This is a genomic window from Segatella copri, from assembly GCF_051861805.1.
Taxonomy (GTDB): domain Bacteria; phylum Bacteroidota; class Bacteroidia; order Bacteroidales; family Bacteroidaceae; genus Prevotella; species Prevotella copri_M.
Genome location: NZ_CP146520.1, coordinates 230,687 through 602,500, shown reverse-complemented (window position 1 = coordinate 602,500; position 371,814 = coordinate 230,687). Strand labels below are relative to the sequence as shown.

Sequence of the window (371,814 nt, the reverse complement as noted above, 5' to 3'; positions counted from 1 at the left end):
TGGCATCTTTAGAGCGCTTGTAGTAGCAGCTGATAGGTTTACCCTTCTCGTCGATATCGAAATGCAGTTCCTCTCGGTCGAACTTCACGGCACCGTTCTTGAATCTAGCGGCACGAAGTTTCTTTGCCAGTCTGTCAAGGGTGATGAGCTGTAGAGCGTTCTCACCCTGGTATGGATGCTCCTTGGTTTCTGCCGGAGCTGGTTCGCCGGTTCCATCCACTACGCCATTGGCTTCGAGGAGTTCCTGTACCTCTTCATATTTATAGCGTCGGTCGCTCTCGATGACGGTGTGCACGATGCGGTAGTTCTTCACCTCGGCATTGTTGTCGAGTTCGAAGATGACGCTATATGCCAGCTTCTCCTCGTTAGGACGAAGTGAACAGATGAAGTTGCAGAGACGCTCTGGAAGCATCGGGATTGTGCGATCTACGAGATAGACAGAAGTGGCACGCTTCACGGCTTCCTTGTCGATGATGCTGCCCTCCGTGACGTAGTGCGAAACATCTGCGATGTGAACACCCACCTGCCAGTTGCCATTCTCCAATCTCTGGATGCTCAAGGCATCGTCGAAGTCCTTGGCATCCTTCGGGTCGATGGTGCAGGTGAACACTTTGCGGAAGTCTTCACGTTCCTTGTAATCCTGTTCGGTGATTTCGCCCGAAATCTTGTTGGCAGCATCCTCAACGTTCTTCGGATACTTGTAAGGCAGACCATACTGTGCGAGGATGGAGTTCATCTCCACATCGTTGTCGCCCTTTTGGCCGAGGATGTCCACCACCTCACCGATAGGACTCTTGTTTTCTCCGTCTGGCCATTCGATGATGCGAACCACCGCCTTGTCGTCGGTTTTTCCGCCCTTCACCTTTCTTCTAGGAATGATGATGTTGTGGGCGAATACGTCGCTCGGTGTAACGAGGTAAGCCAGATCCTTATCCACTTTCAGTCGTCCCACGAACGTATCCTTGGCACGTTCCAGGATTTTGTTGACCTGCGCCTCCTTGATGTGGTTCTTTCGGCGTGCGAGGAAGGTGAATTCCACACGGTCGCCGTTGAGCGCTCCCATCGAGTTACGTTCGGAAACGAAGATAGGATTCTCCTCGCCATCCGGGATGACGGAGTTCTTACCGTTTGCCTTTCTTACAAACTTGCCTTCCATCACCTGGACACTCTGGTTCAGTCTGTAAGAGTTGTCACTTACCTTAGCCAGATAGTCATCCCATGCCATTTCCTCCATGATGTCGATAGCCAGCATCTTGAGCGGATGCGTAGTGAGATGGAGGGAACGGAATATTTCTTTAAAGCTGAGCGTTTCGCCCGGCCTTTGGGCAAAGAATTCCTGCAGAATCTCGGTGAGCTGCGCCTTGTTCATTCTCTTGCCGCCTTTTTTACCTTTTCCCATAATGATGTCTGTTATATGACTGTTAATAGTTTTATAAGGCAAAGAAACAAAAAAAAATGGAGACTACAAAGTTTATTGGCAACTTTTTTTGTTTTTTATCAAATATGTAACATTATCGGCTGCAAAATCCGCCTTTTTCTCCTTTTTTCAGAGTAGAAGAAGCGTAGAGGAAAGGTGTATGCTTCTTCTTTTCTACAGCGATGTTTCTGCTTTTTTGGGGGATTGGAAACGCCTTTGATGTTACAATGCTGTTACAATTTGAAATATCCGTCACAGATATTTCGTAATCAGCGGATTTCTTATTATATTTGCAACCGAAACGTAACAAACATTTCCACAAATACAATTAATTATGGATACAAGTCAATATCTTGTGATTTTTTTTCAGATTCTCGGTTCTCTGGCGTTGCTCATCTATGGTATGAAGGTGATGAGTGAGGCCTTGCAGAAGATGGCAGGATCTCAGTTGCGCCACATTTTAGGAGCGATGACTACCAACCGGTTTACGGGAATGCTTACCGGTACCTTTATTACCTGTGCCGTTCAGAGTTCCTCTGCAACCACCGTCATGACGGTTTCTTTCGTGAATGCGGGTTTGCTCACCTTGGCGCAGGCCATTTCCGTGATTATGGGTGCCAACATCGGTACCACCTTTACGGCATGGATTATGTCGCTGGGTTATAATGTAGATTTAACCATTGTCGTGTTCCCGGCGTTCTTCCTCGGCATCATGCTGATATATAGCAAGAAGCGCCGTTATTTCGGAGATTTCCTCTTTGGTATCGCCTTCCTCTTCTTCTCGCTCGTATTGTTGAGCAGTGCGGGTAAGGCACTCGACCTGGAGCATAATCCGGCAGTTATCGACTTCTTCGGTTCCTTCGATACGAAGAGCCATTTCACCATCGTGGTCTTCCTGCTGATAGGTACGCTTATCACCTGCATCGTGCAGAGTTCGGCAGCGGTGATGGCGATTACCATCCTGCTTTGTTCTACGGGCGTACTCCCTATCTATCTGGGCATTGCCCTGGTGATGGGTGAGAACATCGGAACCACAGCCACTGCCAATCTTGCAGCCTTGGGTGCCAATGCACAGGCCCGCCGTGCAGCCTTGGCGCATCTGGTGTTCAATGTGTTTGGTGTAATCTGGGTTCTCTGCCTGTTCTATCCTTTCGTAGATTTCGTTTGCTCTATTGTGGGTTATGATCCTAATGGCAGCATGTCGGCAGCCCAGAAGGCTACTCTGTTGCCTATCGTTCTGGCGATGTTCCACACCTGCTTCAATGTCTGCAACACGGGCGTGCTCATCTGGTTTATCCCGCAGTTGGAAAAGGTGGTTTGCCAGCTTATCAAGCCTAAGGCTGACAAGGAGGATGAGGATTTCCGCCTGCGCTTTATCCAGTCGGGTATCATGAAGACACCGGAGCTTTCGGTCTTCGAGGCACAGAAGGAGATTGGCAGTTTCGGCGAGCGCATCCACCGTATGTTCAGTATGGTGAACGAGTTGCTGGATACCCAGGATGCCAAGACTTTCGATAAGCTATATGAGCGCATCGAGAAGTACGAGGGTATTTCCGATAATATGGAGATAGAGATAGCCAAGTATCTCGACCAGGTGAGCGATGCTCATCTCAGCGATGATACCAAGGCGAAGATCCGTTCGATGTTGCGTGCTATTTCTGAGATAGAGAGTATTGGTGACAGCTGCTACAATCTTGCCCGCACCATCAAGCGCAAGGGAGAGAACAAGGAAGAGTTCACGGCAAAGCAGAATGAGAATATCCATCAGATGTTTAAGCTGGTAGATGAGTCATTGACTCAGATGAACTATATGTTTGCCCACGATCGCCAGACTATCAACATGAACCATACCTATAATATTGAGACGGAAATCAACAACTTCCGTACGCAGTTGAGAAACCAGAATCTGGACGATGTGGATAACCATCTCTACACTTACGGCGTAGGCACCCTGTATATGGATATCATTCAGGAGTGCGAGAAGCTCGGCGACTACGTGGTAAACGTAGCCGAGGCACGTATGGGAACGAGAGCATCGGCATAATCGGCATTTCGATATAATACAAAAAAGCCAAAAGGCAATAAAAGCAGAAGAGGAGACATCGGTTGATGCCTCCTCTTTCAGTTTTTATGCTTTGATAATTTCTAGATTTTTTCCAATTCTATTTATTTCTCTAGTATTTCAGTCAGTTCCTTCATGCCGGCAGAAGCCCCCTTCATGATGTGTTGAATCTTGTAGTATCCATTGGTGTTCACGGCACCTGGGTCTATCAGATAGATAGGGATATGAGGCTTGGTGTATGAAATCAGGCCTGCGGCAGGATACACATTGAGTGAGGTGCCGATGATGACGAAGATGTCGGCTTGCTGCACCGCTTCGGCAGCAGGTTCTATCATCGGAACGCTCTCGCCGAAGAAGACGATGAACGGGCGCAGCAAACTGCCATCGCCAGCCTTGGTGCCAGGTTCCACCTCGCAGTCATCTTCTGGCAATTCCTTCACGTAGCGATAGTCGTAAGGGTCGCGTGAAGAGCATACCTTAGAGAGTTCTCCATGCAGATGGATCACGTTCTTGGAGCCCGCCTTCTCGTGCAGGTTATCCACGTTCTGCGTAATCACCGTCACGTCGAAATCCTTCTCCAGTTCCTTGATAAGCAGATGTCCCTCGTTGGGTTGAGCGGCATAGAGCTTATGGCGCAACATATTGTAGAAGTTAGTCACTAGGGTAGGGTCAGCCTCCCATCCCTCATGGGTTGCTATCTGTTCCACAGGATAGTTTTCCCACAATCCATCATTGCCACGGAAAGTTTTGAAACCACTCTCCACAGACATACCAGCGCCGGTTAAAAATACGAGTTTCTTCATCTTATCACGTTTTATTTATTCATATTTTCTTAATCTTTCTATTAAGAATGCACAAATTTACAATTTTTTCTTTAAATAGCATCGTTTTCAGCAAGAAAAATGTTATCTTTGCACTCGTTTTAAGGACAATAAGTATAAAATATAGAATATTAAACAAAGTTATAAGATAAATTTATGGATAAAGTAAGTTATGCTTTAGGCATTGGCATCGGTCGCCAGTTGGCTTCTATGGGTGCAGAGAGTTTGAACATTGATGATTTTGCACAGGCTGTAAAGGATGCGATTGCCGGTAAGCTCCAGCTTGATGAGCAGGAGGCTCAGGAGTTGGTACAGAACTTCTTCGCAGAGCAGGAGGCTAAGGCTCAGGCTGCCGCTGCCGAGAAGGGTAAGGTTGCCAAGGAGGCTGGTGAGAAGTTCCTTGCCGAGAACGGCAAGAAGGATGGTATCATCACTACTAAGAGCGGTTTGCAGTATCAGATTTTGCGCGAGGGTAACGGTAAAGCTCCTAAGGCTACCGACCAGGTGGAGTGCCACTACGAGGGTACACTCATCGATGGTACTAAGTTTGATAGCTCATACGACCGTGGTCAGACAGCTACCTTCCCATTGAACCAGGTAATCGCTGGTTGGACAGAGGGCCTTCAGTTGATGACCGAGGGTGCGAAGTATCGTTTCTTCATCCCTTATCAGTTGGGTTACGGCGAGCGTGGTGCAGGTGCATCTATCCCTCCATTCTCAGCATTGATTTTCGATGTAGAGCTCGTTGCTGTGAAGTAATTCTCACGGATGAGACGTATATAATATAGACGCATATATAAGAGAACAAAGAATATAAACATAACAGAAAAGATGAAAAAATTATTTTTCGGAGCCCTCGTGGCTTGTGTTGCCGCTACATTCGTAGCATGTGGCAATTCTACTCCAAAGGCAGATCTCAAGAACGATGTTGATACAATGAGCTATGCCATGGGTATGTCTCAGACTCAGGGTCTGAAGGAGTTTATGGTAGAGCGCATGGGCGTGGATACCGCTTACATGGATGATTTTATCAAGGGTCTTAACGACGGTGCCAACGCTGGTGACGACAAGAAGAAGGCTGCTTACTACGCAGGTATCCAGATTGGTCAGCAGATTTCTAACCAGATGGTTAAGGGTATCAACCACGAGGTTTTCGGCGACGACTCAACCAAGACTATCTCTTTGAAGAACTTCATGGCAGGTTTCATCACCGGTACTACTGGCAAGAAAGGCTTGATGACCGTAGAGCAGGCTGCTCAGGTGGCTCAGGCTAAGATGATGGCCATCAAGGCTAAGAACATGGAGAAGGAATATGGTCCTAACAAGGCGGCTGGTGAGAAGTTCCTCGCTGCCAACAAGAAGAAGCCAGGAGTGGTAACTCTTCCTTCAGGTGTTCAGTATAAGGTAATCAAGGAGGGTAACGGCCCTATGCCAAAGGATACATCTATGGTAAAGGTTAACTACGAGGGTAAGACTATCGACGGTAAGGTATTCGATTCATCTTTCAAGCGTGGTCAGGCTGTAGATCTCCGTGCTAACCAGGTTATCAAGGGTTGGACCGAGGCTTTGGTTCACATGCCGGCAGGTTCTGTTTGGGAGGTTTACATCCCTCAGCAGTTGGCTTACGGTGAGCGCGAGCAGGGTCAGATCAAGCCATTCTCAGTATTGATCTTCAAGATTGAGTTGATTTCTGTAGGTGGCAAGTAATTTTTGTGTGAACTCATTTTGAGTAGAGGACTTATAAAAAATGAAGAAATATCTAATGACAGCACTCGTCCTCGTGGCGAGTGCTTCTTTGTTTACTGTTAGTGCAGCAAAGAAGAAAAAGAATGTAAAGAAGGTAACTCCTGTGGTTCTTGCCACAGAGAGCGATTCGTTGAGTTATGCAGCTGGTGTTCATGCCACACGTGGCTTGATTCCATTCATCCAGCAGAGTTATCAGGTAGATACTGCTTACATGGCAGATTTCATCCGCGGTTACGAGGAGGCTATCGCCAAGGCTAATACTCCTCAGGGCACTGCCTACATCGTGGGTATGCAGATTGCGCAGATGGTGAACCAGCGCATCCTGCCTGGAACCCGTGAGGAATTGAAGAGTGCCAAGGATTCTATCGATGCAGCGATGTTCAGCCGTGGTTTCGTGGCAGCTCTTGCCAATGATACTACCCTCTTCACAGAGAAGAAGGCAGGCGAGTTCAAGACTCAGATCTTGGCGGGCGCTGGCGAGAAGTTCCTTGCCGAGAATGCCAAGAAGCCTGGTGTAAAGGTGTTGCCTAGCGGATTGCAGTATAAGGTGATCAAGGCTGGCCAGGGCGAGGTGCCTAAGGCTACCGATGAGGTGGAGGTTATCTACGAGGGCCGTCTCATTGATGGTACCGTATTCGATGCAACATCCAAGCATGGCGGTGCCAAGACCGATAAGTTCCGTGCCGGCAATCTGATCAAGGGTTGGACCGAGGCGCTCACTACCATGCCTGTAGGCAGCAAGTGGCAGCTCTACATCCCTTACAAGTTGGCTTACGGCGAGCGTCAGGCAGGTCAGATTCCTCCATACTCTACTTTGGTCTTCGACCTGGAGCTTGTCAGCATCGTTAAGCCTGAGGTTAAGGCTGAGCCTGCTGGCGAGTTGAAGGAAAATGTAGCCGTAGGAGCAGAGAAGAAGGTGGCAAAAGCATCAGCTAAGTCTGCTGCCAAGAAAGCTGGCTCTAAGAAGAGAAAGTAATGGTCTTTTAGAAGAGAAAAACTGATTTTTTGGTTAAAATCAGTATAAAAAACAACAAAATGCACGGATATTGCAAAATATTCGTGCATTTTGTTGTCTGTTTCGATAGTTTTTATTAATTTTGCTATCTGGTATAGAAATACCTTGAAATAGCAAACATAATAATAGAAAAAGAAATGGAAAAAATAGACAATCTTGACAGAAAGATTCTCGGCATCCTTTCAAAGAATGCCCGTATTCCTTTTAAGGACGTAGCCGCTGAATGCGGAGTTTCTCGTGCTGCCATCCATCAGCGTGTACAGCACTTGATGGAGGATGGTTTCATCACAGGTAGCGGTTTCGATGTAAACCCTAAGAGCCTGGGTTATTCCACCTGCACATACGTGGGACTTAACCTGGAACGTGGTAATATGTATAAGAAGGTGGTAGAAAGACTGCAGAATATTCCTGAGATTGTGGAGTGCCACTTCACAACCGGTTCTTACACCATGCTTCTCAAACTGTATGCCCGCGACAACGAGCAGCTCATGGACCTGCTCAACAACAAGCTCCAGGCTATCCCAGGCGTAGTTTCTACCGAAACTCTCATCTCGCTTGAGCAGAGTATCAAGCGTGAGGTGCCTGTTCTTTTGGAGGAAGAGTAATTTTTTTGTATTTAGAAATAAACAAATGGAAACATTTGACTTGGAGTCGCATCTCAAGGGTGCGTACTCTTCTTTTCCCGAAGCGAAGCGTCAGCCCCTGATTGGCATCTCTGCCAACTATGAAGGCATTGATGCTACGCTTCGCGACCGTTATTACAAGCAGGTGATTGCGGCGGGCGGAACGCCTGTCATCATTCCCCCTGTTGCCGACAGTTCAGTCATCGTCAATACCCTGGAGCATCTGGATGGTCTCATCCTCACCGGTGGCGGCGACCATAACCCGCTGTGGATGGGCGAAGAGCCTTCGCCTCGTCTTCATAACATCAACCAGGAGCGTGATGCGGCAGAATTGATGCTCACCCGTCTGGCGTTCAACCGTCAGATTCCGATGCTCGGCATTTGCCGCGGCATCCAGACCTTGGCCATTGCCCTGGGCGGAAAGGTGTATCAGGACATCAAGCAGCAGGTGAAGCACAGTCAGGATGCCGACCGTTCGGAACCTACCCACAGTGTTGAAATCAAGAAAGATTCCACCTTATATAATATATATGAGGTAGAGAAGATTTTCGTCAACTCGTTCCACCATCAGGCGGTGAGCGAGCCGGGCAAGCACATGCGCATCATCGCCAAATCTACCGATGGCATCATCGAGGCGATAGAGAGCAGCGAGTATAAGCAGATTCTCGGTGTGCAGTGGCATCCGGAATGGCTCGGCGAGGATGGCGGAAAGCTTTTCCTGTGGCTTGTAAACCAGGCGAATAATTTCTATGCAGCCAAGCAGTTGCATAAGCGCATTCTTACCCTCGATACCCATTGCGATACGCCGATGTTCTTCCCGCAGGGCATCAAGTTCGACCATCGTGATTCCCGTATCCTTGTGGATTTGCATAAGATGACCGACGGCCATCAGGATGCCACCACCATGGTGGCCTATCTGCCGCAGCCTAAGATAGGCGAGAGCTTCAGCAGCAAGGTGGCTTTCGATGTGCAGGGACCGGCGCAGTATGCCGACCTCATCTTCGACAAGATAGAGGAGATAGTGAGCAAGAACAGCCAGTATCTCAGCATCGCCCGCACGCCTACCGATCTCTACAGCGATAAGCGAAAGGGCAGAAAGAGCATCATGCTGGGCATAGAAAACGGTCTAGCCCTGGAGCATGACCTGAGCAACGTGAAGCATTTTGCCCAGCGCGGCATCGTCTATATCACCCTCTGTCACAATGGCGACAACGACATCTGCGACAGTGCCCGTGGCTGCAACACCCACAATGGCGTGAGCAGTTTCGGAGCCAAGGTGATTCAGGAGATGAACCGCCATGGCATCATGGTAGATTTGAGTCATGCCGGCGAGAAGAGCTTCTACGATGCGCTCGAAATCAGTCAGACCCCTATTGTGTGCAGCCATAGCAGCAGCCGTGCGCTCTGCGATGTTCCCCGCAACCTGACGGATGACCAGATGCGTGCCCTGGCGGCTCGTGGCGGTGTGGCGCATACCACGCTCTACCACGGATTCCTGCGCAAGGAGGGAGGAGCAGACATCATGGATGCCATCGCCCACCTGGAGCATGCCATCGACGTGATGGGCATCGACCACGTAGGTCTCGGTACCGATTTCGATGGAGATGGAGGCATCCGCGGACTTGCCGACTCTTCTGAACTCATCAACTTCACCCTCCAGCTGCTGCGCCGCAAGTACAGCGAGCAGGACATCGCCAAGATTTGGGGAGGTAACTGGCTCAGAGTGATGACGCAGGTGCAGAACTTTGGAAAGTGAAGAACGAAGAGTGAAGAATTCGATAGTTATTAAGTAATCATAAAGTTCAAAGTTCAAATCTGAAAGTTCAAAGTAAATACGATGACGAAGAAAATGAAGATAATTTTGGGCTTGGTGGTGGCTGCCGGAGTGGTGGCTGGTACCATCAGCTATAAGAATGCGAACAGTTCGAGTTCGCCTGAGGTTCAGGAGGTAGAGGAAGCCGAGAAGCTGAATCCCGTAGGTCCTGCCTTCAATGCCGATTCGGCGCTGGCTTATTGCCAGGTGCAATGCGATTTCGGTCCTCGTGTGATGAACAGCGAGGCGCACGATAAGTGTGGCGAATGGATTGTGAGCAAATTCAAGCAGTTTGGATGCGAGGTAGAGACCCAGAAGGCCGACCTGAAGGGCTATGATGGCACGATATTGAAGAATACCAATATCATCGCCCACTATAACCCGAAGGCGCAGACCCGCATCCTGCTCTGTGCCCATTGGGACAGTCGTCCTTGGGCTGATAATGATCCCGACAGTACCAATTGGCGCAAGCCTGTGCTGGCTGCCAACGATGGTGCCAGCGGTGTGGCCGTGATGCTTGAGCTGGCCCGCCAGTTGCAGGTAGACAAGAAGTTGAATCCGAATATCGGTGTTGATTTCGTATGTTTCGATACGGAAGACTGGGGCACGCCTCAGTGGGCTGATGTTCAGGATGATGGTGACTCTTGGGCACTGGGTGCCCAGTATTGGAGTGAGAACAAGCCGGATAGTTACAATCCTCGTTACGGCATTCTTCTCGATATGGTAGGCGGTCAGGGTGCCAAGTTCTACCGCGAGGGCATGTCGATGCAGTATGCCGGTGGCATTGTGAAGAAGGTTTGGGCTGCAGCCCGCCAGGTTGGTTACGGCAGTTATTTCCCTAAGAGTGATGGTGGTATGATTACCGACGACCACATCCCTGTGAACCAGAAGGCGAAGATTCCAACCATCGATGTGATAGCATATTACCCAGATTGCCAGCAGAGCAGTTTCGGTCCTACCTGGCATACGGTAATCGATGACATGGCTCATTTGGATAAGAATGTATTGAAGGCAGTGGGTCAGACCATGATTCAGGTGCTTTATACGGAGGAATAAAAAAAAGAATGTCCCTAGAGAAAGCTGTTTTTCTCTAGGGACATTTCTTTTTATATCTGTCCAGATTCCACCTGTTTCACCACTCTTTCCGTCAGTCTATCCACTCCGTTCGGATCGTACTTCTTGTTGAGGCTGGCACCGAAGAGGGCGGCGAAGGCCTGGTAGAAGCCGGCACGGATAGGACCCAGGAAGGCTTGGATAAGATGATAGGAAGAAGAGTTGCATTCACGATACACCAGCTTGATGCAGAGCTTGCCCTGTGCATAGGTTAGCTTCTTCATTCTTGGTGTGTATCGCTGCTTGATGTCCTTCTCCACCAGTTTCATGTGGGCATCCTTCGCCTTCTTGTTGGGAAGGGTCTCCAGATAGTCGCCCGTCTCGATGATAATCTTTCTCACCTCCTTGGCTATCGGCAACACCTTCTTGATGTTATACACCAGTCGGTTGTAGGCCATTCTTTCCTTGGCGTTTTTGAACACAGGCTGTGGATAAACATACACGTTGTTCACCTGCACGTATTGAATGCTGTCTTTATCCAGCAGCACCTTTCCCACCTTCACCATCGGTTCTAAGGTAGGAGTATCCATATCCACCTCCCTGTCTTCAGGGTTGTCGCCATCGGTTTGCGCCATTGTCTGCAGGCTGATGCAGAAGAGCATCGCCAGCAGGAATAATATTTTCTGTTTCATGAAATCCATCTTAATTATCCATTTGTCTTATATATAATAAGGTGTAAGCCCCTCTATCTTGCTAATCACGCCGCAAAATTACAGATTATTTCTCATTTAGAGAAAGATTCTTTCCTTTTTCTTACTTATTTTCAGAAAAACATGGTAACTTTGGGGAAATTTAATAATCGTTTGCCTATAGATGAAACGTTGGCAGCCCATAACCCAATTCTTGTTGAAACTGTTTCTGGTAGGCAGTTCCCTGCTATTCCATGCCTTTTCGGGAAGCGCACAGTCGTGGCAGCAGCTACTTTCTGAACTTTCGGAAACCGAGGATTTCGAGCATACTTCCTGGGAGGATTACGAGGAAGATTTGGAGGAATGGGCGCAGCATCCGATAAACCTGAATGCGGCTACCCGCGAGGAGATGGAGCGTTTGCCCTTTCTTACCCCTTCGCAGGTGGAAGATATCCAGGCTTACGTTTATCGCTATGGCGGAATGAAAAGCATGATGGAACTCACCCTGATTCCGAGCATCAGCTGGTATCAGCGACAGCTGATGGAGCATTTCTTCTATGTAGATGCTGACCAGAAGAAGTCTGATTTCCCCAGTATCAGGAATATCATCAAATATGGAAAGCATGAGGCGATGGGCATGCTGAAGGTGCCTTTCTACGAAAGAAAGGGCGATGCCAATGGCTATATGGGCTATAAATACAAGCATTGGTTGCGCTATCAGTTCAGGTATGGCGACTATGTAAAGCTGGGCGTTGTGGGGTCGCAGGATGCGGGCGAACCCTTTGGCACCGGCAAGAACAACCTGGGCTATGATTTCTACTCCTTCTATCTGCAAGTAAAGAAACTGGGGCGCTGGAAGAACATCACCCTGGGCAGATACCGCCTGCACGAAGGCTTGGGACTGATACTCAACAACGATTTCAGCTTCGGCAAACTCTCGGTGCTTTCCTCCCTGGGAAGCGCCACCAACCGCATCCGGGTTCATTCCTCCCGGTCTTCTGCCAATTATCTGCAGGGAGCAGCTGCCACCTATACCTTGTTGAAAGGTCTCGACCTGACCGCTTTCTTCTCTTATCGCAAGATAGATGCCACGCTCTCCGACAAGGGCGGCATCCAGACCATCCAGAAGACCGGACTGCATCGCACCCTGAAGGAAATCGCGAAGCAGAACATCGCCTCCAATACTCTGATGGGCGGAAACATCAACTATCGCAACCAGGGCTGGCATATCGGGGCAACAGGCTTCTATACCTCTTTCTCCCTTCCGCTTACGCCCGACCAGTCGCAGCTGTATAAGCGATTTGCCCCCCAGGGCTATAACTTCTGGAATGCGAGTGTGGATTATGGCTACGTTTCCCACCGCTGGACCATCGCAGGCGAAATGGCGACGGGCAATTGTGGAGCCATCGCCACCCTCAATGCCGCCTCCTATCTCTTTTCCGACCATTTCTCTCTGCTTGCCTTGCATCGGTTCTATTCCGCCCGCTATTACTCGCTTTTCAGCAACAGCTTTTCTGAGGGGAGCGATGTGCAGGATGAGAATGGAGCCTATCTGGGCTTTACGTGGGTTCCGGCTCATCGCTGGAGCATCACCGGCTATAGCGACTTTGCCTATTTCGTGTGGCCCAAGTATCATACCAAGCAGAGCACGCAATGCTGGGACCATCTGCTCAATATCCTCTATCAGCCCAATAAAAGATGGATGCTGGGCACCCGATTGCGCTATAAGGAGAAGGCGGGAACCACCACCGGGCGATGGCGCCTTTATGCCACCTTTGCTGATGAAAACTGGAGTGCCAAGACGAGTGTGGATTATACGATGAGCAAGGAGATGGGCGAGAAGTCAAGCCAGAAAGATGCAGATGGTGCGAACCCCAGCCAGGGATATCTGCTGAACGAGAACCTGAGTTATTGCTGGCATTGGCTGAGGCTATCGGGCAGTTTTTCTTATTTCCATACGCAGGATTTCAGCAGTCGCATCTATGTCTACGAACCCGGCCTGCTTTATCAGATGAGTTTCAGCAGCTTCTATGGCGAGGGCATCCGCTGTGCCCTGGTGGCCCGTTCGGAAATAGGCAAGCATCTGCTGGTTATCGCCAAACTGGGCACTACCCGCTATTTCGACCGGAGCCATATTTCCACCGGATTACAGGAGATAGCGGCCTCACATCAAACCGATTTGGAGATACAGATGAAATGGAAGTGGTGAAGTTTCTGCGAATTCAGTATTCCTTAGCTATCTTCTTCAATGTCATCATCTGTCCAAAACGGTAGAATGGATTCTCTGCGATAGAACCATATTAGAATGGTATTTTGTTCATATACTTAAAGTCTTGATTCTCTACAAAATTATACCCAAAGGTATTATACCCTAGGGTATAATTTATGAAACTTTATGTTTTTATCAGACGAAGAATCGCTGTTTCTGCAAAAAAAGATGGCTTTAAACAACATTGTTTTAAACAACCTTGTTTAATTTGTTTTTTTTTGCTATCTTTGCAGAAGAAAAGCTGCACTCGGCAATTTGAAAGCAAGCTTTCATTGCGCTCGTTTGCATTTTCTTTGCAGAAGAAAAGCTGTATAGTATAAAATAAGGTAGTGATTATGAGAAAAAGTAAAGAAGCTCCGTTTGTGTTCGGTGTTCGTGTGGAGGGAGATTCCTTTACCGACCGTAGAGAGGAAACAGAACGCCTGAAGGCGAACTTTACGTATGGAGTGAATACGATTTTGATTTCACCTCGTCGTATGGGTAAGACTTCATTGGTGGATAAGGTGTGTTCGCTTGTAGAGAGCGAAGACATCAGGATAGCTCGTATAGATGCCTTCGGCTGTCGCTCTGAGAATGATTTTATCAATGCTTTTGCCACGGCCGTGGTTCGGGCTACTTCTTCAAAATGGGAAGAATGGATGGAGAATGCCAAGGTGTTCTTAAGCCGTTTTGTTCCGAAAATCAGTATAGGACAAGATCCTTTGACTGATTTTTCTTTGGCATTGGAGTATAATGCAGGTAACAATACAACAGAAGAGGTTTTGAGACTTCCGGAAATGATAGCTCGGTCTAAAGGTTGTCATATCGTAGTCTGCATCGATGAATTTCAGCAGATAGGCGATTTCCCTGATTCATTGACCTTCCAGAAGAAGCTCCGTAGCGTATGGCAATTACAGAGCCATGTATCTTACTGCCTTTATGGAAGCAAGAAACACATGATGGAACAGATGTTCCAGAATGCCAGTTACCCATTCTATCGCTTTGGTGATTTCTTCTATCTGAATAAGATTAGCGAGAAAGACTGGGTGGAGTATATCTGTCAACGTTTCGAATCTACTGGCAAGCATATCTCAGAAGAGTTGGCTCGTGAAATCTGTCAGGTAACAGACCGATATTCTTCTTATGTACAGCAGTTGGCATGGTTTGTATGGTTGCGAGTGCAAGATGATTCTGTAGCTACAGAAGAGGACTTGAAATATGGAATAGACCGGTTGCTGGATGCCTGCGAGCCTTTGTTTATCCAGCAGACAGAAGACCTTTCTGCCTATCAGATGAATTTCCTGCATGCCATTACCAATGGAGTACATACTGGTTTCACGCAGACGGCAATATTGGAAACCTATCGCCTAGGTACTGCTGCCAATGTAACTCGCCTTAAGAAGTCCTTGATGGTGAAAGATCTGATTACGATACCTGCCCCTAAACATTTGGAAATGAGTGACCCCATTTTAGCATTGTGGCTCAAGAGAAGAGTTTGGAAGGAATCATAAAAGAATTTCAAGGTATCGGAAAATTCAGAAACAAGATAGTCTTTAAATAATTTGGCGTTTTTGATAGTTTTTCGTAATTTTGCAACCTATATAGATTAAGTATCGTGAAAGAGGAAGAAATAATGAAAATATTAATAGTAATTCCTTGCTACAACGAGGAAGAAGTGCTGCCGAAAACCCTGGAGGTGCTTGGCAATCTGATAAAAAACATCAAGAAAGAGACTGACGCCGACACGGGATTGCTCCTTGTTGACGACGGAAGTCGTGACCATACCTGGCAGATGATTTCGGATGCTGCCAAGGAGCACAGGTATGTGCATGGCATCAAGTTATCCCATAACCGCGGCCATCAGAATGCGCTCTGGGCAGGAATGGAGGCGGCTGTGGATCATTGCGATGCGATGGTAAGCATCGATGCCGACCTGCAGGACGATGAGAATGTAATCATAGACATGGTGCGCCAGGTGCAGGAAGGCAAGGATATCATCTACGGTGTGCGCAAGGAGCGCAAGACCGATACCTTCTTCAAGCGATTCACCGCCCAGGCTTTCTATAAGCTGATGCAGAGTGTGGATAAGGAGACGGTTTACAATCATGCCGATTTCCGCATGATGACCAACCGAACTCTGAAGGCTCTGATGCAGTATCCCGAGCGCAATCTCTTTCTCAGATCCATCGTCCGCCAGTTGGGCTTCCGTGAGGGATTCGTCTATTACGATCGTAAGGCACGCGAGGCAGGTGAGAGCAAGTATCCGCTCACCAAGATGCTGAGCTTCAGTATCGATGGCATCACTTCTTTCTCCGTGGCACCTTTGAGGTTTATCACCTTCCTGGGTCTGGCGATGACTTTAGTAGCCTTCATCATGATTATCTTTGCCTTGGTGGAGCATTTCCAGGGCAAGACCATCCAGGGCTGGACCTCCCTGCTCGTTTCCATGTGGTTTATCGGTGGCATCATCACCACGGGTGTAGGCATCACGGGCGTTTATATCGGCAAGATTTATACCGAGGTGAAGCGCCGCCCTCGATACTTTATCGAAGAAAGGATATAAAGGGCTGGCTTAAAGAATCGGATTACAATAGAAAGTTTATGAGAACCTTTATTCTGATAGGCTCTCATAAACTGTCATCAGGTCGTGGCTCAGTTTCTCGTCCGAGAAATTGAGCGCATATTTTTTTCCTTCGCTTATCATGTGCTGCCTTAGGGGTTCATCCGTGCAGGTGCGTAAGATGGCATCAGCCATGCCTTTCGCATCATCAGGATTCACATAGATGCTGTTTGGCCCGCCAGCCTCTTCCAGGCACGAACCGGTGCATCCGATGGCAGGAACTCCGCTGCTGATGGCTTCTAGCAGCGGGATGCCGAAGCCTTCTATTCTGGAAGGATAGGCAAAGGTGGATGCCCATTTGTAGAATGATGGCAGGTCGGCATAAGGCACCTGATGATAAAAATGAAACAGATAATCTATGCCCTGTGCCTTCAGGAAATCCTGTATCTGGTCAACATAGACCGTGCGGCGACCCACGGCTACCACATGAATGGCTGCTGCATCCTGATTCTGTGCCTGATTCTGATTTCCTTGACTTCCTTGACTTTCCAAGCTTCCCTGATTTCCCTGACTTCTGTTTCTTCTGTTCAGTTCTGCCATGGCTTTCGCCACCAGCATCAGGTTCTTTCGCTCCTCGATGCTTCCCACATAGAGTACAAACTTATCGGGAAGCTGGTATCTTGCCTTTACTTCCTGCAGCTTTCCTTCTTCTATTTCCTGTGAAAAAACTGGGTCGCAGCCCTGGTAAACCACGTCTATCTTGCTTTCCGGAGTATGGTAATAGTGCATGATTTCCTGCTTGGTATATTCACTGACGGCTATCACGCGGTCTGCACACCGGCAGGCACGGCGGAACTTGAAGTTGTATATCTGCCGGTCTATCCAATGATAGTATTGGGGAGTATGGATAAAGATGAGGTCGTGAATGGTGACGATGTATTTGCATCCCTTGCCGCCAGCCTTCATCTTTCGCTGCTCGGGAGTTCCGATGTTGAGCGGAAGCTCGTTGCTCAAGCCATGGAAGATTTGGATGCCGTCCTTTTGTATATCTTTTGTGATACCCCAAACTCTCCAGAGCGAGCGGATCCTGCTCCATATTCCTTGGGGCGGAAAATGGAGAAACAGGTGCTTGAGTGTTGGTATCTCCTGGAGATAGGGCATGCGATGAGGCTTGGGAGTATATAAATGATACTGATTGCCGGCGAATTTCTCCGACAAAATCCTGATGACAAACCTGCTGTAGTTGCCTAATCCCGTGCGGTTTTGTGCCGCTCTTTTAGCATCGAATCCTATGTTCATCTTTTTGTTTTTTCTTTAATTATTGGGACAAAGGTATATTAAAAAACTGATTTCTCAAAATAAATATGGATTTATTTGCTAATTACGTGGAATTTGCGTAATTTTGCCCCCTAAATAAAGTAATCATAACAAGACAGATAGAATGGATAGTACAAAAATGGAGAATTGCCAGTGGCTGGCAGGTATCAGGCGCTTTTTCGGTCGCCCTTTCTTTAGCGACCCTCGCACCCTGCTGGGACTCTGGTTGATTCTGGGTGTGGTGTCTGCATTGACTAAAATCCACAAGTGTAATAACTTCTTAATATTCAAGTATGTTTTTTGGCATGCTTGGGAGCAGACATCATTGTATGCCCAGTATCCTTCGGAGTTTTTCGATTCGAACCACTATGGTCCGTTCTTCAGCATCATCATTGCTCCTTTTGCCGTGCTGCCCCATCCGTTGGGTTTGCTGTTCTGGCATGTACTGATGACGCTGGCCCTGTTTGTTGCCATCCGTAAGCTGCCGTTGCGTCAGGGCAAGCAGATATTCTGCTATTGGTTCTGTGCCCATGAGTTGCTCACGGCATTGTTTATGAGCCAGTTTAACATCATCATTGCCGCCATCATCATCGCTTCGTTCTATTGCGTAGAGAAAGAAAAGGATATTACGGCAGCCTGCTTCATCATGATAGGAACCTTCGTGAAGCTGTATGGCATCGTGGGGCTGGCATTCTTTTTCTTTTCCAAGCACAAGGTGAAGTTTGTGGCTGCACTGATAGGATGGGCAGCCCTGTTCTTTGTCCTGCCTATGGCGATAACCAGTCCAGAGTATATCATCGACCAGTATAAGGAGTGGCACGTCAGCCTTACGGGCAAGAATATGGAGAATATGTTCAGTTGTGCTCAGAACCAGTCCTTGCTCGGTTTGGTGCGCAAGATTTCTCATGTTGCCACTTATTCCGACCTTTGGCTGATAGTTCCGGGCATATTGGCGTTCTGTTATCCTTATCTGCGTATCAGGCAGTATGGCAACATCGCCTTCCGCTATGCTTTCCTGGCATCGGTATTGATGTTTGTTGTCCTGTTTAGTACGGGCAGCGAATCAAGCACTTACATCATCGCTCTCCTGGGCGTAGCAATCTGGTATATCACGGCTCCATGGAAGCGTAGCCGCTGGGATATTGCCCTGATGGTGTTTGCCTTTATCCTGACGAGCATGTCGCCATCCGATCTTTTCCCTGCGTTTATTCGCAAGAACTATGTGCAGCCTTACGCCCTGAAGGCATTGCCTTGCGTGCTGATATGGTTTAAGCTCATCTACGAGATGTCTACCAAGGATTATGCAGAAAGGAAGATAGAAAAGTAGAAGGGAATAGGCTGAAAAGGAAGATTGAAAAATAGAAAAGAACAAAGATAAAAATAGAAAAGAACAAAGATAAAAGATAAAAATAGAAATAGAAATAGGAAAGATGAAACTGAAGAGAAACTTGTTTTCAGCGCCTTTGTGCTTCGTCATCAATATGGTGCTGGTTTATGTGGTGTATGAGATATGCCGCCTGGTTTTCCTGGCGACCAACTGGAGTGTGTTTTCCGAAGCGATGACATGGGGCGCCTTTGGCGAGATGCTTCATGGCGGCTGGTATTTTGATACCTCTGCCATTCTCTATACCAATGCTCTGTATGCGCTTTTGATGCTTTTCCCTATCCATTACAAGGAGCGGAACTGGTATCAGAAGATGGCGAAGTGGGTGTTCGTAATCTGCAATTCCATCTGCATTATAGCAAATCTGGTGGATTGTGTTTATTTTAAATACACCACGCGCCGTACCACGGTTACCGTGTTCTCTGAGTTTAGAAACGAGAAGAATCTGGGTGGAATCTTTGGTGTTGAGATTCTCAACCATTGGTATCTGGTGCTGATTGGCATCATCCTGATAGCAGGCTTGTGGTTTCTTTATCGCATGCCAAAGGGCAAGTTACCAGTTGAGGCTTCCCGTCCTTATCAGCCAAAGAGATTGTTGACTTATTATGGCGTTCATCTTCTTTGTCTGGCGGTGTTCGTACCTTTCTGCGTAGCAGGTATGCGTGGAGGTTTCACCACGGCAGTTCGCCCTATCACCATCAGCAATGCCAATCAGTATGTAAACCGTCCGCAGGAGGCTGCCATCGTGCTGAATACTCCGTTCTCCATCATCCGTACCATCGACAAGCCAGTCTTCGTAGTACCGGATTACTATACGGAGAAGCAGCTCAATGCCATCTATTCTCCTATCCATACCCCTTCTGATACGCTCGTGAAGCGCAAGAAGAATGTGGTGGTCATCATCATCGAGAGCTTTGGCCGTGAGTATATCGGCGGCTTCAACAAGTGGCTGGAAAACGGCAAATACAAGGGATATACTCCTTTTGTCGATTCCCTGATGCAGCATAGTGCCACCTATCTTTATTCCTACTGCAATGGTAGAAAGAGTATCGACGGCATGCCTAGTATCCTTTCCAGCATCCCGATGTTTGTGGAGCCGTTCTTCCTTACCCCGGCATCCATGAACAATGTGAGTGGCTTGGCTGGCGAATTGAAGAAGAAAGGCTATTATTCAGCCTTCTTCCATGGAGCAGAGAATGGTTCCATGGGATTCCAGGCATTCGCCCGCACCACGGGATTCACCGATTATTTCGGTCGTACAGAATACAATGCCGACAAGCGATTTGGTGGCGACAAGGACTTTGATGGCACCTGGGCCATCTGGGATGAGCCTTTCATGCAGTTCTATGCCACGAAGATGGGCGAGATGAAGCAGCCGTTTATGACAGCACTCTTCACTGCCTCTTCGCATCATCCGTATGTAATCCCAGAACAGTATAAGAAAGTATTCCCAGAAGAGGGTATCGTCATCCATAAGTGCATCCGTTATACAGACAATGCCTTGCGTAAGTTCTTCGCCAAGGCGAAGACGATGCCTTGGTACAAGAATACCCTCTTTGTGATAACTTCCGACCATACCAACCTGAGCGACCATGCTTATTATCAGACCGATTTGGGTGGTTTCTGTTCGCCAATCATCTTCTTCGACCCTAGCGGCGAGTTCAAGCCGGGCATGCGTGATGCCATTGCCCAGCAGATAGACATCATGCCTACGGTATTGAGCTATCTGGGTTATGACAAGAAGTATGTGGGCTTCGGCATCGACCTGCTTACCACGCCAGCCAAGGATACTTGGGCGGTGAACTATAACAATGGTTTCTATCAGTATGTAAAGGGCGATTATCTCTTGCAGTGGGATGGTCAGCAGACCAAGGCACTCTATCGTTTCCGCACCGACCTGCTGCTGGAGAATAATGTTGCCGACAAGGAACCTGCCGTTCGCAAAGCCATGGAGCGCGAGGTGAAGGCCATTATCCAGTCGTATATGGAGAGAATGACGAAGAACGAACTGGTGGTTGGCAATCAGTCACAACAGTAGAATCTTAGGTAGCCCCCCAGAAAGATAAACGTAAAGTATCAATAGCCAAAGAGACATGAACAATAACAAGATATCTGTAGTTATCAATACATACAACGCATCAAAGTTCCTGGCGAGAGTCCTAGACTCCGTCAAGGACTTTGATGAGATAGTCATCTGTGATATGGAAAGCATGGACGACACGCTTGAGATAGCCCAGCGTTATGGGTGCAAGATAGTAACATTCAAGAAAAAAGGAGTTTCTATAGTAGAACCGGCACGCCAGTTTGCGATAGATGCAGCCTCCCATCCTTGGGTCTTGGTTGTGGATGCTGATGAGCTTGTCACGCCGGCGCTTCATGATTATCTCTATGCGAAGATAGCTGAGGCTCAGTGTCCGGACGGCATCAGTATCCCGAGAAAGAATTACTTCATGGGTCGCTTTATGCACAGCAGCTATCCCGACTACATTCTGCGCTTCTTCAGAAAGGACAAGACCCATTGGCCGCCGGTAATCCATACATCGCCGGTAGTAGATGGTGTTGTATATCGGGTTCCCCGCAACTGGGAAGAGCTGGCCTTCGAGCATCTTGCCAACGACAGCATTGCCGACATCATGCGCAAGAACAACACCTATAGCGACTATGAGGTAGAGCGCCGGAAGGACAAGCAATATGGTGTTGGTAAACTATTCTTGCGTCCAGTGTTTCGTATGTTTAAGGCTTATATTCTAAAAGGTGGGTGGCGTGATGGTGTGCCTGGGCTTGTTTATGCCTTGTTGATGGGTACGTACCAAATGTTGATTGTTGCAAAAGTGATAGAAAAAAATAAAAATCAGTATAATGGAGTCTGAAAATATAATTAAAAGATCGCAATCGATTATAAATCAAAAATCTTGTAAGTATATACCTGATGTAAGTATAATAGTTCCTATATATAATGTAGAGAAATATTTAAGACGCTGTATTGATAGCATCTTGTCTCAAACTTTTATTAGTTTTGAATTGCTCTTGATAGATGATGGAAGTACTGATGCTTCAGGAGCTATTTGTGATGAGTATGCTCTGATGGATAGGCGTATCCATGTTACTCACCAGATAAATAGGGGAGTTAGTGCGGCTCGTAATGTTGGATTGGATAAAAGTGTAGGTAAGTATGTATGCTTCGTTGATTCTGATGATTGGGTAACTTCCGATTATTTGGCCACACTTATGGAGCAAGTGCAGGGATTTGATGTTCTCTTTTTTGGCTTTTTTCTTAGATATAATGATGAAAGTTCTATGAGTTTATCATTGAGAAGGCAATGTGCTGTTAATGAAATAGAAAAAGAACAATTAATGTTGTCTTTGTGTAAGAATGATACAGGCTATAATGTTTTGGGTTATGCTTTCGATAAAATTTTTAGGAGAAATTTAATTGAAAAGTATAATTTGCGTTTTGATGAGAATATTTGTTTGGGAGAAGATGAAATCTTTGCTCTGGCATATTGTCTTAAGGCGCAATATTTAAAAGTAATACCTGATGTCCTTTATTATTATTCGCCAAGGGTAGGTGGATTGGCAAGTCAAAAGGAATCATATAAATCTTGCTACTCTAAATATAAGGCTCTAGTTGATAATATTATAGATATGGGGTCAAGTGAAATGTTGGAAATGTGGCATAAACGAGCTTATCATACGCTACAGGATGTGGCTAAAACACAAAAATATAATTTATTGTTTTACCTTTGGTTTCAACTGCGAGCTTTTTGGTATAGAATAAATTATAATCTTCATTAGATTCTGCAGATGATAGAATTGTAAAACTTTGCCTTTGATTGATGCTCTTATTTGTCAAAGGCAAAGTTTTTAAAAGAGTTTATCTGTTATCTGAGATATTTATCTATACCGTTCTCACACCAGGACAGGTGTTCTTTCTTAACTTTTTCGAGTTCCGTGAAATGGCGTTGCTCATTGTCTCTTGATGCTTCTTTGTGGTAGAGGTGATATACGGCGCCACCCATTTTCAAAGCTTTCTTCTTGACTCCTGCGAAGTGAAGGCGGAATGCGATTTCTCCATCTTCATGTCCCCATTGCATGAGGTCTTCATTATAGCCATTTACTTTGATGAGGTCTTCTTTCCAAAAGGCCATGTTGCAGCCGCGGAGATGGTCTATCTTCTTGGCGTATCTCAAGGCCATATAATGGCGTAAGAATTTGGAGCGGAAACTGTTGAGCAGAAAACTTGTTGGCATGTTCCAGATATTCAGCTTGAAATTCTTTGATGCCATGATGCGATGGGTTACTTCGGGAGAAAGCTTAACTCTACTTCCGCATACGAAATAATTTTTCTCTGCAAGCTCCAGATGGTCGCTCACGAAATGTGATGACAGTACCACGTCTCCATCTACTTGCAGGATATAGTCGCCTGTGATTTGGGCTATGGCCATATTCAAAATGATTGTTTTGCGAAAGCCTTTATCCTCATGCCATACATGCTTGATAGGGATGGTTGTTTCTTTCCTTAATTTGTCTATTAAATCCTTTGTGTCTTGTGTGGAACCATCGTCTGCAATGACTATCTCATCTGGAAGTATGGTCTGTGCAAACATGCTTCTTATCGAAAGTTCCAGGGCTTCCGGCCAATTGTATGTAGATACAAGGATACTAACTTTTATTTTTTTCATAATGGATGTTTTATTTAATTTATTGACTTGTAGAATGAAAAGAATTCATCAGGAATCTCTTTCTTGTAGGTGAGTTTATGCATAAAAGATTTTTCTTTGATTTTTGCTAACTCTTGTTGGTTGTTTGGTGTTCCTGACAAAATGAATTTCATCAAAGCTTGCGTCTCTTTCTCAGAAACAACAGGCATTTTCTGAAAATCTTCTCTTGCTTTAGAGTCTGAAGTAATGAGAGCCTTGAACATCAGATGGAGTTGAAAGTAATGTAGTAGTTTCTTTTCATGAAGCCACATCGTATTCATTAGCAAACACCATGCTTGCATTATATAGTTGTTTGGTTTAGCATGCATAAAACAACTTTGTATTTGTGTAAAAGCAAACTCCCCATACGCATGATACATGAATAGTGGTTGCTTATCCATCCATTCGGGGGTAGATTGGGTTAATAGGCAAGTTGCATCTATCCAATAACCTCCATATCTTGCTAAGAGATTGATACGTAAAATATCAGAAAACTGTGTATTGCTGATATTTCCCTTTCTCCATTTCTCAATGATGGTTGTTGGCAAGGTCAAATAGTCTGCAAAGTTTTCTGCCGTAATGATGATTCTCTTTTGGTTGCTCTTCTTGTATTTTTCTACAGAGTTCAAGCACATTTTTACCAAGTCTGGAGCTTGCTCTATGCCTTGCAGCCAACATTGCCAAATATATTCGATATTTTCATTTGCGCTTTTTTCAATAGGCAAATGGTGATAGTCATTTTTCAATGGCATCACATATTTGCGCAGGAAATATCGTTCCACTCTCTTGTCGTTGAGTGGATTAAGTGCATATCTTACTTTGTGCCTTAAAGATTTGTTAGGAATGACAGCAGAGCAGATAGTGCAGAACAGTTTTCTAAATGCTAGCCAAACATGGTTCATATCTATTCTATCTTATGTTACGGAATAATTGATTGAATTTATCAAATGAGTTTAAGGAGATTTTATCCTCCTTGTTTTCTATCCATAGGAGCGGAAGATCATGATACATGGCGGCTACCAGAGAGAATGTACTTGGAGCACCTATCAGATAATCACATTCCGAAAGCAGGCATAGGTCATCTTCTTGACCGCCCTGTGGAAATACGATGGTGGCACCTTTTAGCTGATCCCGATAGAATGACTTGTCAAGGGCAGGATCGTTGCTGCAGATATACACCGTCAACTGCTTATCTGGAAACAGCGACTGGAACTGCTGAATGTAATCTTGGTATACATCATCTTCAAAATAGTATTTCCCATTATGCCATGTCTTGTAGTCACCTCGGCGAATATGCACACCAAGCCTAATCTCATCAATCTTCTTTTTGCCCATGAAGGCCTGGGTTTTATCCAGAACAGGCTTGTCGAAGGAAAAGAGGTCTATGATTTCTGCTTTATACTTGATGAAGAGTTCGTAGAAACGGACACACCAGCCTTTTATCAGAACATGTTTATGACGGGCTACAATAGCAGCATCTCTTTCAATAGCCTCTTCGGCTATGTCGTTGAAATCCACGGTTGTTATCAGTCCCCATTTGGCTGCATACTTAGCCAATGCGTATGTGGCAAAGTTGTGCCAACGGGTGTGGCATATCTTGAAATACTGGTATTTATAGCAGAAACGCATGGATACGCTCTTCCTGCCATGCTCACGTGCCCAGGCGTAAACATGACCATATTGCAGGATATTGTTGCACATGCGTCCCTTGTCTGTTGCGAAAATCATATTTCTTTAATATAGATGTTATATTTTACTGGATATTATTATTCTGTTCTCATCTTATGTGTCACTGGGTCTACAATCTTCAGCCATTGCTCACGGGTTCGCTTCCAGCGGTTGTGAGTCCAGAGCCAGAAGGCTGGTTGGCGTTGGATGGATTTCTCCAGGGCTCGGAAATACATCTCGGTAATCTCGAATTCCTTGCATTCCTTTGGCTTGTCTGTCAGAAGCTTGAATTCACCCTTGTAGTAGCCTCGCTTTACCCGTTGCATATCAAGGTAATATACGGCAAAGTTGGCTTTTACGGCTATCTTCTCCGTTCCTGTCAATACTGGGGTGTCGTGGTGCAGAAAGTCTGTCCAGTAATGGATGTTGTTCCAGAACGGCACCTGGTCGGCGATGAAACCGATAACTATCTGTTTGCCTTCCTGGCGCATCTTTACGATTTTTCTCAGGGTTTCTGCCATAGGGATGCTGATGGAACCCAGGCGGTTGCGGAGATACAGGAAGAGTTTGTCGAAGGCGGGATTCTCCAGCACATGGTAAATCTGTCCGAAGGTGATGTCATCGCCAGCCCAGAGAGGCAGGGAGGTAACCCATTCCCAGTTGCAGTAATGTCCCAGATATATAGCGCACGACTGGCCTTTCTGGCATGATTCTCTTACTTTCTCTGCACCGATGAACTGCATGCGTTTCATCACCTGCTTCTTGCTCATCGTGAAGAGCTTGATGGTTTCTACGATATAGTCGCAGAACCAGGAGTAGAATTCCTTCTCTATCTTGATGCGCTCTGCCTCGCTTTTTTCAGGGAAAGAGTCGAAGAGATGTTTTCTTACCAGTGGGCGGCGGTATTTTACCACATAATAAATAAGGTAAAATAAGCCATCGCTGAGAATGTAGAGCACTCTCAGCGGCAGCAGAGACATCAAGTACCAAATGCAGAATACACTGCCATATAATATCTTCTTCATCATTTCTTCTTTCTGTAAGAATGCAAATTCAACATTCAACAAATTCTTTCTTATCCTACACCTGCTGCATGTCATGCAGCTTGCGGTAGTAACCGTTCTTGGCTATCAGATCCTCGTGGGTGCCTCGCTCCACGATTCTTCCCTCGTGCAGTACGCAGATTTCGTCGGCATTCTTGATGGTACTCAGGCGGTGGGCCACAGCCACGGTGGTACGGGTCTTCATCAATCTCTCCAGGGCATCCTGTACCAGGCGCTCGCTCTCTGTATCAAGAGCTGATGTTGCCTCGTCGAGAATGAGGATAGGAGGATTCTTGAGGATGGCACGGGCTATGCTCACACGCTGGCGCTGACCGCCGGAGAGTCTGCCGCCACGGTCGCCGATATTGGTATCGAATCCGTGCTCCGATTTGGTGATGAACTCGTAGGCATTGGCTATCTTAGCAGCATTGGCAATTTCCTCGTCGGTAGCATCTGTCTTGCCGAAGCGGATGTTGTCCTTGAAGCTGGCGTTGAAGAGGATAGCCTCCTGGTTCACATTACCTATCAGCTGGCGGAGGTCGTGCACGGCAAGGTCTTTCACGTTGATGCCGTCGATGAGCACCTCGCCCTCCTGTACATCGTAGTAACGGGGAATCAGGTCGAGCATTGTACTCTTTCCGCTACCGCTCTGTCCCACCAGTGCGATGGTCTTTCCCTTAGGAATCACCAGGTTGATATCCTTCAATACATAAACCAGCTCATCGTTCTGATGATCAGTATAGGCGAAGGAAACGTGGCGGAACTCTATCTGATGCTCGAAGCTGCTGATATGTTCAGGGTTCTCCTTGTCCTTGATTTCGATCTTGGCTTTCAGAATCTTGTCGATACGTGCCATGGAGGCGAGACCCTTAGGAATATTGTAGCTCGCCTTGGAGAATTCCTTCAGCGGGTTGATGATGCTGTAGAGCATCACGAGGTAGAAGATGATGGTAGGACCGTCTATTCTGCCGTAATCCAGAACCAGGATGCCGCCAAACCATAATACTACCACGATGAGGATGGTTCCCAGAAACTCACTCATCGGGTGTGCCATCTGCTGACGGATGTTCACGCGCATGATGTTGTCGCGATAACTGCTATTCACCTGGTTGAAGCGCCAGTTCATCTTACCTTCAGCACAGAAAGCCTTGATGATGCGCAATCCGCCCAAGGTCTCCTCTACCATACTCATCGTATCGCTCCAGAGACCTTGTGCCTCTGCACTCTGCGCCTTCAGTTTTCTACCCACATATCCCATGAACCAGCCGAATGGTGGCACAAAGAGGATGGTGAAGAGGGTGAGCTGCCAGCTGATGCAGATGAGCGTGATGAAATAGAAGAGAATCAGGATAGGATTCTTGAAAAGCATATCGAGCGACGACATGATGCTGTTCTCCACTTCCTGCACATCACCGCTCATTCGGGCGATGATATCTCCCTTGCGCTCCTCGCTGAAGAAACCCAGCGAAAGCGAGGTAATCTTCTGGTAGAGCTGGTTGCGGATATCGCGAACAATACCTGTACGGATAGGGATGATGGTGGCTGAAGACAGAAAATAGGCTCCCGTCTTGAGGAAAGTCATGAAGGCTAGGAACAAGCCGATAACCAGGAGAGCCAGCGATGCACTGTGCGCCACGATGAACTCCTGGATGTAATAATACAGGTTGTTGGTTGCCACTTCCTTGATGCTGCCCAGCGTTCCGTCCCATTCCATATAGTCGTTGGCACGGATGCCGCCATCTACCTGGAAGAGAATCTGCAGGATAGGAATCAAGGCTGCAAACGAAAATATGTTCAATACCGCAGACAGGATATTGAACAGAACAGAAAGCCCCAGATACTTCTTGTATGGAGGGACGAATCGGCGTAAGATTTGCAAAAATTCCTTCATAGGTGCAAATATAGTGTTTTTAAGGAAGACCGCCAAACTTTTGGCGGTCTTTCTTGACTTTTATTCTGTTTTTTCTTATAGGAGAGTCGTTTTGACTCTGTTTTTTCTTTTTCTGGGAGTATTTGGGTATATTTTCACTTCTTTTTCTAAAGAAGCATCCTTACTCTTTTAGAGGGAGCATCCTTACTCCTTCACTTCTTCTCCGAAGAGGGTAGCAGAGGTAGAACCGGTGATGCGGACCTTTACGAACTCTCCGATGTGGTGGTTGCCCTTGTCGATGACTACCGCCTTGTTCTGCTCGGTACGGCCCATCATCTGCTCACGGCTGCGCTTACTGAAGTTCTCGATGAGGATGGTGAATTCCTTGCCCTCGTCCTTCTTGTTCTGCTCGGCACTCACCTCGGTCTGCAGCTTGATCAGCTCGTTGAGGCGGGCTATCTTGGTTTCCTCAGAAACGTTGTCTGGCAGATGCTTGGCAGCGTAGGTGCCAGGGCGCTCTGAATACTTGAACATGAAGGCGCTGTCGAAGCCTACTTCCTTCACCAGCGAGAGGGTTTCCTGATGGTCTTCCTCTGTCTCGTCGTGATAACCCACGAAGATGTCGGTGGTGATGCCGCAGCCTGGGATGATGCGCTTGATGTCAGCGATGTGCTGCAGATACTCCTCACGGGTGTATTTGCGGTTCATCAGCTTCAGTATCTTGTTACTTCCGCTCTGGGCTGGGAAGTGGATGTGCTTGCAGAGGTTTGGCTCCTCGGCGATGGCCTGCAGGATGTCCTCGGTCATATCTTCCGGGTTAGAGGTGGTGAAGCGTACACGCATGTCTGGCACTGCCTGGGCTACCATGTGGAGGAGTTCGGCGAAGGAAAGACTGCCTTCCTCGCGCTTGCCCGATGGCGAGAGACCATAGCTGTTTACGTTCTGTCCCAGCAGGGTAACCTCCTTGAAACCACGGTCGTGCAGGTCGCGCACCTCACGCAGGATGCTCTCGGCATCGCGGCTGCGCTCACGTCCACGGGTATAAGGCACGATGCAGTAGTGGCAGAAGTTGTTGCAACCACGCATGATGCTTACGAAACCGCTCACTCTGTTGCCACCGATGCGCTGAGGCACGATGTCACGGTAGGTCTCGGTCTTTGAAAGTTCTATGTTGATGGCGTTGGTACCCATCTCGCACTGCGCAATCAAATCCGGCAGGTTGAGATAGCTGTCTGGTCCACAGACCAGGTTGGCATAGTGGTTCTGGATGAGGTCATCCTTCACGCGCTCAGCCATGCAGCCCAATACGCCGAGAATCACCTTTCTTCCCTTCTTCTGCTCAGCATGCAGGGTGTCGAGGCGATGGTAAATCTTGTTCTCCGCATTCTCACGAATGCTGCAGGTGTTCAGGAAGATGGCATCAGCCTCTTCTTCCTTCTCGCAAATTTCGTAGCCTGCCATCTGCATCACAGAGGCAACTACCTCGCTGTCTGCCACGTTCATCTGGCAGCCATAGGTCTCAATAAACAGTTTCTTCATTGTTCTAGATGAATTCTAATTTATATATTAATGTATAACTATGATTTCTTTTTTAGCATCCCCGATGCCGTCATCATTTACATCATTTCATGTTCTTCGATGCTGCCATCAGCAGGAAGTAGAATACCACGGCAGAGATCCATCCGGCGATGGCATCGATGAGATAATGTGCCTGGATATACACGGTGGCCATGCACAGGAAGATGTAGAATGGCAGCATGGTGAAGAGCAGCTTGCGGTTTCTGCTGTGCCAGGCAAGGAGCATGCAGATGGTGCTTACGCCCACGTGCGAACTCGGAAAGGCGGCGGTAGGTCGCTCTCCGGCTTCCTTGGCGTCCTCCACCAGCTGGTAGAAGATTCCGTCGGTATATCCCGGGGTAGGCAGACAGTTGGTATGGGTGTTGAAGTAATCGCCCAGTGCTGGGAAGATGCCCTTGGCTATATCCTGCACACCCACGGCATCAAAGTAGAACGTAGGTCCCACCACCGGCACGTAGATGTAGATGAGATAGTAGAGGAAGAAGCTGGCGAGCAGCACAAAGCTAGCTCTTTCTGCCTCGTAGTATCTGCAGAAGAAATAGTAGAGCACCACTGCTGCTATCATCGGATAATACATGAAGTAGCCCATCGACATCAGCTCGCTCACCACCGCCCACGGCAACGCCTTGGCAAAGAGCAGGGCTGGCTGGCATCCAAAGAGGTCCTGTTCCCATCCTGCGAAGATATGGTCCAGGTTGGGGAACATGCGGTTGATCTCGTAAGTGTCTGGATACCACCAGGCAAGCAGGGCAATTTGTGCCATGATGCGCACCATCTTCGTTATCCTGCATGGAATCATGCGGTATACGCCCCAGAGGGCGAGGGTGATGACTAGAATTCTCAATCGTCCCCAAAGCATCGATTCCGGGTTCACCACCTTGGTAAAGGCGAAGAGCATGGTAATCACGGTGATGGCCATATAGCCCAACATCGCCCATTCCAGTGGCAGGAGTCCCTTCTTTGGGTTCTTGTCTATCTTAAAATAATCTTTTATCATTAATCAATGTTTATAGTTTTTACAGCCATCCGTTATCCTTATACCATTTGATGGCGATTTTCACGCCTCTTCTCAATGGATAGTGGGGATGATAGCCCAGCTCGTCCATGGCTGGCTCGATGTCACATCGCCAGTTGCGCTGCTTCAGGATGTTATACTTGTCGTTGTTCAGTGCCGACATCTTTCCGGTCATTCTTCCCAGGTATTCGCCCACGAAGGTTACGATGCGCAATACCCAGATAGGCGCCTTGATGCGCAGCATCCATGGATTGCCCAATTCCTTCTGAATCAGGTTGCTGAAGGTTTCCGACTGGTATACCTCGCCATCGCTGAGGAAGTATTTCCTGCCGTTCATACCGTGGTCCAGAGCCAGGAACACAGCCTGCACCACATCCTGAACATACACAAAGGTGATGTCCTGACGCTTGAATCCTACGGCGAAATCCACGTGCTGCCTGATGCTCTGAGCCATGAGGAAATAGTCTTTTTCTCGGGGCCCGTATACGCCGGTAGGGCGCAGGATGATATAAGGGAAGTTGTTGCCGATGCTGTCCAGATAGCGTTCTGCGGCAAGCTTGCTCTTGCCGTATGCCGTATTGGGCTTAGGCACATCGTTCTCACTGATTTCCTGATAAGGCTGGTCCTCACGGATGGCTCCGAAGATGCTGAGCGAACTGACGAATACAAATCGCTTGATGGGCATTCCCAGGTGCAGGATGGCATTCACCAGGTGCTTGGTGCCCTCGGTGTTCACCTTATAGAAATCCTCTGCATGCAGGCACTTGGTGGCACCGGCTGCATGCACTATATAGTCGAACTCGTGCGGGGCGAGTTCCTTCTCCAACTCTTCCTCTGAAGAAAGATTGAGATTGATGAAATGGATGCGATCGTCTTGCAGATATTTTCTGGAACTGCTGGGGCGTACTGCCGCCCAGGTCTCCATGCCTTGTCTTAAGGCTTCTTCCACGATGTAACTGCCGATGAATCCCGACGCACCCGTTACTAGAATCTTCATTAATTAATTATGTAAAATTGCAATTTCGCTGCAAAATTACAACAAAAAAATGAGTTATCATGCATGTTTTGCCGAAATATGACGAAAATATTTAATTTCTTTGTCGTATTTGTATAAAAATGTAGTATCTTTGCAGTATGGAACAAATTTCGGGATTCTATTTCCCTCTTTCTGGTCAGACTTCCTCCGATTTCTCGGAAATGGAGGAAATCTCGGTTGGTGGCTTTAATGTCCTCATTCGTGCCAAGCGTGATGGCAAATGGTGGGTGTTGAAGGCGCTGGCTCCCGATGTACGCCATAACGAAGTGTTCCGAAGTCTGTTGCATAAGGAGTATGATATCCTTTCCAAGATTCAGCATCCGGGCGTGGTTTACGTGGAGGGCATCGAAGAGGTGGATGGCTACGGAGAATGCCTGGTGCAGGAATGGATTGATGGCGTTACTCTGGATGAATGGCTCAGCACGCCGCATACCCGGTCGCAGCGCAGGCAGGTGGCTCACCAGCTGCTCGAAGTGATGGAGTATGTGCATAGCCAGCAGGTGGTGCATCGCGACCTGAAACTCTCGAACATCATGGTTACGCGCAGCGGAAGCGTGGTGAAGGTGATTGACTTCGGATTGTCGGATGCCGATTACTATGCCATATTGAAGTCGCCTGCGGGCACCGAGGGATATATCTCGCCCGAACAGCAGCGGGGTGGACCCACCGATGTGCGCAACGACATCTACAGTCTGGGCATCATCCTGGATAAGTTGCAGCTCGGCTTGTCCTGCAGACTTTCCATCGGGCGCTGTCTCTGTCCCCTCGAAGCTCGCTATTCTAATGTAGCTGCCCTGCGTCATCACATTCTGTTTCTCCACCGTTCCCTGCTAGCACTTTGGATAGTTCTGGGGGTGCTGCTGGTGGGCATCGCCGGAGGTGCTATATATAATAAGGTGAACCAGCCCGAAACCATCTATGATGTGGTATCCCAGTTTAAGGTGGGCAACTTTCTGTGTACTTCCTGGGGCGGCGGTGTTGTTTCGCTGAAGGCCATTAACCAGAAGGATTCCTGCATCGAGGTTCCCAAGTCGGTGACTTATCAGGGCATGACCTATAAGGTGGATGAGATTGAGAAGGAAGCCTTTGCCCATCATCAGGTGTTGAAACGTCTGGTGTTCCCGGATACCCGCCTTCATCTGATGCGTGACATCGTTACCGGAAGTCCTCATCTGGAGGAGATTATCTTCCGCAGCAATCAGCCGCCGGTCATAGGCAATGCCATCTGGAAAACCAAAATCACGGATGTGTTTGAGGCTCCTTGCTTTGAAAAGGTAAAGCTGATGGTTCCCAAGGGTAGCCTCGCTGTTTATCGCGATTCCCCTTGGGGCAGGTTCCGGCATATTGAGGAATATGAATAAGATAAGACGGAAAATATAAAAGCCAAAAGGCGCCCACCCAGGTGAGCGCCTTTTGGCTTTTATATCATTTCTTTTTAGTACCACACTTCAATCTGTGGCGACTCTTTTGCGTAACTTGGCATGCATCTGCCTATTCTTGCGCCAATATAGGTTGGGTCGCAGATATAGTAGGTCTTGCCCTTGTATTCGTAAGATGTGCCGTTTGCCACTGGCTGGTTGAAAGCCACGGCAGTACATTCATGACCAGGGAACTGGATGAGATGTACATCAAGGCCCAGAATCTCGTGCACCAGATAGGCGTAGAAGATGGCGCGGTCTTCGCAGTCGCACAGCGGATAATAGAGCGTCTCCTCAAAGTAGAAGTACTTCTCGCGCTTAAACTGCTCATCGTCTGTGGCGTATGGGAAACCCTTCTGTATGAATCTCAGAATTCGGTTGGCTGCATCCTGTTCGTCCAAACCTGCCACCTGGGTGCGGATTTGCTCCACCACTTCGTTGCGGAACTTCTTGTCTACCACGCTGGAAGCCACGGTAGGAATATCTATCACCGGATATTCATCGAGCATCGGCATGATGCCTGTAGGCACTTCGCCCTTCAGAGTGATGCCCGCCGCCTCGTAGCTGAATGGCTTGGTGCCGCTTCCTATCACGGTCTTTCCGGTGAATCTCAGCTCCATGTCCTTACCCAGTTCTGCATCCTTAGGCAGGTCGCAGGTGCGGAAAGCGCCGCTGTCGTCGATGTTCGGATAGATATAGTACTTCTTGCCGTCGATGTTGATGTATGATTTCTCAAACACGTGCTCGGCGTAAGGCACGAGCATCGCCACCTGGTGGTCGTTCATACCCAATCGGATGTTGTAGCCGCAGTTCACCAGAACATACTGTGCCGCCACAATCTTTTCGTTCTGGCTGGCGTTCGGCATCACGGCGTTGATGTATTTCTCTACGAGCATGGCAGAAGCCCAGTCGCTGAGTCCCATCTTGCGCGATTCCGTGGCGAAAGCCTGGGTCACCTCCTTGAGGTCTGATTTCTTTAGGCTTTTCCAGTAAGCCACCACGTCGTTGGTAGAGGCGATGTCCTTCTTTGCCAGCAATATGGCCTTCTGGAACTGGATGTTCTCTCCGTAGTAATCCACGTCGATGGTCTGCTTGCTCACTGGCACCTTCACATGTCCGATATTCGGCAGTGCCGGCATAACTGGGATGGCAGATACGGCTGGCATCAGCGGGAGTTCGATGCCCGAACCGGTGTATTCGATGTCAGGAATATCCGGCTTCACCTCCGGCAGCTTCGGCTTGTTTACTGGGTCAACGCCTGGACGGATGGTAGGTGCCTTCGGATTCTTCTTGCTGGTAGGCACCTTTGCCAGTGGGTCGGTAGGCAGTGCCGGCACCTTGGTAAGGTCTGGCTTCTTGTTGATTTCGCCCAATCCACCTTCAGGGATATCGATGCCCGAACCGGTGTAGTCGATATCTGGAATATCCGGCTTCACCTCCGGCAGCTTCGGCTTGTTCACAGGGTCGATGGTAGGGCGCACCTTAGGTGCAATCGGACTCACCGGCATCTTAGGCTTCACGGTCACCGGCTTTTCCGGCTGCTTAGGCTCCGTATAAGTAGGTGGAGTCTTTGGCTTAGGAACCTGCGATCGTATATCTCCCTTAAATTTCTTATACTCTTTCCACACACCTTGCATGTACTTATCGTAGTCGGTAAGTATGGTGTTGCGGAACTTGTTGTAGTCGTCCATCATGCCTTGTCTTGCCTGCTGGAACTGCTTCACGAAGTCATCGTTCTGCGCAAAGGATGGTGTTGCCTGTAAGCCAAGCAACAGTATCATGCTGAGTGTAGGATATATTCTTTTCATAAGCTCTTTTTTATGTTGTACACTATTATAAAGATAGATATCTGTTGCAAAGATACTATTTTTTTCTTTATAGTCAAACAAAATTCATAAAAAAAGCTCTCCACCCCATTATTTTTTTGGGATAGAGAGCCTGACAGTATAGTTCTTAGAAGTTACCTGGCCCGATAATACCCCAATCTCTATTCGAACGTGGCAGGTTCGAATTGATGTTCGGGTTGCGGTCTGGCTGCCAGGTTCTTACCTTGATGGATGGATTCTCAGGGTCGTTGAAATCCACCATCAGGAACAGGTAGCCATGATCGCCATAGTTGGATGAATAGTAATCCTGTTTAATCTGGATGCCGTAGGTCTCGCCTCCGGCGCCCATCTTCACCACGTCGTTGTCGGCAAAGCGGATATTGATAAACTGGTTGCTCTGGAAGCACATCTTCAGCTTTCTCAGATACTCGCTCTTGGTCTGACGGGTATATTTTATCAGTGGCTTGTTGTCGCCGAAGGTTGATGCCTGATCCTCCATGCTGAGTCTTGGATTCCTCTTGATCACATGACCCGTGATGATGGTGGCATTGTCGTCGAACACGCTCTCCAGATAGTCGAGTCGCTTCAGGGCGAAGGCGGTCTTGTAGTTCTCCAGGAAGGTGGCTATCACCATCTTGGCATAGTCGCTCCAGGCACCCACACCCTTGTCGAAGATGTCGGTCTTCGCCTGGCTGCCCAGTCCGAATGCCACGCATTCTATCTTCCTATCCTCGCCGAAGGTGAAGGTTACGTCTTCCACGAACTTGCGCTTGTTGTTCCTGAAGGAGAATGCCATCGGTATGCTGCGGCACACCACGCGCTTGCCCATTGTGTAGAACGAGAACTGCGGGTTGCCCAGCAGTCGTGCCTGTCCGTAGTTGAGCAGCTTCTTGTACATCTCCAGTCCGTCGGCAGAGAAGCAGTCGTTTACGCTGTCATATTGCCGGGTCTTGATGGCGTTCACCACGCGGTTCATGATTCCGGCGAGCTGTTTCTCGTCGTTCACCTTGCTCAGCGTTTCCAGGTTGGCAGCCGATTCCGTCTTCACCGATTTCTCGAATTCTTTCCTGGCTTCGCTGGATACCGCCGATTTCTTGTCGAGGTTGCTGATGTATACGGATGCGTTCTTGAATGGTGTGCCCTTGAAGAGCTGCATCACGCTTTCCAGCTCCTTGTCTATCTGGCACTGGTCGGCGTATTCATATTCGTATTTCAGCTGCAGGCTGTTCACGTCAACGCCTGGGCGCAGTTCCACGATTCCCATTCCGTCTTTGGCACTGTAGAGGTTGCTCCAGGTCTGACCGTCGAAGTAGGTGTAGTCGATGCTGGTCACCGGTTCGCCCTTGTATTTGATGAAGAGATTGATGTCGTTGCCGTCTTTGCTGGCTATTTGGGTAGATAGATTACTCATGATCTCTTCTATCTGTTGTGGAATCCAGGTTACGAGCAGTCGCTGTTCGCCGTCGATGTCCATCTTCACGCTGTTGGGATACTGCAGACTTCTTACCATGGCGAAAGCCCAGTAGTAGTTGCGCAGGGCGTCGTCAATCTTCGCCTTTTCCTCGGCTCTCATTGCCGACCTCACATAGTCGAACACCTTTTCCTTGCGTTCGTTGAAGATCTTGATCACCTCGCTGCTCTTGATGTATCTCAGCACATGGGTCTGTGGCGCATTGCTGATAACGAGGTTGTTGGTATTGGTGAGGGTAGCCTGAGCATAGCTGTTCATCACCGAAGTCACCGCCGTCTTCGAATCGAATCCGCTGTTGGTGTTCAGTTCTTCTTCGTTAATCTGGAAGGAGTTGGAAACATGGAGCGAAATCTTGCTGATCAGGTCGTTGAGTGCAGCCTGGTCGGCAGAGGAATAGGTGTCACCCCATCCTTCTCCGCAGATGTAGCTCGCATCGTTTTTCAGTTCTTCCGCCTTCTGCTCTGCCTTCAGTTCTGCTTTCTGTGCCGCCTTTTTCTCGCTGGCACTCTGTGCGCAGCAGGGGATAGGGAGGCAAGTAATCAGTGCGAAGGCAAGGAGCATTTTCAGTAGTCTGTGCATAGGTTACTCTGGCTTGAATCCTTCCTTTACGAATTTGCTGACGAGACTTGCGTATTTCTGTGCGGCAGCCGATTCCTTAGCCGCATTCTCCAGGGCAGCCAGGCGTGCCTTGGTAGCCGCATCCTGGTTTACGATGAAGAAGCTCTGCATCTCGTAGGTGCCGTCGCCCAGGTCGTGAATCATGCTGAAACTCTCCTGCATCTCACCCTTGATTTCCTTTTCCACCAGGGTCTGGTAGGCTGCATAGAAGTTGTCTTTCTCCAGACTGTCGCTGGCGGCGATGTCGCTCACGATTCTTGCCTGTATGTTGCTGCCAGCCTGACGTGCATAGGTGTTGCAGGCATTGTTGATGGCTGTCTGATGACCGATATTCTTTGATTTGAACTTAGAGGCGATGCCTACGATTTCGAAGGCATTGTCTCCGCCCTTGGCGAGTTTGTCGTAATGGGAGAGCAGCGCAACTTCCAGGGAACGTGAAGAGGCATAGATTTGCCATTTCTCTTTCTTGAATTGCTTCATCTTCACCTTGTACTCTTTCTTGAGCTGTTTCTCCAAGATTGAATTCTGTGCTTGTGCTGTGGTGCAGTTCAAGGTCAGTGCCAGGGCTGCCACCATCATGATCATAATCTTTCTCATAATTATACCAATTTTTATTCTATTATCACTTGTTTTTTATTTTCCCTTAAGGCTAAAAATAATTAGCCTTAAGGGTAAATATATTTAGCCTTAAGGGAAAATTTTCCTGTGGTTCTGGATGTATATCTTTCCCTTCACCATCTGTTTCACTTCCCTGCCGCTCAAATCGTAGATTCGGCGGTCGGCTGGTTGCTTTCTGTCATCTGCCGTCGGGGCGATGATGCCGTTCTCCACATCATCCTGTCCCGGATTCTGTGGCTCGCCCGGAGCATCCGGGTCGTAGACGAAGTGGGCGGTAAGCGTGGTGTGGGCTTCCGGCATCAGGAAGTTGAAACCTGCCTCTTCGCTTACCAGACTGTCGCCTTCGTACCAACCTTCAAAGCGGAACCCCTGACTGGCATAGGCTTGCAGCCATACCTCCTGTCCTGCCTCTGTCTTCTCGCCGCTGGTTCTGTTGAACGAGCAACTGCCTTCCTTGTTGGTGTTCAGGTAGAGGCGGTAGGGGTTCGAGGTGACTGGCTCATCGGGCGGAAGAGGGTCATAGCCGAACACAGCCACAAACTTCACGTTCTTCGCCTCCATCTTGTAGGTGAACTCCTGGTCGGTGGTATATTCCTTGCCATCCTTCAGCCAGTACTTGAAGTAGTAGTTGCTGTTGGATGAGGAGGTTCTTATCTGTACCTCCTCGTCCTCGAAGTATTCGCCGCTTCCCGAAGTATAACCATACTCCGCTTCCACGTTCACCTTATATCTCAGATAGGGTTCGGGTGGAGCAGGAGGGTCGAAATCGGGGGTGGTTGCCCCAAGCTGACCGCTGCCCACAAGGAGCAGCAGCCATGCCAGGATATGATATCTTAATAGTCTATTCATGATCATTCGATTTTCTGACTATACCTTATTATATATATAACCTGCTGAGGCTTTACTTCACCATCACCTTGGTGCTCATGCCGTTCACCTTGACGATGTAGACACCGGCTGACAGGCGGAGTATTCCGTCGCTGTTGCTTGAAGCCACCTGGGCACCATTGAGGTTATAAACATCTACGTTCTTGCCGTTGCAGCCATTAATCTGGATGCCCTCTTCGGTAGGCAGAATGTTCACGCCAGTCTTCTTCACTACGTCGGCGATGCTGGTTACGCTGCTGTTTGGTGTCAGCAGGAATCGCTTGTTGAAGGTTCCTGCCTCGCTGGTAAACTCATAGTCGCCGTTGGTGAGGTCGATGGTGATACCTGCCACGTTATCCTTCAGCAACATTGGCTGGTCCATGCGTACTGCCGAGATGGTAAAGGTGCCAGACTTCTTGGCGGTGAAGCCGAGCTGAACGCTACCCATAGGACGCTCGTTGATGGCAAACTTGGTACCCTTGCCTTCCACGCTGTAGAGCTGAGGAGCCTGGGTCAGAGTCATGAACTTGGCTGCATCGCAATCCATTTCGTAGTTGCGGCTCTTCTTGTCGTTGAATACCACACGGGTCTTGTCGCTGAGTGAACCGTCGCTTACGTTCAGGTTGATGATCATACGGCTAGGAACGAATCCACGAGCCAGTCTTCTAGCCTTGGTTTCCTGCGCTCTGATTTCGCTACCGGTCTTGGTGAGTCGGTCTTCAGCCTTGAACTCGATGGTGCTTGAAGCGGTAGGCTTCTGTACGAAGAATGCCTGGAATGGATGCAGGGTGTAGTCATCGTCGCCAGGGCGTACAGCCTCGTAAGAGTTTCCGTTCCAAACGGTGATAGGCGCCTCGTAGCCGAGGTCGTTCACGTTGTAGTAGCTGGTCTGAGGGTTACCGATGAAGTTCCAGCTTGCATCGAAGTTGTTGCCAGAAGGGAACACATCGAGTTCCTTCATGATGTTGTTGGCATCGAGTTGTCCGAACTTCTCCTTGGTTACCTTGAGGGTGAGTGTTCCAGCCTTGTTGGTCTGGAAGATATAACCCTTGCCCTGTTTGAGCCATTCCTCGTTATCTGGCAGATTAACCCATCCGCCGCTGCCTTGGTCGGCACGGATAGAGCCGTCGTACATCTTCCATTTATATTCTCCCGGAGCCTTAGTATCAGAGAGTTTGATATCGAATGGGAAGCTGAAGAAGTACCATTTGTTATCAGAAACAGAGATGTCGAATCTCATTTTCTTGGCGTTGAGGTTGCCGTCGGTGATGAGGGTTCCTGAGTTTCCTTTATCTCCGTCGCCCTTGATGGTTACGTCGCCAGCCTCCTGGTTATCTTTTCCATCCACCTTCAATCCTCCGTCTTCCTTGATATCGATATCTGGTGTTCCGTCGAATCGCTTGTCTTCGAGTGTAAACTCCTTGTCGAGATAGAAGTATTTATAAGGTTCATTAAACTCATGTATCTCCTTAAACTGGCTCCACTGCGTATTGAGATAATAGTTATCCACGCTCTGGGTTGGGACGTAGAGGGCGATGTTTGAGAAGTTACTGAATGTGCCTTGACTAATAGAGATAGGGAGTACGGTGTAAGCGTAAACCTTCTCAAGGTTGCAGCCAGAGAATGCTCCATCATCTATCTTTTCCAGGGTACTAGGTACTCGTAGTTCTTTCAAATTATGATTGTATGCAAAAGCATAATCACCTATATATGTAAGACCAGGTAGACTGACGCTATCAAGTCTACATTCATTAAATGCATTACGTTTAATTATTTTTACGGATGATGGTATGCTTACGGAACTTAAACTTGATTGGAAGAAACAATTATCTGGAATAATCTCAAGTGCTTCAGGGAGGATAATATTTTGTATTTTATTACACCAAGCGAAACACCATTCCCCTAATTTCGATCCGATGGGTAGATTGATATTAGCTATATCGCTCGAATTAAAAGCTCGTTCTTCGATTTCTATATTTTGTTTTTCTTGAAAGATAACATCTCTTACGCTGCAAGAATTAAAAGCATTATCTCCGATTTTTTTTATACTTTTAGGAATCTTAATGCTGATAAGATGCTTTACACCATTAAAAGCATTGGCGCCAAGAACACTGTCTTCGCTGCAACATCCTTCGTAATATTCGTAAGGATTAGCCACAATATCAGCATCTGACAAATCAAGATGATGCAGATTATCCATCTTGTTACGGAACAACATAATGTCATAGCCATTAATCGTACCGCTAACCTTCAGCGAAACGATATTATTCAAGTTATTTTTATCTAATTGTTGCAACAAACCAGGTGCATTGTCCTGGGCTGTCGTTTTGACATCATAATCCAATTTTGTTCCAATAGCAAAGATTTGACCAGCAAAATCTTTCCAAACATCAGCTGTTTTATAAGCATTGAGTGCTTCTTCTGGAACCAATACTACTGCATTTCGTTCGAAAGAACTGCCAAGTGATGGTACTTTTGTAGCGTTGATAGTGATATAGTTTATTCCAGGAAAAGCATTATTTCCGATAGAGCTAATAGTTGCAGGAATAGTTATGCTATCTATATTGCAACCTTCGAATGCTGAGCTACCGATGGTGTTTATATTCCCTAAATCAACACTTTTCAGATTGTTGCAATTTTTAAAAGTATTATCAGCAATATCTTGTACCGACGCAGGAATAACCACGTTAGTAAGTCCTGTTCCTTCGAATGCTGAGCTACCGATGGTATTTATATTCCCTAAATCAACACTTTTCAGATTGTTGCAATTTTTAAAAGCATTACCACCAATGGAGTTTATATTCCCTAAATCAACACTTTTCAGATTGTTGCAATTTTTAAAAGTATTACTAGCAATATTTCTTACCGACGCAGGAATAACCACGCTAGTAAGTCCTGTACCTTCGAATGCCGAGTAACCAATGGAGTTTATATTCCCTAAATCAACACTTTTCAGATTGTTGCAATTTTTAAAAGCATCACCAGCAATATCTTTTACCGACGCAGGAATAACCACGCTAGTAAGTCCTGTACCTTCGAATGCTGATTCACCAATGGAGTTTATATTCCCTAAATCAACACTTTTCAGATTGTTGCAATTTTTAAAAGTATTATCCTCAATATCTTTTACCGACGCAGGAATAACCACGCTAGTAAGTCCTGTACCTTCGAATGCTGATCTTCCAATTGATGTAATATTTGAAAAATCAAAACTAGTAAGCGCAGAGCACCCTGAGAAAAAACATACAGGAATTTCTGTTAATGTTTTGGGAAGAATAACAGTCTTTAAACTTGTACATCCATTAAAGGTTCCTCCGTACCCAGTAGCTATAGAGAAAAATATACAATTTTGCAAGTCTATGGATTGTAATGAACTACAACCTCCAAATGCGCCGTCTCCTATTTCTGTAACGCTAGATGTCTCTCCTAAAGACTTTAGTTTAGGGCAATTTTGAAAAGATACTTTTTCAATAGTTTTGCAAACCTTTAGTATTACAGATTCAAGATTTTTACAACCATTAAAGCCATGTACAAATTTACAACCACTTAAATCTATTGTTGTAAGATTTGTATGTTCAAAGGCTGAGTTACGACATTTTTTTATATACTGTGAATTTATGACTTCCTTTAAATTAGAACAACTTTCAAATGCTCCATCTATGATAATAGAGTCTTTTGGAAGTGTTACTTTTGTGATAGTTGAATTTTGAAAAGTATTATAAAGCTTATCTACAGTATAAGCAGTTTCTCCATCATATACTTTTTCTGGCACAACAACTTCTGCCCCATAATTTGAGGCACCAGTAAGTGTTGCGTAATCTTTATAAGTTGCAGTTTCTTCATCATATTCTGAGGTAGTACTGCATGTCCATGTCACGCCATTCTCATCCGTATAATCGAATGCGAAGCCATGCAATATGAAGCAGAAAAGCATCAGTGTTAATGTAAAAAATCGTTTCATATTTCTTTGTTTAATTAATTTTGTTTTTTATTCTTAATTGTATTTCTCCAGTGCCATTTCCCGTCCCCAAAGGGGGCGAATGTGAATAACCGCTGGTGGAATGACCGAAGGGAATGGAACCTGCGGATAGCAGTCACACTCTCTCCAAGCGTCCCCGGAGGGGGCGAACAGGAGCAAGAAAGGATGTGCTCGATGAAGTCGAAGTATTCTTATGTCATAAGCCATTCATTTTATTAAGTTATTTTTATTATCATTCGCCAGTTCATAGGCTTTTCGCCTAATATTACCTTTTCGCCGGCAAAGGTACGAAAAAAAAACGAAAGTGGATTGGTTCAATTTGGTTCAATTTCATTTTCCATCAAAAAAAGAGGATGTGGTTTGTGCCACACCCTCTTTTTTCATCGTTTAAATCCCAGATAATCGGGATGGACTATCATTTGATAGCTATCTTCTTCTGGTTTACAATATACACTCCGGAAGGCAGAGACTCTATGCTTTCTGTTTCTCCGGCTGCAATCTTCACGGTCTTGATGAGCATGCCCTTCGTAGAGAAGATGTTCACCCATCTCGTGATGTCGCTGTGGATATAGAGCGTCTTGCCTACTGACCATGCTTCCAGGCCCGCTACCTGCTTCATCGGAATCGACTCGATGGCTGTGGTTGTCTCGTCGAAGACGGCCAGACAACGGGATGCCGTGGTGGTTACATTCTGGATATACGCCTGGAACGGATGCACCACAAAGGCATCACTTACGAAGACACTGCCCGGCTTGTAATCCTGGTACGCCTCCCCAACATTCAATGCATACACACCATCCTGCTGCGACAACTGCTCGAAGTTGCTGACGAAATCCTTCTGACCATTGCTCTCCACCTCGTTGCGGGTCACCGCAATGGTGGCGTTTTCGGCAGAGAAGGTAACCTTGCCAGCCAGGATGTATTCATCAGAATAATACTCCGAGTTAGGCATACAGATAATGTATGGCTTGTATGCCTGGATATCGGCAGCACGGGTAAAGGTGGCTGCACCCTGACTCAAATCGTAGAGCCAGAATGGCTTCGCCTCGCCCGTCGGCAAGCCCTTGGCAAATGGCGCTATCTTGCCATTGGTCTCGTGCGTCATCTCCTGAACATCGAATGGAAGGGAAATCGTCTCGTTGCCCTCGCTGGTTCCTATCACCGTGGCCTGCTGGAAGTTACGGGTATACGTAATCTTCTTTGCCACGAAGGCTGAAGGACAGAAGAAGGCACCGTCGGATGCTTCTCCATCGGCGATGTCGCTCAGCGTAATCGACTCGGCTACGCCCGCAGCTACCACGTTCTTCAGGGTGGCAGGTGCATAACTCTTGGCATTTACATACAAGAGGAGGTTTGGATTGTTGATGCCATCCAATACCTCGGCGGCGATGTTGATGTTAGCATTCCAGGTTACTGCAGCCAACTTCCTGTTGTTGCTGAACAGCTGCTTGCCGCAGGCGGTGAGCGATGCAGGCAGACTGACGGTCTTCAGATTCATGTTGGCGAATGCCTGGTCTGCCAGAGTGTTATCGCCTACGGCCTTTCCGCCTTCGGTGCTGCCCTTGATGTTCGCCTTCGCCAGATCCAGATGCTGCAGCTTCTCGAAGGAAGCAATCAGGGCGATGTCCTCGGCGTTGAGGCTGCCCACTACCTGGAGCGTGTTGTCCGCAGGTTCGCCGTTGCACCATTCCATCGCCTTCGCCAGATTGCCCGCCTCGGTGAGACTTGCCGTCTTGCCGTTGTAGCAATAGGCAGGAGTATAGGATGCCACCTTCGATGGGTTGAGCCACTGTTTCATGGCGATAGCCTTCACGGTGCAGAGGGTATCTATCTGGATGCCATTCTCTGCGTCGTAGCGCAAGGAAGCATCGCTTGGTTCGGTGCCGTCGGTGGTGTAGTAGATGGCTGCATCCTCGGTAGGCACGTCGAGTTTCACGATTCTTCCGTTATAGGAAGCCTCCTTCACAGGCTCGCAGGCGAAATAGTCAGGCACATAGGTCATCACCTCCGAACTGTTGAAGCCCTCTGCCGTTACCATCGCCTTCACTGGACGGTTGTCGGTCAGCGTCAACGCATCGGTATAGATGGTAGAGCTGCTGGTTGGGGTAGAACCGCCAATCTCATAATGAATCACGGCTCCTGCCATGTTGCTGCTGATGGTAAGCTTGCCATCGGCGAAGGTGCAGGTAGGCTCAGATGCCTTGAAGTAATCCACCGTATAACTGTTTACCACGGAAACCAGCAGTCCGTCCTTCACGGCAATCGCCTTGTAGGTGGCGTTGCGGTTGAGGCTGATAGGACCCGTATATTTCTGGCTCTTCACGGTAGGTGTCGTGCCGTCGCTGGTGTAGTAAATCTCCGCCCCCTCTGTTTCCGAAGCGATGGTCAGCAGGTTGTTGGATACGTTGAAGGTAGGAACCTTGCAGACGTATGGACTGAAGATGGCTACATCCGAAGTGTTGAAGTCCTTGGCAAAGGCGATAGCCTTCACGGTCATGTTCTCCGTCACCTCGATAGGTTCCGTATAGATAGGAGAAGACTCCGAAGGTTCCTTGTCCTCGCCAATCTCATAGTGGATAACCGCACCTGGGGTGCTGCACGAAATCACCAGTTTATCATCTACGATGCTCATCACCGGAGCTGCTGCCTGCATGTCGCTGATTACGAAGGTAGCCGTGGCAGAAGTGATATGTCCGTCCATCGCTGTCAGCGCCTTGATGGTTCCATTGTGCTGGATATCAATCGCCTTGTCATACTTCTGGCTCTGGATGGTAGGCTCCGTTCCGTCTGTGGTGTAGTAGATGCTGGCACCCGCTGTGGCGGTAGAAAGCTCCAGCTTGTTGCCGGTGCGCTTGAAGGTTGGCACGGCACAGATCAGGTTATCCACATTCAGTTGATAAGTGGTAACCGGCGAGTCGTGGTAATTGTTGCGCAGGGCTATCGCCTTCACGGTGCAGTTCTTCATCAGCTCCACCGGACCGGTGTAGAGATTGCTCTTGCTGGTAGGCTCTGTTCCGTCCAGCGTATAGTAAATCTTGGCATCGGCGGTAGGGGTGGTGATGCTGATGTGCAGATTGCTGTAGCTGATGGTTGGCGCTGCCACGGCATAGCTGTCTATCTGATAGGTGGCGATATAGGAGTCGGCACAGTCCTTGCCGATGGCTATCGCCTTGACGGTGGCGTTGTGGTCGAGCTTGAATGCCTCTTTGTAGAGCTTGCTTTGGGCATTAGGCTCTGTTCCGTCGAGGGTATAGTATACCTTGGCATTGGCATCGGTGCAGGAGATGCTCAGCATCTCGTCCTTGTAGTTGATGATCGGCGTAGGCATTGCATTCTGCTTGTCAGAGAGGCGCAGACTGGTATTGCTGCCCAGGTTGTAAACCACGGCGTAGTAGGTGCCCGTATTGAAATAGGTGGCCTTGCCCTGCTGGGTATCTGTTTCGCTGAAGCGCTGCATCTCGGTTCCGTCCTCGTTGTAGAGGGCTATCCTGCTCGCCTTGGAAGATACCAGATAGTAGGTGTTCGCCTTGTCGATGGTGAACTTCACGGCATGGAAGTCGCCCCTGCCTATCTTGTCGAGACTGATGCTGCTGTATGGCTTCAGCTCCACCGCCTGCCTGTTGATGTTGTCGGCAATCACGGTATCCTTGTGTAGGATGTTGCTCCACTGACGGTTGCTTCCCTGAAACTGCATGCTGAAGTTGAGTTCGCTTTTTCGGCTCATCTTCACGGTGCTGCTAGCCTTGTCGATGGAGAACTTTCCGTCTTCCACCTTGGCAAACTCGGTAGGGGCAGGGATGTCGAAGAGGGTGTTGGTGAAGCTGATTTCCTTCAGGTTGTCGAGCTTCACGTTTGTCACCGACTCGTTGAATCCGTATTTATATCCGATGAGGCTTGCCTCTGCCTCCGGAGTTGTATCTGGCTTTTCCGATGGGGCGATGTAGAACTTGTAGCTGTAGTATTTGTAGCTGCAGTCCTTCGCCTTCATGCGGATGTTGAGTGTATGGAGTCCTGGTGCATAGCCGGCGATGTCTATCTCGTTAGAGAGATTGCCTGTAGCCGTCTGGGCAGTCTTGGCGTTCTGGATGTCGTTGTCAATCCAGTAGGTATAGTTGCCCTGCAGGGTGTCGGCTGTTGCAGCATGCGTCATGCATCCGAGGAGTGCTGTTGTAAATAATGTCTTCCACATAATCTTTTATTTTGCGGTTACTTTTGCGTTCACTTTTACTTTGGTCTTGGTGTCGTCCCAGTTTACCGATGCATTGGTTATCTGCGGACGGTTGGTTGGAGCAAGCAGGGTGGCTGCATCGCTGATGTTGCTCGGAATGCTGCCGCCGAAGATGCCCACCACGGTGCCGTCGGTGCCCAGATAACTGCTGGCTGCCAGTTGCTCTTTGGTGAACTTGCAGGTAAACGGAATCGTAGTTCCTAAAAGTGACTCTTTGATGAGGATGCAGTCCTGCAGGGCATACACCTGGTCGGTGGCGTTGTAGAGCGAATTGGTTACCACGCTGGTTCCGTTGCCCGGGTTGCCGTTGAAGTCGGTGTTGCTGATGCTTCCGATAATGGAGTTGGTTATCAGTGAGTTGTCGGCTCCGCAGAGGTTCTTGATGTAGCAGTGGTTGGCACGGACGTTGTCGCAGTCGCCCAGGTTGATAAGCTCACTGTTGTAGAAGGATGCCTTGGCTGGTGTGCGCAGGGAAGTCATGTAGGAAACCAGGCATCGGCGGCATTCGATGTCTACCGCAGCAATGTCGGCATGGCTGGTTCTGAATTCCAGGATGCGGCTCTTCTGCAGGGTGAGTTTCACGGGATGGGCGAGGGTATAGTAGGTGCCGTCTTCCATCTCGTTGTAGAACTCGATGCGCAGTCCGTTGCTGGAGGTGGCATTGAGGTTCTCCAGGTTCACCTTCAGCGAATCCTTGCCCGGAGACTTGATTTCGATGCAGTCGCTGCTGTTCTGGCAGTTGATGTAGGATGCATCGGCGCCGATGATGGAGATGCTTTTGCTGATGGTAAACTTGCTGGCGTAGTTGCCGTTAGCCAACAGCAGGGTGTCGCCTTCGGCAGCCTGTTCGATGGCCTTTGCCATCTCGCCCGGCGCAAAGGAGCGGGCGATGACGCCTTGGTGCTGCAGGAAGATTCTGCCCTCGTCGGCTGTTGTGGCTGCATGGCTTACTGTAGCTGTCAGCATCATGCCACAGATGCAGAGGAATTTATAGAGTCTGTTCATCATTTTATGTCGAGATTAAACATGAGTTTATGATTGGAACTGTTGATGTCGAGCACCGGATTCTGAAGCTGGGGTGCTTCGAGGGTGAGCGAATAAGGAGTGGTTCCTCCCAGGGCACCCATCACGGTGTTGTCGTTTCCGATGCATCCCTTCGAGGTCAGCGTCTCGGTGGTCCAGCGGCAGGCGCCGGTGGTATCGAGAATCTCATCGTTAGAGAGCAGGGCGAAACTGTCGGTCTGCTTGCAGATCTTAAACGGATTGTAGGCTTCCGATGTCTTGCGGATCAGCACGTTGGTCAGGGTTACGGCTGGGTCGAAATAGCGGGTCTCTCCTTCCACCGCCTTCAGGTGGTCGATGATGGAGTTGCTGATGTCGCCCTTGAAACTGTTCATGTATTCGTCGCCGTCGTCGCCGCTTCCTCCCAGTTCGTAGATGTTGCAGTGGTTCAGACTGATGTGCAGGTTGTCGGAATCAACGATGCCGAAGTTGCAGCTGTTGATGAGACAGTTTTCTGCACGGAAAGCCTTCAGTTCTGTGCTCCATCCGTTGATACTCAGGTTCAGCTTGCTGGATTTCAGCTGTGTATCGTCGATGCTGGCATTGATGCTGAGCAGCACATAGCTCTTCTGGATATCCAGTTTGGCGAGACTTTGTCCGATGGCAAGGTTCGACTTGATGCCGTAGAGATGGCATTCCTTCCTGGCATCCGTGATGTCGATGGCGAGGGCACCGATGTAGGTATCTTCTCCTTCGCCCACGATGCAGACGCTCTTGCTGATGGTAATCGGTTTGGCACCGTAGTAGATTTCCTTGCCGTTGCTCATCGCCTGGAAACCGTAGTTGCCGTTGGTGAGGAAGAGGGTGTCGCCATCTACACTTGCCTCCACCGCCTCTTTCAGTTTGTCGGCGGCAAAGAGACTCACGGCTCCCTGGTGGTGAAGGAAGATGCGCTCGTTGCCTGTTGGCTTGCCCGGCATGTTGGCAGCATGAAGCTGACTTCCCGAAAACTGGAAGCCGCAGAGCTGGATGCCCAACAGACAGGCTATCATGAATAATACATATCTATTTTTCATATTTCAGTTTCTTTCGTTAGATGATTTATATCTCTGGAGTCTCATGGTCACCCTCGCTTGGTGTCTGACCCTCGGTCTTGAAGGTGGTCACCGGGCTGTATTCGATGCCGAGCGGACCGCGGGTATAGAAGCGGAGATAATAGGTGGTAGCCGACTTCAGGTTGCTCAGCTTGGTAGCGATGCTGCCCTGGCTTGTCGGTGCCGTTCCCACCTTGACGCTCAGGGTGTTGCGGTCGTCTTCGCTGATTACAGGCTCCTTGTTTACATAAGAGTAAACCACGCCGTATTCCTGCACCTCGAACATCGCCGAGAAACTGCTGGCCACGGTAGCCTCATATCGGGTGATGCCGCTCTTCTGCACCTTGCCGAAGGTTGTGGCATCTGCAGCCACCTGGTTCACGGTGATGATTTCCTTGCCCTCCTTGCCATAGTTCACCACGATGGTAGCCTGGCGAGGCAGCAGACTCTTGTTGTCATCCAGGGTCAGGGTGAAGGTGCCGTTCTCTGTTCCGTCGGTAGCGCTCAGGTGAATCCATTCAGCCTCCGTTTCCACGCTCCAGGTGGTGTTGGCAGTTACCTTGATTTCCTGACTGGCATTCTTGGCAGCAAGACTCACCTCGTTGGCAGAGAGGGTAGCCTTGGCAGCCGCCTGGTTCAGGGTCACCGTCTTCTTCTCGGTTCCGTATGTCAGGGTGATGATAGCCTGGCGTTCCTCCAGCGAGGTATTGTCGTCCAGGGTCACGGTGAAGGATCCGTTGGCAGTGCCGCTGCTTGTGCTTACGTGTGCCCAGGTAACATCCGAGCTTACGCCCCAAGCCGTGTTGGCAGTAACCTGAATCTCTTGTGATGCATTGCGGGCAGGCAAGTCTACCCTCGAAGGTGAAACCGTTACATTGAAGTCGATCTTCGTAGAAGCATAGACATCCTCTTCCTCCTTCTCGGTGCACGACTGCATGGTGCCAGCCAGAGCCATCAGGATGGCGAATGCCATGCTCTTGCTATATAGTAGTTTCTTCATATATACCTATTTTAATATATTAAGTTTAGAAATTCACGAGGATGCCGGCATGGGCATAGAAACCGCCTTCGGCAAATCCGCCCACATCAGCCACCGATTTATAGGTGCCGCTCTTCTTGTTTGGGATGGCATACTCCGGATTGAGGAGGATGCAGAGATGAGACACGGGGGCGATGAGCAGTTTGGCACCGATGGTGAAGGAGCCGCAAGAGGTTCCGTCGGCATATTTGCCGTCGCTCTTAAGCATCTGGGTGAGATAGCCTATCTGTGGAGTGATGCCCACACGCATGCTCAATGGGAACTGGTAGCCCAGTTTCACGGCGAAGCTGTTGAGCTTGTAGGTGTCTATCTCCTGCTGCACGTTGGTTTCCTTGGAATACCAGTAAACCTCGTCGCTGCTTCCCAGTCCCATGGTGTAGGAAGCCTGAAGGTCGAAGTTGGAGATGTTGAGGCCGATGGTTCCCGTTACGCCCATCGTGCTTCCGCCGTAGGTGAAGGCAACGCCGGCATAGATGCCAGTCTTCTTCAGATAGGTGATTGGCTTGAGCTTGATGGTATCGTTGATTTCGGCATCACGCAAAACGTTGTAGGTCTTGGTGAGCGGACGGTAGCCTTCGTGTCTGTAGGTGATTTCGTTGGTTCCGATAGGCAGTTTGGCGAAACCGTTCTCCGAGAGAAGCTTGATGTCGTTGTAGATGCCCACCACCTTCGGACTGCTTACCACGAAGAGGGAACCGGTGTATGGGATAGGGGCTTTCACCTCGATGGTCTTGTCTTTCTTGGCTTCCACCTCGAAGGATGTGGTCTGGTTCTCGCAGTTCTTCTTGCGGGTTTCCACCACGTAGGTGCCGTATTTCAGACGCTGGTACCAGGAACCCGTTCCCACCTTCTTGCCGTCGAAGTAGATGTCGGCTCCGTCGGCTACGGTCAGGTTCACGGTTCCGTAGAGCAGGTCTTCATCCTGCATCTGCAGCTTCAATGATTTCGGACTTTCTTTAGTGATGTTCACGTTGCTGTCATAGTACATGTTGCCGTTTCGGGCTGTGATGTGGTGGATGCCGTAAGAGAGGTAGACGGTCTGTGGGGTCTTTCCTATCTTCTCATCGTCCACGGTGATGGTAGCACCAGCCACCGAAGCTTCCAGGGCAACATCCATACCTTCCAGGGTAAGCTTCATGGTGTAGGTTCTTGCTGCCTTGATTTCCGATGGATAGTAATACTCGCAGGCACCGTACTTAGGATGTCGGATGGTAATCTTCTGTGCACGCTCCGGCACATAAACCCACCATTGTCCCGTCTTGTGCTGGGTGGTTACAATACCATAACTTCCGCCGTCGAAGGCGAGGTTGTCAAGATTGGTCTCAATCTTGAGCAGGGCTGCCGTCCTGCCGTTGTTGTCTTTCTTTTGTGTGCCCTTGAGGTTGGCTGTCTGGTCATACTGGTCATACTTGAAGTTTCTGATCACCAGGTTGTTCTGTGCCGACACAGCTATCGCCGCAAAAGCCAGGATACAAAAGAGTAAAAGTTTTCTCTTCATATTAACAAGTTTAGTTTATTATCATTTGCAGAAAATTCACCGCCAGGTTACCTGGCGATGAATTTCTTATGGTTTCTGATATAGACCTTGCCCTTCTGGAGCTGGGCAGCGCTCGTTCCGTCCAACTGGTAAATGCGGTTGGAGCAGGCTGATGGGCTTAGGGTAACTTCATCGATGCCGCTGCTGTTGTCTACGTTGCCCTGTCCCGTTCCGCCCGGGTCACTCGGACTGCTCGGACTGTATACGATGTGTGCCCTGAGCGTAACGTTTTGCTTAGGCATCTCGTATTGAAAGTCTTGGTCTGTGCTGATCAGCTCATCTCCCAGGTACCATCCCTTGAAGATGTACCCCGAACTGAGATATGCCGACAGCCAGACGAAGCTTCCCGCTTCTACCTTTTCGCCACTGGTGCGGTTGAAGGAGCAGTTGCCCTCATCGTCTGTGGTCAGATAGAGGCGGTATCGGTTCATGGGCTGAGGTTCCGACGGACTCACCGGCTTGTAGTCGTAAACCGCCTCGAACTTGACGTTCCATTCTTCCACCTTATATATAAAGGAGGATTCCTCTGAGTATTTCACTCCGTTCTTCAGCCAGTAGGCAAACTGATAGTTCTCGTTGTTGGCAGAAGTACTGATGTAGGCTTCGTCTCCCCAGTTGTAGGTTCCGCCTCCCGATGTATATCCGTATTCCGAATACGCCACCTCCACCTTGTATTTCATCATCGGGTCGGGTGGGTTTACGGGATTGAAGTCGTCGTCTGGCAGAGCTGCCATCAGCATGGTGCTGCTCAGGAAGAGCAGCAGCCATGTGGTGACGCTATGGATGATGATTCTTTTCATAGGCTCGAAATTTATTTCCGTTGATCATTCTGCGTATGATTACTTCACCATCACCTTGGTTGAAAGGTTGTCTATCTTTACGATGTATACTCCCTTCATCAGGTTGAGCATGCCGTCGAAGGTGCGCGATGCGAGCATGGTGCCGTCGGCAGCATAGATGGTAACCTTCTTGCCGTTCACGCCGTTGAGGTTGATACCTGCATCGGTTGGCATGATGTTGATACCGGTCTTCTTCACGATGTCGGCGATGCCTGTGGTGCCTCTGCTAGGAACGAGAACGAAACGGTTTTCGAAGGTTCCGGCGTTGGAAGGAAACTGGTAGTCGCCTTCTGTCAGGTCGTAAGTCGCACCTGTCTGATTGTCCTGCAGGAGCATAGGCTGGTCCATTCTCTTGGCAGAGATGGTGAAGTTGCCTGCTTTCTTGGCAGCGAAACCGAGTTTCACGCTACCCATTGGTCGCTCGTTGATGGCGAGGTTGCCTGCCTTTGCCTCGATGGTATAGAACTGAGGGGCATCGTTGATGGCAGCAAACTTGGCTGCATCGCAATCCAGCTCGTAAGCCTGGCTCTTCTTGTCGTTGAATACCACGCGGGTCTTGTCGGTATGGTTGCCGTCGCTCAGGGTGAGGTTGATGAGCAGACGCTCTGGGTTGATGCCACGACCGATTCTTCTGGCGCGTGCATTGTTCTGCTTGTTGATGCTCTCACTCTTGGTGATACGGTCTTCAGCCTTGAACTCGATGTTGCTTACATCCACTGGCTTCTGTACGAAGAATGCCTGGAATGGCTGGAGGGCAAACTCGTCGTCGCCTGGGCGCACAGCCTCGTAGGAATTTCCGTTCCAATAGGTGATAGGAGCGTCGTAGCCGAGGGAAGCTGCATCCATGTAACTGATCTGTGGGTTACCGATGAAGTTCCAGCTTGCGTTCTGCTCGTCGGCAGATGGATAGCTGCTCAAATCCTTCACGATGTTGTTGGCATCCAGTTTTCCGAACTTCTCCTTGGTTACTCTCAGGGTGAGGTTACCGCTCTGAGCTGTCTGGAAGATATAGCCTACGCCCTGCTTGAGGGTCGTTTCGTCGCTAGCCAGGTCAACCCATCCGCCTGTACCCTGGTCGGCACGGAGAGAACCGTTGTATTTGCGGAACACGTATTTGCCTGGTGTCTTGATGTCAGCGAGGTTGATATCGAATGGGAAGCTGAAGAAATACCATTGGTTGGCATTGACAGTGATGTCGAATCTCAGTTTCTTGGCATCCAGGTTTCCGTCTGTAATCAGTGTTCCGGCAGAGCTGTTGCCATCTCCCTTAACGGTTACTTCGCCTGCGTTCTGGTTATCCTTTCCGTTTACGGTAAGAGCACCATTGTTCTTGATGTCGATATCTGGCGTACCTTCGAATCTCTTTTCGAGTGTAAACTCGTTGTCGAGATAGATATAGGTATAAGGCTCATCAAACTCCTTGATTTCCTTAAACTGTCCCCACTGTGTGCTCCAGTAGTAGTTGTCGTAGCTCTGGGTTGGCACATAGAGTGTAGTAGCCTTGAAGTTAGTAAATGTATTCTGGTCGATATTGATCGGCAAGACTGTGTAGGTGTATACCTTGGTCAAGTTGCTGCAGTTTTCGAATGCATTGTTGCCGATACGCTCCAGGGTGCTAGGAAGCTTTACTTCTGTCAGGTTGCTGCAACCAGAGAAGGTGTTTTCAGAGATGCTTGTAAGACCTGGAAGATTGATGCTGCTAAGACTAATACAGCAGTAGAAGGCATTAGCCTCAATGCGTTTCAATGAAGGTGGAAATTGAACCGATGACAGATTGTAGCAGAATTCGAAAGCGTGTTCGCCAATTGTTTCAACTTCATTAGGAAGGATAATGTCCTTAAGCTGGTTGCAGTAATTAAATGCATAACTTCCAATATGCTTCAGATTCTTTGGCAATGTGATTTCTTGCAAAGAATTACATTGGTAAAAAGCTTTTCCTCCAATCTTCTCGCAATTGTGGAATATGATTTCTTCAAGATTGGTGCAATTTCCAAAGGCTCCACCATCCTTATTCCAATTCCAGTCTGCAGTATCGCCTACGCAAATCAGATTCTCTGGCATTTCAACAGAACGCAACTGTCTGCAGTTGTTAAAAGCCAGATCGATATACTTCACGCTTTTGGGCAACTTGACAGTCATCAGTTTGTCGAGATCGGCAAAAGAATGAGGACCCAGAATGTCATCTTGGGTACTATATCCCGTATAATAATTGTATGTATTGCTCTTAACATCAGCATCTGCCAAGTCCAAATAATGGAGATTATCCATCTTGTTACGCATAACCATGATGTCGTAACTATTGATAGAACCCTTTACTTTAAGGGTCACCACGCTTCTAAGATTCTTTTCTCCAATCGCTTTCTGAAGTCCTGAAGTGCTAGCTTGTGCTGTAGCCTCTACATCGTAGTTAAACTGAGTACCCATTGGGAAGATTCTTTCGCTCATTGTGTTCCAAACATCAGCTGCCTGATAAGCAGCGAGTGATTCCTTTGGTACAATGATTAATACGTTTTTGCCCAAGGCTAAGGTATCAGATTCTGCCGTAGTTCCAGGATTGCGGTCTAAAGCAGGTACATTTTTTGCATACAACGTCAATGTAGTATTTCCGTTGAAGCACTTGTATCCTAACGATTTAATTGTATTAGGAATAGATGCGGATTCCAAGCGGGAGCAGCTAGCAAATGCATTCATACCAATTGATTGGCAAACAGGGATGTCAATAGACTTTAATTGCGAACATGTCCTAAATGCGCCTTCTTGAATTGTTGTACATAGAGGCAGGGACAAAGTTTCGATGCCTATACCCTCAAAAGCATAAGCAGGAATCGTTGTGAAATTCTCAATTCCTTTTATCGTTTTAAGGTTTGAGCAACCCCTAAAAACACTCTCAGCCAAAGATGAGCATGACGACAAATCAACTTCTGTCAAATTGGTACAATTATTGAAGGCACCATATCCTAAGAGATTGCATTTTGAAAGGTTTATATTGGAAAGTTTTGCACAATTGCTGAAAGCGTTCTCTCCAACAAAGGTGCTATTTGATAAGTCGATGGTAGTTAAATTAGTACAACCCGAGAATGCGTTTCCTTGGATAGAACTTAGCAAAGCTGTGTTCCCGACGGATGTCAAGCTTTGGCATCCATTGAAAGCACTACCTCCAATCGAAGTACAATTGCTTAAATCGATACTTTTAAGGTTTGTGCATCCGCTAAATGTATCATCGTTTATTTTGTTTATCTGTTTTGAAAGTTTTACTTCCTCAAGCTTTGAACAATCTGCAAATGCTTCTTCTCCTAAAGAGGTACAATTACTAATGTCTATAGACTTCAATGATGAGCAAGATTGGAAAGCTCCATACATTATTGTTGTACAACTTGAAAGATCGCCTACTGATTGTAAATTGTTACAATTAGTAAATGCTTGTGATTCAATAGTTATGCATTTTTTTAGGTTGACGGATTGCAGGTTGTAGCAGTTTGCGAAAGTAGCATTTCCTATTGTTTCACAATTACTTAAATCAATACTCTTCAAGGATCTGCATTCATTAAAAGTGCGAGAGCAATACAGAATTTGATCTGTATTTACAACTTCGGAAAGAAGTGTGCATCCTTCGAAGGTGCTAGATAATGATGTTACAGATTTAGGCAAAGTAACCTTTTTCAGAGTTTGGTTATTGCAGAAAATACTGCCAATTTGTGTGATGGTATAGTCTTTTTCTTCATATTTGACAACTCCAGGTACTGTAACTTCTTCCCCATAGTTACTGGCACCATTGATATACACATAGGTGCTGTCCTTCCATGAACCATCGGGCATAGCTAAACTAGTGTAGTTCAAACTACATTCCCAATTCACTCCATTCTCGTCTGTATACGTGAAGGAGGTAGATTGCGCAAATCCTTGCAGCACTCCTATACAGAACATGACTGATAAAAGTAAAAGTCGTTTCATACGCTTTGTTTTAAGTTATTGAATTTTTTATTATTTACTATCATTTCCTTCGTCTTTCACCTTAAAAAAGGTGAAGAGGCCTTATCGGTTGCAAAGGTAATAATAATATTCGAAACAAAGTTGGTTCATTTTGGTTCAATTTCATTTTGCATCAAAAAAACTTTGTTTCATCATTTAATATGCTCCCCAAGCCCTCCAGCTTTTCTCCTGTTCGCCCCCTTTGGGGACGACCCAATTCCACTTTTGGAAGAGTTAGATTGATGCTTCAAAAAAGGCTTCATTTCATCCTTTTTTGCCTCTAATCCCAAAAATCATATAGAATTTTGGGATTACAATCCCAAAAATCAGTATAAATTTTGGGATTAGGATATTTTGCCGCACTATCGCAAGTAGTTTCCTTCCGTCCCCAAAGGGGGTGAACAGGAGCAACACTGGATGTGGTTCGCCACTTTGTACCCACGAACATGAGTACTTATGCCCGGGAACATGAGCAACCATGCCCGGGAACACGGGTGCTTTTAACCGACAATCCCGGTTAAAAGTGCCCAAAGTTCCGGGCAAAGTTGGGCAAAGCCTCGGGGGACATTCCTTGATGCTTGAAATGAGTTTTCTTAATACTAAATACGAGCTTTTCTGATGCTTGAAATGTGTCTTTTCCTACTACAAAGTTGGTTCATTTTGATTCATTTTCACCTGGTTGCAAAAAAAAGTGGGAGAAAATGAGGAATGAATGGGAAATAATGTGTATCTTTGTCGCCGTAAATGGCTTATTTGTATAAACCGGACTAGAAAAAAGAAAGTGATATGGTAGAACATTTCAATCAAGAAGATTTCGAACGACTCAAACACGAGGTGGAAACATTGGTGGGAAGAACCATCATGTCACCAAAGGATTTTGAGTTCCTCACCTGTCAGATTCAGGGATACACCAACGAGACCATCTCCGTGAGTACCCTGAAACGTATGTGGGGATATGTAGTAACATCCTGCAAACCAAGCGTATATAACCTCAATCTCCTCTCCCGTATGGTGGGATATCCCGATTGGGAATCGTTTGTAGCAGGAAAGAATACTGTCTCTTCGAGCCGATTCTTCGTGAAAAGCAAGCTCGTGGCGGAAGCACTCAACCTGGGGGAACAGGTGAAGGTGAAATGGAACCCGGGAAGACTTCTCGTGATAGAATACTGTGGCGATGACCGCTTCGAGGTGATGGAAAGCGTGAACAGTAAGTTGTCGGTGGGCGATACCTTCGTGTGCCATCAGTTTGTTGCCGATGAGCCTCTCTATCTCTCCAATCTGCATCATCCCGGCATCCCGCTCTGCAATTATGTGGCAGGACAGAACGGAGGCATCAAATGGAGCCTTGAAGAAAAGGAAAATGCAATACAGGAGGATGCACGTGTAGAAGAATAGAATGTAAAAGTATAGATGATGAAAAAAGCGAAGGGCATGGAGATCACGTTTGTGAACTTCATGCCCTTTAAACTATAAAACTGTTAACTCTTAACTATATTCAAGCCCTGTTAACTATAAACTCTTAACTATCAAATCAAGCTTCATGCTGTCTTACACCCATTCGTGCCTCCACTACGTTCACCACGTAGTCGCCGAGCTTCTCGCACTCCTGGATGATGTCCATATACATCGTACCGATGGCGTAGGTGTAGAGATGGTTGTTTACATCGTTGATGTTCTGGCTCTTCAACTGGTTGCGATAGTTGTTGATCTCGTTCTCAATGTTGAAAGAGAGGTTGGCATCGTTATCTCCCTTATGGCCTACGAGAGTGATGTTCATCTGGGTGAGGGCATTATCCGTAAGCTCCATCATCTGGTGCATGTGCTCATACTGAGAAGGAATGAAATCTTCCTTGCCACGGATGCGGCGGTTCAGGGTGCGGGCGATGTTGAAACAGCTGTCACCGATACTCTCAATCTCTGAAATCTCACGCAGCATGGCGCGAATCTTCGCCTTCGTCTCGTCAGAAAGATGAGAATCACTCACCTGGTCGAGATACTTCGCAATCTCAATCTCCATGTTGTCGGAGATGCCTTCATACTTCTCGATGCGGGTATAGAGCTTGATAAACTTATCGTCGTTGGTCTCGCCCAGGAGTTCCTTCACCATGCCGAACATACGCTGGATGCGCTCTGCGAAACAGTGAATCTCCTTCTGAGCCTCCAATACAGAGATTTCCGGAGTCTTCATGATACCGCTCTGGATGAAGCGCAGACGGAAATCGTCCTCGTCTGCATTCTTCTTTGGACGGATAATCTTGCATACCAACTTCTCTATCTGAGGGATAAACCAAACCAGGATAAAGGTGTTGGAGAGGTTGAACGTGGTATGGAAGGCGGCTAGCACAAACGACAGCTTGGCTGCATTGGCAACGAAATGAGGATCGTTCTTCTCCATCATATCGTCGAAACCTACCCAACCGCAAACCAGATGGATGAACGGACGGAACACGCAGAGTATCCAGAGTACACCGAAGACGTTGAACACCATGTGCGCCATCGCCGCTCTTCGTGCCTGGGTGTTGGCGGTGAGTGCTGCCACATTAGATGTGACCGTGGTTCCGATATTCTCACCCATCACAAGCGCAATACCCTGATAGATAGGCAATACGCCAGTGGAGCAGAGAATCATCGTAATTGCCATGACGGCTGCCGAACTCTGCACGCACATGGTCAGGACACTACCAATGAGCAGGAAGGTGATGGTGGTCTGGAAACTGTGGGGATCGAAACTTGCAAAGAAATCGAGAACTGGCTGGTTATGAGCCAGATCCATGTCGATGCCGGTTTGGCGAAGCGTACCCAAGCCTAGGAACATAAAGGATATACCGAAGATGAAGTCGCCGATAATCTTGCGCTTCTTACTATAGATGAGGATGATGGCGATGAAGAACGCCGGCCATACAAAATCCGTGATGTTGAACGAGAAACCCGCACTCATGATCCAGGCGGTGAGTGTGGTTCCAATGTTGGCGCCCATGATGACGGAAATCGCCTGGGCAAGGGTAAGGAGACCGGCATTGACGAATGATACGGTCATCACCGTCGTAGCTGTAGAAGACTGCACCGCAGCGGTGATGAGCGTACCCGAGAGGATGCCCGTCAAACGATTGGTGGTCATAGTTCCTAACACATGGCGGAGCTGTGGTCCTGCCATCTTCTGCAAACTGTCGCTCATGGTCTTCATACCAAACATAAGTAAGGCGAGTGCTCCAATAAGCCTAAAAAATATCCAAATCGACATATTATAACTTAATTAATGTTGCAAGTTCACCAAGTTCACGATTTTTTTTCGTAACTTTACGCTCTGTAAGCCTAGTCCGCGGTATTGCGGGCAGGCATTGCCTAAGAAGAGTCTTCAGTAGGGCTTCAAAAGGCAATAGATTAGTATAACATTGTAACATGATTTTAACGCCAATGAAACAAATGATTCAAATCCGTTGCAAAAATAATAAAAAAACTCAGAAAGTCGAAATCGGGAGCACACTTTTTGATGTTTTTTCTGCATTTGACCTCAAAATGACCCACGGACCGGTGTCTGCAAGGGTAAATAATAAGGTTGAAGGCATGCATTATCGTGTTTATAACTCCAAGGATGTTGAGTTTCTTGATATGGCCTCCGCCTCCGGTTCGCGCGCCTACACCCGCACCCTCTTCTTCGTGCTGTGCAAGGCGGTGCAGGATATCTATCCCAACACGGATGTGGTGATTGATATCCCCGTATCCAACGGTTTCTATGTGGATATCCGTCTGGGGCGCCCGGTAGTGGAAGAGGATGTGAACATCCTCCGTCGCCGCATGCAGGAAATCATCGATGCCAAGATGCCGATACGCCGATACATGGTGCCTACCGAGGATGCCATCGCCCTGTTTCAGGAAAAGGGAGATGTGGAAAAAGTGAAACTGCTCAAGACATCGGGCTCTATTTATACTACCTATTATAAAATAGGTGATTATGTGGATTATTACTACGGCACGCTGCTCACCAATACCTCGCAGCTCTATCTCTTCGGGCTGGAGAAATATTATGATGGCATGCTTCTGCGCATTCCTTCGCTCAAGAACCCAGATGTGCTGGGCGAAATGACCCGACAGGACAAGATGTTTGAGATATTCAAGGAGCATCATCGCTGGCAGAGTATCCTGGGCATCAGAACCATAGGTGATTTTAACCAGGCGATAGATGCCAATCATGCTACCGATATCATCAATATCAGCGAGGCGCTGCAGGAGAAGAAAATTGCCAAGATTGCTGAGGAGATAGCCAGCCGCAAGGGGGTGAAACTGGTACTGCTGGCAGGTCCTTCTTCTTCGGGCAAGACCACTTCGTGCAAGCGCCTGAGCATACAGCTTGCCGTAAACGGATTGAAACCGCTCCAGATTTCGCTCGATGATTATTTCGTAGATAGGGAGAAAACGCCGAAGGATGCTTCGGGCGAATATGATTATGAGAGCATTTATGCCCTGGATCTCGACCTGATCAACGAGCAGTTCAACGCCCTCTTCCGTGGTGAGGAGGTGGAATTGCCAAAGTATGATTTCCAGAGCGGAAAGAGTAAAAAGAGCGGCAACAAGCTGAAGATGAACGATAACAATGTGCTGGTGGTAGAGGGCATTCACGCATTGAACCCAGAGCTGACGGCCCACATCCCGCAGGAGCAGATATTCAGAGTATATGCTTCGGCGTTGACCACGATTCTTCTGGATAATCACAATTATATCCCGACAACAGACAACCGTTTGCTCCGCCGCATCATCCGCGATTACAAGTATCGAGGTGTCTCTGCCCAGGAAACCATTCATCGCTGGCCTTCGGTAAGGGCGGGTGAGAACAAGTGGATATTCCCGTTCCAGGAGAATGCCGATGCGATGCTCAATACGGCGATGCTTTATGAACTGGCTGTAATCAAGATGCAGGCAGAGCCGCTGCTGCAGCAGGTTCCGGAGAATTGTGAGGAATATGCTGAGGCTTACCGGTTGCTTAAGTTCCTGAAATACTTCAAGGGTATACCTTATAATAATCTGCCGCCTACTTCGCTTCTGCGAGAGTTCCTGGGAGGCAGCTCGTTCCATTATTAAAGGGTAGCTTATCAAAAAAGTCCAAAGATAGTTTTCAAACCAGATTTCTTTCTTTGGACTTTTTCTTTAAAGACTATGGCTCTATTATTTGGTATTGTAATTTGATGTTTGGCTTATCCTCTCTGTCGATAAGATATGCGACATTCCATCTTTGCATCACATTTGTAAAGTTCTGTTCTATATGGATGGATAGAATTTTGCAATTTTCTGTTGACGCCAAGGAACTCTCTAGTTTGGCTATCCCATGTGTTGATTCTCCTTGTATGTAGATTAGCCTGTATTTTAGAAAGTTCACTTCTGGTAGTTCTATTTTTGTGTCAGGTTTTGCGCTACTTACACAATTCTTGAAATACTTTTCAAAGTCATCTTTCGTATTTATGGTAAGGATCTGATTGTCTGGAGTCTCTATCATCACATCGGTAGGAATCTCATACTTTCTATATGACGCAGTATTTTCATCGTTGTTAGAACAACTTGCCATTAATGTTAAAATGCAGCTTAATATTGCTGATATTATTGTACTTCTCATAATCTTTTTCATACGTTTGACATTTTTGTTAATAATTAAATTATGGGTGCAAATATACAAGATTAATTTAAAACGAACTTTGTCTTATGTAACAAAAACTTTTCCTATTTTATCGTCTGTGCGCTTGACGATACGATTTTTGTTCTAAAAGAGCGCATTTATAATAATCTGCCGCCTACTTCGCTTCTGCGAGAGTTCCTGGGCGGCAGTTCGTTCCATTATTAAAAAGATGGAGTGTAGTGTTCCTCTTTTTCTTTTCTTCATAGATTTTCTTCATCGGATTACGCTGAGTTAACGGAACATTCTTGCTCCACGGATTACGCACGGAATTTAAACGGATTTGGCCTTACGGCCATTGGGCTAGCGCCGTATAGGCTGGCTTTTTCCAGCTTTAGGGGGTATCGCCACGACCGTCAGGTCGAGTTTCCGTTTAAAATCCGTGAGTAATCTGATGAAGGCGGTTAAGGTTCCGTTTATTCTGCGTAATCCGATGAATAATGACTCACCCTCTTTTACAGTTTGTTGCCGTAGCAGAGGTCTCCGGCGTCGCCGAATCCTGGTACGATGTATTTATGTTCGTTCAATCCCTCGTCGATAGAAGCGCACCAGATGGTGGTCTTATCCTCTGGGAAAGTCTTCTTTACGTGCTCGATGCCTTCTGGCGAAGCGAGGACGCAAGCCACGTGGATGTGCTTAGGATTGCCCTTGGTAAGGAATGCCTTCATACCCATTTCCATGCTGATGCCGGTGGCAAGCATAGGGTCGGCGATGATGAGCGTCTTGTCGGTGAGGTCTGGAGTAGCCAGATACTCAATGTGAACGCCAATCTCGGTATGTTCCTTGTTGGTATATTCGCGATAAGCACTAACGAAGGCATTGCCCGAATGGTCGAAGATGTTCAGGAAACCCTCGTGGAAAGGCAGACCGGCACGGAAGATGGTACCGATGACAATCTTATCGGTTGGAAGATTGACCTGTGCCACGCCCAGCGGGGTGGTCACCTCTTTAGATTGGTAATTGAGGGTCTTTGAAATCTCAAAAGCCTCATACTCGCCGATTCTCTTGATGTTGTTGCGGAAGAGGAGTCGGTTCTTTTGATAGTCGCAGTCACGCATCTCTGCCAGGTATCTGTTGATGATGCTGTTATGCTCGCTCAGATTGATAATCTCCATAGCTGTAATATTTTAATTTCTCGTTATATCTTAAAAACTTGCTTGTTTATTGCTAAATTTCTGCAAAGATACGATTTAATGCGGAAACTACAAAATGTTTTTCTGTTTTTTTTCGGGGAGCATCAAAAGCCTCCTTCTCCTCTTTATATATATGGCGTATATTCTCTCTTGTATATGGCGTATATTCTCCTTTTATATATAAATAGGTGGAAAGCAAAGCACATATAGAAGCAGATTAGCCGGAATATTTGCAAAGTCAATATGGCAAATTATAGATGAATTGGCTGATTTTTGATTCTTTAACCTAAAAAGATTTTAAAAAGCAAGAATATTATCTAAGAATCTTTGCTATAAAACATATTTTTCGTACCTTTGCGGCGGTTTTGGGAGAATGATGGTTTCTTCTATCAACCAAGGTAAAGAGAAATTATTCACAACTTAAATACATTTAAAATAAAATGGCAAAGTTTGATAAGTCAGTTTTGGCAAAGTACGGAATCACAGGTACAACTGAGGTTCTCTACAATCCTTCTTATGAGGTATTGTTCAATGAGGAGACTAAGGAAGGTCTCGAGGGTTTTGAGGTTGGTCAGGAGACTGAGCTCGGTGCAGTTAACGTAATGACTGGTATTTACACAGGTCGTTCTCCTAAAGACAAGTTCATCGTTGACGATGCTACATCTCACGACACTGTATGGTGGGATTCTGAGGAGTATCACAACGATAACCACAAGGCTACTCCAGAGGCTTGGAATGCCGTTAAGGAGATCGCTAAGAAGGAGCTTTCTAACAAGAAGTTGTTCGTAGTAGATGGTTTCTGCGGTACACACAAGGATACACGTATGAAGGTACGTTTCATCGTTGAGGTAGCATGGCAGGCACACTTCGTAACAAATATGTTCATCCGTCCTCAGAACGAGGCTGAGTTCGATCAGGAGCCAGACTTCATCGTTTACAATGCTTCTAAGGCAAAGGTTGAGAACTGGAAGGAGTTGGGTCTCCACTCAGAGACAGCCGTTGTATTCAACGTAACTTCTAAGGAGCAGGTTATCATCAACACATGGTATGGTGGTGAGATGAAGAAGGGTATGTTCTCTATGATGAACTACTTCTTGCCATTGAAGGGTATGGCTTCTATGCACTGCTCTGCCAACACAGATATGAACGGTGAGAATACAGCTATCTTCTTCGGTCTTTCTGGTACAGGTAAGACTACATTGTCAACAGACCCTAAGCGTAAGTTGATCGGTGACGATGAGCACGGATGGGACGACGAGGGTGTGTTCAACTTCGAAGGTGGTTGCTACGCTAAGGTTATCAACCTCGACAAGGAGTCTGAGCCAGATATCTACGGTGCTATCACACGTGACGCTCTCCTCGAGAACGTAACTGTAGCTAAGGATGGTAAGATTGACTTCGCAGATAAGACTGTTACCGAGAATACTCGTGTATCTTACCCTATCTACCACATCAAGAACATCCAGCGTCCATTCTCTCAGGGTCCAGCTGCTAAGCAGGTTATCTTCCTCTCAGCAGATGCATTCGGTGTATTGCCACCAGTATCTATCTTGAACGCTGAGCAGACTAAGTATTACTTCCTCTCTGGCTTCACAGCTAAGTTGGCTGGTACAGAGCGCGGTATCACCGAGCCTACTCCAACATTCTCTGCTTGCTTCGGTCAGGCATTCTTGGAGTTGCACCCAACTAAGTACGCTGAGGAGTTGGTAAAGAAGATGCAGAAGTCTGGTGCTAAGGCATACTTGGTTAACACAGGTTGGAACGGTACAGGCAAGCGTATCTCTATCCGCGATACACGTGGTATCATCGACGCTATCCTCGACCACTCAATCGACGCAGCTCCTACAAAGACTATCCCATTCTTCAACTTCGTAGTTCCTACACAGTTGGAAGGCGTAGATCCTAAGATCCTCGATCCTCGTGATACATACGCTGATGCTTCTCAGTGGGAGGAGAAGGCTAAGGATTTGGCTGCTCGCTTCATCAAGAACTTCAAGAAGTATGAGACAAACGAGGCTGGTAAGGCTCTCGTTGCTGCTGGTCCACAGCTCTAATTCGACAATTCGAATTCATGCTAAATATGGAATCCCGTTTCTCGCAAGAGAAGCGGGATTTCTTCGTCTATGATTTTCCCGTTTTTCCCCGATTTCATGTCTTTTCCTAGCTCTTAATCACTAAAAAATATAAAAAAAGCCCCTAAAATGAATAATTTGCATAATAATAAGGTGAAAAGGGCGGATTTTTGAAGAATTCTCCGTAAATTTGCAGCTAAAAAGAAAAATTGAATAGAATGAAAAGGAAGTTTTTTGCTTTCATAGCACTGATTACAGCTACTTTCTCGCTCTCATCTTGCTTGAGCAGCGATGATACAACTGTGGAATATACATACGATACGGCCATCACCAGCTTCTCGCTCGGTAACCTCGACAGATATGCTAAGACTGCTGCCGGAAAGGATACCCTGCTCAAGTCGAACGTGACGGGCTCCAGCTATAAATTTTATATAGATCAGACCACCCGTCAGATCTATAATGCGGATTCCTTGCCAGCCGGTACAAGGACAGCTGCCGTGTTGGCTACCATCACCAGCAAGAACAGCAGTCCGGTGATCCTGATGCATGCTAAACAACCAGAGAATCTTGATTCGGCTGCCTATTATTCTAGCACCGACTCCATCGATTTCTCGCAGCCACGCAAGATCCGTGTATACAACAATGCCTTCTCTGCATACACCACATACACCGTGACCGTGACCGTGCATCAGGAGAAGCCATACGATTTCAACTGGCAGGCGAAGGGAGCACAGGCAGCTTTGGCTGCCCTCCAGGATGTGAAGGTACTCGCCCTGGGCGACCACATCTATGCCTTCGGTAAGACTGCCGAGGGTATGAAGATATACCAGACTTCTTATACAGACGGTACTGCGTGGACAGAGGTTACCCCTAACCAGGCTTTCGCAGCTGATGACTATCAGAATGCCGTGATGATGGATGGCAATATCTTCCTCCTTTCAGGCGGTAAGGTTTATCTTTCTGCCGATGCTGCTACCTGGCAGCAGGTGGGAGGGAACAGCGAACTCAAGCAGTTGGTTGGTGCCAGCAGCAAGTATCTCTATGCCTTCACGGCTACAGGCATTTCCGTATCCAAGAATAAGGGAGCCACCTGGACAGCCCAGAAGATAGATGAAGACTATAGGCGCCTGCCAACCCAGAACCTGAGCATGAGCGTTTCGGGCATCGCTTCGGTGAAGAATGCCGAGAACGTACTCCTTCTGGGAACCCGTGATTCCAGCTACGGCGATACCATCGCTACCACCTGGACTCATGTGGCTGATTATGCAAGGAATGCTCCTGAGTATGCCTGGAACTATATGGATGTGGATGCCAACCAGGCTAAGAACATGCTGCCGATGATGAGCGAGGTGATTACCTGCGCTGCCGATACCGGCTATGTGGCCTTGGGAAGCAACGGCAACTGGTATAAGAGCAAGGACAACGGACTGACCTGGGCGGTGGATTCGCTCATCACCCTGCCAGCAGAGTTCAAGGCAAATACCGGCCGCTTCGGTTTCTGCCGCGACAACAACCACTTCTACTGGGTAATCCGCAACGGTTACGTATGGAAGGGACGCTATAACATCGATGGCTGGCGCAAGGACTAAGCCATCCCGCGTTTGGCAAAGCATTAACAAGACATTATATATAATAAGGTATAGGAAATGAAAATCAGCTTGCGCAACTTCCTGTTGCTGCTGTGCCTCTTGTTCCAGATGCAATGGGCAAGGGCGCAGGACGATCCGCAATATCGCATGGAGATAGGTGCGGGCGTAGGTATGGTGGCTTATGAAGGCGACCTGAACGGCAACATCTTTGCCAACCAGCAGCCGATGGGAGCCTTCGTGGGCAGATATAATTTCGACCCATACAAGGACTTGCGGATCAACCTGGCGTTCGGCAAACTGAAAGGATCCACCGACAAGGTGGAAACCTACTATCCCGACTATCAGGAAGCACCTTACTCTTTCAGCAACACGCTGGTGGACATGAGTCTGGTGTTTGAGTATAACTTCTGGCCTTACGGCACAGGCAGGGACTACCGCGGAGCCAAAAGGCTGGTGCCCTTCGTGTTTGGCGGCTTGGGAGCCACCTTTGTGAAGGGAGACGGGAAGAATGTATTCACCGCCAACGTGCCCCTGGGCATCGGCGCCAAATATAAGGTGACAGACAGGCTGAACATCGGCGTGGACTGGACCATCCATTTCTCGCTGAACGACGAACTGGACGGGGTGAAAGACCCCTATCTCATCAAGAGCAGCGGAGCCTTCAAGAACACCGACTGCTACTCGATGCTTCAGTTATCGCTCACTTACAGTTTCAGCGAAAGATGTAAAACTTGTAATAAGGAAGATTAAGAACTCGTAAATAAAGAAGAATAATATATGAACAACTTGGATATGAACAGAATTCCTGAGCACATCGCCATTATCATGGATGGCAATGGACGCTGGGCTACTGAAAGAGGTAAGGACCGCAGCTACGGCCATCAGGCTGGAGTTGACGCAGTGCGTTGCATCACATCAGAGTGTACTCGCCTCGGCGTGAAGTATCTCACCCTCTATACCTTCTCTACAGAGAACTGGAATCGTCCTGCCGACGAGATCTCGGCTCTGATGGGATTGGTGCTCACTTCACTGGAGGATGAAATTTTCATGAAGAACAACGTGCGTTTCCGTGTAATCGGCGATATGAAGCGTCTGCCACAGGCTGTGCAGGATAAGTTGCAGGAAACCATGGACCATACCGCCAAGAACGACGCCATGACCATGGTGGTGGCACTGAGCTACAGCTCACGCTGGGAAATCATGAAGGCGATGAAGGAAACCGTGAAGGAAGCCATGGAGAAGGGCGCCAGCTATGAGGAAGTGGAGAAAATGCTGACCGAGGAGAACTTCGAGCAGCACCTGGAGACCAACTTCATGCCAGACCCAGACCTGCTGATCCGTACGGGCGGTGAGTTGCGCATCAGCAACTATCTGCTTTGGCAGATTGCCTATTCGGAGCTTTACTTCTGTGACACATATTGGCCAGACTTCAACGAGGAGTGTCTGCACAAGGCTATAGAGAGCTTCCAGACCCGCCAGCGCCGCTACGGAAAGACCGAGGCACAGGTAGAGGCAGAGGAGGAAAGCAAGTAACATCTCCACGATGATAGGTAAGCAAAGAAGATAAGTTATAGATACTATATATATAATAAGGTATATAAATGAACAAGTTTAGAAAGATTTTCATCCTGCTGCTGGGCGTTATGGCGAGTGTGCAGATGCTGGCACAAGATAAAATCGTTAATCCCGACATCTCGTATGCCGGAACACCCCGTACGCTGACCATCGGCGGTATCAACGTTTCGGGTGTGGAAGGATACGAGGACTACGTGCTCACGGGTATCTCCGGACTCTCGGTGGGTGATGAAATAGAAGTTCCTGGCGATGCCATCACCAGTGCTGTGAAGCGTTATTGGAAGCATGGCCTCTTCTCGAAGGTTGCTATCGCTGCCGACTCCATCGTAGGCGAGAAACTCTATCTGCACATCTATCTGGCTGTGCGCCCTCGTATCTCGAACATCAACTATGTGGGCTTGAAGAAGAGTGAACGTGAGGATATGGAGCAGAAGCTGGGTATGGTGAAGGGTACACAGGTGACCCCTAACATGCTCGACCGTGCCAAGATTCTCGCCAAGAAGTATTTCGACGACAAGGGATTCAAGAATGCCGATATCCAGATTAACCAGCGCGACGACGTGGCTAACAAGGGACAGGTGATTCTGGATGTCATCGTGGACAAGAAACAGAAGATCAAGGTTCATCAGATTACCATCGACGGTAACGAGAAACTCTCTGACCGCAAGATCAAGGGTGGATTCTTCTCGAAGGGTGCCTTTGCCAAGACCCACGAGGCTGGCAAGTTTGCCACCTTCTTCAAGTCGAAGAAGTTTACTCCTGAGCGCTGGAAGGAAGATAAGCAGAAACTCATCGAAAAATACTATGAGTATGGTTATCGCGACGCCCAGATTCTGGAGGATAGCATCAGCAACTTCGACGAGAAGCATGTGAACGTATATATCAAGGTGGACGAAGGCAAGCAGTACTTCGTGCGCAACATCAACTGGGTGGGCAACACCGTATATCAGACCGACAGGCTCAACTATCTGTTGGGTATGAAGAAGGGTGATGTTTATAACCAGAAGATTCTGCACAAGCGATTGAACGAAGACGATGATGCGGTGGCGAACCTCTACTACAACAACGGTTACGTGTTCTCCAGCATCAATCCTGCCGAAATCAACATCGACGGTGATTCCATTGACTTGGAGATGCGCGTAACAGAGGGACCTCAGGCTTACCTGAGCCACGTACGTATCAACGGTAACACCCGTCTTTATGAGAATGTGGTGCGCCGTGAGCTCCGTACAAAGCCAGGCGACCTCTTCTCTAAGGAGGCGCTGATGCGTTCGGCTCGTGAGTTGGCTTCTATGGGACACTTCGACCCAGAAAAAGTAAGTCCAGACGTGAAGCCTAACTACGAGGACGGAACCGTGGATGTAAACTGGAACCTGGAGCAGAAGAGTAACGACCAGATAGAGTTCTCGCTCGGTTGGGGTCAGACGGGTGTCATCGGACGTGTGGGCTTGAAGCTCAACAACTTCTCTATGGCAAACCTCTTCAATAAGAATAAGGAGCATCGTGGTATCATGCCTATCGGTGATGGTGAGGTGCTGAGCATCGGTGCACAGACCAACGGTACCTACTACCAGAGCTATAACGTAAGCTACTCTACCAACTGGTTTGGCGGCAAGCGTCCTATCCAGTTTAGTGTGGGTGCCTACTACAGCAAGAGTACCGACGTGTCAAGCAACTACTACAACAGTGCCTACATGAACAACTACATGAGTTACATGTATGGCTACGGTTCTGGTTACTACAATAACTACGAGAATTATTACGATCCGGATAAGTACATCCAGATGGTGGGTGTGAGCCTCGGTTGGGGTAAGCGCCTCCGCTGGCCAGATGATTACTTCACCCTGTCGGTGCAGTTGGCTTACCAGCGCTACATGATGAGAAACTGGAGCTACATGCTGATGACCAACGGTAATGCGAACAACTTGAACTTGACCATCGCATTGAACCGTACATCAACCGACAACCAGCTCTTCCCACGTCGTGGTTCTGAGTTCGAGGCAAGCGTGAACCTCACTCCACCATGGAGTGCGTTCGACAACAAGGACTATAAGAACCTTGCCAACAACGCCAACTCTCCAACCTACTCTGAGGAGCAGCAGGAGAAGTATCGCTGGATTGAGTACCACAAGTGGAAGTTCAAGGCAAAGACCTATACCGCATTGACCAGCGGTCAGAAGTGTCTGGTCTTGATGACCCGCGTAGAGCTCGGTCTGCTCGGTGCTTACAACAAATACAAGAAGAGTCCATTCGAGACCTACTATGTGGGTGGTGACGGTATGAGCGGTTACTCATCATACTATGGTGAGGAGACCATCGGACTCCGTGGTTATGAGAACGGTTCCGTATCTTATACCCGCAACACCGGTTACTATGCTTATGCCTACGACCGTTTCTCACTGGAGTTGCGTTATCCATTCCTGCTGGGCAATACCACTATCTATGGTTTGACCTTCGTAGAGGCTGGTAATGCGTGGTATGACACCAAGGACTTCAACCCATTCAGCATGAAGCGCAGTGCTGGTGTAGGTGTGCGTATCTTCCTGCCGATGGTAGGTTTGATGGGTATCGACTGGGCTTACGGTTTCGACAAGGTATGGAACGGCAGCCAGTATAAGAAGGGTGGAAGCCAGTTCCACTTCATCTTGGGTCAGGAATTCTAAAAACGGATTTTATGAAGAAAATAGTATTGATGCTGATGATGGCTGTAGCAGCCATCTCAGCACATGCACAGAAATATGCATTGGTAGATATGGAGTACATCCTGAAGAATGTACCCGCCTACGAGCGTGCCAACGAACAGTTGAACCAGGTGAGCCGCAAGTGGCAGGCCGAGGTAGAGGCCATCAACCTGGAGGCAAGTACCCTGTATAAGAACTATCAGAACGAGGTGGTCTTCCTCTCTCAGGAGCAGAAGAAAGCCAAGCAGGATGCCATCATGCAGAAAGAGAAGGAAGCCAGCGACCTGAAGAAGAAATACTTCGGAGCCGAGGGCGACCTCTACAAGATGCGCGAGGCACTGATGGGACCTATTCAGGAGGAGATATACAACGCAGTGAAGGAAATCTCCGACCTACGCGGCTACTCGCTTGTTATCGACAGAGCCAGCAACAATGGAATCATCTTCGGATCGCCAAAAATAGACATCAGCAACGAAGTATTGCAGAAATTAGGCTATTCTAACAAGTAATAAATGTTATTCAAGCAAATAATTTAGGTTATTTCGAGAAATAATTGTATATTTGCAGCCGAAAAGAAAGGGCGCGGCTCTAAACAGAGCTCTTTACGAACAAAGAATAATAATTAAAAAAGAATAAAACAGAAATGAAAAAGCTTATTTTAATGTTGATGCTTTGTGCACCAATGACAATGATGGCTCAGAAGTTTGGCAAGGTTAACACCCAGCAGATTATGCAGTCTTTGCCTGACGTAGCTAAGGCTAATGGTGAGATGGAAGCTCTCCAGAAGCAGAAGGAGAACGAACTGAAATCTATGCAGGATGAGTTGCAGCGCAAGGCTGACGAGTTCCAGAAGGGTGCAAGCACCATGAACGCTACTGCCAAGAAGCAGAAGGAAACTGAGCTCCAGACTCTGCAGCAGAAGATTCAGCAGGCTTACCAGGACGGTCAGCAGGAGTTGCAGAAGAAGAGCAGCGAGCTGATGCAGCCTATCATCGCCAAGGTGCGTGCAGCTATCGAGGCTGTGGGCAAGGCTGGCAACTATACATACATCATGGAGGATGGCACTGCTATCTATACTGGTGCCAACGTGGTGGATGTAACCAAGGAAGTACAGTCTAAGATTAAGTAATCCAACGTAAGTATTACGATAATGAAGCTAAGGGCAGGCACAAGTGCCTGCCCTTATTTATCATCTAGCACATCTATTCACAAAAATAATCAAATAAGGTATCACGCATTATGAAAAAGAATCTCTTATTTTTGGCTTTCGCTCTTGTTGCCCTCTCGGCTTCTGCACAGCAGAGCCAGGCAGGGGAAACACAACCGGCTGCCGTGGCTGCACAGCCAGCATGGCGTTTTGGCTACTTCAGCTTTGAGCAGGTTTTTCATACCATGCCTGGTTACGCCATAGCCAAGCATAATATGGACGAACTGCGCACAAAGTATGATGAAGAGACCAAGCGCGTGGAGAATGAGTTTAACAGCAAGTACGAGGAGTTTCTCGATGGCCAGCGCTCTTATGCCAAGACAATCCTGGAAAAGCGACAGGCTGAACTGCGTGAACTGATGGAGAAGAACATCGCCTTCAAGGCTGAGGCTAACCGACTCCTGAAGCAGGCTGAGGACGAGGCTTTCGCTCCGCTCAAGGCAAAGGTGAACGAGGAGGCTCAGAAGATAGGTAAGGAGAAGGGATTCGCCTTCATCCTCAATACCGACAACAATGCCGCTCCTTATCTCAATGCCGAGATGGGCGAGGATATTACAGCTGCGCTGGAGGAGAAACTGAAATGATGCTGCCTTCCAATCCCGGACCTATCGGAATCTTTGATTCCGGATATGGCGGCCTCACCATCCTGCATGGTCTGCGCCAGATGTTGCCACAGTATGACTACATGTACCTGGGCGACAACGCCCGTGCGCCTTACGGATCGCGCTCGTTCGAGGTGGTGTATAAGTTTACCCGCCAGGCTGTGCTGAAGCTTTTTTCCATGGGATGCCATCTGGTTATCCTGGGTTGCAATACGGCTTCGGCTAAGGCGCTGCGCTCTATTCAGCAGAGAGACATCCCGGAACTGGACCCTGACCGCCGCGTGCTGGGCATCATCCGTCCTACCGCCGAGGTGATAGGTACGCTGACCAAGAGTCGCCACGTGGGCATCCTTGCCACCGAGGGAACCATCAAGAGCGAGAGCTACAAGATGGAGATAGGAAAGCTGTGGCCTGATATCCAGGTAAGCGGAGTGGCTTGTCCGCTCTGGGCTGCAATCGTAGAGGCAAACGAGGCAGACAGCCCTGGTGCTGATTATTTCGTGAAGAAGCGCATTGACCAGCTGATGCGCATGGATGAGGACATCGATACCATCATCCTGGGTTGCACCCATTATCCACTGCTCATGAGCAGCATCGTGAAGAATCTTCCCGATGGCGTGAGAGTGGTACCACAGGGACAGTATGTGGCAAACAGCCTGAAGGATTACCTGAAGCGACATCCTAAGATGGAGCAGATGATAACCCACAATGGCACATGCCAGTATCTGACAACGGAAAGTGAGGAAAAGTTCAAGGAGTCGGCGCTGATATTCCTGCATGAGCAGGTGGACGTGACGCACGTGGACCTTGAATAGTTGATAATTTATAGTTAATAGTTTATAGTTATGCAAGAAACAAGACAAAACCGTATATCAAGACTTCTCCAGAAGGAGTTGAGTCTTATCTTCCAGTCACAGACCCGCATGATGCACGGCGTGATGGTAAGTGTAACCAAGGTAAGAGTGAGTCCAGACCTCAGCATCTGCACCGCTTACCTCAGTGTGTTCCCATCTGAGAAGGGTGAGGAGATTCTGAAGAACATCAATGCCAACGAGAAGACCATCCGCTTCGACTTGGGCAGAAAGGTGAGAAACCAGCTGCGCATCATTCCAGAGCTCCGCTTCTTCCTGGACGACAGCCTGGATTACCTGGAGCACATCGACGAACTCTTGAAAAAGTAAAAGGGTAAAAAGACAAATGAATTTTCCATTCTTTATAGCCCGCAGGTATCTCTTTTCCAAGAAGAGTACGCACGTCATCAACGTCATCAGTTCTGTTTCGGTGATTGGTGTGGCGGTGGCTACGATGGCGCTGGTCATCGTATTGAGCGTGTTCAACGGCTTTCACGACCTGGTGGCATCGCTCTTTACCAGTTTCGACCCGCAGCTCAAGGTGATGCCGGTGGAGGGAAAGACGGTGCCTGCCGACGACCCGATACTGACGAAGATACGCCAGTTGCCACAAGTGGACGTGGCTACGGAAACCGTAGAGGACCAGGCACTGGCTATCTATGCCGACCGACAGACAATGGTGAAGATCAAGGGCGTGGATGATAACTTTGCAGAGTTATCGCATATCAACGATATTCTTTATGGCGATGGAAGCTTCTCGCTCCGTGCAGCCAACCTGCAATATGGCACGGTGGGCATCCGTCTGGCTCAGACGCTGGGCATCGGGGCAAGATGGGATGGCTTCCTGAAGATTTATGCGCCTAAGAAGGAAGGACAGCTCGACATGATGAGCCCGGGCGACGGCTTCGTGGCCGATTCGCTGGTATCGCCGGGTGTGCTCTTCGCCGTGAAGCAGTCGAAATACGACCAGAATTACATCATCACCTCCATCTCCTTTGCCCGCAACCTCTTTGACCAGCAGGGCATGCTCTCCGACCTGGAAATCAGATTGAAGGAGGGCAGCGACCTGCAGGCGGTGAAGGCTGAGATGCAGCAGATAGCAGGCAACAAATACAAGGTGCTTGATAGGTTCGAGCAGCAGGAGGATACGTTCAAGATTATGCAGATAGAGAAACTGATGGCGTATATCTTCCTGACCTTTATCCTGGTGGTGGCATGTTTCAACATCATCGGTTCGCTCTCGATGCTGATCATCGACAAGAAGAACGATGTTGTGACGTTGAGAAATCTGGGTGCCAACGATAAGCAGATAACGCATGTCTTCCTTTTTGAGGGAAGAATGATAGCCGTGATAGGTGCCGTGATAGGCATCGGACTGGGCTTGCTGCTCTGCTGGCTGCAGCAGCAGTATGGCTTTGTGAGATTGGGCGATTCTGAAGGTTCGTTTATCGTTGATGCCTATCCGGTGAGCGTTCACTATACGGATGTGGCAATCATCTTCGTAACGGTCATCGCCGTAGGCTGGCTTTCAGTCTGGTATCCGGTAAGGGCGTTGAGCAAAAGGCTTTTGAGTTAGTACTGAACTTTCTTTTATCAAGGAGTTAAAGGAGTTAAGGAGTTAAAGGAGTTAAGACGTATGTCTTATTGGTTTAAAATACATGCCAAAAGACTGTTATCTTAACTCCTTAACTCCTTAACTCCTTTTTTATTTCTTTCTGATGAGTGTCAAACCATCGCGCAGCGGCAGAATCACCACTTCCACGCGAGGGTCTTGGGCTATCATGTCGTTGAAGGCACGGATGCCCTTGGTCTGCTGGTCGCGGTCGTATGCCGGGTCGATGACGTGTCCGTCCCACAGGGTGTTATCCGCCAGGATGTATCCTCCCGGGTTCAGGATGTCCATCACCATCTCGTAAGTCTCGATGTAGGTGCGCTTGTCGCCATCCACGAAAGCCAGGTCGAACATCACACCCAGTTTGGGCGCTTCAACGTTGGCATCGCCGATGCGGAAATCAATCTTGTCGGCAACATCCGAACCTTCAATCCAGGGACGGGTGAAATCCTCCATCTCGTCGTTGATTTCGAAGGTGTAGAGCTTGCCACCCTCCTGCAATCCCTGGGCAAGGCAGATGGCGCTGTAGCCACTGAAGGTGCCCACCTCAAGAATATTCTTGGGGCGGACCATCTGCACCAGCATCTTGAGCAGTCGGCCCTGGATGTGCCCGCTCGCCATACGTCCGTGGATGGTATGGATGTTGGTGGCACGATAGAGACGGTAGAGATAATCACCCTCCGGCTCGATATGCTGGCAGATATATTTGTCGATAAGTTCTGTCTCTGTCATCTTACTCCCCGTTTTCCTTCTGTGCTAAGATTCCGGCGATGGCAAGGTCGTAAGACGCCAGACCAAAGCCGCAGATTACTCCGAGGCAGGCGCAGGAGATGTAAGAATGATGGCGGAACTCCTCACGCTTGTGTACATTCGAGATGTGAACCTCTACGCAAGGGCACTTCAGGCTGCGGATGCAATCCTGCAGGGCAATGCTGGTATGGGTGTAGGCACCGGCGTTGAGCACCACGCCATCGTAGGAGAAGCCCACTTCCTGCAACTTGTTGATGAGCTCGCCCTCGATGTTACTCTGGTAATACTCAATCTCCACATCAGGATACTTAGCCTTCAGCTTAGGCAGGTAGCTCTCGAAGGAGTTGCTGCCGTAAATGCCTGGTTCGCGGACGCCCAGGAGGTTCAAATTAGGACCATTAATAATCTGTATCTTCATAATCACATGATTTTTTAAGTCTGTATCGTTTATTTTTTGTATCTTTGCAGATGCAATGGGCTGGCTGATATCAGCTAACCTGAATGCAAAGGTAATAATAAAATTGGAAACAGACAAGAAAATAGAAAAGAAAATAGATAAGAAAATGGCTAATGACATCATCAAGAACTATATGAGATACCTCAAGCTGGAGCGAAACTATTCGCTCAACACGCTGGAGGCGTACCGGCACGACCTGGATTATCTGATGGAATATGCCAGGAACAACGACAAGGGGGTGCTGGAAATGAAACTGGAAGACCTGGAGAACTTTTCGGCGAGTCTGCACGACAAGGGCATCTCGGCAACTTCGCATGCCCGTGTATTGTGCGGCGTGCGTTCCTTCTACCGTTACCTGGTGATTGATGATTATCTGAAGGATGACCCTACGGAGCTCTTGCCATCGCCACAGATAGGAGAACATCTGCCGGAATATCTCTCGGTGGAGGAGGTGGATATGCTGGAGTCTGCCATCGACCTCTCGAAATGGGAGGGACAGCGCAACAAGGCTATCATCGAAACCCTGTTTTCCTGCGGATTGCGCGTGTCGGAACTGGTGACCCTGAAAATCAGTCAGGTTTATGAGGAGGAGAAGTTTATCCGGGTGATGGGAAAAGGCAAGAAGGAGAGGCTGGTTCCCATCTCGGAAAAGGCGCTGAAGGAAATCAACCTGTGGTATATCGACCGCAACCTGATGAAGATTAAACCCGGCGAGGAAGACTACGTCTTCTTGAACCGCCGAGGTGCCCATCTCACCCGCCACATGATTCTCATCATGATCAAGAATGCGGCTCAGGATGCAGGCATCAAGAAGACCATCTCGCCCCATACCCTGCGCCACAGTTTCGCCACCGCCCTGCTCAAGGGAGGAGCCGACCTGAGGGTGATTCAGGCACTGCTGGGACACGAGGATATCGGCACCACGGAAATTTATACCCACATAGAAACTTCCGACCTGAGGGAGGCCATCCTCTACCATCATCCACGCAATATCAAGTATCGGGAAAAGCATTCAGGGGGCAATCTGCCGTAAATGGTAGAATATTCGGGGATTTACGCTCTATTTTTCAGTGGAAAATGGCAGAATCTGAAAAAAAATGTGTAACTTTGCAGCCGCAAAATAAAGAACAGGAAATATTAATAGAAAATTAAAGGAAAATATGGCATATTTGTTTTCATCAGAATCAGTTTCTGAAGGACATCCAGATAAGGTGGCTGACCAGATTTCAGACGCCTTGCTTGACCAGTTCCTGGCTTACGATGATCACGCTCACTGCGCCATCGAGAGCTTCTGTACTACGGGTCAGGTAGTAATCATGGGCGAGGTTCGCTCTAACGTTTATGTGGATTTGCAGACCATCGCCCGCAAGACCATCAAGAAGATCGGTTATACCAAGAGCGAATATCAGTTTGACGGCGACTCTTGTGGTGTGCTCACCGCCATCCACGAGCAGAGCGACGACATCAACCGCGGTGTGAGCCGTGAGGAGGATGAGAACCAGGGCGCAGGCGACCAGGGTATGATGTTCGGTTACGCAACCAACGAAACCGCTAATTTCATGCCTGTATCACTCGACTTGGCTCAGCTCATCATGCGTGTGCTTGCCGACATCCGCAAGGAGGGCAAGGTGATGACTTATCTCCGTCCAGACTCTAAGAGTCAGGTAACCATCGAGTACTCAGACGACAATATTCCACAGCGCATCGATACCATCGTGGTTTCTACCCAGCACGATGACTTCATCAAGAAGGCTAACGGCGAGGATGACGACGAGGCTATGCTGGCTAAGATTCGTGAGGATGTGCTCAACATCCTGATTCCACGTGTGAAGACTCACCTGAGCGACAAGGTGCTGGCTCTCTTCAACGACGACATCAAGTACTTCGTAAACCCAACAGGCAAGTTCGTGATTGGTGGTCCTCACGGAGATACCGGTTTGACAGGCCGTAAGATTATCGTAGATACCTACGGTGGCAAGGGTGCCCATGGTGGTGGTGCCTTCTCGGGTAAGGACTCAAGTAAGGTAGACCGTTCTGCAGCCTACGCAGCCCGCTATATCGCTAAGAACATGGTGGCAGCCGGTGTTGCCGACGAGATGCTGGTACAGGTAAGTTACGCTATCGGCGTGGCAGAGCCAGTAAGCATCTATGTAAACACCTACGGCAGAAGTCATGTGAACATGACCGACAGTGAAATCGCCAAGAAGATTGCCGAGATGTTCGATCTCCGTCCAAAGGCCATCGAGCGCCAGCTGAAGTTGCGCCAGCCAATGTACTTCGAGACAGCCGCCTACGGCCACATGGGTCGTAAGAACGAGGTAGTGGAGAAGACCTTCACCAGCCGTTACCACGAGGCAAAGACCATGAAGGTGGAACTCTTTACCTGGGAAAAGCTCGACAAGGTGGATGAGATCAAGAAGGTTTTCGGACTTTAAGGAACGAACAAAATAAGAGAGACCGGATTGAAGGATTCGGGTATTAAAGAATGGTGCAGCAAGCAGATTCGATACATACAGAAGTAGATGCTGAGGCTGGGTCGCAGCAGCAGAACTACAAGCAAAACCATAGCAGCCAACTCACGCCTAAGCAGGTGCTGAGTTGGCTGCCTAAGAATGCGACCCCTGCCCAACAAGATTCGATGATCAGGGCGCATATCAAACCCAGTGAGATTCACTGGAGCGAGATGCCTGACACCTTGCACCTGCCTGGACATGAGGCGGGCAAGAGTTTCAGAGATGTGAGTTTGCCACAATACTACCGTGAGTCGTTCTTCTCGAAAGACTCGCTCTTCCATCCAGAGCTGAAGGGTGGACGACTGGGAGTGGCGGGCGACCCTGTGCCTTATACGGTGGCAGGTGATAACTTCATCACCTCGCTGCTGCTCCTGTGCTTTGTGCTGGCATGCATTGCATTCTCCAAGTCGAAGCACTTCATCATCCGCCAGGCAAAGGCTTTCTTCCGCACGCAGCGCGAGGGAACCACCGTTATCACGGAAACCAGTTCAGAGGTGCGCTTCCAGCTGTTCTTCGTGGTGCAGACCTGTCTTCTGGTGGCCATCGGATACTTCATCTACTCGAAGGTATCCATCGGAGATACATTCATCATCGAACAGAATCTGGTAATCAGCATCTATGCCGGTTGCGTGATGGGCTACTTCCTGCTGAAGGCATTTCTCTATTCCTTGGCGGGTTGGGTGTTCTTTGACAAGAAAAAAAATGAACAGTGGCTGAAGGCGTACCTCTTCCTGTTATCGTGCGAGGGTGTGTTGTTGTTCCCGGCAGTTATGCTGCTGTCTTACTTCGACTTATCGCTCCAAGTGGCGGTGACATACGCCCTGATAGTGCTAGTATTGGTTAAAATGTTGTCGTTTTATAAGAGTTACCTCATCTTTTTTAAGAGAAATGGCATCTTTTTGCAAATATTTTTGTACTTTTGTGCTCTCGAAGTAGTACCATTGTTTGCCCTTTGGGGTGGACTCGTATTAATCAGTCATTATTTGAAAATAAACTTTTAAGACAAGATGATTAAAAAAATTTTAGTTTCTCAGCCAAAACCAGCCAGTGAGAAATCTCCTTACTTCGATATCGAGAAGGAGTATGGCGTAGAATGTGTGTTCCGTCCATTCTTCAAAGTTGAGGGACTTACAGCGAAAGAATTCCGTCAGCAGAAGATTAATCTGCTCGACTATACTGCAGTCGTTTTTACATCTCGCCATGCAGTGGACAATTACTTCAAGTTGGCCAAGGAAATGCGTATCACCATTCCTGAAGACATGAAGTATTTCTGTGTAATTGAGACTATTGCACTCTATATTCAAAAATACGTGCAGTATCGCAAGCGCAAGGTATTCTTCGGAGATACTGGCAAGATAGACGGATTGATGGCACAGATGACTCGCCATAAGAACGAGAAATATCTGGTTCCATTGAGCAGCGTACATAATGACGACGTTCAGAATCTGCTCGACGAGAAGAAGTTGAACCACACCGAGTGCGTGATGTATCGCACCGTGAGCAACGACTTCACAGAGGAAGAAGTCAAGAACTTCGATTATGACATGATGATTTTCTTCAGCCCTACTGGTGTCAAGGCTTTGAAGAAGAACTTCCCTACCTTCAAGCAGGGTGAAATCGCACTGGGTGCTTTCGGTCCTGCCACGGTGAAGACCGTAGAGGAGGAAGGCCTTCGCATCGACCTGGAGGCTCCAACCAAGGAGTTCCCATCCATGACGGGAGCGCTGAAGGATTATCTGAAGCGAAATAACAAGAAATAAGCTAGGCCGCTTGAAAAAGCGGCTAAGCGAACAAATAAGTAACGAAGCAAAGCTATATGTTGACAGAAAATGATAACACTTTCGGAAAGAGAGAGCATCTGTGCCGGAAAACGCTCATAGACCAGCTCTTTTCCGGGAAAGCCCGTGCCCTGACGGCATGGCCCCTGAAGATGGTGTATCTGCTTGTTGACAAGAAGGAACAGGAGAGTGCACCCGTGGAGCTGATGGCGAGCGTTTCGAAAAGGTTCTTCAAGAGAGCCGTGAAGCGCAACAGGGTGAAACGACAGATACGCGAGGCTTACCGCACCCAGAAACATGGACTGCTGGAGCACATGGCGCAGATGCCCGACAAGCAACTGCTGCTTGCCGTAATCTGGCAAGACGGAAAACTGCACGACTCTGATGAGATTGATGCCAAGATGCAGAAAAACCTGCAACGATTAGTGGAACGACTATCTGACGATAGTGGAACAACTCTTTAGTGGAACGGCTATGAGTAATCTTCGCATCTTATGGAAATGGGTAAAGAAAGTGCTCGCCTGGGTACTCTTGCTGCCCATCCGCTTCTATCAGGTATGCATCACTCCCTATACACCGCCTTCGTGTCGCTTTCAGCCTACTTGTTCTGAATATGCCAGACAGGCTATCCTGAAGCATGGACCCTTCAAGGGACTGGCTTTGGCCGTGTGGCGCATCTTGAGGTGCAATCCTTGGGGTGGTTCGGGCTATGATCCCGTGCCGTAAGTTTCCGACTGTATCGTTGGGCCCCATATACATATTATATAATATATAAAGAAATCACATTCGATGGCAAAAAATTTTGTTGAAGAATTGAAATGGCGTGGTATGCTGGCACAGATTATGCCAGGTACTGAGGAATATCTCAACACCCACATGGTGTCAGCCTATCTCGGAACCGACCCTACTGCAGACTCTCTGCACATCGGTCACCTTTGCGGTATCATGATGTTGCGCCACTTGCAGCGTTGTGGTCATAAGCCTTATCTCCTCGTCGGCGGTGCCACAGGTATGATCGGCGACCCTTCTGGCAAGAGCCAGGAGCGTAATCTTCTCGATTCAGAGACTCTCTATCATAACCAGGAAGCTATCAAGAAGCAGGTATCTAAGTTCCTCGACTTCGATGGCAATGAGCCTAACAAGGCGGAGTTGGTGAACAACTACGACTGGATGAAGGACTTCACCTTCCTCGATTTCGCTCGTGTGGTTGGTAAGCACATCACTGTAAACTATATGATGGCGAAGGATAGCGTGCAGAAGCGCTTGAACGGTGAGGCTCGCGACGGTTTGTCTTTCACTGAGTTCACCTATCAGTTGCTCCAGGGCTACGACTTCCTCTATCAGTATGAGAAGTATGGCGTGCGCCTCCAGTTGGGTGGTAACGACCAGTGGGGTAACATGACTACCGGTACTGAGCTGATTCACCGCACATTGGGTAACGACGCAGAGTGCTTCTGCCTCACTTGTCCTTTGATTACCAAGGCAGACGGCAAGAAGTTCGGTAAGACAGAGAGCGGTAACATCTGGTTGGATCGCAACCGCACCACACCTTACGCTTTCTACCAGTTCTGGTTGAACGTAAGCGATGACGATGCAGAGAAGTACATCAAGATCTTCACCGACCTCGATAAGGAGACTATCGATGCCCTCGTAGAAGAGCACAAGCAGGATCCAGGTCGCCGTGTACTCCAGAAGCGTCTGGCTGAGGAGGTTACCGTGATGGTTCACTCTCAGGAGGATTTGGATATGGCTATTGCAGCCAGCAACATCCTTTTCGGTAAGGCTACCAAGGAGAACTTGGCACAGCTCGATGAGGCTACCTTGAACGATGTATTCGCCAATGTTCCTCACTACGACCTCGACAAGAACCTGCTCGGTGGAACTGCTGTAGATCTCTTCAATCAGGAGGGTATGCAGATTTTCCCAAGCAAGAGCGAGATGCGCAAGCTCGTTAAGGGTGGTGGCGTTTCTCTCAACAAGGAGAAACTCGCTGCTTTCGACCAGGTAATCACTGCTGATGACCTGATTGATGGCAAGTATCTTTTGGTTCAGAAAGGTAAGAAGAACTACTTCTTGATTACCGTTAAGTAATCGTTAAAAGTATTGAAAATATTTGGTAGTGGAGAAAAAATCCACTACCTTTGCAGCTGATTTGATTGTCCTATGGTGTAATGGTAGCACTACAGTTTTTGGTTCTGTCAGTGGTGGTTCGAATCCGCCTGGGACAACAGGTCATAAAATAACCCTTCAAGTCTTTGCGGATTTGGAGGGTTATTTTGTTATATAAGAGTTTAGTTTAGGTAGAGAAAGTTTATGCAAGAGATAGACTTGATATTTCAGCAGTATTATCGTCCGCTATGTCTTTATGCCACTCATTATCTGCATGATATCGATGAGGCTGAAGACGTGGTGCAGGATTGTTTTGTGAAATTGATAAGTAGAAGCATCATGCCGGAAAACATCAAGGCTTTCTTATATACCTCTGTGCGCAATGCCTGCATCGACCGGATGCGCCGCCAGTCTCCGATAGATACGGAGATTTCTCCTTCTGACTTGAGCGGCACAATTTCTGATGACCAGGTACAGGAAAGTTCTTTCCGGGAGGCAGAACTGTGGACGGCTATCGAGCTATTACCCGAACGATGCAGGGAAATCTTCCTGATGAGCAAGCGTGATGGTATGACTTATCGGGAGATAGCCGAAGAACTCAACCTGTCGGAAAAGACCGTAGAACATCAGATTTCCAAGGCTTTAAAGACCTTACGAGGCAAGAAAGATGATTTTCTTGCAGATTTTTTCTATATTTTACCTTTCATCCATGGGGGTATTCTGTAATTCTTGCGTTATAGCAATAAAATAATGAATAAAAGTACAGTTATGAAAGGTAAAGAGATTATTTTTGCGCTCTCAATTCTAACCTTGCCAGCTCCAACGTTGGCAGGTACGCCGAAGATGATGGTGGAGGCAGAGACTTCTACCACCATCCGTCAGCAGATGGATTGGCTGCACCGCACCAGGAAAATCAACTTCGTCTATGATTCATCGCTTGATGGGGAATTGAACATCAAGTATCATGGACCCGACATCCAGCATCTTTCGGTGAAGAAGGCACTGAAGGCACTTTTCGAGAAAACTCATATTCTATATACTATCAATGCGAACTATGTGATATTGAAGCGAAAACCCGTACAACAGATATCATCGTCTTACACGAATATAGATCACAAAGTTCAGCAGGTTCAGCGTCGCCACACTCTCAGCGGATATGTCCGTGATGAGAGTGGCGAATCGCTGATTAATGCCACCATCTATGATCTGACGGATGGCATCGGTACAACCACCAATGAATATGGTTTCTTTTCGCTTACCCTGCCTGAAGGCGAGCATCAGCTCCGCTTTTCGTATGTGGGCTATGCCGACAAGGTAGAGAAGCTGAATCTCTCGAAAGATATGCATCATAATATGGCGCTCCGGGTAGATGGTAAACTGCCTGAGGTGGTGGTAGATGGCGACTTGAACTCTCCGCTTCTTACTACGCAAACCGGCAAGCGCTCCTTTTCGAACAAGGATATCAAGACAGAGTTTGCTCTGATGTCTTCACCGGATGTGGTGAAGACCCTGCAGCGTGTGAGTGGAGTGGCAGAAGGACAGGAGTTGGCAAGCGGACTCTATGTGCATGGCGGCAATGGCGATGAGAATCTTTTTTTGATTGATGGTACTCCGCTTTATAATACGAATCATGCGCTGGGTCTTTTCTCCAGTTTCAATGCTGATGTGGTGAAGAACGTGGATTTCTACAAGAGCGGCTTTCCTGCACGATACGGTGGAAGATTGTCTTCGGTGGTGGATGTACGTACCGCCGATGGAAACATGAATCAGTTTCATGGCGCCTATCGCATCGGACTGCTCGATGCCAGTGTGCAGTTTGAGGGACCTATCCAGAAAGGCAAGACCTCTTATAATATAGGTATGCGCCGTTCCTGGCAGGATCTGCTGTCCCGTCCCTTGACCAAGGCTTTCTCTGAGCCAGACGAGAAACTTTCGATAGGTTATTACTTCATGGACTTGAATGCCAAGGTAACCCATCGTTTCAACGACCGTTCGAAAATAGACTTGAGTCTCTATCACGGAAAAGACAGTTGGGACGTGAAGGATGATATGGATGATAGCAAGAGGGATGGGTACCATGAAGGTGATTCATATAATAAGGAATTAACGAAGGCGCAACTCAACTGGGGAAACTTCAATGTGGCTTTGAACTGGAATTATCTGTTTTCACCGAAGCTCTTTGCTAACTTCACGGCTGTATATTCCCATAACCGTTCCAAACTTTATTCCCTGGATGATGACAGGGAAATCTATCCACAAACCAAGAATGAAAGGGTGTGGAATCATTTGGAGCATGGCTATACTTCTACTATTTATGATGCCGGATATCGCACGGCATTCGATTACCGTCCGAATCCCCGTCATCATATCCGTTTCGGTCATGACTACACGATGCATCTCTTCCGTCCACAGACAGTGATGCAGCTTGACTATATGGGAGGTGGAAGTGGTGCTGAGATGGATACCATCCGTGTGAATAGTACCAATAGGCATGTGTCTCATGAATGGGCGGCGTATGCGGAGGATGAAATCTATCTCAGTGATAAATGGAGCCTGGATGCTGGCTTCCATCTGGGATTGTTTCATATCAGCAACAAGAACTTTTTCAATATCGACCCTCGCTTCGCCCTGAAATACCAGTGGAGCCATGCGGTATCGCTGAAGACTTCTTTCACGCAGATGACTCAGTATGTGCATAAGATATCCAACAGTTATCTGGATTTGCCTACTGATTATTGGGTGCCAACCACCAAGGACTTGAAGCCGATGCGTTCTTATCAGATAGCGGCTGGCATCTATGCGCAGCCTAACCGCCACTGGATCTTATCGCTCGAAGGCTATTACAAGCTCTCGAAGCATCTTCTGCAATACAGCAGTTGGCTGGGAATCGAACCTCCGGCAGAGAATTGGGATAGTCAGGTGATGGATGGCAAGGGATTGTTCTATGGTTTGGAGGCAGATGCCACTTATCGTAACAATCACCTGACCTTGAGCGGTTCCTATACGCTTTCCTGGAACAAGCGGAAGTATGATGAGTTCTATCAGGACTGGTATTACGACAAGTATGACAATCGCCATAAGTTGAATCTTTCCTTGAGATATGATTTCAACAGGAAGGTGAGTTGCTATGCGGTGTGGAGTTATCATTCCGGCAATCATGCCACCGTGCCAACGCAGATAGCGGCACTGCCTGGTTTGCCGGAAGGCGGCAATCGATATCCTGGCAGTTGGTGGAAATCGGCATCATTTGTCTATGCCATCCCCAACAACCTGACCTTGCCGGCTTATCATCGTCTGGACTTGGGTTTTGATTTCCATCATGTTACCAAGCATGGGCATGAGCGCATCTGGAACTTGAGCATCTACAATGCATATTGTCACCTGAACTCGATGTATGTCAAGGTGGATTACGATGAGGAAACAAAGCAGTTTACGGCAAAGAACAGGGGATTTGTCCCAATCATTCCTTCGTTCAGCTATACCATCAAGTTCTAATGAATAGCATGGTGAATAGTAGATGTAGATTTTATGTAAAGATAAAAAGAGATAAAAATGAAAACAATGATATATAGGGCATTTAGCTTCATGCTTTTTTGCCTGACGTTGGTTTCCTGCAAAGATGATTTTGATATTCAAAAGCTGCAGGATCATCCCCGACTGGTGGTTTATTGCTTTCCTACCGAAGGTGATACTACGCTCGTCAGTGTAGCTAAGAGTCTGCCTGTAGCATCAGTAAAGGGGAATGTTGACATCTTATCCCGCGAAAAGGTAGATGTACATATTATATATAAGGTGAATGGGGTGGAGCAAACGGTGAAACGTATCGCAAACGAGGAAGAGGCTCAACTCTTTACCCGAAGCACGAATCCCGATGTGCTTTCGCAACTGGTAGGTCAGTATTATGTGGTAGGCAAGCAGAAAGATGGCGACAAAATCAGTATTCAGGTTTCTGCACCGGATTTCTCATCTGTTTCAGCTTCTACTTATATCCCAGAGAAGGTAGGAGTGGAGTTGGGCGATGTTAAATTGGAAATGAAATCATCGGATGGTTATAACTCGATAACCATTGATAGGGTAGAAGCTATTTTCCATGATAATCCTTCTTCGGAAGATTATTATTCGGTGAAGCTCAGATTACTGAATCGAGAAATGAACCGTGATCTGGGGCTGTTGACAGACAATGAACCCTTGTTGAACAAGAAGTCGAAGTTGGATGATGATTTCGGTATGGATGATTATGAGTATTTTGGTAATGCCTACATCTTCAATGACCGTACGATAAATGGCAAGACCTATACACTTCACCTGGATACCTACTCTTATTCATATCGTCAGTCATTTTATATTTTTTCTTATGTAGTAGATTTATACAAGGTAACTCCTGAATATTATCGGTTTCTCAAGAGTATCAATGATGCACAGAGCAACAGTTGGGCTGATGTGGGCTTGATGCAGGTTACGCCTACCTATTCTAATGTAAAAGGAGGCTTCGGAGTGGTGGCTGGCTACAATATAAGTTCTGTTTCGAAGTTCTTCAGCTCTTCTGATTCCGAAGATAATGGAGGAATATATACCAAATAAAAAAGGTGAGGAGTATGAAAAGAAGTCTTTTAATCATTTTAGGTGCCTTGTGCTTTGCCATTGCCGGCAAGGCACAGGGTTCTGATGTTTCTGTTCAAAAGAAGAATACGGATTATAGTTTTTTGAATGATACCGTGGAAGCGGTGAAGGATTCTATGACTTTTGAACAGCGTGTGGAGATGATCAATCGCATGAAGCTAAAGCAGGATACCAAACTGCTGCGCTATGTGGCAGGTATTACGGGCGGACTTTGTGATGCCAATGAAAGTAGCTACATGGTTGAGTTGACATTTGCCTATTATCCCTTGACCTATGTCGGTGTTTCCTGTGGAATAGAATGGAACGACAACCACGGGGATAGACCCTTGATAGAACGTTATGAGGATGATGAATATGATCCGAAGAGGGTGATTAAAATCAACCTGACACCAGGTTTGGCTTTTCGTACTCCAACCTTGTGGTTGAGCAAGCGTCGTACTGCGGGCTTGATGCTGTATTGCGAGCCGGGACTCTGCATCACGCCATTTTATAATGATATAGTATCTTTTACCGAAATCAAAGATGCACAAGGTGTGGGGCATCCTGCATCTTATACAGATGAACTTTATGGCAATATAACTATCCGAACCGTCAGTAATCATGGCGGAAAATGGCTGGCTTGGCGCATCAAGTCGGCTTTGACCTTCCGTTCGGGCGACGTGTTTCTGTCTTTGGGATGGCTGACAAGTGACTTCAATATCGAAAATGGCAGAAACAATATCCGTTATACGAAGGGTAAGCGATATAATGGCATCGAGAAGTATAAGCATACCAATACGCTCTTTGCATCTATTACAGGACAATTTTAAACGAAGAAAGGGATTCTATGATGAAGATCAACAAGAATGAACAGGATTTTGTGCTGAAGTATTTTCAGCCGGGCAAGCTGGATACCAGGAAGGCCTTGCAGAAGGTGAAGGCTCGGGTTTGCATTGCTGATGAAGAGGTTTCGCATGCTGCAACTGTATCTTTACGCATGCGTCGCATCCGCTGGATAGCTGTGGCTGCATCTATTCTGGTGCTTTTCACCATAGGAGCCTATACGCTTTTGCAGCCAAAGACGGTGGCACTTTCTGCCGAATCAGAAGTAGTGGCGTATCATCTGCCTGATGGAACGAAGGTATCGTTGATGCCTCATTCTTCTCTTTCCTATCAGGAAGATGATTGCAGAAAGGTGGAGATGAAGGGCTGCATCTATTATCAGGTGAAGCATGATGAACAGCATCCTTTCGATGTAGTGGGAGAGCATGGACATGTAAGGGTGCTCGGTACCCAGTTTATGGTGGATGAAAGAACGGATGCCCCCGAAGTGATGGTAACCGGCGGAAAGGTGCTTTTCACGGCTCGTCATTCTGCTGAAGGCGTCTTCCTGACCAAGGGCAAGCGAGCCCGTTTGCTGAAAGGGGCTGCCCAGCCTGAGTTGTTGGCGGATTATGATATCAACGATGTGGCATGGGCTACGCATCGCCTGCATTTCGACAATACTCCATTATCCGAAGTATTGGAGGAACTTTCTAAATTGTCAGGCATGAGATATACGGCTTCTGATGAGAACAAGCGTCTGACGGGTGATTTTGATGTGGATTCCATCCCGCAGGTCATCCAAGTGATAGAAGAAACACTGGGTGTCCAGATACGATAAAAGTTGAATCAAGCATCGCAAAAAGCATCACAATAAGGGACTAACTTATGAAAAGAAGTCAATAAAATGAGAAAATAAGTAAAAAGGCTGCATCTTTCGTATTGAATTAGAGCGAGATTCAAAATAATTTTGTATCTTTGCCATCGTAACAAATCAAACAATTGATTAAAATATAAAAGTATGGACTTTAACAAACTATTCTCATTGGAGGGTAAGGTTGCCCTCGTGACAGGTGCCGCATACGGTATCGGTTTCGCTATTGCTGAGGCTTATGCCAAGGCGGGTGCTAAAATTGCTTTCAACTGCCGCAGCCAGCATCACATGGATCAGGCACTTGCAGATTACAAGGCAAAGGGTATTGATGCCAAGGGTTATATCTGTGATGTAACAGATGAGGAGCAGGTGAAGAATATGGTTGCTGACATCGAGAAGGAACTCGGTGTTATCGACATTCTGGTAAACAATGCTGGTATCATCAAGCGCATTCCTATGACAGAAATGTCGGTTGATGACTTCAAGCAGGTGATCGACATCGACCTCACTGCACCATTCATCGTATCTAAGGCTGTTATCCCAGGTATGATCAAGAAGGGTCATGGTAAGATTATCAACATCTGCTCTATGATGAGCGAGTTGGGTCGTGAAACTGTTTCTGCATACGCAGCAGCCAAGGGCGGCTTGAAGATGTTGACACGTAACATCTGCTCAGAGTATGGTGAGTACAACATCCAGTGCAACGGACTGGGCCCTGGTTATATTGCAACCCCACAGACAGCCCCTCTTCGTGAGCGTCAGGCTGATGGTAGTCGTCACCCATTCGACAGCTTCATCTGTGCAAAGACTCCAGCTGGTCGCTGGTTGGATCCAGAGGAGTTGGAAGGTCCTGCTGTGTTCCTGGCATCAGATGCCTCTAACGCAGTGAATGGTCACATCCTCTATGTAGATGGTGGTATCTTGGCTTACATCGGCAAGCAGCCTAAATAAGCGAAGCTTTCTATGATATACAATAATAGGGCAATCCATGAGGGTTGCCCTATTATTTTAAGAAATAATCTTTACGATTATTTGTTGAGTGCGTCTGCAAGTTCAGCGCCAGCCTTAAACTTGGCAACCTTCTTGGCAGCAATCTGAATCTTCTCCTTAGTAGCAGGGTTGATACCCTCGCGAGCAGGACGCTCGTTAACGCTGAAAGTGCCGAAGCCTACCAACTGGATTTTGTCACCTGCAATGAGAGCATCCTTCAATGCGTTTGTAGTTGCATTGAGAGCAGCCTTAGCCTGATCCTTTGTGATGCCTGCACTAGCTGCAATCTTGTCGATCAATTCTGTCTTATTCATAATTTTACGTTATAAAATGATTAGTAATTTTGTCTTGTTATCTTTTTTGCTTACAAATATAGCTTTTTCCTTTGAAAGTTCAAATAAAAAAAGCAGAAAAGTGATGAAAATAGTGAAATTTTATTGTAATCTACTCATTTTTTGGTGATTTCACGGATATTTTTAGTAATTTTGCCACGAAATTATAAATTTTATAGTGATTATTAATAATAAAGAAAGAAAATCGTTATGCGCAATATACCGATAGTTACAAAGAACTTGTTGATAGTGAATGTTGTTGCCTTCTTGGTATGCTATTTGTTTGGCAAAGATGCTTCTGGCAATTTTATGCTCAATGATATATTGGGACTTCACTTCTTTATGGCATCCGACTTCCACGTGTACCAGTTGATTACCTATATGTTTATGCATGGAGGTTTTGAACACATCATATTCAATATGTTTGCCCTCTGGATGTTTGGTTGTGTGGTAGAAAGGGTATGGGGAGCCAAGAAGTTCCTTTTTTATTACATAGCTTGTGGCGTGGGCGCAGGACTCTTTCAGGAAGCTGCGCAGTATGTCAGCTATCTGTATAATGACTTCTCTGCCTATCAGTTTATCGTGGATGCCAATGGCGCCCGCCTGCCGATGGGGGATTATCTTAATTTGTGGACCACGGTGGGTGCCTCGGGTGCCATCTATGCCATTCTGCTTGCCTTCGGCATGATTTATCCGAATGAGCGTATCTTCATCTTCCCATTGCCGGTACCTATCAAGGCGAAGTATTTCGTGATTGGCTATGCGGCCATCGAACTCTTCTCGGCATTGGCTACCCGTGGTGACGGCGTGGCTCATATTGCCCACCTGGGAGGTATGGTCTTCGGTTTCTTCATGATCCGCTACTGGCGCAAGCAGATGGAGGGTGGTTATCACAATTCATCTACCCAAGATGCCTTCGACAAGGTGAGAAACATGTTTGGTGGTCGTAATAAGTATACCAAGCAGCGTTTCGACTATACCCGAAATGAGAATTATACTACTGATTTCCAGCCTACCGACCAGGATGAGCAGCGCAAGAAGGCAAATCAGGTAGAGATAGACCGGATATTGGATAAAATTAGAAAGAGCGGCTACGACAGTCTCTCTAAAGAAGAGAAGCAGACGCTTTTCGATCAGAGTAATAAGTAAGAAGATATGCTTGACGGATTGAAAGATTTTACGGTGAAGATGATAGCGGGAGCCAATGTGGCTACCATTGTCTTCATGCTATTGGTGGGATATTCGGATTTGTTGAATCCGGCAAAGTTTCCTGCATTTACCAATGCAGGCTTGCTGTTTCCCATCTTTCTCGTCATCAATTTGGGGTTCCTGGTCTTTTGGCTTGTCTTCCGTTCCAAGTACGCCCTGATACCAGTACTTGGATTTCTGGTGGCTTTTGTGCCTGTGCGCCAATACATGCCTATCAATATGAAGGGAGATGCGCCTGAGGGAAGTATCAAGGTGTTGTCGTATAATACCTGGAACTTCGGCAACCAGACAGAGGATGATGAAGGGCATAACATCTGCCTGCAGTATATCCAGGAACAGGATGCCGATATCGTGTGCCTGCAGGAAGCCATGCCCAATTGGAAGAATCAGCAGCAGATAGACAGTATCTTGAAGCCGATGTATGCCTATCAGGATACGACCATCCATCCCAAGGGTGGCAACTGCCTGATGCTGCTCAGCAAGTATCCGATTCTTTCCAAGGAGTTGATTCCATACGAATCGACGGGAAATATGAGTGTGGCTTATCGCCTGAAGATAAAGGGAAAGGTGGTGCTTGTCATCAACAATCATCTGGAAACAACCGGATTGAGCCTGGAAGACCGCAGGCAGTTTAAAAACCTGGTGGTTGGAAAGCTTCAGGTGGATACAGCCGAGGAAACCTCAAAGCTCCTGGTGGTGAAGTTGGCTGAGGCAACCCGCAAGCGTGCTCCCGAGGCCGAGGCTGTGGCGGAGTATGTAAAGCATCATAAGAGTATGAGTACCATTCTCTGTGGTGACTTCAATGATGGACCTATCTCGTACGCCCACCGCACGATAGCGAAGAATCTGACAGATTGCTACATTGCCAGCGGAAACGGCCCTGGCATCAGCTATCATCATGGAGGATTTTTTGTACGTATAGACAACATCATGTGCTCTGATGATTGGGACCCATACGAATGCTATGTAGATAACAAAATAGCGGTTTCAGACCACTATCCCATCATCTGCAAGCTAAAAATGCGCCCTAAACATCAAAAATAGTGCAAATTATTCTTATTTACGAAAAAAAATGCGTATTTTTGCACGTCATTATGTGTGTATTGACGTTTTTACTTAACTGTGAATAAAATAAATTAATAACAATAAATAGAAATGCAAAACAAAGGAATTGTAATTTGTGTAGCCGTCTTACTGACACTCGCAAGTATCTTCTATTTGTCATTCTCGTTCGCCACACGTTACTATGACGGCGAGGCTGCAAAGTTGAAAGACCCTATCGCGCAGCAGGATTATAAGGATTCTGTGAAGTACTTAGGTGTTTATTCATACCAGAACTGCTTGGAAACTCAGATTGGTCTCGGACTTGACCTTAAGGGCGGTATGAATGTAATTCTTGAGATTTCTGTGCCTGATGTAATTGAAAACCTTGCCGATCACAAGACCGACGCTGGTTTTACCAATGCAATGAAGGAAGCTAGAGCTCAGGAAGAAGCTAACGGTGGTGACTTCGTGTCACTTTTCATTAACGCTTATCACAAGAGCGCACCAGGTCATAAACTCGCTGAAGTGTTCGCTACCCAGCAGTTGCAGGGTAAGGTTTCTCCTCAGAGCAGCGACGCAGAGGTAGAGAAGGCTATCCGCGCTTCTGTACAGGATGCCATCGACAACTCTTTCAACGTTGTCCGCACCCGTATCGATAAGTTCGGTGTTGTTCAGCCTAACATCCAGAAACTGGAAGGTCAGCAGGGCCGTATCATGGTAGAAATGCCAGGTATCAGCCAGCCAGAGCGTATGCGTAAGATGCTCCAGGGTAGTGCTAACCTTGAGTTCTGGGAGACATACAACTCAGAGGAAATCGCTCCTTATCTCCAGCAGCTCGATACTCATATCGCTAATGGTGACAACGGTGAGGCGAAGAATGATTCTGTAGCTGCAGATTCTGCTGCCGCTAAGAAGGAAGTTGCCAAGGCTGAGCCTAAGAAGGCTGAGACTAAGTTCTCTATCAAGAAGAAGGATGATGCTGCCAGCAAGGTAGGCGAGGATGCTCAGAACGCTGCAGCTATCAAGGCTCACCCACTGTTGGCTCGCTTGCAGCTCGGTGGTGGTTTGAGCACAGTGGGTTATGCTAGTGTTCGCGATACTGCTGCCATCAACAAGATTATCTACTCTGCTGTGGCTAAGCGCGTATTGCCATCAGACTTGCGCCTGCTTTGGAGTGCTAAGCCTGCTGATAACCTGAAGGCTAAGAATATCTTCGAACTTCACGCCTTGAAGGTGACTACCACTACTGGTCGTGCTCCACTGGAGGGTGATGTGATTACAGATGCTAAGGACGAGTTCGACCAGATGGGTTCTCCTGTTGTTAGCATGAAGATGAATACAGAGGGTGCCCGTAAGTGGGCTCAGATGACCAAGGCCAACGTGGGTAAGGCTATCGCTATCGTTCTGGATGGCGTTGTTTACTCTGCTCCTCGTGTAAACGGTGAGATTGACGGTGGTAGCTCTCAGATTTCTGGTAACTTCACTATCGAGGATACCAAGGACTTGGCTAACACATTGAAGTCTGGTCGTATGCCAGCTCCTGCACGTATCGTTCAGGAGGAGGTTGTAGGTCCTACCCTCGGTGCTCAGTCTATCCAGATGGGTATTGTTTCATTCGTTGTTGCCTTCGTACTCCTGATGGTTTACATGGTAATGATGTACAATATGATTCCTGGTATGATGGCTAACCTGGCATTGCTCGTCAACGTATTCTTCACGCTGGGTATCCTGACGTCCTTCCAAGCAGCCCTGACGTTGCCAGGTCTCGCCGGTATGGTCTTGTCTCTGGGTACTGCCGTGGATGCCAACGTGCTTATCTATGAGCGTATCAAGGAGGAGCTTCGCTCCGGAAAGGGTATGAAGCAGGCGGTAGCTGCCGGTTATGGCAATGCTTTCTCTGCTATCTTCGACTCTAACTTGACTTCTTTGATTACAGGTGTTATCCTGTTGACTACTGGTACTGGTCCTATCCGTGGTTTCGCTACTACCTGGATCATCGGTATCGTTGTTTCATTCTTCACAGCTGTGTTCCTCACACGTCTGGTTTACGACTATAAGTTGAACCACGACAAGTGGATGCACTGCAAGTTTGATACTCCTATCTCTCACAACCTGATGCAGGGCAAGAAGTACAAGTTCATGTCAATGTACAAGACTACCTTCACCGTAGCTATCGTAGCTGCAGTGGTATTCATCGGTAGCTTCGTAGTTCGTGGCTTGAGCAAGAGTATCGACTTCACTGGTGGTCGTAACTATGTAGTACAGTTCGAGAACCCTGTAGAGCCTGAGCAGATCCGTACTGTTCTTGGCGATGCTTTCGTCAATGCAGACGGCACCAAGGCAACTACTGGCGCTATCGCTATCGGTACAGACGGTAAGACTATCCGTGTTTCTACCAACTATATGATTGAGAGCAACAGTCCAACTGTTGACGATGAGGCTGAGACTATCCTCTATAACGCCTTGAAGAAGGCTAACCTGGTATCTCAGAAGAGTGTTGAGGCATTCAAGAACCCAGACGTTCGTCAGGGTGGTTCTATCATCAGTAGTACAAAGGTAGGTCCTTCAGTGGCTAAGGATATCACTATGGGTGCTATCTATAGTGTGCTCTTCGCCTTGATTGCTATCTTCCTCTACATCCTGATACGTTTCCGCAACGTAGCCTTCTCTGTAGGTTCTACAGTAGCTTTGGCATTCGATGCCTTGACTGTTATCGGTTTCTACTCACTCCTGTGGGGTCTCGTTCCATTCTCATTGGAGATTGACCAGACCTTCATCGGTGCCATCCTGACCGTGGTAGGTTACTCTATCAACGATAAGGTGGTAGTATTCGACCGTATCCGTGAGAACTTGAAGTTGCATCCTAAGGGCGACCGTCAGAAGCTCTTCAATGCATCTATCAATGAGACATTGGCTCGTACCATCAATACATCTACATCTACATTGCTCGTGTTGCTCTGTATCTTCATCCTCGGTGGTGACAGCATCCGTAGCTTCTCATTCGCAATGATCCTGGGTGTTGTATTTGGTACATTGTCATCTATCTTCATTGCATCTCCAATGGCTTACATCGTTCTGGGTCGCAAGATCAAGGAGGAGCCAGCTGAGGAGGCAGCCGTAGCTGAAGTAAAGTAAAATAAGGAAATTATCCTATTTCTATCCAGTGGAAGCTGGATGGAAATAGATAATAGAGACTATAAAACGATAAAAGGTCGCTTCCTGATTAAACAGGAGCGACCTTTTATTTTTGCGTGATCCCACCGAGAATCGAACTCGGATCAAAGGTTTAGGAAACCTCCGTTCTATCCATTAAACTATGGGACCAAAGCAAACTGACTGCAAAGATACATCAAATCATTGACATTACAAAATAATTGGCTATGTTTTTAACCCTCATCTTATCAAGTTTCCTCACTTTTATGGAATTAAACTGCGAAAACCTCTTTGATACGAGGCATGATTCGCTCAAAAACGACTTGGAGTTCCTGCCAGATGGCAGCTATAGGTGGACACCTTACCGCTATTGGGCAAAGTTGAATCACCTGGGGCAGGAGATAGTGGCGCAGTCTAATCCTATCCCCGATTTCGTGGCGATGTGTGAGGTGGAGAACGATAGTGTGATGTTTGACCTCACCCGGCGTTCTTTGCTCAGGAACGCAGGATATGAGTATGTGATGACTTCTTCGCCCGATGAGCGTGGCATTGATGTAGCCTTGTTGTATCAGCCCGCCTCTTTTTCCCTACTTCATTCCCATTCCATCCGCATCAAGCCCCTGCCCGATACCCGTCCTACGAGAGATATTCTCTATGCTTCGGGATTGATTATCACGGGCGATACCTTGCATGTCTTCGTGGTTCATGCGCCGAGCCGTAGGGGTGGTGAGCTGGCTTCCCGTCCTTATCGCCTGCATGTGGCTAGCCAATTGGCAGAGGCAGTGGATTCTGTCTATGCCATTTCCAGGGATGCAAAGATTATCATCGCCGGCGATTTCAATGATTATGCCGACTCGCCAGCCTTGCAGTATTTCTATGAGCACCACCTTATTAATATATCAGCTGATGCGAAGGGCAGTCATGGAGCCAAGGCTACGTATCGCTGGCATGGAGAATGGCGCAGTTTGGATCAGATATTATGCAGTCCATCCTTGGCAGCGAGAAAGCAGAGCAGTGTGATAGGCGACCTGCCATTCCTTCTGGAGGATGACGAGAAGTATGGTGGCAAGAAGCCTTATCGCACCTATCTTGGTCCTAGATACCTTGGTGGTTATAGCGACCATCTGCCGCTGGTCGTGCAATTCAGTAGCCATTAAAAAAGTGATTTTGACTACTCTTTTTGGCAATAAATGCTTATCTGTGGAGTACAGAGTAGTAAATACATAGCTTTAATGAAATGTTAAATCTTGGAAAAGTGTAGGAAAAAACACGTTTTTATCTTGGAAAAGTGTAAGAAAATGCTTAATTTTGCCTTGGAAAAATGTAAGAAACTGGGCGTTTTTGCCTTGGAAAAGTGTAAATTATAGAATGTAAACGTATGATAGATAGGAAGATAGATGCATTTTTGAATGATTTTTTCAAGAACGTCAAGAAAGCTTTGCTCGTAACAGGAGCTCGACAGATAGGTAAAACCTATTCCATAAGAGAATCGGCTAAGCGCAATTTTGATTATTTCGTAGAGATCAACTTCATTACTTCGCCAGAGGCTGTAGGCATATTCCACGGTGCCAAAGATGTAAAGGATATGCTCTTTCGCTTGTCGGCTTTTGTGGACAAACCTCTTGTAAAGGGTAAGACTCTGATATTCTTTGATGAAGTTCAAGTATACCCAGAAGTGGTAACCCTTATCAAGTTTTTGGTAGATGAGGGTAGCTATCGTTATGTCTTGAGCGGCTCTCTCTTGGGGGTGGAGCTTAATAATCTCCGCTCTGAACCTGTGGGATATATGGATGTGAAGGAAATGTATCCTTTGGATATTGAAGAGTTCTATCATGCCGTAGGTATGGCAGACCATGTCATAGCGAAGCTTCGCCAGTGTTGGCAAGATAAAGTGCCGGTAGATGAGTTTGTACATCGCCGTTTGATGCAGGCTTTTCGCTTGTATCTTGTAATTGGCGGTATGCCGCATGCGGTACAGACTTATTTGGATACCAATAATTTGCAAGATGTATTGGCTGTTCAGAAGAGCATACTTCAAGAGTATAAACGTGACATCATGAAATACAAGAGGGATGACAGCTCTCAGAAGCTCTATATAGATGAGGTGTTTCAGTTGATTCCTTCAGAATTGAATGCCAAGAATAAGCGTTTCATTCTGAAGAGCCTCAATGAAAAGGCTCGTTTTGCCTCTTACGAGAATAGTTTTCTTTGGCTTCGTGATGCAGGCGTGGCTCTTCCTACATATAATGTAGAGGAGCCCAAACTGCCTTTGTTGCTAGCCAAAACCAGAAATCTTTTTAAACTCTTCCAAAGCGATGTGGGCTTGCTGACGAGTCAGTTTGCCGATGGTATCCAGCTGAAATTGTTGGGGGATAATCAAGCTATCAATTATGGCGCTATCTATGAGAATGTTGTGGCGCAAGAGCTAAAGGCTCATGGTTATGACCTTTATTATTATAATAGTAAGCGCTTGGGAGAGCTGGATTTTGTAGTGGAATACCATGGCAATGTCTTGCCTATAGAGGTAAAGTCGGGTAAGGATTATGAGCGTCATAATGCCTTGTCTAATGTCATGTCATCAGCAGAATATGCACTTCCAGAGGCTTTGGTGCTTTGTAATGGCAATGTAAGTGTTGATGGCAAGGTGGTGTATATGCCTATCTATATGTTGATGTTTTTGGAGAAGGAGCAAGCAGTGAACGTAACCTACAAGCTCGACCTGTCAGATTTGTAGTATTTATAATCGTAATAAATGAAATAAAAGCTAAAAATATTTGCTTATATCCAAGTAAAATTGTATCTTTGCCGTGGAGAAAGTTATGTTCATAAGCCTTGAACTTAAGTTCAGAGCCTTTGAACTTATATTCAAAGCCTTTGAACATAGGTTCAAGGCTTATGAACGAAGTTTTCTTCTAGGATTAGAAACAATTATCAATCGTAATAACATCAATTACTATTAGGAGAGGAAACAATATGGCAAAGTACAAGTTGCAGGAATTGCCTGATTTCAATAATGATGGCAAGCGTAAGGTTTATCCCAAGATAGTGCCCAATCGTACACTATCTCGCAAGGAGTTTATCGAGAAGATGCAAGGTTATCATCGTGGCATTTCGGCAAGTACCACGGAAGCCGTGCTGACGGATGTGGAAGATATGCTGGTTGAGATGCTCTCCATGGGCTATAATGTGAATCTGGAGGGTCTCGGTACCTTCTCTCTGTCCTTGGGTTTCGAGGATGACAAGCCTACGGAGATGCAGGGCGATGACGACAAGATGACCTATCGCAAGGTAGGTGTAAGAGATATCAACTTCAAGGCTTCTCCCGATTTCATCAAGGCTGTGAAGCAGGAAACCGACCGCGATCTGGAGCGGGATATGGGTGGTGTGAAGCTGATATTGAAAAAGAAATATACCCGGGAGGAGCGCATCGCCCGAGCCCTGGATGTCATCGATGAGAATGGCTTCATCGGTCTTACCGACTATGCCTACATCAACAACCTGAGCCGCACCGCCGCCTCTTTGGAGTTGAAGGAGATAGATAGCGACCAGGAAGCCCCCATCCGCTCTGTGGGTCAGCACAGTCACAAGGTTTGGGTGAGGAGAAAAAAATAAGATAAAGCGTGATTTCTCATCTTTTTTCTTTGGTAGTTAGGAAATTATAAGCATCGCCAAAGACAGCCTTGGTGCCATTCTGTTTAAAATAGCCAATTAGATTTCACATTCAATTTAAATAATCAGCAAAATTCTTGGCTGTTTAAAATAAAAGTTGTAGCTTTGCATTTGGAATAATAAAAAGTAAAATAATATGGAGACTGCTGTTTTTAATCCAGTTCAGCAACATCTTTTGAAGATGTTTGCTTTTGATGGCTCAGAAGCTAGACTTGCAGAAGTGAAAACTGTTTTGACAGATTACTTCCGCAAGAAAGCTGATGCATGTTTGGATGCACTTTGGGATTCAGGCAAACTTGATCAAGCTAAATTGAATGAACTGCGTAATCAAGATTTGCATACATTGCTGAAATAGTGATATGGAGAGGATAGTTTATCACTATATATTTTGATTTTAACTTGATTCAGAAAGATCCTGATGACAACAAATTTGTGGATTGTGCCATAACGGCAGGTGCTAGATATATTGTCACAGAGGATCATCACTATGATGTAGTAAAATGGAAAGACTTTCCGGGAATAGACGTGATAGGCTTAGATGATTTTCTATTACGCCTAAATACAATAAGCCCTAACAGTATTGGCTAATAATTCTATATAGAAAGGCACAGACAATATCTATGATACTATCCACCACACAACCATATTATCCACCCTACGGTGTATATTGCGATAAAGGGGCTATACACCCTTTTGTCGAGGTGTATAGACCCTTGGAACAACCGCGAAGTATGGGTTGATAAATATTGCCAAACTCTTTATTCTCCCGCTTGGCTTAGGAGCTATTTTATTCAGTAATCAGTTTTACTTGATTCCTCAGTCCATTATCAGCTATAGCTTTTCTTAGCAAATTAATAGTATTTTGATTGCAACCGATTGCTTTAATTTCCTTTAAATTAGGGCATCCATAGAATAAAAGGTGGCTGTGACACCACTAAATTGACAGCCACTGAAATCAATTGACTGTAAATTTTCTTTATCGCCTATAGGCTCTGCATACTGCCCATTGGAGCTTTCCAAAGATGCTCCCCCATATTCTGTTTCTTCATCTGCTATGGCTGCGCTTTCTTCTTCCTCCTTATCCAAGAGTTCCTCGGTAGGAACATAATTGTAGCCCAATGCCACGAAACTCAGGTTGAAGAAAAGAATTGAGAGCAAAGCCAACGGTCCTATTATATATAATAAGGTGGTAGAGAGGATGACGAAAGGCATGGTAAGGGCAGAGAAGAACAGGGCGAAGACACTGGCTCGGGCATATCGCACGTAGGGCAGCATGTCGCCACCAGTCATCAGCTCTAACATTTTCTTGCGTTTCCGCATCTCAATCATAATCATATAGATGCAATACGCTACGTTTGTGCCGAACAATACGAGCATCGCATAGAGCCAGTTGCCAATGTTAAGACTTCCGCTATTGCTGTAGCCTATGCAGAAAGCTGCTATGATGGCGGCATAAATGCAAGCGCAGACGATGTTCATCTTCCGGCGGTTGGCATGGGTCGCCTCAATGTTGTATATGCCCATGGCGATAGTGGTGATGCATGGGGTATAGACAAGAATGTTGAAAATAGCTCCCAAGTCATCGCTTTTCGCACGAAAACCCAAGAGCATCTGCAAGAGATATTGTATGGCAAGTCCCGTCATACCTGCAAGTATCAGCCAACGTGACCACTCATAGCGTCGGTTGGTCCACTTCATGTGCAGGTGGGTGATGCCGAGGATAAGGGCATTGATGAGCATGAAGATGAAACATGCGAACTGGAGAAGATATAATGAGTCCATATTATTTCCTATTTTGCTTTTATATTTTATAGATTATTATACATATTTAGAAGGCAGGGAGCCGTATTCTTCTTTGAAGAACTTGGCGAATTGCTTGGGCGACATGCCTACCTTGTAGGCTACTTCGCTCACATTGAGTCCTCCTTGGCGAACCAAAGTGAGACCATGACGCAACCTGATGATGCGCATAAATTCTAATGGCGATCTGCCAGATATAGCCATCAGTTTCTTGTAAAGGGCACTGCGGCTCATGCACATGGCTTCGCCAAAGGCTTCTACAGTGAAGTCTGTGTCTGCAAGATGGGCCTCTACTATCTTGGTGGCTTTGTCTATGAGTTCGCCGTCCAGTTGGCTTACGATGACTTCGGAGGTCTTCATGTCTGGTTGGCGGAATTTGTCTTCTGCCTGTTTCATCCACTCAAATAGTTTGGCTATCCTCATTTTCAGGATTTCTACATTGAATGGCTTGGTGATGTAGTCATCGGCTCCCTCTTGATATCCGCTCAGGATATGCTCGTCGGCTGCCTTAGCCGTGAGCATGATGACGGGCATGTGAGAGTAGTTGACGTCCGTTTTGATGGCATGGCATAATTGCATACCGTCCATTTCGGGCATCATCAAGTCGGTAATCACCATGTTGGCTTCGTGGGCTTGTAGCCATTCCAGTGCCTCACGTCCATTGGCAGCACCGGCTACCTGATAGTTTTCAGACAGGCAGTTGATGACAAAGTCGCGCAAGTCGTCATTGTCTTCTACCACAAGTATTTGTTTCTTGACTTCTGGGCTGCTTGAAGCCTTGTCTGGCATGGCTGCCTTTGTCGCATGCATCTCCTCAACTGTGGCTGTCGGTAAGGCTATTTCAAAGACGGAACCTTGTGGCTGATTGTCGCTTACGGAGATTTCTCCCCTCATCAGGTCGATGTATTCTTTGACGATGTGCAGGCCTATTCCACTTCCGGTGTAGGCTCCGTCTTCTGCATGATGCTCTTGATAGAACCGATGGAATATCTTGTTCTTGTCCTTGATGCCGATGCCCGTGTCGGCTACTCTGATGATGATGCGATTGTCCTGTTGCGCTAGCTGGAGCTGCACGCTTCCTTGGCGTGGGGTAAACTTGATGGCATTGGACAGCAAGTTTGCCACGATGCGTTTCAGCTTAGGCTTGTCAAAGGAGCATTCTATTCCCTCTTCGCATCCCTTGATGCTTAGCTTCACCTCTTTCTTCTCTGCCATATATATATAAGGTGTACTTACTTGCATCAGGAATTGTCCCATATCGCCCATGGAGAGCTCCAGTTTCTCCATCTGATTGTCCAGTCTTCTGAAGTCGATGAGTTGGTTAACATCGTTTAGGAGAGATTTGGCATTGCGATACACCATCTCCAGTGATTTCCTGGCTTCGCGGAACCGATCATCTGCCAAGAGTTGTTCTATCGGTGAGATGATGAGTGACAATGGGGTGCGAATATCGTGCCCGATGTTGGTGAGAAATCTCATCTTGGCTTCGTCTATCTCCTGCTGATACTTTCGTTCGCGCAGCATTTGCTGCAGGGCTAGCTTTTCTCTCTGTCTGCGGCGAACGATGATGAACGCACCCCATATTCCGCCCAGGATCAGTAGAATGTAAATCAGCCAAGCCCAAGGGGAGAGATAGAAAGGAGGCTGAATGACGAGACTTATCTTGGCGATGCTTTCTTCATCATTATACCCGCCGATGGTTTTCACTTGCAGGGTGTATTTGCCCGCAGACAGATGGGAGATGTTGATTCTGTTGCTTTCGATGGCTATCCATTCGCCCTCCGTACCTAGCCTGTAGGCAAATCGGGTGGGGGCAGCATGGCGATAGTTGAGGCTGGATACGGTGAGCGTGAAGTCATCGTCATGGTTCAGCGTTATCTGGCCTGCGCAGCTGATGTTGCTTTTCAGAATGTCTCTTCCTTCCATGCCTGGTGTTATCTCCGTATTGCCCACGAAGAGATTGGTGAATATGATGCGGCTTGGGGAGACACTCTCGAAGAGTTCGGCAGGGGTGATGCGCACCACTTTGCCGTTGGCACCAGCTAGCACTTCTCCATTGTCCAGGCAGCACAAGGCGTTCTTGCTAAAGCGCACTTCGCCCAGTCCGTCTTCTTCCACAAAACGGCTGATGCGGAAATGGTAAGCGCCTTTTTCATTGGTCGATACATTGACGCATATCAGAGCCTCATTGGTAGTGATCCATACGTTGCCCTGCTTGTCGCTGGTCATAGCCAAGACTTGGCTTAGTCCTTCTTCTTTGCCAAAGTTGTGCAGCAGCTGGAAGTGGGCATCATAGATTCTGGTCTCATTGTTGCTTGCCACCCAGAGTAGTCCTCTTGGGTCTATGCAGATGGAGTTGAACTTTGTGCGCAGGAAGTAGTCAGGGGCTTCATCCTTGCCTTTCACATTTTCCAGTTTGCCTTGGTTGCTGACGTAGTAAAGCCCAGTGCCGGTTGCCACGTAAATGCGGTTGTCCTTGGGGCTATATTTCATGTCGGTGATGGCATCGGTTTGCAGGATGGAGTTGTGGTAATTATAGTTCTTGAGCTGCTGATGGGGTGTAAGAAGCCACAGTCCGTTTCTCAGCGAACCTATCCAGAGGTTCCCCTTTCTGTCTTTGATGGCATGTCTCACGTAGAGGAGTGCTGGCACTTTTGGCAAGATGCGCTCTATCTGTCCCATGGAAGTCATGTGATAGAGTCCGCCTCCATAGGTGCCGAGATACATGTTGCCGTCGGATGTTGGGGTGCCTCCTATTACGAGATTTGAAGCCAATGGACTGTTGTTCATATTATATAGCTGTTTTACGTGCCCCTCATAGTTCACGCTCGTCAGTCCTGTTCCGTCATATCCTATCCATATAGTGCCCTTGGCATCTTGTGAGATAAAGCCCACGTCTTCGCCGAAAGGCGTATTGATGATGTCAAATCTGATGCCGCCAAGTCTAGCTACGGCTAATCCCGTCTTTGATGATCCCACCCAGAGCAAGCCGTTGTCTATGAGCAAGGAGCTGACATGATTGGATGGCAGGGAAAAGCTATCGCCCTTGTGATGGGAGATTTCTTCGGTGGTTCCATTGGTTCTTCTCACCAGCAAACCATTGCTGTTGGTGCCCCACCATAGATTTCCCTCCTTGTCTTCTGTCATGGCAAGGACATTCAGATTACTTATTTTCTCAGCGGGCGAGAAAGTATGGAGCGTTTCCTGAGGCTTCAGGCGGAACACCCCCATGATGTAATTGCCAAAGAACCATAGCTGGCTATGCGAATCAATGTACATCAACATCCATTCACTATGGGAGGCAGGAAGTTGGGAGATGAGGTGGTAGAAGCCGGAAACGGGAGCTATACGGAATACTTTGCCGCTTGGTGTCAGGGCATAAGCTCTTTCGTCTCTACATGCCACTCGCATCACCTTTTCTGGCATGTTGATAGTGTATATTCTGTGTTCGGCACATCGATAATAGGTTATCTTTTTGCCGTCAATGCACCATAGGTTTTTGTCAGCGTCAACAAATACCTTCATGTGGTTGCCTGTTGGGATGCCTTTTTGCTTGAGCAGGGAAGTGGCTGTAGGGGTTATCTGGTCCCGCATCCTGTCGTAAAGAAAGAGGGAGCCATCGTATGTGGTTATCCACATCTGCCCAGTCTGGTCTTCTTCCAGTCGTCTGATGTTTAGTTCCACACTTCCGTCTTCCTTTCTGATATCATATAGCCGGTGGTTGAAGCCATCGTAGCGTGACAATCCATTGGGCGTGGCTATCCACATAAATCCATCTTTGTCTTTCAGCATGGCCGAAACATAGTTGTCGGGCAATCCACTTCTGCTGTCGATTGTCCGGAAATGATATTGTGCGAAAATTGGCAGAGAGAGGCTTAGCCATCCTACCAGCAAAAAGATAATCTTACATGTTCTCATGTGGCAAAGTTATGCAAATTATTTGGTATAGCCAAATTTTAGATAAGTAAAAAGCTATCAGCTACTTCCTAAATGTGTATTTCGACTTCCCAAATGTTTCAGAACCCATTTGGGAAGTCTTCGGAAACATCTGAAGCCCCTCTGTTTCTGCATTATTTCTTAATTTTGCCACCGATAAACAACTCAATCGAGCATTTAACAAGAAATTAATCATTTAAAAGAAAACAAGATGAAAAAGTTAATCACATTATGGCTTCTTTCCCTCTTGCTAGTGGGAATGAATGCCACGGCAGCCACCGTTAAAGTGCGTACCACTTTATGGACGGGTACGAAGGCGTTGGGTGCCTCGTGGGGAGACTATGTGCAGCTGGCGGCTGAAAAATTCGCCCAAGCACAAGATGGCAACTCCATTGCCATCAGTTACGAAACTCCTGAATCTGGTAATTCGCAGATGGCACTCAAGACAATGGCGACAGGTTGGCCTAAGCTTACTGGCACCGACTTCATGACTCTCACTGCTGCTACCACTAGCGAGCAAACTATCCAGGTAACCGCTACTATGCTCACTGAGCTGCAAGCTACCGGACTCGTTGTGGGTGGATGCAACTACACTGTGAACAAGATAGACCTGATAAAAGATGTGGAGACCAGCGATGTGGAAAAGGGCAATCCTGTAACCAACGTTTGGACTGGCAACCAGCCTATCAGCTGGACCGGCACTAAGAGTTGGCAAACTCTTAAAGCCGACCTCTTTTCCAATGCCAAGGTAGGCAACAAACTGCGTTTCAGCTATTCCAACCTGGCATCTGGAGCACAGGGTCATATCAATAGCAGCAGCTGGAAGGACATCACTGATGCCACAGAATACATCAATCTCAGCTCCAGCTACTATGAATATACCATTACCGAAGCGATGCTTCAGGAACTTCAGGCAAATGGTTGCATCGTGAATGGTGTAGGCTATACTTTGACATCTGTTGATATCATCGACCCTACACAGATACCAAGCATCGAATGTAATGTAGAAAAGACCAATATCAAGTGCTGGGAGAAGAACGAAACCCCAGTCATCACTTTGCATCTTCAGAACTTGGAGAGTAAGGAGCAGACTGTTACTGCTACTGTAAAACTTCGTACAGATGCTTATGTGGATTATAAGACCTATACTGCTTCTGCCACCATCCCATCTGGCGAAAAAGCGGATGCTGTAGTAAATATCACCGACCTCAAGCCAGGCTTCTACCATGCCGTGGTTTTAGCAAATTATGGTGAGGTAGCTGATTTCAATATCGGTTATGATCCAACAAGCATCTCCTCGCCTGCTGATGCTCAGGCAGACTTCAAGGAATTCTGGGACAAGGCAAAAAGCGATTTGGCAAAGATAGAGCCTAACTATAAGCTCACCAAGATAGAGGAGAAATCTACCTCTAAACGCAATGTGTATCTCGTAGAGATGAACTCTATTGACGATGGCGACGGCAACCCTGTAACCATTCGTGGCTATTATGCCGAGCCAGTGGCTGCAGGTACTTATCCAGTCATCATTACCCAGAATGGTTATGATAGCGATGTTACAATACCAGCTCTTAACTTCTGCCCTAATGGCGATAGCAACCCAGGATGGATAGAACTGAACTTGTCGGTTCGTGGACAGGTTATCAACAATCGTGAGCCTAACACCAACAAGTATGGCGACTGGTTTGCCTATAACTTTGGCAAACGTGACTCTTATTATTATCGTGGCGCCTACATGGACGTAGTGCGCAGCATCGATTTCATCGCTTCTCGTGATAAGGCGCAGAAGGACAATATCTTTATGATGGGCGGTAGCCAGGGCGGCGCACTTACCATTGCTGGTGCAGCTCTTGACAATCGTCTGAATGCCATCGCTCCAGCTATCCAGTTTATGGGCGACTTCCCTGATTACTTCAAGGTTGGCGCATGGCCAGCATCTGTGGCAAAGAAGCAGCAAGAGAGTCTCAACTTGAGTGATGATGACATGTATAAGATGTTGTCTTACTTCGATACCAAGAATCTGGCTCCATATATCACTTGTCCTGTGCTCACCTGCATGGGCTTGCAAGACCCAGTGTGCCCACCACACACCAACTTCGCACCTTATAATAATCTCACCGTGACCGATAAGCAATATATCGTCAATGGCGAGTTGAAGCATCAGACAGCTACCACTTGGTATAACGACTGCCTGACATTCTTCAAGAATCATATCAAGAGCAGCGAGGTGGAGGGAGAGACGGTAGATGTACCCCTCAACATCTGGAGTGGAAATCTGAGTATAGACTCATGGAATGTCTGGCAGCAGTTGCCTGCAACCAAGTTTAGCATGGCAGCCGTAGGCGACGAACTGAAGATAACAGTGCCATCATTGGTAGAAGGTGCTACTTCTCATCAGTTGATGCTCCAAAATGGTTCATGGACTACATTAGCTGGTACTGAGACTCAGACTATCACCGCAGCACCTTATACTTATAAGGTAACTATTACCGATGAAATGCTCACTGCCCTTAATGATAAGGGTATGATTGTAAAGGGTATCGGTTTTAACCTGAGCAGCGTAGACTTGGTTCACAAAGTGAAGAAAGGCGACAACGAGAACAAGGGCAATGCCGTAACCAATGTATGGAATGGTAATCCAGTAGCTATTAGCTGGACTACAGATAATAATCACTCTGAGCTCATTAAAGCCGAAAAGTTTGCAGATGCCAAGGCTGGTGATAAGGTTCGTGTATCCTATAGCAATCTGGGCGTAGCCACTGCCACAGGCCGTATCTTGGCAGGTTGGACCGCTTTCTCTGGTTTGAAGAATATAACTTTCAATGGTGGAAGTTATTATGAGTATACGCTCACCGATGATATGCTTACAGCCATTAATAAGAGTGGACTCCGCATCAGTGGCAATGCTTATACGTTGACCAGTGTTGATATTATCGACCCTGCCAAGGAATATACTATCATCTCTCAATATGATGAGGCTGACATCAAGGCATGGGAACCTGGTGAGTCTCCTAAGCTCGGTATGACCATCACCAATATCGAGTCCGTTCCTGTTACCACCACTTATAAGGTAACCATCCTTCGTGACATGGTAGATGATGACACTCAGACTCACAGCGTATATCAGACCTATCAGCAGGAGGTAACACTCGCAGCTGGCGAAACCAAGCATGTGGATATCCTCTTTGATAAGCTTACTGCGGCTGGCTTCTATAAGTTGACAGCCAATGTCAATAACAATGATGTATGTTCTTATAATATCGGTTATAACCCAACGGGCATCGTATCAGAATCTACAGCTCCAAAGGATTTTTGGACTTATTGGAACAATGCCAAGAAGGATTTGGCAAGTGTAAACGCAGACATTAAACTAGAGGAACTTGCTGACAAAAGCTCTTCTAAACGCAAGATTTATCTTGTTACAATGAAGTCGGCACCTGATACTAAGGGTGGCAATCCTGTAACGATTCGTGGCTACTATGCAGAGCCAGTGGCTGAAGGCAAGTATCCTACACTGCTCCACTTCCAGGGTACTGATGGTGGCAGCGGCACACCATGGTGTCCTAATGCTGATGACAATGAGGACTACTGTGAGTTTGTACTCTCTGTAAGAGGTCAGATGCTCAACAACCGTGAGCCAAACCTCGCCGACAATGTATATGGACGTGACGAAAAGACAGGTAAGACCGATTATTACTCTTATGGATGGGGTGACAAGGAGAAGCATTATTATCGTGGTGCTTATCTGGATTGTGTGAGAGCCGTGGATTTCTTGAAGGCTCAAGGCAAGGTAGATGTGAATAACATCTTTGCCGTAGGCGGAAGCCAGGGCGGCTGCTTTACATACGTGGCAGCAGGACTCACAGGTGCATTCAAGGCTATCGCTCCTTCCATCACAGGTCATGCCGACTTTGTGGATGGTATGAAGATTGTAAACTGGCCTCGTGTCAACTTCCTTGCAGCTAAGGAAAAGCTTGGTATGACGGATGATGAGATGAACGAATTCAATGCTTACTATGACGTGATGAACTTTGCCAGTCATGTGAACTGTCCTACCATCACTTCATTCAGTTTGCAAGATACCACAGACCCTGCTCATACCAATGTGGCACCATTCAATTTGCTCATCAATGTAAAGAGTGAGGACAAGCAGTATATCATCAATCCATTCTTGGGTCATGCCACTGCATCTGATTGGGGAACTAAATATCTTGAGTTCTTCAAGAAGTACACTAACGATAATGCCCCTGCTGGTAGCGAAACAGCCGTGGTTACCTCTGCAAAGTATGCCACATTCGTACCAACAAGCAATGTTGTAGTGCCAGAAGAAGGTGTGAAAGTATATACCGCAAAGGTTAATGGTAGCAAAGTACAACTTTCACCAGTAGAGGCTGGTACTGTGCTCGGTGCAAACGAGGGCTTTGTTATCGCAGCCGATGCTGATAGTTATGATTTCATCGTAACTCCTCGCACTGCTGCATCACTTACTAACGAACTGAAGGCTGCTACCACAGAGGTGGTAGCCGACGGTTCCCAGTATATCTTGGCACAGAGAAACAACATGGTGGGCTTCGCTAAGGCAAAAGCTAACACCACTATCGCCAAGGGCAAGGCTTATTTGAAGGTGAACGATCTGAGTAATGCGAGAGCATTCTATTCTATCGATGGTTCAACCACAGGTATCAGTGGCATCACCAATGCTGCTCAAGCAGATAATACCATCTACTTTAGCATTTCTGGTATGAAGACAACAAAGCCTCAGAAAGGCATTTACATTCATAACGGAAAGAAGGTGGTGCTGAAATAAATAGTTATAACCCAATAAATAAAAGAAAAGATGAAGAAACAATATATGAAGCCCATGATGATGGTGCAGGAAATTGAGCAAACTGTGCTCTTGGCTGGTTCTTATGGTTCTAACCAAGATGGATTCAGCGATGACTTGGATGATACTCCAGTCGATGGACCTTCAGCCCTGTCTAGGGACTTTGGTTTTAAGAACTGTTGGGATGACTGATGAACAGGTGAAGTTTAGTAGGTTATTTTTAGTATAGATTGTTTACTTTAGTTAGTAAAAAAGTTGAGGGTGTGTCACGTGATGTGACACACCCTCTTATTGTTTTTTATAGCTTATGAGTTCTAGCTATTTTCTGTAACGGTGAATTTGTTGATTATCCATAGATAACCTTACCGTTCTCATCCTCATAAGGAGTTATATCCTTAGCATACTGGTTCATGGCACGGAGGCTCATACCCATTGATGAGAAACCACCATCGTGGAAGAGGTTCTGCATAGTCACCTTGCGGGTGAAATCAGAGAACATCATCACGCAGTAGTTAGCGCAATCCTCAGCCACAGCGTTTCCGAGTGGAGACATCTTGTCGGCGAAGTCCATCATGTTCTCAATGTCCTTGATACCCTTACCTGCTGTTGTAGCTGTAGGGCTCTGAGAGATGGTATTGATGCGGACGTGCTTCTCACGGCCATAGATGTAACCGAAGCTACGTGCGATGCTCTCGAGCATGCTCTTGGCATCAGCCATATCGTTATAGCCGAAGAATGTACGCTGAGATGCTACGTATGTGAGGGCTACTACAGAACCCCACTCGTTGATGGCATCCAACTTCTTGGCAACCTGCAACATCTTGTGGAAAGAGATAGCAGAGATATCCAATGTCTTGTTCAGGAAGTTGTAGTCGAGGTCATCGTATGTACGATGCTTACGAACGTTAGGGCTCATGGCTACAGAGTGGAGAACGAAGTCGATCTTGCCACCGAGCTTCTCCTGAGCCTCAGTGAATACCTTTTCCAAGTCTTCAACGCTAGTCGCATCAGCTGCGATGATAGGAGCGTTGATCTGTTCAGCGAGCTTATCCAGCGTACCCATACGCAAAGCCATAGCTGTATTACTAAGTGCGATAGTAGCACCCTCTTCAGCAGCCTTTACAGCTACTTTCCAAGCGATTGATTCCTCATTGAGTGCACCGAAGATGATGCCACGCTTGCCTTTTAACAAATTGTGAGTCATTGTTATCTTAATACTTTTGTTAATACTAACGGCATGTTTTGATAAACATGCCGTTGAATTCGTGCGCAAAATTACGAAAAATGTGCAATATACGCAAGTTTTTCGCCAAAAAACTCTCGTAAACGTTTTCTTTTTTATGATATATCAACAAATATGGTCGTTTTTTCCTTCTACTGAGGGTGTTTATATGCAATATTTCAACGTGTTTTCAGTTTATATAGATATAAACAAAGAACGAGATATTGACAAATATTGAGGTATAAACAATTACTGAAAGATGAAAAAGAATATTGTAATATGGATGATGCTGTTGCTTGCTTCCGTAGGAGCGATGGCACAGGAAGTGGAGAATCCTGTAGGAAAATTCTCTGTGATTCCCCGTGTAGGTGTTGCTTTGTCTAATTGGAGTAATAACTCGATTTATGTCAGCGATGCTTTGGACGGTGAAATCAAGTCGAAGAATCAGGCTGGCTTTATGGCTGGTGCAGATGTGGAATATCGTGCTACAGAGTATGTAGGGGTGTCTTTGGGAGCCTATTATGCTCGCTTGGGCTACCGTTTCGCTGATTATGAAACCGTAGAGAATACTGTAGGGAATGCTGATAAGAAACAATATTGGGGCATCAAGAACCATCATGCTGATATTGATTACATCCAGGTTCCCTTGATGCTCAAGGGCTATGTAACCCGTCAGTTGGTGGCAATGGTGGGCATACAGGCTGGTTTCCGTTGCGGAGATGCCAAATACTCTTGGGAGGAGACTTCTTTGGAGAAGGACAAGGATGGTTCTACCTATTATAAAGATACGAAGACAGTAGAGGGAACCCTTGTTGCCAAGAGTACGAATATCTCTATTCCGGTAGGTGTTTCGTATGAGTATATGAATGTCATCCTTGATGCACGATACAACATCGGTTTGACAAATATGCTGAATATTTCGGGATTTGACAGTCCAAAGAATAACTTCTTTACTTTCACGGTAGGTTATCGCTTTACTCTTTAGATAAGAAAGATAAGGTAGATGGGAAAGATAAGGTGGATGCAGGAATCTCTGTTCAGAGATCTTGCATCCACCTTTTATTATCTACTATTGTTTTTCTACGAGATGATTCGTGTCATTCGTCTGATTTATCCAACCTGACTTCCTGGCTTAACCTTGCCAAGGAGAGAAGTTACGTTCAATGAGCCGTCGAAGTTGACTGCAGAGAGAATCATACCCTGGCTCTCGATGCCCATCATCTTGCGAGGAGCAAAGTTGGCTACGAACAATACGTCCTTGCCGATCAGCTGCTCTGGCTCGTAGTAGGCTGCAATACCAGAACAGATAGTGCGCTCTACGCCAGAACCATCATCGATAGTGAACTTCAGAAGTTTCTTAGACTTCTTCACCTTCTCGCAGTTCAGGATGTGACCTACGCGGATATCGAGTTTTTCGAAATCATCGAAGCTAACCTCTGGCTTGATAGGAGCAGCCTGATAAGAAGCCTCCTCGTTAGCCTTCTTGGTATCAGCGAGCTTCTGGAGCTGTCTTTCGATAACCTCATCCTCAATCTTCTCGAAGAGCAATTCAGGCTCACCGAGCTGGGTACCAGCCTTGAGCAAATCTGTGCTGCCGAGCTGAGTCCACTCGAAGTTAGGCATATTGATCATCTTGCGGAGCTTCTCAGAAGAGAATGGCAAGAATGGCTCGAAGGCGATGGCAAGGTTGGCAACCAACTGGAGGGAGATGTTCAAGATTGTCTCCACACGCTTAGGATCGGTCTTCCAAACCTTCCAAGGCTCACACTCTGTGATGTATCGGTTACCGATACGAGCCAGGTTCATAGCTTCCTTCTGAGCCTCACGGAACTTGAATACGTTGAGATACTGCTCTACTTTCTCCTTCACGTCCTTGAACTCGGCAATAGCCTTCTCATCTACCTCCTGCAATTCACCGCAGGCAGGAACTACGCCGCCCCAATACTTCTTGGTGAGCTGGAGGGCACGGTTTACGAAGTTACCGTAAACGGCAACCAACTCAGAGTTGTTGCGCTCCTGGAAATCCTTCCAGGTAAAGTTGTTGTCCTTGGTCTCAGGCGCATTGGCTGTCAATACATAGCGCAATACATCCTGCTTGCCTGGCAAATCTACGAGATACTCGTGCAACCATACAGCCCAGTTGCGGGATGTTGAAATCTTATCATCCTCCAGGTTCAGGAACTCGTTGGCTGGTACGTTGTCTGGCAAGATATAGTCGCCGTGAGCCTTCAGCATGGTAGGGAAGATGATGCAGTGGAACACGATATTGTCCTTACCGATGAAGTGAACAAGACGTGTTTCTGGATCCTGCCACCACTTCTGCCATGTTCCCCACTTTTCTGGATGAGCATCGCAAAGCTCCTTGGTGTTTGAGATGTAGCCGATAGGTGCATCGAACCAAACGTAGAGCACCTTGCCTTCTGCACCCTCTACTGGAACAGGAATACCCCAATCCAAGTCGCGGGTCATGGCACGTGGCTGAAGATCCATATCCAACCAGCTCTTGCACTGACCATAAACATTGGTACGCCACTCCTTGTGACCTTCCAGGATCCACTTCTTCAACCAATCCTGATACTTGTTCAATGGAAGATACCAGTTCTTGGTAGGCTTCTTGACAAGACCATGACCAGGATTGTTCTTGTTGGTAGGGTTGATAAGTTCTTCAGGAGAGAGGGTAGCACCACATTTCTCGCACTGGTCGCCATAAGCACCTTCAGCACCGCAGCGAGGGCAAGTACCCACGATGTTACGGTCGGTAAGGAATTCGCCTGTTACCTCGTCGCAGAACTGCTCCTCTACCTTTTCCTCCAATACGCCCTTATCGTAGAGTGTGCGGAAGAAATCAGAAGCAAACTTATTGTGAGTTGGTGAAGTGGTACGGCTGTAAACATCAAAAGAGATACCGAAATCCTCGAAACTCTTCTTGATGAGGTTGTGATAGCGGTCGACTACCTCCTGTACGGTGATACCTTCCTTCTTGGCACGGATGGTTACTGGTACACCATGCTCGTCGCTACCGCCGATGAAAACAACGTCTTGCTTCTTGAGACGGAGATAGCGAACATAGATATCGGCTGGCACGTAAACACCTGCCAGGTGACCGATATGAACACCACCGTTGGCATAAGGCAATGCTGCGGTAACGGTGGTACGTTTGAAATTCTTTTGTTCCATATTAGCTAATATATTTTTGTTATTTGGCTGCAAAATTACAAAAAAATGTTGGAAATTCGGTATATTTTCTGCCCTTTTTCTATTCTATTATATAATAAGGTGTAAAATGAAGGGGTAGAAAAGAAAAATGTTACGGGGTAGAAAACAAAAATGGCCCTAAGCTTGACGCTTAAGACCATTTTTATGTAGCCACTACCAAGGTGGTTACATATAAGAAGGTGGATGTTACATGATGTTCATGTAGGCGATAACTGCCAACTCAGCAACGAGGATAACGAAACCAACTTTCTTAACCAATTTTGTTACTTTGAAAATGCAATCCATAATTCTTAATCGTTTTAATGTTTACTATTATATTCAATTCTAAGCAACGTTGTGACAACGTTTGTTTTACGAGTGCAAAGGTACTTGTTTTTCTACTATTTGTGGGGTATATTTTCTCTAAATGGGGTATAAATTGTTTTTTAATTGCATTTTTATAATAGAATTTACTCCTTTTGAATAGAATTTACCACCTATTGTAACTTGTTTGTAGTCTGATTTTTGTTGCTGATTTGTTTCTATGTTTGCTGTTTGTAGCCAGTTGATGGTCTGCTTAGGGGGAAAAATTAAAGCCTTAGCAGTTACTTTTCAGATAACTGCTAAGGCCTTTCCTTTATCATTTACTATTGATGGTAATCTTTGTTCTGTATTAACTTTAATCCCAAGAGGATACTTGTTTGATATGACCTATCTTATTTGTTATTGGATAGCCATATAAGCAATTACAGCCAACTCGGCGAGAAGTATTCCAAATCCCACCTTCTTTATAATACTTGTAATTTTATAAATGCAATCCATAATCTTTAATTTTTAATGTTTGACATTTGTGACAATTGCTTGTCTTTCTAACTCTGATGCAAAGGTAGCACTATTTTGTCGACTTTGGGGGGATATTTTGTTGATTTAGGGGACGAATGTTGTTTTTTAGGTGGATAAAAAACAGATTTTACCCCTTATGCCCCAAAATGTACCATTTTGCTGTATGATATTGTTGTCGTCTGTACCTTTGTCTTTTTTGTTGGAATTGCATTTTTTGTGAGAAAAGGTGGATTATCAGTAAAAAACAGAAGATTTTCTGTTTTGTGTCTACAGATGTCCCCTTTCTGCCCAGTCGCCTCTGTCGAGTGTACGGTAGCCGATGGCTTCTGCAAGATGAAAAGGCTCAACGCGTTCGCTTCCGGCAAGGTCGGCAATGGTGCGAGCCACTTTCAGAATGCGGTTGTAGGCACGGGCCGACAGGGAGAGCTTCTCCATCGCCATGCGCAGGAGGTTGATGCCTTCTTCGTCTGGTTCAGCAAACTGGTGAATCATTCGCTCTGTCATCTGCGCATTGCAGTGGATGCCTTTGAATTCCTGGAATCTGGCTGCTTGAATTTCCCTTGCCTTGATGACGCGTTCGCGAATTTTGGCACTAGGTTCACCTGGAGCGGCGGTTGAGATGTCCTTGAAAGGGACAGGACTTATTTCGCATTGGATATCTATTCGGTCGAGCAACGGACCCGATATCTTGTTCATGTATCTTTGAATCTGACCCGGTGTACAGACACAGCGGTGGGTTGGATCACCATAGTAACCGCATGGACATGGGTTCATGCTTGCTACAAACATAAAGGAGCAAGGGTAGTCGATGGTGTATTTGGCTCTGCTGATGCTGATGTGTCGGTCTTCCAGCGGTTGGCGCAACACTTCCAGCGTAGTCTTGTTGAATTCCGGGAGTTCGTCACAAAAGAGCACGCCATTGTGGGCGAGCGATATTTCGCCAGGCTGTGGAGAGGTGCCACCTCCCACCAGTGCTACTTGTGAGATGGTGTGGTGGGGGGCTCTGAACGGGCGCTGGGCAATGAGAGATACATTCTTGCTCAGCTTGCCCGCTATGGAGTGTATCTGCGTTGTTTCAAGACTCTCTGAAAGGGTGAGTGGGGGAAGGATGGATGGCAATCTCTTTGCCATCATGGATTTGCCTGATCCCGGAGGACCTACCATGATGAGGTTGTGTCCGCCTGCGGCAGCCACTTCCAGGGCACGCTTCACGTTTTCCTGGCCTCTTACGTCAGCATAGTCATAGTCACAATGAATCTGGTTTTCGTAGAATTCCTTTCTCGTATCTACGAATGTAGGCTCAGGGGCAGAACGGTCGCTTAGGAATTGGATGACATCGAAGAGTGTTTTCATGCCATACACTTCCAGGTTATTGACCACGGCTGCTTCTCTGGCGTTCTGTTCGGGTACAATCAGTCCTTTATAATGTTCTGCCCGGGCTCTGATAGCGATGGGGAGGGCTCCCTTGATGGGCTGCAGCGTGCCGTCCAGGCTCAGTTCGCCCACCATCATGTATTCCTTGAGGTGATCCTCTGGGATATTGCCATTGGCTCCCATAATGCCGATGGCTAATGGGAGGTCAAAGCTGCTGCCTTCCTTTCGGAGATTGGCTGGAGCAAGATTGATGGTGATGTCGGCTATCGGAAATTTGAAGCCGCTGTAAAGAAGGGCTGCAGCGATGCGGTCACGGCTTTCCCTGACCGCCTCGTCGCCTAAGCCCGTAAGGTGGTATTGAACGCCTCGGTTGAGGCTTACTTCTACTGTGACAGTCGTGACTTCCAGGCCGTTGACTGCTGCGCAATAAGTTTTTACTAGCATATACGCCTCCTCTTTTATAAGTTAGACATATGGCTCGCGGTGTTATTTGAGCAGTTGGTCTAACTTATTGTAGAGTTCTTGCTTTTTTAGGCCTCGGGCGATGATTTTTCCGTTTTGTATGATGATGTTGTCGGGAAGTGAAGTCATTCCCAACTTCTTCAGGTTCTTGTCTTCAAGCATTTCGCCATTGCATACGACAGGCCATGTGATGGAGTCGTTCTTCAGGGTGCTCTGGCAGTAGCTTTTCGCACCATCCAGGCAGAATCCCATCAGTTTGAGCTTTCCTTGCGATTGACGCTGGCGACTTTTCAGGTCTCTCTGCATGCTTTGACTGTCATAGTTAAATGTAGACCAAGTATAGATGACTGCCACCGGAGCACTGCTCATCTCAGTGCTGGAAACCAGTTTGCCATTGATGTCATAAGCTGTGAAAACGGGTAGTTTTGCGCCTACGCCGGCATCTTTCATCCTATTCACCTGCTGCTTCAGCTTAGCCAACTGTGTGTTCTTAGGCTGCTCTTTCTCGCAGATAGACAGGAGAGAGAGCGCCTTCTTGTAGTCAGGTTTGATGTTTGCGATGAAATATTTCTTAATCAGATACAGGCAGACCACCGAGCTGGCATTGTCTTTGATGAATGTTTCTGCCTGTGCACTTTCCTGAGGAGGCGTGTTGCCAAGGATTGATTTGCGGAATTTGGTCATTAATTCATTGTCTTTGGTGCCTTTAATCTCCATTTCCTTCAGGTGAGAAGCGTCACCTTTCAGCTCTACAGATTCTCCTGATTCTGCAAAGATAGGCTGCTCAGAGAAGTTTGGGAATACAATCATGAGGGTATGGCTTTCCGTGCAAGGCATTTCATAACTGAAACGGCCACCAACAACCTTGATAGTATCGACGCCGTCGATGCCACCATCTGTGCTGTAAACGTAAAATTCGCCTTGATTCATGTTTAAAAATTTGCCCTCAAGTTTAAAGTGACCACTGCTGACACCACATGATGTAAGCGCGATAATGAAAATAAGAGATATGATATAAGCAAATTTTTTCATAATGAAAAATTTTAAGGGAGGGTGAGTGCCGCGAGCGGGACTCGAACCCGCACAACCATTTCTGGTCAAGGGATTTTAAGTCCCTCGTGTCTACCAATTCCACCATTGCGGCATGGTAAACGTAAGAGCTAGAGCGGAAAACGGGACTCGGACCCGCGACCCCAACCTTGGCAAGGTTGTGCTCTACCAACTGAGCTATTTCCGCATTTCTTAATTGCGAGTGCAAAGGTAGTATAATTTCTTGAATCCACCAAATGTGTTTACATATTTTAAGAAAAATGCCGCATTTTTTCTTTGTAATGGGCGGATTTTCTAGGAATATCGCATGAAAATCCTTTAATTTCCTACTGTAATCACACTTCCGATGACACCGGAGTAAGTTACTCGGTATTGCATCAGCGGCTTGTCTTCCTTGGTTTTTCCTCCACTTGTCACAGTTCCGTTCTCCAAACTATATACTCTTTTGCATTTGTTGCAGATGACCGACTGTCTGTTTCCGGTCCATTCCAGCGGATAGTTGGTTCCGCCATATTGCAGGATGCAGTTGAGGCATTGTCTGTCCCAAGCCACGTATCCGTTAAAATTGGATAGGCCCATGATGAAGCCGTTCTTCGTGGCATCCTTCAGGTCGTTTCCCGCTCCCAGATAGCTGTAGTTGGCATAATTCTCCTTGGTTGTAGAGAGAACGATGGTCTCGGTCTTGTTCTTTCCGTCGTTGAGGGTGGAGTAGAGGTTCCATGCTCCGTTCACCTTCTTGGCGCTTACCATCGTATAGGTTCCTGCTCCCTGAAGTGCATTCTCGATGGTGCTGCCGGGGTGATAGATGGTTCTGAAGATGAATTGGCAGGGATAGCGTGTACTGATGCTGTTGTCGGCATTGCATGATGACAGGATGCTTCCGCCCAGCAGAATAGCTGCTGCCGGAAGGCACAAACAAAGCAAGAGCATAGCTTGGTTGACTATGCTCTTCACCTTATTATATATATGTACCTTATTTATTATATACATTTCTTCTTCAGTTTGATTACTTTGATGGCATCAGATGATACACGCCTGCTTACTTCAGTAAGTCTTTCTCGGCATTCTCCATGCGCTCGAAGTGGAACTCTGAGAGCGTTTTCTCCATCAGTTCCTGAATCTTGTCGTTGCAGAGGTTGCCGATGCTTCCCTCATGCGTATGGTGAATATCCTTGTTTGGCTTGAATTCGCCCGCTTCGATTTCCAGTCCCACCTTCTTGTAGGCATCACGGAAAGGCATGCCGTTGGCGGCAAGCTGGTTCACCTCTTCTACGGAGAACATTGGGTCGTAGCGAGGATCGTCGAGGATGTGCTCGTTCACCTCCATCTTGTTGATGATGTAAGCTGCCATCTGTAGGCAGTCTTTCAACTCATCGAAGGCAGGAAGGAACACTTCCTTGATAATCTGAAGGTCGCGGAAGTAACCCACAGGCAGGTTGTTCATGATGAGCATCACCTGCTGAGGCAAGCTCTGCAGCTTGTTGCTCTTGGCGCGAATCAGCTCGAATACGTCTGGGTTCTTCTTGTGAGGCATGATGCTGGAACCGGTGGTGCACTCCTTAGGCAACTTCACGAAGCCGAAGTTCTGGCAGTTGAACATGCAGGCGTCGAAAGCCATCTTTGCCAGTGTTCCTGCCACGGTAGCCATGGCGAAAGCCACGTTGCGTTCCATCTTTCCTCTGCCCATCTGTGCATAGACCACATTATAGTCCATACTGTCGAAGCCGAGAAGCTCGGTGGTCAAGGTGCGGTTCAGTGGGAATGAACTTCCATAACCGGCTGCGCTACCCAATGGGTTGCGGTTGGTCATGCGGTAAGCTGCCTGGAGGAAAAGCATGTCGTCGGCAAGTCCCTCAGCATAAGCACCAAACCAGAGTCCGAACGATGAAGGCATTGCCACCTGCAGGTGGGTGTAGCCCGGCATTAATACGTCCTTGTACTGATTACTCTTCTGAATCAGCTCGTCGAAGAGAATCTTCACGGCATCCACAATCTCCTTCAACTCATGACGGGTGAAGAGCTTGAGGTCTACCAGTACCTGGTCGTTGCGAGATCTTCCCGAATGAATCTTTTTGCCCATGTCGCCCAGTTTCTGGGTGAGCATCAGTTCTACTTGGGAATGAACATCCTCCACGCCGTCTTCGATAACGAACTCGCCCTTGTCGGCGGTGGCGTAGATATTCTTCAATTCTGCGAGGAGCTGGGTAAGCTCATCCTTCTCCAGGAGTCCGATGCTTTCGAGCATGGTGATGTGTGCCATACTTCCCAGCACGTCGTACTTGGCGAGATAGAGGTCGAGCTCGCGGTCGCGGCCTACGGTGAATCGTTCTATTTCCTTGTTTACTTCAAAGTTCTTTTCCCAAAGTTTATGTGCCATAATTGTATCTTTTTATTAATCCTGATATGGAATCATCGCCAGGGCGTCTGCAATCTTCTCGATGCCTTCCTGCAATGGTTTCTTCACCATACCCTTGATAAACATGTTGAGCTCTGCCTTGATGGTGAGCTTCATCTTGCATGAGAATTCTCCTGTAGGGAGCAGCTGAATCCAGAAGTTGAACGGGATAGGGCTGTTCTCTGTCTCGAATTTGATGGTTTTAGGAAAATCTCTGTCGATGATGCGCATCTTCAGGTCGCCCACCATTGGGGCGTTGATCGTGATGCTGTCGCTGTCGAATCTCAGGTCCTTGAGTTTCTCCATTTCCTTTCTCTTGTCCTCAGGAATCTGGTCTTTCACCTGCTCGAAGCGGTCCTTGAGCACCTGCAGGTTGTTGAGGTCGCTCAAAGTGTTAAAAACAGATTCCTGCTTGTGAGGAATCTGTTTGATATTACTTTCGAATGTACTTGTACTCATTATTGATGGGTCAAAAATTACTTCTTCCAGTTAGCTGGGTCCTTGCGCCACTCGTGGAGCAACTCTACGTCTTCCTGCTTGATGTAGCCTGTTTCCAAAGCCTCTGCCACTACGTGCTCGTAGTCAGTCAAAGTAACCAACTTCACGTTAGCGTCTGCGAATGCCTTCTCTGCTACAGGGAAACCGTATGTGTAGCTAGCTACCATACCTACAATCTCGTTGCCGTTCTTGCGGAGAGCCTCCACTGCCTTGAGTGAGCTGCCGCCGGTAGAAATCAAGTCTTCTACTACAACAACCTTAGCCTTAGGGTCGAGCTCTCCTTCGATGAGGTTCTGCATACCGTGATCCTTTGGTTTAGAACGAACGTAAACGAAAGGCAAGTGCAACTCGTCGGCTACCAATGCACCCTGTGCGATGGCACCTGTAGCAACACCAGCTACAGCGTCAGCCTCTGGGAACTGCTCCAGAATGGCGTGTACGAGTTCGAGCTTCACATAGTTGCGGAGTTCTGGGAAAGACAATGTCTTGCGGTTGTCGCAATAGAATGGTGACTTCCAACCAGAAGCCCATGTGAATGGATCGTTAGGCTGCAATTTGATAGCCTTAACCTTCAATAACTTAGATGCGAATTCTTTCTTCAGTTTGTCCATAATTCTATAAGGATTAAATAATTATAATTTATATCTGCAAAGGTACGACAAAAAAATGATTAATCATCATAAATGGCTTATTAATTATAGATTTTTAATCGTGTGTCCATCCGATGGTGGTGATGCTGAATTTCATCTTGCCCGCCTTGAGCAGTTCTTCGCAGCAGGATACGAGGGTGGCGCCTGTGGTGCAGACGTCGTCGATGATGAGTAGATGCTTTCCGGCAAGATTGGTGATGGGGTGCTTGCCTTGGGTGTCGTGATAGAATGCTGATGTCTGGAACACGTGCTTTACGTTTTCCTGTCTTTCAGATCTGCTTTTGTGGGTCTGACTTTCTGTAAACACAGTTCGCCTGATGGCATCCGTGATGATGGGGAGTCCCGTTTTTTCCTGTATTCCCCTGGCTATCTCCTCGCTCTGGTTGTAGCCTCGCTCCTGTTGTCTTTTCCTGGTAATGGGAATGGGGATGATGGCGTCGATGCCTTCAAAGAAGTTGACTTCCAGTCCCTTGCTTCCGATGAGCCTACCCAGATAGGTGCCGATATCGGGACGATGGTGATATTTCAGCTGGTAGATGGCATTGCTGGTCTTGGAGTGGCTGCTGTAGTAGATGAGTGCGGCGCACCGCTCGATGGGGATGCGCCCCCAAAACATCTTTGCCATCTCGTTTTCGTAGGGGTCGCTCCAGGTCATGGTGAGGGGGAGGTGCTTGAGGCAATTTATGCAAAGCATCTCTTCCGAACCCAGCAGTCTGTTGTCGCAGACGGGACAATAGCGGGGCAGGAGCAGGTTGATGATTTTCCCTAAAATACTGAGTCGCATCCTTCTATCAAGTCTTCTTCTTTTAATTTGTCGATGCACTTGTGGATGACTTCCATGCTGTAGCCTCTTCCCAGGGCAAAGCGGATGAGTTTCATCGAACGCTCGTAGTCGTTCTTCGCCTTGATGCTCTTGTATTTGCTTTTCAAGAGGGGGAGGAGGGTTTCCATATACATGTCGTCCTCGATTTCCCCGAAGATGGGGTCGGAGATTTCCTTCGGGATATGCTTCATCCAGAGGGCCTGCTCCACCTTGCGGCGGCCCCATTTGTTGTACTTTATCTTGTCGTTGATGAAAAATCGGGCAAAGCGTTCATCGTCGATGAACTTCTTCTGGGTCAGGAATTCCATGTTTCGGGCGATGGCATCCTCGGGCAGTTCCCACTTCTTCATCTTGTCGATCATCTCCTGCGAGCAATGTTCGGCTTGTGTGCAGAGGGTGGTGAGCTTCAGCAGAGCCTGCTGCTCTGTCATCGGCTTCTTGGGGCGCTTGGGCTTGTTGTAATATTCCATAATGCATTTAATTTTATTTTATTTCTTTGCTTTCATCATTCTCTTCTTTCCGAAAGCATCTTCTTTGGTTTCAATATCCTTGAAGCCAAGACTTTGCAGCATTTCCCTGGTCTCCTTTTCGTAGATAGGATTGATTTCGAAGTATAATGCTCCTTCGGGTTTGAGAGCAGATGATGCATATTCTGCGATGGCACGATAGAACTTCAGCGGATCTTCATCAGGAACGAAGAGGGCGATGCTCGGTTCGTGCTCCAGCACATTCTTTTCCATATCTGCTTTCTCCTTTTCGCAGATGTAGGGAGGATTGCTCACGATGACATTCCAGCCTTTAGAAAGAGATGATTCTGATTTTGTTGCTTCAGATATCTCTGCTGCTTCCTCTGCTTCCTCTGCTTTCGGCAACATCAAGGCATCCTGATACTCTATTCTAACATTCCCGGTCTTCAGCATTTCCACATTCCCCTGTGCAATGCGGAGGGCATCTTCCGAAATATCCCATCCCGTAACTTCAGAATTTGGAATGGTCAATCCTAAAGTGATGGCGATGCAGCCGGATCCTGTGCAAATATCAAGAATCTGCTTCGTGTCATCTGCCTCCAGAGATGAAACATCCTCCTCTATCCATTGGCAGAGTTCTGCTGTTTCGGGTCTTGGAATCAGTACGCCCGGCTCCACATGAAAGGTTCTCCCGGCAAAGTCGGCTTCGCCCAAAACATACTGCACCGGCTCGCCATTTTGTAGTCTTGTGATAATTTCTTCCAGATTTCTTTCTTCGTCTGAAGATAATTCATTAACTTTGCCGCAGATTATGTCGGTCAGAGTCATTCCGTACTCCACATCAAGCACGGTGCGGACGATAGCCTGCGCTTCGCCAGCATCATAGAGTGGGGTGAGGGATTGCCAAAACTCTTGGTACGTTTTCATCTTGATATTGCTTATTGCTATTTGATTTGAGAGCAAAGATACGACATTTTATCGAAAGTGAGTAAAAAAATAAAAGAAAAGTTGATTATGGAACAAAATAAAGTATCTTTTCTGGATCCGAAGACGGGAGAGCCGCTCTCTCAGCAGGAGATTGATGAAATGTTCATGCGCCGCTGCCTGCAGTTGGCGAAGAACGGCAGACAGAATGCGAAGCCTAATCCTATGGTGGGCGCCGTCATCGTGAGCAGCGAGGGCAGAATCATAGGCGAAGGCTATCATGTGCGTTGTGGCGAGGGCCATGCCGAGGTGAATGCCTTTGCATCGGTTAAGCCTGAGGATGAGCATCTTTTAAAGGATGCCACCATCTATGTAAGTCTCGAACCCTGTTCGCATTATGGCAAGACGCCTCCTTGCGCCGACCTTATCGTAAGAAAAGGTGTGAAGAGATGCGTCTGTGGCTGCGTGGATCCTTTTGCCAAGGTGCAGGGGCGTGGCATCCAGAAGATTCGTGAGGCTGGCATTGAAGTAACGGTGGGGGTTCTGGAGGCGGAATGCCTCGAACTGAACAAGCGTTTCATCACCTTCAATACTCATCAACGACCATACGTCATCCTGAAATGGGCGCAGACGGCGAATGGCTTTCTGGATAATAATTTTCAGGGCATGGCGATTTCTACGCCATTCACCAAGATGCTTTCGCACAAGCTCCGTGCCGAGAACGATGCCATCCTGGTGGGTAGAATCACCGATGAACGTGACCACAGCCAGCTCAACGTAAGAGACTGGAGCGGCAAGGACCCGATACGACTGGTCATCGACCGCCATCATCCTTGTTTCGAGGGCTTGGACTTCTCCAAGGGTAAGGAAGAGGTGTTGAAGCAGATGATGCAGTACTTATATAATAATAAGGTGCAGTCGCTGATAGTAGAAGGTGGCGCCATCACCCATCAGGCTTTCCTCGATGCCGGATTATGGGATGAAATCAGGGTAGAAACATCTTTATCCACATCTGTGGGAAACGTGGTAACTGCCGGAACAGCAGCACCAAAGCTTCCTCATAACATCCGGTTAATCAGCCATGAGGCGTATGATAATAATATTATAAATAATTACGAACGAGTATGAGCAATAGATTTACATCGCGCCTGAGCGATAACGACGATTTCAAGCGAGACGAGTTGATTCGCAAGATAGAGCATGCCGTGGAGCACATGACGCTCGCTGAGCTGGAAGCCTTGTCGTATGACATGTTTACCAAGGGCTACATCCAGGATTACTAAACATTCAAACATAAGACAAAATATAAAAAAGGTGGGTGCTACAACAATTCGTGTAACACCCACCTTTTTTATATCTTATTCTTTTTCCTTATTTCGCCATCGGAGTGAAGCGCAAGGTGAACTCATGAGCTCCTGTCGGAGTCATGTACTGTGGCAGACAAGAGTCACCACCACAGCTGCGGTTACCGATGCCACGCTGCCAGAAATCGAAGTGAGCGAAAATCTGGTTAGAACGTACCAGGTCGTAAGGATGCTTGCCACCATAGAATACGTCGTAGTTGAACTGGGCATCATCGAAGTGAGACAACGAGAAGGCTACCATGCCCTCGGTGGTAATCTGCAACTTCGTGCTGTTGTTGTCCAATGTCAACTGGCGCAGGCCCTGGCGGTCGCCCATGGTCTGAGGAGCACTCTGCTCTTCAAACATGCCATCCACGGTGGTCTTGTACAAACCTAACAGCGAACCTCTCTGACGGTCGATGTAGTTGCTCCAAGGACCCTTGGCATAATACTCCACATTCTCGAAACCAGGAGCAAACTGCATGGCAATACCAATTTTTCGGGTTTCCTCAGAAGAATTGTTGGTAGTTACCTTCATATCCACGGTTCCGTTAGGATAGATGATGTAAGCAATCTGGTGAGTATCCTTACCGTTGGTAACGGCAGTTTCCACAACCACGTTCTTGCCCTGCTTCTTAGGAGCCTTCACCATCATCTTTTTGCCGGTGAGTGCACCCTCTTCCTTATTCTCGTTCTCGGCAACACCACCTGTAGCACCCAGGTTCACGTTGTCGTTGGCGATGCGGCGGAAACCGTTGAAGTCAGGACCTGCATTAGGCTGAACGAGCTGAGTATTGCGATAAGTCCAGTTGGCGATGGTACCATCCTCTGCGAATGTGATGCTGAAGTTGTTGCCGGTAATGGTGTTATCCTTCACCTTCAGCTTGCCCTTCTCCTGGATAGCTGGCAAAGTACCATGATCTTTCTGTACGAAGGTAGGGTCGGCAACAGATGTGCCTGCTACATTCTCTGCAGAAAGCTTGAACTGCTGCTGAGCCATCATATAACCCTGCTTGCTCCATGAAGTAGCCTTCTTCAGGATGAGGCTGAAGGTGATGACGTATTCTGCCTTATCATCTACAGCGGTGGTGTATGGGATGTTGATATCGCAGGTCTTGCCTGGCAATACAGATGGGATAGCCACCTGGTTCTTCTCTACAGATACACCATTGCGGAGTACCTCGTAGCTCAGATTATAGACATCAGCCAGGTTGGTGAATGCGCACTTGTTCTTCAGGGTGAGCACGCGGCTGTAGAAAGACTCGAAGTTCACATCTCTGTAAACATACTTCACCTCGGTGAGCTTAGCTGTCCACTCTCTGCCTGGAGTAATGATACCGTTGCTCATGAAGTCGCCCTGGAATCCTCTGTAACCGTTGTTCATCTTGGTATAGTCGTAACCGGATGTGTAGTAGTGGAGTCCGGTTTTAGGATCCTTCAGAGGAAGTCCCTTGCGGATGCGGCGTGTATCGTAAATACCCTGGTCAACCCAGTCCCAGATGCAGCCACCGGTGATACCGGTACTTGCCTCGATGAGGTCCCAGTATTCCTGCAGGTTACCCACAGCCTGACCCATGGCATGAGCATACTCACAGATAAAGTAAGGCTTGTTGTTGAGGCCATCCATCTGCTTCTTCACAACCTCGATTCTTGGATACATGTCTGAACCGAAGTCTGAGTACTTGGCACCGTGATTGTAGCCCTCGTAGTGAACCCAAGCATCGCGACCAGGCAAAAGCTCCTTCACCTTATCGTAGGTAGCCTGGAAGTTGTCGCCACCGCCTGACTCGTTACCGAGCGACCAGAATACCACGCTAGGATGGTTGCGGTCTCTCAATACCATGCGTTCTGTGCGGTCAACATAAGCAGCACGCCAGGTAGGGTTGTTAGAGAGTGAGTGGTTGTTGTGGCACTCCACGTCAGCCTCGTTCATGCAGTACAATCCGTAGTAGTCGAACATGGCATACATCTTAGCCTGACGAGGATAGTGACTGGTACGAACGGTGTTCACATTGGCCTGCTTCATCAGGATTACATCGCGAAGCATGGTTTTCACGTCGATGGCGTGGCCATAGAGTGGGTGAATATCCTGGGTGTTGACACCCTTGAAGAATACTCGCTTGCCGTTTACATAAACCAGTTTGCCCTTGATGGCAACATCTCTGAAACCGTATTTGGTAGAGAATACCATCTCTTCCTTGTCGCCTGCCTTCTGGCGGACGATAACGGTATAGAGGTTAGGCTGCTCTGAGGTCCAAGCCTTCAGACCAGTCAGGTTGTCGATGGTAAGGCGGCAGTTTTTCTCGCCGTCCTTGGCAGTCATGGCAACCTGTGCCGACTGCTTGCCAACAGATTTTCCCTGAGGGTCGAGGAGTTCAATCTCCAGCGTCTTCTCAGATTTCTCCTTGGCAGCGTTATTGATAGTCAGGTCAACATTCAGGTTGCCTGATGCATAATCGCTGTTCAGGGCAGATGTGATGTAATGATCTGCTACGAAAGTCTTTGGAGTGGCTACGAGATAAACATCGCGGTGGATACCACCCAGGTGCCACATATCCTGTCCCTCCAGATAAGAGCCGTCGCTCCAGCGGTAAACACGGACCGATACGTTGTTGTCGCCCTTGCGGACCAGGTTGGTGACATCGAATTCAGCATCGGTATTGGCACCCTGTGAATAGCCGGCATACTTACCGTTTACCCAAACCACGATGGCGCTGCAGGCACCGTCGAAGTGCAGGAACACACGCTTGCCTGTTTCCCAACCTTCAGGTAGATTGAAGTTACGGCGATAAGAACCTACCGGATTCTTGTCGAAGTTATCCTTGAAGGCAGTGATGAATGGCGGTTTGTTCTCGAAAGGATAGCCCACATTATTATATACAGGCACATCATATCCTGCCATTTCCCAGTTCAGAGGCACCTGGAGTTCCTTCCAGGAAGAAACGTCTGCGTTGTCAGCCCAGAAGTCATCCTTCTCAGGCTTGCCCTGTTTCCAGTCGGCAGTATAGTGGAACTTCCACTTGCCGTTGAGCAACAGATAGTTGGCACGTTTAGGTGTGAGCCATGGAAATTTGTAGTAATCGTCCTGCTGCATGGAAACAGTAGAAGAATATGGCACGAAAGTAGCATGGGCTTTTTCTTTGCGATCCTCAAACTTAGTCTCGTCTTCTACCCATTTGTCTGTAAACGGACAAACGTCAACCTTTGCCTCAACCACTTTCTTCACCTTTTTCTTGGTGTGTCTAGGTTGTGCAACAGCTGATGCGCTGAAGAGGAAGGTCAGTGCAACCGCAGCTCCCCAAAATAAATGTTTTTGTTTCATTGTCTAGTTGAATTATTAATAATTACAAGTTAGCTAGTTACGAATCTATTTAGATTTGGTGCAAAATTACGATTAATTCTTGAAACTTCCAAATAATTACCTAACTTTCGTGTGCTAATGGAGTTAAAAAACTGAAAAGTGTTGTGTGCTATTCTTTTCTATGAGCCTTATTTTGCTGATAGGGTACTGAAAATGCCATTTCGCGCAAAATAGTAACAGGCTATTCTGCGCAAAATGGGGTAAAAAACTACTTCGTGCGAAATAGTGAAATTTTAGAAGAAGAATCTTATCCTTTTCTTCCGAAATCTGCAGGTATCTCGCCCCACTTCTTTGTTTCCCATTTAAAGATAGGCACGGTGATGGGGTGGGTGCGGAGCCAATTTTCGGCACGGGCGATGACCTGATAGAGCTGCTCGGTTTGAGGAGTGCGCTCCAGCTTGGTCTTGCATTGCTTCTTGTTTACCCAGAGCTGGGCATTCACGCTGTCGCTATAGATTACCTTGTCTGTGATGCCTCGTTGGGCCATCAAGGCTAGGGCGTGGACGATGGCAAGGAACTCGCCGATGTTGTTGGTGCCGTGGATAGGACCATAGTGGAAAACCTGCTCACCAGTCTGGAGATCAATGCATTGGTATTCCATCGGACCCGGATTGCCGGAACAGGCAGCATCCACAGCCCAGGCATTCGCCTTTACCTCGTTGGGCAAAGGCAACACGGTATCGTTTCTCCATGAAGGAGGATTTACGGGCATCTTATTCATTTTTTTTCTATTCTTTTATTTTCTGTTGATTATTGTTTTAGAATCCTATCCTCTATAAAAACGAAATGAGCAATCCCCAGAGTCTGGCTCTGGGGGTGCTCATTATTTGTCAATAGTCAATATTCAATTGTAGGTTATTATATCTTATGTAAATATTACATTCTTTCTGGAACCTCGATACCGAGCAGAGCCATACCATTCTTCAGAATCTTGGCAACATTGGCTGCAAGAACCAGACGAGTGGTCTTCTCTGCCTCGCTCTCAGCATTCAGGATGCTGTAGTCGTGGTAGAACTGGTTGAACTCCTTGGTCAGCTCGTAGCAGTAGTTAGCAATGCCGCCAGGGTTATAGTTGTTGCCGGCATCGGCTACGGCTGTAGCGAAGTCGTTCATCTTCTGGATGAGGTCGATTTCCTTCTCGTTGATAGGAGCATCTGCGCCCAATTCTGCAGGAATCTCGATGCCCTCGGCTGCTGCCTTGCGCATGATGCTGCGGATACGAGCGTAGGTGTACTGGATGAAAGGACCTGTATTGCCGTTGAAGTCGATACTCTCTTCTGGGTTGAAGAGCATGTTCTTGCGGGCATCTACCTTGAGGATGAAGTACTTCAACGCTCCGAGACCCACGATGCGTGAAATCTCCTGGCGCTCTTCCTCGCTCATGTCCTTGAACTTGCCAAGCTCATCGCTTGTCTGGCGAGCATCCTTGATCATCTCTGCCATCAAGTCATCAGCATCTACTACGGTTCCCTCGCGGCTCTTCATCTTTCCGTTAGGCAACTCTACCATTCCGTAAGAGAAGTGAACCAAGTCCTTACCCCACTTGAAGCCGAGGCGGTCGAGCAGGATAGAGAGCACCTGGAAGTGGTAGTTCTGCTCGTTACCTACTACGTAGATCATCTTGTCGATAGGGAAGTCCTTGAAGCGGAGGTCGGCAGTACCGATGTCCTGAGTCATGTAAACAGAGGTGCCGTCAGAACGGAGCAGGAGCTTCTGGTCGAGACCCTCGTTGGTGAGGTCTGCCCATACAGAGTTATCGTCCTTGCGGAAGAAGAGACCTTTTTCCAATCCTTCCTCTACCTTCTTCTTACCCTCGAGGTAAGTGTTTGACTCATAATATATCTTGTCGAAACCTACACCCATCATCTTATAGGTCTCGTCAAAGCCTGCGTAAACCCAGCTGTTCATCTTCTGCCAGAGGGCGCGAACTTCAGGGTCGTTGTTCTCCCATTTTACGAGCATTTCGTGAGCCTCCTTGATCAATGGAGCCTCTGCCTTGGCTTTCTCTGTGGCAGCTTCTTCTTCCATGCCCTCCTTCATGTACTGAGCCTTGAGCTCTGCGATTTCCTCACGATAGTGCTTGTCGAAGGCTACATAGTAGTCGCCGATGAGGTGGTCGCCCTTCTTGCCGGAAGTTTCAGGAGTTTCGCCATTGCCCCATTTGAGCCAAGCGAGCATAGACTTGCAGATGTGGATACCACGGTCGTTAACGATGTTTGTCTTGATTACCTTGTTGCCGTTGGCCTCCATAATCTGGGCCAATGACCAACCGAGCAGGTTGTTGCGCACATGACCGAGGTGGAGAGGCTTGTTGGTGTTAGGAGAAGAGTACTCAATCATGACGAGTGGGCTATTCTCAGTAACAGGCTTCTCGCCGAACTTAGGGTCAGCGTTGATGGTGTTCAGGAGTCCTACCCAAGCGGCAGGAGCGATAGAAAGGTTGAGGAAACCCTTCACCACATTGAAGTCTGCGATGACGTTGGCGCAGTTCTTCTTCAAGTACTCACCGATTTCCTGAGCAGTATCCTCAGGCTTTTTCTTCGACATTTTGAGGAATGGGAATACGACGAGGGTAAGGTTACCTTCGAAATTACTCTTGGTCTTCTGCAGGGCTACCATCTTCTCAGGTACGTCCTGACCATAAAGCTCCTTCACCGCCGCGATGACAGAGCTGATGATTTCGTTTTCTATCTTCATTATTTAAATATCTATTTTACCGGTAAAAATTTCTTTTTGTCTTTATTTTGCTGAAGCTTTGCAAACTTTTTATTCTGCTGAAGCTTTGCGAAAGAGGGATTTGCAAGTTCCCTCCTCCTCTTTGCGGTTGCAAATTTACAAATAAAAATTGAATTAGGCAAAGAAAAGTTTGCATATTCTTGTTTTTTTTATTACTTTTGCAACAAAAATGAAGACTAAAGCCTCTTTTGTCTTGTATTCCACCCAAAATAGAGAAATCTGTGGCGGATTCAATTAAACAAAGAGAGAATAATCTTAAGAACAATTAAACTCAGAAACAATAAACTTAGGAACAAATAAACTAAAGAACATGAAATTGCATTTTTTGTTGGCTGCTTTATTAGCAGCAAATTCCTTCTCTGCTTCAGCTCAGCAGGTGAAGGAAAAGTTGAATCGTGCACCTGTGGCTGTCAAGACCAGCCAGGGTATTCTGGTTTCCTGGCGTTCGCTTACTTCGGATGCCAAGAATCTGGCCTTTGATGTGTATCGCAATGGCAAGAAGGTGGCTTCTGCCGTTTCGGATGTAACCAGCTATCTGGATGCCAATGGCAAGCCGGGCGATACGTATCGCATCGTGTCTTCGGCAGGTGAAGCGAGTGAGGCTACTGCCTGGAACAACATGTTTACCACCTTCGATGTGAAGCGCCCTGCCAGCATCAAGAGCGGAAACACCACCGGAAGATACCGTCCGGATGACATGGCGGTGGGCGACCTGGATGGCGACGGAAACTATGAACTGATTCTGAAATGGATGCCTGATAACCAGCGTGATAGTGGAAAGGATGGCTATGCTTCGCCGGTCATCATCAGCGCTTATCGCATGGATGGCACTCCGCTGTGGGAGAAGAACATCAACCTGGGTCTCAACGTCCGTTCGGGCAACCATACCACGCAGATGGTGGTTTATGATTTCGATGGCGACGGAAAGGCTGAGCTGATCTGCAAGACGGCCAATGGTTCTACCGATGGCAAGGGAAAGTATGTAACCGAGGCTGGTGATGCCAAAATCCAGGCGGTGGATAATTCCAAGACCTATCTTAACAGCAAGGGTCGTGTAACCGACGGCGAGGAATTCCTTACCGTATTCAAGGGTGAAACGGGCGAGGCAATGCACACTATCTGGTATTCGCCAAGCCGTTCGGGAGAAGACTTCCCTTCTTCGGCAACAGATAATTCTGCTTTCTTCGGCGATAGTAACTGCAATCGTTCGGAGCGTTTCAATGCCTGTGCTGCTTATCTTGACGGCATGGACAAGTTGCCTTCGGCTGTATTCCAGCGTGGATATTACAAGAACTGTTTCCTGTGGGCTGTGGATTGGAATGGCAAGGAACTTTCTACCCGTTGGCTCCATAAAGGTTTGAGTAATAAGTGGGAAGTGGTGGATGCCAAGGGCAAGGTGCTCAGTTCGGGAACGGGAAATTCCAGTTTCGGACAGGGTGTGCACGGCATTTCCGTGGGCGATGTGAACAACGATGGCTTTGATGATATCTGTATTGGTGCGGCTACCATCGGTCATGATGGTAAGTTGCTCTGTGCCACAGGAAAAGGTCATGGCGATGCTATCCATCTGACCGATCTTTGTCCCGACCGTCCAGGTCTGGAGGTGATGATGCCTCACGAAGAAAAAGAGGGCGGTTATGGCTGGGATGTACACGATGCCACCACCGGAGAGTTTCTTTGCGTAGCCACGGGCGATAGAGACAACGGACGCGGACTGGCGGCAGATTTCGTGCCAGCCAACAGAGGATTCGAGTTCTGGTCGAGCACGGATGCTGATGTGCGTGATTGCGCTACCGGCAATACGGTGATTGCCGGCAAAAAACCTGATACCAACTTCAGAATCTATTGGACGGGCGATCCGTACGACCAGACTTTCGACGGCCGCTATAGCACCACGACGGGTGGTTATTCTCCACGCATCCAAAACTATAATACGGCAAGAAAGAGCATCGTCACCTTCCAGAATTTCTACGAATACGGCAATCCATCGGCATGCAATTCCACCAAGGCTACTCCATGTCTGCAGGCTGACCTGCTGGGCGACTGGCGCGAGGAGCTGATTATGTTCCAGCATGAGGACGATTATACTTCGCCAACTTGCAAGATCATGATTTTCTCCACTCCGGAGCCTACTAAATACAAGGTGCCTTGCTTGATGGAAGACCATGTTTATCGCATGGGCGTAGTATGGCAGAACTCATCTTACAACCAGCCGCCTCATCTGGGTTATTATCTCCCGGATTACCTGGGGGTAGATGGAAAAACCTACGTTACCCAGACCGTTAGCCATGCTCCTGAAAAGGTGGCAGCAGAGAAGCCTACCAATGGTATGGAAGAGATGAAGGCTCCAGCCGAAGACAAGGCAATCATCAAGGGTACCTGCTATACGGCAGGCGAGAAGGGTGAGATAACTGCCTCTTCATCTAATGGTTACATCAAGATGAGAACCAACAACAATGGTGAAACCATCACCTTCTCCGTAAATGCTGGTTATCGCATCACGGGCATCAATGTGGAGGGCTACAGCAACAATACCTCTACCACAGCCGACCGCTCTATCTATCTTACGGGCGTTTATGTGGATGGAAGCGAAAGCTCTATCTTGGCAAATCAGGTAACTTTGCCTGGTGGTACCGCCGGCCAGAGCCCTGTAACCATCGACCTTAAGGATTTTGCTGCAACCCAGAGCATCAAGTTAGCGTTCGACAACTCTAACATCACGAGCGGCGATGTGGATGCCAAGGGTAAGAACAAGCAGATATTTGCCAGAGTAACCTTTACCTACGAGCAGATAACCAACGGAATCAGGGTGGTTCACACAGCCGTGGTGAAGGATGGCAAGATTTACAACATGCTGGGTCAGCAGGTTGAGCAGATGAAGGCTGGTCAGATGTATATCTGTAATGGCAAGAAGTTTATCGCCAGATAAACACGAAAGCAGGATTCTGCATAAATAGGATCCAGTATCGAAATATGATTCAATATCCTAGCAGGATTCTCTATACAAAAAGGAGCAAAGACGAATCGGTAAAACCGATAAGTCTTTGCTCCTTTTTCTATACTTAAAGATGGATATTACTCTTGTTTATAGATGGATATTACTTTTGTAATTTACAATCCTCGGCATGTAATTTATCCTTCGAGTATGATTTCAGCCACGTCTTCTGGTGAATTCCAAAGGATTCCATCCTGCAGTTCGTCATCGGTAAAACCGTTGAGTGCCTCTTGGGCTTCCTTAGGAGTGATGGCAGGAGTGCCGTCCTCATTCTTTGCGTCGAGCAGGCATTGTAAGATAGCCGCTCTGTATTCTTCTATTGTCATCATTCGCTTTGTTGTAAAGTTTAATGTGTTATTTTATATTTTCTGTTCTAAGTTTGCGGAGATTCTGGCTTTGCCATCTTGCGTATCCGCCATTCATGTTGGTGGAAAGTCTTTGTATCTAATAATGCTTTTGTCGTAATGACAATGCAAAAATAAACAATTATCCACAAATAGCCATAATTATTTTGCTAAAAAAATAAAAAAACCTCAACATATAGTGGATTGTACTATATGTTAAGGACTTTTATGCTATTGCTAGTAAATGTATGTTTTACTTCAAAACTTTAGCCAAGAAATCGCTGGCGATATGAGCGGCTTGCTCTTCCTGACCGCCGAATCCGTGGTCGGCATCGGTCATCAAGTGCCATTCGCTCTTCTTGTTCAGATAGTGGAAACGCTGACCATAGGTGTAAGGCACTACTCGGTCGGCATCGCCATGCAGGATGCACTCGGCTCCGTGGTAGTTCTTGGCCGTCTCGTAGATAGGCAGAGTGGTGGCTGTGCGGATATAGTTGCCACCCAGGGCCTTGCCGTCCCACATCTCTATCTTGGCTGGAGGATTCTTGGGGTCGTACATCTTGCCGAATGTATTGCCACGCAGGGCATCGTCACGGAGCACGGCGGCAGGGGCAAGGAGCACCACGGCTTGTATCTTCTTGATATCCTTGTCAGCTTGTGCGACTAGCTGTCCGCTGGTCATGGCTGTAACCACGCCACCTTGTGAGTGGCCGCCCATCGCAATCTTGCTCACCCAAGGCAGCGAGGAGGCATAGCGCAAGATGCACTTGGCATCTTCTATCTCATTCAGTACGGTCATATCCTCAAATTTTCCCTCGCTCTTGCCATGGCCATTGAAGTCGAATCTGATCACGGCAATGCCTTTCTTGTTGAGGCTGTCTACGAGGCAGTCGAAGAGTCTTCCCTCCTTATTGCCGCCAAATCCATGGCAGAGCACGAGGAGCGGAGTCTTCTTGCCTGCCTTCGCTTTGGCATTTGCTTGGCTTCCGTTGTCATTGGCTGCATCATTGTCTGGACGCTGGATGACTACATCGAGTTTGCCATGGTCGCCCTGCACGGTGGTATGCTCGGTTGAGGCTGCTGCGCCGAGTGAGAACAGGGCGCAAGCGGTAAAGATAATTGTTTTTAGATTCTTCATATTGTATGTTATTATTTTATTTTGTAAGTTTCGCTTGCAAAAGTACATAAAAGCCTTGAAATCACCAAAAGTTTTTGTTTCATCTTCTTTATCATATATTTCATTCCATCCGGAATGTTACATGATAGCCTGCCACATTGTGCTCGGCAAGGGAGAGATTGATGGATTGCATCATCAGCATCTGGCGGGAGATGGAGAGGCCGATGCCCGAACCTGATGGCTTGGTGGAGAAGAAGGGGATGAACATCTCCTTTGCCACATCGGCAGGGATGGGGTCGCCATTGTTGCTGAAATAGATGCCTGAGAATTGTGAACTCTCGATGCTCTCTGGATGTTTGTGGAAGCTTCGAATATCGATGGCTGAGGCGTGAGCCTCGATGGCATTCTTGGTCAGATTGATAAATACCTGGCGCAGCATGTTCTTGTCGGCAGACCAGGTGGCATCTTCGGGGATATGGATGTGCCATTCTATCTGAGGATAGAGCGGCTTGATGCCTTCCACGAAATCTTTGAGTGGAATGTTCTCGATGACAGGATTTTGTAGCTGGGTGAGCTTGCGGTAGCTGTCCACAAAACTGGTGAGCGATTTGCTGGTATCTCGAATGGCTCGGATGCCTTCCTCATAGGACGAACCTTGGATGTCGGGATTGCTAAGATAGGCTTGGCAGATGCTGGAGATGGGGGCGGTGGCATTCATAATCTCATGGGTGAGCACACGGGTTAGCCTTTGCCAAGATTCCACCTCATGCTGCGCCACCAGTCTGCCGATGTCGTTCTCCATGTCGTTGAGGGCTTGCTGCAAGGCTCGTTCTCCAAAGAGTAATCCCTTGGTGGATAGGCGGAAGGAGTAATCGCCATTGCGAATAGCCTCTTGCATCAAGAAGGCACGGCTCTTCAGGTTGCGCTGGTGACGCAAGAAGAGATAGATGATACCTCCTATGACGAGGAGTATGATACCTATTATATATATGTGGAAAATGGTGTTCATATCAGATGTTTATAATCATGAATGATTGTAATAAAGAATTATCGCTTGAGCTTGGCATAAAGCGTTTGGCGAGTGATGCCGAGCATTTCGGCTGCACGCGAGATGTTGCCGTGGCATTTATCCACGACCTTCCGGATGTAATCGTTCTCGAAATTTTCCAAGGTTGCCACTTCCGTGTTGTTGTCGATGGCATCCTTGAGCACCCTTATCAGTTCGTCATTATCCCAGGGCTTGGTGACGAAATCGGCGGCTCCGCTTTTCAATCCCTTGATGGCTAGCTGCACGTCGGCAAAGGCGGTGATGAGCACCACGGGGATGTGGGCATGGAGTCGGCGGAAGGTGCGGAGCCAGAGTAAACCGTCCTGTCCGCTGTTTACGCCGAGCGAGAAGTTCATGTCGAGCAGGATCAGATCTACCTGCTCCTGTTGCAGCAACGTGGGGGCGGTATCGGGGCGAGACAGGGTGAGAATCCGTTCGAACGTATTGCTCAGACAGATTTTCAGCGCCGTGAGTATCGACGGATTATCGTCGATGACAAGAAGGGTTCCATATTTCATATCTTTATTTTTTTTTGCAAAAGTACGCTTTTTTTCCGAAACGACAAATAAAACCGGGATTGTTGTGTGATAATCATACAATAGAGTGTATGAATTTCATACAATCCGCCTTCCGGGCTGCCGGAAATCTTGGCAGAAAACGGGAGAAGCCGTAACTTTGCAGCAGCTAATGAAAACAGGGAGATGGTATTCTTCCTTTATCGTTTGATTTTAGTGAAACAAAAAATAAATGAGTATATGATGAAAAGTTATGTGAAATTCTTATCACGCAACAAGCTTTATGCCACCATAGAGGCCTTGGGTCTCTCGGTGGCACTGGCTTTTGTGCTGATTCTCGTTTCCTACGCTACTGCAGAGTATCGTGTGGGAACGAATCAGAAACTGGCGAAGGAGCTCTATGTTGCAGGTTCCGGCGATTATCTCGGAATGACCTGGGGCATAGCCAAGGAGTTCTTTCCTTCCATCCCGGAAATCAAGGGATGGACAAGATTTGGTGAATATTATGCTCCGCAGGGAGCCATGATAGATGGACAGTATTATGAGGCAAAATATCTGGCTATCGACCCGAACTTTTCCCAGTTTATGGGTTACAAATGCCGTGGTTGTGCGCCAGATCATCTCCTTTCGGATGCTCATCAGGCAATGGTTTCGGAATCTTTTGCCAAGAAAGCCTTCGGCAACGCCAATCCTATCGGCCGTACCATCCAATGCGGTAAGCTGCAACTCAAGGTGGTGGGAATCATGGAGGATTTCGACCGTGAGGACCTTCTTAACCCATACGATATTTTCGTGTCGATGAAACTGATAGAAGCTGAGGCTCAGCCGATGAATCAGTTTGGCTCCTGCACTACGGTGGCGCGACTGGCAAAGGAAGCCGACCCCGAAAAGGTGAGACAGACCTTGCTCGGCAAATACATAAACTACTGGAAGGAGTGGAAAAAGGAATCAGGTGGAGCCGACTTCATGTGGGGCTGCCAGTTTGTGAGATGGGACCAGATTCATTTTGCGGATGATGATGTCGAGATTTTCAAGCATGGAAATCGTTCTCTCGTGAATATCCTCCTGGTCGTGGCGCTGATTCTGCTGCTTTCTGCCTTGTTCAACTACATCAATCTTACGGTGGCTCAGATTGGCAACCGTGCGAAGGAGATGGCTACCCGAAGACTGCTGGGCGAATCGGTAGGGGGCGTGATGCTTCGCTATCTCAAGGAGTCGGCGCTCTTCACGGCAGTCTGCTTCCTGTTGGGCTTGTTGATTTCCTGGGCATTTATCCCGTTGTTCAATTCTATGTTGGATACGAAAATCGACCTGTTCCATTCCTTCGACCTTCTGTGGTTCCTGCCGTTGGCTTACGTCATCATCTCCATCTTTGCGGGAATCCTTCCTGCCATCGTGGTTTCTCGTTTCAATCCGATAGATGTGGTGAAGGGAACCATCCGCATGCGCAGCAAGATGTGGTTCAGCAAGATATTTATCGTAGCCCAGAACGTCATCAGTATCACGCTGGTAGTGATGGCGATAACGATGATGCTCCAGATGAAGCATCTTGCCGATTTGCCGTTGGGTTATCAGACGAAGGATATTGTTTCCATCATTTCTTCCTTGGATGGTTCGCCGGAGAAGATGTCTATTCTCAAAAACCGTCTGAAAGCGCTTCCAGAGGTGGAAGAGGCAACTTACGGCAACGCCAATCCTATCAGAAGCTGGGGAAATGGCGTGCATGATGACAATGAAAAACTGATAGGAATGCTCCGTATATTCATGGTAGATTCCACGGCGATGAAGATGCTGGGAGTCAGGGTGATTGAGCAGTATTGCGAGCCAGCCTATGGAAAGATTTGGGTAACGGAAGATGCGAAGCGTGCCTATGGCGTTTCTGCCCACAAGCCTTGGTTCGGAATGAGAATGAAGGATGGAAAGCATGAATACGAGGTGTGTGGCGTGATTGCCGATTACCATAGTGGAGATGCGCTGAGCGAGAATGAAAAAACGGAGCATAATGCCATTGGAGTCGTTACCCCGCAGCAGCGTGGATGGACAGTTCTGGTGAAAACCCGTAGCGATCATGCCCAGGCGCTGCAGGCTATCCGGAGTACCTGCAAGCAGGTGGCTAAGGAACTGATGGGAGTTCCTGCGGAAATGCAGGTGGAGTATATGGATGATACTTTGAAGAATAACCTCAAGGACAAGCATAATATGATGGTGCTCATCATCACCTTCATGAGCATCTCTATCCTGATTTCTGCCTTGGGGCTCTTCGGAATGTCGGTTTATTACGGCAACCAGCAGAAGCGGCAGATTGCCCTGCGCAAGGTGATGGGCGCTTCGATTGGGGATGCGGCTTGGCAACTGGCTAAGAGATTCCTTGTCAGTTCGCTGGTGGCTGTGGTCATCGCCATCCCTATCTGCGTGAAGCTGATGCAGACTTATCTCATGGATTTCGTCCATCGCATCTCCTTCCCTTGGTGGGTGTTGCTGGCTGGCGCCGTCTTTACCTTATTGATAGCCTTTGTTTCGGTTATCGGCTGCACCCTGCGTACGGCGATGTCGAATCCGATAGACAGCATCAAGGCTGAATAATGAGTCATAAACTTAAAAAAGATTTCTAACGATGATACGAACAGAGAATTTAACTAGAATATTCCGCACGGAAGAGGTGGAAACCATCGCCCTGAACGGCGTAAACATAGAAGTAGAGGATGGTGAGTTTATCGCTATCATGGGGCCTTCGGGATGCGGCAAGTCAACCTTGCTGAACATCCTGGGCTTGCTGGATAGTCCTACGGAGGGCAAGTATTGGTTGAATAACGAGGAAGTGGGCCATCTGAAGGAGCGTGAGCGCACCGCCTATCGCAAGGGTCGCATCGGCTTCGTGTTCCAGAACTTCAACCTTATCGACGAACTTACCGTTGAGGAGAATGTGGATTTGCAGCTGAAATACCTCGGAGTGGGGAAGGCGGAGCGCAAGGAGCGTGTGCTCGAAATTCTGAGAAAGGTGAAGCTGAGCCATCGTGCCAAGCATTATCCTCATCAGCTTTCGGGCGGTCAGCAGCAGAGGGTTGCCATCGCCCGTGCCGTGGTGGGCAAGCCTAGCATCATCCTTGCCGATGAGCCTACGGGTAACCTCGATTCCAAGAATGGTATGGAGGTGATGCAGTTGCTCAGCGAGCTGAACGAGGAGGGAACCACCATCGTGATGGTGACGCACTCCAAGCACGATGCTACCTACGCCAGTCGCATCATCAATCTGTTTGATGGACAAGTGGTGGATGCGATGAATGATCAGCTTTAAGCTTTGGTTTCGATTGATTAGCTTTAAGCTGCGGTTTCTGTCCAACAATTAGACGGTGGTGTCTAATTGTTGGACAGTTTGTTTAATGAGAGTTTTTATTTAATGGTTTGATTATCAGGAGAAATGCTGTTTTGGCATGGCTCTTGCCCTTATCATGCCAAAATGAAGAAGATTATGAAAAGAATAGGAATATTGATAGGATGGTTGGTCTGGGCGGCTAGTGCCTCGGCACAGAGCTGGAGCCTTGACGACTGCATGAAATACGCCGTGGAGCACGCCACGGAGGTGAAGCGGGAGGTGGTTAACGCCCGCCAGCGCAAGCAGGATTACCAGCATGCTGTGGCAGGATTCCTGCCTACCGTTACGGGCGGCGTGCAGGGACAGTACGCCTGGGGACGAAACATCGACCCGGAAACCAATACTTATAATAATGTAACGACATTCAACAACTATTATCAGCTTTATGCCGAACTGAATGTCTTCGATGGTTTCGCCACCATCAACGCCTTGAAGCAGGCTAAGCTGAGCCGGGATTATTCTGCCACGGCGATGCAGAAGATTCAGGACGATAGAGCCATCGACGTGATGCAGAAATATGTGGATGCTGCCTATGCTGAGGCAAGCATTCAGATAGCAAGCGAGAAACTGAACGAAAGCAAGCGGATGCTGGCTAAGATGAAGCGACTGTATGAACTGGGCGAGAAAGGGCGCCCGGATGTGGTACAGATGGAATCGCAGGTGGCGGAAGATGAATACAATCTTACGCATCAGGAGAATGTGGCAAAGCAGAGTCTGCTCGCCTTGAAATCGGCGATGAATTTTCCTGTGGATGAAGAGCTGAAAATTCTGATTAATGAGGAGCAGAATTTGAAGTTAACGTCTGATAATAAAGAGGTTCCTGAATCTGGAGTAAACTACGAAACCGTTTACCAGGGCTTTCAGAATATTTCTCCCGATTTGAAATCGGCAGAGTACGAAGTGGAGCGGGCACGGTATGATTATAAGATAGCAAAAGGCAGATTGCTGCCATCACTCTCTCTCGGTGGCGGCATTTCTACCAACTATTATAAGAATCTCTCTCAGAAAGGGCAATACGATGGGTTTGCCTCGCAGTTTCGCAACAACCAGGGCGAATACCTCGCGTTGACCCTTTCCATACCTATTTATAATAGCGACCATTGGCACAGCGTGAAGAAGGCACGCAACGACTGGCAACTGGCACAGGTGAACCTGGAGGAAACCAGGCGCAAGCTTCACGACCAGATAGCCCAGGCGGTGATGGATGCAGAGGGTTACGCCAAGGAGTTGCATCAGATGCAGAAGAAGGTAGCCTCCGATTCGCTCGCCTATCACATGTCGAGCCGCAAGTTTGAGGAAGGAATGCTTTCCACCTTCGATCTTCATACCGTAGCCCAGACGCTTCTGGAAAGCAGGGTCAAGGAACTCCAGATGCAGTTGCTGCTCATTATCAAACAGAGGCTGGTTGCTTATTATCAGGGGGAAAATTTAATTAAATAACAGAACTTTCGCAAGTGGTTCAGGTACGGGCTGAAGGCCCAAAAGCTCCTAGTCCAGGGTAACACCCTGGGTATAATAGCAATCAGCAAGGCGCCCTGAAAGGGCAAAAGCTTTGTATATTGCCTGGAATTTTAAAGCTTTTGCCCTTACAGGGCGACAGGCTTGCGGCCATGATTACCCAGGGTGTTACCCTGGGCTAGGAGCTTCTGCCCTTTCAGGGCGTGTGGAGTGCTCTTGCAAACTTGAATACATAAAATTATGGACATAAAAATAGAAAAGAAAAAATATCTCGTGCCTCGCAAGTATTGGGAATGGATTAGCGGAGGAGCGGTTTTGATCGCAGTCCTCATTTGGTTGGGATTGAGCAATTTCTCTTCCACCCTGAAGGTGGACAGGAAGGGATTGAGCATCGGAACCGTGGAGAAGGCGCAGTTCAACGATTATGTTTCGGTGGATGGACAGGTGGTTCCTATCTCCGTGGTACAGATCAGTTCCGAAGAAGGCGGTATTGTTCTGGAGAAAGTGGTGGATGAAGGTGCCCACGTAAACAAGGGTGATGTGATCGTGAAACTGAGCAATTCGAATCTCGACCTGGAGATTCTGAATGCCGAAAGCGAACTTGCCGAAAAGCAGGACATGCTTCGCAACACCCAGATTTCGATGGAGCAGGACCGTCTAAACAATAGCAACGAGGAACTGTCGCTTTCGCAGGATGTCATTACCAAGCGCCGTTCCTATCAGCATCAGGAGGCGTTGCACAAGGAAGAACTCAATTCGCGCGAGGAGTATCTGAAGGCAAAGGAAGATTACGACCTTGCCGTCAAGAAGCATGCGCTCATCAGCAAGCGATTGAAGAAGGATGCACAGCTCCGCCGTTCGCAGATGGAGCAGATGGGTGATAATCTGGAAGCCATGCAGAAGAATGTGCAGCTGGTTCGCCAGCGCAAGGAGAAACTGAACATCCGCAGCACCATATCGGGTGAAATCGGTTTGCTCGATGTGGAACTGGGACAGAGCATTCAGGCAGGACAGAAGATTGGCGTCATCAACGACCTCAGCGATTTCAAGGTGCAGGCGCAGGTGGATGAGCATTACATCGACCGGGTAAAACCGGGACTTACAGCCACTTTCGACCAGAACGGCAAGCATTATCTCCTGCAGGTTCGCAAGGTTTATCCCGAGGTAAGAGACGGTAGGTTCCGCATCGACTTCATCTTCAAAGGTGTTCGCCCTGGCAACATCCGAACCGGTCAGACTTATTATGTAGATTTGCAACTCGGTCAGTCGAAGCAGGCAATAATTATCCCTAAAGGCACGTTTTATAGTGTAACGGGCGGTCAATGGATTTTTGTTTTAGACAAGAGTGGCAAGAAGGCTTATCGCCGAAAGATAACCATTGGCCGCCAGAATCCTCAGTATTATGAGGTGATTGAGGGCTTGGAGCCGGGCGAACAAGTCATCGTTAGCGGCTATGAAGCCTATAAGGATAATGATGTATTAGTTTTTAATTAGTAGTGATTAGTTAGTAATGATTAGTTAGTAGTGATTAGTGATAAATTGGGCTAACACCCTTGAAACAGGATATTTGATATGAATCATATTATTAACGCATTCAAGAATCTGCCTCGAAGAGGTCAGCACAACTTCGTGAAGATCTTGTGTCTGGCGCTCGGATTGGCAATCAGTTCGGTAATTATTGCCGAGATTTATTTCGAGCAGACTTACGATACGTATTTCCCAGGATGGGAAAGGACGTATCAGATTTCAGAAGTGGGAACGATGCCGGGAGACGATGGCAATAAGTCTTTCAATTTCGCCCAAACCTCAGGAGCTACAGCTCCGGGCATCAAACAGTATGCTCCATTTGTGGAGGCTGCTACACGACTTGTTTTTATTGGAGATTTCCAATGTAATATGGAAGACCAAAATGCAATCTCTTGTAAAATAGCATTGGCGGATAGCTGTTTTTTTGATGTCTTTCCCCAAAAGGTAACGATTGGCAAGGCAAAAGAAGTCCTTTCTCGTCCATTCTATTGCATGATAGACTCAGAGACAGCGGCGAAGATGGGCGGCAATGTCGTGGGTAAGCATTTCACGATGGCAAGTTATCCTGGACATACCTTTACTATCGGAGGTGTATTTGAGAGTTTCCCATGGGGATCCTCTTGGCATTCTCTTCAAGTGTTGGTGTCATTGGGTAGTATCGGGGATATGTTTGGTTATGATGGAAGGCAGCAATGGACTGGAAATGATTGTTATCAGTCTTTTATCCGATTGTCAAAAGGGCATAAGCCAAGTGAACTTCATCCATATATCAACAAGATGAAGCAAGACCACTTCCCGTTGAAAGAATGGAAGAAAGCGGGTATTTCATTAGATTACGACTTTACCGTTCTCAGCGAAATGTACACGCAAAGCCCTTACATCAAGAAGATGGGATGGATCATGGGTATCATCGCTTTTGTATTGCTTTTCACTTCCGTGATGAATTACCTGCTCATCATCGTGGGTAATCTCGTAACGCGTTCTCGTGAGATGGCTGTGCGTAAATGTTATGGAGCGGAACCCAAGAACATCCATGCCATTGTCTTCTCCGAGGCGTTGGTACATGTTGGCTTGTCGATTATTCTTGCAGCTATTTTAGTATTTCTCAGCAAGGGAACGGTAGAGAATTTCCTTTCAGCCCCAGTTAGTGTCTTGGTGCTCAATCGAGGTTGCTGGATATTGGTAGCAATTTGTCTCTTAGTGCTTTTAGTGGGTGGGTGGATGCCTGGTTGGCTTTACTGCAAGATACCTGTAGCGATTGCTTTCAGGGGGTATAGTGAGAACCGTAAGAAATGGAAGCTCATCTTGCTGGGTGTTCAGTTTATCATTTCGGGGCTATTGTTCAGCTTGCTCTTTGTGGTCAATAATCAATATAATATGATGGTAAACTTGAATCCTGGTTACAAGTATGATAAGGTGGCATTCGTTTTTGTAGAAGGACTAGAGAAAGACCAACGAGCGCAATGTCTATCGGAAATTAAGCGAATGCCTGATGTCAATATGGTGGCATCTTGCTATAGTGTTCCTTTGCAAAGTTATAGCTTTAATGGTAATAATCTTTCTTTGCCTGGCGACAAGCGTACTATCCAAATCATTCATGATGCAGGTGGAGTGGATGACAATTACTTCAAGATGATGGACGTTGAGTTTGTAGAAGGATCTTTCTTCACAGAGCGTAATGATAGTTCTCGACAAATTATCATTGACGAGAACTTGGCTAACAAGCTCGTAAAACTTGGACATTGGAAAGATGGAGCCGTAGGTAAGAGGGTTTGGGTATCTTCTCATTGTGATGAGGATGAAACGATGACGATTTGTGGCGTGGTCAAGAATGTGAGGTATGGAACGATTAGCACGTCGAATGCTGATACGAACGCTACTCCTTTTGTCTATTTCTATGGTCGGGCTAATCGGTGTATGCTCGTCAAGTTTAATGACTTGACGGAAAAGAGTCTCTCTGACTTAAAGAACGAGGTGCAGTCGCTGTATCCGAATAATGAAGTGACCGTTTATGATTATGAATCCGAGTTCAAGGCACAGTATGCTTCCCAGCTCAATTTCCGCAACGGAATCCTGGTTGCCGGCATCATCACGATGATCATCGCCCTCTTCGGATTGGTGGGTTATACGAGTGATGAGGTGAACCGCCGCCGCAAGGAGATTGCAATCAGAAAGGTGAACGGAGCGAAGGTGAAGGATATTCTTCGCATCTTCCTGAAGGACATTATGAAGATTGCCTTGCCTTGCATCATCGTGGGAGATTTGGGGGCTTGGCTGATAGCCAGACAATGGCTCATGTCGTTCAGCGAGAAGATTACGATGACGCCTTTGCTGTTTATCGGCGTTACCATCATCTTGCTCGTCATCATTGGGCTTTCCGTCATCATCAACTGCTACAAGGTGGCGAATAGTAATCCGGTGAAGTATCTCAAGGATGAATAAAATAATCGGGAGTTAAGGAGTTAAGGAGTCAAGGAGTTAAGACAATAGTCTTTTTCCCTATATTCCTAACTTTTTGCAAGATAAGCATTTCTTTAACTCTTTAATTTCTTTCACTTCAAAAATAACAATAAAATGATAAAAATAGAGAATCTTTGCAAGTCATTCCGCACAGAAGATGTGGAGACGATTGCTTTAAATAACGTATCTTTCACAGTAGAAGACGGCGAGTTTGTTGCTATCATGGGACCATCCGGTTGCGGCAAATCCACCTTGCTCAACATCCTCGGTTTGCTCGACAACCCTACATCGGGAAAATATTTCCTGGGTAATCACGAGGTGGCAAACCTGAAGGAGAAGGAGCGTACGGATGTGAGAAAGGGAGAAATCGGTTTTGTGTTCCAGAGCTTCAACCTGATAGATGAATTGAATGTAGAGGAGAACATCGAGCTTCCTCTTACCTACCTCAACATTCCGAAGGCGGAGCGCAAGGCAAAGGTGCAGGCGATTATGAAGCGAATGGCCATCAGCCATCGTGCCAAGCACTTCCCTCACCAGCTTTCGGGTGGTCAGCAACAGCGAGTAGCCATTGCCCGTGCCGTGGTCTTTGGTCCGAAGCTCATCCTTGCCGATGAGCCTACGGGTAACCTCGATTCCAAGAATGGTGCCGAGGTGATGCATCTGCTTACTGAGCTGAACCACGAGGGCACCACCATCGTCATGGTGACGCATAATGAGCATGATGCCAAGATAGCCCATCGCACCATCCGCTTGTTTGATGGACAGATTGTGGAGGCAGAGGGCAATCAGCTTTAGTGCTTCTGTTTCTTTTGAGGGGTACCCTATGCTTTGTTAGAAGAGGAATGTCATAAATCGCTTGGTGTTAGCCTCTTTCTGCTTCAGCTCTTCCTCCATCCTCTGTATTGCCATCTTGAAAAAGAAGCGGACGAGGTGCTCGTCGGTTGCTTCTGTGCGAATCATACGAAGGGCAGAAATATATTCCTGGCGAGCTTCGGATGGGATGATGAGAAGAGGTTGATTCAATCTTAAGAGAATGTAGTTGCTGATGAGTCGTCCTGTTCTTCCATTCCCATCACGGAAGGGATGGAGATATTCGTAGAAACCATGGAAGCGAGCGGCAAGAATCATGGGATGAACGGCTGCTGAAACAATGGCTTTTTCTGTTGATTCCAACAGCTTGGGAACTCTGGCGATGAGTTCTTCGTGGTCGCCAAATACCGTATCGCCTGCAGCCATGTCCGTGGTGGTGTATTCGCCCGGAATAGCTTCTGGGGAACGATAGGAAAGCGTATGGCTGGTAACCCGCCTGTTGATTTCTTTCAGAAGATTCTCGTCGAGTGGATGCTGCGTGTTTTGCATCATGTACTCGAAGGCTTCGAAGTGATCAAGCATTTCGAAAGCCTCGAAGAGAGTCTTTCCGGCAGGAATCATCCCCAGGCCTTTCTCCTTCAGTTCCCGGGTATCATCTACGGAGAATGAGTTGCCTTCAATGGCGCACGAATGGGTAGAGAAGAGTACTTCGTTATATTTGATGTACTCTTCTCTATCCATTTTATTGATGATAAGGGTTTGATATTTGCGTCTCAAATCCTCGTATTCCTTGATTTCCTTTTCGAATGCCATAATCTTCTGTATTTGTGGGGACAAAGATACGATTTTTATGGATAAGCACCAAACTTTTCTAGTAAAAATGTGTTTATGTTATGGGATGATGATGCGGAAGGTGGTGATTCCCTGTGCCTTGTCCTGATGGAGCGAGAGGCTGCCACCGCTTACTCGCATAATCTGGCGGGAGAGGGAGAGACCGATTCCGCTTCCTTCCGGCTTCGTGGTGAAGAACGGGATGAAAATGTGGGAGGCTACATCTTCGGGGATGAGACCGGCGTTGTTGCTCACGTCGATGATGATGGATTCCTGGGCATTGGCGTAGGCTTGGAGACGGATAAATGATAATTTTTCCTTTTCCCTGAAAGCTTCTACGGCATTCTTCAGAAGGTTCGTTACCACGTGAGAGAGGAGGCTTTCGTCGGCGTAAACCAGCAAATCCTTGGGAGTAACAGAAATCTCTACTTCGTGGTTGCAGAGCATCGCCATTCTTTCTAGGAATGGTTCCACATAGAAGAGAGCAGGCTGAGGCTGGGGAACATGGGTGAAGCGGCGATAGTTATTGACGAAAGCCAACAGTTCTGTTCCTGTTTTGTGGATGGTTTCCAAGCCTTGCTTCAAGTCTTTATCCTCTGTAACTCGGGTAAGCAGAGTTTCGCTCAACGAAGTAACCGGCGTGATGGTATTCATGATTTCATGGGTCAGCACACGAATCAGTTTGATCCAAGAATCCACCTCCTGATTGCTCAGCTCGTGGCTCACGTCGCTCAGGGCGATGATGCGCACGTGCTTGTCTTTCAGCATGGCTTGCGTCTCATGCTTTGCCAAGTGTTCATCCTTCAGTTTCCCTTTTACCTGGTTCATGTGGGTAAGCACATCCGTATCGAGCAACCGGAGGGCAGCCTGGTTGTGTTGCAGGATGTTGTCGTGGCCATCCACCACCAGGATGCCCGTATCCACCGCATTCAGAATCTGCTCATAATATTTCTCCCGATCCATCTGCTCCTCTCTCGTATGTTGTAGGAAGAGCTTGATTCGGTTGAGGGATTGATGCAGAATCTTATCCTCCTTAAACCTCTTCTCCGTAGGAAAACTGAAGGAGAAATCCCCATTATCTATCGCATCAAAAAGGAAGGTTACCTTCTTGATGTTGCGGCGATAGTGGCGGTAGAGGCGAATGTAACCTACTACAGCCACGAGCAAAAGCACGATAATTATAATTAGTTTATAATCCATATCGCTTAATCTTATTATAAAGCGTTTGGCGGGAAATACCTAACCTTGCAGCTACTACCGACAGGTTTCCTTCACATTCCCTGATGGTTTTCTCTATCATTCGGCTCTCCATCTCGTCGAGCGTCTGAACCTCTTCCAGGGGCTTCTCTTTTCTCTGCTGGTTCCCGCCGTCAATATCTTCGGCAGAAATCATTCCGCCGTCAGATAGAATCACGGCTTTCTCGATGGCGTGCTGAAGTTCACGGATGTTGCCATACCATGGCAAACTGGTAAGTTTTTTCTCAGCTTCTTCCGAAAGACGGAGATTCTTATTATATAAATCACCATATTGACGAAGGAATCTTTCTGCCAATGGAACGATGTCTGATTTTCTCTGTCTCAGGGCAGGCAATTCCAAATGGATGGTGTTGATGCGATAGAGCAGATCCTCTCTGAATTCGCCATCGTTTACCATCTGCTGCAGATTGCGGTTGGTGGCGCAAACCAGTCGCACGTTGATGGGAATCTGCGTACTTCCGCCCACTCTTACGATGCTTCTGCGTTGCAGGGCGGTAAGGAGTTTTGCCTGAAGGCTGTAGGATAAGTTTCCTATCTCATCCAGGAAGATGGTGCTGCCGTCGGCAAGCTCAAACTTGCCCGGTTTATCCACCTTGGCATCGGTAAAAGCGCCCTTCACATGACCGAAGAGTTCGCTCTCGAAAAGGGTTTCCGTAATGGCTCCCATATCCACAGGCAACATCTTTTTCCCACATCTTGTGGATAAACGGTGTATTTCGTTGGCTAATACCTCTTTACCCGTTCCGTTTTCGCCCGTAATGAGGATGTTTGCATCGGTTGCGGCAACTTTTTCCACAATGCTTCTCAAATTGTTCATAACTTCGCTATCTCCCCAAAACATAGCATTTTGTGCATCTTTTCCACAAAGTTTTCCACCTTTTTTGCCAATAGCGTTATCCACAGCCTTATTCTTATCCCTAGCCTCTATCAGCGTGCGGATCATCTTCTCGTTTTCAAAAGGCTTCACGATGAAGTCGGCGGCACCTTCCTTGATGCCTGTTACGGCAAGTTGGATGTCGGCATAGGCGGTAAAGAGCACCACCTCGGTTTTCGGGCTGAGGCTCTTGATTTCTCTGAGCCAGTACAGTCCCTCGTTTCCCGAATTGATTCCGCTGGAGAAGTTCATGTCGAGCAGCACCACGTCGGGATGCTCCTCTCTCAGCTTGGCTGGGATGGAGTTAGGGTTGGCGATGGTGATGATGCCATCGAATATGGGTTCCAGCAGCATCCTTACCGTAGTAAGAATGTTGCGGTTGTCATCAACAATCAATATCGTTCCTTGTTTCTTAATCATGGTTGCAAAGTTACGAAATATCATCGAAAAGCGGTCATTATTGTCTAATTATTAGACGAAAAAATGCCGATAGTGGCGCCAAAAGTTACTTTTTCTGTAGTTTTGGGCACCCTATCGGCATTTATTTATTCCAAATTCTGATTCCTGATGAGGAATTGCTTATTCTAAAAGGGGGAATTACAGTTCTATCGGAACCACTACTTTGATACTGAAGTTGCGCCCCATGTTGTAAACGCCTCTTCTGCCCGTAACCGTGTTTTCCGCCAGATACTTCAGACGGCTCAGGTGGTTCTGGTAAGCACGGTTGGTAATATTCTCGCCCGAAAGATAGAGCGAGAGAAGGCGCTTGCCGTGAAGCTTCACGTCGGTACCGGCATACATATTTAATAAGGTGTAGGATGGCGTGGCGGTCTCCGTATCGTTGGCTGCGAAATAATGGCTCTGGCGAAGATTGCAATCCATCTGCAGCTTGACGAAGAGATGGTCGAAAGTCCTGCCGTTGCAGACAAACTCATATCTTACATCCGAAATCCAACGGGGAGCTGGGGTGAATGGCAGATACTTAGATTCGGATGGCTGATGCAATTGCACGGAGTTGACATACGAGAAAGTGTTGCCGAAGTGCAGACGCTCTACTGGATGGATGTCGATGCTCGCCTCACCACCCAGAATGCGGGCGTCGCCCGAAGTAAACTGATAGGCAGGCGTGTCGTCGATGAGGATAGGCTGATTGTTCTCATCTGCCAACTTCTCGCTATAGATGTAATGGTTAATGCGATTGGCAAACAGCGAGAGTTCTGCCGAAATAATAGACGAAGAATAGTCCAAACCGAGGTCGAATTGCCAGCTGTTCTCAGGCTTCAGACCGGTATTTCCCAATTCGTATCGCTGGGTTCCCTCGTGCACACCATTCGATGATAATTCGCTGATGTTTGGAGCACGGAATCCTCTTGCCAGGTTCAGCTTCAGATTGAAATCAGGCAGGATTTCGTAAGCCAAGCCGATGCTTCCGGTTACTCCCTCAAAGCTTCGCTTAAAGGCCTGGAAGCGGAAAGAATCATTCAATTCAGAACCATTTGATTCAGAACCATTCAAGACAAATCCATTCCAATCTGAACTATGCGAATCTGTATCATCTTCTTCTCTTAAAGCTTCGCTGTGCAGGTGGCGATGATCGTATCTGATTCCGCCGCTCAGATTCAGCTTGCCTATTTTCTTGCTCACCGTGGCAAACACGCCATAATCGAAGAGATGATAGGCTGGAATCAGAAATTCAGAACCTTTATTAATCGACTGCTGCCACATGCCGTTGATGCCTGTAGAGAACTTCCATCCATTCATTTCCGGCGAGAGATAATGCAGGTCGTAATTCATGGTATGGAGCATGAAGTCGAGTCCGCATTCCTTCGGATTCTCTTCCTCCTCAAACTCCTGACGGCGGTTCTGCTGATAACCCAGGAGGAACTTCAGATTGCCGTCGCCCAGAAACCAGGAATTATCAAGTACAGCCTTGTAATGATGAATCTGCTGATAAGGCATCGGTTTGCCGTAACTCTTGGCATTGTAGCCATCGGGAACTTCCAGTTCGCCCGTTTTCTCATCTCTTTCTCCCTCTACGATGCCCGGAGTGAGATGATAATAATCGAGTGTGAGATGCGAATGTCCCTGGCGATAATTCCAGCCGAGGAGCTGCGAAAGGGCCTGTTCTCGGAGTGAAGAACCGAAGACGTAACCATCGTATTTGTTCTTGTAGGCATGCGCCATTTTTCCACTATATCGGGTATTCCAGACAAAGCCGCCCTGGTTGCCGGCAAAGTTGAGCGAATAATCAAAAAGTCCGTTATTGGTTTGGTAACCTGTAGAGAAATTCGCTCTCATGTCGCCCTTTGCAAGGGTAGGAGCGGAATGGAAGATAAGGACGCCAGCCATCGCATCCGAGCCATACATAAGACTTGCAGGACCTTTCAGGATCTCTACGGAATGAACCGAAGCCGGGTCGATTTCTATTCCGTGTTCATCGCCCCATTGCTGTCCTTCCTGTCTGACTCCATCATTCACTACGACCACACGGTTAAATCCCAATCCACGTATCACGGGTTTGGAGATTCCGCTTCCCGTGGTAATCTGCGAAACGCCTGGCTGATGAGCGATGGCGTCGATGATGTTGGTAGAAGGCTGCATTTCGAGTTGGCGGGCAGAAACGAAAGAGATGGGTGCAGGCGACTGCTTGAGTTTCTGGCTGCCAGTCAATCCCGTAACCACCACTTCGTTCAGTTTTACGCTCGATTCCGTCAGAGGCTGGTGCTTGATGGAATCGCTGGTTTCCATACCATGAATGCTTGACTTTTCCTTGTTATTATCTGCTCCGTTTATAGCCATAGCAGGGGCTGTTGCCGACGAGCATAGGCTCATCAGCAATATTGATTTCAATATTATTCTCATTATGTTATTTATTACCTTATTATGTTAATTTTCAATTATTTATAAAAACTGATAATAAGGTGGAGCACGGGTAGTTTTTACCCCCTTCGCCCTGCACAGGCAAGGAGAGCAGAAGGCACGGCGAGGGGAGAGATGGAGCACGGTGATGGCAACCCATACCACGAGGGATGGAGCCAGATAAGATGTGCTTTGCAATTGGCAGAGCACACAGTCGTGCATGGTATTCTGCAGGGCTATCAGATGGCCGTCGTGATGAACATGATGGGCGCAATCTGCACAATAGAAATCTGCATGAGTTCCCTGCGCTTCACCATGATGGTGAAACGTAACGGCAAGCAGCATCGGCAGGTAAACCAATAGCAGCAGCCAGGAAATTCTGATTCTCTTATGCGTGATCCTCTGCATTTAGCAATATTTATTTTCTGCAATTATCTATAGTCTTCTGATTTTTCTGTTTGCAAAGTTAATCATTTCTTCCTAAAATGCTGCATTTCCCAATTATTTTTGTATTTTTGCAACAAAATTTTTAAAATAAGCGTACCCGATTCCAGGGGGATGTTGTATTATGGACAAAGTAGAATCATAAAAACAAGAAAAATGATGAAAAGAACGACTTCCCTTATACTGTGTCTTGTCTTGAGCATTTCCCTATTTGCTCAAAGCAGAGGTGTGACCTTTCAGGTGCATAACGAAACGCTTACTTCCGTGTTGAAGAAGATTGAAAAGGCGGGCGAGAAGAATATCCTCTTTGCCTATCAGGCTACCGACCAATATCGCGTTACTGCCAATATCCAGGCTAAACGACAGAAGGAAGCCCTGGAGATGGTGTTGCAAGGGAAACCTTTCTCCTTCGTAGAGCACAACACCTATTTCGCCGTTCAATACACGGGCAAGACAACCCGGGTGGAACAGATCAAGGGCTGGGTGGTGGATGAGCACCAGCAACCTCTGCCTTTTGCCAACGTGGTGTTGATTTCCTCCGTCAGCAAGGCTTATGTTGCCGGTTGCGTAACGGCGGAGGATGGAAGTTTCGTGCTTCCCTATGCCGATAAGGATGTGATGCTGAAGGTTTCGTTTGTGGGCTATAAGTCACAGACCTTGGCCTGCAAGCCTACCATGCACATCGGTCTGCATCCCGACACCCAGCAGCTGAAGGCGGTAACCATCAAGAGTACCCGCCCCAATGTGGTGTATAAGGACGGAGCCTTCTCTACCCTGGTATCAGGTACCATCCTGGGCGAACTGGGCTCCGCAGAAGATATGATCAGCCAGTTGCCCTTTGTCTCGGGCGAAGTGGGCAGTTGGGAAATCATCGGTCGTGGAGCGCCCGAGATTTATCTCAACGGCAGGAAACTGGAGAATCTGAACGAACTCAAGCGATTGAGCGCCAAGGATATTCTGAAGGCAGAAATCGTTACCGTTCCCGGAGCGCAGTATGGCTCCAAGACCAATGCCGTAATCCGTCTGCGTGCCGTTCGCAAGCGCGGACAGGGCTTGAGCGGAAGCCTTTATTCTGAATATTCCCAGGGCCGTTATTCGCCTCATACTTATGATGATGTGCAGTTGAACTATCGCACGGGCGGACTCGATATCTTCGGCGAAGTGGGAGTGGGATTGAATCGCTCGCACACCACCGCCCATTCCGAAACCCAGCTCCATACCACCAGCGACTGGGATTTCAACAGCCGCAGAACCACGAATACCAATGGTGGAGAGATTCTTATGAACGCAGGATTCAACTATGAGATTTCCGAACAGCAATCGCTGGGTATGCGCTATGAAACAACCAATATGATAGGCAACAACTATACCCACAGCTGGGGAGCTACCGATGTGTGGGAGGATGGCAAACTGACGGAAAGCATGGGCGTAGATTTGTTTTCGAAAAGCAAGCCCCATTGGTCGCATAGTGTGAATGCCTATTATAATGGCGATTTCGGCAAATGGAACATCAACTTCAATGGCGACTTCTATAACAAGGTGAGCCAGAGGTCCCAGACGGCGATAAACGATGGACAGCTGGATGCGGAATCAGAGAGCAAGGTGAGGAGTAATCTCTATGCTGCCAAGCTGGTGGTGTCGGGACCTTTGTGGAAGGGTAGGCTTTCCTTCGGAACGGAAGAGATGTTTACCAACCGCCGCAACGACTTCACCCAGAGCGGCTTTTCTGCCGATGCCTTCAACCACATCCGCCAGTCTATCTATGCCGGATTCCTGCAGTATTATCTGAACATAGGGCGCATGAATTATGGTGCCGGTTTGCGATACGAATATCAGAAGACCGATTATTACGAGAAAGATGTGCTGCAGGCGGAACAGAGTCCCAGCTACAGAGATTGGATTCCCTTCCTATCCATCGGCTACAGCAAGGAGAATCTGAATCTTTCCTTCTCCTATCGTCTGAACAAGTACAGTCCTATCTACTCCATGCTTCAGAGCAGCATCGACTACGACAGCAAGTACGAGTACAAGTCCGGTGACCCTCATCTCAAGCCTCAGAAGCAGCACAGCTTCAATCTCTCGGGCAATTATAAGTGGCTGTCATTCATGGCCTACTACAATTATGTGCTCGACATGTACATGACCTGGTACAAGCCTTACGACGAGGTGAACCATCCTAGTGTGCTTTTGCAGACGATGGCCACGGTGCCCCATTCCTGCTATTATGGAGCCAACATCCGTGTGGCGCCTTCGTTTGGAATCTGGTATCCTGACCTCACGGCGAGTGTCTTCTACAATCATCAGAATGTAGATCATCTCAATATTCCCGAGTTTGGCAGCCAGCCTCAGTTTACATTCAGCATGAACAACAATCTGAGGCTTCCCCACCGGTGGTTCATGAATCTTTCGGGCAACATCAGCACGAGGGCGGAGATGGGAATCGGAATAAAGAAATGTATGGGCAACATGCAGTTCCGGGTTTCCAAGAATTTCATGAAGAATGATGCCCTCAAGGTGATGTTTGTATTGCGAGACCTCTTGCATACAGGATATTATTATTTCGAGGCAAACGGCACGCAGTCGCATCGCACGTTTACCCGATATGCAGATAATCAGAAAGTTGCCATCAATGTGAGATACACATTCAATGCAACGAGAAATAAATATAAAGGTAGTGGCGCAGGACAGAGCGAAAAACAACGACTTTAAGCAGCTATTCCTGGAAATGTATCCTCGGCTGGTGCGTTATGCCGTGTCCCTTTTGGGAGACGGCAACGAGGCCCGTGACATTGTGGGAGATGTTTTCGAGAAGGCGTGGAACCAATTCTCCTCCTTGCAGATGGAAACAAGGAGGAGCTGGCTCTACGCATCGGTGAGAAATGCCTGCCTCAACTGGCTCAAGCACCAGCAGGTGGAGCAGACCAACGTGGAGGCGCTGATAGAGGCCACTCGGTATGATATGAGTACCCGGTATGAGGAGCACGAGCGCCTGCTGCAACAGGCGGAGCAGATAGCGAGGGAGCTGAAGGAACCCACCTGCACGATACTCCGCCTCTGCTATTTCGAACATCTCACCTATCAGCAGGCAGCCGACAGGCTGGGCATCAGTCCCAACACCGTGAAGAAGCATATTTCCAAGGCACTCGCCATCTTGCGCAAGCGAATGAAGCATACAAACATAGAGAATTAGGAGGAAAAATCATGAATAAGAATCAAGATCAAGAACTGGATTATAGAATGGATTCTGTATCAGAGAATATTTCTGAGAATGTTTTTGAGAAAGCTTCAGAAAATGTTTCTGATACCCGGCTTTCCCAGATATTCGGGGAAGCCCTGGGCGATGAGCCTTCGAAGGAAGAAACGCTGGCGGCTTGGGAAGCTTTCGAGAAGAAGCATATTTCTTCAGAGAAGGAACATCTTTCTTTTGAGAAGGAATCTATAGTGAAGAATGAAAAGAAGGTTTCTAAAGCCCGAATCCTGACTTGGATTACGGCATCTGTAGCAGTAGCGGCAAGCCTCTTCCTTTTTATTTTCCGTTCATCCCAGGAGATTTCTCAGCCTACGGAGTTCTCCATGGAGCTTTTCTCGGAGGTCACTTCTCCCAAGCAGGTGGAGCAGACCCTGAGCGATGGCTATTGCGTGGTTTCTACCCCAGCGGCAACCACCACATTGGTAACGCTGAACGATGGCACCAAGGTGATGCTCAACGCCAATTCTACGCTCGAATATCCTGTATCTTTCGATGATGCAGAAGTCCGGGAAGTCCGTCTGAAGGGCGAGGCTCATTTCGAAGTAACCAAGAATCCTCATCGGCCTTTCGTGGTAAAGGCAGGAGAGATGCAGACGCAGGTGTTAGGCACCATATTCGACGTGAAAGCCTATCGCAAGGATGCCCCAAAGGTAACCCTGATGCAGGGCAAGGTGAAGGTGAGCAATGCCGATACGGAAGTGGAAATGCGCCCAGGTCAGACCGCCACGCTCCAGGCGGATAAGATAGTAGTATCTAAGGCTTCCTCTTCAGCCTCCGACTGGCTGGAAGGCGATTTCGATATGGATCAGGTTACGCTGGCAGAGGCGATGAGCGACATCGGAGCCTGGTACAACAAGACCGTAGTCTTCCAGTCTCAGGCGAATATGGGTAAGCTCATCCACTTCCGCTTCTCCCGCAGGGCAAGTCTGCAGGAAATCATCACGGCGCTGAACGAGATGGGGGTGGCAAGAATCAGAATGGAAAGAGGCAAGATCATGGTGCTTTGAGCCATGGTCTTGCCCCTTTTCCTATTCCATCTCCCATATTGGCATAACCTCAATCCTTATTCCGTCTCGTTCGAAGGTCTCTCGTTGGGAGAAAGTGATGATTTTTCCCTGTTTGCAACCTGTAACCGAGGAGGCAGCTATCAAGCCTCCTATCTCTCGTTCTACGTTATCATCATTCAATGTCCAGCAGACTTGTATCAGCTCAGCTACACGCTCGCCTTTTTTCACAACGAAGTCGCATTCCTTCGATTCATAGAAGTAGAATATCCCGTCCTCTTCTCCAAGTGTTCTCTCTAAGTTGAGATAAACAATATTCTCCAAAGCCTTGCCTGCATCTTCGCTCTCTGGCAATAATACGGCATTGCGCAGGGCAATGTCAGCCACATAATACTTGGCAGGAGCAGAACGCTGTTTTACCATCGACTTATCGTATTTTTCCACTTTGCGAAACATGAAAATGTTGCAAGCATAGTCGAGCCACAGATAGAGGGAATCCTTGGAGACCTTTAAGCCTTGCGATTTCAAGTCGTTATAAATATTGTTCACGCTAGTCGGCTTCGTGAGATTGTTCATCACACGCTTTAAGAAATAACGCACCACCGAAGGAGAAGCTCCGATATGATAATGCTCCACCATATCCCTGAAGAGCATGGTGTTGAAGTAAGACTGCAGGATTTTTACTTTTTCCATCTTGCTTTTTTCGAGAACAACCTCAGGAAAACCGCCCTCCTCGCAATAACCGCGGAAGGAGACCGCCAACTTTGCCTTTCCAGCTTCGCTAAATGGATTTGCCTTGGTGCCTTTGAACGCCAAATATTCCTTGAAACTCAAAGGATACTCGCGATATTCGTCAGGCCATCCTCGCAAAGCGGAAGCCATTTCTTCTGAAAGCATCTTGGCTGTGCTACCTGTTATATAGATATGCTTGCAATAATTCTTATACACCCGGAGAACAAAGAATTCCCAGCCCTCTATGAGTTGTATCTCATCAAAAAACATATAAACATCCTTAAGCGATGTATCAGGATACATTTCACGATAAGCTTGCAGCAATTCATCGAAGTTTTCGGGCGACATGGAAAGAAAACGTTCATCGTCGAAGCCTACATAGAGGATGCGCTCTTTTGGAATTCCTTGTTGTAGCAGGCGATTAATCGTAAGTCCCAATAATGATGATTTTCCGCAACGGCGAATGCCAGTAACAGTCACGATGCGGTTTCCATCCAACGGAAGTTGGGTGCTTCTCTCTTGCAAGGCAAAAGGTAATTCCTCTTGGTGCAAGGAAATGATTGACTGAAATGTGCTGCGTAGTTCCATTTGTGTACCTTCTTTATTACTGATTATTTTATTGTTAATATGTAGATACCTACACTCGGTTGCAAAGATACAAACTTTCCTTCTAAAAAGGAAAGAAATCGGCAATTATTTCCTTTTTAAAAGGAAAGTTATCTGTTTTTATCAGAAATCTCTTTTCTACTTTAAAACATTGTACTACCTTTGTGCTATCTTCCTGAAGATTGGGATTTGAGTGAGATTCTATTTTTCATACATTCTCATTGCATCTTGATGCAAGTCGTGTATCTGTTCAGCCAACCATTCTGGTGAGAGGATTCTCAATTGGCTTCCCCGGCTCATTAAATATCCAAAGAAATCTACGGTAGGGCGCATAGTAATTTCGAAATCCGTATAGTTGTCGCCTTTTGCGATAGCTTTTTGAGTTGCATGGAGAGGTAAGTCTTGTACTCGATACTGTTCGTAATCGTAAGTTCTAAATCTAATTCGTTCAACAGAAGTACCGTCGCCAATCAGCACTCCGTAATATTCCTTGAAGTAATCTTGAGCGTTGAAGTCTTGAGTTATCTCAAATTTGGTATCTGTGGATTCTATGCTTTTGATTCTGTCAAGTGAGAATAGGGCATAGTAATCTTTTACTTCTTGGGTTTCTGGTTCTGTATAATGGAAGTGTCCCAATACATACCAACGTTGCTTATGCAATTTTATGCAATATGGCTCAATAGTATAGCTTTTGGCATTTGTATTGCCATACCTCTTGTAAAGAATGGTTATCTTAATGTTTCGTTTCATGGCATCAAGAATTAGTTTGAGGCTTTCGCCTTCATAGGGTACAGTTTCAAGCACAATCCTATCTTGAAGCGATACACATTCGCTAATAATATTGTTGGATGCAAGTGTGGCTAACATCCAGTTTTGTATGGAGTCGGACTCTAATGCTTCAGGATTTCCAATAGAATATTTATATCCGTTTTTCCTGTTGCACTCGATGTATATGCCAAAAATGTCCTCTATGGCATCTTTGTGTCGATTGAAGGTTGAACGAGCCAATTCTATTCCTTCGCTCATGTCCGTTTCAAGCCATTTCTTTTGAATATCTGCAAAAGAAATAGCTCGGGCTTTGTTGATGGTGTTTACCAACCAAATGTATTCTTTGAATTTCGCTTGAGTTCTCATGTTATATACGATTTTATCTACACTAAGTAACGAGATTTTTGCGATTTTATTGATTTGTGATATATTTTTTCTTAAAAAAAAGAACTTGTCCTACGATTTGAAACAAGTTTTTCTTATCTTTGTGCCGACATAACAAATAATTTCATAAAATATGAACTATGATGAAGTAAAATTACGCCGTTTGATAGACAAATGTCAATGGACTTTTGCCAAGACAATGCCTACGTGTCCTCATGAGTACATTGTGAGGAATAAATGTGCCTTGTCTGATGAAGAATTCGTCTTTTTTGTGCAGTCACAAAGAGAATTTGGTGTTCCACAACAATGGTGGAAATATAATTTCCCTTATCTTCATATTGATGGGTATAAGTATTGGACGATGGGAGGTACCATAGAGAATACTATCATTATCAATAGGGCGAAAGACGATAATTCGCAAATACATATAGTTGAACAACAATCAGTTGAACAACAATCCCAAACGGATAAACTTACGTTGTCTATAACTACTATTGGTGATTTGCTTCTTCGTCAAACGATTTCGAATGGCGGGGAACCCATTAATGGTGTGAATCTGTCGATTCCAATCTATCAGCGGCCATATAAGTGGACTGCTCGTAATGCAATACAGTTGCTTGATGATATTATCGAAGCGATGAATGAAAATAAAGAAAGTTACAGGGTAGGTACTCTGATTCTTCATCGAGCATCAAGCCAAGACTCGTATGATATAGTTGATGGCTTGCAGCGAATTATTACGTTTTCTTTGTTGCTAAGGGCTTTGGGGAAGAACGATATAGCTTTTCTCCAGCAAGAATTATATGATAATGAGTATAATGCCCGTAATATATCCAATAATTATCGAGCATTGGAACGACGCGTCAGCAAACCTGATTTGGAAGCAAGTCAACAACAGAAAGAAGACTTTTATGTAAAGGAACGGGAGTGTAGAAGACTGGAAGAATTTGTAGAGAACAGATGTGAACTTATTGTTGTTGTCACATCTGACGTTTCTGAAGCCTTTCAGTTCTTTGACTCTCAGAATGCTCGTGGCAAAGCTCTATATCCACATGATTTGCTGAAAGCTTATCATTTACGTGAAATGATTGGTATAGAGGAGAATGAGGTTGAAAGAATCGTCAAGGGATGGGAACAAATATCTCAAAGTGGTTTGGCAGATTTTTTCGGAAACTATCTGTATCGTATCAAAGAATGGGTAAATGGCAATAGGGCAGAAGTGTTGGATGAACGTAATATCCACATGTTCAAGGGGATTACTCGTTCTGCACGGACTCCTTATGCTCAATTCTATAAGAGTGCTTATTGTTATGCAGATATGGTAAATTCTTCTGCTATGCCATTCGTTTCTGGAACTCGCAATATCAATGCATTTCAATTGGACGCTCCAATTATAGCAGGCAAACCTTTCTTTGAATATACGAAGCATTATTATGCCATACTAAAGGACATTCAAGATAATAGCAAGTATGAGGGGTTCTATATCAACGACAATATTATAGTGAAGACATTGGATCGCTATTTCAAGAAGGGAGTAGGCAATGGTATTGCCCGGTTGCTGTTTGATACCTCGGTACTCCTGTATGTAGATAGGTTTTGTCCGGAGTCATATCCAACCAAAGAAGATATGGAGCTATTTGAGCAATTTGTCGTTTATGCCTTTGTTTGGGCTTATTCGCTTAGAGCGCAATATACAAATCTGGGATGGCTTTCTGCTCAGAATTTCATTATGGGAACTAATGAGAATTTGAAGAATTCATTTAATATGTACAAGTTGATAGCTAGGCAGGATACTCCCACTACATTACTCAGCGTGCTGGCAGATAAGCTAACTCCTTTGTCTAATAGCGACTTAAAGGATGGAAAAAAGAATGGCAGAACAAATGCCGAGAATTTGGATGGGCATGATGGCGATGGAGTCTATCTGAATTATCTCTATTTCTTTAAAGTAAATCGTTTTTATAAATAGTAGAAGACAATGAAAGATTTGAAAAGTATTTTGAAAGAGTGTTCTATCAAGGAAATCTATTGTGATAATCACGGAGCACCTATTACATACGTAATTCCTATCTACCAGCGTAACTATGCGTGGGAACGAGATGAAATCTGTGCTTTGATAAAAGATGTTCATGATTCTATGGATATGGGCAAAACGGTTTATTACATAGGGACTCTTGTCACTTATAAGCGTGATGAGAACAAATATGAGGTGATAGATGGTCAACAACGTTTGACTACGATTTACATCATACTTAGAGCTTTGGGAGTGCAGGACATTTACAATCGCTTGACTTATTCGGCACGAAAAGCTTCTGCTTCGACGATAGAGGCATTATCAGGGCGTGGAGAGAAGGATGATCTTGGCGAGATGCCTGACCTTGGTATCAAGAATGGCTTCGATTCCGCAAAAGCAGGATTGAATGAGATTGTTGGTTTGGCTCAAGCTGATGTGGATAAATTCAAAGAGTATTTCTTGAATCATGTCCATATCATACATTATCGAGTGCCGAAGGATGTGGATTTGAATCATTATTTTGAGGTGATGAACTCTCGTGGTGAACAGCTGGAGAAGCATGAGATTGTTAAGGCAAAATTGAGTGAGCAATTTATCGGGGATAATACCTCAATGGAAAAGTTCAGTCGTATCTGGGAAGCATGTAGTGATATGTGCTTTTACGTTCAGCAAAAAATGTCTGATATGAAAACTGTTTTTGGTGAGAACATGGATAGTTTCGTCTTAGAGTCGTTTGATACTTTTGCCGATATGCCAGCTAATGCTGGTAATTCTTTGGGTAGAAAAACGATTGCAGAGTTGTTGGATACTCCTGTTAAGCCAGTGCCCCAGAGTACGACGTTAGATGAGAATGATAGATTTCAACCAATCATAGACTTTCCTAATTTCCTCTTGATTGTGTTGAAGATTACGAGGATGAAGGAACAAGGATTTGATCCTTTGAAATTATCTCTTGATGACAAGGAACTGCTTAATGAGTTTGAGAAGATTACCATCACGGCTGATTTCGTAAAACGGTTTGCTTATAATCTGTTGAAGGCTAAGTATTTCTTGGATAATTATGTGGTTCACCATACGCTCGGTGAGGATCGTATTTCAGAAAATCCGTGGAAGTTGCAGCGTTACCATAAAAATGGAAATGCTGTCTATCTGAAGGATTTGGCGGAAGACAAACCCGTGCAGGCAGAGCTGGTACAGTTGCTATCTATGTTCGAGGTAACTTTTACGGCGAAGCAACGCAAGAACTACCTGTTCTATTGTCTGTACCATTTGTTTGAGAGCGATAATATTAGTGATTATCTCGTCTTTATGAGAGATTTGGCTGATAAGTACTTCTTTGATGTGTATCTGAATGCGGAAAAACTCAATGAAAGAAACCAGCCAAAGCCTAATAGCTTTGATGACACGATGATACGAAATGGACATCTGAATGTAGAACTGGAAAATGTAGAACGAGACTTTAATCGCATCTATCCTAAGGGAGCGCCCAATATACCTCTCTATGTGTTTGATTATACAGACTATAAAATATGGAGAAAGTATGCGGAGGAGCTACGTGGAGAAAAAGCTAAGAAAGGAGATGCAATACGTATCGGATTCTTTCAAGATTTGGGATGTAGTGATTTTGAATTAGAGGTATTTAATAACTTCTATTTCTCTCGAACTCGTAAGAGCCTTGAACATTATTATCCTCAGGCTAAGGCTGGTAGCGATAAACCTATCAGCTCAGAAGACATCAATTGTTTTGGAAACTTTGCCATGATTGGTTCCGATGCTAATAGCTCTGGTTCTGACTGGAATCCAATTGATAAGAAAAACCGTTATTTGGATTCAAAGTCAAATCAAGTAAGTACAGCATCTCTAAAGTTCAGAATCATGTTGCAAATATGTCAAGACAATTATGATGATGGGATTAAGAATGAGACGGCTAAACGTCCTTTTGGATTGGAATGGAATGTGGATGATATGAATGAGCATCAAGAAAAAGTGCTTAAAATCGTCATGAAAAGATAATAGTATAAGCTGCTGATTATTTTGTAAATAAGAATAAGGGACAGGAAATCCTCCCGAAGTCTGCATCCGAAGACCGACGTGTGAGAGGCGTATCCTGTCCCTTTGTAGGAAAGCACAGAAAGGTCAAGGCCACGTCGCACCATACAGGTCCCTACGACCTGGCCCGATATTAGGGTTAGCTTTCGACACAATTCTGTGCTTGTTGGTTTTGCTTGATGCGAATGGTCAAGCGAATTTGGTTCTCGTAATGGGCATCTTCGTTGATTTTGCTGATGCGGCATTCAAAGACAGATGCCCACCCCATTTCCAATAATTGGGCAATCTCTGTATTGGAAGTACGAGGAAGATAGCCTAGCAGATATTCCTCTTTCTCGTTGTTATCTACCACCTTTGAGTAAACCACAGCGACAGCATTCTTGTCGTATGGGTTCTCTTGGTCTCTTTGTAATTCAAGCAGAGTGCCGACCTTCAACTCTTCCCAAACTTCATTGGCATCATGATATTGGCGACCTGCGAGATGACATTCCTTGAAAAATATCTTTTTTCTCTTCATAACTTTACTATTTTGGTTTCTGTGTGCAAAGTTAGCTTGCACTTGTGCCAATTCGTGGGACAGCAAGTCTTTATTTTATGTATTTAGAGGAAATATTTTAAAGTATACTTTGCAAAAATCCGAAAATATTTCTAACTATACTTCGAAATAATCCTAGAAAGCGGTTTGTTTAAGGAAAATTAATGTTTTTCCTATGATTTTCTGTTCCTAAAGTGAAAAGCAAATGGATTGGGCTTGCCTTCTAGAGAAGAGGGGATTTTCCTGGGGCTGCGTTCCAATTAGCTTGCTCCGGTTGTTCCAATTGATTAGAAAAATCTCAGTCTCAGTTGTCTCAGTAAAAAAATAAGGGGGTATTATTTTCCCATTTTTCTTTTTCTTTCCTTTTTGCTGTTTTTATAACTTATCGATTATTAATTAATTATATATAAATATATAATATATATATAAGAATAAAAGAAAAAGAGGGGGTACTTGAAAAATAACTGAGACAACTGAGACTGAGATTTTTGATGCCTTTAGCTGAAATCAAAAACAATTCTAACTCCCTATAAAACAGATGTTTATGTGGGTGACGTTCGTGCGTCTAAGTTTGTTACCTTCTTCTCGTAATCAGAAAAAAAGAAAATATTTCTTCCAAAAATGGGGCGTTTTTTGGATTTTATTTGTATCTTTGCCCTGTCGTTTGATACGATTTCAACAATAAACAATTCAAAACCTAAAAAAATAGTTGGATTATGAACATATTTAAAAAGCTATTTGGTGCCCAAAAGACTACTGAAGAAGTGAGAGAAACGAAGGAAAAAGACTTCGACATGGTGAAATATGATGGTGTTCGTGCTCTCCGCATGCATCAATTTGACCTAGCAGCCAAGTTTTTGGAACACGCTCTGCAGTTGAATGCCGAAGATTTGGAATGCCGCGACTATCTCTCGCAGGCTTACATCTCTATGGGCGATCTGCAGAAAGCCTACGAGCAGTTGCAGATTCTCTCGGAAGCCCAGACCGACAACGTGGCGGTGTTGCTGCGTATGGCGGATGTGGCTTATATGATGGAGAACTATACAGCCATGTCGGAGGTATGCGATAAGGCTCTTCACCTGGACACATCGAATCTGCAGACCTATCTCTATTATGCCAAGGCTTGCCGGGGATTGGGCGAACCCATCCGTGCCGTAGCCGTATTGAGTCTTGCCATCAAATTGCGTGAAGATTATTATGCAGCCCATCTGCTTCGTGGCACCATCCTGCTGGAGAATCACCTTCTGGATGATGCTGCGCAAGATGCCGATTATCTCTTTACTCATCTGGAACCTAACGAGGATGTATTGCTGCTGAAGGCCCGTGTGCTGAAGGCGCAGGAGAAGACGAAGGAGGCTGAGCAGGTTTATGGCATGGTAATAGAAGTGAATCCTTTCTCTCTAGATGCCTATCGCGAGCGCAGCGAGGTAAGAACGATTCTGGGCGATGCTGCCGGAGCTGCCGAGGATGAGGCGAGCATCAAGGAAATGGGGGCAGAAGTTCCGGAACCATCAGAGGGAATAGAGCAGAAAATCAAGGAGAAAATGCAGCAGATGGACCCCTACAAGGTTTTCCATAACGAATAAAAACTGAATAATAGAATTTCATCTTTCTAACTGGAAAAAAATATTTTCCCAGTTAGAAAGATTATTTTTGCAACTACAAGTCGTCGTTTTCATCGTCTATAGCACTTCCTTCTTCAGATGCTTGTAAAGCCACAGGAAGGCGGGAATGAGGAAGAAATCTGCCATGACCCACGCCACAGGGTCGCCGAAGCAGACTCCCGTCCACGCCAGGGCTGGTACCAGCCAGAGACTCACACCGCATCTCGCTATCATTTCCATCACGCCACTCAGCATCGAGAGATTGCTGTAACCCAAGCCCTGGATGCTGTAGCGCAGGATGGTGAGCAAGCCCAGACAAGGATAGAAATAGTTGGCGATGCGCATAAACTGGGCGGCATAGGTCACCACCTCCGCCTCGCCCTTATCCACGAAGAGCATCATCATCTCGTCGGCAAACGGATAGATGAGCAGGAAGGTAAAGACGAAATAAACCAGCATCATCCTGATGGAAGCCCTTACGCCCTGACCGATTCTATCCAGCTTCCTGGCTCCCAGGTTCTGGCCGCAATAGGTAGCCATCGCCACTCCGATGTTCTCGAAAACGCAGGTAAAGAGATATTTGATGCGCATAGAGGCTGTGAATGCAGCCACATAAACCGTTCCCAGGGCGTTGTTGGCACTCTGGAGCATGATGAGGCCGATGGCGGTAATGGAGAACTGCAGACCCATCGGGACACCATTGTTCAGCAGAATGCTTACCTTCTTGTTGTCGAATTTCCTTTCCTCACCCTTCGGAATCAGAATCTGCATCTTCTTTTTGATAAACCAGATACAGAGCAGCACGGAGATTCCCTGCGAAAGCCAGGTGGCAATGCCCGCACCCTCTACGCCCAGTCCCATGCCGAGAATCAGAATGCCATCGAGAATGATGTTGATGACGGAGGCGGTGATGAGGAAATAGAAAGGCTGCTTCGAGTTGCCCAGGGCACGGATCTGACCGGAGAGCAGGTTGTAGCCGATGGTGAAAGGAATCGCCGCAAACTGCAGCATCAGGAAGATGTAGGCATCATCGAACACCTCCTTCGGCGTATTCACCAGGTGCAGAATCTTTCCGCAGAAGATGCAGGAAAGAAAGGTGATGACCACGGCAAAGCAGATGGCAATGCGGATGCTGTTGCTCACGTAAGCCCGCATCTTGGCGTAATCCCTGGCGCCGAAAGCCTGGGCGATAGGGATGGCAAAACCGGCACAGGAGCCGTTGCAGAAGCCCATGATGAGAAACATGATGGAGCTGGATGCGCCAACAGCTGCAAGAGCTCCCACGCCAATCCATCTTCCCACGATGGCGGCATCGATAATGAGATACATCTGCTGAAGGATGTAACCCAGGATAAGCGGAATCGCAAATTTGATGATGGCTCGCAAGGGCGAGCCTACTGTCATGTCATTAGTAGACTTTGAACTTTGAACTTTGACCATTGAACTTTATGATTAGTTTTTGTTATCCTAAAAATATAAAAGGAGGAGGGTGTGTCATAAGTCACATCCAATACGCCCTGAAAGGGCAGAAGCTCCTAGCCCAGGGCATCGCCCTGGGTTATTATGGGTGCAAACCTGTCGCCCTGTAAGGGCAAAAGCTTTGTAATATTGCCTGGTACTTGAAAGCTTTTGCCCTTACAGGGCGCTTAGTTGACTGCTACTATGCCCAGGGCGTTGCCCTGGGCTAGGAGCTTTTGGGCTTTCAGCCCGTCCTCGGCTTCCATTATCTAGACTTATGACACATCTCCAATCTTCTGTTTGATTTGTGCCATTTTGTTGCGGCGCTCGATGGAGAAGGTATCTCCGTGTGCTTCCACATAGTCGAAGAGCATGAACGCCTTGTTCAGCAGTTCATCTCTTGCGGGCTGCCCCACCATGTCAGCCTCGTGATAGTAGAGTTCGGCAAGCATGTCCATCTTGGAGAGTCGCTTCTCCTCGTCGGCAATTCCTGCCATCGCCTTCATCACATCCTCGATGGTGGCGATGCTGTAGAAGGCATAAGGGCCTACGTATTGGTCGTAAAGCTCTCTGATCTTCTCACGTCTCACCTCCACCTCTTTCTTTTCGAGCATTCTTTCGAGTGCCGCCATAAACTCACGAATCAGTCGCTGTATGTAGTCTCGTTGTAGCATATTGTTGTCTTAACTCGTTTGTATAACTATTTTATCCGTTATTATTGATTGCCTCCACATACTCCCACAGTTTCTTGTAGAAAGGATGCTTCGTCATCGTGTCCTTGTTGCCCAGGATGATGAGCTTCATGCGGGCTCTCGTCATCGCCACGTTCATGCGGCGAAGGTCTTTCAGGAAACCGATTTGGCCTTCATCGTTGGAACGTACCAGCGAGATGAGAATCACGTCTCTTTCCTGCCCCTGGAAACCATCCACCGTGTTGACGCTGATGAGGCGGCGGTAAGGCTTGAAGAATTCATACTTCTTGATGAGCTTCTTCAGATACTGCACCTGGGCACGGTAAGGCGAAATGATGCCTACGTCGATGCTCTCACTCAATACCCGCTGCTTGCCTATCTTGGTGAAGTATTCCGCCAGAGTCAGCAGGGTTAGCTCTGCCTCTGCCTTGTTGATTCTTCCGAAACTCTCGCCCACAAACTGCTCCTTGAAGTTCAGATCTTCGCCTTCTTCTATCGTATCTGCCGGTTCCTTGTCGGAAGTATCAATCCACGTAATCGGATGGTCGTAATCCAATACGCTGCGGTATTTGATCTGTGGCGCACTCTCCACCTTGCCCCCGTAGAACCAGTCGCTGGAGAATCGCATGATTTCATCGTTCATGCGGTATTGGATTTTCAGCAGGGTTACTACCTCGGGCTTGTTTTCGGCGATGCGCTCCATCAGGGTCTTGCCCAGTCCGGCTCTTAATGCTGCAATACTCTTCACGGTAGGCGGCAATTGGCAATGGTCGCCTGCCAGAATCACCCGGCTGGCTCTTTTCATCGGAATCCAGCAGGCGGCTTCCAAAGCCTGGGCTGCCTCGTCGATAAACAGGGTGCCGAACTTCATGCCTTCCAGCAACCGGTGGGCAGAACCCACCAGGGTGCAGGCGATGACACGCGCCTCGCCAAAGAGGTCAGAATTGATGCGGATTTCTATCTCTGCGGCACGGCTCTTCAGCCTATCCATCTTCTGATGATAGTTCTCGCTGCCTTTCTTCCTGTTTTTTCTTAATTCTCTGATTGCCTTGCGGATGGCCCAGAGCTGCGGATAGTCGGGATGACTCTCGAAGCGGCGCTCGTAGGTGAAGCCCAGCATCTTGTCGTTCACACGGGTAGGATTTCCGATGCGGAGCACGTTGATGCCTCTATCCACCAGTTTTTCAGAAATCCAATCCACCGCCATGTTGCTCTGTGCACACACTAGCACCTGGCTCTCCCTCATCAGGGTTTCGTTGATGGCTTCCACCAGGGTGGTGGTCTTTCCGGTTCCCGGAGGTCCGTGAACAATCGCCACGTCCTTTGCCCAAAGCACCTCATTCACAGCTCTTTCCTGGGTAGGATTGAGCCATGGAAACTTCATCGGGGCAAACGAGAATCTGCCCGCCTTCTGATGCGAATAGAACAAGTCGCGGAGATAAGCCAGACGGTTGTTCTTCGCCTTCATCACTCTATCCAAGGCCTCGAACATCAGCTTGTAGCTGGTTTCGTCGAAGGACAACTGTACGCCGATAGGCTCCGTAGACTGCTGCAAATCGAGCAGCGGGGCAGAATCAGGAACGGTAATCACCATTCTGTCACCATCCACATAGCTCACGGTGCCGGTAAAGGAGAAATATTTGATCTGTTCTTCACCTCTAAAGAACATGACGGGGCGACCGAACTCAAAATTGTGCTCGATATCCTGATCCGAGGTACGGAATACCTCGATGGCTGTTTGGTTCAGCGAATTATAAAAGCTCTTTCCCACCTGTAGCGGGAACCAGGCATCACCTCGTTTCACCTTTCGCTTCATGCCCATCTGTTCGGTGAGCTTGCGGAAGGCTTCCTTCTCGGTGTAATACTCCAGCTGGAGCAGGGTGCGTTGCTGCAACAATGCCTGAATTGGTGAAATCTGTTCCATAATTGGTTGCAAAGTTACACCAATTCAGGCAAAAATAAGAAGATAATAGGATAATTATGTTTAAAGACTATCATTTTTCTCATCATCTCTGCCAGAGTTGATAGTCCTGAATCTCGTTGGCGTTATCATCCGGCGAATCATTCTGGCCGTTTTCTGTCGGCACATTCTGCTTCTCTTTTGACTGCGCCCTATGATAATAGGTGAAGGCGATGAGGCTGATGAGCAGCAGGGCGATGATGCCGAGAACGATGCCGCCTGCCTTCAGCAGGGGCGATTCATGCTTGTGTTCTCTTACCTCGCGGATGCTCTTGGGACGGATGCTCAGGTCGCGGCTTATGCATACTTCTGCCGTCTTCCTGAGGTGCCTGTCGTGGGTGGCCTTCGCCATGTCGAGAAGCACCATGCCCAGCGAATAAATGTCTGCCTGAGGGTCTGATTTGGCTCCCTGTAGGAGTTGTTCTGGGGCGATGTAGCCCGAGGTTCCTGCCGGCAGTTTAAGAATGGTGAAGGAATCGCTGTCGGAAAGTCCGAAATCGATGAGCTTCACGTTCTTGCCATTGTGGGTTACCATGATGTTGGCGGGTTTCAGGTCGCGATGAATCATCTGCTTGTTGTGCATGTATTCCAGGGCGTCCATCAGTTCGTGGGCTATCTTGTGCGCCATTTCCGCCGTCAGCAGTTGCTGGTCTATCAGATATTGCAGCGTGTCGCCATCTATGTATTCCATCACGATGGTGGTGCCCAGGTTCTCCACTTCTTCCATGCCTATGGTATGGCAGATGTTGGGGTGCTCCAACTGCAGACCTATCTCGAATTCCTTGGTCAAAGCCTGTCGGTAGATGGGCGTATAGAGGAAGTCGTTCTTCAGGCATTTCAGCATGTAGCGCTTGCCGTATCTTGTGGCTGTGAAGATGCGGGTGTGCCCAGAGATGGAGACGTAGCATTGGCTGAGGTTGCTGAACTTAGACTCCACTGGCTGGGGGTCGGCAACGTTCATCTCCTTGTTGATGTCTTCCGTGAATCCTGATGTTGTCTTCATCGGCTTATCTGATGCTGTGTTTATTGACTTATCTGACGTTGTTTTCATTGGCTGATGATGCTGATAAGGGTGAGACCTCCGTTTCTTCCTGCCACGAACGATGCGGTACGCTCGCCGTTTCGCTCGATGTAAGGCAGATAGAGCGGCTGCTCCTTGATGAAGCATCCGGTAACGAAATGATCGCCTGCTTCAAGCTTGCTGTTTTCTGAGGCAAGTATTTCGTAGGTACTCTCGCCCAGATAGCGTAGGCGCAGAATGCGGTTGGGGCTCCATCCGATGGCTATCTCCGTACCCTTCTTCAGGTCGCTGCTTACCAGCTGGCTTGCCTTGAAGAACGAGGAGTTGTAGCGGGTACTGGTCTTCAGCCATTGCTTGAACTCCATGTAGTTCTTGTGCCCAATATATTGCGCAAGAATATCGAGCGTCACCATGCGTGGCTTGTGGTTGTCGCTCACATAACCGTAGAGTCGCTTCAGGGTTGAGGGTGAAACCTTGCCGCCTGTATGCTTTTCGAGGAAGAACGAGAATTCCTCAAAGTCGGTGGTGGTGGCTAGTATTTTGCCGTATTCCTGCTCCACGAGAGACTTTAATTCTTCTATTTCAGGTGTTGTCATATTCTAAGTGTTTTTTTTGTTTTTATTGCTCAACAATGTGTTCAAACTTGCTCCAGCTTTTGTTGTTCTGATAGAGCTTCTTCTTGCCTGCCGGTACGTGAAGCACGCAGGTAGGGAGGAAACGAGTGCCCTTGGTGGTGAAGGCATTCGTATTGCATACGGGTGGATAGGGGGCATCGACGTAGAGGTCGGTGAGCGGACAGCCGTCGAACACGTAATCAGAGACGAGCTCTGTCTTCTCTCCCAATCTTACCACCTTCAGGCGGGTGCATCCCTGGAAGGTGCCCGTAGGAATCAGCTTGAGTTGGGCTGGCAGAGAAACCTCTTCCACCTGACTGTTCATCAGCACTCCCTGTCCTATTTCAGAAAAACTATCCGGAAAGATGAAGCGGGTGATGCTGCATTCCTTGAAAGCATAATCTCCGATGCCTGAAAGAGTGGAAGGCAGGGTGTAGTCGCCCTGCTTACCCATCGGAAACCAGAGAATTTCGGTTCCGGCTGCGTTAAACAGTACTCCATCCTGGCTGCTGTAGTGGGTGTTGGCTTTCGAAACCTGGATGCTTTCCAGCGCCGTGCAACCGGCTGATGGAAGCAGCTGGCTTACAGAGGCTGGAATCTCTATTTCCTTCAGCGATGTGCAGCCGGCAAACGCATCTTTCTCTATCTTGGTGACATCCGATGGAAGGAGGATGTGGCTGAGCTGATTGCATTGGGCAAGGAATCCCTGACCCACCACCTTATTTTCGGTGTGGCGATGATAAGGTCCGAAGTCGCCTCCTCCTGCTACGATGTGGGCATCAGCCAGGTTGATGTCGGCAAGTTTTCCTTCCGTGGTTTCATTGTTGATGTCTCTTCCTGCCATCGTTCTCAGGCATCTCAGGTCGTCTCCATTCAGGTCGCCGGCTATCGTGAGCTGGGTGTATTCGTAGAGATGATTGCCCATCAGTTCACTCAGTTTTCCTGCTTCCTGCAGTTTTACGGCGTCTGAAGTCCTGAAGGTGATGGCTTGGCTCTTGGTTTCGCCTACCCGGTTTTGGGCGTAAGCCCAGATTCTGTAGGTGGTGTTGAATTTCAGGTCGTTGAGTTCCACCTGCTGCGCTCCGATGGCTCCCTGGTAGTTTTCTATCTTCGCCTTTTGCTGCGTAGGGGTTGCATCGCCTTCTCCGCTTTCCTCTGCATTTTCTCCATCCTCTGTATCCTCTGCATAATAACATCCTGCTTCCGTAATCTCTTCACCGCCATTTGCCGTAATGTCGAAGCCCACGATGATGCTACAGGGACCATAGCTCAGAATCTGCGGATCGTTAAGGGCTGGCTTTTCGTTGGGCAGGGTGGTGAACCTCATCGGGTTACTGCTGAGCGTGGTTCTGCCGTTGCTTCCCTGCAGCATATAATAATAGGTGGTACCTGCCTTCAGCCCCATCATGCAGAGTGCCACTTCCTTGATGGACTGACCATTCCCCGAAGGGTTGCTGTCTTCTTCTGAAAGGCTGATAGGATTTGAAGTGAGCGCCATTTCCTCTGTCTCTCCGTATTTGAAGGAAAGGGTAGGTAGGGTGGTCTCTCCCTCCAGCGAAACCGAACCGTGCAGAGTGGCCTCGTTTCGGGTAATGCCGGAAGCAGGGAGAGTGGCAAGATGCGGTTCCAGATGGGTGGGTTTCTCGCTGCTGCATGCCGTGAGAATAGCCAGCATCATTCCTAAATATATAATCAGTTTACTTTTCATCTTGATGTTCATTCTTATTTTCCTGGATTATTTTTCTCGGCTTGATTTCCCAGTTTTTGATTTTCCCAGTTTGATTCCTATTCCGATGCTGCCCTGCCATTGCTTTCCGGCGATGGTGATGGCTGTGGCTGAAATACTGAGTTTTCCGAAGGAAGCCAGGGCTCCCAGTTCTGCGGTTACTCCTTTATCAGAAAGTCCGTCGTTCATCAGATAACCTTTTCCTTCGCTCTCGCTCAGTTGCCAGGCTGTGGCAGATTTGCCGTATCCTACGCCTTCGAAAAGGCAGACGCCATGTGTGATGTGGTGGATGAGTCCTGCCGTCATGGTATAGTTGGTGTGGCGGGTTTCGCCCGAATAGTAGGGCTTGATGTTGCTTCCGCCGATGAAGCCATCCTTGTCGCAGTTGCCCTCCGTGCTTCCCAGGCTTTTCAGATTGCTGCTGGCATGGAGAAAGAAACCATGGCGGCGCATCAGGGCAAGGAAGATGCCGTAAGAGGGGCCGTCTTTGTGCAGGGCAAGGGTAGCCAGACTGTAGAAGGCGAGTGGCATTTTGGGGCGCACCTTTTCTATGGCGATGGTGTCGGTGATGGTCTTTATCTCTACTATTGTATCGTGGAGTTCCGTGATGGGAGGCTTGGGCAGGTTGAGCTTCATCTCGTAGGTCATTCGGCTCTCCAGCGGTTTGCCCAGCCGGTAATCGCGCAGCACGCCCCATTCGGGATGTTTCAGGGTGAGGGTCTTGGTGCCTTTCGGCAGATAGAGCCAGATTTCGCCCACTTCGTCCTTTCGCTTCACGATGCCGAGAGGGGAGGAGAAGGCAAAGTCGGATGGAGCCACTACCTTGATCAGGGCGCAGGCTTCATCGTTCAGGTCACGCACATTGTTGATAAAGGCGCTCACGTCGTTGGGCAGCTGGCGGAAACTAGCCACCGAAAACTCCTGTGCCCTAAGGGCAGAAGGAATGGCTAGCCAGAGAATCATGGCTAGTAGCAGGCATCGGGTTTTAACTTCTCCCATCATATTTTTCTTTTATTCTAAATTAAAGTCTTGAATATTAATCACATCATCGCCTGAGTGTACGGTTGCAGCTGGCTGCCAGGTGCGCACATGGATGAGCGGCATCGACTTATCTCTGAAATCCCAGAGCAGGAAGAGGTAGCCGTCATCACTATACCGGTCGCTCTTGTATTGCTGTCTGAGCGTTACACCGTAGATTCCGTCCATCGTAGGGTGGCGTAGGATGCGGAACCCCGAAAATCTGACGTCGATTTTCTGGTTGGCAGCAAACACCTTGGAAAGTCTTGCAAGATAATCGCGCTTGGAATGGATGGCGAAGGTAACCCGGCTTTCTGCCTGGCATTTATCGTCGTTGGCGATAGGTTTCACCACATTTCCCACGATGATGAGCGCCTTGTCGCTGAACACCTGTCGCAGAAAATCAATGTCCTTGGTGGTGTAGGCTGTGCGGAAATGCTCGCAGTAGTTCAGGATGGTGCGGCGGCGCCGGGCATCGGTTTCTGCCAGTTTGCCCTGCATGATTTTCGAGGCTTCCTTATAAAAGGGATTGCTCTGCGCCATCGTCTTGAGATTAACCTGCGAGAGGGCACTTGATTTTCTACCTGGTTGGGCGGATGCAGCAAATTCTGCGGTTCCTGTTGAGCCTGTGCCTCCAGTAGATTCTGTGCCTCCTGCGGATGGTCTATCTGCCAAGCCCTTCTTTTCCCCCGTCAGATTTGCGAAGTCTTTCCGGTCTTCTGCCGGTTTGTATTCTCCGGCATTTTCATTCAGGAAAATCCTGCCTTGACGGTCAATGTATCCTTCTCTTTTCGTGTTCTTCTCCCGGAATCGGAGCTGTCCGTTGCGATAGCGGGTGTCGAGCAGACAGCCACGTAAGGGGATGACAAACAGCTCTTTGCCGTCTTCATCTTCCACCTCGTATCGCTTGCCCTCTTGGGCGTTTTCCTGTTCTACCAGTTCCAATCCTTCGTTCACTCCGTATCGGGTTTCCTTGCTGCTCCCATTATAAGCATTGAAGGGCGACAGCCATAATGCTGCCGCCCAAACTCCAAGAAGGAGAACCAGAAGGGATAAAATACTTACCGTCTTCTTCATTATTTTTTATTCTTATTGCCAATCTGTTATTTCTCCACCGATGTCAATCTTCACCTGGTCCGGATTGTCGGAGATGATGAGGTTGACGAGATGTTCGGTTCCCGGCTTAAACTGGAACTTGCTCTCGAAGAGATAGCTCACGCCTTTCATCACCACCTCGATGAGCGGCATTCGGTTTTCGATGCGCTGAGGTACGATGATGGCGGAATAGCTGGTTGCATCGTCCTGATGGGCGATGATGCTCTTTCGGGTTCCCTTTACATAACGGGTTGCCACTCCTGCCTGCAGGTCGATGGTGGCAGTAGGCACCGTGTTGTGGATGGTTACCTGTGCCGTGGTAGGCATGTCGCCCTCGAAATCCTCTCCTTTTACCAGTCTTATCTTGAGCTTGCTCATGATGTGCTTGAAGTTGAGCGGGATGGGTGAGGCTGATGCCGAAATGTTCTTGCTGCTGGCAAAGAGCAGGTCGCTTGCCTCATAGCCGCCCAGGGCTTCTTTGCTCTTGGCGGTGCTTTGATCCAGGACTACGCTGAAGGGCTGGTCTGTAATGCTGCTTACATCTTCCATGTAGGGATAGTAAGCATAGGCAGTATAGGTGCCCTTGTCCCAGTAGAGGGTTCGGGCTGCCGCCCATTTGCTTCCGTCGTAGGTAAGCACCTCGTTGTTCACCAGGTTGCCTCCTATTTCCAGCTGCGCCTTTGCGTCTGCCACGTAGAGACCAATCCTGTCGTTTTGCTCAAAGCTGGTCTCTGTGGCACGGGTTGCTTGTCCCGGATGGTTTACCAGGAAAGTCATCGGTGTGGATTTCGCATCCTGCGGGCGAAGAGCCGTTTCCTGCTCTTCGCTGCAAGATACTATTCCTAATATAGCGAACGCAAAACTTGCGTATCTTATTATATGTTTCTTCATATTTTTCTATATTTTAATGGTCTATACTATGATGAACCTAGCACTCGCCATTAGCGGTGCCTTCTCACCTTTGCCATCTTCAGCGGACTGCCCTTGTGAATCATAGGAGCATGCTGATAGGTTCCTGCGGTGCGCTGGTCGCCATTGCCGCCGAAAACACGGCTCTCTACGATTCCTGCATCTCGCTTGTCGTTCTTCACGAAGTCTTCGAAACTGTAGGTTTCTCCTGCATACGCCTTGATGCGCTTCACGATACTCTCACGGCTGATGGTGCTGTAGTAAGGAATATTGTTGTTCATGCAGGAGTTTGGCTCCGAACGGAAGACGCCCCGACTGTGCATGTAGCCTCCCTCGTAAATATCCACGATGTCGCTGTAGCGGTCGTCGAAGATTAGATGGCTCCAGCCCACGTTGTGCATCTTGCCTGTAAGCTCCAGGTTGTCGTACCAGCCGTGCGATTTGGCTGAGATGATCGCATTTTCGTGTCCGCAGCAGCTACATTTGCAGGCATCGATGAAGGCGTTGTGATAAATGTACTCATCGCCCAACTTTCCGAATCCGTGTCCGCCTGCCTCATGCTGGATGACGCCACGGGTATCGAGCGGATAACCATAGGTGCTCTGAGGACAGAAGGCTATTGCCGATCCGTCTGGCCACATTTGGCAGATGCCACCATAATCGGTAGAATTAGGAACGATGATAATCAGCGTTTGGTTCAGATTGCCCTTGTTTACGGTTGGAGCACCCAGAGCATAACTGAATATTTCGTCGTAATCTGCCTTCAAGCCTACGCCACCGGTAAAGGTGGTGTTGAATCGGTTGTAGCAGATGGTATTCACGGTTCCCACGCCCGATTCCGCAGAAAGTGGAATGGCGGTATAGACGTTGAAGTAATCACGGTAAGTCTTGTAAGGCTCAATACCGAAGAAATACTCCACTTCCTGCTTGATATCCTTCAGATAGTCTCCGCTGGCAATATCCTTTGCATTAAAGCCGTCGCCGAGCAGAACGATGTTGATTCCTCCCTTGTTGCCCTTGGTTGCCTTCTGCAGGGTAATCCATTCGTCCTCACCGTATTCATAGCCATACTGAGAAACGTTGCACTCGTGGGTGTAGTCTTTGTCCTTCAGTCGGAATACCACCTTTCCATCACGGCTATCAGCATTCTTGGCCATTCCCTTGATGGTCAGGGTAACTTCTGTTTTCTTGTTGCCGCTGGCAGGAGAAACCTCGCACCAGTCTGGCTTGCTGGCTACTTCCCATTCGCCTTCGGCGTTAATCACCAGTTTCTGCTTGTGCTCCGTGCTCAGGGCGGAGGCCACAGATGGACGGCAAACGAGCTCGTGGTGGGCTGCGATGCGCTTGAATTCGCGCCAGCCTGGTGCTGATTGATACTGGGAAACGGCAGATTCTGGAACTTCTACTGTGAAGTTGTCCTTGGCTACACCGTTGAAAGCACCGCTTTGTATGTCAGGAGGCATCGTGCCCTTGCATACAATGCTGTTAATGCCAAAACAGCCTTCGAAAGCATCATTACCAATGGACTCTAGACTGCTTGAGAGAATAATTTTCTCTAAATTACGACAACTTTCGAACGCGCCAGCTCCAATATTGGCAACATCTTCCGGAATCTCTAGGGTTCCCGTTAAACGCCAGTTACCAGCGAAAGCGCTTTCACCGATATTAACCAAGTTCTTCGGTAATATCAGTTCACCCGAGAATTCGTTATTGTCGAAACATTCTGGTGAAAGAGTTTGCAAATCTTTTGGTAAGATAAGTTCTCCCTTGAAATTACAGCCGGAAAAAGCCCCCTTGCCAATAGTAATAATACCATTATGAAGTTGAAGATTGCCATCAAAACCACAGTGCCAGAAAGCATCATCAGGAATTGAAGTTAAAGTTTGAGGTATAATGAGATTTCCTGTAAGATTTCTACAGGCGCGAAATGCTTGCTCACCCAGTTTCTTGAGATGACTTGGTAGCTTTAATTCGCCATAAAAACCACGAGTTACACCGAAGCAAAGTCTACCTATTTCCTCAAGTCCTTCAGGTAATTTTAATTCGCCTGTAAAATTATCGCTACAGAATACTTCTTCATCTAATTCTTTGAGAGTCGATGGTAGTGTTAAAGTACCATTGAGATTTGTGCAGCTGCTAAAAGCACATCTTTCGATTCCTTCTACACCTTCTGGGATTTGTAACGAACCGCTCAGTCCTGAAGAATTTAGTGCAAAAGTTTTTATTCTTTTAAGAGTGTCTGGAAAAACAATACGGGTTAAAATACTTTTTTTGTAAAAACAATAAGCAGGCAATTCGTCATCTCCTCCATAAATGCCCCCATTTCCCTCTGTTGAGGAATCTTCTTTGATTCTTACTTCTTTCAAGTTGACCGCTGAAAGAGAAGGCATGTAATCTCGCATGAGATAGAAATCCTGCGCATCTATCTCACCCGTAATCTTCAGATTCTTAATCTTGGTATAGTCCTTGTTTGCCGCAGCAATCGCCTCTTTCAGGTGACCTGCTGTAGAGTTGATGACAATATACTCCTTCGCCGTAGCATCATGACTAACCAAATCATTTTCCCAAGGGGTGATGCTTTCGCTTACCAAAGTAAGTTTATAAGTGCCGCTCCCTGCCTGCTTATCTACCTTGATACCGAAGTTCATCATCTTGCCTGCCACGTAGGTAAGTGCCTCGTTCTTAGTGAACTTATAAGGCACACCACCGATGGTGATGCTGAAGAGGGTAGTGCCGGCTGCCACGGTTTGAGGAACCACGATGGTGCGCCACTCGTCGTTGACACGAGATGGGATGGTCATGGTGCTCTCTGCACTTCCGGCTGTCTTGATTTCGCCGGTAGAAAGGTTGATGCTTGCCTTGCGAGCCACATTGGCTGTCAAGACTATCTTCTTGGTATTCGCCCATTCGCCCTCGGCAAAACCGGAACCCTGAATCAGGGTAACACGGGCATTAGACATGCGATGAGCCAGAGGCAAACGGATAACGCTGGTGGTAGGAGCCACATCGGATACCTTTCCCCAGAGAAAATCGCTCGCTTCGTAACCTCCCATCTCACCCTCTGACGTTGTGGTGCTCTGGTCCTTCTGCACTTCAAACTGATAGTCCTCGATGCTCTCAGGGTTGGCAAAAGGATAGTAGCCATACACATCAATATGAGTATGCTTGTCTTTCCAAAAAAGATCGTAGGCAGAACTCCATTTATAGTTAGGCTCATCAAAGGTGTGGCGCACATTATCGCCACGGTTGCCGCTAACCTTCAGGGTTCCAGGAGTATTTCCATCGTAATCTACGATGTAAACACCCATCACGTCGCCATTGCAGAAACCATTGTCGTTGACGCGGGTCACGGCAACCTGCTCGATGTCGCCCGATAGTTGGATGCGGTTGCTGTCATGCTGTTCGCTGCTGCCGAAGAAATCATCGCTACAGCCTGTGAAGAGCATGGCTGCCAAAGCCACCATATAATATAATAAGGTATGCTTGGAAATATGAATTGTTCTCATATCGTCTTTGTTTAAGAGTGAATCTTTCTATTCTGCTGTGCCTCCGTAGTCGATTCCGTCGTCTTCCCACTTGGTGATGTTCACATTCACACCATTGCTGGTCTTGCTCAGGGTTACGGTAAACTGATGCTTCTTTCCTGCTTCGAAGGCGGTGAAATTGTCTGCCTTCTTCAGCTGGTAGTCTCTGCCATCCACGTTCACGGTGATGAGCACGCCCTCGCCTGCAGCTTGCGGAATGATGAGTGCCTTATAGTTGTTGCCTTCTTCCTTCAGCGGAGTGAGGTCGACAGCATCGCCCTTGGCAGTCAATTCGCCAGTTACGAGATTGGCGGTAGCCTGGGTCTTCAGCTGGTTAATCTTTACGCTGATTTTTGCCTTGCCCAGCGATTCCTCGGTAAAGCCATTGCCTGGCTTCAGGGAAATGGTCATCTGGCTCATCACGTGCTTCGCATCAATCTTCACGGCATTCTCGGTAGGAGCCACATGGGTGGTCTTGCCTATCAGCAGATCGCCTGCCTTGTATTTCTCGCTTGTGCTCTGGTCAGCATTCACGCTCCATGCCAGGGCAGTTACATCGCCGATAGTGGTGGTGTATGGATAATACAGATAGAAGTCGGCAGGGGTGGTGTCGTCTTTCCAGTAGATAGGAGAGGCTGGAGTCCATGTGCCGTTATAGGTAAACTTCATGTTGTCCACATGATTGCCTGTTGCCTTGAGGGTGGCTGCAGAACCGTCTGCATTGTAGTTGACTACAAACAAACCGATGTTGTCTCCTTCCTCGAAGGAGTTGTTGATGACTCGTGTATCAATAGAGGTATTGATATGGATTGGCAACTTCTTGCTCTCTTGTCCTGTTGATGAAGGAGGGTCGCTGCTGCTTCCCGATGAGCATGCTGCTAGAGCGAGTAGGCTGCATGCTAGGATTCCGAATTGCTTCATTGCTTTCATTTGTTCGTAGTTTAAAATTATTAGTTTATGATTTTTGCTTGCAAAGATAATGAAAAATGGGAAACTATACAAGTTCATAATGGTTCATTTCTGATTTTTCTTTCATGATGAACCGATATTTGATACAAATAAGCGGAAAATATAACAAAACAGAACCCCAAACAGGCTTTATATTCCTATTTGGGGTTCTGAAATAACATGTTTATTTGATAATCTGCTCTACATCCTCGATGCTGCGGTTGAACGGACCGTTGTGCTCCAGCTTGATGGTGCACATGGCTGCAGCAAACTTGCCTGCTTCGGTAGGGGTGGCACCCTGCAGTCGTTTGTAGAGATAACCAGCTGAATACGTGTCGCCGCATCCTGTGGCATCCACCACCTCGTGAGGAGGATAGGCGGGAATCTCGTAGAAGGTGTCATCTACATAAATCAGAGAACCCTCGCTGCCCAGGGTGACGATTACCTCGGTAACACCCCACGAATGGATGAGCTTGGCTGCCTCCCGGGGGTCCTTCAGTCCCGTGATGGTCTCCATCTCCGTCTCGTTCACCTTTAAATAATAGGTGTGCTTTAGCACCTCCAGCTTCTCTTTCCAGTCGATGGGATAAACCTTTTCGTCTCTCACCTCGCGCAGATAACCCTGCACGTCGATGGAAACCCTGCCGCTGCGGGAGAGGAACTCCACTACCTCTGGCGAGAAATCATCGCTCAGCAAACTGCCCAGGTGGTAAACCTTCGCCTCCACCTTCTCCAGCTGCCGGATGGTAAAAGGGTCTGCCTTGGCAAGCACGCGCTGCTTGCGCTTGTTCTGGTCTTCCTCGTAGATGTTCTCGAAGAACACCGTGTTGCGGGATGGGTTCAGGGTGACGTCGATGCCAGCCTGGCGCATCTTCTCTATCGGTTCAGTTTCTGTAGGATCCATTGCCGTAACCAGCGAGAAACTTACGTCCTTGGGCAACTGGTTGATGGCGTAGGCAAAATAAAAAGAAGTGCCGCCTGCCATGTAAACTGTGCGGTGGGGAGTAACAATCTTATCCTTCGTTACGTGTCCAATACAACAAATATCTTTCATCATTTTTATTTTAAAACGCCTGCAAAGTTACAAAAAATCTTCGATTCAGGGCAACGTCTCTTCTTTTATTTCTACTTTTGTTGGAATTATTGGGAAGAAAAGAACATTTTTCTTTTGTGGAATACTTATTTTAATGTACCTTTGCAGCCGAAATAGAATAAACGAACATTATCTCGGGAATTGAAATTTAAACAACACTATGTGGTTTGATAATTTAATCAACGTGCATTCGGCGGTGCAAGGCATCGTCATTCTTTCATTGATCTGTACTTTGGGACTTGCCCTCGGCAAGCTCCATGTAAAAGGTATCTCCCTGGGCATCGCCTTCGTCTTCTTCGTGGGAATCGTGGCGGGCCATCTCGGACTCTCCATCGACCCTGACATGCTGGAGTTTGCCGAGAGCTTCGGACTTACCATGTTTGTATACGTGCTGGGACTCTATGTGGGTCCTAACTTCTTCGGCTCCATGCGCCACGAAGGCATCGCGCTCAATCTCTGGAGCCTGGCAGTCATCGTGGTGGGAACTCTGTTTTCCCTCCTCCTCTGCCTGGTGCTGCCCGTAAGTCTGCCCGATATGGTGGGCATCCTCTGCGGTGCCACCACCAATACGCCTGCCCTGGGTGCTGCCCAGCAGGCATTGCAGCAGTTGGGCTTGCCTAGCGGCGGGGCTGCCTTGGGCTGTGCCGTCACCTATCCGCTGGGTGTGGTGGGCGTCATCCTGGCGATGATGTTCCTGCGCAAACTCTTCGTCAAGCCGGCTGACCTGGAAATCCGACGTGCCGATGAAGACGACCATACTGCCATCGGACAGTACGTCATCGTGAACCCGGCACTCAATGGCAATACCATCGCCGAAATCTCGATGATGACCCATCGCAAGTTCATCATCTCAAGAGTATGGAGGGGCGAACAGGTCATCGTGCCGGAAGCTGATACCGTGCTCCATACCAACGACAATGTGCTCGTGGTTACCAACAAGGATGAGGCAGCTGCCATGCAGATTCTCTTCGGAAAAAAGGTGGATAAGGAGTGGAATAATGATAAGGTAGACTGGAATGCCATCGATGCCAAACTGGAAAGCCGAATCATCGTGATGACCCGTCCGGGACTCAACGGAAAGCGACTGGGAAGCCTCCAGATGCGCAACACCTACGGTGTGAACGTGAGCCGAGTGCTGCGTGGTGATATCCGACTGCTTGCCACCGACGACCTCCGTCTGCAATACGGCGACCGCCTTACCGTGGTGGGCGACCCAACGAGCATCGACCACGTGGAGCAGTTTCTGGGTAATGCCGTGAAGACGCTCAACGAGCCTAATCTGGGTGCCATCTTCCTGGGAATCATCCTCGGTCTTGCCGTGGGAACCATTCCGCTTCATATTCCGGGCATGACGGCGCCTGTGCGTCTGGGCATTGCCGGCGGTCCTATCGTGATGGGTATTCTCATTGGTGCCCTCGGTCCTCGTGTGCAGTTCATCTCTTATATGACGCGAAGTGCGGGTTTGATGCTGCGCGAACTGGGTCTTGCTCTCTATCTGGGCTGCTTGGGCTTGTCGGCTGGTGGACAGTTTTTCGAGACGGTGATTCGTCCCGAGGGTTTGATGTGGGTAGGCATCGGTTTCCTCATCACGGTGGTTCCTGTGGTCATCGTGGGCTTCATCATCCTGAAGACCAAGAAGTATGATTTCGGAAGCATCTGTGGAATCCTCTGTGGAAGCATGGCGAATCCGATGGCACTCACCTATGCCAACGAGACGCTGGATGGCGACACCCCTAGCATCAGCTACGCCACGGTGTATCCGCTGGGAATGTTTATCCGAGTCATCATCGCCCAGGTTATTATCATGTTCTTTGTATAATAGACTTTGTATAGTAGACTTTATATAATAGACTTTTTTATAGCACAAAATTTACCCTTAAGGCTAAATATTATTACCCTTAAGGGAAAATATTTTTTGCCTTAAGGGTAAATAAAATCAGCCTCTCGCTTGATGTTGATTTCCTTCCCCGTAAGAGGATGCTCGAAGGTAATCTCCTCGGCATGGAGATGAAGGCGGCTTGCCTTCTCGTTGCCATAGAGCGGGTCGCCAAGGATGGGAGCATTCAAGCCTTCGTGGTGGGCACAATGCACACGGAGCTGATGGGTCCTGCCCGTCTTGGGATAGAGCGCCAGACGGAGATGGGTGGCATCGATGCGATCCAGAACCTCATACTCCGTAATCGCCTCCTTGCCCTGTTCATGATTCACAATCTGTCGGGGACGATCCAAATAATCGGGCATCAACGGAAGGGAAATCTTCTGCTTTTCTGCGGAAATAGAAGATTTTCCTTCTTCCTTCAACTCTTCTTTCTTTGCTTTTTCCCAGATTTTATCGCAGGCTTCCTGGTCCTTACATCCAATGATGGCGATGTATTTCTTCTGAACCCGATGGTGAAGAAACTCCTTCTGCAGACGATGGTAGGCGAAATCCGTCTTGGCAATAATCATCAGACCGCTCGTCGCCATGTCGAGACGATGAACAATCAGCGGACTGCTTGCTGCTGGATATTTCTTCCGCATGATGGAATAGACGGATGGCTGGGATGAATCCTTGCCTGGCACAGACAGCAATCCCGAAGGCTTGTAGATGACAGCCAGCTGGTCGTCTTCGTATAAGGTTTCCAAAGCCTGCTTTTCGGCAATTTTAGAATCAAATACCCTATCCGGCAGCATCCAATGCAATATCGGCTTGCATTTGCCATTGCAGGCAGGATAGAACTGCAGATGATGGCGAATCTCCTCCTTCGGACTTTCGCCCCACCAGAACATCGCCATCTGCAAAGGCCTGTAACCATGCAGGTAAGCATATTGCAGCAGTTTCGGTTCGCAGCACTCGCCACTTCCGGCTGGCGGCACCATCTTCAGGGCAGCTATTCTGCTCGTTGCAAGGGTGGCTTGCGGATAATCCCTGAGGGCTGCATCCCTGAAAATCTCCAGCAGGTCCTTCATCTTGCCTTCATGATTCTGCATGCGGAACTGCGAGAACAGCCATTGCTGCAAGGCATCAGATAATGTCTTGCGCAGTTGCTTCAGGCGAAGAATATCCGCTTGAAAGACTTCATATTCCGTTTCCAGGGTGGTCTTTTCTGAAAGCGATTTCTTGAGTCGGCGCAGTTCAGCCTTCATAAACTGGCTTTCCTTCACCATCTCAGCCTCTTCCTCCGGGGTAAGATTTCCTGTCTTTCTCCGGGCATCACGCTTTGCCTTCGCCTCCTTCATCTTTTCCTGATAGGCAGCGATGGTCTGCTTCCGCTCTTCCTGCAGTTGCAGGATGAGGCTCTTGGCTTCCTTTATATGCTCATTGCCCTCCAATTGCTTGATTCTCTGGTTGATATCGGATATTTCAGCCTCATGGGTCTTGAAATATCCGTCGGGCTGCAGATAGTCGAATACGGCTGGCACAAAGTCATCCCAGTCGCTTCTTCCGCCTATCTGTCCGCTATAGGCTGCAAGATAGCCTATTTCTGAGGCACCAGGTTCCGGTTGGGCATTCTCAACGATGAGTACGCCAAACATTTTTCCTTTATCTATCTCCTCTCGCCAGTCTTTACGCTCAGATAGATAGGTTTGCAGCTCCTTGCATACGGCGATGCAAAGAGGATGAGGCTGATAATCGAGCGGATTGTTCATGCGCTCGGGAATGTCGATGCCTGATAACAGGACTTGGTCTATGGAATGCAAAATCATACTGCAAAGTTACGATGTTTTTTCCAATTCCCCAACTTTTTAAACAAGAAAATCCCACAAGCCTCTTCTGAGGAACTTGTGGGATGTTAACTTAGATACTAAAAATTATTGATGTTTATGCAATTATTCTGTTTAATCATCGCAGTCGTCATCGAAGATATTGAAGTGCTTTTTAGACGAAACCGTGATGTTGTCTTCTGCACTCGTCTCTCCGAAGTCGCCGAAATCCTGGGCTGTATCGAATTGTGAGCCCGCCAGAATGCTTGGGCTCTCTATTTCCATTACTTGAATGGAAGGTTTCTGATATTTTTTCATGTTGCTTGATCTTTATTTAATCTTGATCTTTATTTAATGATGTATTTCTTGCCATCCATGATGATGATGCCTTGCTTGCTCTCTGTTCTCTGACCAGCCAGATTGTATTTCTTTTTGGCAGAAGAAATCTTGCCGTCGGCTTCAATTCCCTCGATGGCTGTTGTGGAACCAGGGAAGGCGATGCTCAGGAACTTGGCAAGTCCGGTAGTGGCTGGCTGCAGATAAGCCTTGCCGGCAGGAACCGTAATGCTGGATGTTACCTGATAGATGCCTGCCTTGCCGTTCTTCACGCCGAGAATATAGGCTCCTTCGGTGCCAGCGAGGGTAGTGGCTGTAAGGCAACCCTTGATCAGGTTGATGCTTACGGCATCGCCTGTTTTTGCTGGGGCAATCTGATAGGTGGCATTTGGCTCACCCTTGATGAATACGCCTTCGTTGGCTGGAATGTGAGTCACAGGTTCCAGGGTAACGATGTCGTTGTCTACAGCTGTGCAGACATAAGTCTTGGCTTCGCCAGAAAGAGTGGTGTTTTCTGCTGCGCAGAATGAAGCCCAACCGGCTGCGTTGGTTGTTACGAGGTAAGCATTTGCCTTGATGCCCAAACCGCCATTCTTGTTGGCTGCGCAAACGGCATAATTGCCGGCACCATCGATGGTGAAGGAAGTTGAGGTGGTGTTGCCCAGGTACTCGCCATTCTTGAAGATGACGTAGCTACGGGCATCTGCTACTGCCTGCCATGAGAGGGTGTTCTCCTGGATGGTTACCTGCTCAGGAGCAGCACACAACTTGGTTTCAGAAATGGCGTCCCATGAATCGCTGCCGCCCAATACGTTGCGCAAGGTGAATTGTGCTGCCTCCTCGTCGGTAAGGATAGGAGAGTACTGGTTGAGTGAAGTAGGAGAGTTTTTGCGGGTGCTCAAATCAATGAGTTTGCCATCCTTGTCGTATGACTGATACTCATAGAAATGAGTAGTGAGTTTGCCCATGTTGGTCCATCCTGCATCGCTGCAGAGTACTTCCATCTTGGTGTTCAGATAGTAGGTGCGAGGCTCGTTCTGCCATGGTCTGCCGAGGTTCCAGTTGCCATCAGCTACCAGCGAAGCTCCCTCGTCTGCCTTTACCGTACAGTTCTGGAATACGTATCCCCACTTGGTTGCTGCGTCTGTGTTTGGAGCAGAGATGACATTGCCGGTCTTGTTGCCGAGTATCAGGTTGCAGCGTTCAAAATAAATGTTGCCACCGCCACAGATGAAGTCTGTAGTACCATAGATGTCGCAATCCTCCAGATAAGTACGCTTTCCTGTAACGTAGGTGTCCTGACTAGCCTGCAAGGCTACGTTCTTCAATACGGTCTTGTTACCGCCATTCATTGCAACGCTCACACCCTTGAGGGTAGAACGGAAATCATAGTTGTTGCGGATGGTGATGTCCTGCAGATAGTTGCCTGTTCCATCGCCAAGGTCGAGGGTGGATGAGGTGATGCCATCTGTGGTTCCCTCGATGAGTACGCCTTCCTTGCTTTCACCAATCAACGATACATTATAGATGTTGTTCTTGTTTTCCTTCAAGGATACGTTGTGCTGGTAAGAACCGGTAAGGGTTCCGTAGGTGTATTTGCCGTTCTTCAGGAATACCACCTTGCGGGCTGCATCGGCAGTCTTGTTGCTTTCTCTCAGGGCTGCGATGGCTGCGTCAAGTTCTGCAGCATTGCTAACCACGTAGTCGTAAGCGGCTTGCTCTACCACTGGTGCGGCTGCGGTTGAGAAGTTAACAACGATGTCTTCCTTGGCATGGTTGCCATAGTTGTCTGAAACATTCATTGCCGCAAGCTGGAGGGTATAATTGCTGTTGTACTTCAAATCCCAAACGGCAAACTGAAGAGAGGTGCTGCCACCATCTGCTGCCAAAGTCTGGTTGTTGCAGGTTGCTGTGGCTGCCTTCACCTCACGGTCGAAGTTGACGGTGATGACGGCGTGGTTATCCACAACGGTAGAGTTGGTAGAAACTACTGATGGGTTTCCTTCCGTGGTTTCCTCTACAGTGAGTTCAATCCAGGTAGTAGGCTGACCGGCCTTAACGAGGTTGAAGACAAGAGCCTTGCCAGTCTGATGACCTTCGATATTTACACAAAGATCGTATTTCTGGCCTTTCGTTGCATCTCGTCGGGTTGGCAGATAGGCTGTAGCCCCTTCTGAAGTTACATCAGAGATGGATGCATTGCCATCATCGTAGTTGTTGCTCAAATCCTTGAAGATGATTTGCTTTACCTTGATGTTTGATGGAATCTGGAGGGTGTATTTTGTGTCGTTCAGTTTGAACGAACTGTTGTTCCATCCGTCAAGGCTTGATGAAAGGAGAGAGTATAAGCCATTGCTCCAGTTTCCCTTTCCATCAGCTCCCTCGTTGGTGTATTTCAGCTGTACGGTCTTGTCTTTTTCTCCTGGGGTATAGATGTTCAAACCCTCAACGGTAAGATTTGCCTCGTAGTTCAGAGCCTTGATGGTGTAGATAACGCTAGTTCCTTCAATGGCAGATGTAACATTGGCTTGGGTATTGTCGCTCATCCACGCAATGAGTTCCGGCACCTTGGTGTAAATGTTTCCTGTAAGAGTATAAGAACTCTTGTTGTCTTTGAGTGCCTGGAGTGCCTCGGCAGGAAGAGAGATACCGTCCACCTTTGCGCTTATCAAGGTAGTGGTTGCATCAGGGGTATAATCTGCACGTTTGCATACTCGCAGGTTTTCGAAGTCCATGACGTAACCGCCAGAATTGGTAAAGGAGAGTTTCATGGTCTTTACGCCCTTGCTCAGCGGATAACTGATAGCCATCGCCACCTCATTTCCATAATCTTTTGCCAGGTCTTTGGTGATGGTGATGTTCTGGTTTACTTCTTCTGCACCTGTCGTAGCATCGGTGATGGTGACGTTCATGACTCCTCCTGAGTTGTAGTGAATCGCCATACAGAGGCTGTAGTAGGCTTGCTCTGTAACGTTGATGTCATAGCTGCACCAGCAGCCGTTCTTGATGTAACCCACTTTGTAACCACCTTTGGAGGTTGCATTTGCAATGGGCTTGGCTCCACTATAGGAACCATCCTTCAGGTTGATGTAGTTGCCTACATCTGTGGGAGTACTGCTATTTGCACCCCACATGCTCACTTGTCCGATGATTGCCAGAATCAGGACAAGCAGAAATCTCATTGATTTGTTCATTTTGTTAAGTTATTAAATGTTTTGAAAGGAAGGAGTTAAGGCAGAAAACCTTAACTCCTCTGTATTCTTAAAACTACTTTTTAATATATTTTACGCCATTCAGCACGTAGATGCCACTAGGTAGCTTGTCGTAATCATTCGCTTTGCAGACATAGGAGCCCATGACAGAATAGATGTGATCTGTCTTCTGTAAGGAACGAGAGTTCTCTACGGTTACAATCTCCGTTGTTGGCGAGGAAATATAGGTTTCCTTAGATACACCGCCTTGGGTATGGATGTTTGCCGTCTGGCGAACATCGGCAGAAGAAGCTGCAAGCTCCAATGTAACCTGGGCATCCTCAACCTTGAATTGATGGCTGTCGGTGTTGAAGTAAGAGAATTGATCGTACTTCACAGGGAAGGTGACCTGTGCCGATTCGCCAGCCTTCAATTCTATACGCTCAAAACCGATGAGCTTCTTGTTCTTCTTGCCGTTTTCTCCAATGCCATTCCAGTTGGCGTACAGCTGAACAACTTCAGCTCCATCGCGACTGCCGGTATTCTTGATAGTAGCAGTTACATTGATGATATCATCTTTGCCGATGGTTTTCGGTGCCGCAAGATTGCTATATTCGAATGTTGTATAAGAGAGTCCGTATCCAAATGGGAACTGTGGTGTGGTGGCTTGGCGTCCATGCTTGGCCTTACCATAATACATATAGGTGTAGCCCCATTTGTCAATATCATAGAACAGCATGCCGTGCTGGTCGCGTTTGAACACTTGCGCCTCTGCCGTTTCATCGCTACGCTGTGGAAGCTCCTCTAGATTATTGTACCAGGTAGAGGTCAACTTGCCCGATGGATTGATATTTCCATAGATGGCATCGCAGATGGCCTGACCTTGTGCTTGTCCTCCGTACCAGGCTTCCATGATGGCTGGTACATTTTCTTTTGCCCACTTGATGTCCATTGAAGAACCGGTTTCCAATACCAGTATGGTATTTTTGTTGGCTTCATAGAGAGCCTTGAGCATTGCTTCCTGGTTGCCTGGCATTCCCAATATCCATCTGTCATGTCCCTCTGTACCTGTATGATGGTCGTCTGGTTTCTCGTAGTTGGTACCTGTGAGGAACAGAACCACATCGGCACGTTTGGCTACATCTACAGCACGTTTGATCTGGTCGTTGGTGAAGCGGTCGTTTACGCTCGAAGTAGGACTGTATAGATAGAGTGGTCCTGCTGTTTCCAATGCAGGGATAGGCTCTTCCACAGGATTGGTAGGATTCGAGAATTTAAACGACTTGTAGTTGCCGCAATAGCTGTTGCTGCCCGAGAACTTGATGTAGAGATGATGAGTTCCCTTGACGATGCTAGGATCAACGGTAGCAGTTACCGTTTGCCATTTGCTCCAACTGCCAGTATTCAGATTGTCTACGGTCAAGAAAGGTGTTCCGTCTTCTGAATCAAGGATGAAACTTATCTGTCCTACACCATTGCTCTTGGCACCGCATTGCATCTCGAAGTTGGTACATCCATTTTCTCCAAAATAAACATTCTCGTAGAGGAAAACATCGCCAGGAGCCGTATTCTCCAGATTTCCAGCTCCCTTGTCGTTACTTGATTCTCCACGCTTGCTGACTACGGCTTGGTCGAAAGGAACGGCAGCCACATCGCAGGAACGGATGTCGTTCTTAGGTGTAACGAAGTTCAGCTCCTTAGAGAAAGCCTCGAATGGAGTTGTGGTATAGGTAGGAGTTCCCGAGTAATCGCCCAGCATAATGGCATTGGCGTATGGACCGATGAGCGCCACCTTCTTGTCTTTACCGATAGGAAGGAGGTTGTCTTCGTTCTTCATCAGCACAATGGCTTCTTGAGCAGCCTTCAAAGCCATAGCCTGGTGCTCTTCTGTTTCAAGGGCTGGTACGTTGTTGTTCCAAGGACAATCGTCTTTTTCAAACTCGCCGAGGGCAAAACGCGTCTCAAGCATAGGGATGAGAGCTGCATCGATATCAGCTTCAGTCAGGTTGTCGTAACCTTGGAGATCTAATGATGTAGCGTTGACGCCTGCACGTTGATAAACGGACGAACGGCTCTTGAATTCGCAGTTGGTGTTGCAGCCTGCCTTGATGGCAAGTGCCGTGGAACGGGCTTCCATGCGAATTTCATCTTCGGTGCTGGAACCATAAGGTGCGTGGATGGATGTGAAATCTGTTCCGTCTGCAATGGTTCCTGCAGTGTAGTTGCCGAAATAAAGATGCTTGGTGGCACGATGGATGCAAGCGATAGCTGCACAGTCGGATGTTACATATCCGTCGAATCCCCATTCTTTGCGCAATATGTCGGTAAGCAACATCTTGTTGGCAGACATCGGGAGTCCGCCCTTTCCATCTGCATATCCGGCACCTGCAGGATTTTTCTCTGTAGGGTCGATGGAGAGAGCATTGTATGCAGACATGAGTGATTTGACGTGGGCTCCCTTGACGCAAGCTTCAAAAGCTGGCAGGTAATACTCGCGCATGTTCTTCTCGTTGACAAAGGATGTGGTGGATTGGCGACCTTGTTCATAGTTGTTGGCAGCAAAGTGTTTGGCACATGCCACCAGCTTGAGGTAAGGCGTATTGCGTGTTCCGTCGAAATTGTCGCCCTGAAATCCTCGGATGAATGGCACGGCAAGTTCGCCGGTAAGAAATGGATCTTCTCCATAGTTTTCTTCCTCACGTCCCCAGCGAGGGTCGCGTGCCATATTGATGGTTGGCGACCAATAGTTTAATCCCTTGCCCTTGTCTAAATAGTAACGGCGTGCTTCATCGGATGTAACGGAAGCACAATCATAGATGAGTTGGCGATCCCATGTAGATGACATGGCTTTCGACTCAGGGAAGCTGGTTGCGGCTCCTGAGCGGGCTACGCCATGGATAGCTTCGTTCCAATACTGATAGGATGGAAGAATGACTATGCCATGGCGCTTGATAGGTTCTGATATAATGTTTCCTAATTGATCAATCTTTTCACGCAATGTTAGCTCCTTGCAGAGTAATTCTGCCCGCTCGTGAAAAGACTTTGATGTGTCTAGCCATGGATATTTGGCTAGATCTTGTGCCATTAAGTTCATGCTCGTGAGCATGACTAGCGTAGATATAAATACTTTCTTCATAATGATATTTGTTGTTCTTTTGGTTTAAGACTTTTTTGAATTGTGATGCAAAAGTATCATTGTTTTTGTTGGTATAGGTGGTAAAATTATAAAAAAAGAGGGATAATTTTGTTATTTTATACGTTTTTTACTACCTTTGCAGACAAAAATACTAGCTTATGAGAATGAGTAGATACATACTTATCATATTGTTTACCCTGTTGCCTGCCATAGATATGGCAGGCAAGGGGGTGATGCGCTATCGCCGTTACACCACGGCGGATGGATTGTTGCAGAATTATGCCACCACTTTTGCTCAGGATAAGGATGGATACATCTGGATTGGTTCCCGTTCGGGTCTCTGCCGTTTCGACGGAAACCGGTTTGTTCCCTTCAATCTTACTGCCGACGGCAAGAAGATTGGATGGGTGCGACGGATACGTGTGGATAAGGACGGACATGCCTTGCTGATGAAAATCAACAATGATAAGTTTGTCTCCTATAATCCGGCTACCCGTAAGCTTACTCCTTTATCCGAAAAGATAGAGCTGGGTGACCAGAAATTGCCTACCGATGTATTTCGCTATGGCGACAAGGGGGTGATTCTTCACCATCATGGCGAGGAACACATGATTGCCTATATGGGTGCAACCCCATCGGAAATTATGCATTGCGAGAATTTCATCGACAGGCAGGGAAACATCTGGGCCAGCTTTGACAATGCCGTCTATCAGATTACCTTCTCGAAGGCCGACTATCATATATATAAAAAGGTGGGAGATGCTGCTGGTACCGATTTTACGGGGGATGTGAGATGCATCACCCGCCTGAAGGATGGCACCTTCCTGGTGGGAACGAAAGCCCGGCAGTTGATCCGCTATTCGAAAGAGTGTTCTTTCATGGGCTTTATCAATCAGCAGGGAAAAATGCAACTGCAGGCTGCGGAGTTCCTGGGCTCTGCCTATAATGTGCAGCAGGATTGTTATGGCAGATTGTGGATAGGATTGCGTACCAAAGGACTGGTCTGTATCGACAAGCCCTTTACCAGTCAGCAGAAACTGTATCATTATCAGAATCAAGACACACCGCGCCTTCCGAAGAATCAGGTCTTTGACCTCCATCTCTCTGCCAAGACGGGGTGGCTCTGGATTGCCACCTGGGGAGAAGGCGTTGTCTTCATCGATACCCGATCGCCAAAGCTCAACCTGAATTCCCTTTCCGCATCCATCCAGAATGTGGATAGCCCGGAACTGGTAAAGGTGCGCCGTATCCAGGAACTGGGTGATACCGTGGCGGTGAGCACTACCACGGGCATTTTCTTGTATACCCAAAAGGGTAAGCTGATTTCTCGTATCGGCGACATTGATGTGTCGGGCATCGTGCGGGTGGACAAGCAACTCTATGTGGGTGCCTACAGTCAGGGTGCTTTCCTGGTAGATAAGAACAATCAGCTGCAGCAGATAGATATTCCGGGTTTGGGAGATTGCATTCATTCCATCCAAGGCTGTCTGGGCAATCAGGTATTGTTCACGAATCCCGATGGACTAATCTTGTATGATACACAGCGGGGAAGCGTCAGATATTTCGATCATAGTTATTTTGGCGAGGATGTGGCTTTTAGCGAGATTCAGCCTCGTCTGGAAAAAAATATGCTGATAACGGGTCTGAAGAATGGAATCCTGCAGTTGCAGCTGGGCTATCATCCTTCTCATTCTTCTTTCCGTCCCACTCTTCTGATTCCTAATGCCGGAGCTTCGGTGAGCATGGGTGGCGAACTGATAGTTAATCCTACGGTTATCGACTATCGTGTTCCACGCACGGTGAGCTATGCCTGGCGCAACAAGGGAGATAGCACCTGGCATTATCTGACGGGCGGAAAGAATGAAATTGCCCTTTCGTGGATTCTGCCGGGAAAGCACGTCGTGGAGTTCAGAAGCACGGATGCCTTAGGGTTCTGGGTGAATCAGATAGTCGAAGCCGAGTTCTACGTTGTTCCATCCTGGTGGCAATGTTGCATTCTGGTGCTGTTGGTAGTGGCTCTCGTGGTGATAGCCTGCCTGGTATGGAAGATGCAGCATCCTAAGCTGATTACCACTTCTGATACCACCGTGGATACGGCGCAGGATATCTTTCCGTCTACCCCTGATGTTACTCCTTACGACCGTCAGTTGGCAAAACGCCTGGTGGATTGCATTGAACAGCATATCGACAATCCGGATTATGATGTGGAAAAACTGGGTAATGACATGGGTATGAGCCGTTCGCAGCTGTATTCACAATGCAAGGATACCCTGGATAAGACACCTGCCGCTTTCATTCTGGAGATACGCATGAAGCGTGCCATGCAACTGATGGAAACGCATGATCTGCGTGTCAACGAGATTGCTTATCGGGTGGGATTCACAGACCCGAAATACTTTGCCAAGGTGTTTAAGAAACGAGTTGGTGTATCGCCTACGCAATATTCCCAGCAATTTAAGTCTTCAAAACAGTAAATAAGATAATGACAAGAAATAGCAATATTTTCTATCACCTCGTCGCCTTCCTCACGGTAGCGATATGGGGTACCACCTTTGTAGCTACCAAGGTGTTGATGCTCAATGGGCTTTCGCCAGCCCAGATCTTCACCTTGCGCTTTTCCATCGCCTACGTGCTGATGCTCTGCTTCAACCACCGCCGCTTCCTTGCCGATTCATGGAAGGATGAGGCTAAGATGGCGCTGCTGGGCATTACGGGTGGCTCGCTCTATTTCTACAGCGAGAACGAGGCGATGAACTTCACCACCACCACGAATACTTCGCTCATTGTGTGTTCCTGTCCGCTCTTCGCCACCCTGCTGGTGCGTATGGTCTATAAGGATTCCTCCCGCATCCACATCGTGCAGCTGCTCGGTTCGCTGCTGGCTTTTGTGGGAATGATCATCGTGGTGCTGAACGGCAGATTCGTGCTCCATCTCTCTCCGGTGGGCGATGCCCTGGCGTTTACGGCTTGCATGTGCTGGGCGATTTATTCGCTGCTGATGAAGTCGGTGAGCAATCATTATGGGGCGGCATTCATCACCCGGAAGGTGTTCTTCTATGGTGTGCTGACCATCCTGCCGTATTATCTCTTCATTCCGGGATTCCCGCCGATAGAGGTCTTCAGCCGTCCGCAGGTCTTCGGCAACCTGCTCTTTCTGGGCTGTCTCGCCTCCATGATCTGCTTCCTCACCTGGAACTGGTGCATCTCGAAACTGGGAACGGTGAAGGCTACCAACTGGGTTTACTTCAACCCCATCACCACCATGATATTTGCTTCGTGGGTGCTCAACGAGAAAATCACCCCCTATTTCCTGGTGGGCGCCACCTGCATCCTGCTGGGCATGTATGTGACAGACAAGAAAACCAGGGGAGAATCATAATCTTCCCGAAAAACCAACCTAAAAGCAAACAGACTTATGACACAACTGAAAAAATATACCTGGCTATGGCTGATGGAATGCATGATGCTGCTGGCAGCGTGCTCCTCAGAGAAAAAGGAGGATGACTCCTGGTACAAACCCATCGATGAGTTTGTAACCCAGCATCAGCAGATGATGCAAAGCCAGCCCGACTCGATGATTCAGCAAATCAGAAATCTGAAATGCGGAGGCAAGCCGGAACTGGTAGAGCAATGGAAAAGACTGATTGTGGCGAAATGCTGCTATCTGAAAGGCGCCGATCCGGAATGCCAGGCACTTATCGACTCGGTAAACGGCTTTTGCCGCCAGCATCCCGACCAGGAAACCACCTTCAAGATACAGTCGTATGCCGACAACCTGCAGGGTGTATTGCTGCAGGCTGTGGGTAAGCGGGAACCTGCCCGCACTTATTACATCAAGGCTTACCGGGAATTGATGAAACTGGATCATCACAATGATGCCATCGACATCTGCATCAATATAGCCGATGCTTCCAGACAGTTGGGTAAGCTGGCGGATGCATCCTCGTGGTATCGCCGTGCCAATTTCCTGGCAGATTCCCTGAATCTGCATGAGGCTCAGAACAGTATTCTGGCAGGATTGGGACAGGTGTATAACGACCTGCGCAACTATCAGTTGGCGCATTTCTATTTCCGCAAGGCAGAACGCCAGTATCCGCCCCGGAATCCGAAGGACGCCCATTTCTTCTACAACAGTTGGGGAAATGTGTATAGCAGTCAGGAAAAGCCGGCTGAGGCTCTGAAGTGCTTCCTGAAGGCACAGAAGGCAACCCTGCAGATGGGACAGCCTTTCATGACGGCTGTGGTGGATGCCAACCTGGGACAGACCTATCTGGAACTCAACCGTCTGGATTCTGCCCAGAAATATCTGGCTAATACCACGAAGTTCTTCTTCGTGCAACCCAACATGCAGAACGACCTGCAATTCTATATTGATGGCTTGAATGCCGCCCTGGCACTGAAGCAGAACCGTCTGGACAAGGCTTCGGCGATATTGAGCAAGCCATACGACCTCTCGAAGATGTCGCCCAACTACCTTTATCTCTACCACAAAGGATGGGCTGATCTTTATGAGCGAAAGGGACAGTTTGCCAAGGCTTTGCAATATCAGAAACTGATGAAGCAATACGATGACTCGCTGCGCAATGCCACGATGGTATCGAATGTGCAGGAGAACGAGCTGCGATTCAAGCAGGATACAGCCATCGTGCGCCGCGACCTGATTCTTCAAAGTACGCAGGCAGAGGCAAAGTCTTCCCGGTTAATCCTGCTCCTGGTCATCGGTTTGCTGGTGGTGGGCGTGTTGGCACTGGTGGTGTTCTATCGCTATAAGTCGTTGCGCCACAAGCATCAGCATCGGGAGGAAATGAACCGCATGATGGCACTGAAGATGGAGAACGTACGCAATCGCTTCTCGCCCCATTTCGTGTTCAACGTGCTCAACATCTTTATCTCTAATCTGCCAAAGGGTGTCAACGTGAAGCCGCTGCGCCTCCTGATACAGGTGCTCCGAGCCAATCTGCTTACCTGCGATCAGGTGGCTGTGAGTCTGGAGGATGAGTTGCAGATGGTGATGAGTTATTCGTCTCTTCGTCACGAAACCAATCCGTTGCTTCCGATGCCCCGTTTTGACATAGCCAAGGAGGTTAACATGTCGCTGATGCTGCCTTCTATGATTCTCCAGATTCCTGTGGAGAATGCCCTGAAGCATGCTTTTGTGGGGATGGAAGAATCGGGAGAGAAGCCGCTGCTCGATGTGAAAATCTGGATAGAAGATGGCATACTCCGCATCGATGTCATCGACAATGGCTGTGGCGGCGTGGGTGCCGTGGCTGGCATGGGCACAAGGAAGGCTAATGCTGCGGCAAGCACGGGCACGGGATTGAGAATCCTGAACAGTACCATCGAGATGCTCAATGCCGGAAATGCACGCAAAATGTATTTCAAGATACAGAGTCGTGCGGGTACTGCTGATGGCGGAAGTGATCGGCAGAAAGGAACGTGTGTAAGTATCGGAGTACCATGCGAATACGATTATAGCGTATGCCAGTAGGGTGGGGAGACTCCTTTCGTAAATATGCAAAAAAAAAAAGAATGTTATGCAAACGGATCAAGATAAAATCAAGGTAGTAATAGTGGATGATGAGCCACAGAGCATCCTGAGGTTGGAGAACGATCTGGCTGCCCTGGAAGATTTCGAGGTGATAGCCACTTCCTCTTCGGCGATGTCGGCAAAGACCTTGGTGATGAGCATGTAGCCCGATGTGCTGTTTATCGATGTAGAGATGCCTGGACAGACGGGTTTCGAGGTGTTGCAATCTCTGAGAGATGAGATGCCGATGGACCTCATCGTGGTGTTCTATAGTGCCTTCAACAAGTATATGATTGATGCGCTGCGTGCTTCCGCCTTCGATTTCCTGCTGAAACCTTATCAGCAGGAGGAGCTGGAACTGGTGGTGGGACGCATCCGCCAGAAAATGGAAGGGGGAGATGGTTCGTCATCCTCTTCATTCTCTTCATCCTCCTCTTCAGAATCCCATCAGGATCCTCAGAATTTATTGGGGGTGAATGGCTTGTTGGGAACATCGGGCAAGCGCCTTGCCATTCAGACCATTTCGGGCTTGCTGATGGTGAAGCCCGACGAGGTGTTCTGCTGTACATTTGATGAGGATACCCGTCTATGGCATCTGAGGTTGGCTAACGGTCAGATTCATAAGTTGAAGAAGCAGACCACGGCGAAGGCAGTTCTCTCCCTGTCTCCATCGCTGGCTCAGGTCCGTCAGGATTGCATCATCAATCTCGACTACCTCATCAGCATCGAGAATTACACCCTTCGCTGCATCTTCTCTCCTCCCTTCGACCAGGAGAACATCACCGTTTCCCGCCGCTGCTACAAGGCGGTGAAGGAGAAGCTGGAGATATTGTAGGGATATAGAATATAATAGAAAGTAATCTGGGCTATTGGCAAGGCTACGGCTCCAGCTTTTATGAAGTGAGGATTATGGTGGGGGAATGAAGGGGAAAAGGACCTGGTGATTTTTAATGTTTTAGATTCTTCAGGAATCTGATAGACTTATAAAAAGGAAGCGACGAAATGCAGATAATGCGTTTCGTCGTTTTCTTTATCCAAGAAAATCTTTACTCCAATATTCTTTCAAATAGCATTTTTTATTCGCTACCACCGAATAAAAATGCTTGATTTTATTCGGTGGTAGCGAATAAAAACTTTCATGTCCAATTCACTCTTTTCTCTTTCCTATTTCTAATACCCAATCATATACTGGTTGTATCTTGATGTCAACCTTATTTTCTGTAATTTGACTATACTCATGGTCTGTGAGCAACAGCAGGTTGGTGCATTTCGTCTTTTTATGAGCCAGGAGTAAGCCATCTATCTCTCGTTTGCGAGTTTTGGGCGAAGAAATATCATACGATACCTGAATAGCTTGTTTCACTTGGTTGTTTTTGCAAACCACGAAATCGCATTCTCCAGAACGGTCGCTCAGGTAATAGATATCATACCCCAAAGGTTTATAAGTTCTTACCAATTGCAGATAAACGATGGTTTCCAGTCTCCATCCCAGATTCTCTCCTGCTAGTGCATTATCTCGCTGATCCATCAAAGAAACATCTATTGGATACACCTTCTCTTGAGTTATCCTCATCTTGCTCTTGGCAGAATACTTCTGAAGCCCCATCAGCAGATAAGCCTGCTTCAAATATCCGATATAATTTCTGATGGTATGTTCCGATTTTACCCCCAATGTGGCTGATAGTTCCGAAGAAGATACGATGACCGGAGCCACATTGAGCAGATGATGAGCCAGCTGCTCGAAGGTGGCTTGATAGGTAATCTTGAAACGCTGTTCAATATCTCTTTGCAGGATATTGCTTACCAGATTCTTTACATAGGTTTGGTGTTCGCCGATAATGTGGAGCTCAGGAAACCCACCCAGCTTCAGATAATCATCAAAGGCAGCTCTTCTGAATGCCTGTTTTTTGGTGCTCATTCCTTCCGTATCCACCTCCTTCATCATACAATACTCATAAAAGGAGAATGGATATAGAGGTATTTCCTTGCTGCGTCCTGAGAGATGAGTAGCCAAGTCGCTGCTCAGAAGTTTGGCATTAGAGCCAGTTACGATAACATGCATTCGCTTGCGAAGCATGCGGTTCACGAAGAGATGCCAGCCCTCGATGTTCTGTATTTCATCAAGGAAAAGATAATTGAAGTCACCATATATCTTATACAATACTTCCAGAATGTCGTTCAAATCTTCAGCCTGGATTTTAGCCAACCGCTCATCGTCAAAGTCTACATAGGCATATTTCACACCAGCCTTCTCCAATGCCTGGAAGCATAGAGTTGACTTACCGCTGCGGCGCACACCAATCACTACTTGAGCCTGTGTACTGCTCAAGTCGATGAGCGCTTCCTCTGGTCGATGACACAAAGTTTCGCCCCTACGTATATCCAATTCTTCCTGTTGGTCAGAAAGAATCTGCTCTAAGTTTCTCTTATCTAACATAATAGCTCTTACTTTTCGAGGGCAAAGATAAGAAAAAAACATGAAGAATGCCTTATTTTACAAGTTTTTAACTCTACAGAATGCCTTATTTTACAAGTTTTGGGGTGTTCTGAATGCCTTATTTTACATATTTTGCTAAAATCATATACCGGTTGTATCTTGATGTCACTTTGTCTTATGCATAAGAATATCACATAAAAGGGTGCATCATGGACTTATGACACACCTTCAACTTTTTACATTTTAGTCCTTTTGGTATAAACGAATAAAAAAATGACCTCGAATAAACATAAAGTTTAGGCTCAGGGGAGATTGTCCGTGGATAGACAATCTCTCCTGAGCCCCAAAAACGCCTCGCACGATTTGAGCATTGTTAAGAGGCTTGGCGAGGACTGACGATTCAAAGGTACGACTTTTATTTGCGTTATGCAAGAGTTTGGGGATAAAAGTGATGATTGGGCGGGTGCTTTTAACAGTTGTTGAGTGTTTGGATATAAATTATTCTTAAAAAACTTGATAACCCTTCTTATAATGAAGTAAATTATGTATTTTTGCATATCATAATTAAGATTAAAGCTATGACAAAGAATACAATGGCAAACAAACTTCCAAGGAAGTTGATTCAAAAAATGGAAATCGTGGGTGAGCAGATTAAGCTTGCCCGATTACGCCGCAACCTGAGTATGGCTCAAGTTGCAGAAAGGGCAACATGCTCAGAAGTTACACTTTGCAAGGTGGAGAAGGGATTACCAACGGTATCCATCGGAATCTACCTTCGTGTACTCTATGCTCTTCAGCTGGATGACGACATCTTGCTCCTGGCAAAGGATGATAAACTCGGAAGGGCATTGCAGGATATGGGACTGAAGAATCGTCAACGAGCATCTAAAAAGGGATAGAAATGGAACGACTGTTTGTTTTCGCTGATTTTAACTGGCTCGATAGACCAGAGTTAGTCGGGAAGTTGTGTTATGAAAAATTGCTAACTGTACGGTTGAAACGGGCTGAAAGCCCAAAAGCTCTTAGCCCAGGGCATCGCCCTGGGTATAATAGCAATCAATAAGACGCCCTGTAAGGGCAAAAGCTTTGTTTATTGCTTGGTTCTTTAAAGCTTTTGCCCTTACAGGGCGACGGGTTTGCGTTCATAATTACCCAGGGCGATGCCCTGGGCTAGGAGCTTCTGCCCTTTCAGGGCGTATTGGGTAATTTCAACCGTACAGGTCGAAAAAATGCGCAGTTCTGACAGGATTCACTGGTGGAATATGCATACTTGCCCGAAGTGCGGTGGCAAGATGCAACTTCAACGCTTTTCTTCAGTGATTCCCCAATCCAACAAGCCTTTGCCTTTCTCGTCAGGTTCTATGTCGAGGTGTCTATCACCTTTCGTTTATCTGCCTTGAAAGGTTCCAGGTATTTTTTATCTTAAATCTGCTGGATGGCAGCCTTTTTGCCGCCATTATTTTATATTTATACCATTTACTCTTTCATATCCATTCATTTGCCCATCCCAATAAAGTTTTCCATTCAAAAGAGTAATCAAATCTCCATTTGATAAAACAATTTTGTTATTAGCAATAACATAGGTATAGATATATCTATCAGAAAATTCTGCAAGATAAAAAGGATATTGAGTGTTTGTTTCTTTATAAAAGGCATTGTTATTCTTCTTTTGGTATGTCAGAAAACAAATGCGCTGAACAGTATTGGCATTAATAAAATGCCATAAATAAATACTGCTTCCACCTCTCCTTAAAATGTCATCTGACCAATATGCTCCAAAATATGAAGTTTCTGTATAATCGTTTGGATCGTAATTATAGGCATCTTTTACATCTTGACGAACACTTTCTAAAGTTATCCAGTAACCCTCAATACCGGATTTTGTGACCTCAATATCGTCTTCATCCTCGTTAGATGAAGATGAACAGGCGGTAAAAGAAACCATTGCAAACAAGGCGATGAGAAACGCCATTAAAGATAATTGTATTTTTTTCATGAGTTGTGCCCGTCATGCCGATGGCAAAGCTTTAAATTATTTTAAATATGAGCGGTATTATTCCCTGTAACTGCTATAAAAGCTAGTTGAAATAATGATATTTAGTGACACCTATACCATCATGTTGAACGGAACGGTATGTGAAACCTCCTACATAATAATTACACTTGTAACTGTCGGAATTTTTACCGACATGTCCTTTATTTCTATAGGAATCTTTGCTGCCGCTGAGTAGTATCTTTCCGGAATCTCTATTCACCCATTTATAATAGCTGTTGTATATCAGGGTGCCGCTTTTCTCGTCACTGGTGATAATCGTAGTCACGGATACTGGAGAAATTGTAAAGAGAGAAGTATCGGAACTTCCAGAATTGCCTCCATCACCTCCTCCTGTTCCATCATCCTCATTATCTTCGTCCATTCCTGGTGTATAAGGTACCCATTCTCCTACGATGTCGGGATAAGTGTATTTGTGGGTTTCCTGATCTTTCGGAATCATATATGTTGGTGTTTCGGGGGTACAACCCACATAAGAAACTGTGAGATGAATGTTCTTCTGCAAGGTACGTCGATAACCATCCTTGTATTCATAATACTGGTCTCGTTCCAAGACCGAATAATAAAAGGCATAACAATCTACGTTAAAAACGATGTCTGCATTGTTAGTTGTTGTATGACTTTGTGTATGACCTAGAAATTCAAGAGATCGAATCTTGTCTTTCGCCAGGTGTCCATATTTGTCACAGAATTTGCATTTGAAAGATATTACAGTTCCATCGTTCACTTCTGTTACCCCATAAGTATCCTTATGGTGCTCCACGAAATGAACTCCATCAAGTTGCTCCGAATCTTCAGAGTCTCCACTGCTACATGCCATAAGAAATAGATTCATGGCAAGGAATAAATAGAAAAAATGTTGCTTCATAAATGTGCTCATATTCTTATTTACGCTAAATGCATTAATATTTCTCTGCAAAATTAGCTATTTTTTCGATATGTTGCAAACGGGTTTTTCGATGGTTGGGGCTAAGTGGCGGTTTGCGGGTTACAAGCGGTTGTTTATAAGGGGTATGTGGTTTTAGTTTTATGATATTTTTAGCTATAATAAGAGGAGTGGATTCAGTACGAGAGTTTATATTATACGAATAAAGTCCGCATGCAATCTGCAAGATTGTCAGCGGACTTTGTTATTAGACCATTTCTTGATTCTGTAATTCTTGTTATTCAGTGATTCCCCAATCCAACAAGCCTTTTCCTTCCTCGTCAAGCTCAATGCCGAGACCTATTACCTTTCGCTTATCTGCCTTGAATGGTTCCAGATATCTGCTATCTAAAATCTGCTGGATGGCAGCCTTCTTGCCGCCATTGTTTCTCAGCTTCAGCTCTATCACGTATATGTAGCGGGAAGTTTGTGCGATGAGGTCGATTCTTCCAGTGGCAAGCATGTGCTCCACCTCTACTTTCAGTCCGATGGCATTCAATATAGTACTGATGATGAGGCGATAGCGCTCTTCCATGTCCATCGAGGCAAGCTTCTTGTTGCTGTAAGGCACGTCGGCAACCAGTGCTTTCAGCGTTTTCATGGCATCAGCAATCTGACCTGTACCCAATTGCCGGAACAGGCTACTTTGCATACTGATGATATCGCTTTCTGATTGCATGGTCAAGGTTGGCAGCACAACCTCGTAAAGTGCCTGTCTTACTTCCTGGTTTGGAAAACCTAAGAAATAGCCAAATTCATCGCTGCTTTTGATGGTAAGGTATCCTGTCTGATAGAGGAAGAGCTCGGCACCACCATTTATTACATCAGAACTCTCAAGAGTTTTGCGTAAAATCGGACAATGTTCAAAATTGCGTAATCGTAATTCCATGTTGTCAACAAACTTCGGCAGCATGGAGGTAGCTCCGGATGAAACCCAGAAACAACTCAAGTCTTGCGTATCAAGCGCATTGAGGAGACTGAAAGGATTGTAGACGTCCACCATATTTCTGCGACTGAAATGGTAGCCATCGTAGTAATCCTTCAGGTTGTCGTGAGTTTGCTGCAAGGTCCAACCGTTCACTTCTGCCATTCTTTCCAGTTCTGGCTTGAAGTTCTCTCCGATTTCTTCTTCTGTAATACCGCAAATTGCAGCATATTCTGGAAGGAAACTGATATTGGTCAGGTTGTTGAGTACCGAGAAAAGAGAAATCTGTGTAAACTTGGTAATACCCGTAATGAAGACGAAACGCTGGTATGCATCATCGGCTTTCAGAATGGCAAAAACGCTTCTATATACTTCTGTACAACCCTCATGCTCGGGAGTTTTCCACGAGTGTTGGAGAGGAGAGTCGTACTCATCGATAAGAATGGCAACCTTGAGCCCTGTTTGCTTATAGGCGGTTTTGATGATGAGGTCGAAGCGGTTTCCTAGTGAATCTGTTGGTTTAATATGGATGCCATATAATTGCTCATAAACATCAAATGTTCGATCCAGATATGCCTTAACTTCATTTGCAGTCGCTCCCCCTCGGCTCATGTCAAGTCGAATCACAGGGTGCTGCTTCCATTCCTTCTCCAACTCCATTATTTTCAGTCCTTCGAAGAGATCTTTTCTTCCTTCGAAGTAAGCCTGAAGTGTATCAACAAGCACAGATTTACCGAATCGGCGAGGGCGGCTCAAGTAATTATACTGTTTGCCATTGTTCGCCAATTTCCAGATGATGTCACTCTTGTCTACATAGAGATAACCTTCTTCTCTGATCTTGTTGAAAGATTGTATGCCTACCGGCAACTTTCTGCATGCATTGTTTGCCATAACTATTTCTCCTATTCCTATCTTTAGCCGCAAAGATACGGCTATTTTTTGAATCATGCAAGTTTTTGGCAATTAAAAAGATGTAAAACTATGCTTGATAAGAGAAAAGACTATAGTGAACTCCGTCCTTTTTAAAGTGGACTCAGTCGTGAGTCCACTAAAAAAAGGAGTTTTTGGTTCTTTATCCTACAAAGTGCCATTTGATTATCAGATGGTTACATTTGAAGAAATTATCAAAAATGACTTTTTCAGGTGGGTTCAGTCATATAAGGATATCATTTCTATTTAAATATTTTTATTATGCTCCCATTACTTTTTCTTACGACTCGAACTGCTTTTGAATGTCCTTTTCTTTCTACTCCATCTAGTGAGTATTCTTTGATAATTCTAGATATATCAATCTTGTGGGTTGTTATATTGGTAGGAACATATTCTCGTATATTCCAAAACTCTGACCATCCAGCGGCTTTTTCATATAGTTCTTTTGTCCCTTTTGGAACAAATAGAGTTGCATTTAAATATGTGCGTTTGGTAAAACCACCTATATTTTGAGGTATTTCAGCTTTGACAGTTATAGAAGTTAAATAATCACCAGTATCCATATAAGGCAAAAAATCAAGATTTTTTCCTATAGTTAATCTTCTTAACGATGGAAATTCTGACAATTCAAATTTCGTAACTTTATCTCCTAATTCCAAGTCTGTAACCAGTTTACAGCTTCCAAGAAAGACATCTTTGTTATGATTTCTACCTATATATAATTTCTTAATGGGAGTGTTTTCGAATGGACTAAAATTGACCATTGTTTTTTGAAATATCAATTCTTCATCACCATCTTCAACAACAACTTCTTCTAGTTTTCTATTCCTTCCAAAGGAATTACTCCCTAAGTCAATGATACTTGGTGTCAATGTAACCTTTCTTAGGTTACTGCAAATACTAAAAGCATCGGAACCGATATAAGTTAACCCATTTCCGATAGTAGCTTGAGTACAACGACTTAAGTGAAAGGCTTCTGCGCCTACCCCTAATACCGTGAATGTTTTTCCTTGGTATTCAACGGTAGGTCTTGTGATTACTTCTCCACCATAGCTACTTTTCCCGATTTCGCAGGTTAAGTCAGTTTTTGACATGATATTGTAACCTAACCCTTCAAAGTAGAAGTCTGGCTCGTTATCAGCATGCAATGATGCAACACTAATCATTGCATAAAATATTAATAGAATAACACGTTTCATAATGCAAAATTATTTATTCAAATACTTCTTTCCGTTTTTAATGACAACTCCATGATATGAAGAGTTGACATTGGTTCCATCTAAATTATATAGTTTTTTTGACTTTTGCTTTATTTCGACATTATTTATTCCTGTTGTTTCTACATCATATTCTTTGATGCTCCAAAAGTTCTTCCAAATATCTGCCGCTTCATAAACTTCTTTTGCCCCTTTTGGCACATACAATGTAGCATGCATATAGGTTCCATCGTTGAAACCTTCTGATGCTTGAGGAGTTGTAGAGCGAACGTATATTTGTGTTAGCTCGTCTCCTTCAGCTAAGTAAGGTATTTTCTTAAGTCCAGTTCCTATGGTTACTTTTTTAAGATAATATAAATCGAAAATGTCATCAGGAATAAGACTACTTGTTCTTAATTCTGTTACCAAGTCCCCAATTGTTAATTCTTCAAGGGAAGTATATAGTCCATCATTAAGTACGGCATCATTAATGTTTCTACCTAGGTATAATTTCTTTATTTTTGTATCACAGAATGTACTATAGTTTCCTAGCCAGAATGTTCCTTCTAACATTTCGTCACTATCTTCTATCCTTAATTCAGATAAGATAGAGATGTAATTGCCGTTCCACGTTTTTTGTGTCTTTCCGCAAGAGTTAAATGCTTCTTCTTCTATCTTTGTTATTGATTTTGGTATAACGAGCGATGTAAAACCGCAGCAAAAGAAAGCTTTTTTACCAATGTAGGTAAGACCGTTTTCGAAAGTGATATCGCTTACATTCGAACCGTCAAAAGCGTTGTCCCCAATACCTAGTACCGTAAATGTTCTTCCTTTGTATGTTACATGTGCAGGAATATAACTAGGACTAAAGTATTGGTTGTTTCTAGTGACTTCGCAAGTAAGGTCAGACAATGATACCACGTTGTAGGCAATACCATTGACCTCAAAGTCTTTAGCGTTTACAACTTGTCCTAAAAAGACAAAAATAAATAATAAAAAGAATCTTAAATTTGTTTTCATACTTTTATAGTTCTAAAAAAATAATAGTTTAAACGTACTGCAAATATAATTCTGAGAGAATGTGTCAGAGAGTAAGCTTTTTGAAGCTCAGGGAATAGTTCAAACAAAAGAGCAGCCCTTGTCTTTTGGCTTCCTGTCGTTTCTCCTTCAAAATCATTCAGCTCACTTTGAGCTGATACGTTCAATATGCCTAGAATGAAAGGCATAAGAATCAATAAAACTAATTTTTTCATAATTGATGAGTTTAAAAATTGAACATTTTATTTCTTTTCTATAAATGCACTAGGAATATAGGCGGTGCTGATCAGGCAGACTCCTTCTACTTCTACCACAACCCTCTGCTGGCCTGATACTCTTGCCACCCTGCCTTCTACCCCCTTGAATTCTCCATCTGTCACCCTCACCATGTCGCCACTCTTGAAATGGCAGTTCTCGGGACTCACCACCTTGACGTGACGGTTGTCGGTGGTAGATATCCTGATGAAATTCATCATCGAATCGTATGGTACGATGAGAGGCGGATTCTTTTCTCCTTCTGTTGCCACAAAGTGATTGTAATAATAACTGAGAAAATGAAGATCGGGCGTATGCTTTACGCAGTTCTCTACAGTTTCGGGACTTGCGTAAACAAAGAGCATGTTGGGAAGATAAGACTCGATGACAAACTTTCGCTTGCCATCCACATACTTGAGGGTACGGTGGAGTGGGAGAAATGCTTCGATACCATGATTAATAAGGTAATCATAGGCTTTCAATTCGCGATGGTAAGTGGCACGCAGTACAAACCATTTCTTACTTGGGTCTGGGGCGTATCTTACCGACACCCCATCAAGTGATTCTCTGGAGGAGACATTGGCGGTAAGGCCAACGTTTTGAGGCAAAAACTTGCCTCTGCCTGGTGTCACATTAGACAATGTGCTCATATTCTTATTACGCTAAATGCATTAATATTTCCCTGCAAATTTAGCGATTTTTTCGATATGTTGCAAACGGTTTTTTCGATGATTGGGGTTAAGTGGCGGGTTCAAGGCTACAAGCGGTTGTTTATAAGGGGTATGTGGTTTTAGTTTTAAAGAGGATGATGGATTGACTTATGGCAGAGGTGTCTGGTTAAGGTTAACAAGACCACGTTGGTACTTAGAGATCAGCGCACCAAGACTGATTTTGAAGTACCGGCTGCCCAAGTTTTCAATGCCATGCAAGAACTTGGCATTGAAAACTGTACGGTTCCTAAAATGCGCCAGTATGTAGGAACACATGCAGCACCAGCCTCTGCCGCCCTCATTTTCTGGGCTTTCGGACGAGGACAGGTTCAGGCGGCTATGAAAAAGTTTGCCGATTTGGCGTTCAGGATAATACGGGAACAGCAAAAACGAAAATAGGAAATCTGGCAAATCGCTATGGTTGAAAGGCTTTCAATTGATCATTGATGGTGAAAAAGAGAAGAGGCTTATAACAGGGGTGTCATATAGAGTGGCAGATATACTATCCCATCCTTTTCCGCTAAGTCTGATGTATGAATGACATAAGGAGTCGATAGGTAATTCTTGTACTTCCTGATACACTTTTCTAAAGAAGAAATCGTATAACGACTAGTTGATTTTACTTCTATTGGCGAGATGTTGTGCTTGCTCGTAATCGAAGGCTTCGCTATCAGAAAGTCGATTTCCATTCTGTCTTCTGCCTCACGTGAATAGTTGGAATAGAAAAACAGCTTGTGCCCCTTTGCCCTCAACATCTGTGCCACGATATTCTCTACAAGCATACCTTCGTTTACTTCTAATTTGTCCATCATCAGTTTCTTGTAAAGCGATTCCTGCATGATCCGATTCTCATCGAAAGCCATACTGATTAGCAAACCTGTATCTGCCATGTAACATTTCAAGCTCGAGCTTTCCAACTTGAGATTAAGTCCGATGCTTGGCTCTGTTGCCCCATAACAGATATTTGCAACCATAGCTTCGTTCAGCCAAAAGAAAGCATCCTCGTACTCACGCATTCTGGCACCAGCCTTTATTTCAGACAGGCGGAATTTCTTCTCGTGTTTCTGAAGCTGGCTTGGAATCAGATCAAAGATGCTTGTCACTCTTACCTCGTTGCCTTCTGCATATTTTTGAATGTCGTTTCTGTAAAGGCTTATTATTGCACGCTTTATTGTATCAACTTTTGTAAAATCACGAGTCTTTACATAGGTTTCTACTGCCTTAGGCATGCCGCCTACTATCATATATTGGCGGAATAAGGTCATAGCCTTGCGGTGCATGTCGGAGCCAAGAGGCTTGAGTTTGGCATATTGGGTTTTGATGAGTTGTATGATTGCCTCTTCGTCCATTGCCCAAAGGAATTCTTCAAAATCCATCGGATACATATTGATTCTAATCTCTTCGGATGGAATCATGATGTTTTTTACATTCTTGTTGATGGAAACAAGTGAACCTGTCTCAATATAGTCGTATCGCCCATCTTTTACAAGATACTTGATGGCGGCTCTTGCTTCTGGAAATGCCTGTACTTCATCGAAGATAATCAGCGACTTGCGCGCTATTAACTTTACATTGAAGTAGAGTTGCAAGTACATAAAGAAAGTATCAAGATCGTATAGGTAGTTCCTAAATAGATCTAATACTTGCTGCATCGTATTGTTGAAGTCTATCAAGATGTACGAATCGTATTCGTTCTTGGCAAACTCCTCTACGATATAGCTTTTACCTACGCGTCGTGCCCCATCAATGAGCAATGCATTCTGCCCATTGTCGTCTGATTTCCATTTTAATAATTCACTATAGATTTTACGTTTCATAACTTCTTGATGTTCTTATTGTTACACGTTTCCTAGCTTTTTATATGCTAGATTTTACACGTTTCCTAGCTTTCGAGAGTCCGTATTTTACACGTTTCCTAGGTTTCGAATGGTGCAAAAATACACATTTCCTAGGATAAAGCAATGTTTTTCCTTGCGAATCTTACCGTTTTTAATGTTTTTTACGTTAATCTCGGCTATTCTGCTTTTCTACTTACATCTACTTACGCTAATCTTTTTCCTCTTTTCATCCCTCACATCCCTCACGATTCCTATTTTTAAAATTTTAATTCTTTGAAAATGAAACACTTATCTCTTTAATCTAGCGTGATAGATAGACGAAATATTTACAATATCCATCACGCTATCAGTCACGATTTGCCATCATGCCTCACGATTTCCGGCTTCCTCCATTCCAAAAAACAAACTTTAACGTGCACAAAAAGGGTTACACATGAAATATAATTGGGAAAAAGCTTGCATTCGGGCTTAAAATTTTGTATCTTTGCAGGGACAAAGCTACACAGGGCTATTTTATAAAAGTGATAGATACCATGACAATATCACCAGAATGATTACCTCGCGTTCCTTTGTGGAGAGTTAGTTAACAAAGATTCCACAATGGCCAATTACCACTGCGAAACCTATTTTATTAAATTTAAAATTTATTTTTTCATGAAGTTAAATCTTAATGATCCAAAGTTCATCAACAGTCTGGTAAACTACAGCTGGATGTACTGTTTCAATGCCGATTGCCCTCGCACCCACGAGTGCATCCGATTCATTTCGGCAAAGTTCAAACCTGACGATGTTACCGCCGGCAATGCCGTCTTTCCTGATGCCAACCTCCACGGACCTTGCACCCATTTCAAGCGTGTGCGACAGTTCAAGGCGGCTTGGGGACTCACCCATCTCTACGACCAGGTGAGACATAGCGATGTGCATACCCTCAAGTTCGCTGTGATGGATATCGTGGGCAACCGCACTACCTATTATCGTGTGCATCGTGGCGAGAGACATCTTACCCCTGAGCAGCAGGAACAGGTGAAGCAGCTCTTTGCCAAATATGGTTACGAGGAACCTACCTACGACCACTATGCTCAGGAAATAGGATTCGTTTACGAGTAATATCCCATTTACAGGTAAAGGATATGTCTTTTTATAAATATGGTTGACTCCTAAAGTTTCAATTACATGAAAGAATCATTAGAAGCAACATTGAAAGATGTCGAACTTACCAAGGAAGTGTACCGTCTGTACACCCTTGAGCACCTAACACAACAAGAGATTTCTGTTAAATTGTGTATAGGTCGCTCTACAGTTTGGCGTAAAATTCGTACCTTTGAAGCCGAAAATCCAGAATTGGCAGAAAAGATGAAGAAGCAAGGTAAGGAAATCACTCCATCAGACTACAAAGATTTGGTCAAGGAGATAGCAGAATTGAAGAAGCAGCTTAAGACAGAGCGTCTTCGTGCGGACTTCTATGAGGAAATGGTCGCTTTTGGCAAGGAAGTATATGGTATAGACTTAAAAAAAGCTGGCACCAAGTAGCAAATAGGCTTCACGCTAGGGACAACAGAAAGTATCCTGTTGCCCCTATGTGTCGTTTACTTGGTGTTACAAAGCAGGCCTATTACAAGCATGGAGATAGTGATATGGTAAAAATAGCCCAGGAAGCCTTTGTAGTGGAGTTCATAAAAGATATTCGCAAGAAAGATCCGGGGATTGGCGGCAACAAACTTTGGATTATGTATCAGAAGCAATTTGGGGCATCAAGAAGTGTTGGCTACAACCGCTTTTACGACATAGTCGAAAAATACAATTTGAAGGTTAGAAAGGTAAAGCGTAGGGTGAAGACAACAGACTCCACCCATGACCTTCCTTTGTATCCAAACATCGTCAAAGACTTACTGCCAACACGTCCTTGTCAGCTGGTTGTCAGCGATATAACTTATATTCCATACTTCCTCGATCCAGAGAGTGGAGAATATAAGTTCTGCTACCTTGCCCTTATTACCGATTACTACACAAAGGAAATCGTTGGCTATAGTGTGGCTCCAACATTGGAGGCTATCTATGCCATCGAGGCACTTAAAATGGCACTAAAGCATTATGATGGACATGATCTTAGCCAACTAACTCATCACTCTGACCGTGGTGTCCAGTATGCTAGCTTTGCTTATACGGATTTGCTTAAAAAGTATGACATCAAAATCAGCATGACGGAAAGCGGAAATCCTAAGGACAACGCTGTAGCAGAAAGAGTGAACAGTACCATCAAGAATGAGTTACTGAAAGGCATGTCGTTTGCAAGTATTAGTGAAGTTCAAAAAGCTGTGATTCTTGCTATAAACTTCTACAATGAAGAGCGTCCTCATATGAGCCTTGATGGACTAACTCCACGTGAAGCAGCTAAAAAGATGGGTGAAATCAACAAAAAATGGGTAAGCTATAGAGAAAAAGCAATAAAAGCTAAGGTAAAATAAAAGAAAATTAGTATCTTTGCACCCACCAAGGAACTACGTGATGGTTTAAGCCACCAACGTATAAAGTTTGAGTTGGGCATCGAGCCCAACCCAAACTTACCAAGGAAGCTACGCTCAGGATTATCCCCCAACATGTTTTTGCATGAAACATGAGTGGCAACAAAAAATATGACTAAGAGAAAAACTAGTCAACAAAAAATATGACTAAGTTTTAACTAGTCAACTGGTTTTATAAATAAGTATTAACCGAGTCAACTCGTCTTATAAATAAGATAAAAAGTGGTCAACCAAAATCGTTAAACCACAATATGAATTTGTTCCTCTCGGAGGCACAACGCGTTTCACTTAAGGGGACGAAATGTTTCCCTTAAGGAAACAAACTGTTCCAACGCTTGGAACAGTTGAAACAGTTTTTGAATAAACTTTAAATAATTGACAATGAAAATTACAATCACACATAGAAATAATAAGAACCAGCTTCTGGTCAGCACCAAGAGTCTGGAACGATTCCTGGAGCGCATCGTGAACGATGATGCCAAGAATACCGTAGCCAACTTCCGTGAATATGTGCCTTGGCTCACCAATGGCTATGACGGGTACAAGAACATGGCAACCTGGATGCATGTTCACCCTGCTGCCGAATTCCAGAAATCGGAAAACGGACTCCTGAAGATGAAGCAGAATAACGGCGTTCTGCTGCTTACGTTTGTTAATATAGAGGAAGATGGAGGCGTGGATGCCGTCAAGCAGAAGGTGGCCAGTCTGCCTTCAACCCTTGCAGCCTTTATGGGAGCCGACGGCATCAGTCTGAATGTCTTGGTGAAATATGCTTTGGCTAAGGGAAGCTTGCCAGATGATGAGGTGGAGGCTGATAGAATTTATAAGCAGGCATTCCAGACTTTCGCTCCGCTTTATCAGATTCTGGTAAAGGCTACGATGCAGATGCCCGAGCCTTCCATCTACTCTGATTTCCTGTTCACCCAAGATGCTTCGCCCTATTATCGCGAGGATGCGTTGCCTTTGGTGTTGAATGAGGTTATCCACACCGTTGAAAAACCTGTGGATAACTTGAAAGATGCCATTGTGGATAACTCGGAAGAGGATGTGGATAAAGATGGTAAGGAGTTGAGTGATAATATTATGCGTATGATAGGATTTCTGTGCAAAAAGTATGATTTCCAATATAATTCGGTGATGAAATTCACAGAATATCGACCGAAAGATAAGGATTATTGGGGATATCAACCGGTGGATGCCCGTGTGCAGAAGCGCATGACGCTGGAGGTGCAACTTGCCAATATTCGTGTGAGTATCAAGGATGTACGCAATTATCTGGAGTCAGACCTTCTCTCTACCTATAATCCTGTGGAAGACTTCCTTTTCAAGTGCGCAGGCAAGTGGGATGGCAAGGATTATATCCGTGCCCTGGCGCGTACGGTGCCTACCGATAATCCTTATTGGGAGGATTGGTTCTACACCTGGTTCCTGGCGATGGTTAACCAGTGGCGTTCCTATAGTCATCGCAAATATGGCAATTCCGTGGCGCCGCTTCTCATCTCCAAGCAGGGTTACAACAAGAGTACTTTCTGCAGATCACTGGTTCCGCCGGAGTTGCAGTGGGGGTATAATGATAACCTTGTGCTGTCAGAAAAAAGGCAGGTGCTTCAGGCGATGTGCCAGACGCTGCTCCTCAACCTGGATGAGTTCAATCAGATATCTCCTCAGGTGCAGCAGGGATTTCTGAAAAACATCATCCAGTTGCCGAGTGTGAAGATGAAGCCGCCGTATGGCAGTCATGTGCAGGAGTTTCCGAGAATGGCATCCTTCATCGCCACGAGCAACATGGAGGATATCCTCTCCGACCCATCCGGCAATCGCAGATTCCTGGGGGTGGAACTCACGGGTCCTATCGATGTAAGCCAGCTTCCGAATTATGAACAACTCTATGCGCAGGCATTGGCGGCATTGCAGGCTGGCGAGAAGACCTATTTTGATGCGGAGCAGACCAAGCTGATTATGGCGAGCAACAGAAAGTTTGAGGTGATTTCTCCGGTAGACCAGTATTTCAATCTCTATTTCGACCTGACCGATGATGCCAAACTGGGCGAGTATCTCACCGCAGCCGAGATATTCCAGGAGTTGAAGAGTCACATCGGATCTTCGGTGAAGTTGAGCAATCTCATCAGCTTCGGTCGCAAGCTTTCTCAGATGCCATCCATCCATCGCAAGCGTTTTAATGACGGCATGCGATACCTGGTGGTGCGAAAATCGTGAGGGATGGAGCCAAATCGTGAGTGATAGCGTGACTGATATTTCCATTTTCAGAGTATCAGTCACGCTATTAAAGTATCTGTATATGAGTAAGTTAATGCGGATTTCAACGATAAATCGTGATGGGTGATAGATGGGTTGAAAACTTTGTTCTACGTATGCGGGAAAAATGCAGTGCACTGCAAATTTTCGGTATTTTCCCATGAAATTTGCAGCGCGCTGCATTTTTTATTCCTCCGCTTCTTCGCAAGCCACCATTTCGGCTCCTCTATAAATCACCACGAGCTTGTGCAGCTTGGTGGTTTTGATAGATTCCCTTACGATGTCGCTGTCGGCATATCGGCAAATCTGGGCTGAGGCTTCCTTGAAGAGTTGCTTCACCTGTTCATCCGTGGTGCTCGATTTGCAGTATTTCAGTTCCACGATGTAAGAATCTTCCATGCTTCTGTAGATATCGCAGAGAGGTAAGAGGAAGATGTCGGCATAGCCGCCATCATTGTCTAATTCCGAGATAGGACGGTAGAACTTGCATTGGCTGGTCATCGCCAGGGTGAAACCGTGAACGTAAGCTTCTCCCTTCTGCTTGTCTCGCTGAGAGGAATAGCGTTTCAGGCAGTCGGCGATATAGTCAAAGTAGGGTTTGAAATCGCCATCGTATGCCAAACGGCTCTCCAGCTTGTTCTTGTCGTATTGCTCGAAAGTAAGATCGTTCTCCCTGTAAGTATCCAGAAGATAAGTGTATATCTGGTCGCGCACCACTTCGTTAGGGATGATAAACTTGGTAGAACCCTTGTATTCTCCATCTATCGTTACCAGACCGAAATAGAAGAGCAGACTCAGGAAGTTATCCGGGTCATTGATGCGGTCGGCAGGGAAATTCTCTACGAGATTTCCTGTAGCATATCCCTTTGTAACTAACTCTTGGATGATGCTGGCATCATGGGCAAATTCCTTGTCGTGGCGGATGAGCATACGTATCTTGCTATAGTCGATGCGGATGTTGGGTTCCACCATTTTGTCTGGAATATTGCAGTCGTTTTCTATGTAGTTATCTACGAAATTGAGTACCATGATAGAGTTGTACATGGTAGTCTTGCCGTAGCTGTTAATAGCGAAGCAATAGTTGTCAAACCAAGGCTTCATGATTTCTATAAGTTCATCCACTGTATGGTTAAAAGGCAATACGCCAGCGTAATAGCTTAACATATCCCTTACCTCTTCCTCAGTGAATCCTGTCATTTCGTTAAAACGGGGTTTTAAGGAATAGTTTGTGCCAATGTTAAAGCCACTGGTTAAGTCGTCCATCGTTACAGGGCTTACTCCTGTAACAAAGATACGGCCCAGTGAAGTGTTTGCAGCCCCCTTAATGGTATTGAAGAACCGGCGCAGATAGCCTTCTCCATGAGTCTGTCCCTTGTATCTTTCGAGGTGTTCCTCGCTGGAAAGAATCATGTTGGTGAAGTTGTCGTATTCGTCAATAAAGAGGTAAATCTTTTGCTTCACCTCGGCACACTTCTGGCACAGGAATCTTAACTGTGCGATGGCTCCTTGTTCTGATTTCATTTCCTCCTTGGTGCCTTGTGGCAACAGGGCGGCGTATCGGGTACAGAAATCTTCAAACACCAGTCGGCAATGAGTATCGAGGCCTTCCTTGTAGTCGTCAAGTCCGCTATCTACCTCTGCGAAGTTGAGGTGTATGACGAGATAGGAGTTGTGTTCAGGAGTAGGATTCTTGCCGATATAGAGACCTCCGAAGATGGTTTCGAAATCATCTTTTTTATTGATATCGTAGTAATTTTCGAGCATAGAGAGGGTAAGGCTCTTGCCGAAACGGCGAGGGCGTATATAGAAGAAATATTTATTCGATCCTTCTATATCTTCGATAAAAGGAGTTTTATCTACATAGAAACAATCCTCTTTTATCACATCCTCAAAATTCTGCATGCCGTATGGTATGCGTTTGCGATAGATTCGCTTTCTTCTTTCTCTTATCTCCATAGCTTTAATCCTCCTATTTTAATTGATTCCGCTGCAAAGATACATTGTTTTTTTGATATTGGCAAGGAAAAGGGAGGAAAAGTTTTGTAAACAGGGATTGAATAGGAGATAGGGTAAAGGAAGGCTTTATCTGTAAACGAAAGTCGCTTCATTTTTTAGAGGATTATCATATATCTCCCCAACCTTCATAAAAACTTCTCCTTTTGTTTTGCCGTGTGGAATAAAAAGCGTAACTTTGCAGGCGTTGTAAGAGAGAACGGAATAAGAACGGTATAATTAGATATAAGATAATTGATTGTTATGAGAAGACTAACTTTATTGCTGATGTTTTGCTTGTGTCTCACTGGAATGAAGGCGCAGGGGAAACAGGAAGTCTTTTATGTCAATTCGTTTTGGAGCAACTGGTATGTGCAGACAGGACTCGATATGTCGCTCCAGAATCCTTATGGACATGACTTCTTGGGGGAAGTGTTTCCTAATGGTAAGTCGTTCGGATTGAACGTGGCCATGGGAAAGTGGGTTACTCCTGTCCTCGGACTCCGCGGACGTGTAAACTGGGAGAATGGTATCAAATTGCTGAAAAACGGGCACGACAACTGGCTCGCTCCTTTTGATCAGCCTGGAAAAAACATGGATAAGGGTGGATATCTGACCGTGGTGGGAGATATCCAGATTGACCTGCATAACCTGATATGGGGCTACAGGGAAGACCGACTGTGGAATATGCAGGTGTATCCTCGTGCCGGAGCTGCATATAATTTTGGTGTCTCTAAGGGTACCCCTCTTGTAGGACTCGGTATTGGCAATACATTTAAATTGAATGACCAGCTGGGACTTTACTTTGATGTGGCTTACAATATGGTTTCAAGTGGATTTGTCGGCGTGGAGAAGGATACGGGAACAGGCTCCAACAGCAACGGATTCTTTGATATTTCGCTGGGAGTTACTTTCAATATCTCCAAGACGAAGACTTTTAAAAAGGTGGGAGAATAATCCTGTAATTGAAGGAACAATATATAATAAGGTGAAACATCATGAAACATTTCTTGATTATATTATGCACCCTGGCATGTAGCCTGGGGGTGAATGCACAAGACCAGAATGCACAAGGTCTGAATATGCAAAAACAGCAAGTTCAAGACCAAAAGGTGCTTACTGGTACCCTTTGGGATAATTGGTTTGTACAGGCTGGTTTGGATATGTCTTTGCAGAATCCTTATGGATGCGATTTCTCGGAGGTGTTCCCAAAAGGAAAGACCTTCGGTGTGGATGTGGCGTTGGGAAAATGGTTTACGCCGCATGTGGCTCTGCGAGGAAAGGTGAATTGGGAGAACGGACTCTCTATCTTCAAGAACAAGCACCTGGAATGGGTGGGACCGGCTGAGGATCCGCAGAGCAATATGGATGAAGGTGGTTATGCCGTATTCTGCGTGGATGTTCCTATCAGCGTTAAAAACATTTTCATGGATTATAACCCCGACCAGAAGTGGAATTTCTATGTCTATCCTAGGGCTGGCTTGGGATGTAACTTCGCTATCCATTCTGCTTCCCCTACAGTGGGTGTCGGCATGGGTGGAACCTATAAGCTCAAGAAGCGCCTGAGCGTTTATGCTGATATGTCGTACCAGGTTATCACCAGCGAATTTATGGGTGGTGTGGCAGGCACCGGCATGTCGGTTTCTTCCGGAAGCAATGGCTTCTTCGGCTTTAATATGGGTGTGCAGGTGGATTTGGGAAAGAGTTGTGGAAAGTTTCAAACTCTATCCTCATCTTCTGCTCATTAAATCTGATGCCATCCCGATTGATGAATCTCGATAGCGATCCATCGGCAGCCAACTCTCTTGGGGTGCCGATGGAGAGATGGTTTTCTTCCATCAGCCAGAGACGGTCGGACAGCTGGAGGGCCAGCTCTACATCGTGGGTAGATAATAAGATGGACTTGTGCTGCTCGTGTGCCAGACGGCGGAGCATCTGGAGGGTTTCTACCTTGCTCGGAAAATCGAGAAAGGCGGTAGGCTCATCCAGGATGATGATGCTGGTTTGCTGAGCCAAGGCTTTGGCTATCATCACCTTCTGGCGCTCTCCATCGCTTAATTCATGGATGTAGCGGGATGCCAGGTGGGGGATGCCAACCTGCCGGATGGCATCATCTACTATCTGATGGTCGGATGATGATAAGGTTCCCCAGAAATTGGTGTAGGGGGAACGACCGATGCCAACTACTTCTTTTACAGTGAGTTGGGTTACATCGGGTTTCGAGGTCAATACAACTCCAATGATTCTTGCCAGTTCCTGGGCGGAAAAAGCCGAGAGAGATTTTCCGGATAGCAGAATTTCACCTTCCAATGCCGGCTGGAATCCGGCTAAAGTTCTGAGTAAGGTGGATTTACCCACTCCGTTGGCTCCGATGAGACAGGTGAGCTCATCGGCCTGGAGTGAGGCACAGATAGATGAGGCTATCGCTCTGAGCTGGTGCTTTGAGCGATAGCCTATCGTTAGATTCTTGAATGTGATTGTAGCTCCCATCAAAACCCTTTTTCTTCGAAATTCTTATACCTGCTAAGCAAAGGCAAGGATTTACTTGGCAGCCAAAACCTCTACCTCTACGAGAGCTCCCTTTGGCAACTTCTCTACGGCTACGGCAGAACGGGCTGGATATGGCTGGCTGAAGAACTCAGCATAAACCTCGTTCATGGCTGCGAAATCGTCCATGCTGTTCAGATAAACTGTGGTCTTAACCACGTGAGAAAGGTCGGTACCTGCTGCCTTCAGGATGTTCTGGGCGTTGGTGAGGCTCTGGCGAGTCTGCTCCTTGATGCCACCCTCAACGAAATTACCTGTTGCTGGGTCGATAGGAATCTGACCTGATGCAAATACGAAACCGTTTACTTCGATAGCCTGGCTATATGGTCCGATAGCTGCAGGCGCATTGTCTGTGTGAATTGCGTTCATGATCTTTAATATATAATTTATAATTTACAATTTATAGTTTATAGCATTTCTCTTTGCTATTATACTATTATACAATCCAGAGATGGAAACCTTTCTGTTCCAGGCCACTCTTGATTTCCTTGACATGGGCTGCGTCGCGGGTCTCCATCGTGAGTCGGAGCACGCAGGCATTCACCTTGTTGCGGTTGGCAGAACGGTCGTGATGAACTCCCGTGATATTGCCGCCCAGGCTTGCGATGACGGAGGCTACCTCTACCAGCTCGCCCGGTTTGTCGTCAAGCTCCATCTCGATGGTGCAGAGGCGTCCGCTCTTCGAGAGACCGCGGTTGATGACACGGTTCAGGATGGTTACATCGATGTTACCGCCACTAACCACGCAGATGGTTTTCTTGCCCTTCACCGGCACCTTGTTGTACATCACGGCTGCTACACTTGCCGCACCGGCACCTTCTGCCACCATCTTCTCGCTTTCAAGAAGTTTCAGAATGGCAGCGCAAATCTCGTCCTCGCTCACGGTCACGATTTCATCCACGTAGTTGGAGCAGGTCTCGAAGGTGAGTTTTCCAGGCTCCTTCACGGCGATGCCATCGGCAACGGTTGCCACAGAAGGCAATTTCTCCTGCTTGTGGTCGTGGAGGCTCTGAACCATGCTCGCTGCTCCCTCAGCCTGAACACCATAAACCTTTACGTTCGGGTTCAACGACTTGATGGCGAAGGCTACTCCTGAAATCAAACCGCCACCACCTACTGGTACAACGACCGCTTCTACATCAGGCAACTGGTCGAGAATCTCCAGTCCGATGGTTCCCTGACCGGCAATCACGTTCTCATCATCAAAAGGATGCACGAAGGTATAACCAAATTCATCCTTCAACTCCAAAGCTTTCTGGTAAGCGTCATCGTAGACACCTGGAACCAGACAGACTTCGGCACCCAGTCGCTTGGTAGCTTCTACCTTCGAGATAGGTGCACCTTCAGGCAAGCAGATGAGGCTCTTTACCCCCATGGCTGTAGCTCCGAGCGCCACACCCTGTGCATGGTTGCCTGCCGAACAAGCAATCACTCCCTTTTCTTTCTCCTCTTTAGAAAGTTGAGAAATCTTATAATACGCACCACGAATCTTGAACGAACCAGTCTTCTGTAGACATTCCGGTTTCAGATAAACATCACTCTCTGGGTTGATTCTTGGTGTGTGAACCAGTTCAGTTTTTCTAATCACCTTGCTCAGCACGAAGCGAGCCTTGTAGAAATTGTCAAGTTGTAACATAATGGTTGATATGCTTTTATTCTGTAGTCTGTCAGGAAATACTCTCCTGAGTGATTTTGCCTGCAAAGATACTTTAAATTCAAGAAAACACAAAATAATTCAAATTAATTTTTGTTTATTCGATAATAATGTGTAATTTTGTAGGCATGAAAAAGGCGATAGTTATCATATTCGCAGTCATGTTCTGCCTGCTTGCTGCCAGCTATTATTTTGACCTGGGCAGAAGTACTACGCTGAGGGCACTGCAGGAAAAAGGTAAACAGACGACGAAAGACAATATGCTCTCGTCGCAGAGCGTTACGTCTATTGCTTGCGATAGGCGAGAGTTGATGTGGATTGGTACATCGGCTGGTGTCAATGTATATGATGGCAAGAACTTCGTGCAGTTCGGTCACGACATCAAGGATACCACAGCCCTGCCCGATGACTATATCAACGTGCTGCATCTCGACAGAGCCGGCAGAATGTGGGTGGGAACGCAGAACGGACTTGCCCGGTATGTGGGAGCTTACCGCTTCCATCGCATCGCCCTGCCCGATGATCATGATAACATCGTGGCTATAGAGGACAGCAGGGAAAAGGATGATTCGATGGCGGTGCTGGTGAGTGACGGCAGCCGTACATTTCATATCAGTGGGGATGAGAAGATTACGCCATCCCATCGGCAGATACAGCCCAATCATTTCCAGGCTCCGCTTCCTGAAGACCTTTCTATCTTGCGCAAACCCGTAGAGGTGGTGAGTGCTACCTTCAAGGATCATGGTGATAATCTTTGGGTGGGTTACCGCAATTCGGGCTTTCAGGTTATTTCGCAGAATCGTATTGCTTACAAGAAAGCCAACGATAATCCTTTGGCAAAGGCTACCAAGGGAATGGCGATGCTCTGCATGACTGCGGTGGGAAATCATCTGCTGGCTGGTACAGCCCTGCGGGTGTTTATCTATGATTTGCAAAACCGTCGCATCGGACAGATACCATTCCGAAATATCTTCGATTCTGTTCCCGCACCCCAGAAAATCAATCTGAACAACATCGTGAAATATGATGATGAGCATGCCTGGATGGTGAGCGGACACCAGGTGGCGAGTTGCCGTATCAGCGATGAATGTGCCGATGTGCTCCACAAATCTCCCGTGTTGAAGTCTTTGCTTGGCTACGGATTGAAGGTGGGCGATGCTCTGTATGTATGCAGCGAGGGAGGAAAGCTCCTGCGTTTCCGCTTTGATAACCTGCAGCCTGATACCATTCCGGTCCCAAGTGCCTATTATGACCATGAAACCAAGATGGAGAAGCTGCCCAATGGAAATATCCTGCTGTTTATGCAGGGTATGCATCTCGCCATCCTTTCTCCTAAAACGGGAAAGATAAAGGAGATGAAGGTGGCTGGCATGCCTGAGTACGGCAACTTCGACCCTGCCTTCGCTAAGCTGGATTCGTATGGAATGGTGTGGCTGGGTACCAAGCGAGACGGACTCTATTTCATCGATATGAAGAGAAAGTCTATGCGCAGTGCCAAGGTACTGAACGATACTCATATTGAAGGAATGGTAGAAGACAGGAATCGCCAGCTTTGGGTAACCACCATGCGTGATGCCTTCTTTGTCACCTTCAAGAGCAAGGTTTTTATGATGAGCAGTCTGCTCTCGGCTAGCCAAGACCGTGACGACTGGCAGTTTTATAATAATTCCATCTGCCTGTCGCCTGACGGCGACGTGGTGTTTGGCAGTTCTATGGGTTGCAAGTTTATGCCGCAAGAGGCAATGTACACCGATTTCATGCAGACCCCAGCCGGTATTCATGCAGCCGAATTGCTGAATATCTATGGCATGGAGGTGAAGAAGACGGATGGCAAGGTGCTTGCCGCTACCGACGAGATATCACATCTGGATAGCTATACTTTCGCCTATGATGAGAACGACCTGAGGTTTAATTTCTATTATCCTTCGTTCAGTCGCCGTTCGGCACTGATGTGCCAGTACAAGCTGGAGGGGTATGACCATGACTGGCAGATGCCTACCTATGGTAAGGAGGCTCATTACTCCAACCTTACCCCGGGAAAATATACATTCCGCTTGCGTTTGATATCCGCTCCCGATAAGCCTGCCCTGTCTGAGCGCATGGTAGAGATTACCATCAAGCCTGCCCCTTGGCAGTCGTCGGCGGCATGGTTGCTCTATTCCGGCATCATCGCCCTGGTGCTTCATATCCTCAACACGTTCTATCTCAGGGCACGTACCAACCGCCTTCATCTCTTGCAGGAACAGCAGGAACGTGAACGTGAGAAGCTTGCCAAGGAGATGAACATGAGATTCTTTGCCAATGTTGCCCACGAGTTCAGAAACCCTATCACCATCATCGCCGGTCCGCTGATGACGCTGAATGCCGACAAGGCTTTGCCGCAGTCGGTGCATCGTACCCTGAACCATGTGTGCATGAGTGTGAACAGAATGCTGAGGCTCATCGACCAGATGCTCGACTTCAACCAGTTGGAGACGGATGAGCTGCGCCTGAAGGTGGCAGAGGTAGATGTTATCGAGGCGTTGCGCCAGCAGGTGACTGCCTTTGGGGATTCGGCAAGAATCAAGGGCATCAAACTGGAACTGGTGAAACAGAGTGCCGACTATCGGATGTGGCTGGATTTTGATAAACTGGAAAAGATTCTGGGCAATCTCTTTACCAATGCCTTGAAGCATACTGAACCTGGAGGTGTTATCCGAATACAGGCTGGTGTGAAGGATAAGATGCTGGAAATATCTGTCTTCAACAGCGGCAAGGCGATAAAGGAGGATAAGTTGCAGGATGTGTTCAAGCGATATTACCAGTTGGCAGATACGCAGAATCCTAATCTTTACGGTTGGGGTACGGGCATCGGACTTTATTATGTAAAGCGCCTTGTGGAGCTTCATCATGGTTCTATCACGGTGAAGAATGTGCATGCGGTGAGCGAAACCTCTGCTGAGGCTTCGCTCAAGAATGGTGTGGAGTTCTGTTTCTGCCTGCCTATGGATAGGTCTATATATAATAAGGTGGAAATTGCGGAGCAGGAGAAGCGGGTGATGCAGATTCCTTTGAGTGCAGATTGCTCTATGGAAGCAAAACCTGAAGAAAACAAGAAGATGAATAGACCTAAGATTCTGGTGGTGGATGATGATGTGGATGTGGCACAATATCTGCATTATATCTTTGCTGCCGACTATGAGGTGGTGAACCGCTATTCGGCAGAAGAGGCACTGGCAGACCTGGAAGAGGTGAAGCCAGATTTGATACTCAGCGATATCATCATGGACAAGATGTCGGGCTATGAATTCTGCCAGGTATTGAAGAATGATTTGATGTTCAGTCATATCCCTGTGATACTGATTACGGCGATGTCGAAGATGAGTGAGCAGATAGAGGGCTTGAAGTTGGGAGCAGTGGCATACGTTACCAAGCCTTTCGACCCTGCTTACCTGAAGGCGCTCGTGGTATCGCAGTTGCAGAACATGCAGACGCTCCGTCAGCGTTTGGGTGAGAGTACGGAAACTCAGACCTTGTCGAAGAAAGTGGCGGATACTCTCTCTGAGCAGGACAGGAAGTTTATGGATGAATTATATCAGTTGATGGAGAAGCATTCTAAAGAACAGGATTTGAGTGTTTCTACCATGTGTAAGGATATGCTGATTAGTCCGGCTAAGTTTAATTATAAAGTAAAGGAACTTACAGGTGAGACTCCTGGTACTTTCTTCCGTAAATACAAGCTCAACAGGGCAGCTGTTTTGTTGCGTGAAGGCAAACTTAATGTTTCAGAGATAGCCGTGTTGACAGGATTCAGTACTGCGGCCCATTTCTCCGTTGCATTTAAGAAGCAGTTCGGCGTTTCGCCGAGCGAATACCAGTAAGCTCCATTTCTATGGAGCTTGCTCTTTCCTGCAAGTTCCCCGTTCTCGCAAGTATTTTTGGATTGCCTATTGTAATCTGGTTTGTTCCAATAGGGGATGAGGCTCATCGCCTCACCCTTATTCAAAAAAACAGTATTTTAGTTGAAGTTTATTGGGAAATTCTATATTCTTTTTACGGGCGCAAAGTTAGTGATTTTTGGCGTTGGATGCTTTCGTTTTTATATAATTGGTTTTCGAAAAAATATAAAAACGTCTAATAATGAACAATTTAGGCAATAAAAGGGACGGAATTTAAGGTTCTTGTAATATAACAGAAGTTTCGCATGTGGTTCAGGTACGGGCTGAAGGCCCAAAAGCTCCTAGCCCAGGGCATCGCCCTGGGTAATCATTGACGCAAGTTTGTCGCCCTGTAAGGGCAAAAGCTTTCAAGTACCAGGCAATATACGAAGCTTTTGCCCTTACAGGGCGCCTTGTTGACTGCTATTATACCCAGGGCGATGCCCTGGGCTAGGAGCTTCTGCCCTTTCAGGGCGTGCTGGCGTATGTGCTGGAATCTTTACATTCCGAAGTGTTCGAGGGCAGCGGCTACGCCATCCTCTTCGTTTGATAGGGTAACATAGTCGGCTTCGGCTCTTACTTCTGGGGCTGCATTCTCCATCGCCACCCCCATGCCGGCAAGCTTCAGCATGCTCAGGTCGTTGTAACCATCGCCGAAGGCAATCATGTCGGCAGGAGTAAGATTGATTTTCGCCAGAAGGCGAGTCAGCGACTTTGCCTTGTCGATGCCCTTAGGTACCAGCTCCAGGAAGAAAGGAGCCGAGCGGAAGATATCCATTCTGTCTCCCAATTTTTCCACCAAATCCTCTTCCGCCTTGAGCATGAGGGTAGGGTCGCCAGTCATGAGGAGCTTGGTAGGATGAGGCTCCAGGGCTTCAAACAGGTTGTCCACCTTTCGGATGTTCATCTTGTTGATGCGCGACTCCTCTTTCACATACTCATCGTCTGGCATCTCTGTGATGATTTCGTTGCCGGCATATCCCAGCAGGGCATGACCTTTCTCCTTGGCATAGGCATATAATTCTGGTATCACTTCGTCTGGCAAGAACTGCGAGAAGAGTTTTTCGCCGGTCTGGGCGTTCACGATGTTGCCACCATTATAAGAAAGGATGTATCCTCCTCGCTGGTTCAGTTCGAGACATTCAGCCACCGGTTTGATGCCGTAGGTAGGGCGACCGGAAGCAAGGATAATTACGGCTCCCTGGCTTGCAGCCTTGAGCAAGGCTTCGCGGGTCTTAGGGGTAACCACTTTCTCGTGGTTGGTCAGGGTGCCATCCAAATCCAGGGCAATGGCACGATAAGGAATCTGTTTTGCTTTTTCCATTGTTTTGATATGATTTTGCTATTTGAGGGCAAAGATACAATAAATATTTGAATAAAATGAAGGTTTTGAACGAAATGATGACATATTTATCATTATTTGTGTACCTTTGTTCGAATAAAAAATTGTATTTTTGCAAGCAAAAAGAATACAAACATTTAATAACAAGACAATGATGAATCAAAAACTGACAATCGGTGGCTTGATGATGGCTGCGTTGGCTCTTGGAATGCCCATGAATGCTAATGCGGCAAAGAAGGCTGCCAAGAACTGGCATGCGCTCAATGAGAATCAGCCTGTCGTCGCCAGCGGATTGTGCAACCCAATCTTGCCAGGCTTTCATGCCGACCCGGAAATCCTGTATTCCAACAAGACGGGTAAGTATTATATCTATTCTACCACCGATGGATTTCCGGGCTGGGGTGGATATGAATACTACGTATATTCTTCTTCCGACCTGAAGGAGTGGAAGAACGAAGGTGTGGTGCTCGATGCCAAGAGCGACCAGATTTCCTGGGCTAACGGCAATCTCTGGGCTCCGGCGGCTGTAGAGGTGAAGCAGAAGAACGGCAGCTACAAGTACTATCTCTATTTCAGTGCCCGTCCTAATGACAACGGCAGAAAGCAGATGGGTGTAGCGGTTTCTGATTCTCCTACAGGTCCATTCGTTGACCTGGGTCACCCTCTTCTGGCGAAGAATCATCCAGGTTGCAACGGTCAGCTCATCGATGTGGATGTATTCATCGACCCCGTATCGAAGAAGCCTTACCTCTATTGGGGCAACAGTTTCATGGCAGGTGCCGAGTTGGAGCCAAGTATGACTAAGATTAAGGACGAAACCGTTACCGTGATGACTCCAAAGGGCGGAAGCCTGAAGGATTATGCTTATCGTGAGGCACCATACGTGTTCTATCGCAATGGTCTGTACTACTTCATGTGGTCGGTGGATGATACGCGTGTTGCCAACTATCATGTGGCTTATGGAACATCCAAGTCTCCGCTTGGTCCTATTGAGGTAGCCAAGGATCCTATCGTCTTGATCCAGGACCCACAGCACGAGATTTATGGTACAGCCCATAACTCCGTGATCCAGAAGCCGGGCACAGATGAGTGGTACATCGTTTATCATCGCATCAACAAGGAGTATCTCCACAATCAGCCTGGCGTGCATCGCGAGGTGTGCATCGACAAGATGGAGTTTAATGCTGATGGTACCATCAAGCGAGTTACACCTACTGCTGGTCTGCAGATTCCCTGAAACTCATTCTGTACTCCTTCTTAAAGCAAAGTGAGAAGTATTTTGGCACGAGAATGTCGTTTTCTTGCGGCATTCTCGCTTTCGTTTATGTAGCATTTACTTTGTTGTTTGTTCCTATTTTGCTAAAAAGGTATGGAAATATTTTGCAGTCCCAATGTTTTGGCGTATCTTTGCAGAATCGTTGTAAGTGTAAAAACTACAATCGGCAATAGGAGCATAATAACAACATAACGATTTTACATAATTTAGAATGAAGAAGAATTTCCTTTTGGTGGCAGTGTCTTTGATGACAGCCCTCTCTGCCTTTGCGGAGAAAAGTACCGTCAGTTCTCCTGATGGTAAACTGAATGTCGTGGTAGAAGATCAAGACGGCAAGCTCTATTATTCCGTAGATTATGCTGGCACACGAATGATGGAGCCATCCTTGCTCGGTCTCCTTGCCAACGTAGGAGATTTCAGTCAGGGCTTGACCTTTCAGAAGAAGAGTGAGGCAACGGTTGATAAAAGCTACGACCTTCGTACCGCCAAGGCTTCGCATGTGGATTATCATGCCAACCAGCTCAACGTGACTTATCTCAATGGCAAGAAAGAGCCAATGACCGTTACCTTCAATGTGTCCAACAATGACGTGGCTTTCCGCTATACCTTTGATGGCTTGAAGGCACAACATATTATTATTAATGAGGAGAAGACGGCATTCAATCTGCCAAAGATTTCCACCTCTTTCCTCTCTCCACAGAGCAATCCGCTGATAGGCTTTGCTCGTACCAAGCCAAGTTATGAGGAGGATTACAAGCCAGATGCTCCGCTCACAGCCAAGTCGGGTTATGGCAGAGGCTATACCTTCCCATGCCTCTTCAAGGTAGGCGGCGAAGGCTGGGTGTTGGTCAGCGAGACAGGCACTCATGGCAATTATCCGGGTTGCCACATCAGCGATTATGATGCCAACAAGGGTTATCAGATAGCCTTCCCTATGAAGGAAGAAGGAGATGGTATTGGCTCTAACAATGCCGTGTTCTCATTGCCAGGTTCCACACCTTGGCGCACCATCACCGTGGGTAAGGACCTGAAACCATTGGTGGAGACCACCATCCCTTATGATGTAGTGGAGCCTCGCTATGAGGCATCCCAAAAGTATGGTGTGGGAAAATATGCCTGGAGCTGGCTCATCTGGCAAGACGCCTCTTGCAACTACAATGACCAAAAACAGTTCATCGACCTGGCTGCTACCATGGGCTATGAGTATGTATTGGTGGATGCCCTCTGGGATACGCAGATCGGCAGAGAAAAGATAGCAGAACTGAGCCGTTATGCACAGGGCAAGGGTGTAAGCCTGATGCTTTGGTACAACTCCAATGGCATAACCAATGATGCCCCGCAGGGACCACGCAACTGTATGGACAACATCGTGGCTCGCAAGAAGGAGATGGCTTGGATGAAGAGCATCGGCGTGAAGGGCATCAAGGTGGACTTCTTCGGTAGCGACAAGCAGCAGACCATGCAGAACTATGAAGACATCCTCAGCGATGCCAACGATTATGGCATACAGGTTATCTTCCATGGTTGCACCCTGCCAAGAGGTTGGGAACGCATGTATCCTAACTTCATCTCCAGCGAGGCTGTGCTTGCTTCCGAGAATGTATTCTTCTCTGATTATCATGCCAAGCAAGAGGGCTTTGAGTTGACCATGCACCCATTCTGCCGCAATGCAGTGGCTTCTATGGATTGGGGTGGCACCATCATGAACAAATACTTGTCTCGTGACAACAAGAGTCGTCATCGCCGTTATACCACCGACGTGTTCGAGATGGCTGCGGCTATCATGAACCAGGCTGCCATCCAGTGTATCGCCATCTATCCTAACAATCTCACTGAGCTTCCTCAGCACGAGATTGATTTTTTGAAGAGTGTACCAACCACATGGGATGAGACCCAGTTTGTGGCAGGTTATCCTGGCAAGTATGCCGTAGTGGCTCGCCGTCATGGCGACAAATGGTATGTGGCTGGCTTGAATGGCACCGACCAGCTGATGAAGCTCACCCTGAAGTTGCCTATGCTCGCAGGCAAAACCGTTACCTATTATTATGAGACGGCAAGCAAGGACAAGAAGGCTCTCTGGCCAGACTCTCATGTAAAGACCGTAAAGGTAGATAAGAATGGAAACCTCAAGGTAGAGATGCAGCCTAAGGGCGGTATCATTGCGCAGGAGTAATCAATACCAGAATGTTGAACGATATTAGCTGGAAATATGAAATGGATATTTGTATGCTTATTGTTCCTTTCATGTTCTGTTAGGGACAAAAGTAATAGTCAAGTAACGGAAGCAAGTGCTTTAGTTAGTAATGTGCAAGAGAATAAATCCGTGCAAGAGACCAAAATTGCAGAAAAGACCAATTCTGTACAAAGAAACATTTGGTTGGAACTCTCGCAGACGCATTTTACGACTAAACCTCAAGTTGTCACGTTGACTATAACCAACAATTCACCATGGACTTGTATCGTTGGTTATGATTACTTCATCGAGAAGGAAAATAAAGGTTGGAAAAAGATTCCATTGAAGAATGCTGCCTTTATAGAGATAGGTCTTGGCATCCGACCAAACACTGCCCGAAAATTTCAAATTGATTTGGGCAATGTACGTCAGAAATACACGAAAGGGACATATCGGGTTGGGAAAAAAATGAGAATAGAGACAACAGACGGATACAGAGACACAACGTGTTACTGCTCGTTCAACGTCATGTAATCAATGCCACTTTGCACACTAATAAGGTGTGTGAAGTGGCATTGTTGTTCATGAAACTACAGAAGCTTTTTCAGAAGTTCTGCAAGAATTCAATGAGTTCTTTGGTTGTATATGGCTTTTCAAGAAGCTGTAAGAATCCCTTGCAAGTCTTTGTGATGCTAGGTTTGCTTTTGTTTAACAGGATAGCAATATTGCTGAATTTGACATCAGCTTTTACAAGATAGGCAAAGGTGATTTGCGAATCTTTTATTTCAGGGAATGCGGCCTTGAGACGTTTGCCATAGTCATTAAACAACTTGTCGATTTCTTCTTTTATTGCAGAGATGGCTTTCTTGTAATCAGAAGCTTTGTAATTCATCAGCCCATCATTGATCATGTGGTGTAAATGAGTGTATGCTTCAGACATTCTGAATTGATTCCATTTGTCTTCATGGAAATGGATTTGCTCACCAATTTTACAATTTCTCGCATCACTTGACAATAGTTCATATTTCGATAAGTGGTTGTTTCTGTTTTCCAGCTTTTGGATATTCTCATTTTGATTCTCTATCTGTGTTTTCTGACATTGTATCAGTGTATCTTGGCTTTGTATGTGCGTCTTCTGTTGGGTTATTTCTTTGTTTTGCTGAGCAATAACCCTTAGTTGCAACAGTTCCTTTTTCTTAGAGGAATACTTGAGATACAGAACAAAAAATGATAATCCGAGGATGCAGCAGATGGCAACCATGATACCAAGCATGAAATGGTATCTGGCCTCTTCTGCTTCCTCTCTTTTAGCCACTTCTTCTTCGTAATTATAGGCAGCCTTCATTTTCTCAGCCTCCGACTTGTTGTCGATGGAATCTATTTCGTTCTTTAGCTTTATTGCTTCTTTTTGCAAGGTCCAAGCTTCTTCGTATTTATTTCCATTAGCTTTCGTTTCGGACATGGCAATGCTAGCCTCATATTTTCTCCAAGGGTCTTCTGTTTTCAATCCTTTTTGGAAAAAATACAAAGCAGAGTCCTGCTGGTGAAGGAATTTATGCAGATATCCTTGCATCATATTGATACCCCAGTCTTGCTGTTGCTCAGGAGTAAGTTCCTTTTTAGCTTCAAGTATGAGCTTTTTCAGTTTTTGCTGGTTGTTGCTATAAACAGCTTTTTCCCCTTCAGAAACGATAAAACGCCTTAAGTTCAAAGTATCATGGTCTTCCAAGATGTTCTTTTTGGCAATTTTTGTGAATGAGGAGTATTCTTTTATTTTCCCTAAGTCATAGTAATAATGCCCCATATCCATCAGACAGGCATTTGTTAGTCCATAATCTTCTGCTTGTTTAATGTAACTATAAGCTTTTTTGCAATATAGCAGTGCTTGCTGCTTATTGAGTCTGTTGTCCTCAAGATCGGATAATTGGTAATAACTTCTGCCCAACATTTCTTTAGGAGCATTAATACTGTCAGTTGTGGCTGCTTTTAAGAAATAGTTGATAGCTTTTGGGTGATTGTTAAGGTCTCTATAGATACCCCCCAGACAATAGTATGCCTGACTCAGCAAAACTTTGTTGTTTCTCTTCTCAAAATAATCTGCAACCTTTAGCATCATGCTGTCGCTTGTGTGTGGCTTATATAGCATATCATTGATTCTGCACAGAGTGATTTGATAGTGCATTTGTGCATCTTTACCCATTTCACATATAGAGGCAGAGTCTTTTTGGAGGAGAGTAAGTGCACTATCAGGATAAGCTAACATGATTCGTTCAATGTTAGCTAATATTTTGTTGCTCTCTTGATTGGTGCATGAAATTAGCATGCTTACCAAAAGTAAAATAGCGATATTTTTCATTGCTTTTTCTTTCTTTTTATACAAAAGTATAAATTTCGTTTGGAATATAAAAGAAAAATCTGTTACTTTTGTTTAAAATGGTACATGAGAAAAAGTTTTTGGTACATATTGCAAAGAAGTGATAAGTGTTTGTTGTTTTAGTCATGAGTTTACTGTTTGTTTACTTTGTATATTAAAGCTCTAAAAATTAAAAAGGAAATTACAAGTAAACTCAAATATGCCCAATATATGTTTGTTTTGTTGTACTTTTGCATCAAAAAATATACAATGAATTATTAAAAATAATAGAAATTATGAAAAAGTTTCTGTTTTTTCTTCCATTCGTTTTGTTTAGTCTCTGTGCATGTATGGTAGCATGTACAGAGAGTCCTTCTGTTACAGAGTGTGAGGTTATAGATGTGAAGCAACCTAAGTTTACAAATTGGGCTTCATTGTTGTCAATAGCAGAAGTGGTACCTTTGGAGAATACCAATTCTTCCTTGTTGACTGTTGCCTCTAAATGTAGGGTAGAGGGGAATCTAATCCTGTTTCAAGATTTTAAGCAGAAGAGTTTGTTTGTTTTTGACAAGCATAATGGCAAGTTTAAATATGAGGTAGGAAAAGTTGGATATTCTGAATCTGAGCATGTAGATTTCCTGGATTTTTCTGTGGATATAGAGCATTCTCTTATTACGATTCTTGATGAGCGTGGTACGACTATTTTTGATGAGAATAATGGCAAGTTTTTGAGAAGGGATAGGAGTATCAATAAGTCTGGTACTGATTATTGTCGCTTTATGGTTGTGGGGAATGATACTTTATTATATTCACCTTACAAGGATTACTCTATATCAAAAATGTCTCAAGATAAAAAGATAGAAGATTTACGTAAGCGTAATGGCATTCAGATGGAATGTGAGCGTTTCTTTTCTATGGATGATAATAACTTAGTTCTGCCCGACTATGGATGTTTTGTGATAGATACCTATAAAAAGGGGAAACTATATCCTAAATATCTGTTGGATTTTGGAAGTGAGGCATTACCGGAAAAGTACATATCTGACAAGTATGATGATTTTGAGAAAACTGATAATATGAAAAGATATTTCAAATCTGTTCAGATGTGTTTTGAAAATTCCAAGTGCCTTTATGCTTTGGTTGTTGGTCCACAGCAGAAATATTATATGGTTTTTTATGATAAGAACCTGAAAAAGGTATATGCAGGACCATTGGATATAGAACTTGGCATTTCCTTAGTGGATGTAGACGAAACTGGATTTTGGGCTTTGGTGTATCCTATGGAGTTTTCTGAGAAATCTCCGTTTTATCCAAGCTTAAAGGATAAATTGAAAGCTTATCCTAACAATCCTATGTTAGTAAAAATCAAACTTAATGGTCAACTTGACTGATAGGTATAGAATAATCTGCAAACGTATATAAGATTATTAATGATAAAAAGTAAATTGGTATGAAAAAAATAATATTATTATTATGCTTGATTCAGTTTTCTTTGTCTTCTTGTGTTGTTGAGCAAACGGTGGATAATAGCAAGCCTTTGCCTTTGCTGAATGATACTAAGGATATGGTAAGGTTGTCTGACATCTTTGTGCCAAAATCATGTGTTACGTTGGATTCAGTTGTAAGCGGAAGATTAAAATGGATAAGTAAAATAGATTATGTCAATGATAGATATTATGTATTGGGCGGAGTAGATAGAGGACAATTGTATGTGTTTGACACGAATGGTAACTTTTTGCAAAATATCGGTTCCATTGGACATGGACCAGGTGAGTATGTTCATGCTTCAGACTTTGCAATAGATACCACTAATAACAGAATTGTGATTTTGGTGGCACCGTCTAAGGTCTTGGTTTATAATGTTGAGGGCAAATTCCTTTTTGCTAAAGATTTGAAGGAAAATGCTTTTTGGAATCTGGCTTGGAACAGGGACGAGTATGTCTTGACTACCAACAACTTTGGAACATTGAAAAATGATAAGTTGATGTATGTCTATGATTCTTCATTCAAACTAAAAGAGAAGTTGGTTGATGCCTTGCCTTTTGCAGTTGGTGTAAGTGGTATGATAACCTCTCCATTGCAGGTTGATGGCAATGAAATTAATTATATAGACCAAGCATCACAATGCATATACACTTATATAAATGCTAAGTCATTAGCAGCGAAAAGTTACCATTGGGAACTTCCTAATCCAATGCCTAGTAAGGAATATACCCAATTTACAACATTTCAACAAAATCAGCATAAGTATGATTTCATATTGGATGCGGTTAAAATGGGTGATAGGATTTTGGTGTCATATAAGAAAGGTGAGTATGTATATGTTAATCTTATGAATACCAAAGGTGTTGGTAAGGTTATGGGACATGTGGATATTTCTGCACCTCAATTTTTTAAGAGTAGTGCTGATTATGTGTTTTTGGCTATAAGGGGAAGGGATTTTCGAAAAGATATAGATAGTTATTTCCCTAAATATAAGAAAAAAACAATGAGGGATGAAGACTACTTACTTTTTAAATGCAAGTTGAAATAAGTTTGGATAATGATAAAAAGGAAAAGATATGAATAAAGCAATAAACTGTATGTTTATCATACTAGCGTTTGTCATGTGCATATCTTGTGGCAGTTATAATACTGCCACAATGTATGCTGATGCAGATACCATAAGCATAGATGGGGCTACAAGATGTGACTCTTTGATATTCTCTGATTTCTTTAAGGCACCAAAGGTCGTTTTGCTGGAGACGAAACCTGAATGTGTGGTTCAGAATATACGTTCTTTGGAAATATACAAAGAAGATATTTATATCCTTGATGACCGTGCCAATAAGCTTTATGTGTTTGATGGGAATGATAAGTTTAAAAGAACCATTTCTTCGCCAGGTAGAGGACATGGAGAATACATGAAGTTGGCAGACTTTTCTATAGATAGAACAAAAGAAATTATTTATCTGCTAGATGAGGCTACGGATGAGATTCTGAAGTTCAGTTTGAATGATTATAAGTTCTTGTCAAGTATAAAAGCAGTCCAAAATGGTTATCTTACTTACTGTATGCAGGAAATAGGCGGGAAGATATATCTGAATAGGTCTTCCGTTTCAGAAAAGGAAAAATATGAATTAAGGGAAATAGATGAGCGTAACGGAAAGCAAGTGGGCAAGTTTTTGAAATCTGATGACTACAATCATGGGTGGAATTTCCCACTTAGCTTGGAGCATAGTAACTTTTATTCAAAGAATAGTCAAAGCCCCAAATATATAGGTTTGTTTTCTAACTTGATTATGAATGTCACGGCAGATGGTGTATCTGCTGCATATATTGTGGATAGTCGAAAGTTCGTGAATAAGGATGAGGTTCTGATGATGCAGAGAATAGCAGAAGGAAAATTGGAAAAAATTGATTTTTCTGGCATCTATTCGCAAAAGAGGATTCATCAGATCTCTCGTTTCATAGAATCACCAAGTAAAGTCTTTTTCCAATATCTAGAGGGGGATGAGCGGAATTATCTAGTATATGACAAAGCGAGTGGAAAAACGAAGACATCGAGTCTTTTCATGGATGATTATGTTTCTGATAAAAATATGATTCCGATGGACTTTTGTTATAGTGATGAACGAGGGGTTGTCGCATTATTAAAACCGTGCTTTATGCCCCATTTTATTAAATACATCATTAACGGTGGAAAAATGAGAACGCATTTGGATAATTACAGTCGTTTGATAAAATTGAACAAGGATTCGAATCCCGTTTTGTTTTTTCATGAATATAAATAGAAGAGGTAGGGGAGGTTTTGATAGATGGACTTTTCTCTCCTCAGAGGGTTATAAACTTACCGTTTTTCGTCACTAAAAAGGCTCAAACGAAGGCTTTTACCATGATTTACAAGCAAAAAGTGGTAATTTTACCACTTTTCGTCACTTTCCCATTTTCTCGTTCCCAAAAAATGACATAAATGGGCTCAGGAGAGATTGTCTATCCACGGACAATCTCCCCTGAGCCGATCTTTCTGAATTGATAATATCATGTTACGATTACTTTGTTCTATGTTGCATATCAAGTTTTCTGCTGCTTTGAACCATCGGTTTTAAAGGAAGTAAACAAAAGGTAAACTCAAAAATGGTGGTTTTTTGTTTTTTATTTCTTATTTTTGCAGTGGCATCTGAATGGGATAGATGCATAATTTATATTTACTCATAAAAAAATGATTTAAAGACAATGGTGAAAGTAAATTATATAGCAAGTTTCTTGTTGGCAATTGTGATGCTTACTTCTTGTTCTAATGTAGCGAAGAAGAGCATTGAGGATTTGACTGTAGAAAATATACAGGGTACGTTATTGCATCCTGATGATAAATGTATTGGAGCTTATCCTCGTTTAATAACGCAAGATTTTTGGCTTTCTCAGGTGTATAGAGATGATGTGAATTGCTGCATCTGCGTACAAGATGGAGATTCGCTTTTGGCTAAAAGAAATGTATTTAATAGGGGAAAAGGAAGGGGTGAGTATGATGAAGTCTCTTTTGCCTTGTCTTCTGATGGGGCTTTGGGAGTGTTGAATTATGCTAATGGAAATCAGTTGCTGTCTTTTTCTTCTTTCCCAAAATCTGATTTGAACCGATTGGATTTTAGCAAGGGGCAACGTTTTGATTTGACCAAATTGCCTTCTATTCGTTTTGCAACAAATAGTTTTCAGGTATTGTCTGATTCTACCATATTGTTGCCTGGTGCTCCGTTCTCTCAGGCTGGACATCTGTTTTCAATTATTGATTTTAAAAATCTAAAGGCAGAAACGTTGGACTTTTGGCCACAAGATAAGTTTGCTGGTGATAGTCTGTCTAAGCATTCTGTTTATACAGACAACAGTAGAATTTTCAAATCGAAAGACCGCTTCTTGTACCTTTGTGGATGGGAAAGGTATGCATTTATATTTTCTATAGATAAGAATAAGGTGGAAGTCAAAAATGAATTGTTCTCGGTGAAACCCGAATATAAGGAAGCTCCTGATGGTAATTATGAACTTTTAAAGAATTCGGGTAAGAGATTGGCTATTGATGTTGATGAGGATGCTATTTATGTATTGATGATAGAAAAGAACTTATATGGTAAGACTCCTAAGAATTATATGGAATCCCAATATGGCAATGAGATACAAGTGTATGATTGGGATGGAAATCCAATACGTAGAATAGCCTTGGACAAAGTGGGGAGCAGTATAAAGATTTCTGCTGATAAAAAGAAATTATATTTGTTCTCTGAAAATCCAAAGACTAAAGTTGATGAAATATGGATGTATAATCTTTAGAAATTAAGTAGCATATTGTGAGAAGTTGGTTTATACGTTCTTTATTGATAGCCTGTTGCTTTGGTGGTTTTTCGCCGCTTCACGCTCAGACTGCTGTTTCTCTGGACAATGCCATAGCCATTGCCCAGAGAAACTCTTATGATGCCCAGTTGGCTAGGTTTAGTTTCTTGTCTAGCTATTGGACCTATAAGTCCTTTCGGGCAGAGCTGTTGCCTTCCATGAGCCTGACGGGAGGCATCATGAACTTTAATCATTCTCGGGTAGAGGCTAGAAATGCGGAGGATGGTAAGATCAATTATGTGGATAACAACTCATTGGTCAACTCGCTGACCTTATCCTTGGAACAGCAGATTAGCTCCTTGGGAGGAACATTGTCGTTGCAGTCTTATCTTTACCGACTGGATCAGTTTGATTATAAGATGACTACTTACAACACCCTGCCTTTGCGCTTGTCTTATTCCCAACCTTTCACATCATATAATGAGATGAAGTGGCGAAAGAAGATGGAACCAAAGGAATATGACAAGGCCAAACGAATATATTGTGAAAGCATCGAAAGCATCGCCATTCGGGTGGCTTCTCTTTATTTTGCTGCCATATCTGCGCAGTCGGATTATAACCAGAGCGTAACTAAATTGAAGGATTTGGAAGATCTTTATGCTATGTCGCAAAAGCGATTGTCACTGGGTACGATTACGAAGGGCGACTTGCTGCAACTGGAATTGTCGATGCTCAATGCCAAGGTTACACGCAATGAGGCACAGGTCAAGATGAATGATGCTTTCTATGATTTGTTCTCCTATATGAGGGTTAGTCATGATGAGAAAGTAATACTCTTGCCCCCCGAGAATGTCATTGAACAGGTGCTCAATGTGAATGAGGTGTTGCAAAAAGCGATGAATAATTCATCACATGCCATAGGACAAGACCTGGATTTGCTCTCTGCCCAACAGACTCTTGCCAAGGCTAAGGCGGCTCAAGGCATCCAGATGCAGCTCAATGCGGAAGTGGGATTTAATCGTACGGCTGATGGCTTTGCATCCGCTTATAGTCATCTGCAAGACAATGAGATTATTGGCTTGACCATCTCCGTACCCATCTTTGACTGGGGAGTGAAGAAAGGCAGGGTGATGGTGGCAAAGTCGAATCTTGAGCTTGCCAAGACCAAGAAAGAGCAAGCTGATAACGATTATGTGCAGAGCATCAAGCGAGAGGTGATGCAGTTTAGCTTGCAGGCAGAGCAATGCCGTACCTCACAGCGTGCCCAGAAAATTTCGGAAGAACGTTATGAAATCACGAAGAAGAGATTCGAGACTGGCAATGTGTCGGTGACGGAGCTGAACACAGCCTTGCAGGAACTGGAAACGGCAAAGGCGCAATACATCGGACAATTGCAGTCGTATTGGAATTATTATTATACTCTGCGCAAGTTTACCCTTTATGATTGGGTGGAACATAGAGACCTGATTGCCGATTTCGAGGCTTTGGTCAAGTAAGACGTGGAGGGGTAAATCTATAACATCATAAGGATATGACTAAAAAACATTATTTATATTTCATGGTGGCTTGTGCATTGTTAGGCTCTTTATGTGCATGCAAACATAAGAATACGGAGGGAGATGGACAGGATATACCAACAGCTGATAGCTTGACTACAGAGATTTATGTAGATACGTTGAGGCTGAGGGAGCAGACATTCCATCGCCAGTTGGTTTGCAACGGCAAGTTGCGAGCCTTGGAAAAATGTGATTTGTCGTTAGCTGATGGGGGCAGCGTGGATCAGGTATTCGTGCATAATGGTGAAGTGGTGAGAAAGGGGCAGCTCATAGCCAGGACGGATGCTGCTGATGCCAAGCTGAGTGTGGAAAAAGCATCTCGTGATTTGGAGAATGCCCGGATAGCCCTTGCCGATAAGTTGATCGGTTTGGGTTATAATGGCATTTCGGATGCCGTGCCTGCCGATGTGATGCATAGGGCAAAGGTTACCTCTGGATACTTTGCTGCCACTTACCAATTGCAGGCTGCAAAGCGTCTGCTGACGAAATGTGCCTTGGTTGCCCCATTCTCTGGTCGTATTACCGACTTGGTCAATAAGCGACATCAACGGGTGGATAAACTCTGTTGCTTGGTAAATGATACCCAGTTGGATGTGGAGTTTGAGGTCTTGGAGGCAGAAATCAAGCAGGTGCATGTAGGGCAGACGGTATGGGTGAATCTCTTTGCGGATGATACTGAGCGATATAAGGGGCAAGTGGTGAATGTGAATCCTGCGGTCAGTGACAAGGGACTGATTAAGGTGATGGCTCGCATCCCTAATGCCCAGGGCAAGCTGATGGATGGTATGAATGTGAAGGTCATCGTGGAAAACGATGTGCCGCATTCGTTGGTGGTGCCTAAGGATGCCGTCATCGAACGTGATGGCTACCATGTGGTCTTCCTCTATGACAAGGGCGAGGCGGTATGGACCTATGTGGATGTATTGCATTCCAATATACATTCTTATGCAATAGGGGGATGCAAACGGAAGGAGACACAAATCAAGGCTGGTGACGTGGTCATCACGTCGGGCAACTTAAACTTGGCTGATGGCACCGAGGTGCATGTAAGGGATAAGCATAAGGAATAAGTAATAAGGAATTAATTTTGGGGTATATGATAAATTATTTGATGAAGCGTCCTATTGCAGTCACCATGATACTGGTAGCCATCATGGTGATAGGCATGATTGGCATCAGGAACATGCCTGTTTCCCTGATGCCCGATATGGATGTGCCCCAGGTTACGGTGCAAGCCAGTATGCCTGGATATTCAGCCCAAGAGATGGAGCAGAAGGTTATTGCTCCTTTGCGCTTGAACTTGTCTCGTGTAGCTGGTGTGAAGAGCGTCAACTCCGATTCTCGCATGGGGAAGGGAAGTGTCTTGATGAAGTTTGAGCCTGGTGCCAACATGGATATGTTCTTTATCGAGGTAAATGAAAAGGTAGATTTGACGATGGTTCATTTGCCTAAGGAGATGGAACGCCCTAAAATCATTAAGGCTAGTGCCATGGATATTCCTGCTTTTTACCTGGATATATCCCTAAAGGATGAGCGTGCATGGGGCAAGGCTTCCCCTCAGTTTGCCCAATTGTGTGATTTTGCCGCCAATGTCGCCAGCAGAAGATTGGAGCAGTTGCCTTCTGTGGCTATGGTGGATATGAGCGGCATGGTCTCTTCCGAGATTAGGTGTATTCCTGAGCAGGAAAAGATGGAGGCACTGGGATTGACGATTCAAGACCTGCAGGGTGCTTTGGCTGACAACAACGTTCAGTTGACTTCTTTGTCTGTAGTGGATGGCATATATCGTTACAATATCCATTTTGACAGTCAGATATTGACTGTTGATGATGTGCGCAACATCTATATCAAGCATGCCGGCAGACTGTTGCAGCTGAAGGATCTGTGCCAGATAGAAGAGTGTGCGGCATTGCGAAAGAATTTTGTGCGCCATGATGGGAAGAATTGTGTTACGCTGGCTGTCATCAAGCAGAGTGATGCCCAGATGGGTGATCTGCAGGAGGCTATATCGGATGTTGTGGCTAGCTTGCAAAAGGCAAACCCCAGTTTGGAGTTTGATGTGACAAGAGACCAGACCGAATTGCTGGATTATTCCATCCATAATCTGGAGTGGAACCTTTTGGCTGCCATCTTTTTTACGGCAATGGTGCTGGTTCTCTTCTTGCGAAGATGGAGATTGGCTTTGCTGGTGGCATTGTCTATCCCCGTATCTCTGGTGATAACCTTGCTTTGTTTTAAGTTGGCAGGCATATCCATCAATATCATTTCCCTTTCTGGACTGATCTTGGGTGTGGGTATGATTGTAGACAACTCCATTATCGTGATAGATAATATCTTGCAGAAGCAAAGAGGCGGAGCGCAACTGGAGAAGGCGGTATGCAAGGGCACTGCCAGTGTCTTTGCTCCCATGCTGAGTTCGGTGCTTACCACTTGCAGCGTTTTCATACCACTGATATTCATTGGCGGAATGGCTGGTACGCTCTTCTTTGACCAAAGCATGGGCATTACCATTGCCTTGTTCTCTTCCTTGGCGGTGAGTGTGCTGGTGTTGCCTGTTTATTTCTATGTATTGCATGTAAGGCAACATAAGGCACAGAATGTTGAGCAGCAAACGATGATGCAGCCAAGTAAGTTGCACCATATTATATATGGGTATTATGACCGGATGCATGCCTGGACTTTTGCCCATTTGCGTTTATGCCTTGGTTTGTCTTTGTTGGCGATACCGGGGCTTGTTCTTGTCTTTTGGGTGTCCGACAAGCGGCAGATGCCAGCGATGAATGCTTCTGATGGAATCATGTATGTGGATTGGAATGCTAATATCTCTGTAGAGGAAAATGACAGACGCATGGGTGAGGTGCTGAGGCTATGTGATGACCAGACCCAAACTTACACTTCGATGGTGGGTAGCCAGGACTTCATGTTGTTTCATACCAGGGAGATATCATCTTCCGAGGCATTGGCTTACCTGAAGGGGAAGAATGAGGAACAGTATGAGGAGTGCCAAAAGAGATTGCAAGCATGTATCTCTCAGAGATATCCTGAAGCTACCGTCTCCTTTGCTCCATCGGGCAATCTGTTCGATTTGATCTTCTCTTCAGGGCAACCTGAGCTATGCATCAAGTTGCAAGACCATTTGGGGCATCGTCCATCTGTAAATCAGGCTGAGGCTTACGTAGATTCTCTTCGCAGGCATTTCCCATCTTTGGATATTCCATCTGTCGTGGTAGAGGACAATTTGGTGTTGGAGGCTGATGTGGAACAGATGTCATTGTACGGCATCTCCTATGACCAGCTTTATGATAGGTTGCGCCAAATGACGGGCAGCAATGAGGTGCTGCGCATCCATCAGGGAGCGGTTTCCCAACCCGTTGTCGTGGGTGCTGCTGAGGCTGATAGAAATACTCTGATGGCTGCTTCTATCAAAAATCAGGCAGGGGTGGATGTTCCCTTGCAACTCCTTTTAAAGGAGAGGAAGGAGTCTGAATTCAAGCATTTGTATGGATCGGAAGAAGGTGAGTTTTACCCGATAGAGCTGAGTACGACCAAGGGGCATGTGAATGATGTGCTCGACTTTGTGGCTCGCAGCAACCAAAAGTCAGGTGAACTGAGGGCATCCGTTAGTGGTGATTATTTCCTGAGCCAGCAAGCCGTCCTGCAAATGGTTGGGGTCTTGTTGGTATCCGTCCTGCTGCTGTTCTTTATATTGGCAGCGCAGTTTGAGAGTTTGGTTCAGCCATTTATCATCCTCTCCGAGATGGTGTTGGATATTTTTGTGGTGTTGGTTATCCTGTATCTGTTGAGGCTGCCGATAGACCTGATGTCTATGACGGGACTTATCGTGATGGCAGGTATCGTTATCAACGACTCCATCCTGAAGGTGGATACCATCAATGGGCATCGCAAGAGCGGTATGCCTTTGTTTGAGTCAATCGTCAAGGCGGGCAGGGAACGTTTGTTGCCGATATTGATGACCTCGCTTACCACCATCTTCTCTTTGGTGCCATTTCTCTCAGGTGGTTCAATAGGGGCTGACTTGCAATTCCCTCTCTCGCTCACCATCTTGGTGGGCATGGTTGTGGGTACAGGGGTTAGCATCTTCTTTGTGCCTATTCTCTATTATGTAATTTATCGGAAAAGAAAGTAAAAAGTAACAATGAAACTGTCTTCATTCTCTGTGATATTGACCTTTGTCATCTTGATGATAGTGGGTGCGGCTCTGTTGCCGTTGGTGGATGTGGGTACCGAACCTCAGAACCAGCGGGATAATCGTCTGGTCATCAGGTGCGAATGGCCACAGGTGTCGGCTAAGATTGTAGAGCAAAATCTGACGACACCGATAGAGGGAATGGTCTCTGCGCTGAAAGGGGTGGAGCGTGTTTCCTCCCGCTCTTCCTATGGTAGCAGCGAGATTGTTGCTTGGGCAAAGGAAAAGGTGGATGTTGCGGCTTTGCGATTCTCGGTTACTTCTCTGCTGCGCCAGTCGTATGCCAAGTTGCCCAAGGGTGCTGGCTATCCTGTGGTGGAAGGTGGCGAGGTAACCGGTGGTGCGAGAATGCACCAAGAGCAACAGCTGCTTCTCACTTATCAGGTGAATGGTGATATGCCGCCCGAAATGCTGAAGAAGCTTGTTTCAGGAAATGTGGTGCGACGCTTGCAGTTGCTGGATGGCGTGGACCGGGTAGAGGTGGCAGGAACCACGGATAAGTATGTGGAGGTGAGCTATGACCCGATGGCACTTGCTGCTTGTGACATCACAAGCCAAGACTTGCAGGATGGAATCCGCAATTTCCTGGGAAAGGATGAAGTGGTTGGCACGATGCTGCATACCACTGTGGACAACAGGAAGGAGCGGATTGCTTTTCGATTGAAAACGGCATGCGATGGAAAGTCGCTTGCTGATGTTCCCATCAAGGTCAATGGCAATCGGGTGGTTTATCTCAATGATTTGGCTAGGATTCATGTCAAGCGATATGAGCCTTCTGGCTTTTATCGTGTGAATGGATTGAATACGGTATATGTGAATGTTTATGCAAAGCCTGCAGCTCGCATCTTGCATCTGTCTGACCAGGTGCAAGACGAGATGGAGGCTATCAAGGGTGAATTGCACAGTCCGTTGTATGTGCATTTGTCATACGATGTGGCTCAACTCCAACGAGAAGAAATGTCCAAGCTGATAGGGCGTAGCCTAGCTTCATTATTCATCCTGCTGCTCTTTGTTTGGGTCATTTACCGCAATGCCAGGTATCTTATGGTGGTGACATCGGCTTTGGCGGCTAACATCTTGATAGCTGTAATCATCTATTGTGCTTGTGGCATCAAACTGCATCTTTATTCGTTGGCAGGCATTACGGTGTCGCTTGGCATTATCATCGATTCTGTCATTGTCATGGCCGACCATTATGCCTATTATCACAACCGGAAGGCTTTCCTTTCCATGCTGGCAGCGATGTTGACAACCATAGGCTCGCTTGTCATCGTCTTTTTCCTGCCAGAGGAATTGCAGGCAGACTTGTATGATTTCGCCCTGATTATCGTCATCAACCTGGTTGTTGCCTTGCTGGTGGCTCTCTTCTTTGTGCCTGCAGCCATGCAAAGATGCAAGTGCCAAGCTCCGAGCGTCTTTAGGGGCAAGCGCAGATGGGTGGTCTGTTGGAATCATTTCTATAGACGCTATATCTTGATGACATCGCGCCGCAAATGGATAGTCTATATCGTCTTGGTGTGGGCATTCGGCATACCATTCCAAGCTTTGCCTGAAGATTGGAAAAGTGCTACAACGGATAAATTGGCTTCTTGTTTTGGAGGTACGATTCAGCTCTTTGCTGATTATCTGAACGAGCATGAGCAGACCAGAAAAGCTGATGGGGACAAAGTGCTTCATATACAGGGATTGATGCCTGTGGGAGGCACAGCCGTGCAGCTGAACGAGAAGATGGTCATCGTGGAGGAATTGCTGAAAAAATATCCTGAAATCAAGGAGTTTGTTACTCGCATAGATGGTCGGCAAGGTGAAATCACGGTGAAATTCAAGAAGAATGTGCCTGCCGGTTTTCCTTATCGCCTGGAGTCGAAGGTGATAGGCAAGGTTATCACGGTCGGGGGTGCCGACTGGAGTACCTACGGCATCAGCGAACGAGGTTTTAGCAATTCTATCAACCTTCAATATCGTGCTACCAAAATCAAGGTGTCGGGCTATAACTATGCCCGACTGTATCAGGTGGCAGAGAGCATGGCTGATTATTTGGGTAAGAATCCTAGGGTGCAAGACATTGCCGTGGAGACTCCTGGCTTTGAGAACCAAGAGGAGGAACTCTATATGCGGTATGACAAGGATAGGATGAGCCTTTATGGTGTTGAGGCTGGTGATGTGCATCGCAAGTTGGGCAGCTTGTTGCAGCGGGTGTATGTGGATTCTTATCGGGACAAGGCGCATCCTGCTGATGTTTATCTGGCTCCTGAGCCTCAGGTGCCTTATGATTTGTGGAGTATGGAGAACAGCCAGATGCTGGTAGATAGCAGCCAGGTGCTTCTCTCCGATGTCATGATGTTGCAGCGCCGTGAGGCTAAGGAAGTTATACCAAAAGAGAATCAGGAGTATGTGCTCAATGTGGCATTCAATATATTGGGTTCGTACACCTATTCGGCTGAGTATATGGATAGCGTCATGGCTCATTTCAATAGAAGCATGCCGATAGGTTTTCGTTGCGAGACGGCTGCCTATTACAATCCTATCAAGGAGAAGTCAAACTATTGGCTTCTCTTGGTGGTGGCAGTCTTGATATTTTTCATCTGTTCAGTGGTCTTCGAGTCTCTCTGGCAGGCTTGGGTTGTGGTGCTCATGATTCCTGTTTCCCTGATGGGGGCATTCTTGACCTTCGTATTGTTTGATGTAGGCTTTGGCAGTGGTGGCTTTGCTTCTCTTGTCTTGTTGAGTGGTCTCGTGGTGAATGCTTCCATCTATATACTTTGTCAATACAATTTAATGGTTAAGTTGCGCAAGCGGGATGCCGTGTCGGCTTATCTCTGTGCCTTCAATCACAAGATTTTACCGATATTCTTGACGATAGTCTCTACCATCTTGGGGTTGTTGCCATTCTTTTGGGAGCGGGATGAGGAACCTTTCTGGTTCTCTTTTGCCACGGGGGTGACGGGCGGTTTGCTCTTCTCCATCCCGATGCTGGTGTTCATCATGCCGCTATTGATGAAAATGAGAACGAAATGAGGTCATTACAATGAACGGGTTTTTATCATTTGCAAGCATTATTTTGCCCTATAAACATGAGAATTCATAATCTTTAATGATAATTATCCAAATATTATTGTTAAGTTTACACTATTATGGAAAGTTTTGTGTATCTTTGCAGCAGCTTAGCTGCACTCGGCCATTTGAAAGCAAGCTTTCATTGCGCTCGTTTGCATAAGCTGTGCACCGTTGTAAGGCTTCTTATAGAGAAAGTTTACGACAGGAAAGAATAAACAACAACTATAATTAATATCAATAAACCCGATAAGCAATGAAGAGATTTATTTCAGCAGTACTTCTCTCTGCCGCCGTGGCAATGCCAACAATGGCGCAGAAGAGCAACAAGGTGTTGAGCAATGGCTATCCATTCACTCAAGTACCATTCACCAGTGTGAAGATTTCACAGAACACCTTCTGGGGTGCCCGCCTGAAGGCTGCCCAAAAGGTAACCATTCCTTTGGCTTTCAGCAAGTGCGAGAGCGAGCACCGCTACAAGAACTTCGAGATGGCTGCCTATACCCTGCAGCATCCTAACCATCCGGGCTTGGATACCAAGGAGTGGGATGTAAGCAAGTTTATGGGCTTCTCTTTCGATGATACCGATGTGTATAAGACCATCGAAGGTGCCAGCTACATTCTCCAGACCTATCCAGACAAGAAGTTGAAGGCTTACATCGACAGCGTGCTCGATGTGGTAGGTGCGGCACAGGAGCCAGATGGCTATCTCTATACAGCCCGTACCATCAACCCAAAGCATCCACATCAGTGGTCGGGAAATAAGCGTTGGGTCAAGGACGAGGATTTGAGTCACGAGCTTTACAACCTCGGTCACATGGTAGATGCAGCCTGTGCTCACTATCAGGCTACGGGTAGCACCAAGTTCCTGAACATCGCCAAGCGCTATGCCGATTGCGTGGTAAAGGAGGTGGGACCTAATGCTGGTCAGGCTACCGTGGTGCCAGGACATCAGATTGCAGAGATGGCTTTGGCTCGTCTCTATACCTTGACCGGTGAGAAGAAGTATCTGGATGAGGCTAAGTATCTGCTCGACTATCGTGGCAAGACTCATATCCGCAACCCATATTCTCAGAGCCAGGCTCCTATCCTGGAGCAGAAAGAGGCGGTAGGTCATGCGGTGCGTGCCGGATATATGTATGCCGGTATTGCAGATGTGGCTGCCTTGACCAAGGATTCTGCCTATATGAAGGTGATCGACCGCATTTTTGAAAACATCGTTGGCAAGAAATACTATCTTACAGGTGGAGTTGGTGCCCGCCATGCCGGTGAGGCATTCGGTGATAACTATGAGTTGCCAAACATGACTGCCTATAACGAGACCTGTGCAGCCATTTCTATGGTTTATCTCTTTGAGCGCATGTTCCTGCTTCACGGCGAGAGCAAGTATATCGACTGCATGGAGCGTACCTTATATAATGGTGTCATCTCGGGTATGAGCATGGATGGTGGCAGATTCTTCTATCCAAACCCATTGTCAAGCGATGGCAAGTATAAGTTTAATGCCGATGGCAACACCACCCGCCAGCCTTGGTTCGGATGTGCCTGCTGCCCGAGTAACTTGTGCCGCTTCATCCCTTCTGTTCCAGGTTATCTCTATGGCGTGAAGGATAACAATATCTATGTGAATCTCTTTGCAGGCAATACATCTACCATCAAGGTGAATGGCAAGGATGTAGTTCTGGAGGAGACTACCGAGTATCCTTGGAACGGCGATATCAAGATTGCTGTGAAGAAGAGCGGTGTAAAGAATGCCAATCTCCTGGTTCGTATTCCTGGATGGGTTCGCAATCAGGTGGTGCCTAGCGATCTTTACAAGTATAGCGATGCCGAGAAGCCTGCTTATAGCGTAACTGTTAACGGTAAGGCTGTAGAGGCTGACCTCGATGCCAACAAGGGTTATCTTCCTGTCAAGAACATCAAGAAGGGTGATGTGATTCGTATCCACTTCGATATGCCTGTTCGCACCGTAGTGGCAAATGCTAAGGTTGCTGATGACAACGACAAGATAGCTGTAGAGCGCGGTCCATTGGTATATTGCGCTGAGGCTGTGGATAATAGCAATGAACCTGTGCTCCATGCCGTTATGCCAGAGAAGCCAAGCTTCACTCTCGTTGACAACTACAGCATCCAGAACACGGAGACCAAGGGAGCCCCAGCCTTCACCGTAAAGGCTATCGTTACCTCTCCTGCCCATATTATCTACCAGAAGAAGGAGGGAGTGGTCGCTGTAGATTGCACCCCTCTCACCCTGATTCCTTACTATGCCTGGAATCATCGTGGTGCTAACCAGATGAATGTCTGGTTCTATCAGGGCTTGTCGTTTATGGATAAGTAATAAATAGTTTTTTTAATCAAGAAAGCCTGGCAAACGTCGTTTGCCAGGCTTTCTTGTTAATATAGGTTAATCCCATTAAGAAAAACACTTCTTTTCCGTTTATGTTGTAGTTTTGAACAAATAAAACAAAAGAGAGCAAATGACAGAGAATGAATTCATCCATATCGTTCCGCAGTTGCGGCAGATAGCCTTGCAGATCAGTCAGGGTTATGGCGTTGGCTGTGATGAGGCTGAGGACATCGCACAGGATGCGATGCTCAAGCTCTGGGCTATCAAGGAAGACATTCAGTCTGCTGCTCATGCCAAAGGTTCGATGGGCTGCATAGCCAAGCATCTTTGCATCGACTTCTTTCGCAAGCGGAAGATGATTTCGATAGATGCCCAGCCTTTCGATAAGTCGCCTAGCCACTATGCGCCGCCCGATGTGGAAGTGGAAAACTCGGAGAACGAACAGTGGCTCCAAAAACGCCTCAAGGCGCTGCCCTCCAACCAATATCAGGTGCTTTATCTGCGACAGGTAGAGAAGAAAAGCTCTGAGGAAATAGCGCAAATCGTGGGCATCACCACAGAATCTGTATCCGTGTTGCTATCGAGGGCAAGAAAGCAGATGTTGCAGGAAATCAGAAAAAGATGTCGATAGCCCTTATATATAAATAGGTATAATCAATAAAGGAGGAAAAAATGATATGAACGAAAAAGAAAAAGATATACGTTTGTTGCTCAATCGGTTTATGGCTGGTGAGACTACTCTTGAAGAGGAGGCTCTGCTAGGGGAGTGGTTTCGTCTGCATCCCGATGTGAGCGATGACCTGAAGGAATACCAGATGATGTTTGGATATTTCGACGAGGGCATGCCTCTTGACCATGAGGCGGAGGAGCATGTAGAAAATGCTCATCCAAAGGCTAAGGCACGAATGCGCCGCCTATGGTTGTCGCTTAGCATGGCTGCATCCATCGCCCTGCTGATAGGGTTTGCTATTCCTTGGGTAGGGCGGCAGACTGAGCATCGGGATGATTCGAAGATGACTCAACTCGATGGCAGAACGACTCAGGAGGATGCTGATTCTGCCGTTGTCCACGAGGAGAAATCGTCAGATGCCAATCTTTCCATGCCTGAAAAGATAAAAAAGTCGGGTGATTCCGTATCTCCCCAAACAAGGAAGCACAAGCAGAGGAAATATCGTCAGCATCTGTTTGCTCCTGCTCCTCCAAAGCTTTGGATAGCCCAGAATATTGCTACCGATTCTTTGTTGGCAGAGCCGGAAAAGCTTGCAGATGAGCATCTCTGTGAGATGGAGGCACAGCAGAATGAAATGTTCTTCAAACTCTATCTCATCAATGCTCTTCAGACCCAGACGCTCAATGCCGAAGTAGCCAGTGCCTCGTTCGAAAGCGAAGAGAATGTGCATGATGAGGACCATGTGAGTGATGACCAGGAGGTTTATTAACAAGAAACAATTAAAAAGAAGAAGGATATGAAAACAACTTTTAAATTAACATTTGTGGCTTGCCTGATGATGCTCTCTTCGGCTTGCCATGCCCAGAAGCCTATACCGGCTATCGACCAGGCTTTTGATAAATTCGTACAGGATTTGTCGCAAGACGACCTCGTTACTTCTTCCTCGATGAATACCTATAATATTGGTATGATGAAGGGATTTGAGTTCGCTATTCCTGAGAGAAAGCAGAAAATGGTGGATACCTTTCAAAAGGCTTTATTGAGCAATAGTCGCCTCGCTTATATTAGTTTTACCAAGAAAGCGGGTTCTGCCAGCATTGAGACGAATCGGGTGGGATATGGCAATAACAATTCCATGACCTACGAGTTTGGTACTCACAAGGACCGCAACTATAACCTGCAGTATTTCCGCGACAGCAAGGATTCTACCATGCGATATGTTTATGCCTTGGTATGGTATCAGGGAATGGATCGTTCGGTAAAGGGCAGTGTATATAAGTTCTACTCCAAGGATCCGCAAACCTATAAGGTGTCATTATCTTATAAGATGAAAGCAGTTCAAGGTTTGGATTCTCTTGTTTCCCTAGGCAGCATCAAGTATAACAGGAATCTGGCTCGCAGTTATGACTTGGAGATGACTCCGCCAAAGGATGCGGCAGAATTTATGATGCAACTCAATACGCTTCGCGCTGCCTTTAAGAATGCCAAGGATTTATACCCTTATCTCGGAAATCAGGTGACTCGGCGTACCCTCCAGACGGGTATTGCCAACAAAATAGTCAAGCTCTGTATAGGATACGGCAAGTTGCTGAATGCTGACGAGAAGAAATTCTGCGCCTCCTCGCTGAATAAGATGAAGAAGGATACAGACGATGAATATCTGCAGAGTCTTCTGGAACTGACTGCCAATTCTTTGAGAAAGTAGTCTGTTCTGGGTGGATAAACAGAGGAAAATGTGAAACTCTCTCTCGTAAAATACCGCTTTAAAGCGATATTTTCTCTAAAATTATCTTTTTCTAGACTTTAGTCTTGCTATAATTTTGTATCTTTGTACGCAAAAAAACAAACGATATGAACAAGAAATTGATAATGATAATAGGCTTGGTGCTTTCATCCATAGTGGTGAAAGCCCAGGCTTTTTTTATGCCTTTCCCTAAGGCGGGTGATAAATACTGGCAGAAGCAGGTGCCGGTGGCGATGCGCAACGATTATATCCGGTTGGGCAATCTCTATCAGAAGAAGCCTTGGAATGCCATCCCTGCTGAAACTTTTGCCGAGTTCCGAACCAATGGTAACCGTACCCGATACGAGGAAGCTAGCTTTGGTATCAGAAAACAGTTTGTCTGTCTGGTGATGGCAGAAATCATGCAGGGCAGGGGACGGTTCCTGCCTTCCATCCGCAAGGGCTTACATTATTTTATAGAGAAGGAACCCTGGTGGGGAATCCCGGCACATTATCCAAAAGACCATCCTGAAAAGGATATCCAGCCTGTAGATCTCTTCAATGCAGAGACGGCAGGCATGCTTGCCTGGACCCTTTATATGCTGGAAGATGAAATCAACAGGAAGGAAAAGGGACTCTGTGATCAGGTGAGAAGCGAGATAGATCGCCGATTCCTGCAACCGGTGTTGAACCAGCCGCAGGGCTGGAAGAACAATGCCAACAACTGGAATACCTGGATTACGAGCAACTGGTTGGAAACGGTATTGATTTGCGAATCAGATGTCAAGCAGCGCGATGCAGCCTTCAAGGGAGTGCAGCAGTGTCTGCGAACCTTCCTGAAGGGTTATCCCGATGATGGCGGTTGCGAGGAAGGTGTCAGCTATTGGGACTGTGCCGGTGCCTCGTTCTTCGAGTCGCTCTATTTCATGCAGTTTGCTCCTAAGCAGGCTGTCCTGACATTGAATGAAGCTCAGAAAAAGAAGGTGGAGAACATGGGCAGATTCATCACTACGATGTATATCAACGACCTTACCTTCGTGAATTTCTCGGATGCCCAGGCTCAGAACGTTCCGAACATCAACATCCTCTTTCCTTATGGAGCCTATCTCCAGAACCTGCAGATGATGCAGTTGGCGGCATACGTGGGTAAGAAATACCAATATACCCTCAAGCCTACTACGCTCTTTCTGAAATCGGGCAACTATCCGAAACTGGGTAGGGAACTGATGCTCCTCTCCATGTTGCCGAAGTATCAGGAAACAGCAGCTGTAGAGCCAAAGACGGAAGATGCCTATCTGGAAAACTCCCAGATTATGGTGGCGAGCAACAAAAACTGGTTTGTGGCTGCAAAAGGTGGTAACAATGCCGAAAGCCATAATCACAACGACATCGGCAACTTTATTGTCTATCACAACAATCAGCCGGTGGTCATCGACCTGGGACGTGATACCTATACATCGAAATCATTCAGCAACCAGCGTTTTGAACTGATGAACTGCCGTTCTGCCTATCACAATGTTCCCATCATCAACGGATTGGAGCAGAAGGATGGCAAGAAGTATCGTGCCGAGAAGGTGAGCCATGTATTCAGCGAGGGCATCTCTTCTCTTACCCTGAATCTCGAAAAGGCATATACTGAGGCGGCGCATGTGGATAAATGGCAGCGTACCATCGTCCTGGATAGGGAATACAACTGGGTGGAAGTAACCGAACAGTATAAGCTCGATTCCCTGCAGATAGAGAAGGACCGACTGAACGGTCAGGTATTTGATAATCAGATTATCCTGATGGCTTTCGGCAAGCCTGTGGTGCAGAAGACAGGAAGAATCCTGCTTCAGGGTGGCAATGTGCGGTTGGAGTATGATGCACAGTATTTTTCGGCATCGGTAGAAAAGGTGCAGATGACGGATGGCATCATGAAGACCCAGTGGAAGGATAATGTTTATCGCATCATCTTGCGATTGAACGATAACTATCCGATGGCGAAGGTAAAATATCGCTTTGTGAAATGATTTTTTTTGAGAAAAGCCTTGCTATTCCCGATTATTTCCACTATCTTTGCAATTGAATTAGTTGTACTCGATAAAACGAAGAAGATATGGATTACAAGAGATTACCATACGGCGTTGCCGATTATACATGGATTAAGAGTCAGAACAGATACTGTGCTGACAAGACAATGTTTATACCTAAGATGGAGGAAGCAGGAGACTTTCTCTATCTCATCCGTCCACGCCGTTTTGGCAAGAGTGTCTTCCTCACGATGCTTCAAGCCTACTACGACATCGAGAAGAAAGACTCGTTCCATACCACATTCAAGGATACTTGGATTGAGTCGCATCCAACCGAAGGACTTGGACAATATCAGGTTTTGTATTTCGACTTCTCTAGAGCTGTAGCAGGACAAGGTAGCTTGGAGGAGAACTTCAATGCCTATTGCTGTACCATATTGGACGATTTTATCCAAAAATATGCAACTTATTACGATGAGAGCTTTAATATTAAGGAATATCTTTCCTTTACAAGTGCCTCCTATAAGCTAAATGCACTGAATACTTATTCCAAGAGAAAAGGTACGCAACTTTACCTTATCATCGACGAGTATGACAACTTCACCAACAACATCCTGAGCGAGGAAGGGGAAGCTGTGTATCACTCCTTGACTCATGCACAAGGCTTCTACCGTGACTTCTTCAAGCTATTCAAGGGAATGTTCCAGCGCATCATGATGATGGGAGTAAGTCCTGTCACCGTGAACGACCTCAACAGCGGCTATAACATCGGCACCAATCTCTCCATGGACCCCATGTTCAACATGATGCTGGGATTCAGCGAGAACGAGGTACGGGAAATGATAGAATACTACAGAGAAGTAGGACTCATCAAGGTGCCGACCGACCAGCTGATTACCGACATGAAGCCTTGGTATGACAACTATTGTTTCGCAAAGGACAGTCTGGTTACAGACCCCAAGATGTTCAATTCGGATATGGTTATCTATTATCTCCGCCATTTCATCCGTTTTGGCAAAGCGCCGGACGAGATGGTAGACCCAAACACCATGACCGATTATGCCAAGATGAAGAAGATCATCTTCCTGGACAAGCTGCAGGGCGACCGCAAGAGCGTGCTGAAAGAAATCATCAACCAAGGTTACATCTGGGCGGAACTGAGAGAAAGTTTCCCTGCTGAAGACTTAGTTGACCCTGACCTGTTCCCAAGTCTGCTCTACTATTACGGCATGCTGACCATCATTGGCAAGCGTGGCAGAAGAGTAAAGTTGGGAATCCCTAACGAGAATGTACGCCGCCAATATTACGGCTATGTGTTGGATGAATACAACAGGGATGCCAAAATCAACAATAATCATCTTGCCGACCGATACGATGTAATGGCTCTGGATGGTAACATCAAGCCAGCCATCGAATACATCGCCGAGGGTTACCGAAACTGCACAAGTATTCACTCCAGCATCCAGGCAGAGCGCAATCTGCAAGGTTTCATCGCCGCTTATCTCAACCATAGTGGTTATTACTACATCATCCAGGAAATGGAGTTGAATGGTGGTTATTGCGACTTGACGATGATTCCGGACCTCACCCGTTTCCCAGAGGTAGCCCATGCCTACCTCTTGGAGTTGAAATATCTGAAAACGGGCGATACCGATGAAGAAGGAAACAAGGCCTTGGAAGAAGCAAGGACTCAGTTGGAGCAATATGCGCAAGACACAAGATTGCCACAGCTGATGAATGGAAAGCCTATCCACAAGATTGCCATCATCTATAAAGGTAATGATTTATGGAAAGTAGCTGAGTATTAAAGAACTAAGGAAACAGCAAGGGTCTATATGCCACGATGACAAGGTGGCGTATAGACCCTTGATTTTATTGTGATATTTGTAATCTACATCTCCGCTTTCAGCAGTTTTATCTCCTCTGCCGTCAGCCCCGTCATATCCATGACCGATGCTTCATCCATTCCCTTTACCAGCATCTTTCTGGCAATCTCAAGGCTTCGCAGGTTCATACCCTTTTCCATGCCTATTTCTATACCTTCAGCAAGGCCTTCTTGTTTTGCCGTATCAATGGAGTTCTATTAATCGCTTAACTCGTTGCACCGTACTTACTGTTAAACTTGGGTTAACTTTACAGTTTTTTTTAGGAGTTTGGCTTTTTTTACAAAAAAAAATCGTAAATTTGCAGCGAGAAATAAAAACTTGAAGAATAAACAACATAAAAATGAACTTATGAAGAAAATCTCGTTGATAGTGATGAGCTGCATAATAGCTTGCGGACTGTTCGCCAACCACGGCATCGTGAAGGGCGGAGAAATGTCGCCTAAGGTAGAGGACACGGTATCGATTGACAAGAAAATCGCTGATAGTCAATGGCTATCGAACAACTCCGACACGTTGGAAGTGGACACAGCTGGCGAAGACTCGGTGGTGAATGTGGTGGCCTACTTCTGCAAGGGCGACACCTGCGAATACTGGATATATGAGAATGAGTGGAAGGTGAACGGCAAGGACACGGTGAAGACGCTCGGCGTATCCACCCAAGTGCGCCTCGTGGTAAACGATTCCACCAGCAAGGGCTATAAGATGAGCTACACCTTCCTGGACGTAAAGGCCGATTCGGTGGGCGACAACTTCCAGGACAAGATGATGGCCATGGTAGTGGAGCGCACCGCCAAGAGCGTGATAGGCACCACCGTCAACTTTGAGACCGATGAATACGGTAGCATCACCAAGATTACCAATCTCTCGCAAATCAAGAAGCAGGCAAAGGCTCTCTTCAAGGCGGGCATAAAGGAGATCGCCGCCATGCCCATCATGCAGGAAATGAAGAAGGCGACAGGTCTTGACTTCATGAAGACAGCCACCCAGGCTAACACCGACGAGGTGGTGGAGGGCTACCTGGAGGAGCTGAAACTGCTCTTCGCCTACCACGGAAGCCAATATGCCGTGGGCGAGCATCACGAGCACGAGGATGCCACCAAGGATAGCTACGCCAACGACACTTATATCAATGCCAGCCTCGAGAAGAATGGCAACTACACAATCTCCTGCGAGGTGGTCAGCGTGATACCAAAGGAGACCGTGAAGGAGGTGATGGACGGAACGATGGGTGCCTTCATGGAAGGACTGAAGGGCAAGAAGACCGAGGACGGCAAGGATCATGATGGCGACATCAAGGACTTGGAAGACGAGTTTAAGAAGGAGATAGGCAAGGCAGTTGCCCAAGATGCCAAGACCTCGGAGTATCTCAGTGTGACCTGCTTCGAGGATGGCTGGCCTAGCAGCGCGTTGAAGCAAAATAAAACTGTGATGGCTGGTCGTGGCAAGCTGCAGCAGACACTCATCGAGGCTTGCCGATTCGCACAGCGCGAGAAATGATGAACTATTTCGACCTGTACATGGTGTCTTTTTATAAATATGGTTGACTCCTAAAGTTTCAATTACATGAAAGAATCATTAGAAGCAACATTGAAAGATGTCGAACTTACCAAGGAAGTGTACCGTCTGTACACCCTTGAGCACCTAACACAACAAGAGATTTCTGTTAAATTGTGTATAGGTCGCTCTACAGTTTGGCGTAAAATTCGTACCTTTGAAGCCGAAAATCCAGAATTGGCAGAAAAGATGAAGAAGCAAGGTAAGGAAATCACTCCATCAGACTACAAAGATTTGGTCAAGGAGATAGCAGAATTGAAGAAGCAGCTTAAGACAGAGCGTCTTCGTGCGGACTTCTATGAGGAAATGGTCGCTTTTGGCAAGGAAGTATATGGTATAGACTTAAAAAAAGCTGGCACCAAGTAGCAAATAGGCTTCACGCTAGGGACAACAGAAAGTATCCTGTTGCCCCTATGTGTCGTTTACTTGGTGTTACAAAGCAGGCCTATTACAAGCATGGAGATAGTGATATGGTAAAAATAGCCCAGGAAGCCTTTGTAGTGGAGTTCATAAAAGATATTCGCAAGAAAGATCCGGGGATTGGCGGCAACAAACTTTGGATTATGTATCAGAAGCAATTTGGGGCATCAAGAAGTGTTGGCTACAACCGCTTTTACGACATAGTCGAAAAATACAATTTGAAGGTTAGAAAGGTAAAGCGTAGGGTGAAGACAACAGACTCCACCCATGACCTTCCTTTGTATCCAAACATCGTCAAAGACTTACTGCCAACACGTCCTTGTCAGCTGGTTGTCAGCGATATAACTTATATTCCATACTTCCTCGATCCAGAGAGTGGAGAATATAAGTTCTGCTACCTTGCCCTTATTACCGATTACTACACAAAGGAAATCGTTGGCTATAGTGTGGCTCCAACATTGGAGGCTATCTATGCCATCGAGGCACTTAAAATGGCACTAAAGCATTATGATGGACATGATCTTAGCCAACTAATTCATCACTCTGACCGTGGTGTCCAGTATGCTAGCTTTGCTTATACGGATTTGCTTAAAAAGTATGACATCAAAATCAGCATGACGGAAAGCGGAAATCCTAAGGACAACGCTGTAGCAGAAAGAGTGAACAGTACCATCAAGAATGAGTTACTGAAAGGCATGTCGTTTGCAAGTATTAGTGAAGTTCAAAAAGCTGTGATTCTTGCTATAAACTTCTACAATGAAGAGCGTCCTCATATGAGCCTTGATGGACTAACTCCACGTGAAGCAGCTAAAAAGATGGGTGAAATCAACAAAAAATGGGTAAGCTATAGAGAAAAAGCAATAAAAGCTAAGGTAAAATAAAAGAAAATTAGTATCTTTGCACCCACCAAGGAACTACGTGATGGTTTAAGCCACCAACGTATAAAGTTTGAGTTGGGCATCGAGCCCAACCCAAACTTACCAAGGAAGCTACGCTCAGGATTATCCCCCAACATGTTTTTGCATGAAACATGAGTGGCAACAAAAAATATGACTAAGAGAAAAACTAGTCAACAAAAAATATGACTAAGTTTTAACTAGTCAACTGGTTTTATAAATAAGTATTAACCGAGTCAACTCGTCTTATAAATAAGATAAAAAGTGGTCAACCAAAATCGTTAAACCACATGGTCTCTTGATGCCCGTTACATGGGCACTTAGAGACCATGTACTGGGCATCGAGAGAACATGTGCTGGGCACTGGTTGCCCACACCATGGGCATAGAGTGCCCAACGTTTGGGACTGTTTTTGGGCACTATATTAGCAAGCTGCGTTGCAATTATGCATTGGCGCTAAATGTTGCTTTTGTGATACTTTTGTGGTGCTTCTATTATGCTTCAATGATACATTCAGTGATACTTTATGCTGCTTTTATGATACTTCTATGATACTTCTTGTAAAACTATCAGAAAAGTCTCATTCGTATTAACATATTGATTATTAATTGTATAAACGGACTTTTGCTACGAAAAATGAGACTTTGATACTTTTTCTCACCAAAAACTTTTTCGCGGGAAACGACAAGGGTCTATATGCCACGATGACAAGGTGGCATATTATAATGGTAAAGACTTATGGAATGTAACGGAGTATTAAACTTTCTTTACAAGACCAATTTTCGGAAAACACAGATGCTTTTTTAAAACTACTGATGCAAAATAAAAAATATTGAAGGAATTTGTCAAATTAGGTGTCGCATTGGTAGGAATGCGACACCTAAATTACAAAATTTACTCCAAAAACAACAAAATTTACCCCCCCACTTTTAAATAAAATGCTTATATTTGCACCCAGAATCTTCTAATTTTGCATCATTTAGTGATTAAAATAATATAAATTATAATCAAAACATAATAGAAACATGAATGAAGTTTTAACTAAGAAAAGGTATGTAGCTCCATCTATGCAGATTCTCGAATTGGAGGCTACTCAGATTCTCGCAGGAAGTAACGCCAACGCAGCACCTTCTGTGAATAGTTTTGAATCCGGTGGTTCTTTGGGTTCTGGTGACATGGAAGAAAGCAGCCCGGCTAGAAGTACTAGCATTTGGGACTAAGATGAATATAAAATGAAATGAATATGAAATTTTCTAGTTTATTACCCCAGATGGCTTGCGCCCTCCTCCTTATGGCGAGTTGTTCAAAGGAGGATAGCATGACGCCAGGCGAAAGCCCATCTTCTGTTGGCGGCATTCACATCACCACGCAGGTATCAGATATTGTTACCCGTGGCATCACCGAAACTGCCACCTTGCAAAACTTCGGCATCTGTATACAGGGTTCCGGAGAGCACGCTTCATCTTTGCAATATAATAATGTTAAGATGTCGAAGAACGGCGAAGAGTGGACTTCTGCTACCCCAATGCTGTGGCAGAGTGAGATTCCTTCTGCCGACATTATCGCCTATGCTCCTTATCAGGCTGATATAAGCGAAGCCTTGGCAACCCAGAAGCAGTTCCCTGTATCGGTGAAAGCCGTACAGACTAAAGAAGACCTGTCTTCCGACCTTCTGGTGTTCAAGGCTAAGGATTATGCTCCAACCATCGTCGGCGAGAACAAAGACAAGATTATTGAGGTGAAGTTTGATCATGCCTTCAGCCAGCTGATGGTAACCTTCAACTTCGATTCCGCCTTTTCCAATGATGAGGTAGATCTGTCAAAGATAGAAGATGTAAAGGTAGAGGGCACTGTTTTGTCTGGCGTATGCGACTTTTCTCAGGACAAGCCGCAGATAACGGTTCAGGCTGATGCCGCAGCAGAGGCCATAACTCCAGAGAATGTTTCTTTCCAGGCAAAGGATGCAGAGCATGCCAACATCTCTGCCCAATACTCCTCTCTGCTGGTTCCGCAGACCATCCAGGCAGCCAACCAGCCTCTGAAGGTTTCCTTCCGATTGGGTGATACCACCTATTCATGGAAGGCGAATGCCGATATCACCCTGGAGCAGGGCAAGTATTATACCCTTTCGCTCAATATCAGGAAGACCGGAGTTGTAGTAGAAGGAACGATTAAAGGCTGGATTCCGGCAGAAGGCAACAATGAATATGTAGCAAATTAATAACTATTAAAATACAACATTTATGAAGAAATTTAGATTCTTATACATCGCTGCCGCAGCATTGCTGTTTGCAGCTTGCGCTAACGAAGAAGACGGTATCGGCAACAATAGTCCTGTTGCTGCTACCGTAAAGGCGGATATTGTTAAAAACGTCACACGCGCCACCACTGACAACACATGGTCTAATAACGATGCCATTGGTGTAAATGTCACATCATATGGCTATACAATAGGAGACAATGTGAAATATACAACTACTGGTGACGGAAATTTCACATCTGACAATCCAATATATTTTGCAGACGCAAGAGAAACCGTGAATTTCAATGCCTATTATCCATATCAAGAAAATGTTGATGGTAACGGCATTGTAAATAATTGGAATATGGCAGAGGTAAAGGAAGGTGAACCATGCCCAGCAGATTTTCTCTTTGCAACTGGTGCAACCGCCACCAAGTCTTCTCCACAGGTGCAATTTACTGGAGACAACCAATTCAAGCATTGCATGAGTATGATACGGTTGACTTTCAAGGCTGGCAAAGGCATTGATGCAAATAATGCGAACCTTAAAAATAACTTAAAATTAAAGGGTATCTATAAGACAGGTTCTATTAATACACAAACTGGTGAAGTTGCCATTTCTGGAGATAGAGGAATTTATGAATCCGATGTGGATAATAAAAGTTTGAAAAACGGTGTCACCTGTGAGTTCATAGTATTCCCTCAGTCTTTGGACAACAACAAGATGGATATAGAATTGGAAGTAGCTGACAATGGCACAATCAATACTTACACTACTTCATTGCCTTCGTCAACAAACAATGAGTTTAAAGGCGGCTATCTGTACACATATACAATAAGTATCAACAACACAGGTGTTGTTATAGACAAAGCTGGCATTACAGCATGGCAGACAAGTGATGAAGGTTCTTTGGACGCAGAACAGCAATAGGAATACAGGGTTAGTGAGCTTGGCGGCTCACTAACTCACTAACAATAAAAAACTGATGATTATGAAGACGATAAAACAAAGAATTTCCTATGCGGTAATGGGCCTTATGGCTATGGGCTTTACAGCATGTACGCAAAATGAAGATATGGCTCCTACGCTGAAAGGGCAGGAAATCAATGCCACTTTCTCTGTTGGAGGTATGCAGACTCGTGTCAATACATTGGGACACGGTAACAATTGGGAGGATAAAGATAAACTAAAAGTAAGTATATTTACGGATTCTGATCCTGGTTGTACGGTTGTTCTTTCTTTTAATGGGGAAACAAACGAATGGTCTCGCAATAGAAGTTTTCGTTGGTTAGATGAAGTCGACAAACATTTTATATTAGCTGTATATCCATCTGACACGGATTTTTTGCAAAATAATCTACAGTATGATTTACAGGTAGATCAAAGCAGCGAAAGTAAATTAAAAAACGCTGATCTCATAACTGGATATTGGTACGATTATCCTCAGTTCAATGTAAGAATTCCTATGAAGCATCGCATGTCGCTGGTCACGATAGTATATCATGTTGGTACTGCGGATTATCCTGATATGGATATTAGTGAACCACAAGTGTATTCAAAAAACAACAGTGTTAGATTTTTTGGAGACCAAGCCCGAGGGCAATTTGTCATGAGTACACCTTCTGGCAATTCAGATTGGGTAAAAGCCTGTAAGCATGACGATGGTATGTTTTCTGCAATCGTTATCCCTGGTTCATACAAAGCTGGCGAGATTTTCGTGAAATTCAAGATAGGCGACAAAAACTTCCATGCAAAAATGAAGTCAAATACGGAGTTTCAAGAGGGCCATCGCTACACCTACAAACTCGATGTAGGAAAAGACAAAGTGGAACTAACCCGAATCAGCGTAGATGATTTGAAAGGTTGGGACAGTAACAACGAAGAAGAACTCAAATAATTGGAGGAAAGAATATGAAAAAGATATTTCAATACATTATGCTGGCAGTCGTTACAATAGTAATGGCGTCATGCACAAGTGATATAGAAGAAACAACCACAACAGCAGGCAAGAGCAACGTACAGTTGGTTGTTGGTGAATTTCCGGCATTCGGAGATTCACAGACTCGTGCTATAGGTACACCTGATCCGGGCAAGACTTCATGGGCTGTAGGAGATGAGTTGCTTCTGGAGATGACCAGTAAGACTTTTGGGACTAAGTATGCTGCTTTTAAATATAATGGCAGTAATTGGGAATTGGCAAGTGGCGAGTTGTCTTATAAAGAAGACGAAGTGCCAACCTTTCCTCATGTATATTATGCCCCTAATTACAAATGGGAAGCTGGCAAATTAGTTTTGAAAGAAGGTAAGGTTGCAGGAACGGATGAATATATTGAGGGAAAAGCCAATATCACCCCAAATGGTCAGGGTATAAATGTATCTTTTGCCGAGGCAACACGCAACTATTCCCGCTTGCGCATTGCAACTATGCCAAATAAGCCAATAACAGTTAGCATCAATTATTTCACTCCTGCGGGCAGCAGCGATATGAAATGGGATCAAAATTATGCCCTTACATCTGATGAAAAGGGCAATGCCTATTTATATGGTAATTTTGTAACAAATTCCGAATTCACTGTGAAATATGAAGAAGCTCCTTTGGCAACTTATAAATTCTCGCAAGAATCAAAAAATGCTAAGAGTTATGCTCTGGATGCTACTGTTGTTTCGGCAAATAGTGCAGAAGAAATAAAGTCAGCTATTGAGCAAAAAGTAGCAGATAGCAAGACTGCCATAAGACTCAACCTCGCTTCTGATGCTGGCGCTAATGAGTTTAATGCTATCCGTGAAGCTTTTGAGAAAGTAAAATCTGGCACTATAGATCTCACTCTAATAGGATGCAAGGAAATTCCTGCAAATGGTTTGAACAACCAATCAAGAGGACTAGAGGCATTAAAATCTATTACTTTGCCTGATGTGACAAAAATTGGAAAGAATGCCTTATACTTCTGTGTGGATTTGGAAGAAATTTGTGCTCCGAATGTTTCTGCTATAGATGAATATGCATTTGCAGAATGTTACTATTTGAGAAAAGTAACTTTGGGAGAACTCACGGATGTAAAAGGTGACTATGAACACGGGGGTGGAATTTTTGGCCTCGATCCTTCTATAGAAAATATAGATTTGTATTTGCCCAAAAATCAGGAAGTCATGGAGTTTGACGAGAATCAATATATTTGGAAGCCTACGGGTGAAAAATACTTTGCCAGCCCAGACTATGATAATGGTATATTCCTCGGCTATCAATTTAACTCAGTAAAGAGTTGGGAATAACGACAAGGGTCTATATGCCACGATGAACAGGTGACGTATAGACCCTTGATTATATGGTGATATTCGTAATCACATCTCCGCTTTCTGTTTTTTATGAATTGCTCAGATTCTTAATGACTGAACTTTCGCATGTGGTTCAAGTACGGGCTGAAGGCCCAAAAGCTCTTAGCCCAGGGCAGCGCCCTGGGTATGATGGCAATCAGCAAGACGCCCTGTAAGGGCAAAAGCTTTATGTTTTGTCTGGAGTTTTAAAGCTTTTGCCCTTACAGGGCGACAGGTTTGCGTCCGTAATTACCCAGGGCGCTGCCCTGGGCTAGGAGCTTCTGCCCTTTCAGGGCGTGTGGGGCAAAACTTGCGAAAGTTCAGTAATTTAATAATTGCTTTGCAGAAACTTCTACTACCCCGCCATTTCCGTCACTAATGACCACAGGACGATTGTATAAAGCCTTTTCTACCAACATATCATGCTGAGCTTCAACTAAACCTGATTCAACTTTGTTGAGAAAGCCCTCAATCTCACTTTCACTCATAATCCTTAATTATTTTAAATTTAACAATATCCTTAATCTTCGTTGGAAACTGTCTACCTCCGAAAGCAACACGTTCTCCTTTATTTAAACTGTTATCAAATAGAATCCAGATATCCACTTCTTTCATAAATATCTCAAAAAGATTCTTAAGACCAGCCTTATACCTACGTTCAATTACAGGCGTAGGAATGTTATGCCCACCACTCGCTACTCTATCAGCTACACGTCTTTTTGCAAGCTCTATACTATCCAGCCAAAAGAACAAGAGATGCACAACATACCCTTTTTCTTGTGCTCTGCGCACCAGATTAATATAAGATCTGGTTGCTAAAGTAGTTTCTATGGAGAACGATTCACCCATTTCCAGCAAATCTTCTATTCTCCTAAGCATCAAACGCCCTGCTTCTATCGCTACTCCTTCAGGATTGAAAGGTGAGAGACCTTTTGCAATTTCGTCAGCATTAACAAATTCTTTAACGAGCAAAGACTTGGGAAGAATCGTCTTAGAAGCAGTCGTTTTGCCTGCTCCATTACAACCTGCTATTATATATAAATGCTTAACCATTTGATTCACATTTAAATTCTTTTGGATGCAAATATACTGCAAAATCTTGATAACGCCAAATATTTGAATGAAATTAACATCATTATTGGTCAAATAATACTAAATTCCCCATCCTGCTTTCTCAAGCGGGCTGGGGGATTTTTCTTCAGTATATTCACCCGCACTTCACGGGAAACAACAAGGGTCTATATGCCACGATGAACAGGTGGCGTATAGACCCTTGATTTCAGGCTCTCTTCCTATAATCTCTTGTGCCATAATGATGTCGTTATTTTGCTGCAAAGATACTAAAAATATCGTTTCGCGCAAAATAATGATAGGGAGGATAGTATTTATTAGTCGTGGAAATGTGCGAAAAAACAATGGATTTCCACGACTAAGAATTTTATGTTGTTTTTTCTTAAAATGTTTGTTTGGCTCAATTAAAATGTGTACTTTTGTCCAATCGATTGGATGAAATGAATATAAAACCATCCAACCGATTGGATAAAAATAAAGTAAAACCATCCATTTGATTGGATAAAAGGCGGTAAATATGGATAAATTACTATTGGAAAGAATCATGCTCGACAACCAGAAAGAGGTGGAAGCGCAGCAGGTTATAGCCAGAAATATTTCTTTCGAAGGTTTTGACCGATATGTTCTTGTAGGTATCCGAAGAGCAGGTAAATCTTATTTGCTCTATCAGCAGATGCAAAAACTTCTGAGCGAGGGGCATGGTTGGGACGAGATGCTTTATCTAAATTTTGAGGATGAGCGTTTAGAGGGATTCTCTACCCAGGATTTTAATCTCATATTGGAAGCTCATTTTGAGATGTACAACAAACGTCCTATGCTTTTCTTGGATGAGATTCAGAATATTCCTTCTTGGGAGAAGTTTGCTCGCAGATTGGCTGATAGCAAATACAAGGTTTTCATTACGGGAAGCAATGCCAAGATGCTCAGTTCTGATATTCAGACAACTTTGGGTGGTCGGTATCTTCCTGTTAATGTATATCCTTACAGCTTTGAGGAGTTCTTGGATGTTTGTCAAGTTCCTCATAACAAGTTGAGTCTGATTTCCACAGAGGGCAAGGCGAGGATGATGAATCGTCTGAATGACTATTTCCATCATGGTGGCTTCCCTGAGTGTGCTTTGATGAAAGTCAAGCGTGACTATCTGCTCAGTGTTTATCAAAAGATATATCTAAACGATGTTGTTGCAAGAAATAGCATCACGAATATCTTTGGTCTAAAGGTGATGATCAAGAAGATCGCAGAGAGTGTTAAGCAGCCTATTTCGTTTAGCAGGATAGCCAATATCGTATCAAGTACAGGTACCAAGCTTAGTACCACATCAGCGGTGAAATATATGGAATATATGGAGTCATCTTGGCTTATCACTAAGGTAACCAATATGGCAGCAAAGTTGGCTGATAAGGAGAGCAATGCCAAGTTTTATTTTACTGATAATGGCATCTTGGATTTGTTTTTGATGGATGCAGATACGTCACTTTTGGAAAATCTTGTGGCTTTCAGCTTGATACGTAGATATGGAAGGGAAGATGCTGTGTTCTTTTATAATAAAGGTATAGAGGTTGACTTTTATATTCCTGAAGAAGAACTTGCCATTCAGGTCTCCTATTCCGTCAAAGATGAAGATACTCGAAAGAGAGAAGTGAAAGCATTGCTGGCTATAGAAAATGTGCTAGCATGTAGGCGTCGCTTGATAATTACTTATGATGAGGAAGATGCCTGGCAACTTTCTGCTGAGGGTATAGAGGTTATTCCTGTATGGAAATGGTTACTGAAATGAGTTGTTGTTCCATGGCGCCGACTATGTATTCATGGCAGACATGTGGAATCCGAAACATTTGAGCGACAGTCGTCATCTCTGGATACCTATTTCTTGGGAAAATGGTATGCCAGTGTTGAAAAAACAATAAAAAATACGGTCGCTTTGCTCGTTTCTAACTATTTTTGATTATATTTGCAAAATATTTGCAAGAATATCCATCGACTATCGGTATATTTATGCCATCTAATCATGGACATATTTATGCCTTCAAATAAAATAAGAACAAACAAAAGTACAATAAACAATTACAACTATCTATGAATTATATATATAGAACGATCATAATGGTAGTCTTGGCGGTAGTCCCATTCATGGGGGCAGATGCCAAGAAGAAAGTGGCGCAGCAGAGCGACCGCCAATATTGGTGCTCGCTTGCCTATAAGATGGCGCAGCCTGTGCTGGAAAACATGGCTAAGGGCGAGCTGCAGAAGAATATGCAGACGGAGTTCAGTCCTAGCTTCGACAACCGCAACAAGAAGGTGCTCTATATGGAGTGCTTCGGCAGACTGATGGCAGGTGTGGCTCCATGGCTCACCCTTCCGGATGATGCCACAGTCGAAGGCAAGCAGCGTAAGCTGCTGCGTGAGTGGGCCTTGGCTTCCTACAAAAATGCCGTTGACCCTCAGAATCCTGACTATCTCTGCTGGGGTATCGGCGGTCAGAATCTGGTAGATGCAGCCTACATCGCCGAGAGCTTCCTCCGTGCTTACGATACACTCTGGAAGCCATTGGACGAGGTGACCAAGCAGCGATACCTGAAGGAGTTTGCCAAGCTTCGCCACATCGATCCTCCTTATACCAACTGGCTGCTCTTCTCTTCTACCATCGAAAGCTTCATGGCGAAGGCGGGTGGCGATTTTGATGAATATCGCGTCAATTCTGCCTGCCGCAAGGTAGAGGAGTGGTATGTAGGTGATGGCTGGTATGCGGATGGTCCTTCGTTCGCATTCGATTACTACAGCAGCTATGTGTTCCATCCGATGTATCTGGAAACACTGCAGGCTATGGTAGATGCCAAGGTAAATTCCCGCCTCGACTATCAGAAGTATTATGATAGAGAGTTGAAGCGCTGCCAAAAGTACAGCATCATTCTCGAAAGATTCATCTCTCCAGAGGGTACCTTCCCTGCATTCGGAAGAAGTATTCCTTACCGTATGGCTACCATGCAGCCGCTGGCTCTGATGGCTTGGTATCAGAAGTTGCCTAAGGATTTGAGCAACGGACAGGTGCGTGCAGCGTTGACCAAGGTGCTCCATCGCATGTTCGACCAGGAGAACAACTTCAATGAGAAAGGTTATCTTTCTATCGGTTTCTGCGGAAACAGCCAGAAGAACGTAGCCGACTGGTATACCAACAACGGTTCGCTCTACATGACTACCCTTGCCTTCATGCCTCTCGGCTTGCCTGCCGACCATCCGTTCTGGACAGATGCAGCACAGCCTTGGACTCAGGTGAAGGCATGGAACAATCAGCAGTTCCCTAAGGATCATCACTGGAAGGACGAGATTGTTACCAAGGATAAGTGGTAATTTTTTTAGTTAAGAGTTTTTAGTTAAGAGTTTATAGGTTATCATGCGCAAGATATTGATGATGTTGGCAGCTACAGCCCTGGCTTTGCCTCTGAGTGCAGCACAGCCAGTCAAGAAGACCGCCAAGGTCAAGAAACAGAATAAGAAGGAAGTGAAGGCTTCCAAAAAGTGGGACCACGATCAGGTGGTGGAACTCATCACAAAGGTGAATAACTACTGGCAGGCCAACAACAAACCTGAGGTGCGTGCCTTCTGGGATAATGCCGCTTATCATACCGGCAACATGGAGGTATATAAGATGCTGAAGGACCAGAAGATGCTCGACTACTCCATCCGTTGGGCAGAACACAACGACTGGAGTGGTGCCACAGAGGCTAACCCCGCCAAGTGGAAGTACAAACCATACGGCGAGGGCAAGCAGCACGTTCTCTTCGGCGACTGGCAGATCTGCTTCCAGACTTATATCGACCTCTATAACATCGAGGCAGCCAAGGGTAATGCCGCTGCTTCAGAATATATGGTGAAGCGTGCCAAGGAGGTGATGCACTACGAGGCTTATTCTCAGCCAACAGACTACTGGTGGTGGAGCGATGCCCTCTACATGGTGATGCCAGTGATGACCAAGATGTATAAGCTGACCGGTGATACCAAGTATCTCGACAAGCTTTACGACAACCTCCTCACCACCGACGAGATTATGCTCGACAAGGAGACCAATCTCTACTTCCGTGATGGCAAGTACGTTTATCCAAAGCACAAGAGTGCCAACGGAAAGAAAGACTTTTGGGCACGTGGTGATGGCTGGGTTCTCGCAGGCTTGGCAAAGGTGCTGCAGGATATGCCGAAAGACTACAAGCACTATCAGTTCTTTGTTGACAAGTTCCAGAAGCTGGCTAAGGCTGTGGCTGAGATTCAGCAGCCAGAGGGCTACTGGACCCGCTCGATGATGGATCCTGAACATGCACCAGGACCGGAGACCAGCGGTACAGCCTTCTTCACCTACGGTATGCTTTGGGGCGTAAACAATGGTTATCTCAACAAGAAAGAATATAAGAAGGTGATAGACCGAGCCTGGACTTACCTGACAGAGACAGCCGTACAGGCAGACGGCAAGGTGGGCTATGTGCAGCCTATCGGCGAGCGAGCTATCCCAGGACAGACCGTGGATGCCAACTCTCAGGCAAACTTCGGTGTGGGAGCCATGCTTCTCACCGCATGTGAATATGACAAATATTTAAATTCAAAATAAAGAGAAATGAATAAAAGACTGTTCGTTACATTAAGTATGGCAGGCTTGGCAATGGTGGCTTTTGGTGCTAAGAAACCGAAGGCTGCCATTAAGCCGTTAAATAAAACGGTAGCCATCCAGCAGCCTACTTTCACAGAATGGCACGACCTTCAAGTGAATGAAATCAATCGTTTGCCTTTGCACACCTTGCATTTCGCTTACGATCCTAATGATTTCCCTGGAACGGGTGCCGAGTATCTTGACAAGAAGCAGAGTATGAACTACATGTCGCTCGACGGCACATGGAAGTTCAACTGGGTAGCCAACGCTGATCAGCGTCCTACCGACTTCTACAAGACAGACCTTGATGATTCAAAGTGGAAGAACATCCAGATGCCAGGCAACTGGGAGATGCTGGGCTATGGTCAGCCAGAGTATGTAAACGTGGGCTTCGCTTGGCGTGGTCACTTCAACCAGCAGCCACCTGCAGTTCCTACCAAGGACAACCACGTAGGTTCCTATCGTCGTGAAATCAATATCCCAGCCAACTGGGATGGAAAGCGTGTCATCGCTCACTTCGGTAGTGTAACTTCCAATATCTATCTTTATGTAAACGGACAGTTTGCCGGTTATGCAGAGGATAGCAAGGTAGCCGCTGAGTTTGATATCACTCCATTCCTGAAGAAAGGCAAGAACCTCATCGCCTTCCAGTCTTTCCGTTGGTGCGATGGTTCCTGGTGTGAGGATCAGGACTTCTGGCGACTGAGCGGTCCGGCTCGTGAGAACTATCTCTATGCCCGCTCTAAGGAACATCGTCTGCTTGATGTCCGTGTGGAGACTGAGTTGAAGAACAACTATAAGGATGGTGCACTCAACATCACAGCGAAGTTGCAGGGCAACACCTTGGCTTACTTCGGTCTTTACGACCCTGATGGCAAGGAGGTTATCGTAACCGGTACAGATAACGTAAAGAATGGTGTGGCTAAGTATCAGCTCCGTGTGAAGAACGTTCGCAAGTGGAGTGCTGAGACTCCTAACCTCTATACCCTGGTAGTATCTCCTATCCAGAATGGTGGCATGTATTCACCTTACGAGATTATCCAGGTAAAGGTGGGCTTCCGCAAGGTGGAAATCAAGAACAAGCAGCTTTTGGTAAACGGTCAGCCTGTTCTCCTGAAGGGTGCCAACCGTCATGAGATGGATCCGGATGAAGGTTATAACGTAAGCGAGAAACGCATGATTCAGGACATCATGATGATGAAGCGCCTGAACATCAATGCCGTTCGTACCTGCCACTATCCTGATGATCCACGCTGGTATGACCTCTGCGACAAGTATGGTCTCTATGTGGTTGCTGAGGCTAACCAGGAGAGCCATGGTTTCCAGTATGGCGACGATGCTGCTGCCAAGAAGCCTGAGTTTGCCAAGCAGATTATGGAGCGCAACCAGCACAATGTGTCTATGTTCTACAACCATCCTTCTATCATTACATGGAGTTTGGGTAACGAGACCGTGATGGGCGACAACTTCATCCAGGCTTACAAGTGGATTAAGAGCCAGGACAAGACCCGTCCTGTGCAGTATGAGCAGGCTCGCCGTGGCGAGGGTACAGATATCTTCTGCCCTATGTACTATCCTGTAGCTGCTTCCGAGAAGTATGCCAAGGATCCAAACAGTCCGATGCCACTCATTCAGTGTGAGTACAACCACACCATGGGTAACTCTGGCGGTAACCTGAGCGATTACTGGAATCTGATTCGCAAGTATCCTATCCTCCAGGGTGGTTTCGACTGGGACTTCGTAGACCAGGCATTGCACCGCAACATTGTGAAGCCTATGAGCATCCTGCCTTACAAGATGAACAACGAGGAGCTCCGCAAGATTGAGTATACATACGGTGGTGACTACAACAAGTATGATCCTAGCGATAATAACTTCAACTGTAATGGTATCATCGGTCCAGACCGTCAGCTTAACCCTCATGCTTATGAGGTGGCTTATCAGTATCAGAATATCTGGGCTAAGATGGTAAGTGCTGAGGCTGGACAGGTGAGCGTATACAATGAGAACTTCTTCCGCGATTTGAGCAACTATGCCTTGGCATGGAGCTTGGAAGAGGATGGCGTAGAGACTCAGAATGGTACCATCGCCGACCTCGATGTTCCTGCACAGCAGACCAGAACCTTCACCATCCCTTACGATAGAAGTAAGATTACCGGTAAGGAGGTATTCCTCAACATCGATTTCCGATTGAAGAATGCTGAGCCGCTGTTGACAGCCGGTCAGGTGGTAGCTTATGCACAGTTGCCAGTTGTAACCAAGCAGGCTTGCGAGGGTGACTGCAGCAAGTTGCTGGCTGAGGGTCATGGCAAGAAGAAGATGAAGCTTGCTGCCAAGAAGGACAACGTGATAGCTGTTACCACTCCAAACCTCACCTTCAAGCTCGACCGTACTACCGGTCTTATCTCTGAGTATGCTTACAACGGCAAGTCAATGCTCGGTGAGGGCGGTACCTTGAAGCCAAACTTCTGGCGTGCTCCTACCGATAACGATATGGGTGCAGGCTTGCAGAAGAAGTTCAAGGTATGGAAGAACCCTCAGATGAACCTGAAGAATATCGACGTGAAGAAGGATAAGAAGGCTAACACCGTAACCATCGTCACATCATTCGATATGCCAGAGGTTCAGGGTCAGATGGACATCACCTACCTCGTATTCGCCAATACAGGTGCAGTGAAGGTAACAGAAGACTTCAAGGCAACAGAAGGTGCCAAGGTAAGCGATATGTTCCGCTTCGGTATGCTGCTGCAGATGCCATACAGCATGGAGAAGAGCACCTACTACGGTCGTGGACCTATCGAGAACTACTCCGACCGCAAGGACTGCATGCGCATCGCCATCTACAATGACGATGCCGACAACCAGTACTTCCCATATATCCGTCCACAGGAGAGTGGAACCAAGAGCGACATCCGCTGGTGGAAGCAGACCGATGCCACAGGCTTGGGCTTGCAGGTGAAGAGCTGCGCACCATTCTATGCGAGCGCTCTCCACTTCGATACCGAGGAACTTGACGACGGCGATGAGAAGGAACAGCGTCACAGCTTCGACCTGAAGAAGTCTAAGTTCACCAATCTCTTCCTCGATGCAGCCCACATGGGTGTAGGCGGTGAGAACTCTTGGGGTGCTTGGCCATTGGAGAAGTATCGCATACATTATGGAAGCAAGACCTTCAACTTTGTGCTGATTCCTCAGACAAAATAGTAGAAAAACAGGCATTTGGACAAAAGTCCAATATATTTAAACAGAAAATCCACCTCATTTGGGGTGGATTTTTTGTATCTTTGCATCCGTAATTATGTATATGATAAACGTATCAATATAGAAAAGAAAATTTCAACCTAAAAAAGACAATAACGAACAATATGAGAAAAGCTAAAATTTTCGCAGCAATGCTGATGGCGATGTCTTCTCTCGGAGCTTTCGCACAGCATCAGTTTATGGTTCAGGCCAACAAGCCTGGAGTAGAAATTCAGCCTACCATGTATGGTATCTTCTTCGAGGATATCAACTTTGGTGCTGATGGTGGTCTCTATGCAGAGATGGTGGAGAACCGTTCTTTTGAGTTCCCACAGCGCCTGATGGGATGGAATACTTTCGGAAATGTAACCCTCAGCGACGTGAAGCCTGCCTTCGACCGCAATCCTCATTATGTAATTCTCGAGAGCGCTGGTGCTCGTGAGAAGCAGACCGGTTTGGAGAACCGCGGTTTCTTCGGCATGGGTTTGAAGAAGGATATGAAGTACGATTTCTCTGTATATGGCCGTCTTCATCTCATCGATGGCAAGCAGGCTAAGATTCGTGTAGAGTTGGTTAACTCTAAGAATGATGTCATTGCCAAGAAGAGCATCACCATTACCAATAATAAATGGCAGAAGCATACCGCTTCGCTGACTTCTCCTCAGACAGATGCCAAGGGCTTGATGCGTGTTTATCTGGAGAAAGGTTCTGAGAGCGTAGATCTCGATCACATCTCTCTTTTCCCATCAGACAACTGGAATGGCCTTCGTGCCGACCTCGTACAGGACTTGGCAGATTTGAAGCCAGGTATCTTCCGTTTCCCTGGCGGATGTATCGTAGAGGGTACCGACCTCGACACCCGTTATGAGTGGAAGAACAGCGTGGGCAATCCAGAAAACCGTCCTCTGAATGAGAACCGCTGGAGAGATACCTTCCCACATCGCCTTTTCCCTAACTATTATCAGTCATTGGGCTTGGGCTTCTATGAGTACTTCCTCCTTTCTGAGAAGATTGGTGCAGAGCCATTGCCAATTCTTTCTGTAGGTTTGGCTTGCCAGTATCAGAACAGTGATAAGGATCCTAATGCGCATGTAGCAGTTAAGGATTTGCAGAGCTATATCGACGATGCACTCGACCTCATCGAGTTTGCCAATGGTCCAGTCACCTCCAAGTGGGGTAAGCTCCGTGCCGATATGGGTCACCCAGCACCATTCAACCTGAAGCAGATTGGTATCGGTAACGAGCAGTGGGGTCCTATGTATCCAGAGCGTCTGCAGAAGTTCATGGAGCAGATTCATGCCAAGTATCCAAAAATCAAGATCTGTGGTTCATCAGGTCCATCTGCTGATGGCAAGGATTTCGACTACGGTTGGGAGCAGATGCGCAAGTTGGGCGTAGATATGGTTGATGAGCATTACTACAAGAGCCCTGAGTGGTTCCGCAGCAATGCCAGCCGTTACGACAAGTACGACCGCAAGGGTCCTAAGGTATTCGCCGGTGAGTATGCTGCCCATGCCAAGAACGATCCTAACTCATGGGAGGCTGCGCTTTCTGAGGCTGCCTTCATGACGGGTCTTGAGCGCAATGCCGATGTAGTTTATCAGGCTACCTATGCACCTCTCTTCGCTCATGTAGAGGGATGGCAGTGGCGTCCAGACCTCATCTGGTTCGATAACCTTTCTTCTGTCCGTTCTGCCAACTACTATGTTCAGCAGCTCTACGGCGAGAACAAGGGTACCAACGTGTTGAAGCTTACCGAGAACGGCAAGCCAGTGGCTGGCGAGAAGGGTCTCTATGCCTCTGCTTGTTTCGACAAGGCAACCAAGAGCTACATCGTGAAGATTGCCAATACCTCTAACGAGGCAAAGGAAATCAACGTTACCTTCAATGGCATCAAGAAGTTGAACCCTGGTAAGGTAACTGTTCTCCATGCCGACAATATCCAGGCAGAGAACAAGATTGACAACAAGAACGTGGTTGTTCCTGTGGTATCAGATGCTCAGGCTAACGGCAATGTCTTGAATGTGAAGATGAAGCCAAACAGCTTCGTGGTATATCGATTCTAATAGATTCGTTCTTTTATATAAAAGACTGTTTTTAAGCAGACAAATAAAGGTTATTAAGGTACGAGATTTAAAGGATAATGAAGATCCCTTGCAGCAGAAATGTTGCAAGGGATTGTTTTTTTGATTTTTTTTAATGCCAATGAATGAATAAATAACAAAATATTTGCCCTTTCTACTTTTTTTTATTAAATTTGCACACGTAAAGAGTTAACTATAAAATAATTGAATAAAAATAGGAAGTGATATGAGATTAAGAAATCTTATCTTGATGGTTCTTGCTGTGATGTGTACATCCCAGGTGATGGCGCAGAGTAAACGTAATGTGCGTAAGCGCCCTGCTAAACGTACCGTCGTTAATAACACCAAGAAACCAGTTGACAAAACTAAGGACGCAAAGTTGCCTGTAGATTCTCAGGCTGTGGCTCCTGCTGCTCAAACTACGGCTGTTCCGGCTGCGGCAGCACCTGCTGGCTCTACAGCAACACCTGCAGCTGCTCCTGCTGCAACAACTCCAGCAACCGCTGCTGCATCTGCAACAACTCCAGCAACGACACCGGCTGCTCCTGCTACCCCTGCTACGGGTGAGGCTTCGTTGTTGCCACCGCCAGCTCCTGCTGTTCCTCAGGACCGTGTGGACACCATCTACTACAACAAGAATTGGAAGGTGATTACCAACAAGGCTTTCGCCAGCTATTATCGCTATGCACTCTATCCAGCGAACCCAACCATGACTAAGGAGTTCAAGACCTATTATATTGATGGCGCCTTGCAGGGCGAGGGCAGTTTCCTGGAACTCGACAAGAATGATGATGCCAACAGTAAGTTTACCGATACTTACATCTCTTATTACAAGGATGGCAATGTGGAGGAGAAGAAGACCTATGTGGATGGCAAGCTGAACGGTGAATATTCCATCTATTTCAATAATGGCAACATCAACAAGCACTTCCTGATGAGCGAAGGCCGACGTGATGGACTTTCTGCCACTTTCACCGAGGATGGAAAGATCTGTACCCTCACCCCATACGTTTCCGACCAGCCGGATGGCTACTATGTGGTGGTTGACATCGATGGCAACTACTCCAAGTATTCGCTTGCCGACAAGCAGCCAGTGCTTGAAACTCCAAGTCCTTCGGAAATCGTTACGGAGTATAAGAACGGCGTGGCTTGGCCTTACTATAATAAGAATGGTCTTATCGTGGGTGCCAGCAACACCATAGTGGAAGACATCGGCGGTTATCGCCAGATTGGTCTGTTCCTCGTAAACAAGAGTATGATTAATCTCGACCTCGACCCTAGTCAGATAGAGATTTATTCCATCAAGAAGGACAAGCGCAAGGATTTCGAGAAGATTTCAGCTCAGGAGTACAATGACAAGATTGAGAAATATGTGCGCCGCACTTCCATGATGCCGGCTGCCCGCAATGGCAATGTGAATGCCAACCTGGGTGCCCAGTTCTCCAACTCTTCCAATACGGTGAAGGATTTCCAGGCTCGCATCTGCCGCATGCGCAAGCTGGATGATGGAACCCGCATGAAGTATGCCGAGAAGGAACCTACTGATTTGGGCTATCTGGAACGTACTACCATCCATCCGGGTGAGGTTGTCTATGGCTATATCTATACCGACGACCGCAAGGGAGTGGATCTCTTCGTAAAGGTGAAGATCAACGGTATCGACTACTTGTTTGAATGGGACGATAGCAAGAAGTAATCAGATACAATCAGATACAATCAGACCTAATCAGATGAAATCAATGAAAATGACAAACCGCTTAATCAAGAGGTGCTCCTGTTTCGTAATGGGAGCACTTCTCGTTGCTGCCTGCCAGCGGCCAGCCGGTTCGGCAGAATCCGACGAGTATCGGGAAGCGTTGCGGAAGGTGGATGATTCCATTGCTGCACAGTCGCCACTGGCCCGCAAGTTGGTAGAACAGGGCTTGAAGGAGGCTGAGGACAGCTTTGCCTTCTATGAGTATTATTCCCGAATGGGCAAGTACTTCTGCCTGTCGTCAACACCCGATTCCATGGTTCCTTATATAGATAAGGTAATCCAGTTTGCCAAGCAGCAGCCCGAGTCGCCTCGCCGCAACAGTCTGCTTGCCTTTGCCTACAACACGCAGGCTGCCAACTACCACAACTTCCATAAGAAAGGAGATGAGGCACTGGCTCTCTATCTGGAAACCTATCGCCTGTCGCTGACCAGCGATACCAAGGACCAGTCGCCTATGATATGTGCCAATGTGGGAGACGCCTATCTTGCCCAGAACCAGTTGCCCGAGGCTGCCCAGTGGTATCGCCGTGCGCTGTTTCTGGTTGACTCGCTCAATTTGCCGAAGAAAGAAAATATCACCCTCTATCTGGGATTGGCTACCATCTACTTGCAACTCAACGATTTTGATACGTCGCTTCAGTATTATCAGCAGACGGAGAAGTATTTCAATCAGATGTCTGTAGCGATGCAAGCCTATTATCTGAACAACTACGGAAATTATTATTATTATTCTAAGGACTACAAGAATTCCCTTCGATTGTTTTTGCGCCTCAAGGATTTGCTGGAAAAGCGTGGCAAGACGGAGACCTTCGATATGTATCTCTGTAAACTCAATATGGCTGATGTCTATCTCAATCTGGATCAGTTGGCAGAGTCGGAGAAATATCTCGATGAGGTAGAGCCTTATATGCGTAAGAATGCAGACGACGTAGCGGTTTACTATTGTCACACCATCCGCATCGGACTGGCTGTGAAGAAGCATGATATGCAGGCAGTTACCCGCATTCTTGATTCAGAGAAAAATATGCCTGTGATGCCTTTTACCATACGTCAGATTCGCAATCATTATCTCAGATTGTACTATAAGGCCATGGGAGATTACCGCCAGGCATACGAAAACCTGCGTGAAGATATGCAGCAGAACGATTCCCTGGAACACCGCCGCGTCAACATGCGGGCATCCGAGGTGATGGAGCGATTCACACGAGATACCCTCAAGCTGCACCACGACCTGGCAATGGAGCACAAGAATGTGGAACTGCAGGAGGTGAAGATGTTTGCCACCGCTGCTGTTGCTGCCGTCTTGCTGATCATCATGTTCTTCATCATGAAGACGGTTCAGAACCGCAGACGCATGGAAACCAATAAGTTGCGTATCATGCAGCTCAAAATGGAGGCTGTGCGCAACCGCATCTCTCCTCATTTCGTCTTCAATGTGCTGAATAACAAGATTGTGCATTCGGGCAATGCCGAGGCGGATGAACTGATGCGCCTGTCGAAGCTGATTCGTGCCAACCTCGATATGTCGTGCCGACTGGATGTGAGCCTGGCAGAGGAGTTGGACTTCGTGAAACAGTATGTGGAGGTAGAAAGACCTCTTGTGGATGGCAACTTCGAGTTCAAGCTTGAGGTGGCTCCGGATATCAACCTCGGCAAGGTGCATGTGCCTTCCATGTTTGTACAGATATTGGTGGAGAATGCCCTGGTTCACGGATTGAGAGGATGGGAAGGAGAAAAGCGACTGCAGGTAAAGGTAGAACGCAGGCAGAAAGGCATGACATCCATCTCCGTCATCGACAACGGACCGGGTTTCGATATCCGAAGCACGGGTAAGAAGCGGACGGGACTGACGGTGCTCAGTCAGACCATTGCGATGATTAACGAGCGCAACCGCAGCAAGATGACCTTCTCCATGCGTAACCTCAAGGGTGAAGACGGAAAGGTGCTGGGCTGCGAATCCAGTTTCTGTATACCAGACGAGATTAATTTATCTATATAATATAATAAGGTGTAAACTAAGGGGAATATGAAAATAGTTATTGTAGACGATGACAAGCAGGCGGCTTACGACTTGGAGGCTCGCCTGCTGAAGAGTTATAAGATTGAGGTGGCTGGTGTCGCCTTGAACGGTTTGGACGGATTGGCGCTGGTCAACAAGCATCGTCCTGATGTGTTGTTTCTCGACGTGCAGTTGCCTGATATTTCGGGCTTGGATTTCCTTGACCGTATCGATGATTTTACGGATGGCGACTGTCGTGTCGTGATGTATACGGCATACGACAAGTTTATCCTGCCTGCCTTTCGGAAGAAAGCCTTCGATGTGCTGCTCAAGCCGATAGACAATAAGGACTTGGCGCTGATTATGGGTAGACTGGAAGAGGCTGGCATCGAGAGCCTTCCATACTCAGCCCGGGGAGTATCGCTGGATGAAAACGGCCTGAGCATCCCGAATCCGAAGGATGACAAGTTCCTGCTCTATACCAACGGCGCAGACTTCAAGCTGGTTGACAAGCGAGACATCGGTGTATTTAAGTATAATCACGAAGGTCGCTGCTGGGAGGTAGTGGTGGCAGGTGTTCCTGCTCCTGTCCGCCTGAAGCGCAATGTAAAGAGCGAATCGCTGGCTGGTCTCGACAAGCAGTTTGTGCAGGTCAACCAGAAGTACATCATCAATATGGACTATCTGATAGAGGTGGTCGACAATGTCTGCCATTTCTATCCGCCGTTCGACAACATCGATTATGTAAAGGTGGGCCGCTTCTTCCGCAAGAAGTTTATCGAGCGTTTTTGCAGCCTGTAAATGCGTATTCCCCCTTCAGATGCCAACATATTGTATGAAAAAGGGCGGAAAAGTTTGAATTATGCATAAAAAAACGTCCAAGATGGTAGCAGTTAGCCAATTATTTCGTAACTTTGCACCCGCAAACTTATAAAAATAATAAAAGAAGAATGGCTAATTTGAGATTTGAGGTTGTAGCCGAGGCCTTTAAGAAAAGACCTGTAGAGGTGAAGACTCCCAAGGTGCGCCCTTCGGAGTACTTCGCCAAGTATGTATTCAACCGCCAGAAGATGTACAAGTATCTGCCATCTGATGTGTACGAGAAACTCATCGATGTAATAGATAATGGTACTCGTCTGGACCGTTCCATCGCTGATGCCGTGGCTGCCGGCATGAAGCTCTGGGCTGAGGAAAACGGGGTAACGCATTATACGCACTGGTTCCAGCCATTGACCGAGGGCACTGCCGAGAAGCACGATGCCTTTGTGGAGCACGACGGAAAGGGTGGTATGATTGAGGAGTTCTCTGGCAAGTTGCTGGTGCAGCAGGAGCCTGATGCCAGCTCGTTCCCTAATGGTGGTATCCGCAACACCTTCGAGGCTCGTGGCTATTCTGCATGGGATCCTACATCGCCTGTGTTCATCATCGACGATACCCTCTGTATCCCTACCATCTTTATTTCTTATACCGGTGAGGCTTTGGACTACAAGGCTCCATTGCTCCGCTCGCTCCATACCCTGAGTGAGGCGGCTACCGAGGTGTGCCACTATTTCTACCCACAGGTTAAGAAGGTGCAGACCAATCTTGGTTGGGAGCAGGAGTACTTCCTGGTTGATGAGAGCCTCTACTCGGCACGTCCCGACCTGATGCTCACGGGCCGTACCCTGATGGGCCACGACTCGGCAAAGAACCAGCAGATGGACGACCATTATTTCGGAACCATCCCTGAGCGTGTGCAGGCTTTCATGAAGGATCTGGAAATCCAGGCACTCGAACTCGGCATCCCTTGCAAGACCCGCCATAACGAGGTGGCTCCAAACCAGTTTGAGTTGGCACCTATCTATGAGGAGTGCAATCTTGCCGTTGACCACAACATGCTCCTCATGAGTTTGATGAAGCGTGTGGCACATAAGCACGGTTTCCGTGTGCTTTTACACGAGAAGCCATTTGCCGGTGTCAACGGTTCGGGTAAGCACAACAACTGGAGCCTCTGCACCGATACTGGCGTATTGCTGCATGCAGCAGGCAAGACTCCAGAGGATAACCTCCGCTTCGTAGTCTTCATCGTAGAGACCCTGATGGGCGTTTACAAGCACAACGGACTCTTGAAGGCATCTATCATGAGTGCTACCAATGCGCATCGTCTGGGAGCCAACGAGGCGCCTCCAGCCATCATCTCTTCATTCCTGGGCAAGCAGCTCACCGATTTGCTCGACCATATCGAGAAGGCTGATAAGGAAGAACTCTTCGCCCTTGCCGGCAAGAAGGGTATGGAGCTGGATATCCCTGAGATTCCAGAGCTGATGATTGATAACACCGACCGCAACCGTACCTCTCCATTCGCCTTCACCGGCAACCGTTTCGAGTTCCGTGCCGTAGGTTCAGAGGCCAACTGCGCATCTTCTCTCATCGTATTGAATGCAGCCGTAGCTGAGGCGCTCGAAGACTTCAAGGCTCGTGTAGATGCCTTGATAGCCAAGGGCGAGGACCAGACATCGGCTATCATAGACATTGTACGCGAGGATATCAAGACCTGCAAGCCTATCCGCTTCGATGGCAATGGCTATTCTGACGAGTGGAAGGAAGAGGCTCAGAAGCGTGGCTTGGATTGCGAGGCATCCTGCCCAGTGGTCTTCGACCGTTATCTGGACAAGGAGAGCATCGAGATGTTTGCCAAGACCAATGTGATGAGCGAGAGCGAGCTGAAGGCGCGCAACGAGGTGAAGTGGGAGACTTATACCAAGAAGATTCAGATTGAGGCTCGTGTGATGGGCGACCTGACCATGAACCACATCATTCCTGTGGCTACCCACTATCAGAGCCGTCTGGCGAAAAACGTAGAGGGCATGATTCACATTTTCGGTGGCGAGGAAGGCAAGAAGCTGACAGCCCGCAACGTGAAGATTATCCGTGAGATTGCCGAGCGCACCGAGTCGATAGAGCGTGGTGTTGAGGCATTGGTGGATGCCCGCAAGGTGGCGAACAAGATAGAGAGCGAGCGAGAAAAAGCTGTAGCCTATCATGACACGGTGGCTCCAAAGATGGAGGAAATCCGTTATCAGATAGACAAGCTCGAGCTTCTCGTAGCCGATGAACTTTGGACCTTGCCAAAGTATCGTGAGCTGCTGTTCATCAGATAATATTTCCTGGATTAGGAATTGAGATAATAAAAAAAGAGTGCATTGTTTGTTACAGTGCACTCTTTTTTTATTATCTTTGTCATTTTATGACTTCATATTGCTTTAATATGATTTCATATTACTTCACAATAACCTTGATGGTCTGGCCATTTGAAAGCTTTACGAGGTTGATACCCTTTGTTGGAGCATTCAACTTCTGACCATCGATGGTGTAACGACCTACCTCTTTCACCTCGTTCCAGTTGATGACGTTAGAAATGCCGGTGAAATCACTCTCGCCGACTGCTACCATGTTGGTGTTATCTACCCAGAGATCGTTCATGGCAGACGCAAGAGCAGTCTTGCCATCCTTCTCTGTCTCTTTCATAGGACGGCTTACGAACGCAATGATATGCATGTTCTGGCTCTTCCAAGCATCATCAAGCTCTACCTCATAGTCGTTCTCGTAACTGTTGCCATTGGTCTGGAGAGCATCACCGAGTGTGCCGGTCACAATCTTGCGCAATACATGGTTGTGGGTGGTAGGCTTTGCCATGGTACCACCGGTGTTCTGCTTGCCTTTTACCTTATCCTCGGTGAGGTAGATGGTGAGGCGGGCATCATCACCAATCAACTTCTGGTATTGGTTGATGAGTTTACCCATTACCTTGATGCTCAGCTTGCCTGTTGCATCATCAAGTTTAGAGTCAATGCTTACGGTAGAGAATGATGGATAATATGCTGCAGACTCGTTGATGATTGTGTTGAGCATGCTAACAACATTGTCCTGGTCGCTTGCTTTCTGAGCAGCCATGTTCACTGTCAATGCCTTGTCGTAATTGATCACGTCATTGTCGTAGAAGTATCTGTTAAAGGCACCGGAACCATCTGATGGAGTAGAGTAGTTGGCCAGCTTGTTAGCCTCTGGCACAGTGAATACATCTGATAATGTTTCTACAGATCCATCTTCGTTTACTTGCTGACGTTCTCCGTGGATAGAAACGATAGCAAGATCTTCGTCTTCACGAGCCTTGGCTGTCTTGGTGAGTACCTGGTCTGCAAAGTAGGTGTATTTTGACATTTGGCATGCATAGAACTCTACAAGGTTCTTGGTACGGTCGAAATTCTCCTTATAGACCTTGAAGTTGGTTGTCAATGTATCATTTTTCAATTCACCCTCTGGAGCCTTACCCTCGATTTCTACTGGGTAGATGGTAACCTTGTGGTCACCGGTGGTCCAGGCATCATCTACTTTAAGACGTACAGGGATGTTTGTATAATCTGCGTCAGTGATTTCCTTGTACTGATCAGCAGCTACATTGTCCTTGCTATAGGTGAAAGAGCCGATTCGCTTGCCGTCCATTTCCAGGGCGAACTTGGCATTTGTAATGTTGTCGCGACCTTCATTGTGGCATGTGAACGCCAATACCTGCTTATCGCCCTTCTTTGCAAATGGAACCGCAGCAATCTTGTCCATTACCAAATCGTGGAGAATGAAAGTACCATCCTCTTTTTCGATGATAAGCTGAATCATCAGGTTAGAACCATCGTATCCGGCAGAGATAGGCTCCCACTGCCATTTGGTTTCATCGCGGCCATCTTCATAGATGTCACCAAAGGCGAGGAATCCATAAGGACCTACGTATGTACCAGAAGAGCCAATTGGCTTTTCTGACTCAACCTGCTCTGGTGTGTAATTGTAAAATGGCAACAACGCATAGAAATCCTTGGTATCGATGGTATATGGTTCATCAAACCAAACGTAGTTCCAATGCAATTGTGTGGTAGCAATCTCCTTCTCTGCAATGGCGTTGGTAACATTTCCCTTCTCGTCAATCTTGCAGATGGTAACCTTACTATTGCCGATAGGTGCTGTCAGGAAGAAGCGGGCACCTGCAATCTTGCAGCCCTCATACTTCTTGAAGGCATCATTGTAGAAGATGGTACCCAGAGACAAAGTACCTTTGGCGCCCTTCATGCCTGATGGCCATACATAGCTCTCGTCGTAGCTATAGTTGATATAGCGCTGGTTTGCTTCCAATTCTCCGGCACGGGTTGCTATCTTCTTGGCTGCCTTCTGTGGAGTGGCAGTCTCTACCCATGTCTTGGCTGTTGCCTCCTTGTTGATGCGCTTCATGCTCTGAGCGTTGGCAGACATTGTCATCAAGACAAGTGCTGCTGACATCAAGTAAATATTTCTCATTTCTTATTCTTTTATATTTTTTATGTTTATGATTCTGTGGGATATATCTGCTTACTTCACGTAGATCTTCTTCACTGTACCGTCGGTGAACTTCACGATGTTGAGTCCTGAGAATGGTACGTCAGACTGAACGCCCTGGGCATTGTAATATGCCTTAACCTCCTTGTTGCCCAACTCGATATTGCTGATGCCGGAAGTTGCGCCTTCTGATACGTATACTTCATCGATGAAGAATGCATCTGATGCGAAGGTAATCTTCACTCTGCCGTTGGCTGTAATCTTGGTTGTACATTCTGTCCACTGGTTTGGCATCAGGTTGAATGTGCCGTTTTCTACAGTTCCGTTGCTCACGGTTACGGTCATAGTCTTGTTTGACTCAGCGTAAGGAGCTGCCTTGAATGTAAGAGTTACATCGCCGTTGATCTTGATCTCAGGAGAGGTGAAGGTGATGTTGGTGGCATTTCGTTTACCTACACGGGCACACTGGAAACCTCCCTTGAAGGTCTGTACATTAGATGTCCAGCCGTTCTTGTCTGATGCGAATGCACCATTGGCAAACTGGTTAGGGTTGCCGCTTGTATAGAAGCCCTTACCGTCGTTACCACCTGTACCCAGACACTTGTCAAATGTTTCCTGGAAGATATAATTCTCTTCTGATGCAGTCTTGTTCAGGTTCTGGAAAGTGAAAGATGCCGTACCGTCTGCAGCGATAGCCATATCTGAAAGGATGATGTTCATCAACTTGGTGCCATCGGTGTTCAGATTGTAAGATGTGCAGGCAGGAGTGGTATTGTTTGCCAGGCGGTTCTTGTTGCCGTAAGGCCATGCATCATACTCCTCACTCTTTTCGCTCTTCACGTTGTCGGCAGGAACGAAGGTCATACGCTCATGGTCGTTGACACCAGCCATCATGGAGTTTGGAATGTTGTAATTCCATGCCTTCAGGTTGTAGTCGATGTGGTTGATCATGATACCTGAACCAGCCAGGGCTGCATCCCAACCCTTCTTCTGACGGTTCTCTATCAGATAGTACTCATCGGCATGGTTTGGATTTCTGAAGATGTAGGCATCACCGCCATCAGCCAGAGGCTTGATTCCTGATACTGATGTGTTCTCCTTCAGTTCGATTGGAGAAATCCAGCCGGCGGCATACTTCTCGTAGGCGGTGTAGCCGGCAGGAGTAAAGCCGTTGTCATTGTAGTTACCCTGGCACATCAAGTCCCAGGTACCCATACCATACAGGCCGGTATAGTTCACATCGTATGCATCCGGATAGCCCAGGCAGTGAGAGAACTCGTGGCAGATGGTACCGATGCCATCCACTTCGTTAGATACAGAAAGCTCGTTGGAGCAGGCATAATCCACTACTGTCTTCTTGCCGCAGGCAACAGGAGAAACCATTCTTCCCTTGTGTGGCCAGATGGTGTCATCGCCACCGCCTGTAGCTTCGCCACGACCGGCATAGACTACGAATACCATCTCTACCTGTCCGTCGCCGTCCCAATCGTATGGGGCGAAGTCGATACCTTCAGCCACGGCGTTGCCCAGACAGCCTGAAATCATCGCCTGAACGTTTACGTCCTGTGCATCGCCATCGTTCTTGCCATAGTAAGCAGATTCACCAAGGGTGTAAGGACCCACTACGTCGAAATCCATCTCAAACTTGCCGTTGCTCTGCGCCTTGAAGTAATCAGCCACGCTACCCTTAAACTTACCCTCGCTGAAACCAGGCTCGTTAGCCACGCGGTTGTAGAAAGCTTTAGGGTCATCCATGGTGAACTTCTTGTCGGAGAACTGAGCCAGCAGGATGAGACACTTCTTCTTGCCGGTGTAGGAAACACCTCTTGTGATGCTGGTGCTGCCATTAGCGTTACCAGAAAGGAGGTTCTTCTTGATGATGTTCTCAGGGCAAGCCTGCTGGCGCATCACTCTGCTGCGCTCCTGAAGCTGGGCCATGTTGGCTGGCTTCAAGCCATCTGAGGTGTCGTAAGAATAGCGGTTGCCTGCCTTGTCTTCCCAAAAGTGCAGGAACTCATCGCCACACAACTGAACTTGGACTGCCTGTCCGTTCTTGAGTGTAAAGGTCTTCCAGATGCCTCGCTTGGCTGGTACTGCATGGATAGCAGAAACCGCCAGCAACATAGACATGAGGACTAACAGTTTTTTCTTCATAAAACGTTTTATTAAAGTTGTCTTATAACTAATTTCTTTATCCGTTGACAAAGTTAAGCATAAAAATTGAGATACAGCAGATTAGCTTACATTTTTTAAGCTACATTTGCTTTTCAAAATGTTCTTTTCCCCTCATCCTTTCAATTTGTAAGTTGCGCAGGGGGTATGAAATCTGCAAAAAAGAGAGAGATAACCCAATGCTTCCATGTGTTATCTCTCTCTTTATATATCAACTTAATGCTTTCACTTTATTTCACCTTTGTGAGCTTGATCTTCGTTACGCTGAAGAACTCATAGCCGGTGAAGGTTCCACCAGGGGTATAGATACCACCGAACAATACCTGGTCTTGGTCGAAGACAATCTCCTTGCAGTCCTCGCTCCATGTACCCTTGATAGGGGTTGAGGTGAGTTGACCATTTGACAGGTTGTGCAGCATGATGTTACCCATGAAGCCCAGATCCTTGGTGAAGTCGTAACCCTCGATGAAGTTATACTTGCCCAGGTTGTCGAATGCTACATAGCCCTGCTTGGTATCTTCGTCATAGTGGAATGACAGACGTGCAGAAGAAGAGCTTACGGCCATACCTGTGAGATACAGAGTATTGTTGTAGTCGCCATCCTCTTCGTCGCTAGCACCGATGATCTTCACTACACTCTCCATTGGTGCACCCTGGCGGCTTACACCTGTGAGCTTCCACTTACCCTGGAGCTTCTCGTAAATCTGAGAGTCATTATCTTTCAGTGAAACCTGGGTTGTTGCATTGCCAATCTTGGCACCCTTGGCTTCAACGATGGTAATCTCGAAGGTGCGGTCGGCGTTGATTTCATCATTATCTACAGGCTCTACCTCTACATAACCGATGCTGTCTGAAATGCTGATGGTCTTGTCTGTAATATAATAATGTACGTCTTCCTTGGCAGGGTTGCTGCCCACTTCCTTCACAGCGAGGGTAACATACACATTACCGTTGGTCTTGCCCTTTACCTCGATAGGCACATTGGTCAGGCCCATATTCTCCTTGATGACCATGGTAGGATTCTTCATGCTTACTGTTACGTCAGCAGCAGAGTTCCATGAATCATCGTCGCTAGAGCAGGCACCGAAGAAGGTGACCACAGCCAGCAACATTAATAATTTGATGTATTTCATATTCAAATGAATTCTTGTTGATTACTACATTATTATATTAATAGCCTGGGTTCTGCTGACCAGCCAAGTGAGGGTTGGCATCCATCTCTGCTTTAGGGATAGGCCAGGTGAGGCGGTAGTCGTTTGCAGTATATTTCAATGCTCTGCCCTGCTTCACGATGATGTCGTTCAGATTCTCGTTTTCGTCGTGGTTAGGCTCGCGCTGGAAGCCCTCGCCGTAACGGCGGATGTCGCTCATGCGCATACCCTCGCCGATGAACTCACGCTCACGCTCTTCTTTTATTTCCTTGAGGAGAGTCTTCTGCTCAGAATAGTTCTCTGTTACATAATCCACGATGCGGTTGCTGCGCAGAATGTTGAGATACTTGTTTGCTTCTTCCTTGTGGTCCTGGCGAGCTTCTGCCTCGGCTACGATGAGATACATCTCTGAGAGGCGGAATGGCTTGCTCATGTTCATGAGGTTGTTGTTGCTGCCTGTGCGGAGGTCTGAGTTTCCTGGGAACTTGTTGAAAGCTATCGCCTCGTAGCTGTTACCCTCTACCTGCAGGTTGTCATACTGCTTCAGGAATACATCGGCACGAACATCACCCTCGAACTTCTCCCAAAAGAGGTTTAAGACGGCAGCTGTTGGAATGTAGTCTGCCTTGGTCTCCGACTCACTTACGTAGTATGCGCCGTTAGAGCTGCCCAACTCCTGTGCAGTCATCAGAGGGCGGAAGATGATTTCTGTACCCTCGTCCTTGGTCCAGAGCTTGGCATAGTCGTCGATGGTGGTCAGTCTGTACTTGCCGCTGTTGATGACAGCCTTTGCATATTTAGCCGCATTAGCCCAGTCGCCCTTAACCAAGGCAACGCGAGCCTGGAGAGCCTGTACGGTCTGTGAATGGATATAAGCCAGAGGCTGAGCCTCTTCCTTGGCAACCTTTACACCCGATTTCTCGTATGCTACCAAACCATCGTATGCCTTCTGCATATCTTCCTCAATCAGAGCGAAGGTCTCTGTCAGGGTAGAACGGCTAGGGTAGTCGTTGAGATTACCTGTTGGCTTATAGACTGTGGTCAAAGGCAGACCGCTTGCTGCCTTGGTTGGATCACACTGTGTATATGACTGGCAGAAATGGTCTGCCAACCAGAAATACATGTAGGCACGAACGAAGTGTGCTTCGGCATCATAGTGAGCGAAGGCAATCTTGTCCTTATCGCTGAAGGCATCGCTTGCCTGCATGTTGGCTGCACGCTCCATGATGGCATTGGCTGTGGCAATCATGGAATAGCTGCCGCCCCACATGTTGGAAACGTCACCATCGGTGATGGTAATCAAACCGTTTGAGAACTGACCGAGACGGTTACCGTTGCTGATCAGTCCGTGGAACTCGTCCATCTGTACATCTGACAGGTAAAGCCAAGAGCCAGATGTCACCACACGCAGGTTGGTGTACATTGCGTTGCGGAATTGGCGAAGGTCCTGCTCCTTCTCGATGGCTGTTTTGTCATCCAGCGAACCGTATGGAGCCTTGTCCATGCTGCAGGATGTGAACGCCATCGCGCACAGAAGCATCAATGAAAAATATATTTTCTTCATAATTCTTTTCTAGTAATACTTTTTGTTTAGAATGTTAACTCTGCACCAATCACAAACTGGCGGGTGTTTGGATAGTTGAAGTGAACCAGGTTGATGTCTGGCTCTGGATCATATCCGTCGAATGAAGTGATGGTAAAGAGGTTGCGGGCGATACCGAACACCTTGATGTCCTTGATGTAACGGATGGTCTGCATCCAGCTCTTTGGCAACTGATACTGAACGGTCAGTGTCTTCATGCGCAGGAATGATGCATTGCTCAGCATGTGGTCGTCGACGTAGATATCGTAACCATAAGCTGGGATGTCGGTAACCTGACCTGGAGTAGTCCATACGTTCAGCATGTCTACGCTCTGGTTATAAGAAGTACCCAAGTTGGCATTCTTGATGAAGTAGTCGTCGTTGACGAGCATGTACTTGCCCGACTGCCAAGCGAAGTCTGCGATGACGCTGAGGCCCTTCCATGTGAAGTTGGTGCCGAAACCGCCAATCCATGGTGCATAGCGGTTCTTGCCCAGGAACACAGAGTTGTTGGTCTCGTCGTATGTCTTGGTGATGTTGCCGTTCTTGTCGTACCACATAGGCTCACCGGTGCGTGAATCAACACCTGCATAGCGTACATTGTAGAACTCACCGTAGGCATGACCCACTTGCAACTTCATACCAGTGCCTGAAAGCACGTATTCGTCGCGACCTGCAAACAGCTTTGTAATCTCGTTCTTGTTGTAGTTGATGTTGGCAGATACACTCCAGCTCATATCCTTGGTCTTGATGAGGTCAACGTTTACGGTTGTCTCGAAACCCTTGTTCACCATGTTACCGATGTTACCCATACCCGAGGCGAAACCTGTGGTCATAGAGTAAGGAATCTCCATCAGCATATCAGATGTCTCGTTGCGGTAGAAGTTGGCATCCACGGTAACGCGGTTGAACAAACCGAAGTTCAAGCCGATGTTCAGCTTGCTCACCTTCTCCCAAGTCAACTTGTCGTTGCTTGCCTGGGTGATATCGATGGAACCTTCGCCATTGTAGTTTTTGCCGGAACCGAAGAGTCCGTAGAAATCGTAAGAACCGGCACCTGAGTCATTACCGGTAGTACCATAGTTGGCGCTCACGGTCAGGTCGTCCAGCCATTTAACACCACGGAGGAAGCTTTCGCGCTTGGCATTCCACTTCAAACCGAGGGAACCGAAGGTACCCCAACGGTGGTCTGGAGCAAACTTAGAGCTACCGTCGAAACGGAGTGAAGCATATACGAAGTACTTCTCCTTGAAGTTATACTCGGCAGTTCCGAAGAGAGAGTTGGCTACTTCCTCTGAACGGCTGTCAGTCTGAGCTGATGGAGTGATGGTGGTAGCAGTGTTCAGCAACATACGGCGAACGTCGGTCTGACCTGTAGAAGTGATACCGAAACTACGACCCTTCTGGATGCGGGTCTCCTCACCCAGCAGCAGGTTTACATAATGAGGACCGAAGTTATGACGGAACTCAGCTGTATGAGTCAATGTGTAAGCGTAGTAGCGGCTGAAGTCTGAAGCAACACCACCGGTATGAGCATCGATTACCTGACCCATTGGGGTAGTGAACTGCTCGTATGGGAGACTTGCTCTGTCGGATGTGAGGTCGTAGCCAAACAAAGACTGCAGGGCTGTGAAAGTCAATCCCTCAACAGGAGTCAACTGCTCGTTCAGCGACAGGTTGATGGTTACATTCTTGCGGTCCTGTTTTGTATTGGCTACAGTGAACCAAGGCAGCAGGAACTGAGAGTAGAGGAGTCCGGCAGCGCGGTCGCCCTTCACCAGATTACCAGCCTCGTCGAAGCTATAATAATAAGGTGTATCGTATGGCAACGCCATCTTGGCAGCTACCAATGGGTTGGAAGCGTATGTCTTTTTGCTGTCAGCCCACATGCTGTTCTGGCTGTAGTCCTGAACACCGAAGTTAGAGCTGAAGCCCACCTTGAAGAACTTGTTCAGACGAGAGTTGATGCGGGCTGCCAATGTGCTGCGGCGCATATTGGAATCCTCGATCAAACCATCCTCCTGATGGTGGTTGAATGACACAAAATAGTTCATGGTCTGACCACCGCCCTGCAAGGTAGCGTTGATATCAGAAGTAGGAGCCGAGTTCTTGATCATCTCGTCGCGCCAGTCGGTGCTGATACCATACTTGCTCACCAAGTTGCGGATATTGTCGTTCACAGGCTGTCCGATCATGTCGCGGAACTGGATGTACTGCTGAGAGTTCATCATCTCTTCACCCTTGCTGGTAGCAGAAGAGATACCATACTGTGCCTTTACGGTGAGCTGAACCGACTCGTTGTACTTAGCCTGCTTGGTAGTGATGACAATAACACCGTTGGCTGCACGTGAGCCATAGATAGAGGTTGACGCAGCATCCTTCAACACGGTGATGTTGGCAATGTCTGATGGGTTCAATGTGCTGAAGAAGCTAGCAGTGATAGGAGAACCATCGAGGATGAACAGAGGCTGGTTAGAAGAACCGATAGAGTTGACACCACGCAGACGGATCTGTGCAGACTGTGAAGGGTCACCGGCAGATGACAGAACAGACAAACCAGATACCTGACCGGCGAGCGCATCAGTAAAGTTAGGGGTTACGACCGTTTCCAACTTCTTTTCACCGATGTTGGAAATAGCGCCAACTACAGATCCCAACTTCTTGGCAGCACCGTAACCGGTGATGATAACCTGCTCAAGTACATGTGTGTCAGGATCCAAAACAACCTGCATCTTTTCAGATGCCTTTAATTTCTTGGTCACCATGCCGATGTAGCTGAATTCCAGCTCGGCCTTGTTGCTCTCTAAATCAAGAGCGAAGTTACCGTCGATGTCGGTCACTGTACCAGAAGTAGTACCCACAATCTTTACAGATGCACCGATAATCGGTGAACCGTCTTCAGAAGAGGTAACTACACCAGAAACGTGAGTTTGTGCCAGCGCCATTCCCAAATTCAGGAAGACGCAAGCAATAAACATCATGAGTCTTTTTTCCATAGATCTCTTTTTTTCTTTTTATTGTTATTACTTACTATTTTTAACTTTAAAGTGTATTCTACTAATTTTTTTCGTCATTTTTAGCCCCTGATAGAAGGGGTGTCCCTGAAATCGGTGCAAAATTAAGCAAAATTTATCTTTCTTCCAAATGTTTTTGAGAAAATATAAAATAAATGGCTATATTTTCGGATAACTTGACGTTTTGTAAACCAAAAAAGGGTGAAATTTGCTATTTTTTATATTCATTAATGTATTTTTGTTAGTAAATGTTAGTTTTATGCAGTTTTTATGCAAAAATTCTTGTGAGTTTCAATATAAATTATTATCTTTGCCGCCAAAATGGAGGAAGATTAACGCTCATAGGGCGTGATGAGTTACGGATAATAAATTTAAATATCATAATTTTAAAAGTCGAAAGTATGAGAAAAGTTTTACTTTTTGCGACAGCATTGTGCCTTTCTTCAGCAGCAATGGCACAGACATCAATTGAATCTGCTCTCGATGCCCAGAAGGGTGAGAATACCTATAAGGTAGAGAGCAGTGAGGCTAAGAACACTTATTGGAAGTTTACAGCAGACAAGAACTATCTTGCCAAGGTATCTCCATTGTCTGGATCAAGCAATGTTCCTACTGTATTTACATCGGTAGAAGGAACAGATTCTCTCACCCTGGGTGGTGCGGGCTTGAAGTATCCTTCTAAAGCGTATGCCTTGGAAAAGGGTAAGACCTACTACTTCATCATGAACATGACGGGTGAGTCGGGCTTCAACCTTGACTTGTCTGAGATGTCTTCTTATGGCAAGGGTCTCTCTCAGGACAATCCTGCCGAGTTGAAGGTAGGTGAGGAGTTGTTCCTGGGTAATCCGCTGGGTGTTCAGTATGAGAACACTACTGCCTATGTTACCTATACTGCTGAAAAGACCGCTCAGCTCCAGCTCTCTTTCTCAAGCTATGTTGCTGGTGCCACAGTGAATGGTAATCCTGTTTCTGCTGAGTATGACCAGGCTACAGGCGGATATGTACTGAAAGTAAGCGTGGAGCAGGGTAAGACTTATAGCATCGCACTGAATCTTCAGGGTAGTGTCGTTGCAAACTCTAAGCTCGTAGAGGTGAAGGCTGGTTCTCTTGAGATGCCATTCGTTTTGAACGAGGGTGAGAACAAGGTGCCTGCTGAGATGGGCGACTACTACTTTACTTATACTCCTAACAAGACGGGTTATCTGAATATCTCCAGCGATGCTGTGCTGGCTGGTGGTCAGGTGAAGGTATATACCAGCTTGAGCAATATCACCTATCAGCAGGTAGCGGCTTCTTCTGAGTCGGGTACCTATAATGTCCGTGTAGAGATTCCTTATACTGGTTCTACCTATTATATTGTAGTGAACAAGTTGCAGAATTCTGATGCCGAGGATGTCATCAAGGCTGAGATGCAGGAATACCAGCCAGGTGAGACTGTGAATACAGCCTTCGAATTGACTGAACTCCCTGTAGAGAAGACTTTGCCTAGTGCTAAGGGTACCTATTATTATAAGCTCACGGTTCCTGCCAACACAGAGAAGTTTGTTACGGTTGAGACTGATGCCAATCTCGATGCAGCTACTTCTATCCTCTTCTACAACCAGCAGAATGGCGAGTATGGTGCTGCTACTGTAAAGGATGGTTTGCTGAAGACTTACGTTGGTGGCAATACATACGATGTTACTTACATCCTGAAGGTTACAGCCAATGAGGGTAATCCATTGGCATTCAAGGTTTCATATCTGGATGCAGAGAAGGGTTCTCTTCTAACAAACCCAGCTGAAGCTGTAGTGGGTGAAAACGAAATCACCGTAGATGGCACTGAATACTTCAAATATACAGCTACCAAGAATGGTAAGCTCAATGTGGAGGTTGAACCAGGTGTTACTGTCAGCTTCCCTAAAGGTACAGGCATGTATGATGGTGAATACACAGCCATCAACAAGGGTACCGACTTCTTTATCGAGGCTACTGCCGGAACCACTTATCTGATTAAGGTATCTGGTGCAGCCAAGGGTACAACCATGTATCTGGAAGAAAAGGAGTTCGCTGCCGGTGAGTCTCGCACTAACCCTATCGTCATGGAGGATAACGAATATACTTTCACCAAGGCAGGTGCTGCTGACCTCTGGTTGCAGTATAACGTAACTGAGGATGGTGTTCTCGACTTCGCCTGCGACCAAGGTTATAATGGTGGCAGCGACCGCATCGAAATCTTCAAGAATGAGGAGCCATACGGAACTACCATGATGGGTACTGAGACCGTAGGTAGTGTTTCAACCACCGTATATAAGGGTAAGGTTATCGTTAGCAAGGGCGATAAGCTCTATATCCACTGCGTTATCGCAGGTAAGGTTACCGGTAGCAAGATCAAGTTTACCAAGCACGAGGCTGAGCCAGGTGAAACAGTAACCAATCCATTGGTACTCACCAAGGGTAAGACCGTGACAATTACAGGTGCTTCCCGCAGTACTCCTGTATGGATGAAGGCTTCACTCCCTGCTGGTACAACCACCTTCCGCCTGAGCAGCTACTTGATGACAGCCCTCTATAACAGTCTGGAGGATGCCAAGAATGGCGCCAATGCCGAGGAGGTAAGAGCCAATTACGTACAGCTGCCTGATGGCTCTTACGTTTATGAGTTTACCAAGGAGATGGCAGCAGCTGGTGATGTTTACTTCCAGTTTGTTGATTCATACGGTGCTACCAACTTCACATGGATGGATAACGAGGCAACTGGCATCTGGAACATCGAGGCAGCTGGCGACAGCAAGGTATCTATCTTCAAGATGGACGGTACCCAGGTGAACCAGATTTCAGGCAATGGTGTATACATCATCAAGTCTAACGGTAAGACCAAGAAGATTGTTGTCAAGAAGTAATGGGTCATAGTGTGATAAGACAAAACATTATATAATAAAGGTGCAAGTGGGGTGTGAAAACTCCGCCTGCGCCCTTTTTCGTCAAAATATCACCAGCTTTCAACCTGTTATTTCTATCAGGAAAAGAGAAAAGAATTAAGTAATTATTATATTTATACACATTAAAAAACGAGAAAACTATGAGAGGTCTCAAAAGACTGCTTTTGGCTTCCGTCTTGTGTGCGGGATATACCCAGGCCACCTGGGCTATCAAGGCATATCCCCATCCAATCACGATGCGGCAGCCTGACGGCACCACCTTGTTGGTAAGAATACAAGGTGATGAGAATTTCCACTTCGTTACTACCACGGATGGATTTCTCCTGAACAAGGACAAGAAGGGTTATTTCTGTTACGTGGATTACGACTGGAAAACCCAGAAGAAAGTGATGACCAGACAGAGAGCACACAATGTGGATGCGCGATCTGAAAAGGAGAAGAAACTCCTGGAGTCACTGACCAGTGCGAAAGATGCCACTGCCGACATCTTGAGCAAAACCCCTATCATGAAGAAGGCGCCTAACAAGTTCCTGAGCCGCCGCATCGTGGCTCCCCGCAAGTATGCTGCCGAAACAAGAACCGGAGAGGCTACTGTCAAGGAATCGCAGTATCTGGTGGTCCTGGTTAACTTCCAGGATAGCGTGCTTCGACACACCCAGCAGGACTTCGACCACTGGCTGAACCAGCCTGGCTACAGCGAGAACGGCGGTACGGGTAGTGTGAAGGATTACTACCGCGACAATTCCATGGGTCAGTTTATCCCTAACTTCAAGGTAGTGGGTCCATACACCCTTTCCAAGCCAACAGCTTACTATGGTGGCAACAGCAGCAGTACCAGCGGTACTGATACCAATCCACGCGACATGGTGAAGGAGGCTGTGGAACTCGCCAAGAAGAACAATCCTGATCTGGATTTCCGCCAGTTTGATAACGATGGCGATGGCATCATGGACAACTGCTACGTAATCTATGCCGGATATAGCGAGGCAAGTACTGCCAATGGTGATGACATCTGGCCACACAGCTGGTATCTGGACGATAACACCACCATCGATGGTATCTTGATTCACGACTATTCCTGCTCTGCCGAGCTGGTAGGTATGCCAGGTGCTCCTGTAGTTCCATCTATGGATGGTATCGGAACCTTCACCCATGAGTTCGGCCATGTGCTGGGTCTCAAGGATATGTATGATACCGATGATACCAGCAATGGTAAGGGTATCGACCCAGGTGCCTACAGCCTTTATGCCTCTGGCAGCTACAACAACGATAGCCGTACTCCTCCTTGCCTGATGGCATTCGAGCGTATGCAGATGGGCTGGATGAAGGAAGGCGAGGACATCGTAGAGGTGAAGAACCCTGAGGATGTTACCCTGACTTCTATCGCCGACAACAAGGCGCGCTTCATCAACTGCCAGCCAGACCGTACACCTGGTACAGGTATGGAGTGGTTCATCCTGGAAAACCGCCAGCAGACGGGTTGGGATAAGTATATCCCGGGTCATGGTCTGCTCATCACTCATTACGACTATACCGATGAGATGAAGAAAGACTGGTGGGATATCAACGGACCAAACAACAGCGCCAAGCATCGCTGCATGTATATCGTGCCAGCCGACGGCATCGACAACGAGGTGACCCGTAGCGGCGATACCTATCCGGGTAAATCAGCCAATACATCTTTCACCGACACCACCACCCCTAATTCCCTGAATTGGGCGAAGGAACCGGTTAACGTGCCTATCACCAATATCATGGAGCAGGACGGCAACGTGATGTTCCAGGTTAATGGCGGTACCAGCAAGTGGAACTTCATCAAGACACTTGTGCCAGAGAAGATTTACGATACCAAGGCCACTTTCAAGGCAAACATCGAAAGCAACAAGGTAGATGTGGATGAGGTAGGCTTCTGCTGGAAGGAAGGCGCTTCTGCCGACCCAACCCTCACCGATGGCGTGAGCGCAGCAGGCAAGGTAGAGAATATCAAGGATGCTTCTTTCACAGCCAAGGACTTGCAGCCAGGAACCACCTACAGCGTACGCTCTTACATGAAGATGAGCGATGGCAGCGTGGTATATGGTTCACCGGTTCCATTCACCACCGAGTGGGCATACGCCAACGTAACCCTGGATACTCCATTCTACGGAAACTTCCTGAGCTGGACAGACGGCAATCCTGACGGATGGCAGATTATCGACCACAATGGCGATGGTACCACCTGGTATCAGGACGAGGGTGCCCAGGCCGTTCACTATTCTCTGAACTATTGGAACGATGCAGATGATTATCTCATCAGCCGTCGCCGCTTCCACGTGCCAGAGAAGGGCGTGATGTTCTTCACCCGTGGTGTGACAGAGGAGAAAGGTGTGGAAGACCTGGAGGTATTGGTTTCTACCAAGACCAACGATCTGAACGATTTCCACCTCGTAAAGCGTTTCTCTTTTGCCGATTACTTCGGTGCTCAGCATGCTGAGGAGGTAGATTTGAGCCAGTTTGCCGGAAAGGATATCTATGTAGCCTTCCGTGTCTGCTCAGAGAGAATGCAGAACGACCTCTGGTTGTGGAACGTGATGGTAACCCAGAAGCTCGATACGCCTAAGGACGTGAAGCTGGAGAGAACCGGCGAGAGCAAGCTTACTGCATCATGGAGCCCTGTGGAAGGTGCTGATAACTACTATCTCTGCCTGAGTAGAGAGACCAATAAGACCAACTCGCAGACCGTGTTCACCCCAATGGATTTCTATCAGAATGTAGAGGGTGATGTAGTTCTGGGCACAGGTTCTATCCAGTTCCGCAGCAATGGTTCCGTTACCCTGAAGGATTGTCCTGACGGTATCAAGGACTGCAAGTTCATCGTCACCGCATCCGGTCCGCTCGGTTCTTCTGAGTTGAGCATTGAGGGTACTGAGGATGGCAAGACATGGAATGCCGTGGGTTCCAAGATTACCCTGAAGGAATATGATTCAGAAGGTCAGGAAGAGGATTACTCTACCTATCTGGAGAACAAGAAGTACAGACAGCTGCGCTTCAAGTTCAAGAATGGCGGTAGAAATGCCCGCATCAAGTATCTCACACTTACCTACAACGATGGTAAGGTTTATGAGGAGTTGGCAGCCGGTTCTGTAGGAAATGCCACAGAGATTCCTATTACCAACAAGGAAGACGGCGAGTATGATGAGGGCAAGTACCGTGTTTGGGTAGCTTCAGGTAAGGGCAACCTTTACTACGATGAGTCTGCACCTGTTTACTACCAGGCAAATACCTCTACAGACATCCACGATGTCATCGAGGGTACCGGCATCGGCATCAGCGTGAACGGTGGCAATATCCAGGTAGATGGCATCAAGGCAGGCTACACCGTGACCTGTACATCTGCTGCCGGCGTTCAGCTCTATACCGCTGAGGCACGCTCTGGCAGTCTGAACTTCCAGGTTCCTGCAGGCACCGGCATGGCTATCATCAGCGTAAGCGGCGAGGGCAAGACCCATCGCAGCAAGATTATCATCAAGTAATAAATAATAGCATCAAATAGAACATTTATGAAACATTATAAATATTCTGCCATCTTGTTGGCGGCAATGACCTGCGGAGCTGTATGGGCTTCGGTGGATGCGCTGACTGATGGAAAGAAGGGTGAAGGCGAAAAGGTGAAGCCATCGGAGAATTTCGTGGCTCAGTCTCGCAAGGCACCTGTCGTTCGCTATACCAAGATGAAGGTGGAAGGCAATGCCGAAGGTGTGCCTTACGGACTCCAACTGATGGGTGTGAGCGACAAGACGGTGAAGTTGAGCTGGATTTCACCGGAAAAGACCGATGGCTACTTCGATGATTTCGAGAATCATCAGGACTTCGCCATCAATTCAGCCGGTAACGTGGGCTGGTCGTATATCGACGCCGATAATAACAATACCTATACCTGGCAGGCTTGTGCCTTCCCAACTCAGGGTCAGAAGATGGCTTTCGTGGTCATGAACCCTTGGGAAACCTCTCCTGCGGTAAACGAGAATCCAAATTTCCAGCCTTATTCTGGCAAGAAGATGCTGGTGGATTTCAGTTCTATCGACGATAAGAACAACGACTACATCATCTCGCCAGAATTGAACTTCGACCAGGACTTCCAGTTTAGCTTCATGGCTCGCAGTTACAAAATCGAGGGCGACAACTTTGCTGCTGAGCGTGTTCGTGTAGGTTATTCTACCACCGGCAAGCGTCCTTCCGACTTCAAGTATGTGAACGAAGGTCCATACGTGGAACTTCCTGCGGCTTGGACACTCGTGAAATATACCATTCCTAAGGAGGCGAAGTATGTAACCATCAACTGTGTTTCTGAGGGTGGATTCATGATGCTGCTCGACGACATCTTCGTGGGAACCAACAAGATTCGTCCTTCTCAGAGCAAGAAGAAGCTGGCAGCTGCCAACCCTGTGGTGGGCTTCAACGTATATCGTGACGGCAAGAAGGTGAACGAGGCTCCTATGGATTCTGCACGCTTCACTGATAATGTGCCAGACTATACAGACTATACCTATACGGTGACTGCCGTTCATCAGAATGGTCAGGAGTCTGCCCAGAGTGAACCTCTGAAGGTCACCGTTCCGGATATCCGCCTGTTGCCTTTCGAGGACGACTTCGACGACTGGACGCTCCATGCCGACAAGTGGACTACCGTGAACCTCGACAACAACAAGGAGAGCAAGTGGTCTATCGACTACTACGAGTATGGATTGGTTGACCCATCCGCTACCTACAGCTGGTCGGCATTGACCAATTACAACCAGGCACTGGAGACCCGCGAGCTGAATACTCCAAACAAGGACAATACCTATCTGCGCTTCAACCTGCGTCTCCGCAACAGTGAGCAGACCAATGTTGACTACATGGAGGTAGAGTTGAGCTGCGATGGCGGAAAGACTTGGGAAGGTCTCGATGTATTCGACAACTACTCTGGTGGCTTCGACTGGACAACTTATACCTATCCTATCGGTGAATATCTGAGCAATAACCTGTTCAAGATCCGTTTCCGTGCGCATGGCGACGATGCCAAGTGGATTAACTATTGGTACGTAGACGATGTGAAGGTATGGAACCCGGTTTGGGCTAAGGGACAGCTGAGTGTCAAGACTCCATCTGGCACCATCTCCAGATGTCCTGTTACCTTGACTGGCGATAACGGCGCTGTAATCAGCGAGACTACCGATAAGAATGGTGTGCTCAAGCTCGACCAGATAGAGGAGGGTACTTATACCGTAAGTATCATCCGTGAGGGCTACAACGAGTATAAGGGTACATGGACCGTCAAGGCCGATGGTACCAACAACTTCACTGCCAATCTGGAGGCTCCAAAGGTAGCGCTTTCTGCCAACACCGTGAGTGCAGACCTGGAGGCTGAGGCTAATATCACCAAGAACTTCACCATCAAGAACGAGGGTAACGGTCCTTTGACCTGGTATCTCAAGGAGAATACCAACAAGGGCACCGGCGACATCTCTCACCGCTGGGAGACCATGCCGTCATGGAACACCTCCGGCGACTTGCAGAAGTCTATCGCCTTCGATGGTGAGTATTACTATACCACCTCTTCCATCGAGTTGGGTAAGTTCTGGAAGTACGACAAGAACGGTAAGTTCATCGAGCAGTTCTCTATTCCTGAGATGTATTACAAGCTCTACGACATTACCTTCGACGGACGTTACTTCTATGGCAGTGACTGGTCTAACCGTATCTTCAAGCTCGATTTCGACAACCGCCGCATCGTGGATATCATCACCGTGGGTGGTGTTTCCGACCTGAAGATTACCCACTGTACCTACGATCCTGTCTACGACGGCTTCTGGATTGGTACCTTTACAACCATCGGATTGGTTGACCGCAAGGGTAAGTTCATCCGTAAGATGTCTGCCTTGACTTCTGATGGCAACATCGCTGTATATGGTTCAGCTTACGATGACGTAACTCCTGGAGGTCCATACCTCTGGTTGTCTGATATGACTGCCGTGTCTTCAGATAAGTTTGATAAGCTGCAGCTCCGTCAGTATGACATCGCCAAGGGTACCCTGACCGATGAGAAGCACGTATTGACCGATGTTCCTGGTTATGTACTGGGTGGTCAGACCACCGGTCAGAACTATGTCTGCGGTCTGTTCTCTTCTATGGATGTAGTTCCAGGCAAGTTGGTTCTGATGGGAACTCTCAACCAGAGTCCTAACCTGGTATTCAGCTATACCCTGGCAGAGACCAACAAGTGGCTCAACCTCTCTCCTAAGCATGGTACGCTGGAGCCGGGTGCTGAGCAGGTAATCAGTGTAGGTCTCGATGCTCTGGAGGCAAAGAAGGGTGACAGCTATGCTACAACAGCTACTCTGTTCACCAACCCAGAGTTGGAAGCACAGAACATCAGCTTCAAGCTGAATGCTACATCTGAGTCTTCTACTCCACGTCCGTTGAGCCTGAAGGCTGCGCCTAAGGCAGCTTCTACCGTCCTTACATGGGCTAAGGGTAATGGTGCTGCCGTGGCAGATGGATATAATGTATATCGCAACCACGTGAAGGTGAATGCCGCTCCAGTGAAGGAGATGCAGTTCACGGATACCAAGCTGGTTTACGGCAAGTATTCTTATCAGGTGACAGCGGTTTACAATGGCAAGGAGTCGGCAAAGAGCGATTCTGTAGTAGCCTTCGTCAGCGAGGGTGCTCAGTATTATGCGCCTCTCAACCTCACTTCAAGCATCAAGAACAACAAGAATGTTCACCTGAACTGGGATTCTCCATTGGTAGAAGCTGCTCACCGTGACACCATGAGCTGGGCTACCGGCAAGCACGAGGATGAGCTGGGTCTGGCTTCAGGCGGTTACTTCTTCGCAGGTGCCAAGTGGGATGCTGAGGATTATGTGCCTTACCGCAACAAGAAGGTTTCTTCTGTTTCCATCCAGTTGGTTAACACGGTTACCTATCTTGCACCTCGTATCTATGAGGATGGCAACATCATCTACAGCAAGAAATATAGAGGCGAAATCAAGTATGACGGTTCATTCACCGATATTCCATTGGATAAGGATATTATCCTGAAGCCAGGACATTCTTATATCTTCGCATTCCAGATTATGAATGATGCGGATGTACATCCTCTGAGTCTCGACGACAGCAAGGCTGTGGACGGCAAGGGTAACCTGCTCTCTGTGGATGGAAAGAACTGGTTTACTGCAGCTGAATCGGCTATTAGCGGTAACTTGAACATCCGTGTAAACGTGGCTCCTAACAGCAACGATACTGAGGCAACCCCTGTGGGTTACAACATCTATCGTGATGGCGTGAAGGTGAACACCACTCCTGTGGCTGGTCAGTCATTCGATGATGTCATCTCTAACGCAGGTACCTACAGCTATCAGGTAACTTCTGTATATGCTGATGGCGGTGAATCTGAGCTTGGCGGCAAGACTTCTGTTGAGGCTTATGCCATCGAGAACCAGACGGCTCCTCATCACCTGGATGCCACTGTAACCCGCAACCGCGACATCTCACTCCGCTGGGATGCTCCTACCGTTTCAGAGATGTCAATCCCTGCAGATGTGGCTAAGCGTCCTGTAACAACCGATGCAGCTATGCCTGAGTTCGTAAGAGAATTCGAAGGTGCGAAGTCTTCTATGGCTGTGGCTACCGACGGCAAGTACATCTATACCTCTATCTATAACGAGGATGGTAGAATCGACGTTTACTCTATGGATGGCAAGAAGGTGAAGAGCTGCGTGGTAAGCGATATCGACGGTATCCGCAACCTGGCTTACGATGGTCAGTATCTCTATGCAGGCGACTACAGCACCAAGATGCATGTCATCAATCCTGTTACCATGAAGTTGATGAAGAGCATCGATATCTCTGAGTACTCACGCCACTTGGCTTACATCCCAACACTGGATGGCGGCAAGGGCGGCTTCGAGGTTGGTGACTGGGAGACCAGCATCTACATGGCCAAGGATGGCAGCAAGTTGGCTACAGGTCCTACCCTGAAGGGTGCTTCCGGTACAGCATACTACGATGGCAAGCTCTATGCTTTCGAGCAGGGTAATGAGGCGAATGCCTATACCATCGGCATCTATGATATGGCAAGCGGTGAGCGTGTTGGCTCTCTCGATATGGGCAAGTATCTTGAGATTGACAACATCTCTTCTTACAAGGCAGGTGGTATGTCTTCGTTCGTATCTCCTGAGGGCATCACTTACATGTTGCTCGCTCTGCAGCGTCAGGGTAAGGCTACCAAGTTCATCGTTCTGGATATGGGCGGCTTGAACACTGTGGCTGGTTACAATGTATACCGCAATGGCGAGAAACTGAATGGCGAACCTCTTACCCGCCGTTTCTATCAGGAAACCGTGAGCCAGGAAGGTAATTACGACTACAGCGTAGAGACCGTTTATATTGATGGTACTACTTCGGCTAAGTCGGCTGTTGCCACAGCTGCTATCGTGGCTTCTGGTGAGGCTAAGGTTCCTGAGAATGTACAGGCTGTGCAGTCAACCTACGGTTACAACGTGCTCCTCTCGTTCAAGGATCCTGATATGTACAAGGCTGCAGCTTCCGTGAACTCATTCGAGTCTTCTGTAGATGGTACAGAGGTATTCGGAGCTGAGGGCGAGAGCTACAAGTCAAACTGGATGGTAAGTTCCGACTACTCATTCGATGGCAGCAAGTCGATTGTTGCCGGTCAGAAGGCTGAGGCATTCGGTGTTGTAAAGGCAGAAAATATGAAGTATGTTCGTCTTGCAGCAAGAAATGCTGATGACCATAAGGGTAATGGTACATTCGAGATCTATTATTCTGTAGGTGGTACTCACCGTGACAACTTCATCCGTCTGCAGACTGTGACAACCACAGAGCAGTGGCAGGATGTGATGTGCGAATTGCCTGAGGGTACAGAGTACATCGGCTTGGCTAAGGCTGCGGGTAATCCAGACCAGTATATCGATGGTGTAAGCTTCTACAAGGAGGCACCTCAGACCGACTGCTACGGATTCGATATCTATCGCAACGGCGAGAAGATTACCGCATCTCCAGTACAGGGCATCTCTTATGTAGACCACAACCTGCTGATTGGTCATTATGATTATCAGGTGAAGCTGGTTACCAAGAACTCTGCCGAGAGCGAGTTGAGCGATGCAGTGAGCCTCGATCTCTATTATGACAATGGTAGTCTGGCTCCAACCACCCTTCGTGTGGAGAACAATGGAGACAGCAGAAACCTGACCTGGCAGACTCCTGCCCTGGGTGAGCCTATCTACTTGCGTTGGCACAATGGCAACTGCTACGATGCAGCCGGTCAGCCTAACGGTGGTGCCTTCTTCGCAGGAGTCAACTGGTTTGCTGAGGATTTGAAGGAATATGGTCATCTGGCATTGAGCGATGTAGAGGTTTACATCAATCAGATTCCTGATGCTCTCTATGTATTGGTATATCAGAACAACACGTTGGTTCGCCAGCAGTTTGTTCCAAGCCTGAAGGAGTATGCCTTCAATACCATTCATCTTGACGAGCCACTCCCAATCGACCCTACCAAGAGTCTCCGTGTGGCAGTATATGTAGAGCACAATAAGATTACAGTGCCTCTGGGTTACGATAAGGGCCCTGCTCGCAGTGGTCGTGGCGACCTTTATTCTTCTGATGGTATCTCATGGAGTACGATGGAGGATTCTGGTGCTGATATCGATGCCAACTGGAACATTTCCATCGGTTTGAGCCCATACGCTCCTGCCAACTCAATGAAGGCAAGAAAGCAGGGTGCTGAGGTTCTCACATTCAAGCCAAAGGCGAATGCATCTGCTGCATCATTGAAGGTGGCTCATGTGGCTCAGGGCGCAACTTCTCAGAAGAATGCCTTCCTGGGTTACAATGTATATCTGAATGGTGACAAGCTGAACAACAGCTATATCTCTGGTAATTCATACACAGATAAGTCTTCTGTGGTTGGCAATTATCTTGAGTATCAGGTAGCAGCCGCTTATTCTGTTACGGGTGAGCAGTATTCTAACAAGGTAACTCTTGTTGTTACTGGCATCGATGGTGTAACAGCCGATAAGCTGAAGGTTACAGTTGCCGGCAGCACATTGCGTATCGTGGGTGCTCATACAGGCGACAAGGTAGCTGTTTATGCTGCTGATGGCAAGATGGTAGCCAATAGCGTTGTTACAGATGATTACGTTCAGAACATTTCATTGTCATCACTGACAGCCGGCACATACATTGTGAAGGTAGGTCATGATACCGTGAAGGTTCGCGTATCTCGCAGATAAGATTCGGGACTAAATAATTCAAAAGGGTGCGTTGTGTATTGATGACGCACCCTTTTTCTATTCCGGGAATATTCATACCTCCATGTCTTAACTCCTCTAGAGTATGAAAACTAATATATATATAATATTATATATATTAAAATATATTAATAAAGAATCTTAAGGCTAAAAATATATGAGGGTGTGCCATGGACTTATGACACACCCTCTTATACTTTGTGGCTTTTTAAAAGGGAAAGAGGCTTACCCCAGTTCTTTTATTGGTTCAGCTTCTCCTTCAGTTCCTTCACACGGTCACGGCTTACCTCGAATTCTACGTCTGGGAATCTACGTAGTTTGAGGATAAGCTTAGCATTCCATGTACTTTCTATCTTGACGATGTCCTCGATGTTGATGAGGTACTGTCGGCTGCAGCGAAAGAACATCTTGGGATCCAGTTCATTCTCCAGTTCATTCAGACTCTCGGGGATGTTCATGGATGAAGTGTCGCTCAAGTGGGCAATGGCTCCCTTGCCGTCTACCTCCAGGTAGCTGATGGCAAAACTGTTTACTATCTGAAATTGATCACCTTTTGGTATAAGGAATCGCTCGCGGTATTGCTTGGCAGGAGGCTGAAGCATGGCAAGGATTTTGTCAATCTCGTTTTCTGGAGATAACATTTTCTTGGCTTTCTCTAGAGCTTCTCTAAGTTCTTCCTCTTCCACAGGCTTCTGTACGTAGGCAATGCCGTTGCTCTTGAAGGCTTTAAGCGCATACTCGTCGTAGGCGGTGACGAAGATTACTGGCATCTTGGGACGTACCACCTCAAAGGCATTGAAGCAGGTGCCACCATTGATTCGTACGTCGGAGACGAGTAGATCGTAGTGCTCCTCATTCTGCAACGTATCTCTTAATTCTGCTACATTAGTAATAGGACCTGTTATGTCATAGCTGGCATCTATCTTTAAGAGCATCTTCTTGAGATAGTTGTACATTCGCTTTTCGTCTTCTACGATTAATATTTTTATTGCCATGTTTTGTTTCCCTTTTTTGTATTGTTACATTTGTTCCCCTTTCGTATTATATAACTTGATTTTATGCATATTATTGTGTATGTTACAATTATTCAAGTTTTTTTGTCTTCTTGACGATAGGTATCTGTACCGTGTAAGTAGTATCGGATTGTAATATGATAGGAATCTTGTCGGTGAGCAACTTGTATCGGTCGAAGAGATTCTTGATGCCGATGCCTGTTCCTTCTTCCTTGCTATATCCGATTTTCGTATAAGGGGCAAGCTCATTACTTACACATACGAAGTCATCGTCTCTATAGATTCGGATGTGTAGCGGATGTTCCTCTGAGTGCTGGTTGTGCTTTACTGCATTTTCTACCAGAAGCTGAAGGCTGAGGGGAAGTATCAATTCCTCGTCATCTTGGCAGATGTTGCTGGCAATATCAAATACGAAATGATTCTTATATCTCATTTCTATATGTTTGCAATAGTCTTGGATGAATCGCATACCTTCTCGTAAGGTAATAGAATCTTGGTCAAGATGTGCCACGATGTATTTATAGATGCGGGAGAGTCGGGACGTGAAGTCTAGTGCTTTTTGAGGATCCTCTACAATGATGCCGGATAGTGTGCCAAGGCTATTGAACATAAAATGTGGATCAAGTTGCAATTTGAGGGTATTGAGTTGTGCACGTGCCGTCTTCTCTCTTTCGCTCTTTATTTCCTCTACCATTTTCAGTTTTTCCTCATTTCTCTGTTTGATGATATTTCCACAGGCTTGAATGATAGAGACTGAGGATACTAGAATACAAAAAATGAGGTGAATGTAGAAACTGCTATTGTCGTATATTCTAGAAGACCTTGCCCAGTCAAACCATATACAAATAGGAATGCATATTGACCATGTAATCAGGCAGAATACCAATATCTTGTTGATGGTAATTTCTCCTTCCAGGAATCTCTTGGTTGAAAAAAGGCAAAACTGATAAGTAAGCATGCCTAATGCAGCAAATTCAAGCCATAGATCAATGAGAATCCATCCAATGGTGGTCTCATTGAATATGTGTATACCACTAATATGTAGGGTAAGTACATATAATATGCTAGTAATCAAACCGAGTCTAAAACCTCCTGGCTGATCACAGAAATTGTTTAATTTAATACAGAATTCTTTTCTTGTCATAGCTATTCTATTTTTTTTGTGCAAAAGTACAAAAAACAAATCAATTAGCGAACTTTTGTGCAGGTTAATCGTGGTAAATACGCTACGAATGGCTAAATCTTTAGGCTGAATCGTTAGGTTCAGGCTTTTCACGGCTTACGCTATCAAAATGACGATTGAAAGCGTAAGAATGACGAATCGTAGAAAAGGTTTTTTGCAGGAAAAGGAAAAACCAATACCTTTGCACCAGTTAAACAAAGTATGAATCATTTAAAACGATTGCGATTATGAAAAAGATTATGTTTTTATTTAGTATGATGTTTACCATCATGTTGGCGATGTCATCTTGCTCAACTGAAGAGACTGACTTGTCGGAGACTATTGCTGTAAATCAGATTAATAGTCTTGCTATAAAAAAGTTACAGGAGTATAATGAAGTGTTGATGGCACAGAAACCTTTACACGGTAAGGATTTTAAGAGTGAAGTAGATAAACAAATGGTTATTCTCAACAGTTTTGTCAGAAATGGTCAGTTTGATGTGGATAATTACATGAAAGCGAATCCCATTGGTGATGTGAAGGTGGAGAATGCCATTAAGGAGTACTTCAAACTTTTCACTACTTATCCCGAAAATGTAGATGATTTAGTAAGAATTACCAATGATTATATTGAAAATATTGAGTTGAACAATGAGTTTAATGATGATTAAAAGGCTATGATATATGCTGTTTTGATGGCGTCAATCTATAGTCCTCAAATTTGGAATGGGTTCGAATAGTTATACTTAAATGGGATTAATAAATAAGCTCCCTTGGCATTTCCTAGCCAAGGGAGCTTTATTTGTAAATAGGTCAGCCTGAAAAGGCTGACCTATAATAAGATGTACTTAGTTTCTTAACTCATGCAGCTTGTCACTCCGAGGGAAGTTCCAACAGCAGTCAAAATAGAGATTAAAATCTGAATAACCAATTTCCATGTTTCCTTTTTCATCTTGTTTTAGTGATTAATGATTAGTGATTAATTTTTCGTGATGTGATAGGATATTTGCGAAGTGATAGGCGAGGAGAGAAGCCCCTTTCGGGGCTAACTCTACAAGGTTATGTGCTCGTTGTCGCCGCCACTGTCAGTTCCGCTGCCCGTGCCGCCGCCGGTCGTGCCAGAGTCTGAGCCGCCGCCCTGACCCGTGTTCTCACTTCCGGTTCCGCCAGAGGTACCTCCGCCCTGGGTTCCGCTGCCGCCCTGGCTGGTATTGCCTCCGCTGGTTCCGCCGCCCGGATTGGTTCCGCCGCCATCGGCACCCTCAGCTCCGTAGCTGTCGTAGGCAGTAATCTTGCAGAGTTTCTTCAACTCGCTGTTGCTCCAGCTACGGGTGTTTCTCACAATCAAGTGGATGTCCTCCACGCTGGCTGCCGAAACCTTGTCTCTGGTCAACTCGCCATGAGATTTCATGCCGATGGAGAAGAGACCGAGGTCGCCGAGACGAACGCTCTTGCCGTCGAGGATGAGCTCCTTCAAGCAGTCGAGCATGTCCATCATCACACCGTGCACGGTGCCTCGGCTGTAAGGCGAGTTGTGCGAAGAGATGTGGTCCACGAACTCCTCGAAGTTCATCTCTCTGTCGGTAACCACGGTGGCATACCAGAGTTCCTTACCTGCGTTCTCACCCGTCTGAGGAGTACGCTTTACTTTACGATACTTAATGTTTCCCTGTCCCATAAGCTTTTTAATGATTAATGATTAGTGATTAATGATGATTGATTAACTCTTGCCATTCCGAGAAACCAGTGTGGGTGGTATCTCTGAATGACGGGTGCAAAGGTACGGCTTTTTTCTGAAGCCACCAAAAATCGGGTGGCGATAAGACGCGATTTTCAGCAGCCGCTGATACCGGTTTTGGTTAATAAAGCTAACTCATATTTTTGCGGCGTGGGAAACATAGTTTTTTTTGACGGAAAAACATAGTTCGCCAGACAAGAAGATATATATCGTTCGCAATTTCCCAAATCTTACAGTTCCCCCCAAATCTTACAGTTCTTACAGTTCTTACAGTTCTGACAGTTCAGAACTGACCCCCTAAAAAAGTAGAGTATGAAAACTAATATATATATAATATTATATATATATATATTAAAATATATTAATTACTATAATCTTTCTTCCCGTTCCCTATATACCTCCTAGTTTTGAACTGTCAGAACTGTAAGAACTGTCAGAACTGTAAGAACCGTAAGGGGCATGGATTTCAGCGAAATCAAGGAACTGAAGTTCATCTTTCCCCAAAAGAAGTTTTGTTATTTCTTGACAAAGTTAAAGGCAGAACTTTGGCTTATGCCTGGAACCTGGTTTTTTCAATACGACAGCTATCAGCAAGGTTCTATTGCCCCACACTCCCTGAAGGGGCAGAAGAATCAAACAAGGATTGCCCCACACGCCCTGAAGGGGCAGAAGGCTCGTAGCCCAGGGCATCGCCCTGGGTATCATTGCATTTCGCTCTGCGCCCAGAAGGGGCAAAAGCTTTATAAGGTATCTTGTTCGCTCATTTCCTTGATAAAAAATCTGATGGCTTCAAGCCCCCATCATATTTTTTCGAAACTTTCTCCCGATTTTCTTGCTTGTTTCAAAATTTAAGTTTATCTTTGCAGCAGAATAGCAATATTGCGTCCACGACCATATAAAACATAAGAAGATGGCAAGATTTATAGATCCACGTGTCGATTGGGCTTTCAAGCGAATCTTTGGAAGCGAGGACACTAAAGAATGCCTGATAACATTCCTCAATGGATTGTTTGAAGACGAGTTGGTAATCAAGGACGTGACGTTTGCCAAGACCGAAAAACTTGGCTTGCGCCCCGATGACCGTGGTGTGGTCTTCGATGTCTATTGCGTCACAAACGAGGGCAAGCATGTCATCGTCGAGATGCAGAAGAAAGAACAGGAATACTTTGCCGACAGGGCTTTGTATTACACGGCACGTGCCATTGTGCAGCAGGGCGTTCGTGGAATCTGGGACTATCACTTGGCTCCAGTCTATACGGTGTGTTTCATGGATTTCGTGTCGAGTAGTCCGATACTAAAGGAATTTCGCACCGACTTGGTACTTACCGATTTGCAGACACGCCAGCGAGTGTCCGACAGGATGCGTATTGTATACCTCCAACTGCCATTGTTCGACAAGCATACGGAGGCAGAGTGTATGGATATATTTGATTGTTGGATTTATATAGTGAAGAATATGAACATGTTTGAGCAGATGCCATTCAGCGAGAAGTATCCAGTCTTCCGCAAGTTGGCAGAAATAGGCGACCTCCGCAAGCTTTCCCGCGAGGAACTTGAGCTTTATGACGAGGATATCAAGAATATGCGTGATATATATGCCACCAGAAAGTTTGATGAGAAGAGAGGAATGGAGAAAGGAATTGCTAAAGGTCGAGCAGAAGGTGAATTGGCTAAAGGTTTGGAAGTAGCCCGTAACTTGTTAGCAATGGGTATGTCTTGGTCTCAAATCATACAGGCTACTGGATTAACAGAAGACCAGCTGAAGCAACTTCAGTCGTAGTGTATGTACATTATCCACTAGTCGTTTCTCTTAGTATAAGTTACCCGTCAGGTGCTCCGCCGGATTAAAATCTGCCGGAGCGCCTGACGGGTAAAATCTTTCGTTGTTTTGGTAGTCATGATGATCATGACTGCGAGTAGTGTGATGGCAGAAGTTATTGGTGAAGTAATGCATAGAATAAACAAAAACTGATGAAGACAGAAAACCTCAGTTAAAATATAACAACATAAAATACAATCAGAACGCAAGCCCCGCTTAGCAGAGTGAACGCTCTCGCTAAGCGGGGCTTTGTATAACCTAAAAAATATAATATTATGTCAGAAGATTTTTTACTTGAAGACGAAGACCTGTACCAACAACCTGAAGATGATGATTTAAGAGAGACTCTGAATAAACATCTGAATGATACAGAACATGACAAAGAAGTGGTGCATAACGCCATGCATGCTTTAACCGACGTGATGATTAGCACTTCTCGTGACTACGATTTGGCTATGAATTGTAAATGTGTGTTGATGGAATTTTATCGTAGACAAGGTCTTAACGAAGAAGAGGAAATAGCACGTATAGATGCGCACGCACATAACCTGGATGAGTTTGATAAGTTCATGAAAGCCCGAAATGGCGATTTGAACCCAAAGCGCATATCTGAGCAGGAATTCGCTCATGCCCTCGACCAGCTGATGGAATCTGTAGATGCATCCAACCATTACATATTCAAGATTCAGCGCCACTGGATAGCCGTGTTTAGAGTGGCTGCGGATATGCAACTTATTGGAGAAAATGACTATCTTGGTTTCTGTAAATGGATCAAGAAGATTCATCCGGCATCCTTCAGAGTGAAGGTGACACAGGGAGATTTGAAACAGATCAGCAATTCGGATTGTTATATGAAGCCATACGAGAAATGGAAGTTCGTTCCGATGGGAAATGTGAAAAAGAAGCCTTATGACGCTATGGTCAACGTGGTGGATTGCTTGAAAAAACTGTTGGAAAAGGAAGGAAAAGTAGCCTGAAAACGGCTCAGAAATAACTCTCGTTATAACTTTATAACCCTCGAAATAACCGCAGGGTTATTTGTTTGGCTCGTATCGGTTTTTGTCGTACTTTTGCCCCGGATTTCAGAACGAGCCGTGTTCTGGGATTCGGGGCTTTTCCGTTTCCTATCGCCAGGTTGCTGGCATAGATTTCGTGCCATGTTGTAGTTGGCGCAGCGTATCAGCCCATCGTTCTTTGACAAGGCTGATACAATTTTTTAATTCCTATTTTTTATTTACATTAAATTTTATTCGTTATGATGAAATCAATGAATCAGAAGGCGGAGGGCAGCAAGGCTGCTGGCTCTGCCAAGTGTGGTGCACAGTCTTCTAATAATAAGAAGGCGGCACCGGTATTTGTGTTTGAAAATCCGGAGTTCGGAATGGTTCGCACGGCTACTGATGAGAAGGGAGAACCTTGGTTCTGCGCTAAGGATTTGTGTGATGCACTGGGATATAAAAGAGCGGATTTAGCTGTAAAACAGCATGTTAACCCACATGATGCAGCGAAACGCTGCGTATGGGTAGAGGTGGGAAAAAAGAAGGATGGAACTCCTGCCAAACGTTTAACGCAGATGATCTTCGTTAACGAGAGCGGCTTCTATGCCTTGGTGCTCGGGTCCAAACTGCCATCGGCTCTGATGTTCAAGGATTGGGTTACCTCGGTGGTGCTGCCGCAGATTCGCAAGACGGGCGGTTATATCCCGGTGAATGAGGGGGAGAGCGAGGAGGAGATGATTCGCAATGCCGAACAGATTCTCCGTGCTACCCTGAAGGAAAAGGAGGCGCTGCTGGAGAAGCAGAAGGAGCTGCTGCATGATCAGGAAGTGCAGATGGGACTTGACAAGAAGCTTATCGGCGAACAGGATGAGGAGATTCATCGCCTCAACGAGGAGGTGAACGACCAGATGGTTCGCATGGCTATCCAGGGACAGAATGTGGTGGCTCTGGAGCGTCAGGTGGACGGACTTCTGCCAAAGGCGATGTACTCGGATAATGTGCTGGATTCCGTTTCGTGCTTCTCCACCACCCAGGTGGCGAAGGAGCTGGGTATCACGGCGCAGGAGCTGAACCGCTCGCTCTGTTCCCTGCATGTGCAGTATTACCAGAGCGGACAGTATATGCTCTATGCGGAGTATGCGCACATGGGGTTGGCGAAGAGCCGAACCAAGTATCGTGCCTTTATGGCGTCTGCGGGCGACGGAACGAAGCGTAAGGTGGGCAAAGTGGTGACGAGCACTTACTTGGTATGGACCGAGAAGGGCAGAAAGTTTATCCACGACCTGGTGCATCGTTTCTGGGAACTCGCAGAAATGTATGAGGTGAAGAATCTGGGATAAATTATTAATTATTTATTATTCATCTATTATTCATCGGATTACGCGGAATAAACGGAACCTAAACCACCTTCCTCGGATTACTCACGGATTTTAAACGGAAACTCGACCTGACGGTCGTGGCGATACCCCCTACAGCTGGAAAAAGCTAGCTATTACTGGGCAATCGCAAGCTAGCCTATACGGCGCTAGCCCAATGGCCGTAAGGCCAAATCCGTTTAAATTCCGTGCGTAATCCGGGAAGCAAGAATGTTCCGATTCCTCCGTGTAATCCGATGAAGAAAAATGATGAAGAAAATCCGATGAATGGAAATCCGATGAATGAAAATTCCGCAAGTGAGAAGAATCTCATAGCTTTCGAACTCTTCAAGGAGGCAGCGGGATTGAGCGGAATGGATATCGATACCGTGGGGTCTAGACATTCCTCTCTGCTCGCTATTATGAGCGCAGGAGCATCTAGAGTGATGAGCGAGGACGAGCTGATGAAGGTGGTGGCTAAGAAAATGCCGAGCTATTATAATGAGCGAGACTGCCACCAGCTGATTCATGACTTCTATGCGAAATATGGGGATAGCTCCAAGCCTTTCTCGCGTGATGTGATTCGTATCAATGCCACGGCAGAGAAGGCTGCCAGCGGCTTGGTAGGTGGTACTGTTATGGGGGATGCCGCCTATCAACTGGCGGGTAATCATAAAGTTCAAAGTTCCAAGTTCAATGCTCAAAGTAACGACGACGATGAGTATCCTGCTCCGCCACCCATGCCCAAGAAACTTCCCAAGCTGGTAGAGCTCCTGGTATCCCAGACTCCGGATATCTACAAGCCTGCCGTGGCACATGCCATCTTCCCTCCTCTGGCCACACACCTCTGGAAGACGAGATTCAGATACATTGATAATGTGGAGCATGAAGCTACGCTAATGTGCTGTCTGTTAGCTGGTACGGGCGCAGGTAAGAGCTGCGTGCAGATGCCGATTTCGATGATTATGGAGGATATCCGTAAGCGTGATATGGAAAACCTGAAGCGTGAAAAGGAGTGGAAGGATGAACTGATGCGCAAGGGCGCCAACAAGGATAAGCGCAAGCGTCCCGAAAATCTGATTATCCAGACCATTGATGCCGACATGACCAATCCGGCTTTCGTGATGCGTACCGCCGAGGCACAGGGGCACTTTCTCTATACCTCGCTCAACGAGATAGAGCAGTTTGACGCCCTGAAAGGCATCGGCAACCAGCACTTCCGCATCATGTGTCTCGCCTTCGACCCAGGTAATGAATATGGACAAACACGAGTGGGTTTGCAGAGTGTTACGGAGCGTGTTACCATCCGTTTTAACTGGAATGCTTCCACCACCATCGAGAAGGGCAAGCGTTATTTCTCGAAGGTATTGACGGATGGTCCTATCAGCCGTATCAACTTCTGCACCATCCCCGAGCGTCTCATCGGCGAGGATATTCCCATCTACGGCAACTACGACGATGAGTTCAGGGCACAGTTGAGGCCGTACATCGAGAATCTTTGCAAGGCTTCGGGACTGGTGGACTGCCCGGAGGCTTTCAGTCTTGCCATGAAACTGAAGGATGAGAATGCCGAGTTTTCGCGTCTGTCGCAGAACCGAATCTACGAGAATTTCACCTTCCGTGGCAATGTGATAGGTTATCTGAAGGCGTGCGTGCTTTACGTGGCTAATGGGTTCAGATGGGAGCCTGAGATAGAGGAGTTTATCCGCTGGAGCGAGCAGTATGACCTGTATTGCAAGATGCGATTCTTTGAGGATGGCATCAAGACGGCGTCGACGAGTGCCGAGAAGAGTACGAGTCATGGTCCCAGCAATCTGCTGCAGCAGTTGCCCGATGAGTTTATGTATCAGCAGGCTGTGGAGGTTCGCCAGAAGAACGGCTTGAGTGCCGACGGCACCAAGAACATGCTGTATGCCTGGGCGCATCGAGGCTATATTGAGCGTAGAAAAGCTGGAAATCAAGGCGGTGCATCTGGCGGAACATCAGGCGGAACACCTGACGGTTCTTACAGTTCTTACAGTTCTTACAGTTCAGATTGCTTCATTAAACTGAAATTCAGAAAGGATGGGGGGATTGAAAGTTAAGAGTTAATAGTTAAAAGTTTATAGTTGATAGTTCCACATTATTAATTATACATTATTAATTATACATTATCATGGAGATTGTTTTAAAGAGAATTGCCAAGAAGAATGATTATACCATCGGCCGACTTTATCTGTTGGCCGATGGTGACGTGAAGCACAAGGTGCATAGCGGCAAGAATGCCGGCGACAAGTGCAGTTTTGAACATACCTTCGATATGAAGTTGCTATCCCAGGATACTTACTTCTGCGATACGCTGGAGCCTACGTGGCGCAACCTGAAGGGCATCAAGCTATCGCCCGAGGAGGAGAACAGCAAGTATAGCCGAGTGAGCGGCAAGGTGGCGAGAAAGATTCCGGGGCATACCGCCATCCCCGAGGGCACGTATCATGTGTTCATCACCATGTCTCAGAAGTTCAAGAAGTGGCTGCCTTATCTGATGGGCGTGCCGGGCTTCGAGGGCATCCGCATCCATGCCGGCAACAAGGCGGAAGATACCCAGGGCTGCATTCTGGTGGGCGAGAACAGGGTGAAGGGCATGGTGGTGAACTCCCGCATCTGGCTGCATCGGTTGATGAAGAAAATGAATGAGGCGCAGCAGAAGGAGGAGGACATCTGGATAACCATCATCTGATGCAGGAAAAGAATATCAGGATAACCATTATCTGATATATTTGTACCATATCTTTTAGTGTTCTTGCGAGTGCAGTGTAAAAAGTGACACTGCACTCGCTTTTACTTTGTAGCCTTATCATGGCCTTATACTATCTATTTTTTATTATTTTTCCTTTTTTTCTTACTAAAAATATGAAAAAACGCATATTTTTGCAGATTTTATGCAAAAAAAGATAATATTTCATATTTTTATTGTAATTTTGCAGCCGATATCACATTATTACATAATAATTTTAAAATAAGACGAGAAATTATGGAAAAAAGACTCTCGCTCTTCTTTGTTTGTCTCTTGATGAGCATCGGAGCTGCGTTTGCCCAGATTGACGTATCTGGAACCGTAATATCTGCGGATGACAATGAACCGATTATCGGTGCCTCTGTCCTGATTTCAGGAGGAGCTGCCAGTAAGGGTACAGTCACGGATATTGACGGTAAATTTAAGCTGAATGTTCCTAACGGAACTAAACTCGTGTTTAGCTACGTGGGAATGAAAAGTCAGACATTGGCTGCCGCTGCCAACATGAAGGTGGTGCTTCGTCCTGAAGCGCAGTTGCAGGAAGTGGTTGTGACTGGTTTGCAGAAAACAGACCGACGTTTGTTTACCGGTGCTACCGACCGCGTAAACGCCGAGGAAGCTAAATTGAATGGTGTTGCCGACATCAGCCGCTCTCTGGAGGGTCGTGCTGCCGGTGTATCCGTGCAGAACGTGAGTGGTACCTTTGGTTCTGCTCCGAAAATCCGTGTGCGTGGTGCAACATCTATCTATGGTTCATCCAAGCCTCTTTGGGTGGTGGATGGCGTTATCATGGAGGACGTATCCGATGTGAGTGCCGATGACCTGGCTTCTGGTGATCCGGAGACCCTGATTTCTTCTGCCATCGCAGGATTGAACTCTGATGATATCGAAAGCTTCCAGATTCTGAAGGATGGTTCTGCTACATCTATTTATGGTGCGCGCGCGATGGCAGGTGTCATCGTCGTTACTACCAAGAAGGGTAAGCAGGGACAGGCTCATCTGAACTATACCGGTGAGTTTACTACCCGTCTGATTCCATCTTACGGCAATTTCGATATTCTCAACTCTCAGGACCAGATGGCCATCTACAAGGAGCTGAAGGATAAGGGATGGCTCAATCTTTCTGATATCCTCAATGGCAGCGACTATGGAGTATATGGAAAGATGTATGAGCTGATCAATACCTATAATAGTACCACGGGTATGTTTGGTCTCGCCAACACCCAGGAGGCTCAGAATGCCTACCTGCAGCAGGCAGAGTATCGCAATACCAACTGGTTTAAGCAGCTTTTCTCTTCTGCCATCATGCAGAACCACTCTGTTAGCTTGAGCGGCGGTACCGAGAAGAGTAACTACTACGCTTCACTTTCTGCCATGGTTGACCCAGGATGGTACAAGGACAGCAAGGTGAACCGTTATACCGTGAGCATGAATATGACCCATCATATTCTGGATAATCTCTCTGTCAACCTGATTGGTGGCGGCTCTTACCGTAAGCAGAGAGCTCCAGGTACTCTGGGACAGGATGTGGACGTGGTATCAGGTCAGGTGAAGCGTGACTTCGATATCAACCCATACTCTTACGCCCTGAACACATCCCGTGCGCTGGATCCTTATACATATTATCATGCCAACTATGCAGCATTCAACATCCTGCATGAGCTGGAGAGCAACTACATCGACCTGAACGTGGCTGATGCCAAGTTCCAGCTGGAGTTGAAGTGGAAGCCTTTCAAGGATCTGGAGCTTTCTACACTGGGTGCCATCAAGTACAGCACTTCTTCGCAGGAGCACAACATCCTGGAGGATTCCAACCAGGCGTTGGCTTACCGCGCCATGGACAACTCGCTGATTCGCGATGCCAACAAGCTGCTCTTCACTGATAAGGACGACCTCTATGCCCTGCCAGTATCCGTATTGAAGCAGGGTGGTATCTATCAGCGCACAGAGAACCGTATGTTGGACTATGACTTCCGTGCCACAGCCAACTACAACCATACTTTTGCGCATAAGCACATCGTCAACCTCTTCGGTGGTCTCGAGACTACCAGCATCAGCCGTAACCGCAGCTGGTTTAACGGTTGGGGCATGAACTACCGTGGCGAGACAGCTTACTTTGAGTATCTCTACTTCAAGAAGCTGGATCAGGAGAACTCCAACTACTACAGCCTGCGCAACACCGATTCACGCAGTGCGGCATTCTATGCCAATGCCACTTATTCGTTCAACGGAAAGTATGTAGTGAACGGAACATTTCGCTACGAGGGTTCTAACCAGATGGGCCGTACCACCAAGGCACGTTGGATGCCTACATGGAACGTATCTGGTGCCTGGAACGTACACGAGGAGAGCTTCTTCCCTAAGCTCAAGCCATTGTCAAGCCTCACCTTCCGTGTGTCTTACAGTTTGACAGGTACTCCTCCTGATGCATCTTACTGCAATGCGCTCACCAAGCTCTCTATGAATACTCCTTACCGTCCTACTACTACCGACAAGGAGTTGGGATTCGTGGTAGCAGCACTCGGTAATGACGAGCTTACCTACGAGAAGAAGCACGAGTTCAACTTCGGTGTGGATGCTGGTTTCTTCAACAACCGTCTGAACGTTACATTCGATGTATATCAGCGTCGCAACTTCGATGAGATTGCTCCTACCGTTACCCAGCTCTATGGCACAGCCTATGCCAATGTGGGTTCCATGAAGTCATGGGGTGAGGAGTTGAGCATCTCTTCTACCAACGTGAAGACCAATGATTTCAGCTGGCAGACCAGTCTGATTTACTCTCACAACCGCACAGAGATTACCGACCTCTACAATCAGGGTCGCGTCATCGACCTGGTACAGGGTAACGGTTTTGCGAAGCAGGGTTATCCAGCCCGTGCCTTGTTCTCAATCCCATTCGTGGGCATCAACGAGAAGGGCAATCCTGTATGCATCAACGAGAAGGGCCAGGCTACCGTGGGTGACCTCAACTTCCAGGAGCGTGACAATACAGACTATCTGATTTACGAGGGTTCTACAGACCCTATCTACAATGGTTCCCTGGGTAACACCTTTAATTATAAGGGTTTCCATCTGAACCTGTTCCTTACATACGCCTTCGGCAACGTGGTGCGTCTTGACCCGGTTTTCAAAGCCAAGTATAACGACTTGACATCAATGAACCACGATTTCAAGAACCGCTGGATGCAGCCTGGTGATGAGAATGTTACCAATGTGCCTGGTGTAGTGAGCCGTTATGAGTATGAGCAGAACCGTACATTGCTGAGCACTGCCTACAATGCTTACAACTATACTTCTGTTCGCACAGCCAAGGGTGACTTCATCCGCCTGAAGGAGATTTCACTGGCATACGACTTCCCACACCGCTGGTTGGAGAACTCACCAGTGAACAACATCTCATTGAAGCTTCAGGCTACCAACCTCATGCTGCTCTATGCAGACAAGAAGCTGAACGGTCAGGATCCTGAGTTCATGAATGCGGGTGGTGTGGCTTCGCCAATGCCAAAGCAGTTTACTCTTACATTGAAACTTGGACTTTAATTATTGTAGAAAATAAAAATGAAAATAAAGAAATTATATATTGCCATTGTAGCGTTGGCACTGTCGGCTGGCATGACTTCCTGCAACGATTATCTGGACAAGCAGCCAGATAGCCGTCTGGACCTGCAGAGCCCTACTGATGTGTCGAAGCTCCTGGTTAATGCCTACCCACAGGTACATCCAGCCTATCTGCTGGAGATGTATTCTGACAATACCGATTGTAACCTGAATACCGGTTGGGATGCTGCCAGTCGTTTCCAGCAGCAGGCATACGAATGGGACGACATTACAGAAACCAGTGATTACGAGGCTCCTTCTACTTACTGGTCAACCTACTATGATGCCATCACCACAGCCAATATCGCTTTGGAACACATCAGCAGTCAGGCAGACCAGAGCTCTTATTCTGCTCAGAAGGGTGAGGCTCTCCTGTGCCGTGCCTATGCCATGTTCCAGTTGGCTAACGTATTCTGCATGGCTTACGACGAGACCACTGCAGCCACAGACCTGGGCCTTCCTTACCCAGAGGTGGTTGAGACCAATGTACACGTGAAGTACGACCGTGGTACCCTTGCCGAACTCTATGCCAAGATTGACAAGGATTTGCAGGAAGGCTTGAAGCTGGTAGGTTCTACCTACGACAAGCCAAAGTTCCACTTCACATCTACATCAGCAGCCGCTTTCGCAGCCCGTTTCTACCTCTATTACCAGAAGTATGACAAGGCTGTGGAGTATGCCAACAAGGTGTTGGGCAGCAACGCCAAGGGTATGCTGAGAGACTGGAACACCTGGGGTGCTCTTTCTGCCAACAAGCAGATTCAGCCTAATGCCTACATCGACTCATCTGTGAAGACAAACCTGCTGCTGCAGGTGGTTGCTTCTGAATGGGGAGCCATCGGAGGTCCGTTCCAGTATGGTGACAAGTATGCACACAGTGCCATCGTAGCAACCAAGGAAACCGTTCAGTCAGAAGGTCCTTGGGGAATCAGCGACAAGGTGTTCAACTACACCGTGTTCTCTAATGCATCTCTTTCAAAGTATATCGTACGTAAGATTCCTTACGATTTTGAGTATAGTGATATCCAGGCAGGTATCGGTACTCCTCACGCAGTATATGCAGAGTTTACAGCCGATGAGACCCTGCTCGTAAGAGCAGAGGCACAGGCATTGCTCGGTCATTATGCGGAGGCTCTGAACGATTTGAACACCGAGTTGGCTGCCTTCTCAAAGACAGGCGTGCAGCTTACCCTGGATGACGTGAAGAAGTTCTACAGCGACGCTGTTACCGCTTATTACACTCCTGAGAAGCCAACTCCACGCAAGGCATTCCATACCAGCTTCGCCATCGACAAGGATACAGAGGAGCCTATGCTGCAGTGCATCCTTCACCTGCGCCGAATCATGACAGTTCACGAGGGCTTGCGCATGCAGGATGTGAAGCGCTACGGCATCACTATCTATCGCCGTGACGTGAAGAGCAACTACAAGATTACAGACATCACCGACACCATGGAGGCACGCGACCCACGTCTCGCCATCCAGTTGCCACAGGATGTAATCACTGCGGGTGTTACACCAAACCCTCGCAATAAGTAAAAAAACATAAAGTAATAGTAAGAAATGAAACATAATATATATATGTTGATGTTGGCATTGGTGATGGGCCTGGGCTTCGTGTCTTGCTCAGACAATGCCCCGGACGATCCAACCATCTTCCCTGTCACCTCTCCACAGAGAGACAGCCTGGACTTGTGGTTGCAGAAGAACTACACCAGTCCTTACAACATCGATTTCAAGTATAAGATGGAGGACATCGAGTCTGACTATACTTATACCCTGACTCCAGCCGACTCGGCAAAGTCTGCCAAGCTGGCTATCATCATCAAGTATCTCTGGCTCGATTCATACGCCGAGGTGCTGGGCCCTGATTTCGTGAAGCACAATGTGCCAAGAGTAATCCACCTGATCGGTAGTCCGGCTTACAACAGCAACGGAACCATGGTATTGGGTACTGCCGAGGGCGGCTTGAAGGTAACACTCTACATGGTGAACAACCTGACCGATGCCATGCTTGAGAGCTATGCATCGATGACTCAGTATTACTTCCACACCATGCACCACGAGTTCACCCACATCCTGAACCAGAAGAAGCCTTACGACACATCTTATAACAAGATTACCGAGTCGGGCTATGTGAGTGGTAACTGGTATCAGATAGCAGATTCTGTGGCTCACGGCAAGGGCTTTGTTACCCCATACGCCATGTCAGAGGGCCTGGAGGACTTTGCCGAGATGCTGTCTACCTATATCACTTATACTCCTGAGCAGTGGCAGGCTATCCTCGACGATGCCCAGAAGGTAGGTGGCGACGAGGCTGTATCTGCATTGAACCAGAAGCTTAACATCGTGAGAAACTACATGCAGGATTCATGGAATGTGGATATCGATGTGCTGCGTGCAGCCATCCTGCGCAGAGGCAGTGAGTTGAGTTCTTTGGATTTGGAACATTTAAAATAGAATAGATTTATGAAACATATATTTATAGCTATCGTTTGCTTGTTGGGCAGCATGAGCTTGCAGTCGTGTCTGCACGATGACAAGGAATTCTTCGACGAGTCGGCTGCCAACCGCATCGAGAGCACCGTTGAGAATACCCAGAAGATTCTGGAATCTTCTGAGAACGGATGGCAGCTTCATTATTTCACAGGCAAGGGAATGACCGGTGGCGGCTACACCTTCCTCATGAAGTTTGCCAATGGCAAGGTGACCGTGGCTGGCGATACAGCCGTTGCTGCACCTACCGAGCGTGCCACATCCAGTTATACCGTTGACCGCAGCATGGGACCTGTGCTCTCTTTCAACACCTATAACGACATCTTCCACTTCCTGGGAGAGCCTACATACGGTAATATAGAAGGTGAGCAGGGCGACTGGGAGTTCGTGATTACCAAGCTTACCGACGACAGCATCTTCGTAAAAGGTAAGAAGTGGGAGAACGAGATGGTATTCACCCGCATGGCTGACGGCGTAGACTGGACTTCCTATCTGGACAGCATCGCCGACGTGCAGAAGCGCCTGGGCGTGAACTACAGCGTGGGCAATTCTTCGGATGCCAGCAAGATGGTGGAGATTAACTCCGCCACACGCCGCATTCTTTCGCGCACTGCCGACGGACAGATGGTAGAGCAGCCTTTCTATGTTACTCCTACCGGTATCCATGCCGTTAACGAGCCTGTGGCTCTGGGTGAGGATAAGGCACAGGACTTCCTGGTAAGCAAGGCAGGTGTGTTGACAGCAAAGGACAACGAGAATCTGACCTTGAATTCCTATGCTCCTGGCATCGATACCTGGGTAGGCAACTGGACACTTTCAGCCATGCAGGGCTCCTGCGATATGACCATCTCGAAGGTGGAAGACCAGGAGAACATGCTGAAGGGTACATTCACCGCTGGCGGATATACCTATAATATCGGATTGAGCTTCAACCCGGAGACGGGTGCCCTCAACCTGCCTTCTCAGCTGATTGATGACCCTAGCGGCAGATATCCTGCCTTGTGGCTGATGAACGCCGACCTGAATAAGGGAATGTTGCTCGGACAGGGTGGTATGAACGTGGTATGGCACGGCGTATCTCAGGAAGGTGACTTCGAGGACGATGGAACCTTGGCTTCTGAGGGCTATGCTTCTGATACATTCGTTGCCCTGGCTTGTACCGCAAAAGGAGAGCCTATCAAGGAGAACAACCAGTACGTGTTTGTCATCGAATGGTATTATCTTTCTAATTTGACTCCAAACAAATAATCAAGTAAGATGAAGAAATCTATATATATAATAGGTATGGCTGCCATGGGGCTGATGGCCTCATGCAGCAGCGATAGCGATTATCAGGCTGTGGCTGAGAGCACCATCAACGTGCTCTCTGCCCAGACTTCGCTCGGACCTAATGCCAGCGAGGGTGAAGTAACCGTGGACTGTACTCCTGCCAAGGCTTACACCGACGAGCCTTCATGGCTCAGCGCCAGCATTGAGGGCAGCACCGTGAAGCTGGCGGCTCTTGCCAACGACTCACGCCAGTCGCGCAACGCCAAGCTGGTTATCAAGAAGACAGAGGCTGACTCTGTGGTAATCAATGTTTCTCAGTATGGCCTGGTGCTCGAGATGAACAAGGCTGATATGATTTTCAGCAGCGACGAGGCTACGGAGTTCGTGAAGGCATACAATTCCAACGCTGATGTGAAGGTTATCTATGCTCCTGAGTGGGCAAAGGCTTCGGTTGATACAGTGAGCAAGGAATTGAAGGTATCGCTCAGTGAGAATACTACAGGTCATCTGCGTGCCGACTATATCAAGTATCAGGTGGCAGCCGTTACCGACTCTTTCGTGGTGAAGCAGTTTGACTTCGACAAGGATATTGCCGGCGAGTATGTTTATTCTTACTACGATTTCAACGAGGATGACAAGCTGGAGCAGCAGACCGTGCATGCTACATTGAGCCGCACCGAGCTTTCTATTCCTGAAATGGGACTGGTATTCCCAATCACTGTGAATGAGAAAACAGGTAGCGTGGAGACCCGCAGCAGCCAGTGCCTGGGTAAGGTGGGTAAGTACTTTATCTACGATACCTTCCTCGACGAGGATGGCGCTTACTACATGGGCTCAGAGTCTGGAGTTATTTCTGCCACATTCAAGTATAGTAAGCAGTATGGCACTTACGGATTCTTTGGCGGTACAGCCTATAATATCAAAAACCAGTCGGGTAACTTCCTGGCTATGATTCTGCAGGTGTTCAAGGCGAAGAGTCCTTCCAAGTCTAACTACGTGCTCGATCAGGGTTGGATGGTACAGCCATTCCTCATGGATATACCAAAGGGCGGTGATGCATCTTCTGCGAAGCGTCAGGCTCCAGCTCTGGCTCGCCAGATGGGTCCATCTGCCAGCAGTATGGCAGCCAAGCTTGCAGTATGGCAGTCGTATCGCAAATCATCTATCATAAAATAAACTTAATAAAATAAGTAATCATGAGATTATTATCTACACTTTGCCTCTCTTTGCTCCTGGGAGCAAGCGGCACAGCGGCGATGGCCTCCAGCAAGGCATCGTTTGCCAAGAAGTTTAAGAATGCTGATATCCATCGCCTGGTTTCTGTGCCAGGTATGGTGGATCGCAGCAACAGTGCTTACCAGATGCGCCAGGCTGGCTTTGCCAATATCAGCAATGCTCCTACACGCGTAGGCGATACTCCTACCAATTCGGCATCGGGCGAGGCTTACGGATGGATTACCGGTTCTGACGGCGGCAACTGGTATTTCACCCAGAGCATCGTTTCTAGAGACTCAGTATTTAGCGAGTATTATACTGCTCACTTCCATGAGTCTTCAGAAATCACGCTGTTCGATAACAACCACAAGCAAGTGGGCTCTTTCAGCGTCAAGGTTCCTGAAGGATGGAAGCATGTACAAAACATCACTCCATACGGTCCTGTTACCAAGAAACTTTTCGATAAGGACGGGAAGTCTAACGAAATCCTGGTGGAGTTCCACGATGCCTTCAACGGCGAAAACAAGTATCTGACTCGTGCCTACGATGTCAATACCGGTGAAATCAAGTTCGAGATGGAGGGTACCGGTCTGGTATTCGATGCATCTAAGGGCTGGAATAGCTACCAGCGCCTGATCATGACTCACGAGTCTGACAGCCTGTATAACATCGATGTCATCGCTCCTCCTGCCTCGGGACAGGACAAGTGGTACGTGGAGCATACCTTCAGCTTCAACATCGATAACCGAATCAGCTATCTGCAGGGTTCCTGCTTCAACTGTATGAACGTGGATGGCACTCCTTACTATGTTCTGGCACAGTATGAGAAGCCATATACCGATACCGATGCTGGTGATGGTAATCAGGATATCGTACAGAATCCAGACAACTTCCTGGTGTTGAGAACTTTGAACAAGAACTACAAGCAGGTGGATAGCCTCCGTGTTTCCATCAATGCTCCTGAGGGTGTTCCTTACCGTTCTGCTGCCTTCGGTCTCTTCGGCAACAACGACTTGTCTGAGGGCTACTTCAGCAACAACGGCAAATTGAACTACGTGGTAGAGCTTCTCGACTATACTCCTTCTCTGGATGCCGATCTGGCTTCTTTCGCCGTTTACGATTCAGAGCATGGCAAGTTGAAGGATATCTGCGACAAGGTGACAAGCAACCAGTGGGCTTTGCTGAACACCATCCATGGCAAGTCTGACCAGATGTGGTTCCTGCAGACCCTGGGTACAGGTGAGAGTGCTGGCCAGCAGATTCAGCTGGTAGATGTTCCTTCTTGCGAGAAGGCAGGTGTGTTGCCACAGAACATCGACGGTAACAACATCTCATCTAACTTCGACCGTTACCCAACTTCTGCCAATGCGCAGGGCTATCAGTATGTCATTGCTTTGGCAAATGCTGAGGGGACTGAGGCTGGCGAGGTTCTGGCTCCTATCGCTTGGGTGAACCCAGACTGCACCATCGATCATGTGGACAGACTTAACCTGGGTACGAAGGCTGAGCTCTTCACCCCATTGCTCAACAGCACATCACTCAACCCATATCTCTTCAACACAGATGATGATATGGAATATGTATACCTTGCCAAGAAGCGCCGCGATGATGGTACCAAGCTCGACAACGTCTTGGAGGTTGCCAAGGTTGACGGAACCGTCCTGAAGTCATGGCGTGGTGATGATACTCATTCTATCTCACAGGCAGGTTTCCCTGTGATGAACGAATTGGGCAAGTATCAGATGTTCGTTGTGTTCAGCGATACTGAGAACAACAAGTATGACATGAGCTTCTACGACCTTCCTTTCACCAAGTTTGAAGAGGGCGGTAAGGGTACTGTAGAGGATCCATACCTGATTTCTACTACGGGTGACTTCCAGCAGATGGCTCTGGAGCCAACCAAGAGCTACAAGCTGGTGGCTGACATCGATATGGCGAAGGCTGCACAGTGGTGGGCTCCTATCAAGAGCTTCACTGGTTCTTTGGATGGTGATGGTCATACTGTATATAACCTCGGTATCAAGACTACAGATGGTCATGTAGGTTTGTTTGGCTCACTCGATATCAATGGTGTTGCCAAGAACCTGAATTTTGTGAACCCTACTGTTGATGTAACTAATACCAACCAGTATATAGGTGTGTTGGCTGGTGAGACCAGCTATTCTACTGATAGCAAGGCTGAGGGTGCCAATGTGGATAATATCTCTGTTTATGGTGCCAAGATTGCTGGCGAGGATGCGATGGTTTCAGCTGCGGGTGGTCTCGTAGGTTGCGCTAATCTCTATACCAATATTGCCAACAGTTCTTTCCAGGGCAAGATTTCTTTGCCTAACTCTGAGAATGTGGGTGGTATCGTTGGTCAGACTCGTACAAGTTCTGGCGTAAATGCATGCTATGCAAATGTAAATGCCACAGCCAAGAGCAATCTGGGTGGTATCGTTGGTATTGCAGGTTCTATTCAGGATAAGTGTGCGTTCTCCAACTGCGAGGTTCGCGGTAAGTTGACTGCAGAGAATACTGTAGGTGGTTTCATCGGTGATAATTTCTTCAATGGTATCTCTAATGTAATCAGCCATGCTGATATCGTAGCAACCAGCAAGTCTGCCTGGAACGGATATGCTGCAGGTGGTATCGTTGGTGTGATGGAGAGCGCCTGGAATGGTGGTGCCGGTTATGTAAAGAACTGCGTCTTCGACGGCTCTATCAAGGCTTTCGAGAATGGTGAAGAGGTAAGCAACCCTGCTACTACTCATCAGATTGCCGGTAGAACTATCGCTGATGAGGACTATGCTGCGGGTGAGACTCCTAAGACAGAGACTCGCTTTTCTAACAACTATACTGCCAACAATGTGGGCAACACTGATGCTGCCAGCGTTGAGGGTGCCTTCAAGGCAGCCAAGGAAATGAACAAGGACTTCTTCGCAGGTTTGGAGTATGCTTACGGAAGCACTCTCGCTGAGCCTTGGAAGGAGGATGGAAGCAAGGTTCCTACTCTTTACTTCAACAATATCGCAAAGGCTCTCGCTGTTAGCGCAGATGATGTAACTGTAGGTACTGACGATAAGGGCGCTGTTGTAGTTCAGGTTTCTGTATATGGTATGGAGAACCCAGACCTGGAGTCTGACCTGGAAGTTTCTCCTAGTGGTAATGCTACTGCTACTCTTGGTGAGGCTCATGGCAACAGCATCGACCTGGTTATCAAGGGTACGAAGACGGGTATCGGTGAGGTTACCGTTAGCTTCGGTGAGTTCTCTGCTACAATCAATGTAACAGTTCTCAAGAACTATGTAAGCGGCATCGAGAACGTAGAGGATGCTGCAGCCTTGGTTATCAAGGCAGCTGACGCTCAGATTTCTGCCGAGGGTGCTGACGCTATCTATGTTTACAGCGTAAACGGCAAGCTCGTAGGCAAGACTTCTGGTGCTGCATTCAGCACAGCAGGTTTGACCTCTGGTCTCTACATCGTGAAGGCAACTGATAAGGCTGGTCATAAGGCTACAGCCAAGTTTGTTATCAAGTAAGTATGAAAAAATTAATCATATTCAGTTTATTGGTGGTCTGCTTTGTGCAGGCCACCTTTGCTATTCCTGCTTATCCGAAACCTTTGAAGGTGAAGCAGGCTGATGGCTCTTGGATCACCATCCAGATGCATGGTGATGAGCATGGCCATTATGTGATGACTTCCGACGGTGTTCCGCTCGTGTTCAATGCCCAGCTGCGAAACTACGAGTATGCCGACTGGAAGAATGGTGAGGTGCAGGCTAGCGGCATCAAGGCTACAGAGGCTTCTGACAGAAGTGCTCAGGTCAAGAAGTTCATCGAAAGCCAGGACAAGTCTGCCATCTTGGAATCTTTCAAACGTGCCCGTCTGCAGCAGCTGCAGCAAGTCTTCTCGGCTCGCAGAAATGCTTCTCTAAAAAACGGCATCAATTCTGCGTCCCCGCTCTCAGCGGTTTCATCGCTGGTCTCCCGTTCCAGCAGCAATCCGCAGGAAGAAAAATTAAATAATTTCCCTACCACAGGCGAAGTTCATTCATTGGTCATCTTGGTGCAGTTTGCTGATACGAAGTTTTCTACCGTAGGTAGCGATGCGCATCAGTTCTTCAACAGTATGCTCAATGAACCGGGTTTTACTTATAGCAATGGTGCCAACGGAAGTGCGAGAGATTTCTATGTGAACAGCTCCAATGGCAAATTCCAACCTCAGTTTGATGTCATCGGCCCTGTAACATTGCCAAAGAAGTATTCTTATTATGGAGCCAACAAGGGTTCTTCTACGGATAATCCGGTAGCCCTGGAGGAGTTCGTGAGAGAGGCTTGTACTCTTGCCGACCCATTGGTGGATTTTTCTCAGTATGATCACAACCAGGATGGCTTCATCGACAATATCTATTTCTTCTATGCCGGAAAGGGTGAGGCTGATTCGGGTGATGGCAATGCCATCTGGCCACATTCTGCCTATTATGCTGATATCGCCAAGGAAGCTGGGGTTACCCAGAAGTCGCTGAAGTTGGATGGCATCGAGGTGGGAAACTATACCTGCAGCAACGAAATCAATGGTACCATCATCACACCTCAGCCTGCAGGCATCGGTACCTTCGTACATGAATTCGGCCATGTGCTCGGTCTTGCCGACCATTATGATATATATTATGGCATGGCAACCTTTACCCCTGGTTCCTTCGATACCATGGATAGGGCTTCCTACAACAACAACGGCAATACGCCTGCGGCATTCTCTGCCTACGAGCGTGCCTGCCTGGGATGGCTCGACCTGACCGTATTGAACAGCGGAGTGGATACCCTCAACGTTCTGACAGATCTGAACGACAGCAACAAGGCATACGTGGTGCCTGTGGGTGGAACCAACGATGAGGAATACTTCATCATGGAGAACCGCCAGCAGAAGGGATGGGATGAGTTTATCCCTGGCCATGGCATGCTGCTCTGGCATATCGACTTCGATGCCAAGACTTGGGAAAAAAACGAGGTGAACATCACGGGCTCTCATCAGCGCATTGATATTGTTGAAGCTGATAACAAGCGCACCGACAATACCCGTACGGGAGATCCGTACCCTGGAACTTCGAAGGTAACCCAATGCAATTTGACTTCCTGGTCGGGCGGCAAGGTGATGTCGCTGGATGATATCGAGGAGAAAGATGGCATCATCAATCTTATGCTCGGCGGACTGGACCTGAAGCTGAATACGCCGGAAGTGAAGGTTGCCGAGGTGAAGGATAGCAGCGTTGTGGTAGGATGGGCTGATGTGCCTGTTGCCAAGAGATATGTATTGAATGTCTACTCTGTGGTGGATGGCAAGAAAGAAGTTCTGCCGCTCTATGATAATAAGGTATATACCGAGGCGCAGTCTTCGCTCCCTATCGAGGGCTTGAAGCCTGAAACCACCTACGAGATGACCTTGAAGGCTGATCGCGGATCTTATTCTTCTGACGTCTACACCCAGCAGTTCACAACCACCGCAATACCTTTCAGCAAGTATTATGTGACGGACGTGAAGACAACAGCTGTGGATGAAACGGGCTTCACGGCTTCATGGACAGGAATGGATACCGTAGACGATTACGTGGTGACCTTGCATCAATTGGTTTATGCTTCAGAGGCAACCCAGAAGGGCTATGACTTCGGCAACGAACTGGAGGACATGCCATCACTTTGGGAAACCAATGGAAACCTGAGCATGACTTCGTATGGCGAGGAAGTGCCTTGTCTCCGTCTGAACAAGATGGATTCTTATCTGAAGATGGCATCTGCCAAGGAACGTATCTCTTCTGTGAAGTTCTTCGCCAAGTCTTCTTCTTCAACCAAGGCAACCTTGGCAGTAGAGGCTTATCAGGATGGAGAATGGAAGCAGATTGCCGCCTTGCAGGGTGGTGCTGACATGGCTTCGGGCAATACTTACAGCTATGAATTGCCGGAGTTGGCTGATTCTGTGAGACTGAAAGTCATCCAGCGTACTTCCGGTGCCTTCTATATCGACGATGTCCTTTTGGGATGCAATGCCCTGAAGCACGAGCCTGTGGCAGCTTATCAGAAGGTTTCTACCAATGGTAAGACAGAGTTTGCATTCTCCGGTCTGGAATCAGGATCCACCTATGCTCTGGTTGTAAACGCCAAGAAGGAAGGTGAGCTTTCTTACGATTCAAAGGAACTCATCGTGGTACCTGCAAGTTCTACGGGCATTGGCTTCATCACTACTGACTACACTGATAAGAGTCAGATGAGATGTTACGATATCAATGGTCGCCTGGTATCTGCCAAGGAGATGCGTCACGGCATTTATATCGTGAAGCAGGGAAACAAGGTATATAAAATCGTGAAATAATAAATATTAGTATTAACTTTTTAAAAGAGAGTAAAATGAAGAAACAACTACTTTTTGCCGCTATGCTCATGTTGAGCGCAGCGCCAGCAGTTTCAGTATCAGCTGCCCAGCCATTTGCCGCAGCTGCAGAAGAGGGCCAGACTCTTGCAACACAAGAGCTGTATGATGCACTGCAGAAGTCTATCAGTGACTTGCAGCAGAACATCGATGCCATGTTGAAGGAAATCAACGAGAAGTATGCGGATGCAGAGGATACAAAGGGCTCGTTGGAATTTAATAAGAGCAGTCTTTCTGATATGGCTGCTGAAGTGAAGGATAAGTTTGCTGCAGGGACTCTTACTGCTGCAGAGGTTGAAAGCTATCAGGCTCAAGTAGTAGAGATGGCAGAAGGTCTCAAGGATGCAGTGAAGAATGCAGAGCAGGAGGTTTATTCTTTCCAGGTGAATACTCATTATCAGAATGCTTCTATGCATAAGTCTGAATGTTTGGGAAAGGTTCCTGAGAACGTGCAGAATTATTATGCGCCTTCTTTCGATGACCTGGATGCCGACATGATGCAGGTTTACATGCCTGTCATGATGGGTGGTCCTATCGAGTCTGCAGAAAAGGCTAAGGAGATGTGTGCTCAGTTTGATGCCATCAGTGCAAAGGCTGATTCCCTCTTGGCTTCTGCGAAGCTGGCAGGAACTTTGGTGGATTCCATCACAGCAACACTTGATTCATTGGGTGCAGAAATAGCTAAGGTAAAGAAGAATTTCCCTGAGTACGATCTTTCTATGATTCAGGAAAGTGCTGAGTATTGGAAGAAATTTGCTGCTGAGTTTACTCAGGCTCCAGCCGAGGGCGCAGCTCCTTATACAGAGAAGCAGATTGCCGGATATGTTGAGAATTTCGGCTATTTCAAGGATAGTGCTTTAGGTGTGTATGCTGAGGCTCAGAAGGATGAATGGATGGCGCAGTTTAATGCAAAGTATTATCCTGCTTCTCAAGAGATGGATAAGTTGCTTTCAACTCTTGATGCTCAGTGCCCAACAGTGGGAAGTAAGTACTTTACTCAGTTGGATGACCTCAATGTGGAATTGACCCAGATGTACATGGTACTTTATCAGGGTGAATTGACTCAGGAGTCTTTCGACGAGATGATGGCTAGAATTGACGCTATCCTGGTTGAGGCTCAGAAGATCGTAGATGAGGCTATTGAGGCTGAGAAGGTTGCTACCGGCATCAGCGATATTACAGTTAACAAGACTGTTAAGGCTGGCAATGTTTACTCTCTTGATGGCAAGCGTGTAAGCAAGTCTGCCAAGGGTCTTGTCATCATCAATGGCAAGAAGGTGGTTTTGAAGTAATTCAAATCTCTCGTTAACCCAGAAAAATGGGTTTAGAATAAGCTTTAGATAAGCTCCCTCGGCAAAAGTGCAGAGGGGGCTTTTTTATTGCTTATCATGAGTAATAAAGCGTAAATTGAGTTAAAGATTCATAAAAGATGGGGTGCAGGACTCGTAACATTCACATAATCAAATAAAAATGTGTAATTTTGCAGTCCGATTATTTCGGGGATACACTTAGAGTCCCCTGGGTATGGTGTGTTAATAGCACGTCCTGTGGCCGGGATTTGCGGTTAGAGAATCACCTATCCGAAACATAAGTGAGTAAGAAAAAGATTAAAAACGTTTTTTAGTAGTAAATTTAAATTTTAAAATGGACACATTAAGTTTCAAGACTATCTCTGTTAATAAGGAGACAGCTAAGAAAGAGTGGGTTGTAATCGACGCAACAGACCAGGTAGTTGGTCGCCTTTGCTCAAAGGTTGCTAAGTTGCTTCGTGGTAAGTACAAGCCAACTTTCACTCCACACGTAGATTGTGGTGACAACGTAATCATTATCAACGCAGCTAAGGCTGTATTCTCTGGCAAGAAGGAGACTGATAAGGTTTACACACGTTACACTGGTTACCCTGGTGGTCAGCGCTTCAATACTCCAGCTGAGTTGCGCAAGCGTCCTGATGGTATGGACAAGATCCTCCGTCACGCAGTTAAGGGTATGTTGCCAAAGGGCCCTCTCGGTCGCTCTTTGATGGACAACCTCTTCATTTACGATGGCACAGAGCACAAGCATGAGGCTCAGCAGCCAAAGGCAATTGATATTAACCAGTATAAATAATTTAAGGTAGAATGGAAGTAATTAATGCAATTGGTCGCCGTAAGAGCGCTGTAGCTCGTGTATACCTCACAGAGGGTACAGGTAAGATCACAATTAACAAGAAAGATATTGAGACATATTTCCCATCAGCAATCCTTCGCTATGTAGTAAAGCAGCCATTGCAGTTGCTCGAGGCTGAGGGTAAGTATGATATTAAGGCAAACCTCGATGGTGGTGGTTTCACAGGTCAGAGCCAGGCTCTCCGCCTCGCTATCGCTCGCGCACTCGTTAAGATCGACGCTAACGATAAGAAGGCTTTGAAGGACGCAGGCTTCATGACACGTGACTCACGTGCTGTTGAGCGTAAGAAGCCAGGTCAGCCAAAGGCTCGTCGTCGCTTCCAGTTCAGCAAGCGTTAATCTTATACATATTTTATATATATACAGATTATATATAGCTGAACTAACAAGTTTAGTATCTAAATCGGTGAGATTCCATTAATCGGGGACTACTCATCGACTGATTCTAGATTAGAATTCAAAAAGAAAGTAAACAACATTTAAACAAGAAAAGACAATGTCAAGAACAAATTTTGACCAGTTACTTCAGGCAGGTTGCCACTTCGGACACCTCCGTCGCAAGTGGAACCCAGCAATGGCTCCTTACATCTTCATGGAGCGTAACGGTATTCATATTATCGACCTCAACAAGACTGTTGCTAAGGTTGACGAGGCTGCTGAGGCCCTCAAGGAAATCGCCAAGACAGGTAAGAAGATCCTGTTTGTCGCTACTAAAAAACAAGCTAAGGATACAGTTGCCGAGAAGGCAGCTTCTATCAATATGCCATACGTAAACGAGCGTTGGGCTGGTGGTATGCTTACCAACTTCCCTACAATCCGTAAGGCAGTTAAGAAAATGACAAACATCGACAAGTTGTTGAACGATGGTACATTCTCTAACCTCTCAAAGCGTGAGTTGCTGCAGATCAGCCGCCAGCGTGCTAAGTTGGAGAAGAACCTCGGTTCTATCGCAGACTTGACTCGTCTCCCAAGCGCACTCTTCGTTGTTGACGTAATGAAGGAGCACATCGCCGTTAAGGAGGCTAACCGTCTTGGTATCCCTGTGTTCGGTATCGTTGATACTAACTCAGATCCAAAGAATATCGACTACGTTATCCCAGCTAACGATGACGCTAAGGACTCAGTAGAGGCTATCCTCGCTGCAGTTTGCGGTGCTATCGCTGAGGGTCTTGAGGAGCGTAAGGCTGAGAAGGCTGACGACAAGGCTGCTGCAGAGCAGAAGGATCAGCCTAAGAAGAAGGCTGCTCGCAAGGACGAGGCTGAGTAATTAGGCAAACAAAAATATACTGGAGCCATTGATTCTGTTTTATGATTCGATGGCTTTAGTACTTTTAAACCAAAGATTATTATTAACTTTTTAATATTAGAAAAATATTATGGCTGTTTCAATTGAAGATATCAAGAAACTTCGCGCTATGACAGGTGCTGGTCTTGCTGACGTTAAGAAGGCACTCACAGAGGCTGAAGGTGATTTCGATAAGGCAAAGGAGTTGCTCCGTGAGCGTGGTCTCGCTATCGCTGCTAAGCGTTCTGACCGTGAGACTTCTAACGGTTGCGTTCTCGTTAAGAAGGTTAACGATTTCGCTGCTATCATCGCTCTGAAGTGTGAGACTGACTTCGTAGCTAACGGTGCTGACTTTATCAAGTTGACATCTGACATCCTCGACGCTGCTATCGCTGCCAAGGCTCATACCCTCGACGAGGTGAAGGCTTTGAAGGTTGGCGAGTCTGATGCTCAGGCTGCTGTTACACAGCGCTCTGGTATCACCGGTGAGAAGATGGAGCTCGACGGCTACTGCGTTCTCGAGGGTGATAACATCGAGGTTTACGACCACATGAACAAGCACACTTTGTGTACTATGGTTCAGCTCAACGAGAACAACGAGGAGGCTGGTCACAAGGTAGCTATGCAGGTAGCTGCTATGCGCCCTGTAGCTCTCGACGAGTCTTCTGTTTCTGAGGAGACTAAGAAGACTGAGCTCGAGGTTGCTGTTGCCAAGACTAAGGAAGAGCTCGTAGAGAAGGCAGTGAACGCTGCTTTGAAGAAGGCTGGCATCAACCCAGCTCACGTTGACTCTGAGGATCACATCGAGAGCAACACCAAGAAGGGTTGGTTGACTCCTGAGCAGGCTGAGGAGGCTCGCAACATCAAGAAGACTGTAGGTGAGGAGAAGGCTGCTTCTTTGAACCCAACTATGATCCAGAACATCGCTAATGGTCGTCTGGCTAAGTTCTTCAAGGAGAACTGCCTCGTTGACCAGGAGTTCCAGTTCGGTGATGGCGACAAGCAGACTGTTGCTCAGTATCTCGCTTCTCAGAGCAAGGATCTCAAGATCGTTGCTTACCAGCGCTTTACTCTTGCTGCTGAGTAATCATTACTCAAAAGCAAGCATTAATTTGACTTATAGTTAAATTAGAATATCCGGGAGTTATGGAGTTAAAGCATTGCTTTGCTTCTAACTCCCCTTTCTTTTTTATATATATTTTTGGGGTTATGAAGATATTTGCTATCGGTATGAACTATACCGAACACAATAAATCGCTGCATGGAACGTTATCTAAACCAGAGCGTCCTGTTATTTTTACCAAGGCCGATTCGGCGTTGCTCAACAACGGCAAGCCTTTCTTCATTCCAGACCATCTGGGAAGAATAGAGTATGAAACCGAACTGGTGGTGCGCATCTGCAAGTTGGGCAAGACCATTCCACAACGCTTTGCCCACCGCTACTATGACGCAGTGACCGTGGGCATCGACTTTACGGCACGCGAGATGCAGAAGAAACTGAGAGAAGCTGGACAGCCATGGGAACTTGCCAAGGGCTTTGACGGGTCTGCCGCCATCGGAGAATGGGTAGACATCCAGAAGTTCCGCGACATTCAGGCTATCCATTTCCATCTCAACATCAATGGTGAGAACGTACAGGAAGGCTGTTCGAGCGATATGCTCTACAAGGTGGATGAGATTATCTCGTACATCAGTCAGTTCTTCACGCTGAAGACGGGTGACCTGCTCTATACGGGTTGTCCTACGGGCTGTGGTCCAGTGAAGATTGACGACCACCTGGAGGGCTATCTGGAAGATAGAAAGGTGCTCGACTTTCATTGTAAATAATCGAATTGAAGTCCCTTTATGGGATGGATCTAAAATCCTTGCTTAGGAATATATGAACAGAAATAAGATTTGGAAGGTCTTCGGACTTTGGTTGTGCCTCATGGCGATGGCAATGCCTGCTTCGGCACAGAAATTCTTTAACCTCACCTCGCAAGAAGTGAAGGTAGATTCGGTGTTGCCTCAATTTGTGTATTCCTTCCCCCTGCAAGGAGCTTATCAAGACTCTATTTATACGGTAGAGGTGAAATATCCGGAGTATGTGGATATGCCGGCTACCGATATTGTAAACTATAACCGCCTCTCGGGAGCAGCGCTTCCTGAACAGGTGGCTATCAGCCAGCAAGTTACTGAATGCCGTAAGGAGGGCTTGCTGGTTGTTACTTTCTCTCCTTTGGTATTCCGCAACAATCGTTATCAGGTTTTGGCGAGCTTCATGCTGGACGTGAAAGCCCGCCCCTTGAAGCGTGCCCAAATCAAGGCTCGCTTGCTGAGTCGTGCAGATAATGATGCTAATTCCATCTATGCAGCACACTCGGTGTTGGCAAGCGGGAAATGGGCTAAGATTAGAGTGAGTGAAACAGGTGTGCATCAGCTGACTACGGATGTGGTGCGTAGAGCCGGTTTTACCGATATCAATAAGGTGAAAATCTATGGCTATGGCGGTAATCTGCAAAATGAGGCACTTTATGCAGAAGACATCAAGGAAACTGATGATTTGAAGGAAGTAGAACAGTGTGTGGTGGATGGAAAGCATTATTTCTATGCACGTGGACCTGTGAGCTGGAAAAACGACCTGCGTGTAAGAAATCCATATTCTGATTACGGCTATTATTTCATTACCCAGACAGATGAAGCTCCTACCTTGATAGATTCGGCAGCCTTTGTGCAGGCCAACTATCCGCAGAGTGAGCATTATCACTCGCTTTATGAGGTGGATAGCTACAGCTGGTTCCCGGGAGGAAGAAATCTCTTCAACCCAACTGCGGTGAAAGTGGGAGAAAGCCAGAATGTGGTGATTGTTAATAAAACAGGCAATTCTTGCGGAAAGGTGACTGTGGCTGTCAGTTCAGGTATCAACAGTACGGTTTCAATTCTCAAGAATGGAACCGCCTTGGGGACATTGACCTTGAAACTTCCTCTCAATAGTTCGGGAGGAACTTATTCCAAGGGAGTAGTGAACAGTACTTCTTATTTCCTTTCCGACTTGAAGGAGAAAGATACGATTTCCATCAAGCCGCTTACGGGAGGTCCTGTGCGTCTGGATTATGTATCCATGCGCTGGGACGCTGAAATTCCATTTGCCGGTTTTGGCAAGGAGGTTCCTGCTGCCCAGTATGTTTATGGCATTACCAATCAGGATCATCATGCCGATCCGCTGGCAGATATGGTCATCATCATTCCTACATCCCAGAAACTGCTGAAGCAGGCTCAGAGACTGAAGGAATTCCACGAAAGCCACGATAGTCTCCGTGTGAACATTGTTCCTGCTGATGAATTGTATAATGAATTCTCCAGTGGAACCCCTGATGCCAATGCCTATCGCCGCTATCTGCGTATGTTGACCGACAAGGCAACCAAGGCAGAAGATATGCCGAAATATCTCTTGCTTTTCGGAGATTGCGTGTGGGATAATAGAATGCTTACATCCGATTGCCGCAAACTGAATCCTGACGACTATCTGCTCTGCCATGAGAGTGAAGACTCTTTCAGTGAGGTATACTGTTATGTAAGCGATAGTTGGCTGGGTATCATCGGCGAAGGAAAAGGCGGAGATCCTAAAACGGAGTTGCAGGATATTGCCGTGGGAAGATTCCCTGTGACTACAGCCGAAGAAGCCAAGATTATGGTTGATAAGACCATCAACTATATGAAGAACGAAAATGCCGGTGCCTGGCAGAACACCCTGATGTTCATGGGTGACGACGGTAACGACAATCTCCACATGAAGGATGCGAATGAAGTGGCTGATGATGTGGCTACGCTTTATCCTGACTATCTGATAAAGAAGGTGATGTGGGATGCTTATACCCTAGAGACCTCTTCTACGGGTAATACCTACCCAGAGGTGACTAGAATCATCAAGCAGCAGCAAAATGCGGGTGCTTTGATTATGGATTATGCCGGACATGGAAGCCAGACGCAGATATCGCATGAAAGTGTGCTCAAGATTACGGATTTTGAAAATTTCCGTAATGCTAACTTGCCTTTGTGGGTAACGGCTTCCTGCGACATCATGCCATTCGATGGTGTGGTTTCTACGGTTGGCGAGTCCGCCTTGCTGAATGCAAATGGAGGAGCCGTGGCCTTCTATGGTACCACACGTACGGTGTTTGCCCAGGAGAACAAGTATATCAATCGTGCTTTTATGCGTCGCGTGTTAAGTACTGTGAATGGTAAGCCTATCACCATCGGCGAAGCCCACCGGTTGGCACAGAATGATGTGATGACCGGAGCTGCGAAAGAAGGTGAGAGTGATCGCACGCAAAACCATCTGCAATATTCCCTGCTGGGTGACCCTGCCTTATCGCTGAATTTCCCTACCATGAAGGTGGTGCTCGATTCCATCAATGGCATTGCTTGCGAGCGTACTGATACGATGCCGAAATTGAAAGCTGGTTCTATAGCCAGGATTGCCGGTCATATAGAAGGAAAGACAGACTATCAGGGCGTGGTTACTGCTACGGTGAGAGATTCCAAGGAACTCATTACCTGTAAACTGAATAACACGAAAGAAGCAGATAAAGCCTTCCAGTTCTATGATCGCCAGAAAACGCTCTATCAGGGCTCCGACAGCGTATCAAACGGAAAGTTCTCTTTCAGCTTTGCCGTTCCAAAGGATATCAACTATTCGGATGCTACGGGATTGCTGAACCTTTATTCCATCAGCAATGATAAGACGATGAGAGCTCATGGAACCAGTGAAAAGTTTACGGTGGGTGGTAGCGTAGAATCAAGAAACGATTCCATCGGTCCATCTATCTACTGCTATCTTAACTCGCCATCATTTGTGGATGGAGGCGATGTGAATACCACTCCATTCTTTGTGGCTAAGCTTTCGGATAGGGATGGCATCAATGCTGCAGGAAGTGGTATCGGTCACGATTTGCAGTTGGTGATTGATGGTGATATGACCAAGACTTACAATCTCAATGATTATTTCACCTACGACTTCGGCACCTATACCAGTGGTTCTACCTATTATAGTATTCCTGAGTTGGCACCAGGCAAGCACCAGCTTACCTTCAGAGCTTGGGATATCCAGAACAACAGTTCTACCACAACGCTCAACTTCAATGTGGTGTCAGGCTTGAGACCATCGCTCTTCGATATTGGTGTAACAGAGAATCCGGCAAAGACCTCTACCACCTTCATCGTATCGCATGATAGAAGGGAGAGCAATATGGATGTGGTTATCGAACTCTTTGATACATCGGGCAGACAGCTCTGGCGTCATGCTGAGAGTGGAATCCCTACATCTGATACCTATACTGTGACATGGAACCTGTCGGTAGATGGCGGGCGACCATTGGGTACGGGTGTTTATCTGTATCGGGTAAAGGTGGCTTCAGAAGGAAGCAGTTATACTTCGAAGGCCAAAAAACTGATAGTCGTAAGATAAGCTTTTTGGATGAGGTAAGTGCTTGAATATAAGAAAGAATAAAGAAACAATAAATAATATAAGAAATGATGAATAGAAGAACAATCAGAATATTCGCAATAGGCTTGCTCTCAGTGTTCGCATTGAATGTAAGTGCGAATGATGACGATACAAAAGAGTCTCTTTTCAATCCGGTGAACTATGCTGTGATTTCGCAGACCATTGCCCCAGATGCCCGTGGTGGCGGTTTGGGAGATGTGGGTGCGGCTACCGATCCGGATGTGAATTCACAGTATTGGAACCCGGCTAAATATCCGTTTAATATCTCCAGGGCAGGAGTGGCTTTGAACTTTACCCCATGGCTGCGTTCCTTGGTCAACGACATGAACCTGGCTTATCTGTCGGGTTACTATCGCATCGGAGACTATAGTGCCGTGTCAGCTTCTCTCCGCTATTTCAACATGGGTGAAGTGTTTACGCAAGATCCTAACGAGAATGCCAATGCCATGACCATCAATCCATACGAGATGTCGCTGGATGTGGCTTACTCTATGATGCTGAGCGAGAAGTTCTCTCTGGCTGCAGCTATCCGCTGGATTTATTCCGACTTGCGTTTCGACTATACAGAGGAAAACTCCCCTGCTTCTGCCTTTGCTGCCGATATTGCTGCCTACTATCAGAACTATATCAACATCGGACAGCGTGAGTGCCAGTTGGGCGTGGGTTTGAATATCTCTAACATCGGTAGTAAGATTACCTTCAGCGGTAAGGAGTATGGTGAGTTCCTGCCTACCAACATGCGTCTGGGTGCATCCCTGATGATTCCTATTGACGAGTACAACCGTTTCACGATTTCTGCTGATGCCAATAAGTACCTGGTTCCTACCGTTCCTGCTCAGGAAGAGGGAGAGGATAACTCGGAGTATGAAGACCGTGTGCATCGTGAATATGATGATATTTCGGGTATCAGCGGTATCTTCAAGAGTTTCGGCGATGCTCCAGGCGGCTTCAAGGAGGAGTTGGAGGAAATCAACTATGGTGTAGGTGCAGAATATATCTATAACGATAAGTTCGCGCTCCGTGCCGGTTATCACCATGAGAGCCAGAGCAAGGGTAACCGCAAGTATTTCACCGTGGGTGCCGGTTTCAAGATGAACGTCTTCTCGCTGGATGCTGCCTATGTGGTGGCTACAGCCAAGAGTAACCCATTGGACCAGACCTTGCGCTTCACCCTTTCATTCGATATGGATGGTCTGAAGGATCTCTTTAAGAGATAGTTCTTTAAGTTAATAGTTTATAGTTGATAATTTATAGATGTTGGGAGAAATATAATATGGATATACGTGTAGGATTTGGATATGATGTCCACAAACTGGTGGAGAACCGCGATTTGTGGCTCGGAGGAATCAAGATAGATTATGAGTTGGGATTGCTGGGACATAGCGATGCTGATGTGCTGATACATGCCATTTGTGATGCACTGTTGGGTGCAGCCAATATGCGCGACATCGGTTATCACTTCCCTGATACGGCAGCAGAGACGCTGAATGTGGATTCCAAGATATTGCTCAAGAAGACTATGGACCTGATTGCTACCAAGGGATATTCCTTGGGCAATATCGATGCCACAGTCTGCGCCGAACGCCCAAAACTCAATCCTCATGTGCCAGCCATGAAGGCTTGTTTGGCAGAAGTGATGGGAGTGGATGAGGATCAGATTTCCATTAAGGCAACAACCACCGAAAAGCTCGGCTTTACGGGAAGAATGGAAGGAATCTCAGCTTATGCCACCGTGTTGATACAAAGGGCATAATTACACTCAAAAGGTGTTAAGAACTATTGATTTATAGCAATTCCTTTGATGCAAATCAAAAAATATTCAAAAAGGAAGCATTTTTTTGATGAAACATTTGGTAAATAGAAAAAATCATCGTATCTTTGCACCGTCAAAAGGTTAATAGATTGTTTAGGTTAGTAGTAATAGATTTAGGTTTTTAGTTATTAGGTTTTAAGGTAGATTGTTTAACAGATAATTGAGAAGGTCGTGAGACTATTTTGATTAGATTTTTTTAAGTTAAACATAAGTGCATGCCACAGCTCGTTGAGAGTTGTGGCATGTTTCTTTTTGCTTGAGGCTTATCTCAATCTTTGTTCATAACCTTTGAATGTGTATTCAAAGCTTTTGAACGTATGTTCAAAGGCTTTGAACATAACTTTCTCTTGAGGTTCATAACTTTTTCTATTGTTGATAAAAGGTTTTATTACTAGTCTTATTAACTAGTCTTATTGACTGTCATCCCACTTTTTGGAGCGAATCTTTAAAGAAAAGCCTTCATTTCTTTTGTTAGCACATTTTTTTTCGTTATCTTTGCAACTGAAAGCTATAAATAAAAGCTATTATAAGAAGATGAGAGTACTTATAGTAAATACAAGTGAGAAGACAGGCGGTGCGGCTGTAGCTGCCAATCGCCTGATGGATGCCCTTAACAACAATGGTGTTAAGGCTAAGATGCTGGTGCGTGATAAGGAGACTGATGACATAACCGTTGTCAGTTTGCCCCGTTCCTCCAAGTTGCGCTGGAACTTCCTGTGGGAGCGTTGGTGCGTATTCTGGCATCTTCATTTCTCGAAGCATCATCTCTGGGAAGTAGATATGGCAACGGCAGGATCGGATATTACCAAGCTTCGTGAGTTTCAGGAAGCGGATGTCATCCATCTTTCCTGGATCAACCAGGGCATGCTCTCATTGAAAAGCATCCGGAAGATATTGAAGAGTGGTAAACCGGTGGTGTGGACGATGCACGACCTTTGGGCTGCTACGGGCATCTGTCATTATGCCCGTGGCTGCAATCGCTATGCCTCTTCCTGTGGAAATTGCCCGCTCTTGCCTCATAAGGGAAGCAAGAACGACGTTTCTGCCAAGATTTTCGGGCGCAAGAAGGAACTGTATCATGGTGGCAACATTCATTTCGTAAGTTGCAGCAGATGGCTGGAGCAACAGGCCAAGAAGAGTGCCCTCTTCGTAGGTCAGCGCATTACTAATATTCCTAATCCGATAGACACACATGTGTTCTGTCCGCAAGACAAGGCAGAAGCACGCTTGCGTGCCGGATTGCCTGCCGACAAGCGCATCATTCTCTTTGTTTCCCAGCGTGTAACGGATGAGCGAAAGGGAATGAAGTATTTCGTGGAGGCGATAGACAGGCTGGTGAAGAAATATCCGGATATGGTGAAGCATACGGCTATTGCCATCTTGGGAGGCCATTCCGAGGAGATAGAATTGTCTTTGCCTTCTTATTCCCTGGGCTATGTGAGCGATGTGAAGCAAATTGTGAATATCTATAATTCCGTGGATGTCTTCGTTCTGCCTTCTCTGGAGGATAATTTGCCAAACACCATCATGGAGTCTATGGCATGCGGTGTGCCTAGTGTGGGCTTTAAGGTGGGTGGTATCCCTGAGATGATAGACCATCAGAAGACCGGTTATGTGGCCAACTATCGTGATTCTGATGATTTGGCAGATGGTATTCATTGGGTATTGGAAGATGCCGATATGAAGAACTTGCAGCAGGCTTGCCTGCATAAGGTGACCCAATGCTACTCGCAGCATTCGGTGGCGCTTAGATATATAGAGGTGTATAATCAGGCATTGGCCTACAAAAACTATCATCTATGATTAAATTCACCGTAGTAACCTGTACGTTTAATGCCGAAAGTGTGTTGCAGCGTACATTGGATAGCGTCAATAAGCAGACTTATTGCAATGTGGAGCATCTGATTATCGATGGCGTGTCTAAGGATAAGACCCTGGCTATGGTCAAGGCATATCAGCATAAGGCGCAAGTAGGGGAGAATGCCCATGAGATAGTAGTCTGTTCAGAACCCGACAAAGGTCTCTATGATGCCATGAACAAGGGCATTGATAGAGCCACAGGCGACTATCTCGTGTTTCTGAATGCGGGAGACGTATTTCCTTCGGAAGACACCTTGGAGTATGTGGAAGGCTGCGTAGGAGAAGGGGAAATCTTGCCTGGTGTGCTTTATGGTGATACTGATATTGTAAATGACGAGGGGCGCTTCCTGCGCCATCGTCGTCTCACTCCTCCCAAGAAGTTGACCTGGCGTTCGTTTAAGTGGGGAATGCTGGTGTGCCATCAGTCGTTCTATGCCCGTACCGATATTGCCCGAGAGGTGCATTACGATTTACACTATCGCCTTTCGGCTGATGTGGATTGGTGTATCCGCATCATGAGAGAGGCAGAACGTCGCCATCTGCCTTTACGCAATGTCAATGCCGTCATCACCAACTATCTGGATGGGGGTATGTCGGTACAGAACCATAAGGCTTCGCTCAAGGAACGCTTCGAGGTGATGAGGAGTAATTATGGAATTATCACCACCTTGCTGGTTCATGCCTGGTTTGTGGTGCGTGGTATATTCAAAAAATAGGTGGATAAAATTACGATGGGGGGCATTTTGGCTGTTTAAATATGGGTGGTGAACAATTATTACCCCCTAAAAAAATAGATTTTACCCCTATATTGCGATTTTTTCCCCTATCTTTGCACTTGAAAAGATAACTCTTGCATTGGGTTTGTACTTGATGGCAGGAATAATTGATTCGTATAAAACAGTATTACTCAAATAAAAAATAACTTTCATATTCATGTTTTAGACAATTGTAAATAACTTTAGTTTTTAAATTTAATAGGAATAGGCTTTTCAGGTGAGAGTAACATCTGGTAAGCGATATTTGGTAAATTAAGGAAGCGTCAGTCGGGAGACTGGCGCTTTTTTATGTGTTTTAGGATTACTTAAGTAATAATTTCTGTGAAAAGCATGATGGTTTCTATATTTTATTGTATCTTTGCAACATGAATCCAATAGCACAAACTATCATATTGTCGGCTTCTGCGGTGAGAATGCTCCCACATATAGCCATGTATCTGCTTCACAAGAAGGAGATAGACCTTGATTTAGTCAAGGTGCAGGACCAAAAGCCAACGTTACTGAACTTCATCAAGGCTTGCACTCGTGAAAGAAGTTTCCGTAACCTCTTCTATTATCGACTGGGAGAGTATCGCTCGGTGTTCATCAGTTGGCTGTTGCCGCCAGAACGAACCATGACTATCTGGTGTCCGCATATAGGAAAAGGAGCACATTTCGAACATAGTTATGCCACCTATCTCAACGCCGACTCCATTGGCGATGATTTCTATTGTCTGCAAATGGTGACGTTGGGAAATGGTAAGGGGGGAAGACCAACCATCGGAAATGATGTGAAAATCTATACTGGTGCAACTGTCTTTGGCGCTGTCCACATTGGTAATCATGTAACGATAGGGGCAGGAACCGTAGTCTTCCAGGATGTGCCTGATGGAGCAACTGTAGTGGGGAATCCTGCAAGAATCATTCAGAAATAACTAATTTTAAAGATATCAGATATGAACTATGCACTTATCATAGCCGGAGGTTCTGGCAATCGTATGGGACAAGACATCCCTAAGCAGTTTATGCACGTTGATAATTGTCCTATCATCATTCATACGATGATGGCTTTCCAGAAGCATCCCGATATTCAAGGGATTGCTGTGGTTTGTCTGGCTGGTTGGGAAACCGTGTTGCAATCCTATGCCAATCAGTTTTGCATCACTAAACTGAAATGGATATTCCCGGGTGGCAGTAATGGTCAGGAATCTATCCATAATGGTATCTACGGTTTGAAGGAAATGGGCTGTGTTGACGATGACCTGGTTTTGGTGCATGATGCCGTGCGCCCACTCTTGTCGCAAGACATCATCTCATCCAATATCGCCATCTGCCAAAAGTATGGTTATGCCATTACGGGTATCAAATGTAGAGAGGCTATCTTGGAGAGTGAGGATGGTTTCACGACTAATACAAGTATTCCTCGTGATAAGTTAATCCGTACCCAGACACCTCAGACTTTCCGGTTGGGAAACCTCATCGCAGCCCATGAGGAAGCCAAGGAGAAAGGCATCACCAATTCGGTGGCATCCTGTACCTTGATGGCGGAACTGGGAGGTAGACAGATGCATATCGTTCCTGGCTCAGAAAAGAACATCAAGATTACTACTGTGGAGGATCTGGAAATTCTGAAAGCTTTGATGAAGGTTCAGCCGGAGTCTTGGCTCAAATAACGTTGGAGTATGGTTCACTTTTATATGAGAATATGGGTTAAAGTTGGAAATGTTAGGCAACTGTTAGATTTATGTTAGATTTTTCACCTTATCAGAAAGATATAGCTCGTCTTTTCCAGGATGGATTAGACTTGGAGCGTTTGCGTGACAAGACCATTCTTGTGGTGGGTGCCACGGGATTGGTAGGAGGTTGCGTGGTGGATGTATTGATGCAGAATCCTGCTCGGTGCTACAAAGTGATAGCTGCTGGTCGCAATAAGGAACGTGCCCAGCAGAAGTTTGCGGCTTATTGGGAAGATGAGTCTTTCTTTTTTGCAAAGATAGATGTCACCCAGCCTGTCATCAAGAGCATGAATGGAATGATGGTGGAATCTGTGTATGATGAGTTGGCTGAGGGAGCGGATTACATTATAGATGCGGCAAGCAATGCGAGTCCTAATTTCTTCAGTCGGGAACCTGTAGAGGTGATGAAAGCCAATATCAATGGTGTGTCCCATCTCATAGAATATGGATTGAGACATCGCATGAAGCGCATGGTTTACGTTTCTTCCGGCGAGATCTATGGCGAAGGCGATGGTTCTGAGTTTACCGAGAAAAGCAGCGGATATGTGGATTGTGCCTCTGTGCGTGCCTGCTATCCATCGTCGAAGCGAGCTGCCGAGACGCTTTGTATGGCATACGGAGCAGAGTATGATGCCGATGTGGTGATAGCCAGATTGAGTCATACTTATGGTCCCGGCTTTACCGAGAGTGATAATCGGGTGTATGCCCAGTTTATCCGCAATGTTCTCAGGGGGGAAGATATCGTCTTGAAGAGTAAGGGAGAGGCTTTCCGCTCCTGGCTCTATGTGGTAGATGCCGCCCATGCCATCTTGCGCCTCTTGCTGGATGGTGAAAGGGGCAATGCCTATAATGTGGCACATTCTGAATCAAATATCTCCATTCGCCAACTGGCAGAACTGATAGCCAGGAAAGCGAATAGGAAGGTGGTGTTTGATATTCCTGAGGAGGATGCGCAGCAGGGCAATACCACGCCTATCACCAAGGCAACCTTTAATACGGATAAGCTCAAGGCTTTGGGCTGGAGACCGCTCTTTGATGTGGAAGAAGGTTTTGGACATACTTTGCAGGATGTGGGAAAGAGCACATCTGAATAAAATGAGGGTGTATCATAAAGTCAGTCCTTTACAGTTTTTAGGCACGGATTACACGAATTACACGGATTTTTAAGAGAGATGATAATCGCTTTCTTATATTAGCACTATAAATCCGTGTAATCCGTGTAATCCGTGCCTTATCTATATCCTAAGAAGCTTATGACACACCCTCTCTTGTGTTATAGCTTTCTTTTAATCTCGTCCCACGTTTCTCTCTTTTCCATGTTAAGATAGTAGCGCAGGTGCTTTTCCACTCTTTGTTCTACTGGTGGGAACTTCATATAGTCGCCAAAGAAGTGGCGCAGATAGGTATCTGCCTGCTCTGGCAGCAAAACGGTGGTATCCTCGAATGGAAATTCCTTTCCCTTGCCAAGCCATTCCTTCGGGAAAATCTCCTTGTAATGGTAGGAACCCGTATTCACCAGTACGTTCTTCGCCTTGTCGAAGTCATATCGATGACTCATCTCGTCCATCTGCTGGATAAGATGATGGCGCATCTTGCTGCGGCAGAAGAAGGCGAGTGTCTTGATGGCAAACCGGCCCCAGGTTTCCTTGTGCAGGAGCAGGGAAATGTAATCGATGAAGGTGTTGTGGGTGGTTACGGCGTTCAGACGGTTGATGGTCTTTGAGTATTTGCGATACAGAGCCTTCGCCGTTTCCAGGTCATCGTCGGTGGCATCAAGAGGAAAGATATCTACGTAAAGACCGATGATGCAGGGACGCTCCTTCTCCTCAATAAGAGTGGTTTCGCGATTCACGAGTTTGGAGAAATACAGAGGGTACGATTCGTTGTTGTAGGGAGTCACTACCTCGTATTTGCCAAAGTCTTCGTGTTTGGCGATTTTGAGCAGACGGTCGTAGTCGGGGCGTGGCATCAGTACGTCGATGTCATCGTCCCAGGGAATCATTCCGTGGTGACGGGCGGCTCCAATGGCGGTGCCGGCACAACAGTAATATCTGAGGTGATACTTGTTGCAGATGTCGATGAATGCCTTCAATATATCGAGTATTGTGGCGTTCCATTCCTTCTTGATGTTCTTAATATCCATACTTTTTCTGTTTTACGACTGCAAAAGTAAGCAAAAAGTTTTGAACTTCAAACTATTTATGCTACTTTTGCACTTTAAAAAGTAAAATCAAGTAATATTCCATATTTATCAGATAGAAACGATGGCAGAATCATTAAAGGAAAAAACCGCCAAGGGATTGTTTTGGGGAGCTATGAACAGTGGCTCCACCCAGGTTCTCAATATCCTCTTTGGCATCTTCTTGGCGCGCTTGTTGTCGCCAGCCGATTATGGTATTATCGGCATCCTCACCATTTTCACCCTGATTGCGGGCAATCTGCAGAGTAGCGGTTTTACCCAGGCGTTGGTGAATATCAGGAAACCCACCGACAACGATTATAATTCGGTGTTCTGGTTTAATGTCCTGGTGAGTCTTACCATGTATGTGGTGCTCTTTTTCTGTGCGCCGCTGATAGCTGATTTCTTCCATCAGCCTTGTCTCACCTCCTTGTCGCGCTTCGTGTTCCTGAGTTTCTTCATCTCTTCGTTTGGTATCGCCCAAAACGGGTATATGATGAAGAACATGATGAACAAGGAGATAACCATTGTTAATTTCATGGCTTTGATCAGTTCGAATGTCGTGGGATTGGTGCTGGCATTCAACGGGATGGCTTACTGGAGTCTGGCTTGGCAGCAGGTCATCTTCATCCTTGTGTTGAATATCGGAAGATATTATTATACGGGATGGCGTCCGAATTTTCATATCGATTTCGGACCCGTGAGGAAGATGTTTGGATTCAGTGTGAAACTCCTGGTAACCAATATCATCAATACGGTGAGCAACAATGTGTTGACCTTTGTGTTTGGCCGATTTTATCCGATAAATGATGTGGGTAACTATAGTCAGGCATACAACTGGGATACCAAGGCTAATTCGTTTGTTGCCAATACGGTGGGACAGATAGCGCAACCCGTCTTGGCTTCTATCCAAGACGATAAGAACCGCGAGTTGATGGTGTTTAGAAAAATGCTCCGTTTCACGGCGTTCCTTTCTTTCCCATTGATGTTTGGCTTGACCCTGGTATCACGTGAATTCATCTTGATTACGATTCATGAGAAATGGATAGCCAGTGTGCCGCTGTTGCAGATTCTTTGTGTGAGCGGTGCCTTTATGCCGATTTATACGCTCTATCAGAACCTGGCTATCAGCAAGGGGCGTTCTGATGTGTATATGTGGTGCAACATCGGTCAGGTAGTGGGTTTGCTCGCCTTGGTATTGTTTTGTCATCAATATGGCATCCAGACTATGGTGATAGCCTATACCTTATTTATAATAGCCTGGCTTTTGGTCTGGCAGTGGATGCTGAAGCGTGTTGCAGGCTTGCGATTCCGTGATGTGGCAAAGGATATACTGCCATTCATGCTATGTGCGGCAGCCACCATGGTGGCCACCTATTTCATTACCCGCAACTTGCAGAACATCTATCTCTTGCTGCTGGTTCGTCTGCTGGTTTCAGCCATCATCTACTTCTGTATCATGAAACTGCTGAAGGTGCAGATATTAGAAGAGTGTATAGCCTTCTGTAAGCGAGGTAGATAAGATTCACCTTCTTGACAGGTACGCCTTTTTTGATGAGCTTGATGATAAGGCGGATGAGGTAGCTCTTAGGCTTGTAGGCGAGTGCCTGATCCACCTTTTCGAAGGCTACCTGTGCGTTTGCCGCCCAGCGGTAGGCATTGACGATGCCTATCTCTGTGGCCCTGAGATACTGATGCTCCTTATCATTCTGCTCGAAAAAATCGATGAGTCGGCGGGTTGACTTGAAGTATGACAGGAGATTCTTTTCAGAGATATTGTGATTATAGGAATTCTCATTGTCGGTGCGATAGTAATATATTGCATCTTCGATGTTCACCTTTTTGCCATAAAACATGAACTGGGCATTCCAGAAAAGATCTTCTGCATAGTTGATGCCCTCTTCAAAGAATATCCTGTGCTCCATGATGAGCGAACGCTTATAGATTCTGCCCCACAGACGATTGGTGATGATGTTCTGGCAAACGAGCAGTTTGAGTAGTTTCTCATCAGAAACGTCAAAAGGTTTCTGGAGTATTCCTGCTTTTCCATCGCACCATTCCCGGTAGCCGCCATCAATCAGATCGGCATGGGTGCTTTCGGCTTTTGTGGTCAGTTTTTCTACTGCATCTTTCGGCAGCATGTCATCGCTATCGGCAAATAAAAGATAGTCGCCTGTAGCTGCCATCAATGCCGTCTGTCTTGCGGCGCCCACGCCCCGATTCCTGTCGTGGTGGATGATGCGTACCTGTTGAGCTCTTTCCGGATATTCTTTGAGAAGCGATTGTAGGATACCGATGCTTTTATCGGGGGTACAGTCATCTACAAAGATGTATTCGATAGGTGCATACGACTGCTCGAACAGTGAACGGGCGCACTGTTCGATATATTTTTCTACCCCATAGATAGGGGTTAAAATACTTACTTTCAGCATGATGGTTTTAATCTAAGATACTTTTTTATCTTGTTAGATACTCGAATATCTGCGTGCTGTTATAGAAGAACAGGAAGATGGTGATAACTGCGAGTCCTCCACGAAAATAAGGCAGATATTTCTCCTTACAGTTTCTGATGATGTATCCGATACAGATAGGAATGATGAACGCCCAGTGGGCAGCCATGATATAAACCTCGTTCAGTCCGAATCCCATTACCAGGTGGATGAAGGCATCGCATGCCACCCATGAGGCTGTGAGCCAGAGAAAGGCCGATTTTCTTCCCATCCAAAAGCCTATGCACAGCAAAACGACGATGATACCCTCTATGATATAAGGAATAGGAGTCTGATATTTCACGAATATCGGGCGATGGCTGTGGATATCTTCCAGAAGATGTTCCCTATGCAGGATAAGCGATTCGCCAAAAACGTTTTCAACCAATGATTCTGAACGGGAGATAGACATATCAGCCCATGAAAGCATGCCTCGTTTCTGAATTTTCTTGCCAGCGATAGCCTTATCGTGCTTTTGTTTCTGTTCCATTTTTGCCCTAAAGGTGCTGTCTTTTGCTGCTTTCTTAGCAACGAGTCGTTCTCCTTCCAGACGGTTAGGAATAATGAATGCCTTGTTCTGATAGATTCCTGCAGCTCCTATCAGCAGGGTAGGCAAGATAATTCCCAATGCCAGATATTTTGGACGGAAGAGTTTTTTGCCATTGGTAAAGAGGGCAGCAAGGAAGGTCTTGGCGCCATTGCTCAGCGTGATGCCTGCTGTGAAGAAAAAGAGCAGGGCACTCTGCCACCAAGGCATGCTTCTGTGTTCCAGCTGCTGCTTGCCGGCTATATAAAGTGTCATCGACAGGAAGAAAAGCGACATGCCGAAATGGTCATCCACAAAGGTGACGAGCAGTACGTAGGCAAAGGAAAAGAGCATCGCCGTAAGCACATTGCTGTCTATTGCCTTCAACTGCATCACCTCTCTGAAAATTCTTCGGAAGAAGAGTGTGGAGTAGGTGGAGAAGAAAGTCATCATCACCGCCACGATGGTAGTCGCCCAGTTTCTTGAGGTGAGTTCTATCAGCCAACCGTTCAGTACCGAGAAAGGATAGAGGAAGAATGGGAGCATGGGGTGGCGATACTCCGTGTAATACACCTTCCACTTCGAGAGGGTAAGATAGGTGTATGGGTCGAAACCTGAAATCTGAAAGTTCTTGGTAAAGAGTGTCCAGAATCCAGCCTTCGGTTTGCCGAAATCTTCAAAATGATAGGTTATCATCAGCACATTGAAGGCGATGATAGTGATGAGTGCAATCAAGGCAAAGAGCCTTTCTTCTTTTTTAATCTTAAATATATTGTTCATTTTCTGATTATTTTCTCTTGTTCTATTTCTCCTTTTGTCGGATAGATGCATCCGGCATTATCGGCTTAACGCTGCAAAAGTAATTGTTTTTTCTGAATCTTCAAAATGATAAGCTTTATTTTGTGGCTTTTTTAGATAAAAACGGAGTTTTATTTTGTGTTCTCTTTTATTTGATGTATCTTTGCGTCCATTATGATGGAGTTTTCCATGATGTGAATATGGTAATTTGAAACAGTAAAACAGATAAAGATAGTAACAATGAAACATGCTTTCCTGATAATGGCTCATGGCAGCTTGCCGCTTCTAAGGGTATTGCTGTCGATGCTCGATGATGAGCGAAATGATATATTTCTGCATATCGACCGGAAATCGAATATGCTTGATGGCGCTGAACCGCTGGCTCTTTCCAAGGCCCGCCTCTTTGTTTTGAAACAGAGGGTAGATGTGCGTTGGGGAAATCTGAGTCAGATTAAGGCGGAGTATGTGCTTTTCGAGGAGGCTTTGAAGCATGGACCTTATGCCTACTACCATCTGCTGAGTGGACAGGATTTGCCTATTAAATCGCAGGATTACATTCATCAGTTCTTCGATGCGCATCAGGGCAAGGAGTTTGTGGGCATCAATCATGGCGAGGAATTTGAATGGGATTGCCGTAGGAAGATGATGCGCTATTGGCTCTTTACGAGTTTTACCCGCTCGAAGTATGGGGCTTTGAATGCCATTACCAAGCGACTCAATAAATATCTTTCCATGTTGCTTATGCCTTTCCTGCATCGCCCGAAGATGGATTTTGCCAAGGGTGCCAACTGGGTGAGTATCACGCAGGCATGCGTGGAGTATGTGGTGAGCCAGAAGCCGTTTGTATTGAAGAGATTCAATTACACATTCTGCCCTGATGAATTCTTCTTGCAAACCTTGGTGTGGAACCATCCTGCCTTCCGAGCCGCCTTGTACTCAGAAAAAGATGAATACGAAGGCTGCATGCGACTCATTGATTGGAAACGGGGTAATCCATACGTTTGGACCTTAGCAGACAAAGAGGAGTTGAAGCAAAGCAACCGCCTCTTTGCCCGTAAGTTTGATATGAAGCATGAGGATATCATCCATTGGATCAAGGCTTCTTTTGGATAACAGCTTCTTGTGGTTCAGGCTTCTTATCCTAGCATGTAGCTCACTAGCAGATAGCCATTGCTTATCCAAAGATAGAGGGTGATGGCGAACATCAATCCTCTGAATGCCCATTTGATGCTCTTTCCTTTTGTCTTGAGCGCCAGGAAGGCGATGGCGACGGGAAGGGCATACATATAGTGTGCCGTCATGATGTAAACCTCGTTGATGCCGAAGCCTAAACCGATGTGGAGGGCGGCATCCAGCAGGAAGAACGTCATGGTGAGCCATAGGAACTTAGACTTCCTTCCGACAAGGATTCCAAGTACGAAAAGCAGAACGATGCATGCTTCTACCACATAATTCACGGGCGATTGATATTTCACGATGACCGGGCGGTTGCGCAATACGTCGCCCAGGAGGTTCTGCTGGTGCAGCATGATGCCTTCGCCGAAGAAATTCTCTACCAGGGTTTCGCCTCTGGAGGTTGTTTTATCGGTCCAGTTCATGAATTCGCCCTTGGCGATAGGCTTGCCTGTGTTCTTGTTCCATATCTGTTTATGGTCGCGTACATATTTGGCATGCGCATTGTCTTTGATGATTTTCTTGACGGCTGCTTCTACCTTTGCCGAGTCTTTTACCTGAGCAGTATCCTGATATTGCTGGTAAATCTTGGCTGTGGCTTCCTTGTTTTTCTTCATCTTAGCCTCATGCCGGGCCATCTCCTTAGGCCATACAAAGGTGCGGTATTCCCATCTGGCAAAGCCCCACATGAGGGCAGCTGGCAGGATGACGCCTAGCAGAAAGTATTTGATTCCGAAAAACTTCCTGCCGTTGGTGAAGAGAGCAGCAAGATAGGTTTTCAAACCATTGTTGAGCGAAACACCTGCGGTAAATACGAAGAGCAGGATGCTTTGCCAGATGGTGAGCTTTCTGCCTTTCTTGATGCAGACGCCTGTGATATAGAGCGTACAGAGCAATATCGTCATCGACATGATGAAATGGTCGGGTACCATCGCCGAAACCATCACATAGGCGAATGAAAAATAGAACGCAGAGAGTAGGTTGGCATCAAAACGCTCGGTACCAATTACTTCTCTGAATATCCTGTAAAGGAAGATGAATGAATAGAAGGCACAGAATACCAGAATGGCTCCCACAATCAACTGGACACCATTTGTTCCCGTGAGTTCTATCCACGCTTGGTTGATTTGGTTGGGAATATACATGAAGAACGCCAGCAGCGGGTGGCGATATACATTGTATTCTGTGTCCCAGTGAGATACAATGCTGTAGGTAAGTGGGTCGAAACCTGCCACATGGAAGGTTTTGACGAAAAGCTTATGATAGCTATCTGTGATTTGCGAGAATTGAGCGTAGTACTTAATGATAGTCAGGGCGTTGAGGGCACATGCTATGATAAGTGCCACGAGTGCCGCTCCTCTTTCCTCTCGCTTGATTCTAAAAATATCGAATACCTTTTTCATTTCTTTCTCTTTTCTATTTCTTTAAGAAAAATCTTACCAATAAGAAGTTTACAGGAATACAGATGCAGAGCGTTGGAATCATCGCCCACTGTTTAGCGAGTCCTAATCCTACAAAGAGGTTAAGGCAGATGGTCTGCATCGAATAGTTGACGACATGCGAGAGTGTGAATCCTGCTCCTCGCTTGGCATTCGCTTTCACCTTAAAAGTATAGCGGGTACTGGCGATGAAGTTGAAGATGAAACTCACGACATAGGCGATGGTGTTGGCGGCAGTAGCCAGAGTATGGTCGCCCAATTGTGGAATGAAATGGCTCAACACTGGCATGATGGCCAGGTAGATGCCATATTGCAGCACTGTGGCTAGTCCGCCTACAATGCCGAATCTGATGACTTCGCCCAATTTCTCTCGTTTGGAGTCATCCATGTTGTTTATCTTGTTCTTGATATTCATCGTTTTATCTTTTTCGGCGTGCAAAAATACGCCTTTTTCCTGTATTTAGCAAATATTCTTTCTACAAAATATTGATCTGTCTGGATTTATCTTAATAATTTCCCTTTTCCGAAGAGATAAGCCAGTTTGGTCTTCTCCATCACCTTGGCGATGAGCAGGCTGCCTATAATGGCAAGGATAACGGTGACGGCAGCAAACGAAATCTCGCTCGGATCCCAGGCAAAGAGGGGATGATAGAACTTCGCAGCCATCGTAAAGATGGGGTGGAAGAGATAAATAGGCAGCGTGTTGCGCCCTATATATAATAAGGTGTCCTTGATTCTGTTGGTCACCTTTGCCACTTTTTCTATCATGGGACTGAAATCCTTGAAGCGTTCAGGAATATCGAGCAGGTGTTGCAGGAACAGCAGGCAACTGATACAGCACCAGCAGGAGAAAACGATGGCCAGGTTGCCCCAGTCGTACCAGTCATCGCGGTAGAGCAGATAAATCCACAGGAAAATGGCGAAGAATTCGTGGCGGAACAGCTTGCTCCACTCCGTCTTGCTCTGTCGGATGACTACACCGATGAAATAATAGGCAGCAGCACTTGCCGATAGAGCTGGAGTTTCTGATATCAGGAGCAGCGTAAGTGCGAAGACGAAAAGGCTGGCATAGGTATCTCTTTTTGTATAATTCTTGTGTAAATCATTCCAATTCCTTCCACGGAAGCTGAAGTAATAGAGAGTTCCGCAGATAATCATAGTTTGGATAAACCAATAGGGCCCGATAGAAGTGATGAAGATTTTCTCGCCTATCTGGGAGAGGGAGAGCTCTGTGATGCCATCTCTCACCGGCATATAATAGGAGAGGACTGAGAATCCTGTCACCATGATGACATAGGGCAGGGCGAGACATTTCAGATAGTTTCCCATCTGTCTTCCGGTTTTCTCGATATTGACAAGATAACCCGTGATGATGAGGAAGGTAGGCATCATAAACGAGAGAATGCCAGCTTTCAGATGTGGGTATGCATTGCCGAAACTCACAATATGAATCAATATCATGAGAATGATGAGGATGGCTCGTATCAAGTCGAGGTCTGTATTTCTTTTCATGTTATATTCTCAGTATTTCTTATCATGTTATTTTCTGTAACAGGAAGTTTATTATTCTCTGAATGGTTTAAAGTGTCCCTTGTCGGCGAAGGCAAGCATCTCTTTGTCGCCACGACTATCTCCAAAGGCTTCTATCTCATATTCAGAACGCTCGAAAGATTTTGCAGATTCAGAATGTGATGCTTGCGAAGAGACTAGTGCCTCTGTAATGCGGTTCACCTTCTCCTTACCGTAGCAATTGTTCGACTTGAAATAGCCTGTAAGTTTGCCATCTACTACCTCTATCTGAGTACCCAAGACCTGGATGCCTTTCAGATTACGTATCTCAAAGAAAGGGCGTACCCAGTTGTCGATACTGGCGCTTACTATGAATACTTTTGCCCCTGCTACCAATGCTTCATGCACTAAGGTAATGCCTTTGGGACGGAGCAGATGCTGATTCTCTTCGGCAAAACCACGGCAGAGCGCATCAAATTTCTCGATGCGCATGCCGGCGAAGAGGTGGGCGAATATCTGCTGTTTTGCCTTCCAGTTGGGATAAAGGTGCAGCTTCATCAGCACCAGTAAGGGGCTATACATCAGGAATACCATCAGAAAGCGTCCCTTTCCCTTGGCATACTTGATGAATTCAAGCAATGTATCGCTCGTGGTGAGGGTTCCGTCGAAATCGAAACAATATAATTTCTTCTTCATTTCTTTTTCCGTGTTTAAAATGTGCTCTTTTATAAAGATGTACTCTCCTTATTCTATATAGATAAGGAAGAGGAATGAGAGTAGCCAGGCGAGAACGATAAACTGGGTGATTCTGTCTCGAAGGATAATCTTCGTAGGGTCGCCGCTTTTCTGGTCAACCACGGCTATCTGGATGTAGCGCAGCAAGCCCACCAATACGAAGACACTGGTAAGATAGAGGTATTCTGTGTGGAAATTCTCGATAACCTCAGGGCTCACGGTGTACATGATGTAGCATACCAGGGTAACTGAGGCGGTGATGGTTATCGCCTGATTGATGAATGTGAGGTTATATCTGCTGGTATTCTTGCGAGGTGCCTCGCCCGTCTTCTCCATCCGCAAGACGTCATCGCGGCGCTTGGCAAAACTCATGAAGAGGGTGATAAGGAAAGTCATCAACACAATCCATTTACTCAGAACGATTTGGGTGGCTATACCACCAGCCAACAGACGGAGCACGAAACCGAAGGCTACGATGCATACATCGATGATGGCATACTGTTTCAGTTTGGCGCAATAGCAGAGATTTAAAAGCCAATAGAAGGCAATGACGCCCATTGTTTTCCATGAATCGAGCAAACTGCACGCTCCCATCGAGAGGACAAACATCAGGAACATCAGTCCGTATGCCTGTTTTACGCTCACCGCTCCCGATGCTATCGGACGATGGCATTTCACGGGATGGCGGCGGTCTGCCTCCACATCATAGATGTCGTTGAAGCAATAGATGCTCGATGCAGCAAAGCTATAGGCTATGAAGGTAATCAAGCCAGCCAGCAAGGCATCGGTATGAAATAGGGCACCACCAAAGAAAAGTGGCACGAAGATAAACATGTTCTTAATCCACTGCTTGGGGCGAATCAGTCGCATCAAGGCAGCAAAACCTTTACTATCTTTTGTTTTATTCTCGTTCATAAAAACCTTTTTTACTTGATAATCTTAGATAATTCTCTGGAAATCCAGCCTGCTATCTTACTCAGTATCCATGCTGCAGGCAGGGTGATGCCTATGCAGGCAAAGAAGGTAGGCCAATATCCCCAATGATGAGGCTCAATGTATTTGAGAACAAAGTGGATATGGATAAGATAACATTCCAGGCTGAGTGCTCCCACAAGCATGAAGCATCGGTTGAACCAATGGGGAGTGCGGCGGAAGATACGGTTGAGCAGCAGGATGCTGGTGATGGTGAGCGGGATGTAGAGCATGCGTTCCAGAAAGAGTGGAAACATGCCGTGTTTCTCCTGCTCCAGGAAGATGCTTGCCATCAGGGTCATCAGGAACATGAGCCATATCATCCATATCGATGCACCATCCAGCGTCTGTTTCTGTCGCACCATCTCTCCCATGTTGATGCCTATGAAGAAGATAGGTACACGACTCCAGAATATTTCAAGATGTCCTACGGCATGATGGATGGGCGTAACGTATTGTACCAGGATGCACCACATAATCATCACCACCGGCAGCCATCGGTAGATAGGATGCCGTTTGATGAGTTCCATGTAGGCTGGGGCAAAGAGATAGAGCATCATCGTGGCAGGAATATACCAGAAGTTAAGCTCGTCGTGCAGCCAGAATCCCCAGTTGATGGTTATCTCGCCAAAGAGATTGATCCAGTTCCAGGTGCTTCCGCCGTGAAAGTTAGGAATATAGAAGAGACAGGCGATGATGAGCCAGGTGGGATAGATGCGCAGATAGCGGCGGATGAAGAAATGCCTTGCCGAAGGAGTCTTCATCCACGAGAACCACAGTCCTATTCCGCTGAGGAATAAGAACATATCTACCCCCACATTGCCCATCCTTCGGAGTCCGTAGAAGGCGTCTTCCCTAGGCAATGCCACATGAAAGAGGATGATGAAGAGCATCGCCGCTCCCATCAATTCTCCGCGAAATCTGCTGATATTCGCCAGTTCTATGTCTTTAATCTTCCAATTCATTCTTGTTTTTATATACTTCTGTGCAAAAATACATAAAAAAAATGATTCAACGAAATGAAAGGAGTTATTTTTCTTGTTTGAAGATGATAAAAACGATAATTCCCAATCCTATGAGGGTGGATGCAAGTGTAATTGCCAAACATATTCCACTGGATAGTCCGCTGAATCTATCCAGTGTGTTATAGAAGACGATAGGGAAAGTCCATTCGGCAAGAAGAGTGATAGTCCATGGAAGTTTATGTCCTGACTTCCATAAATAACGAAGGAATATGAGTGCGAGTGAAATGCTTAGGATAACGATGCATCCCGCAATGCCTCCCCGGTAATATTCCATGGCGGTCATGATGCAGAAGATATAAGCCAGACTCAATATACCTTTGCTTTTTTCATTGCTGTCTTTGCCTACTAGAGTATAGGCACCCCAAGCGATGAGAAGGGTTAATGTTAGAACAAGAATATCTGTCATTTTCTTTTTGGTTTGAGTGAATAATTGACTGCAAAGGTAACAGATTCTTTTGGAATATGCAATAGCATGTTATAGAGCATTTCTTGTAAATCGCTGATATCCAGATGATATGAAATCCAATGATTTGAAAAATTACTCCAGATTATCACAAAAACGCTTGAATGAAGTTTCTTGCTTGAGCTTTTTCAACGTGCGAAATTTCAATTGGCGATAGCCGTCTTTGGATAGTCCTAGAATCTTCATCACGGATTCCTTGTCCTTTCCGATTCTCCAAAGAATGCTAAGCATTTCTTCTTTTGGGGTGATTGTTTTCCCCTTTAAATGCTCAAGAAGAGAAACAAAGTCTTCGTCTATCAGTCTGTAGCATTTGGTGATGTTTTCTATCTGATGCTTGTCTAACTTGAGATCCTCTTCATCATTCAGAATATAATATAGGCTTTTTAAACCGTCACTAATGGCTGCGATGTCTTTTGTATGTTCCTTTAGTCTGTTGTTTTTGCTGGCTAGTTCTTCTTTCTGTCTGTTGATTACGGTTTGGTCTTTCTTGATAAGCGATTCCAGTTTTCGGGATACTTCAGCCAGTTCTTGGATGCAATTGTCTTTTGTTGTTGCTATTTCTGCCTGTATCTCGTTCATATCACCTTTCATTCTTCTTATCGTTAAACTTTTCTTCTGGTTCATTTGATAAGCATAGATAATGATATCTAACAGGGCGACAACGATGATGCAGACGATGAGCAGGAGATTGAGGTTGTTGCTATGCGTGACATTTGTCATGATACTGCTGATGGCATCCGATAGAACCAACAGTTGTTCCTGGCAATGATGATGTTCTATATAAACAATAAAGGTTATGACCATTGCCAGGGAAGCAATGGTCATAACTATATTCTTATTTGAGAGTGTTGGCATGATGGGTTGTCTCTTTGTTTAGTACTTCGGATTCGGAATTTTCTTCATCAGTTGGGTAAAGAGCCACGCTATGCAGATGCTGGCAATGATGTAGAGCAGCAATCCGGCATAGATGTCGCCATGACGACTGATAGGAATGAAGATTTTGCGGGTAATCGGATGACTCACGAAGAGGGCGGCTGATATGCTGCCCATCCACTCTAAAACCTTATAAATACCTGACAGCCAACTGATGTCTTGCAGCATCTCTGCCACGAGTACGCAGAGCAGACAGATGAAGAACGGAACAAAGGTCCATCCTATCATGTTAAGACTCAAACTGTAAATCAGCGAGATGCAGAAGATGCAGCCGAAGAAATTGGTGATAGGCGAATGAAAGGTCATGAGTATCTTCTCGCCATAGCGGGCATAGAGAATACCCAGTCCGAATGGCAGCATGCCGCCCATGAAGTTGTAGCGGTAGCGGTTCATCGCCTCGCTTTCTGGATTATCGAAGCCCAGGATGAGCTGGATGCCGATGCAGATAAGCATCAGTCCCACCGTCCATCCCCAATGACGGCGATAGAGAAACAAGCGGTATACGATGTATAACTGCAGCATCAGACTGAAGAACCAGTAAGGACCCGGCCAGATGATGTCGTCAGGATTAGGCAGCACATTATTAAACATGCCCAGCATTGAAACGATGCCCAATACCTCGTAGTGACGAGAACCCGGGGTGATGTAATCTATCAGGGTGAATGCCACGTATCCCACGATCATCATCTTGAAGAGCTTCAGATAATGATAGCGTATAAAGCGCAGAGGTTCACGCCAATTGATTCTCCACGATTGATTCTTGCCCGAGATGCTATACATCTGGGCTTGCTGTTCTGCTGTGATATGAGGTTTTGCCTCATACTTCATCACCAGTCCGTATGCACTCAGAAAGAGGAACACGGGCACACCGTAATGGCCGAAGAACGACAGCAGGTGGATCGGCAGGTTGATGTCGGGATTCGCCAGCACCTGTGTCAGCCAGTCAGCGTTGCGCAGGAAGAACTGATACTCATTCTCCTTGACGATAGGACCGAGCCAATGGCAGTAGTTGTGCAGGAAGATGCCGATGATGGCAAGTCCTCTCAATGCATTGCATGCATTTCTTGAAAGTATCGATTGATTCATTTCTTTGCTCCTTTCTTTTCTTGTTTCTTATAATATTCATCACGAAGCTTGTCGTAATCTACAGAGTTCTTGAGAATGCGTGGACGCATTTCGTTGTACTTCGGACTCAGGATATTGTACTCTTCCTTGTAGGTTGGAGTTTCGATGCCTGCCAGATATAATAATAGGTGGGGCAGGGCATCGGTCATGAATCGTTTGTCCTTGGCAGCACGTATCTGCTTGTAAATCTTGCGGTGAGCCTTGATGTACTTCGGTGAGCAATAAATCCAGAATGGAATCTCAAACTCATAGTGTGCCAGAGGCCAGTCGATATTGGCTGAGTGGTTACGGCAGATGAAGCCGCGGTTCTCCTCATAGCATTCCTCGCCATGGTCTGGCACGTAGATGACGATGGCATCCTGTTTCTGGAATCGCTTCACGATTTGTGCCACGATGGAGTCGTTGTAGAGGGTGGCGTTGTCGTAATGACTCAGCATCTTGCGCTGTGCATTGGTCAGCTCAGGGCGCTTATCCTCATAACTGCTTGCCCAGAATCTGCCCTGATTCATGCGATAGCGCTGTTTGTAGTTCACGTGCTGTCCCATCAGATGGAAGATGGTGAGGTTGTGCTCCTTCTGGAAGTTCTTCAAACTGTCGTCGTAATCCTTCAGAAGTCCGTCGTCCAGATCGTGGAGCTGGGTGTTACGATGGTCAAACTGCAGTTTGCTCAGTTCCGGGTTGTTCAGGAAGAAGCCGCCGCTGAAATCATAAACCGCCTCCTTGGCTTGTGGCAGAAACTCGTTGGTGATAAAGGTAACGTTGTAGCCTGCCTTGCGGAACACCTCCGGGAAGAGCGGATAGTCGCACCATTCACCCTTCTCACCCACAACATGGGTAGAAAGCATGTTCTTGAATACAAAACTGGTCAGGTTCCAGCAGGTTACCACATCGGTAAACTTGGTCAGTTTGCGGCTCTTCTCCAATGCCACCTGCAGAGGGGTGGTATTCATGAAGTAGCCATACTGCTGGGAATGATGGCGACCGAAGCTCTCACCGATAATCAATACGATGTTAGGCGAGCGATAGCTGCAACTGTCTACCTTCACCTCATGGGCAGCATGGATGAGTTGGGTAATCTGGTGTGCCGCCAGTTGGTTGGCGTAGATACTGAAGTGGAGTCGGTAGATTGGCAGATAGAGCACGGCATGGTCTTTCTCCGTCAGGATATGCTCCACTTCACCAATGGTGCTTCCATTCATGAGCTTGTGATAAGCCACCTTGTTATGCCAGGAAGTACAGACGCCCGTAATCAGGAGCGCCAGACAGAGGATACCGAAGGTGGCTGGCATGGCAGCCGTCATACGGGGAATGGCCATCAACCGTTTTTTGAGCGAAGCCAATTCGAGTACGGTGATGAGGAAGACGTAAACCTTGATGAGCTGTTTGCGGAAGAGGGCGATGAGTATCTGGATGAGTGCCAGGAGTAAAATCCAGCCCACACTACTGAAGATGACTTCCGTAGAGATGAGCGCCGAGAGGAAACTGCTAGCCTCCGAACTGTTGGTCTCGCCCACCAGCATCAGCATAGAAGGATTGAGCGTGGCACCGAAATTCACGAAGCAATAGGTGTCGGCGGCAGCGACGCTATATAATATAAGGTATAGCACGCCACGTAAGCCCAAACGCACCTTCCTAGGGAAGATGGCGAGGATGGCACACAAGATGTAGAGGTCGGTAAAGAGTTCCAGGAACAGATTACCATACAAAGACCCCTTGGCTGGTGTGGTCACGATAGAACTGATCATGCCTAATAAGTACATGAATACAAAGAAGTTCGCATTCCTGCGAATAGGAGCCGAAACTAAGCTCAGGCACTTCTTGATAATTTCTTTCCAACCCATATCTTTCTATTTGTTGTTAAATGTGATTTAATGGAGAGTTTAAAGAGTTTAGAGGGAAGTTGAGAGAGGGCTGTAGTTTTTGATAGCCAGCTTCTCAATGCATGGAGGAACCATTCCTTCGATGCTCTTTCCTTCTTTGATGTGTTGTCTTATCTCCGTGCTGCTGATGTTGAGCAGGGGAGTCTCTACGATGGTTACACCTGCCGGAACCTCACCGATGCTGGAGCCTTGGCGAGGATAAACCACGATGGGGTAGTGGGCGAGGATGTCGTCATGGTGATACCACTTGTCGAATGCCGCCCAGTTATCGCCGCCAATCAGCAGGGTGAACTCTGTTTCCGGATAATCCTTGCTGATGGCCTGCAGCGTGTGCCAGGTATAGGAAGGCTTGGGCAGGCGAAACTCATAGTCGCATGCCTTCAGCTGAGGCTCCTTCTCCAAAGCCTTCTCTACCATTTCCAGGCGCAGGTGGTCATCGAGCAGATCGGTGGCTGTCTTCTTGAATGGGTTCATGGGTGAAACCATAAACCACACCTCGTCCAACCCCGCCTTCTCGCAAAGGCTTTTAGCCAATGCGATGTGGCCGGTATGGATAGGATTGAAGCTTCCGCCAAAGATTCCTACCTTTTTCATTTCAATTATTCGCTCAAAAAGTCCTTTACTAGCTGGTAAACTTCCTGCTGGGCTTTCTCCAGGTCGTCGTTTACAACCACGTGGTCAAACTGAGGAGCGAAGGTCAGCTCGAAGCTAGCCTTGGCAAGGCGCTGCTCGATAACTTCAGGCGCATCGGTATTGCGACCCACCAGACGGCGACGCAACTCCTCTACCGAAGGAGGCTGCACGAAGATGCTCAAGGCACGTTCGCCATAGAATTTCTTGATGTTGACACCACCCTTCACGTCCACGTCGAAAATCACCGACTCGCCGTTGGCAAGCTGGTTCTCTACCTGCGACTTCAAGGTGCCGTAGAATCGGTCCTGGTAAACTTCCTCATACTCCAGGAACTCATCGGTCTCAATCTTCGCCTTGAATTCCTCTGGCGAGAGGAAGAAATATTCCACACCATTCTGCTCTGTACCGCGAGGAGCACGAGAGGTGCAACTGATAGAGAAGGCCAGCTTCAACTCAGGATGCTCCTTCATCAGCCAGTTAACGATGGTACTCTTGCCGCTGCCCGATGGGGCACTGAAAATTAATAATCCGTTCTTCATTTTACTTTCCAATTAAAGTGCATTCAGCACTTGTTCCTTAATCTGTTCCAATTCGTCCTTCATCTTCACCACGATGTTCTGCATTTCAGCCTGGTTGCTCTTGGAACCAGTAGTGTTGATTTCGCGTCCCATCTCCTGAGCGATGAAGCCGAGTTTCTTGCCCACGCCGTGACCTTCCTCGTTCATGGTCTCACGGAAATATTTCAGGTGGTTGGCAAGGCGCTGCTTCTCCTCGCTGATGTCGAGCTTCTCGATGTAGTAGATAAGCTCCTGCTCCAGGCGGTTCTTGTCGTACTCCACATTCGGAATCTGCTGCAAGCCACTCACGATGTTCTGCTTGATCTTTTCAACACGAGCCTTCTCGTAAGGTTCGATGCTTGCAAGCAGAGCCTGAATGTTATCCACTTTCTCGGTGAATTTCTTCTGGAGAGCGGCTCCTTCCTGCTGGCGGAAGGCGATGAGATGGTTCACAGCCTCGCAAATTGCAGCTTTTGCCACTTCCCACTCCTCGTCGGTCAGTTCTTCCACGTCAGTCTTCGTTGTTACATCAGGAAGACGCAACAAAGTGCTGTACCAATCTGTTGGCTCAGGAATACCGGTTTCAGCAGAAATCTTCTTGATTTGCTGATAATAATTCTGAACAAGTTCTGCGTTGATAGGAGTAGCGTCTGTAGCTGCATCTTTCTCAACCCAGATAGAGAAGTCTATCTTGCCTCTTTCCAGAGACTTAGCGATATACTGACGAATCTCCATCTCCTTCTCTCTGTAGAGAGGAGCAATACGTGTAGAGAGGTCCAGATTCTTGCTGTTTAATGACTTTATCTCTACATTAATCTTCTTTGTTTTAAAGGCCGCGGTAGCTTTTCCGAAGCCTGTCATTGACTGTATCATATAATCTTTCGCGTTAAATTTCTGCAAAAGTACAAAAAAAAGCGAGAAAATGAGTATATTTGCACCTTATTTAAGAATATATTTTTTAATTATGTCGTGTATATTGAATATTGAGACGAGTACGGACGTGTGCTCAGTGGCTATTAGTGATAGTGGACAGGTGATTTTTAACAAGGAAGATCACTCAGGTCCTAACCATGCTGTTAAGTTGGGTGTGTATGTAGATGAGGCTCTTGATTTCCTCGATTCCCATGGTCTTCCACTGGAGGCTGTGGCTGTAAGTTGTGGTCCTGGTTCCTATACCGGATTGCGTATCGGAGCGAGTATGGCGAAGGGCATCTGTTATGGACGAGGCGTGAAACTCATCGCCGTTCCTACCCTCGAACTGATGGCAGTGCCAGTATTGCTTGGCGAACATCCAGAGGAGGAAGACGCCCTCATCATACCAATGCTCGATGCCCGCCGCATGGAGGTTTATGCCGAAGTGCTCGACCGCGCCCTGAAGGTGGTTCGTCCTATCCAGGCGGATATTGTGGATGCTGATACCTACAAGGAGTATCTTGACAAGCACCCTGTATACTTCTTCGGAAACGGTGCAGCCAAGTGCATGGAGACTATCAACCATCCTAATGCCCACCTCGTGGAAGGCATAGAGCCATTGGCAAAGAACATGGCTCCGCTTGCCGAGAAGCGATTTGTGGAAGGAAAGTTTGAGGATGTGGCTTACTTCGTTCCTTTCTACTTGAAGGACTTTGTGGCCAAGATGCCTAAGAAGTTAATTTAGTGCGCAGGGCTTGGCGGCCTTGAATGAATTTACAAAAATTGAAATATGAATAAAGAAGGATTAGATTATAATACGCAGCGAGAGAAACTCGTTATGCCAGAGTATGGACGCGAGATTCAGCAGATGGTAGACTACTGTGTGCAGTTGGAAGACCGCAACGAGCGCCAGCATTGTGCTGAAGCCATCATCGCTATCATGGACCGTATGTTCCCTGAAAACAGGGGCGTGGAGAACCATGAGCAGAAGCTTTGGGACCATCTCGCCATCATGAGCGGTTTTCAGCTCGACATTGATTACCCTTATGATGTGCAGGATGCCGAGAAGATATCCAAGAAGCCTGCACCGATAGATTATCCGATGCAGAGAATTCCTGTGCGCCATTATGGAGCCATGCTTTTCGAAATCTTCGATAAGTTGAAGACCATGGAACCTGGTGAGGAGCGTGATGAACTGGTGAGATTGACTGCCAACCAGATGCATCGCAATCTGGTTCAGTGGAGCCATGGTTCCTGCGACGAGCAGAAGGTGGCTTCCGACTTGGCCCGATTCACCGATGGCAGGATTCAGTTGGATCTTGACACCTTTGAGTTTGAGAAAGTGAAGGATGCCTCAGCCCGTAATGCTGCAGCCAATAACAAGAAGAAAAAGTAATCACCTTTTTATAATAAGATATAGATAGAGAAGCCTATGGAGTCTTTCATCATAGAGGGCGGTCATCCGCTCAAGGGTACCATCACGCCACAGGGAGCCAAGAACGAGGCGCTGGAAGTGATTTGTACCACCATCCTTACCGATGAGCCAGTGCGCATCACCAATGTGCCTGACATCCTGGACGTGAACAACCTCATCAAGTTGCTCAAGGAAATTGGTGTCAAGGTTACCCAAAACAGTCGTCATGACTATACATTCCAAAGTGATGAGCTGAACTTGGAATATCTCGACAGTCTGGAGTTCGTCAAGAAGTGTTCTTCGCTTCGTGGCAGTGTGCTCATGTTTGGACCTTTGCTTGGCAGATGTGGCAAGGCTACCATCGCCAAGCCGGGTGGCGACAAGATTGGTCGTCGCCGTCTTGATACCCATTTCCTGGGATTCAAGTATTTGGGTGCCAGCTTTGTGCATGATGAGGAGCGCAATGTGTATCGGATTCAGGCCAAGAAGCTGAAGGGCTGCTATATGCTGCTCGATGAGGCTTCGGTTACGGGTACTGCCAATATCATCATGGCATCGGTGCTGGCAGAAGGTACCACTACCATCTACAATGCGGCATGTGAGCCATACATCCAGCAGCTCTGTCATCTGCTCAACTCGATGGGTGCCCAGATTAGCGGTATTGCCAGCAACCTGCTCACCATCGTGGGTGTGAAGAAATTGCATGGTGCCGAGCATCGCATCCTGCCTGATATGATTGAGGTGGGTTCCTTCATCGGTATGGCTGCCATGTGTGGCGAGGGCATCCGCATCAAGGATGTATCAGTTAAGAATCTGGGTATCATTCCTGATGCTTTCCGCCGTCTGGGTGTGAAGGTGAAGGTAGAGGGCGATGACCTCGTTATCCCTGAGCAGAAGCACTATGTGGTAGATTCTTTTATCGACGGAACCATCATGACGCTGGCAGATGCACCTTGGCCAGGACTTACGCCCGACCTCCTGTCTGTGCTCCTGGTAGTGGCAACGCAGGCTCGTGGCAGCGTACTCTTCCATCAGAAGATGTTCGAGAGCCGCCTGTTCTTCGTAGATAAGCTTATCGACATGGGAGCCCAGATTATTCTCTGCGACCCTCACCGTGCCGTAGTGGTAGGTCACGACCATAAGATTAAGTTGCGTGCTGGCAGAATGACCAGTCCTGATATCCGTGCGGGTATTGCCTTGCTGATTGCTGCGATGAGTGCCAATGGTACGAGCCGCATCGCCAATATCGCCCAAATCGACCGTGGTTACGAGGACATCGAACAGCGCCTCGATGCTTTGGGTGCCAAGATTACTCGTGTTTGCGATTAAAATTCAAAGTTCAAAGTAAAGTATGATAAGACGAGACGAAGTATATAAGATAGGTAAGTTGGGCAAGCCTCATGGTGTGAAGGGCGAGATTACTTTCGCCATCACCGATGATGTTTTCGACAGAGTAGATGCTGAGTATCTGGTGCTCGACATCGATGGCATCCTCGTACCTTTCTATTTGGAGGAGTATCGCTTCAAGAACGATGAGAATGTGCTCGTGAAGTTTGAGGACATCGACACCCAGGAGCAGGCACGCAACTATACGGGTTGCGAGGTCTTTTTCCCTCGTCATCTTTCGGATAGCGACGGAGAGAACATGACTTGGGCAGAAATCATCGGTTTCAACCTGGTGGATTCCGTAAGTGGAAAGCTGGTTGGAACACTCGACCGTGTAGATGATTCTACCCTCAATCTCCTCTTCGAGGTGACAACCCCGGAAGGCGATGACATCCTCATTCCTGCCAGCAACGACCTCATCGAGGAAGTGAGTGCAGAAAAGAAGGAAATCAGAATGGCAATCCCCGAAGGATTGCTTGACTTATAAATGATATAATGATGAAGAAACAACAAATATGTATTCTCGGTTCTACGGGAAGTATCGGTACACAGGCACTGGATGTCATCGAGCAGCATAGTGACCGTTACGAGGTGTATTGCCTCACCGCCAACAACCGAGTGCAGGAACTTGCCGAGCAGGCTCGCAAGTTCCACCCGGCTGCTGTGGTCATAGCCAATGAGGCTCGCTACGAGGAGCTGAAGGATATGCTTAGTGACGAACCTGATATCAAGGTTTATGCGGGTGCACAGGCTCTCTGCGATATTGTGCAGGCTGAACCTATCGATATGGTGCTTGCCTCCATGGTGGGCTTCTCGGGTTTGGAGCCAACCATCCATGCCATCAAGGCCCGCAAGAAAATTTGTCTTGCCAACAAGGAGACCCTCGTGGTGGCGGGTGAGCTGATCTGCAATCTTGCCCAGGAGTATCATGTGCCTATCCTTCCTGTGGATAGTGAGCACAGTGCCATTTTCCAGAGTCTGGTAGGCGAGGGCGACAACGAGGTGGAGAAACTTCTCCTCACCTGCTCGGGCGGTCCTTTCCGCAACTTTACCCACGAGCAGCTGGAGAAGGTAACTGCTGCCGATGCCCTCAAGCATCCTACCTGGGATATGGGTGCCAAGATTACCATCGACTCTGCTTCGCTGATGAACAAGGGTTTTGAGGTAACAGAAGCAAAGTGGCTCTTTGGCGTTCCTGCCGAGAAGATAGAGGTGCTGATTCATCCGCAGAGCATCGTGCATAGTGCCGTGCAGTTTGCCGATGGAGCGGTAAAGGCTCAGTTGGGCGTGCCGGATATGCGCCTGCCTATCCAGTATGCCTTCTCTTTCCCACAGCGTCTGCATCTCAATGGCGACCGTCTCGACCTCTTCAAGGCTCAGGACTTGCAGTTCTTCGAGCCAGACTACAAGAAGTTCAAGTGTCTCCAGCTTGCCTTCGATGCCATTAAGAAAGGTGGTAACATGTCGTGCATAGTGAATGCAGCCAACGAGATTGTGAATGCCGGTTTCCGCAAGGGCGAGTGTGGCTTCCTCCAGATGGCGGATATCATCGAAGAAACAATGGCAAAGGCCACCTTTGACAGCAATCCTGATCTCGATGTTTATCTGCACACAGATGCTGAGGCTCGCCGCATAGCCACAGAGCTGATGCACAAGTAATAATTAATAATGTAGAATTAATAATTAATAGTTAAAAATGAACGCAGAACGTAGGACTAATCATAAAGTTCCAAGTTCCAAGTTTAAAGTTCAAAGTAAATAAATGGAAGTATTTTTGATCAAAGCGTTGCAGCTGATGCTGTCGCTTTCCATCTTGGTGCTGCTCCATGAGGGCGGACACTTCTTCTTCTCCAAACTCTTCGGCGTAAGAGTAGAGAAGTTCTATCTGTTCTTCGACCCATGGTTCCATCTTTTCGAGTTCAAGCCAAAGAACTCTGATACCACTTACGGTTTGGGATGGTTGCCTCTCGGAGGATATTGCAAGATTTCGGGTATGATTGACGAGAGTTTCGATACCGAGCAGATGAAACAGCCAGAACAGCCATACGAGTTCCGCAGCAAGCCAGCTTGGCAGCGTCTGCTCATCATGGTGGGTGGTGTGCTGGTCAACTTCGTGTTGGCGCTCTTCATCTATTCTATGATTCTCTTCCACTGGGGCGATGATTATGTTTCTACCAAGGACATGACCCAGGGTATGAAGTTCAATACCGAGGCCAAGGCACTTGGATTCCAGGATCATGATATCCTGGTGGGTACAGAGAAGGGCGAGTTCAAGACCTTCGATGGCGACATGTATCGCGATATTTCTACCGCCTCTCGTGTGGATATCATCCGTAATGGCAAGCCGATGAGCCTGAATTTGCCGGGCGACCTCGACATGCTGAGCATGATTAAGGAGAGTCCTCGCTTCGTAGAGGTTTATATTCCGCTTCAGATTGACAGCGTGATGAAGGATTCTCCTGCCAGCAAGCTTGGTTTGGCTAAGGACGATAAGATTCTGGCGATTAATGGCAAGAAGGTAGAGTCGTTTAACGACTTCCAGTTGGAGTTGGGACGCATAAGCGATGTGCTTGCATCTGCTTCAACCCATCAGGATAGCGTAAAGGCATTAACAGCCAGCGTTGAGTATATGAAGGCTTCTGGCGATACCTTGAAGAACAATGTCCTGTTGTTGGCAGATAAGGAGAATGTGAAGTTTGGCTTCTACAATCATCCTGTGATGCTCGATTACAAGGTAACCCATATCAGTTATGGTTTCTTCCAGAGTTTCCCTGCCGGTATCAAGTATGGCTGGAACGTCTTGGCAGGCTACGTAGGTGATATGAAGTATGTGTTCTCCAAGGAAGGAGCCAAGAGTTTGGGCGGTTTCGGAGCCTTGGGCAGCTTGTTCCCTTCTATGTGGGATTGGCATGCTTTCTGGATGATGACCGCATTCCTGAGCATTATTCTGGCGTTTATGAACATCCTGCCTATTCCTGCATTGGATGGTGGTCATGTGTTCTTCCTCCTTTACGAGATGATTACTGGCCGCAAGCCTGGCGATAAGTTCATGGAACGTGCCGAGTATGTAGGTTTCGGTATTCTCGTTTTGCTGTTGGTGGTAGCCAACCTGAACGATGTTTTGCGATTCTTCGGAATCATGTAAGAGATAGGTAGGAAATACGAAAAGAAAATCGGATAAGAAATCAGATCTTAAATCGAAAAGAAATCGATAAGACATAAAAAAAAAGATGTGCAAGAAAAATCTAGCACATCTTTTTTTTTATGTCTTATATTTATGTAGCTCTTATCTTAAGATTAAGAGTAGCGGATAATCTGACCAGGAAGAAGCTTCTTGTCCTTTCTGTAACCGTTGAGGCGGCAAATCTTTTCTACGCTTACACCACGTTTCTCTGCGATGCTCATGAGCGTCTCGCCAGGCTTAACCTTGTGGTAAAGCTTTTCGCCAGAAGGGCTGGCAGAATATCTGCCCACTTCGCCACCGTTAACCTGCTCTCTGGTGTAACCGCCGTTGCCAACCTTGCCACGGGCAGCGTTAGCCTCAGCATACTCGTTCTCGTAACTGTCACGCTTGAAATCGTAGAAATCGCCAGTGACATCCTGGTTGCGGAAATCGAAGAACAGGGCTGGGTTCAATGCCACACCACAGAGACGGGTCTCGAAATGGAGGTGCGAACCAGTGCTTCGACCTGTATTGCCACCCAAGCCAATCACTTCTCCAGCTCTTACTTCCTGATTCTCGGAAACGAGCTGCGCAGAGAGATGACCGTAGATGGTCTCCAAACCATTGTTGTGACGAATTA

273 protein-coding genes, 4 tRNA genes and 1 pseudogene (2 of these 278 only partly in view) are annotated in these 371,814 nt (G+C 46.7%); 156 read left to right on the top strand and 122 right to left on the bottom strand.

Annotation, left to right across the window (positions count from 1 at the left end; translation table 11 throughout):
• A protein-coding gene (rnr, locus tag V8Z93_RS02280) for a ribonuclease R (RefSeq protein ID WP_439432277.1) crosses the window boundary here: on the bottom strand, positions 1-1,399 show its 5' portion. Its footprint begins 902 nt before the window's first position; only the first 1,399 of its 2,301 coding nucleotides appear in the window; the start codon lies at positions 1,397-1,399; the stop codon falls past the left edge of the window.
• 352 nt (positions 1,400-1,751) lie between these two features.
• On the opposite strand from rnr, the gene V8Z93_RS02275 reads away from it, so the two are divergent.
• Complete coding sequence (locus V8Z93_RS02275; protein WP_217765216.1) at positions 1,752-3,461, top strand: Na/Pi cotransporter family protein; 1,710 nt, start codon at positions 1,752-1,754, stop codon at positions 3,459-3,461.
• A gap of 122 nt (positions 3,462-3,583) precedes the next feature.
• Here V8Z93_RS02275 and V8Z93_RS02270 read toward each other — a convergent pair whose 3' ends face one another.
• A complete protein-coding gene (locus V8Z93_RS02270; protein WP_439432276.1) occupies positions 3,584-4,282 on the bottom strand; it encodes an SIR2 family NAD-dependent protein deacylase in 699 nt (232 codons plus the stop codon).
• Between the two features lie 174 nt (positions 4,283-4,456).
• Here V8Z93_RS02270 and V8Z93_RS02265 point away from each other — a divergent pair, with 174 nt between their 5' ends.
• From V8Z93_RS02265 to V8Z93_RS02240, 6 genes are all read left to right on the top strand, one after another.
• A complete protein-coding gene (locus V8Z93_RS02265; protein ID WP_439432275.1) occupies positions 4,457-5,059 on the top strand; it encodes an FKBP-type peptidyl-prolyl cis-trans isomerase in 603 nt (200 codons plus the stop codon).
• 72 nt (positions 5,060-5,131) lie between these two features.
• Positions 5,132-6,007: an FKBP-type peptidyl-prolyl cis-trans isomerase gene (locus tag V8Z93_RS02260; protein WP_203041128.1), complete on the top strand. Its 876-nt coding sequence runs from the start codon at positions 5,132-5,134 to the stop codon at positions 6,005-6,007.
• 40 nt (positions 6,008-6,047) lie between these two features.
• Positions 6,048-7,022, top strand: coding sequence for an FKBP-type peptidyl-prolyl cis-trans isomerase (locus V8Z93_RS02255; RefSeq protein WP_203041127.1), 975 nt, complete (start codon positions 6,048-6,050; stop codon positions 7,020-7,022).
• Positions 7,023-7,198: 176 nt separating this feature from the next.
• Positions 7,199-7,666 (top strand): Lrp/AsnC family transcriptional regulator, encoded by a 468-nt coding sequence (locus V8Z93_RS02250; protein WP_089544771.1) that lies wholly within the window; start codon positions 7,199-7,201, stop codon positions 7,664-7,666.
• A gap of 25 nt (positions 7,667-7,691) precedes the next feature.
• The gene (locus V8Z93_RS02245) at positions 7,692-9,440 is read left to right on the top strand and encodes a membrane dipeptidase (RefSeq protein WP_439432274.1); all 1,749 of its coding nucleotides are present in this window, start codon (positions 7,692-7,694) and stop codon (positions 9,438-9,440) included.
• Between the two features lie 81 nt (positions 9,441-9,521).
• The gene (locus V8Z93_RS02240) at positions 9,522-10,553 is read left to right on the top strand and encodes a M28 family peptidase (protein ID WP_439432273.1); all 1,032 of its coding nucleotides are present in this window, start codon (positions 9,522-9,524) and stop codon (positions 10,551-10,553) included.
• 50 nt (positions 10,554-10,603) lie between these two features.
• Here the strand turns inward: V8Z93_RS02240 and V8Z93_RS02235 are convergent, their stop codons facing one another.
• Entirely contained in the window at positions 10,604-11,242 is a 639-nt protein-coding gene (locus V8Z93_RS02235; RefSeq protein ID WP_439432272.1) for a DUF4294 domain-containing protein, read from the bottom strand.
• A gap of 211 nt (positions 11,243-11,453) precedes the next feature.
• On the opposite strand from V8Z93_RS02235, the gene V8Z93_RS02230 reads away from it, so the two are divergent.
• From V8Z93_RS02230 to V8Z93_RS02220, 3 genes are all read left to right on the top strand, one after another.
• A complete protein-coding gene (locus tag V8Z93_RS02230; protein ID WP_439432271.1) occupies positions 11,454-13,448 on the top strand; it encodes a helix-hairpin-helix domain-containing protein in 1,995 nt (664 codons plus the stop codon).
• A 395-nt stretch (positions 13,449-13,843) separates the two neighbouring features.
• Entirely contained in the window at positions 13,844-14,998 is a 1,155-nt protein-coding gene (locus tag V8Z93_RS02225; RefSeq protein ID WP_439432270.1) for an AAA family ATPase, read from the top strand.
• Positions 14,999-15,120: 122 nt separating this feature from the next.
• Entirely contained in the window at positions 15,121-16,050 is a 930-nt protein-coding gene (locus V8Z93_RS02220; RefSeq protein ID WP_439432269.1) for a glycosyltransferase family 2 protein, read from the top strand.
• A gap of 48 nt (positions 16,051-16,098) precedes the next feature.
• Here V8Z93_RS02220 and V8Z93_RS02215 read toward each other — a convergent pair whose 3' ends face one another.
• Positions 16,099-17,346, bottom strand: coding sequence for a glycosyltransferase family 4 protein (locus V8Z93_RS02215; protein WP_439432268.1), 1,248 nt, complete (start codon positions 17,344-17,346; stop codon positions 16,099-16,101).
• Between the two features lie 142 nt (positions 17,347-17,488).
• Between V8Z93_RS02215 and V8Z93_RS02210 the strand changes: the two genes are divergently transcribed.
• The 4 genes from V8Z93_RS02210 to V8Z93_RS02195 all read left to right on the top strand — a co-directional run bounded on the left by V8Z93_RS02210 (position 17,489) and on the right by V8Z93_RS02195 (position 22,543).
• Complete coding sequence (locus V8Z93_RS02210; RefSeq protein ID WP_439432267.1) at positions 17,489-18,691, top strand: glycosyltransferase family 87 protein; 1,203 nt, start codon at positions 17,489-17,491, stop codon at positions 18,689-18,691.
• 103 nt (positions 18,692-18,794) lie between these two features.
• Positions 18,795-20,786 carry an LTA synthase family protein gene (locus V8Z93_RS02205; RefSeq protein WP_439432266.1) on the top strand — a complete coding sequence of 664 codons (1,992 nt, stop codon included), beginning with the start codon at positions 18,795-18,797 and terminating at the stop codon, positions 20,784-20,786.
• A gap of 55 nt (positions 20,787-20,841) precedes the next feature.
• On the top strand, positions 20,842-21,618 hold the full coding sequence (locus tag V8Z93_RS02200) for a glycosyltransferase family 2 protein (protein WP_439432265.1): 777 nt from the start codon (positions 20,842-20,844) through the stop codon (positions 21,616-21,618).
• Entirely contained in the window at positions 21,608-22,543 is a 936-nt protein-coding gene (locus V8Z93_RS02195) for a glycosyltransferase family 2 protein (RefSeq protein ID WP_439432264.1), read from the top strand. Before V8Z93_RS02200 ends, V8Z93_RS02195 begins: the two co-directional genes overlap by 11 nt.
• 86 nt (positions 22,544-22,629) lie before the next feature.
• Here V8Z93_RS02195 and V8Z93_RS02190 read toward each other — a convergent pair whose 3' ends face one another.
• The 8 genes from V8Z93_RS02190 to V8Z93_RS02155 form a co-directional block, all read right to left on the bottom strand.
• Complete coding sequence (locus tag V8Z93_RS02190; RefSeq protein ID WP_439432263.1) at positions 22,630-23,430, bottom strand: glycosyltransferase family 2 protein; 801 nt, start codon at positions 23,428-23,430, stop codon at positions 22,630-22,632.
• A 14-nt stretch (positions 23,431-23,444) separates the two neighbouring features.
• Positions 23,445-24,230, bottom strand: coding sequence for a capsular polysaccharide synthesis protein (locus tag V8Z93_RS02185; protein ID WP_294857617.1), 786 nt, complete (start codon positions 24,228-24,230; stop codon positions 23,445-23,447).
• Positions 24,231-24,357: 127 nt separating this feature from the next.
• On the bottom strand, positions 24,358-25,176 hold the full coding sequence (locus V8Z93_RS02180) for an alpha-1,2-fucosyltransferase (RefSeq protein WP_439432262.1): 819 nt from the start codon (positions 25,174-25,176) through the stop codon (positions 24,358-24,360).
• Positions 25,177-25,214: 38 nt separating this feature from the next.
• The gene (locus V8Z93_RS02175; RefSeq protein ID WP_439432810.1) at positions 25,215-26,141 is read right to left on the bottom strand and encodes a lysophospholipid acyltransferase family protein; all 927 of its coding nucleotides are present in this window, start codon (positions 26,139-26,141) and stop codon (positions 25,215-25,217) included.
• Positions 26,142-26,196: 55 nt separating this feature from the next.
• Entirely contained in the window at positions 26,197-28,050 is a 1,854-nt protein-coding gene (locus V8Z93_RS02170; RefSeq protein ID WP_294430485.1) for an ABC transporter ATP-binding protein, read from the bottom strand.
• A 183-nt stretch (positions 28,051-28,233) separates the two neighbouring features.
• Positions 28,234-29,568, bottom strand: coding sequence for a tRNA (N6-isopentenyl adenosine(37)-C2)-methylthiotransferase MiaB (gene miaB / locus V8Z93_RS02165; protein WP_203049315.1), 1,335 nt, complete (start codon positions 29,566-29,568; stop codon positions 28,234-28,236).
• A gap of 82 nt (positions 29,569-29,650) precedes the next feature.
• A complete protein-coding gene (locus tag V8Z93_RS02160) occupies positions 29,651-30,604 on the bottom strand; it encodes a phosphatase PAP2 family protein (RefSeq protein WP_367397632.1) in 954 nt (317 codons plus the stop codon).
• A gap of 19 nt (positions 30,605-30,623) precedes the next feature.
• Positions 30,624-31,619, bottom strand: coding sequence for an NAD-dependent epimerase/dehydratase family protein (locus V8Z93_RS02155; RefSeq protein WP_217763951.1), 996 nt, complete (start codon positions 31,617-31,619; stop codon positions 30,624-30,626).
• Between the two features lie 137 nt (positions 31,620-31,756).
• Between V8Z93_RS02155 and V8Z93_RS02150 the strand changes: the two genes are divergently transcribed.
• Positions 31,757-33,019, top strand: a complete 1,263-nt coding sequence (locus V8Z93_RS02150) for a serine/threonine protein kinase (protein WP_439432261.1) — start codon at positions 31,757-31,759, stop codon at positions 33,017-33,019.
• A gap of 74 nt (positions 33,020-33,093) precedes the next feature.
• On the opposite strand, the gene V8Z93_RS02145 is transcribed toward V8Z93_RS02150, so the two are convergent.
• The 13 genes and pseudogenes from V8Z93_RS02145 to V8Z93_RS02085 all read right to left on the bottom strand — a co-directional run.
• Positions 33,094-34,884, bottom strand: coding sequence for a hypothetical protein (locus V8Z93_RS02145; protein WP_439432260.1), 1,791 nt, complete (start codon positions 34,882-34,884; stop codon positions 33,094-33,096).
• Positions 34,885-35,029: 145 nt separating this feature from the next.
• Entirely contained in the window at positions 35,030-36,952 is a 1,923-nt protein-coding gene (locus tag V8Z93_RS02140; RefSeq protein WP_439432259.1) for an LPP20 family lipoprotein, read from the bottom strand.
• A 3-nt stretch (positions 36,953-36,955) separates the two neighbouring features.
• Positions 36,956-37,588 carry a hypothetical protein gene (locus V8Z93_RS02135; protein WP_203049305.1) on the bottom strand — a complete coding sequence of 211 codons (633 nt, stop codon included), beginning with the start codon at positions 37,586-37,588 and terminating at the stop codon, positions 36,956-36,958.
• 90 nt (positions 37,589-37,678) lie between these two features.
• A complete protein-coding gene (locus V8Z93_RS02130) occupies positions 37,679-38,458 on the bottom strand; it encodes an InlB B-repeat-containing protein (RefSeq protein WP_203049304.1) in 780 nt (259 codons plus the stop codon).
• A gap of 52 nt (positions 38,459-38,510) precedes the next feature.
• On the bottom strand, positions 38,511-42,410 hold the full coding sequence (locus tag V8Z93_RS02125) for a leucine-rich repeat protein (protein WP_439432809.1): 3,900 nt from the start codon (positions 42,408-42,410) through the stop codon (positions 38,511-38,513).
• Positions 42,411-42,870: 460 nt separating this feature from the next.
• On the bottom strand, positions 42,871-46,644 hold the full coding sequence (locus tag V8Z93_RS02120; RefSeq protein ID WP_439432258.1) for a chitobiase/beta-hexosaminidase C-terminal domain-containing protein: 3,774 nt from the start codon (positions 46,642-46,644) through the stop codon (positions 42,871-42,873).
• Positions 46,645-46,650: 6 nt separating this feature from the next.
• Positions 46,651-47,691: a hypothetical protein gene (locus V8Z93_RS02115; protein ID WP_439432257.1), complete on the bottom strand. Its 1,041-nt coding sequence runs from the start codon at positions 47,689-47,691 to the stop codon at positions 46,651-46,653.
• Entirely contained in the window at positions 47,688-48,761 is a 1,074-nt protein-coding gene (locus V8Z93_RS02110; RefSeq protein ID WP_439432256.1) for a hypothetical protein, read from the bottom strand. Before V8Z93_RS02110 ends, V8Z93_RS02115 begins: the two co-directional genes overlap by 4 nt.
• A 25-nt stretch (positions 48,762-48,786) precedes the next feature.
• Entirely contained in the window at positions 48,787-49,779 is a 993-nt protein-coding gene (locus V8Z93_RS02105) for a BACON domain-containing protein (protein ID WP_439432255.1), read from the bottom strand.
• 25 nt (positions 49,780-49,804) lie between these two features.
• The gene (locus V8Z93_RS02100; RefSeq protein ID WP_439432254.1) at positions 49,805-51,316 is read right to left on the bottom strand and encodes a PEGA domain-containing protein; all 1,512 of its coding nucleotides are present in this window, start codon (positions 51,314-51,316) and stop codon (positions 49,805-49,807) included.
• 47 nt (positions 51,317-51,363) lie between these two features.
• The gene (locus V8Z93_RS02095; RefSeq protein WP_439432253.1) at positions 51,364-52,155 is read right to left on the bottom strand and encodes an InlB B-repeat-containing protein; all 792 of its coding nucleotides are present in this window, start codon (positions 52,153-52,155) and stop codon (positions 51,364-51,366) included.
• 39 nt (positions 52,156-52,194) lie between these two features.
• Complete coding sequence (locus V8Z93_RS02090; protein WP_439432808.1) at positions 52,195-54,639, bottom strand: leucine-rich repeat domain-containing protein; 2,445 nt, start codon at positions 54,637-54,639, stop codon at positions 52,195-52,197.
• A 207-nt stretch (positions 54,640-54,846) separates the two neighbouring features.
• Positions 54,847-56,010, bottom strand: a pseudogene (locus tag V8Z93_RS02085) (leucine-rich repeat domain-containing protein); the annotation flags it as partial.
• A gap of 939 nt (positions 56,011-56,949) precedes the next feature.
• On the opposite strand from V8Z93_RS02085, the gene V8Z93_RS02080 reads away from it, so the two are divergent.
• Complete coding sequence (locus tag V8Z93_RS02080) at positions 56,950-57,558, top strand: hypothetical protein (protein ID WP_439432252.1); 609 nt, start codon at positions 56,950-56,952, stop codon at positions 57,556-57,558.
• A 136-nt stretch (positions 57,559-57,694) separates the two neighbouring features.
• Here the strand turns inward: V8Z93_RS02080 and V8Z93_RS02075 are convergent, their stop codons facing one another.
• On the bottom strand, positions 57,695-59,404 hold the full coding sequence (locus tag V8Z93_RS02075; protein WP_439432251.1) for a Na/Pi cotransporter family protein: 1,710 nt from the start codon (positions 59,402-59,404) through the stop codon (positions 57,695-57,697).
• Positions 59,405-59,577: 173 nt separating this feature from the next.
• On the opposite strand from V8Z93_RS02075, the gene V8Z93_RS02070 reads away from it, so the two are divergent.
• Positions 59,578-61,239 (top strand): nucleoside kinase, encoded by a 1,662-nt coding sequence (locus V8Z93_RS02070; RefSeq protein WP_439432250.1) that lies wholly within the window; start codon positions 59,578-59,580, stop codon positions 61,237-61,239.
• A 73-nt stretch (positions 61,240-61,312) separates the two neighbouring features.
• Here the strand turns inward: V8Z93_RS02070 and V8Z93_RS02065 are convergent, their stop codons facing one another.
• Positions 61,313-61,768 carry a hypothetical protein gene (locus tag V8Z93_RS02065; RefSeq protein ID WP_147468729.1) on the bottom strand — a complete coding sequence of 152 codons (456 nt, stop codon included), beginning with the start codon at positions 61,766-61,768 and terminating at the stop codon, positions 61,313-61,315.
• 512 nt (positions 61,769-62,280) lie between these two features.
• Positions 62,281-62,940 carry a uracil phosphoribosyltransferase gene (upp, locus tag V8Z93_RS02060; RefSeq protein WP_217763101.1) on the bottom strand — a complete coding sequence of 220 codons (660 nt, stop codon included), beginning with the start codon at positions 62,938-62,940 and terminating at the stop codon, positions 62,281-62,283.
• A 458-nt stretch (positions 62,941-63,398) separates the two neighbouring features.
• Here upp and pckA point away from each other — a divergent pair, with 458 nt between their 5' ends.
• The 11 genes from pckA (at position 63,399) to V8Z93_RS02005 (ending at position 75,111) form a co-directional block, all read left to right on the top strand.
• Positions 63,399-65,012, top strand: a complete 1,614-nt coding sequence (pckA, locus tag V8Z93_RS02055) for a phosphoenolpyruvate carboxykinase (ATP) (protein ID WP_118151705.1) — start codon at positions 63,399-63,401, stop codon at positions 65,010-65,012.
• 236 nt (positions 65,013-65,248) lie between these two features.
• Complete coding sequence (locus V8Z93_RS02050) at positions 65,249-66,619, top strand: DUF6242 domain-containing protein (RefSeq protein WP_439432249.1); 1,371 nt, start codon at positions 65,249-65,251, stop codon at positions 66,617-66,619.
• Positions 66,620-66,676: 57 nt separating this feature from the next.
• Positions 66,677-67,369 carry a DUF6089 family protein gene (locus V8Z93_RS02045; RefSeq protein WP_439432248.1) on the top strand — a complete coding sequence of 231 codons (693 nt, stop codon included), beginning with the start codon at positions 66,677-66,679 and terminating at the stop codon, positions 67,367-67,369.
• Between the two features lie 27 nt (positions 67,370-67,396).
• Positions 67,397-68,152 (top strand): isoprenyl transferase, encoded by a 756-nt coding sequence (locus V8Z93_RS02040; RefSeq protein ID WP_203039050.1) that lies wholly within the window; start codon positions 67,397-67,399, stop codon positions 68,150-68,152.
• Between the two features lie 68 nt (positions 68,153-68,220).
• Positions 68,221-70,857, top strand: a complete 2,637-nt coding sequence (locus V8Z93_RS02035; protein WP_203039052.1) for a BamA/OMP85 family outer membrane protein — start codon at positions 68,221-68,223, stop codon at positions 70,855-70,857.
• Positions 70,858-70,868: 11 nt separating this feature from the next.
• Positions 70,869-71,384, top strand: coding sequence for an OmpH family outer membrane protein (locus V8Z93_RS02030; RefSeq protein ID WP_203039054.1), 516 nt, complete (start codon positions 70,869-70,871; stop codon positions 71,382-71,384).
• 134 nt (positions 71,385-71,518) lie between these two features.
• On the top strand, positions 71,519-72,004 hold the full coding sequence (locus V8Z93_RS02025) for an OmpH family outer membrane protein (RefSeq protein WP_217763106.1): 486 nt from the start codon (positions 71,519-71,521) through the stop codon (positions 72,002-72,004).
• Positions 72,005-72,114: 110 nt separating this feature from the next.
• Complete coding sequence (locus V8Z93_RS02020; protein WP_439432247.1) at positions 72,115-72,666, top strand: OmpH family outer membrane protein; 552 nt, start codon at positions 72,115-72,117, stop codon at positions 72,664-72,666.
• A complete protein-coding gene (murI, locus tag V8Z93_RS02015; RefSeq protein ID WP_203039060.1) occupies positions 72,663-73,499 on the top strand; it encodes a glutamate racemase in 837 nt (278 codons plus the stop codon). Before V8Z93_RS02020 ends, murI begins: the two co-directional genes overlap by 4 nt.
• 30 nt (positions 73,500-73,529) lie before the next feature.
• On the top strand, positions 73,530-73,865 hold the full coding sequence (gene rbfA, locus V8Z93_RS02010) for a 30S ribosome-binding factor RbfA (protein ID WP_153121995.1): 336 nt from the start codon (positions 73,530-73,532) through the stop codon (positions 73,863-73,865).
• A gap of 16 nt (positions 73,866-73,881) precedes the next feature.
• On the top strand, positions 73,882-75,111 hold the full coding sequence (locus V8Z93_RS02005; RefSeq protein ID WP_203039062.1) for an FtsX-like permease family protein: 1,230 nt from the start codon (positions 73,882-73,884) through the stop codon (positions 75,109-75,111).
• Positions 75,112-75,240: 129 nt separating this feature from the next.
• Here V8Z93_RS02005 and V8Z93_RS02000 read toward each other — a convergent pair whose 3' ends face one another.
• Together V8Z93_RS02000 and aroQ are read right to left on the bottom strand one after the other, a co-directional pair.
• Complete coding sequence (locus V8Z93_RS02000; RefSeq protein WP_439432246.1) at positions 75,241-75,879, bottom strand: O-methyltransferase; 639 nt, start codon at positions 75,877-75,879, stop codon at positions 75,241-75,243.
• A gap of 1 nt (position 75,880) precedes the next feature.
• A complete protein-coding gene (aroQ, locus tag V8Z93_RS01995; protein ID WP_217763109.1) occupies positions 75,881-76,315 on the bottom strand; it encodes a type II 3-dehydroquinate dehydratase in 435 nt (144 codons plus the stop codon).
• 145 nt (positions 76,316-76,460) lie between these two features.
• Here aroQ and xerA point away from each other — a divergent pair, with 145 nt between their 5' ends.
• From xerA to V8Z93_RS01925, 14 genes are all read left to right on the top strand, one after another.
• On the top strand, positions 76,461-77,387 hold the full coding sequence (xerA, locus tag V8Z93_RS01990) for a site-specific tyrosine recombinase/integron integrase (RefSeq protein ID WP_217763110.1): 927 nt from the start codon (positions 76,461-76,463) through the stop codon (positions 77,385-77,387).
• Between the two features lie 127 nt (positions 77,388-77,514).
• Positions 77,515-78,789: a methionine adenosyltransferase gene (gene metK, locus V8Z93_RS01985; RefSeq protein ID WP_439432245.1), complete on the top strand. Its 1,275-nt coding sequence runs from the start codon at positions 77,515-77,517 to the stop codon at positions 78,787-78,789.
• 50 nt (positions 78,790-78,839) lie between these two features.
• On the top strand, positions 78,840-79,868 hold the full coding sequence (locus tag V8Z93_RS01980) for a DUF4271 domain-containing protein (protein ID WP_203039072.1): 1,029 nt from the start codon (positions 78,840-78,842) through the stop codon (positions 79,866-79,868).
• A 6-nt stretch (positions 79,869-79,874) separates the two neighbouring features.
• The gene (locus tag V8Z93_RS01975; protein ID WP_203049280.1) at positions 79,875-80,627 is read left to right on the top strand and encodes a uroporphyrinogen-III synthase; all 753 of its coding nucleotides are present in this window, start codon (positions 79,875-79,877) and stop codon (positions 80,625-80,627) included.
• A gap of 56 nt (positions 80,628-80,683) precedes the next feature.
• The gene (gene rnpA / locus V8Z93_RS01970; protein WP_203049279.1) at positions 80,684-81,109 is read left to right on the top strand and encodes a ribonuclease P protein component; all 426 of its coding nucleotides are present in this window, start codon (positions 80,684-80,686) and stop codon (positions 81,107-81,109) included.
• A 10-nt stretch (positions 81,110-81,119) separates the two neighbouring features.
• On the top strand, positions 81,120-81,371 hold the full coding sequence (gene yidD, locus V8Z93_RS01965; protein WP_203039231.1) for a membrane protein insertion efficiency factor YidD: 252 nt from the start codon (positions 81,120-81,122) through the stop codon (positions 81,369-81,371).
• 63 nt (positions 81,372-81,434) lie between these two features.
• Positions 81,435-82,736, top strand: a complete 1,302-nt coding sequence (tyrS, locus tag V8Z93_RS01960; RefSeq protein WP_153122005.1) for a tyrosine--tRNA ligase — start codon at positions 81,435-81,437, stop codon at positions 82,734-82,736.
• 66 nt (positions 82,737-82,802) lie between these two features.
• Positions 82,803-82,873 (top strand) — tRNA-Gln (locus V8Z93_RS01955).
• Between the two features lie 85 nt (positions 82,874-82,958).
• A complete protein-coding gene (locus V8Z93_RS01950; protein ID WP_218412684.1) occupies positions 82,959-83,480 on the top strand; it encodes an RNA polymerase sigma-70 factor in 522 nt (173 codons plus the stop codon).
• A gap of 24 nt (positions 83,481-83,504) precedes the next feature.
• Positions 83,505-86,249 carry a TonB-dependent receptor gene (locus tag V8Z93_RS01945; RefSeq protein ID WP_439432244.1) on the top strand — a complete coding sequence of 915 codons (2,745 nt, stop codon included), beginning with the start codon at positions 83,505-83,507 and terminating at the stop codon, positions 86,247-86,249.
• A 57-nt stretch (positions 86,250-86,306) separates the two neighbouring features.
• Entirely contained in the window at positions 86,307-87,335 is a 1,029-nt protein-coding gene (locus tag V8Z93_RS01940; RefSeq protein WP_439432243.1) for a DUF4249 domain-containing protein, read from the top strand.
• A gap of 14 nt (positions 87,336-87,349) precedes the next feature.
• Complete coding sequence (locus V8Z93_RS01935) at positions 87,350-88,183, top strand: hypothetical protein (protein WP_439432242.1); 834 nt, start codon at positions 87,350-87,352, stop codon at positions 88,181-88,183.
• Between the two features lie 17 nt (positions 88,184-88,200).
• Positions 88,201-89,016 carry a FecR family protein gene (locus tag V8Z93_RS01930; RefSeq protein ID WP_439432241.1) on the top strand — a complete coding sequence of 272 codons (816 nt, stop codon included), beginning with the start codon at positions 88,201-88,203 and terminating at the stop codon, positions 89,014-89,016.
• A gap of 180 nt (positions 89,017-89,196) precedes the next feature.
• Positions 89,197-90,000, top strand: coding sequence for a gluconate 5-dehydrogenase (locus V8Z93_RS01925; RefSeq protein ID WP_203039089.1), 804 nt, complete (start codon positions 89,197-89,199; stop codon positions 89,998-90,000).
• Between the two features lie 77 nt (positions 90,001-90,077).
• On the opposite strand, the gene V8Z93_RS01920 is transcribed toward V8Z93_RS01925, so the two are convergent.
• Positions 90,078-90,353 (bottom strand): HU family DNA-binding protein, encoded by a 276-nt coding sequence (locus tag V8Z93_RS01920; RefSeq protein ID WP_203039091.1) that lies wholly within the window; start codon positions 90,351-90,353, stop codon positions 90,078-90,080.
• A 228-nt stretch (positions 90,354-90,581) separates the two neighbouring features.
• Between V8Z93_RS01920 and V8Z93_RS01915 the strand changes: the two genes are divergently transcribed.
• The 3 genes from V8Z93_RS01915 (at position 90,582) to secDF (ending at position 95,759) form a co-directional block, all read left to right on the top strand.
• Entirely contained in the window at positions 90,582-91,520 is a 939-nt protein-coding gene (locus tag V8Z93_RS01915; RefSeq protein ID WP_203049274.1) for a rhomboid family intramembrane serine protease, read from the top strand.
• 6 nt (positions 91,521-91,526) lie between these two features.
• Positions 91,527-92,624: an endonuclease/exonuclease/phosphatase family protein gene (locus V8Z93_RS01910; RefSeq protein ID WP_439432240.1), complete on the top strand. Its 1,098-nt coding sequence runs from the start codon at positions 91,527-91,529 to the stop codon at positions 92,622-92,624.
• Between the two features lie 111 nt (positions 92,625-92,735).
• The gene (gene secDF, locus V8Z93_RS01905) at positions 92,736-95,759 is read left to right on the top strand and encodes a protein translocase subunit SecDF (protein WP_439432239.1); all 3,024 of its coding nucleotides are present in this window, start codon (positions 92,736-92,738) and stop codon (positions 95,757-95,759) included.
• 117 nt (positions 95,760-95,876) lie between these two features.
• Here secDF and V8Z93_RS01900 read toward each other — a convergent pair.
• Positions 95,877-95,948, bottom strand: a tRNA-Arg gene (locus tag V8Z93_RS01900).
• Between the two features lie 56 nt (positions 95,949-96,004).
• On the opposite strand from V8Z93_RS01900, the gene V8Z93_RS01895 reads away from it, so the two are divergent.
• The 5 genes from V8Z93_RS01895 (at position 96,005) to V8Z93_RS01875 (ending at position 100,034) form a co-directional block, all read left to right on the top strand.
• Complete coding sequence (locus V8Z93_RS01895) at positions 96,005-96,934, top strand: endonuclease/exonuclease/phosphatase family protein (protein WP_439432238.1); 930 nt, start codon at positions 96,005-96,007, stop codon at positions 96,932-96,934.
• Between the two features lie 221 nt (positions 96,935-97,155).
• Positions 97,156-98,511 (top strand): ATP-binding protein, encoded by a 1,356-nt coding sequence (locus V8Z93_RS01890; RefSeq protein WP_439432237.1) that lies wholly within the window; start codon positions 97,156-97,158, stop codon positions 98,509-98,511.
• A 239-nt stretch (positions 98,512-98,750) separates the two neighbouring features.
• A complete protein-coding gene (locus V8Z93_RS01885; protein WP_439432236.1) occupies positions 98,751-99,389 on the top strand; it encodes a hypothetical protein in 639 nt (212 codons plus the stop codon).
• Between the two features lie 193 nt (positions 99,390-99,582).
• Entirely contained in the window at positions 99,583-99,801 is a 219-nt protein-coding gene (locus V8Z93_RS01880; RefSeq protein WP_439432235.1) for a hypothetical protein, read from the top strand.
• A 44-nt stretch (positions 99,802-99,845) separates the two neighbouring features.
• Entirely contained in the window at positions 99,846-100,034 is a 189-nt protein-coding gene (locus V8Z93_RS01875) for a PIN domain-containing protein (protein ID WP_439432234.1), read from the top strand.
• A gap of 303 nt (positions 100,035-100,337) precedes the next feature.
• Here V8Z93_RS01875 and V8Z93_RS01870 read toward each other — a convergent pair whose 3' ends face one another.
• Together V8Z93_RS01870 and V8Z93_RS01865 are read right to left on the bottom strand one after the other, a co-directional pair.
• Positions 100,338-101,228 carry a hypothetical protein gene (locus V8Z93_RS01870; protein ID WP_439432233.1) on the bottom strand — a complete coding sequence of 297 codons (891 nt, stop codon included), beginning with the start codon at positions 101,226-101,228 and terminating at the stop codon, positions 100,338-100,340.
• 36 nt (positions 101,229-101,264) lie between these two features.
• Entirely contained in the window at positions 101,265-105,164 is a 3,900-nt protein-coding gene (locus tag V8Z93_RS01865) for a hybrid sensor histidine kinase/response regulator transcription factor (protein WP_439432232.1), read from the bottom strand.
• 229 nt (positions 105,165-105,393) lie between these two features.
• On the opposite strand from V8Z93_RS01865, the gene V8Z93_RS01860 reads away from it, so the two are divergent.
• Both V8Z93_RS01860 and V8Z93_RS01855 read left to right on the top strand, forming a co-directional pair.
• On the top strand, positions 105,394-109,986 hold the full coding sequence (locus V8Z93_RS01860; RefSeq protein ID WP_439432231.1) for an acetylxylan esterase: 4,593 nt from the start codon (positions 105,394-105,396) through the stop codon (positions 109,984-109,986).
• Positions 109,987-110,031: 45 nt separating this feature from the next.
• Positions 110,032-110,196, top strand: a complete 165-nt coding sequence (locus tag V8Z93_RS01855; RefSeq protein ID WP_439432230.1) for a hypothetical protein — start codon at positions 110,032-110,034, stop codon at positions 110,194-110,196.
• 154 nt (positions 110,197-110,350) lie between these two features.
• Here V8Z93_RS01855 and V8Z93_RS01850 read toward each other — a convergent pair whose 3' ends face one another.
• Positions 110,351-111,208, bottom strand: a complete 858-nt coding sequence (locus V8Z93_RS01850) for an enoyl-ACP reductase FabI (protein ID WP_022121533.1) — start codon at positions 111,206-111,208, stop codon at positions 110,351-110,353.
• 277 nt (positions 111,209-111,485) lie between these two features.
• Here V8Z93_RS01850 and V8Z93_RS01845 point away from each other — a divergent pair, with 277 nt between their 5' ends.
• A complete protein-coding gene (locus V8Z93_RS01845) occupies positions 111,486-112,211 on the top strand; it encodes a porin family protein (RefSeq protein WP_439432229.1) in 726 nt (241 codons plus the stop codon).
• Positions 112,212-112,336: 125 nt separating this feature from the next.
• Here the strand turns inward: V8Z93_RS01845 and metG are convergent, their stop codons facing one another.
• The 12 genes from metG to prmC form a co-directional block, all read right to left on the bottom strand.
• Positions 112,337-114,403, bottom strand: a complete 2,067-nt coding sequence (gene metG / locus V8Z93_RS01840) for a methionine--tRNA ligase (protein WP_439432228.1) — start codon at positions 114,401-114,403, stop codon at positions 112,337-112,339.
• 1,128 nt (positions 114,404-115,531) lie between these two features.
• Complete coding sequence (locus V8Z93_RS01835) at positions 115,532-117,082, bottom strand: YifB family Mg chelatase-like AAA ATPase (RefSeq protein WP_203039106.1); 1,551 nt, start codon at positions 117,080-117,082, stop codon at positions 115,532-115,534.
• Between the two features lie 42 nt (positions 117,083-117,124).
• Entirely contained in the window at positions 117,125-118,132 is a 1,008-nt protein-coding gene (locus V8Z93_RS01830) for a DUF4369 domain-containing protein (protein WP_439432227.1), read from the bottom strand.
• Between the two features lie 26 nt (positions 118,133-118,158).
• Positions 118,159-118,244: transfer RNA gene (locus tag V8Z93_RS01825), tRNA-Leu, on the bottom strand.
• Between the two features lie 20 nt (positions 118,245-118,264).
• A tRNA-Gly gene (locus V8Z93_RS01820) sits at positions 118,265-118,337 on the bottom strand.
• Positions 118,338-118,468: 131 nt separating this feature from the next.
• Positions 118,469-119,140, bottom strand: a complete 672-nt coding sequence (locus V8Z93_RS01815) for a hypothetical protein (protein WP_439432226.1) — start codon at positions 119,138-119,140, stop codon at positions 118,469-118,471.
• 49 nt (positions 119,141-119,189) lie between these two features.
• A complete protein-coding gene (gene argH, locus V8Z93_RS01810; RefSeq protein ID WP_439432225.1) occupies positions 119,190-120,527 on the bottom strand; it encodes an argininosuccinate lyase in 1,338 nt (445 codons plus the stop codon).
• A gap of 15 nt (positions 120,528-120,542) precedes the next feature.
• The gene (locus tag V8Z93_RS01805) at positions 120,543-121,004 is read right to left on the bottom strand and encodes a polyketide cyclase (protein ID WP_089543321.1); all 462 of its coding nucleotides are present in this window, start codon (positions 121,002-121,004) and stop codon (positions 120,543-120,545) included.
• A gap of 17 nt (positions 121,005-121,021) precedes the next feature.
• A complete protein-coding gene (gene pyrE, locus V8Z93_RS01800; protein ID WP_218412668.1) occupies positions 121,022-121,654 on the bottom strand; it encodes an orotate phosphoribosyltransferase in 633 nt (210 codons plus the stop codon).
• A 94-nt stretch (positions 121,655-121,748) separates the two neighbouring features.
• Positions 121,749-122,477, bottom strand: coding sequence for a ComF family protein (locus V8Z93_RS01795; protein ID WP_439432224.1), 729 nt, complete (start codon positions 122,475-122,477; stop codon positions 121,749-121,751).
• Positions 122,459-122,986, bottom strand: coding sequence for a regulatory protein RecX (locus V8Z93_RS01790; protein ID WP_439432223.1), 528 nt, complete (start codon positions 122,984-122,986; stop codon positions 122,459-122,461). The genes V8Z93_RS01795 and V8Z93_RS01790 overlap by 19 nt, the downstream gene beginning before the upstream one ends.
• Positions 122,987-123,004: 18 nt before the next feature.
• Positions 123,005-123,910 (bottom strand): peptide chain release factor N(5)-glutamine methyltransferase, encoded by a 906-nt coding sequence (gene prmC / locus V8Z93_RS01785; RefSeq protein WP_439432222.1) that lies wholly within the window; start codon positions 123,908-123,910, stop codon positions 123,005-123,007.
• Between the two features lie 87 nt (positions 123,911-123,997).
• Here prmC and ribD point away from each other — a divergent pair, with 87 nt between their 5' ends.
• Both ribD and V8Z93_RS01775 read left to right on the top strand, forming a co-directional pair.
• A complete protein-coding gene (gene ribD / locus V8Z93_RS01780) occupies positions 123,998-125,035 on the top strand; it encodes a bifunctional diaminohydroxyphosphoribosylaminopyrimidine deaminase/5-amino-6-(5-phosphoribosylamino)uracil reductase RibD (protein ID WP_439432221.1) in 1,038 nt (345 codons plus the stop codon).
• Positions 125,032-125,190 (top strand): hypothetical protein, encoded by a 159-nt coding sequence (locus V8Z93_RS01775; protein ID WP_187360455.1) that lies wholly within the window; start codon positions 125,032-125,034, stop codon positions 125,188-125,190. Before ribD ends, V8Z93_RS01775 begins: the two co-directional genes overlap by 4 nt.
• Positions 125,191-125,278: 88 nt before the next feature.
• Here the strand turns inward: V8Z93_RS01775 and V8Z93_RS01770 are convergent, their stop codons facing one another.
• The 3 genes from V8Z93_RS01770 to argS form a co-directional block, all read right to left on the bottom strand.
• The gene (locus V8Z93_RS01770) at positions 125,279-128,572 is read right to left on the bottom strand and encodes a glycoside hydrolase family 2 TIM barrel-domain containing protein (RefSeq protein WP_439432220.1); all 3,294 of its coding nucleotides are present in this window, start codon (positions 128,570-128,572) and stop codon (positions 125,279-125,281) included.
• A 286-nt stretch (positions 128,573-128,858) separates the two neighbouring features.
• Positions 128,859-129,332: an RNase H family protein gene (locus V8Z93_RS01765; RefSeq protein ID WP_203039124.1), complete on the bottom strand. Its 474-nt coding sequence runs from the start codon at positions 129,330-129,332 to the stop codon at positions 128,859-128,861.
• Between the two features lie 155 nt (positions 129,333-129,487).
• A complete protein-coding gene (gene argS / locus V8Z93_RS01760) occupies positions 129,488-131,308 on the bottom strand; it encodes an arginine--tRNA ligase (protein ID WP_439432219.1) in 1,821 nt (606 codons plus the stop codon).
• A 349-nt stretch (positions 131,309-131,657) separates the two neighbouring features.
• On the opposite strand from argS, the gene V8Z93_RS01755 reads away from it, so the two are divergent.
• Positions 131,658-134,276, top strand: a complete 2,619-nt coding sequence (locus V8Z93_RS01755) for a rhamnogalacturonan lyase (RefSeq protein ID WP_439432218.1) — start codon at positions 131,658-131,660, stop codon at positions 134,274-134,276.
• A 203-nt stretch (positions 134,277-134,479) separates the two neighbouring features.
• Here V8Z93_RS01755 and V8Z93_RS01750 read toward each other — a convergent pair whose 3' ends face one another.
• The 4 genes from V8Z93_RS01750 to V8Z93_RS01735 all read right to left on the bottom strand — a co-directional run bounded on the left by V8Z93_RS01750 (position 134,480) and on the right by V8Z93_RS01735 (position 137,369).
• Positions 134,480-134,671: a hypothetical protein gene (locus V8Z93_RS01750; RefSeq protein ID WP_203039130.1), complete on the bottom strand. Its 192-nt coding sequence runs from the start codon at positions 134,669-134,671 to the stop codon at positions 134,480-134,482.
• Positions 134,672-134,939: 268 nt separating this feature from the next.
• Positions 134,940-135,824 carry an alpha/beta hydrolase family protein gene (locus tag V8Z93_RS01745; protein ID WP_439432217.1) on the bottom strand — a complete coding sequence of 295 codons (885 nt, stop codon included), beginning with the start codon at positions 135,822-135,824 and terminating at the stop codon, positions 134,940-134,942.
• A gap of 100 nt (positions 135,825-135,924) precedes the next feature.
• The gene (locus tag V8Z93_RS01740) at positions 135,925-136,812 is read right to left on the bottom strand and encodes a sensor histidine kinase (protein ID WP_439432216.1); all 888 of its coding nucleotides are present in this window, start codon (positions 136,810-136,812) and stop codon (positions 135,925-135,927) included.
• A 38-nt stretch (positions 136,813-136,850) separates the two neighbouring features.
• Complete coding sequence (locus V8Z93_RS01735; protein WP_218419232.1) at positions 136,851-137,369, bottom strand: DNA-binding response regulator; 519 nt, start codon at positions 137,367-137,369, stop codon at positions 136,851-136,853.
• A gap of 237 nt (positions 137,370-137,606) precedes the next feature.
• On the opposite strand from V8Z93_RS01735, the gene V8Z93_RS01730 reads away from it, so the two are divergent.
• The 6 genes from V8Z93_RS01730 (at position 137,607) to V8Z93_RS01705 (ending at position 146,979) form a co-directional block, all read left to right on the top strand.
• Entirely contained in the window at positions 137,607-139,949 is a 2,343-nt protein-coding gene (locus tag V8Z93_RS01730) for an ABC transporter permease (protein ID WP_439432215.1), read from the top strand.
• Between the two features lie 31 nt (positions 139,950-139,980).
• On the top strand, positions 139,981-140,661 hold the full coding sequence (locus V8Z93_RS01725) for an ABC transporter ATP-binding protein (protein WP_118311189.1): 681 nt from the start codon (positions 139,981-139,983) through the stop codon (positions 140,659-140,661).
• Positions 140,662-140,835: 174 nt separating this feature from the next.
• Positions 140,836-142,179 carry a TolC family protein gene (locus tag V8Z93_RS01720; protein WP_439432214.1) on the top strand — a complete coding sequence of 448 codons (1,344 nt, stop codon included), beginning with the start codon at positions 140,836-140,838 and terminating at the stop codon, positions 142,177-142,179.
• 258 nt (positions 142,180-142,437) lie between these two features.
• Positions 142,438-143,691, top strand: coding sequence for an efflux RND transporter periplasmic adaptor subunit (locus V8Z93_RS01715; protein WP_439432213.1), 1,254 nt, complete (start codon positions 142,438-142,440; stop codon positions 143,689-143,691).
• A 78-nt stretch (positions 143,692-143,769) separates the two neighbouring features.
• Positions 143,770-146,166, top strand: a complete 2,397-nt coding sequence (locus V8Z93_RS01710; protein WP_439432212.1) for an ABC transporter permease — start codon at positions 143,770-143,772, stop codon at positions 146,164-146,166.
• Between the two features lie 132 nt (positions 146,167-146,298).
• Positions 146,299-146,979 (top strand): ABC transporter ATP-binding protein, encoded by a 681-nt coding sequence (locus V8Z93_RS01705; protein WP_203039135.1) that lies wholly within the window; start codon positions 146,299-146,301, stop codon positions 146,977-146,979.
• A 36-nt stretch (positions 146,980-147,015) separates the two neighbouring features.
• Here the strand turns inward: V8Z93_RS01705 and V8Z93_RS01700 are convergent, their stop codons facing one another.
• The 5 genes from V8Z93_RS01700 to V8Z93_RS01680 all read right to left on the bottom strand — a co-directional run bounded on the left by V8Z93_RS01700 (position 147,016) and on the right by V8Z93_RS01680 (position 153,223).
• Positions 147,016-147,807 carry a Fic family protein gene (locus V8Z93_RS01700; RefSeq protein ID WP_439432211.1) on the bottom strand — a complete coding sequence of 264 codons (792 nt, stop codon included), beginning with the start codon at positions 147,805-147,807 and terminating at the stop codon, positions 147,016-147,018.
• 78 nt (positions 147,808-147,885) lie between these two features.
• Positions 147,886-149,025 carry a sensor histidine kinase gene (locus V8Z93_RS01695; RefSeq protein WP_439432210.1) on the bottom strand — a complete coding sequence of 380 codons (1,140 nt, stop codon included), beginning with the start codon at positions 149,023-149,025 and terminating at the stop codon, positions 147,886-147,888.
• Entirely contained in the window at positions 149,015-150,376 is a 1,362-nt protein-coding gene (locus V8Z93_RS01690) for a sigma-54-dependent transcriptional regulator (protein ID WP_439432209.1), read from the bottom strand. The genes V8Z93_RS01695 and V8Z93_RS01690 overlap by 11 nt, the downstream gene beginning before the upstream one ends.
• A 177-nt stretch (positions 150,377-150,553) precedes the next feature.
• Entirely contained in the window at positions 150,554-152,818 is a 2,265-nt protein-coding gene (locus V8Z93_RS01685; RefSeq protein WP_439432208.1) for a TonB-dependent receptor, read from the bottom strand.
• Positions 152,819-152,857: 39 nt separating this feature from the next.
• Positions 152,858-153,223, bottom strand: a complete 366-nt coding sequence (locus V8Z93_RS01680; protein ID WP_439432207.1) for a hypothetical protein — start codon at positions 153,221-153,223, stop codon at positions 152,858-152,860.
• A gap of 303 nt (positions 153,224-153,526) precedes the next feature.
• On the opposite strand from V8Z93_RS01680, the gene V8Z93_RS01675 reads away from it, so the two are divergent.
• The 3 genes from V8Z93_RS01675 to V8Z93_RS01665 are packed head-to-tail and all read left to right on the top strand — an operon-like array spanning position 153,527 to position 157,516.
• Positions 153,527-155,968 (top strand): TonB-dependent receptor family protein, encoded by a 2,442-nt coding sequence (locus V8Z93_RS01675; protein WP_439432206.1) that lies wholly within the window; start codon positions 153,527-153,529, stop codon positions 155,966-155,968.
• Entirely contained in the window at positions 155,907-156,449 is a 543-nt protein-coding gene (locus V8Z93_RS01670) for an RNA polymerase sigma-70 factor (RefSeq protein ID WP_439432205.1), read from the top strand. Before V8Z93_RS01675 ends, V8Z93_RS01670 begins: the two co-directional genes overlap by 62 nt.
• An 11-nt stretch (positions 156,450-156,460) precedes the next feature.
• On the top strand, positions 156,461-157,516 hold the full coding sequence (locus tag V8Z93_RS01665) for a FecR family protein (protein WP_439432204.1): 1,056 nt from the start codon (positions 156,461-156,463) through the stop codon (positions 157,514-157,516).
• A gap of 21 nt (positions 157,517-157,537) precedes the next feature.
• Here the strand turns inward: V8Z93_RS01665 and V8Z93_RS01660 are convergent, their stop codons facing one another.
• Together V8Z93_RS01660 and V8Z93_RS01655 are read right to left on the bottom strand one after the other, a co-directional pair.
• Positions 157,538-158,833: an ATP-binding protein gene (locus V8Z93_RS01660; RefSeq protein WP_439432203.1), complete on the bottom strand. Its 1,296-nt coding sequence runs from the start codon at positions 158,831-158,833 to the stop codon at positions 157,538-157,540.
• A 219-nt stretch (positions 158,834-159,052) separates the two neighbouring features.
• Complete coding sequence (locus tag V8Z93_RS01655) at positions 159,053-159,985, bottom strand: helix-turn-helix transcriptional regulator (protein ID WP_439432202.1); 933 nt, start codon at positions 159,983-159,985, stop codon at positions 159,053-159,055.
• A gap of 151 nt (positions 159,986-160,136) precedes the next feature.
• Here V8Z93_RS01655 and V8Z93_RS01650 point away from each other — a divergent pair, with 151 nt between their 5' ends.
• Both V8Z93_RS01650 and V8Z93_RS01645 read left to right on the top strand, forming a co-directional pair.
• Positions 160,137-161,972: a DUF262 domain-containing protein gene (locus tag V8Z93_RS01650; RefSeq protein WP_439432201.1), complete on the top strand. Its 1,836-nt coding sequence runs from the start codon at positions 160,137-160,139 to the stop codon at positions 161,970-161,972.
• A 9-nt stretch (positions 161,973-161,981) separates the two neighbouring features.
• Positions 161,982-164,030, top strand: a complete 2,049-nt coding sequence (locus V8Z93_RS01645; RefSeq protein WP_439432200.1) for a DUF262 domain-containing protein — start codon at positions 161,982-161,984, stop codon at positions 164,028-164,030.
• A 175-nt stretch (positions 164,031-164,205) separates the two neighbouring features.
• Here V8Z93_RS01645 and V8Z93_RS01640 read toward each other — a convergent pair whose 3' ends face one another.
• Positions 164,206-164,583 (bottom strand): HIRAN domain-containing protein, encoded by a 378-nt coding sequence (locus tag V8Z93_RS01640; protein WP_203039155.1) that lies wholly within the window; start codon positions 164,581-164,583, stop codon positions 164,206-164,208.
• Positions 164,584-165,317: 734 nt separating this feature from the next.
• Here V8Z93_RS01640 and V8Z93_RS01635 point away from each other — a divergent pair.
• The gene (locus V8Z93_RS01635; protein WP_439432199.1) at positions 165,318-166,187 is read left to right on the top strand and encodes a tetratricopeptide repeat protein; all 870 of its coding nucleotides are present in this window, start codon (positions 165,318-165,320) and stop codon (positions 166,185-166,187) included.
• A 96-nt stretch (positions 166,188-166,283) separates the two neighbouring features.
• Here V8Z93_RS01635 and V8Z93_RS01630 read toward each other — a convergent pair whose 3' ends face one another.
• From V8Z93_RS01630 to V8Z93_RS01575, 12 genes are all read right to left on the bottom strand, one after another.
• Complete coding sequence (locus V8Z93_RS01630; RefSeq protein WP_439432198.1) at positions 166,284-167,609, bottom strand: MATE family efflux transporter; 1,326 nt, start codon at positions 167,607-167,609, stop codon at positions 166,284-166,286.
• 329 nt (positions 167,610-167,938) lie between these two features.
• Entirely contained in the window at positions 167,939-168,337 is a 399-nt protein-coding gene (locus tag V8Z93_RS01625) for a hypothetical protein (RefSeq protein WP_439432197.1), read from the bottom strand.
• Positions 168,338-168,368: 31 nt separating this feature from the next.
• Entirely contained in the window at positions 168,369-170,279 is a 1,911-nt protein-coding gene (locus tag V8Z93_RS01620) for an AAA domain-containing protein (protein ID WP_439432196.1), read from the bottom strand.
• A gap of 82 nt (positions 170,280-170,361) precedes the next feature.
• A complete protein-coding gene (locus tag V8Z93_RS01615) occupies positions 170,362-171,318 on the bottom strand; it encodes a serine/threonine protein kinase (RefSeq protein ID WP_203051564.1) in 957 nt (318 codons plus the stop codon).
• Between the two features lie 44 nt (positions 171,319-171,362).
• Positions 171,363-171,932, bottom strand: coding sequence for a hypothetical protein (locus V8Z93_RS01610; RefSeq protein WP_203051565.1), 570 nt, complete (start codon positions 171,930-171,932; stop codon positions 171,363-171,365).
• A gap of 22 nt (positions 171,933-171,954) precedes the next feature.
• On the bottom strand, positions 171,955-173,670 hold the full coding sequence (locus tag V8Z93_RS01605; protein WP_439432195.1) for a leucine-rich repeat domain-containing protein: 1,716 nt from the start codon (positions 173,668-173,670) through the stop codon (positions 171,955-171,957).
• Positions 173,671-173,685: 15 nt separating this feature from the next.
• Positions 173,686-174,678, bottom strand: a complete 993-nt coding sequence (locus tag V8Z93_RS01600) for a hypothetical protein (protein WP_439432194.1) — start codon at positions 174,676-174,678, stop codon at positions 173,686-173,688.
• 9 nt (positions 174,679-174,687) lie between these two features.
• Complete coding sequence (locus V8Z93_RS01595; RefSeq protein ID WP_439432193.1) at positions 174,688-175,770, bottom strand: hypothetical protein; 1,083 nt, start codon at positions 175,768-175,770, stop codon at positions 174,688-174,690.
• Positions 175,771-175,782: 12 nt separating this feature from the next.
• On the bottom strand, positions 175,783-176,679 hold the full coding sequence (locus V8Z93_RS01590; protein ID WP_439432192.1) for a fimbrillin family protein: 897 nt from the start codon (positions 176,677-176,679) through the stop codon (positions 175,783-175,785).
• 50 nt (positions 176,680-176,729) lie between these two features.
• On the bottom strand, positions 176,730-180,203 hold the full coding sequence (locus V8Z93_RS01585; RefSeq protein ID WP_439432191.1) for a leucine-rich repeat protein: 3,474 nt from the start codon (positions 180,201-180,203) through the stop codon (positions 176,730-176,732).
• A 27-nt stretch (positions 180,204-180,230) separates the two neighbouring features.
• Positions 180,231-181,142: a fimbrillin family protein gene (locus V8Z93_RS01580; RefSeq protein WP_439432190.1), complete on the bottom strand. Its 912-nt coding sequence runs from the start codon at positions 181,140-181,142 to the stop codon at positions 180,231-180,233.
• A 211-nt stretch (positions 181,143-181,353) separates the two neighbouring features.
• Complete coding sequence (locus tag V8Z93_RS01575; RefSeq protein ID WP_439432807.1) at positions 181,354-182,223, bottom strand: PfkB family carbohydrate kinase; 870 nt, start codon at positions 182,221-182,223, stop codon at positions 181,354-181,356.
• A gap of 199 nt (positions 182,224-182,422) precedes the next feature.
• Between V8Z93_RS01575 and V8Z93_RS01570 the strand changes: the two genes are divergently transcribed.
• Complete coding sequence (locus tag V8Z93_RS01570; protein ID WP_218411986.1) at positions 182,423-184,081, top strand: putative transporter; 1,659 nt, start codon at positions 182,423-182,425, stop codon at positions 184,079-184,081.
• Positions 184,082-184,182: 101 nt separating this feature from the next.
• Here the strand turns inward: V8Z93_RS01570 and V8Z93_RS01565 are convergent, their stop codons facing one another.
• The 4 genes from V8Z93_RS01565 to V8Z93_RS01550 all read right to left on the bottom strand — a co-directional run bounded on the left by V8Z93_RS01565 (position 184,183) and on the right by V8Z93_RS01550 (position 192,609).
• The gene (locus V8Z93_RS01565) at positions 184,183-185,949 is read right to left on the bottom strand and encodes a pseudouridine synthase (protein WP_439432189.1); all 1,767 of its coding nucleotides are present in this window, start codon (positions 185,947-185,949) and stop codon (positions 184,183-184,185) included.
• 132 nt (positions 185,950-186,081) lie between these two features.
• The gene (locus V8Z93_RS01560) at positions 186,082-186,264 is read right to left on the bottom strand and encodes a hypothetical protein (RefSeq protein ID WP_439432188.1); all 183 of its coding nucleotides are present in this window, start codon (positions 186,262-186,264) and stop codon (positions 186,082-186,084) included.
• 29 nt (positions 186,265-186,293) lie between these two features.
• Positions 186,294-189,476, bottom strand: coding sequence for a pectinesterase family protein (locus tag V8Z93_RS01555; RefSeq protein ID WP_439432187.1), 3,183 nt, complete (start codon positions 189,474-189,476; stop codon positions 186,294-186,296).
• 73 nt (positions 189,477-189,549) lie between these two features.
• Positions 189,550-192,609, bottom strand: a complete 3,060-nt coding sequence (locus V8Z93_RS01550) for a glycoside hydrolase family 3 C-terminal domain-containing protein (RefSeq protein WP_439432186.1) — start codon at positions 192,607-192,609, stop codon at positions 189,550-189,552.
• Between the two features lie 164 nt (positions 192,610-192,773).
• Here V8Z93_RS01550 and V8Z93_RS01545 point away from each other — a divergent pair, with 164 nt between their 5' ends.
• From V8Z93_RS01545 to V8Z93_RS01525, 5 genes are read left to right on the top strand one after another with little or no spacing between them, the layout of a single operon-like run.
• Positions 192,774-195,083 (top strand): AraC family transcriptional regulator, encoded by a 2,310-nt coding sequence (locus V8Z93_RS01545; RefSeq protein ID WP_439432185.1) that lies wholly within the window; start codon positions 192,774-192,776, stop codon positions 195,081-195,083.
• 8 nt (positions 195,084-195,091) lie between these two features.
• Positions 195,092-195,988, top strand: coding sequence for a DMT family transporter (locus V8Z93_RS01540; RefSeq protein WP_203051579.1), 897 nt, complete (start codon positions 195,092-195,094; stop codon positions 195,986-195,988).
• A 36-nt stretch (positions 195,989-196,024) separates the two neighbouring features.
• Positions 196,025-198,100 (top strand): histidine kinase, encoded by a 2,076-nt coding sequence (locus V8Z93_RS01535; protein ID WP_439432184.1) that lies wholly within the window; start codon positions 196,025-196,027, stop codon positions 198,098-198,100.
• A 46-nt stretch (positions 198,101-198,146) separates the two neighbouring features.
• Positions 198,147-198,305, top strand: coding sequence for a hypothetical protein (locus V8Z93_RS01530; protein WP_439432183.1), 159 nt, complete (start codon positions 198,147-198,149; stop codon positions 198,303-198,305).
• Positions 198,306-198,311: 6 nt separating this feature from the next.
• On the top strand, positions 198,312-198,974 hold the full coding sequence (locus tag V8Z93_RS01525; RefSeq protein ID WP_439432182.1) for a LytR/AlgR family response regulator transcription factor: 663 nt from the start codon (positions 198,312-198,314) through the stop codon (positions 198,972-198,974).
• Positions 198,975-199,286: 312 nt separating this feature from the next.
• Here the strand turns inward: V8Z93_RS01525 and V8Z93_RS01520 are convergent, their stop codons facing one another.
• The gene (locus tag V8Z93_RS01520) at positions 199,287-200,576 is read right to left on the bottom strand and encodes an ATP-binding protein (RefSeq protein WP_439432181.1); all 1,290 of its coding nucleotides are present in this window, start codon (positions 200,574-200,576) and stop codon (positions 199,287-199,289) included.
• 578 nt (positions 200,577-201,154) lie between these two features.
• Here V8Z93_RS01520 and V8Z93_RS01515 point away from each other — a divergent pair.
• Entirely contained in the window at positions 201,155-201,475 is a 321-nt protein-coding gene (locus tag V8Z93_RS01515; RefSeq protein WP_439432180.1) for a helix-turn-helix domain-containing protein, read from the top strand.
• Between the two features lie 557 nt (positions 201,476-202,032).
• Here the strand turns inward: V8Z93_RS01515 and V8Z93_RS01510 are convergent.
• The 7 genes from V8Z93_RS01510 to V8Z93_RS01480 all read right to left on the bottom strand — a co-directional run bounded on the left by V8Z93_RS01510 (position 202,033) and on the right by V8Z93_RS01480 (position 208,548).
• The gene (locus V8Z93_RS01510) at positions 202,033-202,572 is read right to left on the bottom strand and encodes a hypothetical protein (protein WP_439432179.1); all 540 of its coding nucleotides are present in this window, start codon (positions 202,570-202,572) and stop codon (positions 202,033-202,035) included.
• An 82-nt stretch (positions 202,573-202,654) separates the two neighbouring features.
• The gene (locus V8Z93_RS01505; RefSeq protein WP_439432178.1) at positions 202,655-203,509 is read right to left on the bottom strand and encodes a hypothetical protein; all 855 of its coding nucleotides are present in this window, start codon (positions 203,507-203,509) and stop codon (positions 202,655-202,657) included.
• Positions 203,510-203,792: 283 nt separating this feature from the next.
• The gene (locus tag V8Z93_RS01500) at positions 203,793-205,370 is read right to left on the bottom strand and encodes an ATP-binding protein (protein ID WP_238405144.1); all 1,578 of its coding nucleotides are present in this window, start codon (positions 205,368-205,370) and stop codon (positions 203,793-203,795) included.
• A 281-nt stretch (positions 205,371-205,651) separates the two neighbouring features.
• Entirely contained in the window at positions 205,652-206,608 is a 957-nt protein-coding gene (locus V8Z93_RS01495; RefSeq protein ID WP_203039218.1) for a leucine-rich repeat protein, read from the bottom strand.
• A 9-nt stretch (positions 206,609-206,617) separates the two neighbouring features.
• On the bottom strand, positions 206,618-207,625 hold the full coding sequence (locus tag V8Z93_RS01490) for a leucine-rich repeat domain-containing protein (RefSeq protein ID WP_203039219.1): 1,008 nt from the start codon (positions 207,623-207,625) through the stop codon (positions 206,618-206,620).
• Positions 207,622-207,858: a hypothetical protein gene (locus tag V8Z93_RS01485; RefSeq protein WP_439432177.1), complete on the bottom strand. Its 237-nt coding sequence runs from the start codon at positions 207,856-207,858 to the stop codon at positions 207,622-207,624. Before V8Z93_RS01485 ends, V8Z93_RS01490 begins: the two co-directional genes overlap by 4 nt.
• Before the next feature lie 27 nt (positions 207,859-207,885).
• Positions 207,886-208,548, bottom strand: coding sequence for a UpxY family transcription antiterminator (locus tag V8Z93_RS01480; protein WP_439432176.1), 663 nt, complete (start codon positions 208,546-208,548; stop codon positions 207,886-207,888).
• A gap of 207 nt (positions 208,549-208,755) precedes the next feature.
• Between V8Z93_RS01480 and V8Z93_RS01475 the strand changes: the two genes are divergently transcribed.
• Positions 208,756-209,007: a hypothetical protein gene (locus V8Z93_RS01475; protein WP_439432175.1), complete on the top strand. Its 252-nt coding sequence runs from the start codon at positions 208,756-208,758 to the stop codon at positions 209,005-209,007.
• A gap of 68 nt (positions 209,008-209,075) precedes the next feature.
• On the opposite strand, the gene V8Z93_RS01470 is transcribed toward V8Z93_RS01475, so the two are convergent.
• Positions 209,076-210,425, bottom strand: coding sequence for an ATP-binding protein (locus V8Z93_RS01470; protein ID WP_439432174.1), 1,350 nt, complete (start codon positions 210,423-210,425; stop codon positions 209,076-209,078).
• Between the two features lie 675 nt (positions 210,426-211,100).
• Between V8Z93_RS01470 and V8Z93_RS01465 the strand changes: the two genes are divergently transcribed.
• From V8Z93_RS01465 to V8Z93_RS01450, 4 genes are all read left to right on the top strand, one after another.
• Positions 211,101-211,553 (top strand): DUF6078 family protein, encoded by a 453-nt coding sequence (locus V8Z93_RS01465; protein WP_439432173.1) that lies wholly within the window; start codon positions 211,101-211,103, stop codon positions 211,551-211,553.
• Between the two features lie 66 nt (positions 211,554-211,619).
• Complete coding sequence (locus V8Z93_RS01460) at positions 211,620-211,976, top strand: hypothetical protein (protein WP_203038574.1); 357 nt, start codon at positions 211,620-211,622, stop codon at positions 211,974-211,976.
• The gene (locus V8Z93_RS01455; protein WP_439432806.1) at positions 211,940-212,911 is read left to right on the top strand and encodes an IS3 family transposase; all 972 of its coding nucleotides are present in this window, start codon (positions 211,940-211,942) and stop codon (positions 212,909-212,911) included. Before V8Z93_RS01460 ends, V8Z93_RS01455 begins: the two co-directional genes overlap by 37 nt.
• A 438-nt stretch (positions 212,912-213,349) precedes the next feature.
• Positions 213,350-215,185 (top strand): VapE domain-containing protein, encoded by a 1,836-nt coding sequence (locus tag V8Z93_RS01450; RefSeq protein ID WP_439432172.1) that lies wholly within the window; start codon positions 213,350-213,352, stop codon positions 215,183-215,185.
• A 225-nt stretch (positions 215,186-215,410) separates the two neighbouring features.
• On the opposite strand, the gene V8Z93_RS01445 is transcribed toward V8Z93_RS01450, so the two are convergent.
• The gene (locus tag V8Z93_RS01445) at positions 215,411-217,180 is read right to left on the bottom strand and encodes an AAA family ATPase (protein WP_439432171.1); all 1,770 of its coding nucleotides are present in this window, start codon (positions 217,178-217,180) and stop codon (positions 215,411-215,413) included.
• A gap of 300 nt (positions 217,181-217,480) precedes the next feature.
• Between V8Z93_RS01445 and V8Z93_RS01440 the strand changes: the two genes are divergently transcribed.
• Positions 217,481-218,173 (top strand): hypothetical protein, encoded by a 693-nt coding sequence (locus tag V8Z93_RS01440; protein WP_439432170.1) that lies wholly within the window; start codon positions 217,481-217,483, stop codon positions 218,171-218,173.
• 41 nt (positions 218,174-218,214) lie between these two features.
• Positions 218,215-218,964, top strand: coding sequence for a hypothetical protein (locus V8Z93_RS01435; RefSeq protein ID WP_439432169.1), 750 nt, complete (start codon positions 218,215-218,217; stop codon positions 218,962-218,964).
• Here the strand turns inward: V8Z93_RS01435 and V8Z93_RS01430 are convergent.
• The 3 genes from V8Z93_RS01430 to ilvA all read right to left on the bottom strand — a co-directional run bounded on the left by V8Z93_RS01430 (position 218,888) and on the right by ilvA (position 221,399).
• Positions 218,888-219,706, bottom strand: coding sequence for an ABC transporter ATP-binding protein (locus V8Z93_RS01430; RefSeq protein WP_439432168.1), 819 nt, complete (start codon positions 219,704-219,706; stop codon positions 218,888-218,890). The two genes, V8Z93_RS01435 and V8Z93_RS01430, sit on opposite strands and share 77 nt — an antisense overlap.
• Positions 219,707-219,757: 51 nt before the next feature.
• Positions 219,758-220,132 (bottom strand): RidA family protein, encoded by a 375-nt coding sequence (locus V8Z93_RS01425; RefSeq protein WP_006848032.1) that lies wholly within the window; start codon positions 220,130-220,132, stop codon positions 219,758-219,760.
• A 67-nt stretch (positions 220,133-220,199) separates the two neighbouring features.
• On the bottom strand, positions 220,200-221,399 hold the full coding sequence (gene ilvA / locus V8Z93_RS01420; RefSeq protein ID WP_203041588.1) for a threonine ammonia-lyase: 1,200 nt from the start codon (positions 221,397-221,399) through the stop codon (positions 220,200-220,202).
• Between the two features lie 128 nt (positions 221,400-221,527).
• Here ilvA and V8Z93_RS01415 point away from each other — a divergent pair, with 128 nt between their 5' ends.
• Positions 221,528-225,277 carry a hybrid sensor histidine kinase/response regulator transcription factor gene (locus V8Z93_RS01415; protein WP_439432167.1) on the top strand — a complete coding sequence of 1,250 codons (3,750 nt, stop codon included), beginning with the start codon at positions 221,528-221,530 and terminating at the stop codon, positions 225,275-225,277.
• Between the two features lie 556 nt (positions 225,278-225,833).
• Here V8Z93_RS01415 and V8Z93_RS01410 read toward each other — a convergent pair.
• Positions 225,834-226,640 (bottom strand): Cof-type HAD-IIB family hydrolase, encoded by an 807-nt coding sequence (locus tag V8Z93_RS01410; RefSeq protein WP_439432805.1) that lies wholly within the window; start codon positions 226,638-226,640, stop codon positions 225,834-225,836.
• A gap of 187 nt (positions 226,641-226,827) precedes the next feature.
• On the opposite strand from V8Z93_RS01410, the gene V8Z93_RS01405 reads away from it, so the two are divergent.
• The 3 genes from V8Z93_RS01405 to V8Z93_RS01395 all read left to right on the top strand — a co-directional run bounded on the left by V8Z93_RS01405 (position 226,828) and on the right by V8Z93_RS01395 (position 230,659).
• The gene (locus V8Z93_RS01405) at positions 226,828-227,913 is read left to right on the top strand and encodes a family 43 glycosylhydrolase (protein WP_299330639.1); all 1,086 of its coding nucleotides are present in this window, start codon (positions 226,828-226,830) and stop codon (positions 227,911-227,913) included.
• Positions 227,914-228,163: 250 nt separating this feature from the next.
• Positions 228,164-230,125, top strand: a complete 1,962-nt coding sequence (locus V8Z93_RS01400) for a glycoside hydrolase family 97 catalytic domain-containing protein (RefSeq protein WP_439432166.1) — start codon at positions 228,164-228,166, stop codon at positions 230,123-230,125.
• Positions 230,126-230,161: 36 nt separating this feature from the next.
• Positions 230,162-230,659, top strand: a complete 498-nt coding sequence (locus V8Z93_RS01395; RefSeq protein WP_308265604.1) for an immunoglobulin-like domain-containing protein — start codon at positions 230,162-230,164, stop codon at positions 230,657-230,659.
• 70 nt (positions 230,660-230,729) lie between these two features.
• On the opposite strand, the gene V8Z93_RS01390 is transcribed toward V8Z93_RS01395, so the two are convergent.
• Positions 230,730-232,505, bottom strand: a complete 1,776-nt coding sequence (locus V8Z93_RS01390) for a hypothetical protein (RefSeq protein WP_439432165.1) — start codon at positions 232,503-232,505, stop codon at positions 230,730-230,732.
• A gap of 269 nt (positions 232,506-232,774) precedes the next feature.
• Here V8Z93_RS01390 and V8Z93_RS01385 point away from each other — a divergent pair, with 269 nt between their 5' ends.
• The 14 genes from V8Z93_RS01385 (at position 232,775) to V8Z93_RS01320 (ending at position 255,156) form a co-directional block, all read left to right on the top strand.
• The gene (locus tag V8Z93_RS01385; RefSeq protein ID WP_439432164.1) at positions 232,775-233,869 is read left to right on the top strand and encodes a 6-bladed beta-propeller; all 1,095 of its coding nucleotides are present in this window, start codon (positions 232,775-232,777) and stop codon (positions 233,867-233,869) included.
• Positions 233,870-233,928: 59 nt separating this feature from the next.
• Complete coding sequence (locus tag V8Z93_RS01380) at positions 233,929-235,011, top strand: 6-bladed beta-propeller (RefSeq protein ID WP_439432163.1); 1,083 nt, start codon at positions 233,929-233,931, stop codon at positions 235,009-235,011.
• 28 nt (positions 235,012-235,039) lie between these two features.
• Entirely contained in the window at positions 235,040-236,251 is a 1,212-nt protein-coding gene (locus V8Z93_RS01375; protein ID WP_439432162.1) for a 6-bladed beta-propeller, read from the top strand.
• 442 nt (positions 236,252-236,693) lie between these two features.
• Positions 236,694-237,779, top strand: coding sequence for a BF3164 family lipoprotein (locus V8Z93_RS01370; RefSeq protein WP_439432161.1), 1,086 nt, complete (start codon positions 236,694-236,696; stop codon positions 237,777-237,779).
• A 17-nt stretch (positions 237,780-237,796) separates the two neighbouring features.
• Positions 237,797-239,275 carry a TolC family protein gene (locus V8Z93_RS01365; RefSeq protein ID WP_439432160.1) on the top strand — a complete coding sequence of 493 codons (1,479 nt, stop codon included), beginning with the start codon at positions 237,797-237,799 and terminating at the stop codon, positions 239,273-239,275.
• A 35-nt stretch (positions 239,276-239,310) separates the two neighbouring features.
• Positions 239,311-240,405 carry an efflux RND transporter periplasmic adaptor subunit gene (locus tag V8Z93_RS01360; protein WP_439432159.1) on the top strand — a complete coding sequence of 365 codons (1,095 nt, stop codon included), beginning with the start codon at positions 239,311-239,313 and terminating at the stop codon, positions 240,403-240,405.
• Positions 240,406-240,431: 26 nt separating this feature from the next.
• Positions 240,432-243,482, top strand: coding sequence for an efflux RND transporter permease subunit (locus tag V8Z93_RS01355; RefSeq protein ID WP_439432158.1), 3,051 nt, complete (start codon positions 240,432-240,434; stop codon positions 243,480-243,482).
• 9 nt (positions 243,483-243,491) lie between these two features.
• Positions 243,492-246,560 (top strand): efflux RND transporter permease subunit, encoded by a 3,069-nt coding sequence (locus V8Z93_RS01350; RefSeq protein ID WP_439432157.1) that lies wholly within the window; start codon positions 243,492-243,494, stop codon positions 246,558-246,560.
• Positions 246,561-246,852: 292 nt separating this feature from the next.
• Positions 246,853-248,934, top strand: a complete 2,082-nt coding sequence (locus tag V8Z93_RS01345) for a glycoside hydrolase family 127 protein (protein WP_439432156.1) — start codon at positions 246,853-246,855, stop codon at positions 248,932-248,934.
• A gap of 139 nt (positions 248,935-249,073) precedes the next feature.
• Complete coding sequence (locus tag V8Z93_RS01340) at positions 249,074-249,574, top strand: RNA polymerase sigma factor (protein WP_203041702.1); 501 nt, start codon at positions 249,074-249,076, stop codon at positions 249,572-249,574.
• A gap of 46 nt (positions 249,575-249,620) precedes the next feature.
• Positions 249,621-250,382, top strand: a complete 762-nt coding sequence (locus tag V8Z93_RS01335; RefSeq protein ID WP_439432155.1) for a hypothetical protein — start codon at positions 249,621-249,623, stop codon at positions 250,380-250,382.
• Between the two features lie 27 nt (positions 250,383-250,409).
• Positions 250,410-251,318: a hypothetical protein gene (locus V8Z93_RS01330; protein ID WP_203041700.1), complete on the top strand. Its 909-nt coding sequence runs from the start codon at positions 250,410-250,412 to the stop codon at positions 251,316-251,318.
• A 146-nt stretch (positions 251,319-251,464) separates the two neighbouring features.
• The gene (locus V8Z93_RS01325; protein WP_439432154.1) at positions 251,465-253,348 is read left to right on the top strand and encodes a heparinase II/III domain-containing protein; all 1,884 of its coding nucleotides are present in this window, start codon (positions 251,465-251,467) and stop codon (positions 253,346-253,348) included.
• Between the two features lie 86 nt (positions 253,349-253,434).
• Complete coding sequence (locus V8Z93_RS01320) at positions 253,435-255,156, top strand: AAA family ATPase (RefSeq protein ID WP_439432153.1); 1,722 nt, start codon at positions 253,435-253,437, stop codon at positions 255,154-255,156.
• Positions 255,157-255,239: 83 nt separating this feature from the next.
• On the opposite strand, the gene V8Z93_RS01315 is transcribed toward V8Z93_RS01320, so the two are convergent.
• Positions 255,240-255,374 carry a hypothetical protein gene (locus V8Z93_RS01315; RefSeq protein WP_439432152.1) on the bottom strand — a complete coding sequence of 45 codons (135 nt, stop codon included), beginning with the start codon at positions 255,372-255,374 and terminating at the stop codon, positions 255,240-255,242.
• 208 nt (positions 255,375-255,582) lie between these two features.
• Here V8Z93_RS01315 and V8Z93_RS01310 point away from each other — a divergent pair, with 208 nt between their 5' ends.
• From V8Z93_RS01310 to V8Z93_RS01275, 8 genes are all read left to right on the top strand, one after another.
• Positions 255,583-256,731 carry a hypothetical protein gene (locus V8Z93_RS01310; protein ID WP_439432151.1) on the top strand — a complete coding sequence of 383 codons (1,149 nt, stop codon included), beginning with the start codon at positions 255,583-255,585 and terminating at the stop codon, positions 256,729-256,731.
• Positions 256,732-256,797: 66 nt separating this feature from the next.
• Positions 256,798-257,154, top strand: coding sequence for a hypothetical protein (locus V8Z93_RS01305; RefSeq protein WP_203038574.1), 357 nt, complete (start codon positions 256,798-256,800; stop codon positions 257,152-257,154).
• Entirely contained in the window at positions 257,118-258,089 is a 972-nt protein-coding gene (locus V8Z93_RS01300; protein WP_439432804.1) for an IS3 family transposase, read from the top strand. Before V8Z93_RS01305 ends, V8Z93_RS01300 begins: the two co-directional genes overlap by 37 nt.
• Before the next feature lie 1,040 nt (positions 258,090-259,129).
• Positions 259,130-259,324 (top strand): hypothetical protein, encoded by a 195-nt coding sequence (locus V8Z93_RS01295; protein WP_439432150.1) that lies wholly within the window; start codon positions 259,130-259,132, stop codon positions 259,322-259,324.
• A 23-nt stretch (positions 259,325-259,347) separates the two neighbouring features.
• Entirely contained in the window at positions 259,348-260,325 is a 978-nt protein-coding gene (locus V8Z93_RS01290; RefSeq protein ID WP_439432149.1) for a fimbrillin family protein, read from the top strand.
• Positions 260,326-260,347: 22 nt separating this feature from the next.
• Complete coding sequence (locus V8Z93_RS01285) at positions 260,348-261,277, top strand: fimbrillin family protein (RefSeq protein WP_439432148.1); 930 nt, start codon at positions 260,348-260,350, stop codon at positions 261,275-261,277.
• A 61-nt stretch (positions 261,278-261,338) separates the two neighbouring features.
• The gene (locus V8Z93_RS01280; protein WP_439432147.1) at positions 261,339-262,244 is read left to right on the top strand and encodes a fimbrillin family protein; all 906 of its coding nucleotides are present in this window, start codon (positions 261,339-261,341) and stop codon (positions 262,242-262,244) included.
• A 14-nt stretch (positions 262,245-262,258) separates the two neighbouring features.
• Entirely contained in the window at positions 262,259-263,617 is a 1,359-nt protein-coding gene (locus V8Z93_RS01275) for a leucine-rich repeat protein (protein WP_439432146.1), read from the top strand.
• Positions 263,618-263,979: 362 nt separating this feature from the next.
• Here the strand turns inward: V8Z93_RS01275 and V8Z93_RS01270 are convergent, their stop codons facing one another.
• Together V8Z93_RS01270 and V8Z93_RS01265 are read right to left on the bottom strand one after the other, a co-directional pair.
• Positions 263,980-264,147, bottom strand: coding sequence for a hypothetical protein (locus V8Z93_RS01270; protein ID WP_203041668.1), 168 nt, complete (start codon positions 264,145-264,147; stop codon positions 263,980-263,982).
• On the bottom strand, positions 264,140-264,712 hold the full coding sequence (locus tag V8Z93_RS01265; RefSeq protein ID WP_203041675.1) for a zeta toxin family protein: 573 nt from the start codon (positions 264,710-264,712) through the stop codon (positions 264,140-264,142). The genes V8Z93_RS01270 and V8Z93_RS01265 overlap by 8 nt, the downstream gene beginning before the upstream one ends.
• A 535-nt stretch (positions 264,713-265,247) precedes the next feature.
• On the opposite strand from V8Z93_RS01265, the gene V8Z93_RS01260 reads away from it, so the two are divergent.
• From V8Z93_RS01260 to V8Z93_RS01220, 9 genes are all read left to right on the top strand, one after another.
• Positions 265,248-266,507 carry an ATP-binding protein gene (locus V8Z93_RS01260; protein ID WP_203041667.1) on the top strand — a complete coding sequence of 420 codons (1,260 nt, stop codon included), beginning with the start codon at positions 265,248-265,250 and terminating at the stop codon, positions 266,505-266,507.
• Positions 266,508-266,833: 326 nt separating this feature from the next.
• The gene (locus V8Z93_RS01255) at positions 266,834-268,078 is read left to right on the top strand and encodes a DUF2264 domain-containing protein (protein ID WP_439432145.1); all 1,245 of its coding nucleotides are present in this window, start codon (positions 266,834-266,836) and stop codon (positions 268,076-268,078) included.
• A gap of 43 nt (positions 268,079-268,121) precedes the next feature.
• Entirely contained in the window at positions 268,122-269,327 is a 1,206-nt protein-coding gene (locus V8Z93_RS01250) for a glycoside hydrolase family 88/105 protein (protein ID WP_439432144.1), read from the top strand.
• 6 nt (positions 269,328-269,333) lie between these two features.
• Entirely contained in the window at positions 269,334-272,570 is a 3,237-nt protein-coding gene (locus V8Z93_RS01245; RefSeq protein WP_439432143.1) for a glycoside hydrolase family 2 TIM barrel-domain containing protein, read from the top strand.
• 161 nt (positions 272,571-272,731) lie between these two features.
• Positions 272,732-274,672 (top strand): alpha-L-arabinofuranosidase C-terminal domain-containing protein, encoded by a 1,941-nt coding sequence (locus tag V8Z93_RS01240; RefSeq protein ID WP_439432142.1) that lies wholly within the window; start codon positions 272,732-272,734, stop codon positions 274,670-274,672.
• 244 nt (positions 274,673-274,916) lie between these two features.
• On the top strand, positions 274,917-276,386 hold the full coding sequence (locus tag V8Z93_RS01235) for a toxin-antitoxin system YwqK family antitoxin (RefSeq protein WP_439432141.1): 1,470 nt from the start codon (positions 274,917-274,919) through the stop codon (positions 276,384-276,386).
• Positions 276,387-276,435: 49 nt separating this feature from the next.
• Positions 276,436-278,445 carry a histidine kinase gene (locus V8Z93_RS01230; RefSeq protein WP_439432140.1) on the top strand — a complete coding sequence of 670 codons (2,010 nt, stop codon included), beginning with the start codon at positions 276,436-276,438 and terminating at the stop codon, positions 278,443-278,445.
• A 27-nt stretch (positions 278,446-278,472) separates the two neighbouring features.
• A complete protein-coding gene (locus V8Z93_RS01225) occupies positions 278,473-279,246 on the top strand; it encodes a LytR/AlgR family response regulator transcription factor (protein ID WP_203041661.1) in 774 nt (257 codons plus the stop codon).
• Between the two features lie 149 nt (positions 279,247-279,395).
• Positions 279,396-281,585, top strand: coding sequence for a glutamine synthetase III family protein (locus tag V8Z93_RS01220; protein WP_203041660.1), 2,190 nt, complete (start codon positions 279,396-279,398; stop codon positions 281,583-281,585).
• 118 nt (positions 281,586-281,703) lie between these two features.
• Here V8Z93_RS01220 and V8Z93_RS01215 read toward each other — a convergent pair whose 3' ends face one another.
• From V8Z93_RS01215 to V8Z93_RS01195, 5 genes are all read right to left on the bottom strand, one after another.
• Positions 281,704-283,767: an Omp28-related outer membrane protein gene (locus tag V8Z93_RS01215; protein ID WP_439432139.1), complete on the bottom strand. Its 2,064-nt coding sequence runs from the start codon at positions 283,765-283,767 to the stop codon at positions 281,704-281,706.
• Positions 283,768-283,818: 51 nt separating this feature from the next.
• The gene (locus V8Z93_RS01210; RefSeq protein ID WP_439432138.1) at positions 283,819-285,939 is read right to left on the bottom strand and encodes a M6 family metalloprotease domain-containing protein; all 2,121 of its coding nucleotides are present in this window, start codon (positions 285,937-285,939) and stop codon (positions 283,819-283,821) included.
• 248 nt (positions 285,940-286,187) lie between these two features.
• Positions 286,188-287,090, bottom strand: coding sequence for a hypothetical protein (locus V8Z93_RS01205; protein WP_439432137.1), 903 nt, complete (start codon positions 287,088-287,090; stop codon positions 286,188-286,190).
• Positions 287,091-287,127: 37 nt separating this feature from the next.
• On the bottom strand, positions 287,128-288,672 hold the full coding sequence (locus V8Z93_RS01200; RefSeq protein WP_439432136.1) for a RagB/SusD family nutrient uptake outer membrane protein: 1,545 nt from the start codon (positions 288,670-288,672) through the stop codon (positions 287,128-287,130).
• Between the two features lie 26 nt (positions 288,673-288,698).
• Positions 288,699-291,686, bottom strand: coding sequence for a SusC/RagA family TonB-linked outer membrane protein (locus tag V8Z93_RS01195; RefSeq protein WP_439432135.1), 2,988 nt, complete (start codon positions 291,684-291,686; stop codon positions 288,699-288,701).
• Positions 291,687-292,105: 419 nt separating this feature from the next.
• Here V8Z93_RS01195 and V8Z93_RS01190 point away from each other — a divergent pair, with 419 nt between their 5' ends.
• The 3 genes from V8Z93_RS01190 (at position 292,106) to V8Z93_RS01180 (ending at position 304,905) form a co-directional block, all read left to right on the top strand.
• On the top strand, positions 292,106-294,586 hold the full coding sequence (locus V8Z93_RS01190; RefSeq protein ID WP_439432134.1) for a hypothetical protein: 2,481 nt from the start codon (positions 292,106-292,108) through the stop codon (positions 294,584-294,586).
• 179 nt (positions 294,587-294,765) lie between these two features.
• The gene (locus V8Z93_RS01185; protein WP_439432133.1) at positions 294,766-298,137 is read left to right on the top strand and encodes a M6 family metalloprotease domain-containing protein; all 3,372 of its coding nucleotides are present in this window, start codon (positions 294,766-294,768) and stop codon (positions 298,135-298,137) included.
• Positions 298,138-298,164: 27 nt separating this feature from the next.
• Positions 298,165-304,905: a choice-of-anchor J domain-containing protein gene (locus V8Z93_RS01180; protein ID WP_439432132.1), complete on the top strand. Its 6,741-nt coding sequence runs from the start codon at positions 298,165-298,167 to the stop codon at positions 304,903-304,905.
• Between the two features lie 257 nt (positions 304,906-305,162).
• Here V8Z93_RS01180 and V8Z93_RS01175 read toward each other — a convergent pair whose 3' ends face one another.
• Together V8Z93_RS01175 and V8Z93_RS01170 are read right to left on the bottom strand one after the other, a co-directional pair.
• Positions 305,163-305,918, bottom strand: a complete 756-nt coding sequence (locus V8Z93_RS01175) for a LytR/AlgR family response regulator transcription factor (RefSeq protein ID WP_439432131.1) — start codon at positions 305,916-305,918, stop codon at positions 305,163-305,165.
• A gap of 88 nt (positions 305,919-306,006) precedes the next feature.
• Positions 306,007-306,630 (bottom strand): sensor histidine kinase, encoded by a 624-nt coding sequence (locus tag V8Z93_RS01170; RefSeq protein WP_439432130.1) that lies wholly within the window; start codon positions 306,628-306,630, stop codon positions 306,007-306,009.
• Between the two features lie 716 nt (positions 306,631-307,346).
• Between V8Z93_RS01170 and V8Z93_RS01165 the strand changes: the two genes are divergently transcribed.
• Positions 307,347-307,769 (top strand): hypothetical protein, encoded by a 423-nt coding sequence (locus tag V8Z93_RS01165; protein ID WP_439432129.1) that lies wholly within the window; start codon positions 307,347-307,349, stop codon positions 307,767-307,769.
• A 185-nt stretch (positions 307,770-307,954) separates the two neighbouring features.
• On the opposite strand, the gene V8Z93_RS01160 is transcribed toward V8Z93_RS01165, so the two are convergent.
• Both V8Z93_RS01160 and V8Z93_RS01155 read right to left on the bottom strand, forming a co-directional pair.
• Positions 307,955-308,050, bottom strand: a complete 96-nt coding sequence (locus tag V8Z93_RS01160; RefSeq protein WP_299331184.1) for a smalltalk protein — start codon at positions 308,048-308,050, stop codon at positions 307,955-307,957.
• Positions 308,051-308,149: 99 nt separating this feature from the next.
• Positions 308,150-308,776 carry an HU family DNA-binding protein gene (locus V8Z93_RS01155; protein ID WP_439432128.1) on the bottom strand — a complete coding sequence of 209 codons (627 nt, stop codon included), beginning with the start codon at positions 308,774-308,776 and terminating at the stop codon, positions 308,150-308,152.
• A gap of 519 nt (positions 308,777-309,295) precedes the next feature.
• Between V8Z93_RS01155 and V8Z93_RS01150 the strand changes: the two genes are divergently transcribed.
• The 27 genes from V8Z93_RS01150 (at position 309,296) to V8Z93_RS01020 (ending at position 346,957) form a co-directional block, all read left to right on the top strand.
• Complete coding sequence (locus tag V8Z93_RS01150) at positions 309,296-309,688, top strand: hypothetical protein (RefSeq protein WP_439432127.1); 393 nt, start codon at positions 309,296-309,298, stop codon at positions 309,686-309,688.
• Between the two features lie 58 nt (positions 309,689-309,746).
• Positions 309,747-310,616, top strand: a complete 870-nt coding sequence (locus tag V8Z93_RS01145; protein ID WP_439432126.1) for an Rpn family recombination-promoting nuclease/putative transposase — start codon at positions 309,747-309,749, stop codon at positions 310,614-310,616.
• Positions 310,617-310,930: 314 nt separating this feature from the next.
• A complete protein-coding gene (locus tag V8Z93_RS01140; RefSeq protein WP_439432125.1) occupies positions 310,931-311,632 on the top strand; it encodes a hypothetical protein in 702 nt (233 codons plus the stop codon).
• 278 nt (positions 311,633-311,910) lie between these two features.
• Complete coding sequence (locus tag V8Z93_RS01135) at positions 311,911-312,993, top strand: BRO family protein (RefSeq protein ID WP_439432124.1); 1,083 nt, start codon at positions 311,911-311,913, stop codon at positions 312,991-312,993.
• Positions 312,994-313,265: 272 nt separating this feature from the next.
• Positions 313,266-315,092, top strand: a complete 1,827-nt coding sequence (locus V8Z93_RS01130; protein ID WP_439432123.1) for a hypothetical protein — start codon at positions 313,266-313,268, stop codon at positions 315,090-315,092.
• A 71-nt stretch (positions 315,093-315,163) separates the two neighbouring features.
• Positions 315,164-315,724, top strand: a complete 561-nt coding sequence (locus tag V8Z93_RS01125) for a DUF5675 family protein (protein WP_439432122.1) — start codon at positions 315,164-315,166, stop codon at positions 315,722-315,724.
• 294 nt (positions 315,725-316,018) lie between these two features.
• Entirely contained in the window at positions 316,019-319,324 is a 3,306-nt protein-coding gene (locus V8Z93_RS01120) for a SusC/RagA family TonB-linked outer membrane protein (RefSeq protein WP_439432121.1), read from the top strand.
• Positions 319,325-319,342: 18 nt separating this feature from the next.
• Positions 319,343-320,920 carry a RagB/SusD family nutrient uptake outer membrane protein gene (locus V8Z93_RS01115; protein ID WP_439432120.1) on the top strand — a complete coding sequence of 526 codons (1,578 nt, stop codon included), beginning with the start codon at positions 319,343-319,345 and terminating at the stop codon, positions 320,918-320,920.
• Between the two features lie 24 nt (positions 320,921-320,944).
• On the top strand, positions 320,945-321,841 hold the full coding sequence (locus V8Z93_RS01110) for a zinc-binding metallopeptidase (RefSeq protein WP_203051627.1): 897 nt from the start codon (positions 320,945-320,947) through the stop codon (positions 321,839-321,841).
• A gap of 9 nt (positions 321,842-321,850) precedes the next feature.
• Positions 321,851-323,125 (top strand): DUF4302 domain-containing protein, encoded by a 1,275-nt coding sequence (locus V8Z93_RS01105; RefSeq protein ID WP_439432119.1) that lies wholly within the window; start codon positions 321,851-321,853, stop codon positions 323,123-323,125.
• Positions 323,126-323,134: 9 nt separating this feature from the next.
• Positions 323,135-324,322, top strand: coding sequence for a BACON domain-containing protein (locus V8Z93_RS01100; protein WP_439432118.1), 1,188 nt, complete (start codon positions 323,135-323,137; stop codon positions 324,320-324,322).
• Between the two features lie 20 nt (positions 324,323-324,342).
• Positions 324,343-327,882 carry a T9SS type A sorting domain-containing protein gene (locus tag V8Z93_RS01095; protein ID WP_439432117.1) on the top strand — a complete coding sequence of 1,180 codons (3,540 nt, stop codon included), beginning with the start codon at positions 324,343-324,345 and terminating at the stop codon, positions 327,880-327,882.
• 2 nt (positions 327,883-327,884) lie between these two features.
• Positions 327,885-330,707, top strand: a complete 2,823-nt coding sequence (locus V8Z93_RS01090; protein ID WP_439432116.1) for a M6 family metalloprotease domain-containing protein — start codon at positions 327,885-327,887, stop codon at positions 330,705-330,707.
• Between the two features lie 35 nt (positions 330,708-330,742).
• Positions 330,743-332,056: a hypothetical protein gene (locus tag V8Z93_RS01085; protein ID WP_439432115.1), complete on the top strand. Its 1,314-nt coding sequence runs from the start codon at positions 330,743-330,745 to the stop codon at positions 332,054-332,056.
• Positions 332,057-332,408: 352 nt separating this feature from the next.
• Positions 332,409-332,870: a 50S ribosomal protein L13 gene (gene rplM / locus V8Z93_RS01080; protein WP_089544422.1), complete on the top strand. Its 462-nt coding sequence runs from the start codon at positions 332,409-332,411 to the stop codon at positions 332,868-332,870.
• An 11-nt stretch (positions 332,871-332,881) separates the two neighbouring features.
• On the top strand, positions 332,882-333,268 hold the full coding sequence (gene rpsI, locus V8Z93_RS01075; protein ID WP_006848006.1) for a 30S ribosomal protein S9: 387 nt from the start codon (positions 332,882-332,884) through the stop codon (positions 333,266-333,268).
• 157 nt (positions 333,269-333,425) lie between these two features.
• Complete coding sequence (rpsB, locus tag V8Z93_RS01070) at positions 333,426-334,196, top strand: 30S ribosomal protein S2 (protein WP_203041173.1); 771 nt, start codon at positions 333,426-333,428, stop codon at positions 334,194-334,196.
• A 109-nt stretch (positions 334,197-334,305) separates the two neighbouring features.
• Complete coding sequence (gene tsf, locus V8Z93_RS01065; RefSeq protein WP_203051216.1) at positions 334,306-335,301, top strand: translation elongation factor Ts; 996 nt, start codon at positions 334,306-334,308, stop codon at positions 335,299-335,301.
• A gap of 122 nt (positions 335,302-335,423) precedes the next feature.
• Positions 335,424-336,041, top strand: a complete 618-nt coding sequence (locus V8Z93_RS01060) for a fumarylacetoacetate hydrolase family protein (protein ID WP_439432114.1) — start codon at positions 335,424-335,426, stop codon at positions 336,039-336,041.
• A 52-nt stretch (positions 336,042-336,093) separates the two neighbouring features.
• Positions 336,094-339,660 carry a type IX secretion system sortase PorU gene (porU, locus tag V8Z93_RS01055; RefSeq protein WP_439432113.1) on the top strand — a complete coding sequence of 1,189 codons (3,567 nt, stop codon included), beginning with the start codon at positions 336,094-336,096 and terminating at the stop codon, positions 339,658-339,660.
• A 68-nt stretch (positions 339,661-339,728) separates the two neighbouring features.
• Positions 339,729-340,916: a type IX secretion system outer membrane channel protein PorV gene (gene porV, locus V8Z93_RS01050; protein ID WP_439432803.1), complete on the top strand. Its 1,188-nt coding sequence runs from the start codon at positions 339,729-339,731 to the stop codon at positions 340,914-340,916.
• A 56-nt stretch (positions 340,917-340,972) separates the two neighbouring features.
• Positions 340,973-341,452 carry a 2-C-methyl-D-erythritol 2,4-cyclodiphosphate synthase gene (ispF, locus tag V8Z93_RS01045; protein ID WP_203041168.1) on the top strand — a complete coding sequence of 160 codons (480 nt, stop codon included), beginning with the start codon at positions 340,973-340,975 and terminating at the stop codon, positions 341,450-341,452.
• Positions 341,453-342,046: 594 nt separating this feature from the next.
• Positions 342,047-343,315 (top strand): glycosyltransferase family 4 protein, encoded by a 1,269-nt coding sequence (locus tag V8Z93_RS01040; protein WP_203041167.1) that lies wholly within the window; start codon positions 342,047-342,049, stop codon positions 343,313-343,315.
• Positions 343,312-344,088, top strand: a complete 777-nt coding sequence (locus V8Z93_RS01035; RefSeq protein ID WP_203041166.1) for a glycosyltransferase family 2 protein — start codon at positions 343,312-343,314, stop codon at positions 344,086-344,088. The genes V8Z93_RS01040 and V8Z93_RS01035 overlap by 4 nt, the downstream gene beginning before the upstream one ends.
• A 425-nt stretch (positions 344,089-344,513) precedes the next feature.
• On the top strand, positions 344,514-345,062 hold the full coding sequence (locus tag V8Z93_RS01030; protein WP_299329994.1) for a serine acetyltransferase: 549 nt from the start codon (positions 344,514-344,516) through the stop codon (positions 345,060-345,062).
• Between the two features lie 21 nt (positions 345,063-345,083).
• A complete protein-coding gene (locus V8Z93_RS01025) occupies positions 345,084-345,800 on the top strand; it encodes an IspD/TarI family cytidylyltransferase (protein ID WP_203041164.1) in 717 nt (238 codons plus the stop codon).
• Between the two features lie 71 nt (positions 345,801-345,871).
• Positions 345,872-346,957, top strand: a complete 1,086-nt coding sequence (locus V8Z93_RS01020) for an NAD-dependent epimerase/dehydratase family protein (protein ID WP_203041163.1) — start codon at positions 345,872-345,874, stop codon at positions 346,955-346,957.
• A gap of 179 nt (positions 346,958-347,136) precedes the next feature.
• On the opposite strand, the gene V8Z93_RS01015 is transcribed toward V8Z93_RS01020, so the two are convergent.
• Complete coding sequence (locus tag V8Z93_RS01015; protein WP_439432112.1) at positions 347,137-348,006, bottom strand: LicD family protein; 870 nt, start codon at positions 348,004-348,006, stop codon at positions 347,137-347,139.
• A 121-nt stretch (positions 348,007-348,127) separates the two neighbouring features.
• Between V8Z93_RS01015 and V8Z93_RS01010 the strand changes: the two genes are divergently transcribed.
• A complete protein-coding gene (locus tag V8Z93_RS01010) occupies positions 348,128-349,564 on the top strand; it encodes a lipopolysaccharide biosynthesis protein (RefSeq protein ID WP_439432111.1) in 1,437 nt (478 codons plus the stop codon).
• Here the strand turns inward: V8Z93_RS01010 and V8Z93_RS01005 are convergent.
• Positions 349,500-350,474: a glycosyltransferase family 2 protein gene (locus V8Z93_RS01005; protein WP_439432110.1), complete on the bottom strand. Its 975-nt coding sequence runs from the start codon at positions 350,472-350,474 to the stop codon at positions 349,500-349,502. The two genes, V8Z93_RS01010 and V8Z93_RS01005, sit on opposite strands and share 65 nt — an antisense overlap.
• 25 nt (positions 350,475-350,499) lie before the next feature.
• Positions 350,500-351,837, bottom strand: coding sequence for a DUF6080 domain-containing protein (locus tag V8Z93_RS01000; RefSeq protein WP_439432109.1), 1,338 nt, complete (start codon positions 351,835-351,837; stop codon positions 350,500-350,502).
• A 258-nt stretch (positions 351,838-352,095) separates the two neighbouring features.
• On the opposite strand from V8Z93_RS01000, the gene V8Z93_RS00995 reads away from it, so the two are divergent.
• Entirely contained in the window at positions 352,096-352,968 is an 873-nt protein-coding gene (locus V8Z93_RS00995) for a beta-1,6-N-acetylglucosaminyltransferase (protein ID WP_439432108.1), read from the top strand.
• Positions 352,969-352,991: 23 nt separating this feature from the next.
• Here V8Z93_RS00995 and V8Z93_RS00990 read toward each other — a convergent pair whose 3' ends face one another.
• The 13 genes from V8Z93_RS00990 to V8Z93_RS00930 all read right to left on the bottom strand — a co-directional run bounded on the left by V8Z93_RS00990 (position 352,992) and on the right by V8Z93_RS00930 (position 365,172).
• Positions 352,992-354,431: a DUF6080 domain-containing protein gene (locus tag V8Z93_RS00990; protein ID WP_439432107.1), complete on the bottom strand. Its 1,440-nt coding sequence runs from the start codon at positions 354,429-354,431 to the stop codon at positions 352,992-352,994.
• 13 nt (positions 354,432-354,444) lie between these two features.
• On the bottom strand, positions 354,445-354,882 hold the full coding sequence (locus V8Z93_RS00985) for a GtrA family protein (protein WP_203041157.1): 438 nt from the start codon (positions 354,880-354,882) through the stop codon (positions 354,445-354,447).
• A gap of 86 nt (positions 354,883-354,968) precedes the next feature.
• Positions 354,969-355,979, bottom strand: a complete 1,011-nt coding sequence (locus V8Z93_RS00980; protein WP_439432106.1) for an acyltransferase family protein — start codon at positions 355,977-355,979, stop codon at positions 354,969-354,971.
• Positions 355,980-356,030: 51 nt separating this feature from the next.
• Positions 356,031-356,672, bottom strand: a complete 642-nt coding sequence (locus tag V8Z93_RS00975; protein WP_203041155.1) for an HAD family hydrolase — start codon at positions 356,670-356,672, stop codon at positions 356,031-356,033.
• Between the two features lie 48 nt (positions 356,673-356,720).
• Entirely contained in the window at positions 356,721-357,626 is a 906-nt protein-coding gene (locus V8Z93_RS00970) for a decaprenyl-phosphate phosphoribosyltransferase (protein ID WP_203041154.1), read from the bottom strand.
• Between the two features lie 11 nt (positions 357,627-357,637).
• Positions 357,638-358,648 (bottom strand): acyltransferase family protein, encoded by a 1,011-nt coding sequence (locus V8Z93_RS00965; protein WP_439432105.1) that lies wholly within the window; start codon positions 358,646-358,648, stop codon positions 357,638-357,640.
• Between the two features lie 64 nt (positions 358,649-358,712).
• A complete protein-coding gene (locus V8Z93_RS00960) occupies positions 358,713-359,114 on the bottom strand; it encodes a hypothetical protein (protein WP_439432104.1) in 402 nt (133 codons plus the stop codon).
• Between the two features lie 132 nt (positions 359,115-359,246).
• Positions 359,247-360,026 carry a hypothetical protein gene (locus tag V8Z93_RS00955; protein WP_439432103.1) on the bottom strand — a complete coding sequence of 260 codons (780 nt, stop codon included), beginning with the start codon at positions 360,024-360,026 and terminating at the stop codon, positions 359,247-359,249.
• A gap of 18 nt (positions 360,027-360,044) precedes the next feature.
• The gene (locus tag V8Z93_RS00950; protein WP_439432102.1) at positions 360,045-361,190 is read right to left on the bottom strand and encodes an acyltransferase family protein; all 1,146 of its coding nucleotides are present in this window, start codon (positions 361,188-361,190) and stop codon (positions 360,045-360,047) included.
• Entirely contained in the window at positions 361,187-363,070 is a 1,884-nt protein-coding gene (locus tag V8Z93_RS00945; protein WP_439432101.1) for a phosphoethanolamine transferase, read from the bottom strand. The genes V8Z93_RS00950 and V8Z93_RS00945 overlap by 4 nt, the downstream gene beginning before the upstream one ends.
• A gap of 48 nt (positions 363,071-363,118) precedes the next feature.
• Positions 363,119-363,703, bottom strand: a complete 585-nt coding sequence (nadD, locus tag V8Z93_RS00940; RefSeq protein WP_218411908.1) for a nicotinate (nicotinamide) nucleotide adenylyltransferase — start codon at positions 363,701-363,703, stop codon at positions 363,119-363,121.
• Positions 363,704-363,708: 5 nt separating this feature from the next.
• Positions 363,709-364,281, bottom strand: a complete 573-nt coding sequence (gene gmk / locus V8Z93_RS00935) for a guanylate kinase (RefSeq protein WP_203051236.1) — start codon at positions 364,279-364,281, stop codon at positions 363,709-363,711.
• Between the two features lie 12 nt (positions 364,282-364,293).
• Positions 364,294-365,172, bottom strand: coding sequence for a YicC/YloC family endoribonuclease (locus V8Z93_RS00930; RefSeq protein ID WP_218411906.1), 879 nt, complete (start codon positions 365,170-365,172; stop codon positions 364,294-364,296).
• A 91-nt stretch (positions 365,173-365,263) separates the two neighbouring features.
• Here V8Z93_RS00930 and tsaB point away from each other — a divergent pair, with 91 nt between their 5' ends.
• The 6 genes from tsaB (at position 365,264) to rseP (ending at position 371,156) form a co-directional block, all read left to right on the top strand.
• A complete protein-coding gene (gene tsaB, locus V8Z93_RS00925; protein ID WP_439432100.1) occupies positions 365,264-365,956 on the top strand; it encodes a tRNA (adenosine(37)-N6)-threonylcarbamoyltransferase complex dimerization subunit type 1 TsaB in 693 nt (230 codons plus the stop codon).
• A gap of 45 nt (positions 365,957-366,001) precedes the next feature.
• On the top strand, positions 366,002-366,607 hold the full coding sequence (locus V8Z93_RS00920; RefSeq protein ID WP_217762727.1) for a DUF4290 domain-containing protein: 606 nt from the start codon (positions 366,002-366,004) through the stop codon (positions 366,605-366,607).
• Positions 366,608-366,643: 36 nt separating this feature from the next.
• On the top strand, positions 366,644-367,954 hold the full coding sequence (gene murA, locus V8Z93_RS00915) for a UDP-N-acetylglucosamine 1-carboxyvinyltransferase (RefSeq protein WP_203051240.1): 1,311 nt from the start codon (positions 366,644-366,646) through the stop codon (positions 367,952-367,954).
• Between the two features lie 22 nt (positions 367,955-367,976).
• Entirely contained in the window at positions 367,977-368,498 is a 522-nt protein-coding gene (gene rimM / locus V8Z93_RS00910) for a ribosome maturation factor RimM (protein ID WP_203041142.1), read from the top strand.
• An 11-nt stretch (positions 368,499-368,509) separates the two neighbouring features.
• Entirely contained in the window at positions 368,510-369,670 is a 1,161-nt protein-coding gene (locus V8Z93_RS00905) for a 1-deoxy-D-xylulose-5-phosphate reductoisomerase (protein WP_439432802.1), read from the top strand.
• 103 nt (positions 369,671-369,773) lie between these two features.
• Positions 369,774-371,156, top strand: a complete 1,383-nt coding sequence (gene rseP, locus V8Z93_RS00900) for an RIP metalloprotease RseP (protein ID WP_439432099.1) — start codon at positions 369,774-369,776, stop codon at positions 371,154-371,156.
• 152 nt (positions 371,157-371,308) lie between these two features.
• Here rseP and V8Z93_RS00895 read toward each other — a convergent pair whose 3' ends face one another.
• Positions 371,309-371,814: the 3' portion of a peptidoglycan DD-metalloendopeptidase family protein gene (locus V8Z93_RS00895; RefSeq protein WP_218411902.1), read on the bottom strand. Its footprint extends 442 nt past the window's final position; 506 of the gene's 948 nt are visible here — the last part of the coding sequence; its start codon lies off the right edge, out of view — the gene reads right to left on this strand; it ends in the stop codon at positions 371,309-371,311.

Bases quoted from the DNA above. Each gene is read 5' to 3' on its own strand.
- V8Z93_RS02250 (WP_089544771.1), top strand. From the start codon at position 7,199: ATGGAAAAAATAGACAATCTTGACAGAAAGATTCTCGGCATCCTTTCA.
- V8Z93_RS02035 (WP_203039052.1), top strand. From the start codon at position 68,221: ATGAACAAGTTTAGAAAGATTTTCATCCTGCTGCTGGGCGTTATGGCG.
- V8Z93_RS02145 (WP_439432260.1), bottom strand. From the start codon at position 34,884: ATGAAAAGAATATATCCTACACTCAGCATGATACTGTTGCTTGGCTTA.
- V8Z93_RS02125 (WP_439432809.1), bottom strand. From the start codon at position 42,410: ATGCTTTTCTGCTTCATATTGCATGGCTTCGCATTCGATTATACGGAT.
- V8Z93_RS01180 (WP_439432132.1), top strand. From the start codon at position 298,165: ATGAAACATTATAAATATTCTGCCATCTTGTTGGCGGCAATGACCTGC.
- gmk (WP_203051236.1), bottom strand. From the start codon at position 364,281: ATGAAGAACGGATTATTAATTTTCAGTGCCCCATCGGGCAGCGGCAAG.
- V8Z93_RS01245 (WP_439432143.1), top strand. From the start codon at position 269,334: ATGAATAAAAGACTGTTCGTTACATTAAGTATGGCAGGCTTGGCAATG.
- V8Z93_RS01610 (WP_203051565.1), bottom strand. From the start codon at position 171,932: ATGACAACACCTGAAATAGAAGAATTAAAGTCTCTCGTGGAGCAGGAA.
- V8Z93_RS02155 (WP_217763951.1), bottom strand. From the start codon at position 31,619: ATGAAGATTCTAGTAACGGGTGCGTCGGGATTCATCGGCAGTTACATC.
- V8Z93_RS01035 (WP_203041166.1), top strand. From the start codon at position 343,312: ATGATTAAATTCACCGTAGTAACCTGTACGTTTAATGCCGAAAGTGTG.
- V8Z93_RS01175 (WP_439432131.1), bottom strand. From the start codon at position 305,918: ATGGCAATAAAAATATTAATCGTAGAAGACGAAAAGCGAATGTACAAC.
- V8Z93_RS01670 (WP_439432205.1), top strand. From the start codon at position 155,907: ATGCAACGAGAAATAAATATAAAGGTAGTGGCGCAGGACAGAGCGAAA.
- V8Z93_RS02045 (WP_439432248.1), top strand. From the start codon at position 66,677: ATGAAAATCAGCTTGCGCAACTTCCTGTTGCTGCTGTGCCTCTTGTTC.
- V8Z93_RS01205 (WP_439432137.1), bottom strand. From the start codon at position 287,090: ATGAAATACATCAAATTATTAATGTTGCTGGCTGTGGTCACCTTCTTC.
- V8Z93_RS02105 (WP_439432255.1), bottom strand. From the start codon at position 49,779: ATGAAGAAACTACTATATAGCAAGAGCATGGCATTCGCCATCCTGATG.
- V8Z93_RS02270 (WP_439432276.1), bottom strand. From the start codon at position 4,282: ATGAAGAAACTCGTATTTTTAACCGGCGCTGGTATGTCTGTGGAGAGT.
- V8Z93_RS02080 (WP_439432252.1), top strand. From the start codon at position 56,950: ATGGTAGAACATTTCAATCAAGAAGATTTCGAACGACTCAAACACGAG.
- V8Z93_RS01510 (WP_439432179.1), bottom strand. From the start codon at position 202,572: ATGAAAAAAATACAATTATCTTTAATGGCGTTTCTCATCGCCTTGTTT.
- V8Z93_RS00975 (WP_203041155.1), bottom strand. From the start codon at position 356,672: ATGAAGAAGAAATTATATTGTTTCGATTTCGACGGAACCCTCACCACG.
- V8Z93_RS01265 (WP_203041675.1), bottom strand. From the start codon at position 264,712: ATGGTTAAGCATTTATATATAATAGCAGGTTGTAATGGAGCAGGCAAA.
- V8Z93_RS00930 (WP_218411906.1), bottom strand. From the start codon at position 365,172: ATGATACAGTCAATGACAGGCTTCGGAAAAGCTACCGCGGCCTTTAAA.
- V8Z93_RS01555 (WP_439432187.1), bottom strand. From the start codon at position 189,476: ATGAACAAATCAATGAGATTTCTGCTTGTCCTGATTCTGGCAATCATC.
- V8Z93_RS01025 (WP_203041164.1), top strand. From the start codon at position 345,084: ATGAACTATGCACTTATCATAGCCGGAGGTTCTGGCAATCGTATGGGA.
- V8Z93_RS01505 (WP_439432178.1), bottom strand. From the start codon at position 203,509: ATGAGCACATTTATGAAGCAACATTTTTTCTATTTATTCCTTGCCATG.
- V8Z93_RS01710 (WP_439432212.1), top strand. From the start codon at position 143,770: ATGAATCATATTATTAACGCATTCAAGAATCTGCCTCGAAGAGGTCAG.
- V8Z93_RS01775 (WP_187360455.1), top strand. From the start codon at position 125,032: ATGAGCAATAGATTTACATCGCGCCTGAGCGATAACGACGATTTCAAG.
- V8Z93_RS01145 (WP_439432126.1), top strand. From the start codon at position 309,747: ATGGCAAGATTTATAGATCCACGTGTCGATTGGGCTTTCAAGCGAATC.
- V8Z93_RS01790 (WP_439432223.1), bottom strand. From the start codon at position 122,986: ATGGAATATTACAACAAGCCCAAGCGCCCCAAGAAGCCGATGACAGAG.
- V8Z93_RS01150 (WP_439432127.1), top strand. From the start codon at position 309,296: ATGGATTTCAGCGAAATCAAGGAACTGAAGTTCATCTTTCCCCAAAAG.
- V8Z93_RS01940 (WP_439432243.1), top strand. From the start codon at position 86,307: ATGAAAACAATGATATATAGGGCATTTAGCTTCATGCTTTTTTGCCTG.
- V8Z93_RS01235 (WP_439432141.1), top strand. From the start codon at position 274,917: ATGAGATTAAGAAATCTTATCTTGATGGTTCTTGCTGTGATGTGTACA.
- aroQ (WP_217763109.1), bottom strand. From the start codon at position 76,315: ATGAAGATACAGATTATTAATGGTCCTAATTTGAACCTCCTGGGCGTC.
- V8Z93_RS01860 (WP_439432231.1), top strand. From the start codon at position 105,394: ATGAAAAAGTTAATCACATTATGGCTTCTTTCCCTCTTGCTAGTGGGA.
- V8Z93_RS01625 (WP_439432197.1), bottom strand. From the start codon at position 168,337: ATGCTACAACGAGACTACATACAGCGACTGATTCGTGAGTTTATGGCG.
- V8Z93_RS01480 (WP_439432176.1), bottom strand. From the start codon at position 208,548: ATGAGCACATTGTCTAATGTGACACCAGGCAGAGGCAAGTTTTTGCCT.
- V8Z93_RS01855 (WP_439432230.1), top strand. From the start codon at position 110,032: ATGAAGCCCATGATGATGGTGCAGGAAATTGAGCAAACTGTGCTCTTG.
- V8Z93_RS01585 (WP_439432191.1), bottom strand. From the start codon at position 180,203: ATGAGAACAATTCATATTTCCAAGCATACCTTATTATATTATATGGTG.
- tsaB (WP_439432100.1), top strand. From the start codon at position 365,264: ATGTCGTGTATATTGAATATTGAGACGAGTACGGACGTGTGCTCAGTG.
- V8Z93_RS02245 (WP_439432274.1), top strand. From the start codon at position 7,692: ATGGAAACATTTGACTTGGAGTCGCATCTCAAGGGTGCGTACTCTTCT.
- V8Z93_RS00965 (WP_439432105.1), bottom strand. From the start codon at position 358,648: ATGAATTGGAAGATTAAAGACATAGAACTGGCGAATATCAGCAGATTT.
- V8Z93_RS01345 (WP_439432156.1), top strand. From the start codon at position 246,853: ATGAAGAGATTTATTTCAGCAGTACTTCTCTCTGCCGCCGTGGCAATG.
- V8Z93_RS01755 (WP_439432218.1), top strand. From the start codon at position 131,658: ATGAAATTGCATTTTTTGTTGGCTGCTTTATTAGCAGCAAATTCCTTC.
- V8Z93_RS01570 (WP_218411986.1), top strand. From the start codon at position 182,423: ATGTGGTTTGATAATTTAATCAACGTGCATTCGGCGGTGCAAGGCATC.
- V8Z93_RS01695 (WP_439432210.1), bottom strand. From the start codon at position 149,025: ATGGATTATAAACTAATTATAATTATCGTGCTTTTGCTCGTGGCTGTA.
- V8Z93_RS01975 (WP_203049280.1), top strand. From the start codon at position 79,875: ATGATTAAAAAAATTTTAGTTTCTCAGCCAAAACCAGCCAGTGAGAAA.
- pckA (WP_118151705.1), top strand. From the start codon at position 63,399: ATGGCAAAGTTTGATAAGTCAGTTTTGGCAAAGTACGGAATCACAGGT.
- V8Z93_RS02205 (WP_439432266.1), top strand. From the start codon at position 18,795: ATGAAACTGAAGAGAAACTTGTTTTCAGCGCCTTTGTGCTTCGTCATC.
- V8Z93_RS01325 (WP_439432154.1), top strand. From the start codon at position 251,465: ATGAACAAGAAATTGATAATGATAATAGGCTTGGTGCTTTCATCCATA.
- V8Z93_RS02215 (WP_439432268.1), bottom strand. From the start codon at position 17,346: ATGAACATAGGATTCGATGCTAAAAGAGCGGCACAAAACCGCACGGGA.
- V8Z93_RS01880 (WP_439432235.1), top strand. From the start codon at position 99,583: ATGGAGACTGCTGTTTTTAATCCAGTTCAGCAACATCTTTTGAAGATG.
- V8Z93_RS02160 (WP_367397632.1), bottom strand. From the start codon at position 30,604: ATGATAAAAGATTATTTTAAGATAGACAAGAACCCAAAGAAGGGACTC.
- V8Z93_RS01615 (WP_203051564.1), bottom strand. From the start codon at position 171,318: ATGAAGACAACATCAGGATTCACGGAAGACATCAACAAGGAGATGAAC.
- V8Z93_RS01395 (WP_308265604.1), top strand. From the start codon at position 230,162: ATGAAATGGATATTTGTATGCTTATTGTTCCTTTCATGTTCTGTTAGG.
- V8Z93_RS02130 (WP_203049304.1), bottom strand. From the start codon at position 38,458: ATGAATAGACTATTAAGATATCATATCCTGGCATGGCTGCTGCTCCTT.
- metK (WP_439432245.1), top strand. From the start codon at position 77,515: ATGGCATATTTGTTTTCATCAGAATCAGTTTCTGAAGGACATCCAGAT.
- V8Z93_RS01360 (WP_439432159.1), top strand. From the start codon at position 239,311: ATGACTAAAAAACATTATTTATATTTCATGGTGGCTTGTGCATTGTTA.
- V8Z93_RS01440 (WP_439432170.1), top strand. From the start codon at position 217,481: ATGAGAAGACTAACTTTATTGCTGATGTTTTGCTTGTGTCTCACTGGA.
- V8Z93_RS01885 (WP_439432236.1), top strand. From the start codon at position 98,751: ATGGCAAAGTACAAGTTGCAGGAATTGCCTGATTTCAATAATGATGGC.
- V8Z93_RS02265 (WP_439432275.1), top strand. From the start codon at position 4,457: ATGGATAAAGTAAGTTATGCTTTAGGCATTGGCATCGGTCGCCAGTTG.
- V8Z93_RS01450 (WP_439432172.1), top strand. From the start codon at position 213,350: ATGAAAATTACAATCACACATAGAAATAATAAGAACCAGCTTCTGGTC.
- V8Z93_RS01155 (WP_439432128.1), bottom strand. From the start codon at position 308,776: ATGGGACAGGGAAACATTAAGTATCGTAAAGTAAAGCGTACTCCTCAG.
- V8Z93_RS01595 (WP_439432193.1), bottom strand. From the start codon at position 175,770: ATGAAGAAGACGGTAAGTATTTTATCCCTTCTGGTTCTCCTTCTTGGA.
- V8Z93_RS01255 (WP_439432145.1), top strand. From the start codon at position 266,834: ATGGTAGTCTTGGCGGTAGTCCCATTCATGGGGGCAGATGCCAAGAAG.
- V8Z93_RS01580 (WP_439432190.1), bottom strand. From the start codon at position 181,142: ATGAAGCAATTCGGAATCCTAGCATGCAGCCTACTCGCTCTAGCAGCA.
- V8Z93_RS01845 (WP_439432229.1), top strand. From the start codon at position 111,486: ATGAAAAAGAATATTGTAATATGGATGATGCTGTTGCTTGCTTCCGTA.
- V8Z93_RS00945 (WP_439432101.1), bottom strand. From the start codon at position 363,070: ATGGGTTGGAAAGAAATTATCAAGAAGTGCCTGAGCTTAGTTTCGGCT.
- V8Z93_RS01640 (WP_203039155.1), bottom strand. From the start codon at position 164,583: ATGAAGAGAAAAAAGATATTTTTCAAGGAATGTCATCTCGCAGGTCGC.
- V8Z93_RS01305 (WP_203038574.1), top strand. From the start codon at position 256,798: ATGAAAGAATCATTAGAAGCAACATTGAAAGATGTCGAACTTACCAAG.
- V8Z93_RS02065 (WP_147468729.1), bottom strand. From the start codon at position 61,768: ATGAGAAGTACAATAATATCAGCAATATTAAGCTGCATTTTAACATTA.
- V8Z93_RS01105 (WP_439432119.1), top strand. From the start codon at position 321,851: ATGAAACATATATTTATAGCTATCGTTTGCTTGTTGGGCAGCATGAGC.
- V8Z93_RS01660 (WP_439432203.1), bottom strand. From the start codon at position 158,833: ATGGAACTACGCAGCACATTTCAGTCAATCATTTCCTTGCACCAAGAG.
- V8Z93_RS02025 (WP_217763106.1), top strand. From the start codon at position 71,519: ATGAAAAAGCTTATTTTAATGTTGATGCTTTGTGCACCAATGACAATG.
- V8Z93_RS02190 (WP_439432263.1), bottom strand. From the start codon at position 23,430: ATGAAAAAAATAAAAGTTAGTATCCTTGTATCTACATACAATTGGCCG.
- yidD (WP_203039231.1), top strand. From the start codon at position 81,120: ATGAGTAATCTTCGCATCTTATGGAAATGGGTAAAGAAAGTGCTCGCC.
- V8Z93_RS01950 (WP_218412684.1), top strand. From the start codon at position 82,959: ATGCAAGAGATAGACTTGATATTTCAGCAGTATTATCGTCCGCTATGT.
- V8Z93_RS01815 (WP_439432226.1), bottom strand. From the start codon at position 119,140: ATGTATATAATAAATAAGGTACATATATATAATAAGGTGAAGAGCATA.
- V8Z93_RS01030 (WP_299329994.1), top strand. From the start codon at position 344,514: ATGAATCCAATAGCACAAACTATCATATTGTCGGCTTCTGCGGTGAGA.
- V8Z93_RS01870 (WP_439432233.1), bottom strand. From the start codon at position 101,228: ATGGACTCATTATATCTTCTCCAGTTCGCATGTTTCATCTTCATGCTC.
- tyrS (WP_153122005.1), top strand. From the start codon at position 81,435: ATGGCAAAAAATTTTGTTGAAGAATTGAAATGGCGTGGTATGCTGGCA.
- V8Z93_RS02095 (WP_439432253.1), bottom strand. From the start codon at position 52,155: ATGAAAAGAATCATCATCCATAGCGTCACCACATGGCTGCTGCTCTTC.
- V8Z93_RS01705 (WP_203039135.1), top strand. From the start codon at position 146,299: ATGATAAAAATAGAGAATCTTTGCAAGTCATTCCGCACAGAAGATGTG.
- V8Z93_RS01460 (WP_203038574.1), top strand. From the start codon at position 211,620: ATGAAAGAATCATTAGAAGCAACATTGAAAGATGTCGAACTTACCAAG.
- V8Z93_RS01865 (WP_439432232.1), bottom strand. From the start codon at position 105,164: ATGAGAACATGTAAGATTATCTTTTTGCTGGTAGGATGGCTAAGCCTC.
- murA (WP_203051240.1), top strand. From the start codon at position 366,644: ATGGAGTCTTTCATCATAGAGGGCGGTCATCCGCTCAAGGGTACCATC.
- V8Z93_RS01330 (WP_203041700.1), top strand. From the start codon at position 250,410: ATGAAAACAACTTTTAAATTAACATTTGTGGCTTGCCTGATGATGCTC.
- V8Z93_RS01465 (WP_439432173.1), top strand. From the start codon at position 211,101: ATGAAGTTAAATCTTAATGATCCAAAGTTCATCAACAGTCTGGTAAAC.
- V8Z93_RS01765 (WP_203039124.1), bottom strand. From the start codon at position 129,332: ATGAATAAGATGCCCGTAAATCCTCCTTCATGGAGAAACGATACCGTG.
- V8Z93_RS01835 (WP_203039106.1), bottom strand. From the start codon at position 117,082: ATGCTAGTAAAAACTTATTGCGCAGCAGTCAACGGCCTGGAAGTCACG.
- V8Z93_RS01085 (WP_439432115.1), top strand. From the start codon at position 330,743: ATGAAGAAACAACTACTTTTTGCCGCTATGCTCATGTTGAGCGCAGCG.
- V8Z93_RS01935 (WP_439432242.1), top strand. From the start codon at position 87,350: ATGAAAAGAAGTCTTTTAATCATTTTAGGTGCCTTGTGCTTTGCCATT.
- V8Z93_RS02170 (WP_294430485.1), bottom strand. From the start codon at position 28,050: ATGAAGGAATTTTTGCAAATCTTACGCCGATTCGTCCCTCCATACAAG.
- V8Z93_RS02255 (WP_203041127.1), top strand. From the start codon at position 6,048: ATGAAGAAATATCTAATGACAGCACTCGTCCTCGTGGCGAGTGCTTCT.
- V8Z93_RS01095 (WP_439432117.1), top strand. From the start codon at position 324,343: ATGAGATTATTATCTACACTTTGCCTCTCTTTGCTCCTGGGAGCAAGC.
- V8Z93_RS01215 (WP_439432139.1), bottom strand. From the start codon at position 283,767: ATGAGAAATATTTACTTGATGTCAGCAGCACTTGTCTTGATGACAATG.
- V8Z93_RS01195 (WP_439432135.1), bottom strand. From the start codon at position 291,686: ATGGAAAAAAGACTCATGATGTTTATTGCTTGCGTCTTCCTGAATTTG.
- V8Z93_RS00980 (WP_439432106.1), bottom strand. From the start codon at position 355,979: ATGAAAAGAAATACAGACCTCGACTTGATACGAGCCATCCTCATCATT.
- V8Z93_RS01500 (WP_238405144.1), bottom strand. From the start codon at position 205,370: ATGGCAAACAATGCATGCAGAAAGTTGCCGGTAGGCATACAATCTTTC.
- V8Z93_RS01340 (WP_203041702.1), top strand. From the start codon at position 249,074: ATGACAGAGAATGAATTCATCCATATCGTTCCGCAGTTGCGGCAGATA.
- V8Z93_RS02110 (WP_439432256.1), bottom strand. From the start codon at position 48,761: ATGAAAAATAGATATGTATTATTCATGATAGCCTGTCTGTTGGGCATC.
- V8Z93_RS01250 (WP_439432144.1), top strand. From the start codon at position 268,122: ATGCGCAAGATATTGATGATGTTGGCAGCTACAGCCCTGGCTTTGCCT.
- V8Z93_RS01350 (WP_439432157.1), top strand. From the start codon at position 243,492: ATGAAACTGTCTTCATTCTCTGTGATATTGACCTTTGTCATCTTGATG.
- V8Z93_RS00905 (WP_439432802.1), top strand. From the start codon at position 368,510: ATGAAGAAACAACAAATATGTATTCTCGGTTCTACGGGAAGTATCGGT.
- V8Z93_RS02050 (WP_439432249.1), top strand. From the start codon at position 65,249: ATGAAAAGGAAGTTTTTTGCTTTCATAGCACTGATTACAGCTACTTTC.
- porU (WP_439432113.1), top strand. From the start codon at position 336,094: ATGAACAGAAATAAGATTTGGAAGGTCTTCGGACTTTGGTTGTGCCTC.
- V8Z93_RS01015 (WP_439432112.1), bottom strand. From the start codon at position 348,006: ATGGATATTAAGAACATCAAGAAGGAATGGAACGCCACAATACTCGAT.
- V8Z93_RS02115 (WP_439432257.1), bottom strand. From the start codon at position 47,691: ATGATGAACAGACTCTATAAATTCCTCTGCATCTGTGGCATGATGCTG.
- ispF (WP_203041168.1), top strand. From the start codon at position 340,973: ATGGATATACGTGTAGGATTTGGATATGATGTCCACAAACTGGTGGAG.
- V8Z93_RS02030 (WP_203039054.1), top strand. From the start codon at position 70,869: ATGAAGAAAATAGTATTGATGCTGATGATGGCTGTAGCAGCCATCTCA.
- rnpA (WP_203049279.1), top strand. From the start codon at position 80,684: ATGTTGACAGAAAATGATAACACTTTCGGAAAGAGAGAGCATCTGTGC.
- V8Z93_RS01725 (WP_118311189.1), top strand. From the start codon at position 139,981: ATGATACGAACAGAGAATTTAACTAGAATATTCCGCACGGAAGAGGTG.
- V8Z93_RS01890 (WP_439432237.1), top strand. From the start codon at position 97,156: ATGATAGATAGGAAGATAGATGCATTTTTGAATGATTTTTTCAAGAAC.
- V8Z93_RS00950 (WP_439432102.1), bottom strand. From the start codon at position 361,190: ATGAATCAATCGATACTTTCAAGAAATGCATGCAATGCATTGAGAGGA.
- V8Z93_RS01290 (WP_439432149.1), top strand. From the start codon at position 259,348: ATGAAATTTTCTAGTTTATTACCCCAGATGGCTTGCGCCCTCCTCCTT.
- V8Z93_RS01445 (WP_439432171.1), bottom strand. From the start codon at position 217,180: ATGGAGATAAGAGAAAGAAGAAAGCGAATCTATCGCAAACGCATACCA.
- V8Z93_RS01425 (WP_006848032.1), bottom strand. From the start codon at position 220,132: ATGAACGCAATTCACACAGACAATGCGCCTGCAGCTATCGGACCATAT.
- rpsI (WP_006848006.1), top strand. From the start codon at position 332,882: ATGGAAGTAATTAATGCAATTGGTCGCCGTAAGAGCGCTGTAGCTCGT.
- V8Z93_RS02135 (WP_203049305.1), bottom strand. From the start codon at position 37,588: ATGAGAAAGATTATGATCATGATGGTGGCAGCCCTGGCACTGACCTTG.
- V8Z93_RS01535 (WP_439432184.1), top strand. From the start codon at position 196,025: ATGACACAACTGAAAAAATATACCTGGCTATGGCTGATGGAATGCATG.
- pyrE (WP_218412668.1), bottom strand. From the start codon at position 121,654: ATGGACAAACTGAAGAAAGAATTCGCATCTAAGTTATTGAAGGTTAAG.
- V8Z93_RS01915 (WP_203049274.1), top strand. From the start codon at position 90,582: ATGCGCAATATACCGATAGTTACAAAGAACTTGTTGATAGTGAATGTT.
- V8Z93_RS01895 (WP_439432238.1), top strand. From the start codon at position 96,005: ATGTTTTTAACCCTCATCTTATCAAGTTTCCTCACTTTTATGGAATTA.
- secDF (WP_439432239.1), top strand. From the start codon at position 92,736: ATGCAAAACAAAGGAATTGTAATTTGTGTAGCCGTCTTACTGACACTC.
- V8Z93_RS01210 (WP_439432138.1), bottom strand. From the start codon at position 285,939: ATGAAGAAAAAACTGTTAGTCCTCATGTCTATGTTGCTGGCGGTTTCT.
- V8Z93_RS01530 (WP_439432183.1), top strand. From the start codon at position 198,147: ATGCAAACGGATCAAGATAAAATCAAGGTAGTAATAGTGGATGATGAG.
- V8Z93_RS01945 (WP_439432244.1), top strand. From the start codon at position 83,505: ATGAATAAAAGTACAGTTATGAAAGGTAAAGAGATTATTTTTGCGCTC.
- V8Z93_RS01495 (WP_203039218.1), bottom strand. From the start codon at position 206,608: ATGAAACGTGTTATTCTATTAATATTTTATGCAATGATTAGTGTTGCA.
- V8Z93_RS01720 (WP_439432214.1), top strand. From the start codon at position 140,836: ATGAAAAGAATAGGAATATTGATAGGATGGTTGGTCTGGGCGGCTAGT.
- V8Z93_RS01185 (WP_439432133.1), top strand. From the start codon at position 294,766: ATGAGAGGTCTCAAAAGACTGCTTTTGGCTTCCGTCTTGTGTGCGGGA.
- V8Z93_RS01405 (WP_299330639.1), top strand. From the start codon at position 226,828: ATGATGAATCAAAAACTGACAATCGGTGGCTTGATGATGGCTGCGTTG.
- V8Z93_RS02120 (WP_439432258.1), bottom strand. From the start codon at position 46,644: ATGTGGAAGACATTATTTACAACAGCACTCCTCGGATGCATGACGCAT.
- V8Z93_RS02075 (WP_439432251.1), bottom strand. From the start codon at position 59,404: ATGTCGATTTGGATATTTTTTAGGCTTATTGGAGCACTCGCCTTACTT.
- rpsB (WP_203041173.1), top strand. From the start codon at position 333,426: ATGTCAAGAACAAATTTTGACCAGTTACTTCAGGCAGGTTGCCACTTC.
- V8Z93_RS01400 (WP_439432166.1), top strand. From the start codon at position 228,164: ATGAAGAAGAATTTCCTTTTGGTGGCAGTGTCTTTGATGACAGCCCTC.
- V8Z93_RS01430 (WP_439432168.1), bottom strand. From the start codon at position 219,706: ATGGGAGCTACAATCACATTCAAGAATCTAACGATAGGCTATCGCTCA.
- V8Z93_RS01470 (WP_439432174.1), bottom strand. From the start codon at position 210,425: ATGAAACGTAAAATCTATAGTGAATTATTAAAATGGAAATCAGACGAC.
- V8Z93_RS01270 (WP_203041668.1), bottom strand. From the start codon at position 264,147: ATGAGTGAAAGTGAGATTGAGGGCTTTCTCAACAAAGTTGAATCAGGT.
- V8Z93_RS01805 (WP_089543321.1), bottom strand. From the start codon at position 121,004: ATGAGTACAAGTACATTCGAAAGTAATATCAAACAGATTCCTCACAAG.
- V8Z93_RS01040 (WP_203041167.1), top strand. From the start codon at position 342,047: ATGAGAGTACTTATAGTAAATACAAGTGAGAAGACAGGCGGTGCGGCT.
- V8Z93_RS01930 (WP_439432241.1), top strand. From the start codon at position 88,201: ATGATGAAGATCAACAAGAATGAACAGGATTTTGTGCTGAAGTATTTT.
- V8Z93_RS01565 (WP_439432189.1), bottom strand. From the start codon at position 185,949: ATGATTTTGCATTCCATAGACCAAGTCCTGTTATCAGGCATCGACATT.
- murI (WP_203039060.1), top strand. From the start codon at position 72,663: ATGATGCTGCCTTCCAATCCCGGACCTATCGGAATCTTTGATTCCGGA.
- V8Z93_RS00955 (WP_439432103.1), bottom strand. From the start codon at position 360,026: ATGCCAACACTCTCAAATAAGAATATAGTTATGACCATTGCTTCCCTG.
- V8Z93_RS01545 (WP_439432185.1), top strand. From the start codon at position 192,774: ATGAGTAGATACATACTTATCATATTGTTTACCCTGTTGCCTGCCATA.
- V8Z93_RS01000 (WP_439432109.1), bottom strand. From the start codon at position 351,837: ATGAACAATATATTTAAGATTAAAAAAGAAGAAAGGCTCTTTGCCTTG.
- V8Z93_RS02150 (WP_439432261.1), top strand. From the start codon at position 31,757: ATGGAACAAATTTCGGGATTCTATTTCCCTCTTTCTGGTCAGACTTCC.
- V8Z93_RS01575 (WP_439432807.1), bottom strand. From the start codon at position 182,223: ATGAAAGATATTTGTTGTATTGGACACGTAACGAAGGATAAGATTGTT.
- V8Z93_RS01600 (WP_439432194.1), bottom strand. From the start codon at position 174,678: ATGATGGGAGAAGTTAAAACCCGATGCCTGCTACTAGCCATGATTCTC.
- V8Z93_RS01515 (WP_439432180.1), top strand. From the start codon at position 201,155: ATGACAAAGAATACAATGGCAAACAAACTTCCAAGGAAGTTGATTCAA.
- V8Z93_RS02275 (WP_217765216.1), top strand. From the start codon at position 1,752: ATGGATACAAGTCAATATCTTGTGATTTTTTTTCAGATTCTCGGTTCT.
- V8Z93_RS01680 (WP_439432207.1), bottom strand. From the start codon at position 153,223: ATGCAGAGGATCACGCATAAGAGAATCAGAATTTCCTGGCTGCTGCTA.
- V8Z93_RS02070 (WP_439432250.1), top strand. From the start codon at position 59,578: ATGAAACAAATGATTCAAATCCGTTGCAAAAATAATAAAAAAACTCAG.
- rseP (WP_439432099.1), top strand. From the start codon at position 369,774: ATGGAAGTATTTTTGATCAAAGCGTTGCAGCTGATGCTGTCGCTTTCC.
- nadD (WP_218411908.1), bottom strand. From the start codon at position 363,703: ATGAAAAAGGTAGGAATCTTTGGCGGAAGCTTCAATCCTATCCATACC.
- V8Z93_RS01160 (WP_299331184.1), bottom strand. From the start codon at position 308,050: ATGAAAAAGGAAACATGGAAATTGGTTATTCAGATTTTAATCTCTATT.
- rbfA (WP_153121995.1), top strand. From the start codon at position 73,530: ATGCAAGAAACAAGACAAAACCGTATATCAAGACTTCTCCAGAAGGAG.
- V8Z93_RS01485 (WP_439432177.1), bottom strand. From the start codon at position 207,858: ATGAAAAAATTAGTTTTATTGATTCTTATGCCTTTCATTCTAGGCATA.
- V8Z93_RS01740 (WP_439432216.1), bottom strand. From the start codon at position 136,812: ATGAACACCATTTTCCACATATATATAATAGGTATCATACTCCTCGTC.
- V8Z93_RS01655 (WP_439432202.1), bottom strand. From the start codon at position 159,985: ATGAGAACTCAAGCGAAATTCAAAGAATACATTTGGTTGGTAAACACC.
- V8Z93_RS01700 (WP_439432211.1), bottom strand. From the start codon at position 147,807: ATGGCATTCGAAAAGGAAATCAAGGAATACGAGGATTTGAGACGCAAA.
- V8Z93_RS00990 (WP_439432107.1), bottom strand. From the start codon at position 354,431: ATGAAAAAGGTATTCGATATTTTTAGAATCAAGCGAGAGGAAAGAGGA.
- V8Z93_RS01490 (WP_203039219.1), bottom strand. From the start codon at position 207,625: ATGAAAACAAATTTAAGATTCTTTTTATTATTTATTTTTGTCTTTTTA.
- V8Z93_RS01285 (WP_439432148.1), top strand. From the start codon at position 260,348: ATGAAGAAATTTAGATTCTTATACATCGCTGCCGCAGCATTGCTGTTT.
- V8Z93_RS01130 (WP_439432123.1), top strand. From the start codon at position 313,266: ATGAAGAAAAATGATGAAGAAAATCCGATGAATGGAAATCCGATGAAT.
- V8Z93_RS01120 (WP_439432121.1), top strand. From the start codon at position 316,019: ATGGAAAAAAGACTCTCGCTCTTCTTTGTTTGTCTCTTGATGAGCATC.
- V8Z93_RS01635 (WP_439432199.1), top strand. From the start codon at position 165,318: ATGAACATATTTAAAAAGCTATTTGGTGCCCAAAAGACTACTGAAGAA.
- upp (WP_217763101.1), bottom strand. From the start codon at position 62,940: ATGGAGATTATCAATCTGAGCGAGCATAACAGCATCATCAACAGATAC.
- porV (WP_439432803.1), top strand. From the start codon at position 339,729: ATGAATAGAAGAACAATCAGAATATTCGCAATAGGCTTGCTCTCAGTG.
- V8Z93_RS01170 (WP_439432130.1), bottom strand. From the start codon at position 306,630: ATGGTAGAGGAAATAAAGAGCGAAAGAGAGAAGACGGCACGTGCACAA.
- V8Z93_RS01190 (WP_439432134.1), top strand. From the start codon at position 292,106: ATGAGAAAAGTTTTACTTTTTGCGACAGCATTGTGCCTTTCTTCAGCA.
- V8Z93_RS01375 (WP_439432162.1), top strand. From the start codon at position 235,040: ATGAATAAAGCAATAAACTGTATGTTTATCATACTAGCGTTTGTCATG.
- V8Z93_RS01010 (WP_439432111.1), top strand. From the start codon at position 348,128: ATGGCAGAATCATTAAAGGAAAAAACCGCCAAGGGATTGTTTTGGGGA.
- V8Z93_RS02040 (WP_203039050.1), top strand. From the start codon at position 67,397: ATGAACAACTTGGATATGAACAGAATTCCTGAGCACATCGCCATTATC.
- V8Z93_RS01830 (WP_439432227.1), bottom strand. From the start codon at position 118,132: ATGAAAAAATTTGCTTATATCATATCTCTTATTTTCATTATCGCGCTT.
- V8Z93_RS02090 (WP_439432808.1), bottom strand. From the start codon at position 54,639: ATGAGCGAAAGAATCTTCCCAATGGGTACTCAGTTTAACTACGATGTA.
- V8Z93_RS01910 (WP_439432240.1), top strand. From the start codon at position 91,527: ATGCTTGACGGATTGAAAGATTTTACGGTGAAGATGATAGCGGGAGCC.
- argH (WP_439432225.1), bottom strand. From the start codon at position 120,527: ATGGCACATAAACTTTGGGAAAAGAACTTTGAAGTAAACAAGGAAATA.
- V8Z93_RS01650 (WP_439432201.1), top strand. From the start codon at position 160,137: ATGAACTATGATGAAGTAAAATTACGCCGTTTGATAGACAAATGTCAA.
- V8Z93_RS01110 (WP_203051627.1), top strand. From the start codon at position 320,945: ATGAAACATAATATATATATGTTGATGTTGGCATTGGTGATGGGCCTG.
- prmC (WP_439432222.1), bottom strand. From the start codon at position 123,910: ATGAAAACGTACCAAGAGTTTTGGCAATCCCTCACCCCACTCTATGAT.
- V8Z93_RS02225 (WP_439432270.1), top strand. From the start codon at position 13,844: ATGAGAAAAAGTAAAGAAGCTCCGTTTGTGTTCGGTGTTCGTGTGGAG.
- V8Z93_RS01735 (WP_218419232.1), bottom strand. From the start codon at position 137,369: ATGAAATATGGAACCCTTCTTGTCATCGACGATAATCCGTCGATACTC.
- V8Z93_RS01980 (WP_203039072.1), top strand. From the start codon at position 78,840: ATGGTGCAGCAAGCAGATTCGATACATACAGAAGTAGATGCTGAGGCT.
- V8Z93_RS01140 (WP_439432125.1), top strand. From the start codon at position 310,931: ATGTCAGAAGATTTTTTACTTGAAGACGAAGACCTGTACCAACAACCT.
- V8Z93_RS01220 (WP_203041660.1), top strand. From the start codon at position 279,396: ATGGCTAATTTGAGATTTGAGGTTGTAGCCGAGGCCTTTAAGAAAAGA.
- V8Z93_RS02140 (WP_439432259.1), bottom strand. From the start codon at position 36,952: ATGCACAGACTACTGAAAATGCTCCTTGCCTTCGCACTGATTACTTGC.
- V8Z93_RS01240 (WP_439432142.1), top strand. From the start codon at position 272,732: ATGAGAAAAGCTAAAATTTTCGCAGCAATGCTGATGGCGATGTCTTCT.
- V8Z93_RS01665 (WP_439432204.1), top strand. From the start codon at position 156,461: ATGAATAAGAATCAAGATCAAGAACTGGATTATAGAATGGATTCTGTA.
- V8Z93_RS01560 (WP_439432188.1), bottom strand. From the start codon at position 186,264: ATGAAAAAATATCAGAAACCTTCCATTCAAGTAATGGAAATAGAGAGC.
- miaB (WP_203049315.1), bottom strand. From the start codon at position 29,568: ATGAAGAAACTGTTTATTGAGACCTATGGCTGCCAGATGAACGTGGCA.
- V8Z93_RS00920 (WP_217762727.1), top strand. From the start codon at position 366,002: ATGAATAAAGAAGGATTAGATTATAATACGCAGCGAGAGAAACTCGTT.
- V8Z93_RS01020 (WP_203041163.1), top strand. From the start codon at position 345,872: ATGTTAGATTTTTCACCTTATCAGAAAGATATAGCTCGTCTTTTCCAG.
- rplM (WP_089544422.1), top strand. From the start codon at position 332,409: ATGGACACATTAAGTTTCAAGACTATCTCTGTTAATAAGGAGACAGCT.
- V8Z93_RS02180 (WP_439432262.1), bottom strand. From the start codon at position 25,176: ATGATTTTCGCAACAGACAAGGGACGCATGTGCAACAATATCCTGCAA.
- V8Z93_RS01275 (WP_439432146.1), top strand. From the start codon at position 262,259: ATGAAAAAGATATTTCAATACATTATGCTGGCAGTCGTTACAATAGTA.
- argS (WP_439432219.1), bottom strand. From the start codon at position 131,308: ATGAAGATAGAAAACGAAATCATCAGCTCTGTCATCGCGGCGGTGAAG.
- V8Z93_RS01370 (WP_439432161.1), top strand. From the start codon at position 236,694: ATGGTGAAAGTAAATTATATAGCAAGTTTCTTGTTGGCAATTGTGATG.
- V8Z93_RS02240 (WP_439432273.1), top strand. From the start codon at position 9,522: ATGACGAAGAAAATGAAGATAATTTTGGGCTTGGTGGTGGCTGCCGGA.
- xerA (WP_217763110.1), top strand. From the start codon at position 76,461: ATGGCTAATGACATCATCAAGAACTATATGAGATACCTCAAGCTGGAG.
- metG (WP_439432228.1), bottom strand. From the start codon at position 114,403: ATGGAACAAAAGAATTTCAAACGTACCACCGTTACCGCAGCATTGCCT.
- V8Z93_RS01005 (WP_439432110.1), bottom strand. From the start codon at position 350,474: ATGCTGAAAGTAAGTATTTTAACCCCTATCTATGGGGTAGAAAAATAT.
- V8Z93_RS01550 (WP_439432186.1), bottom strand. From the start codon at position 192,609: ATGAAGAAAGTATTTATATCTACGCTAGTCATGCTCACGAGCATGAAC.
- V8Z93_RS01355 (WP_439432158.1), top strand. From the start codon at position 240,432: ATGATAAATTATTTGATGAAGCGTCCTATTGCAGTCACCATGATACTG.
- V8Z93_RS00960 (WP_439432104.1), bottom strand. From the start codon at position 359,114: ATGACAGATATTCTTGTTCTAACATTAACCCTTCTCATCGCTTGGGGT.
- V8Z93_RS02220 (WP_439432269.1), top strand. From the start codon at position 15,121: ATGAAAATATTAATAGTAATTCCTTGCTACAACGAGGAAGAAGTGCTG.
- V8Z93_RS02005 (WP_203039062.1), top strand. From the start codon at position 73,882: ATGAATTTTCCATTCTTTATAGCCCGCAGGTATCTCTTTTCCAAGAAG.
- V8Z93_RS02260 (WP_203041128.1), top strand. From the start codon at position 5,132: ATGAAAAAATTATTTTTCGGAGCCCTCGTGGCTTGTGTTGCCGCTACA.
- V8Z93_RS02210 (WP_439432267.1), top strand. From the start codon at position 17,489: ATGGATAGTACAAAAATGGAGAATTGCCAGTGGCTGGCAGGTATCAGG.
- V8Z93_RS01380 (WP_439432163.1), top strand. From the start codon at position 233,929: ATGAAAAAAATAATATTATTATTATGCTTGATTCAGTTTTCTTTGTCT.
- V8Z93_RS01620 (WP_439432196.1), bottom strand. From the start codon at position 170,279: ATGGAACAGATTTCACCAATTCAGGCATTGTTGCAGCAACGCACCCTG.
- V8Z93_RS02175 (WP_439432810.1), bottom strand. From the start codon at position 26,141: ATGAAGAAGATATTATATGGCAGTGTATTCTGCATTTGGTACTTGATG.
- rimM (WP_203041142.1), top strand. From the start codon at position 367,977: ATGATAAGACGAGACGAAGTATATAAGATAGGTAAGTTGGGCAAGCCT.
- V8Z93_RS01280 (WP_439432147.1), top strand. From the start codon at position 261,339: ATGAAGACGATAAAACAAAGAATTTCCTATGCGGTAATGGGCCTTATG.
- V8Z93_RS01685 (WP_439432208.1), bottom strand. From the start codon at position 152,818: ATGAGAATAATATTGAAATCAATATTGCTGATGAGCCTATGCTCGTCG.
- V8Z93_RS01630 (WP_439432198.1), bottom strand. From the start codon at position 167,609: ATGACAGTAGGCTCGCCCTTGCGAGCCATCATCAAATTTGCGATTCCG.
- V8Z93_RS01315 (WP_439432152.1), bottom strand. From the start codon at position 255,374: ATGGAAAAGGGTATGAACCTGCGAAGCCTTGAGATTGCCAGAAAGATG.
- V8Z93_RS02200 (WP_439432265.1), top strand. From the start codon at position 20,842: ATGAACAATAACAAGATATCTGTAGTTATCAATACATACAACGCATCA.
- V8Z93_RS01260 (WP_203041667.1), top strand. From the start codon at position 265,248: ATGGATAAATTACTATTGGAAAGAATCATGCTCGACAACCAGAAAGAG.
- V8Z93_RS00970 (WP_203041154.1), bottom strand. From the start codon at position 357,626: ATGAACGAGAATAAAACAAAAGATAGTAAAGGTTTTGCTGCCTTGATG.
- V8Z93_RS01090 (WP_439432116.1), top strand. From the start codon at position 327,885: ATGAAAAAATTAATCATATTCAGTTTATTGGTGGTCTGCTTTGTGCAG.
- V8Z93_RS01310 (WP_439432151.1), top strand. From the start codon at position 255,583: ATGAAGAAAATCTCGTTGATAGTGATGAGCTGCATAATAGCTTGCGGA.
- V8Z93_RS01795 (WP_439432224.1), bottom strand. From the start codon at position 122,477: ATGCGACTCAGTATTTTAGGGAAAATCATCAACCTGCTCCTGCCCCGC.
- V8Z93_RS00985 (WP_203041157.1), bottom strand. From the start codon at position 354,882: ATGAATATCAAGAACAAGATAAACAACATGGATGACTCCAAACGAGAG.
- V8Z93_RS02020 (WP_439432247.1), top strand. From the start codon at position 72,115: ATGAAAAAGAATCTCTTATTTTTGGCTTTCGCTCTTGTTGCCCTCTCG.
- V8Z93_RS01715 (WP_439432213.1), top strand. From the start codon at position 142,438: ATGGACATAAAAATAGAAAAGAAAAAATATCTCGTGCCTCGCAAGTAT.
- V8Z93_RS01540 (WP_203051579.1), top strand. From the start codon at position 195,092: ATGACAAGAAATAGCAATATTTTCTATCACCTCGTCGCCTTCCTCACG.
- ribD (WP_439432221.1), top strand. From the start codon at position 123,998: ATGGAACAAAATAAAGTATCTTTTCTGGATCCGAAGACGGGAGAGCCG.
- V8Z93_RS01135 (WP_439432124.1), top strand. From the start codon at position 311,911: ATGATGAAATCAATGAATCAGAAGGCGGAGGGCAGCAAGGCTGCTGGC.
- V8Z93_RS01165 (WP_439432129.1), top strand. From the start codon at position 307,347: ATGAAAAAGATTATGTTTTTATTTAGTATGATGTTTACCATCATGTTG.
- V8Z93_RS01415 (WP_439432167.1), top strand. From the start codon at position 221,528: ATGTGTAATTTTGTAGGCATGAAAAAGGCGATAGTTATCATATTCGCA.
- V8Z93_RS01605 (WP_439432195.1), bottom strand. From the start codon at position 173,670: ATGAACATCAAGATGAAAAGTAAACTGATTATATATTTAGGAATGATG.
- V8Z93_RS02235 (WP_439432272.1), bottom strand. From the start codon at position 11,242: ATGAAACAGAAAATATTATTCCTGCTGGCGATGCTCTTCTGCATCAGC.
- V8Z93_RS01645 (WP_439432200.1), top strand. From the start codon at position 161,982: ATGAAAGATTTGAAAAGTATTTTGAAAGAGTGTTCTATCAAGGAAATC.
- V8Z93_RS01520 (WP_439432181.1), bottom strand. From the start codon at position 200,576: ATGTTAGATAAGAGAAACTTAGAGCAGATTCTTTCTGACCAACAGGAA.
- V8Z93_RS01115 (WP_439432120.1), top strand. From the start codon at position 319,343: ATGAAAATAAAGAAATTATATATTGCCATTGTAGCGTTGGCACTGTCG.
- ilvA (WP_203041588.1), bottom strand. From the start codon at position 221,399: ATGTTACAACTTGACAATTTCTACAAGGCTCGCTTCGTGCTGAGCAAG.
- V8Z93_RS01690 (WP_439432209.1), bottom strand. From the start codon at position 150,376: ATGATTAAGAAACAAGGAACGATATTGATTGTTGATGACAACCGCAAC.
- V8Z93_RS01590 (WP_439432192.1), bottom strand. From the start codon at position 176,679: ATGAAGAAACATATAATAAGATACGCAAGTTTTGCGTTCGCTATATTA.
- V8Z93_RS01230 (WP_439432140.1), top strand. From the start codon at position 276,436: ATGACAAACCGCTTAATCAAGAGGTGCTCCTGTTTCGTAATGGGAGCA.
- V8Z93_RS02195 (WP_439432264.1), top strand. From the start codon at position 21,608: ATGGAGTCTGAAAATATAATTAAAAGATCGCAATCGATTATAAATCAA.
- V8Z93_RS01925 (WP_203039089.1), top strand. From the start codon at position 89,197: ATGGACTTTAACAAACTATTCTCATTGGAGGGTAAGGTTGCCCTCGTG.
- V8Z93_RS01060 (WP_439432114.1), top strand. From the start codon at position 335,424: ATGAAGATATTTGCTATCGGTATGAACTATACCGAACACAATAAATCG.
- V8Z93_RS02000 (WP_439432246.1), bottom strand. From the start codon at position 75,879: ATGACAGAGACAGAACTTATCGACAAATATATCTGCCAGCATATCGAG.
- V8Z93_RS01125 (WP_439432122.1), top strand. From the start codon at position 315,164: ATGGAGATTGTTTTAAAGAGAATTGCCAAGAAGAATGATTATACCATC.
- V8Z93_RS01225 (WP_203041661.1), top strand. From the start codon at position 278,473: ATGAAAATAGTTATTGTAGACGATGACAAGCAGGCGGCTTACGACTTG.
- V8Z93_RS02100 (WP_439432254.1), bottom strand. From the start codon at position 51,316: ATGAAGAGAAAACTTTTACTCTTTTGTATCCTGGCTTTTGCGGCGATA.
- V8Z93_RS01850 (WP_022121533.1), bottom strand. From the start codon at position 111,208: ATGACTCACAATTTGTTAAAAGGCAAGCGTGGCATCATCTTCGGTGCA.
- V8Z93_RS01745 (WP_439432217.1), bottom strand. From the start codon at position 135,824: ATGAAGAATCTAAAAACAATTATCTTTACCGCTTGCGCCCTGTTCTCA.
- V8Z93_RS01770 (WP_439432220.1), bottom strand. From the start codon at position 128,572: ATGAAACAAAAACATTTATTTTGGGGAGCTGCGGTTGCACTGACCTTC.
- tsf (WP_203051216.1), top strand. From the start codon at position 334,306: ATGGCTGTTTCAATTGAAGATATCAAGAAACTTCGCGCTATGACAGGT.
- V8Z93_RS01385 (WP_439432164.1), top strand. From the start codon at position 232,775: ATGAAAAAGTTTCTGTTTTTTCTTCCATTCGTTTTGTTTAGTCTCTGT.
- V8Z93_RS00995 (WP_439432108.1), top strand. From the start codon at position 352,096: ATGAAACATGCTTTCCTGATAATGGCTCATGGCAGCTTGCCGCTTCTA.
- V8Z93_RS01320 (WP_439432153.1), top strand. From the start codon at position 253,435: ATGGATTACAAGAGATTACCATACGGCGTTGCCGATTATACATGGATT.
- V8Z93_RS01920 (WP_203039091.1), bottom strand. From the start codon at position 90,353: ATGAATAAGACAGAATTGATCGACAAGATTGCAGCTAGTGCAGGCATC.
- V8Z93_RS01435 (WP_439432169.1), top strand. From the start codon at position 218,215: ATGAAACATTTCTTGATTATATTATGCACCCTGGCATGTAGCCTGGGG.
- V8Z93_RS01750 (WP_203039130.1), bottom strand. From the start codon at position 134,671: ATGATGACAATAGAAGAATACAGAGCGGCTATCTTACAATGCCTGCTC.
- V8Z93_RS01335 (WP_439432155.1), top strand. From the start codon at position 249,621: ATGAACGAAAAAGAAAAAGATATACGTTTGTTGCTCAATCGGTTTATG.
- V8Z93_RS01295 (WP_439432150.1), top strand. From the start codon at position 259,130: ATGAATGAAGTTTTAACTAAGAAAAGGTATGTAGCTCCATCTATGCAG.
- V8Z93_RS01100 (WP_439432118.1), top strand. From the start codon at position 323,135: ATGAAGAAATCTATATATATAATAGGTATGGCTGCCATGGGGCTGATG.
- V8Z93_RS01730 (WP_439432215.1), top strand. From the start codon at position 137,607: ATGATGAAAAGTTATGTGAAATTCTTATCACGCAACAAGCTTTATGCC.
- V8Z93_RS01200 (WP_439432136.1), bottom strand. From the start codon at position 288,672: ATGAAGAAAATATATTTTTCATTGATGCTTCTGTGCGCGATGGCGTTC.